The 461,373-nt window shown below is 71.4% G+C and carries 396 protein-coding genes, 7 tRNA genes, 3 rRNA genes, 1 other RNA gene, 1 pseudogene and 2 riboswitches (2 of these 410 running past the window's edge); of the genes and pseudogenes, 155 read left to right on the top strand and 253 right to left on the bottom strand.

All coding sequences use genetic code 11. The features are described 5' to 3' along the window. Nucleotides 1-2,474 carry the 5' portion of a TM0106 family RecB-like putative nuclease gene (locus U5C87_RS12780; RefSeq protein WP_330472948.1) on the bottom strand. The gene continues 880 nt to the left of window position 1, outside the view, so 2,474 of the gene's 3,354 nt are visible here — the first part of the coding sequence; the start codon lies at nt 2,472-2,474; its stop codon lies off the left edge, out of view. 287 nt (nt 2,475-2,761) lie between these two features. Here U5C87_RS12780 and U5C87_RS12775 point away from each other — a divergent pair, with 287 nt between their 5' ends. Further along, nucleotides 2,762-6,724, top strand: a complete 3,963-nt coding sequence (locus U5C87_RS12775) for a S8 family serine peptidase (protein WP_330472947.1) — start codon at nt 2,762-2,764, stop codon at nt 6,722-6,724. 185 nt (nt 6,725-6,909) lie between these two features. Here the strand turns inward: U5C87_RS12775 and U5C87_RS12770 are convergent, their stop codons facing one another. The 3 genes from U5C87_RS12770 to U5C87_RS12760 form a co-directional block, all read right to left on the bottom strand. Next, nucleotides 6,910-7,497: a DoxX family protein gene (locus U5C87_RS12770; protein WP_330472946.1), complete on the bottom strand. Its 588-nt coding sequence runs from the start codon at nt 7,495-7,497 to the stop codon at nt 6,910-6,912. Between the two features lie 222 nt (nt 7,498-7,719). After that, entirely contained in the window at nt 7,720-8,952 is a 1,233-nt protein-coding gene (locus tag U5C87_RS12765; protein ID WP_030200080.1) for an McrC family protein, read from the bottom strand. 19 nt (nt 8,953-8,971) lie between these two features. After that, nucleotides 8,972-11,788: an McrB family protein gene (locus U5C87_RS12760; RefSeq protein WP_052358653.1), complete on the bottom strand. Its 2,817-nt coding sequence runs from the start codon at nt 11,786-11,788 to the stop codon at nt 8,972-8,974. A gap of 322 nt (nt 11,789-12,110) precedes the next feature. Between U5C87_RS12760 and U5C87_RS12755 the strand changes: the two genes are divergently transcribed. Next, nucleotides 12,111-12,764 (top strand): DUF6318 family protein, encoded by a 654-nt coding sequence (locus U5C87_RS12755; RefSeq protein ID WP_330472945.1) that lies wholly within the window; start codon nt 12,111-12,113, stop codon nt 12,762-12,764. Nucleotides 12,765-13,213: 449 nt separating this feature from the next. Continuing rightward, the gene (locus tag U5C87_RS12750) at nt 13,214-13,666 is read left to right on the top strand and encodes a hypothetical protein (protein WP_330472944.1); all 453 of its coding nucleotides are present in this window, start codon (nt 13,214-13,216) and stop codon (nt 13,664-13,666) included. A gap of 36 nt (nt 13,667-13,702) precedes the next feature. Here the strand turns inward: U5C87_RS12750 and arfC are convergent, their stop codons facing one another. The 3 genes from arfC to U5C87_RS12735 all read right to left on the bottom strand — a co-directional run bounded on the left by arfC (nt 13,703) and on the right by U5C87_RS12735 (nt 15,321). Next, nucleotides 13,703-14,479: a channel accessory protein ArfC gene (gene arfC, locus U5C87_RS12745; protein ID WP_330472943.1), complete on the bottom strand. Its 777-nt coding sequence runs from the start codon at nt 14,477-14,479 to the stop codon at nt 13,703-13,705. Then, the gene (locus tag U5C87_RS12740) at nt 14,476-14,757 is read right to left on the bottom strand and encodes a hypothetical protein (RefSeq protein ID WP_330472942.1); all 282 of its coding nucleotides are present in this window, start codon (nt 14,755-14,757) and stop codon (nt 14,476-14,478) included. The genes arfC and U5C87_RS12740 overlap by 4 nt, the downstream gene beginning before the upstream one ends. Nucleotides 14,758-14,886: 129 nt before the next feature. Then, entirely contained in the window at nt 14,887-15,321 is a 435-nt protein-coding gene (locus tag U5C87_RS12735; protein WP_330472941.1) for a hypothetical protein, read from the bottom strand. 112 nt (nt 15,322-15,433) lie between these two features. On the opposite strand from U5C87_RS12735, the gene U5C87_RS12730 reads away from it, so the two are divergent. The 3 genes from U5C87_RS12730 (at nt 15,434) to U5C87_RS12720 (ending at nt 20,025) form a co-directional block, all read left to right on the top strand. Then, entirely contained in the window at nt 15,434-16,828 is a 1,395-nt protein-coding gene (locus U5C87_RS12730; RefSeq protein ID WP_330472940.1) for an amidase, read from the top strand. 94 nt (nt 16,829-16,922) lie between these two features. Next, the gene (locus tag U5C87_RS12725; RefSeq protein WP_330472939.1) at nt 16,923-19,328 is read left to right on the top strand and encodes a Tex family protein; all 2,406 of its coding nucleotides are present in this window, start codon (nt 16,923-16,925) and stop codon (nt 19,326-19,328) included. 259 nt (nt 19,329-19,587) lie between these two features. Further along, complete coding sequence (locus tag U5C87_RS12720; RefSeq protein WP_330472938.1) at nt 19,588-20,025, top strand: SRPBCC family protein; 438 nt, start codon at nt 19,588-19,590, stop codon at nt 20,023-20,025. 66 nt (nt 20,026-20,091) lie between these two features. On the opposite strand, the gene U5C87_RS12715 is transcribed toward U5C87_RS12720, so the two are convergent. From U5C87_RS12715 to U5C87_RS12705, 3 genes are all read right to left on the bottom strand, one after another. Further along, nucleotides 20,092-21,015, bottom strand: a complete 924-nt coding sequence (locus U5C87_RS12715) for a universal stress protein (protein WP_330472937.1) — start codon at nt 21,013-21,015, stop codon at nt 20,092-20,094. A 176-nt stretch (nt 21,016-21,191) separates the two neighbouring features. Next, entirely contained in the window at nt 21,192-22,706 is a 1,515-nt protein-coding gene (locus U5C87_RS12710) for a S8 family serine peptidase (protein WP_330472936.1), read from the bottom strand. 243 nt (nt 22,707-22,949) lie between these two features. Further along, the gene (locus tag U5C87_RS12705) at nt 22,950-23,396 is read right to left on the bottom strand and encodes a ChaB family protein (RefSeq protein WP_330472935.1); all 447 of its coding nucleotides are present in this window, start codon (nt 23,394-23,396) and stop codon (nt 22,950-22,952) included. A gap of 128 nt (nt 23,397-23,524) precedes the next feature. Between U5C87_RS12705 and U5C87_RS12700 the strand changes: the two genes are divergently transcribed. From U5C87_RS12700 to U5C87_RS12690, 3 genes are all read left to right on the top strand, one after another. Beyond that, nucleotides 23,525-23,776: a hypothetical protein gene (locus U5C87_RS12700; protein ID WP_330472934.1), complete on the top strand. Its 252-nt coding sequence runs from the start codon at nt 23,525-23,527 to the stop codon at nt 23,774-23,776. A gap of 151 nt (nt 23,777-23,927) precedes the next feature. Continuing rightward, nucleotides 23,928-25,391 (top strand): MFS transporter, encoded by a 1,464-nt coding sequence (locus U5C87_RS12695; RefSeq protein ID WP_330472933.1) that lies wholly within the window; start codon nt 23,928-23,930, stop codon nt 25,389-25,391. Next, on the top strand, nt 25,388-25,942 hold the full coding sequence (locus tag U5C87_RS12690; RefSeq protein WP_330472932.1) for a universal stress protein: 555 nt from the start codon (nt 25,388-25,390) through the stop codon (nt 25,940-25,942). Before U5C87_RS12695 ends, U5C87_RS12690 begins: the two co-directional genes overlap by 4 nt. 149 nt (nt 25,943-26,091) lie before the next feature. On the opposite strand, the gene U5C87_RS12685 is transcribed toward U5C87_RS12690, so the two are convergent. The 4 genes from U5C87_RS12685 to U5C87_RS12670 form a co-directional block, all read right to left on the bottom strand. Then, nucleotides 26,092-26,994 carry a universal stress protein gene (locus U5C87_RS12685; protein ID WP_330472931.1) on the bottom strand — a complete coding sequence of 301 codons (903 nt, stop codon included), beginning with the start codon at nt 26,992-26,994 and terminating at the stop codon, nt 26,092-26,094. A gap of 43 nt (nt 26,995-27,037) precedes the next feature. Further along, entirely contained in the window at nt 27,038-27,922 is an 885-nt protein-coding gene (locus U5C87_RS12680; protein WP_330472930.1) for a universal stress protein, read from the bottom strand. Nucleotides 27,923-28,128: 206 nt separating this feature from the next. Next, the gene (locus tag U5C87_RS12675) at nt 28,129-28,575 is read right to left on the bottom strand and encodes a hypothetical protein (RefSeq protein ID WP_330472929.1); all 447 of its coding nucleotides are present in this window, start codon (nt 28,573-28,575) and stop codon (nt 28,129-28,131) included. A 23-nt stretch (nt 28,576-28,598) separates the two neighbouring features. Beyond that, nucleotides 28,599-30,689, bottom strand: coding sequence for a CARDB domain-containing protein (locus U5C87_RS12670; protein WP_330472928.1), 2,091 nt, complete (start codon nt 30,687-30,689; stop codon nt 28,599-28,601). 327 nt (nt 30,690-31,016) lie between these two features. Between U5C87_RS12670 and U5C87_RS12665 the strand changes: the two genes are divergently transcribed. Then, nucleotides 31,017-32,372, top strand: coding sequence for a wax ester/triacylglycerol synthase domain-containing protein (locus U5C87_RS12665; protein ID WP_330472927.1), 1,356 nt, complete (start codon nt 31,017-31,019; stop codon nt 32,370-32,372). A gap of 62 nt (nt 32,373-32,434) precedes the next feature. Here U5C87_RS12665 and U5C87_RS12660 read toward each other — a convergent pair whose 3' ends face one another. After that, nucleotides 32,435-33,817, bottom strand: a complete 1,383-nt coding sequence (locus tag U5C87_RS12660) for a pyridoxal phosphate-dependent decarboxylase family protein (protein WP_330472926.1) — start codon at nt 33,815-33,817, stop codon at nt 32,435-32,437. A 135-nt stretch (nt 33,818-33,952) separates the two neighbouring features. On the opposite strand from U5C87_RS12660, the pseudogene U5C87_RS12655 reads away from it, so the two are divergent. Beyond that, a pseudogene (locus U5C87_RS12655) lies at nt 33,953-34,861 on the top strand (IS1595 family transposase); the annotation flags it as partial. 1,765 nt (nt 34,862-36,626) lie between these two features. On the opposite strand, the gene U5C87_RS12650 reads toward U5C87_RS12655, so the two are convergent. Next, the gene (locus U5C87_RS12650; RefSeq protein ID WP_330472925.1) at nt 36,627-37,055 is read right to left on the bottom strand and encodes a hypothetical protein; all 429 of its coding nucleotides are present in this window, start codon (nt 37,053-37,055) and stop codon (nt 36,627-36,629) included. A gap of 192 nt (nt 37,056-37,247) precedes the next feature. Continuing rightward, nucleotides 37,248-38,258, bottom strand: coding sequence for an aldo/keto reductase family protein (locus tag U5C87_RS12645; protein ID WP_330472924.1), 1,011 nt, complete (start codon nt 38,256-38,258; stop codon nt 37,248-37,250). Between the two features lie 214 nt (nt 38,259-38,472). On the opposite strand from U5C87_RS12645, the gene U5C87_RS12640 reads away from it, so the two are divergent. Beyond that, nucleotides 38,473-38,880 carry a transferase gene (locus U5C87_RS12640; RefSeq protein ID WP_330472923.1) on the top strand — a complete coding sequence of 136 codons (408 nt, stop codon included), beginning with the start codon at nt 38,473-38,475 and terminating at the stop codon, nt 38,878-38,880. Here U5C87_RS12640 and U5C87_RS12635 read toward each other — a convergent pair. From U5C87_RS12635 to U5C87_RS12620, 4 genes are all read right to left on the bottom strand, one after another. Further along, nucleotides 38,868-39,749 (bottom strand): SDR family oxidoreductase, encoded by an 882-nt coding sequence (locus tag U5C87_RS12635; RefSeq protein WP_330472922.1) that lies wholly within the window; start codon nt 39,747-39,749, stop codon nt 38,868-38,870. The two genes, U5C87_RS12640 and U5C87_RS12635, sit on opposite strands and share 13 nt — an antisense overlap. Before the next feature lie 169 nt (nt 39,750-39,918). Then, a complete protein-coding gene (folE, locus tag U5C87_RS12630) occupies nt 39,919-40,524 on the bottom strand; it encodes a GTP cyclohydrolase I FolE (protein WP_330472921.1) in 606 nt (201 codons plus the stop codon). Between the two features lie 32 nt (nt 40,525-40,556). Further along, nucleotides 40,557-41,531: a patatin-like phospholipase family protein gene (locus U5C87_RS12625; protein WP_330472920.1), complete on the bottom strand. Its 975-nt coding sequence runs from the start codon at nt 41,529-41,531 to the stop codon at nt 40,557-40,559. Nucleotides 41,532-41,534: 3 nt separating this feature from the next. Further along, nucleotides 41,535-41,996 (bottom strand): hypothetical protein, encoded by a 462-nt coding sequence (locus U5C87_RS12620; protein ID WP_330472919.1) that lies wholly within the window; start codon nt 41,994-41,996, stop codon nt 41,535-41,537. Between the two features lie 170 nt (nt 41,997-42,166). On the opposite strand from U5C87_RS12620, the gene U5C87_RS12615 reads away from it, so the two are divergent. Genes U5C87_RS12615 through U5C87_RS12605 form a run of 3 tightly spaced genes read left to right on the top strand, consistent with a single transcriptional unit; the run spans nt 42,167 to nt 43,427 of the window. Beyond that, complete coding sequence (locus tag U5C87_RS12615) at nt 42,167-42,424, top strand: hypothetical protein (RefSeq protein WP_330472918.1); 258 nt, start codon at nt 42,167-42,169, stop codon at nt 42,422-42,424. After that, the gene (locus tag U5C87_RS12610) at nt 42,424-43,191 is read left to right on the top strand and encodes an RNA polymerase sigma factor (protein ID WP_330472917.1); all 768 of its coding nucleotides are present in this window, start codon (nt 42,424-42,426) and stop codon (nt 43,189-43,191) included. Before U5C87_RS12615 ends, U5C87_RS12610 begins: the two co-directional genes overlap by 1 nt. Beyond that, nucleotides 43,188-43,427, top strand: coding sequence for a hypothetical protein (locus U5C87_RS12605; RefSeq protein ID WP_330472916.1), 240 nt, complete (start codon nt 43,188-43,190; stop codon nt 43,425-43,427). Before U5C87_RS12610 ends, U5C87_RS12605 begins: the two co-directional genes overlap by 4 nt. A gap of 45 nt (nt 43,428-43,472) precedes the next feature. On the opposite strand, the gene U5C87_RS12600 is transcribed toward U5C87_RS12605, so the two are convergent. Beyond that, nucleotides 43,473-44,864: an NAD-dependent malic enzyme gene (locus U5C87_RS12600; RefSeq protein WP_330472915.1), complete on the bottom strand. Its 1,392-nt coding sequence runs from the start codon at nt 44,862-44,864 to the stop codon at nt 43,473-43,475. Between the two features lie 496 nt (nt 44,865-45,360). On the opposite strand from U5C87_RS12600, the gene U5C87_RS12595 reads away from it, so the two are divergent. The 3 genes from U5C87_RS12595 (at nt 45,361) to U5C87_RS12585 (ending at nt 47,579) form a co-directional block, all read left to right on the top strand. Next, a complete protein-coding gene (locus U5C87_RS12595; RefSeq protein WP_330472914.1) occupies nt 45,361-45,996 on the top strand; it encodes a polysaccharide deacetylase family protein in 636 nt (211 codons plus the stop codon). A gap of 126 nt (nt 45,997-46,122) precedes the next feature. After that, nucleotides 46,123-46,509, top strand: a complete 387-nt coding sequence (locus tag U5C87_RS12590) for an ArsR/SmtB family transcription factor (RefSeq protein WP_330472913.1) — start codon at nt 46,123-46,125, stop codon at nt 46,507-46,509. Between the two features lie 29 nt (nt 46,510-46,538). Further along, nucleotides 46,539-47,579, top strand: coding sequence for a cation diffusion facilitator family transporter (locus U5C87_RS12585; RefSeq protein WP_330472912.1), 1,041 nt, complete (start codon nt 46,539-46,541; stop codon nt 47,577-47,579). 70 nt (nt 47,580-47,649) lie between these two features. On the opposite strand, the gene U5C87_RS12580 is transcribed toward U5C87_RS12585, so the two are convergent. Continuing rightward, nucleotides 47,650-48,363 carry a response regulator transcription factor gene (locus tag U5C87_RS12580; protein WP_330472911.1) on the bottom strand — a complete coding sequence of 238 codons (714 nt, stop codon included), beginning with the start codon at nt 48,361-48,363 and terminating at the stop codon, nt 47,650-47,652. Between the two features lie 122 nt (nt 48,364-48,485). On the opposite strand from U5C87_RS12580, the gene U5C87_RS12575 reads away from it, so the two are divergent. Continuing rightward, nucleotides 48,486-48,824 carry a hypothetical protein gene (locus tag U5C87_RS12575; RefSeq protein ID WP_330472910.1) on the top strand — a complete coding sequence of 113 codons (339 nt, stop codon included), beginning with the start codon at nt 48,486-48,488 and terminating at the stop codon, nt 48,822-48,824. 73 nt (nt 48,825-48,897) lie between these two features. Here the strand turns inward: U5C87_RS12575 and U5C87_RS12570 are convergent, their stop codons facing one another. Then, entirely contained in the window at nt 48,898-49,962 is a 1,065-nt protein-coding gene (locus tag U5C87_RS12570) for a HAMP domain-containing sensor histidine kinase (protein WP_330472909.1), read from the bottom strand. 330 nt (nt 49,963-50,292) lie between these two features. Between U5C87_RS12570 and U5C87_RS12565 the strand changes: the two genes are divergently transcribed. Beyond that, a complete protein-coding gene (locus U5C87_RS12565) occupies nt 50,293-50,931 on the top strand; it encodes a DUF305 domain-containing protein (RefSeq protein WP_330472908.1) in 639 nt (212 codons plus the stop codon). A gap of 141 nt (nt 50,932-51,072) precedes the next feature. Then, nucleotides 51,073-53,472, top strand: a complete 2,400-nt coding sequence (locus tag U5C87_RS12560; RefSeq protein ID WP_330472907.1) for a heavy metal translocating P-type ATPase — start codon at nt 51,073-51,075, stop codon at nt 53,470-53,472. Nucleotides 53,473-53,542: 70 nt separating this feature from the next. Here U5C87_RS12560 and U5C87_RS12555 read toward each other — a convergent pair whose 3' ends face one another. The 4 genes from U5C87_RS12555 to U5C87_RS12540 form a co-directional block, all read right to left on the bottom strand. Then, entirely contained in the window at nt 53,543-56,473 is a 2,931-nt protein-coding gene (locus tag U5C87_RS12555; protein ID WP_330472906.1) for a vitamin B12-dependent ribonucleotide reductase, read from the bottom strand. Between the two features lie 94 nt (nt 56,474-56,567). After that, nucleotides 56,568-57,065, bottom strand: a complete 498-nt coding sequence (gene nrdR, locus U5C87_RS12550; protein WP_030200160.1) for a transcriptional regulator NrdR — start codon at nt 57,063-57,065, stop codon at nt 56,568-56,570. Nucleotides 57,066-57,469: 404 nt separating this feature from the next. Further along, a complete protein-coding gene (locus U5C87_RS12545; RefSeq protein ID WP_330472905.1) occupies nt 57,470-58,765 on the bottom strand; it encodes an MFS transporter in 1,296 nt (431 codons plus the stop codon). Next, nucleotides 58,762-59,409, bottom strand: a complete 648-nt coding sequence (locus tag U5C87_RS12540) for an ArsR/SmtB family transcription factor (protein WP_330472904.1) — start codon at nt 59,407-59,409, stop codon at nt 58,762-58,764. The genes U5C87_RS12545 and U5C87_RS12540 overlap by 4 nt, the downstream gene beginning before the upstream one ends. Before the next feature lie 128 nt (nt 59,410-59,537). Here U5C87_RS12540 and U5C87_RS12535 point away from each other — a divergent pair, with 128 nt between their 5' ends. Further along, entirely contained in the window at nt 59,538-60,836 is a 1,299-nt protein-coding gene (locus tag U5C87_RS12535) for a sensor histidine kinase (RefSeq protein WP_330472903.1), read from the top strand. 9 nt (nt 60,837-60,845) lie between these two features. Here the strand turns inward: U5C87_RS12535 and U5C87_RS12530 are convergent, their stop codons facing one another. The 3 genes from U5C87_RS12530 to U5C87_RS12520 all read right to left on the bottom strand — a co-directional run bounded on the left by U5C87_RS12530 (nt 60,846) and on the right by U5C87_RS12520 (nt 63,668). Next, nucleotides 60,846-62,594, bottom strand: a complete 1,749-nt coding sequence (locus U5C87_RS12530) for an alpha/beta hydrolase (protein WP_330472902.1) — start codon at nt 62,592-62,594, stop codon at nt 60,846-60,848. Nucleotides 62,595-62,614: 20 nt separating this feature from the next. Further along, a complete protein-coding gene (locus U5C87_RS12525; protein WP_330472901.1) occupies nt 62,615-62,917 on the bottom strand; it encodes a hypothetical protein in 303 nt (100 codons plus the stop codon). A 328-nt stretch (nt 62,918-63,245) separates the two neighbouring features. Next, entirely contained in the window at nt 63,246-63,668 is a 423-nt protein-coding gene (locus U5C87_RS12520; RefSeq protein ID WP_330472900.1) for a LysM peptidoglycan-binding domain-containing protein, read from the bottom strand. Nucleotides 63,669-63,906: 238 nt separating this feature from the next. Between U5C87_RS12520 and lexA the strand changes: the two genes are divergently transcribed. After that, nucleotides 63,907-64,632: a transcriptional repressor LexA gene (gene lexA, locus U5C87_RS12515; RefSeq protein WP_330472899.1), complete on the top strand. Its 726-nt coding sequence runs from the start codon at nt 63,907-63,909 to the stop codon at nt 64,630-64,632. Nucleotides 64,633-64,643: 11 nt separating this feature from the next. After that, nucleotides 64,644-65,540, top strand: a complete 897-nt coding sequence (locus U5C87_RS12510) for a hypothetical protein (RefSeq protein ID WP_030200179.1) — start codon at nt 64,644-64,646, stop codon at nt 65,538-65,540. Between the two features lie 30 nt (nt 65,541-65,570). Here the strand turns inward: U5C87_RS12510 and U5C87_RS12505 are convergent, their stop codons facing one another. Beyond that, nucleotides 65,571-66,539 (bottom strand): Sir2 family NAD-dependent protein deacetylase, encoded by a 969-nt coding sequence (locus U5C87_RS12505; RefSeq protein WP_330472898.1) that lies wholly within the window; start codon nt 66,537-66,539, stop codon nt 65,571-65,573. A 137-nt stretch (nt 66,540-66,676) separates the two neighbouring features. Here U5C87_RS12505 and U5C87_RS12500 point away from each other — a divergent pair, with 137 nt between their 5' ends. The 6 genes from U5C87_RS12500 to U5C87_RS12475 all read left to right on the top strand — a co-directional run bounded on the left by U5C87_RS12500 (nt 66,677) and on the right by U5C87_RS12475 (nt 72,671). Continuing rightward, nucleotides 66,677-67,624 carry a LysR family transcriptional regulator gene (locus tag U5C87_RS12500; protein WP_330472897.1) on the top strand — a complete coding sequence of 316 codons (948 nt, stop codon included), beginning with the start codon at nt 66,677-66,679 and terminating at the stop codon, nt 67,622-67,624. A gap of 61 nt (nt 67,625-67,685) precedes the next feature. Continuing rightward, entirely contained in the window at nt 67,686-68,267 is a 582-nt protein-coding gene (locus tag U5C87_RS12495; RefSeq protein ID WP_330472896.1) for a peroxidase-related enzyme, read from the top strand. After that, entirely contained in the window at nt 68,264-69,787 is a 1,524-nt protein-coding gene (locus tag U5C87_RS12490; RefSeq protein ID WP_330472895.1) for a gamma-glutamyltransferase, read from the top strand. The genes U5C87_RS12495 and U5C87_RS12490 overlap by 4 nt, the downstream gene beginning before the upstream one ends. 79 nt (nt 69,788-69,866) lie before the next feature. Next, nucleotides 69,867-71,192, top strand: coding sequence for a class I SAM-dependent methyltransferase (locus tag U5C87_RS12485; RefSeq protein WP_443082057.1), 1,326 nt, complete (start codon nt 69,867-69,869; stop codon nt 71,190-71,192). A 5-nt stretch (nt 71,193-71,197) separates the two neighbouring features. Next, a complete protein-coding gene (locus U5C87_RS12480; protein WP_330472893.1) occupies nt 71,198-72,070 on the top strand; it encodes a DUF1295 domain-containing protein in 873 nt (290 codons plus the stop codon). Between the two features lie 34 nt (nt 72,071-72,104). Beyond that, on the top strand, nt 72,105-72,671 hold the full coding sequence (locus U5C87_RS12475; RefSeq protein ID WP_330472892.1) for a cupin domain-containing protein: 567 nt from the start codon (nt 72,105-72,107) through the stop codon (nt 72,669-72,671). Nucleotides 72,672-72,704: 33 nt separating this feature from the next. Here the strand turns inward: U5C87_RS12475 and U5C87_RS12470 are convergent, their stop codons facing one another. Next, a complete protein-coding gene (locus tag U5C87_RS12470) occupies nt 72,705-75,293 on the bottom strand; it encodes a ComEC/Rec2 family competence protein (protein WP_330472891.1) in 2,589 nt (862 codons plus the stop codon). Next, entirely contained in the window at nt 75,290-76,519 is a 1,230-nt protein-coding gene (locus tag U5C87_RS12465) for a helix-hairpin-helix domain-containing protein (RefSeq protein WP_330472890.1), read from the bottom strand. The genes U5C87_RS12470 and U5C87_RS12465 overlap by 4 nt, the downstream gene beginning before the upstream one ends. A gap of 155 nt (nt 76,520-76,674) precedes the next feature. On the opposite strand from U5C87_RS12465, the gene purU reads away from it, so the two are divergent. Beyond that, nucleotides 76,675-77,517: a formyltetrahydrofolate deformylase gene (gene purU / locus U5C87_RS12460; RefSeq protein WP_330472889.1), complete on the top strand. Its 843-nt coding sequence runs from the start codon at nt 76,675-76,677 to the stop codon at nt 77,515-77,517. A gap of 22 nt (nt 77,518-77,539) precedes the next feature. Next, a complete protein-coding gene (locus U5C87_RS12455) occupies nt 77,540-78,091 on the top strand; it encodes a hypothetical protein (protein ID WP_330472888.1) in 552 nt (183 codons plus the stop codon). Nucleotides 78,092-78,184: 93 nt separating this feature from the next. On the opposite strand, the gene U5C87_RS12450 is transcribed toward U5C87_RS12455, so the two are convergent. From U5C87_RS12450 to U5C87_RS12425, 6 genes are all read right to left on the bottom strand, one after another. Further along, entirely contained in the window at nt 78,185-79,744 is a 1,560-nt protein-coding gene (locus U5C87_RS12450) for an outer membrane protein assembly factor BamB family protein (protein ID WP_330472887.1), read from the bottom strand. 153 nt (nt 79,745-79,897) lie between these two features. Beyond that, nucleotides 79,898-80,485 carry a glycerol-3-phosphate 1-O-acyltransferase PlsY gene (gene plsY, locus U5C87_RS12445; RefSeq protein WP_043417025.1) on the bottom strand — a complete coding sequence of 196 codons (588 nt, stop codon included), beginning with the start codon at nt 80,483-80,485 and terminating at the stop codon, nt 79,898-79,900. 11 nt (nt 80,486-80,496) lie between these two features. Beyond that, the gene (locus U5C87_RS12440; RefSeq protein WP_330472886.1) at nt 80,497-81,393 is read right to left on the bottom strand and encodes a DegV family protein; all 897 of its coding nucleotides are present in this window, start codon (nt 81,391-81,393) and stop codon (nt 80,497-80,499) included. 132 nt (nt 81,394-81,525) lie between these two features. Next, nucleotides 81,526-84,465, bottom strand: a complete 2,940-nt coding sequence (gene leuS, locus U5C87_RS12435) for a leucine--tRNA ligase (RefSeq protein WP_330472885.1) — start codon at nt 84,463-84,465, stop codon at nt 81,526-81,528. A gap of 388 nt (nt 84,466-84,853) precedes the next feature. Next, nucleotides 84,854-85,771 carry a hypothetical protein gene (locus tag U5C87_RS12430; protein ID WP_330472884.1) on the bottom strand — a complete coding sequence of 306 codons (918 nt, stop codon included), beginning with the start codon at nt 85,769-85,771 and terminating at the stop codon, nt 84,854-84,856. A 325-nt stretch (nt 85,772-86,096) separates the two neighbouring features. After that, a complete protein-coding gene (locus U5C87_RS12425) occupies nt 86,097-86,744 on the bottom strand; it encodes a lysoplasmalogenase family protein (RefSeq protein WP_330472883.1) in 648 nt (215 codons plus the stop codon). 110 nt (nt 86,745-86,854) lie between these two features. On the opposite strand from U5C87_RS12425, the gene U5C87_RS12420 reads away from it, so the two are divergent. Both U5C87_RS12420 and U5C87_RS12415 read left to right on the top strand, forming a co-directional pair. Beyond that, the gene (locus tag U5C87_RS12420; RefSeq protein ID WP_330472882.1) at nt 86,855-87,229 is read left to right on the top strand and encodes a thioesterase family protein; all 375 of its coding nucleotides are present in this window, start codon (nt 86,855-86,857) and stop codon (nt 87,227-87,229) included. Nucleotides 87,230-87,269: 40 nt separating this feature from the next. Continuing rightward, nucleotides 87,270-88,205, top strand: coding sequence for a hypothetical protein (locus tag U5C87_RS12415; protein WP_330472881.1), 936 nt, complete (start codon nt 87,270-87,272; stop codon nt 88,203-88,205). On the opposite strand, the gene U5C87_RS12410 is transcribed toward U5C87_RS12415, so the two are convergent. From U5C87_RS12410 to U5C87_RS12390, 5 genes are all read right to left on the bottom strand, one after another. Next, the gene (locus U5C87_RS12410; protein WP_330476688.1) at nt 88,156-88,494 is read right to left on the bottom strand and encodes a 2TM domain-containing protein; all 339 of its coding nucleotides are present in this window, start codon (nt 88,492-88,494) and stop codon (nt 88,156-88,158) included. The two genes, U5C87_RS12415 and U5C87_RS12410, sit on opposite strands and share 50 nt — an antisense overlap. Before the next feature lie 144 nt (nt 88,495-88,638). Continuing rightward, the gene (locus U5C87_RS12405; RefSeq protein WP_330472880.1) at nt 88,639-89,250 is read right to left on the bottom strand and encodes a hypothetical protein; all 612 of its coding nucleotides are present in this window, start codon (nt 89,248-89,250) and stop codon (nt 88,639-88,641) included. A gap of 74 nt (nt 89,251-89,324) precedes the next feature. Further along, nucleotides 89,325-90,575, bottom strand: coding sequence for a hypothetical protein (locus tag U5C87_RS12400; RefSeq protein WP_330472879.1), 1,251 nt, complete (start codon nt 90,573-90,575; stop codon nt 89,325-89,327). Nucleotides 90,576-90,736: 161 nt separating this feature from the next. Further along, nucleotides 90,737-91,069, bottom strand: coding sequence for a DMT family transporter (locus U5C87_RS12395; protein ID WP_330472878.1), 333 nt, complete (start codon nt 91,067-91,069; stop codon nt 90,737-90,739). Beyond that, the gene (locus U5C87_RS12390) at nt 91,069-91,383 is read right to left on the bottom strand and encodes a DMT family transporter (protein ID WP_330472877.1); all 315 of its coding nucleotides are present in this window, start codon (nt 91,381-91,383) and stop codon (nt 91,069-91,071) included. The genes U5C87_RS12395 and U5C87_RS12390 overlap by 1 nt, the downstream gene beginning before the upstream one ends. A 9-nt stretch (nt 91,384-91,392) precedes the next feature. Then, a riboswitch (guanidine-III (ykkC-III) riboswitch) is annotated at nt 91,393-91,458 on the bottom strand. 104 nt (nt 91,459-91,562) lie between these two features. Between U5C87_RS12390 and U5C87_RS12385 the strand changes: the two genes are divergently transcribed. The 4 genes from U5C87_RS12385 to U5C87_RS12370 all read left to right on the top strand — a co-directional run bounded on the left by U5C87_RS12385 (nt 91,563) and on the right by U5C87_RS12370 (nt 99,322). After that, nucleotides 91,563-93,905: a CHAT domain-containing protein gene (locus U5C87_RS12385; RefSeq protein ID WP_330472876.1), complete on the top strand. Its 2,343-nt coding sequence runs from the start codon at nt 91,563-91,565 to the stop codon at nt 93,903-93,905. A 14-nt stretch (nt 93,906-93,919) separates the two neighbouring features. Then, nucleotides 93,920-95,875, top strand: a complete 1,956-nt coding sequence (locus U5C87_RS12380) for a caspase family protein (RefSeq protein ID WP_330472875.1) — start codon at nt 93,920-93,922, stop codon at nt 95,873-95,875. A gap of 103 nt (nt 95,876-95,978) precedes the next feature. Continuing rightward, a complete protein-coding gene (locus U5C87_RS12375; protein WP_330472874.1) occupies nt 95,979-98,090 on the top strand; it encodes an amylo-alpha-1,6-glucosidase in 2,112 nt (703 codons plus the stop codon). A 104-nt stretch (nt 98,091-98,194) separates the two neighbouring features. Continuing rightward, nucleotides 98,195-99,322 carry a glycosyltransferase family 4 protein gene (locus U5C87_RS12370; protein WP_330472873.1) on the top strand — a complete coding sequence of 376 codons (1,128 nt, stop codon included), beginning with the start codon at nt 98,195-98,197 and terminating at the stop codon, nt 99,320-99,322. Nucleotides 99,323-99,436: 114 nt separating this feature from the next. Here U5C87_RS12370 and U5C87_RS12365 read toward each other — a convergent pair. The 6 genes from U5C87_RS12365 to U5C87_RS12340 form a co-directional block, all read right to left on the bottom strand. Then, a tRNA-Ala gene (locus U5C87_RS12365) sits at nt 99,437-99,509 on the bottom strand. Between the two features lie 84 nt (nt 99,510-99,593). Continuing rightward, nucleotides 99,594-100,274 (bottom strand): histidine phosphatase family protein, encoded by a 681-nt coding sequence (locus tag U5C87_RS12360; RefSeq protein WP_330472872.1) that lies wholly within the window; start codon nt 100,272-100,274, stop codon nt 99,594-99,596. Next, nucleotides 100,271-100,681 carry a ribosome silencing factor gene (gene rsfS, locus U5C87_RS12355; RefSeq protein WP_330472871.1) on the bottom strand — a complete coding sequence of 137 codons (411 nt, stop codon included), beginning with the start codon at nt 100,679-100,681 and terminating at the stop codon, nt 100,271-100,273. The genes U5C87_RS12360 and rsfS overlap by 4 nt, the downstream gene beginning before the upstream one ends. Continuing rightward, nucleotides 100,678-101,370 (bottom strand): nicotinate-nucleotide adenylyltransferase, encoded by a 693-nt coding sequence (gene nadD, locus U5C87_RS12350; RefSeq protein ID WP_330472870.1) that lies wholly within the window; start codon nt 101,368-101,370, stop codon nt 100,678-100,680. Before nadD ends, rsfS begins: the two co-directional genes overlap by 4 nt. Before the next feature lie 17 nt (nt 101,371-101,387). Beyond that, entirely contained in the window at nt 101,388-101,612 is a 225-nt protein-coding gene (locus tag U5C87_RS12345; protein ID WP_030200250.1) for a hypothetical protein, read from the bottom strand. A 9-nt stretch (nt 101,613-101,621) separates the two neighbouring features. Next, nucleotides 101,622-102,260 (bottom strand): DUF402 domain-containing protein, encoded by a 639-nt coding sequence (locus U5C87_RS12340; protein ID WP_330472869.1) that lies wholly within the window; start codon nt 102,258-102,260, stop codon nt 101,622-101,624. A gap of 107 nt (nt 102,261-102,367) precedes the next feature. Between U5C87_RS12340 and U5C87_RS12335 the strand changes: the two genes are divergently transcribed. Beyond that, entirely contained in the window at nt 102,368-103,495 is a 1,128-nt protein-coding gene (locus U5C87_RS12335) for a glycosyltransferase family 2 protein (protein ID WP_330472868.1), read from the top strand. Here U5C87_RS12335 and U5C87_RS12330 read toward each other — a convergent pair. Then, nucleotides 103,480-104,175, bottom strand: a complete 696-nt coding sequence (locus U5C87_RS12330; RefSeq protein ID WP_330472867.1) for a class I SAM-dependent methyltransferase — start codon at nt 104,173-104,175, stop codon at nt 103,480-103,482. The genes U5C87_RS12335 and U5C87_RS12330 overlap by 16 nt on opposite strands. Before the next feature lie 88 nt (nt 104,176-104,263). Beyond that, entirely contained in the window at nt 104,264-105,547 is a 1,284-nt protein-coding gene (locus tag U5C87_RS12325) for a glutamate-5-semialdehyde dehydrogenase (RefSeq protein WP_330472866.1), read from the bottom strand. Nucleotides 105,548-105,782: 235 nt separating this feature from the next. On the opposite strand from U5C87_RS12325, the gene proB reads away from it, so the two are divergent. After that, nucleotides 105,783-106,895, top strand: coding sequence for a glutamate 5-kinase (proB, locus tag U5C87_RS12320; protein ID WP_330472865.1), 1,113 nt, complete (start codon nt 105,783-105,785; stop codon nt 106,893-106,895). 27 nt (nt 106,896-106,922) lie between these two features. Here proB and U5C87_RS12315 read toward each other — a convergent pair whose 3' ends face one another. The 13 genes from U5C87_RS12315 to U5C87_RS12255 all read right to left on the bottom strand — a co-directional run bounded on the left by U5C87_RS12315 (nt 106,923) and on the right by U5C87_RS12255 (nt 121,515). Continuing rightward, the gene (locus U5C87_RS12315; RefSeq protein WP_330472864.1) at nt 106,923-107,465 is read right to left on the bottom strand and encodes a hypothetical protein; all 543 of its coding nucleotides are present in this window, start codon (nt 107,463-107,465) and stop codon (nt 106,923-106,925) included. A 189-nt stretch (nt 107,466-107,654) separates the two neighbouring features. Then, the gene (locus U5C87_RS12310) at nt 107,655-109,310 is read right to left on the bottom strand and encodes a solute symporter family protein (RefSeq protein ID WP_330472863.1); all 1,656 of its coding nucleotides are present in this window, start codon (nt 109,308-109,310) and stop codon (nt 107,655-107,657) included. Further along, nucleotides 109,307-109,642 carry a DUF485 domain-containing protein gene (locus tag U5C87_RS12305; protein WP_443082056.1) on the bottom strand — a complete coding sequence of 112 codons (336 nt, stop codon included), beginning with the start codon at nt 109,640-109,642 and terminating at the stop codon, nt 109,307-109,309. Before U5C87_RS12305 ends, U5C87_RS12310 begins: the two co-directional genes overlap by 4 nt. Before the next feature lie 228 nt (nt 109,643-109,870). After that, complete coding sequence (locus U5C87_RS12300) at nt 109,871-111,574, bottom strand: sodium/solute symporter (RefSeq protein WP_330472862.1); 1,704 nt, start codon at nt 111,572-111,574, stop codon at nt 109,871-109,873. A 16-nt stretch (nt 111,575-111,590) separates the two neighbouring features. After that, nucleotides 111,591-112,061: a hypothetical protein gene (locus tag U5C87_RS12295; RefSeq protein WP_330472861.1), complete on the bottom strand. Its 471-nt coding sequence runs from the start codon at nt 112,059-112,061 to the stop codon at nt 111,591-111,593. Next, nucleotides 112,058-112,864, bottom strand: coding sequence for a LytR/AlgR family response regulator transcription factor (locus U5C87_RS12290; protein WP_330472860.1), 807 nt, complete (start codon nt 112,862-112,864; stop codon nt 112,058-112,060). The genes U5C87_RS12295 and U5C87_RS12290 overlap by 4 nt, the downstream gene beginning before the upstream one ends. After that, nucleotides 112,861-113,985, bottom strand: coding sequence for a sensor histidine kinase (locus U5C87_RS12285; protein WP_030200285.1), 1,125 nt, complete (start codon nt 113,983-113,985; stop codon nt 112,861-112,863). Before U5C87_RS12285 ends, U5C87_RS12290 begins: the two co-directional genes overlap by 4 nt. A 97-nt stretch (nt 113,986-114,082) precedes the next feature. Further along, nucleotides 114,083-115,615, bottom strand: coding sequence for a GTPase ObgE (obgE, locus tag U5C87_RS12280; protein ID WP_330472859.1), 1,533 nt, complete (start codon nt 115,613-115,615; stop codon nt 114,083-114,085). A gap of 140 nt (nt 115,616-115,755) precedes the next feature. After that, the gene (gene rpmA, locus U5C87_RS12275; RefSeq protein WP_030200289.1) at nt 115,756-116,025 is read right to left on the bottom strand and encodes a 50S ribosomal protein L27; all 270 of its coding nucleotides are present in this window, start codon (nt 116,023-116,025) and stop codon (nt 115,756-115,758) included. Between the two features lie 39 nt (nt 116,026-116,064). Further along, complete coding sequence (rplU, locus tag U5C87_RS12270; protein ID WP_028785644.1) at nt 116,065-116,373, bottom strand: 50S ribosomal protein L21; 309 nt, start codon at nt 116,371-116,373, stop codon at nt 116,065-116,067. A gap of 125 nt (nt 116,374-116,498) precedes the next feature. Continuing rightward, nucleotides 116,499-119,723 carry an Rne/Rng family ribonuclease gene (locus U5C87_RS12265; RefSeq protein WP_330472858.1) on the bottom strand — a complete coding sequence of 1,075 codons (3,225 nt, stop codon included), beginning with the start codon at nt 119,721-119,723 and terminating at the stop codon, nt 116,499-116,501. A 209-nt stretch (nt 119,724-119,932) separates the two neighbouring features. Beyond that, nucleotides 119,933-120,706: a TIGR03936 family radical SAM-associated protein gene (locus U5C87_RS12260; RefSeq protein ID WP_330472857.1), complete on the bottom strand. Its 774-nt coding sequence runs from the start codon at nt 120,704-120,706 to the stop codon at nt 119,933-119,935. Between the two features lie 35 nt (nt 120,707-120,741). Then, entirely contained in the window at nt 120,742-121,515 is a 774-nt protein-coding gene (locus U5C87_RS12255; protein WP_330472856.1) for a lysophospholipid acyltransferase family protein, read from the bottom strand. Between the two features lie 79 nt (nt 121,516-121,594). Between U5C87_RS12255 and U5C87_RS12250 the strand changes: the two genes are divergently transcribed. The 9 genes from U5C87_RS12250 (at nt 121,595) to U5C87_RS12210 (ending at nt 132,527) form a co-directional block, all read left to right on the top strand. Then, a complete protein-coding gene (locus U5C87_RS12250; RefSeq protein ID WP_330472855.1) occupies nt 121,595-122,890 on the top strand; it encodes a DUF2207 domain-containing protein in 1,296 nt (431 codons plus the stop codon). 154 nt (nt 122,891-123,044) lie between these two features. Continuing rightward, the gene (gene valS / locus U5C87_RS12245) at nt 123,045-125,711 is read left to right on the top strand and encodes a valine--tRNA ligase (protein ID WP_330472854.1); all 2,667 of its coding nucleotides are present in this window, start codon (nt 123,045-123,047) and stop codon (nt 125,709-125,711) included. A 104-nt stretch (nt 125,712-125,815) separates the two neighbouring features. After that, a complete protein-coding gene (locus U5C87_RS12240) occupies nt 125,816-126,577 on the top strand; it encodes a DUF4129 domain-containing protein (protein ID WP_330472853.1) in 762 nt (253 codons plus the stop codon). Continuing rightward, nucleotides 126,574-127,227 carry a hypothetical protein gene (locus U5C87_RS12235; RefSeq protein WP_330472852.1) on the top strand — a complete coding sequence of 218 codons (654 nt, stop codon included), beginning with the start codon at nt 126,574-126,576 and terminating at the stop codon, nt 127,225-127,227. The genes U5C87_RS12240 and U5C87_RS12235 overlap by 4 nt, the downstream gene beginning before the upstream one ends. A 3-nt stretch (nt 127,228-127,230) precedes the next feature. Continuing rightward, nucleotides 127,231-128,223, top strand: a complete 993-nt coding sequence (locus U5C87_RS12230; protein ID WP_330472851.1) for an AAA family ATPase — start codon at nt 127,231-127,233, stop codon at nt 128,221-128,223. 30 nt (nt 128,224-128,253) lie between these two features. Next, on the top strand, nt 128,254-129,543 hold the full coding sequence (locus U5C87_RS12225) for a DUF58 domain-containing protein (RefSeq protein WP_330472850.1): 1,290 nt from the start codon (nt 128,254-128,256) through the stop codon (nt 129,541-129,543). A gap of 2 nt (nt 129,544-129,545) precedes the next feature. Continuing rightward, nucleotides 129,546-130,148, top strand: coding sequence for a hypothetical protein (locus U5C87_RS12220; protein WP_330472849.1), 603 nt, complete (start codon nt 129,546-129,548; stop codon nt 130,146-130,148). A 119-nt stretch (nt 130,149-130,267) separates the two neighbouring features. Then, on the top strand, nt 130,268-130,921 hold the full coding sequence (locus U5C87_RS12215; RefSeq protein ID WP_330472848.1) for a TetR/AcrR family transcriptional regulator: 654 nt from the start codon (nt 130,268-130,270) through the stop codon (nt 130,919-130,921). A gap of 82 nt (nt 130,922-131,003) precedes the next feature. Beyond that, nucleotides 131,004-132,527 (top strand): MFS transporter, encoded by a 1,524-nt coding sequence (locus tag U5C87_RS12210; protein ID WP_330472847.1) that lies wholly within the window; start codon nt 131,004-131,006, stop codon nt 132,525-132,527. A 75-nt stretch (nt 132,528-132,602) separates the two neighbouring features. Here U5C87_RS12210 and U5C87_RS12205 read toward each other — a convergent pair whose 3' ends face one another. The 8 genes from U5C87_RS12205 to tig form a co-directional block, all read right to left on the bottom strand. Further along, nucleotides 132,603-133,244: a hypothetical protein gene (locus tag U5C87_RS12205; protein ID WP_330472846.1), complete on the bottom strand. Its 642-nt coding sequence runs from the start codon at nt 133,242-133,244 to the stop codon at nt 132,603-132,605. A gap of 46 nt (nt 133,245-133,290) precedes the next feature. Beyond that, nucleotides 133,291-134,568 (bottom strand): ATP-dependent Clp protease ATP-binding subunit ClpX, encoded by a 1,278-nt coding sequence (gene clpX / locus U5C87_RS12200; RefSeq protein WP_030200347.1) that lies wholly within the window; start codon nt 134,566-134,568, stop codon nt 133,291-133,293. A 146-nt stretch (nt 134,569-134,714) separates the two neighbouring features. Beyond that, nucleotides 134,715-134,885, bottom strand: a complete 171-nt coding sequence (locus U5C87_RS12195) for a hypothetical protein (RefSeq protein WP_330472845.1) — start codon at nt 134,883-134,885, stop codon at nt 134,715-134,717. 17 nt (nt 134,886-134,902) lie between these two features. After that, nucleotides 134,903-135,157: an acyl-CoA-binding protein gene (locus U5C87_RS12190; protein ID WP_030200352.1), complete on the bottom strand. Its 255-nt coding sequence runs from the start codon at nt 135,155-135,157 to the stop codon at nt 134,903-134,905. A gap of 115 nt (nt 135,158-135,272) precedes the next feature. Further along, on the bottom strand, nt 135,273-135,926 hold the full coding sequence (locus tag U5C87_RS12185) for an ATP-dependent Clp protease proteolytic subunit (RefSeq protein WP_330472844.1): 654 nt from the start codon (nt 135,924-135,926) through the stop codon (nt 135,273-135,275). Nucleotides 135,927-135,956: 30 nt separating this feature from the next. After that, complete coding sequence (locus U5C87_RS12180; protein ID WP_052358687.1) at nt 135,957-136,595, bottom strand: ATP-dependent Clp protease proteolytic subunit; 639 nt, start codon at nt 136,593-136,595, stop codon at nt 135,957-135,959. 208 nt (nt 136,596-136,803) lie between these two features. Beyond that, nucleotides 136,804-137,088 (bottom strand): hypothetical protein, encoded by a 285-nt coding sequence (locus U5C87_RS12175; RefSeq protein ID WP_330472843.1) that lies wholly within the window; start codon nt 137,086-137,088, stop codon nt 136,804-136,806. Between the two features lie 163 nt (nt 137,089-137,251). After that, nucleotides 137,252-138,604 carry a trigger factor gene (tig, locus tag U5C87_RS12170; RefSeq protein ID WP_330472842.1) on the bottom strand — a complete coding sequence of 451 codons (1,353 nt, stop codon included), beginning with the start codon at nt 138,602-138,604 and terminating at the stop codon, nt 137,252-137,254. Between the two features lie 140 nt (nt 138,605-138,744). Here tig and U5C87_RS12165 point away from each other — a divergent pair, with 140 nt between their 5' ends. Next, complete coding sequence (locus U5C87_RS12165; RefSeq protein WP_030200369.1) at nt 138,745-139,260, top strand: hypothetical protein; 516 nt, start codon at nt 138,745-138,747, stop codon at nt 139,258-139,260. Between the two features lie 36 nt (nt 139,261-139,296). Here U5C87_RS12165 and U5C87_RS12160 read toward each other — a convergent pair whose 3' ends face one another. Continuing rightward, nucleotides 139,297-139,593, bottom strand: coding sequence for a DUF2087 domain-containing protein (locus tag U5C87_RS12160; protein WP_030200371.1), 297 nt, complete (start codon nt 139,591-139,593; stop codon nt 139,297-139,299). 44 nt (nt 139,594-139,637) lie between these two features. Next, nucleotides 139,638-139,711, bottom strand: a tRNA-Gly gene (locus tag U5C87_RS12155). Nucleotides 139,712-139,838: 127 nt separating this feature from the next. Between U5C87_RS12155 and U5C87_RS12150 the strand changes: the two genes are divergently transcribed. Then, nucleotides 139,839-139,912 (top strand) — tRNA-Pro (locus U5C87_RS12150). Between the two features lie 216 nt (nt 139,913-140,128). On the opposite strand, the gene trmB is transcribed toward U5C87_RS12150, so the two are convergent. Further along, entirely contained in the window at nt 140,129-140,869 is a 741-nt protein-coding gene (trmB, locus tag U5C87_RS12145) for a tRNA (guanosine(46)-N7)-methyltransferase TrmB (RefSeq protein WP_330472841.1), read from the bottom strand. A 134-nt stretch (nt 140,870-141,003) separates the two neighbouring features. Here trmB and U5C87_RS12140 point away from each other — a divergent pair, with 134 nt between their 5' ends. After that, the gene (locus U5C87_RS12140) at nt 141,004-141,207 is read left to right on the top strand and encodes an antitoxin (protein ID WP_030200376.1); all 204 of its coding nucleotides are present in this window, start codon (nt 141,004-141,006) and stop codon (nt 141,205-141,207) included. 56 nt (nt 141,208-141,263) lie between these two features. Here U5C87_RS12140 and U5C87_RS12135 read toward each other — a convergent pair whose 3' ends face one another. From U5C87_RS12135 to U5C87_RS12125, 3 genes are all read right to left on the bottom strand, one after another. Continuing rightward, the gene (locus tag U5C87_RS12135) at nt 141,264-142,379 is read right to left on the bottom strand and encodes a PP2C family protein-serine/threonine phosphatase (RefSeq protein WP_330472840.1); all 1,116 of its coding nucleotides are present in this window, start codon (nt 142,377-142,379) and stop codon (nt 141,264-141,266) included. A 42-nt stretch (nt 142,380-142,421) separates the two neighbouring features. Beyond that, nucleotides 142,422-142,904 carry a ribose-5-phosphate isomerase gene (locus U5C87_RS12130; RefSeq protein WP_330472839.1) on the bottom strand — a complete coding sequence of 161 codons (483 nt, stop codon included), beginning with the start codon at nt 142,902-142,904 and terminating at the stop codon, nt 142,422-142,424. 91 nt (nt 142,905-142,995) lie between these two features. Continuing rightward, nucleotides 142,996-143,631, bottom strand: a complete 636-nt coding sequence (locus U5C87_RS12125) for a mycothiol-dependent nitroreductase Rv2466c family protein (RefSeq protein WP_330472838.1) — start codon at nt 143,629-143,631, stop codon at nt 142,996-142,998. Nucleotides 143,632-143,770: 139 nt separating this feature from the next. Here U5C87_RS12125 and pepN point away from each other — a divergent pair, with 139 nt between their 5' ends. The 4 genes from pepN to U5C87_RS12105 all read left to right on the top strand — a co-directional run bounded on the left by pepN (nt 143,771) and on the right by U5C87_RS12105 (nt 148,692). Further along, on the top strand, nt 143,771-146,344 hold the full coding sequence (gene pepN / locus U5C87_RS12120) for an aminopeptidase N (protein WP_330472837.1): 2,574 nt from the start codon (nt 143,771-143,773) through the stop codon (nt 146,342-146,344). Between the two features lie 91 nt (nt 146,345-146,435). Beyond that, nucleotides 146,436-147,479 (top strand): mechanosensitive ion channel family protein, encoded by a 1,044-nt coding sequence (locus U5C87_RS12115; RefSeq protein ID WP_330472836.1) that lies wholly within the window; start codon nt 146,436-146,438, stop codon nt 147,477-147,479. 31 nt (nt 147,480-147,510) lie between these two features. After that, nucleotides 147,511-147,897, top strand: a complete 387-nt coding sequence (locus U5C87_RS12110) for a globin (RefSeq protein WP_052358985.1) — start codon at nt 147,511-147,513, stop codon at nt 147,895-147,897. 144 nt (nt 147,898-148,041) lie between these two features. Further along, nucleotides 148,042-148,692 (top strand): hypothetical protein, encoded by a 651-nt coding sequence (locus U5C87_RS12105; protein ID WP_330472835.1) that lies wholly within the window; start codon nt 148,042-148,044, stop codon nt 148,690-148,692. Nucleotides 148,693-148,737: 45 nt separating this feature from the next. Here U5C87_RS12105 and U5C87_RS12100 read toward each other — a convergent pair whose 3' ends face one another. Next, nucleotides 148,738-149,145, bottom strand: a complete 408-nt coding sequence (locus U5C87_RS12100; protein WP_330472834.1) for an NUDIX hydrolase — start codon at nt 149,143-149,145, stop codon at nt 148,738-148,740. Between the two features lie 239 nt (nt 149,146-149,384). Between U5C87_RS12100 and U5C87_RS12095 the strand changes: the two genes are divergently transcribed. The 5 genes from U5C87_RS12095 to U5C87_RS12075 all read left to right on the top strand — a co-directional run bounded on the left by U5C87_RS12095 (nt 149,385) and on the right by U5C87_RS12075 (nt 155,685). Then, complete coding sequence (locus tag U5C87_RS12095; protein ID WP_330476686.1) at nt 149,385-151,139, top strand: glycoside hydrolase family 13 protein; 1,755 nt, start codon at nt 149,385-149,387, stop codon at nt 151,137-151,139. Between the two features lie 133 nt (nt 151,140-151,272). After that, nucleotides 151,273-151,626 (top strand): hypothetical protein, encoded by a 354-nt coding sequence (locus U5C87_RS12090; RefSeq protein ID WP_330472833.1) that lies wholly within the window; start codon nt 151,273-151,275, stop codon nt 151,624-151,626. Beyond that, a complete protein-coding gene (locus U5C87_RS12085; protein WP_330472832.1) occupies nt 151,623-154,382 on the top strand; it encodes a hypothetical protein in 2,760 nt (919 codons plus the stop codon). Before U5C87_RS12090 ends, U5C87_RS12085 begins: the two co-directional genes overlap by 4 nt. Further along, a complete protein-coding gene (locus U5C87_RS12080) occupies nt 154,379-154,816 on the top strand; it encodes a hypothetical protein (RefSeq protein WP_330472831.1) in 438 nt (145 codons plus the stop codon). Before U5C87_RS12085 ends, U5C87_RS12080 begins: the two co-directional genes overlap by 4 nt. Before the next feature lie 80 nt (nt 154,817-154,896). Beyond that, nucleotides 154,897-155,685, top strand: a complete 789-nt coding sequence (locus tag U5C87_RS12075; RefSeq protein ID WP_330472830.1) for a glycerophosphodiester phosphodiesterase — start codon at nt 154,897-154,899, stop codon at nt 155,683-155,685. Between the two features lie 58 nt (nt 155,686-155,743). Here the strand turns inward: U5C87_RS12075 and U5C87_RS12070 are convergent, their stop codons facing one another. Further along, complete coding sequence (locus U5C87_RS12070; protein ID WP_330472829.1) at nt 155,744-156,382, bottom strand: hypothetical protein; 639 nt, start codon at nt 156,380-156,382, stop codon at nt 155,744-155,746. After that, nucleotides 156,379-156,864 (bottom strand): acyl-CoA thioesterase, encoded by a 486-nt coding sequence (locus U5C87_RS12065; protein ID WP_330472828.1) that lies wholly within the window; start codon nt 156,862-156,864, stop codon nt 156,379-156,381. The genes U5C87_RS12070 and U5C87_RS12065 overlap by 4 nt, the downstream gene beginning before the upstream one ends. 123 nt (nt 156,865-156,987) lie before the next feature. Between U5C87_RS12065 and U5C87_RS12060 the strand changes: the two genes are divergently transcribed. Beyond that, nucleotides 156,988-159,141, top strand: coding sequence for a RecQ family ATP-dependent DNA helicase (locus U5C87_RS12060; protein ID WP_330472827.1), 2,154 nt, complete (start codon nt 156,988-156,990; stop codon nt 159,139-159,141). Nucleotides 159,142-159,193: 52 nt separating this feature from the next. Continuing rightward, nucleotides 159,194-160,162, top strand: coding sequence for an acyl-CoA thioesterase (locus U5C87_RS12055; protein WP_330472826.1), 969 nt, complete (start codon nt 159,194-159,196; stop codon nt 160,160-160,162). Nucleotides 160,163-160,382: 220 nt separating this feature from the next. Here U5C87_RS12055 and treZ read toward each other — a convergent pair whose 3' ends face one another. From treZ to U5C87_RS12015, 8 genes are all read right to left on the bottom strand, one after another. Beyond that, on the bottom strand, nt 160,383-162,224 hold the full coding sequence (gene treZ, locus U5C87_RS12050) for a malto-oligosyltrehalose trehalohydrolase (protein WP_330472825.1): 1,842 nt from the start codon (nt 162,222-162,224) through the stop codon (nt 160,383-160,385). Continuing rightward, nucleotides 162,221-164,650 carry a malto-oligosyltrehalose synthase gene (gene treY / locus U5C87_RS12045; protein WP_330472824.1) on the bottom strand — a complete coding sequence of 810 codons (2,430 nt, stop codon included), beginning with the start codon at nt 164,648-164,650 and terminating at the stop codon, nt 162,221-162,223. The genes treZ and treY overlap by 4 nt, the downstream gene beginning before the upstream one ends. Beyond that, nucleotides 164,647-166,818, bottom strand: a complete 2,172-nt coding sequence (gene glgX, locus U5C87_RS12040; RefSeq protein WP_330472823.1) for a glycogen debranching protein GlgX — start codon at nt 166,816-166,818, stop codon at nt 164,647-164,649. Before glgX ends, treY begins: the two co-directional genes overlap by 4 nt. Before the next feature lie 184 nt (nt 166,819-167,002). After that, the gene (locus U5C87_RS12035) at nt 167,003-167,995 is read right to left on the bottom strand and encodes a siderophore-interacting protein (RefSeq protein WP_330472822.1); all 993 of its coding nucleotides are present in this window, start codon (nt 167,993-167,995) and stop codon (nt 167,003-167,005) included. After that, nucleotides 167,992-168,873, bottom strand: a complete 882-nt coding sequence (locus U5C87_RS12030) for an ABC transporter ATP-binding protein (protein ID WP_330472821.1) — start codon at nt 168,871-168,873, stop codon at nt 167,992-167,994. The genes U5C87_RS12035 and U5C87_RS12030 overlap by 4 nt, the downstream gene beginning before the upstream one ends. A 1-nt stretch (nt 168,874) precedes the next feature. Continuing rightward, nucleotides 168,875-169,960, bottom strand: coding sequence for a FecCD family ABC transporter permease (locus U5C87_RS12025; protein ID WP_330472820.1), 1,086 nt, complete (start codon nt 169,958-169,960; stop codon nt 168,875-168,877). Beyond that, a complete protein-coding gene (locus tag U5C87_RS12020) occupies nt 169,957-171,039 on the bottom strand; it encodes a FecCD family ABC transporter permease (protein ID WP_330472819.1) in 1,083 nt (360 codons plus the stop codon). The genes U5C87_RS12025 and U5C87_RS12020 overlap by 4 nt, the downstream gene beginning before the upstream one ends. Next, a complete protein-coding gene (locus U5C87_RS12015; protein WP_330472818.1) occupies nt 171,039-172,127 on the bottom strand; it encodes an iron-siderophore ABC transporter substrate-binding protein in 1,089 nt (362 codons plus the stop codon). The genes U5C87_RS12020 and U5C87_RS12015 overlap by 1 nt, the downstream gene beginning before the upstream one ends. 273 nt (nt 172,128-172,400) lie before the next feature. Here U5C87_RS12015 and U5C87_RS12010 point away from each other — a divergent pair, with 273 nt between their 5' ends. Next, nucleotides 172,401-173,576 (top strand): baeRF3 domain-containing protein, encoded by a 1,176-nt coding sequence (locus U5C87_RS12010; protein WP_330472817.1) that lies wholly within the window; start codon nt 172,401-172,403, stop codon nt 173,574-173,576. 43 nt (nt 173,577-173,619) lie between these two features. Here the strand turns inward: U5C87_RS12010 and U5C87_RS12005 are convergent, their stop codons facing one another. Both U5C87_RS12005 and U5C87_RS12000 read right to left on the bottom strand, forming a co-directional pair. Next, the gene (locus tag U5C87_RS12005; RefSeq protein WP_330472816.1) at nt 173,620-174,396 is read right to left on the bottom strand and encodes an SDR family oxidoreductase; all 777 of its coding nucleotides are present in this window, start codon (nt 174,394-174,396) and stop codon (nt 173,620-173,622) included. Beyond that, on the bottom strand, nt 174,396-175,541 hold the full coding sequence (locus U5C87_RS12000; RefSeq protein ID WP_330472815.1) for an acyl-CoA dehydrogenase family protein: 1,146 nt from the start codon (nt 175,539-175,541) through the stop codon (nt 174,396-174,398). Before U5C87_RS12000 ends, U5C87_RS12005 begins: the two co-directional genes overlap by 1 nt. A gap of 98 nt (nt 175,542-175,639) precedes the next feature. On the opposite strand from U5C87_RS12000, the gene U5C87_RS11995 reads away from it, so the two are divergent. Both U5C87_RS11995 and U5C87_RS11990 read left to right on the top strand, forming a co-directional pair. After that, on the top strand, nt 175,640-176,266 hold the full coding sequence (locus U5C87_RS11995) for a TetR/AcrR family transcriptional regulator (RefSeq protein WP_330472814.1): 627 nt from the start codon (nt 175,640-175,642) through the stop codon (nt 176,264-176,266). A 5-nt stretch (nt 176,267-176,271) separates the two neighbouring features. Continuing rightward, the gene (locus tag U5C87_RS11990) at nt 176,272-176,835 is read left to right on the top strand and encodes a 2'-5' RNA ligase family protein (RefSeq protein ID WP_330472813.1); all 564 of its coding nucleotides are present in this window, start codon (nt 176,272-176,274) and stop codon (nt 176,833-176,835) included. A gap of 4 nt (nt 176,836-176,839) precedes the next feature. On the opposite strand, the gene yczE is transcribed toward U5C87_RS11990, so the two are convergent. Next, nucleotides 176,840-177,550: a membrane protein YczE gene (yczE, locus tag U5C87_RS11985; RefSeq protein WP_330472812.1), complete on the bottom strand. Its 711-nt coding sequence runs from the start codon at nt 177,548-177,550 to the stop codon at nt 176,840-176,842. A gap of 62 nt (nt 177,551-177,612) precedes the next feature. Between yczE and yczR the strand changes: the two genes are divergently transcribed. Together yczR and U5C87_RS11975 are read left to right on the top strand one after the other, a co-directional pair. Further along, nucleotides 177,613-179,058 carry a MocR-like transcription factor YczR gene (gene yczR, locus U5C87_RS11980; RefSeq protein ID WP_330472811.1) on the top strand — a complete coding sequence of 482 codons (1,446 nt, stop codon included), beginning with the start codon at nt 177,613-177,615 and terminating at the stop codon, nt 179,056-179,058. Nucleotides 179,059-179,229: 171 nt separating this feature from the next. Further along, nucleotides 179,230-180,273, top strand: coding sequence for a magnesium transporter CorA family protein (locus tag U5C87_RS11975; protein ID WP_330472810.1), 1,044 nt, complete (start codon nt 179,230-179,232; stop codon nt 180,271-180,273). A 110-nt stretch (nt 180,274-180,383) separates the two neighbouring features. Here U5C87_RS11975 and ettA read toward each other — a convergent pair whose 3' ends face one another. The 6 genes from ettA to U5C87_RS11945 form a co-directional block, all read right to left on the bottom strand. Then, complete coding sequence (ettA, locus tag U5C87_RS11970; protein WP_330472809.1) at nt 180,384-182,066, bottom strand: energy-dependent translational throttle protein EttA; 1,683 nt, start codon at nt 182,064-182,066, stop codon at nt 180,384-180,386. 69 nt (nt 182,067-182,135) lie between these two features. Then, entirely contained in the window at nt 182,136-182,744 is a 609-nt protein-coding gene (locus U5C87_RS11965; RefSeq protein ID WP_330472808.1) for a single-stranded DNA-binding protein, read from the bottom strand. A gap of 201 nt (nt 182,745-182,945) precedes the next feature. After that, on the bottom strand, nt 182,946-184,682 hold the full coding sequence (locus tag U5C87_RS11960; RefSeq protein WP_330472807.1) for a GTPase: 1,737 nt from the start codon (nt 184,680-184,682) through the stop codon (nt 182,946-182,948). Further along, nucleotides 184,679-186,388: an ABC transporter gene (locus tag U5C87_RS11955; RefSeq protein WP_330472806.1), complete on the bottom strand. Its 1,710-nt coding sequence runs from the start codon at nt 186,386-186,388 to the stop codon at nt 184,679-184,681. Before U5C87_RS11955 ends, U5C87_RS11960 begins: the two co-directional genes overlap by 4 nt. Before the next feature lie 326 nt (nt 186,389-186,714). After that, nucleotides 186,715-186,787, bottom strand: a tRNA-Arg gene (locus U5C87_RS11950). A 55-nt stretch (nt 186,788-186,842) separates the two neighbouring features. Beyond that, on the bottom strand, nt 186,843-188,033 hold the full coding sequence (locus U5C87_RS11945) for a PrsW family intramembrane metalloprotease (protein ID WP_330472805.1): 1,191 nt from the start codon (nt 188,031-188,033) through the stop codon (nt 186,843-186,845). Nucleotides 188,034-188,203: 170 nt separating this feature from the next. Between U5C87_RS11945 and orn the strand changes: the two genes are divergently transcribed. The 3 genes from orn to U5C87_RS11930 all read left to right on the top strand — a co-directional run bounded on the left by orn (nt 188,204) and on the right by U5C87_RS11930 (nt 189,454). Further along, nucleotides 188,204-188,770, top strand: coding sequence for an oligoribonuclease (gene orn / locus U5C87_RS11940; RefSeq protein WP_229675067.1), 567 nt, complete (start codon nt 188,204-188,206; stop codon nt 188,768-188,770). Between the two features lie 146 nt (nt 188,771-188,916). Then, a tRNA-His gene (locus U5C87_RS11935) sits at nt 188,917-188,992 on the top strand. 389 nt (nt 188,993-189,381) lie between these two features. Next, nucleotides 189,382-189,454, top strand: a tRNA-Lys gene (locus U5C87_RS11930). 149 nt (nt 189,455-189,603) lie between these two features. On the opposite strand, the gene U5C87_RS11925 is transcribed toward U5C87_RS11930, so the two are convergent. The 3 genes from U5C87_RS11925 to U5C87_RS11915 all read right to left on the bottom strand — a co-directional run bounded on the left by U5C87_RS11925 (nt 189,604) and on the right by U5C87_RS11915 (nt 190,548). Beyond that, nucleotides 189,604-189,855, bottom strand: a complete 252-nt coding sequence (locus U5C87_RS11925) for a DUF3618 domain-containing protein (RefSeq protein ID WP_030202814.1) — start codon at nt 189,853-189,855, stop codon at nt 189,604-189,606. Nucleotides 189,856-189,885: 30 nt separating this feature from the next. Continuing rightward, nucleotides 189,886-190,359, bottom strand: a complete 474-nt coding sequence (gene bcp, locus U5C87_RS11920; protein ID WP_330472804.1) for a thioredoxin-dependent thiol peroxidase — start codon at nt 190,357-190,359, stop codon at nt 189,886-189,888. Between the two features lie 108 nt (nt 190,360-190,467). Then, nucleotides 190,468-190,548: transfer RNA gene (locus U5C87_RS11915), tRNA-Leu, on the bottom strand. Between the two features lie 99 nt (nt 190,549-190,647). Here U5C87_RS11915 and U5C87_RS11910 point away from each other — a divergent pair. Further along, complete coding sequence (locus U5C87_RS11910; protein WP_330472803.1) at nt 190,648-190,896, top strand: hypothetical protein; 249 nt, start codon at nt 190,648-190,650, stop codon at nt 190,894-190,896. After that, nucleotides 190,893-191,300: a RidA family protein gene (locus U5C87_RS11905; RefSeq protein WP_330472802.1), complete on the top strand. Its 408-nt coding sequence runs from the start codon at nt 190,893-190,895 to the stop codon at nt 191,298-191,300. The genes U5C87_RS11910 and U5C87_RS11905 overlap by 4 nt, the downstream gene beginning before the upstream one ends. Here the strand turns inward: U5C87_RS11905 and U5C87_RS11900 are convergent. The 7 genes from U5C87_RS11900 to clpS all read right to left on the bottom strand — a co-directional run bounded on the left by U5C87_RS11900 (nt 191,287) and on the right by clpS (nt 197,177). Beyond that, the gene (locus U5C87_RS11900; RefSeq protein WP_330472801.1) at nt 191,287-192,852 is read right to left on the bottom strand and encodes a molybdopterin-dependent oxidoreductase; all 1,566 of its coding nucleotides are present in this window, start codon (nt 192,850-192,852) and stop codon (nt 191,287-191,289) included. The two genes, U5C87_RS11905 and U5C87_RS11900, sit on opposite strands and share 14 nt — an antisense overlap. Next, entirely contained in the window at nt 192,849-193,469 is a 621-nt protein-coding gene (gene rdgB / locus U5C87_RS11895) for an RdgB/HAM1 family non-canonical purine NTP pyrophosphatase (RefSeq protein WP_330472800.1), read from the bottom strand. Before rdgB ends, U5C87_RS11900 begins: the two co-directional genes overlap by 4 nt. Beyond that, the gene (gene rph / locus U5C87_RS11890; RefSeq protein ID WP_052359017.1) at nt 193,466-194,206 is read right to left on the bottom strand and encodes a ribonuclease PH; all 741 of its coding nucleotides are present in this window, start codon (nt 194,204-194,206) and stop codon (nt 193,466-193,468) included. Before rph ends, rdgB begins: the two co-directional genes overlap by 4 nt. A gap of 141 nt (nt 194,207-194,347) precedes the next feature. Then, the gene (locus U5C87_RS11885) at nt 194,348-195,217 is read right to left on the bottom strand and encodes an aldo/keto reductase (RefSeq protein ID WP_330472799.1); all 870 of its coding nucleotides are present in this window, start codon (nt 195,215-195,217) and stop codon (nt 194,348-194,350) included. 123 nt (nt 195,218-195,340) lie between these two features. Next, nucleotides 195,341-196,108, bottom strand: a complete 768-nt coding sequence (locus U5C87_RS11880; protein WP_330472798.1) for an MBL fold metallo-hydrolase — start codon at nt 196,106-196,108, stop codon at nt 195,341-195,343. 56 nt (nt 196,109-196,164) lie between these two features. Continuing rightward, nucleotides 196,165-196,872, bottom strand: a complete 708-nt coding sequence (locus tag U5C87_RS11875) for a DUF2017 domain-containing protein (protein ID WP_330472797.1) — start codon at nt 196,870-196,872, stop codon at nt 196,165-196,167. After that, the gene (clpS, locus tag U5C87_RS11870) at nt 196,872-197,177 is read right to left on the bottom strand and encodes an ATP-dependent Clp protease adapter ClpS (RefSeq protein WP_330472796.1); all 306 of its coding nucleotides are present in this window, start codon (nt 197,175-197,177) and stop codon (nt 196,872-196,874) included. Before clpS ends, U5C87_RS11875 begins: the two co-directional genes overlap by 1 nt. 74 nt (nt 197,178-197,251) lie before the next feature. On the opposite strand from clpS, the gene U5C87_RS11865 reads away from it, so the two are divergent. Both U5C87_RS11865 and U5C87_RS11860 read left to right on the top strand, forming a co-directional pair. Next, the gene (locus tag U5C87_RS11865; RefSeq protein ID WP_330472795.1) at nt 197,252-198,565 is read left to right on the top strand and encodes a nicotinate phosphoribosyltransferase; all 1,314 of its coding nucleotides are present in this window, start codon (nt 197,252-197,254) and stop codon (nt 198,563-198,565) included. Between the two features lie 3 nt (nt 198,566-198,568). Next, complete coding sequence (locus U5C87_RS11860; protein ID WP_330472794.1) at nt 198,569-199,192, top strand: isochorismatase family protein; 624 nt, start codon at nt 198,569-198,571, stop codon at nt 199,190-199,192. 98 nt (nt 199,193-199,290) lie between these two features. On the opposite strand, the gene U5C87_RS11855 is transcribed toward U5C87_RS11860, so the two are convergent. From U5C87_RS11855 to U5C87_RS11845, 3 genes are all read right to left on the bottom strand, one after another. After that, nucleotides 199,291-200,106, bottom strand: a complete 816-nt coding sequence (locus U5C87_RS11855; RefSeq protein ID WP_330472793.1) for a DUF6299 family protein — start codon at nt 200,104-200,106, stop codon at nt 199,291-199,293. A gap of 183 nt (nt 200,107-200,289) precedes the next feature. After that, entirely contained in the window at nt 200,290-200,964 is a 675-nt protein-coding gene (locus U5C87_RS11850; RefSeq protein WP_330472792.1) for an IclR family transcriptional regulator, read from the bottom strand. Between the two features lie 5 nt (nt 200,965-200,969). Then, on the bottom strand, nt 200,970-202,241 hold the full coding sequence (locus tag U5C87_RS11845) for a homogentisate 1,2-dioxygenase (RefSeq protein WP_330472791.1): 1,272 nt from the start codon (nt 202,239-202,241) through the stop codon (nt 200,970-200,972). Nucleotides 202,242-202,322: 81 nt separating this feature from the next. Between U5C87_RS11845 and U5C87_RS11840 the strand changes: the two genes are divergently transcribed. Then, nucleotides 202,323-203,192: a hypothetical protein gene (locus U5C87_RS11840; RefSeq protein WP_330472790.1), complete on the top strand. Its 870-nt coding sequence runs from the start codon at nt 202,323-202,325 to the stop codon at nt 203,190-203,192. Further along, complete coding sequence (fahA, locus tag U5C87_RS11835; protein WP_330472789.1) at nt 203,189-204,424, top strand: fumarylacetoacetase; 1,236 nt, start codon at nt 203,189-203,191, stop codon at nt 204,422-204,424. Before U5C87_RS11840 ends, fahA begins: the two co-directional genes overlap by 4 nt. Before the next feature lie 19 nt (nt 204,425-204,443). Here fahA and U5C87_RS11830 read toward each other — a convergent pair whose 3' ends face one another. The 3 genes from U5C87_RS11830 to hppD form a co-directional block, all read right to left on the bottom strand. Beyond that, on the bottom strand, nt 204,444-206,006 hold the full coding sequence (locus tag U5C87_RS11830; protein WP_330472788.1) for a DHA2 family efflux MFS transporter permease subunit: 1,563 nt from the start codon (nt 206,004-206,006) through the stop codon (nt 204,444-204,446). Nucleotides 206,007-206,169: 163 nt separating this feature from the next. After that, entirely contained in the window at nt 206,170-207,027 is an 858-nt protein-coding gene (locus U5C87_RS11825) for an RDD family protein (protein WP_330472787.1), read from the bottom strand. 88 nt (nt 207,028-207,115) lie between these two features. Further along, nucleotides 207,116-208,351 (bottom strand): 4-hydroxyphenylpyruvate dioxygenase, encoded by a 1,236-nt coding sequence (gene hppD / locus U5C87_RS11820; RefSeq protein ID WP_330472786.1) that lies wholly within the window; start codon nt 208,349-208,351, stop codon nt 207,116-207,118. Nucleotides 208,352-208,458: 107 nt separating this feature from the next. Between hppD and U5C87_RS11815 the strand changes: the two genes are divergently transcribed. Together U5C87_RS11815 and U5C87_RS11810 are read left to right on the top strand one after the other, a co-directional pair. After that, entirely contained in the window at nt 208,459-208,983 is a 525-nt protein-coding gene (locus tag U5C87_RS11815) for an Lrp/AsnC family transcriptional regulator (RefSeq protein ID WP_043417370.1), read from the top strand. Beyond that, nucleotides 208,980-210,290, top strand: a complete 1,311-nt coding sequence (locus tag U5C87_RS11810; protein ID WP_330472785.1) for an alpha-amylase family glycosyl hydrolase — start codon at nt 208,980-208,982, stop codon at nt 210,288-210,290. Before U5C87_RS11815 ends, U5C87_RS11810 begins: the two co-directional genes overlap by 4 nt. 347 nt (nt 210,291-210,637) lie before the next feature. Here U5C87_RS11810 and U5C87_RS11805 read toward each other — a convergent pair whose 3' ends face one another. The 8 genes from U5C87_RS11805 to U5C87_RS11770 all read right to left on the bottom strand — a co-directional run bounded on the left by U5C87_RS11805 (nt 210,638) and on the right by U5C87_RS11770 (nt 220,402). After that, a complete protein-coding gene (locus U5C87_RS11805; RefSeq protein WP_330472784.1) occupies nt 210,638-212,485 on the bottom strand; it encodes a bifunctional metallophosphatase/5'-nucleotidase in 1,848 nt (615 codons plus the stop codon). Nucleotides 212,486-212,621: 136 nt separating this feature from the next. Then, nucleotides 212,622-214,382: a DEAD/DEAH box helicase gene (locus U5C87_RS11800; protein ID WP_330472783.1), complete on the bottom strand. Its 1,761-nt coding sequence runs from the start codon at nt 214,380-214,382 to the stop codon at nt 212,622-212,624. A 126-nt stretch (nt 214,383-214,508) separates the two neighbouring features. Then, nucleotides 214,509-215,483: a zinc metalloprotease gene (locus U5C87_RS11795; RefSeq protein ID WP_330472782.1), complete on the bottom strand. Its 975-nt coding sequence runs from the start codon at nt 215,481-215,483 to the stop codon at nt 214,509-214,511. Between the two features lie 167 nt (nt 215,484-215,650). Then, the gene (locus U5C87_RS11790; protein ID WP_330472781.1) at nt 215,651-215,980 is read right to left on the bottom strand and encodes a DUF3039 domain-containing protein; all 330 of its coding nucleotides are present in this window, start codon (nt 215,978-215,980) and stop codon (nt 215,651-215,653) included. A 67-nt stretch (nt 215,981-216,047) separates the two neighbouring features. Further along, nucleotides 216,048-216,908 (bottom strand): glutamate racemase, encoded by an 861-nt coding sequence (locus tag U5C87_RS11785; RefSeq protein ID WP_330472780.1) that lies wholly within the window; start codon nt 216,906-216,908, stop codon nt 216,048-216,050. 7 nt (nt 216,909-216,915) lie between these two features. Continuing rightward, nucleotides 216,916-217,476 carry a YqgE/AlgH family protein gene (locus tag U5C87_RS11780; protein WP_030202918.1) on the bottom strand — a complete coding sequence of 187 codons (561 nt, stop codon included), beginning with the start codon at nt 217,474-217,476 and terminating at the stop codon, nt 216,916-216,918. A 29-nt stretch (nt 217,477-217,505) separates the two neighbouring features. Then, nucleotides 217,506-219,743 carry a DEAD/DEAH box helicase gene (locus tag U5C87_RS11775; RefSeq protein WP_330472779.1) on the bottom strand — a complete coding sequence of 746 codons (2,238 nt, stop codon included), beginning with the start codon at nt 219,741-219,743 and terminating at the stop codon, nt 217,506-217,508. Nucleotides 219,744-220,033: 290 nt separating this feature from the next. After that, nucleotides 220,034-220,402: a VanZ family protein gene (locus tag U5C87_RS11770; RefSeq protein WP_330472778.1), complete on the bottom strand. Its 369-nt coding sequence runs from the start codon at nt 220,400-220,402 to the stop codon at nt 220,034-220,036. A 71-nt stretch (nt 220,403-220,473) separates the two neighbouring features. Between U5C87_RS11770 and U5C87_RS11765 the strand changes: the two genes are divergently transcribed. Next, on the top strand, nt 220,474-221,097 hold the full coding sequence (locus U5C87_RS11765; protein ID WP_330472777.1) for an SIMPL domain-containing protein: 624 nt from the start codon (nt 220,474-220,476) through the stop codon (nt 221,095-221,097). Nucleotides 221,098-221,136: 39 nt separating this feature from the next. Continuing rightward, a complete protein-coding gene (trxA, locus tag U5C87_RS11760) occupies nt 221,137-221,523 on the top strand; it encodes a thioredoxin (protein ID WP_330472776.1) in 387 nt (128 codons plus the stop codon). A 198-nt stretch (nt 221,524-221,721) separates the two neighbouring features. On the opposite strand, the gene ssrA is transcribed toward trxA, so the two are convergent. Beyond that, nucleotides 221,722-222,088, bottom strand: a transfer-messenger RNA (tmRNA) gene (gene ssrA / locus U5C87_RS11755). 237 nt (nt 222,089-222,325) lie between these two features. Here ssrA and U5C87_RS11750 point away from each other — a divergent pair. Beyond that, complete coding sequence (locus U5C87_RS11750) at nt 222,326-225,700, top strand: pyruvate carboxylase (RefSeq protein WP_330476685.1); 3,375 nt, start codon at nt 222,326-222,328, stop codon at nt 225,698-225,700. Nucleotides 225,701-225,780: 80 nt separating this feature from the next. Here the strand turns inward: U5C87_RS11750 and U5C87_RS11745 are convergent, their stop codons facing one another. Next, nucleotides 225,781-226,626: a winged helix-turn-helix transcriptional regulator gene (locus tag U5C87_RS11745; RefSeq protein ID WP_330472775.1), complete on the bottom strand. Its 846-nt coding sequence runs from the start codon at nt 226,624-226,626 to the stop codon at nt 225,781-225,783. 53 nt (nt 226,627-226,679) lie between these two features. On the opposite strand from U5C87_RS11745, the gene U5C87_RS11740 reads away from it, so the two are divergent. Beyond that, on the top strand, nt 226,680-227,921 hold the full coding sequence (locus tag U5C87_RS11740; RefSeq protein WP_330472774.1) for an MFS transporter: 1,242 nt from the start codon (nt 226,680-226,682) through the stop codon (nt 227,919-227,921). Here U5C87_RS11740 and U5C87_RS11735 read toward each other — a convergent pair. The 7 genes from U5C87_RS11735 to prfB form a co-directional block, all read right to left on the bottom strand. Then, entirely contained in the window at nt 227,841-229,817 is a 1,977-nt protein-coding gene (locus tag U5C87_RS11735; protein WP_330472773.1) for a DUF2207 domain-containing protein, read from the bottom strand. The genes U5C87_RS11740 and U5C87_RS11735 overlap by 81 nt on opposite strands. Before the next feature lie 154 nt (nt 229,818-229,971). Then, nucleotides 229,972-230,445 (bottom strand): SsrA-binding protein SmpB, encoded by a 474-nt coding sequence (gene smpB / locus U5C87_RS11730; protein ID WP_330472772.1) that lies wholly within the window; start codon nt 230,443-230,445, stop codon nt 229,972-229,974. 150 nt (nt 230,446-230,595) lie between these two features. Next, nucleotides 230,596-232,098, bottom strand: coding sequence for a M23 family metallopeptidase (locus U5C87_RS11725; protein ID WP_330472771.1), 1,503 nt, complete (start codon nt 232,096-232,098; stop codon nt 230,596-230,598). A 144-nt stretch (nt 232,099-232,242) separates the two neighbouring features. After that, a complete protein-coding gene (ftsX, locus tag U5C87_RS11720) occupies nt 232,243-233,148 on the bottom strand; it encodes a permease-like cell division protein FtsX (RefSeq protein WP_030202947.1) in 906 nt (301 codons plus the stop codon). Between the two features lie 24 nt (nt 233,149-233,172). Then, nucleotides 233,173-234,099 carry a cell division ATP-binding protein FtsE gene (ftsE, locus tag U5C87_RS11715; RefSeq protein WP_330472770.1) on the bottom strand — a complete coding sequence of 309 codons (927 nt, stop codon included), beginning with the start codon at nt 234,097-234,099 and terminating at the stop codon, nt 233,173-233,175. 175 nt (nt 234,100-234,274) lie between these two features. Next, nucleotides 234,275-234,805 (bottom strand): hypothetical protein, encoded by a 531-nt coding sequence (locus U5C87_RS11710; protein ID WP_330472769.1) that lies wholly within the window; start codon nt 234,803-234,805, stop codon nt 234,275-234,277. Between the two features lie 92 nt (nt 234,806-234,897). Continuing rightward, on the bottom strand, nt 234,898-236,010 hold the full coding sequence (gene prfB, locus U5C87_RS11705) for a peptide chain release factor 2 (protein ID WP_330472768.1): 1,113 nt from the start codon (nt 236,008-236,010) through the stop codon (nt 234,898-234,900). 339 nt (nt 236,011-236,349) lie between these two features. Here prfB and U5C87_RS11700 point away from each other — a divergent pair, with 339 nt between their 5' ends. Together U5C87_RS11700 and U5C87_RS11695 are read left to right on the top strand one after the other, a co-directional pair. Next, on the top strand, nt 236,350-237,480 hold the full coding sequence (locus tag U5C87_RS11700) for an alpha/beta hydrolase (protein WP_330472767.1): 1,131 nt from the start codon (nt 236,350-236,352) through the stop codon (nt 237,478-237,480). 129 nt (nt 237,481-237,609) lie between these two features. Then, nucleotides 237,610-238,539 (top strand): hypothetical protein, encoded by a 930-nt coding sequence (locus tag U5C87_RS11695; protein ID WP_330472766.1) that lies wholly within the window; start codon nt 237,610-237,612, stop codon nt 238,537-238,539. Nucleotides 238,540-238,652: 113 nt separating this feature from the next. Here U5C87_RS11695 and U5C87_RS11690 read toward each other — a convergent pair whose 3' ends face one another. The 9 genes from U5C87_RS11690 to U5C87_RS11650 form a co-directional block, all read right to left on the bottom strand. Continuing rightward, nucleotides 238,653-239,168 (bottom strand): M57 family metalloprotease, encoded by a 516-nt coding sequence (locus tag U5C87_RS11690; protein WP_330472765.1) that lies wholly within the window; start codon nt 239,166-239,168, stop codon nt 238,653-238,655. A 331-nt stretch (nt 239,169-239,499) separates the two neighbouring features. After that, nucleotides 239,500-239,970, bottom strand: coding sequence for a lamin tail domain-containing protein (locus U5C87_RS11685; protein ID WP_330472764.1), 471 nt, complete (start codon nt 239,968-239,970; stop codon nt 239,500-239,502). A 192-nt stretch (nt 239,971-240,162) separates the two neighbouring features. Further along, nucleotides 240,163-240,735: a pilus assembly protein TadG-related protein gene (locus U5C87_RS11680; RefSeq protein ID WP_330472763.1), complete on the bottom strand. Its 573-nt coding sequence runs from the start codon at nt 240,733-240,735 to the stop codon at nt 240,163-240,165. Beyond that, the gene (locus tag U5C87_RS11675) at nt 240,732-241,223 is read right to left on the bottom strand and encodes a pilus assembly protein (protein WP_330472762.1); all 492 of its coding nucleotides are present in this window, start codon (nt 241,221-241,223) and stop codon (nt 240,732-240,734) included. The genes U5C87_RS11680 and U5C87_RS11675 overlap by 4 nt, the downstream gene beginning before the upstream one ends. Next, nucleotides 241,220-241,579: a TadE family protein gene (locus tag U5C87_RS11670; protein ID WP_443082055.1), complete on the bottom strand. Its 360-nt coding sequence runs from the start codon at nt 241,577-241,579 to the stop codon at nt 241,220-241,222. Before U5C87_RS11670 ends, U5C87_RS11675 begins: the two co-directional genes overlap by 4 nt. A 164-nt stretch (nt 241,580-241,743) precedes the next feature. Then, nucleotides 241,744-241,956, bottom strand: a complete 213-nt coding sequence (locus U5C87_RS11665) for a hypothetical protein (RefSeq protein ID WP_330472760.1) — start codon at nt 241,954-241,956, stop codon at nt 241,744-241,746. 52 nt (nt 241,957-242,008) lie between these two features. Then, the gene (locus U5C87_RS11660) at nt 242,009-242,986 is read right to left on the bottom strand and encodes a type II secretion system F family protein (RefSeq protein ID WP_330472759.1); all 978 of its coding nucleotides are present in this window, start codon (nt 242,984-242,986) and stop codon (nt 242,009-242,011) included. Then, entirely contained in the window at nt 242,983-243,849 is an 867-nt protein-coding gene (locus tag U5C87_RS11655; RefSeq protein ID WP_330476684.1) for a type II secretion system F family protein, read from the bottom strand. The genes U5C87_RS11660 and U5C87_RS11655 overlap by 4 nt, the downstream gene beginning before the upstream one ends. Beyond that, nucleotides 243,849-245,087, bottom strand: a complete 1,239-nt coding sequence (locus U5C87_RS11650) for a CpaF family protein (RefSeq protein WP_330472758.1) — start codon at nt 245,085-245,087, stop codon at nt 243,849-243,851. Before U5C87_RS11650 ends, U5C87_RS11655 begins: the two co-directional genes overlap by 1 nt. 288 nt (nt 245,088-245,375) lie before the next feature. On the opposite strand from U5C87_RS11650, the gene U5C87_RS11645 reads away from it, so the two are divergent. From U5C87_RS11645 to U5C87_RS11635, 3 genes are all read left to right on the top strand, one after another. After that, complete coding sequence (locus U5C87_RS11645) at nt 245,376-249,713, top strand: FtsK/SpoIIIE domain-containing protein (protein ID WP_330472757.1); 4,338 nt, start codon at nt 245,376-245,378, stop codon at nt 249,711-249,713. Nucleotides 249,714-249,884: 171 nt separating this feature from the next. Further along, nucleotides 249,885-250,835: an acyl-CoA thioesterase gene (locus U5C87_RS11640; RefSeq protein ID WP_330472756.1), complete on the top strand. Its 951-nt coding sequence runs from the start codon at nt 249,885-249,887 to the stop codon at nt 250,833-250,835. Nucleotides 250,836-251,007: 172 nt separating this feature from the next. Then, nucleotides 251,008-253,065: a PhoX family protein gene (locus tag U5C87_RS11635; RefSeq protein ID WP_330472755.1), complete on the top strand. Its 2,058-nt coding sequence runs from the start codon at nt 251,008-251,010 to the stop codon at nt 253,063-253,065. A gap of 107 nt (nt 253,066-253,172) precedes the next feature. Here the strand turns inward: U5C87_RS11635 and U5C87_RS11630 are convergent, their stop codons facing one another. After that, complete coding sequence (locus U5C87_RS11630; RefSeq protein ID WP_330472754.1) at nt 253,173-254,099, bottom strand: DNA-3-methyladenine glycosylase family protein; 927 nt, start codon at nt 254,097-254,099, stop codon at nt 253,173-253,175. 148 nt (nt 254,100-254,247) lie between these two features. On the opposite strand from U5C87_RS11630, the gene U5C87_RS11625 reads away from it, so the two are divergent. Then, nucleotides 254,248-254,991, top strand: a complete 744-nt coding sequence (locus U5C87_RS11625) for a DUF3105 domain-containing protein (protein ID WP_330472753.1) — start codon at nt 254,248-254,250, stop codon at nt 254,989-254,991. Between the two features lie 87 nt (nt 254,992-255,078). Beyond that, nucleotides 255,079-255,513: a nitroreductase family deazaflavin-dependent oxidoreductase gene (locus tag U5C87_RS11620; RefSeq protein ID WP_330472752.1), complete on the top strand. Its 435-nt coding sequence runs from the start codon at nt 255,079-255,081 to the stop codon at nt 255,511-255,513. Nucleotides 255,514-255,548: 35 nt separating this feature from the next. On the opposite strand, the gene U5C87_RS11615 is transcribed toward U5C87_RS11620, so the two are convergent. Then, nucleotides 255,549-256,508 (bottom strand): lysylphosphatidylglycerol synthase domain-containing protein, encoded by a 960-nt coding sequence (locus U5C87_RS11615; RefSeq protein WP_330472751.1) that lies wholly within the window; start codon nt 256,506-256,508, stop codon nt 255,549-255,551. 33 nt (nt 256,509-256,541) lie between these two features. Then, nucleotides 256,542-258,674 carry a glycosyltransferase family 4 protein gene (locus U5C87_RS11610; RefSeq protein WP_330472750.1) on the bottom strand — a complete coding sequence of 711 codons (2,133 nt, stop codon included), beginning with the start codon at nt 258,672-258,674 and terminating at the stop codon, nt 256,542-256,544. 99 nt (nt 258,675-258,773) lie between these two features. On the opposite strand from U5C87_RS11610, the gene U5C87_RS11605 reads away from it, so the two are divergent. Genes U5C87_RS11605 through U5C87_RS11590 form a run of 4 tightly spaced genes read left to right on the top strand, consistent with a single transcriptional unit; the run spans nt 258,774 to nt 261,834 of the window. Beyond that, complete coding sequence (locus U5C87_RS11605) at nt 258,774-259,460, top strand: glycosyltransferase family 2 protein (RefSeq protein WP_330472749.1); 687 nt, start codon at nt 258,774-258,776, stop codon at nt 259,458-259,460. Then, on the top strand, nt 259,457-259,885 hold the full coding sequence (locus tag U5C87_RS11600; protein WP_030203017.1) for a DUF2304 domain-containing protein: 429 nt from the start codon (nt 259,457-259,459) through the stop codon (nt 259,883-259,885). The genes U5C87_RS11605 and U5C87_RS11600 overlap by 4 nt, the downstream gene beginning before the upstream one ends. Beyond that, nucleotides 259,875-261,041, top strand: coding sequence for an LCP family protein (locus U5C87_RS11595; RefSeq protein ID WP_330472748.1), 1,167 nt, complete (start codon nt 259,875-259,877; stop codon nt 261,039-261,041). Before U5C87_RS11600 ends, U5C87_RS11595 begins: the two co-directional genes overlap by 11 nt. Before the next feature lie 28 nt (nt 261,042-261,069). Beyond that, complete coding sequence (locus U5C87_RS11590; protein ID WP_330472747.1) at nt 261,070-261,834, top strand: TIGR03089 family protein; 765 nt, start codon at nt 261,070-261,072, stop codon at nt 261,832-261,834. Nucleotides 261,835-261,845: 11 nt separating this feature from the next. Here the strand turns inward: U5C87_RS11590 and U5C87_RS11585 are convergent, their stop codons facing one another. Continuing rightward, the gene (locus U5C87_RS11585; protein ID WP_330472746.1) at nt 261,846-263,834 is read right to left on the bottom strand and encodes a peptidoglycan-binding domain-containing protein; all 1,989 of its coding nucleotides are present in this window, start codon (nt 263,832-263,834) and stop codon (nt 261,846-261,848) included. A 304-nt stretch (nt 263,835-264,138) separates the two neighbouring features. On the opposite strand from U5C87_RS11585, the gene U5C87_RS11580 reads away from it, so the two are divergent. Next, complete coding sequence (locus U5C87_RS11580) at nt 264,139-264,939, top strand: CoA transferase subunit A (RefSeq protein ID WP_030203031.1); 801 nt, start codon at nt 264,139-264,141, stop codon at nt 264,937-264,939. 1 nt (nt 264,940) lies between these two features. Further along, a complete protein-coding gene (locus U5C87_RS11575) occupies nt 264,941-265,576 on the top strand; it encodes a CoA transferase subunit B (RefSeq protein ID WP_030203034.1) in 636 nt (211 codons plus the stop codon). A 60-nt stretch (nt 265,577-265,636) separates the two neighbouring features. Here U5C87_RS11575 and U5C87_RS11570 read toward each other — a convergent pair whose 3' ends face one another. After that, nucleotides 265,637-268,069 (bottom strand): N-acetylmuramoyl-L-alanine amidase, encoded by a 2,433-nt coding sequence (locus U5C87_RS11570; protein ID WP_330472745.1) that lies wholly within the window; start codon nt 268,067-268,069, stop codon nt 265,637-265,639. A gap of 285 nt (nt 268,070-268,354) precedes the next feature. Between U5C87_RS11570 and U5C87_RS11565 the strand changes: the two genes are divergently transcribed. Then, nucleotides 268,355-270,754, top strand: coding sequence for a hypothetical protein (locus U5C87_RS11565; RefSeq protein ID WP_330472744.1), 2,400 nt, complete (start codon nt 268,355-268,357; stop codon nt 270,752-270,754). Here the strand turns inward: U5C87_RS11565 and U5C87_RS11560 are convergent. The 11 genes from U5C87_RS11560 to U5C87_RS11510 all read right to left on the bottom strand — a co-directional run bounded on the left by U5C87_RS11560 (nt 270,734) and on the right by U5C87_RS11510 (nt 282,120). Beyond that, complete coding sequence (locus tag U5C87_RS11560; protein ID WP_330472743.1) at nt 270,734-271,732, bottom strand: NAD-dependent epimerase/dehydratase family protein; 999 nt, start codon at nt 271,730-271,732, stop codon at nt 270,734-270,736. The two genes, U5C87_RS11565 and U5C87_RS11560, sit on opposite strands and share 21 nt — an antisense overlap. A 93-nt stretch (nt 271,733-271,825) precedes the next feature. Next, nucleotides 271,826-272,842 carry a glycosyltransferase gene (locus U5C87_RS11555; protein ID WP_330472742.1) on the bottom strand — a complete coding sequence of 339 codons (1,017 nt, stop codon included), beginning with the start codon at nt 272,840-272,842 and terminating at the stop codon, nt 271,826-271,828. A gap of 36 nt (nt 272,843-272,878) precedes the next feature. Continuing rightward, entirely contained in the window at nt 272,879-273,742 is an 864-nt protein-coding gene (locus tag U5C87_RS11550) for a glycosyltransferase family A protein (RefSeq protein ID WP_330472741.1), read from the bottom strand. Between the two features lie 3 nt (nt 273,743-273,745). Next, on the bottom strand, nt 273,746-274,387 hold the full coding sequence (locus U5C87_RS11545) for a GtrA family protein (protein ID WP_330472740.1): 642 nt from the start codon (nt 274,385-274,387) through the stop codon (nt 273,746-273,748). Between the two features lie 66 nt (nt 274,388-274,453). Further along, the gene (locus U5C87_RS11540; RefSeq protein WP_330472739.1) at nt 274,454-274,855 is read right to left on the bottom strand and encodes an adenylyltransferase/cytidyltransferase family protein; all 402 of its coding nucleotides are present in this window, start codon (nt 274,853-274,855) and stop codon (nt 274,454-274,456) included. Between the two features lie 92 nt (nt 274,856-274,947). Beyond that, nucleotides 274,948-275,997, bottom strand: a complete 1,050-nt coding sequence (locus U5C87_RS11535) for a glycosyltransferase (protein WP_330472738.1) — start codon at nt 275,995-275,997, stop codon at nt 274,948-274,950. Beyond that, nucleotides 275,997-276,809: a CDP-alcohol phosphatidyltransferase family protein gene (locus tag U5C87_RS11530; protein WP_330472737.1), complete on the bottom strand. Its 813-nt coding sequence runs from the start codon at nt 276,807-276,809 to the stop codon at nt 275,997-275,999. Before U5C87_RS11530 ends, U5C87_RS11535 begins: the two co-directional genes overlap by 1 nt. 124 nt (nt 276,810-276,933) lie before the next feature. Beyond that, a complete protein-coding gene (locus tag U5C87_RS11525; protein ID WP_330472736.1) occupies nt 276,934-278,736 on the bottom strand; it encodes an ArnT family glycosyltransferase in 1,803 nt (600 codons plus the stop codon). Beyond that, complete coding sequence (locus U5C87_RS11520; RefSeq protein WP_330472735.1) at nt 278,733-280,577, bottom strand: CDP-alcohol phosphatidyltransferase family protein; 1,845 nt, start codon at nt 280,575-280,577, stop codon at nt 278,733-278,735. Before U5C87_RS11520 ends, U5C87_RS11525 begins: the two co-directional genes overlap by 4 nt. After that, nucleotides 280,574-281,320, bottom strand: a complete 747-nt coding sequence (locus U5C87_RS11515; protein WP_330472734.1) for an ABC transporter ATP-binding protein — start codon at nt 281,318-281,320, stop codon at nt 280,574-280,576. Before U5C87_RS11515 ends, U5C87_RS11520 begins: the two co-directional genes overlap by 4 nt. Next, nucleotides 281,320-282,120: an ABC transporter permease gene (locus U5C87_RS11510; RefSeq protein WP_330472733.1), complete on the bottom strand. Its 801-nt coding sequence runs from the start codon at nt 282,118-282,120 to the stop codon at nt 281,320-281,322. The genes U5C87_RS11515 and U5C87_RS11510 overlap by 1 nt, the downstream gene beginning before the upstream one ends. A 269-nt stretch (nt 282,121-282,389) precedes the next feature. Between U5C87_RS11510 and U5C87_RS11505 the strand changes: the two genes are divergently transcribed. Then, the gene (locus tag U5C87_RS11505) at nt 282,390-286,043 is read left to right on the top strand and encodes a bifunctional glycosyltransferase/CDP-glycerol:glycerophosphate glycerophosphotransferase (protein WP_330472732.1); all 3,654 of its coding nucleotides are present in this window, start codon (nt 282,390-282,392) and stop codon (nt 286,041-286,043) included. Nucleotides 286,044-286,120: 77 nt separating this feature from the next. On the opposite strand, the gene U5C87_RS11500 is transcribed toward U5C87_RS11505, so the two are convergent. Further along, nucleotides 286,121-288,613 (bottom strand): glycosyltransferase, encoded by a 2,493-nt coding sequence (locus U5C87_RS11500; protein WP_330472731.1) that lies wholly within the window; start codon nt 288,611-288,613, stop codon nt 286,121-286,123. 241 nt (nt 288,614-288,854) lie between these two features. Here U5C87_RS11500 and U5C87_RS11495 point away from each other — a divergent pair, with 241 nt between their 5' ends. Continuing rightward, complete coding sequence (locus tag U5C87_RS11495; RefSeq protein WP_330472730.1) at nt 288,855-290,888, top strand: DUF6541 family protein; 2,034 nt, start codon at nt 288,855-288,857, stop codon at nt 290,886-290,888. Between the two features lie 58 nt (nt 290,889-290,946). Here U5C87_RS11495 and U5C87_RS11490 read toward each other — a convergent pair whose 3' ends face one another. Both U5C87_RS11490 and U5C87_RS11485 read right to left on the bottom strand, forming a co-directional pair. Beyond that, nucleotides 290,947-291,966, bottom strand: coding sequence for a glycosyltransferase family 2 protein (locus U5C87_RS11490; RefSeq protein WP_330472729.1), 1,020 nt, complete (start codon nt 291,964-291,966; stop codon nt 290,947-290,949). A gap of 74 nt (nt 291,967-292,040) precedes the next feature. Next, the gene (locus U5C87_RS11485; RefSeq protein ID WP_330472728.1) at nt 292,041-293,204 is read right to left on the bottom strand and encodes an acyl-CoA dehydrogenase family protein; all 1,164 of its coding nucleotides are present in this window, start codon (nt 293,202-293,204) and stop codon (nt 292,041-292,043) included. A 175-nt stretch (nt 293,205-293,379) separates the two neighbouring features. Beyond that, nucleotides 293,380-293,499: riboswitch (SAM riboswitch) on the top strand. Between the two features lie 87 nt (nt 293,500-293,586). Between U5C87_RS11485 and U5C87_RS11480 the strand changes: the two genes are divergently transcribed. From U5C87_RS11480 to recQ, 3 genes are read left to right on the top strand one after another with little or no spacing between them, the layout of a single operon-like run. Next, on the top strand, nt 293,587-294,903 hold the full coding sequence (locus U5C87_RS11480; protein WP_330472727.1) for a bifunctional o-acetylhomoserine/o-acetylserine sulfhydrylase: 1,317 nt from the start codon (nt 293,587-293,589) through the stop codon (nt 294,901-294,903). Nucleotides 294,904-294,955: 52 nt separating this feature from the next. Next, complete coding sequence (locus tag U5C87_RS11475; protein ID WP_330472726.1) at nt 294,956-296,008, top strand: LD-carboxypeptidase; 1,053 nt, start codon at nt 294,956-294,958, stop codon at nt 296,006-296,008. A gap of 35 nt (nt 296,009-296,043) precedes the next feature. Beyond that, entirely contained in the window at nt 296,044-297,984 is a 1,941-nt protein-coding gene (gene recQ, locus U5C87_RS11470; protein ID WP_330472725.1) for a DNA helicase RecQ, read from the top strand. Nucleotides 297,985-298,027: 43 nt separating this feature from the next. On the opposite strand, the gene U5C87_RS11465 is transcribed toward recQ, so the two are convergent. From U5C87_RS11465 to U5C87_RS11420, 10 genes are all read right to left on the bottom strand, one after another. Then, on the bottom strand, nt 298,028-298,312 hold the full coding sequence (locus U5C87_RS11465; protein WP_330472724.1) for a hypothetical protein: 285 nt from the start codon (nt 298,310-298,312) through the stop codon (nt 298,028-298,030). After that, the gene (locus tag U5C87_RS11460; RefSeq protein WP_330472723.1) at nt 298,309-300,195 is read right to left on the bottom strand and encodes a Na+/H+ antiporter; all 1,887 of its coding nucleotides are present in this window, start codon (nt 300,193-300,195) and stop codon (nt 298,309-298,311) included. The genes U5C87_RS11465 and U5C87_RS11460 overlap by 4 nt, the downstream gene beginning before the upstream one ends. 67 nt (nt 300,196-300,262) lie before the next feature. Beyond that, a complete protein-coding gene (locus U5C87_RS11455; RefSeq protein WP_330472722.1) occupies nt 300,263-301,447 on the bottom strand; it encodes a DegT/DnrJ/EryC1/StrS family aminotransferase in 1,185 nt (394 codons plus the stop codon). Continuing rightward, nucleotides 301,444-302,454, bottom strand: coding sequence for an SDR family NAD(P)-dependent oxidoreductase (locus U5C87_RS11450; protein ID WP_330472721.1), 1,011 nt, complete (start codon nt 302,452-302,454; stop codon nt 301,444-301,446). The genes U5C87_RS11455 and U5C87_RS11450 overlap by 4 nt, the downstream gene beginning before the upstream one ends. A 109-nt stretch (nt 302,455-302,563) precedes the next feature. Then, the gene (locus tag U5C87_RS11445; protein ID WP_330472720.1) at nt 302,564-303,619 is read right to left on the bottom strand and encodes a nucleotidyltransferase family protein; all 1,056 of its coding nucleotides are present in this window, start codon (nt 303,617-303,619) and stop codon (nt 302,564-302,566) included. Next, entirely contained in the window at nt 303,616-304,884 is a 1,269-nt protein-coding gene (neuC, locus tag U5C87_RS11440) for a UDP-N-acetylglucosamine 2-epimerase (protein ID WP_330472719.1), read from the bottom strand. Before neuC ends, U5C87_RS11445 begins: the two co-directional genes overlap by 4 nt. A gap of 8 nt (nt 304,885-304,892) precedes the next feature. After that, complete coding sequence (locus U5C87_RS11435; RefSeq protein WP_052359007.1) at nt 304,893-305,951, bottom strand: N-acetylneuraminate synthase family protein; 1,059 nt, start codon at nt 305,949-305,951, stop codon at nt 304,893-304,895. Beyond that, nucleotides 305,948-306,586, bottom strand: coding sequence for a NeuD/PglB/VioB family sugar acetyltransferase (locus U5C87_RS11430; RefSeq protein WP_330472718.1), 639 nt, complete (start codon nt 306,584-306,586; stop codon nt 305,948-305,950). The genes U5C87_RS11435 and U5C87_RS11430 overlap by 4 nt, the downstream gene beginning before the upstream one ends. Then, complete coding sequence (locus tag U5C87_RS11425; RefSeq protein ID WP_330472717.1) at nt 306,587-308,056, bottom strand: hypothetical protein; 1,470 nt, start codon at nt 308,054-308,056, stop codon at nt 306,587-306,589. It lies immediately after the preceding gene. A gap of 68 nt (nt 308,057-308,124) precedes the next feature. Next, complete coding sequence (locus U5C87_RS11420) at nt 308,125-309,561, bottom strand: oligosaccharide flippase family protein (RefSeq protein WP_330472716.1); 1,437 nt, start codon at nt 309,559-309,561, stop codon at nt 308,125-308,127. Nucleotides 309,562-309,614: 53 nt separating this feature from the next. Between U5C87_RS11420 and U5C87_RS11415 the strand changes: the two genes are divergently transcribed. Genes U5C87_RS11415 through U5C87_RS11405 form a run of 3 tightly spaced genes read left to right on the top strand, consistent with a single transcriptional unit; the run spans nt 309,615 to nt 312,225 of the window. Beyond that, on the top strand, nt 309,615-310,658 hold the full coding sequence (locus U5C87_RS11415) for a Gfo/Idh/MocA family protein (RefSeq protein WP_330472715.1): 1,044 nt from the start codon (nt 309,615-309,617) through the stop codon (nt 310,656-310,658). Continuing rightward, nucleotides 310,655-311,440 (top strand): acylneuraminate cytidylyltransferase family protein, encoded by a 786-nt coding sequence (locus U5C87_RS11410; protein ID WP_330472714.1) that lies wholly within the window; start codon nt 310,655-310,657, stop codon nt 311,438-311,440. The genes U5C87_RS11415 and U5C87_RS11410 overlap by 4 nt, the downstream gene beginning before the upstream one ends. Beyond that, on the top strand, nt 311,437-312,225 hold the full coding sequence (locus U5C87_RS11405; RefSeq protein ID WP_330472713.1) for an SDR family oxidoreductase: 789 nt from the start codon (nt 311,437-311,439) through the stop codon (nt 312,223-312,225). The genes U5C87_RS11410 and U5C87_RS11405 overlap by 4 nt, the downstream gene beginning before the upstream one ends. 87 nt (nt 312,226-312,312) lie before the next feature. Here U5C87_RS11405 and U5C87_RS11400 read toward each other — a convergent pair whose 3' ends face one another. After that, a complete protein-coding gene (locus U5C87_RS11400) occupies nt 312,313-313,332 on the bottom strand; it encodes an LLM class F420-dependent oxidoreductase (RefSeq protein ID WP_030203121.1) in 1,020 nt (339 codons plus the stop codon). Between the two features lie 92 nt (nt 313,333-313,424). Between U5C87_RS11400 and U5C87_RS11395 the strand changes: the two genes are divergently transcribed. Next, the gene (locus tag U5C87_RS11395; protein ID WP_330472712.1) at nt 313,425-313,889 is read left to right on the top strand and encodes a CoA-binding protein; all 465 of its coding nucleotides are present in this window, start codon (nt 313,425-313,427) and stop codon (nt 313,887-313,889) included. 10 nt (nt 313,890-313,899) lie between these two features. After that, on the top strand, nt 313,900-314,574 hold the full coding sequence (locus U5C87_RS11390; RefSeq protein WP_330472711.1) for an alpha/beta fold hydrolase: 675 nt from the start codon (nt 313,900-313,902) through the stop codon (nt 314,572-314,574). Nucleotides 314,575-314,644: 70 nt separating this feature from the next. Here the strand turns inward: U5C87_RS11390 and purE are convergent, their stop codons facing one another. The 8 genes from purE to U5C87_RS11350 all read right to left on the bottom strand — a co-directional run bounded on the left by purE (nt 314,645) and on the right by U5C87_RS11350 (nt 321,896). Further along, entirely contained in the window at nt 314,645-315,190 is a 546-nt protein-coding gene (purE, locus tag U5C87_RS11385; RefSeq protein WP_330472710.1) for a 5-(carboxyamino)imidazole ribonucleotide mutase, read from the bottom strand. Beyond that, a complete protein-coding gene (locus tag U5C87_RS11380) occupies nt 315,187-316,383 on the bottom strand; it encodes a 5-(carboxyamino)imidazole ribonucleotide synthase (RefSeq protein WP_330472709.1) in 1,197 nt (398 codons plus the stop codon). The genes purE and U5C87_RS11380 overlap by 4 nt, the downstream gene beginning before the upstream one ends. A gap of 21 nt (nt 316,384-316,404) precedes the next feature. Continuing rightward, complete coding sequence (locus U5C87_RS11375; RefSeq protein WP_330472708.1) at nt 316,405-317,067, bottom strand: GtrA family protein; 663 nt, start codon at nt 317,065-317,067, stop codon at nt 316,405-316,407. Between the two features lie 36 nt (nt 317,068-317,103). Then, complete coding sequence (locus U5C87_RS11370; RefSeq protein ID WP_308423768.1) at nt 317,104-318,123, bottom strand: sensor histidine kinase; 1,020 nt, start codon at nt 318,121-318,123, stop codon at nt 317,104-317,106. Between the two features lie 11 nt (nt 318,124-318,134). After that, nucleotides 318,135-318,812 carry a response regulator transcription factor gene (locus U5C87_RS11365; RefSeq protein WP_030203133.1) on the bottom strand — a complete coding sequence of 226 codons (678 nt, stop codon included), beginning with the start codon at nt 318,810-318,812 and terminating at the stop codon, nt 318,135-318,137. A gap of 108 nt (nt 318,813-318,920) precedes the next feature. Then, nucleotides 318,921-319,754 (bottom strand): enoyl-CoA hydratase/isomerase family protein, encoded by an 834-nt coding sequence (locus U5C87_RS11360; RefSeq protein ID WP_330472707.1) that lies wholly within the window; start codon nt 319,752-319,754, stop codon nt 318,921-318,923. Between the two features lie 20 nt (nt 319,755-319,774). Further along, nucleotides 319,775-320,971: an adenylate/guanylate cyclase domain-containing protein gene (locus tag U5C87_RS11355; protein WP_330472706.1), complete on the bottom strand. Its 1,197-nt coding sequence runs from the start codon at nt 320,969-320,971 to the stop codon at nt 319,775-319,777. A 7-nt stretch (nt 320,972-320,978) separates the two neighbouring features. Then, complete coding sequence (locus U5C87_RS11350; RefSeq protein ID WP_330472705.1) at nt 320,979-321,896, bottom strand: biotin--[acetyl-CoA-carboxylase] ligase; 918 nt, start codon at nt 321,894-321,896, stop codon at nt 320,979-320,981. A 24-nt stretch (nt 321,897-321,920) separates the two neighbouring features. On the opposite strand from U5C87_RS11350, the gene U5C87_RS11345 reads away from it, so the two are divergent. The 6 genes from U5C87_RS11345 (at nt 321,921) to U5C87_RS11320 (ending at nt 330,792) form a co-directional block, all read left to right on the top strand. Beyond that, nucleotides 321,921-323,585, top strand: a complete 1,665-nt coding sequence (locus U5C87_RS11345; protein WP_330472704.1) for an acyl-CoA carboxylase subunit beta — start codon at nt 321,921-321,923, stop codon at nt 323,583-323,585. Continuing rightward, nucleotides 323,582-323,815, top strand: coding sequence for an acyl-CoA carboxylase subunit epsilon (locus tag U5C87_RS11340; RefSeq protein ID WP_330472703.1), 234 nt, complete (start codon nt 323,582-323,584; stop codon nt 323,813-323,815). The genes U5C87_RS11345 and U5C87_RS11340 overlap by 4 nt, the downstream gene beginning before the upstream one ends. 71 nt (nt 323,816-323,886) lie before the next feature. Next, entirely contained in the window at nt 323,887-325,635 is a 1,749-nt protein-coding gene (pknB, locus tag U5C87_RS11335; protein WP_330472702.1) for a Stk1 family PASTA domain-containing Ser/Thr kinase, read from the top strand. 90 nt (nt 325,636-325,725) lie between these two features. Next, nucleotides 325,726-327,420, top strand: coding sequence for a DUF885 domain-containing protein (locus tag U5C87_RS11330; protein WP_330472701.1), 1,695 nt, complete (start codon nt 325,726-325,728; stop codon nt 327,418-327,420). 145 nt (nt 327,421-327,565) lie between these two features. Continuing rightward, the gene (locus tag U5C87_RS11325; protein ID WP_330472700.1) at nt 327,566-330,025 is read left to right on the top strand and encodes a carboxypeptidase regulatory-like domain-containing protein; all 2,460 of its coding nucleotides are present in this window, start codon (nt 327,566-327,568) and stop codon (nt 330,023-330,025) included. 89 nt (nt 330,026-330,114) lie between these two features. Next, nucleotides 330,115-330,792, top strand: a complete 678-nt coding sequence (locus tag U5C87_RS11320; RefSeq protein WP_330472699.1) for a Maf family protein — start codon at nt 330,115-330,117, stop codon at nt 330,790-330,792. 21 nt (nt 330,793-330,813) lie between these two features. Here the strand turns inward: U5C87_RS11320 and U5C87_RS11315 are convergent, their stop codons facing one another. Genes U5C87_RS11315 through U5C87_RS11305 form a run of 3 tightly spaced genes read right to left on the bottom strand, consistent with a single transcriptional unit; the run spans nt 330,814 to nt 334,818 of the window. Continuing rightward, nucleotides 330,814-332,121 (bottom strand): hypothetical protein, encoded by a 1,308-nt coding sequence (locus U5C87_RS11315; protein ID WP_330472698.1) that lies wholly within the window; start codon nt 332,119-332,121, stop codon nt 330,814-330,816. Further along, the gene (locus tag U5C87_RS11310) at nt 332,075-333,643 is read right to left on the bottom strand and encodes an acyl-CoA carboxylase subunit beta (RefSeq protein WP_330472697.1); all 1,569 of its coding nucleotides are present in this window, start codon (nt 333,641-333,643) and stop codon (nt 332,075-332,077) included. The genes U5C87_RS11315 and U5C87_RS11310 overlap by 47 nt, the downstream gene beginning before the upstream one ends. Further along, nucleotides 333,640-334,818, bottom strand: coding sequence for an acyl-CoA dehydrogenase family protein (locus U5C87_RS11305; protein WP_030203152.1), 1,179 nt, complete (start codon nt 334,816-334,818; stop codon nt 333,640-333,642). The genes U5C87_RS11310 and U5C87_RS11305 overlap by 4 nt, the downstream gene beginning before the upstream one ends. Before the next feature lie 85 nt (nt 334,819-334,903). Between U5C87_RS11305 and U5C87_RS11300 the strand changes: the two genes are divergently transcribed. From U5C87_RS11300 to U5C87_RS11290, 3 genes are read left to right on the top strand one after another with little or no spacing between them, the layout of a single operon-like run. After that, nucleotides 334,904-335,293 (top strand): MerR family transcriptional regulator, encoded by a 390-nt coding sequence (locus U5C87_RS11300; RefSeq protein ID WP_030203155.1) that lies wholly within the window; start codon nt 334,904-334,906, stop codon nt 335,291-335,293. A 31-nt stretch (nt 335,294-335,324) separates the two neighbouring features. Beyond that, the gene (locus U5C87_RS11295) at nt 335,325-336,203 is read left to right on the top strand and encodes a sulfurtransferase (protein ID WP_030203158.1); all 879 of its coding nucleotides are present in this window, start codon (nt 335,325-335,327) and stop codon (nt 336,201-336,203) included. A 5-nt stretch (nt 336,204-336,208) separates the two neighbouring features. Next, nucleotides 336,209-336,664 (top strand): SufE family protein, encoded by a 456-nt coding sequence (locus U5C87_RS11290; RefSeq protein ID WP_030203163.1) that lies wholly within the window; start codon nt 336,209-336,211, stop codon nt 336,662-336,664. A 57-nt stretch (nt 336,665-336,721) separates the two neighbouring features. Here U5C87_RS11290 and U5C87_RS11285 read toward each other — a convergent pair whose 3' ends face one another. From U5C87_RS11285 to U5C87_RS11270, 4 genes are all read right to left on the bottom strand, one after another. Then, nucleotides 336,722-337,357, bottom strand: coding sequence for a cysteine hydrolase (locus U5C87_RS11285; RefSeq protein WP_330472696.1), 636 nt, complete (start codon nt 337,355-337,357; stop codon nt 336,722-336,724). A gap of 78 nt (nt 337,358-337,435) precedes the next feature. Further along, nucleotides 337,436-338,311, bottom strand: coding sequence for a tryptophan 2,3-dioxygenase (locus tag U5C87_RS11280; RefSeq protein ID WP_330472695.1), 876 nt, complete (start codon nt 338,309-338,311; stop codon nt 337,436-337,438). Between the two features lie 22 nt (nt 338,312-338,333). Then, nucleotides 338,334-338,855 carry a DUF3806 domain-containing protein gene (locus tag U5C87_RS11275; RefSeq protein ID WP_330472694.1) on the bottom strand — a complete coding sequence of 174 codons (522 nt, stop codon included), beginning with the start codon at nt 338,853-338,855 and terminating at the stop codon, nt 338,334-338,336. A gap of 96 nt (nt 338,856-338,951) precedes the next feature. After that, the gene (locus U5C87_RS11270; RefSeq protein WP_330472693.1) at nt 338,952-339,794 is read right to left on the bottom strand and encodes an aldo/keto reductase; all 843 of its coding nucleotides are present in this window, start codon (nt 339,792-339,794) and stop codon (nt 338,952-338,954) included. 118 nt (nt 339,795-339,912) lie between these two features. Between U5C87_RS11270 and U5C87_RS11265 the strand changes: the two genes are divergently transcribed. Beyond that, entirely contained in the window at nt 339,913-341,697 is a 1,785-nt protein-coding gene (locus tag U5C87_RS11265; protein WP_330472692.1) for an acetyl/propionyl/methylcrotonyl-CoA carboxylase subunit alpha, read from the top strand. 115 nt (nt 341,698-341,812) lie between these two features. Here U5C87_RS11265 and U5C87_RS11260 read toward each other — a convergent pair whose 3' ends face one another. Continuing rightward, nucleotides 341,813-342,361, bottom strand: coding sequence for an antitoxin (locus U5C87_RS11260; protein WP_330472691.1), 549 nt, complete (start codon nt 342,359-342,361; stop codon nt 341,813-341,815). A 117-nt stretch (nt 342,362-342,478) separates the two neighbouring features. Between U5C87_RS11260 and U5C87_RS11255 the strand changes: the two genes are divergently transcribed. Further along, nucleotides 342,479-342,715 (top strand): hypothetical protein, encoded by a 237-nt coding sequence (locus U5C87_RS11255; protein WP_330472690.1) that lies wholly within the window; start codon nt 342,479-342,481, stop codon nt 342,713-342,715. 43 nt (nt 342,716-342,758) lie between these two features. On the opposite strand, the gene U5C87_RS11250 is transcribed toward U5C87_RS11255, so the two are convergent. Further along, nucleotides 342,759-344,171, bottom strand: a complete 1,413-nt coding sequence (locus U5C87_RS11250) for an NAD(P)H-quinone dehydrogenase (RefSeq protein ID WP_330472689.1) — start codon at nt 344,169-344,171, stop codon at nt 342,759-342,761. A gap of 90 nt (nt 344,172-344,261) precedes the next feature. On the opposite strand from U5C87_RS11250, the gene U5C87_RS11245 reads away from it, so the two are divergent. Beyond that, a complete protein-coding gene (locus U5C87_RS11245; protein WP_330472688.1) occupies nt 344,262-345,095 on the top strand; it encodes a purine-nucleoside phosphorylase in 834 nt (277 codons plus the stop codon). Beyond that, complete coding sequence (locus U5C87_RS11240) at nt 345,095-346,780, top strand: phospho-sugar mutase (RefSeq protein ID WP_330472687.1); 1,686 nt, start codon at nt 345,095-345,097, stop codon at nt 346,778-346,780. The genes U5C87_RS11245 and U5C87_RS11240 overlap by 1 nt, the downstream gene beginning before the upstream one ends. 132 nt (nt 346,781-346,912) lie before the next feature. Here the strand turns inward: U5C87_RS11240 and U5C87_RS11235 are convergent, their stop codons facing one another. Next, entirely contained in the window at nt 346,913-347,590 is a 678-nt protein-coding gene (locus tag U5C87_RS11235) for a PH domain-containing protein (protein WP_330472686.1), read from the bottom strand. Nucleotides 347,591-347,645: 55 nt separating this feature from the next. Between U5C87_RS11235 and deoC the strand changes: the two genes are divergently transcribed. The 5 genes from deoC to U5C87_RS11210 are packed head-to-tail and all read left to right on the top strand — an operon-like array spanning nt 347,646 to nt 352,427. After that, on the top strand, nt 347,646-348,632 hold the full coding sequence (deoC, locus tag U5C87_RS11230) for a deoxyribose-phosphate aldolase (RefSeq protein WP_443082054.1): 987 nt from the start codon (nt 347,646-347,648) through the stop codon (nt 348,630-348,632). Between the two features lie 52 nt (nt 348,633-348,684). Continuing rightward, a complete protein-coding gene (locus U5C87_RS11225) occupies nt 348,685-350,157 on the top strand; it encodes an aldehyde dehydrogenase family protein (RefSeq protein ID WP_330472685.1) in 1,473 nt (490 codons plus the stop codon). Then, a complete protein-coding gene (locus tag U5C87_RS11220) occupies nt 350,154-351,041 on the top strand; it encodes an aldehyde dehydrogenase family protein (protein WP_030203203.1) in 888 nt (295 codons plus the stop codon). Before U5C87_RS11225 ends, U5C87_RS11220 begins: the two co-directional genes overlap by 4 nt. Before the next feature lie 4 nt (nt 351,042-351,045). Further along, the gene (locus U5C87_RS11215; protein ID WP_330472684.1) at nt 351,046-351,732 is read left to right on the top strand and encodes a uridine kinase family protein; all 687 of its coding nucleotides are present in this window, start codon (nt 351,046-351,048) and stop codon (nt 351,730-351,732) included. Continuing rightward, nucleotides 351,732-352,427, top strand: coding sequence for an aspartate/glutamate racemase family protein (locus tag U5C87_RS11210; RefSeq protein WP_330472683.1), 696 nt, complete (start codon nt 351,732-351,734; stop codon nt 352,425-352,427). Before U5C87_RS11215 ends, U5C87_RS11210 begins: the two co-directional genes overlap by 1 nt. A 9-nt stretch (nt 352,428-352,436) precedes the next feature. On the opposite strand, the gene U5C87_RS11205 is transcribed toward U5C87_RS11210, so the two are convergent. The 12 genes from U5C87_RS11205 to U5C87_RS11150 form a co-directional block, all read right to left on the bottom strand. After that, a complete protein-coding gene (locus tag U5C87_RS11205) occupies nt 352,437-353,594 on the bottom strand; it encodes an adenosine deaminase (RefSeq protein WP_330476682.1) in 1,158 nt (385 codons plus the stop codon). A gap of 11 nt (nt 353,595-353,605) precedes the next feature. Next, on the bottom strand, nt 353,606-353,995 hold the full coding sequence (locus U5C87_RS11200; protein WP_330472682.1) for a cupin domain-containing protein: 390 nt from the start codon (nt 353,993-353,995) through the stop codon (nt 353,606-353,608). A gap of 85 nt (nt 353,996-354,080) precedes the next feature. Then, a 5S ribosomal RNA gene (gene rrf, locus U5C87_RS11195) occupies nt 354,081-354,197 on the bottom strand. An 80-nt stretch (nt 354,198-354,277) separates the two neighbouring features. After that, nucleotides 354,278-357,408 (bottom strand): 23S ribosomal RNA (locus tag U5C87_RS11190). A gap of 345 nt (nt 357,409-357,753) precedes the next feature. Then, a 16S ribosomal RNA gene (locus tag U5C87_RS11185) occupies nt 357,754-359,275 on the bottom strand. Together the 16S, 23S and 5S rRNA genes form the textbook arrangement of a ribosomal RNA operon. Nucleotides 359,276-359,899: 624 nt before the next feature. Next, nucleotides 359,900-361,189, bottom strand: a complete 1,290-nt coding sequence (locus U5C87_RS11180; RefSeq protein ID WP_330476639.1) for a thymidine phosphorylase — start codon at nt 361,187-361,189, stop codon at nt 359,900-359,902. A 56-nt stretch (nt 361,190-361,245) separates the two neighbouring features. Beyond that, on the bottom strand, nt 361,246-361,599 hold the full coding sequence (locus U5C87_RS11175; RefSeq protein ID WP_443082132.1) for a cytidine deaminase: 354 nt from the start codon (nt 361,597-361,599) through the stop codon (nt 361,246-361,248). Between the two features lie 165 nt (nt 361,600-361,764). Then, the gene (locus tag U5C87_RS11170; protein WP_330476638.1) at nt 361,765-363,366 is read right to left on the bottom strand and encodes an ABC transporter ATP-binding protein; all 1,602 of its coding nucleotides are present in this window, start codon (nt 363,364-363,366) and stop codon (nt 361,765-361,767) included. Then, a complete protein-coding gene (locus U5C87_RS11165) occupies nt 363,363-364,352 on the bottom strand; it encodes an ABC transporter permease (RefSeq protein ID WP_330476637.1) in 990 nt (329 codons plus the stop codon). The genes U5C87_RS11170 and U5C87_RS11165 overlap by 4 nt, the downstream gene beginning before the upstream one ends. 1 nt (nt 364,353) lies before the next feature. After that, entirely contained in the window at nt 364,354-365,457 is a 1,104-nt protein-coding gene (locus tag U5C87_RS11160; protein WP_330476636.1) for an ABC transporter permease, read from the bottom strand. Nucleotides 365,458-365,704: 247 nt separating this feature from the next. Then, nucleotides 365,705-366,763, bottom strand: coding sequence for a BMP family lipoprotein (locus U5C87_RS11155; protein ID WP_330476635.1), 1,059 nt, complete (start codon nt 366,761-366,763; stop codon nt 365,705-365,707). A 123-nt stretch (nt 366,764-366,886) separates the two neighbouring features. Beyond that, nucleotides 366,887-368,146 carry an amidohydrolase gene (locus U5C87_RS11150; protein WP_330476634.1) on the bottom strand — a complete coding sequence of 420 codons (1,260 nt, stop codon included), beginning with the start codon at nt 368,144-368,146 and terminating at the stop codon, nt 366,887-366,889. Between the two features lie 67 nt (nt 368,147-368,213). Between U5C87_RS11150 and U5C87_RS11145 the strand changes: the two genes are divergently transcribed. The 5 genes from U5C87_RS11145 (at nt 368,214) to U5C87_RS11125 (ending at nt 371,843) form a co-directional block, all read left to right on the top strand. Further along, on the top strand, nt 368,214-368,900 hold the full coding sequence (locus U5C87_RS11145) for a (2Fe-2S)-binding protein (protein ID WP_330476633.1): 687 nt from the start codon (nt 368,214-368,216) through the stop codon (nt 368,898-368,900). 34 nt (nt 368,901-368,934) lie between these two features. After that, nucleotides 368,935-369,882, top strand: a complete 948-nt coding sequence (locus tag U5C87_RS11140) for a pseudouridine-5'-phosphate glycosidase (protein ID WP_330476632.1) — start codon at nt 368,935-368,937, stop codon at nt 369,880-369,882. Beyond that, nucleotides 369,879-370,757, top strand: coding sequence for a carbohydrate kinase family protein (locus U5C87_RS11135; RefSeq protein WP_330476631.1), 879 nt, complete (start codon nt 369,879-369,881; stop codon nt 370,755-370,757). The genes U5C87_RS11140 and U5C87_RS11135 overlap by 4 nt, the downstream gene beginning before the upstream one ends. Nucleotides 370,758-370,915: 158 nt before the next feature. Next, nucleotides 370,916-371,329, top strand: a complete 414-nt coding sequence (locus U5C87_RS11130) for a hypothetical protein (protein WP_330476630.1) — start codon at nt 370,916-370,918, stop codon at nt 371,327-371,329. Between the two features lie 58 nt (nt 371,330-371,387). Then, entirely contained in the window at nt 371,388-371,843 is a 456-nt protein-coding gene (locus tag U5C87_RS11125; protein WP_330476629.1) for an endonuclease domain-containing protein, read from the top strand. Nucleotides 371,844-371,926: 83 nt separating this feature from the next. Here the strand turns inward: U5C87_RS11125 and U5C87_RS11120 are convergent, their stop codons facing one another. Both U5C87_RS11120 and U5C87_RS11115 read right to left on the bottom strand, forming a co-directional pair. Then, a complete protein-coding gene (locus U5C87_RS11120; RefSeq protein WP_330476628.1) occupies nt 371,927-373,519 on the bottom strand; it encodes an acyl-CoA mutase large subunit family protein in 1,593 nt (530 codons plus the stop codon). 234 nt (nt 373,520-373,753) lie between these two features. Continuing rightward, a complete protein-coding gene (locus tag U5C87_RS11115) occupies nt 373,754-374,269 on the bottom strand; it encodes a GbsR/MarR family transcriptional regulator (protein ID WP_330476627.1) in 516 nt (171 codons plus the stop codon). Nucleotides 374,270-374,353: 84 nt separating this feature from the next. Here U5C87_RS11115 and U5C87_RS11110 point away from each other — a divergent pair, with 84 nt between their 5' ends. The 4 genes from U5C87_RS11110 to U5C87_RS11095 are packed head-to-tail and all read left to right on the top strand — an operon-like array spanning nt 374,354 to nt 379,663. After that, nucleotides 374,354-375,259, top strand: coding sequence for an ABC transporter ATP-binding protein (locus U5C87_RS11110; protein WP_330476626.1), 906 nt, complete (start codon nt 374,354-374,356; stop codon nt 375,257-375,259). Then, nucleotides 375,256-376,908, top strand: a complete 1,653-nt coding sequence (locus U5C87_RS11105; protein ID WP_330476625.1) for an ABC transporter permease — start codon at nt 375,256-375,258, stop codon at nt 376,906-376,908. The genes U5C87_RS11110 and U5C87_RS11105 overlap by 4 nt, the downstream gene beginning before the upstream one ends. 51 nt (nt 376,909-376,959) lie before the next feature. Beyond that, nucleotides 376,960-378,048, top strand: coding sequence for a mannose-1-phosphate guanylyltransferase (locus tag U5C87_RS11100; protein WP_330476624.1), 1,089 nt, complete (start codon nt 376,960-376,962; stop codon nt 378,046-378,048). A 13-nt stretch (nt 378,049-378,061) separates the two neighbouring features. Continuing rightward, entirely contained in the window at nt 378,062-379,663 is a 1,602-nt protein-coding gene (locus tag U5C87_RS11095; protein WP_330476623.1) for a hypothetical protein, read from the top strand. Nucleotides 379,664-379,741: 78 nt separating this feature from the next. Here U5C87_RS11095 and U5C87_RS11090 read toward each other — a convergent pair whose 3' ends face one another. Next, the gene (locus U5C87_RS11090) at nt 379,742-380,710 is read right to left on the bottom strand and encodes an SDR family NAD(P)-dependent oxidoreductase (RefSeq protein ID WP_330476622.1); all 969 of its coding nucleotides are present in this window, start codon (nt 380,708-380,710) and stop codon (nt 379,742-379,744) included. 139 nt (nt 380,711-380,849) lie between these two features. On the opposite strand from U5C87_RS11090, the gene U5C87_RS11085 reads away from it, so the two are divergent. From U5C87_RS11085 to U5C87_RS11065, 5 genes are all read left to right on the top strand, one after another. Further along, nucleotides 380,850-382,028, top strand: a complete 1,179-nt coding sequence (locus tag U5C87_RS11085; protein WP_330476621.1) for a glycosyltransferase family 4 protein — start codon at nt 380,850-380,852, stop codon at nt 382,026-382,028. Between the two features lie 151 nt (nt 382,029-382,179). Continuing rightward, nucleotides 382,180-382,902 carry a succinate dehydrogenase cytochrome b subunit gene (locus U5C87_RS11080; protein ID WP_030203272.1) on the top strand — a complete coding sequence of 241 codons (723 nt, stop codon included), beginning with the start codon at nt 382,180-382,182 and terminating at the stop codon, nt 382,900-382,902. Nucleotides 382,903-382,905: 3 nt separating this feature from the next. Further along, the gene (locus U5C87_RS11075; RefSeq protein ID WP_330476620.1) at nt 382,906-384,936 is read left to right on the top strand and encodes a fumarate reductase/succinate dehydrogenase flavoprotein subunit; all 2,031 of its coding nucleotides are present in this window, start codon (nt 382,906-382,908) and stop codon (nt 384,934-384,936) included. Next, the gene (locus U5C87_RS11070; RefSeq protein ID WP_030203278.1) at nt 384,933-385,676 is read left to right on the top strand and encodes a succinate dehydrogenase/fumarate reductase iron-sulfur subunit; all 744 of its coding nucleotides are present in this window, start codon (nt 384,933-384,935) and stop codon (nt 385,674-385,676) included. Before U5C87_RS11075 ends, U5C87_RS11070 begins: the two co-directional genes overlap by 4 nt. 73 nt (nt 385,677-385,749) lie before the next feature. After that, nucleotides 385,750-387,252: a D-alanyl-D-alanine carboxypeptidase family protein gene (locus U5C87_RS11065; RefSeq protein WP_330476619.1), complete on the top strand. Its 1,503-nt coding sequence runs from the start codon at nt 385,750-385,752 to the stop codon at nt 387,250-387,252. Nucleotides 387,253-387,288: 36 nt separating this feature from the next. On the opposite strand, the gene U5C87_RS11060 is transcribed toward U5C87_RS11065, so the two are convergent. The 3 genes from U5C87_RS11060 to U5C87_RS11050 are packed head-to-tail and all read right to left on the bottom strand — an operon-like array spanning nt 387,289 to nt 389,644. Continuing rightward, a complete protein-coding gene (locus U5C87_RS11060) occupies nt 387,289-387,966 on the bottom strand; it encodes a class I SAM-dependent methyltransferase (RefSeq protein WP_330476618.1) in 678 nt (225 codons plus the stop codon). Nucleotides 387,967-388,004: 38 nt separating this feature from the next. Continuing rightward, nucleotides 388,005-389,111: a YihY/virulence factor BrkB family protein gene (locus U5C87_RS11055; protein ID WP_330476617.1), complete on the bottom strand. Its 1,107-nt coding sequence runs from the start codon at nt 389,109-389,111 to the stop codon at nt 388,005-388,007. 2 nt (nt 389,112-389,113) lie between these two features. Further along, entirely contained in the window at nt 389,114-389,644 is a 531-nt protein-coding gene (locus U5C87_RS11050) for a 2'-5' RNA ligase family protein (protein WP_330476616.1), read from the bottom strand. A 182-nt stretch (nt 389,645-389,826) separates the two neighbouring features. On the opposite strand from U5C87_RS11050, the gene U5C87_RS11045 reads away from it, so the two are divergent. Together U5C87_RS11045 and U5C87_RS11040 are read left to right on the top strand one after the other, a co-directional pair. Then, the gene (locus U5C87_RS11045; RefSeq protein ID WP_330476615.1) at nt 389,827-390,024 is read left to right on the top strand and encodes a hypothetical protein; all 198 of its coding nucleotides are present in this window, start codon (nt 389,827-389,829) and stop codon (nt 390,022-390,024) included. Beyond that, a complete protein-coding gene (locus U5C87_RS11040; protein WP_330476614.1) occupies nt 390,021-391,142 on the top strand; it encodes a glycosyltransferase family 4 protein in 1,122 nt (373 codons plus the stop codon). Before U5C87_RS11045 ends, U5C87_RS11040 begins: the two co-directional genes overlap by 4 nt. Here U5C87_RS11040 and trpS read toward each other — a convergent pair. Beyond that, the gene (trpS, locus tag U5C87_RS11035; RefSeq protein WP_443082116.1) at nt 391,100-392,149 is read right to left on the bottom strand and encodes a tryptophan--tRNA ligase; all 1,050 of its coding nucleotides are present in this window, start codon (nt 392,147-392,149) and stop codon (nt 391,100-391,102) included. The two genes, U5C87_RS11040 and trpS, sit on opposite strands and share 43 nt — an antisense overlap. A 64-nt stretch (nt 392,150-392,213) precedes the next feature. Then, nucleotides 392,214-393,032 (bottom strand): exodeoxyribonuclease III, encoded by an 819-nt coding sequence (locus U5C87_RS11030; RefSeq protein WP_330476612.1) that lies wholly within the window; start codon nt 393,030-393,032, stop codon nt 392,214-392,216. A 98-nt stretch (nt 393,033-393,130) separates the two neighbouring features. Between U5C87_RS11030 and U5C87_RS11025 the strand changes: the two genes are divergently transcribed. After that, nucleotides 393,131-394,108 carry a MauE/DoxX family redox-associated membrane protein gene (locus tag U5C87_RS11025; RefSeq protein ID WP_330476611.1) on the top strand — a complete coding sequence of 326 codons (978 nt, stop codon included), beginning with the start codon at nt 393,131-393,133 and terminating at the stop codon, nt 394,106-394,108. 125 nt (nt 394,109-394,233) lie between these two features. On the opposite strand, the gene U5C87_RS11020 is transcribed toward U5C87_RS11025, so the two are convergent. The 8 genes from U5C87_RS11020 to U5C87_RS10985 form a co-directional block, all read right to left on the bottom strand. After that, the gene (locus tag U5C87_RS11020) at nt 394,234-394,860 is read right to left on the bottom strand and encodes a hypothetical protein (protein ID WP_330476610.1); all 627 of its coding nucleotides are present in this window, start codon (nt 394,858-394,860) and stop codon (nt 394,234-394,236) included. A gap of 108 nt (nt 394,861-394,968) precedes the next feature. Next, nucleotides 394,969-395,319 carry a hypothetical protein gene (locus tag U5C87_RS11015; RefSeq protein WP_330476609.1) on the bottom strand — a complete coding sequence of 117 codons (351 nt, stop codon included), beginning with the start codon at nt 395,317-395,319 and terminating at the stop codon, nt 394,969-394,971. Beyond that, on the bottom strand, nt 395,316-396,095 hold the full coding sequence (locus tag U5C87_RS11010; protein WP_330476608.1) for a hypothetical protein: 780 nt from the start codon (nt 396,093-396,095) through the stop codon (nt 395,316-395,318). Before U5C87_RS11010 ends, U5C87_RS11015 begins: the two co-directional genes overlap by 4 nt. Beyond that, on the bottom strand, nt 396,092-397,228 hold the full coding sequence (locus U5C87_RS11005) for a glycosyltransferase (protein ID WP_330476607.1): 1,137 nt from the start codon (nt 397,226-397,228) through the stop codon (nt 396,092-396,094). Before U5C87_RS11005 ends, U5C87_RS11010 begins: the two co-directional genes overlap by 4 nt. Continuing rightward, entirely contained in the window at nt 397,228-398,247 is a 1,020-nt protein-coding gene (locus U5C87_RS11000) for a glycosyltransferase family 4 protein (RefSeq protein ID WP_330476606.1), read from the bottom strand. The genes U5C87_RS11005 and U5C87_RS11000 overlap by 1 nt, the downstream gene beginning before the upstream one ends. Next, a complete protein-coding gene (locus U5C87_RS10995) occupies nt 398,244-399,401 on the bottom strand; it encodes a glycosyltransferase family 4 protein (RefSeq protein ID WP_330476605.1) in 1,158 nt (385 codons plus the stop codon). The genes U5C87_RS11000 and U5C87_RS10995 overlap by 4 nt, the downstream gene beginning before the upstream one ends. Continuing rightward, entirely contained in the window at nt 399,398-400,756 is a 1,359-nt protein-coding gene (locus tag U5C87_RS10990) for an O-antigen ligase family protein (RefSeq protein WP_330476604.1), read from the bottom strand. The genes U5C87_RS10995 and U5C87_RS10990 overlap by 4 nt, the downstream gene beginning before the upstream one ends. After that, entirely contained in the window at nt 400,753-402,762 is a 2,010-nt protein-coding gene (locus tag U5C87_RS10985) for a glycosyltransferase (RefSeq protein ID WP_330476603.1), read from the bottom strand. The genes U5C87_RS10990 and U5C87_RS10985 overlap by 4 nt, the downstream gene beginning before the upstream one ends. A 143-nt stretch (nt 402,763-402,905) precedes the next feature. Between U5C87_RS10985 and U5C87_RS10980 the strand changes: the two genes are divergently transcribed. Further along, nucleotides 402,906-404,315, top strand: coding sequence for a polysaccharide biosynthesis tyrosine autokinase (locus U5C87_RS10980; protein WP_330476602.1), 1,410 nt, complete (start codon nt 402,906-402,908; stop codon nt 404,313-404,315). Between the two features lie 69 nt (nt 404,316-404,384). Here the strand turns inward: U5C87_RS10980 and U5C87_RS10975 are convergent, their stop codons facing one another. Together U5C87_RS10975 and U5C87_RS10970 are read right to left on the bottom strand one after the other, a co-directional pair. Further along, nucleotides 404,385-404,693 (bottom strand): hypothetical protein, encoded by a 309-nt coding sequence (locus U5C87_RS10975; protein WP_330476601.1) that lies wholly within the window; start codon nt 404,691-404,693, stop codon nt 404,385-404,387. Further along, nucleotides 404,690-405,634: a nucleotidyltransferase family protein gene (locus U5C87_RS10970; RefSeq protein WP_330476600.1), complete on the bottom strand. Its 945-nt coding sequence runs from the start codon at nt 405,632-405,634 to the stop codon at nt 404,690-404,692. Before U5C87_RS10970 ends, U5C87_RS10975 begins: the two co-directional genes overlap by 4 nt. Before the next feature lie 68 nt (nt 405,635-405,702). On the opposite strand from U5C87_RS10970, the gene U5C87_RS10965 reads away from it, so the two are divergent. Beyond that, complete coding sequence (locus tag U5C87_RS10965; RefSeq protein WP_330476599.1) at nt 405,703-406,389, top strand: phosphatase PAP2 family protein; 687 nt, start codon at nt 405,703-405,705, stop codon at nt 406,387-406,389. A gap of 3 nt (nt 406,390-406,392) precedes the next feature. On the opposite strand, the gene U5C87_RS10960 is transcribed toward U5C87_RS10965, so the two are convergent. Beyond that, the gene (locus U5C87_RS10960; RefSeq protein ID WP_330476598.1) at nt 406,393-407,454 is read right to left on the bottom strand and encodes a glycosyltransferase family 4 protein; all 1,062 of its coding nucleotides are present in this window, start codon (nt 407,452-407,454) and stop codon (nt 406,393-406,395) included. Between the two features lie 118 nt (nt 407,455-407,572). On the opposite strand from U5C87_RS10960, the gene U5C87_RS10955 reads away from it, so the two are divergent. Continuing rightward, nucleotides 407,573-408,742, top strand: a complete 1,170-nt coding sequence (locus tag U5C87_RS10955) for a glycosyltransferase family 4 protein (RefSeq protein WP_330476597.1) — start codon at nt 407,573-407,575, stop codon at nt 408,740-408,742. 11 nt (nt 408,743-408,753) lie between these two features. On the opposite strand, the gene U5C87_RS10950 is transcribed toward U5C87_RS10955, so the two are convergent. The 3 genes from U5C87_RS10950 to U5C87_RS10940 all read right to left on the bottom strand — a co-directional run bounded on the left by U5C87_RS10950 (nt 408,754) and on the right by U5C87_RS10940 (nt 412,506). After that, a complete protein-coding gene (locus tag U5C87_RS10950) occupies nt 408,754-409,869 on the bottom strand; it encodes a glycosyltransferase family 2 protein (protein WP_330476596.1) in 1,116 nt (371 codons plus the stop codon). Continuing rightward, nucleotides 409,866-411,428 carry a lipopolysaccharide biosynthesis protein gene (locus U5C87_RS10945; protein WP_330476595.1) on the bottom strand — a complete coding sequence of 521 codons (1,563 nt, stop codon included), beginning with the start codon at nt 411,426-411,428 and terminating at the stop codon, nt 409,866-409,868. Before U5C87_RS10945 ends, U5C87_RS10950 begins: the two co-directional genes overlap by 4 nt. Before the next feature lie 112 nt (nt 411,429-411,540). After that, nucleotides 411,541-412,506 carry a glycosyltransferase gene (locus U5C87_RS10940; RefSeq protein ID WP_330476594.1) on the bottom strand — a complete coding sequence of 322 codons (966 nt, stop codon included), beginning with the start codon at nt 412,504-412,506 and terminating at the stop codon, nt 411,541-411,543. Nucleotides 412,507-412,576: 70 nt separating this feature from the next. Between U5C87_RS10940 and U5C87_RS10935 the strand changes: the two genes are divergently transcribed. Further along, nucleotides 412,577-414,895, top strand: coding sequence for a glycosyltransferase (locus tag U5C87_RS10935; RefSeq protein ID WP_330476593.1), 2,319 nt, complete (start codon nt 412,577-412,579; stop codon nt 414,893-414,895). Here the strand turns inward: U5C87_RS10935 and U5C87_RS10930 are convergent. After that, nucleotides 414,892-415,479: a hypothetical protein gene (locus U5C87_RS10930; protein ID WP_330476592.1), complete on the bottom strand. Its 588-nt coding sequence runs from the start codon at nt 415,477-415,479 to the stop codon at nt 414,892-414,894. The two genes, U5C87_RS10935 and U5C87_RS10930, sit on opposite strands and share 4 nt — an antisense overlap. Before the next feature lie 53 nt (nt 415,480-415,532). On the opposite strand from U5C87_RS10930, the gene U5C87_RS10925 reads away from it, so the two are divergent. Then, nucleotides 415,533-416,633 carry an LCP family protein gene (locus U5C87_RS10925; protein ID WP_030203356.1) on the top strand — a complete coding sequence of 367 codons (1,101 nt, stop codon included), beginning with the start codon at nt 415,533-415,535 and terminating at the stop codon, nt 416,631-416,633. Nucleotides 416,634-416,654: 21 nt separating this feature from the next. Here U5C87_RS10925 and U5C87_RS10920 read toward each other — a convergent pair whose 3' ends face one another. The 6 genes from U5C87_RS10920 to U5C87_RS10895 form a co-directional block, all read right to left on the bottom strand. Further along, nucleotides 416,655-417,806 carry an acyltransferase family protein gene (locus U5C87_RS10920; protein WP_330476591.1) on the bottom strand — a complete coding sequence of 384 codons (1,152 nt, stop codon included), beginning with the start codon at nt 417,804-417,806 and terminating at the stop codon, nt 416,655-416,657. A 1-nt stretch (nt 417,807) separates the two neighbouring features. Beyond that, the gene (locus tag U5C87_RS10915; protein ID WP_330476590.1) at nt 417,808-418,773 is read right to left on the bottom strand and encodes a hypothetical protein; all 966 of its coding nucleotides are present in this window, start codon (nt 418,771-418,773) and stop codon (nt 417,808-417,810) included. Nucleotides 418,774-418,869: 96 nt separating this feature from the next. Next, nucleotides 418,870-419,454, bottom strand: coding sequence for an arsenate reductase/protein-tyrosine-phosphatase family protein (locus U5C87_RS10910; RefSeq protein WP_330476589.1), 585 nt, complete (start codon nt 419,452-419,454; stop codon nt 418,870-418,872). Then, the gene (locus U5C87_RS10905; protein ID WP_330476588.1) at nt 419,451-420,056 is read right to left on the bottom strand and encodes a dTDP-4-dehydrorhamnose 3,5-epimerase family protein; all 606 of its coding nucleotides are present in this window, start codon (nt 420,054-420,056) and stop codon (nt 419,451-419,453) included. Before U5C87_RS10905 ends, U5C87_RS10910 begins: the two co-directional genes overlap by 4 nt. Continuing rightward, nucleotides 420,056-420,934, bottom strand: coding sequence for a glucose-1-phosphate thymidylyltransferase RfbA (rfbA, locus tag U5C87_RS10900; RefSeq protein WP_330476587.1), 879 nt, complete (start codon nt 420,932-420,934; stop codon nt 420,056-420,058). The genes U5C87_RS10905 and rfbA overlap by 1 nt, the downstream gene beginning before the upstream one ends. A gap of 49 nt (nt 420,935-420,983) precedes the next feature. Next, entirely contained in the window at nt 420,984-421,919 is a 936-nt protein-coding gene (locus tag U5C87_RS10895) for a hypothetical protein (protein WP_330476586.1), read from the bottom strand. A 144-nt stretch (nt 421,920-422,063) separates the two neighbouring features. Here U5C87_RS10895 and U5C87_RS10890 point away from each other — a divergent pair, with 144 nt between their 5' ends. Beyond that, nucleotides 422,064-423,647, top strand: a complete 1,584-nt coding sequence (locus tag U5C87_RS10890) for a polysaccharide biosynthesis tyrosine autokinase (RefSeq protein ID WP_330476585.1) — start codon at nt 422,064-422,066, stop codon at nt 423,645-423,647. Between the two features lie 106 nt (nt 423,648-423,753). Here the strand turns inward: U5C87_RS10890 and U5C87_RS10885 are convergent, their stop codons facing one another. Further along, a complete protein-coding gene (locus U5C87_RS10885) occupies nt 423,754-424,359 on the bottom strand; it encodes an arsenate reductase/protein-tyrosine-phosphatase family protein (protein WP_330476584.1) in 606 nt (201 codons plus the stop codon). Nucleotides 424,360-424,505: 146 nt separating this feature from the next. Continuing rightward, nucleotides 424,506-425,849 (bottom strand): UDP-glucose dehydrogenase family protein, encoded by a 1,344-nt coding sequence (locus tag U5C87_RS10880; protein WP_330476583.1) that lies wholly within the window; start codon nt 425,847-425,849, stop codon nt 424,506-424,508. A gap of 72 nt (nt 425,850-425,921) precedes the next feature. Between U5C87_RS10880 and rfbB the strand changes: the two genes are divergently transcribed. After that, nucleotides 425,922-426,935, top strand: coding sequence for a dTDP-glucose 4,6-dehydratase (gene rfbB, locus U5C87_RS10875; protein WP_330476582.1), 1,014 nt, complete (start codon nt 425,922-425,924; stop codon nt 426,933-426,935). 41 nt (nt 426,936-426,976) lie between these two features. Further along, nucleotides 426,977-427,795 carry a dTDP-4-dehydrorhamnose reductase gene (gene rfbD, locus U5C87_RS10870; protein ID WP_443082131.1) on the top strand — a complete coding sequence of 273 codons (819 nt, stop codon included), beginning with the start codon at nt 426,977-426,979 and terminating at the stop codon, nt 427,793-427,795. Between the two features lie 158 nt (nt 427,796-427,953). Here the strand turns inward: rfbD and U5C87_RS10865 are convergent, their stop codons facing one another. The 10 genes from U5C87_RS10865 to U5C87_RS10825 all read right to left on the bottom strand — a co-directional run bounded on the left by U5C87_RS10865 (nt 427,954) and on the right by U5C87_RS10825 (nt 440,700). Further along, on the bottom strand, nt 427,954-428,952 hold the full coding sequence (locus tag U5C87_RS10865; RefSeq protein ID WP_330476580.1) for a polysaccharide pyruvyl transferase family protein: 999 nt from the start codon (nt 428,950-428,952) through the stop codon (nt 427,954-427,956). A 1,256-nt stretch (nt 428,953-430,208) separates the two neighbouring features. Beyond that, nucleotides 430,209-431,153, bottom strand: coding sequence for a glycosyltransferase family 2 protein (locus U5C87_RS22660; RefSeq protein WP_443082115.1), 945 nt, complete (start codon nt 431,151-431,153; stop codon nt 430,209-430,211). Next, nucleotides 431,104-432,441 carry a hypothetical protein gene (locus U5C87_RS10860; protein ID WP_330476579.1) on the bottom strand — a complete coding sequence of 446 codons (1,338 nt, stop codon included), beginning with the start codon at nt 432,439-432,441 and terminating at the stop codon, nt 431,104-431,106. The genes U5C87_RS22660 and U5C87_RS10860 overlap by 50 nt, the downstream gene beginning before the upstream one ends. Before the next feature lie 28 nt (nt 432,442-432,469). Further along, nucleotides 432,470-433,609: a non-hydrolyzing UDP-N-acetylglucosamine 2-epimerase gene (wecB, locus tag U5C87_RS10855; RefSeq protein ID WP_330476578.1), complete on the bottom strand. Its 1,140-nt coding sequence runs from the start codon at nt 433,607-433,609 to the stop codon at nt 432,470-432,472. Then, a complete protein-coding gene (locus tag U5C87_RS10850; RefSeq protein ID WP_330476577.1) occupies nt 433,603-434,712 on the bottom strand; it encodes a polysaccharide biosynthesis C-terminal domain-containing protein in 1,110 nt (369 codons plus the stop codon). The genes wecB and U5C87_RS10850 overlap by 7 nt, the downstream gene beginning before the upstream one ends. Next, a complete protein-coding gene (locus tag U5C87_RS10845; protein ID WP_330476576.1) occupies nt 434,709-435,740 on the bottom strand; it encodes a polysaccharide biosynthesis protein in 1,032 nt (343 codons plus the stop codon). Before U5C87_RS10845 ends, U5C87_RS10850 begins: the two co-directional genes overlap by 4 nt. Continuing rightward, nucleotides 435,733-436,689, bottom strand: a complete 957-nt coding sequence (locus U5C87_RS10840) for an NAD-dependent epimerase/dehydratase family protein (RefSeq protein WP_330476575.1) — start codon at nt 436,687-436,689, stop codon at nt 435,733-435,735. The genes U5C87_RS10845 and U5C87_RS10840 overlap by 8 nt, the downstream gene beginning before the upstream one ends. Next, the gene (locus U5C87_RS10835) at nt 436,686-437,930 is read right to left on the bottom strand and encodes a glycosyltransferase family 4 protein (RefSeq protein WP_330476574.1); all 1,245 of its coding nucleotides are present in this window, start codon (nt 437,928-437,930) and stop codon (nt 436,686-436,688) included. The genes U5C87_RS10840 and U5C87_RS10835 overlap by 4 nt, the downstream gene beginning before the upstream one ends. Then, a complete protein-coding gene (locus tag U5C87_RS10830) occupies nt 437,930-438,880 on the bottom strand; it encodes a UDP-phosphate glycosyltransferase (RefSeq protein ID WP_330476573.1) in 951 nt (316 codons plus the stop codon). The genes U5C87_RS10835 and U5C87_RS10830 overlap by 1 nt, the downstream gene beginning before the upstream one ends. Beyond that, nucleotides 438,877-440,700 (bottom strand): polysaccharide biosynthesis protein, encoded by a 1,824-nt coding sequence (locus U5C87_RS10825; protein ID WP_330476572.1) that lies wholly within the window; start codon nt 440,698-440,700, stop codon nt 438,877-438,879. The genes U5C87_RS10830 and U5C87_RS10825 overlap by 4 nt, the downstream gene beginning before the upstream one ends. Nucleotides 440,701-441,004: 304 nt before the next feature. Here U5C87_RS10825 and aqpZ point away from each other — a divergent pair, with 304 nt between their 5' ends. Beyond that, entirely contained in the window at nt 441,005-441,829 is an 825-nt protein-coding gene (gene aqpZ, locus U5C87_RS10820) for an aquaporin Z (protein ID WP_330476571.1), read from the top strand. Nucleotides 441,830-441,836: 7 nt separating this feature from the next. Here aqpZ and U5C87_RS10815 read toward each other — a convergent pair whose 3' ends face one another. Then, entirely contained in the window at nt 441,837-443,165 is a 1,329-nt protein-coding gene (locus U5C87_RS10815; protein ID WP_330476570.1) for a DUF1501 domain-containing protein, read from the bottom strand. An 8-nt stretch (nt 443,166-443,173) separates the two neighbouring features. Continuing rightward, nucleotides 443,174-444,739 carry a DUF1800 domain-containing protein gene (locus U5C87_RS10810; RefSeq protein ID WP_330476569.1) on the bottom strand — a complete coding sequence of 522 codons (1,566 nt, stop codon included), beginning with the start codon at nt 444,737-444,739 and terminating at the stop codon, nt 443,174-443,176. Between the two features lie 169 nt (nt 444,740-444,908). On the opposite strand from U5C87_RS10810, the gene U5C87_RS10805 reads away from it, so the two are divergent. The 4 genes from U5C87_RS10805 to U5C87_RS10790 all read left to right on the top strand — a co-directional run bounded on the left by U5C87_RS10805 (nt 444,909) and on the right by U5C87_RS10790 (nt 449,527). Continuing rightward, nucleotides 444,909-445,529, top strand: coding sequence for a SatD family protein (locus U5C87_RS10805; protein WP_330476568.1), 621 nt, complete (start codon nt 444,909-444,911; stop codon nt 445,527-445,529). A gap of 104 nt (nt 445,530-445,633) precedes the next feature. Then, entirely contained in the window at nt 445,634-447,385 is a 1,752-nt protein-coding gene (locus tag U5C87_RS10800; protein ID WP_330476567.1) for a hypothetical protein, read from the top strand. Between the two features lie 129 nt (nt 447,386-447,514). Beyond that, complete coding sequence (locus tag U5C87_RS10795; RefSeq protein ID WP_330476566.1) at nt 447,515-448,381, top strand: hypothetical protein; 867 nt, start codon at nt 447,515-447,517, stop codon at nt 448,379-448,381. 156 nt (nt 448,382-448,537) lie between these two features. After that, nucleotides 448,538-449,527 (top strand): malate dehydrogenase, encoded by a 990-nt coding sequence (locus U5C87_RS10790; protein WP_330476565.1) that lies wholly within the window; start codon nt 448,538-448,540, stop codon nt 449,525-449,527. 78 nt (nt 449,528-449,605) lie between these two features. Here the strand turns inward: U5C87_RS10790 and U5C87_RS10785 are convergent, their stop codons facing one another. The 8 genes from U5C87_RS10785 to U5C87_RS10750 all read right to left on the bottom strand — a co-directional run. Beyond that, entirely contained in the window at nt 449,606-450,559 is a 954-nt protein-coding gene (locus U5C87_RS10785) for a glycosyltransferase (RefSeq protein WP_330476564.1), read from the bottom strand. 10 nt (nt 450,560-450,569) lie between these two features. Further along, entirely contained in the window at nt 450,570-450,890 is a 321-nt protein-coding gene (locus U5C87_RS10780; protein ID WP_330476563.1) for a DUF3017 domain-containing protein, read from the bottom strand. Nucleotides 450,891-450,899: 9 nt separating this feature from the next. Further along, entirely contained in the window at nt 450,900-451,766 is an 867-nt protein-coding gene (locus tag U5C87_RS10775; protein WP_330476562.1) for a bifunctional methylenetetrahydrofolate dehydrogenase/methenyltetrahydrofolate cyclohydrolase, read from the bottom strand. Nucleotides 451,767-451,809: 43 nt separating this feature from the next. Then, nucleotides 451,810-453,012, bottom strand: coding sequence for a glycosyltransferase family 4 protein (locus tag U5C87_RS10770; protein ID WP_330476561.1), 1,203 nt, complete (start codon nt 453,010-453,012; stop codon nt 451,810-451,812). A gap of 156 nt (nt 453,013-453,168) precedes the next feature. Further along, entirely contained in the window at nt 453,169-454,446 is a 1,278-nt protein-coding gene (locus U5C87_RS10765) for an NAD(P)/FAD-dependent oxidoreductase (RefSeq protein WP_330476560.1), read from the bottom strand. A gap of 186 nt (nt 454,447-454,632) precedes the next feature. Next, nucleotides 454,633-456,639 (bottom strand): ABC transporter ATP-binding protein, encoded by a 2,007-nt coding sequence (locus tag U5C87_RS10760; protein ID WP_330476559.1) that lies wholly within the window; start codon nt 456,637-456,639, stop codon nt 454,633-454,635. After that, the gene (locus tag U5C87_RS10755; RefSeq protein ID WP_330476558.1) at nt 456,636-458,567 is read right to left on the bottom strand and encodes an ABC transporter ATP-binding protein; all 1,932 of its coding nucleotides are present in this window, start codon (nt 458,565-458,567) and stop codon (nt 456,636-456,638) included. The genes U5C87_RS10760 and U5C87_RS10755 overlap by 4 nt, the downstream gene beginning before the upstream one ends. Before the next feature lie 94 nt (nt 458,568-458,661). Next, nucleotides 458,662-461,373: the 3' portion of a DUF1116 domain-containing protein gene (locus tag U5C87_RS10750; RefSeq protein WP_330476557.1), read on the bottom strand. 306 nt of this gene lie beyond the right edge of the window; 2,712 of the gene's 3,018 nt are visible here — the last part of the coding sequence; its start codon lies beyond the right edge, outside the window; it ends in the stop codon at nt 458,662-458,664.

Below are 461,373 nucleotides of genomic sequence, written 5' to 3'. Positions count from 1 at the left end.
CCGACGAGGTTGGCCTCGCCGCTCGCGAGCGCGGCCGCGATGGCGGCGTTGTCGGAGGTGTGCCGGACCAGGGAGCCGGTGTCGTCCGGCTCGTCGCCCTCCTCGGCGTTGGTGCCGTCCTTGTGCCACGCGGGCCGAGCCACCTCGCCCAGAAGGTTGAGCACGACGGCGTGCGACTGCGCGGTGACCCCGACCCGAAGCCCCGAGTCGAGCAGCTCGCGGATGAGGGCCGAGCCGGCATACGTCTTGCCGGTGCCGGGCGGTCCCTGGACCGCGAGCACCTCACCGTCCAGCGAGCGCCCGACCCGGACGACGACGTCCTTCGGGGTCTCGCCCGCCCGCGCTGCGAGTACCTCGCCGGCGGGCACGACGCGGTCGATGAGCCGGGTCGCGAGGTTGGTGCCCCCGGCGAGCGCGAGCTCACCGGTCCGGGCGATGCTGGCCCGCAGCACCCCGTCCATCACCGGTCCCGGGCCGCCCAGCCCCCGGGGTCGCGGCGGGTCGAGCGACTTCTTCATCGACAGCTCGACCCAGCCCTCGACCGGGTCGAGGGCGACGACCTTGCCGACCGGGGCGTGGGTGTCGACGTCGGGGACGTACTTGCCGACCGACACCTTGCAGTCCTGCGGCGGGAACGGGTAGCGCCACACCTTCGAAAGCTTGACGACCCGCATCTCCTCGGGCTCGCCGAGGTCACCGATCGCGGTGCCGTCCTCGACGAGCTCGGGCGTCTCGAGCTCCTTGTAGCGGAAGAAGTCCCACCACTCGGGGCGCTTCTCGCGCCGGTGCCACCCGACGAGTCCCGCGAGCAGGTCGTGCCCCTCGTCGACGAGTCGCTCGGCGAGAGCGATCTCGGCGCGCTCCTCGTCGGAGATCTCGCGCAGCTGCTCCGGGACCGGGCGCGACAGCGCGTGGCCGGACCGCTCGAGCTCGCCCCTCCGCTCCTCGAGCCACTCGTGCAGGGCCAGCGTCGACCGGACGTCCTCCTCGTTGTAGCGGCGGATGTCGTCGAGGATCGCCTGGTCGGCGGAGCCGTCGTCGCGGCCGGCCAGCCAGCGTTCGTACTCGACGACGGACGACAGGCCGTCGGCCACGCCCGCCCCGTCGGTGGATCGCGTGTGGCCCCAGTAGAACTCCTCGAGCTTCTTGATCGAGTAGGAGCCCTTGCTGATGCGCACCCCCTGGCGCACCACGGCGTAGAGGTCGACGAACACCTCGTGTCGAAGCAGCTGGTCGAGCTCGGCCTCGCGGGTGGCGTGCTGCCCGACGAGCCGCTTGAGCGCGGTCGTCTCGTAGGGCGCGTAGTGGTAGACGTGCAGGCCGGGGTGCCGGCGCCACCGGTCGGTCAGCCAGTCGAGCAGGCTGGAGGTAAGCCGGCCCTCCTCGGCGAAGTCGTGGGCCCAGAACTCGACGAACTCGCCCTGGCGGGTCCAGATGCCGGCGAGGTACTCGCGCCCGGCACCGCCCTCGGCCCACGGGTCGCCCTCGAAGTCGAGGTAGACGTCGCCCTCGTCGGGCTCGGGCAGCATCTGCAGGCCACGGCCGGGCTCGGGGTCGAGCAGTTCGTACTGCGCCTGACCCGTCTCGCGCTCGGCGAGCTGGAGGCGGGCCTGCTGGAGCAGCCGCCGGCGCGTCACGGTCGACAGGGCGGGCGCCAGCTGCTCCTCGCTGGAGTGCGCGAGCGACCGCAGGGTCGGGATGCCGAGGTCGACGAGGGCCGCGCGATGGTCGGCGCGCATGCCCGCGACCTGGATGAGGTCGTCACGGTCGAGCCACTCCTGGGCGCACCGCTCCTTCCAGCGGCACTGCCCGCAGTGCTGCACCCGGGCCGACTCGGTCTCGCGCGGGCTGGCGATCGCGTCGAGCAGCTCAGCGCGGCGCCGGCGGGCGTAGGGCGCGACGTCGACGAGCCGCCACGGGTGCGACTCGGCGTCACCCGTGACGACGGTCAACCACTGCGGAGGGACGCCCTGGAGCAGCTCGAGGCGCGCGGCATACGTCGCCATCTGCAGCAGGGCGGGCACCTTGAGCCGGCGGGCGAGCTTGGTGTCGGCGATGTCGTAGCGCCAGGCCCCCAGGTCGCTCGGCTCCTCGACACGCAGGAGGAAGTCGGCGAGCCCGACCCAGTGCCCGTCGAAGAACGTCGCCTGGTAGATGACGTCGACGCCGCGCCGCATGGCGTCGACGGTGGCTCCCTCGGCCTCGGCGCCCCGCAGACCGAGCGCCGCGAGGTCCTCGACGACGCGTCCCTCGGCGCGAAGGCGCTCGAGGTAGGCGCGCTCGTGCTCGAGCCCCTTGGCGAAGACGAGGTTGAGCGAGTCGTCGGCGCCGCTCGCGCCCACCTCGGAGCGACGCGCGGAACCGGCGGCCGAGGCGTCGAGCGCCTCGAGGTCGAGGGTCGTGATGTGCGCGCACGCGACGTGCTTCGTCAGGTCCGTGGGACTCAGGACGAGGTGACCGTCGATGCGCTGCATGGAGCCGAGTATGCCGTCCGGCACCGACAGGGCCCTCGGCCGCCGTTCGCCTTCGCAGACCTCCGTACCGCCCTGCGGTCCGGACCCCGGGACGGGTTCTGCGAGTCGCCGCGCGGGACCGCCCCCGCGGGGATAGGTTGCACCCTGCGTGGCAGGCAAGTTCGGGGGCGAGCGTCCCTGCGCACGCGGCGCCTCGGCGTCGCGTGCGATCGGAGCTGCGCGAGGAGGATCTGTTGTCCGACAACACTCGGGGACCGCGGCGCTCGCGCCGTGGCGTGATGTGCACGGTGAGCGCCGGTGCCATCGCGGCGCTGGCAGCCACCAGCCTCGGGGCCACGCCGGTGTCGGCGAGCCCTGACCCGTCCGTCCGGCACCGCAGCGACCGCAGCGTGCCCGACCACGTGACGGGAGCCGGCTCCCTCGGCCTCGGCACCCAGCGCGTCTCCGCCGGTGACGTCGACCAGACGCTCCGCGGGGCCAAGGGACCCGTCGACGTCATGATCGAGCTCGACGCCGCCCCGGCGACGACTGCCTTCGGCCAGGCCCGTCCCCGAGGCATCACCGCCGCCCGGGTCGCCGGTCGCGCGCAGACCTCCGCCGTCAAGAGCGCACAGAGGTCCGTCGAGTCCCGCTTCGGTGCCGCCGCGACGAAGGCGCGCACGCTCTACCGCCTCCACACGGCATACGCAGGCATCGCCGTGCGCACGGACGCCTCCCACCTCGCGTCACTCGCAGCGATCCCCGGTGTCAAGGCGATCCACCGCCTCACGCCCAAGCGGCCGACCAACAGCTCCTCCGTCCCCCTCATCGGCGCCCCCAAGGTGTGGCAGGCCCTGTCGCAGACCGGCAAGGGCGTCCGCGTCGGCATCATCGACACCGGCATCGACTACACCCACGCCGACTTCGGCGGTCCGGGGACCGCCGAGGCCTTCAAGGCCGCCGGCGCCTCCAACACCTTCACGCCGACCGCCAAGGTCGTCGGCGGCTACGACTTCGCGGGCGACGACTACGACGCCGACCCGAGCTCCGACACGTTCGACCCGGTGCCACAGCCCGACGCCAACCCGCTCGACTGCGACGGGCACGGCTCGCACGTCGCCGGCACGACCGCCGGCCTGGGCGTCGCAGCGGACGGCACCACGTGGACCGGCGGCTACGACAAGGACATCGACCCGGCGAGCCTCGACATCGGTCCCGGCGTCGCCCCGGAGGCGAGCCTCTACGCCCTCAAGGTCTTCGGCTGCAACGGCTCCACCAACGTCGTCGGACAGGCCCTCGACTGGGCGGCCGACCCGAACGGCGACGGCGACCTGTCCGACCACCTCGACGTCGTCAACATGTCGCTCGGCAGCTCGTACGGCTCGCCCCAGGACCCCGACGCCGTCGCCGCGAACAACCTCGCCGCACTCGGCACCGTCGTCGTCGCCTCGATGGGCAACTCGGGCGACGTCTACGAGGTCGGCGGCTCCCCCGGCAACGCACCGCGCGTCCTCGCCGTGGCCGCGTCCGACGACGGCAACGACGTCGTCGACGGCATCAAAATCGACGCCCCCGCCGACATCGAGCCGGCCGACACCGTCGACGGGAAGCAGGACAACGTCTTCGGCGCGCTCAAGTCCGTCGACTACGACTGGGTGGGCAAGCCCGGCGTGACCGACGCCGCGGTCGCGGCCGTGGGCGACTGGTCCGCCGCGGCATCCGGCACCAACAACACCGACGGCTGCAGCGCCTACTCGGACGCCGATGCCGCCCGGATCGCCGGCAAGGTCGTCCTGCTGATGTGGCTCGACGGCAACGGCCGCCGGTGCGGCTCGATCGACCGCGGCACCAACGCCGAGGCCGCCGGCGCCGCCGGCATCATCTACGGCAGCGACGTCAACGCCTTCTCCGCAGGGGTCACCGGCAGCAAGGTCCTCCCGGCCATGCTCGTCGTCGACCAGGCCACCCAGGCGATCAAGGCCCAGCTCGACGCCTCGGCCGACGTGCGTGTTACGATGACCAACGAGCTCCGCAACGCCGTCACCATCCGCAACCCCCAGGCGATCGACCAGCTGGCCGGCTTCTCCTCGCGAGGTGTCGGCGTGGCCGGCGGCGTCAAGCCCGACGTCGCCGCCCCCGGTGTCACGACGTTCTCCGTGGCCGTGGGCACGGGCAACGAGGGCATCGCCGAGAGCGGCACCTCGATGGCCTCCCCGCACGTGGCCGGTGAAGCCGCGCTCGTGCGAGGGGCGCACCCGACGTGGACGGTCGAGGAGGTCAAGGCCTCGATCATGAACACCGCGACCCAGGACGTCTTCGTCGGTCCCGACCACACGGGCGAGGTCTACGGGCCCGAGCGCGTGGGTGCGGGTCGGGTCGTCGCCGACGCCGCCGTGGACACCGGCACGCTCGCCTACGTCACCGACGACAAGGGAGCTGTGAGCGTGTCCTTCGGCCCCGTCGCGGTCAGCGGCCCCAGGAAGTCCATGACCAAGACGGTGCGCATCGTCAACAAGCGCGCCGTGACGTCCGCGGCCTACGTCGTCTCCTACGACGCCGCACACCCCACCCCGGGAGTGACGTACACGTTCAACCCGTCCCAGGTGCGCGTGCCGGCGGGACGCTCCGTCGACGTCCACGTCACGGCGACCTTCACTCGGTCGGCGCTGCGAGCCGTCCCCGACCCGACGTCGGACACCGACCCGATGGGGATCGACCTGGTGCGCAGCTACCGCGCCGACGCGAGCGGCCGCATGGTCCTCGAGCCCGTCCAGGGCACGCCGGGCGGCGAGCTGCGCGTGCCGGTGTGGTCGGCTCCGCGCGCGGCGTCCCGCATGTCGTCGCCCACGAGCACGACCGTCACCCACCAGGCCGGTATGCCGTCCGGCGTGGCCACCTCGATGCTGCCGCTCACGGGCCTGGGTCTCGACCAGGGCGACGGCACGACCAGCTACGTCTCGTCGGTCTCGACGTTCCAGCTCCAGGGCACGAGCCCGCGCAAGGCGGCCTGCTCGCCGACCCGCGTGGTCGACTGCATCGGCACGCCCGACGACCTCGGAGCCGACCTGCGCTACGTCGGGGCCGCGTCCGACGCGCCGCTCGTCCCCGGGCTGGACCAGGCGACGCTGACGTTCGGCATCAGCACCCACGGACCGTGGCGCACGCCGGCCACGTCCACCGAGTTCGACGTCTTCCTCGACACGGACGCCGACGGCACCGCCGACGCCGCGGTCTACAACACCCGCCTGAGCCAGTCCGACGACTTCGACTACTTCGTCGCCGAGCTCGTCGACCTGCGACCGGGAGAGGGCTTCGGCGACGTGCTCGACGACGCGCTCGTCAACGGCATCGACGGGTCGTTCGACACGAACGTCTTCAACAGCGACTCGCTCGTGCTGCCGGTCTCGGTCAAGGCGCTCCAGAAGGCGGGGCTCGTGACCGGGAGCGCGCCGAGGGTGCGCTACTGGGTCAGCTCGCTCGCGCAGGGCGTGGCGGTCGACACCGTGGGCTCGGCGGCTCGGCCGATGACGGTCAGCATCGCCTCCCCCGGGCTGTCGGCCTACGGCGACTTCGGCACGCTGACGAGCACCGACCTACCTGGCGAGAGGCTCGAGGTCCGGCGCGACGACGCCGCTGCGCGGGTCGACCGTCCACAGGGTCTGCTCCTGCTGCACCACCTCAACTCCGACGGCTCCCGGGCCGCGGTCGTCCAGGTGCGCACGACGTCGACGACGCGGCTCACGGCCAGCCCGACGAGCTTCACCCAGGGTGGTCGCACGGTGCTCACCGCGACGGTGTCGCCGTCGAGCGCCACCGGCACCGTGACGTTCCGCAAGAACGGCGCGGTCCTCCGGACGGTCGCCGTCTCAGGTGGCAAGGCCGTCACGACCGTCACCGGGCTCGCCCGCGGCACAGCGATATTCACCGCCACCTACAGCGGTGACAGCGGTTCGGTCGGGAGCACCTCGAGCGCGGTAACGGTCACCGTCAAGGGCGTGGCGTCCGCCACCTCGCTGCGGGCCAGCAGCACGACCTACCGCTACGGCGGGCGGCCCACGCTGACCGCGACGGTCGCGCCGTCGACGGCTACCGGCACCGTCACCTTCCGTGACGGCTCCCGGGTCCTGGGCACCTCGTCCCTCTCCAAGGGACGGGCCACCCTGCACGTCCCGGTCCTCTCGCGCGGCACGCACACGGTGACCGCGACCTACAACGGCTCGACGCGCTACAACCCGTCGGCCTCCTCGCGGGTGACGCTCCGCGTGAGCTGAGCGACCGTCCGCACCATCCCGACGACGTATGCCGTCCGGCCGACCTGACCGGACGGCATACGCGCTCGTGCGGTGGGCCGTTCGGGCCGAGGCAGCAGGAAGGCGGTCCTCCGAGGAGGACCGCCTTGCTGCTCGGGCCCGGGGGCCCTTGCTGTGACCGGATCAGGGACCGGTCACCGACCCACTCACCGCAGGAAGCCGTTACCGACGTGGCGGCCCCACCACTTGCCAAGGCCCCAGGTGTCCCCGGCGAGCGTCGTGGCGAGAACCGCGATGCCCAGTGCCTCGATCCAGTGGCTGTCGAAGAGCGGGTTCGTGTAGGCGCCGGTGGTGCCGAGGGGGAACTCGGCGAGGTACATCAGCGCGAGGAGGAGGGCACCGGTCCAGGCCGCGATCTTCAGGCCTGCGCCGGCGAGGAGGGCGATGCCGATGCCGAGGAGGCCGGCCATGAACAGCCAGTCGGCCCACGGGCCGGCGATGTTCTTGAAGAAGCCGGCGAACGGGCCTTCGGCGTTCTTCATGAAGCCTTGGGCGGGCGTGCCGCCGTGGATCCAGGCCCTGGCCGACGGTGTCATGTAGCCGAGGCCGAACATCTTGTCGATGAAGGGCCAGAGGAAGGTGAAGCCGAGCACGATGCGGAGACCAGCGAGGAACTTACGAGCAACGGCCGAACGGACCACCTCCTCCTGGAAGGTGACGACGCCCTTGGTGGGGTCGTGCGCGCTGACGGGCGTGGTGCCTTGGGCGTGCGTGCCGCGAGGGATGGTGCTCATTGATCTCAACTCCAGAACTCGGTGTGTGTTCCGGCAGCTTCTCTGTCGGTACTACAAAGCGTAGTAGTACGTCCCTGACAGGCGCCACACAATCGCGTGTGATCTAGGGGACAACCGCACGCGGTGCGTCAGAGGACGCGACTGGGTCCGGTGGGCGCGGGTGCGCGCACCGGGACGCGGCTCATCGCAGCCGGACGCGTGGCCCGAGCGCCTCCCCTCCCGTCAGCGGCGGGCGCGGATGAGGGTCGGGACCTCGAACTCCCCTGGCGCGTCGGCGAGCTCGCGCACCAGCTCGGCGAGCGAGTCGAGCGACTTGCACACGGCGGCATACGACCCGTCGAGACGGATGGGTCGGCAGAGGATGCGGGTGCCGGCGTTGCGGATGACGATCTCGGTCTCCGGGGCGCGGTCGCTGTTGCAGTGCACGAGCAGGCCCGTCGGCAGGCCCATGGCGCTCGTGTAGGCCACGAGCTCCAGGTAGTCCCGCGAGGCGACGTAGCCGTCGGCGCCCATGGAGTACTTCGCGTCCCCGACGAGGACCACCTCGCTGCCGCGGCGCACGACGAGGTCCGGGGCCATGGTGAGCGCGCGCCCCTCGTCGAGCCAGACGTCCTCGTCGCGCTCGATGCGCATCTCGGGCGCGAGGCGCAGGTCGAGCTCCTGGGCGATCCAGCGCTGGAAGAGGTCGTCCATGTCGACCATGAGGCTGTTGGCCTGCTGGTCGCCGGCCTCGTGGCTCAGCGACATGGCCTGCAGCACGAGGCGACCGAGACGCATCGCGTCCTCGTAGTGCTCGTTGAGGCGCGTGATCGGAAGTGGCGCAGCGTGTTTCGTCGCCGGAGTGTCGGAGACGCCGTCGAAGCGCCCGAGGACCCGGAGCGCCTCGCGGCGCACGTGCGGGGCGAGCTGGGGCCAGCTGAGCATGGCCTGCAGTGTGCAGCGGAAGAGCTGGTTCTCGACGATGTCGGCGGTGAAGTCGTCGAAGCGGCACTGAGGCTCGGCCGCGCTCCAGGGGCGGCGGGCGAACTCCTCGACGAGGAGGCGGCCGCGGATGGTGCGCATGCGCTCCTCGCGCGGGACGTAGCCGTGCACGAGGCCACGCATCGTCGCCGAGTCGATGAGCCGGATCGCGAAGTAGGCGACGCCGTCGATGAGCTCGTCGGTGTCGCTCCACGTGACGTGCTCGTGGTCGAAGGCGTCCGGCGAGACGCCCGCGCCGAGCATCGCGAAGAAGTTGGTGACCGAGACCTTCGGCATGACGCGCACGACGAGGCCGGGGACGGCGAGCGCGCCGACCCAGCTCGTCGCACCGATGGTGACGACGTCGGGGTCGGCCGTCGCGTGGATGACGAGCCGCTCCCCCGCAGCCGCGACGAGGGCCGCCCGCGTCTCCCGGGTGAGGCGGACGGGCCCCGAACGTCCGTGCTCGGGGATCGGGGCGAGCTCGATCGTCATCGGAGGGTCGGCTCCACGGTCACGGCCTCGTGAGGTCGAACTGGCCGTAGCGTGCCCTGACGTTCTCCCAACGGAACTGGGCCAGCTCGTGCTCCCGGCCGTAGAGCTGGTCCTCGATGAAGGGGTAGACGTTGTAGTCCCAGATGCGGCGCAGCGTCGCCTCGTCGCCGTCGAGGCCCGGGCGCATGAAGTAGCTGTGCCCGATCTGCAGGTGCGGTCCCCGGAGGGCGCGGCGCAGGTCCTCGTTGACGCGGTCGACGAGCTCGGCGACCCAGACCGGGCCGTCGTGCGCCTCGAGCCAGCGGCGCAGCAGGCCCTCCATGGGGCCGTCGTGCGGCATGAACGGCACGAAGTCGAAGCGTCGGCGCAGGGCGGCGTCGACGAGCGCGATGGAGCGGTCGGCGGTGTTCATCGTGCCGATGAAGTAGAGGTTCGGCGGCAGCTCGAAGCCCTCGTCGGGCCGGTAGCTCGTCTTGACCGAGTGCGAGCGGTACTCGAGGAGGAAGAGCAGCTCACCGAAGACGCGCGGGAGGTTCGCGCGGTTGATCTCGTCGATGATCATGATGTGCGGCGTCAGCGGGTCGGCCTCGGCCGCCTCGGCGAGGAGCGCGAGAGGTCCCTTGCGCAGCTCGTAGACCATCTGGCCCTGGTGGTCGATCTGCGGCCGGAAGCCCTCGAAGAAGTCCTCGTAGCTGCTGCTCGGGTGGAACTGGACGATGTCGCGCTTGGCCGGGTCGGGCTGCAGCGCGGCGGCGAAGCGCTGCGCGAGGTAGGTCTTGCCGGTGCCGGGAGGGCCGTAGAAGATGACCTGCTTCTTCTCCTCGAGCAGGCCTTGGATCTCGCGGAGGAAGTCCTCCTCGATGAGCAGCTCCTGGGCGGCCTCGCCGAGCGCGTCGTGGTCGGGCATGAGCGCCTTGTCGGAGCGGCGCATGAGCCAGTAGGCGAGCTGCGCCTGACCCCACGGGTCGTCCGGGAGCAGCGGGTCGAGCGTCTGCTTGAGCAGGGCGTTGGTCTCGACGTGCGTGCGGCCACGGGACTTGCCGTCCGTCCAGCGCGCCGGGCCGCCGAGGCGGCCGAGCATGGCGATCTTGCCCGAGTCGCCGCTGAGGGCGAAGAGCGGCAGCCAGTGCTCCGGGTGGGCGATGGCGAAGAGCTTGAGCACGACGCTCTCGCCGAAGCCCTGGACGGGCACGTCGTCGGAGCCGAGGACGCGGTTGATCCGCTCCTCGTCGCGGCCCTCGCCCCACAGGAGGTCGCGGACCATGACGCGCAGCTCGTCGATGCCGCCGGCGTCGAGGGCGTTGATGCTGCTGATGAGCACGGACTGGGCGCCGATGTCGCCGTAGCCGCGCGTCGACACGATCCGCTTGAAGGTCGGCAGGTCGAAGTCCTCGAGCCCCTCGCGGGACAGGCAGGCGGCGAAGACGCGACGCTGCTCCTGGTGCCACGCGTCGCGCTCGCTCGGGTAGGGGCGCTCCGTCTTGAAGATCTCGACCTCGGTGTCGAGGTCGACCATGGCGGCGAGCTCGAGGCTCGGGTCGTCGAGCGGACCGCGCTGGCTCGAGGTCATGAACCGCAGCAGCGGCGTGAGGGCGCGGGCGGTCGTGATGATGTCGTCGGCGAAGTCGGCGCGGCCGACGGCCTCCTCGCCCTTCCACCAGCGACCGACGAACGTCTCGCCCCCGGGGTACTCGCGGCCGACCGGCTCGAGCCGGTCGGTGCGGCCGTCCTCATGCACGCGCAGGAAGCTGAGGCCGCGGGGCAGGTGCTCCTGGACGATGGTGCCGACCTCGCGGTGCTGCTGGTCGGACTCGCCCTCCCAGCCGCCGTGCAGGCCGAACGCGACACCGGCCGCGGTGACCCACAGGCGGAAGCCCGGGGCGCCGGCGCCGCCGACGAGGATCCACGCGGCATACAGGTCGGAGCGGTAGGCAGCGTCCTCGCCCGCGTGCTGCTGCAGCGCGAGCGTGGGCGCCTCGAGGTAGAGGCCGGTCTCGGCTGAGAGTCGCTCGATGAGGCTGTCGGAGATGTGGTCGGCCTCGCCGCGCAGCTGGCGGGCGAGGTCGGCGGCGCGCTCCTCGCGCCTGGCGTCGCCGTAGCCCGTCGACGCGCGGAAGTCCGCCGCGATCTCGGCGGCCTCGACGCACACGTCGAGCGCCTTGGGGGCGATACCGACGAACGCCTCGGTCTCCTTGAGGTACCAGAGGATGCGCGCGGCGTACTTCGGGTCCTCGGGGCGCAGGGCCGCACAGAGGTCGGCGAAGGCGACGTAGCGCTCGGCGTGGCTGAGCCCGCGCTCGAGCCAGCCGAGCCGCTGCAACATGTGCGGGGCGTTCTCCCACATGAGCGGCCACTCGCCGCCGTCGTCGGTCGACCAGAAGAGCGAGAGCACGTATGCCGTGTGGCCCGGTCCCGGGGCACGCTGGCCACGCGAGCCGCCGCGGGCCAGGAAGGCTTCCATGGCCTGAAGCTTGTCGGCGGCGTCCTGGGGGGACGCAGGGGTCTGCAGAGCGAGCTTGAGCAGGCCGACGACCTCGGCGTACTCCTCCTCGGCCCGGCGCACGAGCGCCGCGAGCCACGGGCCGCCCACGGGACCGAACCCGACGTAGGGGCCGTCCTTGCGGGTCCACTGGTTCATCGCCTCCTTGAAGGCGACGAGGTCGCTGGAGGCCACGAGGTCCGCGAGGATCTCGCGCAGCTCGCCGTTGCGGGCGCTCCGCTCGGAGTCGAGCTCGGCGAAGAGGGCCTGCGCGTCCTTGTCCGCCTCCGCAGCCCGCTCGATGAGGGCGTACTTGGCGCGCCAACGCTTGACGTCGACGGTGTCAGTGCGAGACATGAGGCTCCTTGCACGCCCACTTCTAGGGCGCATAGCTACTGCGCGCGTGGAGGTGCGAGCAGGACCGCGAGAAGGTTACCTGCCAGTCGCCCATGCTTCGAAACTCATGGGGGTGTCGTCGTCGACCCCCAGGAATCGCAGCGTCGAACGGCCCCTGACGGCAGCGAATCGCCACCATTGTCACCCACGATCCTGAATGTTCGGTGCCCGGGGTGCCTGTGGATGAGCGGCCCCGCTCGGGATGCGGGTGCTGGAGGATGCCCGTAGGTTGCCATCGGGGAACGAAGGGCACGAAACGCCCTTCAGACCATGCAACCGCACGATGATCGACGATCGACAGGGGACGCCGATGACCGCCGCCGCACGCCCGCACCGACCAGTACTTGCGTATGCCGCCGCCTCCGTCGCGCTCGCGACGCTGGGCGCGTGCACGGGCGGGGACCCCGGCCCCGCGGACACGACCGCTCCCCCAGCGAGCTCCTCGGCCAGCACCTCAGCGGCACAACCCACGACGACCACCACCTCGGCCGCCCCAAGCCCCACGTCGTCCGTCGATCCCGTCATCGCCAAGATCCCCGCCGCAGCCCGCCCCCAGACACAGGCAGGAGCTGAAGCGTTCTCGCGCTTCTACATGGAGCAGGTCAACCGTTCATTCGTTCAGGGGGACCCAGCGCCGCTGAACGGACTTGCGTCCGGTTCGTGCTCAGTCTGCGGAGAACTGAGCAATTCCGCCAAGGAGTTGCGAGATAAGGGCCGTCACCATCAAGGACTCTCCATCGAAGTGACGTCTGCGTCGGCGAACAGGTATGACAAAGAGGTTCGGTCTGTTCTGGTTTCGATCGAGCAACACCGAGTCCCCATCGTTGACATGAACGGTGTGACCGTTGATCACACCAGCGCAGACAAGGGAGCCTTTTTGGCTACCTTGAAATTCGATGGTCGTTGGCAGATCGCTCGCTTGCAGGTCGCCAAATGAAGGTGATCGCCAGGGCTGTCGTGGCCATTCTGGGCTGCGCCACGATAGGAGTTTTGACGCCCCTTGCAGCCCAAGCTGGATGCGACAAATCAGTACTCAAGACCTGCGCGACCAATGAGCAGGCGGCGACACTTCTGACGCGAGGGCAAGTCCTCGCGCTAGAGAAGTTTCCGGGCGACACCGGCGGACAGATAGTTGAGGTTCGACCAAAGGAAGCCCCTGTATACCAATACATGTCTTTGAACGATTGCCTGCCCGCCCGGCCAGGCACTGCGTCGGAGCAAGTCACTTGCACGCATGCCCTCAGGGATTGTCCGCCTGAGGAACTCGGACCACTTCTCCGGATCTGGCGGCGGACGATGAAGGCTGGCGTTGAGGTCGAACCCTGGAGCCCTCGGGGCTTAACTTGCGCATCTGATGTCGCGCCTGGAGCGAGACCGACACTCACCATGGCCGACCTCAAAGGTCAGTTCATGCGCACACCGTGGTCAAAGCCCCAGATCTCGAGTCAGCCGGCCGGGAACACCACCCTCGTGAACCTGCGCACCTTCTACAAGGTCACCTGGTCCGCTGCGGGCTTCGCGCCGGGCGAGGTCGATCGGTCCGTGCTTAGGGGAATCGCGGTGCAGATCCGTCCCAAGCTGGTCGGGTTCACCTATCTGTTCGGGGACGGATCGACCGTTGGGCCGACGACATCCACCGGCGGCGTCTACCCCGACGGCGACATCAGGCACGTCTACCGGTCCAAGGGAGAGTTCCCCGTGCGGGTCGACACGACGTTCGGAGCCGACTACAGCGTCGACGGGTCGACCTGGGACGAGATTCCCTCCACCGTCACCGTGCCGGGCCCGTCGACGACGGTGACGGTGCGTGAGGCGAAGGGCGTGCTCGTCAACCACTGACGCCGACGCCCACGAGGCGGCGGGTGGCGACGCCGCTCAATGGGCGGTGCCGCCCCGCTCGTTCTTGGGCTTCTTGGGCTTCTTGGGCGGCTCGGGCGCGTCGTCGAAGGTCAGTTCGCCCTGCTCGTGTCGTGCCGCCGACTGACTGACGCCCGCGACGTCTCCCGTAGAGGACGAGTCGCTGGCATGGCCAGCAGCCACGGACTGCTGCGCCTCGACGTGCCCGTCGACCTCAGCGACGTCGGCGGGGTTGCCGACTCCGGCCAGGTCTCCGTTCGGGGTGGCGTCGACCACCGGCGGCACATCCGCCGCGACCGAGCCCTCGGCAGGGTCCGGCTGCGCGTCGGGGACGTCATCCTCGGACGCTGCATCACGATCCGACGCCTCCACCTCAGAGGCGGGCATGAGGGCGTCCTCGTCCTGCGCGTCCCGGTCCCACTCCTCCGCAGCACCCGCCACCTCCGACGGCTCGGTGTGCGACCCGCCGAAGCGGCTCGCGTCGTCCTCGCCTTCCTCGCCGTCCTGGTCATCCACAGCCGAGCCGGCAGCCCCAGACGTCTCAGAGATCTCGGGAGCCTCGGCCGCCAGCACGCCAGCCCCAGCGGCGGCGGTCAGGTCCGCGCCACCGGCGACGCCGACGGCTCCGGCGACAGGCTCGCCCGGTGACACGACCGGGGTGAGCTCGGGCTCGACAACCTCACCATCGGCCGCGCCGTCGCCCGCGGACACGGTCCGTGTCACGCGCTTGACGGTGAGGAACCACGTGATCGCGGCGCCGAGGACGAACGCAAGGAGCATCAGCAGCCACTTCATCGAGCGCCCCCGGCACCGTCGACACTCGCGAGACCGGCGAACGCCTCGTCCTCGGACCTCGCCGGTACGAGACGACCAGCCAGCGCGATCGCCACGAGCGAACCCACGACGAAACCGACGATGCTCCACAGGAAGACGCTCCAGAACCCGCTGTCGCTGCGCCCGACGAAGCCGAGCAGCACGGTCACGACGACGAGGGCCGTCCACCAGGCGCCGCCGATGTCCTGCCGGTACGAGCGCGTCACGGGCTGCCCACTGCTGGGGGCGTGCTGGGCCATCGGTCCTCCGAGGGGTCAGGACGACGTCGCCGCGGTCGCGACCACGGCTTGGACGCTACCCCGACCACCCCGAAGGAGCGAGGGAACGCCACGGCATCTTCCCCACGCCGTGGCCTCCCTCGCCCTGCGTCACGCCGCCGCGCAGTCTCCCTCCGCCGGCATCACCGCCACGTCGTCGGGAGCCGCGATCGCCACGGCGTGCAACGTGAATCCAGCACCGCGACAGGCTCCCTCGAACGCTGCCCGCAGATCGCGGTCACGCGGCGTGGGCGTCACTCGTCCGGGCCGCGCGATGACCATGACGACGTCGCGCACGTCGTGGCGCGAGACCTCCGTCAGCAGCAGGCGGACACCGTCGAGCACCTCGCCGACATCCATGCGACGCGGCTCGTCGGGCAGGCAGATCGGCTGGAGCAGATGCCGGTTGGGGTGACACAGCAGCAGGTAGATGGCCCCGTCCGATCGCGACTGCTCCGTCACGATGAGGTCGACCACCCCCTCGAAGACGTCGGGGTCGGTGATCGGTCGTTGGGCCCAGTCCCGGGGCAGCTCGTCGAAGCGCATGCCACGAGGATGGCTGCGACCGGTGACAGTGGGGGCGCGTTGTCCACACGCGTTAGCGTGGACGCCTACCCAGGGCCGTGGAACCTCGGGCACGCGAGAGGAGGCCGTCGTCATGGAACGTCCTGCCGCCCGGACCGCCACCAACCTCCTCCTCGCGTATGCCGCAGGCTCCCTCTCGCCTGTCGAGGTCGTCCGCGACGTGGCCGAGGTCGTCGCCTCGCGCGAGCCGACTCTCAACGCCTTCCACGTCCACGATCTCGACGCCGCCCACGAGCAGGCGGCGGCCAGCGAGCGCCGCTGGCGAGACGGCATACCTCAGGGTCCTCTCGACGGCATCCCGGTCACCGTCAAGGAAAACCTCGGCCGCGCCGGCATCCCGATGCCCCTCGGCAACGCCGGGGTGACCCCGGCGGTGCCGGTGCGCAGCAGCCCCGTCGTCGAGCGCCTCGAGGAGGCGGGAGCGATCGTGCTCGGCTCGACGGTGATGCCCGACTGGGGGATGCTCAGCTCCGGCGTCTCCAGCCTGCACGGGATCACGCGCTCCCCGTGGGACGAGTCCCTGACGACCGGCGGCTCCAGCTCCGGCGCCGGCGCTGCTGCCGCGGCCGGCTACGGACCGCTCCACGTCGGCACCGACATCGGCGGCTCGATCCGCCTCCCGGGGACGTGGCTCGGCCTGACCACGCTCAAGCCCAGCGCCGGACGGGTCCCGCTGGACGTGCCCTACCTCGGGCGCGTGGCCGGGCCGATCACGCGCAGCGCCGGCGACGCAGCACTGCTCCTCTCGGTCATCAGCCGCCCCGACGCTCGCGACTGGACGAGCCTGCCTCCCGAGGTCCTGCCCCCGACGCCTCGTCCTCTCGAGCCAGCGGGCCTGCGCGTCGGACTCCACCTGGACGCGGGCTGCGGCATCCCCGTCGAGCCCGAGGTCCGGTCGGCCGTCGAGGAGGCTGCCGCCGTCTTCGCGGACGCCGGCGCCGTCGTGACGCCTCTCGGGCCGTTCATGCGCGAGTCCTGGCTCGAGGACCTCGACCAGTTCTGGCGGGTCCGATCACTCTCCGACTTCGAGGGTCTCGAGGGCGCGGCCCGTGAACGGGTGCTGCCCTTCATCCGCCGCTGGGCCGAGGGCGGTCGCGCGGTCGACGGCGTCGGCGTGCTGCGCGACTACGCGAGCATCATGGCGATCCAGCAGGCGACGGTCGCAGCGACCGACGCCTACGACCTCGTGCTCTCACCCGTCGCCCCGATGCCGGCCTTCCCGGCCGAGTGGCCGATGCCGTGGGGTGACGGCGATGCGGCCATGCCCCACATCGGGTTCACGGCCCCATACAACCTGTCGGGGCAGCCGGCGGGCACGACGAACTGCGGCTTCACCGCCGACGGCCGCACGATCGGCGTCCAGGTGTCGGGTCGCCGCTTCGACGACGTCGGCGTGCTCGCCGCCCTCGCCTGGTTCGAGGCGCACCGGCCCGAGGGCATGCTCCCCAGGTGGCCGATCCGGTCCTGACCGGCCGGTCCGCGTGCCCCGCGCGCGGCTCGCCGCCGGTGCACGGCAGAATGCGTGGCTCGGTGTGTCGTCGACCAGCAGGAGAACAGCCGCAGTGAACGTGCAGGTGAAGGTGCCGTCGATCGAGCGTCGGATCGCGGAGGAGCTCGGCGTCCGCGACGGACAGGTGACCGCGGCCGTGGGCCTGCTCGACGGTGGCTCGACCGTCCCGTTCGTGGCGCGCTACCGCAAGGAGGTCACCGGCGGGCTCGACGACGCCCAGCTGCGCACGCTCGAGGAGCGGCTCGGCTACCTCCGTGAGCTCGAGGAGCGGCGCGCTGCCGTGCTCGCATCCGTGGGGGAGCAGGGCAAGCTCGACGACGCCCTGCGCGGGCAGATCATGGCCGCCGAGACCAAGGCGCGCCTCGAGGACATCTACCTCCCCTTCAAGCCGAAGCGCCGGACCAAGGCCCAGATCGCCCGCGAGGCAGGACTCGAGCCGCTCGCCGAGCTGCTGCTCAGCTCCCCCGACACCGAGCCCGCTGCTGCTGCAGCGGGATTCGTCGACTCCGACCGCGAGGTTGCCGACGCCGCCGCCGCGCTCGAGGGCGCGCGGGCCATCCTCGTCGAGCGCTTCGCCGAGGACGCCGACCTCATCGGCGACCTGCGCGACCGCGTCTGGAAGCAGGGCCACGTCGGCTCCCGCGTGCGCTCGGGCAAGGAGGAGGAGGGCGCGAAGTTCTCCGACTACTTCGACTTCTCCGAGCCCCTCTCCAAGCTTCCGTCGCACCGCATTCTCGCGCTCTTCCGCGGCGAGAAGGAGGACGTCCTCTCCGTCGAGATCCACCCCGACGACCCCGCGGCCGAGCAGCAGCCCGGCCCCACGGCATACGAACGCGCCATCGCGCGGCGCTTCGGCATCGAGAACCACGGCCGGCCGGCCGACGAGTGGCTCGCCGGGACCGTCCGCTGGGCGTGGCGCACGAAGATCCTCGTCCACCTCGGCATCGACGCACGGATGCAGCTGCGCCGGGCGGCCGAGGAGGAGGCCGTACGCGTCTTCGCCGCCAACCTGCGCGACCTGCTGCTCGCCGCCCCCGCGGGAGCGCGCGCCACGATGGGTCTCGACCCGGGCTTCCGCACCGGCGTCAAGGTCGCCGTCGTCGACGGCACCGGCCGTGTCGTCGCCACCGAGGTGATCTACCCGCACGTCCCGCAGAACCAGTGGGACCGCTCGCTGGCGACCCTCGCGCGGCTCGCCAAGGAGCACGCGGTCGATCTCATCGCCATCGGCAACGGCACGGCGTCACGTGAGACCGACCGCCTGGCGGCCGACCTCATCAAGGCGCACCCGGAGCTGAAGCTGACGTCGGCCGTCGTCTCCGAGGCCGGCGCCTCGGTCTACTCCGCGTCGGCGTTCGCGTCGCAGGAGCTCCCGGGCATGGACGTGTCGCTGCGCGGCGCCGTCTCGATCGCCCGCCGCCTGCAGGACCCGCTCGCCGAGCTCGTCAAGATCGACCCGAAGTCGATCGGCGTCGGGCAGTACCAGCACGACATCAGCCAGACCGCGCTCTCCCGCTCCCTCGACGCAGTCGTCGAGGACTGCGTCAACGCCGTCGGCGTCGACGTCAACACGGCCTCGGCTCCCCTGCTGACGCGCGTCTCGGGAATCACCCCCGGGCTCGCCGACAGCATCGTCGCCCACCGTGACGCCGCCGGCCCGTTCCGCACGCGCAAGGCCCTCAAGGACGTGCCGCGCCTCGGGCCCAAGGCTTTCGAGCAGGCCGCCGGCTTCCTCCGCATCCCGGGCGGTGACGACCCGCTCGACGCGTCCGCCGTGCACCCGGAGGCCTACCCGGTCGTGCGCCGCATGCTCGAGTCGACCGGGCAGAAGCTGACGACCCTCATCGGCAACACCACTGCGCTGCAGTCGATCCGGCCCGCCGACTACGTCGACGAGACCTTCGGCCTGCCGACCGTCACCGACATCATCAGCGAGCTCGACAAGCCGGGGCGCGACCCGCGACCGACGTTCAAGACGGCGACCTTCAAGGAGGGCGTCGAGGAGATCAAGCACCTCAAGCCGGGGATGACGCTCGAGGGCGTCGTCACCAACGTCGCAGCCTTTGGGGCCTTCATCGACATCGGTGTGCACCAGGACGGCCTTGCGCACGTCTCCGCCCTGTCGACGAACTTCGTCCGCGACCCGCGCGAGGTCGTCAAGCCCGGTGACGTCGTCATGGTAAAGGTCCTCGACGTCGACGTCCCGCGCAAGCGCATCTCGCTCACCCTCCGCCTCGACGACGAGGTGACGCCCGGCGGCCCCAAGGAGCGCGGCCAGGGCGCACCCGGGCAGGCGCGTGGTGGCCGTGAGGGTCAGTCACGTGGCGGTCAGTCGCGGGGCGGTCAGCAGCGTGGCAACCAGGGCTCGTCGGGGCAGGGCAACCGGCCCCGTCGGGACGAGGCACCGGCCAACAGCGCCATGGCCGACGCGCTGCGCCGGGCCGGCTTCACCGGCTGACGCCCGGAGCCGGACGCCCGAAGGCGGACGCGAGGACCGCACGCAGGACGGACCCGCCGGCAGCGCCTTCGCACCTCCGGTGGGTAGAAACGCGCACTCGCCTCGAGTCCGAGCAGTGATGCCGAGCGGTCGATCGTCTCCTCGAGACTAGGGCCGAAGTGGGTCCCGCCGAGCCATTGTCATCCGGCCCAGTCTTTGGTCGACTGTCTGTGGTGGGTCCGGCCCATCAGGGGCCGGTCCGAGCGACCCGGAGGTGCCCATGAGCAGTTCAACGCAGTCGATCCCCGAGAACTCCGCGGAGGCGGACGCCGAACTCGAGGGGTCTCCCGCCGGCGTGCACTCGAGCCTGACCGTGGGTGCCCCGGTCGAGCAGGTGTGGCAGCACCTCATCAGTGCCCGCGGCACGGAGGCCCTCCTAGGCCCCGGCGTCACGCTCGGCAACAAGGGCGAGTCGTGGCACAGCACCGACGGGCCGCACGGGGTCGTGCGCAGCTACCACCCGATGGAGCAGGTTCGCGTGTCGTGGCACCGCGACGAGGACGGGCCGCTCAGCATCGTCGACCTCCAGCTCAAGCCGGACGGCGACGGCACGCGCGTCGACCTGTACCACGAGGGTGAGGGCATCGCCGAGGACGGCGCCGGCGACAAGTCCCGCTGGGACGCCGCGCTCGGTCGCTTCGCGGAGGCGCTCGGCTGAGCGCCCGCCGTCGACACGCGGACCTGAGCGCGTTGACTGAAAGCGCCTGGGCCCGAACGGATCTCGTCAGCGCACGACCATGACCGGGCAGGTCGCGTCGTGGATGACGCGGTGGCTGACCGACCCCAGCAGCATGCCGGTGAAGCCGCCGTGCCCACGCGACCCGACGACGATCAGACCCGCCGTCGCGCCGAGGTCGGCGAGCGACTGCCCGGGATCGCCGTAGAGCACCTCGGTCGTCACGATGACCTTCGGGTGCAGCGCCCTGACCCGGTTGGCCGCCCGCGTCACGGACTCCTCGGCGTGGTCGCGGATCGCGTGGGTCTCCTCCGTGCCCCCCTTGGCGGTCTCGGCGTACGTCCAGGCCTCCATTGACGGCGAGTGCGCGACGCGGACGATGTGCAGCACTGCGCCCTCGCGCTCGGCGACCTCGACGGCGGCGTTGACAGCCCGCACCGCGGCGTCCGAGTCGTCGATCCCGACGACGACGTCGTGACCGCGACCCGGCCGGGCCGGCATCGGGACGTCGTCGGGCGTCTTGCCCTCAGGGCCGCGCACGACGACCACGGGGCACTGCGAGTGGGCGGTGACCGCATACGACGTCGATCCGAGCAGACCGGCCAGCAGGCGCCCGCGGCCACGGCTGCCGACGACGACGAGCTCGGCCTCACGGGAGGCGTCGATGAGCTGCGCGGCCGGGCTCCCCAGCCAGTACTGCGTCTCGATCTGCGACGCGTCGAGGGTCGCGCCGGCCCGCTCGGCGCCCTCGTCGACGAGCGCCTTTGCGGCGTGCTCGAGCGTGGGCTCCATCTGCGAGAGGTCCATGGCCGGGAAGGCGGGGACGCTGGCCAGGTTGACGCTGTGCACCAGGGTCAGGTGCTTGCCCTGCTGGCGAGCCGTCTCTGCGGCCCACTCGAGCGCGAGCTGTGATGCTGCCGAACCGTCGTAGCCGACGACGATGCCGTACGTGGTCCGTACCTGGCCGTTCATCGTGCACCCCTTCCCTGGGTCCCGGGACCGGGCCACTCGCTCCGGCCACCTCCATCCTGCCGCCGACGGCCACGTGCCCGGGGCCTTTGTGACCACTCAGACAGGCAGGACGGGGACGGCGGGGTATGCCGCCGGGCCGGGTCGGGTGCCCCGTCCCGGCGGCACACGCGGTGTGCTCAGCCGACCGCCTTGAGGGCGTCGATCTCCCCCGCCCCGAACCAGCTGTTCTGGGTGAGGGTGCCCTCGCAGGTCTGCGGCGCTCCGCCGTCGAGGGCCGGGAAGAACGCGTAGGCCGAGACGTCGGTCGGGCACGGGATCGGGTTGACCGCGTCCTGCAGGGCGGCGGAAAGGGCGCCGCCGGTCTTGCCGGTGACGCTGGCGATGAGGGCCGCGACGCCCGCTGCGTGCGGCGAGGCCATCGACGTGCCCTGCTGGTAGCAGTACGCGGCTCCGCTCGCATCGATGACGCGGCGCGCCGGGAGGCACGTGGAGGCCAGCAGGGAGGCGGGCCAGGTCGACAGGACCCGGCCGTTGGGTGCGGCCGCGGTCTGCTGGAGGATCGAGTCGCCTCCAGGAGCTGCGACGTCGACCTCGGAGATGCCGTAGGAGGAGTAGAACGACTTCATCTGCTTGTTGCCCGTCGCGCTGACGCCGACGACGCCCGGCACCTCGGTCGGGACGACGGCGCACGCGTTGGAGATGGCGCGCAGGACGGGCGTCGTGTTGTCCGGGCTCGTCGCGTCGAACGTCGGGTGCGAGAGGTCATCCGCCTGGTTGCCCTCGGCGGCCACGACCAGCACGCCCTTGGACTGGGCGTACTTGATGGCGCGCCGCTCGGCGGTCCAGATCGCCCGCTGCTCGGCGTCGTTGCGGCAGTTGAAGAGCCACGGGTCGGCGAAGTAGCTGTTGTTGGTCACGTCGACGCCGTGCTCGGCGGCCCACATGAACGAGCAGACGACCGCCTCGGGGAAGAAGAAGCCGTCGGCGTTGCCGGCCTTGATGCCGGCGATCTTGACGCTCGGCGCCACCCCGACGATGCCGATGCCATTCGCCGCGGCCGCGATCGTGCCGGCCGTGTGGGTGCCGTGGCCGTTGTCGTCCATGGCGGCCACCACCCCGGCCACCGGGACACCGCTGACGCAGTTGACGCTCGCGGCCGCATCGACGTTCGGCGCGAGATCGGGGTGGGTGTAGTCGAGACCGGTGTCGATGTCACCGACGAGGACCGACGGTGAGCCGGTGCTCACCGCGTGCGCCTCGCCCACCTTGATCTGGGTCATGTCCCACTGCAGGCCCGACAGCGAGTCATTCAGTCCTGCGACGCCGTTGGCCGGCACGGACGGTGCATCCGTCGTCGTGTCCCCCGTCGCCGACGCATCCGCCCCGACGGCTCCGCCGTCGATGGCACTGGCGAACCTCGTCGTGGCGACGGCGCCCTCGACGCCCTTGACGGCGCGCATCCTGACCGCGAAGTCGGGGCTCGACGAACGGGCGACGACGACACTGATGGGCGCATACGTCGCGACGAGCTGCCCACCGGCCGCCGACACCGCCCTGCCGGCACCGCTCGTCGACGTCTTGTCCTTGTAGACCACCAGATAGGTGGACGTGGCACCGGCCGCCGAGGCGTCGCTGGACGCCACCGCCGTCGCCAACGCGGCAGCCGCGACGACCGCGACCGCTCCGAGCACTGCAGTTCCCCGAGACCCACCCCGACTTCGTGACACGGACATGGTTGTCTCCTCCGCGGCGGCGGCATGAGCGTCCCGCCGCTGGGCCGACTCCTGCGGCGGCCCAGCTCACCACGTTAGAACGTCGAGCCCGTCCGTAGAACCGACTCCGACGAACCTGAGTGCCCGTGTGCCCGATGTCCGGGGCGGTTCATCCCGTTCGACCGGTTGGTGCCGAAAACGTCCGGGCGACAGAGCGATTCGTCAGCTCGACTTCTTGCGTGCCGCAGCCGTGGCCCGGTCGTTGGCGCGCTGGATCGCCTCGACGAGCTCGTCCTTGGTCATGCGGGTCCGGCCACGCACGTCCAGGCGCTTCGCGACGTCGAGCAGGTGGCTCTTCGCCGCGTTGGCGTTGACGCCCCCGGCCGAGTCGCCGTCGTTGCGGTGGGCCTGGGCCTCGGCTCCCCGGCGCTCCGCCTGGACGTCGCTCGGGCCCTTCTCGTCCTTGGCCTCCCAGTGGTCGCCGACCTTCTCGAAGGAGTGCTTGAGCGAGGCGAACGCCGTCCGGTGCGCGCGCTCGCCCTCGCCGTACTCCTCGACCGCGGCGTCGTGCGTGGCCAGCCACGTCTCCTGCGCCTTCTTCGGCGACCGCTCGAGCGTGGACGGCAGGTCGGTGCCCGACCGGGATGTCGAGCGCTTCTTCGCAGGCATGTCATGGCCTCCTCGGATCGGTGTTCACCCGGGACGTACCCACCACGCGCGGGCCGTCGCACGCTCGGCGCCGGTGACGGCATACGCCCTCGCTGTTCGGCTCGCGACCGGCCGGGTACGGGAGCGGCATGGACACCTCACGTGCGACCGACCCGAGCACCCCCGACCCCAGCGAGTTCGACGGCGGCCAGCCCGAGAGCACGGTCGCCGAAGAGCTCTCGACCGGCCGCCCCGACACGGACGCCCCCGACGTGCTCTTCCCGGACACCCTCCGTCCGGCGACCACGGAGGGCGCCCTGCCCGTCGCGGACGAAGGCGACCTCGTCGAGCAGCAGGTCGAGGTCGCGGAGGGCGACGACGAGGACGAGCGCCGCGGCTGAGCGGCCCTGCGCGCGCTGTCGGTCCGAGGACTCCGGTTGTCCGGAATGTGTTGCAGCGTGCACGTGAGGGGGTACGACTCCCCGCGGTGAGGACGCGGCGCCGCGCGCCCTGACCCGACGGTTCACAGCGATTCGGATCGAAGGAGATGGGATGAGCGAAGCTGTCGCACAACGAACGGACGGGGCCGTCAGGAGTCTGGTGCCCGCCCGCATGGACCGGCTCCCGTGGACGAAGTTCCACTGGTCTGTCGTCTTCGGGCTCGGGATCTCGTGGATCCTCGACGGCCTCGAGATCCAGATCGTGTCCGAGTCCGGCTTCCAGAAGACGCTCGGCATGTCGGCCGCCCAGGTCGGTCTGACCGGCACGGTCTACCTTGTCGGCCAGGTCGTCGGAGCGCTGACGTTCGGTCGGATGACCGACCGGCTGGGGCGCCGAAAGCTCTTCATCATGACGCTCGTCATATACCTCGTCGGCTCGGGCCTCGCCGGCCTGTCGCCGAACATGTGGTTCCTCTGGGTCTGCCGGTTCATCGCCGGCATGGGCATCGGCGGCGAGTACACCGCGATCAACTCGGCCATCGACGAGCTCATCCCCTCGCGCTTCCGCGGCCGCGTCGACATCGCGATCAACGGGACGTACTGGTTCGGCGCCTTCTTCGGCGCCCTGGCCAACCTCTACCTCCTCAACCCGGACAACGTCGCCGAGAACATCGGCTGGCGCCTGGCCTTCTTCATCGGCCCGATCCTCGGCCTGTCGATCATCTGGCTGCGCCGGCACATCCCGGAGAGCCCGCGGTGGCTGCTCACCCACGGGCGCGCCGAGGAGGCCGAGCGCACCGTCGACGAGATCGAGGAGCGCGTGCGTCGCGAGGGCGGGGAGATCCCCGAGGTCGACGAGAGCAAGGCGATCCTCGTCAAGGCCGAGGACCGCATGGGCTTCAAGGTGCTGTGGGACGTCTTCGTCCACCGCTACGGGCGCCGCACGATGCTGGGCCTGACGATGATGGTGACGCAGTCGTTCCTCTACAACGCGATCTTCTTCACCTACGCGCTCGTGCTGACGAACTTCTACGGCATCAGCAAGGCCGACACCTCGCTGTACTTCCTGCCGTTCGCGGCCGGCAACCTGCTCGGTCCGCTGCTGCTCGGCCACTTCTTCGACACCGTGGGCCGCCGCAAGATGATCTTCGGGACCTACACGGTCGCGGGCATCGTGCTGTTGGCGTCGGCGTGGGCCTTCCACGCCGAGCTGCTCAACGCGACGACGCACACGATCTTCTGGTGCGTGGCGTTCTTCTTCGCGTCCGCCGGTGCATCGGCCGCCTACCTCACCGTGAGCGAGATCTTCCCGCTCGAGGTGCGTGGCCAGGCGATCAGCTACTTCTTCGTCGTGGCGCAGTGCGCGGGCGCTGTCGCGCCCGTGCTCTACGGCGCGCTCATCGGTGAGGGCAAGGACCGCATGCCGCTCACGTGGGGCTACGTCGCAGGTGCCGTGATCATGATCTTCGGCGGCATCGTCGCCCTCGTGATCGGCATCGACGCGGAGCAGAAGTCGCTCGAGGACGTCGCCGACCCGCTGAGCAAGGTCTCGGAGGAGTCGGGGGCCACCGCATGAACGTCGCGAACCTCGGGCGCGTCCACACCATCGTCGTCGGGGTGAGCCCCACCAGCGGCTCCCCCGGCGCGTTGCGGTGGGCGGTCGAGGAGGCCTCGCTGCACGGCGGCCGGGTCGTGGCCGTGCGGGCCTGGCGCCCGCACGCTCCCGAGACGGCGACCGGCGGCCGCGTGCCGTCGGTCGTCTCGGACGACGGCGCCCGCGCCGTCGAGGCAGCGCGCCTGGCCGAGGACGTCGCACGCGTCCTCGGACACGACCACCTCGTCGAGACGAGGGTCGTGGCGGGCAAGCGGCGCGCGGTCCTCGTCGAGGAGAGCCGCAACGCCGACCTCGTCGTCATAGACGCCGGCCAGTCGACCGAGGTCGGTGCGCGCTGGCTGGGCAGCAGGCTCGTGCGGTCCTCGCACTGCCCCGTCGTCGTCGTGCCGCCAGCGCTCGGCGGCCGTGGGGTGAGCGCCTTCGGCGCCGCCGCGGGTCGGCTGGGTCGGTCGGTCGAACGTGCCGCCGGCACCGCCGGACGGCCGGGCTTCCAGCACCCGCCCACGTCCTGACGTCTCCCCTCCTGCCCTGCGGCCGTATGCCGTGTGGCCCGGTCCCGGGACCCGAATCCCTTGCGAGTTGCACCGATTCGGGCCCGGGACCCACGCGGTCCTGCCTGACGTCCCTGCCAAGCAGCTGCCCGCGGTGGCGCGCGGCGGGCTCAGTGGACGAGCATCACCGGACAGGTGGCGTCGTGGATGATGCGGTACGCCGGGGTGCCGGCGAGCACCGCTGCCACGCCACCGGTGTGCGGCGCACCGATGACGAGGAGCCCTGCGTCCCGGCTCGTGCGCGTGAGAGCCTCAACCGGGTCACCGAGCAGGGTCTGGGACGTCACCTCGAGACCCGGGTGACTGCGCACCAGTCCCTCGGTGTCGTAGGGAACCGGCCGGGGGCCGGGACGTCCGGGACCTCCGGAGCGACCGGCCGCCGTCGACGGCAGCACGGTGACGAGGCGCAGCGGCGCCGAGCACCCCGCCGCGACTCTCCCGGCAGCAGACACCAGTCGCTCGACCCGACCCTCGTGCGCGCTGTCGGCGGCCGGGGTCACGGCGCAGACGACCTCGCAGCCCGGACCGGGCGCCGCGACGTCGCGACGGGCCCCACGGGCCGGGTGCGCGAGATCGTGCAGGACGACGACCGGGCAGTAGGCGCGGGCCGCCACGGCGCTCGAGACCGAGCCGATGAGCGCGCTTCGAGCCCGCCCGCGACCACGCGTGCCCAGCACCACGAGGTCGGCCGTCATCGAGGCGTCGACGAGCTCCCCCGCCGGCCCGCCGAAGGCGTGCACGGCTCGCACGCGCGAACGCGCCAGCGGTTTGCCGGGCCACGTCGACGGTCCCCCGACCATCGTCTCGGCGACCATCTCGAGCGAGGGACTCAACGGCCGCAGGGCATGGCTGCGGCGTCCCGGCAGCAGGTCGAGCTCGACGGCGTGGATGATCCGCAGCTCGTCACCGAGGTCACGTGACACCGCCGCGGCCCACACGAGCGCACGCTGCGACGCGGCCGAACCGTCGTAGCCCACGACGACGAGGCCATCGGCAGACCTGGACGGGTACATCCGAACTTCCTTGCCGGACAGTCGAACCGGGCCGACGTCCGCGTCAGTGGATGACCATGACGGGGCACGGTGCGTCGTGGACCACCCGGTGGCTGACCGACCCGAGGAGCATCCCGGTGAAGCCGCCGTGGCCGCGCGATCCCAGGACGACGAGGCCCGCCTTGACGTCCACGGCGTAGGCCGCGATGGCGGCTCCCGCGCCGCCTCCGAGGAGGTTGGTCTGCACCTGGAGACCGGGGTGGGCGCGCTGCGCGTCGTCCGCGACGTGCTTCAGCGTCTCGCCGACACGGCGGTGCATCTGCTCCATCATCTCCTCGCGCCCGAGCATGGTGTCCGTCTCGGGCCAGGCCTCCAGGCCGCCCACGTTGTCGACGGCCACGACGTGCAACGGAGCCTCGGCGGCGACCGCGACCTGGATCGCCGTCTCGAGCGCCTTCTGCGCGTTCTTGGAGTCGTCGAAGGCCGCCACGACCGGGTGCGACGGACCGGCGTGCACGACAGACTGCCCGCGCACGACGACCGCGGGGCAGTGCGCGTGCGCGGTGACGGCATACGACGTCGAGCCGAGCAGACCGCCCGAGATGGCGCCGTGCCCGCGGGAGCCCGTCACGACGAGGTCGGCCTGCGACGAGACACCGACGAGCTCCGCGGCAGCGCTCCCGATGACGCTGAGTGGGTGGATCTCTTTGCGGTCCAACGCCTTTGCCGCGATCTCGATCGCCTCCGAGAGCACTCCGCGAGACATCTCGTCGTACGCCTTGGCCTGCACGCCGGGGTCATAGGCACGGAAGGTCGGCGTCATGGTGAGCCCGACGCAGTGCAGCAGGGTCAGGGGACGCTCGTCCCGCTTTGCGGTCTCGACGGCCCAGTCCAGCGCCAGTCGAGCACCAGGCGACCCGTCGTAGCCCACGACGATGCCGTGGCTCATGGTCTCATCCGCCCTGCTGACTGCGGCGTCCATCGCTCTCCCCTTCCACGTCGGTCGGGGCCGCATGCTCCGGCCACCCCCATCGTCCCGCGCCGCCGATGGGTCCGCAGGGAGTTGTGACAGCCCAGACATGGCACGCGTGGCCACGGATCGGGCGACGGATCGGGCGACAGCGGCAGGGCGCTGCTCGCGCCCTGCCGCCGGTGTCACTTTCCGATGAGCACGCTCACCGAGGTGTTGTCCACGCAGTCCGGGATCTCGCGGATCGCCCACCTGCCGCGCACGCCGTTGCCGTCGAAGTTCGACTCGGCGTCACGCTCCTCGACCTCCCCTTCGGAGGCCGTCCAGCCGCGGGTCGAGTAGGCGGCCTGCATGTCGGCGAGGGTCTGCTTGAACGGTTTGGGCGAGACGGCCGTGACGACCGTGCGGCCCGCGCTCCGGACCTGCACGCCGGTCACGACGTAGCCGTCCGGCACCGTCGCCTGCGTCGGGAACGAGGGCGGCAGGTCTATGGGCTTCGCGTCCTTGGCGCAGACCAGGGCGGCCGGCGTCGCGGTGCTCCCCGGCTCTGCCATCGCCGACTCGAGCTCGTCCTCTCCGCACCCCCCGAGCACCGTCACGGCGGCGAGGGCGCAGAGGGCGGCCGCGGTCATCGGCCTCACCCGTGCGAGCCGCGTCACCGGGTGACCTGCGTCGCTCGGCGGTTGTCGGCCTCGTCGGACTCGCGGATGTGGCCGTCGGGGTCGGCCACGACGACGACCGAGTGGGTGCCCTTGCCGAGACGCACGCCGGGGAAGGCGACCGACGCCGAGCGACCGGCCGCGAGATCGACCGGCGCCGACGTGGCGACGTCCACGCCGTCGACGAGCAGACGTGTCGTGACACCGGCCGCGGCGGCCTTGCCGGAGTTCGCGACGGTGGTCGAGGCGACGTAGAGTCCGCCGCCCTTCTTCACGGACAGGGCCGTCGGCGTCAGGTTGGGCAGGGCGTCGTATGCCGCATACAACGTGGTGCCCGTCTGCTGGCGGGCGATGGTGGCGTAGGCGTCGAAGTTCTGGGCGCCACCGGGCTTGGCGCAGGCACCCGTGCAGCCGTCGGCGTAGCCCACCTCGACGCGTCCGGTCCGGTCCACCGTGGCGTCCATGAAGTCGAGCAGATTGCGGTCGTTGCCGCACGTGGTTCCTCCGGTGCAGATGGAACCGCGCTGGACCGGGTCGCTCGGCGTCGTGTCGACCGTGACCCAGCTCCTGCCACCGTCGTAGGTGGTCGAGACGTAGAGGTGCCAGTCGCCCGTGAAGTTCGTCGCGTCCTGGTAGTTGCCTGGCGTCGTCGTCCCGATGAAGGCGAAAGAGGCACGGTCGTCGTCGCCGGCCACGACGACCGGGAAGACGGTGTTGTGCACACCGAGACCGGCCCCGACGTTCTGGTCGTCGGTCCACGTCTTGCCCTTGTCACGGCTCACGGCGACGCGGGGCGTGCCGTCGGCGGCCTGGTAGCCCATGTAGACCGTGCCCTTGGCGCCGATGCCGACGCTCGGGTCCGAGTCGCCGGCCGTGCTGGCAGGGTTCTTGCGGACCGACCACGTGGTGCCGCCGTCCTCGGAGACCGCGACGGCCTGGTTGCCCCCGCAGGACTTGTTGGGGACGTAGACGGTGCCGTCGTCCGGAGCGACCTTGACGTGCCCGTGCAGGCCACCGCAGTCGAGGAGCGAGTACATCGGGACGGCCGGCCCGAAGGTCACGCCCCCGTCGTGGCTCGACGCGCAGTTGGCATCGGCGATGTCCTGGCTGCAGTAGTAGACGGCGTTCGGGTAGGTCGAGGTCGGCAGCGCCCCGACTCCGGCGGTCGAGTAGGGACCGCCGCCCACCGTCTGGTGGTCGACTCCGGAGTTCAGGCCACCGCCCTGGCTGGGAGACCACGTCTTGCCCTCGTCGTCCGAGTAGCACATGAGCGAGGTCTTGCCCGCGAGCTGGCTCTCGAAGACGCGGCCCGTCTTCGGGTCGGTGAAGCCGATCGGGTCGAGCGAGGTGGAGCCGCCGGTGGCGCACCCGTTGGCCGGCGTCGCCGAGACGTCGGCCCAGGTGACCTTGGACGGGCTGGCGCTGTCGTCCCACGTGGCCCGGTAGGTGTCGTAGAGCGCCTGGTAGAAGGTCGCGCCCGTCGGGTGGCTGCTGCCGATCGACGGCTCCCCTGCGTCGTGGGCCCTTCCGAAGGACTCGGGGGCGCCGTACTGGCTGTAGGTGGGCGGCGTGGCGGTGCTCGGGGCGGGGTTGGCCGGGACCTCGGTCAGGGTCGCGGTCCCCGTGACGGACTCACCGAGGGGCGCGTAGGGCACGACCCGCACCGTGTAGTCGCCGCTCGTCGGGGGCGTCACGATGGTCTCAGGGTCCGCGCTCGAGGCCGAGGACGCCACGACCGCGCCCGTCCGGTCGAGCAGGTAGATGTCGAAGTCGGCGGCGGCGTTGGCCCAGCCGACCTTGACCGTGAGCTGGTGGGTGTCGCCGTAGGTGCTCGGCGTCGAGACGTGCAGGGCGAAGTCGTCGCAGAGCCCCGGACCGCACGTGACGTCGCCGGTGGTCCCGGTGACGTTCGGCGCAGCGAAGGGCCCGGCGGTCCACTGCACGCTCGTGCTGGTGTCGGACACCGTCCCCGAGTCGGGCGTCGCGGCGAGCGCCGGTGCCGCCACGCCCAGGGCGCAGACGAGTCCGGCCGCTGCGACGACCGGGATGGAACGGGACGGGGTCCTGCGGGACAGCGTGGGCAACATGCTGGCAGCTCCTGGATCCGAGGAAGAGGGCACCCCCGAGGTGTCCGGCCGAGGCCGTCGAGCGACGACCGGCGTCCTCGCTCGACCTGTCCAACGACTCACCCGGGCGGGGGGCTACGAGCCGGAAGGTCAAGAGGTGGTCAGGAACTGCTGGGTGCACGCTGGGAGAACGCTGGATTCGGGTATGGCTTCCCGGGTCGGCGGGGGCGACCGGCTCGACGCGTCCGTCCGTGCGTGCGTGCGTGCGTGCGTGCGGGTGACCCGACAGACACGTGGCGCCGCTCGCAAACGGTGGTCGCCGAAATGCGCCCGGCCTAGCGTCGAAGCATGTACACGGCCCATCCCGGGCGGGCACGCTCGGCGACGAGCGACGTCGACCGGCTCAGCGCCGGAGACCTGACGACCCTGGTGAGCGACCGCGGGTCGGCAGCGATGAACATCGCCGCGGTGCTCGTCGTCGACCACGGTGCCGAGCTCGAACCGGCCCGCGTGACAGGGGTGCTCGCGGCCTGGACGGACGCCGTTCCGAGGCTGCGACAGCGACTGCGCCGCGCCCCTCCCGGGTGCGGGCGACCGTACTGGGCCGACGACCCCGACTTCGCCATCGACCGCCACGTCGGCCGGCGACACGTCGAGAAGGACGAGGACCTCTGGGACGTCGCAGCGGACGCCACCTGCCGCAGGCTGCCGCGCGATCGACCGTTGTGGCGCTGCGTCTGGGTCACGGGGCTGGACGATGGTCGCGCGGCTCTCGTGGTCGTCGTCCACCACGTCCTGGCCGACGGGCTCGGCGGCCTGGCGATGCTGGGAGCGCTCGCGGACTCCTCGCCCGTCGATGCCGGGCTCAGGCCGCACCCTCCTCGGCCGAATCCGTCGGCGTCCACCCTTGCTGCCGAGGCGTGGCGGTCGAGAGCCGGGGGTGTGACGTCGCTGGCGGCCCGCGCCCGCTTGGCTCGCTCGGGCCTGCAGGACCTGGGGCTCGCACGCACGCGCCCCCGTCTCTGTCCCCGCACCTCGCTCAACCGGCCGACGGGTGCCCGTCGTCGTCTGCATGTCGTCACCGTCCCGCTGACGGACCTGGTCGCCACTGCCCACCGACTGGGCGTCACCGTGAACGACCTCGTGCTGGCGGCCGTGGCCGACTCGCTGTCAGGGTTCCTTTGCGACCGAGGCGAGACCGTCGACTCGCTCGTCGTGTCCGTGCCCTACTCCGGTCGCGCGGGGACCGAGGCCGGCCGTCTCGGCAACGACACCGGCGTCGTCCCCTTCCGGCTCCCCCTGAACGTCGACTCCGGCACACGACTGCAGACCATCGCGAGCATGACGCGTGACCAGCGCCGTCGCCCTCGTGCCGCCTCGGCGGCCCCTCTGGGTGTCGCTTTCCGGGCGTTGGCCCGGCTCGGCGTGTTCCGCTGGTTCGTCGACCACCAGCGGCTCGTCAACACCTTCGTCACGAACGTGCGCGGACCGGCGCAGCCGTGGCGGTTCTGCGACCGTGTCGTCAGCAGCGTCGTCCCCGTCGCCGTCACGCCGGGCAACGTCGCCGTGACCTTCGACGTGCTCTCGTATGCCGGCACGCTCGGAGTCACCGTCGTGGCCGATCCCGACGTGGTGCCTGATCAGGCACGCCTGGCCGGCTACCTCCTCGAGGCACTGTCGGACTGGGCGGGCGCCCCGGGCTGAGGGCCGGCTGCCGGTGGGATGGGACCGGGGCGTGCGGACGGTGGACCTGGGGTGCGCGCGACTCAGACGTCCCGCGCGGCTCTGAGGATGGCGTCCGCGGAGACGTCGATGTCAGCCTCCGTCGTCGTCGCGTTGGACACCGACACGCGGATGAGCCGCTGGCCGTGCCACGTCGTGGCACCCACCCAGCACGTGCCCTCACGCTGCACGGCGTCGACCACGGTGTCGGTGCCGGCCGAGTCACCGATGCTGACCAGGACCTGGTTGAGCACGACGTCGTTGTGGACGGTGGCGCCCCCCGCTTCGAGACGCGAGGCCATGCGCCGGGCCAGGGCGCAACATCGGTCGACGAGCTCAGCAACGCCATCGGAACCCAGCTCTCGCATCGCCGCCCAGACGGCGAATCCCCGTGCACGCCTTGAGGACTCGGGCGTCAGGTCACCCAGGACGGGGTCGGAGAGGGCGCCCGACCCGGTGAGGTACGACGCGGCATACGACATCGTGGCGGCGTGCAGCGTCGCGTCGGCGCAGAAGGCGAGTCCGCAGTCGTAGGGCACGTTGAGCCACTTGTGGGCGTCGGTGCCCCACGAGTCGGCCAGCTCGACGCCGTCCACGAGGTGAGCGGTCCGAGGAGTCGCCGCGGCCCAGAGCCCGAAGGCGCCGTCGACGTGGACCCACGCCCCGCGATCGTGGGCGAGCGTCGTCGCCACGCGCAGGTCGTCGCAGGCGCCGGTGTTGACGTTGCCGGCCTGCAGGCACACGATGAGCGGCCGGTCCCGGAGCGCGTCGAGCGTCGTGCGCAGACGGTCGACGTCGATCGCCCCCTGCGACGTCGAGGCGACGGGCTCGATGCTGCTGGTGCCGAACCCGAGCAGACGGACGGCCCGGTCGATCGTGGCGTGGCGCTCCTCGCTCGCGACGATCGCGACCCGCGGCGCCCCGAAGAGTCCGTCCCGGGCCACGTCCCATCCGCGATCCGCCAGCACGCGTTGCCGCCCCACGGCGAGGCCCACGGTGTTCGCCGCCTGCGCGCCGGTGACGAAGCCGACGGCTGCCGTCGCCGGGAGCCCCAGCAGCTGCTTGGCCCACCCACCTGCAGCCCGTTCGGCGGCCGCCGCGGCCGGCGAGAGCACCTCGTTGTACGCGCACTGGTCCCAGCCGGCGGCGAGCATGTCGGCCGCCGTCGCCGCGGGCGAGGCGCCCCCGATCACGAAGCCGAAGAAGCGTGGACCCACGGTCCCGACTAGGCCGGGACTCGCGGCTGCGAGGAGCTCCTCGACGACGCGACGGGCGTCCGTGGGCTTGGCCCCGAGCGGCGTCGCGAAGGCGGCGTCCATGACCTCCCGAGCGACCCGCGGGTGGACGGGCCGGTCGGCGACGGTGGCGCGGTGACGAGCACACTCGGCGGCTGCGAGGGCGAAGAGCTGATCGATGGCGACGTCCATCCCTGGCACGTTCCTCTCCGGCAGGCGAGAAGCGCAAGGGTGGATCCGTGTCGTTCGGTCGCGGCCCTTCCAACCCCTTGACCATGAGTCGAACACATGTTCTGCATATCTGCTTGGGTGAAGTAGCATCTGTGGATGACCACGAATCCGGTTCGGGGAGTGGATTACCCGGCGACGTACCAGCAGCTGCTGGAGTGGTTCCCGGACAACCAGTCGTGCCTGGACTACCTCGCGGGCCTGCGGTGGCCGGACGGGTTCATCTGCCCCAAGTGTGGGGCGCGGGAGTTCTGGCGCACCGGGGCCGGGTTGTGGATGTGCCGCTCGTGCGGGCGGCGCACGTCGGTGACTGCCGGCACGATCTTCGACCGGACCCGGACGCCGCTGTCGACCTGGTTCGCCGCGATCTGGTTCCTGACCTCGCAGAAGAACGGCATGTCAGCCCTCGGGCTGCAACGCGTCCTCGGGTTCGGCTCCTACGAGACCGCGTGGGCCTGGATGCACAAGCTGCGCCGGGCCATGGTCCGCCCCGAACGCGACAAGCTGTCCGGGATCGTCGAGCTCGACGAGACGATGATCGGCGGTGTCACCGCGAACAGTCATGGCGGCTACGGCGACAAGGTCGCCGTCATGATCGCCATAGAGCACAACGAAACCCGCCGCCTGGGCCGGGTCCGGCTCGCTGTCGCCGACCACCCCGGCACGTCCCAGCTCGTCGACTTCGCCACCACCGTCATCGAGCCCGGCTCAACGGTCCGCACCGACGGAGCCCGCACCCTGCGCCGGCTCGCCGACCTCGGCTACACCCACGAGTTCACCCTCGGCTACTCCGCCCCCGACAAGGCCAGCGTCCTGCCTGGCGTGCACCTGGTCGCCTCACTGCTCAAGCGCTGGCTCATCGGCACCCTGCACTTCCGCGTCGAGGAGCAGCACCTGCCCTACTACCTCGACGAGTACACCTTCCGCTTCAACCGGCGGAACGCGAAGTCCCGCGGCCTGCTCTTCTACCGGCTGCTCGAGCAGGCCGTCGACACCGACCCCCCCACTCAAGGACCTCCTCAAGCCCACAGAAACCGGCATACCGGACTTCACCTAAGCAGATATGCAGAACACATGTTCGAATGGACCATGGACGGCGCGATGGCGGTGAGCACCCACTCGGTGGTCGGTGCTGCCCACGCGGGCGACGCCGTCGTCGACCTCGACCGCTTGGCCGACCTCTATCGCCCACGCGCTGCCAGTGGTGGACGACGGCGCCAACGCGACCTTCCTCTCCTAGAGCGGACCCTTCGTCGCGGGGTTGCCGGGTCGGTCCTCGCGCACGTCCTGCCCGGCCTGGTGACCCAGCTCATCGACGCCGTCGCCGACGACCTCTCCCCGATCGAGGCCGGCGATGCGCTCACGGAGCTGGAGTCGGAGGCGGATGCCGACCTCCGGGTCTTCGAGTCCGTCGAGCGCTGCAAGGCCGTGCTCGACGCCGTCGGACTCGAGGCACTTGCGCGGCTGCGCTCCACCATCGAGTCCAGCGAGCTGGCCCGCTTCGCGGGCCTCGGCCGCCCCAAGCCGCCCGGCTGGGTCGATGCGGACGAGCTGACAGCCATGGAGGTGAGCACGTCCACCGGCCTGGGCCACCACGAGGTCCGCGCCCGCCTCGATCTGGCGACCGCCCGCACTCCGGGCGCCGCCGCCCTGCGCGGACGGCTCCAGCGGGGCAAGGTGTCGCTCTACCGCGCGTGCACCATCCAGGGCGAGCTGGCCTCGCTGCCGGTCGAGTGCGGACCGGGCATCGTCGAGGCGTCGCTGCGACTCAAGGACGGCGCCCCTCCCTCCCCCACCCTCTTCCGGCAGCGGCTGACCCGGGCCTGCCTCGCGGCAGATCGCGACGCAGCCGAGCGCCGGCGGACGGCCAGGCGCCGACGTGGAGCGCACGCGCAGATCACCGGTGACGGCCTCGGCATGCTCACCGTCATCAACGACGCCGACAAGATCATCGCCGCCATGGAGCGGGCCGACGCGCTGGCACGGGCTGCGCGTGCGGATGGCGACCCCCGCGACCTCGACACCCTGCGCGCCGACGTCATCACCGACACCCTCATGTTCGGCTGGCCGACAGACCCCTCCCCGACTGCTCCGGCGCCTGGTTCTCCGGTGGCTGGCACGGCGCGCCGTGAGGGCTCGGAGGAGGAGTGGTACTCCCGACTCGGGCGTCGGCCCGCCGCCGCCATCACCCTCGTGGTGCCGTTCACCACAGCCGTGGGCCTGACCGACGCTCCGTGCGAGGTGCGCGGCCACGGTTGGGTGACGGCCGAGCACGCCCGCCAGATCATGCTCAACGACGGCTCGACCTGGCGACGCCTCGCCGTCGACGCGGACACCGGCGCCGCTCTGCACCTCGAGACGAGGGCCTACCAGCCGACGCCGGCCATGCGAGCCCACGTCGAAGCCGTCGACGGCACCTGCCGCGCTCCCGGCTGCACCGTGCCCGCCGCCCGCTGCGACCTCGACCACGACACACCGTGGCCCTCGGGCCGGACCGAGGTCGCGAACCTCACGAGCAAGCACCGCGCCCACCACAACCTGCACACCCACGGTCACTGGCTGGTGAGTCGTGAGGGCGACCGGGTTCGCTGGCGCACCAAGGCTGCTCGCCGCTACGACACCCATCCGAAGGACTGGCTCGAGGCCGTTCGTGATGCCGCGGTGATCACGCCAACACCGGTGGCCTCTGACCCACCGGCGGCGTTCGACCCGCCGCCTTTCTGAGCCACACCGTCTGCCTGAGCCACCACCCGACGAGCAGACCGGCCAAGCGTCAGGACGCAGCCGAGAGCGGGTCGGGCAGGCGGAAGACGCCGTCGGCCGTCGCCAGGAGGTAGCCGAGCAGACCCACCCCGTGCGTTGCGCAGCGGTCGATCGCCATCTGGTGCCACGCCCGCTCGGTGTCGTCGGGTGCCACCCCCCGAGGTCGACCACGACCGATGAGGACCGAGCCGTCCCTGGCGGCGACGAGCGGGAGCAGCATCTCGAGCAGTCGCTCGAGGTCCCCGATCGCGGCGCCCACCGGCACGTCGTGGAGCAGGATCGGCTGGATCCCGCGATCCTGGGAGTCGCAGACCATGACGGCGACGCACCCGACCTCGCGGTCGGCATCGCCGATGATCAGGTCGATGACATCAGCGGCGACTCGCCGGTTGGTCAGGGGTATCTGGCTCGCCCGAGGGGGCAGGTCTTCGAAGGTCATGCCGTCATGGTCGTCCGGACGGAGGGACCCGTGCCGACGTTGTCCCCAGCCCGGGTGGGCCCGGACGACCAGGTGACCGTGGCGGGACCGTAGCGGGCGGGTACGACAAGGAGGGCGCATGCCGTCCGGCGCGTCCCACGGGAACGTGGCGGACGGCATACGCCCTCGGTGGTGGTGCCCCCTGCGGGAGGGTCAGGCGACGCGCTGCTGGGGCGCGGTCTCCTTCGTCTTGCCCGGGTCCTTCTCGACGATGTTGCCGAGGACGTCGTCGATCTTCGTCATGAGCTCGGGCTCGAGCTTCACACCGGCGGCCTTGACGTTCTCGGCGACCTGCTCCGGACGCGAGGCGCCGACGAGGGCCGCAGCGACGTTCGGGTTCTGGAGCACCCAGGCGACGGCGAGCTGGGCCATGGTCAGGCCCGCCTCGTCGGCGATGGGCTTGAGGTTCTGCACGCGGGTCAGGACGTCGTCGTTCATGAAGCGCTTGATCATGTCGGCGCCGCCCTTCTCGTCGGCCGCACGCGAGCCCTCGGGCGGCTGCTGGCCGGGCTGGTACTTGCCCGTGAGCACACCCTGGGCGATGGGGCTCCACACGATCTGGCTGACGCCGAGCTCCTCGCACGTCGGCACGACCTCACCCTCGATGACGCGCCACAGCATCGAGTACTGCGGCTGGCTCGAGATGAGCTGGAAGCCGAGCTCCTTTGCGAGAGTGACGCCCTCGCGGATCTGGTCGGCCGTCCACTCGCTGACGCCGATGTAGAGCGCCTTGCCCTGACGGACGACGTCGGCGAACGCCTGCATCGTCTCCTCGAGCGGCGTCTCGGTGTCGTAGCGGTGGGCCTGGTAGAGGTCGACGTAGTCGGTCTGGAGCCGCTCGAGCGAGCCGTTGATGGACTCCATGATGTGCTTGCGGGAGAGGCCGGTGTCGTTCTTGCCGCCGGGTCCGGTGGGCCAGTAGACCTTCGTGAAGATCTCGAGGCTCTCGCGCCGTTCACCCTTGAGGGCCTCGCCGAGGACGGTCTCGGCCTTGGTGTTGGCGTAGACGTCGGCCGTGTCGAAGGTGCTGATGCCGGCGTCGAGCGCGGCCTGCACGCACTTGGTCGCGACGTCGTTCTCGACCTGCGAGCCGTGGGTGAGCCAGTTGCCGTAGGTGATCTCGGAGATCTTGAGTCCGCTGTTGCCGAGGTATCGGAAGTTCATCCTTCCACCGTATGCCGCCCCGCCGATCGCGCCAGAGGCGCCCGGTCGAGGCTTGAGACGGGTGCCGATGGAACTGTCGTCGCGGGTACGACGTTCCTCAGTGACCGACGGTCCGGCTCGCCGGGCGATCGGAATCTTCAAGTACACGTGAACGTTGAACGGCACGTGGAACCCGTGGGCACCGTGCCCACGACGAACCCGAAGGGGGTGCACCATGAGGCGAAGGAAGTACGAGGAGTTCGAAGAGGACAACGGAACCGTGCTGCGCTACGCCCGCCACGACAACGGTGGTGGTTTCGTCGAGTCGCACGCCCACGTCGACCCGACGGCCTACGTCGGTGAGTCCGCGTATGTCGACCGCGGCGCCGTGGTCGGCCCCGACGTCCGCGTCGCGAGCGGCGCCTGGATCGAGCGCGGGGCCACGGTGCACGCCGGGGCGACCGTCGGGACCGGCGCCCACGTCGCGGCCGGTGCCGTCATCGGACGCGATGCCAGGATCGGTCCCCGCGCAAAGGTCGGCACCGAGACCCACGTCTGGGACGGCGCCCGCGTCGACACCGACGAGGTCATCCCACGGGGTGCCGTCGTGCGTACCGGCACCCATCGGCGTCACGCAGCCTGACGGACGCGTCCCCACTCAGGACGCGGCACGGTGCGCGACCTCGCGCACCGATGTCCGGGGCAGCCACGGGTATGCCGCGTGGTCGGCCGACGCGTCGAACCGCAGGTCGGCCCGGTCCATGCCCAGGCCGGCCCGCGCCAGTCGGGCCAACGACGGACGGACCGGTCGGGCCACCTGACCCATGACCCGCAGGGCGAGGCGCGGCACGTGGCGGGGGCCCGGCCGGGGCACACGAGACGAGCCAGCTCGTTGAACGTCAGGTCGTCACCCCCGACCTCGACGACCTTGCCCCTCAACGTCCGGTCGGTCGCAGCCCGCGCCACCGCGGCGGCCACGTCCTGCACGCTGACGAAGTTGAGCGGGTTCTCGCCGTGGCCGAACACCTGAGGCCCCTTGCCGTCGTGCGCCGACTGCTCGAGCGTCTCGACCCACATCTCGGCGAAGGCCGAGGCCCGCACGATCGTCCAGGCGACGCCGCTCGCCCTCAGGTGCTCCTCGGCCGCCCACTTCATCCGGTGCAGCTCGATCGGGTGGCCGGCGGCCGCACCGATCACCGAGACGAGGACCACGTCGGCACCCCGCACTCGGGCCGCGTCGATGAGCGCGATGTTCCCGTCCCGGTCGACCTCGCCCGGCGACTCCCCGGCGACAAGGTCCATGCCGTGGGCCGCCGCCACGACGACGTCGGCTCCGTCGAGAGCAGGTGCCAGGGTCGACGGCCGGCGCAGGTCCGCGGCGACGAAGTGGGCTCCCGGCACTCGTGTCGCGGGAGCCGAGCGAGCGACCACTCGAACCTGCTCACCCGCCTCGACGAGGTGTGCGGTGACGAGACGACCGAGGCGGCCGGTGCCGCCGATGACCGCGATCATGACCACTGTCCTTCCGGGGGACCGCCCAGCTACGGGCTCGTGGCGCGGGATGGTTCTCGCGTCCCTCTCAGGCTCTCACCGCGTCCTGACGACTGGTGCGACTCCTCCTGATCCGCTCGTCACATCGGTGCGCCGCGGCGGTTGCGCGGTAGCCGAGGACGTATGCCGCTCAGCCGGGTGACCGGGTCAGGGCGAGGAACTCGGCCCGGGAGCGGGAGTCCTCCCGCAGCACCCCGAGCAGGCTCGACGTGATGGTCGTGGTCCCGGGTGCCTGCACACCGCGCAGGGTCATGCACAGGTGCTCCGCCTCGATGACGACGCCGACGCCGACGGGTGAGAGCTGGGCTGCCAGCCAGTCGGCCACCTGGACCGTCAGCCGCTCCTGCACCTGGGGCCGCGAGGCGAAGTGCTCGAGCACCCGGGCCAGCTTCGACAGGCCGAGGATGCGGGCGCCCGGCAGATAGCCGATGTGGGCAGTCCCGACGAACGGCAGCATGTGGTGCTCGCACAGCGAGCGCAGCGGGATGCTTCTCGCGACGACCATCTCGTCGTAGCCGCCGTCGTTGGGGAACGTCGTGAGGTGGAAGGGGCGGGGGCTCATCAGCTCGGCCAGGGACCCGGCCATGCGTTCGGGTGTGCGGGCGAGCGACTCGTTGTCGAGGTCGACCCCCAGTGCCTCGAGCAGGAGCCGCGCACCGACGGCTGCGCGTTCGAGGTCCGGCTCGGCGACGGCGCCGGTGCCCGACCACGGCGGCCGAGTGCGTTGGTGGGGCATGGCCGATGGGTCCGATTGGGAGAGTGACGGATTCACAGTGCGAGGCCTTCCTGTGGCGCATCGGATCGTCGATGCTGGTGCGGTCGATCGAGGTGGTCGGCTCGGTTGGATGTCGGCGCGGAATGGGTGTGCAGGGCGAGGACGCTCGCGTCGTCCTGGCCGCTCTCGCCGTGCCGGGCCTCGAGCCACTCCCTGGTGCTCTGGTGCGCTCGACGCACGAGGACCGAGGTCTGCGTGAAGTCGGCCGGCGACACGGACAGCGGGCAGAGCGGCGGGACGACGTGCAGCCGGGCGGCGCCGGTGTAGCCCCGCACTTGGGCGATGAGCTGCCGGTGCAGCAACAGGCTCAGAGAGCTCAACGCGATGCCGAGGGCCGTCCTCGGCGGGGTCCCCGCGCAGGAGTAGCCCGCGGGCAGGAGATAGATGTCCGTGACGCCGTGCGCTGCCGTGTAGGCCAGGACGTCGAGGTCGCCGATCGCCCCGTCGACCAGGGTCCTGCCGTCTCGGACCACGGGCGGCAGCACGCCGGGCACGGCCGCGCTGGCACGGACGGCGCTGACCGGGGACCCGGTGCTGAGGACCAGCCCCTTGCCCGTCACGAGGTCGGTGGCGGTGACCTCCACGGGGATACGCCCCCGTTCGAGGGTGTCGTAGCCGAGGTGGCGCTGCAGCAGCCGTTCGAGTCCCGTCCCCGGGAACATCGACGGCTGCCCACCACGCGCCGCGGCCAGCCAGCGCCGCGGATCGAGCGGGAACACGTCATGGCGCCGCATGCTCAGCCACAGCCGGGTGAGCTCCTCGAGCCGCCGGGCCGTGCTCGAGCCGCTGCTGCGCCCCGCGGCGCCTGCAGGTCCGGCCGGACCTGCGAGGTGGGCGGCGTTGACCGCCCCGACGGACGTGCCGACGAGCAGGTCGGGCTCGACCCCGCACTCGTGAAGAGCAGCCAGCATGCCGACCTGCACGGCGCCGAGACTGCCACCGCCCGTCAGCACGAACGCCGTGGTCACGGCTCAGCCCCGGCCCAGGGGCCACAGCAGTGGGCGGGGGTCGAACCGGGTGGCCAGGCGCTGCAGTGCCACGGCAGCGAGCAGCAGCCCGAAGTCACGCAGCGCCACGTCATAGAAGCCCGGGAGGAGGAGCAGGTTCAGGATGATCCCGCCGAGCCAGGCGGCCACGACGAATGCGCCGAGGCGCGGGTGGAAGGCGACGACGAGGCCGGCGACGAGCTCGACGACGCCCACGGCATACATGGCCTGGTGCGGTGTGACCGGCAGCGGCCGGGAGAGCACCGGAGCGAGGTACTGGTCCCACTGGACGAGGACGTTGCTGAACTTGTCGACGCCGAAGGCGATCGGCGCGACCACGAAGGCGGTGCGCAAAACGGCATAGGCCTGGTACGCCGGGTCGCTCTTCTGCGGTCGCGAGCGTTCTTGGGTCTCGAGGATCGAGCGGTGGCTTCCGGTGGTGACCATGGGTCCTCCTGGACGGGTGGTGCGGTGTCCGAACCCGTCGCTCCGGAGACACCGGGGCTCGGGGATGGGACGCTGACGGAGTGTTAGCGCCATCAGCGGTCGCAGGTCTTACCGACGCTCGAGCGCCCGTCGTCGGTAAGACGAGAGCCCCTCGCGGCGGCAAACAAGGCATGTTCACCGACCAGTCCCGCCCGCACGTCTCTCCCGCTCCCTGCCGTTCGCCCGGTCCGCCGCTCGACGTCGTCGAGTGGCGGCGGTGCCGGCTGCGCGAAGCCGGTTTCCCCGCGGCCCTCGCCAGGTCGTTGTCCCGCCAGCGCGTGGACCTACACGCCCTGCTCGAGCTCGTCGACGCCGGCTGCCCGCCCGAGCTCGCCGCCCGGATCCTCGCGCCGGTCGACGCCGAAGTCGACGAGCCACGGGCGCTCTGATGACGGCGGTGCGGAGGGACTCCTCGCGGAACGCCGAAGCTCCGCCGGCGTCGGAGGCCGACTCGCGTGCTCCCGTCGGTGACCCCGAACCGCGGGACTGGGTGTCGGCGCTCGGCGGCACCGGCCCGGAGCAGTCGACGGCGCTGCGCGAGCTCCACGCGCTGATGATCCGCGCGGCAGGTCACCAGGTGTGGCGGATGCGGGCGGCGCTGCCCGACCCGTCGCCCGGCGCCGTCGACGTCATCGTCAACCAGGCCGCCGACGAGGCGATGACCGCCCTCCTCGGCAAGCTCCACACCTTCCAGGGGCGAAGCCGCTTCACGACGTGGGCGTTCAAGTTCGCCATCCTCCAAGCTGCGACGGAAGTGCGACGCCTGCAGTGGCAGCACCGCGAGGTCGAGCTGCGCGACGTGGAGCTGCGACCGTCGCCGGCGCACGAGGGGCCGGAGCTGTCTGCCGAGGGCATCGACCTCGCGGGAGCCGTGGCCCGGGCCATGAGCCGCGTCCTCACTCCCTACCAACGACGCATCGCCGTCGCCCTCCTCGTCGACGGCGTCCCGATCGACGTCCTGGCCGAGCGCCTCGGCACCAGTCGCGGGGCCCTCTACAAGACGCTCCACGACGTGCGCACACGCCTGCGGAGCGAGCTCGTCGCAACCGGCTATCTCCCTGTGTCACAAGTGGGCCCAGCCCAACTGCCGCAGGCGTCCCCGATCTCCCCGACAGACCACGAGGTCTCCCCCACTTCTTCGGCAGGCACGCGATGAGCCAGACACCCGGACCACGTCCCGACGTCCTCACCGACCACGCGGTCGAGTCACTCCTGCAAGACACGACGCCCTGGCTGTCGTGCGAGGAGTGCTTCGAGCGGATGGACACCTACGCCGAGGCGGCCGTCCATGACCCGCAGCACCTCGACGCGGCCATGACCGCGCACCTGCGCGGGTGCTCCGCCTGCGACGAGGAGGCCCAGTCGCTCATCGACCTGTTGCAGGCGCCCTGACGACGGAGACGTGACCACCCGCGCGACGGAGCTGACGCTGCATGGTCACGGCTTCGGCGGACCCGCGACACGGCATACGGCAGCGGCCACCTCTGGTGCCACGGAGGCGTCGAAGACGCTCGGGATGATGAAGCTCGCGTTGAGCTCCTCGGGATGGACCGAGTCGGCGATGGCCGTGGCCGCCGCCACCATCATCGCGTCGCTGATGTCGGACACGTGGGCGTCGAGCAGCCCGCGGAAGAAGCCCGGGAAGACGAGGACGTTGTTGATCTGGTTCGGGGCGTCCGAACGGCCGGTGGCGACGACAGCGGCGTGCTCGCTCGCGGCGATCGGGTCCACCTCCGGGACGGGGTTGGCGAGGGCGAAGACGATCGCGTCGGGTGCCATCGTGGCGATGTCGTCGCCCGTGAGCAGGTCGGGAGCGGAGACACCGATGAAGACGTCGGCGCCGACGAGCACCTCCTTGAGGGAGCCGCTCTCGTGGCGCGCGTTGGTGTGGTCGGCGATCCACTGGCGGAACGGCTCCATCCCCTCGTTGCCGTTGTGGACCGCTCCCGTGCGACCGCACGCGACGATGTCCCGTGCCCCCTGGGTGAGCAGCAGGCGGATGATGGCGTGGCCGGCTGCACCGACGCCGGAGACGACGATGCGGACGTCGTCGATGGACTTGTTGACGACGCGGAGGGCGTTCTTCAGCGCGGCGAGGACGACGATGGCCGTGCCGTGCTGGTCGTCGTGGAAGACGGGGATGTCCAGCAGCTCCCGCAGGCGCGCCTCGATCTCGAAACACCTTGGGGCAGAGATGTCCTCGAGGTTGATGCCGCCGTAGACCGGGGCGATCGCCTGGACGGTCGCGACGATCGCGTCGGAGTCCTGCGTGTCGAGGCAGACCGGCCACGCGTCGACGCCGCCGAACTGCTTGAAGAGGGCGGCCTTGCCCTCCATGACCGGCAGCGCCGCGAGCGGGCCGATGTTGCCCAGCCCCAGCACCGCCGACCCGTCGGTGACGACGGCAACGGTGTTGCGCTTGATGGTCAGGCGACGGGCGTCCTCGGGGTGCTCGGCGATGGCCCGACAGATGCGCGCGACGCCGGGCGTGTAGGCGCGCGAGAGGTCGTCGCGGTGCTTGAGCGGCACCTTGGGGTTGACCTCGATCTTGCCGCCGAGGTGGAGCAGGAAGGTCTGGTCGCTGACCTTGTGCACGACGGCGCCGGGGATCGCCGCGATCGCCTCGGTGATGAGGTGCCCGTGCGCCTCGTCGCGGGTGTCGCACGTGACGTCGACGACGAGGCGGTCGGTCCGGCTCTCGGCGACATCGAGGGCGGTGAGGGCACCGCCGGTCGAGGAGACGGCGGTCGTCAGGGCGGCGGTCGCGTTGGCGGCGGCAGGCACCTCGACCCGCACGGTGATCGAGTAGCCAGGACTCGGGATGGCCATGTCAGTCCTCTCGCGCGGAGCAACGTCCCCGACCGCACCATCCTCCACCCGTGGCCGCGATCGGGTCAGGAGGTCGCGACTGTCTCGTCGAGCACATCGGCGCCCCAGACCGGGCCGTCGGGGGTGAAATGGAGTGGGAGGAACCATGACCGGCCGCACCCTGCGGCTGCGGCTCTTGACCGCCGCCGCGACGCTCACCGTGGCACTCGGCGCGTGCCAGGGTGCGAGTGGCCCCACGCCCGCCACGCCGGCACCCTCCCCCACGCTCAGCACGTCCACCTTCCCGTCGCCCTCCACCGCAGCCCCGAGCTCGCGGTCCAGCACCGTTCCCACGACCCGACCCAGCTCGACCGCCGCTCCCCGCCCCACGACCAGTGCGACCACACCACGGCCGACGACGCCACGGCCCACGACGAGCGCCCCGACCCCACGACCGACGGTCACGCCCACCAGGACGACGAGCCCTCCGTCGACGACCTGCTCCATACCGTCGCGGTTGCTTGGCCGGGACCTGACGACGCTCGGCACCGAGCGCAAGGTCGTGGCCCTGACCTTCGACGCGGGCAGCGGCAACAAGGCCGTGGCCTCGATCCTGCGCACCCTGACAGCCGAGGGCGTGCCGGGCTCCTTCTTCCTCACCGGGCAGTTCGTGGACGACTTCCCGGCGAGCGCCAGGGCGATCGCGAGCCGCTACCCCGTCGGCAACCACACCTACACCCACCCGGACCTGACCACGCTGTCGTCGTCGTCGGTACGCACCGAGATCCGGAAGGCGGCTGCACGCATCACCGCCGTGACCGGGCAGGACCCGAGGCCGTGGTTCCGCTTCCCCTTCGGCGCCGTGGATGCGCGCACCATCTCGGTCGTCAACGCCGAGTGCTACGTGCCCTTCCGGTGGACCGTCGACACGCTCGGCTGGAAGGGCACCTCGGGCGGGCAGTCCGTGGCCTCCGTCGTCTCCCGGGTCGTCTCGGCCGCACGGCCGGGCGAGATCGTGCTCATGCACGTGGGCGCGCACCCCACCGACCACTCCACCCTCGACGCCGACGCGCTGCCACGGATGATCCGTGAGCTGCGGGCGCGCGGGTACTCGTTCGTGACGCTCTCGGCGGTGATCGGACCAGCGCCGTAGTGCACCGCCGGTGACCACCGGGCGGGAACGGTCGACCAGGTTCACGGCCTGGCGACCCTTAACGACCGCCGCGCGATCCCCTGGGACGTCGTACGGGCACCCCTACCGCGACGCTAGAATCTGCGCATGGATGCAAGTATGCAAGGACCTGCCCTGCCCGACGAGCAGGTGGAGCTGGCGGTCGAGATCTTCCGGATGCTCGCTGACGGCACTCGCATCCGGCTCCTCTGGGAGCTGCAGGACTCGGAGCGGTCGGTGAGTCAGCTCGCCGACGCCGTCGGAAAGCCGGGCCCAGCCGTCTCCCAGCACCTGGCCAAGCTCCGGATGGCACGCATGGTCCGCACCCGTCGCGAGGGCAACCAGGTGTTCTACCGGGTCGAGAACGAGCACATCGCCGGTCTCGTGCGCGACGCGATCCACAACGCCGAGCACGCCTCGGACGGCATCCCGTCGCACCACCGCACTGCCGAGTCGACGATCCTCCCGATCACCGGAAGTGGGCAGCGTCGTTGAGTTCCTCTGCGCACCACCACAACCACGCTGTGGACCCCGAAGCCCGCGATCGCGACGATCACGGTCACGGCCAGAACCACAGCCACGCACACGACCACGACCACCCGAGCGGGCTGTGGGCTCGGCTCAGGCACGCGCTGACTCCGCACTCGCACGACGCTGCGGACTCGATCGACTCGGCACTGGAGTCGAGCGCCCGCGGGATCCGCGCGGTCAAGATCAGCCTCGTCGTGCTCGGTGTCACGGCCGTGGTGCAGCTCGCCGTCGTCTACGTGTCCGGGTCGGTGGCGTTGCTCGCCGACACGATCCACAACTTCTCCGACGCGCTGACCGCCGTGCCGCTCTGGATCGCGTTCGCCCTGGGTCGGCGGGCCGCCACCCGGCGGTACACCTACGGATACGGACGGGCCGAGGACCTCGCGGGCCTGTTCGTCATCGCGATGATCGCCTTGTCCGCGGTGGTCGCCGGGTGGGAGGCCGTCAACCGGCTGCTCCACCCCGCCCCTGTGGGCAACCTCGGGTGGGTCGCCCTGGCCGGCTTCGTCGGCTTCCTCGGCAACGAGGCGGTGGCTCTCTTCCGCATTCGTGAGGGCCGGGCGATCGGCTCGGCGGCCCTCGTCGCCGACGGGCACCACGCGCGCACCGACGGGCTCACGTCCCTCGCAGTGCTCGTGGGCGCCGCCGGGGTGGCCGTCGGGTGGACCTGGGCAGACCCTGTCGTCGGCCTCGCCATCACGATCGCGATCCTGCTGGTGCTCCGAACTGCAGCCCGTGACGTGTTCCGACGCCTCATGGACGGCGTAGAACCCGAGCTCGTCGAAGCCGCCGAGTCCACCCTCGCGGCGGTCCCCGGCGTCACAGCCGTGCGCAGCGTGCGGATGCGCTGGATCGGCCACGAGCTCCACGCCGAGGCCGAGCTAGACGTCGACACCAGCGCAAGCCTCCTCGAGGCGCACGCGTTGGCGCATCGAGCCGAGTCGGACGTGGTGCGGACGACGCCCAGGCTCCGGGCCGTCGTGGTGCACGCCTACCCGGCCCACCACGACGCCCCAGTGACTCCCGTCGCGTAGGCCCGAGGGATCGAGAGCGCCACCGGGCCACCGCTGACGGCACGCGAATCGTGCGGTGCCAGAACCGTGCTCAGCCGCTGCCCATGCGGTAGCCGACGCCGCGGACGGTGTCGACGTAGCGCGGTCTGGCGGGATCATCGCCGAGCTTGCGCCGGAGGTGGGCGACGTGCACATCGACGATGTGCTCGTCGCCCACCCAGGACGGGTCCCACACGGCATCGATGATCTGTCGTCGCGTGAACGCCAGACGCGGACGGGCACTGAGCGCCGCGAGCAGGTCGAACTCGGTCCGGGTCAGCTCCACCGGCTCGCCGGCGAGCGCCACCCGGCGGGCCTCCGTGTCGACGGAGAGGTCACCGAAGACCCTCAGCTCGGGGCCCTCGTCCCGCGCCACCGCGCCTCTCGGACGGCGGAGCACGACCTGCACACGGGCGACGAGCTCGCGGGGGCTGAAGGGCTTGGTGAGGTAGTCGTCAGCGCCCACGGACAGGCCGACCAGCAGGTCGACCTCGTCGGCCCGGGCGGTGAGCATGAGCACATAGCAGTCGGAGAAGGTCCGCACCTGCCGGCAGACCTCGATGCCGTCCAACCCCGGCAGGCCCAAGTCCAGGACGATGACCTCGGGCTCGATCGACCGGGCCTGCGCCACCGCCTCCCGCCCGTCGTGGGCGACGTACACGTCGTAGCCGGCACGCTCGAGGTAGGCCGCAACCATCCGCGCGAGGTCCGTCTCGTCCTCGACGACCAGCACGCGCGACAGACCGGGCTCACTGCTGTGGCTCATGGCTTCAGTCTGCTGGCCGCAGCTGCGAAGCGTCGCCGCCGACCTCGCCCAGATGCGCATCTTCGTCAGATCTTCATGAAGACAATGTCAGGCCTACAGGCGGGCGGTGGATCGTGGTGCACATGATGTGGAACACCGGCATGGGATGGGGCCCGTGGATGTGGCTGGTCATGGGCGGCGGCACCGTCGCCTTCTGGGCGGCCGTCGTGCTCGCGGTCCGATGGGCCTTCGGCGGCTCGAGCCCCAGGCTCGCCAGCGGACGCGAAGGTCGCGTGGTGGAGTCCGCCCGGCCTCCGCTGCCCGCGGAGGGTCCGAGCCGGACCCCGGGTCCGCTCAAGGTGCTGCAGGACCGGCTGGCGCGAGGCGAGATCGACGTCGACGAGTACACCCGCACCCGCACGGCGCTCATCGAGAGTGACCCGATGCTGGGTCGAGACCGCACCGACGCGACCCCGAGGTGACTGAGGCTCCCAGTGTCGGGCCGGCCGCGTCGTCGCCGGCCGGTCATGGGAGGGCTGGCCGCTGGAGGGCTGGTCAGGAACCGACCGGGAGGGAGAGGGTGAAGGTTGCACCGTGCCCGCGCCCGGGGCTGGTCACCGTGAGTCTGCCTCCGTGGGCCTGCGCGATGGCCTTGGCGATCGTGAGACCGACGCCACTGCCGCGGGCATCCCGGGTCCGCGCGGCGTCGCCGCGGTAGAACCGTTCGAACACGTGGGTGAGCTGGTCGGGCTCGAGCCCCTCGCCGCTGTCGCGGACGACGACACGCACCTCGCCGCCGGACTGCGTCGCGGACAGGATGACCTCTCCCCCCGCGGGGGTGTGGCGCAGCGCGTTGGCGAGGAGGTTGGCCAGGACCTGGCCGACGCGCTCCGGGTCAGCCACGACCCAGGCGTCGACGCACTGTCCCAGCTCTAGACGCACCCCTTTCGTCGAGAACCCCGACCGGACCTCGCGTTCTGCGGTCTCGAGGAGCTCACGGACCTGCACGTTGCTCCGCCTCAGCTCCAGGCGCCCCTCCTCGGCGCGGGAGACGGCGGACATGTCGTCACACAGGCGGGCCAGCCGCTCGACGTTGGACCGGAACAGCGAGGAGGTCGGCCCGTCCCACTCGACGACCCCGTCGTCGAGGCCGTCCAGGTAGGCGGCCAAAGTCGCGACCGGCGTGCGCATCTCGTGCGCGACGTCGCCCACGAGTCGGCGTCTGGTCTCCTCGGCGTCACCGAGCCGTCCCGCCATGGCGTTGAACGCCTCAGCGAGGCTCGCCAGCTCCGGTCCCACGTCGGAGACGGTGGCCCGTGCGGCGTAGTTGCCCTCCCCCATCTCGAGGGCCGCCGTGGTCAGCGCCGCGAGCGGACGCGTCAGGCGGCCCGCCACGTACCAGGTCACACCCAGCGCGCAGAGCACCGCGATGACCAGTGCCACGGCGAGGGAGACGAAGCTGGCCTCGTTGTACGCCTGCTCGACGTGGGCGAGCTCGGACGCGCTCGCGGACATGCCGGCCCGCAGCAGGTGGTCGTGGAAGAGCGGCGGCCCGATCAGCGCGGCGACAACGCTCGCCGTCAGGATGCCGGCGACCACGACGGCCCCCTGGGCCAACATCAGCCGCGTGCCCAGTGATCGGGCCGCCCACCGGGAACGAGGGACATCAGGACGGGGGACGCGCACCATGGCCCCAGTGTGGCGTCGCCGCCACGGATACGCGCCGCGCGGGAAGGGGCCGACGGCGATCTTGACCGAACCTTCAGGAAATCGCAGTCGGGCCTGAACGTCGCCCGGGCAGCCTCAGACGCAGGACCCGCCGGCCCAAACGTTCTGCTGCCCGGTCTCTCTGGCCGACCTCCCGGGAGACCGGTCGGCACCCAGAGACCGCACGGACCGCCGGCGAGGGCCCGTGACTGCAACCTGCACCCGACGACGAAGGAACCACCTGTGACCCGCACCCTGAAGACCCTTGCCGCCACGGCCGCCCTGGCCACCTCTCTCGCTGTCGGCGCCTGCAGCTCGAACGACACGACGTCCGGCCACCAGATGCCGGGCGACTCGATGACGGCGATGGGCTCCGCGCCGGCGACACCCTCAGGAGCCGCCTCCGCCGCCTCCGCCCACAACCAGGCCGACATCACGTTCGCCTCGAGCATGGTCCCGCACCACCAGCAGGCCATCGAGATGGCCGACCTGGCCCTGCGCCAGGCCACCAGCGCCGACGTCAAGAAGCTGGCGACCCAGATCAAGGCAGCCCAGGACCCGGAGATCGCCACCATGACCGGATGGCTCACGTCCTGGGGCGCCGCGCCCATGCCCAGCGGTGACCACGACATGGATGGGATGAGCATGGACGGGATGATGAGCGCCGAGGAGATGTCGGCGCTGGAGAAGGCCTCTGGGTCGGCCTTCGACCGGATGTGGCTGCAGCTGATGATCAAGCACCACGAGGGGGCCGTGACGATGGCCAGGACCCAGCTGTCCCAGGGGCAGAGCGGCGACGCCAAGGAGCTTGCCCAGGCCGTCATCGACGGACAGACGAAGGAGATCGCCACGATGACGGAGCTGCTCAAGACCTCCCTCTGATCACGCAGGCGTCAGCGCCTTGCCAAGGGCCAGACCCGTCGACGACGGGTCCGGCCCTTTGCGTGTCCACGAACGCGTGCGAGAGCGCGAGAACCGGGTCCATCCCCTTGCATATATACCCCATGGGGGTATCCTGAGGGCATGGACACGCACAGCGAACACTCGATCTCTCCGACGGGCTCGTTGGTGCAGGACCCCGTCTGCGGCATGCACGTCGACCCCGCCACCACCGAGCACCACCTCGAGAGGGAGGGCCACGACCACTACTTCTGCTCCGCCGGGTGCCGCGCGAAGTTCGAGACCCAGCCCGACGCATACGCAATCGGTCCGGCAGGACGTGCGGGCACCGGTCACGACCACGAGGGGCACCAGCACGGCGGCCACCCTCACCCCGATCAGCCTTCGGGCGCAGCAGGATCTGCCGACGCCGTGACGGAGTGGACGTGCCCTATGCACCCGGAGATCCGACGGCCGGGCCCCGGCACCTGCCCCATCTGCGGCATGGCCCTCGAGCCGGTCACCGTGACCGCCGACAGCGGCCCCAACCCCGAGCTGGCCGACATGACCCGCCGGTTCAAGACGGCGGTCGCGCTGACCATCCCCGTCCTCATCCTGTCCATGGGGCGCGACCTCGTCCCCGCCCTGCACGACGCCATTCCCAGCGACGTGGCCACCTGGGGGCAGCTCGTCCTCGCGACCCCGGTCGTGCTGTGGGCCGGATGGCCGTTCTTCGAGCGGGGGTGGACCTCCGTCCGCACGATGAAGCTGAACATGTTCACCCTCATCGCGATGGGCACCGGTGTCGCATGGCTGTTCAGCGTCGTCGCAACCGTCGCACCCCAGCTCTTCCCGGAGGCCTTCCGGATGGACGGGACGGTCGCCGTCTACTTCGAGGCGGCCGCCGTCATCACGACCCTCGTCCTGCTCGGGCAGGTCCTCGAGCTGCGCGCACGGGAGAGCACCTCCGGCGCCATCAGGGCACTGCTCGACCTCACCCCGAAGACCGCTCACCGGGTCGCCCCGGACGGGACCGAGGCCGACGTCAACCTCGACGAGGTCCAGGTCGGCGACCTGTTGCGCGTCCGGCCAGGCGAGTCCGTCCCCGTCGACGGCGCCGTGCAGGACGGGCGCTCCACCCTCGACGAGTCCATGGTGACAGGCGAGTCCATGCCGGTCACCAAGCAGGCCGGCGACTCCGTCATCGGCGGCACCGTGAACCAGACCGGGTCGATCGTCATGCGCGCAGACAACGTCGGGCGAGACACGATGCTCGCCCGCATCGTGCAGATGGTCGCCGACGCACAACGCTCCCGAGCCCCCATCCAGCGGCTCGCCGACCAGGTCTCGGCCGTGTTCGTGCCCGTCGTCATCGCCGCCGCGGTGGTCGCATTCATCGCGTGGGCGACCGTCGGCCCGGACCCGCGCCTGGCGCACGCGCTCGTCGTCGCCGTCAGCGTCCTCATCATCGCCTGCCCCTGCGCCCTGGGGCTCGCGACGCCCGTGTCGATCATGGTCGGCGTCGGCCGCGGCGCCTCCCTCGGTGTCCTCATCAAGAACGCCGAGGCACTCGAGCGACTGGAGAAGGTCGACACGCTCGTCGTCGACAAGACCGGCACCCTGACCCAGGGCCGCCCCTCCGTCACCCACGTCATCGCCGTCGACGGCATGGATGAGGACGAGGTCCTGCGCCTCGCTGCGAGCGTCGAACGCGCCAGCGAGCACCCCCTCGGCACGGCCATCGTGCGGGCCGCCACCGACGCCGGACTGGACGTCCCTGCCGCCGCGGACTTCGACGCGCCCGTCGGCAAGGGCGTCACCGGCACGGTCGACGCACGACGGGTCCTCGTGGGCAGCCAGCACTTCCTCGCCGGACACGACGTCGACACTCACAGCATGGACGCCGAGGCCGATCGGCTGCGCGCCGACGGCGCCAGCGCCGTCTACGTCGCGATCGACGGTCAGGTCGCCGGGGTGCTCGCCATCGCCGACCCCGTCAAGGACACCACCGCGGCCGCGCTGCACGCGCTCCGCGCGGACGGCATCCACGTGGTCATGCTCACCGGCGACAACCAGGTCACCGCCGAAGCCGTCGCCCGCGGCCTCGGCATCGAGCGCGTCGAGGCCGAGGTCCTGCCTGACCACAAGAGCGACGTCGTGCAGGCCCTGCGCGCCGAAGGCCGCGTCGTCGCGATGGCCGGTGACGGCGTCAACGACGCTCCCGCCCTCACGGCCGCCGACGTCGGCATCGCCATGAGCACCGGCACCGACGTCGCCATCGAGAGCGCCGGCGTCACCCTCCTCAAGGGCGACCTGACCGGCATCGTCCACGCCCGGGCGCTGTCCAAGGCCACGATGTCGAACATCCGCCAGAACCTCGTGTTCGCCTTCGTCTACAACGCCGCCGGCATCCCCCTCGCGGCCGGAGTCCTCTACCCGGCCTTCGGGCTGCTGCTCTCGCCGATGATCGCCGCGGCCGCCATGGCCCTGTCCTCCGTCAGCGTCATCAGCAACGCCCTCCGGCTGCGCCGACAGCAGCTCTGACCACGTCGCGCCCGACGCGAGGGGACCCGGACGGCGATGCCGTCCGGGCCCCTTCGTCACACCGTGATCGTCAGCTGCAGCCGCTGGTGCTTCCGCAGCCCTCGCAGACGTAGCAGGAGCCGGCGGGACGCATCTTCGTGCCGCAGGTCATGCAGATCGGCGCGTCGGCCGTGATGCCACCGAACTTCTCGAGCAGCTCGGCCGAGCTGTGCACGTCGTTCGAGATCTCACGGGCAGAGGCAGCGCCCGCACCCGACTTGACCTCGGCAGCAGCCGCCGGCGACTCGGCCTTGCTCGCCTCGTCCGCCTTGACCTCGGCCTTCTTCGAGACCGGAGCCGACTGCTGGAGCGACTCGAGCTCGTCCTCGAGGTCCTCGTCGGACTCGTCGGACTCGATGGCCTCGTAGGAGCCGGTCTCGACCTGGCGGGCCCGCTCGGCGGCCGTGTGGATGCCCATGAAGGAGCGGGTGTCGAAGTCGAGGTAGTCGAGCGCCAGACGGCGGAAGACGTAGTCCATGATCGACTGCGCCATGCGCACGTCCGGGTCGTCCGTCAGGCCGGCCGGCTCGAAGCGGAGGTTGGTGAACTTCTCCACGAAGGTCTCGAGCGGCACGCCGTACTGCAGACCGATCGACACGGCGATCGAGAAGGCGTCCATCACGCCGGCGAGGGTCGAGCCCTGCTTGCCGAACTTGAGGAAGATCTCGCCGAGCTGCTGGTCGTCGTACGTGCCGGCCGTGAGGTAGCCCTCGGCCCCACCCACGGCGAACGACGTCGTCTGCGAGCTGCGGCGCTTGGGCAGGCGGCGACGGACCGGGCGGTACTCGATGACCTTCTCGACCTTGACGTCGGCGGCAGCGGCGTCGGCCGCGGCCTTGTTGTCCTTGGCCGTCGAGCCGCCGTCGGACAGCGGCTGACCGACCTTGCAGTTGTCGCGGTAGATCGCGAGCGCCTTGATGCCGAGCTTCCAGCCCTGCATGTAGACGTCCTGGATCTCCTCGACCGTGGCGGTCTCGGGCAGGTTGACCGTCTTGGAGATGGCACCGGAGAGGAACGGCTGCGTCGCGGCCATCATGCGCACGTGGCCCATGGCCGAGATCGAGCGCGCACCCATCGCGGTGTCGAAGACCTCGTAGTGCTCGGGCTTGAGGCCCGGCGCGTCGATGACGTGGCCCTTGTCGGCGATGTACTCGACGATGGCCTCGATCGACTCCTGCTGGTAGCCGAGCTTCTTGAGCGCACGCGGGATGGTGAGGTTGACGATCTGCATCGAGCCGCCACCGACGAGCTTCTTGAACTTGACCAGCGAGAAGTCCGGCTCGATGCCGGTCGTGTCGCAGTCCATCATGAAGCCGATGGTGCCGGTCGGCGCGAGCACCGACGCCTGGGCGTTGCGGTAGCCGTGCTTCTCACCGAGCTTGACGACGTCGTCCCATGCCTTCGTCGCGAGCTTGTGGACGTCGGAGTCCATCGCGTCGAGGGTCTTGATGTTGTCGTTGGCGGCCTGGTGCTTGCGCATGACCCGCTTGTGGGCGTCCGCGTTGCGGGCGTAGCCGGCGTAGGCGCCGACGACTGAGGCCATCTCGGCGGAGCGCTTGTAGGCGGCGCCGGTCAGCAGCGAGGTGATCGAGGCAGCGAGCGCACGGCCACCCTCGGAGTCGTAGCCGTGGCCGGTCGCCATGAGGAGGGCGCCGAGGTTGGCGTAGCCGATGCCGAGCTGGCGGTAGTTGCGCGTCGTCTCACCGATGGGCTCGGTCGGGAAGTCCGCGAAGCAGATGGAGATGTCCATCGCCGTGATGACGAGCTCGACGACCTTCTGGAAGGTGGCGGCGTCGAAGGTGTCGTCGTCGCGGAGGAACTTCAGCAGGTTGAGCGAGGCGAGGTTGCACGAGGAGTTGTCGAGCGACATGTACTCCGAGCACGGGTTGGAGGCCGTGATGCGGCCCGTCTCGGGGTTGGTGTGCCACGCGTTGATCGTGTCGTCGTACTGGATGCCCGGGTCGGCGCACTCCCACGCGGCCTTGGCGATCTTGCCGAAGAGCTCACGGGCGTCGACGGTGTCGATGACCGAGCCGTCGGAGCGCGAGCGCAGGCCGAACTCGGTGCCGTCCTCGACGGCCTTCATGAACTCGTCGTTGACGCGGACCGAGTTGTTGGCGTTCTGGTACTGGACGGAGACGATGTCCTTGCCGCCGAGGTCCATGTCGAAGCCGGCGTCACGCAGGGCGCGGATCTTGTCCTCCTCGCGCGCCTTCGTCTCGACGAACTCCTCGATGTCGGGGTGGTCGACGTCGAGCACGACCATCTTGGCCGCACGACGCGTGGCGCCGCCCGACTTGATGGTGCCGGCGGACGCGTCGGCGCCGCGCATGAAGGAGACGGGGCCCGAGGCGGTGCCGCCGGAGGAGAGCAGCTCCTTGGAGGAGCGGATGCGGGAGAGGTTGAGGCCGGCGCCGGAGCCGCCCTGGAAGATCTTGCCCTCCTCCTTGTACCAGTTGAGGATCGAGTCCATCGAGTCGTCGACGGAGAGGATGAAGCAGGCCGAGACCTGCTGCGGGCTCTTCGTGCCGACGTTGAACCAGACCGGCGAGTTGAACGAGAAGACCTGGTGCAGCAGGGCGTGGGTCAGCTCGTGCTCGAAGATCTCGGCGTCCTCGGCCGAGGAGAAGTAGCCGTTGCTCTTGCCGGCGGCGACGTAGGTCAGCACGACACGGTCGATGAGCTGCTTGAGCGAGACCTCGCGGGCCGCAGTGCCGACCGCGCCGCGGAAGTACTTGGTGGTGACGATCGTGCTGGCGTTGACCGACCAGAAGTCGGGGAACTCGACGCCGCGCTGCTCGAAGATCGTCTCGCCGGTCTTCCAGTTCTGCTGGACGACGTCGCGCTTCTCCCAGGTCACCTCGTCGTAGGGGTGCACGCCGGGCGTGGTGTAGATGCGCTCGATCTTGACGCCCTTGGCGCCAGCCTTCGAGCGTGAGCTGCGGTTACCGATCTCCGTCATGTCGTGCGGCCTCCCTGACCGAATCTGCTGCTGGTGATGAGTCTTGCGGGGAGCACCGACAGTGGGTGGTGCTCCGGTGGTGCGTGGAGGGTGGTTACCGCTGGGCGTCGAACCGGGCGGGAGCGGTGGGCTCCTCCCCCAGTGCGTCGCGCTCGGCTCGAAGGAGCGCGATGGCTCCCTCGAAGTCCTCGAGGCTCTCCCACGCCTGGTAGACGCTGGCGAACCTGAGGTATGCGACCTCGTCGAGCTCGCGGAGCGGTTCGAGGACGGCCATGCCGACCTCGTGCGCCTCGATCTCGGCGTTTCCCTGCGACCGAATGGCCTCCTCGACCTTCTGGGCGAGAAGGGCCAGGTCGTCCTCGCTGACGGGCCTTCCCTGGCATGCCTTGCGCACACCGGTGAGGACCTTGGCCCGGCTGAACGGCTCGGAGGCGCCCGACCGCTTGATCACGTTGAGACTCGACGTCTCGAGCGTGGTGAAGCGGCGGTTGCACTCGGGGCACTGGCGGCGGCGCCGGATGCAGGCCCCGTCGTCGGTCGTGCGCGAGTCGATGACCCGCGAGTCGGTGTGGCGACAGAACGGACAGTGCACGTCCGGCCACCTTCCCTTCCCAAAGACCCGGTCGTTCAACGATGGACAGGCTTCCCGTATGCCGTGCCGGGCCGTTCCAGCGACACGGCCGGTGTTCGTGGGACCGGTCAGGGCTGGGGACGAGCCTGGGGACGACGTGGGGATGACCTGTGCGTAACCCCCGTCTTCCTGGGGACTACATGTGGACGTCTTACATCTGTGTAACTACTAGATGTAGGGGTAACTGTAGGCACGCTGTGACCCCCATCGCAAGCGAATCGCCGAGGTCCGGCGTGGCGTGTCGCTGACCTGCGCAAATGCGACTCACGCCACCCGGGCACCGGGCGTGTCGCCACCGCCCGCCCCCACATCTAGGGGTGCGCGCGACTCTCCGACCCCTCATCTACGGCCATCTGCACCGGCGCTCAGCGCAGCCGGGCGATGCCGGGGCGCGTCGCGAACCACAGGCACAGCACCGCCATGGCGGCGCCGTAGACGACGGCGGCGGTCAGGACCGAGGTGGCGGTGGCCAGGGCACCGAAGGCCGGGATCGCGAGCGGTACGAGGGCCATGTCCCCGAGGGTCGAGACCGAGGACACGCGCCCGAGGTGGCTGGGCGCGATGGTCCGCTGGTAGGTCCCGGAGAGCCACACCGAGGCTGCCCCTGCGGCGACCCCCACCAGGGTCATGGCGGCCAGGAGGATGATGCGCGAGCCGATCCCGGTGGCGGCGATGCAGAGGCCCTGCGCCACGAGGACGGCGAAGCCCGCCTGCGCCGGCCTCCCGACGCGCCGGCGGATGCCGACGACGCTCCCCGCGATCGCACCGAGGGCGAACGCCGCCTCGGCGGCACCGAGCCACGCCGGGCCCCACCCCGACTCGCTGACCCGTAGGGCGATGCCCAGGGCGATGACCGGCGAGACGAAGACGTTGAGGGCGGCCAGTCCCAGCACGAGCAGCCGGGCCGATTCGTCACGACGCAGGTATGCCGCCCCGTCCCTCAGGCTGGCCGCCCACGACGCGTGGGGTGCCCGCGGCATCCGGTAGCGCGGCCGCACCACGAGCGCGAGGACGCCGGCGATCGCGACGAAGGTGACGGCATCGGCGAGCATGGCCCCGGCGGGGCCCACGGCAGCGACGGCCAGACCCCCGGCCGGAGCGCCGAGCAGACGCGCGACCCGGCCGCCGATCTGGTTCCAGCCGCTCACCGTGGCGAGGTCGGCCGGACGCACGAGCTGTCGCGCGAGGGTCGCGCCGGCCGGGAGGGTGAGGCCAGTGGCGGTGCCGAGCAGGACCCCCATCGTCAGCAGGAGCGGCGCGCCCCGCACGCCGGAGCCCCAGGCGGCGGCGCCGCCGAGCAGGACCGCGCCCTGGAAGAGACGGCCCGTCACGAGGATCCGACGCGTGTCCCACCGGTCGGCGATGACTCCACCGACGAGGACGAAGACTGCTTGCGGCAGCGTCTCGGCACCGAGCACCACGCCCGCCATCGCCGGCGACAGGGTGTGCACGGCCGTCCAGGCCAGCGCGACCGTCCACACGGCGTCGCCGAACCAGGACAGGGCCATCGCGGCCACCCAGGTGTGGACCATCCGGTCACGGGTGAGACCGGGAGGCTCGGCGCCGCGCAGCGTCGGCTCGGCGTGCGGAGAAGGCGCCGCCGGATCCGCTGTCGTGGCCAGGCCGCTGGTGGTGGTCGTGACCTCGCTAGCGTCGCTCACGGCTTCACCGGACCGCTCGGGAAGACCCGCGCCGACAGCCGCACGGGAAGTCTGCGCACGTCCGGTCGCACCTCCGCGTCCGCGCGACACTCCTCGCCCCACTCGACGACGAGGTCGGTGAGCCGACGGCTGAGCTCCGCCATCTGCTCCACGGTGGCGGTGACGAGCGAGTCGGTCGCCACCGCGGCGTGACGCACCTCCGCCGGCGCCGCCTCCCCCTCGGCGAGCCAACGCTGGACGGCGCGCACGTGGTGACGGAAGTTCTCGGCCTCGGCGCTGGAGGCGATCCGGCGAGCCACCGTCCCCTCGCCGAAGTCGGTCGCGTCCCAGGACACCTGGCGCGGTCGGCTGCGCCACCAGCTCTCCCGGGTGTCCCGAGCCAGGTCCGGCGCCGGCTCGACGAACCCGTAGCGGTGCAACGTTCCCAGGTGATGACTCACCGACCCCACGGCGAGACCCGTGCGGCTCGCCAGGCGGCCGACCGTGGCGGGGCCCTCGACGGCCAGGAGCTCGCACAGCCAGCGTCGGGTCGGGTGGTGAAAGGCGGTGAGGACGTCGAGCAGGGCGCTGCCGGTCTCGCCCCCGATGTCGGCGGTGGCGGGAGTGGTGGCGACGTGGCGCTCGGAAGCGGTGCGGCGAGGCATGCCGACCAGCCTCCGACGGGTCGAGGCATTGCACAAGATCTCTTGTATGACTCTGTGTCGCCGCTCCGGGGATGAGACAGGGTGAGGCGGTCCTTGCCCGCGGCGCGCTCATGACGGAGGCTCCTACCGTGACATTCCGGACAGCAGTGCAGGACGTTCTCGACCCGGCACAGCGGCGTGAGGAGGCGCTCGCGGGCTACGACGTCCTGGGCAACGCGCCGCAACGCGAGCTCCAGGCGCTCGTCGACATCGCGGCCCAGGTCTGCGCCGTCCCCCGTGCCGCGATCAACATCATCACCTCGACGCAGCAGCAGCAGATCGCCACGACCGGCTTCGCCGCTTCCATCTGCGCCCGCGAGGACTCGATGTGCGCCGCAGTCCTGGAGCACACCGACCGGGTCGTGGTGCCGGACGCCAGCCTCGACACGCGCTTCAGCGAGAACCCATTCGTGACAGGCATCCTCGGCAGCGTCCGCTTCTACGCCTCAGCGCCCCTGACCACGCCGGACGGCGTCATCATCGGCCGCCTGTGCGTCTTCGACTCGCAGCCGCGGGAGCTCGCCGAGGCGCAGGAGGACGCCCTGACAGCGATCGCCGAACGCGTCGTCGACGTCCTCGAGCTGCGCCTGCGGACCCGTGAGCTGGAGGACTCCCTCGCCACCCTGACGCAGACGAGGGACGAGCTGCACCGCTCCAACGAGGCGCTGTCGGTCTTCGCGGGTCAGGTGAGCCACGACCTGCGCACCCCGCTCACTGCGATCATGGCGAGCACCGAGATGCTCGGCCAGCAGCCCGCCGTCTCGGGCGACGTTTGGTCCGAACGTCTCGTTGCCACGGCCCACCGGTCGGCCACCCGGATGGCCGGGATGATCGAGCAGATCCTCGCGCACGCCCAGGTCGGGGCCGAGCTCCACCGGGCCGACACCGACCTGGGGCTCGTGCTGGCCTCGGTGCTGGAGGACCTTGCCCCCACCCTCGAGGCACGGGCGGCGAGCGTCGCGGTGGGTGAGCTGCCGACCCTGCCCGCCGACGAGCAGCAGCTCTACTCGGTCATGCTCAACCTCGTGTCCAACGCGGTGAAGTACGCCCGCCCCGACGTCGCGCCCGTCGTCGAGGTCACCGCCGAGCGTCGAGGCGAGAGGTGGCGCCTCTCGGTGCACGACAACGGGATCGGCATCTCGGCAGCGGACCGGGACCGGGTCTTCGGGCTCTTCAACCGCGTCGAGACCTCGGTCGACGGCAGCGGGATCGGCCTGGCGACCGTCAAGCGGATCATCGAGGCGCACGACGGAACGATCGGCATCAGCTCGCCGGAGGGTCCGGGGACCGTCGTCTGGTTCGAGCTGCCGGCACACGCGCCGGGGCAGATGGCGCCGGCACCACCGCCTGCCACGCTCGACGCGCCAGACACCGGCCACGACGACTGAGGGCGGATCTCACGGGACCAGTCCCGGCACGCGCAGCGGGTCCAGGCCGAGACTCGGACCGATCGTCGTGCAGGCCCGCTCGTCGGCTCCCTGGAGCACCCGGAGGTCCGGTCGGCCGGCGGCGATGACAGCAAGGTTGTGCGCGCTGTCCGTGCCCGCACGAAGATAGTCGGAGTGACCGCTCGAGGTGCGCCCCACGTCGACGAAGTCCGTGCGTGACCGCAGGAAGTGGTTGCAGCCGGTCCCGGCCTGCTTGAGCGCGAACGTCGAGAGCCGGGTGGCGCCGGCGACCTCGGCCGGCGAGGTGCCGTGCACGCGCCAGCCGTAGTCGAAGACGTCGTCGCCGATGGCCCCGAGCACGTTGAGGGAGCCCGGCTTGAGCGCCGTGCGCGACACGTCGGAGAACGGCAGTCCGGGCGCGCCGAACACCGCGACGTCGTCGACGGCGCTCGTGCGCAGGGACGCGAAGCCCGCGAGCGTGCCGCCGTAGGAGTGCGCCCACACCGTCTGGTGGGCCGGCCGGTCGCGGGCCGCCTCGATGCCTGTCGAGAAGTCGGCGAGGGCACCGGCGTTCTCGCGGGCCAGCTTGCCGTTGAGGACGTTGCGGTCGATCGAGGTGGTGATCTCGCGCACCTGCGGCGCGTCGTAGCCCATCCACGTCACGATCGCGACGTCCTGCCCCGAGGCGACCGCCCGAGCCGCGGAGCGCATGCGCACGAAGGTGTCGTCGTAGCGGGCCAGGTCGGTGCCGACCATGGTGGACAGGCCGCCGACGAAGGTCACGACGTGCTCGGCACGGTCGACGTCCCCGACCGCGACCGCGGCCCTGACGTGGAGGCTCGTGGTGTCGACGAGCAGGAGGCGCCGCGGCCCTCCGTCGCGACGAGCCAGGACCTCGCGGATGGCCTGGAGGGCGGCGACCTGCTGCTCTGCGAGCTCACGCTCCGGCTGGCTGCCGACCCATCCGCCGGCCAACGACCGGTCGAGGCGCGCCCGCGCGGCCCCCTCGGCCCGCCCGAGCAGCACGAGGTTGGCCTCGTGGCGCGCGGCTGCGGGGACACCGTCGCGGGAGCCCACCCACTCGGGTCGGTCGCGTAGGACGGCGCGGCGCTCCTCGTCGGTCAACGATCGCCACCAGGCGGCCGACGCGAACACCTGGGCACCGACGCCACCGGCGGCCGAGGCGGTCGGCGGCGCCGCCGGCAGCGTGACCGTTCCCGCGGCCCGGGCACCGGCCCCGGACGACGAGGTCGCCCCGCGGGCCGACGAGAGCAGGGCCCGGAACAGGTCGTCGTCGCTCTGGGACGCGACCCGGCGCGCCTGCAGGAGGCAGGAGTGGACCTCGGCGCGCAGCAGCTCGTCGAGCCGGGCGCGGTGCGCCTCCAGGGCGGGGTCACCCAGCGAGGCACGCACAGGGAGGAGGAGCTGCCCGTCGTCGTCGACCCACGCCCCTTCCTCGGCCGCCCGCCTGTCGGCCCGGACCACGAGGTCGATCGCCGACTGCATGCGACCGGCGGCGTGCCCGACGGCGTGACCGGCGACCGCGATGCTCGCGGCCAGCTGCCCGAGGCCGGCGACCACGGTCCCGTAGCGGTCTGCCGCAGCCGAGGACGCCGCGCCCGACCAACGGGAGGTCGCCGATCGGCGCCACAGCACGAGCTCAGCCAGGCCTAGGACCCGCTGACGGCGACCCTCGAGGCCCCTGCTGACGGCTGCCAGGGACTGGGGCCGGCTTGAGCGGATGTCGCGGACGGACATCAGAGGAGCACCCGCGACGCTCACGACCGGACCCCGAAGGAGGCGTGGACGCCCAGCCGTGCCGACTGTTCGACGGCGTCGTAGGTGTCCGCCGCGACGGCCAGCCCGCGCCCGAGCTCCTGCAGGTCCCCGCGGGTCGCAGCCAGCCGCGCCTCCCAGGCCGCAGCGACCTGGTGCAGCCCCGGACCGCACCGGCCGCCGGGCATCGCTGCGGCGATCGGTCTCAGCTCCTCCGCGATCCCGAGGCCTCGCACCTTCAGCAGGACCTCCTCGATGGAGAGGACGTCCTCGCGCAGTGCGGTCGTGTCCACGTCGTAACGCATGCTGTGCTCCTTCCCGAGGACAGCAACGCTAGGTCGCGGCCGGTGAGGTCGTGCGCGTCATCCACAGGGTCGGCCGCCCATGCGTGCGGATGACTGCAGACGACCATCGGCGGTGTCGACCGGACGGGATCGGCTGCGCCGCAAGGGCGCCGGGAACAGCAGAACGCCGCACCCCGATGAGGGGTGCGGCGTCCGGGCAGGAGCGACGGGGTCGAAGCGCCGCTCGCGCCAGCCGCTGAAGGTGGAGCCAACGCGGCAGATCGGGTGGGGGCGGTCGACGCGCGGCCGGGACACGGCATACGCGATCGGCCCCGAGGGGCACGTCAGGTCAGCGTGCGGGGATGACGAGCTGCTGTCCCGCGTGGATCGCCGCGGTGCTCAGGCTGTTGGCGAGCTGGAGCTCGACAACCCCGTCGGCGACGGCGAGCTCGGGCAGCTCACGGGCGGCGATCCCGGAGAGGGTCTGGCCCGACTGAACCGTCACCGTGCGCGGCTCACCGGAGGCGGACGCGAGCTGACCCGCCAGGCCGACACCGAGGACCGAGACGACCCCGGCGACGAGCAGGGACACGACGAGGCGGCCGAACCGGGTCAGCCTCAGGGGCGGCTGGGTGGCCCGCACCGCCCGCGCCTCCCGGACCGCCTCGGCTCCGGTGGGCACGAGGACGAGCCGGGGTCGGCGGGTCGACCGGGACCCGTCGGGCCCTTCGGTGTGCTGCTGGCGAACGGCCTCGAGGACGATGGCGCTCATGGTGACCTCCCCTTGCTCCTGAACTTGCGAACACATGTTCGATAGAACGTCTGTACGAGTTGTAGCACGTATGTTCGATGAAGTCGAGACACGCATCGAACAGGTGTTTGGCAACTGTGTTCGAACTCCGTAGTCTTTCCTCACACCACAGACCTCACCAGCCACCACTGACACTGGCCCCTCACCAGCGTCACTCCACGGGCCGGCGGGGCCTCGAAGACCCGACGAAGGGGACACCATGGGCGTGACCGAGCTTCCCGATCGCGAGACCGGCGACGGCCTGACCGTCCGCCAGCGGCGGGTGCTCGAGGTCATCCGCAACTCCGTCGACCGCCGCGGCTACCCGCCGAGCATGCGGGAGATCGGTGACGCGGTCGGCCTGGCCAGCCCGTCGAGCGTCTCCCACCAGCTCAACGCGCTCGTCGCCAAGGGCTACCTGCGACGCGACCCCAACCGGCCACGCGCCCTCGAGGTCGTCTCCCCCGACGCCAAGGCGGAGGAGCTCGGCTACCGCGCCGGCGACGCCACGCCGCCGCGGCCCCGGGGCGACCAGTACGACACCGAGACGGACTCGGGTGACGCGCGCCCGCAGGCCTCCTACGTCCCCGTCCTCGGACAGATCGCGGCAGGCGTGCCGATCACGGCAGAGGAGGTCGTCGAGGACGTCTTCCCCCTGCCCAAGCAGCTCGTCGGCGAGGGCGACCTCTTCCTGCTCAAGGTCAACGGCGACTCGATGGTCGGCGCGGCGATCTGCGACGGCGACTGGGTCGTCGTGCGCCAGCAGCAGCACGCCGACAACGGCGACGTCGTCGCGGCCATGCTCGATAACGAGGCGACCGTCAAGACGTTCAAGCGCAAGGACGGCCACGTGTGGCTCATGCCGCACAACGACGACTTCTCCCCCATCGACGGTGACCACGCCACGATCCTCGGCAAGGTCACCGCGGTCCTGCGCCGCATCTGAGGCCCGGACCGGTGACCTCGTCGCGCACGCGGGACGTCGTCCTCACCTACCGCTACCTGCGTGGGGCGATGATCGCGCTGCTGCTCATGCTGCTGCTCTCCGTCGGCTACCAGTGGTGGTGGGAGACGGGCCACTCGTGCTGGCTCGGGTCGATCAGTGCGTACTACTACACGCCCGCGCGCGCCGTCTTCGTCGGGTCGCTGTGCGCCCTGGGCGCCAGCCTCATCGCCTACAAGGGTCACTCCCCCGAGGAGGACGTGCTGCTGGGTTTCTCGGGCCTCATGGCCTTCGTCGTCGCCCTCGTCCCGACCGTGCCCGACGGCCGCTGCGGGCCCAACGCCTACAGCCAGACGCCGGCCGAGATCGCGGCGGCCGTGCGCAACAACGTCTGGTCCCTCATCGTCGTGGCGGTCCTCGCGGCCGGGGTGACCGCCTGGCTCAAGCGCGGCGCGATGACGCGTGACCCGGCCGAACGACCGACTGCGAGGTCGGTCGTGGCCATGGTCGTCTGCGGCGCGGTCCTGCTGGGCGAGCTCGTCCTCTTCCTCGTGCTGCGCGACCGGTTCATCGCCCTGAGCCACGGCGTCGCAGCGGGCACGATGGTGGCGGGAGTCATCGCCGTCATGGTGCTGAGCGCCGCCCGCGCCGAGGACCGGCACCGCGGCGCCGACGAGGCCGCCGTCTACAAACGCATCTACATCGCCATCGCGGTGGCCCTCGCCGTGGCCCTCGGCGTGACGGTCCTCGCGGCCCTGACGGTGAACGGCTTCGACCACCTCGTGCTCATCTCCGAGGTCATCATCATCGTCCTGTTCTGCACCTACTGGGGCGTGCAGACGAAGGAGCTGTGGGACCTGCGCGCCATCGATGGCGCCGAGGCCCGGTCGGCCCGGTCCGTGGCCGAGTAGTCCTCGGCGACAGGGCAGCCCGGCCGCCGGTCAGTGGCCGAGAGCGCCGCGCAGGTCCTCGAGCGTCGGACCGAGCGGCGCATGCAGGCGCAGCGTCGCCTCGGCATCGCCCCGGGTCGCCGACCGCGTGACGATGGCGACGGGCACGTCCCGCTGGTGCGCGCGCCGGACGAAGCGGTAGCCGCTCATGACCGACAGCGACGACCCGAGCACGAGCACGGCGCCAGCCCCCTCGACGAGCGAGAAGCACTGCTCCACCACGGCTTTCGGCACCGACTCACCGAAGAAGACGACGTCGGGCTTGACCGTGTCGTTGCCGCACACGAGACAGCGCGGAGCGTGGAAGGACGCGACGAGCGAGTCCGCGAGCACGATGTCACCGTCGGGCCGAACCTGCTCTCCCCACTGCGAACCCACCGACTGCGCGGCCTCGGCGAAGCGCTCCATGAAGCCGGGGTTGGCCTCGGTCATCCTCTCGTGCAGGCCGACTCGCGTCGTGTACTCGCCGCATGTGAGGCAGACGGCTCGGTCGAGCGACCCGTGCAGCTCGATGACGTCGGTGGCCCCGGAGGCCTGGTGGAGGCCGTCGACGTTCTGCGTGATGATGGGCCCGACGTAGCCGGCGCGCTGCAGGTCGGTGACGACGCGGTGTCCCTCGTTGGGCTCGGCCGCGTTGAAGCGCTGCCACCCGATGTAGCTGCGCGCCCAGTAGCGCCGGCGCGCCTCGCCGGACCCGGCGAACTCGCCGTAGGTCATGGGCTCGACGCGGCGGGTCCCGTCCGGCCCTCGGTAGTCGGGGATGCCCGACTCCGTCGAGAGCCCCGCGCCGGAGAGCACGACGACCCCGCCGGCGCTGACGAGGTCGACGAGGTCGTCGAACGTGCCGAGGTCGTGCGTCTCGAGCGGCAGGGTGCGTGACGTCGACAGCCGGGTCGTGGCCGTCACCGTGGGACCCGTCGCGGGCGTCGCCTCCTGCGGTATGCCGTTCGCCTGGTGCACCCGGTCAGCCTACGTCGGTCTTCGCGTCCCCCCGGCCACCCGTCGAGGGTCTGCGGGCGCGGTGCCGCCCAGTCGGTCACGCGAACGCCGTGCACGCAATCTCACAGATTGCATAATCATCGGTTATGATCGGGGACATGATCGATGCTGCCGGCCTGCGGGTCATGAAGGCCATTGCCGACGAGGGAAGCTTCACGAGCGCCGCCAACGCGCTGGGCTTCACCCAGCCGGCCATCTCGCAGATGGTCCGACGCCTCGAGCAGCGCACCGGGACGGTCCTCGTCGAGCGCTACGGCCGCCAGGTCCGGCTCACCGAGGCCGGCCAGGTGCTCGCACGCCACGCCGTCGGCGTCCTCGCCGCGCTCGACGCGGCCGAGGAGGAGATCACGGCCATCGCCGGGCTGCGCGCCGGCCGCGTTCGGCTCCAGGCCTTCCCCAGCTCGTCGGCCACGCTCGTGCCCCGCACGCTCGCCATCCTCAAGGCCCGCCACCCCGACATCACCGTCACCTTCACGGAGGCCGAGCCGCCCGAGTCGCTGGCCGCCCTGCGGAGAGGGGACTGCGACGTCGCCGTGGCTTTCGCCTACGAGGGCGGTGACCTCGGCGAGCTCGAGGAGGACCTCTCCCTGCTCGTCACGCGTCGCCTCATGGACGACGAGGTGCGGCTCGTCGTGCCGCGCTCACACGCTCACGCCGGCGACGAGGCCGCCACGCTCTCCGACTTCTCGGGCGAGGAGTGGATCGCCGGCTGTCCGCGCTGCCGCGGGCACCTGCTCTCCCTCGCCGACACCGCCGGCTTCCGCCCCAACGTCGCCTTCGAGACCGAGGACTACGTCGCCCAGCTCGGGCTCGTGACCGCCGGCCTCGGCGTCGCGCTCGTGCCCGACCTCATCCTCAACGCCGCCAAGCACGACGAGGTGGCCACCCTGCCGCTCGCCCCCGCGTCGCGCCGCCAGATCCTCGCCGTGACGACGCCCGACCTCCTGCGGGTCCCTGCCGTCGCCGCGGCGCTCGACGCGCTGTGCGAGGCCGCCGGCGCCGACCCCAAGGTCTCCCCCGCCCAGCTCGTCAGCGCCAAGGGCTGACCGCCGTCCGGCGCCGGGCGCGCCACGGGCGCGGAGGCCGCACCCGGCATACGGTGGCCTCATGGGTGACCGCAAGCGAATCTCCTACCTGCCCGTGCCCGAGCGCGACGACGTCCCGGAGGGCGTGAGTCGCCTCTGGGACAAGGCGCAGGAGGCGTTCGGCTTCGTGCCCAACGTGTTCCGCACCCAGGCGGTCAACGGCGAGCAGTTCCTCGCCTGGTGGGGCTACTTCAACCTCCTCGTCAACAAGGACGGGCACCTGAGCAGCGCCGACCGCGAGCTGCTGGCCGTCGTGGTCAGCAGCGTCAACCGGTGCACGTACTGCGAGGTGAGCCACGGGGCAGCCCTGCGGGAGCACTCCGGAGACGAGGTCACGTCCGACCTCGTGGCCTCCAACTGGCGCCAGGCGGGGCTCGCCGAGAGGGAGTACGCGATGGCCTCCTACGCCGAGAAGCTGACGCTGCGCCCCGCCGAGGTCACCGAGTCCGACCTCGAGCCGCTGCGCGCGGTCGGCCTGGACGACCACGAGATCGTCGAGCTCGTCCAGGTGGTCGGGATGTTCAACCTCACCAACCGCGTGTCGACCGCGCTCGGCTTCGTGCCCAACCCGGAGTACCACTCGCTCGGCCGAGCGACCTCATGACCCGGGTCGCGCTGGCCGCGCCCGGCCCGGCCGCCCTGCAGGCCGGCCTCGAAGTGGCCGACGAGGGCGGCAACGCCGTCGATGCGGCGATCGCCGCCTCCCTCGCCGCCATGAGCACGGAGCCCGGCGTCGTCAGCCTCATGGGCGGGGCCTTCGTCAACGTCTGGCTGGCGGGCGCCGACCCGGTCGTCGTCGACGGCAACGTCGAGATGCCCGGACGTGGACTCGATCCGTCCGCCTTCGGGCGCGGCGTGCGACAGGTCCCCACCGACTACGGCGGTGGGGTGACCATCGGCGCGGGGCACGGCGCGGTCGCGAACTCCGGTGCGCTGCAAGCACTCTCACTCGCCCGGGACCGGTACGGGTCGGCGCCGTGGCGACGTCTCGTCGAGCCCTCGGCGCGCGCCTGCCGTGAGGGCTACCGCGTGGGCGCCGCCGCGGCCCTCTACCTCGGTCTCGTCCGCGACACGCTCTTCGGCGAGGACCCCGAGGCGCATGCGCTGGTCACGGGGGCCGACGGCGGCCCGCTCGAGCCCGGCGAGACCTCCCTCAACCTCGACCTCGCCGACATCCTCGACCTGCTTGCGGCACAAGGGGTCTCACTCTTCACCACCGGCGCCGTGGGTCGAGTGCTCGTGACGGACATGGCCGCGAACGGTGGCCTCGTCACGGCCGCCGACCTCACGGCATACGAAGCCGTCGTGCGCACCCCGACGATGAGGACCGTGGGGTCCTGGGACATCGCCCTCAACCCACCGCCCTCCGTCGGCGGCCCCATGCTCGCGGCGATGCTCGGCCAGCTCGCGCGCCACGAGCACTGGACGTGGGCCGAGGTCATCGAGATCCAACGACGCGTCCTCGCCTACCGGCTGTCCGTCCACGACCGCTCCCGCGACCTCGAGGCCGACGGCCACGCCCTCCTCGAAGCGGTCGAGCGCCACGGGCTCGCGGGCCTGCCGACCTCCGCGTCCACGGCACACGTCTCCGCCGTGGACGAGCACGGGAACGCCTGTGCCATCACGATGTCCGCCGGCTACGGCGCCGGCATGGTCATCCCGGGCACCGGCATCCTGCTCAACAACGCCCTCGGCGAGCCGGAGCTGAACCGGCTCGGGCTGCACGCCGTCGCACCGGGCACGCGGCTCGCGTCCAACATGGCACCGACGACCGGACGCGGCGCCTCGGGGGCGGCGCTGGCGGTCGGCTCCCCCGGCGCCGACCGCATCACGACGGCGCTCATGCAGGTGCTCGGCCGCGGCCTGCTGCGCGGCGACGACCTCCAGCACTCCATCGACGCCCCGCGGCTGCACGTGCGTTTCATGGACGACGGGTCGCCGCGGGTCGAGCACGAGCCGTCCGACGACATCGCGGCCGCGGTCGAGGCCAGTGGCCTGCCGTCGCACCGCTACCCCGGACCGCACATGTACTTCGGTGGGGTCGGCGCGGCCGTGCTCGGCCCCGACGGGCTCGTGGCCGCGGGGGACGCGAGACGCGAGGCGGCCGTCGGGGTATCTCCATGAACACGCCGAGAACAGTCCCATCCACGCGCCGGACGGCACCGAATCATCTCGAGTCGACCCCCAACGAGAGGCCACCCCGATGACCATGACCGACGACCGCCCCGACGCTCCCGCCCCCTCCGCGGCGTCCTCCCGTCCGACCGGCATCGCCGCTCGGCTGGCGGCCGTCGTCACTCCCCTGTTCGGTGGGCAGCTGCCCGTGCGCCTCAAGGCCTGGGACGGCACCGTCGCAGGTCCGGCCGACGCGCCGACCGTCGTCCTGCGCGACCCCGCTGCCCTGCGCCGGCTCGTGCGCCACCCGGGTGAGCTCGGCCTCGCCCAGGCCTACGTGACCGGCGAGCTCGACGTCGAGGGTGACCTGCTCGACGGGTTCCGACGCGTGTGGTCGACCGCCCGCGACCTCGCCGGTGGGCGTCCGTCCGCGGGCACCATGGCTGCCGTGGCGAAGAACGGCATCCGCACCGCCTTCGACCTCGGCGTCGTCGGGCTGCCGCCCGAGCCCCCCGTGTCGCAGGCCCGTCTGCGCGGGCGCCTGCACAGCAAGAGCCGCGACCGCAGCGCCATCGAGCACCACTACAACCTGTCCAACGACTTCTACTCCCTCATCCTCGACCCGCACATGGCCTACTCGTGCGGCTACTGGACGAGCACCGACCCCGGCTACACCGTCGAGGACTCGCAGCGCGACAAGCTCGACCTCGTCTGCCGCAAGCTCGGCATCGAGCCGGGGGGCCGCCACCTCGACATCGGCTGCGGCTGGGGCTCGTTGTCGCTGCACGCGGCCGAGAAGTTCGGCGCGCAGGTCGTCGGCGTGACGATCTCGAGCGAGCAGAAGGCGTTCATCGACGAGCGGATCCGCGAGCGCGGCCTGCAGGACCGCGTCGAGATCCGGCTGCAGGACTACCGCGAGGTGCCCGACGGCCCCTTCGACACGATCTCCTCGATCGAGATGGGCGAGCACGTCGGGCGGAAGAACTACCCGACGTTCACAGGGCAGATCCACCGCCTCCTGCGTCCGGGCGGCCGGGCCCTCATCCAGCAGATGTCGCGCACGACGCGGCCCGGCGGAGGTCCGTTCATCGAGGCCTTCATCGCGCCCGACATGCACATGCGGCCCGTCGGCGAGACCGTCGACCTCATCGAGCAGGCCGGTCTCGAGGTCCGTGACGTCCACGCGATGCGCGAGCACTACGTGTGGACCGTGAACGCCTGGTACGACACCTTCGAGGCCAACTGGGACCGGGTCGTGGCCATGGTCGGTGAGGAGGTCGGACGCGTCTGGCGGCTCTACCTCGTCGGCGGCGCGCTCGCCTTCGAGGAGGGGCGCATGGGCGTCGACCAGATCCTCGCCGTGAAGCCGACGACTGACGGTCGGAGCGGTATGCCGCCCGTCCGGGCCTGGTGACCACGGTGTCGTCGGTCTGGACGGCGTTCGCCCCAGTCGTGGCTCCGGCCGCCGAGGCCGCGGGCTTCGACGGTGGGGCGTTCGGGCGCACCCTGCTGGCGACCGCGGTCGCAGTGGTCGTCGTGCTCGGCATCACCTTCGCGGTGGCGCTGCGCGTGGGCAAGCAGGCCGTCATCGACGTGACGTGGGGGCTCGGCTTCGTGGCCATCGCCCTCACGGCGTTCGTCACGAGCGGGGGCCACGGGGACGGGCTCCGGCGCTGGCTGGCGCTCGGCCTCACGGCCGCGTGGGGGCTCCGGCTCGCCGCGCACATCTTCAGTCGGTCGCGGGGCAAGGGCGAGGACCCCCGCTACGAGGCCATGCTGAAGCGCGCCGACGGCAACCCGAACGTCTACGCGCTGCTGCACATCTACGTGCCGCAGGGCCTCATCATGTGGTTCGTCTCCCTCCCGGTGCAGATCGCGATGTTCGTCGAGGGCGGGATCGGCTGGGTGCTGTGGCTGGGCGTCGTCGTCTGGGCCGTCGGCTTCTTCTTCGAGTCGGTCGGCGACCTCCAACTGACGCGCTTCCGCAACGACGCGTCCAACAAGGGGAAGGTCCTCGACACGGGCCTGTGGCGCTACACCCGCCACCCGAACTACTTCGGCGATGCGAGCGTGTGGACCGGTCTGTTCCTCGTCGCGGCGAGCGCGTGGCCCGGCGTGCTGACGATCCTCTCGCCGGCCGTCATGGTGTGGAACCTCTACGGCGGGACGGGCAAGAAGCTGCTCGAGAAGGACATCGGCGACCGCCGCCCCGAGTACGCCGACTACGTGCGGCGCACGAGCGGATTCTTCCCCTGGCCACCGAAGCCCGCCCACCCGTCGGTGCGCGACTGAGCCCCAGTGCTGCAGGTCGGGGATGATGGGCCACATGCGCCCGCCCCTCGCCGACGTCCTCGACCTGCAGCCCCACCCCGAGGGCGGGTGGTACCGCCAGACGTGGGTCTCCCCCGAGACGGTGACCCTTCCGGACGGACGCGTGCGCGCCACGGCCACCCTGATCCACTTCCTGCTCCCCGCGGGCGAGTCCTCGGCGTGGCACCGCGTGGCCTCGGACGAGGTCTGGCTGGCGCACACCGGCTCGGTCGTCCTCGAGCTCGGCGGTGCCGGTCCCCATCCACCGGCCGACGGCGATGCCGAGGCCGTCGTGCTCGGCGTCGACCTCGCGGCGGGCGACGTGGCCCAGGCCGTCGTCCCGGCCGGCGTCTGGCAGCGCACGGTGCCAGGGCCGGCCGACGCGCTGGTCAGCTGCCTCGTGTCACCCGGGTTCGACTTCGCGGACTTCGAGCTCGGCGCCGCTGACGACTCCGGCCACGGCCCGGCCACCGATTCCGACCCTGGCGCCGGCCCTGACCCTGACCTCGACGAGGTGCAGCGCGCATCAGCCGGGCCCGAGGACAGCCCGGTCGACCCCACTGCGCCGACCAACCCCGCCTGACCGACCTGCCCGACCAGCCTCGACGGAGGTCGGTCACCGGCCCACGGCCCGCACCTCCCCATCATCGGAGACGACGGCGACGTCACCCTCGAGGTCGGTGCGATGGACGTCGAAACCCCTGTCCTGCAAGGCCTTCATCGTCGCGGGCGCCGGGTGTCCGTAGTCGTTGCCCTCTCCCACGCTGATGAGGGCCAGCCTGCCGTCGATCCGGTCGAGCAGGCGGTCGTCCCGGTTGCTCGACCCGTGATGAGCGACCTTCAGCACGTCCACGTGCCCCCAGCGCCCCGGGTCGCGCCCGACCTCCTGGAGCACCTGCGCCGCGGCCTCCCGCTCGATGTCGCCCGCGAGCAGGACGGTCACCCCGCGGACGTGCAGGGTCAGGACCACGGACCCGTTGTTGGGCACCGACCCGGCATCGATGCGACGCGCCGGCCACCAGACGTCGGCACTCACCGCGCCCACGACGAGTCGCTGGCCGGCTCGCAGCTCACCCATCGGCACCCGGGACGCCGCAGCCAGGCGGGCGACGCGGTCGGCCTCGGCGGGCGGATCCAGCACCGGCGAGGCACGGATCTCGGCGACGGGTCGCTCTAGGACCGCGGCCAGGCCGCCGACGTGGTCGGCGTGGTAGTGCGTCAGCACGACGAGGTCGACGGCGCTCGCGCCGAGCCGGTCGAGACAGGCCCGCATCGGCTCGGGGTCCGGACCGGCGTCGATGACGACGACGTGCCCGTCCCCGTTGTGGGCGACCAGCCCGTCCCCCTGACCGACGTCGCAGGCGATGAGGACCCAGCCGGGTGGAGGCCACGCGATCGGCGCGGTCGGCAGCCCGAGCCCCGCCGTGAGCACGACGACGGACACGGCCACCGTCGGCCGGTGCCGGCTGCGGTGCCAGGCCCAGGGCGCGGTGGCGATGACCCCGGCGGTGAGAACCCCGAGCAGGATCGCAGCGCCGGCTGAGTCGCCCCAGCCGATGCTGCCGAACGGCAGGTCCGCGGACCATCGGGCAACGGCCGCGATGGCCTGGGCGGGGACGGCAGCGGCCCACGCGAGCCACCCGGCTCCCGTGACCCAGACGACGGACACGAGTGCGACGACGACGCCGACGAGGGTCGTCGGGGCGACGAACGGCGCAGCCAGCAGGTTGGCGAGGACCGCGACGACGGAGACGCTGCCCTGGAGCGGGACGACGAGCGGGGCACAGACGGCCTGGGCCGCGATCGGGATGGCGAGAACCGGCCCCAGGGGCCGGAGCAGGACCGGCAGCCGACGGGCGATGGTGCGTCCCCAGGGCTGGGCCAGCACGAGCAGCCCGAGGGTGGCGACGCTCGACAGTGCGAAGCCGTAGGAGCGGGACAGCCATGGGTCCCACACGAGCAGGACGAGGATCGCGGCGGCGAGGGCGGGCACCCCGGCACGTCGTCGTGAGGTCGAGAGTGCCAGCAGCCCGACCAGGCCCATGACGGCGGCTCTGACGACGCTCGGCTCCGGGCGGGCGAGGATGACGAAGCCGAGCAGACCGAGCGCCGCAACCGGTGGTCGCCACCGGCGCCGAACGCCGACAAGGCCGCACAGCCACAGCACGGCAGCGAGCACGAACGTCACGTTGCTCCCCGACACGGCGCTGAGGTGGCTGAGTCCGGTCTCGAGCATGACCGCCCTCAGGTCGGGCGGGGTCTGCGAGGTGTCCCCGACGACGAGGGCGGGGACGAGCCCACGGGCGTCGGGCCACAGCGACGCGGTGGCCGACCGGAACCGTTCGCGCACGACGTCAGCCGCCTCGAACACCCCTCCCGGTCCGGCGAGCACCCGCACCGCAGCCTTCGGTGTCGCCACCGCCACGACGTCGTCGCCCGGCTCGGCCGGGCCGAGCCGCACGACCGCCTGCACCTGGTCGTGCCAGCGCAGCCCGGCCCAGTCGGGTCCCCGGCCGATGACGAGGACCGGGGTGTCGACCTGCGTCGTGCTCCCCCGCCCGGACACCTGTGTCACGTCGAGACGCACCACGGTCACCACGGTGACCACGGGGCCGGCCGGACCGTCCTGCGCTGCACCACCGGCCGCCTTCACGGCGCGCGGTTCTGCCGCGACGGTGGCCTGCAGGGTGACGACAGCGCGCTCGGCCGCGAGGTCGCCGACAGGACCCGCGGACCGCGTCGCCCGATGACCGGCGGCGGCACCCAGCACCAGTGCCAGCACCGCGCAGACTGCTGCGACCCCTCGAAGGCGCGGAGGTCCGGCCCTCGGGGACGTCGCTCCCGGTCCCCGGCGGCCGGGACCGATCATGGGGCGCGAGTGCCGCAGGCTGCGGTGCTTCCATCGCTTCACCCCACTCCATGGGGCCCCCACGATCCTCGGGGAAGCGCCCGCGGCACCCGTGAGCACCCCGATCGCCAGAGCCACCACGGCAGCTGTCGTCACGAGCCACACCGGGGCGACGAGGCCCCAGAATGCAACGGCCGGCCACGCGAGCACGACCGGCACGAGCAGCCGGAGGTCCAGCCGCGCCGGCGAGCGCGGCCGGACCCGACGCAGCGTCTCGCGCCCGGTCAGGACGACGAGGGACGGACCCCGCGGTCGCTGCTCACGCTCGCGGCCGGGTGGAGGGACCGGGGCGGTCACAACGTCACCTTCGGCCGCAGCTGAGCCATGAGCTTGTCGCCGATGCCGCTGACCTCGCCGAGCTCGTCGACCGAGGTGAAGCGACCGTGCTCCGTGCGCCAGTCGATGATGCGCTGCGCCAGGACCGGTCCCACGCCCGGCAGCGAGTCGAGCGCAGCCACGTCGGCCGAGTTGAGGCTGACAGGCGCTCCCGAGCCGCCCGACGACCCGGCCCCTCCCGTCCGCGCACCACCACCCGAGGCACCAGTGGCGCCACCGGACACGCCACCGGACGCGGCCACGGCCTCCCCGGGTCGGGGCACCTGGATCTGCTCACCGTCGACGACGAGCCTCGCCAGGTTGAGCGCCGCCAGGTCGGATCCCGAGCGGGTGCCCCCGGCCGCCGCGATCGCGTCGGCCACCCGGGCCCCCTGCCTCAGCCGGACCAGGCCGGGCCTGACCACCTGCCCGACGACGTGCACGACCAGCTCAGCGCCCACCGTCGGAGTCGGCTCACCGGCACCCGAGGAGCTCGTCGCGGCGGCCGTTCGGCTCGTCGCCGCACCGGTCGCCGCCGCACCACCGACGACCAGCACCGACCGCGACGGCCCGGGGGCGACGTCGGGGACCGATGCAGAGCGTTCGGCCCAGAGCACGCGCAGCACGAAGGCGCAGCCGACCGCGACGACGAGGGCGAGCAGCGATACCACGGCTGCGCTGCTGACCGAACGCCGACCGGCGCGCAGGTCGTCCGGCATCGTCAGCACTCCCGGCCGGCGGGCGCGACGCAGGTCGGCGTCGAGCCGCGCCACCTCGTCGTCCTCCGTCGCCCGCTGCTGCAGGCGGCGCACCGCCGCGACCACCGAACCGGCGGCTTCACCCGCACCCGAGCCCGATCCCGACCCCGACCCCGATCCCGACCTCGAGCCCGAGCCCGAGCCCGAACGCACGCTCGCGTCCGGGCCCACGTCACGGTCGCCGTCCGCGTCCCCGTCCCCCGCCCCATCCACGGCCCACACCTCGGCGTCGTCGGCCAGGTCGGCCACGTCGGCCAAGTCGGCCAGGTCGACCGCGTCGCTTGCCGGCGCACGCGGCACCCAGCCGCCACGCTCGTGCCCCACCAGTGGGAGGAGGACGTCACCGGCTGACTCATCGGCGCTGCGCCGGGCTCCCCCGGCGCCTCGGGACCCGAGCACCCGGGCCACCCGCTCGAGGTCAGGTGGTCTCTGGGACGGTCGGAACGGCATACGACGACGCTAGGAACCCGGCCACCCACCCGCCCGCGCTCGAGCACCCGCTGGGGACAACCCGTCCCGCGTCCGAGGGGGTGTGGACGGCCACAGCCCGAGACGGCCCGCGCGTCGATTCACTCCCCCGCGCCCGCCTGGTCCAGACTGCTCCAATGGCTCGGCACATCATGACCCTCACCTGCGACGACCGACCCGGCATCGTGGCGGCCGTCTCCGCGGCGCTGCTCGCCGTCGACGCGAACATCGTCGAGAACCAGCAGTACTCCGACGAGGACACCGACCTCTTCTTCATGCGCACGGTCTTCGACGCCGAACCGCACGAGGTCGAGCAGGTGCTGGCGGCGATCCGCGACAGCTCTGCCATCGCGCACCACCACCTCTCCGCGCGGCCCGAGGACGAGCACTGCCGGACCGTCATCCTCGTCAGCAAGTTCGACCACTGCCTGCTCGACCTTCTCTACCGTTGGAAGTCCGGCGACCTGCCCATCGACATCGTCGGCGTCGTCAGCAACCACGAGGACTGCCGTGGGCTCGTCGAGTACTACGGCCTGCCCTTCACCGTCATCCCCGTCACCAAGGACACCAAGGCCGAGGCCGAGGCCGAGCTGCTCCGTCTCGTCGAGGCGGAGGGCGTCGGGCTCGTGGTCCTCGCGCGCTACATGCAGATCCTCAGCGACGACCTGTGCCGTGCCCTCGAGGGGCGGGCCATCAACATCCACCACTCGTTCCTGCCGGGCTTCAAGGGCGCGAAGCCCTACCACCAGGCGCACGACCGAGGCGTGAAACTCATTGGCGCGTCAGCACATTACGTCACCGCCGACCTCGACGAGGGCCCGATCATCGAGCAGGACGTCGTCCGCGTCACGCACGCCGAGTCGCCCGACCGGCTCGTGGCGATCGGCCGCGACGTCGAGCGTCGGGTGCTCTCCCGCGCCGTCCGTGACCACGCGGAGTCGCGCGTCTTCCTCTCCGGCCGACGCACGATCGTCTTCTGACGGGCATCGGTGGCGTGCTGCTGTGAGTGGGTCCAGCTTCGTCGTCGGGCAGCCGCACTTCGGGCGGTACACGCGGACGCCGGCGGAGAACGCGGAGGCCGTTGCCGACACCCGCGCCGACCTCACGTCAGCGGTCGAGGCCTCGCCCGGTGACTCCGCGGGCGCAGCGGTGCTCGACGCCGCCGTCGACCTCGCCGAGGCACTCACGATCGCAGGCCACGAGGACGAGGCGGTCGCGCTCGCCGGGCCGGCTGTCCTGGTCGCCCGGGAGACCGGGCGTGACGAGAGCCTCCGCTGGGCCCTGCTCGTGCTGGCGACGGCCGAGCACTACGCCGACGCGATGCCCGCGGCCGAGACGCACTTCCGGGAAGCGCTGGACCTCGCCCGCGCCGCGGGAGACCGGGTCGCCGAGCACTACACGTTGCACCACCTGGGCCGGTTCCTCGTCGACGCCGGCCGGACCGAGGAGGGGGCCCTGTGCTTCACCGCGTGCCTGGCCATCCGCGAGGAGCTTGGAGAGCCTCGCGCCGAGTCGACCCGCGCCGCCCTCGCCGCCCTGACCGACGCCTCATGACCCCGACCCCCTTGCGTATGCCGTCAGGCGGAGTCCGCGGGCGTGGCCCGCTCCCGTCGTGGTAGGCACCACGACGGGAGAGGGAGTGACAGCTCAACGCAGCGCGAACGCGTACAGCTTGTTGTTCGGCGTGCCGAAGCCGAAGTTGCTGTAGCCGGACCCCCAGTAGACGGTCCCGTCCGAGATCGCCGCACCGGAGAGGCACGAGCCACCGCTCGCGAACGACCACAGCACCTGCCCGGTCGCGGCGTTCAGCGCATACATCCAGCCGGCAGCGTCGAGCGAGCAGCCGAAGACGACGCCGTTCGCCGTGGTGGCCGGGCCCGACGTGGAGCCGCCGTGCGGCGGTCGGGTCTGCCACAGGACCTGCCCCGTCGCGGCGTCGAGGGCCGACCACACGCCGTCCGTCGAGCCTTGGTACGGAACGAGGTTGCTGTTGGCGTTCGCGGTGTAGACCCGCTTGCCGTCGACGGCCGACCCCCACTGGAGGCCGCCGGCCGTGCCGCCGGGCCCGGCGGACGTCTTCCACACCACGGCGCCCGTGTCCGGGTCGAGCGCCCAGTAGTCGCCGCTCTTCTGTCCGGTGCCGAGCAGCTCACGACCCTTGGACGGTCCCGCTGCCACCTTGTAGAGGGCCGGCGCCTGACCGAAGTCGTAGTCGGGACCGGACGGCTGCGGGCAGTTGCTCGGGTCGCCGAAGATGCACGACACGGTCCAGGCGTCGAAGGGCAGCGCCCGGGTGGCCCACTTGACCGTGCCCGTGCTGAGGTCGAGGGCGACGATCGAGTCGAAGTGGTCATCAGGCGGCAGGCACGCCGCCTGCGCCGCGGTGTTGGTCCCGGCCGCCGTGATGCACGCGAGCACGGTGTCTGGCACGTCGTAGTTGTTGCCCGTCGCGATGTAGAGCGACCCGCGCTTGGCGTCGACGGCGGGCGAGCTGCCCCAGACCGCGTTGCCCGGGTAATCCGCGCCGGGCGTCATGTAGGTCTTCCAGAGGATGACCCCCGTCGCGAGGTCGAGCGCCGCGATGCTGCCGCGGAAGCTGCAGCACGTGTACGGACCGGCGATCCCGGACGCGAGGAGCTCCTCCTGCGAGGCCACTCCGACGTAGACGACGCCGCGCCAGATCGTCGCCGACTGGGTGATGATCGCGGCCGGGTGGTCCTCGACCTGGGTCTTCCAGAGCAGTGCCCCGGTGGCCTTGTCGATGGCCATCACGGCGCCGCCGTGACCGAGCGGTCCCTGGTTGCCGATGACGATGGCCTTGTCACCCACGGCGGGTGTGGCGCGGGCCTTGTCGCCGGGGATGCCCGTGTAGTCGGAGATCCGCGTCTTCCAGGCCACCTTGCCGCTCGCGCGGTTGACCGCGTACAGGTTGCCGGCCCAGTCGGGCGCATACACCTGCTTGTCGTCCACGGAGGGCGTCGCGGAGACGTCCCCCTCCGTCGTGACCGCCCACTTGACTCCGAGGCGCCCGACGGTCGTGGGCGAGATCCTGGTCTCGTCCGCGGCGTACCTCGTGTTCTGCCGGTCCCCGCCGGCCGAGCTCCACCCTGTGCTGCTCGTAGCAGCGAAAGCCTGTCCCCCGATCAGCAGGGCTCCTGCGATCCCTGCCGTCACCCACAGCCGTGCATGACGCATCATCCTGGTCATCTGGACTCCTGTGCCTGACGACCCTCGGGGGCCGTCATGGTGACCCCCGAGTGGACGTCTTTCAACGTAGACCCGCGGGATCGGCGGAGTCCGGCGTTCCGAGCAGACTGCCGCAGACTGGTGGGACGCACTGGGCGAAGTGGGGCAAGCCGCTCAGGCGACGTGCCGCTGACGCCACCAGCCGACGACGTTGTTCTTGTGACGGGCCAGCACGAGCAGCCCGATCGCCATGAGCCACAAGCCGGTCCACACGTCGCCGGGTGCGTGACCGGTCCAGATGAGGACGGCCACGACCAGCATCGCGAGGGCCCCGAAGATCGACCCGGCCGCCACCCAGCGGGTCAGCGCGACGGCGATGGCGAAGACCACGACGACGACCAGGGCGACCCACGGGTGCACCCCGAGGATCGCGCCGAGCGTCGTGGCGACGCCCTTGCCGCCGCGACCCTTGAGGAAGGGCGACCAGATGTGCCCGAGGACGGCGGCGATGCCGACGGCGTATGCTGCGTGCGCACCGAAGAGGTGGCCCGCGACGAACGTCGGGACGAGTCCCTTGAGGACGTCGAGCACCCCGACGACGACTCCCCACTTGCGTCCCAGCACCCGGCCGGCGTTGGTCGCACCGGGGTTGCCTGACCCCGACGACGCGAGGTCCTTGCCGAGCAGTCGCGCGATCATCGTCGCGGGGTTGAGCGCGCCGACGAGAAAGGCCGCGAGCACCCCTGCGGCCCAGGCGAACACGTTGCCTACGGTCACGACCCGGAGGCCTCACTCGGCACGGGGGTCTCGGGCAGCGGCTCACCCGGGCGGGGCGAGACCGCGATGGCGACGGTGCCGGGCCCGACATGGGCACCGACGACCGCGCCGAGCTCGACGACGGACACCTTCGGTGAGCCGGGGACCATCCTGCGCAGGTCGGCCGCGATCTGCTCCGCGCGGGCCGTCGCGTCGAGGTGGTGCACGGCGATGTCCACGACGTGGCCGCCCTGGTGCACCTGCTCCACGACCATGGCCTCGATGCGGGCCACGGCACGCGAGGAGGTGCGCACCTTCTCGACCGGCACGATGCGTCCGCCGCGGACCGCGAGGATCGGCTTGATCGCGAGGGCCGAACCGAGCAGGGCCGAGGCCGCGCCGATGCGGCCGCCGCGACGCAGGTGCTCGAGGGTGTCGACGTAGAAGAGCACGCCCGACGGCTCGAGCCGTGCGCGCACGGCGTCGAGCACCGTTGCGGCGTCGGCTCCCCCGGCGGCCTCCTCGGCGGCCGTGACCACGGCGAACCCCATGGCCATGCCGATGGTCTCGCTGTCGACGACCTCGACGGACACGGGCGCGTCGGCCGCCGCGAGCCGGGCAGCCTCGACGGTCCCCGACATCTGCGACGACAGGTGGATCGAGACGATCGCCGTCGCGCCCTCGTCGGCAAGGCGCTGGTAGGTCTCGGCGAACACCTGCGGGGTCGGGCGCGAGGTCGTGACGATGGTGTACTCGCGCAGGGCGGCCGCGACCCGCGCGGCCGAGATGTCCCGTCCCTCGACGTGGTCGCGGCCCCCGACGACGACGTGGAGCGGGACGACCTCGATGCCGTGCCGCTCGACGACCTCGGTGGGCAGGTAGGCCGTCGAGTCGGTGACGATCCTCGTGGTCACGCCCAGCTCCTTCCGCAGGTCGGCCCGTCCGGTGGTCTCAACCTAGCGTCGGTCGTGCGTGAGATCGCGCAGCGGCTGCGCCGTGGCGACACCGCCCGCGCGATCTCCCGCCCGACCAGGCGCTGGTTTTCGTCAGAGGGGGACGACGTTGACGAGCTTGGGCGCCCGCACGATGACCGTGCGGATGCCTCCCTCGGTCGCCGCCCGCACCTTGTCACGTCCGAGCGCGAGCTCGCGGAGGTCGTCCTCGGAGATGTCGGGGCTCACCTCGACCCGGTCGCGGACCTTGCCCTTGATCTGGATGACGCAGGTGACCTGCTCCTGCACGATCTTGGCGGGGTCGCTCACGGGGAACGCGGCATACGCCACCCCGTCGTCGTGTCCGAGCCGCTGCCACATCTCCTCCGCGATGTGCGGGGCGACGGGCGCGATCATGAGCACCATGGCCTCGACGACCTCGCGCGGCGGGGCGTCGAGCTTCGTCACGGCGTTGTTGAGCTCGATGAGCTTGGCGATGGCCGTGTTGAAGCGCAGCCCCTCGAAGTCCTCACGGACACCGGCGATCGTCTGGTGCAGCTGCGTCGTCAGCGCCTGGTCGAGGGCCGCGTCGACGACCCGCACCTGGCCGGTCGCCTCGTCGACGACGTTGCGCCACAGGCGCTGCAGGAAGCGCTGGCTGCCGACGACCGCGCGGATCTCCCACGGCTTGGACAGCTCCAGCGGCCCCATCGACATCTCGTAGACGCGGAAGGTGTCGGCGCCGTACGCGTCGTACATCTCGTCCGGGCTCACGGAGTTCTTCAGCGACTTGCCGATCTTGCCGTACTCGCGGTTGACGGGCTGCCCCTGCCACGTGAACGTCGGCTCCGCGCCGTGGGTGCCCGGGTGCTCCTCGACCTCGGACGCGGTGACGTACTGACCGCGGCTGTCGGTGTAGGCGTACGCCTGGATGTAGCCCTGCGAGAAGTACTTCCGGAACGGCTCCTCGCTGCTCACGTGGCCCAGGTCGAAGAGGACCTTGTGCCAGAAGCGCGCATAGAGCAGGTGCAGCACCGCGTGCTCGACACCGCCGACGTAGAGGTCGACGCCGCCGGGGTCGCGCGTGCCCGCGGGCGCGCCGGCCACTGCCGTGTCGTGACGGCCGAGCCAGTACGCCTCGTTGGCCGGGTCGACGAAGGCATCGTGGTTGGCCGGGTCGAGGTAGCGCAGGTAGTACCAGCACGAGCCGGCCCAGTTGGGCATCGTGTTCGTCTCGCGGCGGAACTTCCGCAGGCCGCGCCCGTCGCCGAGGTCCTTCTCGACCTCGACCCACTCGGGGACGCGGCTCAGCGGCGGCTCGGGGCTGCTCTGGGCGTCGTCCGGGTCGAAGGTCTTGGGGCTGTAGTCCGGCACGTCGGGAAGGGTCAGCGGGAGCTCGTTGTCGGGGACGGCATACGCCACCCCGTCCTCGTCGAACATGATCGGGAAGGGCTCGCCCCAGTAGCGCTGGCGGCTGAAGAGCCAGTCGCGGATGCGGTAGCTGATGGTGCCCTCGCCCGTGCCCTCGGCCTCGAGGAAGTCGATGATCTTCGCCTTGGCGTCCGCGACGTGCAGGCCGTCGAGGGAGATGCGCTCGTTGGCGGAGTTGATCGCGACGCCGTCGCCGAGGAACGGCTCGTCGTCGGGGTGGCCCTCGGCCGGCTGGACGGTGCGGACGATCGGGATGTCGAACTTCTCGGCGAACTCCCAGTCGCGCGTGTCCTGCCCGGGCACGGCCATGATCGCGCCGGTGCCGTAGCCCATCAGCACGTAGTCGGCGACAAAGACCGGGATGCGCTCTCCCGTCAGGGGATTCGTGGCCCACGAGCCGGTGAAGACACCGGTCTTGTCCTTGCCCTCGGTCTGGCGCTCGACGTCCCCCTTGCGCGAGGCAGCGAGCTGGTATGCCGCGACGGCCTCCTTGGGGGTCGCGCCCGCCTCGGCGTCCGCCCCCTTCCAGGCGTCCTTGGTGCCCTCGGGCCAGTCACCTTGCGGCACCAGGGAGTCCACGAGCGGGTGCTCCGGCGCGATGACCATGAAGGTCGCACCGAAGATCGTGTCGGGGCGGGTCGTGAAGACGTCGATGCCGTCCTCCTCGCCCGTGCCGGTGACGACCGGGAACGTGACGCGCGCGCCCTTGGACCGGCCGATCCAGTTGCGCTGCATGAGCTTGACCTTCTCGGGCCAGTCGACCCCGTCGAGGTCGTCGGCCAGGCGGTCGGCGTAGGCGGTGATCCGCATCTTCCACTGGCTGAGGTTGCGGCGGAAGACGGGGTAGTTGCCGCGCTCGGACCGTCCCTCGTTGGTGACCTCCTCGTTGGAGAGCACCGTGCCCAGGCCGGGGCACCAGTTGACCGGCGCCTCGTCGGTGTAGGCGAGCCGGTGGCGCTCCAGGACCGCGGACCGCTCGGTGGCCGACAGGTCGGCCCAGCCTCGGCCGTCGGCCTCGACGACGGCGCGGCGGCCCGACTCGAACTCCTCGACCAGCTCGCTGATCGGGCGCGCCTTGCCGCGGCCACCGTCCTCGCGGACCGCGTCGGCGTCGTACCAGGCGTCCCAGATCTGCAGGAAGATCCACTGCGTCCAGCGGTAGTAGTCGTCGTCGATCGTCGCGAAGGTGCGGCGGTTGTCGAAGCCCAGCCCCAGGCGGCGCAGCTGGCGCTTCATGTTGGTCATGTTCTCCTCGGTGGTCTTCCGAGGGTGCTGTCCGGTCTGGACGGCGAACTGCTCCGCGGGCAGGCCGAAGGCGTCGTAGCCCAGGGCGTGCAGGACGTTCTTGCCGAGCATCCGGTGAAAACGGCTGTAGACGTCGGTGGCGATGTAGCCGAGCGGGTGGCCGACGTGCAGGCCGACGCCGGAGGGGTAGGGGAACATGTCGAGGACGATGAGCTTCTCGCCGCGGGCGGCGACCTTCTCGGGCTCGGCCCACGGGCCGGCCGGGTTGGGGGCGTTGAACGTGCCCTCCTCCTCCCAGCGGTCCTGCCAGGCGGTCTCGATCTGCTGCGCCATCGCGGCGGTGTAGCGGAACGGGGTGTCGTTGCTCTGCTCGCTCATGTCGTCTCTCTCGTCGCTGCTGGGCCCGGGCAAAAGAAAACCCCTCGCACAGGAGGGGAAGCCGCGTTGATGTCGGGAGTCCCGACCTTCGTCAACGCGGCTGCGGAAGGAGCAGCAGGCCAGCCATGGCCCAAGGTTAGCGCAGCCCCTCCCACCGTCCCCGTCGACGCCCTCCCCACCCCTCCCAACTCGAGTGGCCCCGTCGCCCCACGCCTCCCAACTCGAGTGGCCCCGCAGTCCCACGCCTCCCACACTCGAGCGGCCCCGCAGTCCCACGCCTCCCACCCTCGAGTGGCCCCGTCGCCCCACGCCTCCCACCCTCGAGTGGCCCCGTCGTCACACCCACCCCACACTCGAGTGGCCCCGTCGTCACACAGGCAACCTCGAGTCAGGACCACGCAGAGCGCTGCATCTCTCGCTGGACCGCCTGGTCGATGGCGTGGCTCGAGAAGAAGCGCGGCGTCACGTCCTGAGGGCGGAGGCGGTCCGACGGAACGTGAAGGGCCGCCGCGAAACGCTGCAGAGTCGAGACACGTGACTGCGAGCTGTTCAGATCCGCCTTCCACATCTCTTGGACGTCCCATCCATCGCGGGCCATCCCACTCCCGCGGATTCCGTCGTGGAGCCGTTGCTCGTCCCCGGAGTGGAAGAGCTCACCTTGGTACTCACCGACAACCTTGAGTAGGCCACCGTCCTCAGTGGGAACACGCCAGACCAGATCTCCCACACCCAGCAGCAGTCCCGGGTCCCACGAGGCGAAGATCGGCTCGTTGAGCTGCGGCTCGGGCAGGCCCCCTCTCGTCAGGACCAGCCGCGCCAACGACTCGCGCGGTGACGCCGAGCCGACGCGGATCTCCTCGTAGGCCTCGAGCAAGGTCCGTTTGCCCCGCGGCCGGTTGCGCAGCAGGCACGCCTGGATGAGAGGGACGCGCGAGCCCAGTCGGGTGGCGCACGCGTCGCCGAGCACCACCAGGTCGTCGAGCCCGACCGGTTTGCCCCGGCCGACGAGCTCTCCAAGGTCGACCCAGGTGTCGGCGAGGTCCACGACCGGTAGCCCCTCAATCTCGACGACGCGCCGAGCGTGCAGGGCACGGTGGCCGATTACGGAGGGGAGCCGCACGCGGTTGCTCGTGATCGGCCGCGTCACGTGGAGTCGGCAGTCCTCCTCCATCGCGTACGACAGCGGAAGTCCGTGGAGCTGCGCCGCGGTCACGTGCGAGAAGACGCTTCCGACGGGGAGCACCGACAGGGCCGCACGGCAGGCCTGCACCAGAGCTCGGTGAGCGACGACGCTCGCTTCGTCCACGATCCAGCTGCGTCTCTGTCCCCGATCTCGCATCTCTCCAGCGTCCGGGCACACACAGCGTCTCGGCGGGTGAGTCGCGGATCTGTGCACAACCGCCTCGCCGACACGTGGGATGTGGACGGAGGCGTGTGACGACGAGGCCACTCGACGGCCTACGAGCGTGTGGTCGGTGTGACGACGCGGCCACTCGAGCCTACGAGCGTGTGGTCGGTGTGACGACGCGGCCACTCGACGGCGTACGAGCGGGGGGTCGGTGTGACGACGCGGCCACTCGACGGGATAGGAGCCCGGGGGGGGTGGGTGTGATGACGCGGCCACTCGACTGTCAGCGGTAGAGGGCTACGAGGATGAGCACCTGGGCCACGTGGTAGGTCACGATGACGGTCAGGGGCGCCCAGCGACGCTCACGCACGAAGCGATCGTGGCCCAGCACCGCGTCGGACGTCACGAAGACCGCGCACCCCGCCACGAGCAGCCAGTCGCCCTTCCAGGCCGCGACGAGCACGAGCGCGGTGAGGACGAGCTGGTAGACGAAGACCGGCACCTTCTGCCCGCCGGAGTGGCGCACGATGTCGCGGCCGACCTTCGCGTGCAGCAGCACGAGCGCCGGGACGGCCGCCAGCAGCGGCCACGGAAAGCCCTCGACGCCGGGCGTCTCGAGGATCGCCCAGATGTAGGCGACGTGCGCGAGCAGGAAGGCGCCGAGCCCGAGGAGGAAGCGTGCCTCCGTCGCCCGGAGGAGCGCGACGTCGCCGACCAGGCAGAGCACGAGCGCCACGACGACCGGCAGCAGGGGCGGTGAGCCCGGCACCCAGCCCTCCCAGTGCAGCGACCAGGCCAGGGCCATGAGCAGCAGCACGACGAGCGGCTTGGTGAGCCGTTCGACAAAGACGTCGCCACGCAGCACGGAGCGCCAGTTGAGCAGCGCCGTCACCCCGAGCGCGACGCTGATAACCCACAGATGGGTGGTCACGAGGCCAGATTTCCAGCCAGCACCCAGTTCGGCGGCACGGACACGCTGCACGGGCCCACCACCTGTCGAGACGAATCGGCGAACGTCCAGTTCTCTGCCAGACTCGTCCAATGCCCATGCGCAAGTTCCAGCACACGGTCACCGCCGACGACACGTCCGCCCAGCTCGGCAGCGGTGACCTCGACGTCCTCGCGACGCCGCGTCTGATCACGTGGTGCGAGAGCGCCGCCTTCCAGGTGTGCAAGCAGACCATCGACTCCGACCACACGACGGTCGGCACCACGGTGAAGATCGAGCACGTGAAGGGCAGCGCGGTCGGCTCCGAGATCACCGTCCTGTGCGCCGAGCCGATCAACGACGGTCGTCGCCTCGTGTGCCACGTGACGGTCAAGGACTCCGACGGCGAGGAGATCGCCAGGGGCGAGATCCACCGGGCCGTCGTCGACCCGGACCGGTTCATGAGCAAGTGCCAGCGGGTGCTCTGACCCGCAGTCCCCTCCCAGTCGCGCCTGCCACGATGGCGGCGTGACGCTCGGACTGCTCGGCGCCCTCGTCGCGGCGCTCGCCTACGGTGCGGCCACCGTGCTCCAGGCCATCGGTGTCCGCCGGGCCAGTGCGTTGCCGGCCGGCACACCGCTGACCGGTCGGGTCCGCGCCGCGTGGCCGTATGCCGTGGGGCTCGGCCTCGATGCCGCCGGCTTCCTCGCGTCCGTGGCGGCGTTGCGCACGCTGCCCCTCTTCCTCGTCGAGTCGGCGGTCGCGTCGTCGGTCGCTGTCACCGCCGTGCTGTCGGTGCTCGTGCTAGGGGTGCGCCTCGGGGCGGCCGAGGTCGTCGCCCTGTGCGGGGTCGGCGCCGGCCTGACGGGTCTGGCTCTCGCAGCGGTGGACGGCCCGGCGGTGGGTCCGGGGCCCGGAGCGGCTTGGTGGCTGGCGGGCGCCGCCGCGCTCGTCGCGGCGCTGCTCGGCGTGGGAGTGCTCGACCACGACCGGCGTCGGGGCGCAGTCCTGCTCAGTGTCGCCGCGGGTCTGGGGTTCGGCGGCGTCGGGGTCGCAGCCCGGCTGCTCGAGGTCCCCTCCCCACTGTGGCGGCTGACGACGAGCGGGCTGGCGTGGGCACTCGTGGTGCACGCGGCGCTCGCGACCGTGGCCTACGCAGCCGCACTGGGCCGCGGCCGGGTGACGACCGTTGCCGCACTCACCTTCGCCACCGAGACGGTCGTGCCGGCAGCGGTCGGCCTCATGGTGCTCGGCGACCGGGTGGCCCCGGGCCGGACGCCCTTGGCGGCCGCGGCCTTCGTCGTCACGCTCGCCGGGTGCATCGCACTGGCCGGGCGCGCCGAACCGACCGACGCGACACCTTCGGACCCGACCTCGGACCCGGCCTCGGACCCGGCCTCGGCCCACGGAGGCGTCAGCGACGGCGCAGCCGCTCCATCTCGCTCTCGATCTGCTCCTCGGTAGGCGTGTCGACGACATACGCGTCGACGGCGTTGGCCACGAGCCCGATGCCCCAGCCGCCGAGGACGAAGGCGGGCCAGAAGAAGCCCGAGCCCGTCATCGCCCAGATGAGGACGAGCATGCCGTTGACGAGGACGTAGATCATCAGGTGGCTGCGGAAGTCGGCCTTCTTCTTGAGCCGGCGGAGTGCTCTGCCGCGCAGGTCCTCCTCCGGGGTGTCCGGGACGACGCGGTCGACGGTCGGGTCGGGCGCGTCAGGATGGGGTTCGACCGGGAACTGGTTCGCGGCCATGGTGCTCACCGATCCTTCACGGGCCGCCGTGCGGCAGACCCACACGGCTCCCTGTCCCAAGCCTAGGCCGATGTGGCCCGGCCCACCGACGGGCGTGCGGCGGATCACCCACTCCCGCAGGACGTCCGAGACGAACGCGGCACGTCACAGCACGTAGGCGTCCCCGTCGCGGCGGAAGCCGAGGCTCTCGTAGTAGGGCTCGACCATGTCGGGCGGCGTGAGTACCCGTCTGAAGCCGCGCCGCCGGAACGGACCCTCCGGACCGAAGACGAACTCACCGGGCGTCAGGTCCCGGTGGCGCGGCGTCACCCAGTCGAGCAGCAGCTGCGCCGTGCCCTGTCCCGCATCGCGCATGAGCACGACCCCGACCGTCTCGTCGCCGCGCAGGACGAGGTATGAAGGGTCACCCGCGAAAGGGTCGTGCACGAACTCGGGGTTGTAGCGCCGGATGTCACCCTCGTGCACGCGCAGCACGTGGCGCAGGTACGTGTCGTCGCCGGCCACCTCGAGCACCTCGTAGACGCCGGAGTCGTGCTTCTCCCGGGACATCAGCGTCAGGTAGTAGACGTTGATGCCGGCCAGCACGACATTGAGCCCGACCATCGGCCACACGTGGTTGACGGCGTTGTAGGCGATGAGCACGACGCAGCCCACGAGGTTGATGAGCCGCAGCCGGCGCAGCTGCGTCTGCAGCAACGACCAGACGAGGACCGCCGAGCCGGCCCAGCCGACGGCCTCGAGCCACCACGAACCCATGGACCGACCCTAGTGCGGGCGGGGCCCCTGCCGACCGGAATCGGCAGGGGCCCGCACCGGGTGTCGACGACTGCTCAGGCGTCGGGCGCGACGAACTGCGGCAGGACCGACTCGAAGCGCGAGTCCAGCGTCAGCGACGGCAGGACCTGCCCCTGCTTCTGCGCGTCGGCAGCGACCGAGGCGCCCCACGTCGAGGCCCGCAGCCGCTGGTTGGGCGTGCCGTGGTGACCGGCACTGGTGAAGGAGCAGTCGCCGACCTGGTAGAAGGACTGCTCGGCCTCGAGGACGCGCTTGGTGTTGAGGGCGAGCCCCCGCTTGTGGGTCACGAAGTACGTGCCGAACGCGTCGGCCATCAGCTCGGTGCGACGCGTCGCCTCGGGACCGGTCAGGGGTGAGGCGAAGAGGTTCCTGTCGTACTGCACGTGGTGGCCGTACTCGTGGCCGAGCACCGCTCGGGGACCGACGTCGCCGACCCCGATGGCGTCCAGGGCCTCGAGGATGCCGTCTCCGAAGACGAGCTTGTCGGGCAGCGAGGAGATGATCGGGTCGGGGTCACCCGCACCACTGAACGCGAACGCGTTGAGGGTGAAGATCGGGTTGTCACCGCCGTCCAGCCCGGGGTCGCTCGTCACGACGTCGACGACGAGGCCTGCCAGCTCGGCCGCGTCGGTGTCCGAGACGCCGTAGAGGACGGCGATGAGCCGCGTGAGGCGGGCCTGGTCACGCATGACGTCACCGTGCATGGCCATGAGCTGGATGTCGGAGCCGTCGGTGTCCCAGAACTTCTGCGCGGTCCGGAACGAGCTCGTCAGCTCGTTGCGTGACGACTTGGTCAGCGCGTGGAGGGCGTCGCCCTGGCTGCCGAAGAGCAGGGCGTCGTAGGTCGGGAAGTCGAAGCCGCCGAGCATCGACAGCACGAACAGGCTCGACGGGTCGATGTCGGCGATGATCCCGTCGACGAAGGCGTCGAGCCGGGTCGGGGCGCACTGGTACTGCGTGGGGTCGATGGCGCGACCGAGGGCGTCCTGCGCCGCGGACGGCTCGACCCCGAAGCGCGAGAGCGCCGCGGCCTGCCGCGCCCGCCAGTCCGCCGGCAGCAGGCTGCGGACCTTGGCGAGGAGGGCAGCGGCCCGCGGGTCGGACGTCGTGCCCGACGCGTAGTCGTAGGTGTGGCCGTCGGCGGCGACGAACGCCGAGCCGGCGCGGGTCTGGCTCTGGGTCTGGGTCTGCATCTGGGGGGCGGAGGCCGCTGAGGCGGCCGCAGCTCCGGTGATCCCCGAGATGGCCAGCGACGCGACGATGGCGGTCGTCCAGGTCGTGGTCATGCGCACGTGAGTGCTCCTTCGTGTCGTGCCCGCGACCCGATGCCGTGGGCGACGGGCCCATCATCACCGCCAGGGGCGACATCGGGCCGCACACCACGCATGTCCGGCCCGACGACAACCCGATGACCACCCCGAGGACGGACCCGTTGACGAGCCCTGCCTCAGTCCGCGGGAGCCTCGTGGCCCACGAGCTTGAGGCCGACGACCGCGCCGACGATGCCGGCGAGGAGCACCACCTTGACGACGGAGAACGCCTCGTTGCCCGAGGCCATGGCCCACGTCACGGTGAGCGCGGCCCCTATCCCGGTCCACACGGCATACGCCGTCCCGATGGGGATGGTGCGCACGGCGCGGGCCAGCCCGACCATGCTGAGGGCGCCGGCGACGAGGAAGAGCGCGGCGGGCGCAGGGCGCGAGAGGCCCTCGGACGCGGCGAGCGCCGAGGCCCACACCGCCTCGAGGACGGCGCTCGCGAGCAGGACGACCCACGGCATCACGCCACCGCCTTGAGGCCGGCGACGCACGCCACGAGCACGACGAGCAGGGCGGCACGGGCCGCGCCGAGACGCTCCTCGCCGCGGGCCACGGCCAGCAGCACGGTGCCCACGGCCCCGATGCCGACCCACACGGCATACGCCGTCCCCGCGGGCAGGGCGGTCATGGCCCACGCGAGGCCGACCATGCTGAGCACGAGGGCGAGCGCGAACAGCACCGTCGGACGGGGCCGACGGAAGCCGTCGGACGCGGCGAGCGCGGTGGCCCAGACGGCCTCCAGCGCGCCGGAGAGGATGAGGACGAGCCAGTGCACGGCGTTCCGATCTGGCCGTCTTGTCGCTGTGCGGGTACGGCTCCCTCGTCCGCGAGCGCGGCTCGCGCGCTCAGTCACGATTCTACCGAAGGGGCATGTCCCGGTCTAAACGTCGTATCAGCGCGAGGCCCCCGGCGTACTGTCGAGTGCAGGCGCGCTCCTGCGGACAGAGGATCGCCATGAGCCGTGAGTATCTCGACTTCGACGTCGCCGTCACCCCCGAGGGACAGGGGTATGCCGCCCACGTCCTCGCATCGCCCGCGGGGCAGGCGTCGGCTCCCTTCACGCTCCCCTTCGCGGCCACCGACCTCGCCCAGTTCATGATCGCCGTCGGGCCGCCCCGCGTCTCCTCGCGCCGGCTCGTCCCAGCGGAGGCCAGGGTCGTCGACGTCAAGGAGTACGGCCGCCGGCTCGGGGACGCCCTGCTGTCCGGCGACGTGGGCACGGCCTTCCGGTCGAGCCTTGCGACGGCCCGCGACAGCGGCCGCGACCTGCGGCTGCGGCTGCGCCTCGACGCGGCTCCCGACCTCGACCCCGTGCCGTGGGAGTACCTCTACGACGCCACGCTCGGGCGCTTCCTCACCCTCTCGCAGGAGACGCCCGTCGTGCGTCTGCTCGACTCGCTGGAGCGGCCGCCCGTCGTCCACGTCGACGCGCCGCTCCGCGTCCTCGTCATGATCTCGAGCCCGAGCGACATGCCCGAGCTCGCCGTCGAGCGCGAGCGCCAGCTGCTCACCGCCACCACCGGCGACCTCGTGGCGAGCGGCCGACTCACGGTCACCGTCCTCGAGGACGCCACCCTGACCGGCCTGCAGCGCGCCCTGCTCGACGACTTCCACGTCTTCCACTTCATCGGCCACGGCGACTTCGACCAGCAGGCCGCGGAGGGGGTGCTCGTGCTCGAACGTGAGGACGGCACCGCCCACCGCGTCTCGGGCGCCCGCCTCGGGACGCTGCTCCACGACGCGCGCACCATGCAGCTGTGCGTCCTCAACGCCTGTGAAGGGGCGCGCACCTCCGGGCGGGACGCGTTCTCCGGCGTCGCCCAGGCGCTCGTGCGCCAGGGCCTGCCGGCCGTCGTCGCGATGCAGACCGAGATCTCGGACCGCGCGGCCCTCGTCTTCAGCCACGAGTTCTACTACTTCCTGACGCGGGGCCTCGGCATCGACGCCGCCATCTGCGAGGTGCGCAAGGCGATGGCCGTGTCGGACGAGGCGTCGGAGTGGGGCACGGCGGTGCTGCTGCGCTCGGGCGCCGACCAGCCGTTCTCCTTCACCGCCGGGACCGAGACGCCGGCCGTGCGACCGGAGAGCCGGCTCGAGTCGCTCTACGGCGCGGCCAAGGGGGCGCTCCAGGCCGGCGCGCAGGCGACGGCCCTGCCGCTGCTCGAGCAGATCGCGACCGAGCACCCCGACTACGCGGACGTCACGCAGCTGCTCGAGCGGATCCGCCCGGACCAGGTCGCGGGCGGCGATCCCCTCCCCCGACAGGACGACCTGGTCCTGGAGCGGCCCCTGCCGCTCGTGCCGCCACGCCCTGAGCCGCAGCCCGAGCCGCAGCCCCAGCGCGAGGAGGCCGAGCCGCAGCCACAGCCCGAACCGCGGCCGCGGCCTGGGCCACGGCCCGAGCCGGATCGGCCCCACGACACCGCCCCCGAGGAGAACCGACGCCGCCGAGGCAACGGCTTCGTCCGCAGCGTGGCCGGTCTCGTCGTCCTCTTCGGGCTCTTCTGGGTCGGCGCCACCCAGGTGCCGAGGTGGTTCAAGGAAGCGGCTCCAGACGTGGCGGCCGCCTGCGGCCCTGCACCTGCAACCGCGGGCGCGGGGGCGGGAGGAGCCGGGGCAACGACCTTCGTCGCCGGCTGCGCCACGACGACCCCGGTCATCGACGGCGACTTCGCGGACTGGGACGGCGTGCCCACGAGCAGCATCTCGCACGTCATCGCCCAGCGCGGCACCCCACAGCGCGAGTTCGGCGGCGACTGGCAGACGGTGTGGGACAGCAGCGGGCTCTACCTGCACGTCCACGTCGTCGACCCGGACCTGCGCAGCGTCGACGTCGCCAGCCCCGGCGCCTACTTCAACGGTGACGGCTTCTCGTTCGAGTTCGGCCCTGACGCGCGGCGTCTGGACCCGAAGTCGACCACCCGTCGCGGCCAGGACGTCCACGTCATGGTCGGCCTCTCCCGCGACGCCCCGACCTCCGGCGTCGCGTCGATCAACCCGGCGGCTCGCGGCACGTTCACGACCGGCACGCGCCACCCGGAGATCACCGTCGCGCGGGCCGACAGCCTGACCGGCTACGACCTCGAGGTCTGGGTGCCGTGGTCGGCCCTGCAGCTGAGGTCGGCTCCGGCGCGTGGCTCGGTCTTCTCGATGAACGTCAACCTCAGCGACGCGACGAGCTCGTCCACCGCCTGGGGCCTGCGGACGATGAAGAGCACCAACGCCGCTCGGACGGCCGACACGCAGGGCTTCCCACACGGCTGGCAGACCATTACCCTCGCCGACGCGGCGTCCTGAGAGGACGTCGCGACATGACAGCCCGCGTCTACGCCCTCCTCGTCGGGGTCGACGACTACCCCGCGCCCGTCCCGGCGCTGACGGGATGCGTCAACGACGTCACCGAGTTCGCCGAGGTGCTGCGCGAACGGGTCGGTCCCGACGCGGCCGACATCGTCGTGCTGACGGACGCCGAGGCCACGAGGACGGCGGTCACGATGCGGCTGGCCGAGCACCTGGGCCGCGCAACGGCACAGGACGTCGCGCTCTTCTACTTCAGCGGGCACGGCTCGCAGCAGGCGACGCCCGAGGACCTCTGGTCGGTCGAGCCCGACCACCGCAACGAGACGATCGTGTGCGTCGACAGCCGCTCTCCCGGCAGCTGGGACCTCGCCGACAAGGAGCTCGCCGGACTGCTCGACGGCGTCTCGGCGTCCGGCTGCCACACGCTCGTCGTGCTCGACTGCTGCCACTCCGGCGACGGCACCCGTGACGCCGACGAGGTCGTGCGGCTCGCGCCGCCCGACCCCCGGCCGCGCCCCTCGTCGACCTTCGTGGGGCTCGACCTGCCGCCGGGCGGGGGCGGTGAGGTCGGACGGGTGCGCGGCACCCCTCGGTGGACCCCGGGCGGCCGGCACGTGCTGCTCGCGGCCTGCCGCTCCTCCGAGCAGGCCAAGGAGGTGACCGCCGGGGGCCGACGCCACGGCGCCCTGTCCGCTGCGCTCGCCGCCGCCCTGCTCGGCTCCGAGGGTCGCCCCACCTACCGTGACGTGCTGCGCATGGTGACGTCCGAGGTGACGAGCCGGGTCGCAGGTCAGCACCCTCAGGTCGAGACCGCCGACGCGACCGAGCTCGACCGTCCCTTCCTCGGCGGAGCCATCGCAGCGACGCCCCGTCCGCTCACCCTGAGCCGGCTGCCGGACGGGTGGTCGATCGACTCGGGCGCCGTGCACGGCGTGCCCGAGCCCGTCGGCGAGGACACGACGGAGCTCGCCGTCTACCCGCTGTCGGGTGAGACGTCGGGCTCGCCGCTCGCGACCGCGCTCGTCACGAAGGTCCTCCCCGACCGCAGCCTCGTCGAGCTGCTCCCGGAGCTCGACCCGGCCTACGTCTACCGGGCCGTCGTCACCTCGATCCCGCTGGCCCCGCTGCGTGTCGGCATCGTCGGCGACGCCGCGGGCACCACGGCCCTGCGCCGGGCCGCCGAGCAGGCCGACGAGACGCTCGTCGACCTCGTCGACCTCGGGGAGGACGCCGCGGGCGAGGGCGGCGCCGACCTGCTCGTGCAGGCCACGCCGCTCGGCTTCGTCATCACCCGACCCGGCGTCACTCGACCGCTCGTGCCCGTCGTCGGGGGCGACGGACGCGAGGAGCGCACGGTCCTCGCCCTCGAGCGCGTCGCCCGCTGGCTGCGCCTGGCCGCCCTGTCCAACCCGGCGACGAGCCTCGCCGATGACGCCGTCCGGGTCGAGGTCGACGCGGGGTCAGGAGCCGTGCGCGCCGGCGGCACCCTGACGATCGCGTATGCCGGCAGCGACCCCCCGCGCTTCACCGTCCGTCTCGCGAACACCACCTCCACCCCGCTGTGGGCAGCCCTGCTCGACCTGACGGAGACGTACGGCATCTTCACCGACGCCTTCCCCGCCGGCTCGGTCGCGCTCGGGCCCGGGGAGTCGACGCAGGTCGACCTGCTCGGGCAGGTGTCGGACCCGTTGTGGCAGGCAGGGACCGTCTCGCTGCGCGACCAGCTCATGGTCGTCACGAGCACGCTGGAGTTCGACCCGCGGTCGCTCGAGCAGGAGGAGCTGGACGTGAGTGCAGCCCCGGCCGCAGCGACGAGAAGCGCCGAGCCGCCACCGGTGCCACGGTCCAACCTCGATCGCGCGCTGGGCGCCACGCGCACGCGTCGTCTGGGCCCGAGACCCGACGCGGCGGTCGTCGCCGACTGGCGCACGGACTCCGTCTTCGTCGTCACCACACGGCCCCGGTGAGAGAAGTGGTGGTCGGCATGGGCGAGACGGTTGACAGCGCCACCGAATCGGCGTGGGCTGGCATGCCATGACGGAGGGTTGGGCGTTCACGGGTGGCCCGCCCGTGTCGGGGACCATGTCCACGGTCTCGCTCGTCGAGGGCCGGTGCTTCTGCGTGTCTGGGCCGTCGGGCGACATCGGGACGGCCGGCGGCCACGGTCTCGTCGTCAAGGACACCCGCTTCCTGGACCACCTCGAGCTGCGCGTCGACGGCGAGCCGCTCGAGCCGCTGACGGTGGAGCCCATCGGGCCGCACGCCGCGACCTTCGTCACCCGCCGGCGGCCGCGCCCGGGTCTGGCCGACAGCACCCTGCTCGTGGTGCGACGGCGCTACGTCGGCAACGGCATGGTCGAGGACATCACCCTCGAGAACCTCAGCGGCGCAGAGGCCGCCGTCACCCTGACGCTCACCGCGACCACCGACTTCGCCGGTCTCTTCGACGTCAAGGAGGGACGTCCCGGCACCCGGAAGAGCGAGGTCGAGACCACGATGGGCGACGGCGTGCTGCGTCGTCGCCTCGACGGTGCGGAGTCCCGCGCCGTCGAGCTCAGCGCGACGGGCGGCGCCACCGTGTTCACGCACGGCCTCGTGTGGCACCTGTCCGTCCCCGCCCGAGGCGCGCGCACCTTCACGCTCCGCGTCGTCCCCGTCTTCGAGGACGTCCCGCTCGTCTCGCCGTACCGCCGTGGGGTGTCCCGCCGCGAAAGCCACCCCGCGCTCGAGCACCGTCGCTGGCGCGAGCGCAGCCCCGTCGTGTCGGCGGCGGACGAGCGCCTCGACCGGCTCGTTCGCACGTGCACCGACGACCTGGCGGGACTGCGGATCACCGACCCCCACCACCCCCGCCGGATCGTCCTCGCGGCCGGCGCGCCGTGGTTCATGACGCTCTTCGGCAGGGACTCGCTGCTGACGGCGTGGATGCTGCTCCCCCTCGACGCGAGGGTCGCGCGCGGCACCCTGGAGACGCTGGCCGAGACCCAGGGCAAGAGCGTCGACCCGCGCACGGAGGAGCAGCCGGGACGCATCCTGCACGAGGTCCGCTCCGGGCTCGTCGACGAGGCGCGCGAGGGCGAGGAGACCGTCTACTACGGCACGGTCGACGCCACGCCGCTGTTCGTCATGCTCGCCGGCGAGCTGCACCGCTGGGGCGCCTCGAAGACCGAGACCGCCTCGCTCATGCCGCACGTCCACCGGGCGCTCAGCTGGATCGAGCGCTACGGCGACGCCGACGGCGACGGCTTCGTCGAGTACGAGCGGGCCACCGACCGCGGGCTGGTCAACCAGGGCTGGAAGGACTCCTTCGACGGGATCACCTACGACTCGGGAGACCTGGCGCACCCCCCGCTCGCCCTCGCCGAGGTCCAGGGCTACGTCTACGCCGCGCTGGTGGCCGGCGCCGAGCTGGCTCGGGCGACCCACGAGACCGAGCGGGCCCGCGAGCTGGACGACCGCGCGGCGACGCTCAAGCGCCGGTTCAACGAGCAGTTCTGGCTGCCGGAGCGCGGCTACTACGCGCTGGCGCTCGACGCCGACAAGCGGCCCGTCGACTCCCTCGCCTCCAACATGGGCCACTGCCTGTGGACCGGGATCGTCGACGAGGAGCATGCCCCGCAGGTGGCCGCGGCGCTGCTGTCGCCCGAGATGTTCACCGGCTTCGGCGTGCGCACCCTGTCCTCGAAGGCGGGCGCCTACAACCCGATGAGCTATCACAACGGTTCCGTCTGGCCGCACGACAACGCGATCATCGCCGCCGGCCTGCGCCGCTACGGCTTCGTGGCCGAGGCCAACCGGATCATCCTGGGTCTGCTCGACGCGGCGTCGGGCTTCGGGGACCACCTGCCCGAGCTCTTCTGCGGGTTCGACCGGCACGAGTTCGGCCACCCGGTGCCCTACCCGACGTCGTGCTCACCGCAGGCCTGGGCGGCGGCCACCCCGCTCCTTCTCCTGCGGACCCTCTGCGGACTCGACGTGGACCTGCCTCGTGGGTTCGTACGCCTCGACCCCCAGGTGCCCGACGCGCTGCTGCCCCTCTCGGTCTCCCAGCTGCACGTCCGGGGCGACCTCGTCGACGTCTCCGTCGACGACTCGGGGTGGCAGGTCTCCGGGCTGACCGACGGCGTGCGGGTCGAGCGCGGCGCCGGCACCGTTGGAGAGTCCGCGCAACCGGTCGAGTGAGACCGGTCGCGATCCGCGTTCGGGTTCCCCGGTGACGGGTACCGTGAAGGTCGAGTCCAACGACCGGCGGTGTGGGGCCGTCGCGGACTCTGGGGGTGGTGCACGTGTCGACCACATCGACGTCCGGTGCGACGCCACGCGTCGTGCTCCGGCCGCGAGCGCTGCGCATCGCGATGGTGGCGCCGCCCTACTACACGGTGCCCCCGCAGGGCTACGGCGGCGTCGAGAACGTCGTCGCCGGCCTCGTCGACCGTCTCGTGGCGCGTGGGCACCACGTCATCCTGTTCGCCGCCGGCACGCGGGGCACGGCCGCGCAGGAGTTCGTGCGTACGTGGGAGACGCCTGCCGCCGCCCAGCTGACGCTGGCGCTCCCCGAGGTCGTGCACGCGGCCCGCGTCGAGGCCCTGCTGCGGGCGCACACCGTCGACATCATCCACGACCACACGCTCGCCGGTCCTCTCACGGCCGACGCACGGCGGTCCCCGACCGTCGTGACCGTGCACGGCACCATGGACGACCTGGCGGAGGTGTACCGACCACTCGGGAGCGCCGTCAGCCTCGTGGCCGTCTCCAACGCCCAGCGCAGCCGCGCCCCGGACCTCAACTGGGTGGCCACGGTGCACAACGGCATCGACGTCGACAGCTTCCCCTACCGCGAGGACAAGGACGACTACGTCCTCTTCCTCGGACGCTTCCACCCGCAGAAGGCGCCGCACCTCGCGGTCCAGGCCGCGCGCCGTGCAGGCGTCCGCATCATCCTGGCCGGCAAGTGCACCGAGGAGGTCGAGCACGACTACTACCGGGACGAGCTCGCCCCGGTCCTCGGACCCGACGCGGTCGAGGTCGGAGTCGCGGACCCGGCCCTCAAGCGCCGGCTGCTGGCCGGTGCGCGGTGCCTCGTCTTCCCGATCCGGTGGGAGGAGCCGTTCGGGCTCGTCATGGTCGAGGCGATGGCGTGCGGCACGCCCGTCGTCGCGCTGGCCCGGGGCGCCGCACCGGAGGTGATCGCGCAGGGACGCACCGGGTTCGTCGTCGACCGACCCGAGCAGCTCGCCGGCGCCATCACGGACTGCGCCTCCCTGGAGCCGGCGGACTGTCGCCGCTACGTCAGCAGCCGGTTCAGCCTCGACGCGATGGAGACCGGCTACGAGAACGCCTACCGGCGGGTCCTCGCCCGCGGCGGCGGCTCGACGGCGAGCAGCGGGACGACGCAGGCCTCCACCGGGGTCTGAGCCCCCGAGCCCCTGAGACCCTGAGCGCGAGGGAGCCGACCAGCGCCATCTGTCCGGCAGGTCCCGGTAACGCGAGAAGGACCGGACACCTGGTGGCCGGTCCTTCTCGTTCGGTGGAGCTGAGGGGACTCGAACCCCTGACCCCCTGCATGCCATGCAGGTGCGCTACCAGCTGCGCCACAGCCCCTTGCGGTTTGTCACCTCGTCGAAGCGACTGCGTAACCATAGCGGGTCCGCGCCCGTGAGCCAAAATCGGGGGCGGCCTTTGGGGTCAGACGTTCCAGGGCCCGAGGTTCCAGCCGCTGATGCGCCAGCGGGTCACCTCGGAGAAGCTCTTGCCCGACTCGACGAGCTCGATCCAGTGACAGTTGTCGAGGCCGCGGAAGACGGCGTCGGAGGTGTCCTGGTCGAGCCCCACGAGGACGCTCGCGGCGACGCGGGCGCTGACGCCGTGGGCGACGACCACGGCCGTCTGCCCGGGCAGCAGCTCGTGCGTGATCTCGCGCAGGGCGGCACCAGCGCGTTCCGCGACTTGGGCGCGGGTCTCGCCGGTGACGCCCCGAGGGGCGTCCTCGCCGCGGTCGAGCGCAGCGATGACGTCGGGGTAGCGCTCGCGCACCTCGTCGGCATGCAGGCCCTGCCACTCCCCCACATGCACCTCGCGCAGGCGTGCGTCGAGACGCACCTCCAGACCGGTGAGGCCTGCGATGGCGTCGGCGGTCGAGGCCGCCCGACGGAGGTCGCTCGAGACGATGAGCGCCGGCGCGTACGCCGCCAAGTGCGGGGCGGCGGCCTGTACCTGCTCGCGGCCCCGCTCGGACAGCTCGGTGTCCTTGTGGCCCTGCCAGACCCGGGCCGCGTTGTCGACCGTCTCGGCGTGGCGCACGACGACGACCCGACGCAGGCGGGCCTCGGCCGGAGGTTTGGCGGTCGCGGACCCTGCGGAGGTCACGCCTCCTCGACCTCGGCGGTCTCGTCGCCACCCGGACGGGCCGGGGCGGACACGGTCGCGAGGTCGATCTCGGGGCAGTCCTTCCACAGGCGCTCGAGCGCGTAGTACTCGCGCTCCTCCTCGTGCTGGACGTGCACGATGATGTCGCCGAAGTCGATGAGGACCCAACGGCCCTCGCGCTCGCCCTCGCGCCGGATCGGCTTGCTGCCGAGCTCGCGCAGCCGGTCCTCGACCTCGTCGACGATGGCGCCGACCTGGCGCTCGGACGGGGCCGAGGCGATGACGAACACGTCGGTGAGCGGCATCTGCTCGCTCACGTCGATGGCGAGCACCTTCTCGGCGAGCTTCTCCTCGGCGGCCAGGGCGGCCACCTTCGCGAGCTGGATGGAATGGTCTGCTGCGGTCACGAATCTCCTTGGGGCGCGAGCGCCCCGGTTGCTTGCACGGGCTGGGCCACGCGGCGGGTCTGGTGGTGCACGAGGGACGGCGCCCTCAACGTGTCGGCGCTGGTGTCGGCGCGGGAGTCGGCGTGCGGGTCGGCGTAGAGGCGGTACTTGTTGATGTACTGGACGACCCCGTCCGGCACGAGGTACCAGACCGGCTCGCCGTCGGCCACGCGCGCGCGGCAGTCGGTGGAGCTGATCGCCATGGCCGGCACCTCCTGGAGCGTCACCCGCTGCCCGGGCAGACCCTTGTCGGACAGCTCGTGCCCAGGACGGGTGACGCCGATGAAGTGGGCCAGCTCCCACAGCTGCTCGGCGTCCTTCCACGACAGGATCTCCGCGAGGGCGTCGGCACCGGTGATGAAGAAGAGCTCGTCGTCGGGCCGCTCCGCCCGGATGTCGCGGAGGGTGTCGATCGTGTAGGTCGGGCCGGCCCGGTCGATGTCGACCCGGCTGACGGTGAAGCGCGGGTTGGAGGCCGTCGCGATGACGGTCATGAGGTAGCGGTCCTCGGCGGGCGAGACGTAGCGGTCGGCCTTCTGCCACGGCTGGCCCGTGGGGACGAAGACGACCTCGTCGAGCGCGAAGCGCGACTGCACCTCGCTGGCGGCCACGAGGTGGCCGTGGTGGATCGGGTCGAAGGTCCCACCCATGACGCCGAGGCGCATGGTCAGTGGTGGGCCCCGTCGGATCCGCTCGAGCTGCCGTGCGTGCCCTCGGGCCGGGCCGGGCGAGGTGCCTGGATCTTGTAGGCCGTGTTGCGGAAACTCCACGTGACGCCGAGGGCCACGAGGAACAGCGCGAACGTGATGAGGAAGTAGGCGATCACCGGCAGGGGAAGCTCGCGCGCGGCTTCCTCCCCCTCGGTGACGAGTGCGAGGACACGATCAGACATGCGCCCAGCCTAGCGCCCGCCGACCGGCGCCGACTCCCCCGCGTCCGCACGACGCAGCCAGGCGTGTCCCACCGACGCGAACGGCTCGTCACCGGCGGCCACCGAAGCGAGGACGAGGTCGCGCCAGCGTTCGGCGAGCGCCACGATCTCGGCGGGGTAGCCGAGCTCGACCTGGTGCTCGGCGAACTCGTCCTCGTCGTCGACGAAGAGGTGCCCGTCGCGGGTCAGCACGACATCGAGGTCGAGGTCGACCATCGTCACCTCCCACTCCACCGCACCCTCGCCGTCGGCACCGCCGTCCGCGTCGACGACGTCCCGACGTCGCCACTGCGGCTCGGTCGTCATGTCGACGTACACGCTCACCTCACGGTGGGCGAGGTAGAAGCCCACGGCATACGCCCCCTCGTGCGGTGCGAGCGAGACCCAGCTGCTCGTCGAGACGAACTCCATGCCGGGGCGCGCGCACCGCGTGCCGGCCGGCGCGTACCACCAGTGCCCGTGCTCGTCGGCGCCGAGGTAGCGGCCCACCCACTCCCAGTGCCGGCCACCGCCCCACTTCGTGAAGCGGCCGGCGACCGGTGTGCCCGGCGCCAGGCCACCGGGCGGCATCCCTCGTCCCGGAGGGTGGGGCGTGCTCGGCTCGCTCACGCCGGGAACCCTACCGGCGCACCTGCCGCCGGGCGCGTCGTGGACGGCACAGTCACGGCACAGTCACGTGACAGCGGCAGCCCACCGGCAGCCGTACGCTAGTTCGCATGGTTCCTGAGTTGTCCGTGGTCATCCCGATGTACAACGAGGAGGAGGTGCTCCCCCTCCTCGTCGAGCGGCTCCGACCGCTCCTCGACGCCATGGGCACGACCTACGAGGTCGTCGCCGTCGACGACGGCAGCAAGGACCTGACGGCCGCGCTGCTGCAGCGCTACCACCGCGAGTGGCCCGCGCTGCGGGTCGTGCGCCTGCGCGCCAACGCCGGCCACCAGGCCGCCATCTCCGCAGGGCTCGTCAGCGCGCTCGGCGACTACGTCGTCACCATCGACGCCGACCTGCAGGACCCGCCCGAGATCATCCCCCAGATGCTCGCGGCCGCGAAGGACGACGGCGTCGACGTCGTCTACGGCGTGCGCAACGACCGCTCCACCGACACGTGGTTCAAGCGGGTCTCGGCGCGGGCCTTCTACCGGTTCATCGGCCTGATGTCGCAGACCTCCGCGCACGCCGACGCCGGCGACTACCGCCTCATGTCGCGGGCCACGGTCGATGCCATCAACAGCCTCCCCGAGCACAACCGCGTGCTGCGCTTCATCGTGCCGGCCCTGAACTTCCCCTCCGACACGGTGCACTACAAGCGCGAGGAGCGGGCGGCCGGCGACTCGAAGTACCCCCTGCTGAAGATGATCAAGCTCTCGCTCGACTCCCTCACGGGCTTCTCGACGGCGCCCCTGCGGCTCGCGACGTTCGCCGGCTTCGGCGGTGCGGTGCTCGCGGTGCTGCTCGTGCTCTACACGTTCATCTCGCGCTCGCAGGGCCACACCGTGGCCGGCTGGACCTCGACCGTCGCCATCGTCGCCGGGGTCGGCGCCGTGCAGCTCGTCTGCGTCGGCATCCTCGGCGAGTACATCGGGCGGATGTACGGCCACATGCAGGGCCGACCGACCTACTTCATCGCCTACGACTCGATGACCGCCGACAGCGGGGCCCACGGGCCGACGGACACCCCGCTGCCCGCGCAGCCCTCGCACGGCCACATCCAGGCGACGTCCGTCGGCGCGGACGACCACCTGGCGCAGGCCGCCGAGCCCGAGCTCGCTCAGCCCGCTGAGCCGACTCAGCCCGCCCAGCCCACGCAGCCCGCCGAGCCCGAGCCGAGTCAGCTGCGCGGCTGAGCCCTCAGCAGCAGGCTGACGCCCGGCAGGTTCTTGACGGGCAGGTAGCGCTCGGCCGTGATGATGGTGCGCAGCCCCCAGTTCACGACGGGGTGCATGTCGTCGAGGTCCGAGCCCGAGCTCGTCTTGCGGCGCATCGCGACGACCGGGCGCAGGAGGACGTTCCACGAGCGCACGTCGGTGACCTCGAAACCACCGCGCTGGAGCAGGTCGACGAGCCCGTCGCGGGTGTAGCGGCGCACGTGGTCGACGGCCTCGTCGTGGTCGGACCACAGCCGGGGGTCGGCCGGGACCGCGACGAGGTAGGTGCCGCTCGGCTTGAGCACGCGGCGCACCTCGGCGACGGCGGCGTCGTCGTCGACGAGGTGCTCGAGCAGGTCGAAGGCCACCACGAGGTCGAGGGAGGAGTCGGCCAGCGGCAGACGGGTCGCGTCACCACGGATGGTGGCGAGACCGCGGCCGTGGGCCACCTCCGCCCCGTCGGCGCCGTACTCGAGCGCGACGGCGTCCCAGCCGTGCTGGCGCAGGACGCGGGTGTTGCCACCGCCGGCGGCGCCGATGTCGATGGCTCGTCCGGGAGCCAGCCCCGAGATCGCCTTGGCCAGGAGGTGGCGTCGCTCGCGATACCACCAGTGGTCGTCCTCCAGCTCAGCGAGCTTGCGGACCTCGGTGCCTTCCATGGTGCGACATCATGCCATCCGGGTCGGCACGGCGCGGACAGGGTGCCGGGGTCGGTCGGAGCGGCGTCAGGTCGCCGTCAGCGCAGGCTCAGCGGATGTGCCCGTCGCCCTCGACGATCCACTTCGTCGTCGTCAGCTCGGGCAGCGCCATCGGCCCGCGCGCGTGCAGCTTCTGCGTCGAGATGCCGATCTCGGCGCCGAAGCCGAACTCCCCGCCGTCGGTGAAGCGGGTGCTCGCGTTGACCATGACGGCCGCCGCGTCGACCTCCGCGGTGAAGCGGCGCGCGGCGGCGCGGTCCTCCGTGACGATCGCCTCGGTGTGGCCGGTGCCGTAGCGGCGGATGCGGTCCATCGCCTCGTCGATGTCGTCGACGACGGCGACGCTCATCTCCAGCCCGTGCCACTCCGTGCCGAAGTCCTGCTCGCTCGCGAGGGCGTATGCCGCCCCGGCCGCCTCCGCGTAGTCCGTGACCTCGGGTGCCACGTGCAGTCGCACCCCCGCGCCGGCGAGGTCGGTCAGGGCCTTGGGCAGGAAGTCGGCGGCCACGTCGCGGTGGACGAGGAGCGACTCCGCGGCGTTGCAGACGCTGGGGCGGTGGGTCTTGGCGTTGAGGGTGATGGCCTGCGCCTTGTCGAGGTCGGCGGCGCGGTCGACGTAGACGTGGCACACCCCGACGCCGGTCTCGATGACGGGCACGGTGGACTCACGAACGACGGTCTGGATGAGGTCGGCACCACCACGCGGGATGACGAGGTCGACGTGGCCCCGTGCGGTCATGAGCGCGCGGGCCGCGTCCCGGCCGCCCTCCTCGAGCAGGGTGATCGCGTCGACTGGAAGCCCTTGCGCGGCAAGGGACTCGCGCATCGCCTCGACGAGCGCGTGGTTGCTGCTCGCGGCCGCCGAGCCGCCACGCAGCAGCACGGCGTTGCCCGACTTGAGGCAGAGGCCTGCGGCGTCGACGGTGACGTTGGGGCGCGCCTCGTAGATCATCCCGATGACCCCCATCGGCACGCGCACCTGGCGGATCTGCAGCCCGTTGGGCAGCGTCGAGCCGCGCACGATCTCGCCGACCGGGTCGGGCAGCGCAGCGACGTCGCGCAGCGCCTGGGCGACGGCGCCCACGCGGGCCTCGTCGAGCCGCAGGCGGTCCTGGAGGCTCTCGCTCATGCCGGCGGCGCGGCCGCGCTCGATGTCCTCGGCGTTGGCCGCGATGACGGCCGGTGCAGCCGCGTCGACGGCGTCGGCGAGCACCAGCAGTGCTGCGTCCTTCTCGGCGCGGGACATCAGGGCGAGCCGTCGGGAGGCGACGCGGGCCTGCTCGGCGAGCGCCGTCACGTGCTCGACGACGGCGGGGTCGATCGTCTGGGACATGCCTCCAGCGTAGGTCGTCGCGCTCGGCAACGGTCCGGCGTTCCCGGGTGGTGGACCGACGGACCGCCACGACCGGTCAGGACCGGGCAGGACCGGGCAGGACCGGGCTCGCGCAGGCGTGCCCGGGCTGCGCCGCGGCCCCTCGTGGCGGTCCGTCGGCACCCGGGCCGGCCCCGCGGACCGGCCGGGATGGACTCGCCTGCAGGCGCCACGGTCCGTCACTAGAGTTCGAGATGTGTCGCCCCACTCCGTCATCAGCAGCGCCAGACGCCTCGTCGTCAAGGTCGGCTCGAGCTCGCTGACGGGTCCCGACGGCGGCATCGACCACGCCCGCCTCGGCGCCCTGTCCGACGCGCTGGCCGCCAACCACCTCGCGGGCACCCAGATCGTGCTCGTCAGCTCGGGCGCCATCGCGGCCGGCATCCACCCGCTCGGGCTCCGCGCGCGGCCGCGCGACCTCGCGACGCAGCAGGCCGCGGCCTCCGTCGGCCAGGGCGCGCTGCTCGCCGCCTACACCCACGCCTTCGGGGGGCACGAGATCACCGTCGGCCAGGTGCTCCTCACTGCCGACGACGTGACACGCCGGACGCACTACGCCAACGCCCGGCGCACGCTCGAGCGGCTGCTCGACCTCGGGGTCCTGCCCATCGTCAACGAGAACGACACGGTGGCCACGAGCGAGATCCGCTTCGGCGACAACGACCGGCTCGCAGCGCTCGTGGCCCACCTCATCGACGCCGACGCCCTCGTGCTGCTCTCCGACGTCGACGCCCTCTACGACGGCCCGCCGAGCCGCCCCGGCGCGCAACGGGTCGCTGTGGTGCGCGGGCCCCACGAGCTCGCCGACGTCGAGATCGGCGGCAGCGGGTCCAAGGTGGGCACCGGCGGCATGGCGACGAAGATCGAGGCGGCCCGGATCGCGACCGCCGCCGGCGTCATCACCTCCATCACCGCCGCCGACCAGGTGACGAGGGTGCTCGCGGGCGAGGACGTCGGCACCGTCTTCCTGCCCATCGGCGTGCGCGGCCGGTCACGCCGGCTGTGGCTCCAGCACGCGACGACGGCGCGTGGGCGCCTCGTGGTCGACGACGGGGCGGTGCTGGCCCTGGTGCACCGCAAGAAGTCCCTGCTCCCGGCCGGCATCACCGCCGTCGAGGGAACCTTTCACGACGGGGACCCTGTCGACGTCTGCGGGCCGGACGGGACCGTCGTGGCCCGGGGCCTCGTCAACTACAGCTCGGCGGAGCTGCCCGCCCTGCTCGGCCGCTCCACCAAGGAGCTGGCCCATGACCTCGGCCCGGAGTACGAGCGCGAGGTCATCCACCGCGACGACCTCGTTGTCATCTGAAAGACCGATCGACCGACCCCGCTGGCGTCAGGGGCCGCCGGCGACGTAGCGACTGGCTGGTGCCGGCGCCGCGGACGGTCCGGGGACGCCGCCCTCGGCGGGCCGACCTCCCGCACGGAAGGCCAGCCGTCCGCTCGTGCGCGGCAGCCGCGCCCGGGTCGTGACGAGCGCGGCGACGACGGCGGCGAGCACGCAGAGGGCGGCGAGGACCGCGACCTGCTGCCCGGTGTCGGCGGCGAGGCCGACCGCGGAGCCGAGCACCCGGCCGACGAGCAGCCGCGCGACGAGGGCGCCCGCGGCATACGCTCCGACCGTCACGGCCCGCGGGGCCGAGCGGACGGCGCCGCCGACGAGCGCGAGCACCGGCACGCCCACGACGAGGGTGCCGAGCAGCTCGGCGCCGACCAGCCCCACGAGGCCCACGCGCCATCCCGAGCCGAGCGCGTCGACGACCCCGGTGAGGATCGCGAGCAGGACGGCGAACCAGACCCCGGTCACGGCGCCGCCGGCGAAGCCTCGCCCGGGTCGCCAGGTGTAGGGGTCACGGTCGCGCTTCGGGTCGGTCGGCATTCGGTTGCTCCCTGTCCGGTGGTCCGCCCCGCGCGGCCCGTCGACCACTACGACGGTGCAGACCATCGAAAGGTTGTCATGACGCACGCGTGCTGTCGCGACGAGTGCATCCGGAACGGGCGGCGACCGCGCACACCCTGGGTGTGCGCGGTCGCCGGTGGGCGCGACGGCTGACACCGCCGCAGTTGCTCAGTGGTGCGTCGCCGTCTCGGCGCCGTGACCGGTGAGCGAGCGGACCTCCATCTCGGCGTACTTCGCCGCGTTGTACTCCTTGCTCGTGACCGTCCCGATGTAGCCCAGGAGGAAGCCGAGCGGGATCGAGATGATGCCCGGGTTGTCGAGCGGGAACCAGTGGAAGTCGACGCCCTGGAGCATCGACGGGCTCTTGCCCGTGACCTTGTCGATCGCCTTGCCCGACACCACCGGCGAGAAGACGATGAGCGTGATGGCGCTGATCAGTCCGCCGTAGATGCTCCACAGCGCACCCCTGGTGTTGAACCGCTTCCAGAAGAGCGAGTAGAGGATCGTCGGCAGGTTCGCGCTCGCCGCGACGGCGAAGGCGAGCGCCACGAGGAAGGCGATGTTCTGCCCGAGGGCGAAGATGCCGCCGACGATGGCGATGGCGCCGAGGACGAGCGCAGCGATCCGCGCGACCTTGACCTCCTCCTCCGGCGTGGCCTTGCCGCCCTTGACGACGGTGTTGTAGATGTCGTGCGACAGCGACGCGCTCGCCGTGATCGTCAGGCCGGCGACGACCGCGAGGATCGTCGCGAACGCCACCGCCGAGATGATCCCGAGGAGGATCTCGCCGCCGAGCTCGAACGCCAGCAGCGGTGCTGCGGAGTTGACCCCACCCGGTGCGTTCTTGATCTCCTTGGCCCCGACGAGGTCGGCAGCGCCGAAGCCGAGGACGAGGGTGAAGAGGTAGAAGATGCCGATGAGCCAGATCGCCCAGACGACCGAGCGACGGGCCTCGCGCGAGGTCGGCACCGTGTAGAAGCGCATGAGCACGTGCGGCAGGCCCGCGGTGCCGAGCACGAGGGCCATCGACAGCGAGATGAAGTCGACGGGGTTCTTGTACTGCAGACCAGGCTGGAGCAGGTCCTTGCCGCCGGCGTCCTGCGACGCGGTCGAGGCGTCGCCGAGCAGCGTCGAGAGGTTGAGGCCGAACTTGCCGAGCACCCAGACCGTCATGATCGCCGCACCGATGATGAGCAGCACGGCCTTGATGATCTGCACCCAGGTGGTGCCCTTCATGCCGCCGTAGATGACGTAGAAGATCATCAGCACGCCGACGACGACGATGACGAGCCGCTGGCCGAGAGCGCCCTCGATGCCGAGGAGCAGCGCGACGAGACCGCCGGCGCCGGCCATCTGCGCGAGCAGGTAGAAGAACGAGACGACGAGCGTCGAGATCGCGGCCGCGATGCGGACCGGGCGCTGGCGCAGCCGGAAGCTGAGCACGTCGGCCATCGTGTACTTGCCGACGTTGCGCAGCAGCTCGGCGACGAGGAGCAGCGCGACGAGCCAGGCGACGAGGAAGCCGATGGAGTAGAGGAACCCGTCGTAGCCGTTGATGGCGATGGCGCCGGCGATGCCGAGGAAGCTGGCCGCCGAGAGGTAGTCACCGGCGATGGCGATGCCGTTCTGCCGCCCGGTGAAGGCGCGGCCGCCGGCGTAGTACTCCGCGGCGCTCCGGTTGTTGCGCGAGGCCCGGATGACGATCGCGAGCGTCACGACGACGAAGAGCGCGAAGATGCCGATGTTGATCGCCGGGTTGCCGACGGTCGTGGCGGCCGGGACCAGTGACGGCACCAGCGACGGGGCGGTGACGAGGGCGCTCACTGCTCCCCTCCCATCTTGCGGGCGAGGGCTTCGGCCTCGGGGTCGAACACGCGGTCGGCCCAGCGGGCGTAGACCATCGTGATGGTGAAGGTCGAGACGAACTGGAGCAGGCCCAGGATCAGGCCCCACGTCACGTTGCCGATGACGCGCGTGCCCATGAAGTCCTTGGCGAACACGGACAGCAGGACGTAGAGGAAGTACCACGCGAGGAACAGCGCGGTCAGCGGGAACACGAACTTGCGGAACTTGCTGCGCAGCTGCGCGAACTCGGGTGAGTCCTGCATGGCGACGTTGGGATCGTCCACCACGCGCTCTGGAGCGTCTTTGCTCACTGGGCCACCTCCGGGGCGGTTGGTCGTGCCTGGGTGTCTCGGTCGGTCGGCGCGGTCCTGCCGCCGTCGACGCTCCCCCGCCCGTGCGGTGGTGAGTCGACGCCCCTGTCGCTCCGCGCTGCCGGCCACACGGCCGGCGAGAGCAAAGGTAGGAGCCCGCGCAGCGTCCCGGCAGGCACAGCGCGGACGGCATCGCCCAGCGGCGCCGACCGTTCGCCGTACGTGGGCTCAGTCGCGACGAGCGGTCCGCTGCGTGCGACGAGCGGTCGCGTCGTTGCTGTCGTATGCCGTGTGCTGCGTCCCGCTGTCCGTGCCCTCGGTGGTCGCACCGTTCGCCGCGGCCGACTGGTTCACCGGGCTCACCAGGCTCCCCGCGCTCCCCGGGCCTCCCGGGCTCGAGGCGCGGCGGTACCAGCGCTCGGGGTGGAACGAGCCGCGGTTGAGGTCGATGTGCTCGGGCGCGTGCAGGCGCACCATCGTCCGGGCCACGTGCTCGGGGGCGCTCGCACGCGTGGCGACCGACACGAGCACCATGGTCGCGAAGGACAGCGGGACACTGACCGCCGCCGGCTGGGTCATGACGACGCCGAACCAGCCGCCGGTGGCGATGCCGAAGGTCGTCGACACGACCGCCCCCATCGACAGGCCGCCGCCGACGACCATGCCGGCGATGGCCCCCCGCGCGGTCAGGCCGCGCCACCAGATGCCGAGGAGCAGCATCGGGCAGAAGGTCGACGCGGCCACGGCGAAGGTCAGCTCGACGGCGTGCGCCACCGGGACGCCTGCCGAGACGATGGTCAGCAGCAGCGAGACCGCGACGACCGCCACGGTCGACAGGCGGAAGGTCCGGATGCCCTGCCGGTGCCCGGCGCCCCAGCGCACGAGGTCCTGGCTCACGACCCCCGCCACCGAGACCACGAGGCCGGTGGACGTCGACAGGAACGCCGCGAAGGCGCCGGCGGCGAGCAGTGCCGTGAGCCCCTCGGCAACCGGCCCGTCGAAGAGCCGGCTCGGCAGCTCGAGCACGACCGAGTCGGCGCGACCGGCCGCGACGAGGTCGGAGGCGACGTAGCGCCCGATGACGCCGTAGAGGACGGGCAGCAGGTAGAAGCCCGACAGCAGCACGAGCACCGCGAGCGTGGCCCGCCGGGCGGCCCGGCCGTCCCGGTTGGTGTAGAAGCGCACGACGACGTGGGGCAGGCCCATCGTGCCGAAGAAGGTGGCCAGCACGAGCGAGTAGGTCAGGTAGAGCGCGTGGTCGCCGCGCAGCGGCTCGACCCAGTCGGCGACGAACACGGCGCCGACGTCCGGGTCGCCATTGCGGCCCCCGAGCGCGCCGAGGAGGAAGAAGAGCGGTGTCAGCAGGGCGAGCAGCTTGAGCCAGTAGTGGAACGCCTGCACGAGGGTGACGCTGCGCATGCCGCCGGGCAGGACGTTGAGGCAGACGACGACCGCCACCGCCAGCTGGCCGACCCACGACGGGGCGCCTGTCAGGGTGCGCAGGGTGAGGCCTGCGCCCTGGAACTGCGGGATGAGGTAAAGCAGCCCGATGGCGACGACGAGCAGGCTCGAGGCCCGCCGCGCCACGACGGACTCGAGTCGCAGCTGGGCGAAGTCCGGCAGTGTGTAGGCGCCCGAGCGCCGAAGGGGGGCGGCGACGAAGACGAGCAGCAGCAGGTAGCCCGCGGTCCACCCGACCGGCAGCCACAGCATGTCGACGCCGCGGGCCAGGATGAGGCCCGCGACACCGAGGAACGATGCGGCAGAGAGGTACTCGCCGCTGATGGCCGAGGCGTTGAGGACCGGGCCGACGCCCCGCGAGGCGACGTAGAAGTCGCTCATGGTGCGCGAGAGTCGCAGCCCGAAGGCACCGACGGCGAGGGAGGCGATGGACACGAGGACCACCGCGACGATGCTGGCGGCGTTGCTCACCGGTCACGCACCTCGGTCACCGACCCTCGAGCAGGTCGCTGAAGTCGTCCTCGTTGCGCTCGGACTGTCGCACGTAGAACCAGCCCAGCCCGATGATCTCGACGAAGGCGACGACGGTGAGCAGCACCCAGGGCAGCGGCACGCCGAGCACGTCGACGTCGGCGATCGCCGGGACGGCCCGGAAGACGAGCGGCAGCAGGCCGAGCGTCGAAGCGAGGACGACGAGCACCGTGAGCGCCAGGCGGAGCTGGCTGCGCATGAGGGAGGTGATGTAGACCTCGCCCAGACGGGTCTGCTCGTCGATCTCGGACGCGATCGAGACGCTCCGGGTGCGGGCCGCGGACGTGCGCGGGCTCGTGACGCGCACGCGGGGGCGGCTGCGGGGCTCCCCCGCCACACCCGCACCCGCGCGGGGGCGCCCGGCGTCGGCGGACGGCATACGCCCTCGTGCGTCGGCCCCGGGCTCCGGCGCCTCGGAGGAGGTCATGACCCGCCGCGTCCGAGCGGCTGCGCGCGGCGCACGAGCAGGTCCCGCAGGGCCCGCGTGTGGCGGCGGCTCACGACGAGCTCGTGGCCGCCGACGACGACGGTCGTGCGGCCGCTCTCGGTGCGCCACTCGCTGATGTGGCCGAGCGCGACGAGGGAGGAGCGGTGGATGCGCACGAAGCCCGCCTCACGCCACTGGTCGGCGAGCGTCGTGAGCGGCACGCGGACGAGGTGGCTCTCGGTGGCGGTGTGCAGGCGGGCGTAGTCCCCCTGGGCCTCGACGAAGAGCACCTCGGAGCGCGGCACGAGCCGGCTCACCCCGGCCAGCTCGACGACGATGCTCTCGTCGGCGGACGCCGCGACGGGCTCGCGACCACTGACCTGGCGCACCACCCGGCGCACTGCCTGGTCGAGCCGCTCGTCGCGGACCGGCTTCAGGACGTAGTCGACGACGTTGAGCTCGAAGGCGTCGACGGCGTGCTGCTCGTGCGCGGTGACGAAGACGATCGGCGGCTGGGTGGTGAAGCGCGAGAGCACCCGCGCGAGGTCGAGACCGCTGAGGCCCGGCATCTGCACGTCCATGAAGATCGCGTCGACCTGCTCCTCGTGGAGCACGCGCAGCGCAGCCTCACCCGAGCCGGCCGGCACGACCTGGCGCACGCACTCGTGACGACCGAGCATCCAGGCCAGCTCGTCGAGGGCCGGCGCCTCGTCGTCGACGGCGAGCACCTTCAGCAACGGCGCCGCGTCGGGCGAGGACGGCGCGTCGCCATGGGTCTCGGTGGCGTTGGCAGGTCCGATCACACGTGCACCCCCGGTCGGAACTTGGGCAGGCGCACGACGACCTTGGTGCCCGCGCCGGGCGCGGTCTCGACGACGAGGCCGTAGTCGTCGCCGAAGGCGGTGCGCAGCCGCTCGTCGACGTTGGCCAGCCCCACCGAGTCGCTGCCCGGGTCACCGGCCAGCACGCGTCGCACCCGCTCGGGGTCCTCCCCCACGCCGTTGTCCTCGATGGTCACGACGCACTCCTGGTCGGCGTCCTGGGCCAGGATGCTGATCTCGCCACTGCCCTCACGGCCCTCGATGCCGTGCTGGACGGCGTTCTCCACGAGCGGCTGCAGGCACAGGAACGGCACGACGACCGGCAGCACCTCGGGCGCCACGCGCACGGTCACGGTGAGCCGGTCGCCGAAGCGGGCCTTCTCGATGACGAGGTAGGCCTCGATGGAGCGCAGCTCCTCGGCGAGGGTCGTGAACTCCCCGTGCCGGCGGAAGGAGTAGCGCGTGAACTCGGCGAGGTCGAGGAGCAGCTCACGCGCCCGCTCGGGATCGGTGCGGGTGAAGGACGCGATGGCCGTCAGCGAGTTGTAGATGAAGTGCGGGCTGATCTGCGCGCGCAGGGCCCGGACCTCCGCCTCCATGAGGCGGGTTCGTGAGGCGTCGAGCTCGGCCAGCTCGAGCTGCCCCGACACCCAGCCGGCCACTTCGTTCGTGGCCCGGACGAGCCCCGCCGAGGCACGGTCGGTGAAGACCTGCAGCGTCCCGACGACCTTCTCGTCGACGTCGAGCGGGGCGACGATGGCCTGGCGCACGACGCAGGACGGCTCCGTGCAGGACACGTCGGCCCCGTCGACGACGGTCGTGCGACCGTGGGCGAGCGTGCCGGCGGAGATCACGGCGGCCTGCGGGGCGTGGTGCGACCGGCCGCCGTCCCACGCGAGCAGGCCCGTGGTGTCGGTCATCGCCACGGCCGGCGCCCCGAGGAGCGCGCGCAGGTGCTTGAGCGAGCGCTCGGCCGCCGCCGGCGTGAGGCCGCTGCGCAGCGCCGGAGACGCGAGCAGGGCGGTGTGCAGGGTACGGTACGTCGCCCGGTCGGCCTCGGTGCCGAGGTGACCGCGACGCAGCAGCGCGCCCCACGAGCTCATGGCGACACTGTATGCGGCCCGCTGACGCCCGACGCGCTTGTTCCGCTTCGATGTATCTGCGCGGCCCCAGGGCCGCGCAGATACATCGAACCGGGTGTCAGGCCTTCTGGTCGTCGTCCTCGTCGGCCGCGACGTGCCACAGACCCGACCGGCGCTCGGCGTCGAGCTCCTCCTGCGTCGCGGCGCGGGCCGCGTAACGGTCCTTCTGCGCCTCGCGCTTCTCGTCGCGGGTCGGGCGCGAGGACTCGGACAGGCGCAGGTCGGTGCCGCGCGAGCCGAGCAGCTCGGCGCCGGCCTGGAGCGTGGGCTCCCAGTCGAAGACGACGGCGTCGTCGGTGGCCCCGATGACGACCGTGTCGCCGGCGACGGCGCCGACCTTGTAGAGCTCGTCCTCGACCCCGAGGCGGCCGAGCCGGTCGGCGAGGTAGCCGACGGCCTCGTCGTTGCTGAAGTCGGTCTGGCGCACCCAGCGGACGGGGCGCGCGCCGGTGACGCGGAAGAAGACGCCGTCGGGGCCGTTCTCCTTGGTCACCGTGAAGCCCTGGTCGTCGACCGAGCGCGGTCGCAGCACGACGCGCTTGGGCACGGCCTCGCCGATCTCCTTGCGGGCGGCGTCGACGTGGCGGGCCATCGCGAAGCTCAGCTCACGCAGGCCCTCGTGCGCGACGGCCGAGACGATGAAGACCTCGATGCCGCGGGCCTCGAGGTCGGGCTTGACCATCTCGGCCAGCTCGCGCGCCTCGGGGACGTCGGCCTTGTTGAGCACGACGATGCGGGTGCGCTCGGAGAGCGGGCGACCGCCGAGATCGGCGTCGGGGACGTAGAGCGAGAGCTCGTTCTCGATGACGTCGAGGTCGCTCATCGGGTCGCGGCCCGGCTCGAGCGTGGCGCAGTCGATGACGTGCACGAGCACCGAGCAGCGCTCGACGTGGCGCAGGAACTCCAGGCCCAGGCCCTTGCCCTCGTGCGCGCCGGGGATGAGGCCGGGCACGTCGGCGACGGTGAACCGGCTCGACCCCGCGGTGACGACCCCGAGGTTGGGCACGAGCGTCGTGAACGGGTAGTCGGCGATCTTCGGCTTGGCCGCCGAGAGCACCGAGACGAGCGAGGACTTGCCGGCGCTCGGGAAGCCGATGAGGGCCACGTCGGCGAGCGACTTGAGCTCGAGCACGATGTCGACGTCCTCGCCCGGCTCGCCGAGCAGCGCGAAGCCCGGCGCCTTGCGGCGGGCGCTCGACAGCGCCTTGTTGCCGAGGCCGCCCCGACCGCCGGCGGCGATGACGTGCTCGGTGCCCATGCCGACGAGGTCGACGATGATCTGGCCCGAGGCGTCCTTGACGACGGTGCCCTCCGGCACGGGGAGCACGAGGTCGTCGCCGTCGGCGCCGTTGCGCTCGTCACCCGCGCCGGGTGCGCCGTTGCCGGCCTTGCGGTGCGGGTGGCGGTGGTAGTCGAGCAGCGTCGTCGACGAGGGGTCGACGCGCAGGATGACTGAGCCTCCCCGGCCGCCGTTGCCGCCGTCGGGGCCGCCGAGCGGCTTGAACTTCTCGCGCTTGACGGAGGCGACACCGTGCCCGCCCGCCCCGGCGCTGAGGTGCAGCACCACGCGGTCGACGAAGGTCACTGCCATGGGAGGTCACTCTTCCAGATCAGGGTGGGCGGACGGCATACGCAAGATGGCACACGCCGGGTCGCCCGGGAAAGAAAAACGGAAGGGCGGGCCACGCGGGCCCGCCCTTCCGGAAAAAGCTCAGTGCGTGATCGTCCCGATCACTCAGCGGCAGCGGTCTCCGGCTGCTCGATGTTGACCGTCTTGCGGCCGCGCTTGGTGCCGAACTTGACGGCGCCTGCGACGAGGGCGAACAGCGTGTCGTCGCCACCGCGACCGACGCCCTCACCCGGGTGGAAGTGCGTGCCGCGCTGACGGACGAGGATCTCGCCCGCGTTGACCTTCTGGCCACCGAAACGCTTGACGCCGAGGAACTGTGCGTTCGAGTCGCGACCGTTGCGGGTCGAGGACGCACCCTTCTTGTGTGCCATGTCAGTCCTTCTCTCGTGAGTCTCTGGGTTCCGGGCGGATCACGCGTTGATGGCGGTGATCTTGACCTGGGTCAGCGGCTGACGGTGGCCCTGACGCTTGCGGTAGCCGGTCTTGTTCTTGTACTTCATGATGACGATCTTGGGGCCCTTGGCGGCCTTGACGACCTCGGCCTTGACCGACACCTTCGACAGCTTGTCGGCGTCGGACGTCACGGTCGTGCCGTCCACGAGGAGCAGCGGCGTGAGCTCGATGGCATCGCCGGGCTGACCCGTCACCTTGTCGACGAGCAGGACATCGCCCACCGACACCTTCTCCTGGCGACCGCCAGCGCGAACAATCGCGTACACAGTGAAACTCACTCTCTCATCAAGGGGTGGTATCGCCACTTTCGGCACCGGCCCGTCAACACGGGCCCGGTGGGCGCACCAAGGGACAAGATTACCGGCTGGGAGGTCCCAGCTCCAAACCGAGGTCAGGCGCCGTCGGCGGGACCGGACTCGTTGCTCGCGCGGGGCGGGCCGGCCGGGGCGACGACGCGCCCACGGCGGCGTCGACCGCGGGCGGGCTGAACCTCGACCTGCGCCTCGACGGGGGCGGCACCGGTGGTCTCGACGCTCACCTCGGGCTGCTCGGGCTGCTGGGCCTGCCCGGGCTGCTGCGTCTGGTCATCTGCCGCGTCGGTGACGTCGGACTCGAGCTCGACGTGCGAGCCGCCCTGGGTGGCCTGGCCGTCGGCGCCGTCGACCTCGTGGGCGTCGTCACCGGACCAGGGGCCTGCGTCGAGGGGGAAGCCGTGACCGGCCTTCGCCTCGCCGGCGGCCTCCGCCGCGACCTCGGCGACGGCCTCGGCTGCCGCCTCCCCCACGGGCTGGCCGGAGGCGCTCTTGACCGCGGCGGCGTGGGCGGCTGCTGCGATCTGGGCCGCGGTGGGCCCGTTGGCCTTGGACTCCGGGTGCGCCGACTGCGCACCCGACTGCTGGCCGGACTGCTGGCCGGAGCCGTTGCCACCCTGGTTGTTGCCGTTCTGGCCGGCTCCCTGGCCGCGGCCGCGGCGGCTGCGGCTGCTGCCGCCGTCGCCCTGACCCTGCTGACCCTGCTGGCCGTGCTGGCCCTGCTCCTGCGGGTGCGCGCCCTTGTCGACGGGGTCGGTGTGGATGATGAAGCCGCGCCCGTTGCAGTGGTCGCAGGTCTCGGAGAAGACCTCGATGAGGCCCGAGCCGACCCGCTTGCGAGTCATCTGGACCAGGCCGAGCGACGTGACCTCGGCGACCTGGTGCTTGGTCCGGTCGCGGCCGAGGCACTCGAGCAGGCGACGCACGACGAGCTCGCGGTTGCTCTCGAGGACCATGTCGATGAAGTCGATGACGATGATGCCGCCGATGTCGCGCAGCCTGAGCTGGCGCACGATCTCCTCGGCCGCCTCGATGTTGTTCTTCGTCACCGTCTCCTCGAGGTTGCCGCCCGAGCCGACGAACTTGCCGGTGTTGACGTCGACGACGGTCATCGCCTCGGTGCGGTCGATGACGAGCGAGCCGCCGCTCGGCAGCCAGACCTTGCGGTCCATCGCCTTGGACAGCTGCTCGTCGACGCGGTGGTGCGTGAAGAGGTCCTCCTCCGACGTCCACTTCGTGACGCGGTCGGCGAGGTCGGGGGCGACGGAGCTGATGTAGGGGTGGATCTCGTTCCACGCCTGGTCGCCGGCGACGACGAGCTGCTTGAAGTCCTCGTTGAAGACGTCACGGATGACGCGGACGGTGAGATCGGGCTCGCCGTGCAGGAGCATCGGGGCCTGGCCACCGGTCGCGGAGCCGGCGGCGCCGTTCTTCTTCTTGCCCTTGCTCTTGCCGGCACGCGGTGACGAGGCCGCCTCGGCCTTGGCCTGGATGTCCTCCCACGTGCGGGTGAGGCGCTCGACGTCGGCGCGCAGCTCCTCCTCGCTCGCGCCCTCGGCCGCGGTGCGGACGATGACGCCGGCGGAGTCCGGCACGACGTCGCGCAGGATCTTCTTGAGGCGGGCGCGCTCGGTGTCGGGCAGCTTGCGGCTGATGCCGGTCATCGAGCTGTTCGGCACGTAGACGAGGTAGCGGCCCGGCAGCGAGATCTGCGACGTGAGGCGCGCGCCCTTGTGGCCGATCGGGTCCTTGGTGACCTGCACGAGCACGGTCTGGCCGGAGCCGAGGGCGTTCTCGATGCGCTTGGGCTGGTTGGCCTCGAGGCCGGCGGCGTCCCAGTTGACCTCACCGGCGTACAGCACGGCGTTGCGGCCCTTGCCGATGTCGACGAAGGCGGCCTCCATCGAGGGCAGGACGTTCTGGACCCGGCCGAGGTAGATGTTGCCGGCCATCGAGACGTTCGTGGCCTGGTCGATGTAGTGCTCGACGAGGACGCCGTCCTCGAGGACGCCCATCTGGGTGCGCCCGTCCTTGTTGCGCACGACCATGACGCGGTCGACGGCCTCGCGGCGGGCGAGGAACTCCGCCTCGGTGATGATCGTGCGGCGGCGGCCGGCCTCGCGGCCCTCGCGGCGGCGCTGCTTCTTGGCCTCGAGCCGGGTCGAGCCCTTCACGGCGACCGGCTCGTCGCTCTGGCTGCGCGGCTGGCGCACCCGGGTCGAGACGTTGGGGGTGTCGTCCCCGGAGTCGGCGGCCGAGCCGGCGCGGCGGCGACGACGGCGGCGACGGCTCGACACGCCCTCGTCGTCGGTGTCGGACCCGTTGTCGGAGTCGGCGTCGGTGTCGCCCTCGTGGTCGGCGTCGCCCTCGTCACCGGTGTCGGCGGACGCGCCACGGGAGTCACCCGAGCCGCGGGAGTCGGACGGCTGGTCCTGGGCGTCGTCCTCGTCGTTGGCGCGGCCCCGGCGGCCCTTGCCGCCGCGGCGGCGACGCGAGCGCCGGGGGCTGCTCTCCTCGTCGTCCTGCTCGTCGGAGCGGCCCGTGGCGTCGGGCTCGTGGTCCCGGACGTCCTCGACGGGCTCCTCGAGCGGCTCCTCCTCGGCCTCCTCGACGTGCTCGACCGGCTGGGCCGGAGCGGATGCACGGCGACGGCGCGTCGGCGTCGCCTGGCTCGCGTCGGGCGCCTGGAAGAGCACGCTGAAGCTGGGGACGACGGCGGACGGACGGGAGTCCGCGTCGCCGGCGTCGAGCACGGGCAGGTCGTCGGTGCTCTCGGTCTCGTCGAAGGCGTCGACGTCGATGACGGCGGCGGCCTCCGCCGCCTGCACGGGCTCCGCGGACGCGGCGGCCTCCACGGACGGCGCAGCCTCGGGCTCGACGGCTGCCGGCGCCTCGCCCTGGACCCCTGCGACGAGCTCCTCGACCGCGGCACTGGCGCGGGCGGCCTTGCTGCGCGGGGCGCGCTTGGCGGCACGGGGCGCCGCAGCGGCGGTGGAGTCGGCGGGGGCACCGGCGGCGTCGCCGGTGTCGGCCTTCTTGCGGGTGGCGCGCTTGCGTGCTGCCGGACGCTTGGTCTCGGTGGCGTCACCGACCTCGTCGGTGCCCGGGGCGCTGGGGGCGGCCTCGGCGGCCTCGCTCGTGGGGGCAGCCGGCTCGCCAGCCGACTCGCTGGCCGGCTGGGTGGCCGGCTCGATGGTCGTCGCCTTCTTCGTGCTGCGGCGCGGGGCGCGGCGGCGTGGCGCCGGGGCGTCGGCCTCGGGGAACAGGGTCGCGTCGTCGCCGGAGGTGGTGTCGTTGGGTGCCATCAGGCAGTCTCCCGTCAGGTGCGGTGCGACCCACACCCGGCCGGAGCCGCCGACACCGCACGAGTGCGGTTGCAGTCGTCGCGCCGCGTGTGCGACGGGACGGAAGTCGTCTCGCTACACCCGAAAACGGTTCGCGCTGGGCGCGGCCCCGTGATCGAATGCCGCCGGCGTCCTGGTCGGCAACCGGTTCGTCGTCATGACCTGGCAGGTCATTCCAACGGGTCGGTCACCCGCACGTTTGCGGTGTCGAGCGGTCCCTGCGCCAGACGCGTCACCAGTGGGGGACGCGGAGGCTGCAGGTCGGCGATCTCACGCAGCGCGGTCAGGATGTCGTCGGGGCGTACAGCCGGTGTGGTGTGCCGTACGACCATGCGCAGTATCGCACAGTCGGCCCCGACAGCGTGAGACGTGACCGTGTCGGCGAGCGCGTCGCCCGGTGCCAGCACCCGGGCGGAGACGATTGCGGCGCGCACGTCGAAGGTGCGCGGACCGGACTTCGTCAGGCGGGTCACCTCGGCCGTCTCGCGCTCGAGCAGGCGGTCCACCGCTGCCGCGAGGACCTCCAGCGGCACGCCCGCGAACTCGAGGAGCCAGTCGCTGGCCTCGAGGCGGTCGGCGAGCGCACCCGAGGCGGCCTCGACGACCTGGAGGATGTCGATGCCCTCCGGGAGGGCCTCGTCCAGGGCGATGCGCACCGACTCCGGCTCGACGCGCTGGGTCACCGAGATCTCGAAGTACTCCGCCTCGCTGCCGGTGCCCGTGGCCGCGGCGTTCGCGTAGCTGATCTTCGGGTGCGGGTGGAAGCCCGCGGAGAACGCCATCGGGACGTCCGCGCGCCGCAGGGCACGCTCGAGCGCACGCTGGAAGTCGCGGCTGGAGGTGAACCGCAGCCGTCCCCGCTTCGTGTAGCGGATCCGGAGCTTCTGGACCGCGGGGTCCGGTGCCGGACCCTCGGGGACGCGCTGACGTGCCTGACGAGCCATGCCCGGAAGGCTACCGGCGCCGCGGGGCGGCGCCGTCAGTCGGTCGGGAAGCCGCGCTGCTCGTCGGCCCGGCGCTGGCGCTCGGCCGACTCGGCCTCGTCGAGCCGGGTCGCCTCGGCCAGCGTGGGGGCGGTGCCGCCCATGCTCGCGGGGAGGAACTTGAGGTCCGGGCCGGTGAGCGGCTCGTAGGCCGCCCGCGCGATGTCGAGCATGTGGGCCATGACGGCCTTGTAGCGGGCGGTCACCTCGTCGGGGTCGGCGTCGGCGGCGACCGGGATGGGCTCGCCGACCGACATGATGATCGGCACGTTGGTGCGTCCGAGGCGCTTGGGGTGCCCCTTGGTCCAGACCCGCTGCGAGCCCCAGATGACGACGGGCAGGATCGGGACCCCCGCCTCGATCGCCATCCGCGCGGCGCCGGTCTTGAAGTCCTTGAGCTCGAACGAGCGCGAGATCGTGGCCTCGGGGAAGACGCCGACGATCTCCCCCGATCGCAGCGCCGCCACGGCCGCGGCATACGACGCCGCGCCGGCGGTGCGGTCCACGGGGATGTGGTGCATGCCGCGCATGAGCGGACCGCTGACCGGGTGGCTGAAGACGCCATCCTTGGCCATGAAGCGCACGAGGCGCCCGGACTTCTGGGCGGCGAGCCCGGCGTAGGCGAAGTCCATGTAGCCGGTGTGGTTGATCGTCATCACCGCTCCCCCGGTGCGTGGCACGTTGTCGTCGCCGAGGATGGTGAACTTCAGTCCCTGCATCGCGAACACCCCGCGGGCGAAACCGATGACGGACGAGTAGACGGGCTCCATGGGGACACTCTGCCCTGCGTCGCTACGCTTCGGCACGCCGATGCCGGCAACCAGGGGTGCCGACGACCGGGAGATGACCGTGAGCACGAGCGTTGCAGTGACGCACGCCACGCAGGCGAGGGTTCCGAGCGGCCTGCCGGACCTCGCAGACCTGGCGTATGCCGCGACGCCGGCCCTCGTCGACCGTGACACCTTCGTCGGAGCCGCCGTCATCGGGCTCGTGCCGATCCTGCTCGCGGGCCTCGTGGTGCTCGTCAAGTGGTGGCGCGGTCGCGACGAGATGTTCGACGACGTCACCCCGGGCCTGGTGCCGCAGGACCCCGCGACGGCGCCCCGCCACCGGGTGCGCGGCGGGGAGTGGTCCGGCACGGTAGCGCCGGCCTTCGCTCCCCCGCGGGACGTGCGCCCGGGCGTCGTCGGGACCGTCGTCGACGGCCTCGCCGACCCCCACGACGTCAGTGCGACCCTGCTCGACCTCGCCGTCCGCGGCTGGTTCCGCATCATCGAGGTCCCCGGGGAGCGGGACGGGCGTCCGCGCGACTGGGAGCTGCGACGCGTCGACCCGGCGCCGACCGAGAGGCCCACGCCCTTCGAGCAGCTCCTGCTCGACCGGCTCTTCGAGGGTCGCGACGACGTGCGGCTGTCGACGCTCAAGGGCTCGTTCGGCCTCACGATGCGCGAGGCCCAGATCGGGCTCTACCGCGAGGTCGTCGACCGCGGCTGGTACGCCCGCCACCCCCGGGCCCGCAACGGGCGCACCCGCGCCGTCGGGCTCGCCGTGCTCGTGCCGATCGTCCTCGTCGCCGCGGCCCTCGTCGTGACCGGCCTGGCCGACGCCCACGACTGGTCGCTGACGCCGGTGCTCGTCGGCCTCGTGGTCGCGCTCGTCGTCCTCGCGCGCTGGGGCGGAGCCCGGACGCCGCGCACGGCTGAGGGCACCGCGCTGCGCATCGAGGCACTCGGCTTCCGCGAGTACCTCGCCACGGCCGAGGCCGACCGGCTGCGCTTCGAGGAGAAGCGGGCCCTGCTCAGCAGCTACCTGCCGTATGCCGTCGCCTTCGGTCTGACGGCCCACGTCGCCGACCTGCTCCGCCAGCTCGCCAAGGACAGCCACTGGACCGACTACGTCGACGGCCTCGACTGGTACGACGTCGGCGGTTCCGACGGCGGCGACCTCTCCCTCGGTGACGCCCTGTCCGACATCGGCGACGCCACCACGTGGTTCACCGACCCCGGCGACCTGTTCGACGGTGTCGACGGTTTCACCGACGCCGCCGACTCGCTCTTCTCCTTCGACGGCCTCGCCGGGTGCGGCGACGGCTGCGACGTGCCGGGCTGCGGCGACGGGTGCGACCTGCCCGGCTGCGACTTCTGACGGGCACCCGCCCGGCCACGCGGCATTCCGAAATGCGGTGGCAGTCCCTCGCAAGCTCGCGAGTGCCGCCTCCTCGGCTCCCGCCATCGGCCGCGCCGCGCACGGCCGGGAAGGCGGTCGAGGGCACCCCGTCGCGTCTGGAAGGATTGGGCGCATGACTGACGCACCTGAAACCACGACCTCGCGGATCCCCGAGCGGCCCACGCTCGACGGGCTCGAGGAGAAGTGGATGCAGGTATGGGCCGAGCAGGGCACCTACGCCTTCGACCGCGAGAAGGCCCTCACCCTCCCCCGCGAGCAGGTCTTCGCCATCGACACCCCGCCGCCCACGGCGAGCGGCAGCCTGCACGTCGGCCACGTCTTCAGCTACACCCACACCGACTGCATGGCCCGCTACAAGCGCATGCAGGGCCTCGAGGTCTTCTACCCCATCGGCTGGGACGACAACGGCCTGCCGACCGAGCGCCGGGTGCAGAACTACTACGGCGTGCGCGGCGACGCGAGCCTGCCCTACGAGGAAGGCTTCACGCCGCCCTTCGAGGAGGGCGTGGACGCCAAGGGCAAGGCGATCAAGGCCGCCGACCAGCGCCCGATCAGCCGCAAGAACTTCATCGAGCTGTGCGACGTCCTCACGGTCAAGGACGAGGTGACCTTCGAGTCGCTCTTCCGCCGCCTGGGCTTCAGCCTCGACTGGAACATCACCTACCGCACCATCGACGAGCGCTCGCGCGCCGTCGCGCAGCAGGCGTTCCTGCGCAACCTCGCCCGCGGCGAGGCCTACCAGAGCGAGGCCCCCGGCCTCTGGGACGTGACGTTCCAGACTGCGGTCGCGCAGGCTGAGCTCGAGGCGCGCGACTACCCCGGCGCGTACCACCGCGTCGCGTTCCACCGTGCGGGCGGCGAGCCCGTCCACATCGAGACGACGCGTCCCGAGCTCATCCCGTCGGTCGTCGCGCTCATCGCGCACCCCGACGACGAGCGCTACCAGCCGCTCTTCGGCACGACCGTCACCTCGCCGCTCTTCGGCGTCGAGGTGCCGGTGCTGGCGCACCGCGCCGCCGAGATGGACAAGGGCGCGGGCATCGCCATGTGCTGCACGTTCGGTGACCTCACCGACGTCATGTGGTGGCGCGAGCTGCAGCTGCCGATCCGCTCGCTCATCACCCGCAACGGGCGGCTGCAGGCCGAGACGCCCGAGTGGATCGCCGGCGGCCCCGGGGAGGTGCTCTACGCCGAGTCCCTCGCGACCAAGACGACGTTCAGCGCCCGCGAGGCCGTCGTGGCCGCTCTGCGCGAGTCCGGCGACCTCGACGGCGAGCCGCAGAAGACCCAGCGCAAGGCCAACTTCTACGAGAAGGGCGACAAGCCCCTCGAGATCGTCACCTCGCGCCAGTGGTACATCCGCAACGGCGGCCGCGACGATGCCCTGCGCGGCAAGCTCGTCGGGATGGGCGACGAGGTCGACTTCCACCCCGCCTTCATGCGCTCGCGCTACAAGAACTGGGTCGAGGGGCTCAACGGAGACTGGCTCATCTCGCGCCAGCGCTTCTTCGGCGTGCCCTTCCCGGTCTGGTACCCCGTGACGGCCGAGGGCGAGACCGACCACGAGCACCCCATCGTCGCACCCGAGTCGGCGCTGCCCGTCGACCCGCAGATCGACGTCCCCGAGGGCTACGACGAGAGCCAGCGCGGCGTGCCGGGCGGGTTCGTCGCCGACCCCGACATCATGGACACGTGGGCCACCTCGTCGCTCACCCCGCAGATCGCGGCCGGCTGGCCGGTGCGCGAGGGCGAGGGCCTCGGCTCGGACGAGGCGCTCTTCGCCTCGATCTTCCCCTACGACATGCGCCCGCAGGCGCACGACATCATCCGCACCTGGCTCTTCGCCACGGTCACGCGGTCGTACTTCGAGCACGGCGTCGCGCCGTGGCGTCACGCCGCCATCAGCGGCTGGATCCTCGACCCCGACCGCAAGAAGATGAGCAAGTCCAAGGGCAACGCCGAGACGCCCGAGGACGTCGTCAAGGCCAACGGCGCCGACGCCGTGCGCTACTGGGCGGCCTCCGGGCGCCTGGGCACCGACGCCGCCTACGACACCGGCCAGATGAAGGTCGGCCGGCGCCTCGCGATCAAGGTGCTCAACGCGAGCAAGTTCGCCCTCGGCTTCGGCGACGTCGACGGCGACCTGCGCGCGGCGGTCACCCACCCGCTCGACCTGTCGATGCTCGCGGCGCTCGCCGACGTCGTCGATAAGGCCACGCAGGGCTTCGAGAGCTGGGACTACACCCGCTCGCTCGAGGCGACCGAGACCTTCTTCTGGACCTTCTGCGACGACTACCTCGAGCTCGTCAAGGACCGCGCCTACGGCGGCCAGGGCGAGGAGGCCGCGGCCAGCGCCCGTGCCGCCCTGCGCCTCGCGCTCGAGACGCTGCTGCGCCTGCTGGCGCCGTTCATCCCCTACGCGACCGAGGAGGTCTGGTCGTGGTTCGGTGAGGGCTCGGTGCACCGTCAGCCGTGGCCGACCCGCGCGGAGCTGCCGGCCGGCGGCGACGCCGCCCTGCTGCCGTCGGTGGGCGCTGCCCTCGCCGGCGTGCGCAAGGTCAAGTCCGAGGCCAAGGTCGGCATGCGCGCCGAGGTGCGCACGATGACCCTCGTCGCGCCCGCCGCGTCCGTCGCGCACGTGCAGGCGGCCGAGGCCGACCTGCGGGCGAGCGGGCGCATCAGCGAGCTCGCGTATGCCGAGGGCGAGGCCGTCGAGGTCCGCGACGCCGAGCTCGTCCCCGTCGAGAAGCCGGTCGAGAAGCCGGTCGAGAAGGGCTGACCCACCCAGCACGCCGCCGGTCGTTGCTGTCCTGACCTCTCAGGACGGCAACGATCCGCGCGCTACCGGACTGTCGGGCTCCCTGCTGGCATAAGGTCTCTCGCATGTCGAGACGGGGGGTGCAGCTCACCTTCGCCGGTGCCGCCGTCGTCATGGCCGCCCTGGTCGTGGCTGCGCTGGGCCGGCCGCTGTCGCTGCTCTCGCGCCCGACCGACACGCAGACGTTCACGCCGCTGCCCACGGTCACCTCGACGCCGCCGAGCCTCACGCTGCCGGCCACGACGTACACGACCAACCCGGCACCGTTCGACCCCTCGCCGGTGCTCATCACGCTCGTCCAGCTGATCCTCGTCGCCACCGGCCTGCTCGTCGCCTTCGCGCTGGTCCAGCTGGTCCGCTCGCTCCTGCGGCGACGCCCTCACCTCGAGCTGCACGAGGAGCCCGACTTCGCGATCCCCGTCGTGCCGGGCGAGCTGCTCGAGGCCGCCCGCGCGCGTCTGCGCGACCTCGAGTCCGGCGAGCCGCGCAACGCCATCGTCGCTGCGTGGCTCGGCCTCGAGACGTCCGCCGCCGCCACGGGGCTGCCCCGCCTGCCGGCCGAGACCTCGAGCGAGTACACCGAACGCGTCATCGGGGTCTGGCCCGTCGACTCCGAGCGGCTTGGCGACCTCGCGGCGCTCTACCGCGAGGCCCGCTTCTCCGTGCACGAGCTCGGCGAGGGTCACCGCGACCGCGCCGTCACCGACCTCCGGGTGCTCATCGCCGACCTCGAGCGCGTCGCCTCGCGCCAGGCCGCGGAACGGGCCCAGCGGGAGGCCGAGCAGCAGGCCGCTGCCTCGTCGTCCCCGGGGAGGGATCGGCCGTGAGCAGCCAACCGGACGGCACGACCCCTCAGACCCGACGCGAGGCGCGCGAGGCGCGCGAGGCGCGCGAGGGCGTCCCGAAGACGAGCGTGCGGCCGCTCCCGCGCGGTGCGGTTCGCCGCGAGCAGACCGGGAGGCGGGCGCTCGTCGCCGCGCTGCGCCCGTGGCGGCGGCGGATCGTCTGGCTGCTGCTGACCTGGGTGGCGCTGTCGGCCCTGACGGCTGCGCTCGGTCTCGCGCCGGACGTGCCGGCGCTCCTCGCGATCGTCGTCGCCGTCGCGATGCTGTCCTGGCACCTGCTCGACCACACCGAGCCCCACGAGCTGACGCTCTGGCCCCTCGTCGACGGCGGCTTCGGCGGTCACTCGCGCGGCAACGACTTCCGGGTCACCAACCTCGCGGCGCGCCTCGAGGCCGCCGACCGCCGCAAGGAGGGCCGCGAGAGCGTCGTGCACGACGTGCACCTCCAGCTGCAGGTGCTCATCCGCGAACGCCTCTTCGCCAAGCACGGCATCGTCGCCGAGGAGGAGCCCCGGTGGGCGCAGGGCGTCACCCCGCCCGAGCTGTGGGACCTGCTCGTCGGCCTGCCGCCGCCCGACCTCTACCGCCCCCAGCGCCTCGACCCCATCCTCCGACGAATCGAGCAGTGGTAACGCATGACCGAGATGAACCTGACCCGGGTCAGTGAGCTGAGCAGCGCCGTCCTCGACGAGGTCGACCGCGCCGTGGTCGGCAAGCGCGAGGCGCTGCGGCTCGTGCTCTCGGGCATCCTCGCCGGTGGGCACGTGCTCATGGAGGACTTTCCGGGCCTGGGCAAGACGCTCGCCGCGCGCAGCTTCGCCCAGACCCTCGGGCTCGACTTCAAGCGGGCCCAGTTCACCCCGGACCTGCTGCCCGGCGACATCACCGGCTCGTTCGTCTACGACCAGCGCGAGGGCGAGTTCGCGTTCCGTGCCGGTCCGCTCTTCGCCGGGATGCTCCTCGCCGACGAGATCAACCGCACCCCGCCGAAGACCCAGGCCGCGCTGCTCGAGGCGATGCAGGAGAAGCAGGTGACGGTCGAGGGCCGCACCTTCCAGCTCCCCCGCCCCTTCCACGTGCTCGCCACGGCGAACCCCGTCGAGTACGAAGGCACCTACCCGCTGCCCGAGGCCCAGCTCGACCGCTTCCTCATGCGCATCTCGTTCGGCTACCCGACCCTCGACGAGGAGTGGGAGATCCTGTCCAACCGCATGGCCCGGCAGCGCGAGGAGCAGACGCTTGAGCCCGTCGTGGACGCGCAGACGCTCCTCGCGATGCAGGCCGCGGTCGAGGCGACCGTCGTCGACGAGTCGGTCGGGCGCTACTGCGTCGCGCTGACGGCGGCGAGCCGCACCCACAGCGACGTCCTCATGGGCGCCTCGCCGCGCGGCGCGCTCGGTCTGCTCCTCTGCGCCCGGGCGTATGCCGTCATCGACGGCCGCGACTACGTGACGCCCGAGGACGTCAAGGCCGTCGCGGTCCCGGTCCTCGCGCACCGGATCACGGTCAAGCCGGAGCTGTGGATGAGCAACGCCTCCGGCCACAGCATCGTCGAGAGCCTGCTGCGCACCGTCGCCACCCCGTCGGCGCGCGAGCACCTCGTGGCGGACCCGACGACGGGGGCCTGAGCGAGCATGCCGGAGTGGCGCCCCCAGCAAATGGTGACCCGACGCCTCGGCGCGTGGGAGCCGACCGCTGCCCACCAGCGCGCCATCGTGCTCGGGGCCGCGGGCGCCATCGTCGCGGTCATCGGCCGGCGGGCCGACCTGCTCGTCATCGTCGCCCCGCTCGTCGTCGCCGCCCTGTGGGGTCACCTCGCGCGGCCCCGGAGCGAGGTCACCGGCACGGCCCGCCTCGGCGACACGACCTTCCGGGAGGGTTCGGTCACCGGCGTCCGGGTGACCATCGAGCCGTCCCCGCCCGAGGTCCACGGGGTCGTGACGCTGGCCCAGGCCCCGTGGGTGGAGCGCAAGCCCTCGAGCGGTGTCGTCGAGCTCGAGGACGGCGTCGCCACCCTCGGCGTGCGGTCCACGCGCTGGGGACGGCGCCGCGTGGGCACCGTGGGCATCGCCCTCGTCAGCACGTGGGGAGCCTTCCGCGTCGGCCCGGTCGACCTGCCCGACCTCGCGTCGGCGACGCTGCCGGTGCCGGCGTCCTTCGACGCGAGCGCCCCGACGCCGCACCCGCGCGGCATCGTCGGGCTCAACCGCTCCAACCGGCCCGGGTCCGGCTCCGAGTTCAACACGATCCGCCGCTTCCACCCGGGCGACCGGCTCCGGCGCATCCACTGGCCCGTCTCGATGCGCACCGGCGAGCTGCACGTCACCTCGACCTTCACCGACGAGGATGCCCACGTCTTCCTGCTCGTCGACTGCTTCAGCGACCTCGGGCCACGCGAGGGCATCGACGGCCCCCCGACGAGCCTCGACGTCACGGTCCGAGCAGCCGGCGCCATCAGCGAGCACTTCCTGCGCAGCAACGACCGCCTGACGCTGCGCACGGTCGGCGCAGCGGAGGTGCCGACGCTCGGCGTCGGGTCGGGCACCAACCACCTGCGCCGCGTGCTCGACACGCTCGCCGCGATCTCCCCCGCGACGGAGAGCAGGGACACTGGCGACCGTGCCATCCGGGGCGTCGACCCGAACGCCCTGTGCCTCGTGCTCTCTCCGCTCATCGACCCGACGATGGTGGGGCTCGCGCACACCCTTGCCGCGCGCGGGATGACCGTGGTCGTCGTCGACACGTTCCCGGACCACCTCGTCACCGACTCGAGCGACGTCTACCAGTCGCTGGCTTGGCGCATGCGCCTGCTGTCGCGTGACTCCGAGGTCCACGCCCTGCGCCTGCGCGGCGTGCCCGTCGTGCCGTGGCGAGGGCCCGGCTCGCTGGACCAGGTGCTGCGCGACATCGCCCGGCGAGCGTCCGCGCCCCGGATGGCGAGGCGGTGACCGTGCCCGAGACCCAGCCCCAGCCCCAGCCCCGGCCCCAGCCGACCAGTTCCACGCCGGTCCGGGTCCGGCGCACCGTGCACTTCGGGGCCGGGCCCGAGTGGTCGCTCAGCCAGGTCGGGGCGACCCTGGCGGCAACGGGCGGCGTGGCCGTCTTCCTCGCGAGCCTGTTCCTGTCCACCGGAGGCTTCGACGCCATCTGGTGGGCGCTCGTCCTGCTGCCGCTGGTGACCATGACGTGGGCGGGCTCGGCGGCGCCGCTCGCCTACTGGGGACTGCTCCTCTTCGGCTGGTTCATCCTCACCCCGGCCGGCTCCTTCTCCTGGTGGTCGCTCCCCGCCGCCGCCGGCTGCGTCGTGGGCCACGCCGCCACCGCCCTGTCCGCCTCGGCTCCCCCGGCCGGCTCGTTCGCGGCTCCGACGGCGCGACGGTGGCTGCGTCACACTGCGATCGCCTTCGCTGCCGCCGTGCCCGTCGCCGTCCTGGCGGGGCTGCTGGCCGGGCGTTCCCTCGGACTCGTGCCCGCGGCATACGTCATCGGTCTGGGGGGCGTCGCCGTGGGTCTGTGGATGGTGCGCACGAGCCCGCCCGTCGGTCGCCCGTGAGCAGCCGGCGCGGCGACGGCGGGTGAGTCCGGACAAGACGTTTGCCATTCGCCGAAACTCGACCTACGCTTTCGATGAAACGAAACAGTTTCGTTTCATCGGGGTGGGAGCGGGTGAGCATGAGCACGACCGACACGGCCGGCGGCACGACGGACATCGCGGACACGGCGCATGCCAGCCGTCCGCGCGTCGCCGGTGACCGCGAGGTCGAGATCCTCGAGGCCGCGATCGACGTCCTGCGTGATGCCGGCTACGACCGGCTGACGTTCGACGCCGTCGCGAGCGCGGCGCGGGCGTCCAAGGCGACGCTCTACCGCCGGTGGCCCCACAAGCGCGACCTCGTCATCGACGCGGTCGGGCTGTTCATCGGCTGTCCCGCCGAGCAGGACCCCGACACCGGGAGCCTGCGCGGCGACCTGCTCGCCCAGGCCTGCGCCGACGGGGGCCTCGACGACGAGGTCGTCATCGGCACGTGGGGGGCCCTGCTCCCCGTCATCCACCGCGAGCCCGAGCTGGCACGCGGCATCCACGAGCGGTTCCTGGCCCCGAAGATCGAGGCCACCCGCACCATCTTCGAGCACGCCCGACAGCGCGGTGAGATCGGCGCCGACGCCGACCTCGACACCCTGCTGATGATCCTGCCGTCCCTGTCGATCCACGAGGCGCTGCTCTCGGGACACCTGCCGGGACCGCACCGCATCGCCGAGTTCGTGGACAGCGTCGTCCTCCCGGCCTGCGCCGCCACCCTCGCGTCCGCGCCCAGCACCCGCTGAGCCCGCCCGCGACGAGGCGTCACACCACCATTCCTGCCTGTCCTCGAGAGGAACACCTATGTCGTCGACCACGGTGGAGCAGGTGAACGAGCCCTCGGGCGAGTTCACCTCCCACGACACCCCGCCCAAGCGCCTCGGTCTGGCGCTCTTCGTCATCTGCGCCGCGCAGCTCATGATCGTGCTCGACGGCACCATCGTGAACATCGCGCTCCCCCACATCGAGACCGACCTCGGCTTCAGCCAGGCCAACCTCCAGTGGGTCATCACGATCTACACCCTCGCCTTCGGTGGCGTGCTGCTGCTCGGCGGGCGTCTCGGTGACCTCTACGGCCGCCGTCGCATGTTCGTCTGGGGCATCGTGCTCTTCACGATCGCCTCGCTCGTCGCGGGCATCGCCCAGAACGAGACGATGATGCTCGCCGCGCGGGCCGTCCAGGGCCTCGGCGGCGCGCTCGCAGCGCCCAACGCGCTCGCCCTCATCACGACGACCTTCCCGGCGGGCAAGGAGCGCAACCGCGCGATGGGCGTCTTCGCCGCCATGTCCGGCGCCGGCGCCGCCATCGGCCTCATCCTCGGTGGTGCACTGACCGAGATCGACTGGCGCTGGAACTTCTTCATCAACCTGCCCATCGGCATCGTCGTCGCGCTCCTCGCGCAGCGCATCCTCACCGAGTCCGAGGACGGCCGCGGCTCGCTCGACGTCCCCGGTGCGATCACCTCGATCGCCGGCCTGTCCACGCTCGTCTACGGCCTGACCCACGCTGCGAGCACCTCGTGGAGCGATGCCACGACGATCACCTACCTCGCCGTCGGCGTGGCCCTGCTCGTCGCGTTCGTCGTCATCGAAACCCGCATTGCGCACCCGCTCCTGCCGATGCGCATCCCCGGCGACCGCACGCGCGGCACGTCCTACTTCGTCATGCTCATCGTCGGTGCGGGCATGTTCGCGATGTTCTACTTCCTCGGCATCTACATCCAGAGCATCCTCGGCTACTCGCCGCTCAAGACCGGTCTCGCGTTCCTGCCGTTCTCGGTCGGCATCGTCGTGGCCGCGCAGGTCGCCAGCTTCCTCATCGCCAAGGTCGACCCGCGCTGGATCTCCGGCGCCGGCGCCGCGTTCGCGACGCTCGGCATGTGGGGCTTCACCCACCTGACCCCGCAGAGCACGTATGCCTCGGGCCTGCTCCCGTGGATCGTCATCCTCGCGTTCGGCCTGGGCCTGATCTTCGTGCCGCTCACGCTGACGGCCGTGCACGGTGTGGCCCACGAGGACTCGTCGGTCGCCTCCGCGGTGCTCAACACCATGCAGCAGGTCGGTGGCACACTCGGTCTCGCGACGCTGAGCACGATCTTCGTCAACAACCTCAACGACAAGGTCGCCGAGCTGACCGCCAAGCTGCCGCAGGGTGGTCCGGCTCCCTCGAAGGAGCAGCTCGCCGCGGCGCAGAAGATGATCGCCGACGAGGCGTTCACCTACGGCGCCAGCCGGGCCTACCTCGTCGCGGCCATCATGATCGCGGTCGGCGGCGTCGTGACGCTCGTCGCGCTGCACGTGCGCCACGAGGAGCTTGCGACGGACGGAGCCGCCCCGGCCCACATGGGCTGACCCGCGTCGTTCCCTCGCTGCCCGCGCAGCTCGTTCGAGGTGATCCCGACACCCCCATGGGTGCCGGGATCACCTCTACTCGGCGTTGCCGGAGGCCCAGACGGCCGCCCACGGGACGTCCCAGCCGGCGACCGCGAGCCGGCGCTCGACGAAGGCGTGCTGCGGCAGGTCGACGACGCGGCCGACCGACGGCTCGTAGACGTCGAGCTCCTGCTCCCCCGTCGGCGGCAGGACGAGCACGACGTGCCGCGGCGACCACGCGTTGCCGACGTAGAGCAGGGCGGGACGGCCGGGACGCACCCGACGGCGCAGCTCGGCATACGTGTGCCCCAGCCCCACCCGCCCCCGGTGGCGGAACCAGGCCACCTCGTAGTCGGCCTCGGGGTCGGCCGCGCCGAACTCGAGCTCGTGGAGGCCGCCCCACGGCGGCGTGCCGAGCGCCCGGGGCCACGGCAGCTGGAGACGTCGCCCCGCACCGAGAAGGGCGTTGGTGCGGGAGGCGACGACCTGCTCGTAGGCGGCGAAGCGCTGCGCCTCGGTGCGCGCGTCAGGCACGTCGCCGTCATGGGCGTCCTTGCGGATGCCGTCGCGGATCCACTGCGCGAACGCCGGGTTGGCCAGCATGCGGGCGACCGTGAGGGAGGCCGAGCCGCACGTCGTGCTCGTCTGCTGCACGGGCGCGCTGTCGCCGGCGACGAGCCGGAAGGGAGCGACCACCGATCAGCCTCCGATCACCCGAGGGTGGCGCGACGACGCACAGGCGTCAGGCGGATTCCTTGCGCGGCCGCTTGGCGCGAGGCTCGGCCTCACGGCGCACGATCGTCGGGTTGACGTTGTCGAGCACGACCTCGCGCGTGACGACGACGCGGGCGATCTCGTCATCGCTCGGGACGTCGAACATCACGGGGAGGAGGACCTCCTCCATGATGGCGCGCAGGCCGCGGGCACCGGTGCCGCGCAGCAGCGCCTGGTCGGCCACCGCGGCGATGGCGTCGTCGGTGAACTCGAGGTCGACACCGTCGATCTCGAACATCTTCTGGTACTGCTTGACGAGCGCGTTGCGCGGCACCGTGAGGATGTTGACGAGGGCCTGCTGGTCGAGCGGCGCGAGCGTCGTCAGGACCGGCAGACGGCCGATGAACTCGGGGATGAGACCGAACTTCAGCAGGTCCTCGGGCATGACGTCCTGGAAGCTGTCGCCGAGGTCCTTCGGGTTGTGCAGCGGCTGGCCGAAGCCGAGGCCCTTGCGACCCGAGCGCGACTCGATGATCTTCTCGAGACCGGCGAAGGCGCCGCCGACGATGAAGAGCACGTTGGTCGTGTCGATCTGGATGAACTCCTGGTGCGGGTGCTTGCGACCGCCCTGCGGCGGGACCGACGCGGTCGTGCCCTCGAGGATCTTGAGCAGCGCCTGCTGCACGCCCTCGCCGGAGACGTCGCGCGTGATCGAGGGGTTCTCGCTCTTGCGGGCGATCTTGTCGACCTCGTCGATGTAGATGATGCCCGTCTCGGCCTTCTTGACGTCATAGTCGGCGGCCTGGATGAGCTTGAGGAGGATGTTCTCGACGTCCTCACCGACGTAGCCGGCCTCGGTCAGGGCCGTCGCGTCGGCGATGGCGAACGGCACGTTGAGCATCTTGGCCAGCGTCTGCGCGAGGTACGTCTTGCCCGAGCCGGTGGGCCCGATGAGCAGGATGTTGGACTTCGCGATGTCGATGTGGTCGTCGTCGCGCTTGACGCCCTCACCGGCCTGGATGCGCTTGTAGTGGTTGTAGACCGCCACGGCGAGCGACTTCTTCGCGACGTCCTGGCCGATGACGTAGTTCTCGAGGAAGTCGAAGATCTCGCGCGGCTTCGGCAGGTGGTCGAGGCCCAGCTCGCTGCTCTCGGCGAGCTCCTCCTCGATGATCTCGTTGCAGAGGTCGATGCACTCGTCGCAGATGTACACACCGGGACCGGCGATGAGCTTCTTGACCTGCTTCTGGCTCTTTCCGCAGAAAGAGCACTTGAGGAGGTCTCCGCCTTCTCCGATGCGTGCCACCGATTCGCTCCTGGTCCGTCGGCGCCGAACGCTGGGGTGCACCCGGCCGGCCCCGAGGGGGGCCGACTCCTATTAGACGACGGAGGGGGCCACCCCCGCTCGCGCAACGCCGTTTGTCCGCTGATGGCGGACAAACGACGAGGTTGTCACTTGAACGCCGTTCCACCCGAATCCGGCTGTGCCCCACGGTCTTCGCCGCCGTCGAGGCGCTGGCGGCGACGCGTGAGCAGGCCCAGTCCCACCGCCAGCGCGAGCCCGCCGAACATCACGACGAGCAGCCCCACGAGGGCGATGACGAGCATCGTCGTCCCGGACATCCCACCTCCTGCGAGCGTCAGCCGGCCGTGAGGTCCCGGACGATGGCGACGTACTGCTCCTCGGCCGCCTCGGGCGAGGTTCCCGACAGCTTGGCCCACGCGTCGTACTTGGCGCGGCCGACCGGGTTGGTGAAGCCGGGCCGAGAGCCGGTCGCGTCACCGGCAGTCGCCTGCTTGAACAGCCCGTAGAGGCGCAGCTTCACCTCGTTGCCGGGGTCGGTCGTCAGGCCCTTGACCGCCTCGACCGCCTGCTCGAACTCCGCACCCGCCATGACAGCACCTCCACGCTCGACGTCCGGTTCACCAACCATCCAAGCAGGTATGCCGAGGGCCGGGTCCCAGCGGAACCCGGCCCAGCGGCATACGTGCTCGACAGCGAGCGGGAGCTCAGCTCTCGAGCGAGGCCTTGCGAGAGGCGAGCACCTCGTCGATGAGGCCGTACTCCTTGGCGTCCTCGGCGGAGAGGATCTTGTCGCGCTCGATGTCGCTGCGCACCTGGTCGGACGTGCGGCCCGTGTGGTGCGCGAGGGTGTCCTCGAGCCACGTGCGCATGCGCAGCACCTCGTTGGCCTGGATCTCGATGTCCGAGGCCTGGCCGTAGTCGCCGCCCGAGAGCGCCGGCTGGTGGATGAGGATGCGGGCGTTCGGCAGGGCGAAGCGCTTGCCCGGCGCACCGGCGCCGAGGAGCACCGCGGCGGCCGAGGCGGCCTGGCCGATGACGAACGTCTGGATGTCGGGCCGGACGAACTGCATCGTGTCGTAGATCGCCGTCATGGCGGTGAACGAGCCACCCGGGCTGTTGATGTACATGAGGATGTCGCGGTCGGGGTCGAGCGACTCCAGCACGAGCAGCTGGGCGATGATGTCGTCGGCCGACGCGTCGTCGACCTGCACGCCGAGGAAGATGATGCGGTCCTCGAAGAGCTTGTTGTAGGGGTCGGACCGCTTCATGCCGTAGGAGGTGCGCTCCTCGAACTGCGGCAGGATGTAGCGGCTCGACGGCGCGGCGACCGCGAGGCGGTTGGTGGGTTCGATGTTCATGCGTGTCTCCAAGTCCTGTTCAGGCCGCGGTCAGTTCTCGCCCTTGGCGTCGGCCTGGCCGACACCCTTGCCCTCGACCGCCTGGTCGGACCGGCTGAAGACGTGGTCGACGAAGCCGTACTCCTTGGCCTCCTCCGCGCTGAACCAGCGGTCGCGGTCGGAGTCCTTCTCGATCTGCTCGACGGTCTGGCCGGTGTGCTCGGCGATGAGCTGCGCCATCTGCTTCTTGACGTAGAGCATCTGCTCGGCCTGGATCTTGATGTCGGTGGCCGTGCCGCCGATGCCGCCCGAGGGCTGGTGCATCATGACGCGGGCGTGGGGCGTGGCGTAGCGCTTGCCCTTGGTGCCGGCCGACAGCAGGAACTGGCCCATCGAGGCGGCCATGCCCATCGCGACGGTGGCGACGTCGTTGGGGATCCAGTTCATCGTGTCGAAGATGGCCATGCCGGCAGAGATCGAGCCGCCGGGGCTGTTGATGTAGAGCCAGATGTCCTTCTCGGGGTCCTCGGCCGACAGCAGCAGCAGCTGCGCGGCGATGGCGTTCGCGTTGTCGTCGCGGACGTCGGACCCGAGGAAGATGATCCGCTCCTTGAGCAGGCGGTTATAGATGTGGTCGTCCAGACCACCCGGCATGCCGTTGCCGTTGGCGGAGGTCTCCGAAATCACCATGTCTCCATCGTCGAAGTGGTCCAGCCTCTCGCCACGGGATGCGGCGCCGGCTGGCTCGTCACTGACCCTAACGCCCGACCCCTCGGGCAGATTTCCCGAACCGCGCCGTGTTCGCCGTGAGCGCACAAACCTGAGCCGGGCGGGCGCAACCACGCGCACGGACCCCACCGGTCGTATGCCGTCCGGCGGGGCCCGTGACCGTGTGCGGTCAGCTGTTCAGGCCGTTGTCCTGCCCGGAGTCGACCACGTCGGACTCGGCGCCGTTGGGCCGGTCCGAGACGTCGTCGAACGAGCCGTTGCCGCCGGCCTGCTCGAGCGAGCGGTCGCGCGGCTCGTCGACGGCGTTGCTGCCGTCGAGGTTGCCGCGGGCTGCGTCGTCGCCCGAGCCCTGCGCCGCGGTGCTGTCGCGCTCGGGCGGGTTGGTGCCCTCGGGGTCGGTGCTGTTGATGTCGGTGTCGGCCATGCCGGCGCCCGACTCGTCGGTGCTGCTCATCTCAGGCTCCCTCGTCGAGGTGCGAGCCGCCGGACGGCGACCGTCGGTGACGTACCCCGAGCCTCACCCCCGGCAACCCCGGGCCCACGCTCGTCCACCCCCGGGTACGCGTGAGGCCGGCTCCCGAGCGGGAGCCGGCCTCACGGCATACGTGCGGTGCAGGTCAGGCGTCGGCCTTCTCGGCCTGCTCGGCCTGCGCGTCGGCGGCCTCGTCAGCGTCATCAGCCGCGTCGGCCTCGTCACCCTCGGTGCCGGGCACGGCCTCGTTGAGGTCGATGACGTTGCCGGCGGTGTCCTTGACGGCGACCTTCTCGAGGACCGTGGCGAGCGCCTTGCGGCGGGCGACCTCGGCGACCATGGCGGGGATCTGACCCTCCTGGTCGAGCGACTGCGCGAACTGGTTGGGGTCCATGCCGTACTGCTGCGAGCTCATGACGAGGAACTCGATGAGCTCCTGCTGCTCGACCTTGACCTCTTCCTTCTCGGCGATCGCGTCGAGGACGAGCTGGGTCTTGAGGCCCTTGCGGGTGCTCTCGCCGACCTCGGCACGGTGCTCGTCGTCCTCGAGACGACCCTCGCCCTCGAGGTGGCTGTGCACCTCGGCCTCGACGATGCTCTCGGGGATCGGCACCTCGACCTTCTCGAGGATGGCCTCGAGGAGCTTGTCGCGGGCCGCGACGCCCTGGGCGAACTTGGCGTCGATCTCGGCCTTGGCCGTGAGGTCGGCCTTGAGCTCGTCGAGCGTGTCGAACTCCGAGGCCAGCTGGGCGAACTCGTCGTCGAGCTCGGGCAGCTCGCGCTCCTTGACCGCGGTGACGGTCACGGTGCAGTCGGCCTCCTGGCCCTCCTGGTCGCCGCCGGCGAGCGGGGCGGTGAAGCTCTTGGTCTCGTCGGCCGTCATGCCGATGAGCGCCTCGTCGAGGCCCTCGAGCATGTTCTTGCTGCCGACCTCGTAGGAGACGCCGGTCACCTCGTCGATCTGCTCGCCGTCGATCTCGGCGGACAGGTCGATCGAGACGAAGTCGCCGTCCTGGACGGCGCGGTCGACGCCCTTGAGGGTGCCGAAGCGGGCGCGCAGGTCGGTGAGGCGCTGCTCGACGGCCTCGTCCTCGACCTTGGCCTCGTCGACGGTCAGCTCGATGTCGCTGAAGTCGGGCAGGTCGATCTCGGGGCGCTTGTCGACCTCGGCGGTGAAGACGAAGTCCTCGCCGTCGGTCGCGGGCACCTGGAGGTCGGTGATCTCGGGCTGGCCGAGCGGGCGGACCTCGTTCTCCTCGAGGGCCTGGCCGTAGAAGGTCGGGAGGGCGTTGTTGACGGCCTCCTCGAGGACGGCCGCGCGGCCGACGCGCTGCTCGATGATGCGGGCCGGCACCTTGCCCTTGCGGAAGCCGGGCACCTGGATGTGCTCACCGATGTGCTTGATGGCCGCATCGAGGCTCGGCTTGAGCTCCTCGAAAGGGACCTCGACGGTCATCTTGACCCGGGTCGGGCTGAGGGTCTCGAGCGCACTCTTCACTGCGGGTTACTCCATTGGGGTGGTGCCGACGTGGTCGTCGACGGTGAACGGACGGGCCAGCGCACCATGCTATAGGGCAGGCGGCCGATGGCTAAATGCGCGGATCGTCCGTCGCGCTCCCACGCCTATGCTCGGGACCCATGAGCACCCCTCCCGGACCGTTCGCCTCCCCCGAGAGTGCCGCCCTGCGCCCCATCCAGATGGTGTCGATCGCGGTCGGCATGGGGGCGCTGATGCTGAGCGCCGTGCGCATCATCGTCGACCCGTCGGCTCCCATGCCGTCGCCGTGGGCCGTCGGCATCGTGCTGGCCACGCTCGTCGCCTCCGCCACGCTGATCCGCTACGTCGGGTATGCCGTCCCGTCCCTCCCTCACGGCCTGCCGCGGGAGAACGCCGAGACCACGAGCCTGCGCTACTTCACCTCGACGACGACCCTGCGGACCGCGCTCGCGGAGGCTCCGGTGCTCGTCGCGTTCGCGTGCTCGTTCGCCTTCACCCCCCACTCGTGGCTCCCACTGCTCATCGCGCTGCCGGGCGGGCTGGCGCTGTTCTGGGTCCACGGGTGGCCGTCCGCGCGCACAGCCGCGGCCGTCGAGGCCGGCCTCGAGGCCGACGGCGCCGAGAGCTGGCTGAGCGAGGCCCTCGGCTTCCGCTGAGCCCCGTCTCTCGATGGCGTATGCCGGGTGGCCGGGTCAGTCGACCGTGCCGCCGCTGCGCCAGTACCGGCCGTCGGCCCGCTCGAGGAAGCCCTCCTCGACGAGGTAGCGCCGCAGGGCCGCGACGTCGGGGTGGAAGGCACGCAGGCGGTTGTTGACCTGGCTCTCGTCGTACCTCTCCCCCGGCTCGAACTCCTGCGCGAGCAGGTCGAGCACGACGAGGCGCTTGCGGATCTTGGTGGGGATGCTCGTCAGGGAGCCGTCGGGCGCGAGGAACGAGCGGAGGACGGCGTCGCGGTCGCGGAGGGCGTCCTGCAGGTCGGGGCGGAACATGCGGCCCACGCTAGGAAGTGGGCACGCCCGCGGGCAAAGGCTTTTGGAGCGGGCGACGAGAATCGAACTCGCGTGATCAGTTTGGAAGACTGAGGCTCTACCATTGAGCTACGCCCGCACGGCGCCGGCGGTGCCGGCGATCCGAGGTGCAAGCGTACTGGGTCGTGCACGGTCCGCCGAAATCGGGCCGATCCGGCGGCGGGGCCGGGGTCGCTCCCCACTCGTCCGCTACGATTCCGACGCCACGGGGTGTGGCGCAGCTTGGTAGCGCATTGCGTTTGGGACGCAAGGGCCGCAGGTTCAAATCCTGTCACCCCGACTCATCGAAGGGCCTGGCTGACGCGACTCCGTCGCTGTCAGCCAGGCCCTTCGTTCGTCGGGGTGCACAGGATGCCGGGAGGCCGAGCAGGCGCGGCGAGGAACGAGCCGCGGCAGCGAGGCCGGCGTCCTGTCACCCCGCGATGCAGCGGACCGGGGCCTCGACGCCAGTCATGGAGGCACTCCGGCACTTCGTGCCAGAAAGACTCCTCGACGCTCACGGCAGCGGGTCGAGGCGCAGCTCGTTGATCGTGCGGCCGACGGCAATTCCCTTGGCCTCGAAGCCGTCTCGCGGACGCCACTCCGGCCGGGGGACCCGACGCGCGTCGAACCGCGGGTGGGCGGCGACCTCGGCGAGGGCATGCTCGGCGTAGAAGTCCTGGTCGGTGGCGATGAGCACGTGGCCACCCGGCTTGAGCACCCGGCCGAGCAGGTCGAGGTTGGCGGGGCTGACGAAGCGCCGTTTCGTGTGCTTCTGCTTGCGCCACGGGTCGGGGAAGAAGAGGTGGACGGCGTCGAAGGTGGCGTCCGGCACGCGTTCCTCCATGAAGAGCACGGCGTCGCCGATCTCGACCCTGAGGTTGGGCACGCCGGCCTCGTCGGCGTCGGCGAGCATGCGGGCGAGCCCGGGGGTGTGGACATCCATGGCCACGATGTCGTGCTCGGGGAAGGCCGCGGCATACGCGATCGCCGCGTGGCCGTGGCCGCACCCGATCTCGAGGACGACGGGGGCACGGCGCCCGAAGGCGGCCTCGGCGTCGAAGGTGCCCTCGGGCAGCGACCGGGCGGGCGCGAGGCGCTCGACCCGGTCCTTGGTCAGCGAGGACAGCCGGCCACGGCGCACGAAGGTGCGCACGCGCGCGGGCGTGACACCCGGCGGCAGGTCGGGCACGACGTGCTCCTTGCGCCGGTCGGTGCCGGCCTCGCGGGTGCTCGCTTCGGTGGGGTGCTCACTCACGCAGGCATCGTAGTGACGCCGGGCGCTGTCCCGAAGTTCGCTGCGGCCCGGCCCCTCCCGGCCGACGGTGGGAGGGCTAAGTTGGAGGGCGCACGAGGGCCACGGAGCGGCCCTCGACGACCGAGAGGCAAGCCATGGGCGTCTTCGACAACATGAAGGACAAGGTCGGCGACCTCGTCGACCAGCACGGTGACCAGGTGGGCGACGGCGTCGACAAGGCCGGCGACTTCGTCGACGAGAAGACGGGCGGCCAGTACGCCGACAAGGTCGACCAGGGTCAGGAGGGCCTGAAGAACGGGCTCGACGGGCTCGACGGCCAGGACGACGACATCCGCTGACGCACACAACCGACGTGGAGGAGGGTGGCGGCCGGACGGCCGTCACCCTCTTCGCGTCAGGTGCGCCAGATGGTCACGACGGCGCGGTCGTCGCCCAGACCGGCCGCGGCCTGGTCGCAGAGGCGCTGGGCGAGGCCCTCGAAGCCGGTGCGGATGAACGACTCGGCCCGGCCGAGCATGCGGTCGATGCCGTCGACGAGCGCCTTGTCGCGGGCCTCGATGACCCCGTCGCTGTAGAGCACGAGCGCGTCGCCGCGGCGGATCGTGCCGGTCTCGCGGGGGTACTCGGCCTGCTCGATGACCCCGAGCAGCGGCCCGCGGCCGCCCGACAGCATCCGCCACCGGCCCGAGCCGGCGGCGAACTGCGCGGCAGCCGGGTGGCCGGCGTACCCGATGGTGAAGTCGCCGGTCTCGAGGTTGACGGCGACGTGGACCGCGGTGGCGAAGCCCTCGGGCCAGCGCAGCCGCAGCAGGTGGTTGTTGGCGGACTGGAGGAAGCCGCCCTCGCTCATCTCGCCGAGCAGCCCACCGAGCGCGCCGGAGAGCAGCAGCGACCGGGTGCCGGCGTCGCGGCCCTTGCCGGAGACGTCGACGAGGGCGATCTCGAGGGTGACGCCGTCGGTCGAGCGGCTCGCGACGACGAAGTCGCCGGCGAAGCCGTCGCCGTAGGCCGACTCGAGCGCGACCTCGGCGCCCCACTGGCGCGGGAGGGGAGGCAGCTCGCCCTGCGCGCGGAGTCGGTCACGCATGTCGACGAGCATCGACTCGCCGCTCACCCCGACGACGCCCACCTGGGCGCGTGCGTGCGAGAGCCACAGCATGAGCATCATCGTGGCAACCGTGACGACCTGCGCGCCGGTGGTCGTCGTCTTCTGCTCCCCGAGGTACGCGCCGAGGATGGCCATGGCCAGGAAGAGCCCGATGTAGACGACGAGCAGCAGCCGGGGCTCGAGGAAGAGTCCCGCGAGCACGACGATGAAGCCGTAGACCCCCCACGGCACGCGGTCGGGCCAGATAGCGACGGCGACCGTCGCGGCGACGCTGAGCGCGAGGAAGGCGCCGACAAGCACCCACGGGGCACGGCTCAACCACGGACCCAGCAGCCGGAGGCGCCGGATCGGGCCGGCAGCGTACGGGGAGCGCCGAGAGACGACGCTCTCGTTGTAGGCCACGTGCCTCCCTAGCGATGGAGGGGGACGGTGGACGGCATGCGGTCAGCGCACGTCCGAGTCCGGCAAAGCCGGCAAGTCCCCCGTGTTCTCGTACGCGGAAACCATACCCAGACGGCGGCTGTGCCGCGCCTCATCGGTGAACTTCGTCGCGACGAAGGTGTCGACGATCTCCTTGGCCAGGTCCTCCGCGGTGAAGCGCGCCCCGATGGAGACGACCTGGGCGTCGTTGTGCTCGCGCGCCAGGCTCGCCAGCTCGGTGCTGTAGGCGAGGGCCGCGCGGATCCCGGCGACCTTGTTGGCGGCGATCTGCTCACCGTTGCCCGACCCGCCGAGCACGACCCCGAGGGAGCCCGGCTCGGCCGCGACCGCCTCGGCCGCGCGGAGCACGAAGACCGGGTAGTCGTCCTGGGCGTCGTAGCCGAACGGGCCGTGGTCGACGACGTCGTGGCCGGCCTCGCGCAGGTGCGTCAGGAGCGTCTGGTGGAGGTCGTATGCCGCGTGGTCGCCGCCGATGTGGATGCGCATGTCCGTCCTTGGGTGCGTCGAGGGTGGTGCCGGGATTGGTGCGAGGTTGGTGCGGAGTTGGTGCGAGGAGGTGCGGAGGGGAAGAGCCGCGTCAGGTGAAGATGGGGCCCTCGGTGCGGCTGCGCTTCAGCTCGTAGAAGCCGGGCGTGCCGGCGACGAGGACGCAGCCGTCCCACAGGCGGGCGGCGGCCTCTCCCTTGGGGGCCGGCGTCACCACGGGGCCGAAGAAGGCGACACCGTCGACGGCGATGATCGGCGTGCCGACGTCGGTACCGACGAGGCTGATGCCGCGCTTGTGGCTGCGGTGCAGGGCTGCGTCGAACTTCTTGTGGTGGGCGTCCTTGGCGAGCGCCGCGGGCAGGCCGACCTCCTCCAGGGACTCGCGGATGACCTGGTCGAAGTCGTTCATCCTGCGCAGGTGGATCCGGGTGCCCATGGCGTCGTAGAGCGGCTTGACGACGGAGTCACCGTGGGCCTCGGCGGCGGCGATGATGACGCGCACCGGTCCCCAGGCCTCGTCCATGCGCGCGCGGTAGGCGGCGTCGAGGTCGTGTCGGTGCTCGTTGAGGACGGCGAGGCTCATGACCGACCACGTGACGTCGATCTCGCGGAGCGTCTCGACCTCCATGAGCCAGCGGGACGTCATCCACGCCCACGGGCACATCGGGTCGAACCACATCTCCACGGGGGTGCGGCTCGTGCTGGGGCTGTCGTTCACATCGGCCATGCGGCCCATCATGGCACTGCCCGCCGCGGCCCCATTGCGGTGGTGGACCGGTCGGGGTTCCGTGCGAGGATGGCCCGCGACGACGCCGTCCGACCGACGCTCCGTCGTGCCCACAGCACCCTTCCCAGGAGGTCCCTACGTGCCCGGCAAGAACCTGACCCGCGACGAGGCGGCGAGCCGCGCCGACATCCTGCGCGTCGACTCCTACGACGTCCGTCTCGACCTCACGACGGGTCCGGAGAACTTCCACACCGTCACCACGGTCACGTTCACCTGCTCCGAGCCCGGCGCCGACTCGTTCATCGACCTCATCGCCGACTCCGTCGAGAAGGTGACGCTCAACGGCGTCGACCTCGACCCGGCCGAGGTCTTCGCCGACTCGCGGATCGCCCTGCCGGGCCTGGCCGCCGAGAACGAGCTGACCGTCGACGCGACCGGCCGCTACACCAACACCGGCGAGGGGCTGCACCGCTTCGTCGACCCGGTCGACAACGAGGTCTACCTCTACACGCAGTTCGAGGTCCCGGACTCGCGGCGCATGTACGCCGTGTTCGAGCAGCCCGACCTCAAGGCGTCCTTCCGCTTCACGGTGACCGCGCCCGCGCACTGGAAGGTCATCAGCAACTCCCCCACGCCCACCCCGGAGGCCGCCGGCGTGGCGGACGGCGTCGAGCGCGCGACGTGGTCGTTCGAGCCGACGAAGCGCATCTCCTCCTACATCACGGCGCTCATCGCGGGGCCATACGACGAGGTCCGCGACGAGGTCTCGACCCGCAAGGGCGTCGTGCCGCTCGGTGTCTTCTGCCGCAAGTCGCTGACGCAGTACCTCGACGCCGACAACATCTTCGACTGCACCAAGAAGGGCTTCGCGTTCTTCGAGGAGGAGTTCGACCAGCCGTACCCCTTCGAGAAGTACGACCAGATCTTCACGCCCGAGTACAACATGGGCGCGATGGAGAACGCCGGGGCCGTGACCTTCGTCGAGGTCTACGTCTTCCGGTCCAAGGTCTCCGAGGCCAAGATCGAGCGCCGGGCCCTGACGATCCTGCACGAGCTGGCCCACATGTGGTTCGGCAACCTCGTGACGATGAAGTGGTGGGACGACCTCTGGCTCAACGAGTCCTTCGCCGAGTGGGCGTCGACGACGTGCCAGGCCGAGGCCACCGAGTGGACGAGCGCGTGGACGACGTTCGGCACCGCGGAGAAGGCGTGGGCCTACACCCAGGACCAGCTCTCCTCGACGCACCCGATCGCCGCCGACATGCGCCACCTCGAGGACGTCGAGGTCAACTTCGACGGCATCACGTACGCCAAGGGCGCGTCCGTGCTCAAGCAGCTCGTCGCGTACGTCGGCCGTGAGCCGTTCGTCGCCGCGCTGCGCGAGTACTTCCGCAAGCACGCGTGGGGCAACACCACCCTCTCCGACCTGCTCGGTGAGCTCGAGAAGGCCTCGGGCCGCGAGCTGACCGAGTGGAGCAAGCTGTGGCTCGAGACGGCCGGCGTCAACACGCTGCGCCCGGTCTTCGAGGTCGACGCCGACGGTCGCTACAGCTCGTTCGCGATCACGCAGACCGCGACCGAGGAGTACCCGACGCTCCGTCCCCACCGCATCGGCGTCGGGCGGTATGCCGTCCGGTCGGGCGACGCGGGCGACGTGCTCGAGCGCATCGGCTACGACGAGGTCGACATCGCCGGCGAGCGCACCGACCTCGCCGAGCTCGTCGGCCAGGAGCAGCCTGACCTGCTGCTGCTCAACGACGACGACCTCGCCTACGGCAAGATCCGCCTCGACGAGCGCTCGCTCGCGACGGCGCTCTCGCTGCCCCGTGGTTTCCAGGACTCGCTCCCCCGCTCGCTCGTGCTCGGCGCGACGTGGGACATGACCCGCGACGGCGAGATGCCGGCCCGCGACTTCGTGCGCTTCGTGCTCGAGTCGATGCCCGGCGAGACCGACTCGACGCTGCTGCGCGTGCTGCTCGGCCAGGTCTCGACGGCGGCCCGGCTCTACACCGCTCCGGAGCACCGCGCCGAGGTCTCGGCCCTTCTGACGTCCTCGCTGCGCTCCCTGGCCGAGACGGCCGAGGCAGGCAGCGACGCCCAGTTCCAGCTCGTCGAGGCGTGGGCCGCGGCGACGTCCGACCCGGCGGACGAGGCGCGTCTGCGGGCACTGCTCACCGGCGCCGAGTCGCTGCCGGGCCTGACCGTCGACACGGAGCTGCGCTGGACCTTCATCAAGGCCCTCGCCGCCCTCGGGGTCGCCGACGAGGTCGAGATCGCCACCGAGCTCGACCGCGACCCGACGGCCACGGGCAAGGAGCGGGCCGCCGAGGCCCTCGCCGCCCGTCCCACCGCCGAGGCCAAGGCCGACGCGTGGGCCAAGGCGGTCGAGCGCAACGACCTGTCCAACCAGATGGTCGAGGCCGTCAGCGCCGGCTTCCGCCGCAGCTCGGACCTCTCGCTGCTCGAGCCCTACGTGGAGAAGTACCACGCGATGCTCGTCGACGCGTGGGCGCAGCGCAGCGTCGCCATCGGTGAGCGTGTCGTCGGCGGCTTCTACCCGTTCTCGCTCGCGAGCCAGGAGCTCAAGGACGCCTCCGACGCCTGGCTCGCCGCCAACCCGGACGCGGCCCCCGGCCTGGTGCGCACCGTCGCCGAGAACCGCGACACCATCGCGCGGGCCCTCGTCGCCCAGGAGCGCGACCGCCGCGCCTGAGCGCTTCCGTGCGGGGCCGTCCGATCCGGGCGGCCCCGCACGGGCGCTCCACCTGCCCCCCTCCACCTGACCCTCCCCTGACTGAGACCCTGTGATCGACGCCTTCACGAACCTGACCGCTTCCCTGCCCCGCGCCCTCGCCCTCACCCCGAGGACGTCCACCCCGACGCCGAACCCGACGCCGAGTCCGTCTCCCTCGCAGGAGCTGCCCGTGAACCTCTCGATGCCCGACCTGACCGGCCTCACGTGGGCCGGCGTCGGCGACTGGCTCGTGGGCACCCCGCTGCTCGTCCTCACCGTGCTCGTCGTCGGACTCGTCGCCCGCTTCGTGCTGCACCGGCTCATCGACCGGGTCGTCACGACGGCCACCTCGCGGCGGGCCGAACGCCTCGCGGCCATCCCCGGCGCCGGCCGCGCGCTGCAAGCGGTCGGGGTCGCCAACGTCCGCCACGTCCAGCGCACCCAGACGATGGGCGCCCTGCTCAAGAGCATCACGACGTTCATCGTGCTCGGCATCACCGCCCTGACGATCCTCTCCCTCGTCGGCATCCCCCTCGGTCCGATGCTCGCCTCGGCGAGCGTCGGCGGCGTCGCGCTCGCGTTCGGCGCGCAGAGCCTCGTCAAGGACTTCCTGTCCGGCGTCTTCATGATCGTCGAGGACCAGTACGGCGTCGGCGACGTCATCGACACCGGCGAGGTCGTCGGCACCGTCGAGAACGTGTCGCTGCGCGTCACCCAGCTGCGCGATGCCGGCGGCATGACGTGGTACGTCCGCAACGGCGAGATCATCCGCATCGGCAACAAGACGCAGGGCTGGTCGACCGCCATCGTCGACATCCCGGTCGCCTACGACCAGGACGTCGAGAAGGCGATCTCCGTCATCCGTGAGGTCGTCAGCGTCATGGACGACGACGACGCGTTCAAGGACATCCTGCTCGAGGAGCCCAACGTCGTCGGGGTCGAGTCGATCGCCAACGGCGCCATCACCCTGCGCGTCATCGCCAAGACGATCGCCAACGAGCAGTTCGGCGTGCAACGCGAGATCCGCGAGCGCGTCAAGATGGCCTTCGACCGGGCCGGGGTGCGCAGCCCGATGCCCATGATGCCGCCCTACGGCGGGACGGGCGCGAAGTGAGCACGACCGCCGCTCTGGGAGACTGTCCGGCGTGACGTACTACGACGACTTCGGCGGCCACGAGACCTTCGACAAGCTCGTGCGCGAGTTCTACCGAGGCGTCGCCGAGGACGAGCCGCTGCGCGCGCTCTATCCCGAGGAGGACCTCGGGCCAGCCCAGGAGCGTCTGCGGATGTTCTTCGAGCAGTACTGGGGCGGCCCGACGACCTACTCCGAGCAGCGGGGCCACCCCCGGCTGCGGATGCGTCACATGCCGTTCCAGGTCACGCCCGACATGCGCGACCGCTGGCTGCTGCACATGATGAACGCCGTCGACACCCTCGAGCTCTCAGCCGAGAACGACGACCGCCTGCGCGACTACCTCACGCGGGCGGCATACTCCCTCGTCAACGCGCCCGGCCCCGACGGCACCTTCTGACGTCGAGCTGACGTCGGGCCGCCCCAGGGACTCACAGCAACTCACAGCCCATTCACGGCTCGACGGTGCCGGCCCGGGTGTTCTCTGGACCCAGGTGAATCCACGCTCGGGCGCACGCCCGGCGACCACGACGGAGGGACGCACATGGTGTCGATCAACGGCAAGCCGCTCAACAGGAAGGCGGCTGGCATCGCCGCCGTCGGCGCGGCTGCGGCCGTCATCGGGCTGGGCGTCACCCAGGTGGCCCGCGCCGACGACGCGACCACGACGACCCCCACGCCTTCGGCGACCTCGACCCAGGGCGACCCCAACAAGGGCACGACCGACGGCGCCCCCGGGATGCCCGGCAACGGCAGGGGCTGGGGCCCCGGCGGTCGCCACGGAGGCGGCCCGGGGATGGGGATGGGCATGGGGATGGGCAAGGGTGCGGACCTCTCGGCACTCGCCACGAAGCTCGGCGTCGACCAGAGCAAGCTCGAGGACGCCCTCAAGGCCGTGCGCGACGAGCTGCGGGCCGGCCGCACCCCCGGCAAGCCCCCGACGACCAAGCCGGACCCGGCGACGATGCAGGACGAGCTGGCCACGAAGCTCGCGAGCAAGCTCGGCATCGACGCCGCCAAGGTCAAGGCGGCCTTCGCAGACCTCCGGGCCGCTCATGAGGCCGACGAGACAAAGGCGTTCGACGACCGGCTCGCGCAGGCCGTCAAGGACGGCAAGCTGACCCAGGCCGAGGCGGACGCCGTGAAGAAGGCGGCCAAGGCCGGCGTCATCGGCATGCACGACGGGCCACGCTGACCGAGCCTTCCGACGAGGGCGTCCCCGTCTCGGCGGGGGCGCCCTTCAGCGTGCGGCGAGGTGGGCTCGCAGCGAGGGCACGACGTGGTTGCGCAGCAACGGCGCCAAGTCGGCGGGCAGGTCGTCGTCGAGACCCAACCAGCGCTGCTCGGCGATCTCGGCGAGGGGCTCCGGGGCGTCCTCGGGCCGCAGGTGCGTGACGTAGACGGTCGCGTCGACCCACGCGTCCGGCTCGTTGGCGGCGACGTCGTGGAAGCGCCCAAGGGGCTCGCCGACCCCCGAGACGTCGACGCCGACCTCCTCCATGACCTCGCGGACGGCTGCTTCTCGAGCGCTCTCCCCCGGGTCGATCTTGCCGCCGGGCAGCATGAACCGGCTCGACCCGGACTTGCGGACGGTGAGCAGCCGCCCGTCGCGAACGAGGCAGAACGCAGCAGTCACGAAGGTCGTCATGAACCCGACCGTAGTGCCGGGCGGGGGCGGGCTCGCAGGGCACCCGCGACCGCGGGCCCAAGCGCTGGACGGTGGGCCCAGGCGCTCGACCGCGGTCCACGAGCGACGCGTTGCAAGAAGTTGCAGAAATTTCTTTGAGTTTTCGGTCCGATGAGGAACGATGGTGGCCCGTGACGCCATCAGCAACCCAGACCCTCAACGACTCCGAGCTCGTGTCCGCGCTCGACTCGACGCACGACGTGGTGATTCGCGAGGACGCGACCCCCGTGCACGCCGCGGACCGCCCGGACGCCGCCTGGTGGCGGCACGCGGTCATCTACCAGATCTACCCGCGCTCGTGGGCCGACGCCGACGGTGACGGCATCGGCGACCTGCCCGGGATCACCTCCCGGCTGCCGCACCTGCGCGCCCTCGGCGTCGACGCGATCTGGCTCTCGCCGTTCTACACCTCGCCGCAGGCCGACGCCGGCTACGACGTCGCCGACTACCGCGACATCGACCCCATCTTCGGCTCGCTCGCCGACGCCGACACGATGATCGCCCGGGCGCACGAGCTGGGCCTCAAGGTCATCGTCGACATGGTGCCCAACCACTCCTCCGACGAGCACGAGTGGTTCAAGGCTGCCCTCGCCGCCGGTCCGGGCTCGGCCGAGCGCGAGCGCTACATGTTCCGCGAGGGCCGCGGCGAGCACGGCGAGCTGCCCCCGAACAACTGGGAGTCCGTCTTCGGCGGCGCCGCCTGGACGCGGGTCACCGAGGCCGACGGCACGCCGGGCCAGTGGTACCTGCACATCTTCGACACGAAGCAGCCCGACTTCAACTGGGAGCACCCCGAGGTGCGCGCCGAGTTCGAGTCGATCCTGCGCTTCTGGCTCGACCGGGGCGTCGACGGCTTCCGTGTCGACGTCGCGCACGGCCTCATCAAGGAGCAGGGCCTGCCCGACACCGAGGAGGAGCGCACGACGATGCTCGGTCACGCCGAGCACGAGCGCGCTGAGGGCGAGCACGCCCCGGCCGAGGAGGCGCCGCGCATCGACCACACGAAGCGCAGCCCGATGTGGGACCAGGACGGCGTCCACGAGATCTACCGCGCCTGGCGCAAGATCCTCGAGTCCTACGGCACGCCCGACCGCATCCTCTGCGCCGAGGCCTGGGTCGAGCCGCAGGAGCGCGCCGTCGCCTACGTCCGCCCCGACGAGATGCACCAGGCGTTCAACTTCGACTTCCTCACGGCCTCGTGGATCGCCGAGGACCTGCGTGCGGTCATCACCTCTTCGCTGCACGCCGCCGACTCGGTGGGCGCGCCCTCGACCTGGGTGCTGTCCAACCACGACGTCGTGCGCCACGCGTCGCGTCTGGGCTACGCCCCCGGCACGCCGCGGATGAACGGCATCTCGGCCACCGACCCGCAGCCCGACCGCGCGCTCGGCCTGCGCCGCGCCCGCGCGGCCACGGCCCTGATGCTCGCGCTGCCCGGAGGCGCCTACATTTACCAGGGCGAGGAGCTCGGTCTGCCGGACTCGACCGACATGCCGGCCGAGTTCCGCCAGGACCCGACCTTCGCCCGCACGGCCGGCGCCGAGACGGGCCGCGACGGCTGCCGCGTGCCGATCCCATGGTCGGCCGACGGGCCGTCGCTGGGCTTCGGTCCGAGCGCCAGCACCTGGCTCCCCCAGCCCGACGTCTACGCCGACTACGCCGTCGACCGGCAGGAGGGCGTGGCCGGGTCGACGCTCGAGCTCTACCGCTCGCTCCTCGCCGCGCGCCGCGAGCTCTCGCTCGGCACGGGCTCGCTCACGTGGGTGCAGGGGTATGCCGCTGACGTCGTCGCGCTGACCAACGGCTCGTCCCAGCACGGCCGGGTGCTCGTTGTGGCGAACCTCGGTGCAGACCCCGTCGCGCTGCCCGAGGGCGCCGAGGTCATCGTCGCCTCGGGTCCGCTCGAGGCCGGCCTCGTCCCGACCGACACGACGGTGTGGGCCCGCTGGTCCTGACGCATCTGAAGGTGGCTGCCTGAATGGCCACCAGCACGTGAGGCCCCTGTCCTTCGGGACGGGGGCCTCACGGCATACCCAGGCCTGTGGATGACGGCCGGGGCGACGCGGCTGGCTCTCCTACGGTCGGTGCATGACGCGCTACTCCTTCGACACCCACGGGGTGTCCAGCGCGCGTCTGGCCCTCTCGCACGACCCTGCCGAGCTGAGCACCTGCGCGTCGGCCGTGGCCTCTGCCGGGGCGTCCGCCGCGGTCGCCCTGGGCGACGAGGCCGACGGTTTGAGGACCGCGATCGAGCGGTTCCACGTCGTCCACGCCCACGCCTTCGACGCCCTGGCCGACGCGGCGGCTGCCCTCGGTGACCGGCTGGACAGGTCGACCCTGGAGATGCGCTCGGTCGAGCTGCTCGTCACCGCGGGCTTTTCAGCCGTCACCACGGACGTGTCTGCAGCACATGGCGATTCGACTCGGCCGGAACTGCGGTGAGCCGGGCACCCGAGGTCGGGCACTCGGCCGCAGCGATCGCCGGAGAGCTCGCGCTGCCGCTGCCGTCCGGGGATGTCGCCGGCCTGCGCTCCGCGGCGCGGTCGCTCGACCGGGCAGCCGCACGCGCCCGCGCGACCACGACAGTGCGCGGCACGCTGGGACCTCGCCTCGGTGCGGTGTGGACCGGTGAGGCCGCTGCGGCGGCCAGGGTCGAGGCCGACGAGCTGGGCGCTCGGGCGCGCCTGGTGGTCGAGGCGCTCCCCGGCGCGTCCCGGTCCCTGCTGACGTATGCCGCGGCGCTCGAGCACGCGGTCGCCCGAGTGCGGTCGCTGCAACGGCAGTGGGACGCGCTCGACGCCGAGCACGCCCTGGCCGTCCTCCGGCTCGCGGCGCTGCCCGACCCGACGGGGGCTGTCGGCGTGCTGGGTGCCGAGCGAGCACGGTCCGACCAGCTCATGGGGCGGGCACGGCTCAGCCGTTCCTACGCCGGCGTCGTCCAGGAGCTGCGCGCGACCGCTCGGCGGTGCGCGGGACTCGTGGCCGCGGTCACCGACACGACGTTGCCGGCCGGTACGGCGACCAGCGCAGCAGCCGTGCGGACCGTCGTGACCGGCGGCCTCTGGTTCGCCGACGGAGCGGTCGCGGCACGGGCGTCGCGAGACGCGGCGATCGCCGACGGGTTGCTGGCGCGGCGGCTCATGGCCGCTGCCGCACCCGTCGGCGGCGGGCTGGCCTCGGCTGGCGACATCGATGCTCTGACCGCCAGGCTCCGGTCGCGGGGCGAGGACCCGGTTTACGCGCAGGCCCTGATGTCCGAGCTCCGCGGCGACGGGCTGTCCCGACTGCTCATGGCGGCGGGCGTGGCGCAGACGGCGTCCGGGGCGAAGGTCGACCGGGTGCGTGCTCTGTTGGGCGCCCTCGGCTCGCTCGTCGTCACGGCGACGAGCCACGCGGCGCCGGCCGGCACCGACCCACGGACCCGCGCCCAGCTGGCTTCAGGTGCAGCCCTGCTGGCCGACGAGCTGGTCGCCGGCCTCGACACCGTGCACACCGACCCGAGTGGCGGCCGCGCTTCGGGCACCTGGCTGCTCGGTCAGCTGCTCACGGGCGCGCGAGCCACGGGTGATGACCGACGTCTCCCGGCGCGTCTGGCGCGACGAGCCGCGGCTGCGGCAGCCGCCTCGGAGATCGCCGAGACCCGTGATGCCGACACCGCCCTCAGCCACGGCAGCACGCTGCTGCCCGACGCCGGACAGTCGTTCTCGTCGTGGTTCGACGACGCCGCCGAGACCGGCGACGCGCTCCACGTCCTGCTCGGGCACGTCGGCGATGACCCTTCTGCCGCGGCCGCCCTGCTGGCCGAGCCGCTCCCCGACTCCGCAGTCGCCGGACGCGCACTCACCAACTCTCGCGGTGACCGGCTCACGGTCGGCGAGCACCTCGTGCGACGGTGGATCACCCACGAGGCCAACGGGATCGAGACACATTCCGACCTCGGGCTCGCCTCGGACGCCGACCTGAGATCACTGCTGATGAGCGCCTCATCGGCTGCGGCGGACGGCACAGACGGCGAGGCGATGGGGATGGCCGAGACCCGGGCTCGCATCATGCTCGAGGTCTCGCGCACGAGCCGCTTCGCGATGCTCGACGCCTCCACCACACGGATCTACTCCCGCGCCACAGCGCCGCTGGAGACCCTCGTCGTCGAGTGGCTCTCCGCGATGCGCGACAACGTCGACCTCGCACTGACCACGCCCACCCTCGGGGCCCCGGCAGCGCGGTACGCCGCGCCCACCTCGACCGGAGCGCAGCCCTGGCTGGACACGCACGAGCTGACCGGAATCGTCGGCGCCTTGGCCGTCGACACCGGGATGGGCCTGCACGCCAGGGAGACCGGCGCGGCATACGACCGCCTCGTCGAGCACGAGCTCGATCAAGCCCGACGCTCGGTGCAGGCTGGGTACGACGTGGTGCGCCTCGGGTTCTTCGACCAGTCCGCGTCCGCCGCGCTCGTCGACGTGGCTCGACGTCAGGACGTGCTCAACCGGAGGGCCTGGCAGGGACTCGCGGAGGCGGCGCATGTCATCGCGATGATCTTCCGGGGCGGAGTCACGGGGCTGTTCTCCACGGCGCAGACGTACGCCGAGGGCGGGACGCTGCGCACCGCCCTGGACGACCTGGTCATCTCGATGGTCCGCTCCAACGTCGAGCTCGCCCAGACCGAGCGCAACGACACCCGTCGCTCGGAGCTGGCGAACCGCATCGCGGCGATCACCGGCACCCGCGACACCGTCCTTCCCGCCATGGCCGTCGGGGCAGCGCGGGGCCCGGCGCTGCCCACGGCCGAAGCCCTGCGCACGGCCCGCGCCGCCGAGATCCACGCTGCAGCCGAGGCCGCCCTTCAGGAGGCCGAGTCCGGCTCAGGGTCCACGGCCGTCGACCGGCTCAAAGATCGCCTGGGCCCCACGGACCGGGTCCCCGTGATCGCGTCACGGGGGACGATTCCGGAGCTGGAAAAGCTGCCACGCGGTAGGTCGCGAGGCGTGCTCATGGTTCCTGACGAACAGTCTCTCCGCAATCTGTTCGACCGGTTGACCGTGGGCGCCACGCGACGCATGCGGCCAGGCTACGCCGGCGAATGGTTCGAGCGTCCTGACGGCATCCAGGTGGGCCTGCGGGTCAGCTCGCGCAGCGGCGGTGCGACGATCGACGTGCGCTACGCCGACGACCAGATACGGAAGGTCCACATCCAGTGACGCTCGAACATCCACAGCGGTCAGTCGTCGAGGACTTGCTCCTCGGAACGATCTACGACTGGATCGACCTCGGGCTCGTCCGGTCCACCGTTCGAGAGATGCTGGGGGTCGAGGACCCCGCTGAGCTCCACGTGGCCGTCATGGAGGTCATCACGCAGCTCATCGGGGAAGGCTTCGTAGCGGCCGGAGACGTCGACCGGGACGGCTTTCACGCGTGGGACTGCACCCGGAGCCAGGCCATCTCCCGCATCGACCTCCAGTGGCGCGCAGAGCCCGAACCTGAACTGTGGCCCTTCCAGGTCGCAGCGCTCGCCCCGACTCGTCGAGCCCTCGACATCATCGAGTCGGTGATGTCACGCGAAGGAGACGACGGCTCCTGGCGGGAACGCATGTCGCGCACCCCCCTGGCACTTCCTCACGCCGACGGCGAATGACGGTTGCTCGCCCGCGCTCGTGCGTGACCTCACGGAACTGACCTCCGGACCCTGCCAACTCGTTCGTCTAGCCTCGTGCCATGACGACGCGGGCCTATCTCTCTCGTACGCCCGTGGCACTGGCCCATCGGGGCGGGTCGCTCTACGCGCCGAACCTGGGGCTCGAGAACACCATGACGGCCTTCGGCAACGCCGTCGACCTCGGCTACACGCACCTCGAGACCGACGTGCACATCACCCGCGACGGTCGGCTCGTCGCCTTCCACGACACGCGCCTCGACCGCGTCAGCAACGCCCGAGGCCTGATTCGCGACCTCCCGTGGTCGGAGGTGTCGCACGCCGAGGTTGGTGACGGTGGCCACGTCCCCCTGCTCACCGACGTCCTCGACGCCTGGCCCGACATCAACCTCAACATCGACCTCAAGGCCCCCGGCACGGCGGAGCCCCTCTGGCGCCTCATCCAGGAGCGCGGCCTGCACGACCAGGTGTGCGTCGGCTCGTTCTCCCAGCGCAACATCTCCCAGTTCCGTCGCCTGGCGCGCGGCACCGTCGCCACGGCCGCCGCCGAGGTCGGCACGGCCCTCGCTCGCTTCGCCCCCGGGGTCCTCACCAGGATCTTCCGCACCCCGGCTGACGTCTTCCAGGTCCCGCCGTCGATCCCCATGCGGGGCAGGCCTGTTCGCATCGTCACCGCCCAGTTCGTCGAGACGGCGCACCGTTACGGCAAGCAGGTCCACGTGTGGACCATCGACGACGCCGACGAGATGCGGCGCCTGTTCGACCTCGGTGTCGACGGGCTCGTCAGCGACCGGATAGACGTGCTCAAGGAGGTCCTCGTCGAGCGCGGGACCTGGACGGGTCGCACCTGACGGACGGGCGCCCGAGGCGACGGACCATCAGCCCCGCCACACGGCATACGCCATCGGTTCAGCGGACGAGGACGTGACCTCGCGACGTGCTGAGACGGGTCCACCGACCGTGGGTAGCGATCGACGCACGCTCCCCGGCAGCCGTGAACCCGAGCACGTGAGCCCCGAAGGCGAGTCCGGCCGCGATCGGCGGGACGGTGTCACTCATGGCGCCCCACGTGCGCCTCCGGAGCGACTCGACTGCGTGACCGCCGGCATTCTCCGGAGTGCCTTCGGCGACCTGCGAGATCCCTTGTCGCGCAATGGAGTCGACGACCTCACCTTCGAGCTGTCCAACGGGTTCCCAGCCGTCTCGCGGGGGTGTCAGCCCGCTCCACGGGGCGCGGACGGTCGTCGGCGGGACGCTCAGCACCGACCCCGCCCCGTCGCGGGCGAGCCGGTCACTCACCGACGCGAACGACACCGTCGCGTCCACGGCGTCGGAGGGTGCGATCGTGACGACGCGCATCCCGAGCACGGTGCCCTCACCCAGGAGTCCGGTCCCCTCGATGACCGCGACCGTCGTGACGAGGAGGTTGCCGAGCACCTGGAGCCGGACGGCGCCGTCGGGGTTGGCGCGGCTCGCGCGCGCGAGGTAGGTGCCGAGATCGGCGAGACCGCGCGGGTCGCCGAAGTCGATCTGCGGGGCGGCGCTCACCGGCGACGCCTCCGGAAGGGAGCGGGCTCGCCGAGGTGTGCACGGACGGAGGCGCGCTCCTCGGCGCGCATCCGGCGGGGCGACTCGCTCGCGAAGTCGTAGAGCGCGAGCTCGGTCTCGGCGACCGCGTAGACCGGGCGCTCGCCCTCGCCCACCCCGTCGGGGTCGGTGACGATGTAGGCGACGTCGAAGCCCGCACCGCCGACCCGTGAGACCCACATCTGGATCTCGACGGGCGCGTGCCGGAAGCCGAGGGGACGGCGGTACTCGATCTCGTGACGCGACACGAGCACGCCCTCGTCGAGCAGGGTCTTGTCACCCGCTCCCCCGCCGTCGAACCAGTCGCGGAAGGCGATGACGCGGGCGTCCTCGAGCAGCCGGAGGAACTGCACGTTGTTGATGTGCGCGTACGCGTCCATGTCGGACCAGCGCAGCGACACCTGCGCGGCATAGGGGCTCGCCTGCGGTTCGGTCTGCGTCATGGGCCCATCCTTCCAGCCTCGCGAGGTCGCGCTCGTCCACATCCCCCTGCGTGGACAGCCCCGGCGTCCACAGCCTGCGTATGCCGTTCGGGCGTGTCCGTGGGGCCACGTAGGTTGGGTGCCATGACGTCACCCTCCACCTCGGCACCCACCGCTCCGTCCGTCGCCGACGTCGACCCCGGGCTGCGCGAGCGGGCCACGACGGCGTTGCGGCGACTCGTGGGCCGTGACGACGTCGACTTCCGCGACGGCCAGCTCGAGGCCATCAACGAGCTCGTCGCCGGGCGCCGTCGGGTGCTCGTCGTGCAGCGCACGGGGTGGGGCAAGTCGGCCGTCTACTTCGTCGCCACCGCCCTCCGCCGCGCCGAGGGCGCCGGCCCGACGGTCATCGTCAGCCCCCTGCTGGCCCTCATGCGCGACCAGATCGCCGCCGCCGAGCGAGCCGGCATCAAGGCCGTCACGCTCAACTCGACGAACGCCGACGAGTGGGGTGCGGTGTCAGGCGCCCTCGCTCGCGGTGAGGTCGACGTGCTGCTCGTCAGCCCCGAGCGCCTCAACAACCCCCGCTTCCGCGACGAGCAGCTCCCGGCGCTCGCCGAGTCGTGCGGCCTGCTCGTCGTCGACGAGGCGCACTGCATCAGCGACTGGGGGCACGACTTCCGGCCCGACTACCGCCGCATCCGCGACCTGCTCACGACGCTGCCCGAGCGCACCCCGGTCCTGGCGACGACGGCGACCGCCAACGCGCGAGTCGTCACCGACGTCGTCGAGCAGCTCGGCGCCGGCGGCCGTGACGTGCTGACGCTCCGTGGGCCGCTGGCCCGGGCGTCCCTGCGACTCGGGGTGCTCCCGCTCGCGGCGCCCGAGCAGCGGCTGGCCTGGCTCATCGCCCACCTCGACGAGCTCCCCGGCTCGGGCATCGTCTACGCCCTGACGGTCGCGGCGGCCGAGGACGTCGCCGTGGCGCTGCGCGACGCCGGGCACCAGGTGGCCGCCTACACCGGTCGCACCGAGCCGTCCGAGCGGATCAGGCTCGAAGAGGCACTGCGCGACAACGAGGTCAAGGCGCTCGTGGCGACCTCCGCGCTCGGCATGGGCTTCGACAAGCCCGACCTCGGCTTCGTGCTGCACCTCGGCGCGCCCTCGTCCCCCGTCGCCTACTACCAGCAGGTCGGTCGAGCCGGTCGCGCGACCGAGCGCGCCGACGTGCTCCTCATGCCCGGCCCCGAGGACAAGGACATCTGGCGCTACTTCGCCTCGGCCTCGATGCCGCGGCAGGACCAGGCCGACGCCGTCGTCCGTGCCCTCTCGGAGTCACCGAAGGCGCTGTCGACCGTGGCCCTCGAGACGATCGTCGACGTCCGCCGCACCCGCCTCGAGCTGCTCCTCAAGGTGCTCGACGTCGACGGGGCCGTCCATCGCGTGCCGGGTGGATGGACCGCGACGGGCGAGCCGTGGACCTACGACGCCGAGCGCTACGGCCGTGTCAGCGAGGCACGCGAGCGCGAGCAGCAGCTCATGGTCGACTACGAGCGCACCGACCGCTGCCGCATGGCGTTCCTGCAGGAGACGCTCGACGACGACTCCGCCGAGCCGTGCGGGCGCTGCGACCGGTGCGTCGAGCCCTGGTTCGACACGACGATCCCCGAGGCCGCGGTCAACACCGCCCGTTCGCGACTCCAGCGCCCCGGCGTCGTGCTCGAGTCCCGCGCCCAGTGGCCCCCGGGCATGGACCGTCTGGGCGTCCCGCTGAAGGGCAAGATCGCACCCTCGGTCGCCATGGACGAGGGCCGAGCACTGGCCCGCCTCAGCGATCTCGGGTGGGGCCAGCGGCTGCGCGAGCTGCTCCGCGGCGAGGACCGTGAGGTGCCCGCCGAGGTGCTGCGCGCCTGCGTCGAGGTCCTCGCCGGATGGGGCTGGCAGGAGCGTCCTGCCGCGATCGTCTCGGTCCCGTCTCGCCGGCGTCCCCTCCTCGTCGGGTCGCTCGCCGCGGGACTGGGCCAGCTCGGCCGACTGCCCTATCTCGGCGCGCTCGACCTCGTCGAGGGCGGTCCCGTGGGCGAGACCGGAGGCAACAGCGCCTTCCGGCTCGCCAACGTCTGGGGTCGCCTCGCCGTCGGGGCCGGGCTCGCCTCGTCCCTGAGTGGCATCCCGGGACCGGTGCTGCTCATCGACGACGTAAGCGACTCGCGCTGGACCCTCACGGTCTGCGCCGGCCTGCTCCGCGACGCTGGTGCGCCTGCGGTGCTGCCCATGACCCTGGCCATGGAGGCGTGACCCCGGTCGCCGGCCGCGACGGCCGATCAGACGGGACCACTAGGGTCGTGCTGTGACTGCAGACGCCCCCTCCGAGCCGCGCCCGCTCCCCCCGCTCGAGGACCTCCTCGAGGTGCTGACCCTCCGAGACGTCGGGACCGCCCAGATCGCCGTCACCGACGTCCAGGGACGCGACGCCGCAGAATCGATCGGGGCGTCGTCCGCCCGGGTCTTCGAGGGCCGGAGCCAGAAGATGCCCCATGGTCGGGTCTTCGGCGGGCAGGTCCTGGCTCAATGCGTCATGGCCGCCGGCATCACGGTGCGCGACGTCAACGACGGCGACGGCGCGCGCCCCATCCACTCGCTCCACGGCTACTTCATGCGACCCGGTGACGACACCCTGCCGATCCGCTTCGCCGTCGAGGAGATGCGCGACGGCAACTCCTTCTCCACCCGGCGCGTGCACGCCGTCCAGAAGGGGGCCCCGATCATGTCCATGACCTGCTCCTTCCAGGAGCGGGCCGGTGGTCTCGACCACCAGGACACGATGCCCGCCGTCCCCGGTCCGGACGGGCTGGCATCCCTGGCTGACGCCTTCCGCGGCGTCGACCACCCGGGTGCGCGCCACATCGCCGAGTCGCGCCCGATCGAGCTTCGTCCCGTCGAGAGCAACATGTTCCTCGACGCGGGTGCCGAGCAGGTGGCGACCAACCACGTGTGGATGCGCGCCGTCGAGCGGCTGCCGGACGACCCGCTGCTCCACGCCGCCGTGCTGGCCTACTCCAGCGACTACTCGCTGCTCGAACCGGTGCTGCGACGGCACGGCCTCGTCTGGACCGACCGGCGCCTGCGGGTGGCGAGCCTGGACCACTCGATGTGGTTCCACCGGGACGTCCGCGCCGACGAGTGGCTGCTCTACGCCCAGCAGTCGCCGTCGGCCGTGAGCGGACGCGGCCTGTCGATCGGTGAGATCTACGGCCAGGACGGCACCCTCGTCGCGACGACGGCACAGGAGGGCATGGTCCGCGTCAAGCAGTCCTGATGCGGACGCATCCGTAGGCCCGCGCGCCCACTCGAGTGGCCGCCCGGCCCCACGTGTCCCACCCCTGCCTGGGGCAGGAGTGCCCCAGCGGCCACTCGAGTAGGAGATGGGTGGACCCGCGCCGCTACTCGAGTGGCCACCCGGCCCCACGCGCACCACCCCTGCCTGGGGCAGGAGTGACGCAGCGGCCACTCGAGTGGGCGTTGGGGGTGGGGGTTGCTCAGATGGTGGTGGTGCGCAGGACCGCGACGTCGTGGCCGTCGAGGCGCACGCCGTTGCTGTCGACAATCGGTGCCCGGCCCCACGACGCGAGGATGTGCTGGACCTCGCCGTCGAAGGGGATCACCTGCGAGCGGCCCGCGAGGTTGGCGACGGCGTGGACCTCACCACGCGACAGGATGATCCACTTCGCGTCCTCGTCGAAGCGCACCGACGTGGCGCGCAGGTCACCGGACGCGACGTCGGGCTGCGTGCGGCGCACCTTGATCAGCTCTCGGTAGAAGTGAAGCATCTCGTTGTGCCCGGGCGCGGTCGGCTCGCTCCAGTCGAGCACGCTGTGGGCGCGCGTCGCGGGGTCCTGCGGGTCGGGCACGTCGGCCTCGTCCCACCCATGGGCCGCGAACTCCGCGCGTCGGCCGGAGCGGACGGCGTCCGCGAGCCAGTCCTCCTCGAAGGAGGTGAAGAACGCGAACGGGGTGCTCGCGCGCCACTCCTCCCCCATGAAGACCATCGCCGTGAACGGCGAGAGCAGGTAGAGCGCGGCGCCGACGGCCTGCAGCCCCGGTGAGATCTGGTCGCTGATGCGGTCACCGGTGGCGCGGTTGCCGACCTGGTCGTGGGTCTGGAGGTAGGCGAGGAACTCGTGCCCGGAGCGGGCCTCCTGGTCGACCCGGGAGCCCCAGACGGCGCCCCGGAACGTCGACATCCGACCGTCGTGCAAGAAGGCATCGGAGAGCGTCTTGGCGAGCACGGAGATGGGTCCACCCTCGGGCCACGCCTCGGTGCCGCCGGCGAAGTCGGCGTAGTAGCCCTGGGTCTCGCCAGTCAGCGCGACGTGGAGGGCGTGGTGGATGTCGTCGTCCCACTGCGCGGTCATCCCGCGGCCACCCTCGGCGGTCGGCGTCACCATGACGGCGTCGTTGAGGTCGCTCTCGGCGATGAGGTCGAGCGGACGCCCGAGCTGCGTTGCGAGAGAGGCGGTCTCGTCGGAGAGCTCGGCCAGGACGTGCCGTTCGGACTCGTCCCGCAGCTCGTGGACGGCGTCGAGGCGCAGCGCGTCGACGTGGAAGTCGCGGAACCACCGGAGCGCGTTGTCGATCACCCAGCGGCGGACCTCGGTGCTGCCGTCGGCGTCGAGGTTGACGGCCGGCCCCCAAGGCGTCGTGTGCGTGGGGGTGAAGTAGGGCCCGAACTCGGCGAGGTAGTTGCCCGTGGGTCCGAGGTGGTTGTAGACGACGTCGAGGCACACCCCGAGACCGCGCGCGTGGCACGCGTCGACGAAGCGCTGGAACGCGGCGGGGCCCCCGTAGGCCTGCTGGACGGCATACGGCGCCACGCCGTCGTACCCCCAGCCGTGCGTGCCACCGAAGGCCGCGACCGGCATGACCTCGACGACGTCGACCCCGAGGTCGACGAGGTGCCCGAGGTGGCCGATGGCGGCATCGAGGGTGCCCTCGGGGGTGAAGGTGCCGATGTGCAGCTCGTAGACGACGCCGCCGAGCACGCCGCGGCCGTCGCGGGTGCCCCGCCAGTCCCCGTCGCCCCAGGTGTGCGCGGCGGGGTCGAAGGTGCGGCTCGCACCGTGGACTCCGTGCGGCAGCCAGGCACTGCGCGGGTCGGGACGCGGGTCCCCGCCGTCGAGGCTGAAGGAGTAGTCGAGCGTGCCCGCGTCGGGCCTCGTCCACGACCACCAGCCGCCGTCCTCGGCGGTCATGGCGTGGCGCCGGGCGGCGGACGTCGGCTCGCGCCGACCCTCGACCGGCGTCACGAGGACGTCGACGCGCGACGCGAGCGGCGCCCAGACGCGGATGGTGCCGGTGTCGGGGGCGGTGGGGGCGTTCATGACTCGTCCCCTACCCGCACGAGCAGGGCGACCGGCAGGCCGTCCGGGCCGATCACGTCGGCGAGACGGGTCGCGCCGCCGCCGAAGGTGCGATCGGAGAGCACGTCGCACCACCGGCCGTCGGGCAGCTCGAGGTCGGCGTCACCGAAGCCGCCTGCGTCAGCGAGCCTCCCGGCGAGCCGGGTCACGACGGTCACGACGTCGACGCCCTCCCCCGTGCCGCGTCCGAAGGCCACGGCGTGCTCCGACGTCGTGCCGACCGGCACGTAGGTCGCAGCCTCGCCGGTGAAGCACGCCGAGCGCTCGCGGCGGGTGCGCAGCGCAGCACTCGTGACGAGGAGCTTCTCGTCGTGAAGGTCGGCCGGGGATGCGCCGTCGTCGAGCCGCGCCAGGCGGTCGCGTCGCTCCGCGTAGTCGACGGCGCGACGGTTGTCGGGGTCGACGAGCGACAGGTCGACGAGGTCGGTGCCCTGGTAGACGTCGGGCACGCCGGGCATCGTCAGCTGCACGAGCTTCTGGCCGAGCACGTTGGCCCGCGTCTCGAGCCTCGTCGCCTCGACCCAGGCCTCCACATGGGCGACGATCCCAGGCGTCGTGACGACGCCGGACACGAAGCGCTCGACCGCCGACTCGTAGGCCTCGTCCGGCTCGGTCCACCGCGTGTGGAGCTTAGACTCGCGAATCGCCTTGAGCGCGTAGGCCTGCAGGCGCTCCTCGGTGATCGGCCACGCACCGACGACGGTCTGCCAGAGGAAGTACTCGGTCAGCGCGTCGAGCTCGTCGGCGCGCAGCGGGGTGGCGAGCTCTCGAGCCGCGCGCACCCAGGTCGCCCACGCGTCGGGGCGCTCGGCGAGCACGAAGAGCCGCGCCCGCACGTCCTCGGCGCGCTTCGTGTCGTGCGTCGACAGCGTGGTCATGGACTGCGGCCACTCCCGCAGCAGGCTCCCGGCGAACCCGTGGAACTCAGCAACCGGCAGCCCCACCCGCGTCGGGTCCCCACCGACCTCGTTGAGCCCGACGAGCCGCACGTAGCGGTAGTACGCCGTGTCCTCGATCGCCTTGGCCATGGCCGGCCCGCACGTCTGCTGGAAACGCACGACGAACTCGTCACGCGCGGCCTCGTCCCGGACGGCGCCCACGCCCAGTGCCAGGTCGACGACGCCGCGAACCGTGGAGGCGTCGGGCGCAGCCTTCACGCTCTCACCCCCGTGCGCTGCGGCGGCCTCGAGCTCCTCGCGGTCCGCGGCCCTGGCGGGGGTTCCGGGCCGCACGTAGACGCGGTAACGGTCCATGCCGACGAGCATGGCCTCGAGCACCTCGCGGGCAGCGGCCTCCTCGAGGTCCGGGCGTGCCCGGGCGACGAGCCGCATCAGCCGGCTCACCTCGGTGGCGAGCATGACCTGCACGACCCACCGCTTGGACTCGATGACGATCTCGGCGAGATCCTGCCGCTCGCCGAGGAGCTCGGTCGACAGGTCGTCGAGCGGCGCGGCGCCGGCGGGGTCGACGAAGAGCCCGCCGATGCGCAGCAGCGCGTCGTAGCCCGTCGTGCCGGCCGTCCGCCACGTGTGCGGGAGCTGCTCGTCGCCCTCGAGGATCTTCTCGACGACGACCCAGGCGTCGCCGGTCGCGTCGCCGAGACGCTCGAGGTAGCCCTCGGGGTCGGCGAGCCCGTCGGGGTGGTCGATCCGCAGGCCGCCGATGGCGCCCGAGCGGATGCCGTCGACGAGCAGCGCGTGGGTCGCGTCGAACACCTCGGGCTCCTCGACGCGCACCGCGATGAGCGACGTGACGTCGAAGAAGCGCCGGTAGTTCAGCTCGGAGTCGCCGACCGTCCACGACGCGAGGCGGTAGTGCTGGGCGTCGAGGAGGTCACCCAGCGGCATACGCACGTCGGTGCCGGGGGCCAGCGGGAAGACGTGGTCGTAGTACTGCACGACCGGCTCGCCCTCGTGCTCCCCCACGGAGATCTCGCCCGCGGCGAGCACCTCGTCGAGCGGGGCACCGAGCACGGGCATGAGGATGTGGCCGTCCTGGGCGTCCCAGTCGACGTCGAACCACGTGGCGAATGCCGACTGCCGGCCCTCGCGGAGCACCGACCACAGCGGGCGGTTGAGCGAGAGCGGTGTCGGGGTCGTCATGTGGTTGGGCACGACGTCGACGACGATGCCCAGCCCTGCTGCGTGGGCGGCCTCGACGAGCCGGGCGAAACCGGCGTCGCCGCCGAGGCCCTCGGCCACCGCCGTGTGGTCGGTGACGTCGTAGCCGTGCTTCGAGCCGACCTTCGCCTGCAGGATCGGCGACAGGTAGAGGTGCGTGATCCCCAGTGCCGCAAGGTGGTCCACCTGCGCGACCGCGTCGTCGAGGGTGAAGTCCGGCTCGAGCTGGAGCCGGTGGGTCGAGACCGGTGCGCTGGAGTACCTCACGCGGTGGCCTCCTCCGTGACGCCCGGGATGATGGGCGAGACGATCTCGCGCGGACACCTGAGGACGACGATGCTGCGCGGCTGGACCTGGATCTGCCACGTCGGCTCGAGGGGGTTCTCCTCGACCTCGTGCAGCGCCGTGTCGATGACGGGGAGCCACTGCGCGCCGTACTCCTCGTCGGGCAGCGTGAAGGCGAGCGGCTGGTCGTGGGCGTTGAACATCACGAGGAACGAGTCGTCGAGGATCTGCTGCCCCCGCGGGTCCGGCTCGGGGATGGCCGAGCCGTTGAGGAAGATCATGAGCGACTTGGCCTGGCCGTTGCTCCAGTTCTCCTCGTCCATGTGCTGGGCCTCGGGCGTGAACCAGGCGATGTCACCGAGCTCGCTCTCGCCGCCGTGGTCGGCGTTGCCGGCGAAGAAGCGACGGCGGCGGAAGACCGGGTGCTCACGGCGCAGCTTGACGAGCGACTGCGTGAAGACGAGCAGCTTCTGGTCGTCCTCGTCGAGGACCCACTGGATCCACGAGATGTCGTTGTCCTGGCAGTAGCCGTTGTTGTTGCCGCCCTGGGTGCGCCCGAGCTCGTCGCCGTGCAGCATCATCGGCACCCCCTGCGAGAAGAGCAGAGTGGTGAGGAAGTTGCGCTGCTGCCGCAGCCGGAGGTCCCGGATCTCGGGGTCGCTCGTGGGTCCCTCGACGCCGCAGTTCCACGAGCGGTTGTGGCTCTCGCCGTCGTTGTTGCCCTCGCCGTTGGCCTCGTTGTGCTTCTCGTTGTAGGACACGAGGTCGCGCAGAGTGAAGCCGTCGTGGGCCGTGACGAAGTTGATCGAGGCGATCGGCTTGCGGCCCGAGTGCTCGTAGAGGTCGCTGGATCCGGTGAAGCGAGAAGCGAACTCGCCGAGCGCGCCGCCCTCGCCGCGCCAGAAGTCGCGCACCGTGTCGCGGAACTTGCCGTTCCACTCGGTCCACAGCGGCGGGAAGTTGCCGACCTGGTAGCCGCCCTCGCCGACGTCCCACGGCTCGGCGATGAGCTTGACCTGGCTCACGACGGGGTCCTGCTGGATGAGGTCGAAGAACGCCGACAGCTTGTCGACCTCGTGGAACTGGCGCGCCAGGGTCGCGGCGAGGTCGAAGCGGAAGCCGTCGACGTGCATCTCGGTGACCCAGTAGCGCAGCGAGTCCATGATGAGCTGCAGCACGTGGGGGCTGCGCATGAGCAGGCTGTTGCCGGTGCCGGTCGTGTCGTAGTAGTGCGACAGGTCGTCGCTGACGAGGCGGTAGTAGCTGTTGTTGTCGAGGCCACGGAACGCCAGCGTCGGGCCCATGTGGTTGCCCTCGGCAGTGTGGTTGTAGACGACGTCGAGGATGACCTCGATGTTCGCGGCGTGCAGCGCCTTGACCATGGCCTTGAACTCGAGCACCTGCTGCCCGCGCTGGCCGCCGGCGGCGTACTCGTTGTGGGGCGCGAGGAAGCCGATGGTGTTGTAGCCCCAGTAGTTCGACAGCCCGCGGTCCACGAGCGGCGCGTCCTGGACGAACTGGTGGACCGGCATCAGCTCGATGGCGGTGATGCCGAGGTCGCTGAGGTGCTTGATCATCGCCGGGTGCGAGATGCCGGCGTAGGTGCCGCGGATCTCCTCGGGGATCTCCGGGTGGAGCATCGTCAGACCCTTGACGTGGGCCTCGTAGATGATGCTCTCGTGGTACTCGTGGCGAGGCGGGCGGTCGTCGCCCCAGTCGAAGAACGGGTTGATGACGACGGAGTGCATCGTGTGGCGCACGTTGTCGTCGGTGTTGATCTTCGTCGTGGTCGCGGCCTCGGGGTCGCCGAAGGTGTACGAGTAGAGCGACTGGTCGTTCTCGGCCTGGCCCTCGATCGCCTTGGCATAGGGGTCCAGCAGGAACTTGCTCGGGTTGCAGCGGTGACCGTTCTCGGGGTCGTAGGGCCCGTGGACGCGGAACCCGTAACGCTGCCCGGGCTGCACGTAGGGCACGTAGCCGTGCCACACGAAACCGTCCGTCTCGGGCAGGTCGAGTCTCGTCTCGGTGAGGTCGTCGTCGAGCAGGCACAGCTCGACTCGCTCGGCCGCCTCGGAGAAGACCGCGAAGTTGACCCCGGAGCCGTCGTACGTCGCTCCGAGGGGGTAGGGCTTGCCCGGCCAGATCTCCATGGACCTACTTTCCGTCGTTCGGTCGCGGCGAGGAGCCGCGGCGCCACGGCGTGGCGACCTGCGGACGACGGTGGCCGCTCAGCGCATTCTCCCCTGTCAAGGCCCGGCGCGCGCAAGGCGGTCGTATGCCGGTCGGCGCGCCGCGTCGTGACGCGCCGTGCGGACGTGGCGGGGAGAGCGCTGGTCAGCTCGCGCGTCCCTGCTTCCAGTACCCCATGAAGGCGACCTGCGGACGAGGCATCCCACCCTCGCCGACGAGGAGCCGGCGACACGCCTTGACCGTGTCGGAGTCCCCTGCGACCCATGCGTAGGTGTCGTCGGGTCCGAGAGTGTCCGGGGAGTCGTGGTCCGGGGCCACGTCCTCGCCGGACGAGCTGTGGACGGGCGTCTCCCAGACGTCCTCGTCGAGCTCGGCCGCGCGGCCGAGGGACGGCCCGCCGAAGGCCTGCCGGCCGCGGGTGCGCCCGCCGTCGGTGTCGAGGCGAAGGCACCGGCGCAGCACCTCCAGCGTCTGCTCGCCCCGGACGCGGTCGCCGCGGGCCAGCCAGTGGCGCTCGATCCCGGTCGGGAAACGGACGTCGAGGAAGTCGGCGGCCTCCGGCACCTCGATGACGGCGACCCCCTCGGCGCCCTCCGGGAGCGACTCGACGACCGACGCGAGCGCCGGGAGGGCCGTCTCGTCGGCGACGAGGACGAGCCGCCGGGCGGCGCCGGGCGCGAACTCGATGCCCCCGAAGCGGCCCTCGTGGCCGCGTCGGGGTGCGAGCAGTCCGACCTCGTCGCCGACCGCGGCGGCCGCCGCCCAGGCTCCCGCCGGGCCTGCCGCCGCGCCGTGCGACCCCGGGCCGTGCAGCACGAAGTCGACGACGAGCAGGCGCCCCTCGCCCTCCCCCTCGACGGCACGGGCCGTGTAGGTGCGCAGATGCCCGCGGTCGCGCTCCGGGAGGGCGAGCCACGCGGCATACCACCCGTCGGCGTCGAGGAGCGCGGTCGGCGCGGGCCGGCCCTGCCCCGGGATGATCAGCTTGACACGCTGGTCGAGCGTGGGACCGTCCGGGCCGAGGTGCTCGAACCCGTTGCCGCCGAAGCGGATCCGGACGAAGGACGGGCTGAGGCGCTCGACGCTGCGCACGACGGCGGTGAGCAGGAGGACGGGGTTGACGGTGGTCGTGGTCACGAGGACGTTCCGCTCTGCGAGGGGGTGGAGGTGGGGACGACGAGTGGCGAGCCGGTGACGGGGTCGGCGATGACGCGGCTGCCGAGCCCGAAGACGCGGGCGACGAACGCCTCGTCGACGAGGTCTCCCGGCGCGCCGCGGCCGACGAGGCGGCCGTCGCGCAGCGCCACCACATGGTCGGCGTAGCGGGCGGCAAGGTTGAGGTCGTGCAGGACCATGACGACCGTCGTGCCACGGGCGCGGTTGAGCTCGCGCAGGAGGTCGAGGACGTCGATCTGGTGGGCGAGGTCGAGGTAGGTGGTCGGCTCGTCGAGGAGGACGACCCCGGTCTCCTGAGCGAGGGTGAGGGCGATCCACACGCGTTGGCGCTGGCCGCCGGAGAGCTCCTCGACGTGGCGCTCGGCGAGGTCGAGCGTGCCGGTGGCGCGCATCGCCCGGGTCACGGCCCCGTCGTCGGCGGATGACCAGCGCCGGCCGAGCGAGTGGTGCGGATGACGCCCGCGACCGACGAGGTCGACGACGGTGATGCCCTCGGGCAGCGGCGGAGCCTGCGGCAGCAGCGCGACCCGTCGTGCGAAGTCCTTGGGGCGCAGCGACCACACGTCGTCGTCGCGACCCTCTCCCACGAGGCGCACCGAGCCCGCGGTGGGGCGCAGCAGGCGCGCCAGGCCGCGCAGCGCCGTCGACTTGCCACAGCCGTTGGGACCGACGACGACGGTGACCTTGCCGGCAGGTACGTCGAGGTTGAGGTCCTCGACGACGCGGCGACCGTCGTAGGACAGGGTCAGGCCGCGTATGCGCAGGGCGGGCTCCGCGACCGCCCGGGGTGGGTCGGCCGGCCCGGGGACGGGGTGGTGGGTGGTCGGGGTGGTCGTCATGTCACGCCTTTCCGGAGCGGCCCGCGGTGACGATGACCGCGAGCACGAGCGGGGCCCCAAGGGCGCCGGTGACGACGCCGACCGGGAGGTTGACGTCGGGGACGAGGTAGTCGCCGGCGAAGTCCGACAGCACGACGACGACGGCGCCGACGAGTGCCGCCGCCCACAGCGAGACCCGCCCGCCGCAGAGCCGGCGGGCGATCGGGCCCGACAGGAAGGCGACGAAGGCGATCGGTCCCGTGGCGCTCGTCGCGACGGCCGCCATCGCGACGGCCACGACGAGGCCGAGCCGGGCCCGCGCGGGAGGCGCGCCGAGGGTGCTCGACAGGTCGTCGCCGAGCTCGGCGAGACGCATCCACCGGGCCGAGGCCGCGAGCAGTGGCCCGAGCACGGCGAGGCAGAGCGTGAGCAGCCCGATGACCGGCCACGTGGCGCGGGCCAGGCTGCCGGTGAGCCACACGAGTGCCGCCTGGGCGTCCTGGACCGAGGTGCGGATCAGGACGAGCTGGATGACGCTGGCGAGCAGGGCGGCGACGCCGATCCCCACGAGCACCATGCGTTGGCCGGCGAGCGCGGTGCCGCGCCCAACGGCATACATCAGCAGGCTCACGGCGAGCGCGCCCGTGAGGGCGGCAGCGGGCAGCCAGAGCCCTTGGGCGTCGAGGAAGGTCAGCGCCACGACGGCCGTGGCGGAGGCTCCGAGGCTGATGCCGATGATGTCGGGGCTCGCGAGCGGGTTGCGCAGCGTCGTCTGGAACATCGCGCCGGAGGCACCGAATGCCAGGCCCGCGAGCAGCCCGACGAGAGCGCGCGGCAGCTTGGCCTCCATGACGATGAACGAGGCACCCGGCGCTTCGGGGAGCGTCTGCCCCCGCAGGATCGGCACCAGGTCGGCGAGGGCCACGACGTAGTCGCCGAGGAGCACCCGCACGAGCACGGCGCCCAGCGCGGAGAGGACCAGCGCGGTGACGACGAGGCGCACCCGCACGGCAGGTCGTCGACGGGCGCCCCGGACCCGGGCGAGGTCGGCGGCCGGGTCCGGTGCCGTCACGTGCGGCGCGTGCCGTGTGAGCAGGTCGGTGGTCACAGGCTCGTCATCCGCCCGCGGCGCACCAGCACGACGAAGAGGGGGACGCCGACGAGGGCCGTCATGATGCCCGCCTGGACCTCGCTCGGCGGGGCGACGAGCCGACCCACGACGTCCGCGGCCAGCAGGAGGATCGGGCCGGCGACGAGGCACACCGGGACGATCCGCCGGTGGTCGGGGCCGACGACGAACCGGGCGACGTGGGGCACGACGAGACCGAGGAAGCCGATCGGGCCGGCGAGCGCCGTCGAGGCGCCGCAGAGCACGGCGACGCCGACGGCCACGGCCGCGCGGGCGAGGACGACGTTCTCGCCGAGGCCCCGGGCGAGGTCGTCGCCGAGCGCCAACGCGTCGAGCTGCCGGACGGCCAGCAGCACGACGACGAGCCCGACGACGAAGAACGGCAGGACCGTCACGACGAGGTCGAGCCCCCGTCCGCCGATGGTCCCCACCTGCCAGAAGCGGAAGGAGTCGAACGACTGCCGGCTCGAGACGAGCAGGCCGGACGACCAGCTCCCGAGGCCTGCCGTGACGGCGGCGCCGGCGAGGGTCAGCCGCAGCGGCGTCAGGCCTCCCCCGGCAAGACCCGCGATCGCGTGGACGAGCACGGCGGCGAGGCCGGCCCCGGCCATGGCCCACCAGACGTAGCCGGTGAGCGAGCCGACGCCGAAGACCGCGATGGCCACGACGACCGCGAGGGCGGCCCCGGCATTGACCCCGAGCAGTCCGGGGTCGGCCAGCGGGTTGCGCGTCAGCCCCTGCATGGCGGCGCCAGCGACCCCCAGGGCCGCGCCGACCAGGAGTCCGACGACCGTGCGCGCGACGCGGGCCTCGACGATGCCGCGGTCGACGGCGGCGTCGCCGTTGCCCGTGAGCACCTGCAGCACGTCTCCGAGCGGAATCGCCTTGGACCCCAGAGTGATCGAGGCGATGAGGACAGCAGCGAGCACCACGAGCACGAGTGCGACGAGGGCTGCGGAGGAGCGTCGTCCGCCGGCCCGACCGATGCCGGCGGCCGGGGCCGGGGAGCCCGACGCGGACGTCCCCCGCTCCCGGTCGGTGGTCGTCGTCACGGTCATCAGGACGCGTCGGCCTTGCCGGCCTCGTCGGCCCTGTCGGCCTTGTCGGCGGCGGCCGCCACGAGCGGCACGAACAGCTCGGTCATGTACGGGATGGAGAGCGGCGTCGGCGAGCTCATCGTCAGGCCCACCTTCTGGTCCTTGGTCGCCACGAGTGCACCCGCCTTGATCGCCGGCACCTGGCCGACGAGGGGGTCCTTCGTGATGACCCCGACCTCCGAGTCCTCGGTGATGTAGGTGAGGAAGACGTCGGCCTCGAGCGTCCTGGCCTGCTCGGCACTGACCGTCAGGTAGAACTCCTTGGAGCCCTTGGCCCTCTCCTCGACGAACGGCGCGTTCCTCATGCCGAGCTCGGTGAGCATCCGCGGCCGCAGGTCGCTCGGGGTGTAGAAGCCGATCTGCGAGAGGTCGGTCGGGGCGACGTAGCCGTAGATGAAGGTCTTGCCGGCGAGCTGCGGGTACTCCCGCTTGGCGGCGTCGAGAGCGGCGACCGTCTCCTTCTCGACCTCGGCGGCTCGAGCCGAGCGACCGAGGGCCTTGCCGATCGTCTCGAGCGAGTCCTGCCACGCGGTGCCGTAGGCGACCTTCGGGTAGGCGACGACGGGCGCCAGCTTGCTCAGCTTGTCGTACTCGTCCTTGGTGATGCCGGAGTTCGTCGCGAGGATGAGGTCCGGGGCCAGCCGGGCGATCTCCTCGACCGGGTTGCCGTCGGCGTCGTCGAAGCGCGTCGGCGCCGTGCCGCCGAAGGTGGCCAGCTGCGCGTCGAACCAGTCGGTCGAGAGCCTGCTGTTCCCGCCCCAGGTCACCTTGGGGGCACCGACCGGCGCGACACCGAGGGCGGCCACGTGGTCGGCGTCGGACCAGCCGAGCGTCACGACGCGCCGGGGCTCCTTCGTGATCGTGGCCGAGCCGAAGGCGTCCGTGAGGGTGACGGGGTATGCCCCCGGGTCGGCTCCCGTGCCTACCGCACCCGCCCCGGTCGCTCCGGCGGGAGTCGAGGAGTCACCCCCGGTCGGTCCGGTGGTGCAACCGGCGAGGACGAGGGCCGCGGCGACGGCGGCGAGGAGGGCGGTGCGAAGGCGCGACACGATGAGGTCTCTCTGTCGGGGACGGGTCCCATGCCACCCCTGTCGGACACCCCTGTCGGACGCTCTCCCGAGACAGCATTAGGTAAGCCTTACCTTAGTAAGTCTCACCTAACTTCTGTCAAACCCCGCCCGCCAGTCGGCCGAGCTCGACCACGCCCGCTCAGAGACCAGAGGAGTCCGGACGGGACCTAGGACCCTGCGCAGCCCCTGCACCGAGTGGTGACATGAGAGGTGAGCGAGCCGGGGGGCTGAGCCCTCGAGAGGAGATGTCCGATGAACCACCAGATGTCAGCCGCCGCACCGAGCACACCATGGGACGAGGTCGACCTCGTCTCGGTCGAGAGCCTGCTCCGGCTCAGTGAGGCCGACGGTCCCTGCGTCAGCATCTACCTGCCGAGGAGCGTGCAGGGTCCGGACGTCAGGCTCGGCCCGTCGCGACTGCGCACCCTCGTCCGGCAGGCCGCCGCAGACCTCTCCGAGGCCGGTGTCGACGACCGGGTCGCCACCGAGCTCCTCGCTCAGCTGAGGGCCCTGGAGAGCGACGAGGACTTCTGGCGGGTGCGCGCTCCGGGCCTGGCTCTCTTCGTCGCAACGGGGTTGGCGCTGCATGCACGGCTGCCTGTCGCCCCGAGCGAGCAGGTGGTGGTGGGAGAGGCCTTCCGCCTCCGTCCCCTCATCCCGCTCGTGACGCCCTCCGGCGGCTTCCTCGTGCTCGCGCTGGCGCAGAACCGGGTGCGACTGCTGCACGGGACCCGGGAGACGGTGGCGGAGCTGCCGCTCGCACCGATTCCCTCCTCGATGCGTGAGGCCATCCCACAGGAGGAGACGGAGCGACACGGCCAGTCCCACTCGGGCGGACACACGGGTGGACGCCTCGAGCAGCAGGTGCACGGTCAGGGCAACGAGGCCGACTACGACAAGGCCGCTCTCGAGCGCTTCTTCCGGGCCGTGGACGAGCCGCTCACCCAGCGGTTCGGCCGTCGGGGCGAGCCCCTCGTGCTGGCCTGCGTCGGCTACTACCTGCCGATCTACCGGCAGGTGAGTCGCTACCCGGCGCTCGTGGACCAGGCGATCGAGGGCAACCCCGAGCACCGCACGGCGGGTGAGCTGCACGCTGCAGCCTGGGAGCTCGTCGCCGCCGAGATCACCGAACGGGAGCAGGTCCTGCAGAACCGTTTCCGCGAGGCCGACGGGACGGGGCTGACCGCGAGCGACCCGGAGCAGCTGCTCGCCGCGTCCCGTGACGGTCGCGTCGACACCCTGTTCCTGACCACGGACGCCACGCAAGCCGCGGGCGCAGCCCCGAACGGGGCACCGACGTCCGCGCCCCCGGACGACGACGTGCTCATCGACAGTGCCGTCAGGGAGACCATCCGACACGGTGGCCGGTGCGTCCCGCTCACCGTCCTGCCGGTGCCGGGGAAGGCCGCTGCCCTGCTGCGCTACTGACGTCGCACGGCAGACGACCTCCCCGGCCCGGCTACGGACGGTCCTAGAGGGAGCCGCCCAGCGTCACGCCGCCGTCGACGGTGAGGGTCTGACCGGTGACCCACGACGCGTCGCTGCTCAGCAGGAAGCTGACGGCGCCGGCGACGTCCTCGGGCAGACCGAGACGCTTCATCGGGTAGGCACGCACGACCTTCTCCTCGCGCCCCTCGTAGAGCGCCTCGGCGAACTTCGTCTTGACGACGGCCGGCGCGACGGCGTTGACGCGCACGTCCGGACCGAGCTCGTAGCCCAGCTCGGTCGTCAGGTGGATGAGCGCCGCCTTGGACACGCCGTACCAGCCGATGACGCCGCTCGCGCCCTGACCCGCGACCGAGGCGAGGTTGACGACCGAGCCCGGGTGGGTCTCGTCGCCGAGCCCCGCGGCCACGGCCTTCTTGATCCACGAGAAGGCGGCGACGACGTTGACGTCGAGCACCTTGCGCGCGATGTCGAGGTCCGAGTCGAGCATCGGCCCGTAGACCGGGTTGATGCCGGTGTTGTTGACGAGCAGGTGGAGGCCGCCGAAGGTCTCACGCGCCTTGGCGATGACCTCGTCCTGGTGCGCCTCGTCGGCGGCGTTGCCGGCCACCCCGAGGGCGTTCGCCGCCCCGCCGAGCTCCTCGACGGCGGCGGCAAGGGCCTCCGGCTTGCGCGCCGTGATGACGACCTTGGCGCCCTCGTCGACGAGACGGTGGGCGATGCCGAGGCCGATCCCCCGACTGGCACCGGTGATGATCGCGACGGCGCCCTCGTGGCGTCCGCCGCTCGCGGGAGCCGCCATCAGAAGCCGAGGTCCCGGCCGATGAGCTCCTTCATGATCTCGTTGGACCCGGCCCAGATCTTCGTGACGCGGGCGTCGCGCCAGGCGCGGGCCACGCGGTACTCGTTCATGAAGCCGTAGCCGCCGTGCAGCTGCACACAGTGGTCCAGCACATCGTTCTGCACCTCCGAGCTCCACCACTTCGCCTTGGCGGCGTCGACCGCCGAGAGCTTGCCCTCGGCGTGGGCCGCGATGCAGTCGTCGACGTAGGCCTCGGCGACCTCGATCTTGGTGACGAGCTCGGCCATGAGGAACTTGTTGTGCTGGAACGCGCCGATCGGCTGGCCGAAGGCCTTGCGGTCCTTGGCGTACTGGATCGTCTCCTCGAGGATCGCCTTGGCGTGCGCGACGTTGGAGACCGCGGCCCCGACGCGCTCCTGCGGCAGGCGCTGCATCATCGAGATGAAGCCCATGCCCTCGGGCCCGAGGCGGTTCTCGTCGGGGACCCGAACGTTCTCGAAGAAGAGCTCGGCGGTGTCGGACTCGTCCATGCCGACCTTGTCGAGCTTGCGGCCGTTCTGGAAGCCCTCCATGCCGCGCTCGACCATGAGCAGGGTGATGCCCTTGGCGCCCTTGGACGGGTCGGTCCGGGCCGCGACGATGACGAGGTCGGCCTGGTAGCCGTTGGTGATGAAGGTCTTGGAGCCGTTGAGGATCCAGGCGGCGCCGTCACGCACGGCGGTCGTCTTGAGCGCGGCGAGGTCGGAGCCGCCGGACGGCTCGGTCATCGCGATGGCGCAGATCAGCTCACCGCTCGCCATGCCCGGCAGCCAGCGCTGCTTCTGCTCCTCGGTGCCGAGGTCGACGATGTAGGGCGGGCACACGTCGGAGTGGATGCCGAAGCACGAGCTCGTCGCGGCATTGAAGCGCGACATCTCCTCGGCGACGACGGCGTTGAAGCGGTAGTCGTCGACGCCGGCGCCACCGAACTCCTCGGGGATGTCGAGGCCGAAGAAGCCCTGCTTGCCGGCCTCGAGCCAGATGTCGCGCGGGATCGACTTGCCCTCGATCATCTCCTCGGCGCGGGGTGCGAGGGTGCGCGCGACGAACTCGCGCGCAGAGGCGCGCATCGCCTCGTGGTCCTCGTCGTAGATGTTGCGGGGCATGGCGTCCTCCATCGGGCGTGCTCACGGGTGCGACGCGCCGGTACCCATCGGTAACTAAGCGCTTGCTTAGTTTCCCTCCCCTGCGGCATGCTGTCAACGTGCCGCAGCCCACCACCACCCCGCCGTCCGCCGGAGCCCGGACGTCCGACCCGGATGCGTCGACGGTCGAGCGGCTCCTGCAGGCAGCGGCGCACGCGTTCGCCGACAAGGGCTTCCACGCCACGACGACGCGCGACATCGCCTCGGGCGCAGGCCTGTCCCCCGCGGGCGTCTACGTGCACTTCGGCTCCAAGGAGGAGCTGCTCTTCGCCCTGAGCCGCAGCGGGCACGAGTCGGCCCTGCGGCTGATGCGCTCGGCCATCGCGGACGGCGCGACGCCGCGCCAGCAGCTCGTCGCCGTCATGGCCCGCTTCACCGAGTGGCACGTCGAGCAGTACCAGGTGGCCCGAGTCGTGCAGTACGAGCACCACCACCTGACCCCCGAGCACCACGCCGAGGTCCTGGCCCTGCGCAAGGAGATGGACTCGCTCGTCCGGGACGTGCTCGACCGTGGCGTCGCCGACGGCACGTTCTCCGTCGACGACAGCGCCGACACCGCTCTCGCCCTGCTCTCGATCGTCGTCGACGTGGCCCGGTGGTACTCCCCGACGATCCGCCGGACGCCCACCGAGATCGGCGCGACCAACGCCACCCTCGCGCTGCGACTCGTGGGCGCCGGACACTGACCACGATGCCGGCCATGCTCCCGGCGACCCCCTCGAGCGGGAAGGGTCACTCGGTCCTCCAGGTGCCGGTGCCCGAGCTCGAGCCGTTCGTGCTGGACCGCACGCGGCACTACGACACCGACTACGTGTCGGCCGACCCGGGCTTCGTCCACGCCCACGTCACGGCGCTCGCACCGTTCCTCGACGCGCCACTCCTCACCTCGCGAGTCCTCGCTCGGGTTGCCGAGATCGCCTGTGCCACAGCGCCCTTCGACTTCACCCTCGATCAGGTCGACACGTTCCCCAACGGCATCGTGCACCTCCTTCCGGAGCCGGCGACGCCGTTCGCGACCCTGACCGCCACTCTGTGGGACGCCTTCCCGCAGTGCCCGCCGTATGCCGGCCGCTTCGGTGACGTCGTCCCGCACCTGACGCTCGACGCCCTGTGTGACGACGTGACGCAGGAGTCGACCCGCTCCCTCGTCGCCCCGCACCTGCCCGCCCGGTGCCGCGCCGAGCGGGTCGACCTGGCGTGGTACGAGCCCGGCGCCTGCCGGATCCTGCACTCGTGGCCCCTCGGCGGCGCCTGACCGCTCAGGCGCCACCCAGCGCCGAGGTCGGCGCCACCGGGGCTGGCTCGACGTCACGCACGGACGCCGACCGGCGCGGGTCGAGGTCGACGGTCAGCCGCGGGAGGAAGAACTGCACGAGCGGTCCGATCGACACGGCATACAGCACCGTGCCGAGGCCGACGGGGCCACCGAGCAGCCAGCCGACCGACAGCACGACCACCTCGATCGTCGTGCGCACCAGGCGGATCGACAGGCCCGTCCGGCGCGCGAACCCCGTCATGAGGCCGTCGCGTGGGCCGGGGCCGAGCTGGCTGCCGATGTAGAGCCCACCCGCGACGCCGTTGAGGACGATGCCCGAGCCGAGCATCAGCACCCGTGCCCACAGCGCGTCCGGAGCCGCGATGAGCGCGAGGCCGGCGTCGGCGGCGAGGCCGATGACGACGACGTTGGCGACCGTGCCGAGTCCGGGCCACTGGCGCAACGGCACCCAGAGCAGCAGGACGAGGGCACCGACGATGATCGTCACCTGGCCGAACGACAACGGCACGTGGGTCGCGATGCCGGCGTGGAAGACGTCCCACGGGTCGAGCCCGAGCGTCGAGCGGATCATCATCGCCATCGAGACGCCGTAGAGCGTCAGCCCGACGAGGAGCTGGGTGATCCGTCGGGGCAGCAGCCCGGCCCGGAGCTGCTGGCGGGGGCTGAGGTTCGCGAGGTGAACGTGGCGTCGCATGGTGTCCAGCATGGCGGCTTAGTGGACTGCCTTTTAAGGGCCAATCGTGGGACAGTGGACCGATGCGCACCGTCTCGGCCCGCTCACTGGCCCTGCTCCTCGGGTCCGGCCCGCTCCCCCGCCCGGCCTACCGCGGGCTCGCCGACGGCATCCGCCGCCTCGTCTCCGACGGGCGGCTGCTCGTCGGCACGCGGCTGCCGAGCGAGCGGTCCCTCACGACCGAGCTGGGCCTCAGCCGCACGACGGTGGGCGCGGCGCTCGACGCCCTCCGCGACGAGGGCTTCGTCGCGACCCGCCGCGGCTCCGGCAGCGTCGTGTGCCTGCCCACGGGGCCGTCCGGGCTCGCCCTCTCCCAGGCCGGGCTCATCCCCACCGACGTGCCACCCGACGTCATCGACCTGACGTATGCCGCCCTCCCGGCCGCCGCCGGGGTCACCGCAGCCTACGAGAGGGCGCTCGCCGAGCTGCCGCGCCACCTCGCGACCGCCGGCTACGACCCGCGCGGTCTCCCGGGGACCCGCGCCGCCGTGGCCGCCTGGTTCGAGGGTCGGGGGCTGTCCACGTCGCCCGAGCAGGTCGTCGTCACGTCGGGCGCACACGGTGGCCTGTCGGCAGTTCTGCGAGCCCAGCTGGACGTCGGTGACCGGGTCCTCGTCGAGAGCCCCACCTACCCGAATGCCATTGTGGGAGTGCGGCGCTCGTCCTACCGCGCGGTGCCCGCCCAGCTCACGGCCACGGGTTGGGACGTCGAGGCGATCGAGGTGGCGCTGCGACAGAGCGGCGCCAGGGCGGCATACCTCATCCCCGACCACCAGAACCCGACCGGGCTCGTCATGGACACCCCGACACGCGAACGCCTCGCCGACGTGCTCCGCCGCGCCCACGCCGTGCCCGTGGTCGACGAGACGTTCGTGGAGCTCGGGCTCGACGACGCGTCGGGCACGACGCGGCCGGCGCCCTTCGCGGCCTCGTCCCGGCAGGCCCACACCCTCGGCAGCGCCGGCAAGACGTGGTGGGGTGGCCTGCGCGTCGGCTGGGTGCGGGCGCCCGAGGGCAGCACAGAGTCCGTCATCGAGGCGCGCCACAGCCTCGACCTCGGCACGGCGATCCTCGAGCAGCTCGTCGTCACCGACCTGCTCCAGCAGGGCGAGGCGCTGCTGCACGAGCGGCGCCACGAGGCGCGAGCGAGGCGCGACGCGCTCGTCACGGCGCTACGAGCCCACGTGCCCGACTGGCGCTTCGTCGTCCCGTCCGGCGGGCTCAACCTCTGGTGCGAGCTGCCCGAGGCCCGCGGCGACGAGCTCGCCCGGGTGGCCGAGTCCGCCGGCGTCCGGCTCGCCCGGGGCGGCCAGTTCGGTGTCGAGGGCGGCTTCGCCCGGTGGGTTCGCGTGCCGTTCTGCGTCGCGCCCGACGAGGCCGACGAGGTCGGGCGCCGGCTCGCGACAGCCTGGCAGCTCGCGCTCGGCGAACGCCCCACGACGCGCGACGTCACCCCCCTCATCGCCTGACCGAGACCCCCACCCCACCTCTCCCTCGCAACCCCCGTCGAGTGGCCCCGCCGTCCCACCCACCCCACCGTCGAGTGGGCGCCTCGTCCCACGCGCCACACGCACAACACGACATGTGACGGGTGTGACGGGAGGGCCACTCGAGGAGGCGTGGGCTGCGAGACTGGGGGCGTGAGCAGCGACGGAGCCGGACGCATCACCTCCTGCCGATGGGAGCACGGCAAGGTCGTCGACGAGGGTTTCGGCCTCGACGAGGTGTCCGAGCTGCTCGAGCGGGACGGGTCCCTCATCTGGGTCGACCTCTGCGAGCCCGACCACGCCGGCCTGCGCGCCCTCGCCGACGAGCTCGGCCTCGACCCGCACGCCGTGGAGGATGCGGTGTCCGCCGGCGAGCGCCCCAAGGCCACGCGGCACGCCAACCACACCTTCCTCACCGTCTACGCGACCCGCCTCGTGCCGCCCGACGCCCCGTCGGTGAGTGCCGCGGATCCTGAAGCGTCGGGTCGCGAGTCCCGCCTGCGCACGAGCCGGATCTCAGCGTTCGTCCTGCCCCGGGGCGTCATCACCGTCCGCGGGGACGACGACGTCGACATGGGACAGGTGCTCGAGCGGTGGAACGACGACCCCGAGCTGCTCCAGCTCGGTGTGGGGGCGCTCGTGCACGGGCTGCTCGACACCGTCGTCGACGGACACTTCGACTCCATCCAGCAGCTCGACGACGCCATCGAGGGGCTCGAGGACCTGCTCTTCGACGAGCGCGGGCAGGTCCACGCCGTCCAGGTGCGCACCTACCGCCTGCGCAAGGAGCTCGTCGAGCTTCGCCGCGTCGTGCTGCCGATGCGCGACGTCGTCAACGCCGTGCTGCGGCACCGCGGCGAGCTCGACCAGCGGCACACCGCGCTCGACGGCTTCTACGACGACCTCTACGACCACGTCCTGCGCGCCGCGGAGTGGACCGAGTCGCTGCGTGACATGGTCACGACGATCTTCGAGACGAACCTGTCGCTGCAGGACGCGCGCCTCAACACCGTGATGAAGAAGCTCACCGGGTGGGCCGCCATCATCGCGGTGCCGACCGCCGTGACAGGGTGGTTCGGTCAGAACGTGCCCTATCCCGGGTTCGGCAGGCCGTGGGGCGTGCTCTTCAGCGCGGCCGTCATCGCCGCGGTGGCGGTCACCCTCTACGGCGTCTTCCGGCGCAAGGGCTGGATCTGACGGCTGGACCCGACGGCTGGATCTGACGCAGGAGGGCCGGGGTGCCATGCACCCCGGCCCTCCTGCTCGTGCCGTGTCGCCCCGACCGTCGGCCGGTGGGGACGGGTCCGTCAGTCGCGCGTCAGCTTGCGGTAGGTGACGCGGTGCGGCCGCGCGGCCTCGGGGCCGAGGCGCTCGACCTTGTTGGCCTCGTAGGACTCGAAGTTGCCCTCGAACCAGTACCAGCTCGCGGGGTTCTCCTCGGTGCCCTCGTAGGCGAGGATGTGCGTCGCGACGCGGTCGAGGAACCACCGGTCGTGGGTGATGACGACGGCGCAGCCGGAGAACTCGAGCAGCGCGTTCTCGAGCGAGCCGAGGGTCTCGACGTCGAGGTCGTTGGTGGGCTCGTCGAGGAGCAGCAGGTTGCCGCCCTGCTTGAGGGTCAGCGCGAGGTTCAGACGGTTGCGCTCACCACCGGAGAGGACGCCGGAGAGCTTCTGCTGGTCGGGGCCCTTGAAGCCGAACTGCGACACGTAGGCGCGCGACGGGATCTCGACGTTGCCGACCTTCATGTGGTCGAGGCCGTCGGAGACGATCTCCCAGAGGTTCTTCTTCGGGTCCAGGCCCTCGCGGCCCTGGTCGACGTAGGAGATCTTGACGGTCTCGCCGATCTTGACCTCGCCGCCGTCGGGCTGCTCGAAGCCCACGATGGTCTTGAAGAGCGTCGACTTGCCGACACCGTTGGGGCCGATGACGCCGACGATGCCGTTGCGCGGCAGCGAGAACGAGAGGTCGTCGATGAGGACGCGGTCGCCGAAGCCCTTCTTGAGGTTCTTGACCTCGATGACCGTCGAGCCCAGACGCGGGCCCGGCGGGATCTGCAGCTCCTCGAAGTCGAGCTTGCGCGTGCGCTCGGCCTCGGCCGCCATCTCCTCGTAGCGGGCCAGACGCGCCTTGCTCTTGACCTGACGGCCCTTGGCGTTGCTGCGGACCCACTCGAGCTCGGTCTTGAGACGCTTGGCCAGCTTGGCGTCCTTCTTGCCCTGGATCGTCAGGCGCTCGGCCTTCTTCTCGAGGTAGGTCGAGTAGTTGCCCTCGTAGGGGTAGAGCCGGCCACGGTCGACCTCGGCGATCCACTGCGCGACGTTGTCGAGGAAGTAGCGGTCGTGGGTGACCGCGATGACGGCGCCGGGGTAGGTCTCGAGGTGCTGCTCGAGCCAGAGCACCGACTCGGCGTCGAGGTGGTTGGTGGGCTCGTCGAGCAGCAGCAGGTCCGGCTTCTGCAGGAGCAGCTTGCACAGGGCCACGCGGCGGCGCTCACCACCGGAGAGGTTGGTCACCGGGGAGTCCGGCGGCGGGCAGCGCAGGGCGTCCATCGCCTGCTCGAGCTGGCTGTCGAGGTCCCACGCGTCGGCGTGGTCGATGTCCTCCTGCAGCTTGCCCATCTCGGCGAGCAGCGCGTCGTAGTCGGCGTCGGGGTCGGCCATCTCGGCCGAGATCTCGTTGTAGCGGTCGAGCTTCGCCTTGATCTCGCCGGCGCCCTCCTCGACGTTGCCGAGGACGGTCTTGTCCTCGTTGAGCGGCGGCTCCTGGAGCAGGATGCCGACCGTAGCGCCCGGAGCCAGACGAGCCTCGCCGTTGCTCGGCTGATCGAGCCCGGCCATGATCTTGAGGATCGTCGACTTGCCGGCGCCGTTCGGGCCGACCATGCCGATCTTCGCGCCGGGGTAGAAGGACATCGAGACGTCATCGAGGATGACCTTCTCGTTGTGTGCCTTGCGCGCACGGGTCATGGTGTAGATGTACTCGGCCATGCGCAGAAGGCTATCTGTCGGCGAGCGCGGCACCGAATCGGTGTCCGCACCCGTCGACCACCACCGCCGTCAGGCCGAAACCCGCTCGACCACCTCGTAGTCGTCGGTCTCGGGGTCGCCGGTCGCGAGCGCCGAGTCGCCGCCGTCGTGCGCCGCCGGGAGGACGTCGGACTCGGGGTCGTAGTCGTCGTCGACGACGCCGTCCGCGTCGACGTGGGCCGGGCGCAGACCGCTGGACGCCGACTCACCCTCGGCCATGGCGCGGATCGTCGCCTGGACGTCGGGGTCGGCCGTCCGGTCGTGGCCGAGGGCAGCTGCACGGCTGACCCGCTCGAAGCTGGCCCGGCCCCAGGAGAGGTCGTGACCGATGCGCGCGGCATCGATCTGGGGCGACTTGCCGGGCGTCCCGTCGTTGCCGACGTACGTCTTGATGGCCAAGGTGCCCTCGATGAGGACGGGCTGCCCCTTGCGCAGGGCCGAGGCGGCGTTGGCGGCGAGCGCGTTGAACGCGATGACGTCGTAGAAGCTCGTGTCACCGTCGACGAAACGGCCGTCGGCCGTGCGGCGGTAGGGCGTCGTGGCGACGCGGAAGGTCGTGTAGGGGCTGCCGTTCCTGGCCTGTCGCTCGACGGGCTCGCTCACGACGTTGCCGTGGAGGGTGATGCGGATCTCGTTCATCGGTGCTCCTCAGGGAGGTTCCAGAGGCGGCCTCGCGCCGCCTGGACCCACCTTCGAACCCAGCCGTCGCTCCCGACAGGCCCCGACCCCAGCCTGTGGACACCGCCACGTCACGCCGCGGGGATGTGGACGAAGCGCCTGGGGCGGCGCGCCGCCTGTCGTCAGCCGGCAGTAGCCAGCGTCGGCCCACGTCAGCCGCTGTCAGCCGGCAGCGGCCTCGAGGTGCTCGCGGGTCTCACGGTGGCGCAGGAGCACCTCGTCGACCGGGATGAGGACATGCTCGTCGGCGACCGTGGCCACCGACTCGGTGAGCCGCTTGCCGACGACGGTCCTGCGGTGCCGGGCTCCGATGCGTGCCCACCACCGGGACAGCACGCCGAGCCCGATGCCGATGAGGACGCCGACGACGAGCATGACCAGGGGCAACGGCAGGATGCCGACCGACGGGGTCTCCGGACGCGGGAGCTGCAGGAGCGCGAAACCCCACAGGACGGCATACCAGACGAGCCCGGCGAGGGCCACGAGCCCGAGCACCCACTGCAGGATGTTGACGACGAACCACCAGACCGGTCGGCGTGCCCGCAGGGACGTGCCGATGACAGCGCGGTCGAGCGAGTCGGTGAGGGCGCCGTCACCACGGTCGACGGCGTCCTCGGCGGCCTGGGCCCATCGCACCGGCAGACCCTCGGACGCCTCGCGCACGAAGCTGCGGGTCGCGAGGTCGACGGCCGACACGGTCGAGACCGTCGGCGCCGGGATGGAGGACCTACCGAGCACGGCGCGCACGTCGGCTCCGTCGATCTCGACGTGGATGGGCGGTCGGCCGCCGGTGCGGTCGAGGCGCAGACGTCGGAGCGGGTCGGCGGCGAAGCCCTTGGTCCACCGGGCGAAGAGCCAACCGGTGTGCGCGAACGCCTCGCGGCGGTAGTCGCGCGCGACCGCGTCGAGCACGATCGGCACGCCCGCTGCGCGGGCCAGCGAGGCGTCGAGCTCGTCGCGCGGCACCCGGCCCACGTCGGCCTCGGAGTCGGCGACGCCGGGGCGCAGTCGCAACGACGCACCGACGATGTCCGCCTTGAGGCGCTGACGCGAAGCGGCATGTCCCGCAACGGCATTGGCCAGACGCTGCTTGAGCTCGGGGATGCCCTGACCGGTCACGGTCGACGTCGCGAGCACCTTGGCGTCGGTCACGCCGTCGGCGACGAGGAGCTTGCCGAGGTCCTGGGTCAGGGTCTTGACGGCGTCGGGTGCCAGCCGGTCCGACTGGTTGAGCACCGCGAGGGTGACGGCGTCGTGCTGCGAGAGCAGGCTGACGAACTCGTCGTGCAGCCGCGCGTCGGCGTACTTCTGGGGGTCGGTCACCCAGACGAAGACGTCGACGAGCTCAAGCACCCGCTCGGCCTCGCGCCGGTGCTCCAGCTCACGGGAGTCGAAGTCGGGCAGGTCGAGCAGCACCAGACCGTCGAGCGAGCCCACGACCTGACCTGCCGCAGCTGCCCCGGCCGATGAGGCAGGCGCCGCCTTGCCGCCGCCCCCGCTCTTCGGGGCAGCACCGGGCAGCTCGACGACGTGACGGGCAGCCACCCCGAGCCAGTCGAGCAGCTCGGACGGGTCGGAGTCGCCCCACAGGCCGGCGGTCGGCCGCGACGTCGTCGGCCGGCGTGCGCCGATCGTCGCGACGTCGGCCCCGACGAGCGCGTTGAAGAGCGAGGACTTGCCGCTGCCGGTCGCGCCGGCGAGCGCCACGACCGTGTGGTCGCCGGCGATCCCGGACCGCTCGACCGCCTTGTCGACGACGCGCCGCGCGACCGCGACGCCCGACGGGTCGAGCTCGTCGGCGCCGGAGACGAGCGCCATGGACAGCTCCGTGGTGCGGCTGCCGAGCTCTGCGGCCGAGACCGGGGTGACGGTGGCGCGCCCCATCCTGATGGGGCTCATCGCGCGTCCCTCACCGCAGCGGCGGCCGTGGTCAGGCGCTCGGTCTGGTCGGTGTCGACCTGCAACGTCGTGACAGCTCCTTGGTAGCGGGCGAGCTCGGCGGCATACAGCTCGTCGACGCGGTCGGTCAGCTGCTCGCGCGCCTTGCGGGCGAGCTCGCGCACGGCCTGGTCGCCGAAGACCGCCTCGAGCAGCTTCTGGCCGACGACGGCGGTGCCGCCGGCGATGCCGACCTCGGCACCGGTGATGCCGGCGGTGCTCGCGAACGTCACGAGCATGAGGACGACGCCGAGACCGTTGACGCCGTAGGCCATGATCCGGGCCGTCGTGCGGCGGTCGCGACCCTCGTCGCGGACCATCTGCAGGATGTCGCCCTGCCAGTCGCGCACGAGGCGCTGGATGCGCCGGTCGACGTCGGCGCCGGAGCGCGCGAGCGACGGGTCGGCCGTCAGCAGCTGGTCGCCACCGGGGAGCGTGCGCCAGGCCCGCGCGATCGAGCTCGCGGCGAGCTCCGCGTGGTTGACGACGAGCGACTCGACGCCGGACTGGAGGGCCTCGCCGAGGTGGTCGGCGCGGGCCGGCTCGCCCCGGAGGAAGGAGGTGAAACGGTCACGGACCCGCGAGACGGTGGACTCGACCTGGCGGAAGAACTCGCCCGTGCCGACGAACTCCTGCCAGCGCGCGAGCACCTCGCCGCGCAGCAGCGTGCCGTCGAGCATGCCCTCGTGCACCTGCTCCTTGGCCTGGGCGTAGGCGGCCGCGGCGGTGTCGACGAGTGCCTGCCCTGCGGCGGTCTGCTCCTTGGAGGCATCGACCAGCGACTCGGTGCGGGCGTCGAGGGAGACGAGCGCACCCTGCAGCGTCTGGCGCACGACGTCGGCGCGCGCCTGTGCGTCACCGGCGAGCGCCGCGAGCCACCCGCGCAGCCGCTGGGTCTGCTCGGCGGGCAGGAGTCCGTCCTCGAGCTCGGACTCGACGACGGTGAAGATCGGCGCCTGGTCGAGACCCTGCTCGCGCAGCATCGAGGCGAAGTGCGTGCGGATCTCGTCGACGGCGGCCGGGGGCACGCGGTCGAGGACGACGGCGACGGCCGTACCGCGCTCGGACGCGTCGCGCAGCAGCTCCCACGGCACCGCGTCCGCGTAGCGGGCGGCCGTCGTCACGAAGACCCAGAGGTCCGCAGCGGCGAGCAGCTGCGCGGCGAGGTCGCGGTTCGCCTCGACGACGCTGTCGATGTCCGGTGCGTCGAGCAGGGCCAGACCGGCTGCCACCTCGTCTGTGGAGACGAGGCGCACGGCGCCCGGGCCGTCGGACGAGGAGTGCCGTCCGGTGATGCGGGCGAGCCCCGGCAGGATGCGCGGCCCGGAGAACCAGGCGGCGTCCGACGGGTGGTGGATGAGGACCGGCGAGCGCGTGGTCGGGCGCAGGACACCGGGCAGCGTCACCTCGCGCCCCACGACGGAGTTGACGAGCGTGGACTTGCCCGCGCCGGTGGACCCGCCGACGACGGCGAGCAGCGGCGCGTCCAGCGACGTCAGCCGCGGGATGACGTAGTCGTCGAGCTGCGCGAGCAGCCGGGCTCGAGCCGTCCGAGCCGACGGAGCGGCGGCCAGGTCGAGCGGCAGGGTCGTCTCGGCGACGGCAGACCGAAGTGCCTGCACGCCCGCGAGGAGCCGGGCGTTGCCCACCCCTGAATCACCTGTCACGCCCGTATCCTTCCGTGTCGCGCTGGCACAACCAAACCGAAAGGCGGCGCGCCCCCACGACGTACCCCGAGTCGTGACCTGACGGTCCCCCGCGCAGGGTGCACCCGCGCACCCAAGGCGGGTGACGGCATACCGGATCGGTCGTCGAACGACCTTGCGCCACGGGGGTTTCCCGATGGCGTATGCCGTGTGGCGAGGTCCCGTGGACGAGTGGACGCCCCCGGCAGGACTCCGGCGCACGCTCCTCCGGATTCCTGCCGGGGCGCCTCGCTGACCGTCCCGGTCGGACGGTGCTTCCCAGCGTCCGACCGGGACGGTCCTGCAGGCGCCCCCGGCAGGAATCGAACCTGCGACCAAGAGATTAGAAGGCTCTTGCTCTATCCGCTGAGCTACAGGGGCCGTCGCCCGATCAGGGCGCCGTCCAATGATAGGCACCTCCGGCGGGTGGGGCCGATCAGGTCACGGGCGAGCCGATGAAGTCGCGGCGGTGGGCCGTGATCGACTCGAGCAGCACCATCTCCCGCTCCGACGCGCCGTCCTCCGCCGTCCCGTGGACGAGCCGGGAACGCAGCAGGGCAAGGTCGCTCGCGCTGTCCTGGAAGGCGTCCATCGACTGCTTCGCCACCCGGCCGCCGGTCTGCCGGGCCCAGGACCGCGCCGCCCGGCGCAGCCGGAGGTTGGAGAGCATCGCGACCTCGGCATGCGTCAGCCAGCCGGCGTCGGCATACGGCGAGAGGTAGCGCCCGATGAGTCGGCCCTCACGGCGCCGCAGCCAGAAGAGGAAGCCGATGAACGCGAGGAACAGCGGCACCTGGTAGGTCACGTAGGCGGCGAAGAAGCCGTCCATCCCGGCGAGGGCCGAGAGGTTCCAGAGGCCGTGGAGCAGCATCGCGCAGACCCAGCCGACGAGGATGGCGAGGACCCGCACCGCCGGGCGGCGGGCGGTCACGGCGATGCCGATGCCGATCCCGGTGAACGAGGTGAAGAGCGGGTGGCCGAAGGGACCCATCAGCCCCCGGACGAGGAAGGTCGAGGTGAGGCCCTCGCTGCCGTACTCGTTGTAGGCCTGCCCGAGGTAGAGGATGTTCTCGCTGAACGCGAAGCCGGCGCCGATGAGCCCGGCGTAGACAATGCCGTCGATGATCCCGTCGAACTCCCGGCGACGCAGCAGGTAGATCAGCAGGATGCCGAGGCCCTTCAGGGTCTCCTCGGTGACGGGCGCGAGGTAGACCGCGCCCGTCTCGAGCGGGTCGGTCCAGCGCGACTCGACGAGCAGCTTGAGCCCGAAGGTGTTGAGGAAGAAGGCACCGACCACGGCCACGAGCGCGCCCCAGAGGAACGCGAAGACGATGTAGCGCACCGGCTCGGCCTCGTAGCGGTCGAGCCAGAGGAAGGTCGGGACGATGACGAGCACCGGGATGATCGCCATGAGTGCCGACGTGACGAGCGTCTGCGTCGTCAGCCGCTCGCCGAGGATGCCGAGGAGGATGAGCAGGCAGACGAGGAAGACCGAGGCGGCGACGCCGATCGTCAGGGCGGTGCGCAGCAGCGGTCGCCGGGTCGGGTTGCGCACCGGACTCCATTGCTGCGCCTGACCGCCCGGGCTCGAGCCTGGACCCTGCGTCGTCACGTCCCCTGAAGTCATGACGGCAGGCTAGTGCAGCAGGGCGGCTGCGCACCCTGCCTGTGCGTGCCAGTGCGTGCCCGTGCGTGTGCGACTCGCGAGGGCGCCTCCCCCGCAGCCTCTATGGTGGACCGGTGAGCGACACCAACCACCGAGCCATCGCCGACCGGATCATCTGGATCGACTGCGAGATGACCGGCCTGTCCCTGAAGTCCGACGCCCTGGTGGAGGTGGCGGCCCTCGTCACCGACTTCGAGCTGAACCAGCTCGGCGACGGCATCGACGTCGTCGTCAAGCCGCCGGACGAGGCCCTCGAGCAGATGGACGACTTCGTCCGCGACATGCACACGAGCTCCGGCCTCATCACCGAGCTCGACTCCGGCGTGACCCTGCAGGAGGCCGAGCACATCGTCCTCGACTACATCCGCACGTTCGTCCCCGAGCCCCGCAAGGCCCCGCTAGGCGGCAACACCGTGGCGACCGACCGCGGGTTCCTCTCGCGCGACATGCCGGTGCTGGAGTCGTACCTGCACTACCGGATCATCGACGTCAGCTCGATCAAGGAGCTGTCACGCCGCTGGTACCCCCGCGTCTACTTCAACGCCCCGAAGAAGTCCGGCGGCCACCGCGCCCTGGCCGACATCCGCGAGTCGATCGCCGAGCTGCGCTACTACCGCGAGGCCGTCTTCGTGCCGCAGCCCGGGCCCGACAGCGCCACCGCCAAGGCGCTCGCCTCGCCCCACGTCATCGAGCACTGAGCTCGCCGACCGCGCCGGACGGCATACGACCACGCATGGCGTAGGCCGTCCGGCCGGGGTGGTCACGAGCACCTCACGAGAGCCTGTAGCATTGTCGACGCCGTGACACGGCGCCGAGCCCTCGGGCCCGGCTCGTGTTGTGCATGGTGGGTGTAGCTCAGCTGGTAGAGCACCTGGTTGTGGTCCAGGTGGCCGCGGGTTCAAGTCCCGTCACTCACCCCATGGTCCTGCCCCGCAGGACGCAGACTGTGGCCCGGTCCCCTCGAGGGGACCGGGCCACAGTCATGTGCGGCCCCGCTCATCCCGTGCTGTCGCTTCGACCCGTCGGGTCCGATGCCGCACAATGGGGCGCATGCTCATGGGGAACAAGAAGGCCCAGCGGATCACGGTCGGCGTCATCATCGGCGTCATGGTGGTGAGCCTCGCGCTGTCGCTCATCTCGTCGGCGTCGGCGACGCCCTAGGTCGGCGAATCCGCCCGCAGCACCGGGACGCTCGCGCTTCGCAGCCTCCCGTGGAGCTGCCCAGAGCCGGTCGAGGCCGGGCTCCCGACGGCTCCGCGGCGGCCGATTTTGTCCCGGCCCGGGACGGCTGCTAACGTTTCACCTCGTTGCGCCGCTAGCTCAATTGGCAGAGCAAGTGACTCTTAATCACTGGGTTCGGGGTTCGAGTCCCTGGCGGCGCACTTCAGAGAGGCCCTCGTTCGGAGAGATCCGGACGGGGGTCTCTCCTATTTCCCCCGGGGTGTCGTGCGCCCTACCTTCGCCGGGAACGACAGAACCCGGCCACGTCAGACGTGGCCGGGCCCTGGGGACGGTCGGGGGACGGTCGGGTTCAGCGGCGCCGGCGGAGCAGCCCGATGGCCACCACGACGACGACCGCCGCGGCGACGACGGCGCCGATACGCTCGACGCGCAGCTCGCCGTCCTCGGTGTGCGTGGCGGCGTCGAGCCGCAGCCGCAGGCCCTGGAGCTGGCGCTGCGCGATGACCTGGGGCTGGGCGCGGTACGCCAGCTCGTTGACGGTGCCCTCGAGGCGCGCGCGGGCGGCCTGGATGTCCTTCTCGATGCGTGCGGTGTCGCTCATCTGGCTTCCTTTCGGGGGACGGTTGCGACTCTAGTCGGCGATGCCGAGGTCGCGACGGAGCTTGGCCACGTGGCCGGTCGCCTTGACGTTGTAGAAGGCGTGGCTGACCTTGCCCTCCTCGTCGACGACGAAGGTCGAGCGGATGACGCCCTCGACGGTCTTGCCGTAGAGCTTCTTCTCACCCCAGGCGCCGTATGCCGTGTGGACCGCGAGGTCCTCGTCGCTCAGCAGCGGGATGGTGAGGTGGTCGCGCTCGCGGAACTTCGCGAGCTTGGCCGGCTTGTCCTTGGAGATCCCGACGACCTCGTAGCCGTCCTTCTTCAGCGAGTCGAGGGACTCGCTGAAGTCGCACGCCTGCTTCGTGCAGCCGGGGGTCATGGCGGCCGGATAGAAGTAGACGATGACCTTGCGGCCCGCGAAGTCCGCGAGGCTGACCGTCCGGCCGGCGTCGTCGGTCAGGGTGAAGGCCGGGGCCTGCTCGCCGGGCTCGAGTCTGGACGTCACGCGGGGCTCCTTCGTCGTGGTGTGCCGGGCTCGTACCCGTTCCGAGCGCCCGACGGGTGCGGGCGGCTGCGGATTGGTGCGGGGACGGACCGGCTGGGTGCTGCCGAGTGCGGACGGCGGGACTCGAACCCGCACACCTAGGGCACAGGAACCTAAATCCTGCGTGTCTACCAGTTCCACCACGTCCGCTCGCGGGGTGCGCGGCCCCCACTGTAGTTGGCTCCGCGCTGGTATCAGCCGCCGCGTCCGCACCTCCGTCCTTGAGAGACGCGGACGAGGAGGTGTGCCGTGGAGCGAATGACCAACAGGGCCGGCAACGGGGCCGGCAACGGGGCCGGAGAGGCGCTCGACACGACGACGTGCCCGGAGTGCGGCGCGGTCGCGGAGGTCACGGAGCGGGCCGTCCTCGAGAGCACGGACGGGCCGGTCGAGCACGCCCGCGTCGTCTGTCTGGCGCGGCACTGGTTCCTGCTGCCGACGGCCTCGCTGACGAGCGTGACCGCACCCTCGGAGGTTCCGGCTAGCCTGCGTTCATGAGGCAGAACGTCGGCACGGGCAGCCCGTGGGAGGGCGTCGTCGGCTACTCGCGGGCCGTGCGAGTCGGGGACACGGTCCACGTGGCCGGGACCACGGCCATCCGGGACGGACGCGTCGTCGCCCCCGGCGACGCCTACACCCAGGCGCGGGTCGCGCTCGAGATCGTCGTCGAGGCGCTCGCGGAGTGCGGGGCCTCCCCCGCCGACGTCGTGCGGACCCGGATGTACGTCACGGACATCCGTGACTGGGAGGCCGTGGGCCGAGCGCACGGGGAGGTCTTCGCCGACGTGCGGCCGGCCTCGACCATGGTTCAGGTCAGCGCCCTCATCGACCCCGACCTGCTCGTCGAGATCGAGGCCGAGGCCGTCGTCGGCTCGGGAGCAGACGGGGTCACTCCACCCTGACGTTGACGACGTGGATGCCGGTGGCGCCGTCCGGGGCCGGGGGCGCCTCGAGGGGCGATTGCACCTGGCCCTTGGCGTCGTAGGCGCGCACCCGGATGTCGTGGCTGCCGGGCGTCGCCTGCCACTCGTAGACCCACTGGCGCCACGTGTCGATGCTCGCGTCCGCGGCGAGCCGCGCCTCGGTCCACGGCTGCTGGTCGACCTGCACCTCGACCTTCGAGATGCCGGTGTGCTGGGCCCACGCGACGCCGGCGACGGCGACGGTGCCCGCCTTGACGACGGCACCCGCCTGCGGAACGTCGATGCGTGAGGCGGTCTTGATCGGCCCGGTCGCCGACCAGCCACGCGGCGTCCAGTAGGCCACGTCGGCGGCATACGTCGTCACCTTGAGCTCGGTGACCCACTTCGTCGCCGACACGTAGCCGTAGAGGCCGGGCACGACGACCCGGACGGGGAAGCCGTGCTCGAAGGGCAGCGGCTCGCCGTTCATCCGGATCGCGAGCAGCGCGTTGCGGTCGTCGGTGAGCGCGCCGAGCGGCGTCGACGCCGTGAAGCCGTCGATGCTCGTCTGCAGGACCATGTCGGCGCCCGCCTTGGGCCCGGCCATGGCGAGCAGCTCGCGCACCGGCCACCCGGTCCACACGGCATTGCCGACGAGGTCGCCGCCGACCTCGTTGGAGACGCAGGTCAGCGTGACGAGGGCCTCCTGCATCTGCTTGCCCTGCAAGGCCTTCCAGTCGATCTCGACCTCACGGTCGACCATGCCGGTGACCTTGAGCTTCCACTCGTTGGCATCGATGCGCGGGACGACGATCGCGGTGTCGATGCGATAGAAGTCGGCGTTCGGGACGATGTAGGGCGAGAGCCCCGGGACCTTGAGGTCGGCGCCCTCGGGAATGGCGAGCTTCGTGCCCTTGAGCGGAGTGCTCTTGAGCGCGTCGCGCGACACCGTGGCCGCCGCCGAGTCCCCTCCGAAGGCACTGCCCGCGTATGCCGCGACGGCACCGACCGCTCCCCCGATGAGCCAGCGTCGCCCGGGGTTCGCGGCGCCGGGAGCGCTCGACGAGGGCGCCGCTGCGCGGCTGAGGAACCAGAGGCCGACGGCCGTGCCGACGATCGTCGGCAGGACGTCGGCGGGGCTCGCACCCGGACGGGTCAGCACCGCGGCGGCGCCGACCACACCGACGACCGCGAACACCACGAGGCCCGCGACGAGGCGCCGACCGGCGAGGACGCCGATGGCCGCGCACGCGAGCGTGAGCACGACGACGGTCCCGACGAGCAGCGCACGCTTGTCGTTGGTGCCGAACGTCGCGATGGCGAAGTCCTTGAGCCACGGGGGCGTCCGGTCGATGAAGGCCCCGCTCACCGCGGCGATCGGCGCGGGCTGGCCGGTCGACGCACCGACCGCCGTGAGGAACGACGCGGCGAGGGTCGCGATCCCGACCGTGAGCAGCCCGGCCACCACCCCGTCGAGCGCACCCCACCACAACGGACGGGCCGGCGGTTCGGGGGCGGTCTCGGGACGGGTGGCCGGGCTGGTCGTGGTCATGGCCTCAGGTGCTCCTTCAGGTGTGGCGCGAGGGCGCGGAAGGCGAGTGCACGGTGCGAGACGTGGTTCTTCTCGTCGGGGGCGTACTCCGCCAGTGTGCGTTCGTTGCCGTCCGGCTGGTCGGATGGCACGAAGATCGGGTCGTAGCCGAAACCGCCCTCGCCGCGGGGCTCGCGGGCCACGGTGCCGGGGAAGCGACCGAGCTCGGCCGCGGACCGTCCGTCCGGGAGCACCAGTGCAGCGGCGCAGACGAAGGCCGCGGCGCGATGCTCGTCGCGCACGTCGCCGAGCTGGGCAAGGAGCAGCTCGAGGTTGCCGCGGTCACCGCAGCCACCGGACCACCGGGCGCTGAAGATGCCCGGGGCGCCGCCGAGCACGTCGACGGCCAGGCCGGAGTCGTCGGCCAGGGCGGGCAGGCCGGTGGCGTTGGCCGCCGACGCTGCCTTGAGGATCGCGTTCTGCTCGAACGTGACGCCGTCCTCGACGACGTCGGGTGCGTCGGGGAAGCCGTCGAGGCCGACGATGTCGAGCCCGAGGTCGGCGCTGACGTCGGCGAGGATCTCGCGGAGCTCCTCGACCTTGTGCGCGTTGCGGGTGGCGAGGACGACCGTGGTCACGGGGCGACTCCCTCGGCGAGCGCCTTCTGCTGGCGGTCGGTGAGGTCGGCGCAGCCCTTCGTCGCGAGGTCGAGCAGCTGTCCCAGCAGGTCGCGGTCGAACGGCTCCCCCTCGGCCGTTCCCTGGACCTCGATGAAGCGACCGTCGCCCGTCATGACGACGTTCATGTCGGTCTCGGCGGTCGAGTCCTCCGGATAGTCGAGGTCGAGGACGGCTTGCCCGCCGACGATGCCGACGGAGACGGCGGCGACCGACCCGGTCAGCGGCTGGGCCTTCTTGGCGATGAGGCCCTTCGAGCGGGCGTGCTCGATCGCGTCGGCCAGGGCCACGAAGGCCCCGGTGATGGCAGCGGTGCGGGTGCCGCCGTCGGCCTGGAGCACGTCGCAGTCGAGGACGATGGTGTTCTCACCGAGCGCCTTGGTGTCGATGACCGCTCGCAGGCTCCGGCCGATGAGTCGGCTGATCTCGTGGGTGCGGCCGCCGATGCGGCCCTTGACGCTCTCGCGGTCGGAGCGGGTGTTCGTGGCGCGGGGCAGCATGGCGTACTCGGCGGTGACCCAGCCGGTTCCCTTTCCCTTGAGCCAGCGGGGCACGCCCTCGGTGAAGGACGCCGCGCACAGCACGCGCGTGCGTCCGAACTCGATGAGGACGCTGCCCTCTGCGTGGTCGAGCCAGTTGCGGGTGATCCGCACCTCGCGCGTCTCGTCGATGGCACGGCCGTCATGTCGTTCAGTCATGCCCACGAGGCTAGCCATGACTCCACGCTAGGCCTGCATCGCCGTCGCGGGGACGGGCCCGGGCCGCTCGTTCGCGAACCGTAAGGACCCGTCCCCGCGGCGCCGGTGAGCGCCTCTTCCGACAGCAGGTCAGCCCGTCGGTCAGTCCAGGGTCTCGGCGGAGAGCCGATCCACCTCGTCCGCGGAGAGCTCGAGGTCGACGGCCTGCACCGAGTCCTCGATGCTCTCCGGTCGCGACGCACCGGGGATCGGCACGACGACCGGGGCGAGGGCGAGCTCCCAGGCGAGTGCGACCCGCTGCGGGCTCACGTCGTGGGCCTTGGCCACCTCGGCGAACGCGTCGTGACGGCTGCCGAGGTCACCGGCCTTGCTGATGCCGCCGAGTGGGCTCCACGGCAGGAACGCGATGCCGAGCTCGGCGCACAGGTCGAGCTCGGGACGGCTGCTGCGGAAGGCCGGTGAGAACTGGTTCTGCACCGACACGAGCCGGCCGCCGAGCACCTCCTGGGCCTCGCGGATCTGGGCGGGGTCCGCGTTGGAGATGCCGGCCATCTCGATGACGCCCTCGTCGAGCAGGTCGGCCAGGGCGCCGACCGACTCCGCGTAGGGCACGTCCGGGTCGGGACGGTGAAACTGGTAGAGACCGATGGCGTCGCCCCCGAGCCGCTGGAGCGAGGCCTTGGCCGCCTCCTTGAGGTGCTCGGGACGCCCGTCCTTCGTCCACGACCCGTCGCCGGGGCGGCGGTGACCGCCCTTGGTGGCCACGAGCACGTCGGACGCGCTGCCCGACCACGACGACAGCGCCTTGGCGATGAGCGACTCGTTGTGGCCCACCTCGCCGGCATCACGGTGGTACGCGTCGGCCGTGTCGATGAGAGTGACGCCGGCGTCGAGCGCGGCGTGGATGGTCCGGATCGACCGGTCCTCGTCGGGCCGGCCCTCGATGGACATCGGCATGCCCCCGAGCCCGATCGCGCTGACCTTCCTCGATCCGATGGTTCGCTGCTGCAACGGTGCCTCCTTGGTTCGGTCGGTGCTGGCCGGCGCCCTCCCGACGGGTGCCGGGCGCGCCGCACCGTCACGTTCCATACCCGGGTGCGCGAGGCCTCACCCGTCAGCAGGACGGACGGGGCGTCAGAGACAGTAGGTGGCGTCGGCCTCGGCCAGCTCCACCTTGCCCGGCCAGACGGCGGCGGCCTGCTCCCGGCACACCTCGGGGTCGTTCCAGGCGGGGATGTGGGTCAGCACGAGGCGTCGCACTCCCCCGGCGCGCACCGCGGCCTCGGCCGCCCGGCGACCAGACAGGTGGATGTCGGGCACCGTGTCGCGGCCGTCGACGAAGGCCGAGTCCGCGAGCACGAGGTCGGCGCCTGTCAGCAGCTCGTCGAGCTCGTCGCACGTGTCGGTGTCGCCGGTGTAGGCGAGCACCCGGCCCCCGGCCTCGACCCGGAAGCCGTAGGCCTCGACCGGGTGGTTGACGCGGACCGGGGTGATCGTGAACGGCCCGATCGTGACGGGGTCGCGGTGGCGCAGGTCGTGGAAGTCGAAGACCCCGAGGACGTCCTCGGCCTCGCCGCTGCCGTAGGCGCGCGCCAGGTGCACCCCGGTGCCCGGCGGGCCCCACACCGGCATCGTCGAGCGGCCTGGACCGCCGGGGAGGTAGCGCATCATGACGTAGAGCCCGCACATGTCGATGCAGTGGTCGACGTGCAGGTGGCTGAGCAGAACGGCGTCGACGGCATACGGCTCGATGTGGCGCTGGAGAGCTCCCAGCGCACCGTTGCCGAGGTCGAGCACGATGCTCCACGTGCGCCCCTCGTGCTCGGCGCGGACGAGGTAGGACGAGGCGGGCGAGCGTGGCCCGGCGAAGGATCCCGAGCACCCGACGATCGTGACGTCCACGGGACGAGCCTAGGTGCCTGCGCCGACGACGGCCGGGCGCCCGCGCGTCGGTTGCGTCACACCGAGCCGTCCCGGGGACCCTCGTCGTCCGAGTCGTCCTCGAGGTCGTCGTCGTATGCCGCCACGACGTCGCGCAGGTCGGTGCCCATGAGCGCCTGCGTCAGGGTCTCCTGCAGCCAGGTGAGGAAGTCGTACCACGCCATCGCGTAGCCGAGCGGGTCGTCGTCGTCGAGGTCGTCCATCGCGTCGTGCAGCGCCTCGGCGTCCTCTTCGGTGCGCATGCCCATGCGCTCGCCGAGCAGCAGCCGCACGTCGGTGAGCGCCATGAGGAAGGCCGGCGCCTGGGTCTCGTCGAGCACGACGCGGTTGCCGACGGCCTGCTCGACGCACTCGAGCGCGACGTCGAGGTTGCCGCTCTTGCGCTGGCGCAGCCCCTCCTCCGTCAGACGGCGGAACTCGGCGGCGATCTGGTCGTCGCCCCGGTGGGCGGTCGGCAGGAGCCGGTCCAGTGCAGGGTCACGCTCGGCGAAGGACGACGAGTCCGCCTCCGCGGCACCGTCCTTCGCAGCCGACGGCTCCTGGTCGGCAGCCCTCAGGGACAGGCCCATCGTCGCCACGAGGTCGTCGAACGCGTCACCGGTGGGCTCGATCTCCGGGGAGAGCAGCAGCCGCGTCTGCTGCATGAGCCCCTGCAGCACGATGCGCTCGGTCGACTCCAGCAGACCGACGTAGCGGTCCTGCTCGCGCAGGAAGGCGCGGGCCATCAGCTGTCCTTCTCGAACGTGGCCCAGAGCCCGTAGCCCTGGAGCGCCTCGGCGTCGCGCTCCATCGTCTCGCGCGGGCCGTTGGACACGACGGCGCGGCCCTTGACGTGCACGTCCATCATCAGCTTCTCGGCCTTGGCGCGCGCGTAGCCGAAGTACGTCTCGAAGACCCACGTCACGTACGTCATGAGGTTGACGGGGTCGTTCCAGACGATCGTCACCCACGGCACGTCGGGGGCGACGACCTCGTCGGTGGAGGTCACCTCCTGCTCGACGGGTGCGAGGGAGAGCGTGGGTGCGGTCACAGGGCCACCCTAGGTCCACCGGCGACCGCGAGGCAGACGGTCCCCGACCGCCGTTCGCGCCTAGGGTGGGGCTCGTGAGCCCGACGAGCCCCCGCGCCGCGAGCACGGCGCTGCTGACCGACCACTACGAGCTGACGATGCTGCAGGCCGCGCTCGCCTCGGGCGAGGCGCACCGCCGGTGCGTCTTCGAGGCCTTCGCCCGTCGACTGCCGGACGGGCGGCGCTACGGCGTCATCGCCGGCACGGGTCGGGTGCTCGAGGCGCTCGAGCAGTTCCGCTTCGGTGACGACGAGCTGCGCTTCCTCTCCGACCACAAGGTCGTCGACCGGCAGACCGTCGACTGGCTGGAGAGCTACCGCTTCTCCGGTCATGTCAGTGGCTACGCGGAGGGCGAGTGCTACTTCCCGCAGTCCCCGGTGCTCGTCGTGGAGTCGACCTTCGCGGAGGGCGTCATCCTCGAGACGCTCGTGCTCTCGATCCTCAACCACGACACCGCGATCGCGTCCGCCGCCTCGCGCATGACGACGGCCGCCATCGGCAGGCCGTGCATCGAGATGGGCTCGAGGCGCACGCACGAGGAGTCGGCCGTCGCGGCGGCCCGCGCGGCCTACGTTGCCGGCTTCGAGGCGACGAGCAACCTCGAGGCGGGCCGGCGCTACGGCGTGCCGACGACCGGCACCGCGGCCCACGCCTTCACCCTCCTCTACGACTCGGAGAAGGAGGCGTTCACCGCGCAGGTCGAGTCGCTCGGCAAGGGCACGACGCTCCTCGTCGACACCTACGACGTCAGGACCGCGGTCGCGCTCGCGATGGAGATCGCCGGCCCGGAGCTCGGTGCGGTCCGGCTCGACTCGGGAGACCTCCTCATCCAGGCCACCGAGGTGCGCGCCCAGCTCGACGCGGCCGGCAACACCGACACGCGCATCATCGTGACCTCCGACCTCGACGAGTACGCCATCGCCGGGCTCGCGGCCGGTCCCGTCAGCGGCTACGGGGTCGGCACGGCGCTCGTGACCGGCTCGGGCGCGCCGACCGCCTCCATGGTCTACAAGCTCGTCCAGCGCGAGGACGCTTCCGGGCAGATGCAGGGCGTCGCGAAGAAGAGCAAGGACAAGACGTCGGTCGGGGGCCGCAAGTGGGCCCTGCGACGGCTCAGCCCGTCCGGCGTGGCGCAGGCCGAGGTCATCGGCATCGGCGAGCGCCCACGCGACGACGGCAACGACCGCCCGCTCATGATCGACCTCGTCCGCGACGGTGAGGTCGTCGACCACCAGGACATCCACGAGGCGCGCGCCCGCCACGAGGCGTCGCGGGCCGAGCTGCCCCGGGCGGCGGCACAGCTCTCGCGCGGCGAGCCCGTGATCCCCACCATCTACGAGGAGGACTGAGACATGGTCACATCGGTCACATCGATGCAGCCGGACGGTGGACGGGCCCTGATCATCGTCGACGTGCAGAACGACTTCTGCGAGGGCGGGTCCCTCGCCGTCGGGGGCGGCGCCGACGTCGCCCGCCGCATCGGCGACCACGTCAACGCGCACGTGGCCGACTACGACCACGTCGTCGCGACCGCGGACTGGCACGTCGACCCGGGCGACCACTTCTCGTCCACCCCCGACTACGTCGACTCGTGGCCGGTGCACTGCGTCGCTGACAGCGACGGGGCCGACCTGCACCCCAACCTCGTCGGAGCCTTCGACAACATCGAGGCCGTCTTCCGCAAGGGCGAGCACGCCGCTGCCTACAGCGGCTTCGAGGGTCGATCCGCCGACGACGAGCAGGTGGCACTCGCGACCTGGCTCACGGAGCGCGGGGTCTCCCGCGTCGATGTCGTCGGCATCGCCACGGACCACTGCGTCCGGGCGACGGCTCTCGACGCCCGCCGCGAGGGCTTCGAGACGACGGTGCTGCTCGACCTCACGGCCGGCGTCGCCCGCCCCACGACCGACGCAGCCCTGGCGCAGCTCGCAGAGGCGGGCGTACGCCTGCTCGGCGCGCCCACGGTCGAGACCTGACGGCATACGCCGACGGCTATGGGCTGCAACGGTTCTGACCGACCGGTACGGCGCGTCACGACCCCTGTCGTCGCGACGCGCCGCCCCCTCTGGTCAGGTCACTTGCCGTTGCGGCTCACCTGGACGGTCTGCTCGACGAAGCTGGTCGCGCAGTCGAAGTCACCGCACGCGAAGGCGACGCTCACGTTCGCGGCCTTGCCACCCGCGAAGAGGCCGTTGTCGCTGAACGCGAATCCCTCCCACGCGTGCACGGCGCCGTCACACTCGAGCGGCGAGGTGAAGAAGAAGCCGTTGATCTTGACGCGACCGACCCGCTGGACGACCTGGCCCTCGATGTCGCTCGAGAAGCCGTTGGCGTTCGAGCACGAGTACGAGCCGGTCAGCCTCAGCGAGCCGTCCTTGTAGGCCGTGGCGCGCGGGTCGACGGTGAGCGTCGAGACCGGGGCCGGCGGGAGCGGCTCGAACGAGGCGACGAGGGTGCCGCCGGTCTTCGCCGGCGAGTCCGAGAAGGCCATGACGTAGTACGTCGTGCCTGCCTCACCACGGATCGCCGACACCTCCGGACCGCACGCGACGACGAAGCCGCCCGCGGTCGGGTCGCCCTGGACGATCATGACGCCCGCAGTGAAGTCGGACTGTGCCACGTCGACGAGCATCCCGTCGCCGGTGGGGTCGGTGTAGGTGAACCAGACGCTGCCGTTCGTCGCCGGAGCGCCACACTGCTCGTTGAGGGAGGCGTCGACGGAGTCGGTCGTCGCCGTGGTCGTGTCCTGGGTGATGGTCGTCGGCAGCGACGTGATGGCCGTGGCCCCGGCGGAGGTGTCGTTGGTGGGCGCTGCAGAGGCTGTGGTGGCCCCGATCGGCGCGAGGAGGGCGGCCGCGGCGAGGGCGACAAGAAGGCGTGGAGCTCTCATGGGTGATCCCCTATCCCTGTGGGCGCTCCCCGTTGAGCGCCTCACTCCACTAGACCGCCGCCACCCGGCGACGGTTGTCGGTCGGGACATCTCCTGACCAACTCTTTACGGTCATGCCCGAAATGCTCCGATTCCCTTGTCGGGCAGGACGGGTCAGCGCAGGGAGGGTCAGCGCAGGGAGGGTCAGCGCAGGACGGCGCGCAGCGCCCGGGCCGCGCGCTCGAGCCGGGGGCCGACCGTGCGCACGTCGAGGGGCTCGAGCGAGACGACGCCGACCGACGCCTCGACCCCACCCGGGGTCGGGTCTGCACGGGTCGAGAGCGACAGCGCGAGTCCGTGAGCGCCTGCCTGGAGCTCACCGTCCGTGCCGACCACCCCCGGCTCCCCCGTTCGCGCGGCGAGGATCGCCCGGCCGGCGGCCCCCTGGTCGAGCGCGTGCCGAGCGCCGGAGCGGTAGGCGACGTGGACGTCGGTCCAGGAGGGCTCCACGACGACGAGCGCGAGGGCCTCGTCGCCCTCGGCGATCGTCAGGTGCGCGGTCGCGCCGACGGTGTCGGCCAGCTCGCGCAGCACGGGCCGGGCGTCGCTGCGCACGACCGGCGTGACGGCCGAGGCGAGGCGGCTGATGCCGAGCGCGAGTCGGACCCGTCCGTCGATCGCCCGGGAGACGAGGTGGTGCTCCTCGAGGGTCGTGACGAGGCGATAGACGACGGGGCGCCCGACGCCGAGCCGGGTCGCGAGCTCGGTGATCGTCAGGCCGGCCGAGGCGCCGGCGTCGGCGAGGGTCTCGAGCACCCGGATGCCCCGGTCGAGCGTCTGTGAGGCCTCCCCCCGGGCGACCCCGGCCGGAGTGGACACGGGGCTCAGCCCTCGGAGTGGGCACCGCCGGGCACCGCCCGGCCGGCACCCTTGGACCACGACATGGCGTAGAGCCCGTCGTCGACGGCGAGGCCCCCCTCGCCGAGCTCCAGGGGCCGGAACGTGTCGACCATGACGGCGAGCTCGTCGAAGGCCTCGACCCCGATCGAGCCCTCGGTCGCGCCGGGCTGCGGGCCGTGGGCGTGGCCGCCGGGGTGGACGGAGACCGACCCCTTGCCGATGCCCGAGCCCTTGCGCGCCTCGTAGTCGCCGTCGACGTAGAACATGATCTCGTCGCTGTCGACGTTGGAGTGGTAGTACGGCACCGGGATGGCGAGCGGGTGGTAGTCGACCTTGCGCGGCACGAAGTTGCAGATCACGAAGTTCCAGCCCTCGAAGACCTGGTGCACCGGCGGCGGCTGGTGGATGCGCCCCGTGATCGGCTCGAAGTCGCGGACGTTGAAGACGTACGGGTAGAGGCACCCGTCCCAGCCGACGACGTCGAGCGGGTGGAAGGGCAGCGTGTGGATGGTGCCGACGACTCCGCCCGGTCCGTTGCCGCGGTGCTTGATGTAGACGTCGGTCTGCTCGTCCGGGTCGGCGCCGACCTGCTCGGCGAGCAGCGGGCCGTCGGGCTGGCGCAGGTCGCGCTCGCAGTAGGGCGCGTGCTCGAGCAGCTGGCCGTACTTGCTGAGGTAGCGCTTGGGCGGCGCGATGTGGCTGTTGGCCTCGATGCAGTAGGCGCGCAGCGGCTCGTCGCCGCCGACGACAGGGATCCAGCGGTGCGTGGTGGCCCGCGGGATGATGACGTAGTCGCCTTCGGCGACATCGAAGGCCCCGAACACCGTCTCGACGCGGGCGGCGCCGCGCTCGACGTAGACGCACTCATCACCGATCCCGTTGCGGTACCACGGGCTCGGCGCGCCGGCCACGGCATACGAGATGCGCACGTCGCCGTTGCCGAGCACGAGGCGCCGGCCGGTCACGACGTCCGTCGTGCCGACCGTCCCGGCGTCGAAGAGCTCGTGGAGCTTGAGGTGGCGCGGCGTCAGCGGGTGGTTCGGCGTCGTCGACTGGTCGGGCAGCTCCCACACCGCGGCGCCCACCGTCGTCGACGGGATGTTGCGGTGGTAGAGCAGCGAGCTGTCCGAGCTGAAGCCCTCCTCGCCCATCAGCTCCTCGTAGTAGAGCTCCCCCGGCGCGTCCCCCTGCCCCGGACGCCGGTGCTGGGTGTGCCGCTTGGGCGGGATGCTCCCGACCGCCTGGTAGTGCGCCATGGACGAGGCCTCTCCGTCGAGCGCGTCCGTTGAGCGGACGCGGGTGTATCGCTATTGCAACAGTGGAGTACGCTCCCGGTCATGTCAAGGACGCCGTTCGCGCCCCTCTTCGACCGCCTCGTCGACGACGCCGCCGTCTTCCCCCCTGGGCTGTCGCCGCTCGACGTCGCCGTGCGGGAGCACCTCGAGCGACGCACGGGGTCGTATGCCGCCCACATCGGGGCGCTGCTCGTGCCCGCCTCGTCCGCGGACGAGCTCGCGACGCTCGCCTCGGCCGACCCGCGCACGTCGCAGGCGCCGCTCGAGGTCAGCCTCGTCGTGCGACCCAGCGCCCCGGTGCAACCCCTCGTCGACGCGCTCACGTCGCTGCGGGACCACGACCGGGTGCTCGTCACGGCTGCGGAGCTCGGCTGGTCCGACGAGTGGCGGCACGCCCTGGCAGCAGAGGTGCCCGTCGTCGTCGAGGTGGGGCTCGGTGACGAGCAGGCCCGCGGGCTCGACGACATCGCGGCCGCCGTCGACGAGGAGCACGACGTGACGGCGAAGTTCCGCACCGGCGCGACGCCCTCTTGGGCCTGGCCCGACGAGCAGGTGCTCGGGGGCTTCCTCGACGCCGTCGTGCTGCACGGGCTGAGCTTCAAGCTGACCGGGGGGCTGCACCACGCCGTCCGCGGCACCCACGCCGGTGAGCCGATGCACGGTGTGCTCAACGTCCTGCTCGCGACCCACGAGGCCCTGCACGGCGCCGAGCAGCACGAGCTCGCCGGCGTCCTGGCCAGGCACGACACCGAGGTGCTCGTCACCGCCCTGTCGAGCCTCGACGCCGACGACGCCGAGCGCGTTCGCGGGAGCTTCGTGTCCTACGGCTGCTGCGGCGTCCTCGACCCCCTGACCGAGCTCGAGGCGCTCGGACTCATCCGCGCCACCGACCCGAAGGAGCAGCACCGGTGACCACCTGGCTCGACGTGCCCGACGACCACCTCTACGGCATCGACAACCTGCCCTACGGCGTGTTCAGCACGGCCAACGAGCCGACTCGCCGCGTCGGCGTCCGCATCGGCGACCTCGTGCTCGACGCCGGTGCCGTGGCCGCCATCGGGCGCGACGCCGGTCTCGTCGGCGACGGTCCCGACCTCGCAGCCGTGTGGCAGACGCCGAGCCTCAACGCCTTCCTCGCGCTCGGCCGGCCGGCGTGGACCACGGCCCGGGCCTGGCTGACGGAGATCCTGAGCGACGAGGTGCACCGCGAGGGCGTCTCACCGCACCTGCACCACCTCGACGACGTCACGCTGCACCTGCCCGTCGAGGTCGCCGACTACGTCGACTTCTACGCGAGCGAGGACCACGCGAGCAACGTCGGGCAGATCTTCCGGCCCGACAACGCCGCGCTGCCGCCGAACTGGAAGCACCTGCCGATCGGCTACCACGGGCGCGCGGGCACCGTCGTCGTCTCCGGGACCGACGTCGTCCGCCCGACGGGCCAGCGCAAGGGCCCGAACGACCCCGCACCGGTCTTCGGCCCGAGCATCCGCCTCGACATCGAGGCCGAGCTCGGCTACGTCGTCGGCGGCGCGACAGCGCTGGGCTCGCGCGTCTCGGTCGACGAGGCCCGCGACCACCTCTTCGGGGTCGTCATCCTCAACGACTGGAGCGCCCGCGACATCCAGGCGTGGGAGTACGTCCCGCTCGGCCCCTTCCTCGGCAAGTCGTTCGCCACCTCGGTGTCGGCCTGGGTCACCCCCCTCGAGGCGCTCGAGTCGGCGCGCACCGCCCTTCCGGGACAGTCGGATCCGCAGGTGCTGCCCTACCTGCAGGGCGACGCCTTCGGGCTCGACGTGCACGTCGAGGTGACGCTCAACGGCACCGTGGTCTCGCACCCCGAGCACGCCGGGATGTACTGGTCGCCCGCCCAGATGCTCGCCCACCTCACCGTCAACGGCGCGTCCATCCGGGACGGCGACCTCTTCGGGTCGGGGACGATCAGCGGCCCGACGCGCGAGACGCGCGGCAGCCTGCTCGAGCTGACCTGGAACGGCACCGAGCCGCTCACGCTGGACGACGGCACGACGCGGGGCTTCCTCGAGGACGGCGACACCGTGACGATGACGGCCTGGGCGCCGGGACCGCAGGGCGCGCGCATCGGGCTCGGGGAGGTCACCGGCACCATCCGCCCCGCCGTCTGAGGCGGCGTCTGCCCTCCAGTCAGTGCAGGACGACCGGCGCTGCCTGCGTCTCGTCGTCGAGCAGGTGCGACTCCTCGTGCCGGCGCGGCAGGAACCACGCGGCGACGAGGGTCGTCGCGACGAGGATCGCGGCCACGAGGAAGGTCTCGCCGAACGCGTCGGCCGCCTGAGCCAGTCCCTCCTGCACCGCTGCCGGACCGCCGACCTTGTCGACGAGACCCGGGTCGCGCTGGGCCGCGATCGCCGGCCCGGCGAGCGGCTTGGCGGCCAGGTTGTTGGTGAAGACGACCGAGATGACGGCGACGCCGATCGAGCTCGCGATCTGCTGCGTGATGTTGAGCAGGGTCGAGCCGCGCGCGACCTGGTGGGCCGTCAGCGTCTTGAGGGCCGACGTCATGATGGGCATCATCGTGCCGCCCATGCCCAGACCCATGACGAAGAGCACCGGGATCATGAAGCCCCAGTAGGAGGTGTCCGGGCCGACCTGGGTCAACGCGAACATGCCACCGGTGATGAGCAGCAGCCCGAAGGGCACGATGCGACCCACCGGGATGCGGTCGGCGAGGGCCCCGGCGATGGGCATCGTCAGCATGGCGCCGAGACCCTGCGGGACCATGAGGTAGGCCGCGTGCAGGGTGTTCTCGCCGCGCACCTCCTGGAAGTAGGTCGGCACGAGCAGCAGCCCGCCGAAGAAGGCGGCGCCGAAGAGGAACATCGTGATCGTCGCGACGGTGAGGCGGCGGTTGTGGAAGAGGCGCAGGTCGAGCAGCGGGTGCTTCGGACGGAAGCTGTAGACGACGAACGCGACGACCATGGCCAGGCCGATGCAGAAGGGAATGAGCACCTTCTTGGACACGAAGGTCCCCTCACCGGGGATCGAGCTGATGCCGTAGAGGAAGAGCGCGAGGCCCGGCGACATGAGCAGCATGCCGACGACGTCGAAGGACTCGGACGGCTCGGGGGCGTCGGACGGCAGGGCCCACAACGCATACAGCACGGCGACGACGCCGATCGGGACGTTGATGAGGAAGATCCAGTGCCACGTCGCGACCTCGATGAGCCAGCCACCGAGGATCGGTCCGAAAATCGGGCCGAGGAGCATGGGCACGCCGAGGATCGCCATGAGTCGACCCATGCGGGCCGGACCGGCGGCGCGGGTCATGATCGTCATGCCGAGGGGCATGAGCATGCCGCCGCCCAGGCCCTGCACGACCCGGAAGAGGATGAGGACCTCGATCGAGCCGGCCGTCGCGCAGAGCGCCGAGCCGGCCGTGAAGAGGATGACGGCCAGGACGTAGAGCCGCTTGGTGCCGAACCGGTCGGCCGCCCAGCCCGTCACCGGGATGACGGTCGCGAGGGCCAGCGTGTAGGCCGTGACCGTCCACGCGACGGTGGAGTACGGCACCGGCTGGCCGGACGCGTCGGGGAAGGCCGTCTGGAAGGTCGGCAGCGCGATGTTGACGACCGTGATGTCGAGGATCGACATGATCGCGCCGAGGACGACGACTCCGGCGATCTTGAGGACGGCCCCGTCGATGGCGTCGGGGTACTCGGGGTGGGCTGGAGCGGTGTGAGCAGACACGAGAACTCCGGGATGGACGGCGATGGGTGGGCCGCGGCGACGCCGCGCAGCACTGCTGGGCAGCATCCATTCTCACTCCGACCACCGACAGCGGCGCAAGCCAGTTATGCCGTCGGCCGACCCCACCGGCCCGCACCGCCCCCGCCGAGCTGCGGGGAGGCGCTCAGACCTGCTTGCGCGGCTGCTTGCCCTCGACGACCTGCGTGCTCGCGACCTTGTCGTGCAGGGCCTGGCGCTTGTCGTCCCACAGCGGCCAGAGCCCGTCGAGCAGGAAGACGATGAAGTAGATGCCACTGACGAACGGGACCAGCTGGAGCGCCGACAGCAGGCGACGGCGGATCGCGGTGACGACGTCGAGGGGGCCGGCGGCGTCCGTGCGGCGCACGCTGATGCCGAGGGCCATCTTGCCGGGCGTCTGCCCGGTCGTCGTCCAGAAGGCGATGCAGTAGATCGCCGAGAAGACCCACGACACGAGGCCCGCCTTGACGGCCTGGGCCGCGACGTCGTTGATGAGCGAGCTCATCGCTGCCTGGTCCTGGGCCGCCGCTGCGTCGACGACGCGCTGGATCGAGGCGAAGTAGTCCGGCACGAACGCGCGCAGTAGCAGATAGGAGGCGATGCCGAGGATGATGCCGTCGAGGATCCACGCCCCGAAACGCTTGCCCCACGAGGCGAGCGGGACGCCGTCGGCCGTCGTGCGGATGTTGTGCATCCACTGCGCGTTGGCCGGGGCCTGCGGGTAGTGCCCCTGCGGCGCCTGCTGCTGCGGGGACTGGCTCTGCCACCCGCTGCCCTGCGGCATCGGGGTCGTCGGCGTGGGCACGCCCGTGCGGTCGGGCGGCACCTGGCCGTACTGGCCCTGCTGCCCCTGCTGACTCTGCTGCGGCAGGCCGATGGTGCTCTGCGACGCGGTCGGCGACTTCTTCGGAGCGGTGTGGTTGGTCCACGTCACGCCGTCCCAGTAGCGAAGCATGTCGGCGTTGCTGGGGTCGTCGTACCACCCGGAGGGCTGCTGGCTCATGGCTCAACTGTGCCATGACGACGATCGACCGTGGACCCGGCATGCCGGGTCCACGGTCGATCGGTCGCGGCGTGCCGCGGGGTCTGGGTCAGAGGTTGCCGCGCTTGTCCTGCTCGCGCTCGATGGCCTCGAAGAGCGCCTTGAAGTTGCCCTTGCCGAAGCCGAGCGAGCCGTGCCGCTCGATGAGCTCGAAGAAGACCGTGGGGCGGTCGCCCAGGGGCTTGGTGAAGATCTGCAGCAGGTAGCCGTCCTCGTCGCGGTCGACGAGGATCTTGCGCTTCTGCAGCTCCTCGATCGGCACGCGGACGTTGCCGATGCGCTCGCGCAGCTCGGCGTCCTCGTAGTAGCTGTCGGGGGTGTCGAGGAACTCGACGCCGTTGGCGCGCAGGGCGTCGACCGAGGCGAGGATGTCGTTCGTCGCGACGGCGAGGTGCTGGGCCCCCGCGCCGCGGTAGAACTCGAGGTACTCGTCGATCTGGCTCTTCTTCTTGGCGATGGCCGGCTCGTTGAGCGGGAACTTCACGCGGTGGTTGCCGTTGGCGACGACCTTGCTCATCAGAGCCGAGTAGTCGGTGGCGATGTCGTCGCCGATGAACTCGGCCATGTTCACGAAGCCCATGACGCGGTTGTAGAAGCCGACCCACTCGTCCATGTGGCCGAGCTCGACGTTGCCGACGATGTGGTCGAGGGCCTGGAAGAGACGCTTGGGCTGGCCGTCGCGCTTCTCGTAGGCCGAGCTCGAGGGGACGTAGCCCGGGAGGTACGGGCCGGCATACGTCTGCCCGTCCACGGTGCGCTGGACGAGCGTGTGGCGCGTCTCGCCGTAGGTCGCGATGGCCGCGGTGCGGACCGTGCCGTGCTCGTCGCTGTGGTCGGTCGGCTCCTCGAGGACCGTCGCGCCGGCCTTGCGCGCCTGGGCGATGCACTTGTCGACGTCGGGCACCTCGAGGGCGATGTCGACGACGCCGTCGCCGTGGCGGCGGTGGTGGTCGGCGAGCGGGCTGTCGGGGTCGACGGCGCCCATGATGACGAAGCGGATCGAGCCGCTCTTGAGGACGAACGACTTGTGGTCGCGATTGCCGTTCTCGGGGCCCGAGTACGCGACGAGCTCCATGCCCCAGGCGCTCTGGTAGTAGTGCGCGCTCTGGGTGGCGTTGCCCGCGACGAAGACGATCGCGTCCCATCCGGTGACGGGAAAGACGTCGGTGTTCTCGTCGTACTCGACGAGACCGACGAGCTGCTTGAGCTGCTCGAGGTCGAGGTCGGCCTCGCGCTCCTGGTCGGTGAGGTCGGGGGCCGCGGCGGACGGCATCGTGTCGGTCATGGAGCGAGGGTGACCGAGCGCGTGCGGGTGTGCAACAGCAGCCGACACGGCTGGGCAGAGTGCACAAAGTGTTGGTCGTATGCCGCGTGGTGCTGGACACTGTGTCCATGACCTCCGCCGCGGGACCGGCAGCCCGCCCACCCGTCGACCCGCTCGACTGCCGGATCCTGCTGCTCCTGCTCACCGAGCCGGGCGTCGGCGTGCTCGGCGCGTCCCGCCGGCTCGGCGTCGCCCGGGGCACCGTCCAGGCCCGTCTCGACCGGCTCCAGCGCACGGGCGTGCTCCGGTCGATGGCGCCCGACGTCGACCCCGCCGCCCTCGGCTACCCGGTGACCGCCTTCTGCACGCTCGAGATCCGGCAGGGACGCGGCGGGCACTCCCCTGTCGTCGAGCACCTCGCGGCGATCCCCGAGGTGCTCGAGGCACACACGATCACCGGCTCGGGCGACGTGCTGATTCGCATCGTCGGCCGCGACAACGCCGACCTGCAGCGCGTCATCGACCGCGTCGTCGACGATGCCCACGTGACGCGGGCCTCGACCGTCATCTCGCTCGCCACCCGCCTCGACCACCGCACGATCCCGCTCGTCGAGCACCTGCTCGACCTCGCCCAAGGAGAGCCCGCACCGTGACCGCCAACCCGTACACCCCCCGGCCCGCCGTCGAGCTCACCCACCCCGAGTGGAGCCGCAGCGCGACGATCTACCAGATCAACCAGCGCCACTTCACGCCCGAGGGCACCTTCCGCGCGGCCGAGGCGCACCTGCCCCGCATCCGTGAGCTCGGCATCGACATCGTGTGGATCATGCCGGTGCACCCGATCGGCGAGCAGAACCGCAAGGGCGTCCTCGGCAGCCCGTACGCCGTCAAGGACTACCTCGGGGTCAACCCGGAGTTCGGCACGCTCGAGGACCTGCGGCACTTCGTCGACACCGCCCACGGCCTCGGCCTGCACGTCATCCTCGACTGGGTCGCCAACCACACCGCGTGGGACAACCCCCTTGTGCAGGAGCACCCGGACTGGTACGCCCGCGACTGGAAGGGTGACCTCCGCCCGACCCCGTGGTGGGACTGGGACGACATCATCGACCTCGACTACGACAACCCCGAGCTGCGTCGCTACATGACCGACGCCATGAAGTACTGGGTGCGGGAGGTCGGCTTCGACGGGTTCCGTTGTGACGTGGCGGGATTCGTGCCCGTGGACTTCTGGGACAACGTCCGTCGCGAGCTCGACGAGATCAAGCCGGTCTTCATGCTGGCCGAGTGGGAGTCGCGCGACCTGCACGTGCGGGCCTTCGACATGACCTACGGCTGGAGCTGGAACGAGACGCTCCACAAGATCGCGCACGGCAAGGCCGACGTCGAGGCGCTCAAGGTCTACTACGCCTGGAACGACCGCTTCTACCAGCGCGACGCCTACCGGATGCTCTTCGTCAGCAACCACGACAAGAACGCGTGGGAGGGCACCGAGTACGAGCAGTTCGGCGACGCGCTGCTGCCCTCGATCGTGCTCTCGGTCATCAGCGAGGGGATGCCGCTGGTCTACAACGGCCAGGAGGCCGGCAGCGACAAGCGGCTCGTCTTCTTCGACAAGGACGAGATCGAGTGGCGCGAGAACGAGCAGGGCGAGCTCTACCGCTCGCTGTTCGCCCTGAAGAAGGCCCACCCGGCGCTGTGGAACGGCGCGGCCGGCGGACGCATGGTGCGCGTGCCGAACTCGGCCGAGTCGGCGGTGCTGAGCTTCGTCCGGGCCGTCGGCGACGACCGCGTCTTCGGGGCGTTCAACTTCAGTGACGAGGAGCGGACCGTGACCCTCGGCGACGGCCCGCAGGCCGGCACGTGGCGGGACGCGTTCACCGGCGAGACGGTGGGGCTGACGCAAGGGCAGGAGTACACCCTCCCAGCCTGGGGCTACCAGGTCCTCACCGGCGCCTGAACCGGCGGTGGTGGGGCCTCGGGCACCCCTCCACGAGCAGCCCGAGGCCCCTGACGGCACAGGGCTTGCTGTCCCGTCTCCTGGTAGACGATCGAGATCGCAGATCATGACGCGATCCCGTCGAAACAGATCACGCGAGGCCCCTCGATCCGGGAGGATGGAGGTGCGTACCCGTCGGTGCTCCCCTGTCCCGGCGGGTACGCCTCTGCCTCGCCGCGGTCCCACTCGTGGCCGGCCGGGAACAGGGCGTCCCGCTGTCCTCCCAAACAGCGGGGCGCCCCTCCCTGCACCCGGACACGGACGCGCCCACCCGGCCGTGGCCGAGTGGGCGCGTGCGCGGATCTGCGTCAGGGTGTGACGGTGATGGGGCTGCCGTTGCTGACGAGCTTCCAGTCGAGGCTGGAGAAGACCTTCGGGTCGATGACCTTGTTGGCCGTCGCCCAGTCGATGAGCAGCTGGCGGATCTCGATCTGCCGGTTGTAGACGACCGGCGCCGTCACGACCCCCGGGAAGTTGCCGCCACCGGACTGGCGGTAGTTGTTGATCGCGACGACGAAGCGCGCGTCCGCCTTGACGGTGTCGCCGGCGTAGGCGAGGTTCACGATGCGCGAGCCGACCGGCTTGGCGAGGTCGATGTCGTAGGTGAGGTCGGCGTCGAGGCCGCCCATGACGTCGTAGTTGTAGTCCGGCGTGGCGTTGGCGTTGGTGATGGTGTCGGCGGCGACCGGACCGGTCGTCGTGCACGGCTTGTAGTACTCCGCGCTCTTCTCGAGGTAGGCCTTGACCTGCGCGCCGGTGAGCACGATGCCGAGCAGCGTGTTGTCGTAGATGTAGAGGCCGGCCACGTCGCGGATCGTCACCTCGCCCGCCGGGATGGACGCGAGCTTGTTGAACGGCGCGGCGATGGACAGCACCGGCAGGTTCGCCTCGGGCGTGCCGGCCAGGGCCTTCTTGACCGCGTCGGCCTGGACGTAGTTGATGAAGTCGATCGCGGCGGTGTCCTCGTAGCGTGAGGTCGCCGCGGACATCGCCTCGGTGCACGTGCCGATGACGCCGTTGACGTAGGTGAGCACCTTCTGGTGGGCGGCGGCCACGGCGCCGGTCACGGCCGGGTCCTCGGGCGCGACGTTGGAGTTGTAGAGCGTCGCCTCGGAGTGCACCACCTGCCACCTGCCACGGATCTTCTGCACGTCGATCGACATCCGCGTCACCCGCATGCCCCAGTAGTAGGGCTCGGAGAGCAGCACCTGCTTGCCGGTGGCCTTGTTGGTGACGTAGCGCTGCGGGATCTCGAGGTGGGCGTGGCCGACGAGCACGGCGTCGATGCCCGGGACCTCCTCGGCGAGGATCGCACTGGCGTTCTCGACGTAGGGCAGGGCGTCGCCCCAGGAGGACTTGCCGCTGTCGCCGGAGTGGCAGGCGACGATGACGACGTCGGCGCCCGCGGCCTTGAGGCGGGGCACCATGACCTTGGCCTGCTCGACGATGCCGGGGAACTTCACCTTGCCCTCGACGTTGGCCTTGTCCCAGATCGCGACGCCCGGCGTCACGAGGCCGAGGATGCCGACCTTGATGGCCTTGGTGTCGGCGAGCTTGATCGTCTTGATGACCCAGGGCTTGAAGACCGGCGCGCCGGTGTTCCAGTCGACCGAGTTGGCCGACAGGAGCGGGAAGCGCAGCTGCTTCTCGAAGGCGCGCAGGGTGTCGAGGCCGTAGTTGTACTCGTGGTTGCCGAGCGCGGCCGCGTCGTAGCCGACCTGGTTCATCGCCGCAGCCATCGGGTGCGTCGAGCCGCCGGTGATCGGGTCGATCTTGGCGTAGTAGTACGCGAGCGGCGTGCCCTGGATCGTGTCGCCGGCGTCGATGGTCAGGGTGCGCTCGGCGCCGACCTCGGCGCGGATCGCCTTGATGATCGAGGAGGCCTTGGCGACGCCGATGTCGTTGGCCTTGCCGTCGGTGTACTCGGCGTTCTTGAAGTAGTCCCAGTTGTAGACGTTGCCGTGCAGGTCGGTCGTGCCGAGCACGGTGAGCCGCACGACCTCTCCGTTGGTGCCGGGGCCGGGCGCCGCAGCGGCGCTCGAGGCGGCGCCCGCCGTGACGAGGCCGGCGCCACCGACGGCGGCGAGGGCCAGCAGCTGGCGACGGGTGGTCGATGACCCGAGGAGGGGGGTCGCGGAGGTCTGGTCGTTGCTCATGTCGTCCTTCGTCTGTCGGGTGCTCGATCGGAGCAGTCCTTGCCACAGGGTGCGCGCTCGCCCCCGAGGCGCACGGCAGACCCTAGCCCGACATCTCGTCCGGAATGGGGCGAGCAGACGTCCGGATCGTGAACCGTCAGCGCCGGCCGACGAGCCAGAGCCGGATCTTGTCGATGCGCTCGGAGACCTGGTCGGACGAGGCCGCCGCGAGGTCCGGGCCGCCGCACACGCGGCGCAGGTCCATGTGGACGTTGGCGTGCGGCAGGCCCTTCTGGCGGGCGTAGGTCGACACGAGCGTGTTGAGCTCCTTGCGCTGCGCGGCGAGGGCCCGGTGCGCCGCGACGGGCATCGGCGCGGAGGCCCCCTGCGGCGCCTTCTTGACCTGTCGGCTCTGCCGCTCGCGCAGCAGCGCGGACACCTGGTCGGGCTCGAGCAGGCCCGGCAGGCCGAGGTACTCCTCCTCGTCCTCGGAGCCGACCTGCGCGTGCATGCCCCACTGCTGCTTGTCGAAGAGCACGTGGTCGAAGTGCGCGTCGGACTCGAGGGCCTCGAAGGCTCCTTCGTCGAGGGCCCCACTCGCCTTGTCGGCGCGGTTGGCGTCGTCGATGAGGGCCTGCTCCTCGGCCCACATCTGCCCGATGTCGTCGGGGTTCGGCTTGCGGTCGAGGGCGTGGTCGCGCTGCTCCTCGAGGCGTGCCGCGTGGTCGAGCACGACCGGCACCGAGGGCAGGAAGACCGACGCGGTCTCACCACGTCGCCGGGCCCGGACGAAGCGCCCGACGGCCTGGGCGAAGAAGAGCGGCGTCGAGGTCGACGTCGCGTAGACGCCGACCGCGAGACGCGGCACGTCGACGCCCTCCGACACCATGCGGACAGCGACCATCCAGCGCTCGTCGCTCGCCCCGAAGTCCTCGATGCGCTTGCTCGCGCCGAGGTCGTCTGAGAGGACGACCGTGGGAGCCTCGCCCGTGAGCGTGCGGAGGATCGCGGCATACGCCCTCGCCTGCGTCTGGTTGGACGCGATGACGAGCCCGCCGGCGTCCTCGACGTGGCGGCGCACCTCGGTGAGGCGGCGGTCGGCGGCCGCGAGCACGGCCGGGATCCACTCCCCCTTGGGGTCGAGGGCCGTGCGCCACGCGTGCGCGACGAAGTCCTTGGTCATCGGCTCGCCCAGCCGGGCCTCGAGCTCGTCGCCGGCCTTGGTGCGCCAGCGCATGCTGCCGCCGTAGGCCATGAAGAGCACGGGCCGCACGACGCCGTCGCGCAGCGCCTCGGCGTAGCCGTACGTGTAGTCGCTCGAGCTGACGAGCGTGCCCTCGGCGTCGAGCTCGTAGGTGACGAACGGGATGGGCGAGGTGTCCGAGCGGAACGGGGTGCCCGTCAGCGAGAGTCGGCGTGTGGCCGGCTCGAACGCCTCGCGTATGCCGTCTCCCCAGCTCTTCGCGTCACCACCGTGGTGCACCTCGTCGAGGATGACGAGCGTCGAGCGCGACGTCGTCAGCTCGCGGTGCAGCGACGGCCGCGACGCGACCTGGGCGTAGGTGACCGCGACGCCGTGGTAGTCGTCGCTGTGCCGGCCCACGCTGTTGCTGAACTTCGGGTCGAGGCTGATGCCGACCCGGGCGGCGGCGTCGGCCCACTGGGTCTTGAGGTGCTCCGTGGGGGCCACGACGGTGACCCGGTGGACGATGCCGGCGCTCAGCAGCTCGGTCGCGACCCGCAGCGCGTAGGTCGTCTTGCCGGCGCCCGGCGTCGCGACCGCGAGGAAGTCGCGCGGCGACCTGCCGAGGTAGAGGTCGAGCGCCTCCTGCTGCCACGCTCGCAGCTTGCTGGCGGTACCCCACGCAGCCCGCTCCGGGAAGGCGGGTGGGAGGTGGAAGGCGGCCCCTGAACTCATAGAGGGACCACCGTAACGAATCCCCGGCGACGACATGCCGAGGCCCCGCCTTGCGGGCGGGGCCTCGACCTGGGTGGTATGCCGCTCAGTCCTTTCCGGGATGTGGCACGGCAGGCGTGCGCGCGCTCACTTGCCGGCGCGGTAGGCCGTCCACTGGGCCTGCATGCGGCTGACCTGGCCGGTGGTGAAGGTGTTCATGCAGGCGTCGTAGGTGTAGTCCATGAAGTTCTTGATCGGGTCGAGGCCGGGGCTCGTGCAGGTGTCACGGCCGGTCGGGCACTCGTAGGCGGCGCTGGCCTCGGCGGGCGTGTCGCTGACGTAGTCGCCGTTGCCGTTACAGCCGCCTTGGAAGGTGTGGTAGAGCCCCACCCAGTGGCCGACCTCGTGCGTGGCGGTGTCGCCCTGGTTGTAGTTCGTGGCGCTGCCGCCGGGCAGCGAGGCCGTGAGGATGACGACGCCGTCCATGGCGTCGTACGTGCTCTTGGGGAAGGTCGCCCAGCCGAGCAGGCCCTGGCCGATGTTGGCCGAGTAGAGGTTGAGGTCGGCCATCGTGCCCTTGCGCAGCGAGGTCTTCATGTTCTTCTCGGCCGTCGAGCCGGGGGTCACGGTGTACCAGGACGAGTTGCTCGTCGAGTCGGACCCGGCGAGCGTGAAGCTGAGCCCGGTGCCGGAGTAGGCGTTGTTGAGGACGCTGAGCTGGCTGTTGATCGTGCTGCTGCTGACGGAGCCGGTCGTGCCGTTGGTGATCGTGTGCCAGTAGACCTTGACGGTCGTCGGCGCGAACGTGCCGCCGGTGCCGGGCTTGCCCTTCTGGCCCTCCTTGACGACCTTGCCGGACGAGTCCCGCGTCAGACCCTTGGCCTCGAGCGCCTTGGTCAGCGCGGCCTCGTTGGCGCGGACCTGGGCGTCGGTCAGCTGGTGCGGGTCCTTCGCGGTGCCCTGCGTGCCACGGGCCCCGGCACCTGCGGCACCGACGGACGCGGGGTCGAGGCAGGCGGCGGCGCCGTGGCCGTCCATCACGGGTGAGGCCTGGGCCGGTGCGCCGAGCGACACCGCAGCGAGTGCGAGCGGTGCCGCGAGCATCAGGGAGCGAAGCTTCATGGGGTGACCTTTCTCGTCCGACACGACGCCCGGTCAGGCGTCGATCTCAGCGACTGTAGGTACGCGACCGTCAGTGGCGGAGCCGGGGCGAGTAAAGAACCCTTAAGGAAAGCGCAGCAGGTCGGCTGCCTGCGCGGAGCACCCTGCGACGAAGGGGGACGAACCGGTCAGGACTGCCCGCCGCCCCCGCTGTTGTCGCCGTCCCCGCCGTCCTGGGGGTCGCGCAGGCCGTCGTAGATCTCCTTGCACACGGGGCACACGGGGAACTTCTGCGGGTCGCGACCAGGGACCCAGATCTTGCCGCAGAGCGCGACCACGGGCTCACCCGACAGGGCGGACTCGAGGATCTTCTCCTTGCGCACGTAGTGCGAGAAGCGCTCGTGGTCACCCGGCTCCTGGAGCTCCTCACGGACCTCCTCGCGCTCGATCGTCGCCGTGCTCGTGCCGCGCAGCGGCTGGGGCTCGGGCTCGAAGGGGTCGGGAGGCATCGCGCTCATGCCGGAAGTCTACGGCGGGGGCCGACCGGCCGGAACGAAGCCCGATCCCGGCCCTCCGGCCACGGTCTCAGCGGCTCGTTCCGGCCGGTCGGCCCGCCGCGGGTGCGGCGAGCAGGCGTCGGCCTGCGGGGTAGGCCCCCCACGACGCCGGGGCCGCGCCTGGCCGGCCGCTCAGCAGCACCGCCTCGACGCCGCTCTCCGGCGCGGTCGCGTCCGGCTCGAGACCGAGGCGGCGCAACGTCTGGCGGGCGACGGCGACGGGCGAATCGTGGACGGTCACGCCCTCCCCCAGCGCCGCGACGATCCGGTCGACGACGAGGCCGTAGTGGGTGCAGCCCAGCACGAGCGAGCGCACGCCTGCGGGAGTCTGCGACGCGGCATACGCGATGCACTCGTCGATCGCCTGCAGGTCCCCGGACTCGACGGCCTCGGCCAGACCCAGCGCCGCGACGGCATGCGTCTGGACGTCGGCGGCGAAGGCGTCGACGAGGCCGCGGAGGTAGTCGCTCGACGTCGTGGCGGCCGTCGCCCACACGGCGACGGGCCCGCCCGACGCCGCGGCCGGACGGATGGCCGGCACGGTGCCGATGACGTGCACGCCGGGCTCGAGCTCGGCCCGGAGCGCGTCCAGCCCGTGCACGGTCGCGGTGTTGCACGCGACGACGATGGCCGCGGGCTCGAACTGCAGCGTGGCGCGGGCCGAAGCGATGATGAGCCGCTCGACCTCCGCCGGGGTGCGCGGGCCGTACGGCATGTTGTCCGGGTCGAGCGACAGGACGAGCCCGAGGTCGGGACGCAGCGCGCGGAGGGCGTCGGCGTAGCCGAGGAGCCCGAGCCCGCTGTCGACGAAGGCAACTCGCCTGGTCGACCTCGGCATCTCGGTGTGCTCCTCGGTCTCGCGCTGGGTCTCTCGCTCGGTCCCCGTCATGACCACGTCAGTTCATCGACGGGTCGTCGGGGAAGTTGGCGACGTAGGCGAGGCTGTCGCGCTGACGGCGCAGGACCTCGCGCCAGAGCCGGTCGGGTTCGGGCGTGAAGGCGTCACGCACCTCCGCGTCGACGACGTACCAGTCGCCGCGCAGGACCTCGCCCTCGAGCTGGCCCGCCTCCCAGCCGGAGTAGCCCGCGAAGATCCGCAGGCCGGCGAGCTCCGCCGCGACGACGGGAGTGGGAACGTCGAGGTCGACGAGCCCGATGGAGCCGAACAGCCGCTTGACCCCGAGCGGCTCGGGCTCGTCGCCGGGCACGGTCACGAGACCGAGCGCCGACGAGGTCGACACCGGCCCACCCTGGAAGAGCACGTGGGGCGCGGTGACGACGCGCTGCCAGCCCGGCAGCACGGAGTCCACCTCGGCCGACAGGGGCTTGTTGAGCACGACGCCCTGGGCGCCTCCGTCGTCGTGGTGGAGCATGAGGATGACGGACCGGTGGAACACGTCACCCCCGACGGACGGCGTCGCCACGAGGAGACGGCCGGTGTGGAAGGTCGAGCTCACGGGCTTAAGCCTTCCACACCGGCGACCACTCAGAAGCGCGCGCCGCGACGACCGCCGCGCTCGTCGTCGCCCCAGCGGGAGACGAGGCCCTCGCCGCGGTCGCCCCGCTGCCCACGACGGTCATCACGACCGCCACCGTGGTGCGGGCGCGAGCCGCCGCGCTGGCCCTGGCGCGGACCGCGAGGTCCGGCCGGCCCACGCCGGTGCTGCTTGGGACCGGCGATGAGGCGCTGGAAGTCGTCCTCGGCGATGGCGACACCGCTGGGCGTCGTCGCGCCGGTGGCCGCGAGGGTCGCGTCGCCGGGCGTGGCCCGGACCGGCGAGATCTCGAGGCCGGCGTCCTTGAGCTGGCGCTCCATCGTCTTGCGCTGGTGCGGCAGCGCCAGGGTCACGACGGTGCCCTTGTCGCCGGCGCGGGCGGTGCGGCCCGAGCGGTGCAGGTAGTCCTTGTGGTCGGCCGGCGGATCGACCTGCAGGACGACCGAGACGTCGTCGACGTGGATGCCGCGGGCGGCGACGTCGGTCGCGACGAGCACCGGGAGGGTGCCGTCACGGAAGGCGCCGAGCACGCGGTTGCGCTGGCCCTGGTTGAGGCCACCGTGCAGCGCCGCGGCCATGACGCCCTGCTCGCGCAGCTGGAGCGCGATGCGGTCGGCGCCGAGCTTCGTGCGGCAGAAGACGACGGTGCGCCCCTCGCGGTTGGCGACCTCGGCCGTGATGACCTTCTTGTGCTGCGGGTCGATGAGCAGGACGTGGTGGTCCATGCCCTCGACCGAGGCGGTGGCGTCGTTCGTCGAGTGCGTCACCGGGTCGGTGAGGTACTTCTCGACGAGGGCGTCGATGCCGCGGTCGAGCGTCGCCGAGAAGAGCAGGCGCTGGCCGTCGGCCGGGATCTTGTCGAGGCTCGTCGTGATCTCGGCCATGAAGCCCATCTCGGCCATGTGGTCGGCCTCGTCGAGCACCGTGATCGCGATGTCGTCCATCTCGACCGCGCCGCGCTCGAGGAGGTCGTTGAGGCGGCCCGGCGTCGCGATGAGGATGTCGACGCCCTTGTTGAGGGCGTTGATCTGCGTCGTGTAGCTGAGGCCACCGGCGACGAGCTTGTGGCGCAGGCCGGCGACGTGCACGAGCGGTTCGAGCGCGTCGGAGATCTGCATCGCGAGCTCACGCGTCGGGGTGAGGATCAGGGCGTGCGGCTTGCGCGGGCGACGCTGCAGGTCCGCCTCGAGCAGGCGCGTGATGAGCGGCAGGCCGAACGCGAGCGTCTTGCCCGATCCGGTCTGGCCGCGGCCCAGGACGTCCTTGCCGGCGAGCGCGTCGGGGATCGTCGCCGTCTGGATCGGGAACGGGGCGGTGATGCCCTCGCGGGCAAGGCGCTCGACGATGCGCTCGGGCAGGCCGAGGGCGGCGAAGCCGTTGTCGGCCGCGACGTCCACAGGTCCGTCGGAGACGTCGGCGCGGGTGGCCTTGGTCCAGTTGTCGGCGTCCATGCGCTCGGCCTCGGCGTCCTCGAAGCTCACGGGAGCCGGGGCTGCGAAGCGGTCGCCACCGCGGTCGTTGCGGTCGTTGCGACGGTCGAACGACGGACGGTCGTCACGACGCTGGAAGCCGCGGTCGCCACGGTCGTCACGACGCTGGTAGCCGCCGCGGTCGCCACCACGGTCGAAGGAGGGACGGTCGTCACGACGCTGGAAACCGCCACGGTCACCGCCGCGGTCATCGCGACGGTCGAACGACGGACGGTCCTCGCGACGCTGGAAGCCACGGTCGTCACGACGCTGGAAACCACCGCGGTCGTCACGACGGTCGAACGACGGACGGTCATCGCGACGCTGGAAGCCACGGTCGCCACGGTCGTCACGACGCTGGAAACCACCGCGGTCACCGCCGCGGTCGTCACGACGGTCGAGCGAGGGACGGTCCTCACGGCGCTGGAAGCCGCGGTCGCCACGGTCGTCACGACGCTGGAAGCCGCCACGGTCACCGCCGCGGTCGTCACGACGGTCGAACGAGGGACGGTCCTCGCGACGCTGGAAGCCGCGGTCGCCACGGTCGTCACGACGGTCGAACGAGGGACGGTCCGAGGAGCGGCGCTCGTCACGCGGGGCGCGCCACTCGCGGCCGCCCACGTGGCTGGCACCCGACGACGTCGGGCGTGAGGTCTTGGGGCCACCCTGGCCGCGGTGCGGCTTCTTGGACGCGGCGGCCTTCTTCTCGGTGGTCCAGCGGGCCTTCTTGGGCGCGCCGGAGGAGGTGTGCTTGGGCATACGTATTCAACTCTCTTGACTCGATGCAGACTTCGCCTCGAGCCGTGAGTCACACCACGACCATGCAGACGAGCCTCAGGCGCAGGAAGATCTGCGCCCCATGTGTACCGGTGCCCGGCATCTGTGCCGTCCGGCGATCGGATCCGCTCCGCGTCAGTGCCGGGCCGCGCCGTCTGCGCGGTCTTCCGGTGGGGGTGTCACCCCGTCGGACGAGCCTGCCCGCCGGGCATCCCCGGCGCCATCTCTTCCGTCGTGATCCGAGGAGACCTCGGAGTCGGATGTCCCCAAGTCTAACAGCGACGCAGCCTGGCCCGGACCACGAGGGCTGCAGCCCCCAGCGTCACGCCGACGAGATCGAGCACGGCGTCCCACACGTCGCCGGTGCGCCCGGGGAGCAGGAAGTGCTGCACGAGCTCGCTCACCGGAGCGTGGACCGCGAAGACCAGGACCACGGTGCGCACGGACCCGAGAGCGCGCCCCACGGCATACGTGGGCACGGCGAAGACGAGCAGGTGCACGACCTTGTCGGTCCAGCTGACGGGGCCCTCGACGGTGACGACCGGCCAGTAGAGCGCGAGCAGCTGCACGACGACGGCGACCACGGCGAAGCCGACGACGAGCGGTGGGGCGGGAGCGGACCGTCGCGGGAGGCTCGTCATGGCACCGCAGTCTAGGTAGGTTGCGACGAGGGCCCGGACCCATCGGCGGGGGCCGCGACGAGAGGATCCCCATGGGCAAGCGCACGGTCACCGTCACCGGCACCGGCAGGGCGGCCGTCTCCCCCGACGTCGTGCGGCTCGACCTGCGGGTCGGTCACGACGCCGCCGACGTCGCGGCGGCGCTCGCCGGCGCGACCGCGGGCATCACGAAGGTCGGGTCGGTCATCCGCGAGCACGACGTCGCGGACGCCGACATCCGCACGCTCGACGCCGCGGTCAATCAGCGGTGGGACAACAGCGGGACGGCCGTCGGCTTCACGGCCCAGCAGCGGCTCGCCGTCACGGTGCGCCGCCTCGAGTCGGTCGGCGAGATCCTCGAGGCCGCCGCGGCGGCCGTCGGCAACGCGCTCCTCGTGGACCAGGTGCGGCTCGACGTGTCCGACCGCAGCGACGGGCTGCGACGCGCGCGCGACGCAGCCTTCGCGGACGCCCACGGCAAGGCGGAGCAGTATGCCGGCCTCTCCGGCGCGCAGCTCGGCGCCGTCCTCGGGGTGGCCGAGACGGGCGCCGTCCCGGTCTCCGGAGGCCGCGAGATGAAGGTCATGGCAGTGGCGGCCGCGGCCGGTGGCATGCCGGTCGAGGGCGGCGACCTCGACCTCGGCGCCTCGGTCACGGTGACGTGGGAGCTGCGCTGACGTCGGAATACCCGCCCCGCGCCATCCGTTGGGACAGACATGGCTACCACTGACCTGACCGCGCAGTCCTTCGAGAAGACCGTTCTCGACAACGACATCGTCCTGGTCGACTTCTGGGCGTCCTGGTGCGGCCCGTGTCGGCAGTTCGCCCCTGTCTACGACGCCGCCTCGCAGAGTGGCGACAACGAGGGCATCGTGTTCGGCAAGGTCGACACCGAGGCCGAGCAGTCCCTCGCGTCCGCGGCGAACATCACCTCGATCCCGACCCTGATGGCCTTCAAGGAGGGCGTGCTCGTCTTCGCCCAGCCCGGCGCGCTGCCGCAGTCCGCGCTGCAGGACGTCATCGAGCAGGTCAAGAACCTCGACATGGCTCCCATCAAGGAGCAGATGGCCGCAGAGGCCGCCGGCGCGGCCGAGCAGGCCTGACGACCCGCTGAATCGCGACGCGGTGGATCCCCGGCACCCGGTGCCGGGGATCCACCGCGTTCGTCTGTCCCTGCCGCGAGGCCACCGCTGCGCAGGCGCACGAGCGGCCTGACGGCAGACGCACGGAGGGCGTCCCGCGAACGGGACGCCCTCCGTGCTGCTGACCAGCGAACTTGCGTGACGTGGCCACCACGGAAGTGGTGGAGGTGGCGGGAATTGAACCCGCGTCCGATGACGAGAGACCAAGACTTCTCCGGGTGCAGTGCGCTATGGCTTTTCTCGGCCCCAGGGCTCGCACGCACGCGTCCCCTGACAGGCCCAGATGAGCAAGAGTCCCGCGCAGCCCCCCAACATGACTGCGCAGCAAGTTTCCTAGCTGATGCCAGGCACTGAGTCGGAAACTAGCTCAGGCTGACAGACTTCGAGGCTCGCTCAGGCGGCGAGGGCGAAGTCGGTGCGCTTGGAATTGGCACCTATTGGTTTACAGGGAGCGTTTACGAGATAACCCTGCATCCTCGACCCGCTTCTCCTGATGTGTCGACCACCGTCGAAACCGATCACCCCCATGAGGGGTGTCCACGTCACGCTGTTCTCTTGTCAAGCAACCCTGCGCTCCACCGAGGTGGAGAACACAGTATGCAGGAGGAACGCTCGGGCGGTCCAAGCCATTCCCGCGGGTGTCCCCGCGCCCGCTCCCCTCCCTTTCCCGCCGTTCCCGCGACTCGCACCGGCCGGACCCACCACTAGGCTTCCGACCGTGGTCGACGCGGACCACCCCGTCGCCCCGCACCCTGGAGGTCCGATGTTCCGCAAGGTTCTCGTCGCCAACCGAGGCGAGATCGCCGTCCGAGCCTTCCGGGCCGCGACGGAGCTCGGCGCCCGGACCGTGGCCGTCTTCCCCTACGAGGACCGCAAGAGCGAGCACCGGCTCAAGGCCGACGAGGCCTACCAGATCGGCGAGGAGGGCCACCCGGTCCGCGCCTACCTCGACCACGAGGCGATCGTCGCCAAGGCCGTCGAGGCCGACGTCGACGCGATCTACCCCGGCTACGGCTTCCTGTCCGAGAACCCCCTCCTCGCCGAGGCGTGCGAGGCGGCCGGCATCACCTTCATCGGGCCGCCGGCGTCCGTGCTGCACCTGACCGGCAACAAGGCCCGGGCCATCGCGGCCGCGCGCGAGGCCGGCCTGCCGACGCTGCGCGGCTCCGAGCCCGGCACCGACCTCGACGCCCTCGAGGCGGCGGCTGCCGAGATCGGCTTCCCGGTCTTCGTCAAGGCCGTCTCCGGCGGTGGCGGACGAGGGATGCGCCGGGTCGAGTCCAGCGAGGGCCTGCGCGACGCCCTCGAGGCAGCCCAGCGCGAGGCCGAGTCGGCCTTCGGCGACCCGACGCTCTACCTCGAGGAGGCCGTGGTCAACCCGCGGCACATCGAGGTGCAGGTGCTGGCCGACAGCACGGGCGAGGTCGTCCACCTCTACGAGCGCGACTGCTCCCTCCAGCGTCGCCACCAGAAGGTCGTCGAGATCGCGCCGGCGCCCAACCTCGATGCCGACACCCGCGCCCGGATGTGCGCCGACGCCGTCGCCTTCGCCCGCTCGATCGGCTACGTCAACGCCGGCACGGTCGAGTTCCTCCTCGGCGAGGACGGCCGCTACGTCTTCATCGAGATGAACCCCCGCATCCAGGTCGAGCACACGGTCACCGAGGAGGTCACCGACATCGACCTCGTCGTCATGCAGATGCAGATCGCGTCGGGCGACACCTTCGCGTCGATGGGCCTGCGGCAGGACGACATCCGCACCAAGGGCTTCGCGCTGCAGTGCCGCATCACGACCGAGGACCCCGCGAACGGGTTCCGTCCCGATGCCGGCACGATCACGGTCTACCGCTCGGCGGGCGGCAGCGGCGTGCGCCTCGACGGCGGCACGGTCTTCGTCGGTGCGGAGATCAGCGCGCACTTCGACTCGATGCTCGTCAAGCTCACCTGCCGGGGAATGACCTTCCCCATCGCGGTCCGCCGGGCGCAGCGAGCGCTCGCGGAGTTCCGCATCCGCGGCGTCTCGACCAACATCCCCTTCCTAGAGGCCGTCCTCAGCGACCCCGTCTTCCAGGACGGGCTGGCGACGACGTCGTTCATCGACCAGCGCCCCGAGCTGCTCGCGGCGCGCGTCAGTGCCGACCGCGCGACGAGGCTGCTGACCTACCTCGCCGACGTCACGGTCAACCAGCCCAACGGCCCGGTCACGACGCGGGTCCGCCCGCGAACCAAGCTCCCCCAGCTGCCGGACACCCCGGTGCCCCCGGGCGCCCGCGACCGTCTCCGCGCCGACGGGCCGGCCGCCTTCGCGCGCGCCCTGCGCGAGGCCAACGACGTCGCCGTCACCGACACGACCTTCCGGGACGCCCACCAGTCGCTCCTCGCGACCCGGATGCGCACGCGCGACCTGCTCCACGTCGCGCAGCACGTCGCGCACCTGACACCGCAGCTGCTGTCGATGGAGGCCTGGGGCGGCGCGACCTACGACGTCGCCCTGCGCTTCCTCGCCGAGGACCCGTGGGAGCGGCTCGCCGCCCTGCGCGAGGCGATGCCCAACATCCCGCTCCAGATGCTGCTCCGCGGGCGCAACACCGTCGGCTACACGCCCTACCCGACGGCCGTCACCGACGCCTTCGTCCACGAGGCGGCCCGCACGGGGCTCGACATCTTCCGCATCTTCGACTCCCTCAACGACGTCTCCCAGATGCGTCCGGCCGTCGAGGCGGTCCTCGCGACCGACACCGCGGTCGCCGAGGTGGCGCTCTGCTACACCGGCAACCTCATGAGCCCGGGCGAGAAGCTGTACACGCTGGACTACTACCTGCGCCTCGCCGAGCAGATCGTCGACACCGGCGCACACGTGCTCGCCATCAAGGACATGGCCGGACTCCTGCGCGCGCCGGCCGCGGCCCGGCTCGTCCGCGCCCTGCGGGAGCGCTTCGACCTACCGGTGCACCTGCACACCCACGACACCGCCGGCGGGCAGATCGGCACCCTGCTCGCCGCCATCGACGCCGGGGTCGACGCCGTCGACGCCGCGACCGCGACGATGGCGGGCACGACGAGCCAGCCCTCGCTGTCGGCGCTCGTCGCGGCCACCGACGACACCGACCGGCCCACCGGGCTCGACATCGAGCACGTCTTCGCGCTCGAGCCCTACTGGGAGGCCGTGCGCCACCTCTACCGCCCCTTCGAGTCGGGGCTCGACTCCCCGACCGGACGCGTCTACTTCCACGAGATCCCGGGCGGCCAGCTCAGCAACCTGCGGCAGCAGGCCATCGCCCTCGGCCTCGGTGACCGCTTCGAGGCCATCGAGGACATGTATGCCGCGGCCAACCGCATCCTCGGCAACGTCGTCAAGGTGACCCCGAGCTCCAAGGTCGTCGGCGACCTCGCGCTCGCGCTCGTCGGGGCGGGCGCCGACCCGAAGGACTTCGAGGATGACCCTCAGAAGTACGACATCCCCGACTCGGTCATCGGCTTCCTCAACGGCGAGCTGGGCGACCCGCCCGGCGGCTGGCCCGAGCCGTTCCGCACCAAGGCCCTCGCCGGACGCCGGTCCAAGCCGCGCCTGACCGAGCTGACCCCCGAGCAGGAGAAGTCCCTCGTCGAGTCGCCGAGGCGCACCCTGAACCAGCTCCTCTTCCCCGGCCCCACGAAGGAGTTCGAGTCCTCGCGCGAGTCCTACGGCGACCTCTCGGTGCTCGGCACCGTCGAGTTCCTGCACGGTCTCGAGCAGGGCGAGGAGTACGAGGTCGAGATCGAGCAGGGCAAGCGGCTGCTCATCGGGGTGCAGGCCGTCGGCGAGGCGGACCCCAAGGGCATGCGCACCGTGATGTGCACCCTCAACGGGCAGTTCCGACCGATCCAGGTGCGCGACCGCTCCGTCGACGCGGACGTCAAGTCCGCCGAGAAGGCCGACCCCGGGGCCGCCGGCCAGGTGGCCGCCCCCTTCGCCGGCGTCGTGACGCTCGCGGTCGCCGAGGGCGACACCGTCGAGGCCGGCGGCGTCGTCGCGACCATCGAGGCGATGAAGATGGAGGCCAACATCACGAGCCCGGCCGGGGGCACCGTCTCCCGCGTCGCGATCGGCACGCAGCAGCAGGTCGAGGGCGGGGACCTGCTCGTCGTCATCGGCTGACGCCGAGGGACCGTCCCGACCGTCCGCGCCGCCCTCGTGGTCCACGTCGGACGCACGAGCGGCACCCTGCGCCGGGTGGGCTAGGAAGCCGTCGCGAGCCCGCGGACGAGGCGCAGGGCCTCCTCCACCGAGCCGGTGACGTCGGGGATCGGGAACAGCGTGGCGCGCACCACCCGGTCCCGGTCGACGACGAGGGTCTGGCGCTTCAGGCGGGTCGTGCCGCCGGCACGGAAGGTCGGCAGCCGCAGGGCGGTCGTCAGCTCGAGGTCGGCGTCGGACTGCAGCGGGAACCGCAGGCCGTTGGCCTCGGCGAACGCAGCCTGCTCGCTGGGCCGCTGGGTCGAGACCCCGACGACCGCGGCCCCGAGCTCCGCGAACTCCCCGAGCCGGTCGCGGTAGGTGCACGACTCGAGGGTGCAGCCGATGCCGCCGGGGATCTCGTCGGCGCCGGGGAAGGCGTTGCCGGGGTAGCAGTAGACGACGGTGAAGGGCTGCTCGGTCACGGGGTCGAGGGCGCTCAGGCGAGGGACCCGCGTGCCGACGAGCGCTGCCACCCTGGCGGCCTCGTTGGAGTCGGTGGCGGCTCCGGCGTCCGGACGGCCGTCGCCGAGCAGCCACGTGTCACCGAACTCCTGCAGGGCGCCGAGGACCGGCAGCGCGCCGCGACCGAGCGCCGTGAGGACGTACTCGTGCCGGGGCGGTCGCTCGGAGTAGGCGCGGCGCTCGAGGAGGCCGTCGGCGACGAGCGCCTCGAGGCGCTGGGTCAGCACCTTGCGCGAGATGCCCGTCTCGGCGACGAGCGCCTCGAACCGGGTCCGGCCCCCGGCGACGTCCCGCAGCACGAGAAGGCTCCACGGGTCGCCCAGGACGCCGACGGCCTGGGCGATGCCGCAGGGGTCGTCGGGGCGTGCGTGCCGCCTCGTCATGTCCTCATCCTAACTGGGTTTCCAAAAGAGACTCACTATGGTCTGATGAGCCGGTGAGAGATCTCAGGGACCTGCCGCGCGTCGTCTGGGTGCTGGCAGCGGGGCGCTTCGTCAGCTCGGCCAGCGCCTTCCTCATGCTCTTCCTCGTGCTCTACCTCACCGGGCCGCGCGGAGTCGGCGTCGTCCCGGCCGGGATCATCGCCGGCTCGAACGGCGTCGGGGCGCTGCTCGGCAACTTCACGGGCGGGCGCTTCGGCGACCGTCACGGTCACCGGCGCGTCCTGCTGCTCGCGGCAAGCGTCGTCGGCGTCCTCACGGCCCTCATCCCGTGGCAGCCGGTGTGGCTGCTGGCCGTGACGATGCCCGTCACCGGCTACCTGGGGGCGGTCGCCTCACTGGGCCAGGGAGCGCTCGCGGCCCTCGCCGTGCCGGCCGGGTCGCGTCGGTCGTCGGTGGCCGTCAGCCGTGCTGCCTCCAACGCCGGCTTCGTCATCGGGCCACCGGTCGGGGCACTGCTCGCCACCCGCGGCTACGACACGCTCTTCGTGCTCGACGGCGTACTCACCCTCGCGCTGCGCCACGTCACGTCCCGCTTCCTGCCCGACGAGGCGCCCGTGGCGCGCGAGCGCGATGCCCCGGCCGGCCTCTGGCGGGCTGTCCGGGCCGACCGCTCCCTCCTGCTGCTCCTGACGGGCGTCGTGCTCGTCGACCTCGTCTACCGCCAGCTCTACTCGACCCTCCCACTCCACCTCCGCGACCACGGCCAGCCGCTCGCGCTCTACACCCTGCTCGTCGCCATCGGCTCGGGTCTGATCCTGGCCCTCGAGATCCCGGTCACCCTGTGGTTGCGCGACCGGCCGGCGATCCCCGTCATCGCCACCGGATACGCCCTGGTGGCAGTCGGATTCGTCATCTTCGGCTTCACGTGGCTCGGTGTCGCCGTCGCGGCCGTCGTGGCCATGGTGGTGCTGACCGCCGGCGAGATCCTCTACAAGACGACCGCGACCGCCCACGTGCTCGACGCGGCGCCGCCCCATCTCGTCGGGCAGTTCCAGGGGCTCTACACGGGAGCCGCGACGAGCGGCACCATGCTCTCGGCGCCGCTCGGCGGGATCGTGTATGCCGCGTCGCCGGGACTGCTGTGGCCGCTCTGTGGCGTCGTGGCGGGCGTCGGCGTGGTGCTCGCCCTCGCCGCCGGTCGTGTCGGCCCGCGGCTACCAGGACCCGGAGGACGACCCGCCACCGCCACCGCCGGAGAAGCCGCCACCGCCGGAGAAGCCCGACGAGCCGGATGAGCCCGGCGTCGAGGTGAACGTCCCGGTCGAGGTCGTCGAGAACGAGTCGACGCCGGCGGCGATGCTCGTGAAGTCCGGGAAGGCGTTGCCGCTCCAGACGTACCAGGTCGGCATGATGAGCGGCTGGTTGGCCGCCTCGGCGGCTCTGGCGACGTCGGCGAAGGTCTGGGCCCACCGGTCGGCGACACCGAACACCACGGCATACGGCAGGTAGCGGCTGAAGACGTTGGACGCCTCCTCGAACTCGATCTGGCCGGCCTCGGCGGTCGTGAGGTACTCCTTGAACCCCAGCGACTGCGCGAGCACGGCGGAGCCCTCCGCGGTCTTGGCAGCCATCCGGCCCCCGAGGGCCCAGACGATGATGCCCGCGACGACGAGGCCGATGCCGAGCGCCACTCCCCCGCTGAAACCGCCGCCGAGGATCGCGCTGATGGCCGGGCGGCCGTAGAAGAGGACGAGGCCGCCCAGAGCTGCGATGACGAGGCCGAGGCCCTGCCACGCGCCGCGCTGGGTCTGCGGCGAGGAGCGGAACCACCCTCGGGTCACGACCTCCTGGTACATCGCACCCTGGATGCGCTTGAGGGTGCTCGCGAAGGTGTTCTTCAGCTCCGACAGGCGCACGACGTCGCCCCGGGTCGAGAAGATGCCGTCGAGCAGCTGCCGCTCGTAGGGCAGCAGGCGCTCGTCCGCCGGCGGCGCGAGCCGGGTCAGGCTCCAGTCGGTCCGGCTGAAGACACCCTCACCGGTGATCTCCTCGATGCGCAGGAAGCCTCGGACGGCGAGGTCGATGAGGGTCGCGGACACGTCGATGGGGTTGGCGGTCTCGTCGATGATGGTGCCGACCATGCCGGGCTGGACGCCGGCAGGGGGCTGGAACTGGACCGCCACGGTGGTGGACCCGCCACGGACCGTGGCCGCCGCCGGCGTGCCGTCGCCCGTCGCCCCGGTGCCGAAGGCCGGCGACAGGCCCGGGGTGAGGTCTGCGTAGCGTTCGTCGCGCCCACGCGTCCACACCAGGGCGCCCATGACGGCCAGCGCGAGCACCGGTGCGCCGATGGCGCCGGCCCACGCCGCCGCGTTGGCGGCCGGAGCGGCCTCGGAGCCGACCGAGGCGCCGGAGTCGCCCTGGCGCACGTCGGCGCGCACGTCACCGAAGGCGGAGGCAGGGTAGGAGGCGAGCACCGACATCGCGTCGCCCGGGGCGAGGGCGTCGGCCGAGAACGTCGCAGGGTCGCCGGAGGTGGACCGGCACGGGGTGTCGGATCGGCTGACTCCCTGGTAGCAGGCGACCTTCGTCGACCCGGTCGGGGCGTTGACGGTCACGGAGACGCGGTCGCGGGCCGTCATCTCGTTGGTGCCGAAGACGTTGTAGTAGAGCTCGACGGTGTCGGCCTGGCTCGAGTCCGTGGCCGACTTGCCGTCCGCCGTGATCGGGTTGAGCACGTTGTGCAGCGTGTAGCTGACCTTGTAGACCTGCGTGCCGCTGGTGTACTCGCTCGACGACCCGATCCGGATCTCGCGGGAGGCCCCCATGTCGCTGACCCGGAACGCGTCAGGAGCCCCGCTGGGGCTCGAGACCGCGACGTCGGTCAGGTCGTAGTAGCGGTAGCGGTTCTCCTCGTCGTTCCAGCCCATCCGCACGACGATGTCGCGGAAGATGCCGTGCTTCTGCTCGCCGGACGGGAAGCGCCACGTGATCGTCTCGGTGACCTTCATGCTGCCGTCGCGCTGCACGTCGTAGACGGCGACGAAGGAGTCCATGCCCTCGTCGCCCGCGGCATACGCCGTGCTCGACGGTGCGAGGAGCAGCAGGGCGGCGGCGACGAGCAGGCCCAGCACGCCGAGCCGACGGCCGTGCCTCACGCTCGGTCGCAGCGAGCGGGTCGATCCAGCCATCGTGTCCTCCACGTCGTCGGTGCTTCCATCCTGACACCGGACGCGGCGCGCGAGCACCCGGTTCCGGCCGGGCGCCACCGTGTCGCGCGACCGCCGTCGCACGGTCGACGACGGCGGGTCTGCGGCTGCGGGTCAGCCTGTGGTCAACGGCCGGTCAGCGCCGGCGGTTGGCCGCGCTCATCGCCCGCTGGGCCTCACGGGTGTCCTGGCGCTCGCGCAGGGCGTGCCGCTTGTCGTACTCCTTCTTGCCGGTCGCGATCGCGATCTCCACCTTGGCGCGGCCGTCCTTGAAGTAGAGCGACAGCGGGACGATGGTGCGACCGCTCTCGCGGGTCTTGTGCGCGATCTTCTCGAGCTCGGACCGGTGCAGGAGCAGCTTGCGCTTGCGGCGCGGGGCGTGGTTGTTCCACGTGCCGTTGAGGTACTCGGGGATGTGGACGTTCTCGAGGTAGAGCTCGTCGCCCGTGAACATCGCGAAGCCGTCGACCAGCGAGGCGCGCCCCATCCGCAGAGCCTTGACCTCCGTGCCGGACAGCACGATGCCGGCCTCGAAGGTGTCGTCGATGAGGTAGTCGTGTCGGGCCTTGCGGTTGCTCGCGATGAGCGACCGCCCCTTCTCCTTGGGCACCGGACGTCCTTCCGACTCGGGTCTGCGACCGCAGCGCACGAGACGTGCGCGGGGTGCGTGGTCTGCCGTCACCGCACGGCGCGGGTCAGCGCACCAACGCTACCCCGAAGGGCAGCCCGACTCAGAGTCGGTTTCCTGCGGTGGCGCCGCTCAGAGCCACTTGCGCGGGTTGACCGGGGTGCCGTCCTCGTAGACCCCGAAGTGCAGGTGGCAGCCCGTCGAGTAGCCCGTGGTGCCGGAGTAGCCGATGAGCTGGCCACGGTTCACCGACCCGCTGAACTTCACGATGCTCGTCAGGTGGTTGTAGGTGGTCACGAGGTCGACGCCGCGGTGGATGCCGTGGTCGATGACGACCTGGTTGCCCCAGCCGCTGGCGCGCCAGCCGGCGCGGACGATGGAGCCCGGCGCCGCGGCATACACCGGGGTGCCGCACGCGATGCCCCAGTCGAGACCGTCGTGGAGCATCCACTTCTGGAGCACGGGGTGCCAGCGCATGCCGAACCCCGACGTCGTGGGTCCGATGGCCGGGTAGCTGAGGTAGTTCGACGGCGTGTTGTCGCTCTGCACAGGCGGCGGCGTCTTGGGGACGTAGACCTGGCCGCGCTTCTTCGCCGCGGCGGCCTTGGCGCGCTCGGCGCGGATCTTGGCCTCGCGCTGCGCACGCAGCTTGGCCAGGCGCTTCTGCTCGGCGATGCGGGCCTTGCGGGCCTGCTCGACGAGGATGGCCTGGAGGCGGGCCGACTCGGCACGCGCGGAGGCGAGGTCGGCTGCCTCGTTCTTGCGCTGGACCGCGAGGTCGGCCGCGTAGCCCGTCTGCTTGGCCTTGAGCTGGTCGAGCTGGGTCCTGGCCGCTGCTGCGTTCTGGGTGGCGGTGACGGCGTTGTTCTTGGCGACGATGGCCTGGTTCTTGGCCTGCGTGGCGGCAGCCGCGGCCGCCTCGGCGCCGCGCAGGGCCGCCTCGGCCTGGCGCTTGAGGTCGTCGATCTCGCCGCGCACAGCCGTGAGGTAGGCGCGGGTCGAGGTGTTGTCGGCGGTCATCGCCGCGAGCTTGTCGATGGTGTCGCTGGCGACGGCGCTGGCGGTGTCAGCCATGACGAGGCGGTTGGCGAAGTCCTGCGGGGACGTCGAGCCGAACACCATGCCGAGCTGGGACTCCTGGTCGCCGCCCTGGAAGACCTCGGCGGCGTAGGAGTCCAGCGCGTCCTGGCTCGAGACGAGGTCGGTGGAGCTCTTGGCGAGCTGCTCCTTGGCGCGCTGCTCGTTGGCCTGGGCGACGGCCAGGCGCTGGGCCACGGCCTCGTTGTGGGCCCGGGCCTTGGCCTCGGCGTCGATGGCACGCGCCTCGGTGGCCTCGGCCGCCGCCTGCGCCGCGACCGCACGGGCCTGCGCCCCCTGGGCCGCCACGACCCGCTGCTGCGCGATGGGCAGCGCCGCGTTGGTGCGCTGGAGGTTGACGTAGGCCCGGGCGAGCGAGGCGTTGGTGCCCTCGAGCTGCTGGCCCAGCGCCGCGATCTTCTGGTCGTTGCGCTTCTTCTGGTCCGACACGGAGTCGGCGCGCGCGACGAGGGCCGTGCCCACGGACACGGAGCACGCCACGACGAGCCCCGCGGCCGTCAGCCGGGTCGCGGGACCGCTCTTCTCAGAACGCCTCATGAGCCACATATGCTCCATTGGTACCACAGGTCACTCGCGTTGGGGAGATATCGCGCGTTTCGGCCGCGGACAGCATGGCGCCAGTGCCCCGGCGTGCGAGCGGAAACCGCGAAACTGCTCCGAGCGAGGGGTCAGCGCGAGGGGTCAGACCCGGAGGTAGCGGCGCAGCGTCACCCAGGAGGTGAGGCTGGACAGCACGACGACGCCGAGCACGACGAAGGGCGCGACGTAGTAGACGTCGGCCACCCCGATGAACGCCGTGTCGGTGAGGGTCTGGCTGAGGAAGCCGACGACGCCGTAGCGCACCGTGGCCCAGAGCATGCCCATCGCCAGCACCGCGCCGAGCACGCTCGACAGGACCGTCTCCATGACGAACGGGAACCGGATGGTGAAGTTCGAGGCCCCGACGAGGCGCATGATCCCCGTCTCGCGCCTCCGACTGAAGGCGGTCTGGCGGATCGTCGTCGAGATGAGCATGACGGCCGCGAGGACCATGAGCGAGGACAGCGCGATGGCCGCCCACGACACGGTGTTCATGAAGGTGAAGAACTTCTCGAGGAGCTTCTTCTGGTCCTGGACGTCGGCGACGCCCGGCATGCCCTTGATCGAGCTCGCGACGACGTCGAACTTGCCGGCGTCGTTGAGGTTCACCCGGTAGGAGTCGGCGAAGTACGACTCCCCCGCGCGGGCCAGTGGGGAGTTCTTGTACGTCTGCTTGAACCGGTCGAAGGCCTCGTCGCGCGACTCGTAGTAGACCTCCTTGACCGTCGGCTTGAGGGCCTCGAGCTCGGCCTTGATGGCCGTGCGCTGCGCGTCGGTCGTCGCCTCGCCCGCGCAGTTGGTGAAGCGGGTCTTCTCGGCGCAGAGCAGGACCGTGACCTGGACGCGGTCGTACCAGTAGTCCTTCATGGTGTCGACCTGCCGCTGGCCCATGAGGCCGAGCCCGAGGAGGTACATCGAGATCATCGTGACGATGACGACCGAGACGGCCATCGAGAGGTTGCGCCGGAGGCCGTTGCCGATCTCGCCGAGGAGGAACTGGAATCGCATGTCGTGTCTCGCTCCGTCTCGCGCTCAGCGGTCGCTGGTCTGGACTGCCTTGTGCCGGCGGAAGATCCCGCCCCTGGCCCGTGGCGCGTCCTCGTCGCGACCGATGGGCGGCATCGTGACCGACGGCTCGTCGGGTGCGCCGGGTGCCTGGCCGCCGTCGCCGTGGTCGTATGCCGCGGGGTCGCCGTCGTCGTAGCCGTCGGGGACCTCTGGCGCGTCCGCAGGACGGGCCGAGGTCTCCTCCTCGAGCCGGACACGCGGGATCGAGCCGGTCGTGTAGTCGCCCGCCTCCATGTCGCTGACGAGCACCCCGCGGTCGAGCCGGATGACGCGCTTGCGCATGGCGTTGACCGTCACGGTGTCGTGCGTCGCCATGACGACGGTCGTGCCCGTGCGGTTGATGCGGTCGAGCAGCTGGACGATGCCGAGGCTCGTGTCGGGGTCGAGGTTGCCGGTCGGCTCGTCGGCGAGCAGGATCGGCGGGCGGTTCACGAAGGCGCGGGCGATGGCGACGCGCTGCTGCTCACCACCGGAGAGCTGGTGCGGCAGGCGCTTCTCCATCCCGGCCAAGCCCACGAGCTCGAGCGTCTCGGGGACCGTCTGGCGGATGCGGGCTCGGCTGCTGCCGAGCACCTGCAGCGCGTAGGCGACGTTCTGGAAGACCGTCTTGTTGGGCAGCAGGCGGAAGTCCTGGAAGACGCAGCCGATCTCGCGGCGGAGGGCGGGAACCTTGCGCTCGGGCAACCGATCGAGGTCGCGGCCGGCCACGAGGATGCGACCGCGCGTCGCGTCCTGCTCCTTCATGACGAGCTGCATCAGCGTGGACTTGCCCGAACCGGACGTTCCCACGACGAAGGCGAACTCGCCGCGAGGGATCTCGAGGTTGACGTCGTCGAGCGCCGGACGCGTGGTCCGCGGGTAGGTCTTCGTGACGTTCTCGAAGAGGATCATGCGGCGTGCCTCGACTCGTACTGGGCTGGGCGTCAGCGGGACAGCGGCTGGGCTGGGTGGGCACGTGCCGGCATACGTCGGCGGGCGTGCACGAACCGCCTACGAGGCTACGGGCACCCGGGCGAATCACCCGGAAAGCAACGGGGCCCGGCGTGGCGGCCCCGAGGGACGCGCGTCAGCACACGAGCGAGCTGAGGCCCTGCGCCGACTCCGAGCCCGCGCGGACGAGCTTGCCCCAGCCCTGCGTGCACGACGTCGTCGTGCGCACCGGCGCGGAGTAGCTCAGCTGCTGCCGGTTCGCGCTCGTGGTGAAGCCGCGCGTCTCGGGCTCCCCGCGCACGGCGATCCCGGCCGACGACCGGTAGGCGAAGCCGCGGGCGTGGTACTGGTCCCAGACGTAGACGGACGCGAAGTTCATCCACGCGGAGCCGGCGGCGTCGCGGCACCAGCCGATGTACTGGCGGACCGTGAAGGCCGACATGCCGAGGTCGCTGACGACCAACTTGCCGCCGATCTGCCGGACGCTGCTGCACGGCACGGACGCGGTGGAGGCGGTGGACGTGGCGGAGACGGTCGCTGCGGTGGGTGCGGACGATGCGGAGCGCGCGACGGGTGCGGCCGACGCCGACGAGGCGAGGGCAACGGCGACGACGGTCGAGGCCAGCAGGGTGGCCACGGCCGCGCCCAGGCGGTGGAGGGGTGACATGGGCGGAACCTCTCAGGCGGGTTCGGATGCTGGCCCGACCCTACGAGCGGTGGGGCCCCCGCGCCCGTCGAAAGGCTGGATCGCCCGAAATGTCAGTCCTGCTGGCGGTTCTGGCCGATCTGCCAACGGATCCCGGCCTCGATGAAGCCGTCGATGTCGCCGTCGAACACCGCGCTCGGGTTGCCCGTCTCGAACTCGGTCCGGAGGTCCTTGACCATCTGGTACGGGTTGAGCACGTAGGAGCGCATCTGGTCGCCCCAGCTCGCCTTGACGTCGCCGGCCATCTCCTTCTTGACCGCGGCCTCCTCGGCCTTGCGCTGCAGGAGCAGGCGGGACTGGAGGACGCGCAGCGCGGCGGCGCGGTTCTGGATCTGGCTCTTCTCGTTCTGCATCGACACGACGATGCCGGTCGGGAGGTGCGTCATGCGCACGGCCGAGTCGGTCGTGTTGACGCTCTGTCCACCGGGACCGCTCGAGCGGAAGACGTCGATCTTCAGCTCGTTCTCGGGGATCTCGATCGAGTCGTCGCTCTCGATGAGCGGGATGACCTCGACGGCCGCGAAGCTCGTCTGGCGACGGCCCTGGTTGTCGAACGGGCTGATCCGCACCAGGCGGTGCGTGCCGGCCTCGACGGAGAGGTGGCCGAACGCGTAGGGCACGTTGACCTCGAAGGTGGCGGACTTCAGGCCCGCCTCCTCGGCGTAGGAGGTGTCCATGACCTTCGTCGGGTAGCCGTGGCGCTCGGCCCAGCGGAGGTACATGCGCATGAGCATCTCGGCGAAGTCGGCGGCGTCGACGCCACCGGCGCCGGCGCGGATCGTGACGACGGCCTCGCGCTCGTCGTACTCGCCCGCGAGCAGGGTGCGCACCTCGAGCTCGCCGACGTCCTTCTTCAGGGTGGCGAGGTCGCGCTCGGCCTCCTCGAGGGTGGCGGCGTCGCCCTCCTCCTGGCCCATTTCGACGAGCGTCTCGAGGTCCTCGATGCGCGCGTCCATGCCGAGGACGCGGTCGCGCTCGGAGTTCGCGCGGCTCAGCGCGCTCGTCACCTGCTGGGCGGCGTCGGGGTCGTCCCACAGGTCGGGGGCGGAGGCCTGCTGCTCGAGCTCGTCGATGGTCCGGGCGAGCTCGTCGAGGTTCGTGACCCCGCGCACCGAATCCATCGTCGCGCGCAGGTCCTTGATCTCTTGCGTGAAGTCAACAGCCACGAGGCAGCAGCCTACGGCAGCACGGAGGTGCCTCGCGCACGCCGGGCGCCCCGTACGCACGTCGGTGGACCGAGCGGGCACGTCGGTAGGCCGCGCACGCCACGGGGCCGAACGCATACGCAAGGAGTCGGGCGGGACGTTCGGCCCTGCCGCCCGCACCCGGACCGCGTCACGATCGGACGGGGACCGCTGCGCGTCCGCTGTCCCACACCGGCGCGAAGGGGACGCAGGAGGAGGTGGGCGCGATGACCGTCATGCCGGCGCCCGAGCGGCCACGCATCCAGGTCGGGACGGCGCTCCCTCCCCCACCCAGGGCGCTCGCACCGGTGGCGGTGAAGGGTGGGCGCGATCCTCGGACTGCTCCTCGTCGTGCACGTCGCCGGCGGCTGGTACTTCGCCGGACGCATCGCCAGCGACGCCCTCGCGGCTACGCCCGGCACGATGACGCCCGCCTTCGACGACGCGCAGGTCGTGTCGGTCGCCCGCGACCGCATCACGCTGCGCCGGGGCGTCGACGCCGCCGCCAACTTCGAGGCGCCGGCGTCGTACGGGCTGACGTGGGCCGGTGGCACCGGGCACGTCGGCCCGGCCGTGGTGAACCCCGACGGCACCGTCACCCGCCCGCTCGACGTCGTGACCGGCAAGGCTCCGAAGGCCGGCCAGGGCGCGGCCATCGAGCGCGCCTACTACGTCGGGGACCCGTCGACGACGCTCGGACTCAAGACCCGCACCGTCACCATCGCCGGCGCACCCGCGTGGTTCGTGCCGGGGCTGAAGCCCTCGGTGAGGACCGTGGCGATCTTCGTGCACAGTCAGAACGGGACGCGGATGGACGGGCTCCGGTTCGTGCAGTCGGCGCACCGGGCCGGCCTGCCCGCGCTGCTCATCAGCTACCGCAACGACACCGGCGCGCCGGCCGACCCCTCGGGACGCCTGCAGTACGTCGCCACGGAGTGGCGCGACCTCGACGCGGCCGTGGCCTGGGCCCAGGGGCAAGGGATGAAGCGCGTCGTGCTCGCCGGCCAGTCGATGGGTGGCGCCGTCGTCGCCGCCTTCCTCGAGCACTCCTCGCGTCGCGGCGTCGTCACGGCCGTCCTGCTCGACTGCCCGATGCTCTCGCTCCCGCAGATGGTGTCCAACGGCGCCGGGTCGGCCCTCCCCGGAGGCCTGCCCGTCCCCGGAAGCATCATCTGGGTGGCCGAGCGGATCGCCGCCGTGCGCTACGACGTCGACTGGTCGGCCGTCGACTACCTCGACGACACGAGCTGGCTCACCGTCCCGGCGCTCGTGCTGCACGGGACCGCCGACCCGACGGTGCCCGTCGCGACGTCGGAGCAGCTGCGTGACGCGAAGTCGGGCCTCGTGAAGCTCGTCGAGTTCCCCAAGGCGCTGCACGCCGAGTCGTGGAACTTCGACATGTACCGATGGGACGGGGAGGTCGTGGGATTCCTCAGGCCACGCGCCCGCTGACGACGGACCCGACGGACCCGACGGGCAGGCCTCCCCATTGCCAAGGCCGCCGGTGCGGGTGAGGATGCCCGCACCGGACGACCGGTCGGCCGTCCGGCAGGAGCAGGACATCAGGGGAAGGACAGGGGTATGCGCATTCGTGCTGCGCTCGTACGGCTCGTCGCGGTCGTCGGGCTCGTCGCACCGATGGGAGTCGTCGCCGCCTCCACATCGACGGCGGCGGTCACGTGTCCGCCGCGTCTGGGGCTGTCGTGGTTCAACAGCCACTTCGACGTGGGGACGACCATCCCGTACACGAACACCGACTACGTCTCCCAGGGCGTGGCGTACTGGCCCGCCAAGGACTGGATCATCACCTCGCTCAGCGACGACACGTGGCTCCCGGGCCGCAACATGCTGGCCGTCAAGAACCGCTCGACCGGCACGCTGGTCAAGCGGGTCTTCGTGCAGTACTCCGACGGCGCCGAGATCAAGGGCCACATGGGCGGCGTCTCCGTCGCGGGCGGCAGCCTGCTGCTCTCGACGAGCTCGAACGGCAAGAACCTCTTCCGCTTCTCGCTGCGCTCGCTCGAGCTGGCTCCGCACAACACGGCCCTCAAGACCAACGGGTCGTACGGCGTCAAGGCGAGCTCGTACAACACCGCCTCCGGCGGCTACCTCTACGTCGGCTCGTTCAGCGACGCACTGACCGGCTCGTCGACGATGTGGCGCTACAAGCTCACCTCGACCCAGGCGCCGACCGGCACCCCGGTGGCCATCAGCACGCCGACCCGCGTGCAGGGCGCCGTGGTCGGCGACGGCCACTACATCTTCAGCACCTCCTACGGCCGGAACTGCTACAGCCAGCTGAAGTTCAAGAAGATCAGCACCGGGAAGTACGGCCGGTCGATCGAGATCCCGCCGATGAGCGAGGGCATCGTCCACGTGCCCCGTGGCGCGGCAGGTCCGGCCAGCGACTGGGTCTACGTCAACTTCGAGTCCGGCTCGGACCAGTACAAGGACGCGACGATGCGCCAGTTCCGCTTCCAGCACGCCTACCTGACGTCACTCACCCCGTGACGGTGGTCGGCTGGGACTTCCGAGACCGCTGAGACACAGATCGGGCCCACGGCAGACGCCGTGGGCCCGATCTCGTTGCGGTGCAAGCTCCCCCGAGCAGTAGTGCGTCTCGATCAGTAGTTGCCGGCCATCCACTGGATGTCCTGGCCGGAGGGCTTCGTCATGGCCAGGTAGGAGTTCGTCGCGGCATACATGACGCTCTTGGGGTTGGTGGAGTGCGGGAGGCCGCCGCAGTGGCCGAGCTCGTGGATGGCCATGTGCTCGGAGTAGGGCATGTTGGCGAAGGCAGGCCCGAGCTTGACGGTGCAGCCGGTGATGACGCTGCCGCTGCTGACGAGGGTGGCCTCGCCGATCGCTCCGCTCAGGGGCTGCTCGGGCAGCACCTTGATGTTGGCCTTGGTGGGGTCGGTCGTCATGCTGACGTTCCAGCCGGACTTGCGCCACTCCGAGACCGCCTCGGAGACCTTGAACGACGTGGTGCCGGTGGCGTCGTAGACGAGGGCCGGGCTCGTCCAGTGGCCCCAGTAGGCCGGGTTGACGGTCGGGGCGGGCTTGGCGGCCTGCGAGGGGGCTGCTGCGCCGACGGCGAGGCCGATCGCTGCCAGGACGACGAAGATGATCCGCTTCATGTGCCTTCTCCTGCTGTGGGGGACGTGCTGGGGGCTCAGGACTTCGGTGGCTCCATGCGGGGGTGTGAACACACGCCGAGACCACCGGGGGTGGTGGCCTCGAGGGGATTGGCGCTGTTTGTCCAAATTATCGACTTCGTGGGCAGATGAGATGTTTTTGACGATCTCTTGACCTTTGCCGACCGCGTGGTGGGACAACCTCCCAGCGAAGGCCCAGCCACGGGGCGGCGCGGCTGGCAGGCGCCGACGTGTGCCGACGGCAGGCGGGCGCCGGGTACGGCGAAGGCCCGCTCCCGGGCGCGGGGGCGGGCCTTTGAGCAGTGCGGACGCGTCAGCAGTACTTCGAGGTGCCGACGCCCTTCCACGTGCACGTGTCGACGGTCGTGCCCGAGGCGTTCTTGAGGTAGGCCGTGTCGCCGGTGTTGTTCCAGACGTACCAGGACTTGTTGTAGTAGCGGTGGGTCGACGTCGCGGACCCGCGCCCGGTGTGGACGGTGACGGACGCCCCGGCCTTGAGGGTGAAGGTCGGGAACCGGTAGGTGTAGCCGGTCTTGTCGCGCAGGGTCCAGCCGGTGAGGACCCGGTTGCTGCGCGTCGTGTTCTTGATGACGACGTACTCGGCGTTGAGGCTCGTGTTGCTCCCGGTGTCGGAGCCCGGGGAGTCGTACTGGACCTTGTAGATCATGATCGCCGGCAGGGCCTGGGCCGAGCTCGCGGCGGCGATCGGGGCCGCCACGGCGAGGCCGAGGCCGGTGGCGGCGACGAGGCCCTTGGTGAGCATCGTGGTGAGGGTCTGGTGCATCGAATCCCTGTCTTTGGGCGGCTCCCTGGCCGCGGCACGTTCGGATGGCGCCGTCCGTGGGACGACGCCATCGCTGCTGTCTCGACGCGTTGGCCGCCACACATGGGATGAGCAGCGGCTCAGTCGTCGACGACGGACGCTAGTGCGGATTCGACTGGCGCGAGACCGTTTTGCCCGATCTGCGCGGAAGACTCACCGTATCGGCGCGCGCGCCCGGGAGGTCACCGTGATGGTGACGCTGCCGCCCAGCGACTCGAGCACCCAGCCGCTCATCGGCAGGGTCGCCGTGCCCTGGAGGGTGACGACCGCCGTCGCTCCGTCGCTCGTGCCGGTGTCGGGGACGACCGACCACGAGGTGATCCCGGGCGGCATCGGGGTGCGGGCGAGATGCGCGCCGGCGCCCTGCGCCACGGACTCGTCGGTCAAAGCGAGCTGGTCGAGGACGCCACCCTCATAGGCCGCGCGTTCGTCGAGCGCGTCGGCGGCATCCAGCGCAGCCGAGTCGGCCGTGTCGAGCAGGCGCATCCGGGCGAGCTGGGCGGCGGTGACGTCGACCGCTCCGAGGACGAGCAGGGTCGCGAGCACGAACAGGCCGAGCGCCAGAACCCCGATCTGGCCCCGGTCGCCGGAACCGGCCGGCTCGAGCCTCCTCCGCATCGTCGACCACCGGGCTGTCAGCCCGTGCACGTGCCGAAGCAGCAGCGCGAGCCAGGGCGCATGGCGACCGGGCCAGGCGGCATACGTCCGCGGCCGACGGGCAGTCATCGGGCCACGAACCTGTCGACGGAGGCGACGTGGGTCGACGTGATGGTCACGGACGTGGGCACGTGGGCGGCGATGAAGTCGGGCACCAGTGGCAGCTGGACGGCGATGCTCGCCGTCGACGTGACGGACCCGTCGGGACGCAGGCAGGGTGAGCCGTCGCACGACACCGACACCTGGGAGCCCTGCTCGAAGGAGAAGTCCGAGAAGGCCAGCGCCGCAGCGGCCCTCGCCCGGGCATACCCCTCGTCATCGGTCGGCGCGGTGACGAAGGCGCGCCCGGCCTCACGCCCGGCGAGCGAGGCGGAGAAGGAAGCGGCCTGCAGTCGAGCCGCGGTGAGGACGAGGTAGGTCAGCGGCAGGAGGAGCAGGATGCCGAGGAAGATGAACTCGAGGATCGCGCGGCCATCCTCGCCCCGTGCGGGGCCCGAGGCGTCTGCGCGGGCGCGACGGGCTGCTGCTCGGACGACGGCGTCCTGTGCACGGATCATCGGCTCGACCCTGAGACGACCTGCTCCTCGCTGAAGGCACGACCGGAGACGGTCAGCGCACCGGAGGGTCCGATCGGCCCGATGACCGGCAGCGGCGCGGTGACCCGCACCTCGACGACCCGCACCCCCGACGACGTCACGGAACGAGTCGCGCTGACGTCCTGCGCGAACGACGAGCTGAGGGAGGAGGTGATGAGCGCCTGGGTGCGCCCCACCCCGTCGCCGGGCTGGGCGTCGGCCCGGGCGCCGTAACGCGCCCCCTCGGACGCAGCCGAGATCAGGGTGTTGCGGACGTACAGCGCGAGTCCGAGCTGGAAGACGCCCATCGCGACGAAGAGCAGGAGGGCTGCCACCATCACGAACTCCGCCACGGCAGAGCCTCGGTCGCGGTCCGGGCGCACGGTCCGCACGTTCGGAGCGCCGACCGCCGGACAGCTCCCGCCCGCCGCTGGCCTCGACCGCCGGCGGAGACGGTCGAGGAGTGTCGCGGGGCCGAGCAGTGCCGCGAGCCCCTCGGGCCTCACGGTCCCTTGACGTCCGAGATGGCGTCGCTGAAGAGCTCGCCGAGCTGCGGGCCGGCGATGGCCCAGAGCGCGGTCACGAGCCCTGCCGTCATGATCGTGATGAGGACCCAGCCCGGGACGTCGCCCCGGTCGCGGGGACCGTCGATGCGCCGGGAGACGGCTGCGAGAGCCGTTCGCGCGCGGTGGTGGCTCCTCATGATGCGGTTCATTCTCTTTCTCCCTGTGTCGTGGTGCGGTGGTGAGACAGCCGGAGGCCGGTTGTCAGAGCTTGAGGTGGAGGAAGCTGAGTCCCGGGTACAGCGCGAAGAGCACGGTCACGGGCAGGGTCAGGAACACGATGGGCACCATCATGTAGATCTCCTTCTTGCCGCCCTCCTCCATGAGCGTGCGCCGACCGTCCTCGCGGACGTCCTGGGCCTGGGCCCGGAGCACCTCGGCCAGCGGCGTGCCCCGCTCGACGGCGACGACGATGCCGTCGACGAAGCGGGTCAGGCTCATCAGCCCGGTGCGGTCGGCGAGCCCCTGCAGCGCCGTCGGCAGGTTGGCGCCGGCCCGTGCATCGGCCAGGCACCGTCGCAGCTCGTCGGAGAGCTCCCCGTGCGACAACCGGCAGACACGCTCCAACGCGCCGACGGCGCCCTCCCCCGCACTGACCGCGAGCGCGAGCAGCTCTGCCACCGTGGGGAACTCGGTCAGCATGCGCGCCTCACGACGGGCAGCCGCCCGGCTGAGGAGGTAGTCACGGCCCGCGACGCCGCCGAGGACGCCGACAAGAACCATCGAGACCAGGACCGGAAGCGGGAAACGGCGCTGGGCCACGGCGATCACGGCGGTGAAGAGCAGTCCCACGAGGGCACCGACCGCCCCCGACATGACCTGCTCGGCGCGGAAGCGGTCGACGTCGGCCGGCTGCCCTGCCCGCAGCTGACGCCGCGCGACCGAGGGGGCCCCACCGAGGGCCGAGCCCACCCCCGCGCCGAGCTTGGCGACGTAGGGCGCGAAGAGCTCGCCGAAGCCGAAGGGCCCGCGGGGCGGTGTCGGCCTCGACAGCAGCGTGGACGGTCGCGGCGTGTCACGCAGGTAGGGCTCGAGACGGTCGTCGAGCGTGGGTCGCCGGTTGACCGGCAGACCGGCGAGGACAAGCGCGATCCCTGCGAGCAGCAGCACACCGGCGCTGGCACCGACCCACGACCAGCCCTCTCCGAGAAGACTGCTCAGACGCGACGAGAACCCGTTCACCGCAGCACCCGCTCTTCCTCAGGAAGTCGGCCGATCCACACCATGGCCCGGTAGGCCACGATGCACAGGCCCGCCCCGACGGCGAGGACCGCCCAACCGGTCGGCGAGGAGTAGGCCGCGAGGGAGCTGCCGTTCAGCGCGAGCAGGCCGAGGATCACCCAGGGGGCGCCGGCCGCGAGCCGGGCCGCATTGACCGTCCAGCTCTGTCGCGTCTCGAGCTCGGAGCGGGTGCGGGCGTCCTCGCGCAGGAACGAGGAGAGCGTGCGGAGCAGCTTGCCGAGGTCGCTGCCGCCGACCTCGCGGGCGATCCGGAGGGACTCGACGATGCGGTCGCCGACGGGGTCGCTGAGCCGGTCCTTGAGCCGGTCGAGGCAGTCGTGGAAGCGGCCGGTCGTGCGGTAGTCCTCGGCGAACGCCGCGAAGGCCGGCCGGAGCTCTGCCGGGCCGCGCACCGCCAGCTGCGACAGGGCTTCGGGCAGCGCGAGCCCGGCGCGCACCCCGGACGTGATGTTGTCGACGACGTCGGGCCACAGGTCACGAAGCTTGTTGCGGCGCTTGCGCGCCCGCATCCGCACGAGCGAGAGCGGTACGGCCCCGGCCATCAGGCTGAAACACAGCGCGATGGGGACCACGCGGGTGAGAGCGAGCACCATGACGAAGGCGACGACGAACAGCACGACAGACCCGAGCACGACGTTGGCCGGGGTCACCGACGAGTAGCCGGCCTGGGTCAGATGGTCACGCAGCTCGACCATGAAGCCGCCCTGCCAGGTCCGCTCCCGCTCCACCTCCTGAGGCCAGAACGACCAGTAGATGAAGAAGACGCCGGCCGCGAAGAGGAGGCCTACGAACAGAGGCGAGATCACGGGTCCACCTGCGCCAGAAGGGCGGCCACGTCGTAGCCGGCCCGCTCGAATGCATCGCGGTGCGGCGGGAAACCGTCGGCGCGGCGCAGCGCTCCCCCGCGCGTGACGAAGAGGTCGGCGATCTCGATGACGTCGCCCTCGGCCCGGCCGGGGACGGCCACGACCTCCCGGACCCGTCGGACGCCGTCGCGCTCGAGGGCGACGTGCACGACGATGTCGACGGCCGCGGCCACGGTCGGCACGACGAAGCGGCTCGAGACGTTCTCACCGGCCAGCAGAGGGAGCGTGCACATCTTCGTCACGGCCTCTCGGGCGCTGTTGGCGTGCACGGTGCACATGCCGGGAACGCCACTGTTCAAAGCGATGAGCAGGTCGAGGCTCTCCTCCTGGCGCACCTCCCCGACGATGATTCGCGACGGACGCATGCGCAGCGCCTCCTTGACGAGACGTCGCAGCGGGACCTCGCCGGTGCCCTCGAGGCTGGGCTGGCGACACTGCATCGCTGCCACGTCCCGCTGTGGGATCTTCAGCTCGAAGACCTCCTCGCACGTGACGATGCGCTCGCGCGGCGGAATGGCGGCGGCGAGGCAGTTGAGCAGCGTCGTCTTGCCCGCCTGCGTGCCGCCGGCGACGAGGACGTTGAGACCGCTCGCCACCGCCGCCTCGAGGAACGTCGCCGCCTGGCGGGGCATCGTGCCGAGGCGGACGAGGTCGTCGAGGTGGTCGGCCTTGACGACGAACTTGCGGACGTTGACCTGCCAGTGGGCGCGGCTGATATCCGGGATGACGACGTGCAGCCGGGAGCCGTCCGCCAGGGTGGCGTCCACGAAGGGGCTGCTGAGGTCGACGCGGCGACCGCTGCTCTTGAGCATGCGCTCGACGAGGTCGCGCACCTCATCCGCCGTGAGGATCGTCGGGGTGAGCTCGGCGATGCCGCCACGCGCGATGAAGACCTTGGAGGGCTCGTTGATCCAGATCTCCTCGACGGCCGGGTCGTCGAAGTACTGCTGGAGCGGACCGTAGCCGGCCACGACCGCCAAGATCGAGTGGACCGCGAGCCGCTGGTCACCGAGTGAGGGCAGACCACCGTGCAGGGACCGCTCGTCGTAGTCCTGGACGGCGTCCTGGACGAGCCGTCGCACCGCCTTCGTGTCGCTCGTCGGGTCGAGACCCGAACGGCGGATCAGCTCGCGGACCTCGCCCTCGACGTGGCGCACCGCTTCCTGTGTCGACATGCCCATCCCCTGAACCCTGTGAGTTGCTTCGCCCGACATCCTGCCCGGACTCCTGCGGTCTGGCGCGTTCAAGCTAAGCCACCAGACCCGGGGCACGATCTCGTCATCCACAGGTCCGGTCTCGACCGCCTTGTGGGAGAGCCGGTCCCCGCAGGTCGGCGAGCCGAGGACCGGGCACCGTAGCCCTCGCCCGGCGCATCTCGCTGCGTCCGTCCACAGCTGTGCACGGACTGCTCTGTCCTGCAGCCGCAGACCGTCTCATGGAGGCTCCACGACAAGGAGACTCCGGTGCAGCTGACCATGACCGTCATCGACACGAGGCGCCCGTCCGCACCGCGTCACGTGCTCGTCGAGGCCGCCTCGGGCACGCGCTTCGAGGACGTGCGGTCGCAGCTGTCCGATCTCGTCGGCGTGTCCGGCTGTGCGTTCCGGACCGAGGGGCGACCGGTGACGGACTCCGACGTGCTGGGGGCTCCCCCGCTGCTGCGCGGAGTGCTCCTGACGGTCGCGCGCCCTGACGACCCCCCACCGACCGGCGCCGGCCGCGGTGCGGTGGAGCTGCGTGTGGTCGGTGGGGTCGGCGCCGGCCGGGTCGTCCGTCTCGGCAGGGGTGAGCACGTGCTGGGCCGCGCCGCGTCGGCCGACGTGCGTCTGGACGACCCCGGCGTCTCCCGCTCGCACGCCGTCGTCGAGGTGACGTCCGAGGGCATCACCGTGCGCGACCTCGAGCCGACCAACAGGTCGCGGTTGGACGGTGTCGAGCTGCCCTGCGAGGGCGCACCCCTGCGCCTCGGCCAGCACCTCACCCTGGCCTCCACGACCTTGGTCCTGGGGTCTCCCGACGTCCGCGCGGGCTACCACGAGGTGCGCGACGGGGAGGTCCACATCCACCGGCAGCCGCGCTTCCGCGACCGGACCACGACGCAGGTCGTGAGCTTCCCCGAAGCACCGAGCCGGCCGGACCGCCACCGGATGCCGTTGCTCGCCTCGGTCGCGCCGGTGGTCGTGTCGGCGGGGCTCGCGCTCGCCCTGTCCTCGCCGACGCTGCTCCTCTTCGCCCTGCTGTCACCCGTGATGCTCCTCGGCCAGTGGTGGAGCGACCGGCGGGCGGGACGCACGTCCTACCGTCGGTTGGTTCGCGACCACGCGGCAGCACTCGAGAGCGCGCGCTCCGACCTCGCCCGTGCTGCCGTCGCCGACGCCGCGCGTCGTCACGACGCCCAACCCGACCTGAGCCGGCTCGAGGCGGTCGTGCGCCACCGCGGCACGCGCCTCTGGGAGCGACGACCGGGGGACGACGACCATCTCCTCCTCCGGGTCGGTACCGCCACGCAGGACGCCGACGTCCAGGTCGAGGGTCCGGCACCTGACGGGCTGCCACGCGTCGAGCGGCTTCCGGCGCTCGTGGATCTCGCCACGTCCGGCATCGCCGGAATCGCCGGCCGCCGCGACCACACCATCTCCGTCGCGGGTGCCCTCGTCGCGCAAGCGGTGACGTGGCACACGCCCCGCCGGCTCGGACTGCACGTGCTGACGGACACGGAGCACCATGTAGCGGACTGGGCCTGGACCACCTACCTGCCGCACGCGCGGAACGACAGCGCGTCGGGCGCCCACGTGGTCGGGGGCGCAGCGGCGGTCACGCAGCACGTGGCCGCGCTCAGGACGCTCGTGGACAGCCGTCTCGTCGCAGCCGAGGCCCCGTCGGGCCGCAGCTCTCGCCCGTCGCCCGACCTCCTCGTCGTGCTCGACGGGGCCAGCGCGATGCGGGCCTTCCCGGGAGTGGCGGAGCTGCTCACCGATGGCCCCCGAGCAGGAGTCGCCTTCATCTGCACCGATCGCGACATCACGTCGCTGCCCGCCGAGACACGGGTGTCGCTCGACATCGGCGAGAGCGGGGAGGAGGCGATCCTCCGCGAGGACGGCCACACCCTGCCCGACGTCGTGCCGGACCTGCCGTCCCCGGGATGGCTCGAGGCGGTGAGCCGCGCGATGGCCCCCTTCGTCGACGCCACCCCGGAGACCGGTCAGGCCGCCGTCCCTCGCGAGGTGTCCTTCGTCGACCTGCACCGCGACGCCGGGGTCGAGCCGTCCACGGCCGACGGGCTCGTCGAGTCGTGGACGCGCAGCACGGCGCGTCCGGTCGCGCTGCTCGGTCGAACGTCCGACGGCCACCTCACGCTCGACCTCAGCGCCGACGGACCGCATGTGCTCGTCGGGGGCACCACGGGGTCCGGCAAGTCCGAGCTGCTCCAGGCCCTCGTGACCGGTCTCGCCGTGAGCAACCGGCCGGACGAGCTCGGTCTCGTCCTCGTCGACTACAAGGGCGGTTCCGCGTTCAGTGACTGCGCGAGGCTGCCCCACACGGTCGGACTCGTCACCGACCTTGACGCGCACCTCACCGCCCGCGCCCTCACCTCGCTCGACGCCGAGATGAAGCGACGCGAGCGGCTCTTCGCCCGGGCGTCCGCACGCGACCTCGACGGCTACCGCGCGGCAGCTTCCGTATGCCGTGAGCTGCCACCGCTGGCCCGGCTCGTCATCGTCGTCGACGAGTTCAAGGCCCTCGCCGACGAGTTCCCGGACTTCATCACCGGTCTCGTCCGGGTCGCGGCCCTCGGGCGCTCCCTGGGGCTGCACCTCGTGCTGGCCACGCAACGCCCGGCGGGCATCGTCTCGGCGGACATGCGCGCCAACGTGGCGTGCCGCATCGCGCTGAGGGTGCGCGACCGCGCCGACAGCGAGGACGTCGTCGACGCGGCCGACGCCGCGTCCCTCGATCCCCGAGCGCCCGGACGGGCCTGTCTGCGCCGGGGTGACGGCGGGTTGACGACGGTGCAGACGGCCTACCTCGGCCGGCCGCTGCCGGACGCTCCCGAAGTGGCAGGTGCGCCAGGCGCGGCCGATGCGAGCCGCGTCGTCGTGCACGACGTGTCACTGCCGTTGCCCGGACCGACTGACGAGGCCGGTCACGGGGCGACCGCCCGTCCGACCGAGCTCGAGGCGGTCGTCGCCGCCGCGCGCGATGCCGCACGTGTCCTCGGCATCGACGCGTCGACGCCGCCCTGGTTGCCTCCGCTCCCGAACGCGATGGCCGCCACCGACCTGCGTGCCGTCGCGATCGGCGACGCGGTCCCCCTCGACGTGGACGGGGTGCCCCTGGGGGTCGTCGACGTGCCGACCCACCAGCGCCGCGAGCTCTTCTGCTGGAGCCACGGCGAGCGTGGCCACCTCGGCATCGCCGGCGGCCCGCGATCGGGTCGGTCCACGGCGCTGCTGACCCTGGCGCTGGAGCTCGCCGCGAGCTCGGTGACGCAGAACCTCCACGTCCACGTGCTGCAGGGAGCCGCGGGACCCTGTACCGCCCTCGCGCCGCTCCCCCACGTCGGCACGGTCACCGACGGCGCGGACCCGGAGCCGGCGCGTCGGCTCATCTCGCGTCTGCTCCGGCTCGTCGACGGCGACGAGACCGGCCCCGCTCGCACCGTCGTGCTCGTGGACGGCTGGGAGTCGCTGGAGGAGTCGCTGTCCCGCATCGACCACGGCGCCCCGGTCGACGACCTGCACCGGCTCCTGCGCGACGGTCCCGCGGCCGGCGTGCGGTTCGCCGTCACCGGCGGACGGGCGATCCTGTCCGGACGGCTTCCGGGGCTGCTCGAACGCCGTCTGGTGCTGCACATGCCGGACCCACTGGACCTGACGCTCGCCGGCATCGCACCGGCCCTCGCCGCCACGGCCCGGCCCCCGGGCAGGGCGATCGACCTCCAGAGTGGGCACGAGCTGCAGCTGGCCCTCGCCGGGGACGACCCGCAGGCCCCGATCGCCGAGGTCGTTGCTCGCGCAGCGGAATCCGGCCTGGCGGCGCACGCCGGTCCCGGCCCGTCAAGGCCGGCGCAGCAGTCACGGCCGTGGCGGATCACTGCGCTCCCGGAGCGGGTCGGGCACGACGTCCTGCCGACCGGATGTCCCGGTGTGTGGCTCGGGCTCGGCGGTGACGACGCGACCCCGACCGAGCTCGGGGTGAGGCCCGGCCACGGCCGAGTGCTCGTCGCCGGGCCACACCGGTCCGGACGGTCGTCGACCCTCGCCACCATCGCGGAGGGTCTCGTGTCGCAGGGACGACACGTCGTCGTCGTCGCCCCTCGTCGCTCGGTCCTGTCGGTTTGGGCGACCGTCCGCGAGTGCCTGCAGCTGACCCAGCTCGACGCGGAAGACCTCATCGCAGCCCGACGGGCCGACCCGGACCTCTGCGTCGTCGTCGACGACGCGGAGCTCGTGGACGGCAGTCCGGTCGAGCAGGCCCTCGTCGACCTCGCCCGGCTCGTCGACGACACCGACGGCGCCATCGTCGTCGCCGCGGAGCTCACCCGGGCCAACGGCGCCTTCCGCGGCCTCGTGCCGGAGATCGCGCGCGACGGCTTCGGCGTCCTGCTCGGCGCCTCGACACCCGCCGACGGCGACGTGCTCGGGGTCCGGCTCCACCCCGAGACGGTCCGCAGACCGGGCCGCGGACACCTGATCGTCGACGGTCACGCGACTCCCGTGCAGGTGGCGCTGCTCGACCCACACCACGCGCGACCTGTCCCGTCGGTCCGAGACCAGAGCGAGCGCAGAGAAGCCTGCTGACCCGGACCGCGACACCGAGGCGAGGCCTGATGTGACGCCTGATGTGACGCCGGACGGGCGCCACCCTCGATCCGTCCGTCGCTCCGCCCCTCCCGCGTCGCGGACCACGCGGACACGTGACCCGCTGCTCTGCCACCCTCGTGTCAGCACCCACGCTCGAGGAGGACCCGAATGACCCGCGGCGCCCGTGAGATCACCCTGCGCTTCCTCGCCGCGCCCACCGACGCCGGCTACTCCGGCACCGTCGGCGGCGGCCGGGTCCTCGAGTGGATCGACAAGGCCGGCTACGCCGCAGCCGCGGGGTGGAGCGGCACCTACAGCGTCACGGCCTACGTCGGCAACGTGCGCTTCACCCGCCCCGTCGAGGTCGGCGACCTCGTCGAGGCGACCGCCCGGGTCATCCACACCGGCACGACGAGCATGCACATCCTCGTCACCGTCTCGGCGGGGAACCCGCGCGAGGGCGACCTCCGGCCGACCACCGACTGCATCATGGTCTTCGTCGCCGTCGACGAGCACGGCAAGCCGACGCCCGTGCCCCAGCTCGTCCCCGAGGACGACGACGACCGTGAGTGGCAGGAGAGCGCCGTCAAGCGCATCGCGCTGCGCACCGAGATCGCCACGGCGATGGCCGCCCAGACCTACAGCGACGCCGGCACCGCACCCCGAGTCGTGCTCCGCTTCCTCGCCGCACCGACCGACGTCAACTGGGGCGGCAAGGTGCACGGCGGCATCGTCATGCGCTGGATCGACGAGGCGGCGCACGTGCTTGCGACCCGCTGGACCGGCTCGGCCTCCAACGTCGCGGTCTACGCCGGCGGCGTCCGCTTCTACCGCCCGCTGCGCATCGGGCACCTCGTCGAGGTGGAGGCCCGCCTGCTGCTCACCGGGACCTCGAGCATGCACATCAGCGTCCACGTGCGGTCGGGCGACCCCGCCACCGGTGAGCTCGAGCTGACGACGCACTCTCTCATCGTCTTCGTGCCGCTCGACGCCGAGGGCAACGCCGTGGCCGCCAAGCCGTGGACTCCGGTCAGCGACGAGGACGTCGCGCTGCGCGACCACGCCCGCCTGCTCGTCGAGATGCGCAACCGCGTCGACGCCGAGCGCCACATCCCCTGACGCACGCACGGCGCGGGCCTGCGGCGAGCGCCCGACCCGACACGCGGCGTTCACCCGATGGCCACCGGAGCAGCACCCGCACCTTCCCCCGGCGCTCCTAACGTCACAGGTGGTTCCCAGCCGCGCCGACCAGAGGGGCGCGGCGGACTCACCTCGCCGAAGGAGCACCCGCGTGACCCCCAAGCTTCTCCCCCTGATCGCCACCCCGCGTCACGGCTCGCGCAGCCGCATGACGTGCCACTACCGCTGCAACAACGCCTGCGACGCCCCCGTCCCCAACGAGTCGGCCAACCCCGCGATGCGTGACCTCGTCGAGGGCGCCCTCGCCCGCCGCTCGCTGCTCAAGGGCAGCGCGATCGGCGCCGGGGCCCTCGTCGTCGGCGGCCTCGCCACCGCCGCCCCCGCCGCTGCCGCCGGCGCACCCGCTGCTGCCGCCGCCCGCGGCCGTCACACCGGTGACGTCAGCCGCGCCGCCTTCACCCCCGTCGCCCCCAACCGGGCCGACGCCGTGACGAACGCGCCGGAGTTCACCCACAACGTCGTCATCCGCTGGGGCGACCCCGTCGAGGCCGGCGCGCCCCGCTTCGACGCGCACGCCCAGACGCCCGAGGCCCAGGCCAAGCAGTTCGGCTACAACAACGACTACGTCGGCGTGCTGCCGCTCAGCGGCCGCCACGCCCTGCTCGTGACCAACCACGAGTACACCGACGAGAACCTCATGTTCCCGACCGGCGAGTACGACGACGCGACGACCAAGAAGATAGCGATGGCCGCGCACGGCATGGCCGTCGTCACCATCGAGCGCGGCCGTGCCAAGGGCTCGTGGATCCGCTCGGACCACCGCAAGGCCCGCCACAACCGCCGCATCACCGTAAACACCGAGTTCGCCTTCCACGGCCCGGCTGCCGGGCACGAGCTGCTGCGCACCGCCGCCGACCCGACCGGCACGAAGGTCCTCGGCACCTTCGGCAACTGCGCCGGCGGCACGACCCCGTGGGGCACCGTCCTGTCGGGCGAGGAGAACTTCAACGGCTACTTCGACGCGAGCGGCGCCGTCGACCCGGCGAACGCCACGTCGTTCAAGCGCTACGGCCTCGCCACCGCAGCCGCGACGAACCGCGGCTGGTCGAGCGTCGACGAGCGCTTCGACCTCAGCAAGCACCCGCACGAGGCCTACCGCTTCGGCTGGGTCGTCGAGGTCGACCCCTACGAGCCCGACTCGACGCCGGTCAAGCAGACGATGCTCGGCCGCTTCAAGCACGAGGGTGCCAACGTCACGATCTCCGACTCCGGCCACGCCGTCGCCTACATGGGCGACGACGAGCGCGGCGACTACCTCTACAAGTTCGTCTCCGCCGACCGCTTCCGCAAGGGCAGCTCCCGGGCCGCTCGGGCGCACAACAAGACCCTCCTGACCAAGGGCACGCTCTACGTCGCGAAGTTCACCGGCGACGGCACCGCCGACGGTGAGTTCGACGGCGCGGGCACGTGGGTCGCGCTGACCTCCGACACGACGTCCTTCGTGGCCGGCATGAGCGTCGCCGACGTGCTCGTCAACACGCGCCTGGCCGCCGACACCGTCGGCCCGACGAAGATGGACCGCCCCGAGGACGTCGAGCCCAACCCCGTCAACGGCAAGATCTACGCCGCCCTGACCAACAACTCCGACCGTGGCGTGAAGTACCCGACGGACGAGACCAACCCGCTCGCCTCGAGCATGGTCCGGGCCAGCCTGGACGCACCGCTCACGAGCAAGTCGGGCAACCGCAACGGCTACGTCCTTGAGCTCACCGAGCGCGGGAACGACCACACCGCAACGACTTTCACGTGGGACCTCTTCCTCGTCTGCGGCGACCCCGCAGCGCCGGAGACCTACTTCGCCGGCTACGACAAGTCCAGGGTCAGCCCGATCAGCTGCCCCGACAACGTTGCCTTCGATGCCGCCGGCAACCTGTGGATCTCGACCGACGGCAACGTCCTGGGCTCGAACGACGGCCTCTTCCGGGTGCCGGTCGCCGGCCCCGACCGCGGTCGCGTCGAGCAGTTCCTCACCGTGCCCTTCGGTGCCGAGACGTGCGGTCCCCTCGTCACCGAGGACCAGCTGTCGGTGTTCGTCGCCGTGCAGCACCCCGGTGAGACCGACGGCGCCACCTTCGAGACGCCGTCGAGCACGTGGCCGCACACCGACGGCTTCCCGCGACCGAGCGTCGTCGTGTCCTACCGGAGGTGACGACGCGGTGTCCCGGCGGCCCGTCGGGCGCCGGGACACCACCGTCCGCACCGGCTCGGCACCAACAGGGGGTGCCGGGCCGTCGTGCGTCCGAGGGCGTATGCCGTTCAGCGGGTGCGCGTCGGGAGGTGCGTCCGCGGGGCCATCCTCGGCCCGCGACGCGGCCGGTGCTGACCGGCGAGACCGAGCAGGTGCTGCACGCGGTAGCGGTGGCCACGGTAGGGCTCGAGCAGCTCGGCGAGCCCCTCGTCGTCGACCGGGGTCCCCGTCAGGGCCCACCCGATGTCCTTGGCCACGTGGTAGTCGCCGAACGACACGGAGTCCGGGTCACCGAGGGCCCGCTGCGCCACCTCCGCCGCGGTCCACACCCCGATGCCCGGCAGGGCCCGCAGGCGACGGTGCGCCTCGGCGACCGACACGCGCGCACCCTCCTCGAGCCGGCCGGCATACCCCATCGCCCGCACGACCGTGCGCGACCGGGCGCCGTCGACGGAGGCCTGCAGCCACGCCCACGACGGGACGGCCGCCCACCGCGCGGCGGTCGGCGGGGCCATGAGCCCCGGGAAGGGCCCGGGGGCCGGCACGCCGAACCGGCGCACGAGCACCCGGTAGCCGGAGAACGCCTCCTGGCCGGTCACCTTCTGCTCGATGACGGCCGGGACGAGCGCGTCGACCACGAGGCCCGAGCGCGGCACGCGCCAGTGCGAGAAGCGGCGCCACGCCTCGGCGACGACGTCGTGGTGCGGCTCGAAGCCGGTGGGGTCGTCCTCGTCGCCGAGCAGCGCGGGCACGGCCTCGAGCAGCCACGACGCCCCCGGGCCCCACGCCTGGGCGAGGACCTCGGACTCCCCCGGTCGGCACACGAGGTGCAGCGTGCCGACACCCTCGGGCGTCTGGGCGGCCCGGGTCACGGTGCCGTCCTGGCCGAAGCGCGAGGTCGGGTCGCCGGCACCGCGACGGAAGACACCGAGCTGGGCCCGCAGCGCGATCTCGCGGTCGCTGCGCCAGCGTCGGGTCGAGGGTTCGGGCACCACAACATCCTCGCCTACACTCGGCACCGTGTTGACCGGGACCTCGTCGTCCCGGTCGACGAGCGACTCACACCCGCACGACCGACAACGGCACCACCTGACGTGAGTGCCCGACCGGCCACCCCGGCCGACCGACCGGAAACGAGGAACGATGGCCCGCGAGACGAGCCGAGACCGCCGCGAGCGCGTCGCCGAGATGCAGGCGGCCCAGAAGAGAGCCGAGCGCCGTCGCCTCTTCGTCGTCATCGGAGCCTGCGTCGCGGTCATCGCCATCATCGGCGCCGCCGTCGCGTGGGCGATCATCGGTGAGCAGAACAAGAAGGACCAGGCGCTCGCCAACATCAGCGGCGACGTCGCCGCAGCCTCGTGCGACCCGGTGACCAACGACCCCGCGAGCGGCTCGAGCGACCACGTCGGTCCCGGCACCGACAAGCCGAGCGTCACGAAGGTCGAGTACTCCACCGTCCCGCCGTCGAGCGGCAAGCACTTCGCCGTGCCCGCCGTCGACTCCCGTCGCGTCTACACCGTCGCCGACGCGCCCCAGATCGAGACGCTGGTGCACAACCTCGAGCACGGCTACACGATCCTCTGGTACGACCGCTCCGTCGAGAAGGAGCAGGCGGCCGCGTTCCAGGCACTCGCCACCAAGGTCAACGCCATGAAGGAGTCGGCCAACAAGTTCCTCATCAGCCCGTGGGACCCCGCCTACGGCGCGTTCCCGGCCGGCAAGAAGTACGCCCTGTCGCACTGGTCGGCCGACGTCGACCAGGCGACCGGCAAGGTGTCGGGCCAGATGGGTCACCGCCAGCTGTGCGGCGGCCTCAACACCACCGTCGTCGAGGACTTCGTCAAGAAGCACCCGTGGAGCTCGGCCCCGGAGCCCGGAGCCGCCTGAGCACCGCGCACGCACGACACGCAGACCCTGAACGGCCCGCGGTGACCCACCGGGGGCCGTTCTGGCTCTCCGGGTTAGCCTGCCGACATGGCCATCACCGGTGAGTACGTCCCGAGTCCCAGCGCGTGGGTGCGCAAGCAGGTCGACACGATCGAGCGCACCGGCACGACCGACTCCGTCGACATCATGGGCCTGCCCGTGGTCCTGCTGACCATGCAGGGGGCCCGCACGGGGGCCGTGCGCAAGGTGCCGCTCATGCGCGTCGAGCACGACGGCTCCTTCGCGGCGGTCGCGAGCCAGGGCGGTGCCCCGACGCACCCGAAGTGGTACCACAACCTCCTCGCGCACCCCGACATCGAGCTGCAGGCCGGCACCGAGACCTTCCCGGTCCACGCCCGTGAGCTCGAGGGTGACGAGCGGGCGCAGTGGTGGGAGCGCTGCGTGGCGGCCTTCCCCAGCTATGCGGAGTACCAGACCAAGACCGACCGGCTCATCCCCGTCTTCGTCCTCGAGCGCCGCTAGCCCGACCACCTCGGTCGGGCCCGGCTGCGCGGGCGTCAGGCCGCGAGGTCGCGCTCCTCGGCGTGCCGCTCGCTGATGAGGTGGTGCGACCGGGCGTAGAGCCAGCCACCGAGGGCCGCCAGCACGTCGACGATGGTCACGATGAAGCGCGACATGATCGCGACCGCGGCGGCCGCCGGGGTCGGGATCGCGGTCGAGAGGATGAGCGTCAGCAGCCCCTCGCGGGCGCCGAGGCCGGCCGGCAGGACGATCGTGAGCATGCCGAGCGAGACCGACAGGGCGTAGCCCGTCATCGCCGCGGTGGTGAGGTCCGGGTGCGGGGCGCCGGTGCCGGCGACCGCGCGAGCCAGCAGCAGCGTGTGGATGCCGAACGAGATCCACACGAGGACGAAGGTCGCGACGGCCCGCAGCACGGCACCGGCGGACAGGCCGTGCTCGAGCGGCTCGCGCTTCAGCGTGCGCAGCATCCGGTCGATGATCGCGTTGAGCAGCCGTGGGACGCACAGCACCACGAGGATCGGGATGCCGAGCAGCAGCCACCAGTCGAAGCCCGAGGACCCACGGGTGACGAGGAAGGACGCCGCCGGCAGGCCGACGAGCAGCCCGGTCAGCAGGGACAGCCCGAGTGCGAGCAGCCCCGTGACCGCCGTGCGCCGACGCGGCACCTTGAGGTGGCTCGCGATGTCCGCCTGGACGAGCACCGACCACAGCGAGCCCGGGAGGTACTTGCCGAGCTGACCGACGAAGTAGACGCCGGACGCCGGGGCGAGGTGCAGGTCGGAACCGAGGTCGCGCAGCAGCGTCTTCCAGCCGATCATCGTCAGCCAGGTGCCGACGGCGGCAGCGAGCGTGGACCAGAGGAACGTCGACCACGAGATCTCGTCGAGGTGCACCGAGACGTCGGCCCAGTTGCGCGCGACGGCGTAGACGACGGCAGCGAGGGTGACGAGCGCGATGGCCACGCGGAGGACGGTGAGGATCTTCTTGCGGGTCATGTCCGCCCCATCATCGCAGTCGCACGGGGGTGCTCAGCGCCGTCTCAGGCTGAGACGCACGAGGCCGTATGCCGCGTCGTCGGCGCGCGCACGTGACGCCGCCTCCCGCATCCGCGCGTTGACGTCGCCGTCGAGGTCACCGATGAGCACGAAGCCGAGGTCGTGGGCGCGGGCGAGGATGCCGCGCACGTCGGCCGGGCCGACCGCCCCCTCGGCCGCACGCGGGCCGATCGGGATCGTCAGGACGAGCAGCCCGCCCGAGCGCAGCGCCCACGACGCCTGCTCGAGGACGTGGTCGACGTCGTCGGCGTCGCAGCCGCTCGGGTGGATGCGCACGATGACGTCGAGCGAGCCGGTGTCGACGTCGAGCGCCGCCACGCTCGGGTGCGACCCGGTGAAGTCGATCTCGACCGGCGCGAAGCCGACGGCCCGGGCCCACCGGGACAGCAGGGACCGCGTGCCGCCCTCGTCGACGATGACGGCGCTGCGCCGGCCGTCGTCGCGGACCCGCAGGATCGCCGCCAGCGCCCCGAGCGCCGCCCACGCGGAGACGCTGTCGAGCGACCGCGGCAGCCCGAGGATGCGCGAGAGCCGGCGGGCGTCGTCCGCCTCGTCGGGCTCGCCGAGCACGTCGGTCGCGAGCACCCAGTCGGGCAGGTCGTCCGGGCGTAGGGTCACGAGGGGGCGCCGTGAGGCGACGGCCCGGGTCACGGTGCGCCGCACCCGTCCGGCCGCGTGTCGTGCCGCGCCCGCGACGACCCGCGCCTGTCGGGACACCGGGCCCCGGCCGGGGTCGAGGCCGCCGTCGTCACCGTCGCCGTCGCCGTCGTGGGGATCGTCGTCGTCCACGCCGTCCTCGGGACCGTCACCGGAGTGCGGGCCGGGGGTGACGGCATACGAACCCGTGTCACCGAGCAGCACGCTCTCGTCGACGGAGAGCGCCTCGAGGGTGCCGAGGTAGTGCGCCCACGGGCCGGAGAGGTCCGGCGTCTGCACGCCCTCGGCGAGGCGCCGGCGCACGTCCGGGTCGCCCAGCCGACGCAGCGCGCCCGCCAGCGCACGCTCGTCCTCGGGCGGCACGAGCAGGCCGTTGACGCCGTCGACGACCTGCTGGGAGAAGGGGGCGATGTCCGAGGCGAGCACCGGCAGTCCGTGCGCGTGGCCGAGGATGACGTTCTGCGACGCGGTGGCGGAGCGGTACGGCAGGGCGAGCACGTCGTGGTCGGCGAGGAGCGCGGCGAGGGCATCGGCGGGCACGTAGCCGTCGCGGATCTCGACGCGGCCCGCGAGCGCCGGGTCGGACGCGAGCCGGCTGATGACGCCGCGGTTGGCCCCCCAGATCTCGCCTGCGATGGTCAGCGTCACCTCGGGGACCGAGCGCATGGCCCGCAGCAGGACGTCGATGCCCTTGTACTCACGGATCAGCCCCAGGGCGAGCAGCCTCGTGGGACCCGGCCGCGGACCCCGGGCGATGGGGTCTCCCCCGGGCAGGTGTGGCGGCAGGTCGGCGACGGACACCCGGCGCGCCCCGAGGTCGTGCGCGACCCGCGCCTGATCGGTGCTGTGCACGAGGACCGAGTCGACACGGGCGAAGAGAGCGGCCATGAGGCGGGCGTCGCCGACGTGCGGCTCGTGCGGGAGGACGTTGTGGCACACGACGACCGACTGCGGCCGCGGGCCGGCCAGACCCGGCACGGCCCCCGCTGCACGAAGCAGCGCGAGGTGGGCCGGCACGACCGCGGGCATGACGTGGACCACGAGGATCGCGTCGACGTCGCGCAGGCGCCGCCCGGCGCGCACCCACGTGTCGGGGCGGGCCCAGCTGAGGGCACGGATCGTGCGTGGGAACGGCGGGACCTCGGGGAGCCCGTCGGGCACCGACGCGTCCGCGTGGTGCAGCTTCGAGGGGTAGAGGTGGGCCCACGACACGAGCGTGACGTCGTGACCGGCGTCCGCCAGGTGGTGGGCGAGCATCGTCGTGTGCGCGGCGACCCCGCCCTTGTGCGGGTGGGTCGGGCCGACGATCGCGATACGGAGCGCAGCGGAGGCCGTGGAGGCCGTGGAGTCGTCGGCCTCGGGCACGGACCCGAGGTGGGATGCGGCTCCGGGAGCCCCGGAGGACTGGTGGCCCCGCAACGGGGAGCCCTGTGACAACGCGTCCGTCATGGTGCTCCGACTCTAGTTGCCGGCGTCCGCCGTGGCGTGTGCTGCCGTGCGAGCCTCGCGTGTCGGGTCCGGGGCGCCGACGCCTCTACGCTGGGGGCCATGCAGAACGAGGACGTGTGGCTGGTCGTGCCGCTGTACAACGAGGCCGCAGTCATCGCCGACGTCGTCCGCGAGGCACGCACGGTCTTCCCCAACATCGTGTGCATCGACGACGGCTCGCGCGACGCCTCGGCCGACATCGCCGAGCAGGCCGGGGCGGCCGTGGTGCGCCACCCGGTGAACCTCGGCCAGGGCGCTGCGCTGCAGACCGGCTTCGAGTACGCCCTGGGTGACCCGGCCATGCGCTACGTCGTGACCTACGACGCCGACGGCCAGCACCAGATCCGCGACGTCGAGGTCATGCTCGAGCGCATCCGGCAGGGCGACGTGCGGGTCGTCTTCGGCTCCCGCTTCCTCGACGAGCGCACCGAGGCCTCCCTCGGCAAGCGGCTCGTCCTGCGTGCGGCCGTGACCTACACCAACGCCACGACCGGGACCCGCCTGACGGACGCCCACAACGGTTTGCGCGTGCTGCACCGGGACGTCGTCGAGAAGCTCGACATCACCCAGAACCGGATGGCCCACGCGTCCGAGATCGTCGCCCAGATCGGCTCGATGCGCTTCGACGGCGCGAAGGTCGCCTACGCGGAGGAACCCGTGCACATCCTCTACACCGACTACAGCAGGGCCAAGGGCCAGTCGCTGTGGAACGCCATCAACATCCTGGCGGAGCTGATCTGGCGATGAGCCGACAGAGTGTCATCCAGATCCTGCTCATCCTCGCGACCGTCGTCATCGCGTGGCGGCTGCTGGCCGGCAGCGGTCAGCGCACGCAGGCGGTGCGCCGTCTCGGGCTGCTGCTGCTGCTCGCGCTCGTCGTCTACTCGATCATCGACCCGAGCAAGACGTGGACCAACCTCGCCAAGACGCTCGGCGTCGGCCGCGGCGCCGACCTCATCCTCTACGGGCTCGCCGTCGCCTTCCTCGGCTTCGTCGTGACGACGTACAAGCGCTTCCGCGCCATGGAGACCCGCTACACGCGCCTCGCCCGGCGGATCGCCCTCGACGAGGTGCCCCCGGCGTCCGAGCACGTGAAGTCGACAGGTTCGGCTGCCACACTGTCCGGCGAAGTTCCTCCGTCCCCGAGCGTGAAGGCAGCCGATGCCGACTGATCCGAGCACTCCTCGCCCCGGCCGCGACGACGCCTACGTCGTCGACACCCGGCGCCGCCCGAAGCGCGCCGGTGCCGGCAGCGACGTCGACGTCGTCGACACCCGCGAGGGTGGGGGCCGGCGCGGTGGTCCCGGCGACATCCCCGAGCGCGAGCCGCGCTACCGCTGGCGCAAGGGACGCACGGTGCTCATCGCGCTGCTCGTGCTGCTCCTCGCGTGGATCGGCTTCATGGTCTGGGTGCCCATGCAGGCCTGGGGCTCGGTCAACAAGGTCGACAACATCCCCGACGGCGAGCGACCCACCGACACCTCGGGCTACAACTACCTGCTCGTCGGCTCCGACAGCCGTGAGGGCCTGACCAAGGAGCAGCGCAAGAAGTACGCCACGGGCAACGCGGCCGGCAACCGGACCGACACGATCATGCTCGTGCACGTCTCCGAGAGCGGCGGCAAGCCGGTCATGGTCTCGCTGCCGCGCGACTCCTACGTCCCGATCCCGGGCCACGGCTCCAACAAGATCAACGCCGCCTACTCCATCGGCGGCCCCAAGCTGCTCACGAACACCGTCGAGCAGGTCACCGGCATCCACGTCGACGGCTACGTCGAGATCGGTCTGGGCGGCTTCGCCGCCGTCGTCGACAGCGTCGGCGGCGTCGACCTCTGCGTCGCGCGCGACATGAAGGACAAGCTGGCCGGGATCGACCTCAAGAAGGGCTGTCAGACGCTCGACGGCGGCAACGCCCTCGGCTACGTCCGCTCCCGCCACGAAGACCCGCTGGGCGACATCGGCCGCGCCGCCCGCCAGCGCCAGTTCCTCGGCGCGCTCATGAAGAAGGCCGCGACGCCGTCGACCGTGCTCATCCCGTGGCGCTACAAGAGCTTCGCCGACGCCTCGGCGGCCGGCCTCGCCGTCGGCACGCAGACCGGGATCATGGACGCCGTGCGGGTGCTCCAGGCGATGCGCGCGGTCAGCAACGACGAGGGCCTCTCGCTCTCGGTGCCGACGTCGAACCTCGCCTACCGCACGAGCGGAGGCGCCCTGGCGGTCAAGTGGGACACCGAGCGCGCCAAGGCACTCTTCTCAGCCCTGAAGAACGACGAGCCGCTGACCGAGCCGCCTCCCGGCACGACGGTCGAAGGAGCGAAGAACAGCTGATGCTGCGCGTACCGACGGGCGGGCTCCGATGAGCGCGCCGCTGACCCTGCCCTCCGACGTGCTGGCCCGGATGGTCGCCTCCGACCCCGGGCGGCCCCGTCTCACGTGGTACGACGACGGTCCGGGGCCGACCGCCGGCGAGCGCATCGAGCTGAGCGCCCGCGTCCTCGCCAACTGGGTGTCGAAGGCGGCGAACCTGCTCCAGGACGACGCCGCCGCGGGACCCGGCACGACGGTCGGGCTCGACCTGCCGGCGCACTGGCGCTCCCTCTACTGGGCGCTCGCGACGTGGTCGGTCGGTGCGACGGTCGTCGTCGGCTCCGACGGGGACGGATCCGACGGGGACGGGTCCGACGTGCTCGGGGCCGACGTGCTCGTCACCGACTCCCCCGCAGCCGCTGCGGCGCACGGCGGGGACGCGGTCCTCGTCTCGCTCCCGGCCCTGGCCCGCAGCCACCCGGAGGCCGGCGAGGCACCCGGCGCCGTCGACGAGGCCCGTGAGCTCGCCACCCACGGCGACCTCTTCTCCCCCATGTCGGACCCCGAGGCCGGCGACGTCGCCCTGGTCGCGGGAGGCGTCGACACGGCATACGGCTCGGTCGTGGTGCCCGACGACGGGTGGGGGCCCTCGCCCCGCGTCGCCCTCGCGGGTGGGCTCGAGCGCGTCCTGCGCGCCGCCCTGGCCGCCTGGTCTGCCGACGGGTCGATCGTGCTCGTGCGCGGTGACCGCACCGACCTCGCCGACCGCTTCGCGTCCGAGGGTGTCAGCGTCGACGCACGCGAGAACGCCTGAGCGTCAAGGGATCACGCGGACAGCCGGTCGAAGAGCGACCACGTCCGCGAGGCCACGACGCCGGTGCTCGCCAGCCCGGCGCGCGCCTGCGCCGCCTTGACGGCCTCACGCGTCGCGAGGTCGAAGACACCCGTCTGGCGCACGCCGAGGAGCCGCTGCACGGCCACCACCTGCGGTCCCGTGTCGCCGGCGCGCAGCACCGTGGAACGGTCGGCCACGAACGGGAAGTCACGTGCCTCGAACACGTCCCAGAGCTCGGGCGTCACGACTCCCGTCTGCGGCACGGCCAGCGACCGCTGGAGCGAGACGACCTTGTCGCGTGTCACCGTCCCGAAGACGCCGTCGACCGCGAGCCCGCCCAGGGCCCGCTGCAGGACGCGCACCGCCGCACCACGCGAGCCGGGCGCCAGCATCAGGCTCTTGTATGCCGTGTAGGTCGTGCCGACGTCGACGCTCGCGACCCCGGGGCTCGTGCGTGACGACGTGCTGGCGTAGGCGGTCATGGCGGGGCCCCTCCCGGTCGTGCTGGTCGTGCTGGTGGCGGTCGTGCTGGTCGTACGGGTGGTGGGCAGGTCCGCGGACGTCACCGTCGGGCGTGTCGTGCCGTCGGTGCTGACCGCGCTCACGGTGCTGACCGCGCCCGCGGGGGACGGCGAGGGCGGGCTCACGAGCACGACCGCCCGGGCCGTGCCGGTCCACCCCCGCAGGAAGAGCGTCTGCTGCGTCCTCGCGTCGGCGACGCCGGTCTGCGGCAGGCCGACGTACCGCTGGTAGGCCTTGACGCGGGCCTCCGTCAGGCTGCCGTAGTAGCCCGTCGTCGGGAGGGCGCCGAGCTTCGACTGGAGCGTCTTGACGGCAGCCGAGGTCATGCCGACGCGCAGGGTCGGGTAGGTGGGGGCCGGAGCGGACGCTGCCGCGGTGCCGGTCCAGCCACGCACCCAGAGCCGGGCCTGCGTCACCGGGTCGGCGATGCCGGTCTGCGGGAGGCCGACGAACTTCTGGTAGGCCGTGACCCGGGCCTGGGTCAGGCTGCCGTAGTAGCCCGTCGTCGGCAGCGCGCCGAGCTTCGACTGGAGGGTCTTGACCGCGGCGGAGGTCGTGCCGGGCCTCAGCGTCGGGTAGGCGTCGGTGACGCTCTTCCAGCCGCGAGCGGCGAGGATCTCCTGGGTGCGCAGGTCCGCGGTGCCCGTGCGGGGCAGACCGACGAACGCCTGGTAGGCAGTGACCCGCGCCTTGGTCTGGTCACCGTAGTAGCCGGTGGTGGGCAAATTGCCGAGCCGGACCTGCAGCTGGCGCACCGCCTCGGACCGCATGCCCGGCGACAGCACGACCGCCGTCGTCGGGACGGGCGTCGTCGGCGTGGTCGGCGTCGAGGGCGGCGTCGTCGGGAGCGTCGACCCGGCGCGCGGGAGCGAGGTGAGGTAGCTCGTGGTCGGGACACCGGTCCACCACGAGGTGCGCCCCGCGGCGCCGTCGTAGTTGAAGCTGAAGTGGATGTGGTCGGTGTGGGGAGAGCTGCCGTAGTAGGGCGCCCAGCCGCGCTCGGTCGCGTACGCCCGCCACATCTTGCGGTCGTGGATGATGTACATGATCCCGAACCGGCGCGCCATGGCGCCCTTGACGCCGTTCTTGTCCGGCCCGGTGAGCCAGGCGAGGACCGACTGCGCCACCGCCTCCTGCGAGGGGTTGTTCACGTTGAGCATCCAGTCCCAGGCGCGCCCGTCGTAGTGCTCCGAGGGGCCGCTGCCGCAGGTGCGGCCGATGAGACCTGTCGAGCCCATGCCGTAGTGCGAGGTCATGAGCCGCGCGAAGGCGAGCACCCCCGGCCGGGCGACCGGGTCGCAGATCGTCTGGCCCTGGTAGGGCACGTAGACGTCGAGGCCGCTGGGCAGGGTGCGCGTCGGAGGGGCCTGGACCGCTGCCGCCGGCTGCGCCGCCATCGGCACCGTCAGCGCGGGAAGGGCGAGGACGAGGCCCAGCGGGCGTCGGCGCAGGGCCATGGTGAACCTCTTCGACAGGCGGGAAACGAGTGGTGATCCGGGTTTACTCCCGCACCATTTATGCACTCCAGTCACAGGGACCACAAGGCGGTCCGGTGAATTACAGAGGTGTTCTTCTGGCGCCCGTCGAATGACACCGCTGTCATTCACGGGGGCCTCCGGAGCGGCCTCCCACCGGGGCACGGACGTCGCCTCGGCCGCGCGGCCGGCCCCACGGCATACGTGCTCGGCGACCACAGGTCGGGCCGATCGTGTGGGTCGACCCCACGGCACCACGGCCCCGCCGCGCGGATAGAGTCCGGCCATGGACAAAGTCGTCTCCACCCCACAGGAGGCCATCGCCGGGATCAGCGACGGAATGTCGCTCTCGGTTGGCGGTTTCGGCCTCTGCGGCATCCCTTCCGTGCTCATCGCAGCGATCCACGACGCTGGGCTCACCGACCTCGAGGCCGTCTCGAACAACTGCGGCGTCGACGACTGGGGGCTAGGAATCCTGTTGCGCGACAAGCGGATCCGCAGGATGGTCAGCTCGTACGTCGGCGAGAACAAGGAGTTCGAGCGGCAGTACCTCTCGGGCGAGCTCGAGGTCGAGCTGACGCCGCAGGGCACGCTCGCCGAGCGGCTGCGGGCCGGCGGGTCGGGCATCGGCGCCTTCTTCACGATGACCGGTGTCGGCACGCAGATCGCCGAGGGCGGACTCCCCTGGCGCTACGACGACGCCGGCAACATCGCCGTCGCCTCGCCGCCCAAGCAGACCCAGGACTTCGAGTGGATGGGCGAGACCAGGACCTTCGTCCTCGAGCAGGCCATCACGACCGACTTCGGCCTCGTCCGCGCGGCCAAGGGCGACCGCCACGGCAACCTCGTCTTCAACCAGTCCGCCCGCAACTTCAACCCGCTCTGCGCCATGGCCGGCCGCATTACGGTCGCCGAGGTCGAGGAGCTCGTCGAGCCCGGGCAGCTCGACCCCGACGAGATCCACCTGCCCGGCATCTTCGTGCAGCGCGTGCTCCCGCTGACGGCCGAGCAGGCCGCCGACAAGCGCATCGAGCGCCGCACGGTCCGCCCGCGCACCGCCTCCACCACGACCGAGCAGGAGTCCTGACATGGCACTGACCCGCGAGCAGATGGCCGCGCGCGCCGCCGCCGAGCTCTCCGACGGCGCCTACGTCAACCTCGGCATCGGCCTGCCCACCCTCGTGCCGAACTACGTGCCCGACGACGTCGAGATCGTGCTGCAGTCCGAGAACGGCATCCTCGGCGTCGGCGCCTATCCGCTCGACGGCGACGAGGACCCCGACCTCATCAACGCCGGCAAGGAGACCGTGACCCTGCGCAAGGGCGCGGCGTTCTTCGACTCGGCGACGAGCTTCGGGATGATCCGCGGTGGCAAGGTCGACGCCGCCATCCTCGGGGCCATGCAGGTCAGCGAGGGCGGCGACATCGCCAACTGGATGATCCCCGGCAAGATGGTCAAGGGCATGGGCGGCGCGATGGACCTCGTCCACGGCGCCAAGAAGGTCATCGTCCTCATGGAGCACAACGCTCGGGACGGCTCCTACAAGATCGTCAAGGAGTGCTCGCTGCCCTACACCGGCCGCGGTGTCGTCCAGCGCATCATCACCGACCTGTGCGTCCTCGACGTCACTCCCGAGGGCCTCGTGCTGCGCGAGCTCGCGCCCGGGGTGACCGAGGCCGAGGTGCGCGAGCGCACGGAGCCCGAGCTCATCAGCGGCCTGTAAGGCGCCTCGAGCAGGACGACGAAGGGCCCCTCCGACGCGCGGAGGGGCCCTTCGTCCGTGTCAGCCGCCGTAGTAGCCCATCAGGTCACCGATGACGGCGACCGAGCCCGACGTGCTGCTGACGGACACGCTCGAGGACCGGATGCCCGACACCGCAAGTCCCGAGATCGCCTGTCCCGGAGTCACATTGATGTTGGAGGTGACAGGTCGCGGTGATCCGGTCGGATAGAGCGTGAGCGCCGTCGGCAGCGTGGCGCCCGTGGCCGACAGTGACATCGCGACTCCGCTCGCCGAACCGGGGATGTTGCCGACCGACACGGCCAGGGCGCGCCCCCCGTCGAGCGGACCGTACCCCGTCCCCCATCCGTAGCGGGTGTCGAGCACCCGCCGCGGGCTGACCGGCGTGAACCGCGACCCCGTGCCGAGCACGAAGACGCCTTGCAGGTCCGCGACGACGTCGGTCGGTGCCGTCGCGTGGATGGTCACCGTGCCACCGGGACCGACGGGCACCGTCGCGAGGTTGGCGACGTTCTGTCCCTTCACGAAGTTGAGGTTCGAGGTGGCCGGCCGCCTCGACCCACCGGCATACGCCGTCAGGTAGCCCGACCCCTGCGCCCGGGTCACGGTGAGGTTGAGGTTGACGGCCCGCGTGCCCGCGGGCAGTCCCGGCAGGCTCAGCGTCAGCGGGCGGGACGGCTCGATGCGAGCCGCCGGCGCGCCGAGACCCGAGCGGGTGTCGAGGACCCGGCGGAAGCTGCCGACGAGCCCCGGCGACGACCCCGTGGAGTAGACGCCTGCGAGATCGGCGATGACGTGCACGCTGCCCCCGCCGTTGCGGATCGTGATCGCGCCACCGGCCCCGACGCCGACCGTGACGGCCGCCGCCGTCGTGCGACCCGGACCGGTGTTGAGCACCGACGAGCTGCGAGGCGCCACCCCGGCGGGGTAGACCGCGACCGACGTGGTGCGTGTCGCGGAGGTCGTCGTGAGGTTGAGCGTCACGGCCGTGACGTCCGACGGCAGGCCGGGCGGACGGATCGTGATCGTGCCGCCGGCGGTCAGCGGTGCACGCGCGGCACCCAGCCCACTCCGGGTGTCGAGGAAGCGCTTGGCCGGGAACGGGGTGTATCCCCCGGCGCGGCCGGCATACTGCCCGGCACGCCACTGGGACGCCGCGGACGAGCGGATGCCCGAGACCTGGGGGTATGCCGCGTCGCCCGGGCAGCTGGTCAGGCTGAGGTCGCGGTGACCCATGACGCGCGGCTTCGTCACCCGCACGCCAGCGTCGTAACGGGTGCTGCCCCCGGACGTCAGGGTGACCGAGGACGCGGGGTCGAACGCGCTGCGGTCGGCCTGCCACGCGACGACCTCGGCGACGGCGGTCCGGACGGCGCTCGGGAAGGAGACCGACGTGAAGTCGCCGATCACCGAGACGCCGAGGGTGACGTGGTTGAAACCGCCGGCCTGCGCTCCCTGCGTGAACCCGGAGAGGCCGCCCTTGCGGCCCTCGTAGATGCGGCCGAAACGGTCGACGAGGAAGTTGTAGCCGATGTCGCACCAGCCGCGGCTCTGGGTGTGGAAGGCAAAGATGCTGCGCATGAGGGCCGGCGCCTCGGCGGCGCTGTAGGTGTTGACGTTGACCGTGTGGTGCACGACCGCGGCCTTGAAGCCGGCGAGCGGGTCCGGCTGGCAGGGCATGAGGCTCTCGTCGGCGCCCCAGGCGCGACGCGACACGATGGCCGGGGCAGACACCGAGGCCGTCGCGGCAGCCACGCCCTGCGGGGTGCCGCTGGAGGTGGAGCCATCCACCGCTGGCGCAGCCTGGGTGTCCTGCGGGACCTCGGGAGCCAGCGTCGCGTCGGCCGGCGCACTGCCGCCGTCGACGACGCTCAGGGTGAGGTCGCGAGGGAGCGGGCCGCCGCGGTTCGAGACGCGCACGTCGACGCCGTCTGAATCGGCGGCCGCCACGGCCACCGAGCCTGCCTTCTGACGGCGGGCCTCGCTCGAGCCGGCGTCGGGCCCGTCCTCGGAGTCGAGCTCCACGGGCACCCAGGCGCTCCAGCCCTGCGAGGTCCGGGTGCGCAGCTCGATGCTCGTGCCGGCCGGGACGGTGCCGGAGAAGGTGACGCCCGCGACGTCGAACGGGATGCCCACCTTCGTCGTGGCAGCGGCGACCCGGTCCCCGGCCGCGGAGACCGCGCCACTCTTGCCGGGCGCCACCGCCGGGATCGGCAGGCGGGTCACGCGGGGCGCGACCGGCGGGCCCTGGGCGCCGAGAGCGGGTACATGCCCGGCGGCGGCGGACGCGGCTGCGGCTGCGGCTGCGGTGGAGGGAGTCGCCGAGGCGACCGAGGGAGCGACGGAGCCGAGCAGGGCGAGGAGCAGACCTGCGATCGCGGCTCGGTGAGCGACACGGTGACTGACACGGGGGCCGGCGAGCTGGCCGACGAGCCGGCCGACGCGTCGGGGAGGTGGGAGGGGGTGGGACGTCATCGGGAGACCTCTTACGTATGGGCGTTATATCCGTTTTCTCACCGTACGGCGTCGTTCACGAGGGTGGGGTCCTGGGCTGCTGTGGGCTGTCGTCAGACGGCAGGACGCGGCGCCTCCCGGCCCGGGTGCCGCCGTCGCACGGGCCTTGGGCGAGCCTCGCCCTGCCCGTGACGCACTAGGCTGTCGGGGTGGTCGGCGCCCTTCGGGCGGTCGTGGCGTCCGAGGATGCCCGCCGTCGGGGACTGCCGGCCGACTCGAGACTGCCGACAGAGGGATGGGTGCCAGGTGACCCGGAAGACGACCGACGACCGCTCCGGAGGTCGCCTGTGGGCTCTTCTCACACTCGTCACCTCGGTCGTGGCAGCGCTCGTACCCCTCGTCCACGAGCGGCGCTTCTACTTCTTCGGTGACACGCAGATCGGCGCGTTCGGCCAGTGGTACCACCTGGGGCAACAGCTCCGGGCCGGGCACTGGCCGCTCTTCGACCCGCAGGTGTGGGCGGCGGGCAACTTCGTGGCCGAGGGCCAGTGGGGCCTGTTCAGCCCCCTGACCGCCCTCATCGGCCTCCTTGCGTCCGCGACGCCCAACGCCGTCGTCTTCGCCACGCTCGTCAAGATCTCGCTGCTCGTGGCCGGGTCCCTCGGCACCTACGCCCTGGCCCGGTCCTACCGGGCGAGCCCACCCGCGGCCTTCGTCGCCGGCGTGGCCTCCGCGCTCGGTGGGGCGACGCTCTACCTCGAGTCCCCCTCGTGGGTCACGGGCCAGATGACCTGGGCACTGCTCCCCCTCTTCTGGTGGCAGCTGCGCCGGGTCGCCGTCCCCCTCCCCGACCGGCCCGAGCGGCCCGGGCGGCCGCACGGCGCCGTCCGCTGGGCGAGCCCGGCTGCGGTGCTCGTGCTCGGGTGGCTCATCGTCTCCGTCGGCTACGTCTACGGCACGCTCTACATCGTCCTCGTCGGGGTCGCGACGATCATCGACTGCGCGCTGGCCCGTCGATGGGGCGGTGCGCTGCGCGTCGTCCTCGTCGGGGTCATCTGCGGACTGCTCGCCGTCACGGTCTACCTCCCCGGCGTGCTGACCGCACCCGTCACGACGCGGCTCGGCTTCGAGATCATCAGCGACGGGCGCCTGCAGGGCACCCTGTCGGGCGTCATGACCTCGATGCTGCCCTTCACCGACCGCACCCAGCCCACGGCCTACATCGCGTGGTTCCTCCCCTTGCTCATGTGGGTCCGGGTCGACCGCCTGCGGCCGGTGCTGCGCGACCTCGTCGGCCTGCTCCTCGTGCTGCTCGTCATGCTCATGTGGTTGCTCGGCCCCAACCAGGTCGGACCCATCCGGTGGCCGATGCGCGTGCTGCCCATCGTCACGCTCCTCGTGGTGCTGACGGTCATGATCATCCTGTCGCGGGCGGGCGCATCCCGTCCCTCGGTCCGACGGCTGGTGGGCGCGCTCGGGGTGGCGTTCGTCGCGGGCTACCTCACGGTCTCGCGCTCGTGGGACGCCCGGTCGCTCATCGCCCTCGGCACGGCGCTCGTGCTCGTGGGTCTCGCGGTGACGTGGACCATCCTGCGCCTGCGCGCACCGGCGGGCGCCGAGGGCGCGCACCGCCGCACGACAGCGGCCCTGGCGTTCGTCGCGGTGTGGGGGCTCGTCGTCCTCGCCGTGCAGCTCCAGGCGTTCCCGAGCCCGTCGTCCAACGACCGGCACATGCCGGCCGCGGTGAGCGACTACTCCCGCCCCGCGTCCGCCGCTGAGGGCGACACCATCGTCATCGGCAACATCGAGAAGGTCCTCATCGCCGATCCTGCCGCGAGCCGCGACTTCCTCATGGCCAGCTCGTGGTACCTCAGCCCGCACCCCGTGCAGAGCACCTACACGACCATCGGCTACGAGACGTACACCAAGCGCTTCTGCGTGCTCTACAGCGGCAACCTCTGCCCCCGGGGCCTGACCGCACTGTTCGAGACCGACCCCGCCACCGGGAGCGTGCGGGCCGACCTGCTGTCGGTGAGCTCGCTCCAGCTGCTGCGCAAGGACTTCAAGGCCACCCGCCTCGAGAACCCGCCGGCGGGGTGGCACGTCGCCTACCGCAGCACGTATGCCGTCACCTGGGTCCGCGACCGCGTGCTGCCCCCGGCAGGCGGGGTCACGTGGGCCTCCGACGGGGTCGCGGTCTCGCAGACGAGCAGCGACGCGCGCTCGGTCACCTTCACCGTCGACAAGGTGCCGAGCGGCGGCGGGCGCGTGGTGCTGAGCCGGCTGCAGTGGCCGGGCTACACCGTGAGCGGTGCCTCGCTCGTGGACCCGACGGACGGCTACCTCGTCACCGTCGCCGTGCCGGCCGGTTCGGCCGGGCAGCAGGTGACCGTGTCGTTCAGCCCGCCCGGTTGGGCCCTGGAGCTGGCGACGCTCGTGGCGGCGGCGTTCCTGGCGCTCGCCTGGATCGTGGTCGCCGCCCTGCGCCGCCGCCGCCGGTCCACCCGAGCGAGTGGCACCGGCGCGAACGACTCCCCCGACGAGCCGGCGTCCCGGAGCGAGGACACGGGCGCACCGGGCAACGGGTCCGGGCCGTCCGACGGGTCCGAAAGGTCCGACCGGGAAGAGCAGTCGGCGACGCCGGCGGAGCCCGCTGAGTCCCCTCAGCCCTCCGAGCCGGAGCCCTCAGTGCGAGCGAAGCTGTAGCCGCTGCTGCAGGTCCTGCAGGGTCGAGGCGACCCCGGCCGGGAACGTCGTCAGCGTCCGCTGGTCGATCTCGGGCCACACGCGCGAGGTGAGGCTCAGGTCACGGGACTGGAGCGCCGAGACGGGTGAGGCGCCGAGCACGACGGCAGGGCGCCGGCGGAAGATCCGGCGCAGCTCGGCGATGACGGCGCCGATGGTGATGGCGCGCTGGGTGGCGAGGATCTTCGTCACGACGAGGGAGTCGCCGACCCCCTGCGCGGCGCGCTCACGTCGAGCGCGGTCGAGGCAGGCGAGCACCATCTGCGCGCAGTCCGGCGCATAGATGTAGTCGCGCAGCGTGTCGAGCGAGACCCAGATCGAGGCCGGCCGGCGCTCGAGGTGCGCCGCGCACAGCTGCGAGACCAGGCCCTGTGGCTTCGCGAGGTTCTGGCCAGGGCCGTAGAGGTTGGCGATGCGCCCGATGACGACGGCGCACCCTCCCCCGGCCCACTGGGTCACGGTCGCCTCGGCACGCAGCTTGGCCCAGCCGTAGTCGGCCAGCGGTCTCGTCGGGGAGAACTCGTCGTAGGGGGACGCACCGGCCCCGGCGTAGACCCCGCCGGCCGAGGAGGCGAGGAAGAACGCGCCGCGCGCCATCACCTCGCGCGGACCCTCCAGACCCCGCAGGGCGCTGACGAGGAGGTCGTGCTCGGTCTCGAACGACGCCGCCGACGTGCCGGTGACCCCGGCTCCCGCGCACCACACCACCTGCCACGGACGCCCGTCGGCGGACGCCACGAGGCGCCTCGCCGTCTGCTCCAGCGTCCGCGCGGCCGCGGCCGGGTCGGCCCAGGGCACCCGCGGGGCGTCGAAGAGCACGCCGCGGGGGCGCAGGGCCCGCACGACGTGCTGGCCGAGGAGACCACCGGCACCGACGACCCAGGTGAGCGGAGCGTCCCCGATCACGGTGGCCGCGTCGGTGCCCAGGTCGGTGACCACGTCGGTCCCCACACCGACGCCCGTGCCGGGACTCGCGTCGGAGCGTGCCTCGGGACCCACGTCAGGCCCCGCAGCCCGCTCGGCGTCGGCTCGTCACCGGGATCCCGGCCGCCGACCGAGGGGACCGTTCTTCGGGTCGCTGATGATGAGGTAGGGCGGCTTGCCCATGGCCATGCCCACGGCGACGCCGATGTACTCGGCGATGATGCCGAGCGAGAAGAGGATCGCGCCGGTGCTGAGCAGCACGACGACCATGTTGGAGGTCCAGCCCTCCGGGGTGGGCCGGCCCATCCCCGAGGAGATGACGAGGTAGAGCGCGAAGAGCACCCCGGCCAGGCCGAAGACGACGCCCAGCGCGCTCACGACGCGCAGGCCACGGGTGCCGCTCGAGAGCACGAGCCGCCAGAAGTGCGAGAGCAGCCGTCGCATGCTGTAGCCGGAGGGGCGGCCGCCCTCCTCGCGCAGCTCGATGTCGACGTGGGAGATGCGCCCGACGACCCACCCGAGGGCCACGTCGAGGTAGACGCCGGCGCCGGCATAGGCTGCCACGCTCCGACCCAGCTCACCGAGGACGAGCCGGTAGCTCTGGAAGGTCTGGACGGCGCCGCCCGCGAGGAAGCTCGCGAAGACCCACTTGGCACCCTTGGACGCGGCGTTGCGCAGGAACCCGTGCGGCGCCTCGTTGGTGGGCTCGGCGTAGACGAGGTGGGCGTTGTCGCGCAGCGCGACGTCGAGGAACCGCCCGATGTCGGCGGGGTCGTGCTGGCCGTCCTCGTCGAGCGTCACGATCCAGTCGCCGCTGCTCGAGGCCATGCCGGCGAGGGTGGCCGGGTGCTGGCCGTAGTTGCGGCTGAGCCAGATCGGTCGCACGAACGAGTGCTCGGCGGCGAGGGCGGCGATGGTGTCGGCCGAGGCGTCGGGCCCGTTGTCGTGGACCAGGAGCCACTCGGTCAGCTCCCAGCGGTGCCCGTCGGGAGAGACCTGCTCGCCGAGCAGCGCCGTCATCTCCTGGGCGAGCGTCGGGAGCGTCAGCTCGCCCTTGTAGACGGGTGTCACCACCGAGATCCGGTGCACGAGGTCGGGCTGCGGCGCAGGAAGGGGGCTTGACACGCTACGAGACTAAGGGATCCGGTGCCGGTGACCGACTCAGGCCTCGACCTGGTCGCGCACGAGGTCGGGGGGCGTCATCTTGTGCCCGAGCCAGATGTAGGCGAGGCGACGCACGTAGGCCATGGCACGCGCGAGGTTGTCACCGCGCAGCAGGTCGGCGCGCGAGAGCAGGCCGGGGTTCTGCTCGGCCAGGCGGTGGTGGAACCTCACGACCTGGTCGGACTGCTGACGGGCGAGGTCGACGCTCCACTGCGAGGCACTGAGGCGGAAGCTGGCGAGCGACTCGGGCAGGGCGTAGAAGTCCCCCAGCATGAGGACGTTGCAGAACGTCTGCTGGTCGATGACGTAGGGCTCGGTGTCGGCCCACCCACCGGCCCGCTCGAAGTCGGCCCGCCGCATGAGCACGCACGCGGGCTCGCCGAAGATGTTGGAGCCGACGATGACGGCGCGCCGCGCGGCGACCCGCCCGGGCTGGCGGCCCGTGAGGCCGGCGAGGCCGCGCGCCTGGGCGACCGTGGCACCGTGCGCGTCGATGAGGGTGCGCCGGCTGGACGCGAGCACGACCTCGGGGTTGGCCTCCATGGCCGCCACCTGCAGCTCGAGGCACCGGGGGTCGATGAGGTCGTCACCACAGACGAGCTTGAGGTACTCCCCCGTTGCCTCGCGGGTGACGCGCGACCAGTTGGCCGGCGCCCCTCCCCCGGCCGGCGTCTGCATGAGCCGCACGCGGTCGTCGGCGGCGTAGCGCTGGATGCGCTCCCACGTGTCGTCGGTGCTCGAGTGGTCGGCGACGAGCAGCTCGAAGTCCGTGAACGTCTGGGCCAGGATCGAGTCGAGGGTGGCCTCGATGAAGTCGGCGTTGTTGTAGGCGGGCACGACGACGGACACGGTCGGGGGCACGGCTCACTTCTCCTTGGCTGGTGCGTTGACGTCGAGGGGGTGGGCGGCGTCCGGCGTGGCCGCCCCTGCAGGAGTCGAGCCAGCCGGGGTCGCTGCGGCCCCCGCGTCGGGCCCGGGTTCGGAAGAGGCATCGGCCTCCGCCTCGGGGCGCCGGAACGAGTAGCGGTTGTGGCCGACCCAGCTGAAGATCGTCGTGATGAACGTGATGAGGCACTGTGACAGGAACGCCGGCCAGTGGAAGACGTGCACCATGACCCAGAGCATCACGAGGTTGACCGCGAACGCACTGATGTAGACGGTGCTGAAGCGGCCCAGGTCGCGCCAGACGTTGCCGTGGACCCGGAAGACGATCTTGCGGTAGAGCACGAACGCGCACAGGATCGAGAAGACGTAGGTGATCACGAGCGCGGGATAGTGGCCGTAGCCGTTCCACTTCGTGCCCAGCAGCGAGTCGAACAGCAGGAACCACAAGGTCCCGATGACGGTGTTGAGGCCGCCGACGAAGAGGAAGGCCACGCGCCGGTCCTTGATGACCCGCAGCAGCAGACCGTCCTCCCCGCTCACCCCGGGCGGCGCCTCCCCGTTCGAGCCTGCGTGGTCACCGGGGGCCGACCGGGCTCGGTCGTGTTCGGGAACCTGGGGCACCCGACGATGGTAGTGGCAGCGTCACGGCCGACCCAATCCTGCGGCCGGGAGGCGCGGCGCGACGGCTCAGGACAGGCCGGAGATGTGCTCGATGAGGCCGGTCGTGGACACGGAGGGAGTGCGCGGGAGGTAGACGACCTCGCAGACGTCCTTGACCCAGTCGAACCGGCCGGCCCAGTCGTCGCCCATGACGAGGACGTCGGCCCCGTGCTCGAGGATGTAGTCGCGCTTCTTCTCGAGGGACTCCTCGAGGAACACCGCGTCGACGACGCGCAGGCTGCTGATGATCTCGAGCCGCTCGTCCTCGTTGAAGACCGGCGCGCGCCCCTTCTTCGAGAAGTTCAGGGCGTCCGAGGACACCCCCACGACGAGCCGGTCCCCCAGCTCGGCCGCGCGCTGCAGCACTCGGACGTGCCCGACGTGGAACACGTCGAACGTGCCGAAGGTGATGACGGTCCTCTGAGACACAGGTCTCCTCCTCGAGGGCGGGTGCGCGAGCGGCGAGGCTGCGGTGGCGGCGAGCGTTCGGCGGCCGCGGTCGCGGGCCGAAGGGTCCGAGGCTACCGCCTGGACCTCCCGGCCCTCGACCGAGCCGAACCGAGCGCGTGCGTGGCCGCCTCGGCCAGGGTCGTGTCCACGAGCCCTGCGCCGTCGCTGGGCCGGCCGCCCCGGAGCACGGCCTCGGCGATCCGGGCGGGGTCGATGCCGGCCAGCTCGACGCCACGGGGCCGCGGCGACGCGTCGCTGGCCACGACCCGGGCCCCCATGGCGAGCGCCTCGCGGACGATGACGGAGTCGCCGTCCCAGCTCGTCGGCCGCAGCAGGACGCCGGAGCGGGCCAGGATCGCGTTGACCTTCTCGGCCGGCACGTCGAACTCGAGCTCGACCCAGTCGAGGTCGGCGACCTCGGACCGCAGGCGCGCCAGCTCGGCACCCTCGTGCCCGTAGGCGAGCAGGTGCAGGGTGGCGTCGGGCCACTCCGACCGCACCTGCCGCACCGCCTCGACCCCGGCCTGGGCGTTGTAGTGCGCCAACCCGGAGTTCGTGGCGAGGGCCAGGGCGTGCGGGTCCCTCGTCTCGGCCCCTCGGCTCGCGACCGCGCGGGCGTCGAAGGGCGTCACGACGGTGGTGCGTGCGGCCAGGGTCTCGGGCAGCAGGTCACGGATCGCGGCGTTGACGACCCAGAGCTCGTCGAAGACGTGCAGAGCGCGCAGCACCACGGCCCGCTGGGCCGGACGCATGGCGGCCAGCTGCCCTTCCGTCGAGCCCGAGTGCAGGACGAGGGCCTTGGTGCCGGGCAGCACCGGGAGCACCGGGGCGAGCTGGGCCGCACGCCACAGCCGGGTGATGTGCAGGACGTGGAGCGCCCGCCCGCGCAGGAGCGACGGCACGGCGCGCACGGCCCGGGCCAGCGACCCCGTGTCGACGTAGCTGACGTCGTGGCCGGCGGCCCGGAGCACCTCGGTCATCTGGCGGTGGCTCGTCATGACGCCCCCGACCTCGCCGCGCTCCTGGGCCCACTGGACGACCCGCTGCGGCTCGAGGGGGCTGTCGGCGCCCCGACGCTCCGGCTGGTCCGCGTGCTGCGGGTTCGGTTGCTCCGCCGGCATCAGTCGAGCCTCGAGCTCGTGAGGACGCCGACGAGGTGCCCGGCGGCGGTGAGCAGGGCGAGGGGGATCATGACGACGACCAGCACCTGCGTGCCGAGCACGTCACCGCGGACGAGGTCGACGACCGCAGCGGCGAGGGCGAGCAGGCTGGCCTCCACGGCGACGAAGGCCCGGAAGAACGGCAGGTGCCCGGCCGCCCGGCGCACGCGCGCGATGCCGGACACCTTCGAGGCCGCCGTCTGGGCGACGTCGTCGAGCAGCGGTCGGCCGGTCTTGGCCCGCGCGACGATGACGAGGTCGGTGAACGCCTTGTTGACGAGCACGACGACGGCCACGAACAGTCCGGCGACGGTGAACGCCCCGAGGTCGAGGGGGTGGGCCGGGGTCCACTCGTCGGCGCGCAGCCCGATCGCGATCGGGATGGCGGCCTCGGTGACGTAGTGACCGATGCGGTCGAGGTAGATGCCCGCGGGCGAGAACCGCTGGCGCCACCGCGCCACCTCGCCGTCGGAGCAGTCGAGCAGGATCTGCAGCTGCATCGCGACGACGGCGACGACCGGACCCACGATCCCGCCGAACGGGATGGCCGCGGCGCCGAGCACGCCGACGAGGATCATCAGCCAGGTGACCCCGTTGGGGCTGATGCGGGTGGGCAGCAGCGCCCTCGTGGCGTAGATCGAGATGTGCCGGATGTAGAGCGCCCCGGCCCAGTGCTCCGCGTTGTAGCGGGCGATGTGCTCGGGCGGCTGGGCCACGGCCTTGAGCTCGTCGATGCTAGGGCGGTCGTTCGAGGGGTCGTGGGTCACGGGCACCTATCCTGCCCTGTCGACGGCCGTGGTGATGAACCCGCCGGAGCGGAGGTCGCAGAGGTCACGGCGGCGGGTCGTAGGACGCAGGCGGGAGTCGGACCGGACTCCGGCCGCGGCGGGCCGGCGGTCACGGGTTCGAGCAGTTGCGGTCGGTGCTGCGGCCGATGAGCGTGTAGTCCAGGCCGGTCAGGGTGGTCCGCCGGACGCGTACGACCTCGCCGGGATAGGGCTCGCGGTGAGTCGGCCGCGGTGCGAACTGGCCGTTGACGCAGACCCGCGCGTCCTGGAAGAGCGTCGTGACCCACGACGAGTAGCCGAGCTCGCGACGGGGGTCGTAGATCACCGGGGTGGGCTGGTGCAGCCCGAACCACTCGTAGCCGGCGTCGACGGTCTCGGCCGTGTAGCCGGCGCGCACCGCCTGCTCGCCGAGGCTCCACTTGGCACCGTCGAACGTCGCCGACGCGTCCACCTGGGTCACCCCGACCGCGGCGAGCAGCACGAGGCCGACCGCGGACACGATCGTGCCCGCACGCTGCGGTCGGCGTGAGCGCGAGACGTGCAGCCCCGCCGCGGCGAGGAACGGGATCGAACCGATGACGTAGCGGTCGAGGGGCCGGGCGTGGGTGATGAGGCAGACGACGATCGTGAGTGCGACGCCGGCGACGCCGAACACGAGCGCGAGCCGTGGGGCTGGGTCGATCCCCCGCTGCCGGCGCGGTCCGACGGGCTCCTCCGCCGCCAGGGAGTCGGGCGACAGCGTGCGCGAGCGCCGACGCAGCAGGTCGGTCGCATGGACGACGGCGAAGGTCAGGAGCAGCGCCGTCGACACGTTGGCGACGGCCATGATGCACCACCAGACCTGCTCGGAGAAGACGCGAGGGGCAGACCCCGCGAGGGTGCCCGAGTAGGACCCGCCGAGGCGGAGGTAGTTGCCGAGCAGCAGCGGGTATCGCAGCACGTGCGCCGTGAGCGTGAAGCCGACGACCAGCGCCACCGGCAGGGGCCACCAGCGCCGGAGGCGACGCCACCCACCGCCCCTCCAGACGGCCAGGGCGACCGGGAAGAGCATGAAGCCCGTCGTGGTCAGCAGGCCCACGGTGACGTAGGCCACCCGCTGGCCGAGCTCGATCTGCGCCGAGAGGGCGCGGGGCTCGGTGACGAGCGTGCCGCGCCAGACCACGAGAGCTGCCGCGGCGGCGCACCAGACGAGGCCGGCTGCGACGAGCCCGAGCAGGACGCGGCGGACCTGCGGGTCGTCGCGGCGTCGCCACGGCGCGCCTCCGGGTCCGTGCACGCGGTAGGCGGTGAGCAGGATGGCGGCCGGTGCGGCGAGGGCGTACTCGCGCACGCTGAAGGCCGCCAACGACAGGGCGAGCGACCACACGAGCCACCCCCAGCGCAGGCGTGGACCCCGAAGCGCCGGGACCGCGGCGCAGAGTGCGAGCACCTGCAGGGCGAGGGCCGGCACCTCGGACATGAACGAGACGCTGAGCCCGCCCCACAGCGGGCCGACGGCGAGGCAGGCCACGCTCGCGACGGCCCACGTGACCGGAAGGAAGTGGCGCAGGAAGAGGTAGGAGGAGGCGAGCGTGACGGCGGACAGCAGGGCCACCGCGATCTGCAGCGCCGCGACGGACTCGCCGAAGACGGCGATGACCGGCTGGGCGGCGACGATCTGCCCGACGAGGAGGGTGCTCGTGTAGGGGTCGACCTCGAGGTGGCCGGTCCGGAAGAACTCGAACGCGAGACGGTAGTAGACCCAGTCGTCGTTGCGCGCGGCGCCGAGGGCCCCGTGCACGGCGGCGTTGACGACGTAGAGCGCCGCGACGGCGAGCGCGACCACCCAGGCGAGAGCCATCTCGCGCCTCGAACGACGGCCGGCACCTGAGCTCCCCCACCGCTCGCCCACGAGCGCCGACCACGTCTTCATCCTTGTTGTGCCTTCCTCCCGAGGTGCTGGCGCCAGAAGGTCATGGACTCCCCAACGGAGAGGGCGGCGAGCACGAGCGCCCCGACCACCAGTGCCATGGCCGGAGCCGCCAGACTGCCTCCGATCCCTGAGAGAACGACGATACGGACCTCAAAGCCGGTCAGGTGGCGAAGCCACGCCGCTCCGCCCCGACCGGTCTCGCGCAGGCGGTAGACGTTGTCGTAGGCGCGCCAGCACACGACGGCGAGCCAGGCGTAGGCAGCGGCGCGCGCATCGGTGTCGAGGCCGGCGGCGAGCAGGAGCGCCGCCGCCTCCACGGCCAGCAAGGCCCCGGGCAGCTGCCATGCGAGTCGGGAGGTCCCCGAGGGCCGGGGCAGCACGGCGAGGTCGCACAGGTCTGCCAGCTGGTGGTCGGGGCGGTCGCGGCGGAAGCCGTCGCGTCCCGTGACCGCGCGCGCCAGCCGGCCGGTCTGCGTCCAGGCGAGCGCGAGGACCGAGGCGACACCGAGGGCCCAGAGCACCACGGCCGGGCTCATGGTGAGCAGCCCGAGCGACATGATGAGGTAGCGCTCGGCGACGGGCAGGTGAAGCACCTGCTTCGCGTCGCGCACCAGACGGGCCCGGGGGCCGGGCGGCGACGGGACGGCTGTCGGGAGGCCGGCGCCCGCCTCGACGGGATGCTCCGGCCAGCCGTCCCCGCCGAGCAGCTGCGCCCGCCCGCGCATGGCATACGCGTGGTCCTCGACGTGGCGCACGGCGAAGATCGCGAGGACGACGATCGCGAGCCACCACAGGTCGCTGCCCCGACGCGCGGCGACCCACGCAAGGGCCGCGACCATGGCGAATTCCTTGACGCGGTCGCTCACCGCGTCGAGCCAGGCGCCGAGGGAGCTGGAGACGCGGGTGAAGCGGGCGATCTCCCCGTCGACGCAGTCGACGACGAGCGAGGCCTGCAGCAGCACCGCGCCGAGCAGCCAGGCCCACCACAGCCCGGTCGCGACGGCCGCGCACGCGGCGAGGCCGAGGCCGAGGCTGACGCCGGTCACGACGTTGGGTGACCAGTCACGACCGAGGCCGTATGCCGTGAGGCGGCGTGAGATCGGACGGATCGCCAGCGTCGAGAACACCCCGTCGTTGCCCCGCGAGGCGGCGCGAAGGCGTTGCTGCCAGGGCGAGCCGGGCGCCCCGGCGACGTGCCAGGCCCCGCGACGGACCTGCTGGTGGGCCAGGGTCACGGCCCGGACGGCGAGACCCGCGCGGACGGCCGCGAGCAGCGCGACGTCGAAGGCGTCGGACGCATCGGCACCGTCGAGGACGAGAGGGTCGGTCCCGGCGAGGGCGGCGAGGGTGTCGGCCAGCGCGGCACGGTCGGCAGCGCGCACGCGCAGGGCGCCCGCGGCATACGCCGTCGGGCCGGCGACGGGCTGTCCGGCCGCGCCCACCCCGACGACCAGGCGCCGGGCCGGCGACACCCGGACGGCGGCCGGCACGGACGTGCGGTCGGCGACCGCGGCCCCGTCGACGACGAGGGCTGCGGTGGCGTCGGCGCCGTCGAGGACGTCGAGGAGCGCGACAGGACTCACGGCCAGGTCGGCCGCCACGAGCACGAGGGGCGCCGTGTCGTCGGAGCGCGCCAGGTCGGCGAGCTGCGCGAGCACGGTCGGGAGGTCCCCACCGACGAGGTGGGGCACGAGCCCGTAGTCCTCGGCGAGCCGGCCCGGCTCGCTGCGGCCGTGGTCGACGCCCCCCTCACCGAGGGCGACGAGCGCCCCACCGGCGGAACGGCCCCGAAGGGCCCGAGCGCGCGCACTCCCGACGAGGGGTGGCTCGCTCCAATTCACCTCGTCGCGTCCACGTCGGCGTTGTACTGCTCGATGATCTCCTCGACGGGGCCGTCACCGACGAGGCTGCCCTGCCGGAGGTACAGCCCGCGCTCGGCGAAGCGGCGCAGGTCGGCCTCGCTGTGCGACACCATGAAGAGGGTCTTGCCGCCCGCGAGCATGTTCTCCATGCGGACGTAGCACTTCTCGCGGAAGGCACGGTCACCCACGGCGAGCACCTCGTCGACGAGCACGATCGGCTCGTCGAGGGTCGTGATCAGCGCGAACGCGAGACGCACCTGCATGCCCGACGAGAAGTGCCGGTAGGCCATGTCCATGCCGGCGCGCACCTGGGGACCGGCGAAGTCGACGATCTCGTCATAGCGCTCGTCCATCTGGGCCTTGCTGAGGCCGTGCAGGCCGCCGGCGAGGTAGAGGTTGTCACGGGCCGTCAGCTCACCGAGGAAGCCACCGGTCAGCTCGATGAGCGGGGCCACTCCCCCGCGCACCTTGACGCCGCCCTCGTCGGGGATCATCACGCCGGCGATCATCTTCAGCAGCGTGCTCTTGCCGCTGCCGTTGCCTCCGACGAGGCCGACGGCCTCACCCGCCTTGACGGTGAACGAGACGTTGCGCAGCGCCCAGAAGGTGTCCTTGGGCGCGGTGTTCTTGCCCTTGAGGACGATCTCGCGCAGCGACATCTTGCGGCGGCGGCTGCGGTAGAACTCGATGCCGAGGTCGTGGGCCTCGATGACGGTACGCATCAGATTTCCTTGAGCACGGGGGCCTCGAGACGCCGGAACACGATGGTCCCGGCCACGAGGGTGATGAACGTGATGACGACCGAGGAGAGGATGGCGGGCACGTTGAGCTCGTGCGGGAAGAAGCCCCCGCGGTACATCTCGAGGATCCCGGCCATCGGGTTGAGCAGCAGGATCTTCTGCAGGAACGGCGGGGCCGCGTGGACGCCGTAGATGATCGGTGTCGCGTAGAAGCCCATCCGCAGGGCGATGCGCACGATCCTCGGCATGTCGGTGAAGATCACCGTCACGGGCGCGAGGATCAGGCCGAGCCCGACCGAGAGCAGGAACTGCAGCACGATCGCCAGCGGGAACAGCAGGACCCGGTAGTGCACCGTCGTCTGCCCCGCGATGACGAAGTAGATCGCGAAGCCCGCCAGGACCGGCAGGGACAGCACGAACTCGATGCCCTTGGCGATGACGATGCGCACGACCCACAGCTCGCGTGGCAGGTTGGTCGACCGCACGAGCCTGGCCTCCGCCAGCAGCGCACGGGAGGTCTCGGTCGCGCACTGGGAGAACCACTGCCAGGCCAGCACGCCCACGAGGATGAAGAGCACGTAGGGCTGGTAGCCCACGCGACGGGCCTCGAAGATGTAGGTGAAGACCACGAAGTAGATCGCCGCCATGGCCAGCGGGTCGATGATCGTCCACAGATAGCCGATGGGGCTGCTGGCGTACCGCACGCGCAGGTCGCGACGCACCAACGTGTCGAGCACCTGCCTCCGGGCGATGACGCCGCGCGCCTGGGGCAACAGGATCATGCGAGCGGGTCCTACCTTCTCGTTTCGGAGCGGTCGGCGGTGACCATCAGGGTCACCGCCGATGGGCAGTCTAGGCCCCGCTCCCGCGTGGGGGCGCACTCCACCGCCGCGGCGGCAGGGGCCGGTCGAGGGGCGCTCGATGCCACAATGGACAACCGACGACACGGACTGCGACGTCAGCGCGCCTGTCGTCGACTCCGACGACAGGGACTACGAGGGGCTGTTACGTGCTGGGCCGATCTGAAGTGAAGCGACGGGCGAGTAGGGCGATGCAGGCGGTGCGTCGCTCGATCCCGCACCACCGCTGGGAGGTCCTGCGCGACCGGGTGCACCCGGCCCTGCGCCAGACCGTCGCCTCGGCCCTCAGCCCCTCCCCCGAGAGCGCCGGCCGCGTGTCGGTCGTCGTGCCCTGCTACAACGTCGAGGAGTACCTCGCGGACTGCCTCGACAGCATCGTCCGGCAGAGGTACCGCGACCTCGAGATCATCGTCGTCATCGACGGCAGCCCCGACCGGAGCGTCGACATCGCCCGCGGCTACGCCCGCTGGGACCGCCGGATCTCCGTCGTCGAGCAGCCCAACGCCGGCCTCGGCGCGGCCCGCAACACCGGCATCCGGCACGCGCACGGCGAGTTCATCGCCTTCGTCGACTCCGACGACACGTTGCCGCCCAAGGCGATCGAGACGATGGTCGCGTGCCTGTCCGCCTCCGGGTCGGACTTCGTCGTCGGCAACCTCGAGCGCCGCAACGCCGCCCGTTCGTGGGTGCCCCTCTGGGCCCAGGACGTCCACCGGCGCGACCGCGTCGGACTCCGGCTCGACGACTTCCCGGAGGTGCTGGCCGACGTCTTCGCCTGGAACAAGCTCTTCCGCCGCGAGTTCTTCGACCGCGCGGTCGGCTCCTTCCCCGAGGGCATCCGCTACGAGGACCAGGAGCCGTCGGCCAAGGCGTACTCGAGCGCCGCGGCCTTCGACGTGCTCCACGAGGTCGTCTACTCCTGGTACATCCGCGGCGACGGCACCTCGATCACGCAGCAGAAGTCGAACATCGCGGACCTCAAGGACCGCCTCACGGTGATGTCCAACGTCGCCGACGTGCTGCGCGCCCGGGCGAGCGAGCACGTGCTGCACGAGTGGCAGGCCAAGTCGGTCGGGCTCGACCTGCGCTCGTACTACAACGAGGTCCCGCGCACGGGCGACGACTACTGGGAGGCCCTCGCCTCCGGCGTCGCGGCGGTGGCCGACGGCATGGACCCGCAGACCTGGGGCCTCGTCAGCCTGCACGACCGGCTCCTGGCCCGCATGGTGGAGCAGGGCCACCGCGACGACATCCGCACGGCCCTGCGGCGTCGCAGCGAGGTGGGCGACGCGTGGGAGTCCGACTTCTCGGTCGAGCCGCCGCAGGCGCGTCCGCTCTATCTCGACGACCTCACGAGCTTCCGCCCGACGGCGGCCGACCTGGCCCTCACCGGGGTCGACAACCGCCTGCGCGTCACGGTTTTCGGCTACGAGGTCGAGGACGACGACCTCGTCGTCACCGGCATGGCCTGGGTGCCCGGGCTCGACCTCGCGGCCTCGACCACGACGCTGACGGCCCACCTCGTCGACGAGTCGGTGGACGGCCCCCTGACCCCGGACTCCGACCTCGTGCTGTCGGTCGAGCGCTTCGAGGACGTCGTGCTCGACGAGCTCGCGGCGCAGGCGGCGCCCAGCCAGGCAGGGTCCGGCTTCCGGGTCCGGGTCGACCTCGCCGACCTCGCTGCCGCCCTCGAGGCGCGCCACCCGGCCGTCGACGACGTCGTCGAGGCGCACCCCGGCTGGCACCTCGAGCTCGAGCTGGTGCTCGACCGCGGCGACCGGGCGCCCCAGCAGTGGCGCTCTCCCGTGACCGGCTGGGACCGCCGCTGGACCGGCAACGAGCTGGAGGTCTCCCCGCTGCACGACGGGAAGCGCGTCGTCCCCGTCCACTCGGCCGCGCGCGGCCTGCACTTCCACCTCTTCGCGCCCCGGGTCGTCGCCACCGAGGTGCGCCTCGAGGGTCGCGAGCTGCACCTCGTGGCCTCGAGCGACGAGCCGATCTCGGCCTTCACCATCTCGTGCGGGGCCGTCGCGATCCGCCGCAGCTTTCCCGCCGTCCCCGTCGACGGCGGGTATGCCGCGACGATCACGGTCCCCGCGCTGCCCTCGGGCGCGTCGCCCACGACCGACCACCGCTGGGGGCTGCGCGCCGTGGTGGAGAGCGGCACGCTGCCCGTCGTCTACGGCGGCTCGTCCGGTGACCTGTCGAGCTCGGCGCCGCACACGGGCGGCCTGCGCCTCGGCCTCGTCGGGTCCGGTCGTCTGCGCATGCTCGACCGCAAGCTGCAGGCCTCCGTCCACGCGGTCGACGTGGCCGACGACCTCCGCTCCTTCACCGTCTCGGGGTATGCCGCGTCCGACGTCGGCGCCCGCGTGGACGTCGCGCTCGTGTCGGACCAGGACAGCTGGTTCCCCACCGACGTGCGCCACGACGCGTCCACCGGGCGCTTCGAGGCCGACTTCGCCCTGCACACCGAGCGGTGGGGCACCTCCGTCGTGCCGTCGACCGCCGGCTACTCGCTGCGCCTGCTGCGCAGCCCCGGTGTCGTCGACCGCAGCGTGTGGGTCCCGGTCGCCCCGCACGCCGTCGAGCACGTGAGCCCGCGCTTCCTGCACTGGCACCAGGGCGAGGACGTGTCGTTCCGCTTCACCGTCACCTCGCGCGCCCGGGCGCTCTGGGTCAACACGAGGGCCGCGATCCCCGAGCAGGACTGGACGCGTGCCGGCCAGTTCGCCGCGCGCCGCGGCATCCCCGCCCTGCTCCGCTCCCCCGTCGAGGAGGCCGTGCTCTTCTCGACGTTCGGTGGGCGCTCGGCCGCAGACTCACCGCTCGCGATCCACCACGAGCTCGTCCGGCGCGACTACCCGCACCCGCTCGTGTGGGAGGTGGCGGACGGCACCGCGGTCGTGCCCGAGGGCGCCCGCTCGGTCGTCATCGGCACCCGTGAGCACCTGCAGGCCCTGCACACCTCGCGGCACCTCGTCGCCAACAACAACTTCCCGTTCTACTTCGACAAGCACCCGGACCAGACCTACCTGCAGACCTGGCACGGCACCCCGCTGAAGAAGATCGGCCGGCACGTCCCGGCCCCGAACCTGTCGCTGTCGTACCGCGACCTCATGGTGCGCGAGGCCCGGGCCTGGGACCTGCTGCTGGCCCAGAACGACTTCGCCAGCACCGCCCTGGCCGACGCCCTCGGCTTCGAGGGCGAGGTGCTCAACGTGGGCTACCCCCGCAACGACCTGCTGAGCACCGGCTCCGACGCCGACCGGGCGCGGGTGCGCGAGCGGCTCAGCGTGGCCCAGGACGTGCGGCTCGTGCTCTACGCCCCCACCTGGCGCGACAACGTCCGCACCGCCTCCGGCGGCTACGCCATGGTCAACCACCTGCAGCTCGACGCCGTCTCCCGCTCGTTCGGAGCCGGCTCGGTGCTGCTCGTGCGCGGGCACAGCAACACCCCCGGGCTCGGCGACAGCACCGCCGCCAACGTCCTCGACGTCTCGAGCTACCCCGACATCACCGAGCTGATGCTCGTCGCCGACGTGCTCATCACCGACTACTCGTCCGTGATGTTCGACTTCGTCGGCACGGGGCGGCCGATGCTGTTCCTCACGCCCGACGTGGCGGAGTACGCCGGGACGACCCGCGGGTTCTACCTCGACTTCGCCGAGGTCGCGCCCGGTCCGTTGCTGTCGTCCACCGACGCCGTTCTGCAGACGCTCGAGGCCCTGCCCGGCGCCGAGGCCACCTACCGCGATCGCTACGACGCGTTCCGCCACCAGTTCGCCCCGCGCGACGACGGCAAGGCGGCCGCCCGGGTGGTCGACGCGGTCTGGGGACGCTGACGGCACACGCCCTGGTCCCGCGCGAAAGGCGCGGGACCGGGCGGCGCCCCGGGACGGGCGCGAGCGGGTGAGCGGGACTAGGCCGTGGCCCCCACGGCTCGTTCGAACTCCTGGAGGACGACCTCGTTGTAGGTGGCCGGGTCGAAGTCCGGCCGGGGCACGCGTCCCTCGACGGCGGCCACCATGCCGGCCCCGAGGGCCGGTGCGGAGCGCTCGACGACGAGCCCCTCCCCCTCACCCACGGCCGATCCGACCGAGTCGAACGACGTCGAGACGACGGGGAGCCCGATCGTGCGCGCCTCGAGGATGACCATCGGCTGCCCCTCGTAGTCGCTCGACAGCACGAAGCACTGCGACGCGGCCATGATCGCCCACGGGTTGCGCTGCAGGCCCGCGAAGAGCACCACCCCGTCGAGCCCGAAACGGCTCGCGCGGGCCGTGAGGTCGGCCCGCAGGGGTCCGTCCCCGACGACGACGAGCCGGATCTCCGGGTGCGTCCGCTGCGCGATGCAGAAGGCCTCGAGCAGGCGCTGGTGGTTCTTCTCCGGCGACAGCCGTCCGACGGCCACGAACACGAAGGGCGCGCTCCCGTCGGCGGTGGGCTTCAGGGCGCCGAAGACCTCCTCGGGGGCGGCCTCGGCGGCGCCCGTGAGGATGCGCTGCACGTCGATGGTGTTGCGGGCGGCCACGAACTTCTCGGGCGGGGCATATGCGCTCAGGGACCGGGCGTTGACGTCGCGCAGCGCCTCGGACACCGACACGAGGTGGTCGAAGCGGGAGTAGCTGGTGAAGACTGCCCGGAGGTTGTTCGCGTGCGGCCGCTTGCCGCGGATCTCGCGCATCTGGTCGGCGAGCAGGTCGTTGTGCTGCCACACCGCGCGGCTGCCGGCGGGCGCGTGACCGAGCAGGAACGTCCACGCCGGCGAGTAGCCGCTGAAGTCCACGACGTGGTCGAAGCGCGCTGCCCCGGCGACACGGCGCCAGTCCTGTTCGAGGGCTGCGTCGACCCGCTGGAGGGCCGCGGGGGCGATGGTGTCGAGGTGGCCGCGCATGAGCCGCCGCCTGGTCCGCCACAGCGACTTGCTCATCGTCGCGTTGGTGGTCCGGACGAGCTGGCGCACCCGGGGGTCGATGGAGTCGGCGTTGGCGCGCCGGTCGTCGTTGTTGATGGCCCCCATCACCACGGAGACGTCCCACCGGTCGTGGTCGATCGTGCGCAGCAGGTTCAGGGCCGAGCTCGTGATGCCGTTGGACATCATCCCGCCGAGGTAGAGCATCAGCGTGCGGCGGTCGTCGCGCCGCGTCCGGCGCACCGCGAGCCCCTCGCGCCGCCCGCGGACGACGACGTCGATGACGCGCTGCGTGGCACCACCGTCGTCCTGCGGCGCGAACCTCGCCCGCGCCGCGGCATACGTCGTGCCGTGTGTGACGAGGGGGTCGAGCGAGGAGCCGGTGCCGATGGCGCGGACCAGGTCCGCCAGCTCGGCCGCCGTGCCGCTGCGCGGCCCCGGCAGCTCGTCGAGCCCGAGGTAGGAGCCCCGGTAGCCGTCGTACTCGTCGCGGTCAGGGGTGTGGAAGAGGACCGGACGACCCGTCGAGAGGAAGTCGAAGAAGATGCTCGAGTAGTCCGTGACGAGCACGTCGACGAGGCCGAGGACGGCGTTGGTCGGCACGGCGTTGGGCACGAGCCGCCCGGCGAGGCGCGGCTCGACCGCGGCGTGGCGGTAGACCTGCTGGTGCACCTTGAGCAGCACGCGGTGACCGTCGGGCAGCAGGGCATCGAGCTCGTCGACGAGCTCAGCGAGCTCGGCGGCGTCGTTGCGGGGCGTGTGGAAGGACTCGCCCTTCCACGTGGGCGCGAGCAGCACGAGCGTGTCGTCGTCGCCCCCGAGACCCACGCCGGCAGCGCGGAGACGCTCCCGCGTGCGCGCCAGCCCTGCCGCATCGGCGAACTGCAGGTCGGTGCGGGGGTAGCCGACCTCGACGAGCTCGCCGGGGGCGATGTTCGTCAGGCGGTAGGCGTGCTCGTACATCTGCTCGCTCATGAACGGGCTGGTGGAGAGCAGGTAGTCGGCCATGAGGAAGTTGCGCAGGACGTTGCGGGCTCCCCACCCACCCTGCGCCTCGTCGTAGCCCATGGCCTTGAGTGGCGTGCCGTGCCACGTGTTGAGGTAGGTCTGCCCGGGCCGCTTGCCCCAGTCGGGCGGGAACGTCGCGTTGTTGACGAGCAGGCCGGCCGTCGCGAGGGCGCGGTGGTAGCCGAGCGAGCCCCGGCGCACGAACCGCACCCGGTCGTGCCCGGCGAACTCGGCCACCGTCGACGCGTAGGCCGACAGGTCGGCCAGCACCCAGACGTGGCGCAGGTGCTGCTGCTCGGGGTCCGCGAGCAGGGCACGGAAGATCGCCTCGGGGTTGCACAGCATCCCGTTGCCGGCGAACGACTCGTAGACGACGAGGTCCGGGTCGACGGGACGGGACCGGTAGGCCACCCGGATCTCGTGCGGCCCGGCCTGGCCGATCTTGCGGGCGACGCGCTTGATCGTCCGCGCCGGTCGGGTGTGCAGTGCCATGGGGGTGTGGGCTCCTTCGTCTCCGGGGATCTCGAGTGGCTCGGGCCCGGCGGTGCGTCTCCGGGCGGAGGGGGTGCCGGCGACGCCCGCCATCGTAGTGACCCCATCTCGGCAACCGGGCGCACCCACCATCCACGTCGGGCGGGCAGCCCTGTCCCGATTCGGGCGATCCGGACGGTTGTCGGTAAGGTCCCCGGGGGGTGGTCGACGACGAAGACCCGACGACAAGAGGAGTTGGTCCGTGCTCATCCCGGGCACCACCGGATGGAGCGACACCCTCGTCGTCTTCCTCGCCACTGCGGCCCTGGTCCTGCTGCCGGGCCTCGCGGCCGGCCTGCTGCTCCGACTGCGCCCTCTGGCGGCGCTCGGGCTGGCGCCGCTGCTCTCGACCACCTGCCTGTCGGTGTCCGCCGTCGTCGCGTCGGCGCTCGGCGTCCGTTGGGGCCTCGCCCCGCTGCTGGTAGGGACCGTCGCCCTGGCTGCCGCCTGCGCCGGGCTCGGCATGCTCGCCTCACGCGTCAACGCCGCGCTCGCGGTGCGCGGTCGGTGGGGTGGCCGGTGGCGGGACCTCCCGCCCGCACCCCGATTCGACGCCGTGTGGTGGGCGACGCTCGTCGGCGTCCTGCTCGTCCTCGTCCTCGTGCTCGTCACCATCTCGACCGAGCTGCGCTCGCCCGAGGCGCTGCCGCAGGGGCCCGACACGATCTTCCACGTCGCCGCCCCGCAGTGGGGCCTCGAGAACGGCACGCTCTCCTCGTTCGAGATCGGGCGGTTCAACTCGCCCACGTGGTCCGGCTTCTACCCGTCGGCGTTCTACGCGTTCACCGCGACGATCTCGCTCCTCACGGGCGCCTCGGTCGTCGTCTCGTCCTCGGTCTTCGTCGTCGTCCTCGTCGGGCTGGCGTGGCCGCTCGGCTGCGTCGTGCTGGCACTCGCGCTGTTCGGGCGCCGCGTCGTCGTCGCGCTGTCCGCCGCCCTGCTGAGCGTGGCGTTCACGACCTTCCCCTACCTGCTCATGGGGTTCGGGGTGCTGTGGCCCAACCTGCTCGGCCAGGCGATCCTACCCGCGGCGGTGGCTGCCGTGGCCGGGGTCTTCCGCCCTGCGGGACGACCTGCGTATGCCGTGGGCGACCGGCTGCGCTCGGCCATCGTCCTCGCGCTCGGCGCTCCGGGGCTCGTCATGGCCCACCCCAACGCCTTCGTCACCCTGTGCGTGATCGGGGGTCTGCTCGTGCTCGGGCGGGTCCTCGGCTACGCCTTCCGGCAGACCTCCGGGCGCCGACGGCTCGCGGTGCTGGCCGGGGTGGTCGCCACCCTCGCGGCGGCGGCGGCCGCCTCCGTCGTGCTGCGCTCGGGGTCGATGTTCGCCACCGGTGCCGCCGGCCCCGAGCGGACGCCGTCCGAGGCGTGGCAGGACCTCATCAACTTCGCGCCGCGCCACACCCGGCCGCTGCCGGTGCTCGCCGCGGTCGTGGCCATCGGGGTCGTGGCCCTGCTCGTGCGCCACCGTGGGGTGCGGTGGCTCGTGCCGGCCCTCTTCGGGACCCTGGCGCTCTACTGGCTCAACATCGCCGTCGACACCGACACGGTCCGGTGGCTGACGTGGCCCTGGTACAACAACGCGGTCCGGCTCCACACGGCCGCCATCCTGCCCGCCGTCCTCGTCGGGACCGCCGGACTCGTGGCCCTCGTCGACCTGGGGACCCGGCTCGTGCCGTCGACGCTGGGACGCCGGCAGGTGCTCGGGCTCCGGGTCGGGACCGCCGCCGCCACCGTCGTCGTGCTCGGCGCCGTCTGCCTCGACGCGGGCGTCCAGGCCGACGCGCACCGGCACATCCTGCACCGCTACTTCCACCCCAAGGCGGCCGACTCGTGGGCGTCGGGCGCGGAGCTGCGAGCCCTGCACGAGCTGTCCGCGAAGGTGCCCGAGGACGCCGTCGTGGCCGCCAACCCGTGGAACGGCGGGACCTACCTCTACGTCGTCAGCGGGCGCACCCTGCTCATCCCGACGGAGAAGACGAACACGCCCGGTGACCGGCAGCTGCTCGCGAGCTCGCTCGACCGGGTCGGCACCGACGCGGAGGTGTGCGCCGCAGCGGAGCGTCAGCACGTGACCCACGCGATCACCGGCGGCCAGCCCTTCTCGTGGGCGGGCGACCGGGTCCAGCAGTACGTCGGCATCGACCACGTGGGCAGCTCACCGGCGTGGCGCCGGGTGGCGGCCGCGCCGCCGTTCACGCTCTACGAGCGGGTCGGCTGCGCCGGCGCGGCCTGAGATCCCGACCGGGATCCGGCCCCGGCCGCGACCGAGGACGGGACGCCCGCCGGGCGGGTCAGTCGGTCGTGGAGGCCTGCACGGCGAGGGACTCGGTGGGCCGGGTCAGCCGGCGAGGGCTGGAGAGGAAGCCGATGCCCCACGCCCAGTGCATCGTCGCGAGGACGACGGGCGTGACCGCGCGGGCGCGGGCGGACTCGCCACGCGAGATGGCAGCGCCACCGGCGACGACGCCCGCGGCATACCCGGCCGGCACGATCCACGCGGGCGCCCAGAAGAAGCCGGCGACGGTGGCGGCCGTCGTGACGACGACCATCGTCGGCGGCGCGAGGTAGCGCGGGTTGATGGTGCCCTCGTGGTGGCGCGCGACGACGCGGCGCCAGCGGCCGTAGTGGAAGTACTGCTTGGCGAGAGCCTTGACCGACGCGCGAGGACGGTAGGTCACCTTGAGGTCGGGGGTGAACCACACGGTGCCACCGGTCTCGCGGATGCGGTGGTTCATCTCCCAGTCCTGCGCCCGCGCGAAGTGCGCGTCGTAGCCGCCGACCCGTTCGAGGGCGGAGCGACGGAACACCCCGAGGTAGACGGTGTCCGCCTCCCCCGCCTGCCCGCCGGTGTGGAAGCGGGAGCTGCCGACGCCCAGAGGGCTGCGCATCGCCGCGGCCACGGCTCGCTCGAAGTCCGTCGTGCCCTGGGCGTCCATGATCCCGCCGACGTTGTCGGCACCCACCCGCTCCAGCTCCCGGACGGCGACGCTGATGTAGTCGTCGGGGATCTCGGCGTGGCCGTCGACCCGGACGATGACCTCGCCCGTGCTCGCGCCGATCGCGGCGTTGAGCCCGTCCGGGGTGCGGCCGGTCGGGTTGGGCACGACACGCACGCGCGAGTCGCCGGCCGCGAGGGCGGCGGCGACCTCGTCGGTGCGGTCGGTCGAGGGTCCGAGCGCGAGGACGACCTCGAGGGGACCGGCGTAGTCCTGCGCGAGGATCATCGCCACCGCATCACGAAGGTGCCTCTCCTCGTTGAGGATCGGCATGATGACGCTGACCGCCGGCTGGAGGTCGGGAGTCAGGTCCACGGTGGTGTCCTTGTCGTCGTCGTTCGTCGGTGAGGCTCGGTGGCCCGAGCCTCCCCGCGCGAGCGGCGACCAGCCTACTTGAGGAGCTGGCGGGCCATGACCAGGCGCTGGACCTGGTTGGTGCCCTCGTAGATCTGGGTGATCTTGGCGTCACGCATCATCCGCTCGAGCGGGAAGTCGCTCGTGTAGCCGGCACCACCGAGCAGCTGGACGGCGTCGGTGGTGACCTTCATGGCGACGTCCGAGGCGTAGCACTTGGCCGCGGCCCCGAAGAAGGTGAGGTCCTTGTCGCCGCGCTCGGACTTCGCGGCCGCGACGTAGACCATCTGGCGCGCCGCCTCGAGCTCCATCGCCATGTCGGCGAGCATGAACTGGATGCCCTGGAAGTCGGCGATGCGCTTGCCGAACTGCTTGCGCTCCTTGACGTAGGCGAGGGCCTGGTCGAGGGCGCCCTGCGCGATGCCGACGGCCTGGGCACCGATGGTGACGCGGGTGTGGTCGAGCGTGCGCAGCGCGATCTTGAGGCCGTCGCCGACCTGACCGACGACGCGGTCGCCCGGGAGGCGCACGTTGTCGAAGTGAAGCTCGCGCGTCGGGCTGCCCTTGATGCCGAGCTTGCGCTCCTTCTCACCGAAGGTGAAACCCTCGTCGGACTTCTCGACGACGAAGGCCGTGACGTTGCCGCCGCGAGGACCGTCGGGGTCGGTGACCGCCAGCACGGTGTAGTACTCCGAGACGCCGGCGTTGGTGATCCACGACTTCTGTCCGGAGAGCACCCAGCCGTCGCCGTCCTGGCGGGCGCGGCAGCGCATCGACGCGGTGTCCGAGCCGGCCTCCCGCTCGGACAGGCCGTAGGAGAAGGTCGTCACGCCCTTGGCGAGCGGCGGGAGGTAGCGGGACTTGACCTCGTCGCTGCCGTCGAGGATCACGGGCAGCGAGCCGAGCTTGTTCACGGCCGGGATGAGCGAGGCCGAGGCGTCGACCCGGGCGACCTCCTCGATGACGATGCACGTCGCGAGGGCGTCGGCTCCGACGCCGTCGTACTCCTCCGGCACGTGGGGCGCGAAGAAGTCGGAGGCGACGAGGGCGTCGTGGGCCTCCTGCGGGTAGCGGGCCTCCGCGTCGACGGCCGCGGCGTACGGGGCGATCTTGTCCTCGGCGACCGCGCGGACGGCCTCCCTGAGGGCCTCGTGGTCCTCGCTGGTCCGGAACAGGTCGAAGTCGGCATTCGTGCTCACAGCGCGATCCTACTCACGAGTTCGGATTAGTAGGACGTCCTAGTGATCGAGGCCACGGCGAGCAGATCCCTGTGCCCGCCACCTCGCTCACCGCGCCCTGTCGGGTGAGACGCGGCGTCCACCATGAGGACAGCCGCTCCCGGAGGACGGACACGCATACGTACACTCGCACGTAGGTCATGAGCGCCAGCGACAAGCCCCGGCTCGCTGGCCGGCAACCCTCCAACCGCGGTGGGGTGCCCCGGGTGAGGACCTGGCCCTTCGACGCCACCCGGCGCTCGGGCAAGCGCGGAGAGCCTCTCTCCCGCACCGACCCGTCGGTGCACCAGGTCCGCCCAGCGGGGACCTCTGGTCATCGACACGACCCAGGAGGAGCACGACGATGACCGAGCCCAGCTGGTCCTTCGAGACCAAGCAGATCCACGCCGGACAGAGCGCCGACAGCGCGACGGGATCACGCGCGCTGCCGATCTACCAGACGACGAGCTACGTGTTCGACGACACCGACCACGCGGCGAACCTGTTCGGGCTCAAGGAGTTCGGCAACATCTACACCCGCCTGATGAACCCGACGACCGACGTCGTCGAGCAGCGCATCGCCGCCCTCGAGGGCGGCGTCGGAGCGCTCCTCGTCGCCTCGGGACAGTCGGCGACGACGCTGGCCCTGCTCAACATCGCCGAGGCCGGGGACCACGTCGTGGCCTCCCCCAGCCTCTACGGCGGCACCGTCAACCTGCTGAAGTTCACCTTCCCGAAGCTCGGCATCGAGGTCAGCTTCGTCGAGGACCCGACGTCGATCGAGTCGTGGCGGGCCGCCGTGCGCCCGAACACCAAGGCGTTCTTCGGCGAGACCATCGCCAACCCCAAGGCCGAGGTCCTCGACATCGAGGCGGTCGCCGCCCTCGCCCACGAGCACGGCGTCCCGCTCGTCGTCGACAACACCATCGCGACGCCCTACGTCATCCGCCCCATCGAGTGGGGTGCAGACGTCGTGGTGCACTCCGCGACGAAGTACCTCGGCGGCCACGGCACCTCGATCGCGGGTGTCATCGTCGACTCGGGCAACTTCGACTACGCCAAGGACCCCGAGAAGTTCCCCAACTACAACACCCCCGAGGAGAGCTACCACGGCCTCGTCTTCGCGCGGGACCTCGGCGTCGGCAGCCCGCTCGGGGCGAACCTCTCCTACATCCTCAAGGCACGCGTCCAGCTGCTGCGCGACCTCGGGCCGTCGGCCTCGCCGTTCAACGCCTTCCTCATCGCCCAGGGGCTCGAGACGCTGTCGCTGCGCATCGAGCGCCACCTCGACAACGCCGCCAAGGTCGCCGCCTTCCTCGCGGACCACGCGCAGGTCGAGCGCGTCGTGTGGGCCTCGTTGCCCGACAGCCCGTCGCACGCGACCGCCCAGAAGTACGCGCCGCGTGGCGCCGGCGCGGTGCTCGCCTTCGAGATCGCGGGCGGCCTCGCGGCGGGCAAGAAGTTCGTCGAGGCGCTGACGCTGCACAGCCACGTGGCCAACATCGGTGACGTGCGCTCCCTCGTCATCCACCCGGCATCGACGACGCACTCGCAGGGACCCGAGGAGGACCGCCTGGCAGCCGGGGTCACGCCCGGCCTCGTGCGGCTCTCGGTCGGCCTCGAGCACATCGACGACATCCTCGCCGACCTCGAGCAGGGCTTCACCGCGGCCAAGGAGTGAGCCGGGCGCCGTCGGCGAAACCCGGATGAGCCGGATCGGCATGGCTGGCACCATGGCAGCCATGCCGATCCGCTATCCCGCCCCGCTCCGTCCCGGCGACCGGATCGGTGTGACGTCCCCGAGCTCGGGAGTGGGCGACGCCCTGTGGGGGCGGTTCACGTATGCCGTGCAGTGCCTCCGCGACCGCGGCTTCGAGGTCGTCGTGGGCGAGCTCAACCACGCGCCCAGCCACGTGAGCGGGCCGCGCGAGGCGCGGGCCGCCGAGCTCATGGCGATGCTCCTCGACCCGACGATCCGGGCCGTCGTGCCGCCGTGGGGTGGCGAGACCGGCATCGACCTGCTCGACCTGCTCGACCTCGACGCGGTCGCCGGCGCCGAGCCGACGTGGTGCATCGGCTTCTCCGACACCTCGACGTGGCTGACGCCGCTCACCCTGACGACCGGCATCGCGACGATCCACGGGCAGAACCTCATGGACACCCCGTACGCCGTGCCCGACGGCATCCTCCACTGGGTCGACGTCGCCTCGACCCCGACCGGGGGCGAGCTGGTGCAGCACTCCCCCGGTCGCTTCCGCTCCGGCGGGTGGGACGACTACGCCGGCAACCCGACGGTCTCCCGGATGAGCCTCGAGGAGCGCGGCACGTGGACCCGGATCGACCCGGGCCACGAGGGCGAGCCGGTGACGCTGACGGGGCGCGTGATCGGTGGCTGCGTCGAGACGGTCGGGTTCCTTGCCGGCGGGCGCTTCGGCGACACGAATGCCTTTGCGGCACAGCATGCCCCGGAGGGCCTTCTCGTCGTGCTGGACATCTGCGAGTGGGCGTCGTACGACATCTGCCGGACGCTGCACGCGATGCGCCTGCACGGCTTCTTCGACGCGGCGACGGGCGTGCTCGTCTCGCGCACGAACGCGCCCGGGCGTGACGGCTTCACGCAGCACGACGCGGTGCGCGACGCGCTCGGGATGCTCGGTGTGCCGATCCTCGCGGACGTGGAGTGCGGGCACGTCGCGCCGTACCTCGCGCTGGTGCAGGGCGCCTCGACGACCGTCGTGCACGACCCGGAGGCGGGCACGCACACGGTCACGCAGCGTCTCACCTGAGGCGGGTCGGCGGCGACGGGTACGCTCGCCGGGTCATGGAGAAGCAGCTGGTCGGGTCCGAGCACGCGGTCGTCGACGACGGGGTGACGGGCGACGCACACGGCGCGGCGGACGGGCCACGGCGCGACGACGGGGCCGCCCGCCGCGTGCTGCACGACGTCTTCGGCTTCAGCTCGTTCCGCGGCTCGCAGCAGGCCATCGTCGACCGCGTCGTGGCGGGTCACGACACCGTCGTCCTCATGCCGACCGGTGGCGGCAAGTCGCTCTGCTACCAGCTGCCCGCGCTCGTGCGGCCCGGCGTCGGCGTCGTCGTCTCGCCGCTCATCGCCCTGATGCACGACCAGGTCGAGGCGCTGCGGCTCCTCGGCGTGCGAGCGGCCTTCTGGAACTCCACCTCGTCCGCCGAGGAGTCCGAAGCCGTTCGTCGCGACGTGCGGGACGGCCGCCTCGACCTGCTCTACGTCGCTCCCGAGCGCCTGCTCATGCCGTCGTTCCAGAGCCTGCTCGACGACGCTGCCGCGGGCGCCGGCCTCGCGCTCTTCGCCATCGACGAGGCGCACTGCGTGTCGCAGTGGGGACACGACTTCCGGCCGGAGTACCTCCGCATCGCCGAGGTCACCGCCCGGTTCCCCCACGTGCCTCGCATCGCACTGACCGCCACCGCCGACGCGTTGACCCGTCGCGAGATCCACCAGCGGCTGCGCCTCGACGGCGCCGCCGAGTTCGTCTCGAGCTTCGACCGGCCGAACATCCGCTACGTCGTCGAGGAGAAGAGCGACGCCCGCGCCCAGCTGCTGCGCTTCCTCGAGCAGGGCAACGACGGGGCCGGCTTCCGCGGGTCCGCCGGCATCGTCTACTGCGTGTCGCGCAAGCGCACCGACGAGATCTCGACCTTCCTGCGGCACAAGGGTTACGACGCGATCGCGTACCACGCCGGGCTGCCCAACGAGGTGAGGGCCGCCGCGCAGCAACGGTTCCGACGCGACGAGGGCGTGATCGTCGTGGCCACCATCGCCTTCGGCATGGGCATCGACAAGCCCGACGTGCGCTTCGTCGCGCACGTCGACCTCCCGAAGAGCCTCGAGGGCTACTACCAGGAGACCGGGCGGGCCGGCCGCGACGGCGAGCCCGCGGTGGCGTGGATGGCCTACGGCCTGGCCGACGCCGTGCAGCAGCGCTCGTTCATCATGAGGTCCGACGGCAGCCCGGAGCACCGTCGCGTCGACTCGGCGAAGCTCGACGCGATGCTCGGCTACGCCGAGGCCTCCTCGTGCCGTCGGCGTCTGCTGCTGGCCTACTTCGACGAGGAGTCCGGCGACTGCGGCAACTGCGACACGTGTCTCGAGCCTCCCGAGCTGTGGGACGCCACCGTGCCCGCCCAGAAGGTGCTCTCGGCCGTGGTCCGCACGGGTCAGCGGTTCGGCTCAGGACACGTCATCGACGTCCTGCTCGGCAAGCGCACCGACAAGATCGTCAGCTGGGAGCACGACCGGCTGCCGACCTTCGGGGTGGGCAGCGACCTCGCCGAACGCGAATGGCGCTCGGTCATCCGCCAGCTCGTCGCCCGCTCGGTGCTCTCACCCGACCCGGACCGGATGGGCGCCCTCACCATCACGGAGGCGGCCCGGCCGATCCTCGACGGCGTGGAGACCGTGGAGCTGCGTCGGCTCTCGGCCGCACCGGCACGCAGCCGTTCGCGCTCGGGTTCGCGCTCGGCCTCGACCGCCAAGGCCGGCACCGGGGCCAGCCCTGCCGACCGCGCGCTCTTCGAGCTGCTGCGCGGCGAGCGGCGCTCGATCGCCGACGGCGAAGGCGTCCCTGCCTACGTCGTGCTGCCCGACCGCACGCTGTGGGAGCTGGTGAAGGCACGACCGGCCAGCACGGAAGACCTGCTCACGGTCAACGGCATCGGGCCGGTCAAGGCCGAGCGCTACGGCGCCGCGTTCCTGGCCCGTCTGGCCGAGCACGCGGACTGACCCCACGACGATCCTCCACCCCGTTCCGCCACCCCGAGCCGGCTCAGCTCCCGAGGTTGCCCACGGCGAACGTCAGCGGCACGGTGGCCACGACGAGCAGGGCGGCCGCGACGCTCAGGCCCACGCCTGAGACACCGTCGGTGTCGCGCCGGAGCCTCGCGCCGCGCTGCAGCAGGACGAGGGCCACCACCTCGAGCGGGACGGCGACGAGCCACGCCCACCTCGGCACTGCGAGAGCGCCCCACGTGAAGAGCGCCGCGACGAGCACGGCGACCGCACGCAGCAGGAAGAGCTGGACCTGAAGCCGGGTCTCGATCGCCGCGTTCACCCGACCACCTCGTCGACGAAGCACCAGCGCCATGCCTCGCCCGGCTCGATCGAGCGCATCACGGGATGCTGCGTCTCGTGGAAGTGCGCGGTGGCGTGCTTCATCTCCGAGGAGTCGCAGCAGCCGACGTGCCCGCACTGCAGGCACAGGCGCAGGTGCACCCACGTCGTCCCGTCACGCAGGCACTCCTCACAGCCCTCGGGCGTGCGCGGCTCGACGCACGAGTCGGTGTCCTGCAGGTGCTCGCACGGAGCCTCGATCGTGTCCACGGGCAACATCTCACTCTCTGCCAGGCGGCTCTCCTGGTCATCGATCCGGTCGAGCATGGTCTCCTCCAGGTCGAGCGACCCGAGCACCGTGCGGAGCACGACGTGGTCGGCCCGCCCCTCGTCGCGCAGCCGCAGCACCTCGTCGCGCTCGGCCTGCAGCATCTGCATGCGGGCGCGGCGGTAGCGCGCGCTCGGCGTCTCGTCGGCGTCGCCGCTGCGCGGTCCGAGCCGCTCCCACATCTGGTTGAGCCGGTCCTCGGACCGCGAGCGGAGGATCTCGCGGGTGGCGTCGTCGACGTCGGTCATGCCGTCGAGCACGTCGAGACCGGACCGGCTCGCGGCCTGGAGCACGGTGGCCGCCTGGAGCGCATCCTCCCTCGGGTCGGGGCCGCGTACCCCGAGGCGTCGGGCGAGCGTCGGCAGGGTCGTGCCCTGGATGAGCAGGGTGCCGACCGTGACGACGACGGCGATGAGGACGAGCACGGCGCGGTGCGGGGTGTTGATCGGGAGCAGCAGGGCGGCGGCGAGGGTCACCACGCCGCGCATGCCGGCCCACGACAGGACGACGGTGTGCGTCCACGGTGCGCGCGCCTCGTTGTGGAACACCCGCGTGCTGAGGAAGCGGAAGGGGACGAGCCAGAGCGGACGCAGCACCAGGACCGCCACGAGCGTCCCGACCGCGGCGAGCGTGATCTGGGCCGCCGAGAGGTCAGAGCTGCGCACGCTGTCGAGCACGTAGAAGACCTGCAGCCCGATGAGGAGGAAGACCGCGTTCTCGAGGAGGAACTGGATGGAGGACCAGTTGATCCGCTCGCTGATGCGCGAGGCTCCCGTCTGGGTGCGAGGCGACTTGTGGCCGAGGACGAGGCCGGCCGTCACGACGGCGATGACCCCGGAGGCGTGCAGCTCTTCGGCGGGGACGTAGGCCGCGAACGGGACCATGAACGAGAGCACCGTGTCGAAGGCCGGCTCGGTGGAGAAGTGCCTCCGGAGGACGGTGACGAGGAGCGCCACGACGAAGCCGATGACGGCGCCGCCCACCGAGGCCCAGGCGAAGTCGAGCACCACGCCGCCGAACGACACCTCGTGGGAGGTCACGCCCGCGGCGAGTCCCGCAGCGGCCAGGGCGGTTCGCAGGGACACGAGGGCGGTCGCGTCGTTGACGAGCGACTCCCCCTCGAGGATCGACACGAGCCGGCGTGGCAGCCCGATCCGGCGGCCGACGGCAGTGGCGGCGACCGCGTCCGGCGGCGCGACGACCGCTCCGATGGCGAAGGCCACCCCGAAGTCCAGGCCGAGCACCCAGCGGAGGAAGAGCGCGACGCCGAGGGCGGTGAAGAGCACGAGCCCCACGGACAGGCTGAGGATCACCCCGCGGTTGTTGCGGAAGTCGACGAGCGAGGTCTGGATCGCGGCGGCATACAGCAGCGGCGGGAGGATGCCGAGCAGCACGACGTCGGGGCTCAGGGCCACCTCGGGGACGAACGGGAGGTAGGACCCGAGGATGCCGACGACGATGAGCACGAGGGGCGCCGGCAGGTCGAACCGGTCGGCGAGCCACGACCCGCCGAGCACGGTGGCCGCGATCGCGAGCAGCCCGATGGCGATCTCCACGCCGCCATCCTGCCCCATCGCCCGCCCGGGCGCGCCGGCCGTCCGCCGACGCGCCCCGTGCGGGTCGTCAGGCGGTGAAGAAGGAGCGCACCGCGGTGATGACGCGGTCCTGGTCGGCGTCGGTCAGCTCGGTCGCGCAGGGCAGCGAGAGGCCGCGGGCGAAGAGCCCGTCGCCGACGGCGCCCCCGAGGACCGGCGCGGTCAGGAACGGCGGCTGGGCGTGCAGCGGACGCCACAGCGCGCGGGCGCCGACCCCGAGACCGTTCAGGTGCTCGAGGAACTCGTCGCGGCCGCGGCCGTCCTCCTCGGGCACGAGGACCGAGTAGAGCCAGTACGTCGCGTCGAGCCCGGCGATGCGCGGCGGCAGCACGAGCGGCAGCTCGGCGAAGGCCTCGTCGTAGCGGGCGGCGATGCGGTGCTTGGCGGCGACGAAGTCGTCGAGCCGCTCGAGCTGGGCCAGGCCGAGGCCGGCGGCGATGTTGGTGAGGCGGTAGTTGTAGCCGACCTCGTCGTGGAGGTAGCCGACGTCGGGCACCTTGGCCTGCGTCGTCAGGTGACGGGCGCGGGCGGCGAGGTCGTCGTCGTCGGTGACGATCATGCCGCCACCGCCCGTCGTGGCGATCTTGTTGCCGTTGAAGGAGAAGCAGCCGATCCGTCCGACCGTGCCGGTGTGCCTGCCGGCGTAGCGGCCGGTCGACCACGAGGCGCCCAGGGACTCCGCGGCGTCCTCGAGCACGGGTATGCCGTGTCGGTCGCAGGCGTCCATGAGCGGTTCGATGTCGGCGGGCTGCCCGAGCACGTGGACGATCTCGACGGCCTTGGGCTGGGCCTCGCCGGCGGCGGCGCGGCGGTCGAGCTCGGCCGCGAGGAGGGCGGGGTCGATGTTCCACGTCGTGGTCTCGGCGTCGACGAGGACGGGCCGGGCGCCGCAGTAGGCGATCGGGTTCACCGAGCCGACGAAGGTGAAGTCGGAGCAGACCACGTCGTCGTCACGGCCCACCCCGAGCAGCAGCAGCCCGATGTGGATCGCGGCGGTGCCGGACGCGCACGCGATGGCGTGCCTGGAGCCGACCCGCTCGGCGAAGCGCTGCTCGAACTCCGAGACGAACGGTCCGACCGACGAGACGAACCCGGACTCGACGGCCTCGAGGACGTAGCGGCGCTCGAGGTCACCGATGTTGGGCACCGCGAGCGGGATCGTGCCCTCGGCCCCGCGGGCGCCCGGGGCGTGCGCCTCCCCCGCCGTCGTCACCGGTGGTACCGCCCGGCCGTCTCGGGGTCGACGCGCGGCCGCAGCCACTCGGCGGTGGCCGCGAGACCGTCCTCGAGCGACACGGTCGGCGCCCAGCCGAGGACCTCGTTGGCGCGCGAGGGGTCCGAGAGCAGGATCTGCACCTCGGAGCCCTCGGGGCGGATGCGGTCGCTCTCGGTGACGATCTCGGCGTCGCTGCCGGTGACCTTGCGGCACAGCTGCACGACGTCGCCGACCGAGACGGTGCGCCCCGTGCCGAGCTGGATCGTGGCGCCGGGCTCGACGTCGGCCAGGGCGGCCCGGACGAACCCGTCGGCCGTGTCGGTGACGAACGTGAAGTCACGCTTGGGCGACAGGTCACCCAGGCGCAGCTCGGAGGCTCCGGCGAGCAGCTGGGAGAGCACCGTCGGGATGACGGCGCGCGTCGACTGGCGCGGCCCGAAGGTGTTGAACGGGCGAAGGGTCGTCACCGGCGTCTCGAAGGACAACGCATACGACTCGCACATCTTGTCGGCCGAGATCTTCGTCGCGGAGTACGGCGACTGTCCGCGCAGCGGGTGCGCCTCGGTGATCGGCACCTCCTCCGGCGTGCCGTAGACCTCGGACGTGGAGGTGTTGACCATGCGCGGGGTCCCCTGGCGCCGGACGGCCTCGAGGACGTTGAGCGTGCCGATGACGTTGGTCTCGACGTACGAGCGAGGAGCCACGTAGGAGAACGGGATCGCGATGAGCGCCGCGAGGTGGAGCACGACGTCGACACCCTCGGTCGAGGCCATCACGTGCTCCGGGTCGCGGATGTCGCCGAGGACGACCTCGGCCTGCCCCTCGCGCACCGCGGCCTTGAAGGCGTCGGACTCGTCGAGCCACCCGGTGGAGCCGTTGGAGTTGTAGAGGCAGAAGGCCCGCACGTGGGCCCCGTCGGCGAGCAGCCGCTCGACGACGTGCGAGCCGATGAACCCGTCCGAACCCGTCACGAGGACCGTCTTGCCGGCGATGGACCCGGCCATCGGCGCCGGTGTGAGTTCGGGCGTGAGTGCTGGCGTGAGTTCTGTTGTCACAGTTGCCTTTTCGTCGTGGTTCGTCATTCTTCGTGAAGCTGCGCGCGTGGGTGCGGGGTCAGGCCTCGCCCTTGGCCCGGGCGAGGTCCTTCGGGGTGCCGACGTCGATCCACTCGCTCTGGATCGGCCACGCCGTCACCGGCTCGTCGCGCTCGAGGCAGGTCTCGACGAGACCCGGCATCGTGCTCGCCCGACCCGACGGGAGCCACGCGAGCGCGCGCGGCTCGACGGCATACACCGCCGCGTTGATGTCGAAGCTCAGCGTCGGCTTCTCCGACACCCCGGTGACCCGGCCGTCGGTGCTCTCGACGACCCCGAAGGGCACCTCGTGCTGGTAGGTGCGCGTCGCGACCGTCACGGCCGCGCCGGTGCGACGGTGCGCCTCGAGCAGGTCGCTCGCGTCGAACTCGACCATGAGGTCGCCGTTCATGACGAGGACCGGGTGCTGCAGGTCCGGGCGCTGCTCACGCAGCAGGGTCAGCGACCCCGCCGTGCCGAGCGGCCGCTCGGGGTCCTCGCGCAGGTAGCGCACCCGGCACCCGAGGCGCGAGCCGTCACCGAGGTGCTCCTCGATCTGCTCCGCGAGGTAGTTGACGCTGACGTAGATCTCACGGATCCCGTCGCCGACGAGGCCGAGCACGATCCACTCGAGGATCGAGCGGCCCGCCACCGTCATGAGCGGCTTCGGGGTGTCCTTCGTCAGCTCGCCCAGGCGGGTGCCGCGACCGCCCGCCATGACGACCGCGACGTTGGGCAGCGGCGCGGAGCCGATGACGTCCGAGAGCGTGTGCAGCCCGACGAGGGTGCCGTCCTCCTCGACCTCGGGCACCGCGGAGATCCGCAGCGCCTGCATGAGGTCGAGCACGAGCGCCCGCGGCGAGCCGGCGGCCACGGAGTGCGGGCTGCGGGTCGCGTGATCCAGCGCCAGGTCGTCCAGGCTCGTGCCCTTGAGGAAGGCCCGGCGCAGGTCACCGTCGGTGAGCAGTCCGGCCAGCCGGTTGTCGCCATCGACGAGCAGGCACACGAGGTTGCCGCTGCGGTCGACGACCTCGAGCGCGTCACGGATCGTCGCCGTCGTCGGCGCGCAGGCCGCGCGCAGGTCTCGAGCCGTCACTCCTCTTCCTCCTCGTTCGGGGTCCGGCGCCGGTGGGGCACCGTGGGCGGCGCCGACTCCGTCGACTTCGCGGACACGATGTCGACGAAGTGCTTGGCCCGCGGGCCGAGCGCCGCTGTGCGAACGATAGCGAGGATGCGGGCGCTGGCCGTACCCGTGCCGTAGGGGTTGGTGACCTGGGCCGAGTGCTCGCGCCAGCGCGGGCCGAGCGCCGTGCGCAGCGCGGCCTCGACGTCGACCCGGCCCTCCGCGGCGTGCACGACGTTGTCGCCTCGCAGCCGGCCGCGCTGGCGCTCGCCGATGTCGACGGCCGGCACGTGCACCGTGGCGGCCTCGATGACGCCCGAGCTCGAGTTGCCGACGACGACGTCGGCCGCGGCGAGCACGCGGGGGTAGTCGCGCCCGAGGGCGGCCACGAGCCGCAGTCGGGGCTCCCTCGCGGCGAGCCGGGTCAACGCGTCGAGGATCTCGTCGCGTCCCTCGTCCATGCCCGGGTGGGTGGCCACGACGGTGCCGCACGTGGCGAGGGCGGCCTCGGCCGCCTCGCGAGCCCACTCCCCCACGGGAGCCCCGCTCTGGGCGGTCGGCGGGTGGTAGGTGAACAGCGCCAGCGGTCGCTCGACCGAGGTGCCGAGCAGGTCGCCCAGCTCGGCGTCCGGGATCGGTGCCACGCCGGCGAGCCGGTCGAGCCCCGGAGCGCCGGTCACGTGCACGCGGTCCGCGGGTTCGCCGAGCTGGCGCACCCGGGCGGCGGCGTCCTCGGACGCGACGCAGTGCTGGTCGCCGAGCTTCGTCACGGCGTGGCGCACCCGCTCGTCGAGAGCACCCTCGGTCACCTCTCCCCCGTGCAGGTGCACGACGGGCACGCCGAGCAGCACGGCGGGCGGCACGACGTAGAGCAGCTCCCAGCGGTCGCCGAGCACGACGAGCACGTCCACCTCGTGCCGGCGGAGGGCCTCCCCGGCGGCACGTGCGAGCACGGCTCCCTGCTCGAGCTGCGCCTCGACCGTGACCTCGGACATCGGGTCGGCGAGCGGCACGACGGCCGTGCGCCAGTCGTCCTCGGAGGCGCTCGTGGGCAGGGCCGCGACGAGGTCGCCGGCGGCATACATGACCCCGGTCAGCACGCGGAGGGTCACGTCGTCGGCGGCCTGCAGCTGCTCGAGGACCGGTGAGAGCGGGCCGAGGTCGGCACGGGTGCCGACGAAGACGGCGACCGTGAGGGGCCCGGTGGAGGGTGCGGTGGGGGCGAGGGGTTCGGTCATCGGGCGGCTCAGGGCGCGAGGTCCGCGTCGGTCACGGGCGCGCCCGCCTCGACGGCACGGGCGAGGACGCGTCCGCGGATGTCGACGGCCGGGCTGATGCCGCCTTCGGGCCGCAGCAGCTGCAGGTCGGCGCCGGTGAGCTCGGTCCCGGCCGTCATGGCGTGCGCGGCGTGCCACGACCGTCGCACGAGCACGGCGTTCTCCTCCTCCGACGGCATGCGCACCTTGATGCCGTCGCCGAGCGCCACGGCGAGCTGCTTCGTCGCCGCGACGTACTCGGTCAGCGCGTCGGGCTCGAGGCTCGCCAAGTGGTCGGGCCCGGGCAGGGTGCGGTCGCTCGTGAAGTGCTTCTCGAGGATGGGCGCGCCGAGCGCGACCGCGCCGAGCGCGGTCGTGAGCCCCGGTGTGTGGTCCGACCAACCGACGGGGATGCCGTGCAGCTCGGTCAGTCGCGGGATGACCCGCAGGTTGCACTCCTCCACGGGCGCCGGATAGGCCGAGACGCAGTGGAAGAGCACGAGCCCCGGGGCGTCGGCGCACGCCTCGACGGCCGCCTCGACCTCGTGCTCGGTGCCCATGCCGGTGGACACGAGCAGCACGACGCCGAGCTGCGACATCTCCCGCAGGTAGGGCAGGTTGGTCAGCTCGCCCGAGCTCACCTTGAGCGCCGGCAGGCCGAGGTCGACGAGCATCTCGGCGCTGTCGAGATCGAAGGGCGTCGACAGGAAGGTCGTGCCGGCCTCGGTGGCGTGGTCGCGCAGCTCGACCCAGGCCTCCTTGGGCAGGGTCAGCGCCTCGAGGAGGCTGCGCTGGTCCGAGCTGCCCCCGCGGTCGCGCTGGTAGGGCGTCGTGGCCGCGGCCGACGACACGAGCTTCTCGGGCGAGAAGGTCTGGAACTTCACGGCGTCGGCACCCGAGGCTGCGGCGATGTCGACGAGGCGGTGGGCCAGCTCGATGTCGCCGTTGTGGTTCACGCCGGCCTCGGCGATGACGTAGACGTCACCGGGGGTGGGCACCTCGCGGGCGCCGATGGCGACGGGGGTGACGGCGTTCAGGTGGTCGCTCATGCGGGTCCTCCAAGGGGTGCTGCAGGGGCGCCGACGACGGTCTCGCCGTCGGCGACGTGGCGGGTCACGACGGCGCCGGCGCCGACGGTGGCCCCAGCGCCCACGCTGACGCGGGGCAGGACGCGGGCACCGCTGCCGACGAGTGAGCCGTCCCCGACGGACGCACCGCCGAGGAGCACGGCCCCGGGGGCGACGTGGACGCCGACGCCGACGCGGCAGTCGTGCTCGACGACGGCCGCGGTGTTGACGACGACGGCGTCGCCCAGCCGGCTCGCAGGCCCGACGTGGGCGTGCTCGAGCACGACGGAGCCGGGTCCGACGATGCTGTGGGGTGAGACCGTGGCGGTCGCGGCGACGACCGGCGGGACGGCGGCGCCTCGGGCCACGAGCTCGCGGACGAGGCGGGTGCGGGCCGGGTTCGAGCCGATGGCGACGACGGCGTGCAGGCCCTGCGCGGCGATCATCTCGAACGCCGCCCGGTCGTCGGGGACGACGTCGACGTGCCACGCCTCGCCCTCGGGGACCTCACCCGCGACAGCGACGACGCGGTGTCCGGCGCGCTCGAGCACGTCGACGACCGAGCGTGCGTGGCCGCCCGCTCCGAGGACGACCCAGCCGGGCTCGCTGCCCGTCACTCAGACCGTCCCGAGGGGCGCGGTCGCGGACGCGGCGGTCGCAGCGGCCGCAGCGCCTGCGGCGGGCCCGTGGCCGAGCGACACGGCCGCCTCGGCGAGCGCGCCGCCCACCTTGCGGATGTTGTCGGGCTCGAGCACGGCCGGCACGCGCGGCGGGTCGAGCACGAGGCCCTCCCACGAGTTGCGCACGTAGTCGTGGACGAACCACTCGTCGATGGAGGCCTGGTCGGCGGGCAGCGACTCCCAGCCGCGGTCGGCGACGAACTGCGTCAGGTCGTCGGGCGAGTCGAGCTTCCTGACGTTGCCGAGCCCGCTCCACGGCATCTCGGCGCCGGTGACGACGGGCAGGCCGAGCAGGCCCGCCTCGAGGCCGACCGTGCCGGTGGCGGTGACGGTGAAGACGGCCTGCTTCATCAGCTCGCGCGAGTCGGCGAAGGGGTCGATGGTCGCGATGTTGGGGTGGGCGTCGAACTGCGGCCAGTAGTCGGGGTCGCGGCGCCACATGAAGTGCGCGTGCTCCTTGACGGCGACGCCGATGCCGAGCGGCGCGAGCGCTTCGGCCAGCACGCGGGCCGTGTAGGCCTGGTCGCGCCACTCCTGGCCCATGACGTCGGCGCTCGACTCGGGCTGGACCTGCAGCGGCAGGAAGACGAACTTCTCGGGCACCGGGTCCCAGCGGCGGCCGCTGTACTCGCGCAGGTTGAGGCGCGCCTTGACGGGGTTGAGCCACGGCAGCCGGGCGTAGTCCGACGGCCTCGGCAGCTGCAGGTTGGCGCCGCGGTCGACGGCGAACTCCTTGATGCGGTCGCTCGCGAGGCGCCAGATCTCCTGACCCGTCTCGACCTTGAGGTTGCGCGCGAAGCCCATCGGGCGGCCGTGCTCGGCGCGCCAGGTGTCGATGAACGCCCGGCCCGCCGCCTCTGCGGACGGGTCCTCGACCTGCCGCTCCCACAGGGTGATGCCCTTGGGTGCGCCGATGAGGCCGAAGCGGTCGGACGGGAGGCGTATGCCGCGTGGCCAGGTCGCGAGGCCGCCGTGGTGGGTGACGAGCCCGGCCGTGAGCAGCTCGGACGTGACCGTGAACTCGACGAGGGCGAGCACGGGTCCGCGCCCCTCGATGGCGGCCTCGAGCTCCTCGGCGGCGAGGTTGAGGAAGTTCATCGCGGTGTCGACGCGGTTGCGGCGCAGGGCGCGCTCGGACACGAGCAGGTCGAGCGGGTCGAGACCGACGCCCGCGCACGCCCGCTTGAGAGCCGCGTGCGGCGCGAGGCCGCTGACGACGTTGGCCTTGCGCGCTGCGGCATACGGCAGCCGGACGGTCGTGGCCCGCGGCGCGTGCTTGCGCGCCCATGCGAGGTTGGCGTCGGTCCGCACGACGAGCACGAGGTCCTTGGTCTCGAAGCCGGCGTGCACGAGGGCGGGGACGAGCAGGTCGTCGTAGCCCAGTCCCATGTGGACGAGCGGTGTCACCACGAAAGCATGTCTCCTGCGTGTCGGTGCGTGCCGGATCGGGAGGCGAGCCGGGCGAGCGCCCCATCCTAGCCGCGCAGCGTGCTCACGATCCGCGGTGCGAGCGCCGCCGCGGCCACGGCGACGAGCAGCGCGAGGGCGACCCGCGCCCAGGCCGCCGGTCCGTCGAGCGGCAGCACCGCGCCGACGAGCGCGAGCGCGACACCGCCCACGGCCACGGCAGCGGCGCGCGGGGGCCAGCGCAGCGGCGAGTGGGTGCGGGCGAACCACGTGGTCAGCGCCATGAGCACGACGTAGCCGACGGCCTTGGCGATCGCGACCCCGACGACCCCACCGGTCGCCCCGGCGCCCGGCGCGAGCCACAGCGCGACGAGGACGACGACGGCGAGCGCGGCAAGAGCCGCCCAGGCCAGCCGGCCGGTGCGCTCCGCGTCGAGCACGGCGAGCGACGAGCCCTGGTAGAGCATGTACGACACCGACACCGTGCAGATGACCCCGAGCGCGGCGACCATCGAGACGTGGTCGAAGCCCGGGTCGGCCATGACGGCGACGAGCCACGGCCCGAGCAGCGCCACGCCCGCGGCGCCGGCCGCGACGACCGTCGTCAGGGCGGTCCCGGTGCGGGCCGTCCACGCCCAGCGGCTCCCGATGGGGTGGGACAGCACGAGCGGGCCCCACGCGTTGAAGAGCGCGACGGACAGGACGAACGGCATGTTCCCCAGCTGGAGCGCCACCTGGTAGCGGCCGGCGCCGGACTCTCCGACGAGCAGCCGCGCGAGCAGCACGTCCCCGGAGAGCAGCCCGAGCATCGCGGCCGCCTGCGGCAGCAGCGGGGCGGCGAGACGGATGCCCGCGCGCACGCGTTCGCGCTCGACGGTCGGTGGCAGCGGACGGCCGACCACGAGCGCGACGACCGCGGTGAGCACGACGACGACGGCGTATGCCGTGAGGTACCTCCCAGACGTCGGCTCGCCCCGCGCCGCGAGCAGTCCCGCGAGCTGGGCGCCGACCGTCGCGAGGACGGCGAGGGCGAGGAAGCCCCACGGCTTCAGGCGGGCCCGCATCAGGGTCTGGCCGGCGACGACCGTCGTCAGCGCCACCGCCGCGACGACGAGCGGCACCCACTGCCCGAGGTCGGCGTGGCCGGCTGCGGAGAGCGCGAGCGCCAGGGCCAGCCCGACGACGCCGAGGCCGACGGCGAGGAGCACCATCGTCCCGGCGAGGGCGCGCGCGACGCGGGGGCCGTCCTCGCCCCGGTGGTGCTCGCGGAGCACGACTTGGGGCAGACCGGCAGCTGCGATGGTGCCGACCATCTGCACGATGACGAGACCCGTTGCCACGCGGCCGAACTCGATCTCGCCGAGCACGCGGGTGGCGAAGGGCAGCACGAGCAGGACGCCGAGGCCCTGTAGAGCGGTGCCGACGAGGTAGACGACGGAGTGCGCTCCGAGCGAGGCGCCGGAACGGTCTGCGGTCGGTTCGGTGCCTTCGGGCGCGCTCGTCACAGACCCGAAGGTACCGGTGCGCGGGCCACCCCCTCGTCCTCTAGCCTGCAGGGGTGTCCAGCCTGCCGACCTCCACACCCCGTGTCGTCGTCCGCGGCTCCGGCTCGATCGGGCAGCGCCACGCGCGCGTCTTCCGCCAGGAGGGCGCGGACGTCTCGCTGTGGCCCGTGCGCGACCGGAACCCCGCGCCCGACGCCGTGGACGAGGCGACCGGCGCGCACCTGCTCGGTGACGCGGCAGGCCCCGAGTCCCTCCGTGACGCCTTCGTCGTCGTCGCCACCGACACGGCCCGCCACGTGGCCGACGCGATCGAGGCGCTCGACGCCGGCGCCGAGAAGGTGCTCGTCGAGAAGCCCGTGGCCCCGACCGCCGACGACGCCCGCGCGCTGCTCGAGCACCCGCGGCACACGTCGGTGTGGGTCGCGGCGCCGCTGCGTGCCCACGAGGCGTTCCGGCACCTGCGCCGTCTCGTCGGCCGCCTCGACCGCGGCGGATCGGCCCACGTCTGGTCGCAGTCGTGGCTGCCCGACTGGCGGCCCGACCGCGACTACCGCGAGTCCTACTCGGCCCGCGCCGACGAGGGCGGGGTGCTGCGCGACCTCGTCCACGAGATCGACTACGCCACGGTGCTGTTCGGCGAGCCGGCGCTCCTCGGCGCCAGCCTGGCGACGGGCGGTCCGCTCGAGATGGCCGCCGAGCAGGCCGCCACCCTGCTGTGGACGGCGGGCTCGTTCGACGTGACGACCCGCCTCGACTACATCACCCGCCCCGCGACCCGAGGCGTCGTCGTGCACTCCCCCGACGGCATCCTCGAGTGGGACGTCGCGCGCGCCACCGTGCGCCACACCACACCCGACGGCGACGTGACCGAGCAAGTCTTCGAGCACGACCTCGACCGCGACATCGTCATGGGCACCCAGGCGCGCGCCGCGATGACGTTGCGCCCGACGGGCCCGGCGGACGAGCGCGTCGCCCGCGGCGCGCCGGCCACGCTCGCCGAGGGCATCGCCGCCGTGCGGCTCTGCGACGAGGCCCGCGTCGCGGCCGACGCACGGAGCAGCACCACCATCCGCACCGACACCGAGGACGGCACGTGACCGACCAGCACCCACCCCGCGTCCTCGCGGTCATCCCCGCACGCGGCGGCTCGAAAGGCCTGCCGGGCAAGAACATCCGGCCGATGTGGGGTCTCCCGCTCATCGCCCACAGCGTGCGGGCCGCGGCGCTGACGCCAGAGGTGACCCGCTGTGTCGTCACGACCGACTCGGCCGAGATCGCGGACGTCGTCCGCACGCACGGCGGCGAGGCTCCCTTCCTGCGACCGGCCGAGCTCGCCGCCGACGACACCCCGATGGCGCCGGTCGTGCGTCACGCCCTCGAGTGGGTCGAGCGCGAGGAGGACGTGGCCTACGACGCTGTGCTGCTCCTCGACCCGACGAGCCCCGCGCGGGTGCCGGCGCAGCTCGCGCAGGCCGTGCGCCGCCTCACGACGAACCCGGACCTCGACGGCGTCATCAGCGTCAGCGAGCCGACCTTCAACCCGGTCTGGGTCGGGGTGCGCCCCGACGCAGGTCGGGGTGGCGCACTCTCCCGCTTCTTCGACTCCGGCACCGGGGTGACCCGGCGCCAGGACGTCGACCGCTTCCTGCGGATCAACGGCAACTTCTACCTGTGGCGCTCCGACTTCGTGCGGCGCCTGCAGGCCTCGTGGTTCGACGAGGGCACCCACGAGGGCCTCGAGATCCCGGAAGCCCAGGCGTTCTCGATCGACGACGAGTACGAGTTCCGGCTCATCGAGGCGCTCATCGGCGCGGGACTCATCACCCTGCCGTGGCTCGACGTCCCCGGCACCGCCACCGCGACGGAGGACCGCTCATGACGACCGCCCCCACGACCTCGCTCAGCGGGCGCACCGCCGTCGTGACCGGAGGCGCCGGCCCCCTCGGCCGCGTGCTCGCCGACGCCCTGGCGACCGAGGGTGCGCGCGTCGTCGTCGTCGACCTGGACGACGCCGCCTGCGCTGACGCCGCCGACTCGCTCAGCGGGTCCGGCCATGTCCCGGTCGGCGCGAACCTCCTTGAGCCCGAAGGCCTCTCACGGGTCGTCGAGTCCGTCCACGACCTCGGCGCGTGTGACGTCCTGGTCAACAACGCAGCCTTCACCGGCACGTCCGGCGTGCCCGGGTATGCCGTGCCGTTCGACGAGCAGACCGACGACGCCTTCGCGATGGCGCTGGCCCTCAACCTCACGGCGCCCTTCTCGCTGACGCGCCGGCTCGCGCCGCTCCTGCGCGCGTCGGGCCACGGCAGCGTCGTCAACGTCTCGAGCATCTACGGCCTCGTCGGGCCGAACATGGGTCTCTACGCGGGCACCCGGATGGGCAACCCCGCGGCCTATGCCGCGAGCAAGGGCGGCATCGCCCAGCTGACCCGCTACCTCTCGACCGTGCTGGCGCCCGACGTCCGGGTCAACGCGTTCGCCCCCGGCGGCATCGCCCGTGGCCAGGACGACGCGTTCGTCGAGCGCTACGAGCGGCTGACGCCGCTGGGCCGGATGGGCACCGAGGACGACTTCCGGGGCGTCGTCACGTGGCTCGCCTCGGACGCGTCGGCCTACGTCACCGGCCAGGTCGTCGCCGTCGACGGCGGCTGGACCGCCTGGTAGACGACCCGCGGCTCGAGGTGATGCCGGCACCCGGGTGGGTACCGGCATCACCTCGAACGCGCGTGGACTCCGCTGACTCGGCTGAGGTCAGCCCTTGAGCTCGGGGGCGACCGTCTGCTCGAAGAGCTCGATGCCCGAGCGGTCGTAGGCGGCCTCGGCGAAGTAGGTGATGGCATACGTCATCCCGCGCGCCTGCATGTCCGTGAACATCGAGACGATCTTGTCGGGCGTGCCGACCGCCGGCTGCTTGCGCAGGTCCTCGACGGAGGCGGCGGCCTTGTCGTCGGCGACGCCGCCCTTGCGCAGCAGCTCGCCGTAGAACTGGAGGCGGTCCTCGACGTCGGCGTCGGTCTCGCCGATGACGACGTTGTAGTTGGCCGACCGGACGATCTCGCCGAAGTCGCGGCCGCGGTCGTCGCAGTGGCCCTTGAGGATCTCGCTCTTGTGGTCGAAGCCCTCGGGGCTGCCGTCGAAGTTCGTGTAGTCGGCGTACTCCGCCGCGATCTTCAGCGTCACCTTCTCGCCGCCACCGGCGATCCACATCGGGATGCCGTTGAGCGCGCTGCCCGGGTGGCTCGTGCCCTGCAGCGGCCGCGGCGCGCAGAGGGCGCCGTCGACCTGGTAGTACTTCCCGTCGAGCGTGGCCTCGCCCGTGGTCCACATGTCGCGGAAGACCTGCACACCTTCGCGGAGCGCGCCGAGGCGGTCACCGGCCTTGGGGAAGCCGTAGCCGTAGGCGCGCCACTCGTGCTCGTACCAGCCGGCGCCGATGCCCATCTCGGTGCGGCCACCGGAGATGACGTCGACGGTCGCGGCGACCTTCGCGAGGTAGGCAGGGTTGCGGTAGGCCATGCACGTGCACATCTGGCCGAGCCGCACCCGGCTCGTGGCGGCGCCGAAGCCGGCCATGAGCGACCACGCCTCGTGCGTCGCCTCGCCCGAGGGCTGCGGCACCGTGTGGAAGTGGTCGTAGACCCAGATGGACTCGAAGACGTCGCCGTCGTCGGCGTGCTTGGCGAGGTTGACCATGACTTCCCACTGGCGGGCAGGCTCGATGCCGACGAGATCCATCCGCCAGCCCTGGGGAACGAACATTCCGAATCGCATCCAGCCATCCAACCACGCTCGCCCGAGCCCGGTCCCGGGCCGATCCGGCGCCGCGGGCGACGATGCCACGGGCCCCGTGTGAGGATGGCGGCATGAGTGCGCACCACAACGACCCGAACGTCATCCGGGACCTGCTGCACACCCCGGCCACGTGGGCCGTCGTCGGGCTCGGCGACAACCCCGACCGCACGGCGTACCGCGTCTCCCTGTGGCTCCAGCGCGAGCTCGGCATCCGGCTCGTGCCCGTGCACCCGAGCGCGGCGAAGGTCCACGGAGCGACGGGCTACAAGACGCTGACCGACATCCCCGACGGCACCGTCGTCAAGGTCGTCGACTGCTTCGTCAACAGCGAGCGGGTCGGCGCGGTCGTCGACGAGGCGATCGCCGAGCGCGAGCGGCTCGGCATCGAGGCCCTGTGGCTCCAGCTCGGCGTCATCGACGAGGAGGCCGCGGCCCGCGCCGAGGCCGCCGGGCTCGCGGTCGTCATGGACACGTGCCCCAAGATCGAGTACCCCCGGATCCAGCCCGGCGACGGCTCGTCCGCCGTCACCGACTGACGTCCACCCGGTGGCGGTCCGGCTCTTCACGCGGCGCTGGGGCGAGCCCGGCGCGCTCCCGCCCGTCCTCCTCGTCCACGCGACGGGCGAGACGTCGGCGGACTGGGCGCAGGTGGGCGCCGGCCTGGCGCGCGACCGGCTCGTCGTCGCCGTCGACCTGCGCGGCCACGGCGCGAGTCCCCGGCCGGGCAGCTACGCCCTGCCGGAGCTGGCGGACGACGTCCTGCCCGTCGCCGCGAGCCTTGCGACCGAGCACGGGAGGCCGGCCGACGTCGTCGCGCACTCCCTCGGTGGTCTCGTGGCGTGCCTGCTCGCGAGCCGCCGGCCCGACCTCGTGCGCCGGCTCGTGCTCGAGGACGTGCCCGTGCCGCACCCTCGGGAGCCTCGGCCACCGACGCGACCGGACGGCGAGCTCGCCTACGACTGGGACGCCGTGCTGCAGGTGCGGGCGCAGATCGACGATCCCGACCCCCGCTGGCCCAGCATCGTCGCCGCCGTCACCGCTCCCACGCTCGTGGTGTGGGGTGGCCCGAGCAGCCCGATGCCGGCCGAGCACGTCAGGCAGATGGCCGAGACCGTGGCCGACGGTCGCCTGCTGCGCATCGACGCGGGCCACCTGGTCCACGCCGCCCAGCCCGCCGTGTTCACGGCCGCCGTGCGCGGCTTCCTCGCCGAGCCCGACTGACCAGAGGGCGACCGACCCGAGGGCGTATGCCGTCGGTCCCGTCCACACTCCCCTGCGGCGGGGCGGTGGCTCAGTCGGACAGACCGCGGGCGACCTGCTCGCGCAGGGCCGCTCCCTTGGCGTGGGCCTGGTCGCGCAGGTCGGCCTGGAAGGTGACCATCTGCTCGCGGACGTCGGCCGCCAGCTCGTCGCCGCCGGTGCCGACGATGCGGGCGGCCAGCAGACCGGCGTTGCGGGCGCCGCCGATCGACACCGTCGCGACGGGCACCCCGGCGGGCATCTGGACGATGGAGAGCAGTGAGTCCATGCCGTCGAGGTACTTCAGCGGCACGGGCACGCCGACGACGGGCAGCGGCGTCACCGAGGCGAGCATGCCGGGCAGGTGCGCGGCCCCGCCGGCGCCGGCGATGACGACCCGCAGGCCACGGGCGGCGGCGCCCTGGCCGTAGGCGATCATCTCGTCGGGCATCCGGTGCGCCGAGACGACGTCGGCCTCGTAGGGGATGCCGAACTCCTCGAGCGCCCGGGCGGCCTCGCGCATGACGGGCCAGTCGCTGTCGCTGCCCATGACGATGCCGACGACCGGCGGGGTGGGGCTGGTGGCGCTCTCGGTCATTCGGTGATCACTCCTCGGAGGTAGTCGGCGGCGTGGCCCGCCCGCTCGCGCACGTCGTCGAGGTCGGTCCCGCTGACGTTGACGTGGCCGATCTTGCGGCCGGGGCGCACGCCCTTGCCGTAGACGTGGACCTTGGCGCCGGGGTCGCGCGCCATGATGTGCCGGTAGGCCGGGTAGAGGTGCTCGTAGTCGCCGCCGAGGACGTTGGCCATGACGGTCCACGGGGCGCGGGGCCGGGGGTCGCCGAGCGGGAGGTCGAGGACGGCGCGCAGGTGCTGCTCGAACTGGCCGGTGACGGCGCCGTCCATCGACCAGTGGCCGCTGTTGTGCGGGCGCATCGCGAGCTCGTTGACCACGTAGGACGAGGCGTCACCCGTCGCGCCGCGCACCTCGAACATCTCGACGGCGAGCACGCCGGTCACGCCGAGCTCGCCGGCGATCCGGAGGGCGGCCTCGGTGGCGACCGAGGCGAGGTCCGCGTCGAGGGCCGGAGCGGGCGCGAGCACCTCGGTGCAGATGCCGTCGGTCTGGACCGTCTCGACGACGGGCCACGCCGCGGCCTGGCCGGACGGGCTGCGGGCGATGAGGACCGCGAGCTCGCGGACGAAGTCGACCTTCTCCTCGAGGAGCAGGCCGTGCTCGAGCGGGCCGGGCTCACCGATGCGCGAGATCCACTCGGTGAGGTCGTCGGCGCTCGACGCGACGGAGACGCCCTTGCCGTCGTAGCCGCCCCGGGGGGTCTTGGCGATGATCGGCCAGCCGACCTCGTCGCCGAAGGCCGTGACCTCCGCCGCGGTCGTGGCGCGCGACCAGCGCGGGCAGGCGATGCCGAGGCCCGAGAGCCGCTCGCGCATCGCGAGCTTGTCCTGGGCGAAGTGCAGCGCGGCCCGCGTCGGGTGCAGGGCCACGCCGTCGGCCTCGAGCGCCTCGAGCAGGTGCGGCGGCACGTGCTCGTGGTCGAAGGTCACGACGTCGCAGTGCGCGGCGAAGGCCCGCAGGGCCTCGAGGTCGGTGTGCTCCCCCACCGGGGAGCTCGGCACGACGAGCGCCGCTGCTGCGGTGTCGCTCTCGGCGAGGACCGACAGCTGGACGCCCAGCTCGACGGCCGGGCCCTGCATCATGCGGGCGAGTTGACCGCCGCCCACGACACCGACGACGGGAAATCCTCCGGGGGCGCGCTTCGGCTGGCTCACGCCGCCCAAGCGTAGTCGGCGTCAGGCGTGGGGGTCGTGGCGGCCCGGGACGGCGCCTCCGCTGCTGCCTGCTCCGGCCGCCGCGGCCGTCGCGGCGGCCTGCTCGGCCTCGTCGGTGAGGACGGCCTCGACGTGGCTGGGATCGGCGAGGTCGGGGTGGTGGGTGCGCACGGCCGCGAACGTCCACAGCTTGTTGAGCACGAACGACACCGGGGTCACGACGGCGATGACGATGAGCTGCGCCCAGTAGAGCCGGGTCCGGAAGCCGGTGGAGTCGTCGAGGAGCGTCGGCGAGAGGTGGATCGGCGAGTCGAGGTGCATGAGCAGGGTCAGCAGCACGAGGCCGACGACCTGGCCGAGCAGGCCGACGGCGAGGAACGGCCAGTACTCGTGCCACCACCGGGCGTGCTTGCTCGTGCGGAAGGTCCACGTGCGGTTGAGCTGGAAGTTCCAGAGGTTGGCCACGAGGAAGGCGATCGTCGAGTACACGTGGTACCAGCGGACGTTGAAGTCGGTCCCCGGCACCGGGAGGATCGCCTGGTCGAAGCCGGGCCCGAGCTTCTTCACCACGACGAGGGTCAGCAGGTTGACGAGCACGCCTGAGGCGCCCACCACCGCGAACCGGAGCAGCAGCAGCCAGTTGTGCCGGTGGCGCACGAACAGGAACTCATGCAGGCGCCTCACGCGCGAACCCTACCCCGCGTCGCCGTGCCTTTCCGGTCAGTCAGTCTCGGCCTCGGAGAGGAACAGCGCGAAGCGGGCGGGCTGGGCCTGGACGAGGTCGAGGCGGCCGCCGTTGGACTCGGCGAGGTCGCGCGCGAGGGCCAGCCCGAGGCCGGTGCTGCCACCGGCTCCGCTGCTCACCGAGCGCTCGAAGATGTGCGGCGCCATCGCGGCCGGCACGCCGTCGCCCTGGTCGCTGACCTCGACGATGACCGACGGCCCCGACCGGCGGGCGTGGACGTCGACGGTCCCCCGCCCGTGCACGAGGGAGTTCTCGAGCAGGGTCGAGAGCACCTGCGAGAGGGCGACCGGCGTCGACCGGACGAAGAGGCCGCGCTCCCCGCGCACCCGCACCGAGCGGCGGGCCTGCTCGAAGGCGGGCTGCCACTCGCGCTGGAGGGCGGCGATGACCGAGTCGAGCGACACCGCCGGCGAGGGCCCGCCGGAGCCCCGAGTGCGACCGAGCAGGTCGTCGACGACCCGGGTCAGCCGCTCGACCTGGGCGATCGCGATGGTCGCCTCCTCCTTGACCACCTCGGCGTCGTCGGTCTCGGAGATCTCCTCGAGGCGCATGAGCAGGGCGGTCAGGGGCGTGCGCAGCTGGTGGGAGGCGTCGGCGGCGAAGTCGCGCTCGGCGGCCAGCGACTTCGTCATGTCGTGGGCCCGGCGGTTCATCACCCCCGACACGTGGTCAATCTCGTCGATGTCCGAGTGCACCGGCGTCAGGCGCGCCTCGCCCGCGGCGAAGCGGTCGGCGAGCTGCACGAGCTCCTGAGACGACCGCTCGACGTGGGTGCGGGTCCCCAGCGTGACGAGGTAGGCGGCGGCGCCGCTGATCGCGCCGATGGCGAGCATGACGGCACCGAAGCGACCGATGCCGACGGAGGGGTCCGACGCGATCCACGTCCTGACGGAGTCCGGCCGCTGCGTCACGGCGAAGCCGACGACGACCGTCGAGAGCAGGACGAACAACCCGGCGCAGACGACTGCCGCGACGAGGGCCATCCGGTCGAGCACCCGGCGCACGGTCAGTCGGCCTGGGGTCGCTCGAAGCGGAAGCCGACACCACGGACGGTGGCGATGTACTGCGGGGAGGTCGCGTCGTCCCCGAGCTTCCGGCGCAGCACCGAGATGTGCATGTCGAGGGTCTTGGTCGACCCGAACCACGCGGTGTCCCAGATCTCGCGCATCAGCTGCTCGCGGGAGACGACCTTGCCCTGCTCGCGCACGAGGACGCGCAGCAGGTCGAACTCCTTGGCGGTCAGCTGCAGCTCCTCGCCCTTGAACCAGGCACGCCGTCCGTCGGAGTCGATGCGGACGAGCTCGCCGGACGCGACCACCTCGGTGGGGGTGCGGCGCAGCAGGGCCCGGACGCGGGCGAGCAGCTCGGCGAGACGGAAGGGCTTGGTGACGTAGTCGTCGGCGCCGGCGTCGAGCCCCACGACGGTGTCGACCTCGTCGGCGCGGGCCGTGAGGATGAGCACCGGGATGGCGCGGCCCTCGGCGCGGATGCGGCGGCACACCTCGAGCCCGTCGATCTTCGGCAGCCCCAGGTCGAGGAGCACGAGGTCGGGGTTCTCCTTGGCACCGTCGAGGGCGGCGAGGCCGTCCTCGCGCACGTCGACGTCGTAGCCCTCCCGCCGCAGCGCACGGGCCAGCGGTTCGGAGATGGCTGGGTCGTCCTCCGCCAGGAGCACTCGGGTCATGTCACCGTCCTCAAGATCTGCCGGTCCGGGGGCGCACCGACCGTGGTGAGCCTATCGACATCGGCCCGAATTGCACCCTGACGCCCCGGTGGTCCGGGTTGCCGCTCCTCAGCGACCGGGCCAGACGGGACGACGCTTCTCGGCGAAGGCGGCGACGCCCTCGCGCCGGTCGCCGGAGAAGGCCGTGGCGCGCCAGCAGCCGTCCTCGATCTCGAGGCCCGCGTCGAGGCCGACGTCGGCGCCCAGACGCATCGCGCGCTTGGCGTTGCGCAGCCCGACGGGCGAGTTGGCCGCGATGGTCCGGGCCAGCTCCAGGGCCGCGTCACGGGCCGAGCCGGCGGGCACCACCTCGTCGACGGCACCGAGCTCGAGGGCCTCCCCGGCCGAGAGGCGCGCGGCGCTGAAGATCGCGCGGGCCGCGCGTGACCAGCCGACCCGGCGCACGAGCAGCTGCGTGCCGCCCCCGCCCGGGATGACGCCGACGCTCACCTCGGGCAGCCCGACCACCGCGCCCTCCCCCGCGACGACGACGTCGCACGACAGGGCCAGCTCGAAGCCGCCCCCGAGGGCGAAGCCGTCGACCGCCGCGATGGCCGGCACGGGCAGGTCGAGCACGCCGCCGTAGGCCGCCCGCGCGACGGGACGTTGCGCCATGAGGTCGGCGTCGGAGAAGGCGTTGCGCTCCTTGAGGTCGGCACCGACGCAGAAGGCCTTGGCGTGGCTCGACGTCAGCACGACGCAGCGCACGGTCTCGTCGGCGGCCACCTGCGCCGTCGCCGCGGCGATGGCGCGCGCCATCTCCGTCGACACGGCGTTCATGGCCTGGGGGCGGTCGAGGACGATCTCGGCCACGTGCGCGAGGCCCGGGTCCTCGAAGCGCTCGACGCGTACGAGGGGGGCGGTGGCGTCGGCTCCGGTGGGCGCAGTCGGCGTTGACGGCATACGTCGGTCTCCTTCAGGGCTCACGCGTCGGTGCGCGGGCCGGTTCGGTCTGGCGGTTCGATGCGTGCGGCGGGTTCCGCGTCTGCCGGGGTGGGAGCCCCCGAGACCGAGCGGCGGCCGGCCGACGTGGCGCGGCGCAGCAGCGAGGGCGTGACGGGTCCGACCCCGCGCAGGATGCGGCGGCGCTGTCCCGTCAGCTCGAAGCCGGAGAGGCTGGCGAGCTCGCGTGCCATCGTCGCGTCGACGAGCACGCTGCCGGCCTGGGCGACCGCGGTCAGCCGCGAGGCCCGGTTGACGGTCGTGCCGAAGACGTCGCCGAGCCGGGAGATGATCGGGCCGCGGGCCATGCCGCACCGCACGTCGGGCAGCACGTCGTCGTTCGTCATCGTCTCGACGAGGTCGAGCGCGATGGCCGCGGCCGGAGCGGCGCCCATCGTCGTGAAGAGCACCTCGTCACCGACGGTCTTGATGAGGCGACCGCCGTGGGCGGTGATGACGTCGGCCGAGAGCGCCTCGAACCGGGAGACGAGCCGCGCGAGGTCGCGCTCGGACATCCGGCGCACGAGCGCCGTGAAGTTGACGAGGTCCGCGAAGCCGACCGAGCGCATCTTCGTCATGCCGTACGCCTCGGGGTCGGCGTCGGCGAGCATGCGGGCCACCGTGGCCGACAGGTGCCGGCGCCAGGCGTAGACGAGGAGCGGCTCGAGGCGGTCGGTGAGGACCGCGAGCCGCTTGGCCGTCTCGGTGGCCGTCTCGAGGCTCGGCACCGAGCGCGACTCGTGCTGGTCGTCGCCCTCGTCGGCGAGCGCCGCGGTCATGTGGGTCTCGACCGCCTCGGCGATGAGCTGCGACTGCCAGCCGGCCAGGCGGTCGGCCGAGCGGGCGAAGGCGCGCGTCATGGCGAGCGCCGTGGACTCGTCGAGCAGGCCGTCCCGCACGATGCCGGCGACCGCGGCGAGCGCCTTCTGGTCGGCCTCGGTGAACAGCTCGTCGTCGGTGTCGACCACGGGGAAGCCCAGCGCGTGCCAGAACTTGCGCGCCGACAGCAGGGACACCTCGGCCCCGCGGCTCACGTCCCGGCGGCGCAGGTCGAGGGGGCGCCCGAGCAGCTGCTCGGTGAAGTCCTCGTTCGCTCGCCCGACCGGCTCGAGCGGCTGGACCGCCTCGGCCGGTTCGGCCGGTTCGAGCGGGCCGGCGCCCGTCCCCGACTCCGTCATGGGGCGATCATGCCAGTCCGCCGGCCGCCGGTCGGACGTGGACGACGTCGCCCGCCGCGAAGGTCCGCAGCCCGTCGGCGGTGCGCACCACGAGTCCCCCGTCGTCGTCGACCGCGACGGCGCTGCCCTCGGCCGCGCCCCCGGCTGGCAGGTGCACCCGGACCTGCAGCCCGAGCGTGGAGCACGCCTGGCGGTATGCCGTCCGCGCCGCCTCACGCGCGGCCGTCCCCGACGCACGGCCCTCCTGCATGCCCGCACCCGACCCCACCCCAGCGCCCGCACCCGCCAGCACGTCCGTGAGGTGGTCGAGGTAGGCGAGCAGCAGGTCCTCGCGGCGCACCGCGCTGCCGGCGAGGGCGAGCGAGGTGGCCGTGTCGACGGGCAGCTCGTCCCGGGTCTGGTCGACGTTGATGCCGGTCCCGACGACGACCGCCTGGCGGCCCCCGGACGTGACGAGCTCGCAGAGGATGCCGCTCAGCTTGCGGTCGCCGTCGTCGGCGAGCAGCACGTCGTTGGGCCACTTGAGCCGGGCCGTCAGGGGGTGGCCCTCGGCGGACGTCACGTCGCGCACGGCACGTGAGAGCGCGAGCCCGGCGAGCAGCGGCATCCAGCCGGCCTGGGCGGCGTCCGCGACGGGCACCGCGACGCTGACGGCGAGGGACGCCCGGTCGGGGACGGTCCAGGCACGACCCAGCCGTCCGCGCCCGCCGGTCTGGTGGTCGGTGAGGACGACCCACCAGAGGCCACGGTCGTCATCCCCGGGCGACACGGCATACGCCCCGCTCGTCGGGGACGACCCGGTGAGCAGCTCCCGCAGGCGGGTGTTGGTCGACCCGAGGGCGGGGTGGAACTCGACCCCGCGCCACGGCCGTCCGGACGTGACCAAGGCCGCACTCACAGTCTCGATGTCGAGCGAATCGCGCACGTCCACAAGGCTAGAGTGCCGACCATGGCAACCGATCACGCCGTCGCAGAGCAGCCGACCAGCACGTCGGACGACACCCCGGCGCCGGGTGGACAGGCGGCTCCCGGGCCCGACCTCTCCACCACGGCCGGCAAGCTGGCCGACCTCAAGCGGCGCGTCGCCGAGGTGGCCAACGCCGGCTCGGAGCGGGCCGTCGAGAAGCAGCACGCCCGGGGCAAGAAGACCGCGCGTGAGCGCATCGAGATGCTCCTCGACGAGGGCACCTTCATCGAGCTCGACAAGTACGCCCGGCACCGCAGCAACAACTTCGGCCAGGAGAAGAACCGCCCCTACGGCGACGGCGTCGTCACCGGCTACGGCATGGTCGACGGTCGCCAGGTCGCCGTCTTCGCCCAGGACTTCACGGTCTTCGGCGGGTCGCTCGGCGAGGTCTTCGGCGAGAAGATCGTCAAGGTCATGGACTTCGCCATGAAGATCGGCTGCCCCGTCATCGGCCTCAACGACTCCGGTGGCGCCCGCATCCAGGAGGGCGTCGTCTCCCTCGGGCTCTACGGCGAGATCTTCTTCCGCAACGTCCGCGCGTCCGGCGTCATCCCGCAGATCTCGCTCGTCATGGGCCCGTGCGCGGGCGGCGCGGTCTACTCCCCCGCCATCACCGACTTCACCGTCATGGTCGACCAGACCTCGCACATGTTCATCACCGGCCCCGACGTCATCAAGACCGTGACGGGTGAGGACGTCGGCTTCGAGGAGCTCGGCGGCGCCCAGACCCACAACACGAAGTCGGGCGTCGCGCACTACATGGGCACCGACGAGCAGGACGCCATCGACTACGTCAAGGCGCTGCTGTCCTACCTGCCGAGCAACAACATGGAGACCCCGCCCGCCTACGGCGAGGGCGAGGCCGACCTGTCGGTCACTGACGACGACCTCTGGCTCGACACCTGCATCCCCGACTCACCCAACGTCCCCTACGACATGAAGCACGTCATCGAGCACGTCGTCGACGACGGCGAGTTCCTCGAGGTGCAGCCGCTCTTCGCGCCCAACATCATCACCGGCTTCGCCCGCATCGACGGGATGGCCGTCGGCGTCGTCGCCAACCAGCCGATGCAGTTCGCCGGGTGCCTCGACATCGACGCCTCGGAGAAGGCGGCGCGGTTCGTGCGCACGTGCGACTGCTTCAACGTCCCGGTGCTGACTTTCGTCGACGTCCCCGGCTTCCTGCCCGGCACGAGCCAGGAGTGGGACGGCATCATCCGTCGCGGCGCCAAGCTCATCTACGCCTACGCCGAGGCCACCGTGCCGAAGATCACCGTCATCACCCGCAAGGCCTACGGCGGCGCCTACGACGTCATGGGCTCCAAGCACCTCGGTGCCGACATCAACCTCGCGTGGCCCACCGGCCAGATCGCCGTCATGGGCGCCCAGGGCGCCGTCAACATCCTCTACCGCAAGGAGCTCAAGCACACCGCGGAGACGGGCGGCGACGTCGAGGCCCAGCGCCAGCAGCTCATCACGCACTACGAGGAGACCCTCGCCAACCCCTACGTCGCTGCCGAGCGCGGCTACATCGACACCGTCATCAGCCCGTCCAACACGCGGATGAACGTCACCCGGGCCCTGCGCGCGCTGCAGAACAAGCGCGAGACGCTGCCGCCCAAGAAGCACGGGAACATCCCGCTGTGAGCGCCGACACGACCGGGGCCACCGACGCGATCGCCACCGCCGCGGCCATCCGGGTGAGCGGCAGCCCCTCTGCCGAGGAGCTCGCCGCGCTCGTCGTCGTGCTCTCCGCGCTCGGCGACGGCGAGGCCGCCCCGGAGCACGCGCGGTCGGCCTGGTCCGATCCCTCCTACCGGCTGGTCGGCCCGTCCGCGCGCCATGGCGGCTGGAGGAGCACGGGCCTGCCGCGCTGACCCGCCGGGACCCCGGTCGCGGACCGCTTCGGTTGGCCCGCTGACAGCCGCTTCCCCTAGTCTCGTTGCCCATGTCCGTCGACTCCACACCCACCGTCCGCATCGCGCAGCGCTACTCGCTGGGCGAGCGCATCGCCGTCGGTGGCATGGGTGAGGTCCACCTCGCGACCGACGAGCGGCTCGGCCGACAGGTGGCCGTCAAGGTCCTCTCGCCCGCGTTCGCCGAGTCCCCGGACTTCGTCGAGCGGTTCCGTCGCGAGGCCCTCACCGCGGCCCGGCTCTCGCACCCGAACATCGCGCAGGTCTACGACTACGGCGTCGACGGCGCCTCCCACTTCATCGTCATGGAGTATGCCGAGGGCCAGGACCTCGCCCACGTGATCCGCGAGCACGGCCGGCTCACCCCCGCCGACGCCGTGCGCGTCGCCGAGCAGGTCTGCGCCGCCCTCGCGACCGCGCACCGTGCCGGGGTCGTGCACCGTGACATCAAGCCCGGCAACGTCATCGTCCGGCCCGACGGCTTCGTCAAGGTCACCGACTTCGGCATCGCCCGGGCCCTCGGGCAGGCGTCGCTCACCGACACCGGCACCGTCATGGGGACCGCCGCGTACGTCGCGCCCGAGCAGGCTCGCGGCGAGGCGACGACCCCCTCGTCGGACCTCTACTCGCTCGGCATCCTGCTCTTCCAGATGCTGACCGGCTCCGTCCCGTTCGAGGGTGACACCCCGGTCGCGGTCGCACTGCGGCACCTCGACGAGCCGGTCCCGCTGCCGAGCTCGCGGGTCGCCGACCTGCCGGCGAACCTCGATGAGGTCGTCGAACGGGCCACGGCCAAGTCTCCCGCCGACCGCTACCCCGACGCCGACGCCATGGCGGCTGCGCTGCAGGGCCACGAGCCGGCAGCCGACGCCGCCACCCGCGCCATGCCGCTGGGCGACGCGACCGCGGTCCTCGGCGCCGGCGCGGCGATGTACGGCGCGGGCACCACCGCCGAGGCGGCGACGGCCGTCGGCAAGGACGCCACCCGCGCGATGCCGAGCCCTGCAGCGGACCCGTCCCTCAGCACGGCCAGGATGCCGGCCGCACCATCAGCATCGCCAGCGCCTTCGTCGCCCTCGACGCCCTCGGCGCCGTGGCCGGCCGGTGACGCCCCGACCCGCCGCTCGGCCCTCGCCGAGCGTCGCCGGCCCTCCGGGCCGGGAGCCGTCGTCTGGGTGCTCGCCGCCGCCGTCGTGGCCCTCGTCGCGGTCCTCGCGTACGTCCTGCTGTCGGGCTCGGACCCGGCCACCCCGCCGGCTGCCGGGACTCGTCCCTCCTCGAGCGCCTCGTCGAAGCCCTCCGCGCCGCCCACGACCGCCCCGCCCGCCGACGGCAGCGCCGTCCCTGCGGGCCTCGTCGGCCAGCAGCGCGAGGCCGCGGTCAAGCAGCTCATCGGCCTCGGCGTCAACGTCCGCTGGGTCCTCGTCCGGTCGGCGGAGCCCGAGGGCTCGGTCATGGGCTCGTCCCCGGCCGAGGGTCAGCCGATGACCAAGGGGCAGACCGTGGCCCTCGTCGTCAGCCGCGGCCACGCGCCCGACAGCGTCAACTCCTCGTTCGTCGTGCCCGACGGCCTCGCTGGCACCGACGCGAAGGACGCGACCCGGACGCTGGCCCGTGAGGACGTCCGGGTCACCCGCGTCACCATCCCGTCCGACGGCGGCGCCAAGGAGGGCCAGGTGCTGGCCACGTGGCCCGCGACCGGCAGCCGGACGACCGACGGGGTCGTCGTGCTCGTCGTGGCCGGCGGCGGCAAGGGCGACTCCTCCGACCAGAGCGACTGAGCGGCGCCGCCACCGGCTGGCGGCCGGCGGCTTCCGCGTGCGCGCCACAATGCACTGGCACGCGCTCCGGGCCTGGATTACCTTCGCCGGGTGACCGACAACACCCAGACCGCGCGACCGCGCACCGACGTCGACCGCATCGCGGAGACCTACTTCGATGCCGCCGTCGCCCTCAGCCCCATCAACGCGACCTATCTCGGCGTCCCCGGGGGCGAGGAGGACCTCGACGACCTCTCGCCCGCCGGCAACGCCGCCGCTTCCGAGCTGCGACGGGCGACCCTGGCCCAGCTCGGCGCCGCGGCCCCGGCCGACGACGTCGACCGGGTCACCGTCGACGCCATGACCGAGCGCCTCCAGCTCGCCGAGGACCGGTATGCCGCGGGGCTCGACGAGATGTCGCTCAACGTCCTCGCCTCGCCGCTCCAGAGCGTCCGGGACGTCTTCGACCTCATGCCGCAGCACACCGCCGACGACTGGCGCGTCTTCGCCACCCGCATGGGCAAGATCCCCGCCGCCCTCGAGGGCTACCAGGAGTCGCTGCTCCTCGCCCGCGAGCGCGGGCAGGTCTCGCCGCGCCGGCAGGTCGAGGCCTGCGCCGAGCAGTCCCGTGACCTCACCGCGGACGACGGCTACTTCGCCAAGCTGGTGGCCGATGCCAGCGTCGGCGACGAGCCGCTCGAGCCCCAGCTGCAGGCGGCGCTCGCCGAGTCCGCGCAGGCCGCCGCAGCGGCATACGGCTCCATGGCGGACTGGCTCGAGCGCGAGCTGCTGCCGCACGCCCCCGAGGCCGACGCGTGCGGCCGCGAGCGCTACGCCCTCGAGTCGCGCTACTTCCTCGGGGCGACGGTCGACCTCGAGGAGACCTACCGGTGGGGCCAGCAGGAGGTCGCGAGCCTCCACGCCCAGATGAGCGAGATCGCCGACGGGCTCGAGGCCGGCGCCAGCGTCGAGCGCGGCGTCGAGATCCTCGATGCCGACGAGAAGTACCAGCTCCACGGCACCGACGCGCTCAAGGCCTGGATGCAGGAGCGCGCGGACGAGGTCATCGCGAACCTCAAGGACGTCCACTTCGACATCCCGGGTCCCGTCCAGACCATCGAGTGCATGATCGCGCCGACGCAGACGGGCGGCATCTACTACACCGGGCCGTCCGACGACTTCAGCCGGCCGGGTCGCATGTGGTGGTCCGTGCCCAAGGGCAACACCGAGTTCCGCACGTGGAACGAGCTGACGACCGTCTACCACGAGGGCGTGCCGGGCCACCACCTCCAGGTGGCCCAGACGGTCTACCGCTCCGAGCTGCTCAACCGGTGGCGCCGCCTCGAGGCGTGGACCTCCGGCCACGGCGAGGGCTGGGCCCTCTACGCCGAGCGGCTCATGGCCGAGCTCGGCTACATGGACGACCCGGGCAACCGCATGGGTTGGCTTGCGGGACAGTCACTTCGGGCTGCACGCGTCGTCATCGACATCGCCGTGCACTGCGGCTTCGACGCGCCCGACGAGGTCGGTGGCGGAGCATGGGACTACGACAAGGCCTGGACCTACCTGACCCGCTACGGCTTCATGGACGAGAAGATCCTGCGCTTCGAGCTCAACCGCTACCTCGGCTGGCCGGGGCAGGCGCCGAGCTACAAGATCGGCGAGCGCCTCTGGCTGCAGCTGCGCGACGAGGTCAGGCAGCGCGAGGGTGACGCCTTCGACCTCAAGGCCTTCCACCGCCGCGCCCTCGACATCGGCGGCGTCGGGCTCGACACCCTCCGCGGCGCGGTCCTGCAGGAGATCTGAGCGTTGCACGAAGGCCCCCCCGGTCGGGGGCCTTCGTGCAGGGTGGGTACCGCTCCCCATGGTCAGCACGTCGGACCGCCCCTAGGCTGACCCCGCGTCCGCCGACAGCGACGGGCGCCGAACAGCTCACACAGGGGAGAAGACAGTGTTCAGCCACCGCCTCGCGGTCGGCCGGGCCCGGGGGACGAACGCGCGCCGAGCTGCGCGCCGCCTCCTGACCGCGCTGACCGCCACCACCGTCACACTTGGGCTGCTGCCGCTGGCAGCCCCGTCCGCCAGCGCCGCCACCTACACGATCAAGGGCCGCGTCACCGGCCTCAGCGCGACCGGCGCCGTCGTCGGCGTGCCCGACGCCGGTGTCTGGATCTACGACGCCAACTACGACCACGTCGGCACCATCGACCACGCCTCGGACGGCACCTACACCGCGACCTTCTCGACGCCCGGCCCGTACCGCATCGAGGCCGGCTGCTGGGGCGACATGACCTGCGCCTCGCAGTGGGGCATCGAGTGGTACGCCAACCAGGGCGGCTTCGACAGCGCCACGCCCGTGACCGCCGGAACCACCGCGACGGTCGCCGACATCCGACTCGACCGCCGCTCGACGATCAAGGGCACGGTGAAGAACACCGCGGGCCAGCCGATCTCGGCGGCCACGGTCCGGATCGGCAAGAGCTCCGGGGGCCAGGAGGTCACCGCCACACCTGCAGCCGACGGCAGCTTCACGCTGACCGGCGTCGAGGCCGGTCCCAGCAACCTCACGGCCGAGGACTCCTCGGGTCAGAACCTCTACGAGACCGAGTCGTGGAACGGCACCGCGAGCACGCCCGACTACGTCGACTGGTCGGTGCCCGCGGGCACGACCGTCACCGGCGTGAACTTCGTCCTCGACCCGTGGACCGGCGTCGTCGTCAAGGTCACCGACTCCGCCGGCAACCCCCTCGAGAACATCAACTGGAACCTCTTCGAGTACCGCCCGACCGAGGGCGACTGGCTCGGGCGGCAGTACGGACCGCTGCTCACCGGGGCCGACGGCACCTTCTCCCAGGGCACGGAGGTCGGCAAGACGTACAAGGTCTGCGTCTACGACACGTGGTACGACAACTGGGCGCCGGCGACGCGCTACCAGGACCGCTGCTGGGACGGCGCGGCGACGCTCGACACGGCCACCCCGTTCACCGTGACGACGAGCGCGCGACGCAAGGACCTCACGATCGTCCTGCCCGTCGCCGGCAAGGGCATCACCGCGCGCGAGCCGTTCGTCAGCGGCACCCCGACCGTCGGCAGCACGCTCACGGTCGACGCGGGCACCTGGGCGCCGTCCGGCGTGGCCCTGACCTACGAGTGGATGAAGCCGAACGGCTCGGGCACCGGCTTCGTCGCGATCCCGGGCGCCACGGGGCGCACGTTCACCGTGACGAGCGACCTGATGGGGACGTACGTCTTCGCCCGGGTCACCGGGACGCTCAGCGGCTACCGGACCGCGCAGTACAACTCCAACGGCGTCGAGATCCGTTCGACGGCGCCCACGCTGGCGAGCCCGCTCACGATCACCGGCTCGGGTGTCGCGGGCACGTCGCTCAACGCCATCCACGGAGCCATCACGCCGGCCGGCGACTGGTCGCCGAGCTACAGGTGGGTCGTCGGCGGCGTCCCGCAGCAGGACACCATGTGGGGCGGGATCTCCCCGCTGGCGCTGACGAGCAGCATGGTGGGCCAGCGGATCACGCTGCGGATGACGGCCTACCTCGACGGCGCCTCGCTCCAGGTGACCGCCACCGGACCGGTCGTGCTCGCCGGGACCGTCACCGGCACGACGCCCACGATCTCGGGCACGGCGAAGGTCGGCAGCACCCTCACCGCCTCCCCCGGCACGTGGGGCCCGGCGCCGGTCACACTGGCCTACCAGTGGTACCGGTCGGGCACCGCGATCTCCGGCGCCACGGCGAGCACGTACGCGGTGACGGCGAGCGACCTGGGCAAGACCATGACCGTCAAGGTCACCGGCTCCAAGGCGAGCTACGCGTCCACGTCGAAGACGTCCGCGGCCACGGCCGCGGTCGTCGCCGGCACCCTGACCGCGCCCACCCCGACGATCAGCGGCACCAAGGCCGTCGGCTACACCCTCACGGCCGTCCCGGGCACGTGGGGTCCGGCGCCGGTCACGCTCGCCTACCAGTGGTACCGGTCGGGCACCGCGATCTCCGGCGCCACGGCGAGCACGTACAAGCTGACCACGACGGACCAGACGAAGACCATCACCGTCAAGGTCACTGGGACCAAGTCCGGCTACACCACGGCGGCCCGCACGTCCGCGGCGACGACGGCGGTCCTCGGCTCGTTCACCGCGCCCACCCCGACCCTGTCGGGCACGCAGAAGGTGGGCTACACGCTGACGGCCAACCCGGGGACGTGGAGCCCGACCCCGAGCACGCTGACCTACCAGTGGTACCGGTCGGGCACGGCGATCTCCGGAGCCACCGCCAAGACGTACAAGCTCACGAGCACCGACAAGGGCACCTACGTCAAGGTCCGCGTCACCGGCGCGAGGTCCGGCTACCTCACGCGGTCCGTCTACTCCGCCCAGACGGCAGCCATCGGCTGAGCTCGCCACCCGGTCAGGAGCGACGGCGCCGTTCCCCGGGAGCGGCGCCGTCGGCGCACCCGGCCGGGGGCGGCGCCTACCATGTCGTCATGCCGCCGAGTGCCCTCCCCGACGTGCCCGCCGTCCAGATCGTCCTCGCCTCCGCGTCGCCCGCGCGCCGCTCGACCCTGCGCTCGGCAGGCGTCGAGCCGGTCGTCCATGTGAGCGAGGTCGACGAGGACCTGACGGTCGCCGAGGCGACCGAGCGCTACGGACTGCTGGAGCCGGCCGACATCACCCTGCTGCTGGCGCGAGCCAAGGCCGAGGACGTCGCCGGCCGGGTCGACGACGAGGTCGTCGTGCTCGGCTGCGACTCGGTGCTCGAGCTCGACGGCGAGGTCCACGGCAAGCCGGCCGACGCCGAGGAGGCCGTGCTGCGCTGGCAACGCATGCGGGGCCGCTCGGGGGTGCTGCACACCGGGCACTGGCTCATCGACGAGCGGCAGGGCGGCGGCGCCACGCTCGGCGCGACGGCCTCCACGACGGTGCACTTCGCCGAGATCTCCGACGGGGAGATCGAGGCCTACGTCGCCACGGGCGAGCCGCTCACGGTAGCCGGGGCCTTCACCATCGACGGCCTTGGCGGCGCATTCATCACGGCCGTCGAGGGCGACCACCACAACGTCGTCGGGCTGTCCCTGCCGTTGCTGCGCGAGCTGCTCGCGGACGCCGGGATCGAGTGGTTCGACGTCGTCGGGAGCCTGCGCCGGGGGCCCGACTGCGGCTGAGGTCCCCGGCGACGACCGGCCTCAGGGGTAGAGGTCGTCGGTGAGGTTCTCGATGACGAGGTAGTGCTCGGTCCACCACCACATCTGGGCCGCCCCGACGACGACGACGAGGCCGAGCAGCCAGTAGCGGTAGCGGCTCCACCAGCGCAGCTTGAGGAACCACGCGATGATCAGCGTCATGGGGAAGGCCAGCAGGGCGTAGCGCACCCGGCTCGGGGTCGTGCTCGTCACGAGGATGATGTACGCCGGGTAGGCCCCGGCCCAGCCCCAGATCTCCGGGCCCCAGCGCCACGAGTTCTTCGAGAGCATGAACCACGCGAACGCCGCGATGCCGAGCACGCCGGCGACCTGGCCGATGACGCCCCAGTAGTCGTAGAGCAGGTTCCACCAGAGGTAGAGCTTGATCTTGGTCTCGATGTTCCAGGCGAGCATCGTGTCGTTGTACGCGTTGGGCGTGTCCGTCGCGATGGTGACGATGGTCGGCCAGAGCCAGGTCAGGGCGCCGGCGTATGCCGCGAGCGCCCCCAACCCGACTCGCAGCCGCACCGGGTGCTCTCCCTCGTCACCCGTGCGCCAGCGCACGACCCCGTGGGCGAGGATCACCGGCACCATGGCGATCACGACGTTGCGGCTCAGCGAGAGCACGAGCAGCGCGACCGCGACCCAGAGGTACTGCCGGCGCCGCAGCAGCCACAGCACGGTGACGACGCCGAGCAGCGCCGTGGACTCGGTGTAGGAGGCCGAGAAGGCCGGCGAGGCGATGAAGAAGCAGGTCGCCACGACGGCGACGATGGCCTCCCAGCGGCCCACCGCCTGGTCGACGAGCTTGAAGAGCATGTGCATCGCGACGAAGCCGATGAGCGTCGAGAGCACCGGGGCCACGACGCCGAAGGGCAGGCCCGTCACCTTCATGACCAGCCCGGCCGTCATCGGGAAGACCGGGAAGAAGGCCCACGGGTTCATGTCGATGCCGCCCCAGCCGACCCGGGGCAGCACGGCGGGATAGCCCTGCTCGGCGATGACGCGGTACCACTGGCCGTCCCAGCCGGTCATGATCGCGTTGTAGCCGGGGTCGGCGGGCGAGGGGTAGAAGATGCGGATGTTCGCCGTCCCGATGGGCAGCGGTATCTGGTAGCGCGAGAGGTAGGTCGCCGCGACCCAGACGAAGAGCCGCGAGAGGGCGAAGACGGCGAACGGGAACCAGACCGGGAAGCGGCGCCAGAACGGCGCTCTCAGCTCCGCGTCGCGGTCGGGGTGCTCGAGCCGGTGACCGAGGCGCGGCTCAGACCGGCGGGACGGCGCGTCGGCGCTCGCTGAAGTGACGGTCACGCCGGGAAGCATAGGCCAGTCGGCGCACGAGGTCCGAGCGCAGTTCATCCGCCTCGATGATCGAGTCGAGCACGAGGTCGGCGGCCAGACGCTCGATGTCGACGTCCTCCTCGTACTCGCGGCGGCGATCGGCGACGAATCGTGCGCGTTCGTCCGGGTCGGCGATCTCGGCGATCTTGTTCGCGTAGACCGCGTTGACCGCGGCCTCCGGACCCATCACGGCGATCCGGGCCGTCGGCAGGGCGATGGTGGCGTCCGGCCCGAAGCCGGGGCCGCCCATGGCGTAGAGCCCGGCGCCGTAGGCCTTGCGGACGATGACGCAGAACTGCGGCACCGTCGCGGACGAGACGGCGCTGACCATCTTGGCGCCGTGGCGGATGATGCCGCCGCGCTCGACCTCCGAGCCGATCATGAAGCCCGGGACGTCCGCGAGGTAGACGAGCGGGATGTTGAAGGCGTCGCAGAGCCAGATGAAGCGGGCGGCCTTGTCGGCGCTGTCGGTGAAGAGCACGCCGCCCTTGACCATCGAGTTGTTGGCGACGATGCCGACGGTCTGCCCCTCGAGGCGGCCGAAGCCGATGACGAGCTCCCCCGCCCAGAGCGGCTTGAGCTCGAAGAACGAGTCGTCGTCGACGAGCCCGTCGATGACCTCGTGGATGTCGAAGGGCACCGACTCACGCTCGGGCACGGTCGCCCGGGTCAGCGGGGTCGCGGGCGCCTCGACGGCATACGTCGGCGGGTGCTCGCGCCAGCTGCCGGGCACGTAGGAGAAGTAGAGCTTCGCGAGCTCGATCGCCTCGGCGTCGTCGTGCGCGAGCAGGTCACCGACTCCCGAGACGGTGCAGTGCATGCGGGCGCCGCCCATCTCCTCGAGGGAGACCTTCTCGCCGACGACCATCTCGGCCATGCGCGGGCTGCCGAGGTACATCGAGGCGTTGCCCTCGACCATGATGATGAGGTCGCAGAAGCTCGGGATGTAGGCGCCACCGGCCGCACTCGGGCCGAAGAGGCAGCAGATCTGCGGGACCTTGCCCGACAGGGCCACCTGGTTGTGGAAGATGCGTCCGGCGCCGCGGCGGCCCGGGAACATCTCGACCTGGTCGGTGATGCGGGCACCGGCTGAGTCCACGAACCAGAAGACCGGCAGCTCCTCGCGCAGCGCCATCTCGGTGGCGCGGACGATCTTCTCGACCGTGCGCGCCCCCCACGAGCCGGCCTTGACGGTCGGGTCGTTGGCGATGACGATCGCGGCGCGGCCGTCGACGGTGCCCCGCCCCGTGACGACGCCGTCGGCCGGCAGGCCCGGCTGGAGGGCGTTGGCGTAGCGCCCGTCCTCGACGAAGCTGCCCTCGTCGAAGAGCAGCGCGATGCGGTCGCGGACGTAGATCTTGCCCTGGGCGTCGAGCTTGGCCTGGGCCTTGTCCGGGGCGCTCGCGGACGCCCTGTGGGCCGCCGCGAGGCGCGCCCTCACGTCGGCGACGCGCGGGTCACCGGGCACGGTGGGCTCGGCGGCGGCACTCATGCCGGCAGCCCGAGACCGCGGGCGATGAGCATGCGCTGGACCTCCGAGGTGCCCTCCCCGATCTCGAGGATCTTGGCGTCGCGGTAGAAGCGGGCGACGGGGTACTCCTCCATGAAGCCGTTGCCGCCGAAGACCTGCGTCGCGATGCGCGTGGCCGTGACCGCGGCCTCGGTCGAGTAGAGCTTGGCGATGGCGGCGGCGTGCTTGACCTCCTTGACGGAGCGCTTGCCGGCGTGGAGCTCGTCCTTGAGCCAGGCGGCCTTGTAGGTCAGCAGGCGCGCGCCCTCGACCATGACGGCGAGGTCGGCGAGCTGGAAGGAGACGCCCTGGTTGACGCCGATCGGGCGACCGAACGCGGTGCGCGTCCTCGCGTAGTCGGTGGCCAGCTCGAGGCAGGCCTGCGCGCAGCCCACGGCGAGCGCCGAGATCGCGATGCGCCCGTCGTCGAGGGTCTTGAGGAACTGCTTGAACCCCTCGCCCTCGGCGCCGAGGAGGTGGTCTGCCGGGACACGGCAGTCCTCGAACGTCAGGCCGTGGGTGTCGGAGACGTGCCAGCCGAGCTTGTGGTACGCCGGCTCGACGACGAAGCCGGGGGTGCCGGCCGGGACCATGATCGCCGAGAGCTGTGCCGAACCGTCCTCGTTGGTGCCGGTGCGCGCGGTGACGGTGACGACCGAGGTGATGTCGGTACCGGAGTTTGTGATGAACGCCTTGGCCCCGTTGACGACCCACTCGTCGCCGTCGCGGACGGCCTTGGTGCGGGTGGCGCCGGCGTCGGAGCCCGCCTCGGGCTCGGTGAGGCCGAAGCCGGCGAGGGCGCGACCGGAGACGAGGTCGGGCAGGAAGCGCTGCTTCTGCTCCTCGGTGCCGTAGGTGAGGATCGGGTTGATGCCGAGCCCGACACCGGCGGAGAGCGTGATGCCGATGGACTGGTCGACGCGGCCGAGCTCCTCGATGGCGACACAGAGGCTCGTGAAGTCGCCGGCGTCACCCGCGCCGCCGTACTCCTCGGGCACGACGAGGCCGAACAGCCCGAGGTCACCCATCTTGGGCACGAGGTCGGTCGGGAAGTAGGCCGCGGCGTCCCACTTGGCGATGTTGGGCGCGACCTCCTTCTCGGCGAAGTCGCGGACGACCATCCGGAAGTCCTCGTGGTCCTGGCTGAGCTCGAACATCGCTGTTCTCCTGAAGCTGTCGCGGTCATCACGCGCTCGTGACGCGTGCTTGACGTTGACGTAAACGTAAAGCACTATCGACACCATGACAAGTGCGCCGACGTGGACGATCGCCGAGGTGGCGCAGGAGTTCGACGTCACCCACCGCACGGTGCGCCACTACGAGGACCTCGGCCTGATCACGCCCGAGCGCCGCGGCACGCAGCGGGTCTACCACCGCCGCGACCGCACCCGCCTCGGGCTCATCCTGCGCGGCAAGCGCCTCGGCTTCCCGCTCGAGGAGATCCGCACGATCATCGACCTGTTCGACGCGCCCCGCGGCCGGCGCACGCAGCTCGAGTACGTCCTCGGCCAGATCGACGAGCGCCGCACCGACCTCGAGCAGCGGCTCCGCGACGTGCAGGACGCCATCGCCGAGCTCGGGGAGTTCGAGCAGCGCTGCCGCGACGACCTCGGGCGCCTCGACCACGTGTGAGGGCTCCGGCCCCGCGTGACACGATGGGCCCATGAGCGCTGAAGACACGAAGATCTCCGCCTACGCCCACCCCGAGCGTCTCGTGACGACCGAGTGGCTTGCCGAGCAGATCGCAGCCGGACGTGTCGGCGGACCCGACGGCATCGTCCTGCTCGAGTCGGACGAGGACGTGCTCCTCTACGCGACCGGCCACATCCCCGGCGCCCTCAAGATCGACTGGCACGTCGACCTCAACGACCCGGTCTCCCGCGACTACGTCGACGGTGCCCGCTTCGCCGAGGTGATGGGCTCGCGCGGCATCAGCCGCGACACCACCGTCGTCATCTACGGCGACAAGAGCAACTGGTGGGCGGCCTACGCCCTGTGGGTCTTCAGCCTCTTCGGCCACGAGGACGTGCGCCTGCTCGACGGCGGCCGCGCCAAGTGGATCGCGGAGGGCCGCGAGCTGACTCGCGAGCTCCCCTCCCCCACCCCTGCCGACTACCCCGTCGCCGAGCGTGACGACGCCCCGATCCGCGCCTTCAAGGACGACGTGCTCGCCCACCTCGGCAAGCCGCTCGTCGACGTCCGCTCCCCCGGCGAGTACTCCGGCGAGCTGCTCCACATGCCCGACTACCCCCAGGAGGGGGCCATGCGCGGCGGACACATCCCCGGCGCGAAGTCGGTGCCGTGGGCCCGGGCGGCCAACGAGGACGGCTCGTTCAGGTCGCGCGAGGAGCTCGAGGCCATCTACCTCGAGGAGCAGGGGCTGACCCCGTCCGACGACGTCGTCGCCTACTGCCGCATCGGCGAGCGCTCGTCGCACACGTGGTTCGTGCTGACGCACCTGCTCGGCTTCGAGGCGGTGCGCAACTACGACGGCTCGTGGACCGAGTGGGGCAACGCCGTCCGCGTCCCGATCGAGCGGTGAGCCCCGTGGCCGAGACCCCCCTGCCCGCGTCCCTGGCCGAGATCGCCGAGGACTTCCGCTCGGCGAGCAACGACCTCAAGCTGCAGCTGCTGCTCGAGTTCAGCGACGAGCTGCCCGGCCTGCCCGAGCGGTATGCCGGCAAGCTGGACCAGATGGAACGCGTCGACGAGTGCCAGTCACCGCTCTTCCTCACCGTCGAGGTCGACGAGGCGGGCTCGCTCGACGAGCGCGTCGTCCACCTCTTCTTCGACGCGCCCGCCGAGGCCCCGACGACGCGCGGCTTCGCCGGCATCCTCCACGAGGGGCTCGACGGTCTCACGGCGGCCGAGGTGCTCGCCGTGCCCGACGACGCCCCGATGCGCTTCGGCCTCGCCGAGGCGGTCTCGCCGCTGCGCCTGCGCGGGATGGTCGCCATGCTCGGCCGGATCAAGCGCCAGGTGCGCGCCCGGACCGCAGCCTGAGCGCCACCTGAGCGCCACCCGACGCCTGCTGACGCCTGCTGACGCCTGCTGACGGGGTCAGTACCCCCGCGACGCGTCGGACACCTGTGCGACGCCGCCCAGCTGCCCGGCGAACTCCTCGCCCGACATCGGCTTGGAGAACATCGGGTAGTCGTACCTGATCGCGTTCGCGTGCTCCTCGGAGCTCGTCGCCGCGACACAGTCGCTCAGCGTGACGACCTCGTAGCCCCGCTCGTAGGCCGAGCGCATCGTCGACTCGACGCAGCAGTTGGTGAGGAAGCCGCCGAGGGCGATCGTCGTGATGCCCTTGCTGCGCAGGATGAAGTCGAGGTTGGTGCTCGCGAAGGTGTCGAGGCCGCGCTTGCCCTCGACGACGATGTCGTCTCCGCTCGGCGCCAGGTCGTCGATGATCTGCGACCCCCACTCGCCCTTGACGAAGGCGTTGGAGTCGACGACCCCCTTGAGGATGCCGTAGGGGCTGCCGCTGATCTCCTTGTAGCCGCCAACGAAGGAGATCGGGGCGTGGATGATCGTGGCGCCCGCCTCACGGGCGGCGTCGACGACCTTCTTCGTGTTCTCGAGCATGTCGGTCTCGGCCATCGAGCCCGCGACGGCGGCGTGCAACGCGCCGCCCTCGCTCGCGAAGTCGTTCTGGTACTCGATGAGCACGACAGCGGTGTTGCGCGGGTCCATCTGCTGACCTCCGGTTCGTGGGTGGCGACAGCGACCATCCTCGCGGCGACCGCGCCGCTCCACCAGACCCTGCGGCTGTCAGCTCCCGATGCGGGTGCGGACCTCGTAGAGCTCGGGGAAGAACGTCAGGTCGAGCGCCCGGCGCAGGAAGTCGACGCCGGTCGACCCGCCGGTACCGGTCTTCTGCCCGATGGTGCGCTGCACGACCTGCAGGTGCCGGAAGCGCCACTGCTGGAAGTTGTCCTCGAGGTCGACGAGCTCCTCGCACGTCTCGTAGACGCCCCAGTGCTCGGCCGGCTGGGCGTAGACACCCGCGAAGACGTCGACGAGGCCGTCGTCGAGGCGGTAGGGCTGCGTCCAGTCACGGTCCAGCAGGGCGGGCGGGACGGCATACCCCCGTCGGGCGAGGTAGGCGAGGAACTCGTCGTAGAGGCTCGGCTCGAGCAGGAGCGCGTCGAGTGCCGTGCGGGCGCCCTCGTCGTGCGCGAAGACCGCCACCATGTCGGCGTTCTTGTTGCCGAGCAGGAACTCGACCTCCCGGTACTGCGCCGACTGGAAGCCCGAGCTCGCCGCCAGGAACGGGCGGATCTGCGCGTACTCGCTCGGCGTCAGCGTCGCGAGCACCGACCACTGGTCGGTGAGGGTGTGCTGGATGTGCTTGACGCGGGCCAGGCGCTTGAGCGCCGGCGCCAGCTCGTCGTCCTTGAGCAGGCTTCTGGCAGAACGCAGCTCGTGGATCAGCAGCTTGAGCCACAGCTCGGACGTCTGGTGCTGGATGATGAAGAGCAGCTCGTCGTGCTGCGGCGGCTCGCTGAGCGGCTGCTGGGCACTCAGCAGGGTGTCGAGGCGCAGGTAGTCGCCGTAGGACATCTTGCGCGTGAAGTCGCGCTGGATCCCCTCCTCCAGATCGCGCTTGCTGCGCCGGTCGATCTCGCCCTGGGCCTCGTTGTCCATGGCGGCGATCCTAGGGGCCGCGTCAGCTCGGGCGCGGGCGGATGCTCACCAGGTGCGAGACGACGCCCGGCACCCAGCCGGTCTCGCCCCGCATCCAACGGGCCCCCACGAGGTTGTGGGGCACGACCACGGTGTCGGCGCGGGCCGCGACGAGCCCGAGGTCGGTGCCGAACACGTCGGTGACGACGGCCCAGTCCCGCGCGCTGTGACGCGCGAGGTACTCGCCGATGGCCACGGCATACGTCTCCACGACGGCGCCCGGTCCCTCGCCCGAGCCACCCTCGGAGGACCAACGACGGTAGGCGGCGTCGTAGTGCTCGCCGATCGAGGCGAGGTCGTCGACGTCCACGCCCTCGGCCGCCGCGTGCTCGAGCGCTGCGGCGATGCGGGCGCGCTCCTCGTGCCCGAGCGGGTTGGCGACCGGGCGACCCGTGAAGTCCGGCGCCGTCGCGTCGTCGGCGCCGGCCGGGTCGAGCTCGGCGACCGCGGCCGCGGCCGACGGCATGGCCTCGTCGTCCTTGCCCTTGCGCGAGAACAGTCCCATGCCAGCCAATCTAGTGGCTCGGACGCGGCCCGGTCAGGCCCGCAGTGACGCTCGCAGTGACGCTCGCAGTCACGCCTGCGGGTCAGGCCCGAACGGTCAGCCGAACGTGTCCGGGTCGGGGCCGGTGCGGGTGCCGCGGTCGAGACCGGCCAGGGCCTCGAGGTCGTCCTCGCCGAGGGTGAAGCCGAAGATCTCGAAGTTCTCGGCGATCCGCGCCGGGGTGACCGACCGCGTGAGCACGACGTTGCCGAGCTCGACGTGCCAGCGCAGGACGAGCTGGGCGGGCGTCACGTCGTGCTGGGCCGCGAGCCTCGTCACCACCGGGTCCTCGAGCAGTCCGGCGCGGACGGCCAGCGGGCTCCAGGCCTCGGTGACGATGCCGTGCTCGGCGTGGAAGGCGCGCAGCTCGCTCTGCTGGAGGTACGGGCTCAGCTCGACCTGGTTGACCGACGGCAGGACGCCCGTCTCGTCGAGGAGCCGCTGCAGGTGCGGGACCTGGAAGTTGCAGACGCCGACGGAGCGGACGCGACCCTCGCGCTGGAGCTCCAGCATCGACTTCCAGGCCTCGACGTAGCCGTCCTGAGCGGGCGCCGGCCAGTGGATGAGGTAGAGGTCGAGCACGTCGATGCCGAGACGCTGCATCGAGGCGTCGAAGGCCGCGGGGACGTTCGCGTGGTCGTCGTTCCAGACCTTGGTGGTGACGAAGACGTCGTCGCGGTCGACGTCGTCGCGTCCGAGGACACGACCGACGCCCTCCTCGTTGCCGTAGATGCGGGCGGTGTCGATGTGGCGGTAGCCGACCTCGAGGGCGCGGCCGAAGGCCTCGTCGACGCTCGCGTCCGGGACCTCCCAGACGCCGAATCCGATCTGCGGGATGGCCAGGCCGGGGGTGGAGGCGTGGCCGAGGGTGAGAGTGGGAGCTGACTGGTGTGTCGTCATGCACTTCACGCTAGGTCGACGCCGACGACGGTGATGTGCCGGACCTCACTCTGAGACGACCGGGAATACGGGCGAGGAGGCCGAATCCACCCGGCGTCCGCCCGATAGAGTCCGAGCCATGGCATCCATCAGCAAGGTCCTGATCGCAAATCGTGGTGAGATCGCCGTCCGCATCGCGCGGGCGTGCACGGACAGTGGGATCGCCTCGGTCGCGGTCTACGCCGAGCCGGACCGGGATGCCCTGCACGTCAAGGTCGCCGACGAGGCCTACGCCCTCGGCGGGTCCACCCCGGGCGAGAGCTACCTCGTCCAGGAGAAGCTGCTCGACATCGCGCGCCAGGCCGGCGCCGACGCCGTCCACCCGGGCTACGGCTTCCTCGCCGAGAACGCCTCCTTCGCCCAGGCCGTCATCGACGCCGGGCTCATCTGGATCGGCCCGGGCCCGGAGGCGATCGACTCCCTCGGCGACAAGGTCAAGGCGCGTCACATCGCGACCAAGGCCGGCGCCCCGCTCGTGCCCGGCACGAAGGACCCCGTCTCGGGCGCCGACGAGGTCGTCGAGTTCGCCAAGGAGCACGGCCTCCCGGTGGCCATCAAGGCGGCCTACGGCGGCGGTGGCCGTGGCCTCAAGGTCGCGCGAGAGATGTCGGAGATCCACGACCTCTACGACTCTGCCGTCCGTGAGGCCGTGACGGCCTTCGGCCGCGGCGAGTGCTTCGTCGAGCGCTTCCTCGACCACCCGCGCCACGTCGAGACCCAGTGCCTCGCCGACCAGCACGGCAACGTCGTCGTCGTCTCGACCCGCGACTGCTCGCTCCAGCGCCGCAACCAGAAGCTCGTCGAGGAGGCGCCCGCGCCGTTCCTCACCGAGGAGCAGCACACCGAGCTCCTCCGCGCGAGCAAGGCCATCCTCAAGGAGGCCGGCTACGTCGGCGCCGGCACGTGCGAGTTCCTCGTCGGCCCCGCCGGCGACATCAGCTTCCTCGAGGTCAACACCCGCCTCCAGGTCGAGCACCCCGTGACCGAGGAGGTCACCGGCATCGACCTCGTGCGCGAGCAGTTCCGCATCGCCAACGGCGAGTCGCTCGACTACGGCGACCCGGAGCCGCACGCCCACTCCATCGAGTTCCGCATCAACGGCGAGGATGCCGGCCGCGGCTTCCTCCCGGCCCCGGGCACCGTGAGCCGCATGGTCGTGCCGCAGGGCCCGGGCGTGCGCTGGGACGCCGGCATCGTCGAGGGTGACACCGTCGCAGGCGCGTTCGACTCGATGATCGCCAAGCTCGTCATCACTGGCCGCACCCGCGAGCAGGCCATCGACCGTGCCCGCCGCGCCCTGGCCGAGCTGACGATCGAGGGCATGCCGACCGTCGTGCCCTTCCACCGCGCGGTCGTCTCCGACCCGGCCTTCGCCCCCGCCGACGGCTCCCCCTTCACGATCCACACCCGCTGGATCGAGACCGAGTGGGACAACACCGTCGAGGCGTATGCCGGTGGGTCGGCCGATGCGGCCGAGGCCGAGGAGCGTCAGACCGTCGTCGTCGAGGTCGGCGGCAAGCGCCTCGAGGTCTCGCTGCCCGGTGGCCTCTCCCTCGGTGGCGGCGCCGGTGCCTCGGCAGCGAAGAAGAAGGCGCCGAAGCGCTCCGGCGGCGGCAAGTCCGGTGGCGCCGCGTCGGGCGACTCGCTGACCGCCCCGATGCAGGGCACCATCGTCAAGATCGCCGTCGAGGAGGGCGCCACCGTCGCCGCCGGCGACCTCGTCATCGTCCTCGAGGCGATGAAGATGGAGCAGCCCATCACCGCGCACAAGGGCGGCGTCGTCTCGGGCCTCACGGCGCAGGTCGGCGAGACCGTCACCTCGGGCGCCGTGCTCGCGGAGATCAAGGACGCCGCCGAGGGCTGAGCCCCCAGAGCCCCCAGAGCGCCCACTGAGCGTCAGACGAAGGGCCGACCCGCCGCACGGCGGGTCGGCCCTTCGTCGTTGCCAGGCACTGGTCGGTACCGGTCAGCCCTGTCGGTCAGCCCTGTCGGGCCGGCGGGTCACCCAGGGTGATGTCGCCCTCGCCCGAACCCGGCAGGTTCGGGTCGGGCACGCCGGGCAGGTCCTGCTCACCGGCGGGGCCGCCCGCGGGCGGGATCTCCGACGGTCCGGGCCCACCGGGAAGGTGCGGGTCGACCGGAGCCGGGTCGACGGGGTCGACCGGGGTCGACGGCTCACCAGGGCCGGGAGCGGGCTCCGGCGTCGGGACCGGCTCGGGGGTGGGCACCGGCTGGGGCGTCGGGCTGGGCGTCGGGGTCGGGGTGGGCTCGGGCGTGGCCGGGGGCTGCGAGGTGCCCGGCGGTGCGGGGGTGGCCGGCGGCTCCGGGGCCGACGGCGGCAGGGTGGTTTCGGCGTCGGGCGGCAGGCCGAGGGTCTCCTTGAGCTTGTCGCTGCCCTGGTCGAGCTGGTCGGCGTACTTGCCGCCGGTGCGCTCGTTGATGAGCTCCTCGGCCTTGTCGAGCCCCTGCTGGGCCTGCTCGGGATGGCCCTTGACGAAGTCCTTGGCCTTCTGGATCCAGTCGCTCACTGCGTGTGCCTCCACGGTCCGACCTGCTCAGGGCGCCGTCCGGCTCGCGGCAGCCCACCCTGACGTGGCGACGACGCCGCCACGGACCCGACGCTACGCCTCTGGCAGACTGCTCATGTGCTTGCGACCCTCCCGACTGCGACGACCGAACAGACCGTCTTCTCGGTGACGAACCTCGTCATCCTCATCGTCGTCGCCGCCGTGTTCTACCCGCTCCAGAAGAAGCTGCGCGAGACGGTGTCCCGCCGCCGCCGTGAGCGCTGGGAAGAGGAGGAGCGGGACGCCCAGCGCGGGCAGGGCGAGCAGCAGCGCGAGCAGGGTGACGGCCCGCCGGCGCCCGACGACCTCGCCTGACGACCTCGCCTGACGACCTCGCCTGACGACTTCGGCCGAGGCGTCAGTCGGACTGGTGCAGCTGGCGCGCCGCCTCGGCGATCGAGCCGGAGAGCGACGGGTAGACCGTGATGGTGCTCGACACCTGGTCGACGCTGAGCCGGTTCTGCACGGCGAGCGCCACGGGGTAGATCAGCTCTGACGCCTTGGGCGCGACGACGACACCGCCGAGGACCGTGCCGTAGCCCTTGCGGCAGAAGAGCTTGACGAAGCCGTCGGTGATGCCCTGCATCTTGGCGCGCGGGTTGCGCGCCAGCGGCAGCATGACCGACTCGACGTCGGGCGACTCGTCGGCGGCGTTCTGGCTGATGCCGACGGTGGCGATCTCGGGCTCGGTGAAGACGTTGGCGGCCACCCCGCGCACGTTGAGCGGCGACACGGCGTCGCCGAGCGCGTGCCACATGGCGATGCGCCCCTGCATCGCGGCCACGGACGCGAGCGGCAGCACCCCGGTGCAGTCCCCGGCGGCGTAGACGCCACCCACGGTGGTGCGCGAGACCCGGTCGACCTGGATGTGGCCCGAGGGGCTCAGCTCGACGCCGGCCTCCTCGAGACCCAGGCCAGCCGTGTTGGGCACGGAGCCGACGGCGAGCAGGGCGTGCGAGCCCTCGACGGTGCGGCCGTCGACGAGCGTCACGACGACGCCGTCCGCGGTGCGCTCGACGGAGGCGGCGCGGGACTTGTTGAGGACCTCCATGCCGCGCTTGCGGAAGACGTCCTCGATGGCGGTGGCGGCGTCGGCGTCCTCGCCGGGCAGCACCCGGTCGCGGGACGAGACGAGCACGACCTGCGACCCCAGGCCGAGGTAGGCCTGCGCGAGCTCGGCACCGGTGACGCCCGACCCGATGACGATGATGCGCTCGGGCAGCTCGGCGAGGGAGTAGATCTGCTGCCAGGTGAGGATGCGCTCGCCGTCGGGCCGCATCGTGTCCATGATCCGCGGCGCGGCGCCGGTGGCGACGAGCACGACGTCGGCGGGGAGCTCCTGCGTGGTGCCGTCGGCGAGCTCGGCGACGACGCGCTCCCGGCCGGCGATGCGGGCCGTGCCGCGCAGCACGGTGACCCCCACCTGCTCGAGGCTGCCCTGGATGTCGGCGCTCTGGGCCGCGGCGAGCTCGAGGATGCGGCCGTTGACGGTGTGCGCCTGGGCGACGGCGTCGGACACCTCGTCGCCGTCGTCGTCCTGCAGGCGGACCCCGAGGTGCGACGCCGTCTGGAAGTCGGACATGTAGTCGGCGGTGGCGATGAGGGCCTTGCTCGGCACGCAGTCCGTGAGCACGGCGGCGCCTCCGAGCCCGTCCTTCTCGACGACCGTGACCTGGGCGCCGAGCTGGGCGGCGACGAGGGCCGCCTCGTAGCCCCCGGGCCCGCCGCCGATGATGACAACGGTCGTCTCGCGCGTGATCACGAGGTCCATCCAACCATCCTCCGCGCGGGCGACCGCCGCGCCCCGAGGGCCGCCGGGGATCGGTGCCCGAGTCACGGGGACCTCGCTAGAGTCCTGACCGTGACCCGTTCCCATCGTGATCTCAGCGACCCCTCCACCGACCCCTTCGACGTCGCCGCCGACGCCGCCGCCGTCATCGCCGAGCGCACCGGCGTCGACCACCACGACGTCGCGCTCGTGCTCGGCTCCGGGTGGGGCCAGACCGCCGACCTCATCGGGGAGACGCTCGCCACCATCGACAACGCCGACGTCCCCGGCTTCCACGCCGCGGCGGTCGCGGGCCACTCGGGCAGCATGCGCTCGGTCGCGATCGGCGACACCGGGCGCCGCGCCCTCGTCTTCGGCACGCGCACGCACTTCTACGAGGGGCGCGGCGTGCGGGCCGTCGTCCACGGCGTCCGCACGGCCAAGGCCGCCGGCTGCGCGACCGTGGTGCTGACCAACGGCTGCGGCGGCCTCAACCCGGCGTGGACCCCCGGCACCCCGGTCCTCATCCGCGACCACATCAACCTCACGGCGCACTCCCCCATCGAGGGCGCCAACTTCGTCGACCTCACCGACCTCTACACGCCGCGCCTGCGCGACATCGCGCGCGAGGTCGACCCCGACCTCGACGAGGGCGTCTACGTCCAGTTCCGCGGGCCGCACTACGAGACGCCGGCCGAGGTGCAGATGGCCAAGGTCATCGGCGGCGACCTCGTCGGGATGTCGACGAGCCTCGAGGCCATCGCAGCGCGTCAGGCCGGTCTCGACGTCCTCGGCATCTCCCTCGTGACCAACCTCGCGGCGGGCATCTCCGACCAGCCGCTCAGCCACGCCGAGGTGCTCGAGGCGGGCCAGGCCGCCGCCGAGCGCTGCGGGCGCCTCCTCGCCGCCGTCGTGGGTCGCCTCTGATGACCGCCGTCGGCACCACCGAGACGTTGTATGCAGCCGCGCGGGCCTGGCGTGACGACGACCCCGACCCGACGACGCGGGCCGAGCTCGACGCCGTCCTCGACCGCGCGGTCTCCGGTGACGAGGCGGCGGCCGCCGACCTCGCCGACCGCATGTCGGGGCTGCTCGAGTTCGGCACGGCCGGTCTCCGCGGAGCCCTGGGGGCCGGCCCCAACCGGATGAACCGCAGCGTCGTCATCCGTGCGGCAGCCGGCCTCACGGCATACCTCAAGGACGAGGGCGACGCGGGCGACCACCCGACGGTCGTCATCGGCTACGACGCGCGCTACAACTCCGACGTCTTCGCGCGGGACACCGCCGCGGTCGTCGTGGCTGCCGGCGGCCGGGCGCTGCTGCTCCCCCAGCCGCTGCCGACCCCCGTCCTCGCGTTCGCGATCCGCCACCTCGGGGCCGACGCGGGCGTCATGGTCACCGCGAGCCACAACCCGCCCCAGGACAACGGCTACAAGGTCTACCTCGGCGACGGCAGCCAGATCGTGCCGCCCGCCGACGCCCAGATCGCCGCGCACATCGGCCGGGTCGAGCGGGTGGCCGACGTGCCCCGCGCCGCCGACGGCTGGGAGACGCTGGGCGACAACCTGCTCGAGCGCTACGTCGACGCCGTCGTCACCGTCGTCGACCCCACCTCGCCGCGCGATCTGCGCACCGTCCACACGAGCCTGCACGGCGTCGGGCACGCCACGGTCCACACCGCGTTCGTCCAGGCCGGCTTCCCGGCCCCGGTCGTCGTCGACGAGCAGGCCGTGCCAGACCCCGACTTCCCCACCGTCGCCTTCCCCAACCCGGAGGAGAAGGGCGCGATCGACCTCGCGCTCGCCCGCGCCCGGGCCGTCGGGTGCGACCTCGTCATCGCCAACGACCCCGACGCCGACCGGTGCGCGGCCGCCGTGCTCGACCCCGCCCTCGGGGACTGGCGGATGCTGCGCGGCGACGAGGTCGGCGCGCTGCTCGGAGCCCACATCGTGCGCCGCGGGGTCTCGCGCCGCGACGTCTTCGCCAACTCGATCGTGTCCTCCCGCCTGCTCGCCTCGATCGCCAAGGCTGCGGGCGTGCGCCACGAGGAGACCCTCACCGGCTTCAAGTGGATCTCGCGCGTCGACCGGCTGCGCTACGGCTACGAGGAGGCGCTCGGCTACTGCGTCGCCCCGCAGCTCGTCCGCGACAAGGACGGTGTGAGCGCGGCCCTGCTGCTCGCCGAGCTCGCCGCGACGCTCAAGGCCGAGGGGCGCACCCTCACCGACCTGCTCGACGACCTCGCCGTCGAGCACGGGGTGCACGCGACCGACTCGTTCTCGGTGCGCGTGTCCGACCTCGCCCAGATCGAGCCCCTCATGGGGCGCCTGCGGGCCGAGCCACCGACCACGGTGGCCGGGATCGACGTCTCGCGCGTCGACGACCTCGGCAAGGGCGACGGCGGCCTGCCCCCGACCGAAGGGCTTCGCTACCACCTCGCCGACCGGTCCCGGGTCATCGTGCGCCCGAGCGGCACCGAGCCCAAGGTCAAGGTCTACCTCGAGGTCATCGAGCCGGTCGCGAGCGCGGCCGCCCTCGCCGAGTCACGCGCGGTTGCCGAGACCCGGCTGTCGCGGATCCGCGCCGAGTTCGAGCGCCTGACCTCGCTCTGACCGCTGTCGTACGCGTGCGCCCGGCCGGGCGCACGCGTACGACCTGCGGGTGGAGAGTGCGAGTGGAGCCTGGGTGCGGAGCCTGGGTGCGGGGCTGCGCGACGGGCACGCCCGGGCCCGAGACGGGCACGGTCAGACGACGAACGTCCCGATGACGAAGAAGGCGACCGCGGCCAGCAGCAGCCCGACGGACAGCGGGTCCCAGGTCTGGTGCGCGATGCGCGGGGTGCGACCGTCCTTGCGCTTGCGGTCCGAGGCCATCCGCTCCTCGACCTCGGCGGCGACGACCTGGGCCTCCACCTTCGACTTCGTCGGCGCCTCGATCGTGGCCTTGCCGCGGACCTTGTTGGCCCCGACGCCCAGCATCCCGCGGCCGTACCTCGGTCGACCCGGGTCCGCCGGGACGCCCCACGCGGTGTAGCGCCGGCCGTCGACGACGAGCTCGAGGGCCCACCGCGAGCGCACCTCGGAGATGGACGGCCACGTGACGTCGACCACCCTCAGCGGGTTGACGAGGCGGATCCCCTCGGTGTGGATCACGACGCAGGGGCGCACGACGAAGAGCCACAGCAGCACGAGCCCGAGCACCACGGTCGAGATGAGCGCCCAGCTGCGCGGAGCCGTGAGCAGGCCCGGTACGAGCAGCGCGGCGCCGGCGAGGGCGCCGACGACCCCGACGGCGATCGAGGACCCGGGCCGCAGGGTCCGTGCGTCGCGCAGCCCCTCCTCGACGTGGGGCCGACCGTCGGGCCGGCCGTCAGGGCCGCCGAACGGCGACTCGGCGGGCGGCTGGGGTGCATCGGAGCTCACCGTCAGACTCTCTCACGCGTCACGACCCGTCTCATCAGGTGGATAGACTCCCGTGGTGACAGTTAGCACCACGACGCGCACCGCGCAGGACGTCACCGCGCAGGCGCGGGACGTCCTCGGGGTGTCGCGCCTGACGAACCATGCCCTCACCTCCTGGCTCCACGGCCTGCCCGGGGTCGACCAGGTCGGCTGCGAGGGGCGTGCGGCCGCGCTCGGCACCCGCTCGGTCAAGACGACGAGCAAGGCCTGGGCCATCGACACCGCCATCGGGATGATCGACCTGACGACCCTCGAGGGCTCCGACACCGTCGGCAAGGTCCGGTCGCTGTGCGCCAAGGCGCTCGTGCCCGACCCACTCGACCCGACGACGCCGCGCCCCGCCGCGGTCTGCGTCTACGGCGACATGGTCGCGACCGCCAAGGCCGCCCTCGGCGACAGCGGCATCCACGTCGCCGCCGTCGCGACGGCCTTCCCGTCGGGCCGGGCCAGCATGGCGGTCAAGCTCGCCGACACGCGCGACGCCTTCGAGGCCGGCGCGGACGAGATCGACATGGTCATCGACCGTGGCGCGTTCCTCTCGGGCGACTACCTCACGGTCTTCAACCAGATCGCCGAGGTCAAGCAGGCCTGCGGCACGGCGCACCTCAAGGTCATCATGGAGACGGGCGAGCTCGTCACCTACGACAACGTCCGCCGCGCCTCCTACCTCTCGATGCTCGCCGGCGGCGACTTCATCAAGACCTCCACCGGCAAGGTCCAGCCTGCGGCGACGCTGCCCGTCACCCTGATCATGCTCGAGGCGGTGCGCGACTGGCGCGACCTCACGGGCATCCAGGTCGGCGTCAAGCCGGCCGGTGGCATCAAGACCACCAAGGACGCCATCAAGTACCTCGTCATGGTCAGCGAGGTCGCCGGCGACGACTGGCTCTCGCCCGAGTGGTTCCGGTTCGGCGCGTCCAGCCTGCTCAACGACCTCCTCCTGCAGCGCCAGAAGCTCACGACCGGTGCCTACTCCGGCGCCGACTACGTGACCATCGACTGACCGCCGCTCCCACGACAGCGCCTCACACGACTGCGCCCACGAAAGACACCTGATGCCGAAGTTCGAGTACGCCCCAGCGCCCGAGTCGCGCGCCATCGTCACGATCGAGAAGTCCTACGGCCTCTTCATCGACGGCGCGTTCACGCGCCCCAAGGCGACCTTCCCCACGATCAACCCCGCCGACGAGACGGTCCTCGCCGAGGTGAGCCAGGCCGGCCCCAAGGACGTCGACAAGGCCGTCGCCGCAGCGCGCCGCGCCTACGAGGGCGTCTGGGGCCGCATGAGCGGCGCGGAGCGGGGCAAGTACCTCTTCCGCATCGCCCGCATCCTGCAGGAGCGGGCCCGCGAGTTCGCCGTGCTCGAGACGCTCGACAACGGCAAGCCGATCAAGGAGACCCGTGACGTCGACGTGCCCGTCGCCGCGGCGCACTTCTTCTACCACGCGGGCTGGGCCGACAAGCTGGAGTATGCCGGCCTGTCCGCCTCCGGGGCCGACGTGCCCCGCCCGCACGGCGTGGTCGGGCAGGTCATCCCGTGGAACTTCCCGCTGCTCATGCTCGCGTGGAAGATCGCCCCCGCCCTCGCGACCGGCAACACCGTCGTGCTCAAGCCGGCCGAGACGACGCCGCTCTCGGCGCTGCTCTTCGCCGAGGTCTGCCAGCAGGCCGAGCTGCCCGCCGGTGTCGTCAACATCATCACCGGTGACGGCCGCACGGGTCAGGCGCTCGTCGAGCACCCGGACGTCGACAAGATCGCCTTCACCGGCTCGACCGACGTCGGCAAGGCCATCGCGCGCTCGATCGCCGGCACCGCGAAGAAGGCGACGCTCGAGCTCGGCGGCAAGGCCGCCAACATCGTCTTCGACGACGCCCCCATCGACCAGGCGGTCGAGGGGATCATCAGCGGCATCTTCTTCAACCAGGGCCAGGTGTGCTGCGCCGGCTCGCGCCTGCTCGTCCAGGAGAACGTCCACGACCAGGTCGTCGCCAAGCTGAAGCGCCGCCTGGAGACCCTGCGCGTCGGCGACCCGATGGACAAGAACAGCGACCTCGGCGCGATCAACAGCAAGGCGCAGCTCGACCGGATCACCGCGCTCGTCGAGGCCGGCGTCGCGGAGGGCGCCGAGCGCTGGAGCCCCGAGTGCACGCTGCCGGCCAAGGGCTACTGGTTCCCGCCGACCGTGCTCACCGGCGTCTCGCAGACGCACCGCGTCGCGACCGAGGAGATCTTCGGGCCGGTGCTGTCCGTCCTGACCTTCCGCACGCCGCAGGAGGCGGTCGCCAAGGCCAACAACACGGCATACGGCCTCTCGGCGGGGGTCTGGACCGAGAAGGGCTCGCGCATCCTCTGGATGGCCGACCAGCTGCGGGCCGGCGTCGTCTGGGCCAACACGTTCGACCGCTTCGACCCGACGTCGCCGTTCGGTGGCTACAAGGAGTCCGGCTACGGCCGCGAGGGCGGGCGCCACGGCCTCGAGGCCTACGTCACCACTGCACCTTCCACCCTGACGGGAGCCGCCCGATGAGCCGCCTCGACGTGCGCAAGACCTACAAGCTCTACATCGGCGGCAAGTTCCCGCGCAGCGAGTCGGGCCGGTCCTACGAGGTCGTCTCGGCCACCGGCGAGTTCCTCGCCAACGCCGCGATGGGCTCGCGCAAGGACGTCCGGGACGCCGTGGTCGCCGCCCGTGGCGCCCTGGCCGGCTGGTCGGGCACCACCGCCTACAACCGCGGCCAGGTGCTCTACCGCGTCGCCGAGGTGCTCGAGGGCCGTCGCGCGCAGTTCGCCCTCGAGGTCGCCTCGAGCGAGGGGCTCTCGGCGCGCGCGGCCAACGCCGTCGTCGACGCCGCCATCGACCGGGTCGTCTGGTACGCCGGGTGGACCGACAAGATCGCGCAGGTGCTCGGCAACCTCAACCCGGTCGCCGGCCCGTTCTTCAACGTCTCGGCTCCCGAGCCGACCGGCGTCGTGGGCATCCTTGCGCCGCAGTCCTCCTCGCTGCTCGGACTCGTCTCCGTCATCGCTCCGGTGATCGCGTCGGGCAACACCGCCGTCGTCGTGACCTCGGCCTCCCGACCGCTGCCCGCCGTGACGCTGAGCGAGGTGCTCGCCACCTCCGACGTGCCCGGTGGGGTCGTCAACATCATCACGGCGCAGACCGCGGAGGTCGCGACGTGGCTTGCCGCGCACCGTGACGTCAACGCCATCGACCTGACCGGTGTGGCCGGCGCCGACGGCGTCGACTGGGCCGCCCTCGAGGCCGAGGCGGCCGGCAACCTCAAGCGGGTGCACCGCCCGACGCTCCTCGACGGCGTCCCCGTCGAGCCCGACTGGACCGCCGACCCGGGTCTGACCCGGATCCGCGCGTTCGTCGAGACGAAGACCGTCTGGCACCCCAAGGGTCTCTGAGCTCGTGGGCACGGGCGACGTGGCCTCCCCCGGGGTTCCTGACGGGACCCGTGAGGGGACGGCTGCCGACGACGGCCCTGGCCGCCGTCGCGTCATCCTGCTCACCGGGCCGAGCGGCGCGGGCAAGAGCCGGCTCTCGGCCCGGTTGGGCGCCGCCTACGGATGGCCCGTCGTGCGTCTCGACGACTTCTACCGCGAGGCGAGCGACCCGCGCCTGCCGAGGTCCCCGCTCGGGATCCCCGACTGGGACCACGCCGACTCCTGGGACGCCGAGTCCGCCGTGACGGCGCTCCGGCAGCTCGTCGACGAGGGCCGGGTCGAGGTGCCGGTCTACGACATCGGGGCCTCGGCCGTGACCGGGCGGCACGTGCTCGAGGCGCGGACCACCGACTTCGTCATCGCCGAGGGGCTCTTCGCCGGACGCCTGGTCGACCCGCTGCTCGGCGAGGAGCTGCTCGCCGAGGCGCTCTGCGTGCGGCAGAACCGTTCGCTGACCGCACTGCGCCGCTTCGTGCGCGACCTGTCCGAGCGCCGCAAGCCGCCGCACATCCTCCTGCGCCGCGGGTTCGCCCTGTGGCGCGACGAGCCGCACGTCGTCGCCCAGGCCGAGGCGCACGGGGCACGGTGCCTGCACCCGCGCCAGGCCGAGGCCGAGCTCGCCGCCCTGCAGCGGGCGGGTGCCGGGGCCTGATGAAGCTCATCGGACTGCTCGGCGGCATGAGCTGGGAGTCGAGTGCGGAGTACTACCGCCTCGCCAACCAGCTGGTGCGCGAGCGGGTGGGCGGGCTCTCCTCGGCTCGTCTGGTGCTGCACTCGGTCGACTTCGCCGAGGTCGAGCGCCTTCAGGCCGAGGACCGCTGGGACGAGGCCGGTGAGCTGCTGGCCTCCGCGGCGACCGGGCTCGAGGCGGCCGGGGCCGAACTGCTCCTGCTCTGCACCAACACGATGCACAAGGTGGCCCCCGCCGTCGAGGTGGCGGTCTCGATCCCGCTCCTGCACATCGGCGACGTGACGGCCGAGGCCGTGCGTGCCGCCGGGATCGGACGCGTGGGGCTGCTCGCGACCGCCTACACGATGGAGCAGCCCTTCCTGCGCGAGCGGCTCGCCGGGCACGGGCTGACCGTCGTCGTCCCCGGCGCCGACGACCGGGCCCTCGTGCACCGGGTCATCTACGACGAGCTGTGCCGCGGTGTCGTCACCGAGGAGTCCCGACGGGCCTTCCGGCAGGTCATCGGTCGCCTCGTCGCTGCCGGCGCCGAGGGCGTCGTTCTCGGCTGCACCGAGATCGAACTGCTCGTCGACCAGTCCGACTCGGCCGTGCCGGTCTTCCCGACGACCCGGCTGCACGTCGAGGCGGCCGTGGCCGCAGCCCTAGACCGCCACTGACGGCTGGGCTCAGGAGGGTGCAGGTGCGACGTGGCCGAGGTCGGCGTAGCCCGGCTTGATGATGCCGTCGATGATCTCGAGTCGCTCGTCGAAGGGGATGAACGCCGACTTCATGGCGTTGATGGTGACCCAGCGCAGGTCGTCCAAGGTCCAGCCCGCCTCGTCCCGCAGCAGGGCCGCCTCCTTGCTCATCGACGTGTCGCTCATGAGGCGGTTGTCGGTGTTGAGCGTGACGCGGAAGCGAAGGCGGCGCAGCAGCGTGATGGGGTGCAGGGCGATGGACGGGGCCGCCGAGGTCTGCAGGTTGCTGCTCGGGCACATCTCGAGCGGGATGCGCTTGTCGCGCACGTAGGCGGCGAGGCGGCCCAGGCGCACCCGGTCCAGGTCGAGCGCCGTGAGAGCGTCCGCGTCGCCCTTGTTGCCCTCGACCCAGTCAGCGAAGGGCGAGCCGTCGATGGTGATGTCGTCGACGATCCGCACACCGTGACCGAGGCGGTCGGCGCCGCACCACTGGATCGCCTCCCAGATCGACGGCAGGCCGAACGCCTCCCCCGCGTGGATGGTGAAGTGGAAGTTCTCGCGGCGGAGGTACTCGAACGCGTCGAGGTGTCGGGTGGGCGGGTAGCCCGCCTCGGCTCCCGCGATGTCGAAGCCGGAGACCCCTTGGTCGCGGTAGCGGATCGCCAGCTCGGCGATCTCGGTGGACTTGGCGGCGTGCCGCATCGCGGTGAGCAGCGCCGTCACGCGGATCGGGTGGCCGGCGGCGGCCGCCTTGGCCTCGCCGTCGCGCAGGCCGGCGTTGACGGCCTCCACGACGCCCTCGAGCGTCAGCCCGCGGCCCAGGTGCTGCTCCGGGGCGTAGCGGCTCTCGGCGTAGACGACACCGTCGGCGGCGAGGTCCTGGGCGCACTCGCTGGCGACGCGGAACAGCCCGTCGCGGGTCTGCATGACGGCGAGGGTGTGGTCGAAGGTCTCGAGGTAGCGCGGCAGGGAGCCGGAGTCAGCGCTGTCGCGGAACCACGTGCGCAGGCGCTCGGCGTCGGTCTCGGGCAGACCGTCGTAGCCCACGTCGGCGGCGAGGTCGATGATCGTCTGCGGACGCAGGCCGCCGTCGAGGTGGTCGTGGAGCAGCACCTTTGGCGCCTGGCGCACCTGCTGGTCGCTCATGGGCTCGGCGCTCACTCCGAGGCTCCCTCGGTGGTCTCATCCTCACGGTTCACCGTGTCCGGGCTGAAGGCGGGCAGGCAGACGGCGACGTACTCGGCGCCCTCCGGTCCGCACGAGTAGCGGATGCGCTCTCCCCCACGGGTGACGACGGACTGACCGGCTGCCACCTCGAGCGTGCCGCCGTCGTGGTCGACGAGCACGGTCCCGGCGAGCACGAGGGTGATCTCGTCGAACTCCGGTGTCTGGAACGGCTCGGACCAGCCGGCCGGAGCGACCATGCGGGCGACGGAGACGGAGGTCTGCAGACCTGCGTCCGGGGTGTTGACGGCACCGACGTGCTCGTCGATGACCTTGCCACCGGGCACGGGAATTCGGGTCGGGGATGCAATGAGCTCAGGCACGACGCCAACTCTAGTCCCACCCGGAATTGGGTGTGGGTATGCGACAACCCCGCCAACGGTGTTGGCGGGGTTGTCGTGAATGTGTGTCCGGCTGCGTCCTACTCTCCCACACCGTCACCAGTGCAGTACCATCGGCGCTGAAGGGCTTAGCTTCCGGGTTCGGAATGGAGCCGGGCGTTTCCCCTTCGCTATGACAGCCGAAACTCTATGGAGATATCAATCAGTGGGCTTGGGTTCCCGTTTGTATCTCGGGAACTGCACAGTGGACGCGTAGCATCTTTGTAAGTCAAGTTATCGGCTTATTAGTACCGGTCAGCTCCACACATTGCTGTGCTTCCACATCCGGCCTATCAACCCAGTAGTCTAGCTGGGAGCCTCTCGCCCTCGCGGGCCTGGAAACCTCATCTTGAAACGTGCTTCCCGCTTAGATGCTTTCAGCGGTTATCACTTCCGAACGTAGCTAATCAGCGGTGCTCTTGGCAGAACAACTGACACACCAGAGGTTCGTCCATCCCGGTCCTCTCGTACTAGGGACAGCCTTTCTCAAGTTTCCTACGCGCACAGCGGATAGGGACCGAACTGTCTCACGACGTTCTAAACCCAGCTCGCGTACCGCTTTAATGGGCGAACAGCCCAACCCTTGGGACCTACTCCAGCCCCAGGATGCGACGAGCCGACATCGAGGTGCCAAACCATGCCGTCGATATGGACTCTTGGGCAAGATCAGCCTGTTATCCCCGGGGTACCTTTTATCCGTTGAGCGACGGCGCTTCCACAAGCCACCGCCGGATCACTAGTCCCGACTTTCGTCCCTGCTCGACATGTCTGTCTCACAGTCAAGCTCCCTTGTGCACTTACACTCGAAACCTGATTACCAACCAGGCTGAGGGAACCTTTGGGCGCCTCCGTTACCTTTTAGGAGGCAACCGCCCCAGTTAAACTACCCACCAGGCACTGTCCCTGATCCGGATCACGGACCGAGGTTAGATATCCAGAACGACCAGAGTGGTATTTCAACGTTGACTCCACCATCACTGACGTGACGGCTTCACAGTCTCCCACCTATCCTACACAAGCCGTACCGAACACCAATACCAAGCTGTAGTAAAGGTCCCGGGGTCTTTCCGTCCTGCTGCGCGTAACGAGCATCTTTACTCGTAGTGCAATTTCGCCGAGTTCGTGGTTGAGACAGTGGAGAAGTCGTTACGCCATTCGTGCAGGTCGGAACTTACCCGACAAGGAATTTCGCTACCTTAGGATGGTTATAGTTACCACCGCCGTTTACTGGCGCTTAAGTTCTCAGCTTCGCCGTGAGGCTAACCGGTCCCCTTAACGTTCCAGCACCGGGCAGGCGTCAGTCCGTATACATCGTCTTGCGACTTGGCACGGACCTGTGTTTTTAGTAAACAGTCGCTTCTCCCTGGTCTCTGCGGCCGATCACGCTCAGACAGCTTGTGTCGTCACGATCAGGGCCCCCCTTCTCCCGAAGTTACGGGGGTATTTTGCCGAATTCCTTAACCACGATTCACTCGATCGCCTTGGTATTCTCTACCTAACCACCTGAGTCGGTTTGGGGTACGGGCGGCTCGAACCTCGCTAGAAGTTTTTCTCGGCAGCATAGGATCACCCTCTTCCCGCATTCGCGGTCACTATCAGGTCTCAGGCTTCATGCGACCCGGATTTGCCTGGATCGCGCCCTACACCCTTGGACGTGGACAACCATCGCCACGCGGAGGCTACCTTCCTGCGTCACTCCATCGCTTGACTACTACCAGATCGGGTCGTGCGCTCCACACACCCGGTAACCCCGAAGGGCTGGTGGGCGTGCTTCAGGCACTTAGCATCACTGGGTTCATCATGGGCGGTCCTTCGCCGGTTCCGGAATATCAACCGGATGTCCATCGACTACGCCTGTCGGCCTCGCCTTAGGTCCCGACTTACCCAGGGCAGATTAGCTTGACCCTGGAACCCTTGGTTATTCGGCGGACGGGTTTCTCGCCCGTCATTCGCTACTCATGCCTGCATTCTCACTCGTGTGGCCTCCACGGCTGGTTCACACCGCCGCTTCCCTGGCCACACGACGCTCCCCTACCCATCAACACGCCTGGACACCAGTCCCGCAGGAGTTGGTGCCGAGCAGTATGTCAATGCCACAGCTTCGGTGGTGTGCTTGAGCCCCGCTACATTGTCGGCGCGGAATCACTTGACCAGTGAGCTATTACGCACTCTTTAAAGGGTGGCTGCTTCTAAGCCAACCTCCTGGTTGTCACAGCAACTCCACATCCTTTCCCACTTAGCACACGCTTAGGGACCTTAGCTGGTGATCTGGGCTGTTTCCCTCTCGACTACGGAGCTTATCCCCCGCAGTCTCACTGCCACGCTCTCACTTACCGGCATTCGGAGTTTGGCTAACGTCAGTAACCTGGTGAGGCCCATCAGCTATCCAGTAGCTCTACCTCCGGCAAGAAACACGTGACGCTGCACCTAAATGCATTTCGGGGAGAACCAGCTATCACGGAGTTTGATTGGCCTTTCACCCCTACCCACAGCTCATCCCCTCAGTTTTCAACCTAAGTGGGTTCGGTCCTCCACGCAGTCTTACCTGCGCTTCAACCTGGCCATGGGTAGATCACTCCGCTTCGGGTCTAGACCCAGCGACTCAAACGCCCTATTCGGACTCGCTTTCGCTACGGCTTCCCCACACGGGTTAACCTCGCCACTGAGCACTAACTCGCAGGCTCATTCTTCAAAAGGCACGCTGTCACCCCACACGCCCAACGGCGGGAGGCTCCAACGGATTGTAGGCACACGGTTTCAGGATCTATTTCACTCCCCTCCCGGGGTACTTTTCACCTTTCCCTCACGGTACTTGTCCGCTATCGGTCACCAGGGAATATTTAGGCTTAGCAGGTGGTCCTGCCAGATTCACACGGGATTTCTCGGGCCCCGTGCTACTTGGGAAACACCACCGGGAGTCCACACCATTTCGTCTACGGGGGTCGCACCCTCTATGCCGAGCCATTCAATGCTCTTCGACTATGACGCAGATTTCTCACTCCCTACAGAGGTGTCAGCCCCTGTTGGCGGGTCCCACGACCCCGAACGTGCAACGCCTGACAGCTATCACACACGCCCGGTTTAGCCTCATCCGCTTTCGCTCGCCACTACTCACGGAATCACATGTTGTTTTCTCTTCCTGTGGGTACTGAGATGTTTCACTTCCCCACGTTCCCTCCACACACCCTATATATTCAGGTGCGGGTGACTGGACTTGCCTCCAGCCGGGTTTCCCCATTCGGAAATCCTCGGATCACAGTCTGGTTATCGACTACCCGAGGCTTATCGCAGATTCCTACGTCCTTCTTCGGTTCCTGGTGCCAAGGCATCCACCGTGTGCCCTTAAAAACTTGAACACTACAAAGATGCTCGCGTCCACTGTGAAGTTCTCAAAATACAACCGGCACCCCACACCCACCACAGACAAACTGCAGCTTCGGCAGGGCCCACATCCAGAAGAAACCTGGCTCCACCACCACAACCACTGGAAACCAGCAGCCGGCAGTGTTGCCCGATCCTTCAGGACCCAACAACGTGTCAGACACCGCACCCCACATCCCCCACGTTCCACTGCGAAGCAAGCTCCGCTTGTACTGGTGAGAGACACCGGGACGGTGTCAAGTAATCGATGTTCCACCCTTGAGCACCCGCTGCCCCACACTCGGGGACAGACCGGGCTGCCATAAATGACTGCTCCTTAGAAAGGAGGTGATCCAGCCGCACCTTCCGGTACGGCTACCTTGTTACGACTTAGTCCCAATCGCCAGTCCCACCTTCGACGGCTCCCCCCACAAGGGTTGGGCCACCGGCTTCGGGTGTTACCGACTTTCGTGACTTGACGGGCGGTGTGTACAAGGCCCGGGAACGTATTCACCGCAGCGTTGCTGATCTGCGATTACTAGCGACTCCGACTTCATGGGGTCGAGTTGCAGACCCCAATCCGAACTGAGACCGGTTTTTTGGGATTCGCTCCACCTCGCGGTTTCGCAGCCCTTTGTACCGGCCATTGTAGCATGCGTGAAGCCCAAGACATAAGGGGCATGATGATTTGACGTCATCCCCACCTTCCTCCGAGTTGACCCCGGCAGTCTCCTATGAGTCCCCACCATGACGTGCTGGCAACATAGAACGAGGGTTGCGCTCGTTGCGGGACTTAACCCAACATCTCACGACACGAGCTGACGACAACCATGCACCACCTGTACACCAGTCCGAAGACGCACCCATCTCTGAGTGATTCCGGTGTATGTCAAGCCTTGGTAAGGTTCTTCGCGTTGCATCGAATTAATCCGCATGCTCCGCCGCTTGTGCGGGCCCCCGTCAATTCCTTTGAGTTTTAGCCTTGCGGCCGTACTCCCCAGGCGGGGAACTTAATGCGTTAGCTGCGGCACGGATCTCGTGGAATGAGACCCACACCTAGTTCCCAACGTTTACGGCATGGACTACCAGGGTATCTAATCCTGTTTGCTCCCCATGCTTTCGCTTCTCAGTGTCAGTAATGGCCCAGAGACCTGCCTTCGCCATCGGTGTTCCTCCTGATATCTGCGCATTCCACCGCTACACCAGGAATTCCAGTCTCCCCTACCACACTCTAGTCTGCCCGTACCCACTGCAAGTCCGAGGTTGAGCCTCGGATTTTCACAGCAGACGCGACAAACCACCTACAAGCTCTTTACGCCCAATAATTCCGGACAACGCTCGCACCCTACGTATTACCGCGGCTGCTGGCACGTAGTTAGCCGGTGCTTCTTCTGCAGGTACCGTCACTTTCGCTTCTTCCCTGCTGAAAGAGGTTTACAACCCGAAGGCCGTCATCCCTCACGCGGCGTCGCTGCATCAGGCTTCCGCCCATTGTGCAATATTCCCCACTGCTGCCTCCCGTAGGAGTCTGGGCCGTGTCTCAGTCCCAGTGTGGCCGGTCGCCCTCTCAGGCCGGCTACCCGTCGTCGCCTTGGTGAGCCACTACCTCACCAACAAGCTGATAGGCCGCGAGTCCATCCCAGACCGAAAAACTTTCCACACCATGCCCATGCGGACTGGTGTCATATCCGGTATTAGCTCCGGTTTCCCGGGGTTATCCCAGAGTCTGGGGCAGGTTACTCACGTGTTACTCACCCGTTCGCCACTGATCAGACCAAGCAAGCTTGATCGTCACCGTTCGACTTGCATGTGTTAAGCACGCCGCCAGCGTTCGTCCTGAGCCAGGATCAAACTCTCCGTTGATGTTCAAACACCCACCCCCGAAAAGAGGACGAGCAAACTTTGAACCCATGAAGGGCTCGAAAACCTGACTGAAGTCGAACAACCAGCTCAAAAAGAGTTGATCATTCAGTTTCAACCAAAGGATAATTCGCACCAAAACCAACCCAGACCACCCTCATGGATGACTCCGAGCCAGCCTCGGGACGAGGTAATTGGCATCGATTTTTGACACGCTGTTGAGTTCTCAAGAATCGGACACACACCATCAACCACCTCAACGAGGAGGCCTCCGGGGCAACCCTTCAAACTTACCCGCCGCACCGATCCGAGTCAAACCCGCTCCCGATCCGTAGACCGGCCGCGAGGACCCGCAGTGAGGCGGTTCCTGCACCCGAGACCGTACTGGTTCGACCAGCGAGTCTCGGTCCATGCTGGTCAGCCCCGGGACCGGCCAACTTCGCTCGCGATCACTCGCTCCGCGGTGGCGTCCGTTCCTCCCTGTCGGGCTGACGAAGAGAACAGTAACCCGGCCTCGCCGCGGAGCACAAATCCGTTCCCCTACCCGATGCAGCCGCCCCACGAACGGCCGTCGAACCGGCTCGGCTCAGGGCCGTCGACGGCCACCCGCCCGAGCGGGCCGCAACGTCAGGAGACGCGGTCGATGACGATCGGGGGCAGGTCGGGACGCGAGCCCTCGGGAGCGATGGTGAAGCCACCCTCGAGCGCCTCGAGCGCCCGGGCGAAGCGGTCCGGCTCGTCGGTGTGCAGCGTCATGAGGGGCTCTCCCCCACGCACCGTCGCCCCCGGCTTGTGGTGCAGCTCGACGCCGGCGCCGGCCTGAACGGGATCCTCCTTGCGGGCGCGCCCCGCACCCAGGCGCCAGGCGGCCACGCCGACGGCGAGGGCGTCGAGCTGCACGAGCACCCCGTCCGCAGGAGCGAGCACGTGGTGGGTCTCCTTGGCCGTCGGCAGCGCCGCGTCGGGGTCCCCACCCTGCGCCTGGATCATCCGGCGCCACACGTCCATGGCCCGCCCGTCCGCGAGGACGTCCGCGGGGTCGATGTCGGAGCGTCCCGCACCGGCGACCATCTCGCGCGCGAGGGCGAGGGTCAGCTCGACGACGTCCGCCGGCCCCCCGCCGGCGAGCACCTCGACGGACTCGCGCACCTCGAGGGCGTTGCCGGCCGTCAGGCCGAGCGGGGTCTCCATGTTGGTCAGCAGCGCGACCGTGTGCACGCCGGCGTCCTTGCCGAGCCGCACCATGGTCTCGGCGAGCTCGCGCGCCTGGCCGAGCTCCTTCATGAACGCCCCCGAACCGACCTTGACGTCCAGGACGAGCGACCCGGTCCCCTCGGCGATCTTCTTGCTCATGATCGAGGTGGCGATGAGGGGCACGCACGACACGGTCCCCGTGACGTCGCGCAACGCATACAGCTTCTTGTCGGCGGGGGCGAGGCCCGAGCCGGCGGCGCAGATCACCGCGCCGACGTCCTCGAGCTGGTGCATCATCTGCTCGTTGGTGAGGTCGGCGCGCCACCCCGGGATCGACTCGAGCTTGTCGAGCGTGCCCCCCGTGTGGCCGAGCCCGCGACCCGAGAGCTGCGGGACGGCGACGCCGCAGGCTGCGACGATCGGCGCCAGGGGCAGGGTGATCTTGTCGCCCACTCCCCCGGTCGAGTGCTTGTCGCTCGTGGGGCGCGAGAGCCCGGAGAAGTCGAGACGCTCACCCGAGCGGATCATCGCGTCGGCCCAGCGCGCGATCTCGCGGGCGTTCATCCCGTTGAGGTAGATGGCCATCGCGAGAGCAGACATCTGCTCCTCGGCGACGGCGCCCCGGGTGTAGGCGTCGATGACCCAGTCGATCTGGGCGTCGGACAGCTCGGCCCGGTCGCGCTTGGCGGAAATGACGTCTACGGCATCGAAGGCTTCGCTCACGGGACCATCATGTCCCAGCCCGGACGAGGCCGGAGCAGGACGTGCGCGTGTGCCGTTCAGCCCTGGCCGAGACGCAGGTTGTCGGGCCCGAACGCCTGCGGCAGCACGACCGACATCGGCAGCACACCCTCCGGCGTCATGAGCAGGCAGTCCGGACCGCCGTTCTCCCACAGCAGCTGCCGGCAGCGACCGCACGGCATGAGGGCCTGACCGTCACCGCCGACGCAGAAGACGGCGGTGAGCCGGCCCCCGCCGGTGGCGTGCAGCTCCGAGACCATGCCGCACTCGGCGCACAGCGTCACGCCGTAGGCGGCGTTCTCGACGTTGCAGCCGGCGACGACGCGGCCGTCGTCGACGAGCCCGGCGACGCCGACCCGGAACTCGGAGTACGGCGCGTACGCCCGCTCCATGAGCTCGACCGCGCGCAGCCGCAGCGACTCCCAGTCGACCGCTTCGCGCTCGACCGCGCCGTCACCAGCAGGGTCACCACCGAGCGACCCGGCCGTATGCCGTCCAGCGGGCTGGACGGCATACGGCTGCGTCTCGTGGCCGGTGGCCTCGTCGGCGGAGGACACCTAGTGGTCCCCCGCCATGAGGCGACCGATCTCGGTGCGGTCGGCATCCTTGCCCGGCATCTCGGCGACGACCTTGCCGCCGTGGATGACGGCGATGCGGTCGGCGAGCGAGAGGACCTCGTCGAGCTCGGCCGACACGAGGAGCACGGCCGCTCCCGCGTCACGGGCCGCGACGATGCGCCGGTGGATGAACTCGATCGAGCCGACGTCGACACCACGCGTGGGCTGGGCGGCCATGAGCAGCTTGGGCCCGAAGCTCATCTCGCGCGCGACGACTACCTTCTGCTTGTTGCCACCGGACAGCGAGCCGGCCATGGCCTGGACCCCCGCCGCACGGATGTCGAACTCGGTGAAGAGCGCCTCGGCGTTCTTGCGGACCTCGTCGAAGTCCCGGACGAACCCGTTGGCGAACGGCTTCTCGGAGAACCGGTTGAGCACGAGGTTGTCGGCGAGGGAGTAGGACGCCACGAGGCCGTGGCGCTCACGGTCCTCGGGAATGTGCCCCACGCCCGCGACGTGCGTGTCGTGCGGGTTGGCCTTGGTGATGTCCTTGCCGAGCAGGTCGATGCGACCCGACTGCGGCGGACGCATGCCGGCGATCGCCTCGACGAGCTCGCGCTGGCCGTTGCCCTCGACACCGGCGACACCGACGATCTCGCCTGCGCGGACGTCGAGGGAGAACCCGTCGACGGCCCGGAGCTGGCGGTCGTCGAGCACCACGAGGTCGCGGATCGACAGGACGTCGTCGCCCGGAGTCGCCTCCTCCTTGTCGACACGGAGCACGACGTCACGACCGACCATCATCGTGGCGAGCCCGCGGGCATCGGTGTCGGCCGTGGCGACCTCGCCGACGACCCCGCCCTGGCGCAGCACGTAGACGCGGTCCGCGACGGCGAGGACCTCACGCAGCTTGTGCGTGATGAAGACGATCGAGGTCCCGCCGGCGGCGAGCTCCTTCATCACGGTCAGCAGCTCGTCGGTCTCCTGCGGCGTCAGCACCGCCGTGGGCTCGTCGAGGATGAGCAGGTCGACCCGGCGCGAGAGCGCCTTGAGGATCTCGACGCGCTGCTGGGTGCCGACCGGGAGGTCCTCGACCTCGACGTCGGGATCGACCTTGAGACCGTGCTTGTCGGACAGCTCGCGGACGAGCCGGCGCGCGCCCTCGATGTCGAGGACGCCCCGGCTCGTCGTCTCGTGCCCGAGGATCATGTTCTCGGCGACCGTCATGACGGGGACCAGCTGGAAGTGCTGGTGCACCATGCCGATCCCGCGACGGATCGCGTCCTTCGGGTCCTTGATCGGGCTCGCGTCGCCCTTGATGGTGATCGTGCCGTGGTCGGGCTTGATGAGGCCGAAGATCTGCTTGACGAGCGTCGACTTGCCGGCGCCGTTCTCGCCGAGGAGGGCGACGATCTCGCCACGTCCGACGTGCAGGTTGATGTCGCGGTTGGCCCGGACGGTGCCGAAGGACTTGGACAGGCCCTCGATGTCGAGCAGGCGCTCGGCCGGCGCCGTGGAGCCGTCGGCGGCCTCCACCGGGCGGTCCCGTGCGGTGTCCCGGGTGGTGTCCTGGGTCGAGTCCTGGGTTGCTTCCTGGCTCACGAGCCCTCTCCCTTCACGAACGGCTGGCCGACGGCTGCGGGCGCGCGGACCCGGCCGGCGGCGACCGCCAGCACGATGAGCGTCAGGAGGTACGGCAGCAGGGTGATGAACTGCTGCGGGATGCTGATGACGCCCTGCAGCTGCGACGCGAGCGCGTTGGTGAAGCCGAAGAACAGCGCCGCCGCGAAGACGCGAAGCGGTCGCCAGCCGCCGAAGATGAGGATGGCGAGGGCGAGGAAGCCTCGGCCTGCGGTCATCCCGCGCTCGAAGCCGCCCGTGGCCTCCATGGACAGGTAGGCCCCGGCCGCACCGGCGAAGATGCCACCGATGGTGACGTTGACCAGCCGCATGCGGATGACGTCGATGCCAGCGGTGTCGGCCGCCGACGGGTACTCGCCGATGGACCGGGTGCGCAGGCCCCAGCGGGTGCGGAACAGCGCGAAGTGCACGACCGGCACCGACACGAGGGCGAACAGGGCGATCGGCCCCGACTGGAAGAACACGTCGCCGATGAGCGGGATCTTCGACAGCAGCGGGACCTCCCACTGCGGCATGTTGGCCGAGAGGACCTTGCCCGGACGGTAGAAGAAGGACGTCAGACCGGTCGCGACGATGTTGATGACGACACCGGCGATGATCTGGTCCATCAGCCCCTTGACCGTCGTCAGGGCGAGGAACGCGCCCATGGCGATGCCGGCGAGCATGCCGACGAGGACGCCGACGACGAGCGAGCCGGTGGCGGCCGCCGAGAAGAACGCCGCGAAGGCCGCGACGAGCATCTGGCCCTCGATGCCGATGTTGACGACACCGGACCGCTCACCGACGACACCGGTGAGGGCGCCGAGCACGAGCGGGACGGCGAAGAACCACGCGCCGCTGAACATCGAGGTCGCGACGTTGGAGTTGACGGCGTAGAACACGTAGGCCGCGACGAGGATGACGAGACCCGCGCCGACGGTGATCTGGTTGCGCTTGAGCCACTCCATGTCAGGACCCCCAGCTGCTCGCGAGCGCGGACGACTTGGCGGTGTGCCGGCGGAAGATCAGCTTGGCGATGATCGGCAGCGACACGAGCAGCAGCGTGATCGCCAGCAGCATGTCGACGATCTCGGGCTGGATGCCGGTGTTGAACATCAGCGTCGACGACCCGGCGCGGAGCGCACCGACGAGCAGCGCGGCCGGGATGGTGCCGAGGGGGCTGGACCGCGCGAGCAGCGCGATGGTGATGCCGTCGAAGCCCAGCGAGCCGGCGATGCCGTCCTGGTAGCGGTAGGGGTCGATCTCGAGGTACTCGATCGAGCCCGACAGGCCCGCGAGCCCACCGGCGACGGCCATGGCCAGCACGATCATCCCGCCGAGCTTGATGCCGGCGTAGGACGCGGCGTGGCGGTTGCGGCCGATGGTCTCGAACTGGAAGCCCAGCGTGGTCCGGCGCAGCATCCACGCGACGAGGATCGCGAGCACGAGCGCGATCGGCAGGCCGATCGGGACGAACCCGAGCGGCTGGAACTGCGCCGCCTCGGGGGCCGGGTAGGACGACGGGTAGGACTGGGTCGGGTCCTTGAGCGGCCCGTTGACGAGGTAGTCGATGAGGCCCGCGGCGATCGAGTTGAGCATGATCGTCGAGATGACCTCGTGGACGCCGCGGGTCGCCTTGAGCGCTCCGGCGATCGAGGCCCACATGGCGCCGCCGAGGATGCCTGCGACCATCGCGATGACCGCGATGAGAAAGCCCGGCGCCTCACGCACCGCGTGCGCGGCGGCCGCGGCACAGATGGCGCCCGACATCAGCTGCCCCTGGGCGCCGATGTTGAACAGGCCGACGCGGAGCGGAATGACGACCGCGAGGCCGCAGAGGATGAGCGGCACCATCTTCTCGAAGGTGCCCCGTAGACCGTCCGCCGTGCCGAAGGAGTAGGAGAAGAGGCTCTGGTAGGCGTACATCGGGTTGACGCCCTGGGCCCGGATCAGGACCGCACCGATGGCGAGCGCCGCGATGACCGCCACGATGGGCACGATGATGGACTGCTCACGGACGAGCAGCCCCAGGACCCCCGTCGGTGGCGGCGGTGCGCCTCGCTCGGCCACCACGGGCGGCGGTGCTGTCTCCGTGGCTACGGCGCCCGTCGCGGGGCGGCCGTCCGACGGCTCATCTCTGGGATCGGCCATCTCGGACCTCTCGACTCCTTGTCTGGACCAAACTCATGCTGCGATGCACGCTCGGCGCCGGTGACCCGAGGCAGAACGGCGTCGAGCGGGTGCCCCGGTGGAGCACCCGCTCGACGACTTCATGAAGGGACTCTAGTGCGGATGGGATCCGCCCCAGAACGAAACTCGATCAGGGCTTGTAGCCCGTGGCGAGCGAGCCGTCCTCGAGCTTCTTGACGACGTCGGCGACCTTGGTCTTGACGTCGGCCGGGACCTTGCTGTCGAAGTCGTGGAACGGCGAGATGCCGGCGGTGCCGAAGAAGTTGCCCGGCTTGACGGTGTTGCCCTTGATCTGCTTGAGCAGCTCGCCGATGCCGTCCTTCTCGTGCTTCTCGGCCGAGGTGATGAGGCAGGGGTGCGCGGCCGGCAGGGTGTCCCACTGGTCGAGGTCGACGCCGATGCAGAAGACCTTGTCGCCCGCACCGCTCGTCTTGGCGGTCTCCTGGAGTGCGCCGTTGCCCGTGCCACCACCGGCACCGAAGATGAAGTCCGCGCCCTGCGCGAGCATCTTCTTGGCCTCACCGGCACCCCACACGGGGTCGTTGAAGGCGGTGTTGCCGGCCGGGTGGTAGACCTTCGAGACGGTGACGGCCGGGTTGGCGGCCTTGGCGCCGTTCTCGTAGCCCGCGGCGTAGGCCTGGGTCGGGGGGATCTCCTGGCCGAGGACGACGCCGATCTTGTTGGACTTCGTCATGGAGCCGGCGAGGAAGCCGGCGGCGTAGCCCGCCTGGTCCTCGTGGAAGATCAGACCGGTGACGTTCGGGACGACCGGGTCGGCCTGGAACTGGTCGAAGCCGATGAACTTCGTGTTGGGGTACTGCTTGCCCGCCGCGCGCGTGGCGTCGGCCATGAGGAAGCCGACCGTGACGATGACGTCGTACTTCGCGTCGGTGAACTGCTTGATGTTCTTCGCGTAGTCCTTGGGGTCGGTCGTCTCGACGTACTTCGTCTGCGCCCCGAGCTCACCCTTGACCTGCTCGACACCCTCCCAGGCAGCCTGGTTGAAGCCCTTGTCGTCGACCTTGCCCACGTCGGTGACGAGGCCGACGCAGAACACCTCGGCGCTCGAGCAGTCGCCCGAGGCAGCCGTGTTGGTGCCACCACCAGAGCCGGTGGCGGGACCCGACGTCCCACCGCAGCCCGCGAGTGCGGCGACCAGACCGGTCGCGACGACGGCACTCAACTTCACATGTGAACGCAAGGCGCTCTCCTTCAGTCCGTCGGGCCGACGACGACATCGGCCCAGATAGCACGGAACTGTAGACCCCGGCACGACAAGATCTGAGCGGCTCGGGTCAAGTCGCAGGAAGTGTTACCGATCCGCGACCGCACCCAGTGGCGTGACTCCTGCGAGGGTCGCAGTGCCCGCCAGCTGGGCGGCTGCGGAGAAGACGACACCGGCCAGCGTGCTCGCCCCGACGGTGATCGCGGCCTCGTCGATGACGAGGTCCCCGCGGTGCAGGTCGAAGGTCGCGCCACCGGCGGCACGGGTGCCGAGGCGGGCCATCGCGCCGGGGACGTGGGTGAGGTACCACGCGAAGTCCTCGCCGCCGAGGGACTGCGGCGTCGGGGCGACGAAGGAGCCGGTGCCGGTCACCGCGGCCGTGAGCGCGTCGATGCAGCCGGCGTCGTTGACGACCGGGGGCACGCCCTTGGTGATCGTGACCTCGGCCTGTACGGCATACGGCTTGACGACCTCGTGGACGACGGCCTCGAGGAGACGCTCGACGCCCTCCCAGATGCCGGCGTCGAGCATGCGCAGCGTGCCGCCGACCTTGCCGGACGACGGGATGACGTTGTGGGCGCCGCCCGAGTGGATCGAGCCCCACACGAGCGCCGCGCCCGCGCGCGGGTCGAGACGGCGCGACAGCACGGCCGGCACGTCCGTGACGACCTTGGCGAGGGCATACGTGAGGTCCTGCGTCAGGTGCGGGCGCGAGGTGTGGCCGCCCCGCCCGGAGAGCGTGACCTCGATCTGGTCGGCCGCGGCGGTGATGGCGCCGACGCGCAGTCCCACCTGCCCCGCGTCGAGGCTGGGGTCGCAGTGCAGCGCGAAGATGCGGTCGACCCCGACGAGGCCGTCCTGGGCCACGACGTCCTCCGCCCCGCCGGGCATGAGCTCCTCGGCGGGCTGGAAGACGAGGCGGGCACCGACGCCGGACGCGACGAGCCGCTCCTCGACGGACTTGAGCGCGAGCGCCGCGCCGATGAGCGCCGTGGTGTGCACGTCGTGACCGCACGAGTGGCTGACGCCGTCCGTCTGCGAGGCGAAGTCGAGGCCGGTCTGCTCGCGGATCGGCAGCGCGTCGATGTCGGCGCGCAGCGCGATGCGGTGGGCGGGCTCGGTCGCGCCGAGGTCGGCGACGAGGCCGGTGCCGCGCAGCCGCCGGACGGCGATGCCGGCCCGCTCGAGCCGCTCTGCGACGAGTGCGGTCGTGCGCACCTCACCGCGCCCGAGCTCGGGATGGGTGTGCAGGTCGCGGCGGATCGAGACCAGCTCCGCGGCATGCTGCTCGACGGTGCGAGCAAGGGCCTCGAAGGGCAGTGGGGCGGAGCGGTCGGTCACGAGCACCGGAGTCTAGCGAGAGGATGGTCGCCGACCCCGGGCGCGGGGTCCCGACGAGGCAGGGAGGTCACGCGTGGAGCAGGAGTCAGCGTCGGTGCCGGCGCTCGGTCCCGACGCCGTCCGTTCCCTCGTGGGCGTCGTCGACCGGGCGCTGCCCTTCACCACGCTGACCTGCGACGCGTCCCCCGCGACGGTGTGGTGGAGCGACGTGCTGGCCCACGTGCGCGCGGGCGCCGACCCGCTCGAGCCGTGGCGCTCGGGGCTGGGCGGGCAGATGGGGCGGCGTCACGGCGTGTCGGTGCCGACGCACGTGCCCGCCGCCTTCGTGCTGCAGTGGGCGTGCGAGGTCGCCGCCACACCGATCGCGTATGCCGCGTGCCTCGGCCCCTGGCTCCTCGTGCCGTCGGGTGCGGGGCTGGGGTTCGAGCTCGCGCCGGGTCTCAACCCGGCGCGCATCGTCCTCGAGCCGGAGCGCGCCTCGCTGGAGGTGGACGAGGACCCCGCGCGGCGTCTGGAACGCGGCCACGCGGCATACCTCGGCCTCGTCTCGGAGGTCGTGACGGCGTACGCCCCCGACGTGCGGATGGGGTCACGGCAGCGGTGGGGCGTCGTCGAGGACATGTGGGCCACGTCGGTGCGGCTGGCCCGCGGCGCCGCCGGCGAGAGCGTCGGGCCCGAGCCGACGCGGGTGTCGTGCTGCTTCATCTACGCGCTGCCCGGGATGCGGGAGTGCGCGGCCTGCCCGCGCGGTGGCCGCTGACGCCGGGAGTTCGGCCGGAACTAGGGTTGCCGCCATGCGTGCGAACCTGCCCGGGTCAGACCTGCTCGTCGTCCACGAGGAGGTGCAGGAGGCCCTCGACGCCGGCGTCGGTGTCGTGGCCCTCGAGAGCACGATCCTCGCCCACGGCCTCCCCCACCCCGACAACATCGAGATCGGGGCGCAGATCGAGGACGCCGTCCGGACCGGCGGGTCGGTCCCGGCCACGATCGCGGTGCTCGACGGCGTCGTGCACGTCGGCCTCGGCGCCCGGGAGGTCGAGCGGGTCTGCACCGACCCCGACATCGCCAAGCTCTCGGTCCGCGACGTGGGTGTCGCTGCGGCACTGGGACTTTCGGGAGCGACGACCGTGGCGTCGACCTCCGCGCTGGCCCACCTGGCTGGGATCCGGGTCTTCGCGACCGGCGGCCTGGGCGGCGTGCACCGAGGCGCGTCCGAGACGTTCGACGTGTCGGCCGACCTCGGCGTCGTCGCCTCGACGCCGGTCCTCGTCGTGTGCGCGGGAGTGAAGTCCATCCTCGACGTGGCGGGGACGCTCGAGACCCTCGAGACGCTGTCGGTGCCGGTGCTCGGCTACCGCACCGACGCGTTCCCCGGCTTCTACCTGTCCGACTCGGGGCAGCCGGTGCCGTGGCGGGTCGAGTCCGCGGCGGAGGCGGCGCGCGTCGTCGTCGCCCGGGCACGGCTCGGGACCGACGCGGCCGGCGTCGTGCTCGCCAACCCGCTGCCCGTCGACCGGCAGGTCGAGCGCGGGCTGCACGACCGGCTCGTCGAGGAGGGGCTCGCGCTGCTGGAGCGCGAGGGCGTGCACGGCAAGGACGTCACCCCGAGGCTGCTCGAGTACTTCCACGACCACTCCGGCGGCGAGTCGCTGCGCGCCAACGTCGAGCTCGTCCTGTCCAACGCGGCGCTCGCCGGAGAGGTCGCCGCCGAGGTGGCGACGCAGACGGCAGCACGCGCATGACGACGCGGCCGGTGGTCGTCGTCGGCGACGTGGGGCTCGACGTCATCACCCGCCCCTCCGGCGACATCCGGTGGCACTCCGACACCCCGTCGGCCGTGGCCCTCGTCCCCGGCGGCGCGGGCGGCAACTCCGCGTCGTGGCTGGCCGGGCTCGGCGCCGAGGTGACACTCGTCGCGCGGGTGGGTGACGACGCCGCCGGGGCCGCCTGCCGTGGCGAGCTCGAGGCGGCCGGCGTCACCTGCGCCTTCGCCGTCGACCCCGCCCTGCCGACGTGCATGGTCGTCATCCTGCTCGACGGCCACGGCGACCGGACGATGTTCCCCGACCGGGGCGCCAACAAGGCCTTCTCCGTGGCCGACGTCGACCTCGCCTCGCTCGGTCTTCCCGCGGAGCCGCGGCCCCACCTGCACCTGTCGGGCTACGTGCTCTTCGACGCCGGGTCGCGGGCGGCCGGTCTCGAGTCGCTGCGCCAGGCCCGCTCGCTGGGGTGGAGCACGTCGGTGGACCCGCAGTCGCCGGCCCTCATCGAGCGTGAGGGCGTCTCGTCGTTCTTGGGTTGGGTGGACGGCGTGGACCTGCTGCTGCCCAACGAGAACGAGGTCGCCGCGCTCGGCGGGCTGGCCGCGATCCTCGGGCACGCGCGCGAGGTCGTCGCCACCTACGGCGCGGCGGGCGCCCGGTGGGTCGGCGCCGACGTCGACGAGAGCGCCGAGGCGCCCTTCGTGGACAACGTCGACGCCACGGGGTGTGGCGACGCCTTCAACGCCGGCCTGCTGTCGGCCTGGCTCGGTGGCGCGGACCGGTCCGGAGCCCTACGCGCCGGGGTCGCGGCCGGCAGCGCAGCGGCAGCGCGCGTGGGCGCCCGACCCAGCTGAACGGCATACGCCCTCGGTCGGGACGCGCGACGGGTCAAGTGACAGGACGTATGCCGTCCGGTCGGCTCACCTGACCGAGCATCGACCCCGGTCGGCCTGTCGCTTGACCCCTGTGGACGGCGAGTCGGCCGGCCGCGCAGACCCGGCCACGCTGGGCCATGCCCACACTTCGTCCGGAACTGGCACTGGCCCGCCTCGGCGGCATCGCACGTCGTGACCGCCTGCGGGCGCTCAGTCACTGGCGGCGCATCGACTCAGCCCTGGCCGATGGCCGGATCGTGCGAGTGAGCCACGGGTGGTACAGCCTTCCGCTCGCACAGGACGGTCGGCGCGAGGCGCTGCGTCTGAGCGGCACGGCCTCCCACACCACGGCAGCCAACCACTGGGGCTGGAAGGTCAAGACCGCGTCGGACCGGCCCCACGTCACGGTGCGGCGCAAGCGGCACCTGACCCGAGACGCGCAGGTGCCCGCGACGGTCCACTGGCGCGACCTCGCTGCCGACGACGTTGCCCACGGCTGGGTGACCACCCGGGCCGACCGTCATCGACTGCTGCCTCGACCTGCCCTTTGACGAGGCACTCGCCGTCGCGGACTCGGCCCTGAGGTCAGGGCTCCCCCAACGAGACGTGATGGAGCGCGCCCGATGGCTTGGCCCGCGACAGCGCGGCAAGGTGGACCGGGTGATGGGCGCCGCCGACCGGCGCGCCGCCAACCCGTTCGAGAGCGTGCTGCGGGCAATCTGCCTGGACGTGCCCGGACTGGTGGTCGAGCCGCAGGTCCGGATCCGCTACGACGGCTTCTATGCGCGAGTCGACCTTGCCGACGACCAGCTGCGTGTGGTGCTCGAGGCCGACAGCCACGAGTTCCACACCGAGCGCCGCGCGTTCGACCGGGACTGCCGTCGCTACAACGGGCTAGTCACGCGGGACTGGCTCGTGCTCCGGTTCACGTGGGAGCAGGTGATGTTCGAGCCTGACGTGGTGCGGCGTGCGATCGAGGAGGTCGTCGCGCTGCGCCGGTCCCAGGGCCTCCGCCGCGACCGGGCGGGTCAGGTGACAGGCCAGAAGCGACGGAAGACCGAGTGACGCCAGTTCTCGTGGTTGGGTCCTGTTGGTTGACCCGGGTGCGTGAGCGGGCACACGGCATACGCGGACGTATGCCGTGTGGCTCAGAAGGTCTCGCGGGGCTGGTAGGTGCCCCAGACCTCACGCAGCGCGTGCGCGACCTCGCCGCCGGTGGCGCGGGCGGCGAGGGCTTCCTTCATCGGGTAGAGCACGTTGTCGGTGCCGCGGGCGGCGTCCTGCAGCCGGCCGAGCGCAGCCTTGACCGCTTCGTTGTCGCGGTCGGCACGCAGCGCCTCGAGGCGCGCGCGCTGGTCGGCCTCGATCGTCGGGTCGACGCGGAGCGGCTCGTAGTGGTCCTCCTGGTCGAGGACGAAGCGGTTGACGCCGACAACGGTGCGCTCGCCGTTGTCGATCTCGAGCTGCACGCGGTAGGCGGACCGCTCGATCTCGCCCTTCTGGAAGCCCTGCTCGATGGCAGCGACGGCACCACCCTTGTCCTCGACGGCCTGGATGAGCGCGAGCGCCGCGGCCTCGATCTCGTCGGTCATCGACTCGACGACGTACGAACCCGCAAACGGGTCAACGGTCTTCGTCACGTCGGTCTCGTAGGCGATGACCTGCTGCGTGCGCAGCGCGAGGCGCGCGGCCTTCTCGGTCGGCAGCGCGATCGCCTCGTCGAAGCTGTTGGTGTGCAGCGACTGCGTGCCACCGAGCACCGCGCCGAGGCCCTGGAGCGCGACGCGGACGAGGTTGACCTCGGGCTGCTGGGCGGTCAGCTGCACGCCCGCGGTCTGGGTGTGGAAGCGCAGCATCATCGACTTCGGGTTCTGGGCGCCGAACTCCTCCTTCATGATCCGCGCCCAGATGCGCCGGGCCGCGCGGAACTTCGCGACCTCCTCGATGAGGGTCGTGCGGGCGACGAAGAAGAAGGACAGGCGCGGCGCGAAGTCGTCGACGTGCAGCCCCGCGGCCTGCGCGGCGCGGACGTACTCCATCGCGTTGGCGATGGTGAAGGCGATCTCCTGCACGGGCGTCGCCCCGGCCTCGGCCATGTGATAACCGGAGATGGAGATGGTGTTCCAGCGCGGCATCTCCTTGTGGCAGTAGGCGAAGATGTCGGCGATGAGGCGCAGGGACTCGCGCGGCGGGTAGATGTAGGTGCCGCGCGCGATGTACTCCTTGAGCACGTCGTTCTGGATCGTGCCGGTCAGCTGGTCGCCGGCGACGCCCTGCTCCTCGGCGACGAGCTGGTAGAGCAGCAGCAGCGTCGAGCCGGGCGCGTTGATCGTCATCGACGTCGAGATCTTGTCGAGCGGCAGCCCGTCGAAGAGCGTCCGCATGTCGTCGAGGCTGTCGATGGCGACGCCGACCTTGCCGACCTCGCCGTGCGCGATCGACTCGTCGGAGTCGTAGCCCATCTGCGTCGGCAGGTCGAAGGCGACGGACAGGCCGCCCGTGCCCGCCTTGACGAGCTGGTGGTAGCGCTGGTTGCTCTCCTTCGCGGTGCCGAAGCCGGCGTACTGCCGCATCGTCCACGGCCGCCCGGTGTACATCGACGGGTAGACGCCCCGGGTGAAGGGGTAGCTGCCGGGTGCCCCGAGCTTGGCTTCGGCGTCGAAGCCGGCGAGCGCCGACGCGTCGTAGACGGGCTCGATGGGCAGGTCGGACTCGGAGCGCGCGCCAGTGCTGTCAGCCATGGTGCCGAGCGTATCGGCGTAGGGGTCGGTCACCGCGACCTGCCGGTCGAACGTTGCCGATCTCACTCGACCGACGGCGTATGCCGCGTGCCTCGATCGGGCCGGACGTGGCCTCTCGACGGGGCGGGGCCCACGAAGTGTGGTCTCTCGACATGGCAGAACCCGCGAAGTCTGGCCTCTCGACGGGTGAGGACCCGCAAGGTTTGGCCTCTCGACGGTGGAAGGGGGTGGGGGTCAGGGGTCGGTGGGCCAGCCGCGGATGAGGTCGGCCTTGCGCTGCTCCCACTCCCCCTCGAGCGCACCCATCCGGTCGCCGAGGAACTCGAGGAAGGCGACGGACAGCTGGAGCCGGCGCCCAGCGGCGGTCCCGAGGCCCCCGACCGCGGGGACGCCGGCCCGCAGGCTCGTCTCGATCTGGGCCAGCACCCGGTCGCGCGAGAGCATCGCCCCGTGCCAGGCGTCGGCCTGCACGACATAGACGTCGCGGCGCGAGCCGCGCTCGCGCTCCTTGCCGATGAGGTAGGTCTGGGTCAGGTAGCGCACCGCCCCGGAGATGGCGGCAGGGCTGACGTCGAGCGCCTCGGTGAGCTCGGCCGCGGTCATGCGCCCGTCGTCGTCGGCGAGCAGCTGCGCGAAGACGCGCGAGGCCAGGCGCGGCATACCGGCATCGGTGAGGGTGTCGCCGAAGCGCTCGACGTACGCCGAGACCGCGCGGTCGTCGCGCTGGGGCTCCGGCCGTGCTCTTGCCACCACTCCTCCTCCGTCCGCGTGCGCCGACCCTATCCTCACCGTCATAACATTCAGTAAACCGTGAATGTTGTGTACCGTCGATGCATGACTTCCGCGATCCAGGTGCAGGGGCTGCACAAGAGCTTCGGACGCACGGTCGCCCTCGACGGGCTCGACCTCGAGGTGACGACGGGCGAGATCCACGGTTTCCTCGGGCCCAACGGCGCCGGCAAGTCCACGACCCTGCGCATCCTGCTCGGGCTGCTTCGATCCGACGGTGGGCACGCCACCCTCCTCGGCGGGGACCCGTGGCGCGAGGTCGAGTCGCTGCACCGACGCCTCGCCTACGTTCCGGGTGACGTGGCCCTGTGGCCCAACCTCACGGGCGGCGAGGCCATCGACGTCCTCGCCCGGCTCCGCGGCGGCGTTGACGAGAAGCGGCGGGCGTCGATGATCGAGCGCTTCGACCTCGACCCCACGAAGAAGGGCCGCTCCTACTCCAAGGGCAACCGGCAGAAGGTGGCTCTCGTCGCGGCGCTGTCCTCCGACGTCGAGCTGCTGCTGCTCGACGAGCCGACCTCGGGCCTGGACCCGCTCATGGAGGCGGTCTTCCGCGAGGTCGTGCACGAGTTCCGTGAGGCCGGCGGCACGGTGCTGCTCTCGAGCCACATCCTCTCCGAGGTCGAGCAGCTGTGCGACCGCGTCAGCATCATCCGCGAGGGGCGCAACGTCGAGTCCGGCACCCTGACCCAGCTGCGCCACCTGTCCCGCACGACGGTCCGGGCGACGCTCGCCCATCCTGTCGACGCGGCGCAGGTCGAGTCGCTGCCCGGGGTCGCGGACGTCACGGTCTCCGGGGACCACGTGGCGTGCACCGTCGGCAGCGACGACCTCGGCCGGCTGCTCGAGCTGCTCGGCGCACACGGGATCACGGCCCTGACGAGTGCCCCGCCGACGCTCGAGGAGCTCTTCATGGAGCAGTACCGCGGGGCATCGGCGGTGGCCCCGTGACCACCGTCGCGCCTGCTCCGAGCCCGACGGCGCGTCCCGCGCCACGCGCCGCCGGTGCCGGGCTCACCGGCACGCTGTCGCTCCTGCGCCTCGCCGCGCGCCGCGACCGGGTGCTCGTGCCGGTCAGCGCCTTCGGCCTCGCGGCCTTCGTCGCACTGTCGGCGCAGGCGACCTTCGCCCTCTTCCCCGACCTGAGGTCGGCGCAGGAGTCGATGGCGCCGACGCTGGCCAACCCGGCACTCGTCGCGATGTACGGCCCGATCTCGAGCCTCGGCATCGACTCGATCGCGACGTTCAAGTCGGTGCTCCTCGGTGGCGTCTTCCTCGCCCTGCTCGCCTACGTCGTGGTCCGCCGCCACACCCGCACGGAGGAGGAGACCGGCCGGCTCGAGCTGCTCGGCGCCGGCGTCGTCGGGCGTCGGGCGGCGCTGGCGGCCGCGCTGCTGCTCGGCACCGCGGCCGTGCTGCTCACCGTCGTCCTCACCATCGGCTGGTCGATCGGCGTCGGGCTCGACCCGGCCGGCTCGGTGGCGCTCGGCGTCTGCTGGCTCGTCATCGGTCTCTCCTGGGTCGGCGTGACCGCCGTCGCGGCGCAGCTGACGTCGAGCACCCGCGGGACCGCCGGATGGTCGCTCGGGGCGCTCGCCGTGGCGTTCCTCGTCCGCGCCGTCGGCGACACAGCGGCCGCGGACAGCCCGGCGCGCTTCCTCTCCTGGCTCTCGCCTCTCGGGTGGGGCGTCAAGGTCTCTGCCTTCGGCGAGAACCGCTACTGGGTGGCGGCGCTCGGCATCGCGCTCTTCGCCGTGCTCGTCGCCGTCGCCTTCTCGCTGCTGGAACGACGCGACCTCGGCGCGGGGGTGCTCCCGAGCCGGGCGGGCCACGACCGCAGCCGGATCGGCACGGCCGGCGCCCTCACCCGACGGCTGGCCCGAGGCACCGTCGTCGGCTGGCTCGTGGCCTACGTGGTGCTCGGCGTCGTGCTCGGCTCCATCGCGGGCAGCGTCGAGACCTTCATCGACTCCCCCGAGGTCGCCGACATGCTGAGGGCCATGGGCGGCGACGCCGGCTCCGTCACCGACCTCTACTTCTCGACGGAGCTGCACTTCGCCGCCATCGGCGCGTCCGCCCTGTCGATCGCGCTCGTCACGCGGATGCACACGGAGGAGACGACGACGCGCGCGGAGGCCGTCCTCGCGACGCCGGTGGGGCGGGTCACCTGGGCGCTCGGCCACGTCGCCGTGGCCGTCGCCGCTTCGGCGCTCGTCCTGCTCGTCAGCGCCACGGTCGCCGGCCTCGTGCACGGAGCCGACGCAGGCGACGTCGGCGGGACGGTGGCGCGCCTCGCGGGAGCGGCGCTCTCGACGCTGCCGGCCGTGTGGGTCGCCCTCGCCGTCGCCCTGCTGCTCTACGGCGCCCTGCCCCGCTTCACCGGGCTGGCCTGGGCCGCGCTCATCGTCTTCCTGCTGCTCGGCGAGTTCGGTGACCTGCTCGACCTGCCCGGCTGGCTCGTCGACCTCTCACCGTTCACGCACCTGCCCGCTCTGCCCGGGGGCACCCTGACGTGGATGCCGCTCGTCGCCCTGACCGCCTTCGCGATGGCCGTCGGCGCTGCGGGCCTCGTCGCCCTGCGGCGGCGCGACATCGGCTGACGATCGGCGCTTCGGCCGGGGCGGGGGCCGCGCCTCGGTACGGTGTGCCCCATGACAGGCATACCGGGCTTCTGGGCCGTGATCCCCGCCGGAGGCTCCGGCACGCGGCTCTGGCCCATCTCCCGGCGCCACTCCCCCAAGTTCCTCCACGACCTCACCGGGTCCGGACAGTCGCTGCTGCGGGCCACGTGGGACCGGCTCGAGCCACTCGTCGGCGAGCGGATCCTCGTCGTGACCGGGGTCGCCCACGAGGACGCGGTCCGCCGCCAGCTGCCGATGCTCGGCTACGACGCCGTCGTCGGCGAGCCCTCTCCGCGCGACTCCATGCCCGCCATCGGCCTCGCCGCCGCGATCCTCGAGCGCCGCGACCCCGAGGCCGTGCTCGGCTCCTTCGCCGCCGACCACGTCATCGCCGAGCCGGACAACTTCCGGCAGGCCGTGACCGAGGCGGTGGCCCTCGCCCGTCGTGGCGAGCTGGTGACGATCGGGATCGACCCGACCGAGCCGGCCACCGGCTTCGGCTACATCAGGCTCGGCGAGCCGCTCGAGGTCGAGGACGCGCCGAGCGCCCACCGCGTCGACGAGTTCGTCGAGAAGCCCGACCTCGAGACGGCGACCCGCTACGTCGACAGCGGCGAATACCGCTGGAACGCAGGGATGTTCGTCGTCGGCGCGACGACACTGCTCGAGCTGCTCGCGGAGAACCACGCCGACATGGTCGACAGCCTGCGCACCATCGCCGGCGACCCCCGGCGGATGGCCGACCTCTGGCCCTCGCTGCAGAAGATCGCCATCGACCACGCCGTCGCCGAGCCCGCCGCCGCAGCAGGTCGCGTCGCGGTCGTCCCCGCCGCCCTCGGGTGGGACGACGTCGGCGACTTCGCCTCTCTCACAAGGCTCGTCGCCCAGTCGAGCTCGATCCCCGGCATCACCGCGATCGGCCCGGCGGACGACATCATCAGCATCGACTCGACCGCCACCGTGGCGACCGGCGGCCGTCTCGTCGCCCTCATCGGCGTCGAGGACCTCGTCGTCATCGACACGCAGGACGCGCTGCTCATCACCCGACCGGACCGCGCTCAGGAGGTCAAGCAGGTCGTCGAGACCCTGACCGCCCAGGGCCGCACCGAGCTGACCTGAGACCGGAGCGCTCATGACGGACCGCGTGGACCTGGCCGACCCTGCTGCGGTGCCGCCGCGCCGGCCATGGTCGCCGACGACCCCGGCCGGCGCTCTCCGCGCTCCGGCGCCTTCCGCCGCCCCCGGTGCGGCTGTCGCCGTCATGCTGGCGGTGGCCGCAGCCTGGGCCGTGGCCCTCCCGCGACTCGTACCGAGCACGTTCGGCGACCACGGGACGTACGCATCGGTCGCCGAGCGCCTGCTCGCCGGCGACCGCCTCTACGTCGACGTCTGGGACAACAAGGACCCGCTCTTCTACTACGCCCTCGCCGTCGGCCGCCTCGTCTCACCCCTCGCCGACGTCGCGCTCGAGGTCCTGTGGGTCCTCGGAGCGGGCCTCGCCGTCCTCGTCCTCGCGCGCGCCGCCGGCGCGGCTCCGAAGATCGCGGTCGTCGCCGGCCTCGGTGCCACTCCGCTGCTCCTCACCGGACCGGCCTACGAGAGCGGGATGACGCACCTGCCCGGACTCGCCCTGCTGCTCGGGGCCGTCGCGTGCGCCGTGCGTTCGCGCTGGGTCGTCGCCGGGGCGCTCGTCGGGCTGCTCCTGCTCACCAAGCTGATCCTGGCGCCGGTCGTCGCCGGGGCCCTGCTCGTGGTCGCGCTCCACCGGCGTGCCTCGGGCGGCCTCATGGGTCTGGCGCGAGCGGTCCTGGGCGCGGTGGTCTTCCTCGCAGCAGGGATCGGTGCGATTTCGTGGCGGGGTGAGCTGACCGGCTGGGTCGACAACTTCCGCCTCAACGCCGACTACGCCGACGGAGAGCTCGTCGCGTCGCAGTACGGCTCGGTCGTCGGACACCTGCTCCGCGTCTTCCCCGAGGACGCCCGCGGTGCCGGCGTCGTGACGATCGCGAGCATCGTGCTCGTCCTCGTGCTGGTGCCGCGTGCCTCGACAGCTCGCCGCGCACAACCGGCGAATCCCGAGCCGACGACCAGCCGAGAGCACCCCGAGCGCACCATTTCCCCGGCCGTCCTGTGGGACCTCGTCATCGTCACCCTCGTGCTCGGGCTCGTCGTCATCGCCGTGACCGGGACGTGGCCGCACCACGCCCAGACGCTGTCGGCTCCGGGCGGCCTGGCACTCGCGCTCGTCGCGAGGCGCGCCGTGCCCCTCTTCAGCGTGCGCCGGGCGGCGTTGCTGCTCCTCGTCGGCGGCTACCTCATGGCGGGCGCGCTCCACCCGTACTTCGTGCTCACCGCTGCCCGCGACGTCCCGTCGAGCCTGCGCCTGCTCGAGAGCCGCTCCCCGGACAGCGCCGTCCTCGGCTCACTCCCCGGCGTGAAGACGTACGCCCGGGCGGGCTCGAACGACGCGAGCGCCCACGCCGTGGGGCTGGGCGCCCTGCGGCTCGTGTGCCCGCGGTTCCACCAGTACCCGTTCGACTCCGCCGCGGCGCTGGACGCGACGGCTGCGTGCCTGCCTCGAGCGCAGGCGGTCATCATCGACGACACCCTGCGTCCCGAGGAGGGACAGCCGGCGTGGAACTTCTTCGTCTCGCGGGTCCGCGCCCTCGTGTCCACCGGCTACGACTGCGTCCGGACGTCCGTCTCGCAGGTGTGCGTGCGCCGCGCCTCCTGACCGGGCCCGTCCAGCGCTCGACGTGCTGGCCGCGCCCCTGACCCCCGTGCGACCGAGGGCGTATGCCGTCCGCAGGGCTCAGGCGCTCGGCGCCGGCTCCCCGGTCACCTCGCGCACGTAGTCCCAGAACTGGGCCACCTGCTGGGGCGACTCGACCCCGACGGGCGCGTAGTGCGTGGACCGGCGGCGCCGGTCGTGCCAGAACCCGCCGGTCCCGATCGGGTCGGCCGTCGCCGCGAGCCACACGGCGGTGTCGGCGCCCGAGTCGGCGTCGCGCAGCAGCGGCCCGGTGACCGCGGCGAAGCGCGGCAGCGAGTCGGTCACGCCGGGGGTGTCGGCCCACCCGGGGTGCATCGAGTGGACCCGGATGCCGTCGGCGGCGAGGTCGCGCGCCCACAGCTCGGTGAGGACGAGCTGCATGCGCTTGGTCCGCGCGTAGGCGGTCACGCCGGAGTAGTCGCCCGAGGCGTACTCCGGGTCGTCGACGTCGAGGCGCTGGCCGTAGGCGCCTCCGGACGTCACGAGGACGACGCGCCCACCGTGGAGCGCCTCGCGCAGACCGTAGGTCAGCACGTGCGGACCGAGGACGTGCGTGGCGAGGGTCAGCTCGTGCCCCTCCGGCGTCACGGTGCGCTGGGGCGGCATGACGCCGGCGTTGTGCACGACGGCGTGCAGGCGCGGCACCTCCACCGCGAACCGCCGGGCGAAGTCCGCGGTGGCCGCGAGGTCGCTGACGTCGGCGACGTGGGCCGTCACCTCGGCGAGGGGCTGCTCGTCGACGAGGCGGGCGCGGGCGTCGTCGAGGCGACCGGGGTCGCGACCGGTGATGTGGACGGCTGCGCCGAGGCGCGCCAGGCCTCGGGCCGTGGCGAGGCCGAGCCCGCCGCTCGCGCCGGTGACGAGGACGTGACGCCCGACCAGGGCGCCGGGCACCGGGTCGTGCGGCCACCACGCGCGACGCACCGCCGGACCGATCTTCGTGTAGCCCAGGACCAACGACTTGTCCATGACCCAGTCGAGGGCAGCGGCAGCTTCGTGGAGCACCATGTGCCCACCCTAGGCGGGCTCAGGTGACGGGCCCAGGTGGACTGGCCCAGGTGCGGGGCACGAGGACGTCACCGAGGCGTCACCCCACACACCCCGCGACGTCGCCCGCCCCGGCGCCGGTCCCGGGACCGTGGGTGACGTGCGCGTCGCCATCGTCACCGAGTCCTTCCTCCCGGCCGTCAACGGCGTGACCACGAGCGTCTGCCGCACCGTCGAGGAGCTGCACCGGCGCGGCGACGAGGTGGTCGTCATCGCGCCGCGCACGAGGGCGGACGGGCCGGCGAGCTTCGACGGCGCCCGCGTGCACCGCGTGACGTCGGTGCCGGTGCGCCAGTTCGACGTCGGCCTGCCGACCCCGGAGCTCGAGCGGGTGCTCGGCGACTTCGCGCCCGACGTCGTGCACGTCGCGAGCCCCTTCGTCCTCGGCGCGCGAGGTCTCAGCGCGGCCCGCCGGCTCGACCTGCCGACCGTCGCGGTCTTCCAGACCGACATGGCCGCGTACGTCAGGCAGCACACGCCCGGACCGGCCGGTGCGGCTGCCGCGGCGGCGACGTGGCGCTGGCTGCGGCGGCTGCACTCGTGGGCCGACCTGACGCTCGCGCCGTCCTCGAGCGCGCTGTCGGACCTCCGGGCCCAGGGCGTGCCGCGCATCGCGCCGTGGGGTCGCGGTGTCGATGCGAGCCTCTTCAACCCCTCGTGGCGGCTCGACGCGCTGACCCGCTCCCTGCGCCACGAGCTGGCTCCCGGAGGCGAGCTGCTCCTCGGGTTCGTCGGCCGGCTCGCGCCCGAGAAGGAGGTCGAACGCCTCGCCGAGCTCGCCGACCTCCCGGGCACGCGGATCGTCGTCGTGGGCGACGGACCGTCGCGCGCGCCGGTCGGCGCCGCCCTCGCCGAGGCGGTCGCGAGCTCGGCCACCCGGCCCAACCGGCCACCGGCCTTCCTCGGGCCCCGGCACGGCGACGACCTCGCTCGGGCCTACGCCTGCCTCGACGTCTTCGTGCACACCGGCACCGCCGAGACGTTCGGCCAGACCCTCCAGGAGGCCGGCTCCACAGGCCTGCCCGTCGTCGCCCCGCGCCGGGGTGGACCCGTCGACCTCGTCACCGACGGTGACAACGGCTACCTCTTCGACCCCGAGCGCGCGGGCGACCTACGAGCGCAGGTATGCCGGGTGCTCGCCTCCCCGGGGCACCGCGCCGCCCTCGGTCGGCGCGGTCGACTGCGCGTCCGCGAGCGCTCGTGGTCGCGGGTCGTCGAGGACCTCGTCGCGCACTACGGCCGCGTCATCCGCGACCGGGGCGCCGACCGCGCCGCCTGAGTGCCAGCCCCACGGCCGGGCATGCCGGGCACCCGCCCGGGGACACGGCATACGCCCAGGTTGTCGAGGGTTCTTGTTGAGATTGTCACAACAACCCGTTTACCAGTGGGTAGGAATTCGAGTGCGGAAACCGCGGGGATAGGGTGCGGACGTGGCCACCAACACTCTCCCAGCGACGGGAACTCCCCGACCGGCGTCGGCACGCCGCACCACCGTGTTCATGAAGCTGCTCATGGCCCTCTCGGGCGCGCTCTTCGTGTTCTACGTGCTGGTGCACATGTACGGCAACCTCAAGATCTTCGGCGGTGTCGAGGCGTTCGACGAGTACGCCCTGCACCTGCGCACGATCCTCATGCCGATCCTGCCCTTCGGCGGGTTCCTCTGGATCTTCCGCGCACTGCTCGTGGTCGCGCTCGCCGCGCACGCGTACTCCGCCTTCTACCTGTGGAGCCGCGCCCGGGGCGCTCGCACCACCCGCTACGTGGCCAAGCAGGCCGCGCAGGCGACCATCCGCAGCCGGATGATGCGCTGGGGCGGCGTGGCGCTGCTCCTCTTCCTCGTGTGGCACCTGCTGCAGTTCACGATCCTCAAGATCAACGTCGGCCCCGACGCCGCCGGTGACAGCGCCGGCAAGCTCGTCATCTCGAGCTTCCAGGTGTGGTGGGTCGTCCTCATCTACGTCCTCGCGCTCGCCGCGCTGGGCATGCACCTGTGGCACGGCGTGTGGAGCGCCTCGCAGACCCTCGGCTGGACCAACAGCGCCAAGTCGCGTCGCACCGCCAAGGCGACCGCGACCGTCATCGCGCTGGTGACCGCCGTGGGCTTCGCGCTCCCGCCGCTCGCCATCCTGTTCGGAATCGTCAAGGGGAACTGATCCATGACCGACACCCAGACAGCCAGCACCGTCGCGCCCGAGGCGCCCGCCCCCACCCGTGAGGCGGCGCCCGGCGTCGTGCACGGCCTCTACACCGAGGGCGAGCCGATCGTCGACACGAAGGCACCCAAGGGCCCGATCGAGGCGCGCTGGAACAAGCGCAAGTTCGATGCCGCCCTCGTCAACCCGGCCAACCGCCGCAAGCTCACCGTCATCATCGTCGGCACCGGCCTCGCGGGTGGCGCCGCGGCGGCGACGCTCGGTGAGGCGGGCTACAACGTGAAGTCCTTCTGCTACCAGGACTCCCCGCGCCGCGCGCACTCGATCGCCGCGCAGGGTGGCATCAACGCCGCCAAGAACTACAAGGAGGACGGCGACTCGACGTTCCGTCTCTTCTACGACACCGTCAAGGGTGGCGACTACCGCTCGCGCGAGTCGAACGTCTACCGCCTGGCCGAGGTCAGCGCCAACATCATCGACCAGTGCGTCGCCCAGGGCGTGCCCTTCGCGCGTGAGTACGGCGGCCTGCTCGACAACCGCTCGTTCGGTGGCGTGCAGGTCTCGCGCACGTTCTATGCGCGTGGCCAGACGGGCCAGCAGCTGCTCATCGGCGCCTACCAGGCGCTCGAGCGCCAGGTCGCGGCCGGCACGGTCGAGATGTTCAGCCGCCACGAGATGCTCGAGGTCGTCGTCGTCGACGGCAAGGCCCGCGGCATCATCGCCCGTGACCTCGTCACCGGCGAGATCGAGACCCACCTCGCCGACGCGGTCGTGCTCGCGAGCGGCGGCTACGGCAACGTCTTCTTCCTCTCGACCAACGCGATGGGCAGCAACGTCACCGCGACGTGGCGCGCGCACCGCAAGGGCGCGCACTTCGCCAACCCCTGCTACACGCAGATCCACCCGACCTGCATCCCGGTGGCGGGCGAGCACCAGAGCAAGCTGACGCTCATGTCCGAGTCGCTGCGCAACGACGGCCGCATCTGGGTGCCGAAGAACGCCGCCGACTGCGAGAAGGACCCGCGCGAGATCCCCGAGGAGGACCGCGACTACTACCTCGAGCGGATCTACCCCTCGTTCGGCAACCTCGTGCCGCGTGACATCGCGAGCCGCCAGGCCAAGAACGTCTGCGACGAGGGCCGCGGCGTCGGCCCGAAGGTCGGCGACTTCCGCCGCGGCGTCTACCTCGACTTCACCGACGCCCTCAAGCGCATGAGCGCCGAGGCCGTCGCGGAGAAGTACGGCAACCTGCTCGACATGTACCAGCGGATCACGGGCGAGAACCCGTACGAGGTGCCGATGCGCATCTACCCCGCCGTGCATTACACGATGGGCGGCCTGTGGGTCGACTACGACCTCCAGTCGAGCATCCCCGGCCTCTTCGTCGCCGGCGAGGCGAACTTCTCCGACCACGGAGCCAACCGTCTCGGCGCGAGCGCCCTGATGCAGGGTCTGGCCGACGGCTACTTCGTCCTGCCGAACACGATCCGCGACTACCTCGCCAAGGGCCCGTTCCCCAAGCTCGAGGAGTCCCACGAGGCCGTCGTCGAGGCTCGCGCCTCCGTCGACGCTCGCGTGCAGAAGCTGCTCTCCATCAACGGAGACCGCTCGGTCGACTCCTTCCACAAGGAGCTCGGCAACATCATGTGGGAGTACTGCGGCATGGAGCGCTCCGAGGAGGGGCTGCTCAAGGCCATCGACCTCATCCGCGGCCTGCGTGACGAGTTCTGGCGCAACGTCAAGGTGCTCGGCTCCGCCGACACGCTCAACCAGAGCCTCGAGAAGGCCGGCCGTGTCGCCGACTTCCTCGAGCTCGGTGAGCTCATGTGCATCGACGCGCTGCACCGCCGCGAGTCCTGCGGCGGTCACTTCCGCGCCGAGTCCCAGACCGAGGACGGCGAGGCGCTGCGTCACGACGACGAGTACGCCTACGTCGCCGCGTGGGAGTGGGGCGGTCAGGACGGCACGCCGGTCCTGCACAAGGAAGACCTGGTCTACGAATTCGTCGAGATGAAGCAGCGGAGCTACAAGTGAATCTGACCCTGAAGATCTGGCGCCAGGCCGGCCCCAAGGCCAAGGGCGAGATGGTGACCTACCCGGTCACCGACATCTCCGAGGACATGAGCTTCCTCGAGATGCTCGACGTGCTCAACGAGCAGCTCAACGCCCGCGGCGAGGAGCCGATCGCATTCGACTCCGACTGTCGCGAGGGCATCTGCGGCATGTGCGGCCTGATGATCTCCGGCAAGGCCCACGGCCCCGAGGTCACGACGACGTGCCAGCTGCACATGCGCAGCTTCTCCGACGGCGACGAGATCACCATCGAGCCGTGGCGCGCCGACGCGTTCCCCGTCATCAAGGACCTCGTCGTCGACCGGTCGAGCTTCGACCGGATCATCCAGGCCGGCGGCTTCATCAGCGCCAACACCGGCTCGGCCCCCGAGGCCCACTCGGTGCCCGTGCCCAAGCCCAAGGCCGACCGCTCCTTCATGGCGGCCGCGTGCATCGGCTGTGGCGCGTGCGTCGCGGCGTGCCCCAACGCCTCCGGCATGCTCTTCATGGGCGCGAAGATCACCCACCTCGGCGAGCTCCCCCAGGGCCAGCCGGAGCGTGACGCCCGCGTCGTCAGCATGGTGAGCCAGCACGACCACGAGGGCTTCGGCGGCTGCACCAACGTCGGCGCCTGCTCCGCGGCCTGCCCCAAGGAGATCCCGCTCGACGTCATCAACCAGCTCAACAAGGACCTGCGCGGCGCGCTGATGCGCGGCGAGTGAGGCGCGACGCGCCCTCCGCAGGACCACCGACGACCCGCCCCGGACCACCGGGGCGGGTTAGTCTTTCCCGGCGATGACGCCTCCTACGACCTCCCGACGTCGCCCGTGGACGACTCCGGCCGCGGGCGCCGCTCTCGGTGCCGTCGCGTTGGGGCTCGTCCTGACGACGACGACGTATGCCGTGCCGGCCGCGGCAGGGGCACCGCTGCCTCGCGCCGTGGTCGCGGCTCCTGCGTCTGCGTCGCCGTGCACGCCGTGGCAGACCCAGCAGGCCGTTCCTCGCGGGGTGACCCTGACACCGCGGGTCTTCCCCACCGATGAGCACGCCGCCGCGGCGGCGCCGCCCACCGTGGTGTCGACCTCGCCGTCGCCGCAGGTCTCTTCACCGGCAGGCACGAAGAAGCCGCCGAAGGCGCGCCTCGTGTGCCGCAACGCGCCCCCGACGCCGTTCGCGCACCCCGCGTGGGAGCCCGAGACCGTCGTGGGCGGCTCGCGCCTCGCCGAGACGGGTGTCCTCGTCGACCGGCCGGTGTCCGTGCCGGCGCCGCCCGAGGTCTACGACGTCTCCTACGTCGTCGCCGACCTCGACACCGGCGAGATCCTCGCCGCCAAGTCGCCGCACGCCTGGCTGCGTCCGGCCAGCACCCTCAAGACCCTGACGGCCCTGACGCTCATGCCGCGGCTCGACCCGCACCAGGTCGTCGTGGCCGGGCAGGACGCCCAAGACGCGGCGGGTTCACGCGTCGGCATCCTCGCGGGCAACCGCTACCCCGTCTCGAGCCTCTTCGACGCCATGCTGATGTTCTCGGCCAACGACGCCGTCTACGCCCTCGCCGACGCCGCCGGCGGCTACGAGCAGACGGTCGCGCTGATGAACGACAAGGCCGCCGAGGTCGGTGCGCACGACACGCTCACCGTCGACCCGAGCGGGCTGGACGACGGCGCCCAGCGCTCGAGCGCCTACGACCTGGCGCTCATCGGCCGAGACGCGATGCGCCTGCCCGCCTTCCGGGCCACCATCACCAAGCGTGACGCCGTCTTCCCCGGCGGCAAGGACAAGAACGGCAAGGTGTGGCCGGCCTTCCACGTCTACAACATCAACGAGCTGCTCCGGCACTACCCCGGCGCCATCGGCATCAAGCCCGGTCGCACCGACCGCGCGCAGCACACCTTCATCGGGGCGGCCACGCGCGGCGGTCGCACGCTCGTCGTGAGCCAGATGGGCAGCGTCACCGGCTCGTGGAAGCCGACCGCGGCCCTGCTCGACTGGGGCTTCGCCAACGCCGACCGGGTCACCCCCGTCGGGCGGCTCGTCGAACCCGGTGAGGCGTCCTCGCCCTCCCCCGCCCCGACCCTGCCGACGCTGCCCACGGACGGTGCCACGGGCACGGGCACCACCGGTCCGGGCACGGCCGGCGCGCTCGGCGCCACGGGCACCCCTGCCCCCGTGGCGACGGCCGAGACGACGTCCGCCGACCGGACGAGCTCGCTCGTCGTGCTGGCCGGAGCCGGCGTCGTGATTACGACGGCGGTCGGTGTGCTGGCCCTGGTGCTGCGCCGCCGGTCGCGGGCGTAGCCGACCACCGGACCGGTCGCACACCGACGTCGTGCGTCAGCGGCGCGGGCGGGCCACGACCACGAAGTGCACGAAGCGCATGTTGCCGAACGGGATCGGCACCACCCGTGCGGCTGCGCGAAGGAGCGGGTTCCCGCTGGCCGCCCAGCGGCGACCCATGGTGTTGGCCCCCGTGCACGAGAGCACCTCGTAGCCACAGCTCTCGAACATCTCGACCATGGTCGCCTTGGTGAAGAACCGCACGTGGGTCCGGTCCAGGGTCCCCTGGTCGACGTAGTCCCACCTGCCCCGGAGCAGCTTCAGCACCACGGGTGCGTACTGGATGCTGGGGATCGCGGCGATCACCTGGCCGCCCGCTGAGAGGAAGCGCGGGACCTCACGCAGCACCGACCACGGGTCGACGATGTGCTCGAGCACGTCGTTGAAGAAGATCGCGTCGAACGACCCGGCCCGTCCGTCGAGCGCCTCCGGGAAGTAGCCCGCGACGACCTCGTCGAACCCGTGCCCCTCGCGCGCCGCCGCCGCCTGGCTCGGGACTGCCTCGAGGCCGACCACTGTGGCCCCTTCGCCGAGCACTCGACGCAGCGTCGGGCCGAAGCCACCGGAGCCGCAGCCGACGTCGAGGACCCGGGTCGCCCCGGCCGGGATGAACGGTGAGACGTCGAGTCGTGCGTTGTCGACGTAGACGTCCTGCTGCTGAGGCTGCACGGCCATGCCCTCCCGAGGTGCCGACGGGCCCTGCGGGACGGACCCTAGTGTCGCCTGACCCTACGCACCCCGCGGACCGCAGACACGGCGAATGCACCGATGACGACTCCCGCCGCAAGGCTGGCCCTGTCGGTGGGGCGCGGACTCGGCCGGTCGGGGGACCGCTCCCGGTCACCCGGGTCCGTGACGGCATACGACCCGTCCCCCGCATCGGTGGTCGCCGGCGAGAGCGCTGTTCCGGGCAGCGGGCGGCCGCTGCCCGGAGTGGACATGGCCGAACCGTCTTCGGCCGGACGGCCGAGGTCGACGTCGTTGGCGGCCCAGGCTGCCGAGAGCAGGACGACCTTGGACATGAGGTTGAGCCAGAAGAGCAGGCCCACCGCGACGGCGACCGCACCGAGCAGCGGGTTCGAGGTGGCGTGGCTGATGAGGAAGCCGCCGAAGAGCTTGAGCACCGTGAGGATGACCGCCCCGAGGACGGCGCCCTGCCGCACGTTGTGCATGGGCAGCGGCACGCCCGAGAGCATCCGCAGCAGGACGACGAGAATGAGCGTGTCGAAGACGACCCCAGCCAGCAGCCCGAGCAGTCCGACGAGGAACCCGTTGCCCGCCAAGCCGATCCAGCCCGCGACGCGCTCGGCCAGGCCGCCGACGGCGCTCGTCAGGATCGCCGAGACGGCGATCGCTAGGCCGAGCGTCACGAGGACGAAGAGGTCACGCGCCTTGGTGCGCACGAAGTTGTCGGTCGACGCCTCGAGGCCGAACACCCCGCGAAGTCCCGTGCGCAGCGCACCGACCCAGCCGAGGCCCGCGAGCAGCAAGGTGACGAACGAGATGATGCCGGTGATGGTGAGCGTCAGGCTGGCCGGCGCCTCGATGCTGATGATGCCGTCAGGGTGCGCGGTCGTCTTGACCATGCCCGGCAGCGTGCTGTTGAGCGACTCGGCGATGGTGTCGACGAGGTCCGGTCGACCCTGCAGGACGAAGCCGAAGATCGCGAAGGCGAGCGCCAGGGCGGGGAAGATCGAGAAGAACGCGAAGTAGCCGACCCCCGCGGCAAGCAGGTCGCCGTTGGCCTCCCCGTAGCGCGTCCACGCCTGGTAGGCCCGGGTGGCCTTGAGCCGGTCCAGAGCGGGCTGGAACGCCGGCACGGTCAGTCCCCGTCGAGCGCGAACTCGTGGACCGGGCGCCACACGGCGTCGTCGCCCAGCTCGTAGAGGTGGTACGCGTCGACCTCGAAGGCGACCGAGTAGTCGGCCAGCTCGGTGAACGCCCGGTCGAGGGACGTCGACGGCACGTTGTGGGCCACCGTGACGTGGGGGTGGTAGTAGAAGTCGAGGTCGCGGCGCACCGGACCGGAGCGCAGGGCGCGCTCGAGCGCCTCGCAGTTCGAGACCCCCTGGGCGACCTGGATGAACACGACGTCGGAGAGCGGCCGGAACGTGCCCGTGCCGCGCAGGACGACGTCGAAGGCGGCGTAGGCGGCGGCGACGTCTGCGCAGTGGCTGCGGAAGGCGGCATACGCCTCCTCGTCGACCTCGGTCGGCGGCAGCAGGGTGATGTGCGCGGGGATCTGCCAGGCCTGGGGGTCGCCGAAGTCGGCACGACGGTGCTGGAGGTAGTCACCGTGCGGGGCCGGGATCGGGATCGAGACGCCGATCGTGGTCAGGCGCGCAACACTCACGCCCCCGACCGTACCGAAGGATGCTGCGCCCAGCTCACCCGAGGTACCTGTGAGGTGTCGGCGAACATCGGTCGTGGTTTGCCCGAGATGTCCCTGAACCCGGTCAGATGCCGTGCCGGGCCCGCCAGAACGACCTCGTCAAGGCGGCCCGCTGCCCCTTCCCGGCCAGTACCGTCAGCGCCATGGATGTCCGACGCGGCTGGGACCTGCGTGGCGCGGTGGCCTGGGGTCTCGCCTGGGTCGTCGCCCTCGCGCTGTCGTGGGTGCGGTTCCGGTCCGCGATGCGCTCGGCCGACCGGCCTGACGTCGACGACTTCTTCCTGGCAGCGCCCCGAGGCGTCCGGGACCCGCCGACCCGAGCATGCGGGGCCGACGCATGACGGAGACGAGACCGACGGACACGACCCGGCCGTCCGGACGTCGACTGCGGATCGCAGCCCTGTTCGTGTCCGACTGGGACCACGAGTTCGAGGACGTGGCGACCGGGCGGACGCCCTCCCACCGCCTGTTCGGCATGCAGGAGCTCGAGGTCCGCGGACACCGCGTGCTGCACCACACCCGATCGGGTCGCCCGCGCCGGGCACGCCGAACGCCTTGGCGTCTGTCCCAGCTGCTGTGGCTGCTGCGGGTGCAGCGCGAGGTCGACGTCGTCCTCGCCACGCACGAGGCGGCCGCCCTTCCTGCACTCGTCCTGAGTAGGGTCGGACTGGTCCGCAGGCCGGTGGTCGTCATGACCGTGGCTGCCCTGGAGGCCACGACGCGGCCCGGGCTCGCCGGCACCGTCCATCGGACTGCCCTGCGTGGCGCGGACGCGATCACCGTGTTCTCCTCCGCCCAGCGGGAACCACTCGCGCGCCGCCTCGGTGGGCTGCGGCGCAGCCCGACCTGGGTGCCGCTCGGCGTCGACGTCGAGTTCTTCCGGTCAGTCGCCGGCGACCGCGAAGGCGGGATCCTGTCCGTGGGCACCAACGCGGGCAAGGACTTCCCCACCCTGATGGCGGCCCTCCCCCGGGGGATGACGTGCATGGTCGTCACGGACGCCTGGAACCGTGCGCAGGCCGAGCCGCTGGCTCACCGACCGGACGTGACCTTCCGCAGCGACGTGCCCATCACAGAGCTGCGCGAGCTCTACTCCCGCGCAGAGCTCATGGTGCTCCCGCTCCGCGAGTCACGCATGTCCTCCGGGCAGACGGTCCTGCTCGAGAACCTCGCGCTCGGCACGCCGGTCGTCATCAGCGACGTCAGCGGTGTCGGCGACTACCTCGATCCCGAGGTGATGTGCGTGGTGCCGCCCGGGGACCCCGACCGACTCCGGGAGGCACTGGTCGACCCGGGTTGGCGCGAGCGCGCTCTGAAGGGCCCGGCCCTCGTCGCGTCACGCTTCACCGCGATGCACCTTGCCTCGGCACTCGAGACGGTCTGTCTCGACCTCGTCGCCGCAGCCGCGGACGGACGTCAGGCGCGCCCGCTCGACGAGAGCAGCCCCACCTTGTCGTAGACGCGTCGCACGGTCGCCTCGGCGACCGTGCGGGCCCGCTCGGCGCCGTCCGCGAGGATCCGGTCGAGCTCGGCGCGGTCCGCCATGAGCTCGAGGGTGCGGGTGCGGAACGGCGTGACCGCCTCGACGACGACCTCGGCGACGTCCTTCTTGAGGTCGCCGTAGCCCTTGCCGGCGTACGCCTCCTCGAGGAGCGCGACCGGCGTGCCCGACAGGGCCGAGTGGATCGAGAGCAGGTTGGAGATGCCGGGCTTGTGCTCCTCGTCGAAGCGGATCTCGCGCTCGGTGTCGGTGACGGCGGAGCGGATCTTCTTCGCGATGCGCGCCGGCTCGTCGAGCAGGCTCACGAGGCCCGAGTCCGACGCGGCGGACTTGCTCATCTTCGCCGTCGGCTCCTGGAGGTCCTGGATCTTGGCGGTCGCCTTCATGATGTGCGGCTCCGGCACGACGAGCGTGTCACCGAAGCGCTGGTTGAAGCGTCCCGCGAGGTCGCGTGAGAGCTCGAGGTGCTGGCGCTGGTCCTCCCCGACCGGCACGACGTTCGCGTCGTAGATGAGGATGTCGGCGGCCTGGAGCACGGGGTAGGCGAAGAGGCCGACGTTGGTGTTGGTGCCCTTGGCCGACTTGTCCTTGAACTGGGTCATGCGGCTCGCCTCACCGAAGCCCGTCAGCGTGCCGAGCACCCAGTAGAGCTCGGTGTGCTGGGCGATGTGGCTCTGGACGAAGAGGGTCGAGCGCGCCGGGTCGACGCCGCCGGCGATGAACTGGGCCGCCGTGATGCGGGTGCGCTCGCGCAGCACCTCGGGGTCGGGGGCGACGGTCAGCGCGTGAAGGTCCGCGACGAAGTAGAACGCGTCGTGCGTCTCCTGCAGCCGCACCCACTCGACGAGCGCACCGATGTAGTTGCCGAGGTGGAGCGAGTCGCTCGTCGGCTGCATGCCGGAGAGGCTGCGCGGCGTCGTGGTCGGGAGGGAGGGCGTCGAGGACATGGGTGCATTCTGGCCCATGGTCGGCCACCGCCCCCAAACCGGGCCGTCGCCGACGGCGCGGTCTGCCGGCCAGGGGCCGGCGTCAGGCGTCGGGGAGCGTCCCGGCGAGGGCATAGTCGACGACGACCGGCGCGTGGTCGCTCCAGCGCTCGGCATACGTCGGCGCGCGGCCCACGAAGGCGTGGGTCGCGGTGGCCGCGAGACGCCGCGTCGCGAGCTGGTAGTCGATGCGCCAGCCGGCGTCGTTGTCGAACGCCTTGCCGCGCCACGACCACCACGAGTACGGACCCGCGACGTCGCCGACGTGCCGGCGGTGCACGTCGACCCAACCGCCGTCCTCGAACCACCCGTCGAGGACCGCGCGCTCCTCGGGGAGGAAGCCGGCCTTCTTGAGGTTGCCCTTCCAGTTCTTGAGGTCGCCCTCGCGGTGGGCCACGTTGAGGTCACCGGTGACGAGCACGAGCTCGTCGGCATCGGACGCCCGCCGCATCCGCCCGGTCATGGCCGCGAGGAACGCCATCTTGACGTCCTGGCGCTCGGTGCCGGCCTCACCCGTGTGGACGTAGGCCGACGCGATGGTCAGCGGGCCGACACCGGTCACGACGTCGACCTCGACCCAGCGCCCCTCGTCACCGAAGGCGCCGTCGATGCCGATCCGGACGTCCGCGTGCGGCTCACGCGTGATGACGGCGACGCCGGCGCGTCCCTTGGCCGTGCCCTCGGTGTGGGCGACCGACCAGTGCGCGAGCCCCGCCTCGGCGAGCACCTTGGCGAGGTCCACGTCGGTGGCCCGGACCTCCTGCAGGCACAGCACGTCGGGCTCCGTCTGCTGGAGCCACGGCACCATGCCCCGCCTCGCTGCGGCTCGGATCCCGTTGACGTTGGCCGTGACGACGCGCATGGCCAGATTGTGCAGGACCGCACCGACGCTCCCGTCACGCGGCCCGGAGATCGCGCGAATAACCCCGGTGGTATGCCGTGGGCTGCCTAGAATGCGACGTGCCCACCGACGCCCTCGTCCTCGCGCCCGTCGTCCTCGCGGTCGTCCTCGTCGTCAGCGCCGTCGGCAAGCTGCGCGCGCCGAGCGCGTCGGCCGAGGCCTTCCGTGACCTGCGCGTGCCCGCCGCGCTATCGGGATCGCTTGTGGTGCAGGCCCTTCCGTGGGTCGAGATCGCGCTCGCTCTCGGGCTGGTGGCCCTCGGTGGACTGCCGGGCGCGGCGGCTGCGGTGGCCACGCTCGTGCTCTTCGCGGCATACCTCGTCCTCGTCGTGCGCGCGCTCGGCTTCGACGAGGACGTCGAGTGCGCGTGCTTCGGGGAGTTCGCACCGGGGCGCATCTCGCGCCGCACGGTCGTGCGGAACGCCTGGCTCGTCGCCCTCGCAGCCGTCGGCGTCGCCGCGCAGAGCCCGTCGGTGCTGACGCGCATCGCGGACGGGCTCCTTCCCTGGTGGTGGCTCGCCGGTGCGGTGGCGGCGGCGATCACGACGTGGCTCGTCGTCGGAGGCTCGTCGGCCGCCGTCCCGACGGTCGAGCCGACCGCGTACGCCGACGAGGAGGGCGACTACGTGCGCTACCGCACACCCGCCCTGCCCATCATGCTCGGCGACGGCTCGACGAGCACCCTGCGAGCGCTGAGCGCCGAGCGCCCGCAGCTGCTCCTCTACGTCTCAGACTGGTGCTCGAGCTGCCATGACGTCGTCGAGGCAGTGCCTCGCTGGCGCGAGCTGCTCGGGCCCGTCGACGTGCGGCTCGTCCTCGCGGACGCGCCGTCCGAGACCGCGCTGACGTCAGCGGACGAGCCGCAGAGCCTCCACGACACGGAGAGACTGCTCAACGAGTCGTTCGGCATGCGCCGAACCCCCAGCGCCATCCTGCTGGGGGCCGACGGCCTTCTCGCAGGGGGCCCGGTCGTCGGTCACGACGACGTGCTGGAGTTCGTCGAGGCCATCGCCGTGGAGCTCGGCGTCGCCCGCTAGTCGAGACTGCAGGGCGGGCACCGAAGGTTGGGAGCGGGGCCGCTGCGGCCTGACCGGTTCCACCCCGAGGGCGGGCACGCCGATGGGGTGTGGCTCTGGAAGAGCCACACCCCATCGACGGTTGATCAGCAGTTCTCCGTGCAGCCCGGCGGGATCGGGCGAGGCGTGATGTCGCAGGACCCCTTGCCACCGCCCGGAAGCGAGCCACCCGAGAAGTTCGCGGAGTCGGGGATGACCGGGCCGGCCGTCCCGCAGCTCGACGTGTTGTTGCAGTCGTACACCCGGTAGGTGATGGACACCGTGCCGGATGCACTGTTGCCCGTCAGCGCAGCCTCGGTGTAGATGAGGATCTGCTGGTTCACACTCCCGTCCTTGACGCAGACCGTGTGGTTCGGATCCGAATCACCGCAGGTCGGCCCGCACGAGCAGGAACCTTGGGTCGGGGACTGGACGATGAACCGCCCGGCCGACGCGAGGCCCGAGACCGCGATGCTGTCGACGACGATGACGGCGTCGCGCGGAAGCGGCCCGGTGACGTTGTTGCCCACCAGCTCGAAGACGTAGCCCTTGTAGATCGAGTTCGAGTTGCCCGGCAGCTTGCAGGCCTGGCCGGTCAGGCTCAGCAGACCCGCCGAGGCCGCGACCGTGGGCGCCGCCCCCGCGACCACGACGGCCGGCACAGCCCAGGCCGCGCCCTTGACTACCGAGCGTCGGCTCGGAGGCGCCGTCTTGGCGCCGTGATTCTGTGACATGGATACATCCCCCACTCGATGACTGAAGCCCCCCAAGCACTCGTCAACATACCGGAGGCTGCCACCCCAGATGCCGGGAATCACACACCTTGCGGCGACGTGCCCACATCACGGTTGCGTGACGCCCGAATTGTCGTCTTTATGCCCCTGACCTGCGACGATGAGGTCTTCGTCAACCAGTGCCAGCGTCGCCGAGAGGACCAGCTCGGAGAGGTTTCCGGCGGGTGGCTCCCCCAGCCGGGACCTCAGCTCCACCTCGAGCGCCGCGAGGGTCGTCCCCGACCCGACGGCCTCGAGGACCGCGCTCCCGAGCGGCGAGAGCCGGACGACCCGGTGTCCGGCCGCGCCCGCCACGAGGACGACCGTGCCGTCGTCGGTCGAGTAGGTGTCGCGCAGCTCCCCCGGACGCAGCAACGCCTCGGACGTGAGCGCGGCGGCGCCCTCGCGGTCGGCGCTCACCTCGATCTCCCGAGGACCTCGCGCACGACCGGCTCGACATCGTCGACGGAGTGGTAGCGGATCCGGCGCAGGCCTCCCACGGACTCCACGAGCTCGGCAAGGCGATGGAGCGGACGGTCGAAGGCCGCCAGCGAGGAGGTCTCCGGCGCGAGCTGGACCAGGGCGTCGAGCACGCCGACGTCCTCGACGACCGGACGCTCGCCCGCCGCCCGGTCGCGCCTCAGCAGCACCAGGCCGGCGAGCCACGGCTCGACCCGGGGCGGGCACAGCCCGAGGGTCCCGGGCGAGATCTCGTCCTTGGGCTGCCTCGGGTGCTCGCGACGCACCGACAGGGGCTTGCAGTAGGGCGCGATGGCGCCATCTGCGGCCACGCCGACCGTCTCGTCGGTGACGTAGCCACGACCCGGGCCCAGCGCCCGCACCAGGGTGGTCTTGCCCGTGCCACCCGGTGCGACCATCGCGATGGTCGCACCGGTCGACTGGTCGCTGAGGGCGGCAGCGTGGAACATCATCAGCTCGCCAGAACGGGCCAGGATCGCCTCACGGGTCACGGACTGCGTCAGCGACTGCAGCGCTGACGCCTTCTCGTCCGGCCCGGCAGCCGGCGACAGGGAGGGGGGTCTCACCCCGGGAGCGCCGGGAACTGCTTCCGTGCGGCACGCCGACCAGGCCTGCTCGACGGGCAGGCGCAGGCGCTCGTCGGGCACCTCGATGGCCACCGTGGCCCCCAACGCCCGGACGTGGACCACGAACGGCGCAGCAGCGTCGGTGGTCATGAGGCCGACCTCCCAGCGTGCAGCCGCCCGAGGATCTCGCGCATCTGGTCGACCCGGCGCGACCAGTCCGCCGAGCTCTCGCGCGCTCGCTGCGTCGCCACGGGAGACGCCACGGCGCCGACGACCGCGTGCGCGAACTCTGCAGCACCCACGACCGTCACGAGGTCGTCGTCGACATCGCGGAAGCCTGCCACCGGCGTCGACACGACGGGCCGCCCTGCAGCCTGGTACTCGTAGAGCTTGATCGGGTCGAGGCTGTCGGTGAACGGTGTGACGACGTGGGGCACGACGAGGACGTCGGCGTGCTGGAGGTAGGCAGGCACGTCCACACTCGGACGCGCCCCGAGCAGGAGTGCCCCCGCCTCTTCGAGTCGCGAGCGCTGCTCTGCCGCAAGGGCATCGGGCCCCACGAGCACCAGTCGGCCCGAGCCCGCGAGCGCCTGCGCCGTCTGCACGCACAGGTCGACGTCGAGTCGGTCGTCGTGCAGCGTCCCGACGTAGACGGCGACCGCGCCAGCCGGCAGGTCCGCGGGCCGGTCGTGGTCGACGAGGTAGGCCTGCGTGTCGACGCCGTTGGGCACGAGCGTCACGGGACGCAGCGCACCCTTGCTCTCCTCGAGCGCGTGCGAGCAGACGACCACCTCGTCGCAGCGGCCGAGCAGAACCTGCTCCTGGGCCACGATGCGGTCGGTTTCGGCGCTGGACCGGTCGGCCAGCGTCCAGTCGTCGGTGATGTCGTAGAGCGAGGGCCACTGGGTCGCCTCGACGAGGAGTGATCCCCGCGGGTCGTTGACCCAGAGCACGGGGTCGGCCAGGTCGAGCGTCCGCGCCGCCCGCAGCACCTGCTTGGCCCAGCGCTCGTCGAGACGGCGGTCGACCCGCCGGGGCAGCCACTTGGTCGGCTCGAGCAGCCAGAGGGCGCCGGCACGGATCCCGTCGAGCGACGGTCCTTCGCGCAGTCCGCGACCGAGGCGCGGAGCGGATGCTCCCAGGGCCGCGTGGAGCGGGTCGGTGGCCGGCTCGACGAAGAGCACCCTCAGCCCCGGGTCGCGGCGCAGGAGCCCGGCGACGAGGTGCTGGTTGCGGCGCCACACGCCGTCCCACGCCTCGAGCGAGGTCACGACGAGATCCATCAGCGCACCCCCCGGTAGACCTCGGCGGTCCGCTCAGCCTGGTGCGAGGGTGTGAAGTGGGCCCGCTGGACGCGTTGGAGCTCGGCGCCGTACGCGTCACGGTGGGCGGCGTCGGTCGTCAGGATCGTCAGCAGCTCGCTGGCCCGGACGACGTCCCCCGGTGGATGCAGGGCAGCGGCCGCCGCGGCGCCCACCGTCTCGAGGTGACCTCCGGCGCCCACCGCGACGACCGGCAGCGCCGCGGCCATGGCCTCGACCACTGTGAGCCCGAGCCCCTCGACCCGGCACGGGGCGAGGAGCACGCCGGCGGACTCCATGAGGGCGAGCACGTCGCGGCGGTGCCCGAGGAACCGCGTGGACGCGGCGATCCCGAGCTCGCTCGCGAGGGCCACGAGTCGGGCCCTCTCGGCCCCGTCACCCGCCACGTCGAGCCGCCAGCCCCGTTCGGCGGCACCCGAGAGGGCGAACGCTCGCATCGCCACCTCGGTGTCCTTCTCGCGCTCGAGCCGCTGCGCGACGAGGACCACCCGCTCGCGCTCCGCGGCCGGCCGGGTGGCCGCGATCGAGTCGACGCCCGGGTGGATGACGACACTGGCACCGGAGATGGTGTCGGCGACGTAGTGGCTGATCGAGATCTGCGCGTCGACCCGACGGCCCGCCGCGCTCCCCACCACGGCGGACACAGGGTTGCTGCCGCGTTCGCTCGCGAAGTGCCGCGTCACGACGAGAGGTGTGCGCACCCCCACCATCGCTGTGGCACAGGCGATCTCGGCCGCCGTCATGTGCGCGTGGACCACGTCGGATCCCGGAGCCCAGCGGCGCACCGCCTTGCGCACCTGCGAGACCGTCGTCGCGGGCAGGATGCGCACTCGCGGCCCGCAGGCGACCGCCATGTGCCCGGGATCGCCTCCGATGACGAGCACGTCGTCTCCGGCGAGCACCTGTGCTCGCGCCAGCCGCGCGACATGGCTCTCCACCCCGGCGAACGCGTCGGAACGGACCGCGTGGACCACCCTCACCGTGACCGACCGGCCTCGCGCTGACCGACGCTGCCGTCGGACCCCAGCCGGTCGAGCACCTCGAGGTAGCGCCGAGCCACCGACGCCCACGAGTGATCCTCGGCGCTCTCCCGAGCCGCCCGCCGGGCGGTCTCGGGGTCGAGCTCCAGGGAGCGACGCAGTCCGTCGGTGAGCGAGCCCACGGACGCCTCGACGACGGCACCGTTGACGCCGTCGACGACGACGTCGGGCACGCACCCGGTTGCCGTGGCGACGACCGGGACGCCACAGGCCAGGGCCTCGAGGACGACGAGACCGTAGGACTCGTACGCGCTGGGCATGGCCAGCACGTCGGCCGCGTGCAGCCACGGACGCGGGTCGGCGTGGGCGCCCGCGAACCGCAGCCGGTCCCCCATCGACACGGCGGACGCGCGCCGGGCCTCGGCCGCGACGAGGTCGGGGGTGCCTCCGACGACGACGAGGCGCACGCCGGGCTCGAGTGCCGCCACGGCGTCGACGAGCCGGGGCAGGCCCTTGCGACCGAACTCGTTGCCGATGAAGAGCACCATCCGTTCGTCGGGCCCGATGCCGAGGTCCTGACGGGCTGCTGCACGCTCGGCCGAGGTCGGGGGCCGGAACCGCTCGGTGTCGACGCCGTTGCCGATGACGACGGTGGGGATGGCGAGACGGGGATGCAACTCACGGAGCAGGCGCTCCTCGTCGCTGACGAGGTTGACGACGAGCCGGTGCGTCCCTGGGCGGGAGTAGCGCACGCGGTCCCTCGTCGTGGTGAACAGGTGCACCGGGTTGCGGACCAGCCGGAGGCGGTGGTGACCGCGGGCCAGCATGGCCGCCTCGACGAGACCGTGGTTGACGTAGACGTCACCGACCATGGCGTCGTTGTGGCAGACCGACAGCTGCTCCGGGTGTGCGTGCAGGACGCGCCGGGCGCGCCGGGTGCCGACCGTCGAGAACCACACCACCCGTGCGACCAGGGCCAGCCGGCCGGCCACACCGCCCCCGGGCTGCGGGAGCCACGCGCCCCCGGCCTCGGCGAGGGTGAAGCGGCGCACGTCGACGCCGAGACGCTGCCACTCCTGCTCGAGGTGGTGGGCGACCGCCCCGACCCCCGTGCCCGGGCCGATCTCGGGCGTGATCTGGATGATCGTCGTCATGCGACCCCGGCCGCGACGTGTGGTGCTGGCGAGGCGGGCAGCAGCCGCGCGTCGGCCGCCTGCCGTTCGCGTTCGGCGTGCCAGCAGGCGCCGAGGCAGATCCCGAGCACGACGAAGGGCACCGAACCCTGCACCGCAGACCAGAACAGGTCGAACTGACCCTGGACCAGACGGGAGACGAGGACGGCGACGGCGAGCGAGCCGTAGGCGGGGTCGAGCCTCCACGCGACCCGGAGCGCGACGACCATGAGGACGACGAAGGCCGCGAGGCCGAGGACGCCGGCGGAGGTGAGCACCTCGATCTCGGCGTTGGGCGGCTGGAACTGGAACGGGAACCGGTCGGTGTACCACCACCGCAGCCCGACACCGAACCACGGGTCCGAGCTCCACACCGTCATCGAGTCCTGGAACCAGGTGAGGCGCTGGAACACGGAGTTGAACTGGTTGCCGTTCTGGACCTGGTCCTGCACCAGGTTGGTCACGAAGAGCACGACGGGCGCCAGCAGCAGCAGGACGACCCGGGAGCGCTTGCGGTCGCTGTCGCTGCGCAGCACGAGGATCACGACGGCGGCGACGAGACCGATCAGCGCCTGGCGGGACTGGGTGAAGAGCACCGCGGCCAGGAGCACGGAGCCGAGCACGAAGGACCACCTGCGGTTGATCCCCACCCAGGCCGGTCGGGCGTAGACCATGACGGCGCCCGTGGCGCACACCGTCCCGGCGAAGTTCTTGTGCATGCCGTACGGGAAGCTCGGGTAGACCGGCGAGAAGTCACCCTGGGCGAAGTGGACGCTCCCCTCGACCACCGTGATGACGGCGAGCAGCGTCATCGTCGCGACGAGGAGGCGGATGCCGAGCCGGCCGTGCCCGTTGGCGCCGACCGCCCAGCCCACGAGCAGCGACCCGGACACCATCATCCAGGCGTGCGCCCACTCCACGACGTTGGCGGCGTACGGGTTGTTGACGACCGTGACGAGCGTGGCGAACTGGTAGATCGCCGAAGCCCACAGCACGGCACGCAGGCCCGACGAGAACGGCCGGCGCGCCAGCAGCAGCGCCGGCACCGCTGCGGCGGCGAGCGCGAAGTCCGAGAGGGAGAGGTCGATCCCGCCGCTGCCGACGCGCAGCACGACGAGCAGCACCGGGAGCACCGCGACGGGGATGAGGCCGGGCTGGACGGCCGTGAGCCCGATCGCCAGCACGGCCACGGAGATGATGACCGCCGCCTCGGGCACCGTGACCGCGAGCCGTCCGACCGTCGCCACGAGGGCGACACCGCCGAGCACGAGCGCGAAGCGGGCCAGCAGGTCGGTGCGCCCGGGACCCCTGAAGCGCTCGGGAACGAGAGTGGTCACAGGGCCCCCACCCCGGCCGACTGCTGTCGCCGCGAGTCCTCGGGCCGCACCTCGGAGCGTGCCGGTCCGGCGAGGTAGAGGCGCAGGCGCGACCGCGCCGAGCGGCCGCGCTCACCGGGGAGCACGACGCCGCGCACCGCGGAGCCGACGACCTGTCCGGCCCGACCCACCTGCCATCCGAGGGCGCCGTGGTGCTTGCGCAGGTAGACCTCTTGGGCAGCATGGAAGTGGCCCTCGCGGGACACCGGGTCTGCGCTGGTCGCGGCGCCCACGTGCGTGGCGCGCGCCGTCGGCACCAGCGCGTGTCGCCAGCCCAGCCGGACGGCGCGGTGGGCCCAGTCGGTCTCCTCGGCGTAGAGGAAGAAACGCTCGTCGTCGAAGGGACCGACGTGGTCGATGGCCTCACGACGGAGCAGGAGCACCGAGCCGATGACGTAGCGGTTGCGCCGCAGGCGACCGAGTCCGACCGCCTCGACCCAGGTCGCGACGGGCGACGGGAAGGGCCACTCCACCCGGGACGGACTCCCTTTCGGGTCGACCTGCGCGGGCCCGACGCTCGCAAGGTCGGGTTCGGCGAGCAGCGCGGCATGCAGTGACGCCACGTCGTCCGGGTGGACGACGGCGTCGGGGTTGACGAGGAGCACGTCGGCGGCGGGGTCGATCCGGCCGAGCGCGACGTTGACCCCGGCGCCGAAACCGCCGTTGCGGCCCGGGTCGACGTAGTCGGCGCCGGCCTGCTCGACCACGGCGCGCACGTCGGGCGACGACGAGTTGTCGACGACGGTGACCGACAGCCCGCGCAGCGGGGCGAGCGTCTCGGCGAGCAGGTCGGGCCGGCCGTAGGCGACGACGACGACCTCGAGCGCCCGATCCTCGACCTTCTCCCCCTCGACATCAGCCCGCTCGGCCCACTGCTTGGTGGCGGCGCGGTACATCACCTCGTGCTCGAGGGCGATCCGGTCCCACGACGTCGCGGCGGCGCGCGCCAGGCCCGCCTCCCGCAGCCGGGCAGCCACCTCCGTGTCATGGACCACGTCGGAGAGCGCCTTGGCGAGCTCGATCGCGTCACCCTCGGGCACGACGAGGGCCGCGGCGCCGACAACCGCCGGCAGGGCGCCGCTGTCGCTGACGACGACGGGCGTGCCACAGGCCATGGCCTCGATCGCCACCCGGCCGAACTGCTCGACCCAGGACGAGGTGGTCAACGACGGGACGGCCAGGACGTCGAGCGAACGGTAGAAGTCGGGCAGGTCCTCAGGCGCCAGGGCGCCGACCATCTCGACCCGGTCGGCGATGCCGAGAGCATCGGCCGTGGCTGCCAGCGCAGCCCGCTCGGGACCGTCCCCTGCGAGGCGCACCCGGAGCCCCGGCTCGAGGGCTGCGGCACGCAGCAGCACGTCGACGCCCTTGGCCGCGTCGAACCGACCGGCGAACCCGACGACGGGCGCCCGACCCGGCGTCACGGCATACCTGCTCGTCGGCGTGAAGGCGGTGAGGTCGGTGCCGAGGTCGATCGTGCGGGCCCGGCCCGCGAAGCCCTTGCGCTCGACGATGCGGCCTGCGCCGTCGTTGCACACGTGGACCCCGCTCGCGTGGCGCAGCGCGGCGCGCTCGAGCCAGCGGAAGGGCACCGGGTAGTGCTTGTCGATGTTCTGGGCGGAGTAGAGCAGGTAGGGCGCGCGCTGCCGGCGCAGCCAGCGCAGGGCCAGCACCTCGGCGGTCGCGAGCGCGAAGGGCTCCTCGTGGATGTCGATGACGTCGACCGTCCTACCGAGGGCGCGCCAGAGCGGACGCGGGTCGTAGAGGAACAGAGCCGGGTGCGAGCCGAACGTGCGAGCCGGTGCCACCGCCTCACCGGGGCGCGCGGACAGGGTGACGCGACGCCCGCCCTCCGACCACTGCGCGGCCGACACGACGTCGACGCGGTGGCCGCGGTGACGCAGCGCCCGCTCCCGCTCACGCCACGTGTCCACGACCGCGCTGTGGGACACCCGCAGTGCCCACATGGCCTCACCCTCTCTCCCCGTGCCGTCCCCGGCCGTCCGCGGCCGATCCCGGCCGTCCCCCGGATGTCCCGGACTCGGCACAACCTCTTGGATGATATGGGAGGATCGCGGCACGTACTGGCGAGTTGGGGCATGGGGGAGACATGACGTTCCGGGAGTTCCTGGGCGTGCTGGGGGCACGGTGGCGGATCATCGCGGTGACCCTGCTCGCCGTGGTCGCGGCTGTCGCCGTCCAGACGATGCTGACGCCTGCCGTCTACGCGTCAAGCTCGAAGATCTACCTCCGGGCGACGCAGCCGGCGAGCTCGAGCACCAACAACCAGGTCGCGACCTATGCCGTCTCGGCCAGTGACCTGGCCACCTATCTCGAGGTCCTCACGTCACCGTCGGTCATGGACCCGCTGCGCACCCGGTTGGGCCTGCCGGCCAGCTACCCCCTGTCGGTCTCGGGCGAGGTGTCCCAGACCTCCAACATGATGACGATCACCGCGATCGGCGGTGACGCCCAGCTCGTGGCGCGGGTCGCCGCAGAGGTCGGCCCGGTGCTGGCCGACGTGGCGACGAAGAAGTTCTCACCGCTGCTGGCCGCCAACGGCCAGTCGGTCGAGGCGACGACGATCACGCCGGCCGAGGTGCCCGGCGCGCCGACGTCGCCGAACGCCAAGCGCAACCTCGCCCTGGGTGGGCTGCTCGGGCTCGCCCTCGGCATCGGGCTCGCGCTGCTTCGCCACACCCTCGACACCAAGGTGCGCACCAAGGAGGACATCGCGGCCCTGTCGAGCCGGCCCATCCTCGGTGACCTGCCGATGGTCAAGTCGGTCAAGGGCGGTCTGCTGTCGCTGGAGAGCGACCCGCACGGCCGGCACGCCGAGGCGATCCGGCGCCTGCGCACCAACATCCTCTTCGTCGACGTCACCACCGGCGGACACTCCTTCGTCGTCACGTCCTCGGTGCCCGGGGAGGGCAAGACGACCACGACGATCAACCTCGCGCTCGCGATGGCCGATGCCGGCTCCAAGGTGCTGCTCATCGACGGGGACCTGCGCAACCCCTCGGTCGCCAGCACGATGGGGCTCGACGGGTCGTTCGGTCTGACGACGCTGCTGCTCGGGCAGGCCGACCCGGACGACGTCGTCCAGCGCTGGCGCGAGACGACGCTGCACGTCCTGCCGGCCGGACCCGTGCCCCCGAATCCGAGCGAGCTGCTCGGCTCGGAGCCGATGGAGGCCCTCTTCGGCAAGCTCTCGCACGAGTACGACTTCATCCTCGTCGACAGCCCGCCGGTCGTGCCCGTCATCGACGCCGTGCTCATCAACAAGCTGACGCACGGGCTCATCATGGTCGTCGGCGCCGAGCGCACGAAGAAGCGCGACCTCGCGAGTGCCGTCCAGTCCCTCGAGACGGTCGACGCCCCGGTGGCCGGCTTCGCGCTCAACATGGTGTCGGCCGGATCGTCGACGGCCCACCGCTACGGCTACTACGGCTACAACCGCGACTCCGGCGTCAAGCTGAGCCGGCGCGAGCAGCGCGAGCGGGAGGGCCGCCACGCCTGAGCCGTCGGGGCCAGGCGGGTTCGGACCACTCCGGGCCGACGCGTCATCACTCCGTCCGCGGGACCGGCGTCACTGCGGCGCGTCGGCCCCGTCGACCTGGTCGTCCCCGTCGACGGGCACGAGCAGCTGTCGGGCGCGCAGGTCGGCGACGAAGTCCTCGACGTCGGCCGCGATGACGTCCTCGGCATGCCCGACCGCGGCGGCCACCCGTGAGAGCCAGCCGGCGGCCGGGGCCGCCGTCGCCTCGGCCCAGATCACCGCGGCGGCGCCCTCGAGGACGAGGAGCGGACCACCGGGGAGCCGGGCGACGTAAACGGTCCCGTTGTCCCCGTCGACGGTGACGCCGGCGTCGGGACCCGGGCGGAAGGCGGCGCTCACCGGTCGTCCGTCGCGGGCGGGACGGGCTCCCCGCGCCTCGCACCCGCGTGGCCCAGGGCCTTGCCCGCCCGCCGGGTGACCTGCTCGCGCAGGCCGCGCACCGGCCGCTCGAAGAACTCCGCGACGACCTCGCGCCGGCTGACCGGCCGTCCCCGCACGATCGTCAGGTGCTCGACGTTGACGAGGACCGACCGGGCGGCGACGGCGAGCTTGGCGCGCGCACCCCGGGCGGCGCGCACGCGCGCCCGCCACTCGTCCATGCGCGTGCCCCCGCGCGACGCCACCCGCCAGAGGTCGTATGCCGGGTCGTGGCGGTGGTCGTCCAACGTCCCGGTGATGACGGAGAACCCGAGCTCGGCGTCGAGGCGCCGAACCCACTCGAGGATCCGCTCGCGGTCGTCGGGACCGGCCGCGGTCCACACCCGCTCGACGTCGTTGGCGGCCTTGGGGTCGGTGCCTCCTCGTGCGGCGTGCAGGAGCAGGAGGGCGGCCTGGGCGGCGCGCGGCGGCACGGCGCAGTCCCTCCCCCCGATCACGGTGGTGGTGCGTGCGGACCACAGCGTGTCGAAGGCCTGCTCGGGCGTGGGGCCGGTGCCGGGATAGATCCGGTGCAGGTCGAGGAGACCGAAGTCCTTGTGCCGCAAGGTTGCCGAGTGCTCGAAGGACGACCCGTAGGCGAACGTGTTGATGAGCTCCCAGTCGTGGCGGCGCAGCTCGTCGAGCAGCATCCTCACCTGCTGGGGCCGCGCGAGCACGTCGGCATCGGAGAAGCCGCGACCGGGCACGAGAGTCGGGTCGAGCGCTGCACCCTTGACGTGGATCAGGTCGGCGCCGCACCGGTCGGCGATCCACTGGAGGCTGGCGTGCGCGAAACCGATGCGGACCTCGAGAGGCACGGACGCGGCCGGTGCGGGGCCCTCCGTCGCCTCCTGGGTTGCCATCTCGCGAACCCCCATAGACTCCGAACTGACTGGTCGATCGCACCCTAACAGCCCTGCAGGAGGCGCACGTGTCGCATCGCGATCGGCTGCGTTGGGCCCTGGCGGCGGTCGTCGGGGCCGCCGCTTTCGCCGTCGTGGCGCTCGTGTCGACGCGCACGGGAGCAGGGGTGTCGGTCGACGCCACGGTGCGGGGGTGGGTCCTCAACGGGCTGCCCGCGGCGCTGCGCCAGGGCCTGGACCACGTGGCCCGTCCCCTCGTCATCGTCGTGCTCGCGCCGGTGGTCGTGGTGCTCGCCCTGCTCGCCCTCGTCCGGCGCAGCTGGCGCCGGGCGGTCGCCGGGCTCGTCGTGCCGGCCGGGTCCACGATCGTCGCCCTGGAGGTCCGGGTGCGGGACGTCTTCGGGACGGGTGGCGACGCCTTCCCCTCCAACCACGCGGCGGCCGGCATCGGCCTGCTCGTGGGCGTCTGGGTCGTCTGGCCGCGTCCCGTGACGCGCCGTGGGCTGGTCGCCCTGACCGTCGCCGCCGTCGTCGTGGCCCTGGGCAACGTCTCGTGGTACGCCCACCAGCCCCGCGACGTCCTGGGCAGCCTCCTGCTCGTGGGCACCGTGACCGCAGCGACCTTCGCGGTCCTCGGTGGGGACGTCGCCAACCTCGCCGACGACCTCGCCGACGACCTCGCCGACGACCTCGACGGCGACCTCGACGGCGACGTCAGCCGGTCCGCGGGTCGGGACGACGGGGCACCGGGCTGAGCCTCAGCCCCCGACGGCGCACCAGACCCGGGCGTGCCCCTCGGCGCTCGCCTCCCAGGTGAAGGCCCGCGACCGCTCCTGTCCGCGTCGGGCCATCGACTCGACGTCGCTCCCCCCGGCCAGCACCTCGATCACCCCCTCGGAGAGGCCCGCCCCGGTCGGCTCGACCAGCAGGCCGCCGTCGCCGACGACCTCGGGCAGCGACGACCGGTCGGAGGCCACGACAGGGACCCCCGCCGCCATGCCCTCGAGGGCCGGCAGCCCGAACCCCTCGACGAGCGAGGGCACGACGACGACGGACGCCGCGGCATACAGCCCCGGAAGCACGTCGTCGTCGACCCGGCCGAGCAGCCGCACGTCGGGCAGCGAGCGGAAGAGCTCGGTGCGCCGTGGGTGCGGCGGGCCGGCGAGGACGAGGAGGGTGCCCGGCCGGGCGGCGCGGACCCGCGGCCACGCCTCGGCGAGCGCCGCGAGGTTCTTACGCTCGGACGCGCCGCCCGCCGTGAGGACGAAGGGCCCGTCGATCCCGAGTGCGGCGAGCGCGTCGGGGGTGAGGGGATCGGCGCCGAAGTAGCGGTCCTCGACGCCGTTCGGGACGACGACGGGGTCCGCGAGGCCCAGCAGGTCGACGGCCTCGGCCGCGGTGTAGGCCGAGACGCAGACGACCGCGGCGGCGCGGCGCAGCTCCGCGGCGGCCGAGGCGACGGGCGCCGACTCGTCGGGGAAGCGCCAGGCCACGACGTCGTGCAGGGTGACGACCTCGCGCGGGGCGGGCGGCAGCTCGAGGTCCATGCGGTGCACGAGGCCACCCCGGGCATACGCCAGACGGCCCGCGGCCGCGCGTCCTCGTGGTGACGCGCCGCGCAGCCAGCCCATCGGCAGGCGCAGCGTGCCCGGCAGCGGCGACCGCAGCGAGCGCGCGACGACGTGGCGCACCGTCCACGGCTCGTCGCCCGGTGCCACGCGCCCGAGTGCTGCCCCGGCCCGGGACACGATGTGCCGCTGGTAGGCCTGTGCGCCCATGGGCACCGCGGTCGCGGTCGTGGCGATCGTGAGCCGGTGCACGCTGGATCCCTGCCTGTCGGGGTGCTGGTCATCGGGGCGGTCGGGTCTGCCATCGCATCGTAGGGTGAGACCGCACGGGAGCCCCGGCAGCGCCACGTGCCCGACGAGAGGAGCCGCCGTGGGACGTCGCGTCGCCCTCGTCACCTCGTCCTTCCACCCGCACCTCGGTGGGGTGGAGTCGCACGTGCGTCACGTGGCCCGCGAGCTGCGGGCCACCGGCACCGAGGTCGAGGTGTGGACCGTGGACCGCGGCGAGCACCTCGGTGTCGGCGAGCTTGACGGCACGGTGGTCCGCTACCTCCCCACTCCCCTGCCGGCCCGCTCGGCCCGCGCGCTGGCGAGCTTCGCCACGAAGGCTCCCCGGGCGTGGCTCGCGTGGAGGTCGGCCGTGCGCGCCTTCCGTCCCGACGTGCTGCACGTCCAGTGCTTCGGCCCGAACGGGGTGTATGCCGTGGCGCTCGCCGGGCGCACCGGCCTCCCTGTCGTGCTCTCGAGCCACGGGGAGACGACGGCCGACGACCACGATGCCTTCGGCACCTCGGCCCTGGTCCGGGCGGGACTGCGCCGCACGATCGCGACCGCGGCTGCGACGACCGGCTGCTCCGAGCAGGTCCTCGACGACCTCCGCGAGCGCTTCGGGCTCGTCGGAGGGGAGGTCGTGCCCAACGGCGTCGGCCCGGTCCCGTCGACGCACCCGTCGGGGGTGCGACCCGACCAGCTCGATCTCGGTGACGGCGCCGTCGTGCTCGGGGTCGGGCGGCTCGAGAGCACCAAGGGCTTCGACCTGCTGGTCGAGGCCGTCGCCGGTCTCGACGAGCAGGTCGAAGCCCTCGACACGACTCTGGTCCTGGCCGGTGACGGCTCGCAGCGCGAGGCCCTGCGGTCGCTCGGGGACAGGCTGGGTCTCGGCGACCGGCTGCGGCTCGTCGGCCCGGTGGACGAGGCGGGCGTGCACGCGTGGATGCGGAGGGCCGACGTCGTCGTCGTGCCCAGCCGCCAGGAGGCGTTCGGCATCGTCGCCCTCGAAGCGTGGAGGGCCGGAACGCCTCTCGTGGCAACGACTCTCGGCGGTCCGGCGTCGTTCGTCACCGACCAGGTCGACGGACTCCTCGTGGACCCGGTCAGCACCGCCGCGCTGACGCACGCGATCGAGTCGGTGCTGCGCGACCCTCACCGTGCTGACGAGCTGGCGGCCGGGGGTCTCGCCAGCGTGCGGGGCTACACGTGGGCGTCGGTCGCCCAGGCGTACGGCGGGCTCTACGACCGCGCGGTGCAGTCGGCCCGCTGACCTTCGGAGCCTCAGCCCGGCGGTCGCCGTCCGCTCGCGGGACGCCAGGGGCCCCGGGGACGCCGGTGGCGCCAGCGCCAGGCGACGGGTTCGGGCACCAGGACGAGGAGCCGGTCGCGCCGACGGGGTAGCAACCGGGCCGCCGCGCGGTAGCCGCTCAGGGCCGCGCTCACGCGACCCTCGCTCACGAGCGACCAGGCCATCTGCCTCACCTCGCCGCGGTAGACGGGGCCGTAGCTCTCGAGGGGACGGGGCGCGACGTCGCCGACCAGGTCCCAGAGGGTGATTCGGGCCCGCACGAGGTCAGCCATCGCGTCGCCCGCAGCGTCGCGGGTGTCCTGCGCCGCGTGGGCACGGTAGAAGAGCAGTCGTTCGTCCATCAGCTGCCACTCGGTGCGCGACGCGACGAGCGTCAGCAGCGCGTGGTCGTCACCGGGGCGCAGGCCGGCGGGGACGGCCGGCAGCGACTGGAGCAGGTCGCGCCGCACGACGCTCGAGCCGATGACGCCACGGTTGCGCTCGAGCATCAGGGCAAGGCTGTCGCCGTCGATGTCGAGGTAGCCGAGGTCGTTGCGGGGCACGGCCGTCGCGGCCGCGGCGACGAGCTCGTCCACCGTCGACCCGACGAGCTCGACCGCCAGCGTGCCGACGTGGGCGACGCCGCTGGCCGGCTCGGTGAAGGTCCAGAACCCCGAGCGCACCGCCCGGCAGCCGGGCCGGGCGGACACCCAGGTCGCGACCCGCTCCTGCTTGGCCGGGTGCCAGAGGTCGTCGTCGTCGAGGAAGGCGACCCAGGTCGCCGTGGCGTGGTCGATGCCGACCTGTCTGGCGTGAGCGGCCCCGCGCGGCTCCTCGACCTCCAGCACCTGCACCTGCGGGCGTGCCCGTGCCAGCAGCCGAGAGGCCTCGGCGTTGCCGTCCATCACCACCAGGACCCGGGCGGGCGGGCAGCTCTGGGCCAGCACGCTGTCGACGGCGGCGAGCAGCAGGTCCGGGTGCCGGCCGTGGCTGGGCACCACGACGTCGTAGTCGAGCGTGCCGGCGCCGACGGCTGTCTCGGCCGTCGCGTCGGGCAGACCATCACGGGCCTCCTGACTCTCGCCGGGGTCGGCCTCGGCGCCGCTCATGCGTCGGGCACCGACACCCAGTGCAGCACCCGGCCCACGACCCGGCCCGCGCGCGACGGGATCGCGCGCCCCACCGCACCGCGGTCCTCCGTGCTGAGTCCCGCCCTCAGGGTCCGCATGAGGACGATGCACACGAGCACACCGGCGAGGCCAGCGCCGACGGCGCGCGGGAGCACCGGACCCGACAGGTGAGTGGCACCGACGTACGCGCCGACGGCGCAGACGGCTCCGATGAAGGCGGGCAGCGCGTCCCTCAGGGCGGTCCGCACCGGCAGGCCGAGCGCTCGCAGTTCGCGGCCACTGAGGATGCCGAGCGTCGTCAGGGCCCCGCCGGCGTTGGCGATGACAGCGCCCCACGCGCCGAGCCCGGGGATGAGCAGGACGGCGAGCCCGATGTCGACGACGAGCGCCACGAGGTTGGCGGCCAGGATGGCCTTGCCCGACAGCCTCGCCGAGACGAAGGCGAAGACCGGGCCGCCGACCGTCGCGAACCCGGCGGAGATCCCTAGCGCGAGCACGACCGGCGACGCGGCGGCGAACTCCTCGCCGTAGAGCACGGGGACGAGCAGCGCGAGCGGGGCGAGCCCGGCCGCGAGGATGAGAGCCACGACGGTGGAACCGGCTCGGGTCACCCGGCGGAAGGCCGGCTCGACGGCAGCCTCGTCGACCTCCCGCAGACCCGAGATGGCCGGGATCAGCGGTCCGACGAGCGCCTGCGCGGGCGCGAAGGCGTGCACGGCCAGGCCGAAGGCGAGCGCATAGATCCCCAGCTCCGCGGGCTCGGCCAGCCAGTTCATGACGAAGACCTCGCTGCGCGAGGAGACGAGCCCGCTGACGACGCCGGCGAGGCCCATCGGCACGGCGAAGGCCCAGAACCCAGGCGGCAGCCCGCGCGGCAGGATCGGCCGCAGGACGGCGACCCGATAGGCGGGAGCGACCCGGAACAGGCAGAGCCCGACGGCCAGCCCAACGACGACGAGACGGGTCGCCCACACCGCGTCGGGCGTCCGCACGACCAGGGCGACCACGAGCACGGCGGCCTGCGTCGCGATCGTCGTGACGAGCGCGATCTTGGCGCCGTCAGCCGTCTTGTTCTCGATGCCGAGGCACGCTGCGCCGCCGTCGAGCGCGGCCGGGAGCACGACCCCGAAGACGATCGCCACCGCCATCGCCTGCGGCGGCACGTCGGCGACGAGGAGGACGACCGTCGCGACCACCGGCATGACGACGAGGAGTCGGAACCCCTGCCACTGGGACAGCAGGCGCGCGACGTCAGCGGTACGGCCGGCGGCGTGCGCCTTGGCGCCGAACTGGATCACGGCGGTCGCGACACCGCTCGTCAGCAAGGCGCCGACGAACTCCATCAACGCCATCAGCAGCGCGAGCCTGCCGTAGTCGGAGGCGCCGAGCACCCGGGCCACGACGAGGTTGACGGCGAACGCCACCGGGATGCCGACGAACGTGTTGACGACGGTCCACGCGGCGCCGCGGACCGCACGCTGCTGGAGGTGGCCGGCGCTCAGCGCCTCGGGCCCGTCGGGCACCGCCTCGTCGGGCACCGCCTCGTCAGGCCCTGGGTCGTCAGGCCTTCGGCCCTCGGGCGCGGTGTCATCACGCGACGTGTGATCACGAGCGGTGTGGTCGGGCTCCCCCGGTGCGGTCGAGGACACCTCAGGCGTGGCGCCGGTCGTCGAGCCGCGTGCGGATCGCCGCTGTGGTGCCGGCGGCGAGGCCACCGAGGGTCGCCGACGCGTGCAGTGCCTTGCCGCCGACCGAACGCACCCGCTGGCGAGGCGTGCGCTCGCCGTCGACGACCGCCCGGGCGCCCTCGACGACGCTGCCGCCGACACCGCGCAGGGCCGTGCCGTAGTAGCGGCGCAGGATCGGAGCCCCCAGGCCGTAGGTGTGCGAGAGCAGCACGACGTGGTTGCGGTGGCCGTAGAAGGTGTAGCGCACGTCGAAGCGACGCCCCCGGGTGTAGGGCGCCGCGACGTGCTCGACGAGGGCGGTCGGGGTGTAGACCACTCGGTGGCCGGCCCGCCCGAGGCGCAGCATGATGTCGCTCTCCTCGCGCAGGCAGGTACCCGGGAAGAGGTCGACGATGCCGCCGATCTGCTCGAGGGCCGAGCGGCGTACGGACATGTTGGCGCCGAGCACGTGGTCGACGTCGAGGTCCCGGCCGGTGTCGGCCGCGAAGTTGCCGGTCAGGGTCCCGTCGGGCAGCAGACGACCGACGGCGTCGAGGCCTTCGTGCTCCTCGCCGGGTCGTCCGTTGCTGGCGCGGCCGCCGACGGCCCCGACGGCCGGGTCGGCGTAGCGGGCGACGATGTTCTCGAGCCAGTCGGGCTCGGCGTAGGCGTCGTCGTCGATGAAGGCGATGATCTCGGACCGCGTCTCGGCCACGCCGATGGCCCGCGACGTCGCGAGGGTGCCCGGGCCTGCGTCGTTGCGGATGTAGCGCACGCCCGGGAAGTCGGCCACGACGTCGGCGGTCAGGCGGTGGGGCGAGGAGTCGACTACGACGACCTCGTCGGGGGTGAGCGTCTGGCGGCTCAGGTGCTCGAGGCAGGTCCGCACGTTGTCGGGGCGGTTGAACGTCGCGACGACCACGTCGACGGAGGGCGAGGAGGCCGGCATGTGCGGAAGTATGTCAGCAAACCTCCGCGGATCGACCCGGTTCACGAGGGTCCGCGGATAGCCTCGGGGCGTGCCGCCAGCCCCCGCTCGTCGCCCTCGCCCCGTGCGCGTGGCCGTCCTCGACCACACGGCAGAGCTCGGGGGCGCGGAGCTGGCGCTCGTGCGGTCGCTCGAGGCGCTGGACCCGGCGGTCGTCGAGCCGGTCGTCGTCCTCTTCTCGTCCGGGCCGCTGGAGGAGCGCCTGCGCGCCGCGGGACACCGGGTGGTGGTCGTACCCCTCGACGCCGGCGTGCGTGACGTGGGCCGGGCCGCGGGGCCGGCCGACGTGGCGCGCTCGGCGGTCGCGGGCTCAGGCTTCCTCATGAGTCTCGTGCGCACCCTGCGTCGTCTGGACGTCGACGTCGTCCACGCCACCTCGCTCAAGGCCGACCTCCTCGGCGCGCCGGCTGCGCGGCTGCTCGGGCTCCCGCTCGTCTGGCACGTCCACGACCGGATCGCCGAGGACTACCTGCCGGCGCGGACCGTCCGGGCGTTCCGGGCCCTGGCTCGTCGCGTGCCGTCTGCGGTGGTCGCCAACTCGGCGGCCACGGCGGCCACCCTGCCGGGCGCGCGAGGCCTGACGGTGGCCCACCCCGGCCTCTCCCCCGATCAGGTCGCCGCGTCCCCGCGACGCCACCAGCCCGAGGGCCCGCCTGTCGTCGGGATGGTCGGGCGCCTCAGCCCGACGAAGGGTCAGCTCGTCCTGGTTCGAGCGGCCCGACGCATCGTTGACGCCCGTCCCGGCACCCGCTTCAGGCTCGTGGGGGCGGCTGCCTTCGGCGCGGAGGACTACGAAAAGCAGGTGCGTCGTGAGATCGACCGCCTGGGGCTGGCAGACGTCGTCGAGCTCACGGGCTTCGTCGCGGACCCCCGAGCCGAGCTCGACGCCTTGTCGGTCTGCGTGCACGCCTCGACCGTGCCCGAGCCCTTCGGGCAGGTCGTGACGGAGGCGATGGCCTGGGGCGTCCCGGTCGTGGCGACCCGTGGCGGCGGGGTCGACGAGATCGTGCGCACGCAGCCTCCGGGGGCGGACACCGGCCTGCTCGTCGCGCCCGACGACGACGAGGCCCTGGCCACCGCCGTCCTCGAGGCGCTCGACCGCCCGGGCGAGGCGCTCGACCGGGCGGCACGCGCCCACGCCGACGTCGCGAGCCGCTTCCGCGCCAACCACGGAGCGGCGACCCTGACCCGGGTGTGGCTGGAGTCCGCCGGTGCCCGCCCCTCCCCCGCGCCGTCCCAGAGCGACCGTCCGCGCGTCGCCATCGCGCACGACTACCTGACCCAGCGCGGTGGCGCCGAGCGCGTCGTCCTCGCGCTGCACCGTGCCTTCCCCGACGCGACGATCCACACGACCCTCTACGACCCCGACGGCACCTACCCGGAGTTCCGCGACGCGAGCGTCGTCGTCTCGCCCATCAACAAGATCGCACCCCTGCGCCGTGAGCACCGCGCTGCGTTGCCGCTGCTGCCGTATGCCGTGTCGCGCCTTCGCGTCGACGCCGACGTCGTCGTGGTGTCGAGCTCCGGCTGGGCCCACGGCGTGCCGGCGACCGGGCGCAAGCTCGTCTACTGCCACGCACCCGCCCGGTGGCTCTACCAGGCCGACGCCTACCTCGGCGAAGAGGCAGGGAGCTCGGTCAAGGCGCGTGCGCTGTCGGTCCTGAGCGGGTGGCTGCGCCGCTGGGACCGCCGGGCGGCCTCGTCCGCGGACCGCTACCTCGCGAACTCCACCGTGGTCCGCGAGCGCATCGCGACGGCATACGGCATCGACGCGGAGGTGCTCGCCCCGCCCTACGGCATCGACCCGGCCGACCCGCAGGAGCCGGTCGCGGCCCTCGCGGACTGGGCGGATGCCGGCTACCTGCTCGTCGTGTCGCGGCTGCTGCCCTACAAGAACGTCGACGTCGCGGTCGAGGCCGTGCGCGGTCTGCCTGAGCGCCTCGTCGTGGTCGGCGCCGGGCCGCTCGAGGCGCGGCTGCGCGCGGAGGCGCCCGACAACGTGCGGATCGTCACGGGCCTGACCGATGCCGAGCTGCGCTGGACCTACGCCCACGCACGTACGCTCCTCGCACCGAGCCTCGAGGACTTCGGCCTCACCCCGCTCGAGGCGGCGGCCTTCGGGGTGCCGACCCTGGCCCTCCACGCAGGCGGCTACCTCGACACGATCGACGAGAGCGTCAACGGCGTCTTCTTCGAGGAGCCGACCACCGAGGCGGTGCGCGCGGCCGTCGTCGCGGCACGCGACCGGGCGTGGGACGCGTCAGCGATCCGAGCCCACGCCGACCAGTTCTCTGAGGCCCGCTTCCACGAGCGCATCCGGTCCGAGGTCGAGCGCCTGCTCGCCCCCTAGCCGATGGCGTGGACGACGACGAACCAGCCCACGACCGGGGCGCCGACCGCGAGGGCGATCGCGAGCACCCGCAGCGCCGCGGCGTGGCTGTAGACCTTGGCGACGACGGCCGCGACGAGGCCGACCACCAGGATCGCGAGCGAGACGTTGGCGAAGAGCGCGCTCAGCTCGACGATCTCGGGCGACTTCGTGACGTTGGCGATGGTCGCCGCCTTGCCCACCGGTCCCCATGGGGCCGGGAGCGGCACCTGGGCGATGAGGAGCGCGGCGACCGCGAGCAGGTCGGTGCGCAGGTGGGAGCGGCGCAGCGCCGACGCCTGACGCCGGCTGCGCAGCGACGACTGCACGGCGGGCACCGGCTGGCTCAGCGCACGCGGCAACGTGAGCAGCAGACCGCCGAGACCGGCGAGACCGGCGAGGAACGCGGCATACAGCTTGGGACGACCGTCGGAGGCGAAGTCGAAGACGGTCACGAGCGGCACCGTGGCGTGCATGAGCAGCCACACCAGCACCACGAAGCCGACGGCACCACCTGCCACGAGGGGGACGTCGGCGTTCATTCGTCGCGTTCGTCCTCCGGGCATGCGGGACAGTGTAAGCAGCCGTGCGATGTGCTCCCGACACCTACACTGGCGCCGTGGACAGCACCCGTGAGCGCGACGCCGACCTGTTCGAGCGTGACGAGACCGACGGCCCCGACGGGGCCGACGGCGGCTCCGGGGGCTCCGGCGACGACTGGGACGGCGGCGCCGCAGCCGACGGTGGTTCCGGGCGTCGGGAGAAGAAGCGCAACCGCAAGGTGCTCGTCGCCGCGCTCGTGCTGCTGCTCGTGCCCGTGCTGGCCGTGGGCGGCTACCTCGCCTGGCTCAACCACATCGTCACGAACAACGTGAAGCAGGAGCTGCTGCTGCCCGACAGCGGGACGGACAGCCAGCCCACCGACAAGAACGGCAACGTCGTCGCGCAGCCGACCGGCAGCGGCACCAACTACCTCATCATCGGCAACGACGCCGGACCCGACCGGGTCGGTGCCCGCTCGGACGTCATGGTGCTCGTGCACGTCCCCGAGGACCACTCGCAGGTCACCCTCATCCACTTCCCCCGCGACCTCTACGTCTCCATCCCGGGCAAGGGCAAGAACAAGCTCAACGCGGCGTATGCGTTCGGCGGGGCTCCGCTGCTCGTCAAGACGATGCAGAACATGCTCGGCATCCGCATCGACCACGTCGCCATGCAGGGCTTCGAGGGCTTCAAGGCCATGACCGACGCCGTCGGTGGCGTCGACGTCGACGTCGAGGAGCCGAGCAAGGACAACGGCTACGACTTCACCGTCGGCACCATGCACATGACGGGCGACATGGCGCTCGCCTTCGTGCGCGAGCGCAAGCAGCTGAGCGAGGGCGACATCTCCCGTGGCCGGCGTCAGCTCGCCTTCATCAAGGCCCTCATGCTCAAGACGCTCAACAAGGACGTCCTGCTCAACCCGGTCCGGCTCAGCGAGTTCGCCGACGCGGCGACGAAGAACCTCACGGTCGACCAGAAGCTCGACGTCGGCACGATGCGCTCCGAGGCCTTCGCCCTGCGTGACCTGCGCGGCGGCGACATCCGCTTCATCACGGCGCCGTTCACGGGATTCGGCACGAGCCCGCAGGGCGCGTCGATCGACATCGTCGACGAGGTCAAGATGGCCGACCTCGGCGAGGCGATCCGCAACGACGAGCTGGCCTCGTACAAGTAGACGAAGCCCGCCGGCGGCGGCTCATCTCGGTGGTTCCCACCCCCGTGAGCCCTCGAGAGGGGCGAGCACGTCGGCAATAGCAGCCCCAGCAGGGGAGTTGTCGACCTTGGGCGCCAACCTCGCTTTGCGCCTCAGGAAGGGGCGCTCGATGTAGGTGTAGGACACGGCAGCGAGCGCGATGCTGAGCGCCGCTCCCACAAGTCCCTTCATGCCCACGGGTAGGCCCAGATCCACCTGGTGCATCATCAGGCTGATGACCGGAAAGTGGATCAGGTAGATGCCGTAGGCCCGGCGCCCGGTCCACCTCAGCGGCTTCCAGGAGAGACAGGTGCTCGCGAGGCTGCGCGGTGCGCAGACCAGTGCGCAGACCACGAGCGCGGAAAGCAGCCCAGGGACGCTCTTGACGCCTGAAAGCCACGCGGAGTCCAGTTTCAGCGGGGCGAAGGCAAGAACGGTGAGAACGACGAGGGCGACAGGTCCCGCCACGCGGATCGGCCGAGCCAAGGCTGCGCGGACGCGATCATTGTCGAGCGCCACGGCCAGGACGCACCCGAGAACGATGGGCGCGGCACGCAGGTACGAGGCGCGCACTCCGTCGAGATCACCGGGCCAGGGCGTCAGCAGGAATCCGAGGGCGAGTGCCGCAGCCACGACGGAGGCCATGCGGCGGCTGCGTCGACGCGAAAGCCATGCTGCGACGAGAACCGGCCACACGAGGTAGAAGTGCTCCTCGATGGAGAGCGTCCACGTGTGCTCCAGTAGCGGCGCCGGATGACCACTGTAGATCCACCAGTTCGAGAGGTACAGAAGTGAAGCCGCGGCCCCCGGCACGACAGCACCGACCCGGCCAGTCACGACGCTCAGGCCCACCACCGCCAACACCACCGTCACCAACGCCGGCACCAATCGAAGTGCCCGCCGCAGGTAGAAGGCCGAGAGAGTGATGCAGCCGGTCAACCGGTGCTCCCGAAGCAGGAGGCTCGTGATCAGGAAGCCACTCAAGGCGAAGAAGACATCGACTCCCACGAAGCCGTTGGCGCCCCACCCGGTCGCGGTGTGGAAGAGAACGACGGAGAGAACCGCGATTCCACGGAGTCCGTCCAGCCCCGGCCAATGAGGCACCGCCTCACCGCGACTTCGCGCGGCACCCCCTGTACCCCCGCGCTCGTCCATGTCATGCATGCTTCCACGACGTCAGGTCGCCCCGGGCGAGAAAGGTCTGGTTGCCCGCGACGATCCAGCCCGCGCGGTCGGTGACCGACAGGCCGACGTCGCCGCGCGGCACGTTCGGCACGGCCACGCACGCGATGACGTCCGCCGTGCGGCCCTTGGCGACCTCGACGAGCTGGACGCCCTTGCACGCACTGACGATGCGGACGGCATACGTCTTGAGGCTGTTGTCGGCGATGAGGTTGCTCAGCGCCACCGCGCCGGGGGCGTCGCCGGAGTCGGTCCACGTCGACCCGCCGTCGCCGGTCAGGACGACGGAGCCGTCGGCGCACAGCGCCTGGGCCTGCGACGCGGAGGTGCGGGACAGGTCGAGCACGGCGCCGTCACCGCACGGCGTGGCGGCGCTCTCCTTGGGCGTGAGCACCTGGGTCGGCTCGTCGAGGCGCCGTGCCCAGCCTCCGACGACAGCCGTGGGCGCCTGCCAGGTCCGGCCCGCGTCGCGGGACGCATACTGCTTGAGGGTGCAGTCGACGCCGGCCCCGATGGTGAAGGCGCGGGTCGAGTCGAGCGGCTGCACGCGCGTGACGGCTCGAGTGGGCGAGCGCACCTTGGTCCAGCTCTGCCCGCCGTCCGTCGTCAGCTCGAGGGTGGCACCGCCGCGGTCGCAGGTGCCGGTCGTGGCGCGCCAGGCGGTCGCGGCGTCGAGGGCGGAGACGAGCCGGGAGACCGGGACGGCCTTGCCGCCGCCCGACGTCGCACCCGTGCCGCCGCTCCCACCCGTCGGGCGCGTGGTCGACGTGGCGCGTGGCGTCGCGGTCACGGGAGTGCTCGTGACGAGGTCCGCGGTCCGCGTCGTCGACGTCACGGGCACGTCCTCCGACGGGCGCCCGGCACGCAGCGCGAGGGCGACGAGCCCGACGTCGACCGCGAGGAACGCCACGAGACCTGCCGTCGCGACTCGACTCTTCATTGCTGCAACTCCCCCTCGAACGACTGCTCGGCCCTTCCCCCGGGGGACATGCTAGGGGGCGAATCCGCCTGTCACGCGACGGAGTCCGCGTTCGGATCAGCTGCGCGGTGGTGTCAGCGCGGCGACGACGAGGGGCAGCTGCGACTCGATTTCGGTCGACATCAGGTCATATGCCGCGGAGCTGCGCCCGTATGGGTCTGGTATGTCTGATTCGTCCGCGGAGCGGGCCGGATGGAGACCGCGACGACCTCGCGCCACCTCGCCGACGACTGCGGCCCACGGGGTGTCCGGACCGGCCTGAGCCGCCTCCGGCGAGCCGGCCAGGTCGGCGTCGCGGACGAGGTCGGCGAGCTCGCCGAGGGTGAAGGTCTTGCGCAGTGCCCGGGGGTGCAGGGCCACGGCGTCGCCGCGGTGCTTCTGCGTCGCGGTGATGACGAGGTCGGCTTCATCGAGCATCGCGGGCACGAGCTGCCGCGACGCGAAGCCGGTCGTGTCGGCCCCGACGGCACCGAGCGCCGCCACCGAGCCGGGCTCGATGTCGGCTCCGACGAGGGCGCGCGTGCCGGCACTCTCGACGACGACGTCCTGCCCGCAGAGCAGCTGCCGCAGCCGCCGCTCGAGGTAGGGCGAGCGGCAGACGTTGCCGGTGCAGATGACGAGGATGCGCCCGATGCGCCTCAACGGCGCTCCCCCGCCAGCGAGCGGGTGTGGGCGAGGCAGGACTCGAGCGTCGGGAGCACCCCGGATGCCTCGGCCTCATCCAGCGTCGGCGCGGCGGCGTCCTTGGGCGACAGGATGGGCTCGAAGCCCTCGGGCAGCTTCAGCGCGATCCGCGGGTCGAGCGGCGTGATGCCGCGCTCGCCGGTGGGGTTGAAGACCTCGGAGCAGAGGTAGACCGCGGTCCCGTCCTCGATGCAGGCGAGCGCGTGGCCCAGCCCCTCGGAGAGGTAGACGGCGCGCCGGTCGACGGTGTCGAGCACGACCGAGTCCCACTCCCCGAAGGTCGGCGAGCCGACGCGGAGGTCGACGACGTAGTCGACGAAGACGCCGCTCGTGGCCGTGACGTACTTCGCCTGCGAGGGCGGCACGTCGGCGAAGTGGATGCCGCGCAGCGCGCCGGCGGACGACACGGAGATGTTGGTCTGGCGCACCTGCATCTCGTGGCCGATGGCCTCGGCGAGGTGGTCGACGCGGAAGCCCTCGGCGAAGACGCCGCGGTCGTCGGGGAACTGGCGCGGCGTGATCTCGAAGGCGCCGGCGATGCGCAGCGGTCGGATGTCCATCAGATGCCCTCCCGGGCCTCGGTGAGCAGGGCGTGCAGGTAGAGGCCGTAGCCGCTCTTGGCCTGGGCGTCGGCGTGCACCGTGAGCTCGTCGGCGGAGATCCAGCCGTTGCGCCAGGCGACCTCCTCGACGCAGCCGATCTTCTGCCCCTGCCGCGCCTCGACGACGTGGACGTACTGGCTGGCCTCCATGAGGCCGGTGAACGTGCCGGTGTCGAACCACGCCGTGCCGCGCGGCAGCGGGGTCACCGTGAGGGTGCCGCGGCGGAGGTACTCGTCGTTGACCGCCGTGATCTCGAGCTCGCCGCGCTCGCTGGGCACGAGGTTGCGGGCGATCTCGACGACGTCGTTGTCGTAGAAGTAGAGGCCGGGCACGGCATAGCTCGACTTGGGCTGCTTCGGCTTCTCCTCGATGGACAGGACGGTGCCGTCCTGGTCGAACTCGACGACGCCGTATGCCGTGGGGTCGGCCACGCGGTAGGCGAAGACGTGCCCGCCGCGGACGTGGGTGTTGTCGCGCAGGCGCGTGCCGAGGCCCGGGCCGAAGAAGATGTTGTCGCCGAGGACGAGGGCGACCTCGTCGTCGCCGATGAAGTCGGCACCCAGCACGAACGCCTGGGCGAGTCCGTCGGGACTCGGCTGCACGGCATACGTGATCGACATGCCCCACTGCGCGCCGTCACCGAGGAGGCGCTGGAACTGGTCGGAGTCGGCCGGGGTCGTGATGACGAGGACCTCGCGGATGCCCGCCATCATCAGCGTCGACAGGGGGTAGTAGACCATCGGCTTGTCGTAGACGGGCATGAGCTGCTTGCTGATGCCACGCGTGATGGGGTGCAGCCGCGTGCCCGAGCCGCCGGCGAGGATGATGCCCTTCATGGTCGCCCAGCCTAGGGGGCGATCGTCCGGTGCGCGTCATGCGCACCGGTCAGGCCGTGTCGCTCCAGCTCTTGAGGTTGCTGCCCGACCGCCACGTCGCGTCGGCGACGGCGAGCCAGCCGGCGTCGTCGACGACGCTGAGCGACACGCGGCCCTCGGCACCCTCGAGGAGGGTCGTGACGCAGGCGACGCGGTTGGTCTTGTCGTCGCCGACCTTGGCGATCTCGACGCCGGCGCAGCCGTCGACCGTGCGGGCGACGTAGACGGTCGGCGTGCCCTTCTCCTCGCGCGCGGCGACGGCGAGGGCGCCCGGGACGGTGGCGAGCGAGCTCCACTTGGAGCCGCCGTCGATGGAGCGCATGAGCCGGCCGTCGGCGCAGGCCGCGACAGCCTTGGACGCGCTGACTCGGGCGAGGTCGATGACCGTGGTGCCACCGCACGGGCGGGCGTCAGTGCGCTTCGGGGTGATGACGAGCGTGGGCTTGTCGCCACCGGGCACGCGCGACCAGCCGCCCTCGATGTCGCGGGGGCCGCGCCAGGTCCTGCCGTCGTCGTCGGTGGCGTACTCCCCCGCCGAGCAGTCCTTGGGGGCGCCGATGACGAAGCCGCGGTCGGAGCCGACCGGCTGGATGCGTCCGAGAGCTGCCGACGCGCTGTCGCGCTTGGTCCACGTGCGGCCGCCGTCGTCGGTGACCTCGATGGTCGAGCCGGCGTCGCGGCAGGTGCCCAGCGCGGCGCGCCACGCGCGCTTGCCGTCGACGGCCGCGATGGCCTGCGTGACGGGGACGGCCTCGGCGGTCTTCGTCGCTGCCGTCGTCGTGGTGGCCGTCGAGGTGGCCGCGGGCACCGGGGTGGGTGTCGAGGCGGACGCCGCGGCGGGGTCGGGGCGGAACGCGAGCGCCACGAGGAGGGCGTCCACGACGAGCAGGGCGAGCAGGCCCACCAGCGCCCACCGACCCACGGACCTGTCCGACATCCAGCTCATCACGACCGCCACTCTACGGACCCGCTGGGCAGAAACAGCGCATCCCGGGCGCCGCAGACTAGGATGCGCGGGAGTGATGTGTCGGATTTGTTCCGGCCAGGAGTCGTGTGACCAGGGCGCGGCCGACGAGAAGAGACGACGACTGTGGAACTGCAGGACTACCTGAACGTCATCCGGAAGCGGTGGATGATCATCGCCGCGGTGACGCTCGTGACCCTCGGCCTCGCCGCCGCCTACACCGCCCTGTCACCGCGGACGTATGCCGCGTCGACGCAGTTCTACATCTCGACGTCCGGTGACGACAGCACCTCGTCCCTGCAGCAGGGCAACACGTTCAGCCAGTCCAAGGTCAAGACGTATGCGCAGCTGCTCCAGACGGGGAAGGTGCTCAAGCCTGTCATCGAGAAGTCCGGTGCCAAGACCACGGCGGCCAAGCTGGGGTCCCAGATCACGTCCTCGATCCCGCTGGAGACCAGCCTCATCGACGTCACCGTCACCGGCAGCTCGCCGGACGCGGCACTGCGCGTCGTCCGAGCCCTGGAGGACGTCTTCCCGGACGTCATTGCCGGCTACGAGAGCCGGCCGGGCAAGGAGAGCCCCGTCCAGGTGAAGGTGTCGGAGGACGCAGAGGCTCAGACTGCGCCGGTCAGCCCGAAGCCGACGCGCAACCTCGCGCTCGGGCTCGTGCTCGGCCTGCTCCTCGGCTTCGGCGCGGCGCTGCTGCGTGACGTGCTCGACAAGTCGGTCAAGTCCCAGCGTGACCTCGAGACGGTCACCGACCGCACCATCCTCGGTGGCATCGCCTACGACACCGACGCGTCGGCCCACCCGCTCATCGTCCAGGTCGACCCCCGGTCGCAGCGCGCAGAAGCCTTCCGATCGCTGCGCACCAACCTGCAGTTCATCGACGTCGCCAACCCACCGAAGTCGATCGTCGTCACCTCCTCGCTCCCGGGCGAGGGCAAGTCGACGACGACCGCCAACCTCGCCCTGAGCCTCGCGGAGACCGGGCTCAAGGTCGTCGTCATCGAGGGCGACCTGCGCCGACCTCGCCTGCTCGACTACCTCGGCTTCGAGGGCTCTGTCGGCCTCACCGACGTGCTCGTCGGCCGGGTCGAGGTCGACGACGTGCTCCAGCCCTTCGGTCGCACCGGGCTGCGCCTGCTCGGAGCCGGCCCCATCCCGCCCAACCCGAGCGAGCTGCTCGGCTCGGCCAACATGGAGCAGCTCATCGAGGACCTCACGGAGCGCTTCGACTACGTCCTCATCGACGCTCCGCCCCTGCTGCCCGTCACCGACGCGGCGGTGCTCAGCACCATCGTGGACGGGGCGCTCGTGGTCGTCGGAGCGGGCGTGGCCCAGCGCGAGCACGTGCGCCGGGCGCTGGAGTCCCTCGAAGCCGTCAACGGCTCGGTGCTCGGCCTGATCCTCAACCGCGTCAAGGCCAAGGAGCTGGGCGCGGGTTACGGCACGTACGAGTACGACTACCGCCCCGAGAGCGAGCGCCAGCGCGCCAAGGGTCGGTCCGTGCCCCAGCAGCGGCGCCCGGTCGCGCCGGTCGACGAGGACCTGGGTCCGGTCACCCCGCGCCCGTCAGCGACCTCGGCCCGCCCCGGCGACGTCGCCGCGGCACCCGGCTACGCCGGCGGGCCCGCGCGTGGGTCGGCGACCGAGCAGCCGTACGTCGGCCAGCCCGGCTTCCCGGCGGACGACTCGATCTTCCACTGACACCTCGCGGTATCAGTTCAGAGTCGAGGAAGGCCCCGTGACCGTCGGTCACGGGGCCTTCCTCGACTCTGCTGACAAGATGCAGGGTCTGACCCTCGGGCCCGTCTCAGATCCGCGTGGCACGGGACGAGCCGGCGACGGTCCCCATGGCAGCGACGATGACGGCGAGGAAGTCCTCGATGCGGTCGAAGGCCTCGGTGTGCGTCCGCGTCGACTGGCCGTACGGGTCGATGACGTCGACGTCAAAGGCGTCACGCGGGGCCACCGTGCCACGCGCTGCGGCTGCCTCCGCGACCACCTGCGGCAGCCACGGACGGGTCGGTGAGATCGGTCGCCAGGTGGCCGACGACCGACACAGGTCGGCGAAGTCGCCGAGGGCGAAGATCCGGCGCATCGCGGCAGGGCGCAGCCGGGCAACCTCGCCTCGGTGCGTGCGAGTCATCGTCAGCACCAGCTCGGCGCCGTCCAGCAGCTGCGGCGTCACGGCACGCGCGGCGAAGTCCGTCACGTCCGCACCGAGCCGTCTGAGCTGCTCGCTGGTCTGTCTCTCGATGTCCGAGTGGACCACGGCGCCGGTGCCGGCGCTCGCGATCGGGACGCCCGTGTCGGGCAGCAGCTGCCGCAGGCGCCTCTCTGCGTATGGCGACCGGCAGATGTTGCCGGTGCAGACGAAAAGGATGCCGCGGTTCTGAGGGGTGTCCCCGAGCATCATGCCCCCGATTTCTTTTGGCGTGACTGCTTGAGACTTGATCCTAGGTGTCACTCGAGTGGCAGGAGTGCGCGAAAGGCACTATTGGCGGCTTTGTCTCAGATCACGTCCAGCCAGCGAACAGGCGGCCGGGCACGACGGCGCGGGGCTCACCAGATGGAGCTCGACCGCCGACCCATCCCCCGGTAGTCCCAGCCGGCGTCCGACCACGCGCGCGGATCCAGGACGTTGCGGCCGTCGATGATGCGCGGCGTGGAGACGAGCGACTTGGCGTGGGCGGGGTCCAGCTCGACGTAGTCCTTCCACGCCGTGAGCAGCATGACGAGGTCCGCGCCCGCCAGTGCCTCGTCGGCCGAGTCGACGATCTGCAGGTCGGGCCGGGCCAGGCGCACCGCGTCGGCGCCCGCCGGGTCGGTGGCCACGACATTGGCGCCCCGACCCCAGAGCCGGCCGGCGATGTCGAGGGCGGGACTGTCGCGCACGTCGTCGCTGTCTGGCTTGAAGGTCAGGCCGAGGACGGCAACCTTGACCCCGACCAGGCGCCCGCCCGCCATCTGGGCGGCGAGCTCGACGGCGTGGTCGCGCCGGCGCATGTTGATCGAGTCGACCTCACGCAGGAACGTCAGGGACTGGTCGACCCCGAGCTCGCCGGCGCGGGCCATGAACGCGCGGATGTCCTTGGGCAGGCACCCTCCCCCGAAGCCGATGCCGGCCTGGAGGAACTTCGAGCCGATGCGGTCGTCGTGGCCGATGGCCTCGGCCAGGCGCGAGACGTCGGCGCCGGACGCGTCGCAGAGCTCGGCCATCGAGTTGATGAACGAGATCTTCGTGGCGAGGAACGAGTTGGCGGCCACCTTGACGAGCTCGGCGGTCGGGTAGTTGACGAGCAGGCGCGGGATCCCGGCCTCGATGATCGGGGCGTAGACCTCGTCGACAACGGCTCGCCCGACCTCACCCTGCTCGCGGTCGTCCGGCAGGCCGTAGACGACACGGTCCGGTCGCTGGGTGTCCTGGACGGCATACCCCTCCCGGAGGAACTCCGGGTTCCACACGACGACGGCGTCCACGCCGGCCTCGGCGAGGCGCTCGGCGATGGCGCCGGCGGTGCCGACGGGCACCGTCGACTTGCCGACGACGACGATCGGGCCGTCGGGGTGCGGGGTCGCGTTGGCGATGATGTCGTCGACGGCCGACCAGACGTAGGACATGTCGGCCGCATAGCTGCCGCCGCGCTGAGGCGTGCCGACGGCGATGAAGTGGACACGGGCGCCGGCCAGGGCGGTCTTGTCGGTCGTGAAGCGCAGGGACCCGCTGTCGACGCCCTGGCGCAGCAGGGGCTCGAGGCCGGGCTCGTGGAAGGACGGGATGCCCGCGGCGAGCTTGTCGACCTTGGCCGGGTCGACGTCGAGGCCGACGACGTCGTGACCGAAGTCGGCCATGCACGCGGCGTGCACCGCTCCGAGGTATCCGCATCCGATGACCGAGATCTTCACGCGGGGAGCATATCGACCGGAGGCGAACGGTCAGTGGCCGCGACGACGGCCGGGTTCGTTATCCTCGGGCCCATGCGAGTACTGGTCACCGGCGGCGCCGGCTTCATCGGGTCGAACTTCGTCCTCCGTGCGCGGGAGACGCGCCCCGACTGGACGCTGACGGTCATCGACTCGATGACGTATGCCGCCAATCGCCACTCGCTGGCTCCCGTCCTCTCCGAGCTGGGCGGGGACGGTTCGGTCCGTCTCGTCGAGGGCTCGGTTGCGGACGCGCCGCTCGTCGACGGTCTCGTCGCGGACCACGACGTCGTCGTGCACTTCGCCGCCGAGTCCCACAACGACAACAGCCTCGACAGCCCGTGGCCGTTCGTCGAGAGCAACGTCGTCGGCACCTTCACGCTGCTCGAGGCGATCCGCAAGCACGGCAAGCGTCTGCACCACATCTCGACCGACGAGGTGTACGGCGACCTCGAGCTCGACGACCCCGAGCGCTTCACCGAGCGCACGCCGGTCAACCCGTCGTCGCCCTACTCGGCCACCAAGGCCGGCGCGGACCTGCTCGTGCGCGCCTGGATCCGCTCGTTCGGCATCGACGCGACGGTGTCGAACTGCTCGAACAACTACGGGCCCCGCCAGCACGTCGAGAAGTTCATCCCGCGCCAGATCACGAACATCCTCGACGGCGTGAAGCCGAAGGTCTACGGCTCCGGACTCAACGTCCGCGACTGGATCCACGTCGACGACCACAACGACGCCGTCATCGCCATCCTTGAGCAGGGCCGCCTCGGCGAGACCTACCTCATCGGCGCCGACGGCGAGCGCAACAACCTGGAGATCGTGCGCATGCTCCTCGAGATCATGGGCAAGCCCGCCGACTGGTTCGACCACGTGGACGACCGCCCCGGCCACGACCTGCGCTACGCCATCGACACCTCGAAGCTGCGCGCGGAGACCGACTGGAGGCCCCGCTACGGCGACGTGCGCGCCGGCCTCGAGGCGACGGTCGAGTGGTATGCCGCCAACCGCGACTGGTGGGAGGCCGCCAAGGTCGAGTCCGAGCGCACCTACGCCCGGCTCGGCCGGTGACCTCCTCCCCCGGTCGCGCCCTCGTCACCGGGGCCAGCGGCATGCTGGCCCACGACATCGTGCCCGCCCTGCGCGAGGCCGGGTGGGTCGTGACGGCCATGGACCGCGGCGACCTCGACGTCACCGATCCTGCGCAGTGCGTGGCCGCGGTCGACGGGCACGATCTCGTCGTCAACGCCGCGGCCTACACGGCCGTCGACGACGCCGAGACCCACGAGGCGGCCGCCTTCGCGGTCAACGCCGTCGGCGCCGCCAACGTCGCGCGGGCGTGCTCTCGTGCCGGTGCGCGTCTCGTCCACGTCTCGACCGACTACGTCTTCGACGGCACGGCCACAGAGCCGTATGCCGTGGACCACCCGGTCGCACCGCGCTCGGCCTACGGCCGCACCAAGGCGGCCGGTGAGTGGGCAGTCCGTGCGCTCTGTGCCGAGTCGTGGGTGGTGCGCACGGCCTGGCTCTACGGCGCCGGTGGCCCCAACTTCGTGTCGACGATGCTGCGCCTAGCCGGTGAGCGCGAGACGGTTTCCGTGGTCGACGACCAGGTGGGCCAGCCGACGTGGACCGTCGACCTCGCAGACCTCATCGTGCGTCTCGTCGACGCGGAGGCCCCCTTCGGGATCCACCACGGCACGTCCAGCGGCCAGACGACGTGGTTCGGGTTCGCTGGCGCGATCTTCGAACTCAACGGCCTAGACCCAGAGCGCGTCCTTTCTACGACTACCGAGGCATTTCCGCGCCCCGCACGGCGTCCCGCTTGGAGCGTGCTGGCACACAACGCTGGCGAAGGCGCACGTCCCGAACTCACGATGAGGAACTGGCGTGAGGCTCTGGCAGCCTATTTGAATGCGGTGCGCAATTGAAGCACAGTTCATCTATGACGACTCGTGGCCACCCCGGCACGTCTGGGTCTCATGTGATGGCTCGGGACCTTAGTATTGAGAGAAAAGGACTCCGGCTGAGACCAAGCCCGACATGCAAAATCATGCGTGGATGATCATGCCCTCCGAGTTGTCGGAAGTCAGTTCAAAATCGCTTCTCTCAGACGCCGGTCAACAACTTCGCGCGCGATAGCGACACTCGCCTGAGACGAGATCCTTGCTTCAACACCTACACCCGCGTCTGACAAAAGGTCAGTCACCTTTTGATGATACTCAAAACCGACGCTCGGAACGCCATTCGCCATAGCCGCGATGATTCCGTGCAAACGCCCAGATACCACCAACGAAGCTGACCCGATGAGTTCCCAAGTCTCTCGGACACCAATATCCACATACCGAAGACGTCGAACTGGAACGCCCGAAAGCGCACCCGCGCAGCGCTCAGAAAATTCATCGTCCCCATGCGTGGAGTTGGAGTTCACGCTCAGTACAACCACATCCAATGCCAGCTGTTCAGTAGCAGCAAACTCCTTGATTGCTAAGATCGTTCCTGAATGGTGCTCCCACGGAGCATCGATACAGGGAATCAACACGATCCGGCCTGGAATTCGACTTACATTAGCGGGTGGGGAACCGAGCACGATGTCTCCCCAGTTCTGCGTTACCTGTCCCAGTCCCTTGCTCACAGCAAGCCGATAGGAACGCTCATCCCTCACGGCAACCGAATCGAAACGACTCAGGAAATCAAGCACCTCATCAGCATCGCTGTTGCGCTCAAACGGGCCAATCGAAACGCTCACGGCACGCCACTTGAATCGCGACCGCCGGGTAAGTTTGGCCTGAACCCTTCTAACGCCCTCGAGGCTAGAAAGCACCGAGCCCCCGCCCATCACCAGTGTGCGACAACGCAGTAGTCCCTCGAGTCCGACGGCTAAGCGAACGATTCCACCTATACGACCTTCATTTTGGAACTGTTTCCTTAGCAGCCGTCCGGACCACGAGTACGAAGCCTGGATGCCGCCAATAGGCGGGCAGCCAAAGACTACCTCTTCCGCACCGGTGTAACGTCCTGGATCCGCCGCGATCGTTTTCACAAAGAGATCATCACCAAAGTTGTCCATTCCGAAGTAGCCGACCACATAGGCCCTTGTCGCCCTAGACATGCGTCCATTCCCTTTGCTTGCGTCGACGAATGATCACTGAAAGCCCCATCGTTAGGGTTATTACATAGCTACATCCCAGAGCGTAGCCGACTCCGCGACTCCCCCCGTAAAGTGCACCAACATAGGCAGCCACAATAGTTATCGGCACGGAGATGGCGCGAACCAATGCGAAGGGTCCCAGCCGATCGGTGGCGCGGCAATACAATTCAATTGTGTCGACCATTTGATTTACCAAAGACGCGACCGCAAACAGCGGAAGCACTAAGAAGACACTGGGTCCCACCTCGCCGAAAAACCGTTCCACCCAATGGGATGGCACAACTTGAAGCAGTGCAACGAAAAGAGCGACCAGAAACCCTTGCGCGGCTACCCATGCTACGAAGCCCACCTTGGAAACACTCCCTGAAGCGCGATGGCGCTTCGACTGGAAGGCAAGAAATTGAGGGCCAAGGCCGCGGACCACCTGAAGAGGGAGACCAACCAAAGACTGCGAAGTCCTAACGACGCCTAGAACTGAGTAGCCCGCCGCACCGAGAACACCTACAGGGACCAGGAATTGAGCGACAATACTGGCTCCGTAGGTGATCCCGAGCAACTTCCAAGAGCCCCCCACAGAACTGCGGAAATACTGGTAAGACTCACGCGTCGGCCAGTAGCCACCAGATACTATGACCACACCAATCAACACGGCGCTTGAGACGCCTTGGCCGGTTAGAGGCCCAATCCATCCGCCCGGCCGCCCCGTCCACACCCAGAAAGCCCAAGCCACAAATACCAGCGCAGCATACATGGACGTGAGCCGGAATGCTGCCGCATTGTTGCCGTCCGCGTAATATGAAGCACGCATTCCGTCCACGACCAACCGACTCAGGGAAGCCGTTACAAGCGACGCCAACGCTATGGGGCTGTAGGCGTCGAAACTCAGCATGACTGCGAGGCAAACTACAGGTGCCGTGAAAAGCGCCGCCATGGAGACTACCCCAGCGTACCAGCGTCTATCGCTGCGGTCGGCCCCCGAAGAGGTAAGGATCCACGTGACCGGTATCGCTTGGAAAGCACCAGTAACCACCACGAAAATCAACAAGAGGAACGTGTAACGCCCAACGTCGTCGCTTATCGCGACTTGTGTCGTCAGCAGTAGCCCGCCGAACTGAACTCCTGTGAGAAGAGCATGTTCGGACAAACCGAGAATGGCTACGGAGCTTCGCCGTCGTGTTCCCCCCATCATCTACTCACCGTTCTCCAAAGAGTTGAGAGCGTCGATCACCCGCGCCCCTCAATCGGTCAGTAGCACCCCTGCGCGCCACGGCTAGTATCAAAATGGCATAGGGCGTAGAAACATATGCCCATCGGATTCTGTCAAGTTTGTCGGCATACTTGATTCCGAGACGCAGAACCTTGGAACTTCCTACAAAACTAAGAACACCCCGAACGATTCCGACTCTCCGAGAGCTGGGGAATTTCTCGGAGTATAGGAACGTGGGAACGTTCGCGGCTTCCGGTGCGACTTTCAATAGAGTCTCACTACCATAAAACGTTGAGCAGTAGACTTTGGCCGCAAAAGTACGCCAATCCTGCCCCACTTCGATGTGCGACGCGGAGGCTTCTTGCGACAACTCGATTGTGCAACCGGACCTAACGGCCCTAAAGCCAAACTCAAGGTCCTCCTGTCCATATTGAGGAAAGTCCGTCCTAAACCCTCCCAATGAGGAGAACAGTTGCGTACTCATTGACATATTCATAGTAACGATTCGGTGAGGCGGTAAAGAATTCGAGGGTAAGCCCACGCTCGCTTGGTGCCTCCCCTGCTTGTAGCGATAATAATTACTCGCTTCAACCCACTCGCTGGGAAAGTGCACATCGCCACAGACGATGTCCGCACTTCCATCCCTCGCGTGAGCATTGGCATGCCGCGAAACGAAGCCGGATGCAACCCTCATGTCATCATCCAAGAAGAGGAGAACGCTGCCGGCCGCTACGAATGCGCCTGCATTTCTCTTTACGCCAATGTTGTTTTCCGCTTCAACTAATCGTAAACGGAGGCCTTTGTCTTTATGAGCTCGCATCACGGAGTCGACAGGGCTGCCAACAGGAGAATTCACGACAATCACTTCGAAGGGTGGGGTCTCAGGGCTCTGCCTGCCCAAATCGTCCAGCAATGCGTCGAGCGCTTCCACGCGATTGTGGGTTGGAATTACTACGGAGATCAGAAGCCCGCGCACTGGTGCGCCTTTCCACTTGTGTTGTAGTCGCTAGGTGGGGGTAACACCATGCCACGAAAAGCGCGAAATAGAAGATTGAAGCACTGAAGGGCTGATATAGGGTCCCATTAGCAAATAGGGAGTTAGCTAGAAAGATTGAGTACGCTGCGATTGTTAACTGGTAGACCCTTCGCTGCTCCGGACAAGGTGTGTTTCTAGCCACCTTCCACAGTCGCCCGAATGTAGCAAGCATGCCCAGGATCGCCGCGCCTCCCAGGATGAAACCGAACACCGTTATTAGCTCCGCGAACTGATTGTGGGCCATAGGCGCAAGCACGCTCTCGCGCGGGACCAACGCCGTCCCTCCCATGCCATAGCCACCCCCAAGTAGATACGCGAAGGGCGTATGCAGGTCCCCGAGAGCTGCAAAATTCGCTGCCGGTAAAGCTGTTAGCCGCTCACCAACGGATTGATCGACCGGAACGTCATAGTTCACTATGGCTGGATCGCTTACTAGCCCGAAACTTGAGGCTGTGGCAATGAACCGATCACGCAGGCCTTCAATGTCAGCGGCGACATAAGCTGCAGCCATAGCAAACGGCGCGACTTTCAGTATCTTGGACGGCAATTTCCGCCTATAGAGCCAGGCGAGCGCAATGATTGAAAGTAGGATATTCGCCATTCCTGCTTTGGAGAGCGACGTTGCAGCCGAAACAGCGATGACCAGCGCGCACACGGTGCCGACACGACGCGTGGCCAGAGGCGCTAGTACTATCAAGGCACCGGCACCGATGCCAAAAGACGTAAGGCTGCCTGCTAGAGATGCATAGCGATCCAAGCCAGCCCGTTCCGAGGAAGACGCGAACCACCCGATAGGACCCGTAACGAGTTGCAACGGTAGGGACAGGCTTGCAATCGCCCCGAAGAGCAGCATGACGGTGACGTTCCGCCTAAGGTCATCCTGCGTGCTTGTGAAGAGAATCAATGCCAAGAATACAGGAAAGGCAAATACCAATCGCACATACCCCGACGTCACCCCTGAAAAATCCGTATACGCCAGAGAAATAGGCAAGCCCAATGTGCAGATGGCTGCCCACGTGAAGCCCCAAGAACTGCCGCGCCAATTGTGTCGCCGTCCCGATGTGACGGCGGCAACTACGACGAGTGACGCCACGGCGGCGTACACAGCGAGGTACACGGGACCGGCAACGTTGCGCAGCAGGTGCAAGTTGACGACAATATAGATTCCTGCAAAGAGGACCACCCGAGGTATTCGCGGGGCGGCCTCCTGCTCAGTTGAAGGGGGCACTGCGTAACCCTGCCCAGACATGGTGGCGCCGAGCGGTCGACAGTATGAAGTTGACTGCACGCTCGCTTGTGTTTTCAATCAGGTAGTCATCGGGTGCGAGATGATCGATACCTCGTTGCCGCGTGGCGGCCATAGCGACACGCACGCCTGCAACTACATCGTCGGCATCCAGGCCCGTCATGACAATGGCTCCAGTGTCGAGTGCCTCGGGCCTCTCGATGGAGTCTCGGAGGGTGACCGCGGGAAAGCCAAGCAGCGACGACTCCTCAGCGATGGTGCCTGAATCGCTGAGGCAGCACGCGGCGGCAATCTGAAGTCTATTGTAATCATGAAAGCCAAGGGGGTCACTGAACGTGACACCTTTCGGTGCACTCCAGTTGGGCAAAGCTTCAAGTCTCTTGCGAGTACGTGGATGTGTCGACACAAAAATCGGCAGTTGGAATTCATGATGTACCGCCGTGAGGCAATCCAGCATTTTCTGCAATCGCGGCGGCGAGTCGACATTCTCCTCCCGGTGCGCGCTCACGAGGATATAGCCGCCTTCCACGAGACCTAAGCGTTCAAGCACATCAGACGCCGATATATTGCTCATGTAGGCATTGAGAACCTCCCGCATTGGGGAGCCTGTCTTGAGTATGCGCCGTGGGTGCAATCCTTCCGCCAGGAGATTACGCCGCGCATGCTCGGTATAGACAAGGTTGAAGTCGGCAACGTGGTCTACGAGGCGCCGGTTGGTTTCCTCGGGAACGTTTTCATCGAAGCACCTATTGCCTGCCTCCATGTGATAGACGGGGATACGCATGCGCTTTGCCATAACCGCAGCGATGCAGCTGTTTGTATCTCCAAGGACAAGTAGTGCGTCAGGCCGCTCGGAGATTAGCACCTCCTCGGTCCTGATGAGGGTCTCGCCCAAAACCCGCCCGAGTGAACTCGTATCGACGCCGAGCATGTGGTCGGGAGCCCTTATGCCGAGGTCTTGGAAGAAGACCTCATTGAGCGCGTAGTCGTAGTTCTGGCCGGTGTGAACCAAAACATGGTCGACGGTATTGTCTAACCTCTTGATTGTTTGGGACAGGCGGATCAACTCAGGCCTCGTGCCCACGATGGTCATGACCTTCAGCATGATTCAACTTTCTCGGAGCCCACAAGCTCTCTGTACGTGTCAGGGTCGCTCGGGTCAAAGAGCTCGTTGGTCCAGAAAAGCGTCACCAGCTCCTCGTCGCCGGTGTTGGTGATGTTGTGCGCCCACATCGTTGGCATGTCAACAATCACGGGCAGTTCGCCACTTACATCGAAACGCACGACGTCTGTACCGAGGACCTTGCGCAGGCCGATCGTGGCTCGTCCTGAGAGAACCACGAACCGCTCGATCTTTCGGAGGTGGAAGTGCTCTCCGCGTGTCACCCCGGGTCGCGTCGTGGAGACAAAGGTCTGTCCCTGGCCACCGTGGCTGCGCACAGTCTCGACGAGCCGTCCACGGTCGTCCGCGTGAGCTGTCAGTGCGATGGGGTACCTCTCAGGAAAGAGTCTTGAGCGGAAGGTATTGAACAAGTCCACTTCGAACTGAGAGGACAGCTTGGGGACATCGCCTACGGCATACGTGTCAGCGAAACCCTGAAGTAGATCCCACACCCGGCTCACCGAGATGTCGGTGGCGCGCGGGCGCACCACTCCCGGAGCACCGGTCAGGGCGTCCAGAAGAGTCGCCGCAGCAGACTGGGAGTGGAGGAGGGGCACCGCCCGGTCCACTACCTGTGGCTGAGTTCCAAGCACAGCGTGTTCTACGAACGTCGCCACGAAAGAGTTGTAATCCGGGCGGCCGTGCTCTCCGAACAGGTTGGGGAGCTGGACATCGACGAATGTCCCGCCGCTACTCTCGACGGAAGCACGCAAGAGCCGAGCAGCAACCTCTTTCCCCGTGCCGTATGGGGTCCCATTGCCACTCTGAATCGAATTGGCGTAGACCAGCGTGCGCGGGCCGCCAGCGCCCTCAACGGCACGGGCCACGTCTCGCGCAAGCGCCTCATTGCCACGCTCGACCACATCGGGCTCGCCTCGGTTCACACCCGCGATGTGCACGATGGCGTCGGCCGATTTCACCAGGCTGGCAAGCTCGGCCCAGTTGTCCCGCTGGGCCGGCAGCAGCTCATGAATCCCCTCTGCGTGTGCACGCACACGCAGATGCCAGCCGAGAAATCCGTCGGCGCCGGTGACGACAACCTTCACGCGGGCAGACCTGACATGAGGCGATCGAACTCCGGAAGACGGAGTAGTAGGTCTTTCGTTCCATCCACGTCGAGCCGCTTAGTATTCTCACTGGTGTAGTCCTCCAGCTGTGCTGGAAGTTCTTCGCCCTCTTCAAAAAAGAGTTCGTACTGGAGGGAACGCGCGTCCAAGGGCACCCGAAAGTAGTCACCCTGGTCTTGCGCCTTGGCGATCTCTTCGCGACTAAGCAGCGTCTCGTGCATCTTCTCGCCGTGTCGCATTCCGAGCCGAGTGATCTCCGGCGAGGACTCGCCGAGCAACTCCGCCACCGAGCGCGCCAGCGTCTCTACCGTCGATGCTGGTGCCTTGCGCACGAACAGGTCGCCAGGCTCGGCATGGAGGAAGGCGTGCTCCACGAGATCGACTGACTCCTGCAACGACATCAAGAAGCGAGTCATGCTGGGCTCGGTCAGCGTGAGGGGTTTCTGCTGTTGAGTCTGCTGGACGAACAAGGGAATCACGGACCCTCGGCTATACATAACGTTCCCGTAGCGGGTCACCGAGACTGTGGTCTTGGACTCCGGGTGATTTCGAGCGAAGGCCTGGGCGGTCTTCTCCATCAACGCCTTGGACATCCCCATGGCGTTCACGGGATAGACCGCCTTGTCGGTGCTGAGGCACACCACGCTTCGCACACCGGCGGCCGCCGCCGCCTCTAAGACGTTGCGACTGCCCACGATGTTAGTCTTGACCGCCTGTTCAGGGAAAAACTCACAGGACGGCACCTGCTTAAGAGCCGCCGCGTGGAACACGAAATCGACGTCGACGGTCGCCGACCTAACACTGTCAATATCACGCACATCGCCAACGAAGAGCTTGAGTCGGCTGTCGCTGACTCGCCGACGCATGTCATCCTGTTTCGCTTCGTCGCGCGACAGCACCCTGACCTCGTGCACCCCGCGGTCCAACAGGTGACGGACCATGATCGATCCAAACGAACCGGTCCCACCCGTGATAAGGACACTCGCGCCTGACACTGATTCAGTCATCGGTACCACCCATATCGCCGCGTGCGGCCTCAGTCTTGATGCGCATGCGCAGCTCTTCCCATCCTTCGATTCCCACCGGTGGCGTCCATCCCGCCCCGGTCAGCCAGCTTCGATCTTGACCCTGTCCGAACCACATCATCTCGACTCGTCGGGCATTTGTCGCAATCGGTCCCGAGCGACGACCCGCTCGCTCCAAGAGCTGCACGATCCGACTGGCGAAGCGTTGTGGGAGGACACGAGGTTCCCTTCCCCCTAGCACGCGCATGAGGCCGCCTGTGGTCATCCCCTCCCACGGGTGGATGACGACGCTTGGAGGCTCAGGCGTGCAGGTGGCCAAGAAGGCGATCGCACTCGCCACGTTTTCGACGAGGGCTTGTGGAGACGGAGAAGTTGGAGGCGCAGCCACGCTGCGCAGCGGCGACTCGGCCAGCCGCACGACCGAACGACTTACGCGTCGGTCGGGTGCATGAACGCTTGGCGGCCGATAGATGACGTGGCGTTCGGGGCACGCACGACGGATCGCTCGCTCGCCTTCGGCCTTAGATACGGCATACGGCGAAAACACGTCGAACTCGTCAGAGTCCGTCAGCATTGCCGCGCGGCCTTGTACGACCGCACTGCTCACGTGGACGAAGCGGGCGCCAGGCACGTCACTCACAGCCTCGGCGAGCAATCCGGGAAGCAAAGCGTTCGCCTGTAGGAGGGCGGTCTGGTCTGTCGACGAGGCATTTGGGTCTCCGGCGGCATTGATGACGCAGTGGCACCCCTCTATCGCGTCCCGGATCGCCCCGCGAGACTTAGGATCGCCAAACACCGACATGGTCCGCGGGTCTATCTCGCCCGAGACACGGAGCCCTGAGATGCGTCGTACTTCCTGACCGGCAGCCTCAAGGTCCGACACGACGGCACGCCCGATGAAGCCTGATGCCCCGACCACGGCCACTGTCACGCGGACACCCGCTCACCTGTCGGGGCGAGGATCGCCTCGATTCGTTCCAGAGCCGCCTGCTCGGCATACGTCTGCTCGTAATGCACGCGCGCGGCTGCGCCCATCGCGTCCAGCTCGACCGGCGACAGGGCAGCCAACCGCTCGGCCGCGGCCGCCATCTCCGAATCAGATCCGGGGGTCACGCACAGACCGCCGCCACTGTTGACGATGACGCGAGCGGCATCACCAGCAATTGCACCGATCAGGGGACGGCCTGCGGCCATCGTCGCTTGCAGCTTGCTCGGGAGCGTCATTCGCGATAGCGGTCGGTCACGCAGGCTGATTACCTGGACGTCCCCTGCTGCAAGTACCTGAGCCATCCTCTCGAAGGGCTGGGAAGGGACAAACACCACGTTAGTCAGCGCGCCGGCGGCGACTGCCTGCTTCAGACGAGCCTCCTCGACGCCGCCACCCACGAGCACGAAGGCGATGTCGTGTCGGTGTCGTAGACGCTCCGCCGCACGCACCATTGTGTCCAGGGACTGAAATTCGCCGAAATTGCCGGCGTACATCACCGTAAACCGGCCTTCTACCCCAAGAGCCTTCTTCGCCTCGGCCCGGTCTTCAACAGGTCTGAAGGCTGACTCATCCGCCCAGTTGGGGACGTAGGACAGTTTCTGAGCTGGGACGCCGCGCTCGAGCAGACGGTCCGCCATGCCGGGGGCGGTGACCGCGACGTGGCGTGCCCGTCGGTAGGTTGAGTCGCAGAAGCGGTGAAGTCCTCTCTCAACGAACGATGCGCGATCGGACGACAAAAAGCCTGAGGCGGTCACCGTGTCCGGCCAGAGATCCTGGATGTGCAGCACGAAGGGAGTGCCGCGCCTTCGCTGCAGGGCGAGGGCCGGCACCGCCGTGGTGGCTGGCGTCGAGTGGACCCATGCCACATCGACGTCCGGTAGCCGCGAAAGCGCAACCGCCGAAGCCGCGGCGGCAAAGGTGAGGTAGTTGCCTGCACGTCGGAGTGCACGATCGTCATGGTTGACCCATAGCGGCGCTCGATGGACCTCAAGACCGTCCACGGATTCGTGCTGATAGGCCCGTACTGAGTACCCCGGATACAGCTCACCGTCCGGATAGTTGGGGAATCCGGTGAGAACGTGCACCTCGTGACCCCGGTTCACAAGCGCGCGAGCGATGACGCCGGGGAGTGCGGCCGATCCTCGCTCGGGATCGAACCACTGGCTGATGTACGCGATACGCATTACGAGGTTCGCTCCATGAGGGCTGGAAGGGCAAGGAAGAGGGCGACAGCCGCGCCAGTGACTAGGACGGAGCCCGCGGGTGGCAGCAGCACGCAGGCCATGAGGACGACAGCAGACCCGCTGGCCACTAGCAGCGCTACAGCGACGTGCGACAAACCTGCAACTGAAACCAGCCGTTGATAGGCATGCTCGCGATGCGCTTCCATGAGAGCAGCCCCACGCTGCTTCCTGCGTAGAAGAGTGACGGTTACGTCGCCGATATAGAGCGCCAGTGGCGCCAACAAGACACTCACTGAGGCATCCTGCGAAGCGCCAAGGACGACACCTCCTGCGATGAGGGCTCCCATGAGGTAGCTCCCTGAGTCACCGAGGAACAGTCGTGCACGAGGAACGTTCCATGGAAGGAAGCCCAGAGCCGTACCCACCGCAACGCATCCGAGTACGCCGACACTGGCGAGCGCGAAGGGTCCCGAGGACGCCACGATCCAAGCAGCGGACCCCCATACTATGAGCACGGCCCCACTGATCCCGTTGATACCGTCCATGAAGTTGACGACATTGACGACCAAGGGGAAGATCGCCGCCGCGGCCACCGCGAGCCACGCGTCGCCAAGCGCGAAGCCGAGCAGAAATCCGGACAAGGCCTGCACGGCTAGGCGCGGAAGAGGTGGAAGAGAGCGTAGATCATCTGTCAAACCCACCCCCGTCAGCACGACAATCGCGAATAGCGTCGCCCAACTGACCGGCAGGCCCAGGAGCGCCGCCGCGCCAGAGGCGACGAGGAGGCCCAGAAGGCAGGCCAAGCCCCCGGCCCTGGGAACCGGAATAGCGTGAGATGACCGATGGTTGGGGACGTCAAGGATGTTGCGGCGCAGCAGGAGCGCGCGCACTACTGGAGCCGCTGCAGCCGTCACCACAAGTGCTATAAGCAGCACAAGGACCTGCCTCATGCCGTACGCGCCCGCACAATCTGAGGTGCGCTTACCCCTGCTTCCCGCGCCATCCAGGCCACCGCGTCAGGTGGCGTAGCAAAGCTGATTTCGCGCGTGAGGTCAGATTCGATGAGCGGCACTCCCACGCTGTTCACCAAAGGATGGGCGGTTTCTCGACGATCCTCGTTGCTCGAGAAGAGCTCCTCGCCCAGTTTCTCGCCGGGTCGCAAGCCAGTAAAGACGACGTCGATGTCTCGACGTCCACTCATACGAATTAGGGTCTGTGCAACTTCGAGAATCTTCACCTGCTCACCCATCTCAAGCACCATGACCTCGCCATCGACGCCGATGGATGCGGCTTCGAGTACGAGCTGGCATGCTTCAGGAATGAGCATGAAGTAGCGGCGGACGTCTGGATGGGTGACTGTAATCGGGCCGCCGAGCTCGATCTGTGCCGTGAATGCGTGCACGACCGAACCCCGGGACCCCAGCACGTTACCAAAGCGCACAGACACATAGCGGCCGTCGGCTCGACGGGCAAAGTCGGCGGTCAGTCGCTCAGCGACGCGCTTGCTATATCCAAGTACGCAGGTCGGATTCGCAGCTTTGTCGGTCGAGATGTTGACGAATGTTGAGACACCGACCGCCTCTGCGGCGGTGAGGACATTCAGTGTGCCAACAACGTTGCTTTTCCACGCTTCCAGGGGGTGCGCTTCGAGCAGCGGGAGGTGCTTCAGCGCCGCCGCGTGGAAGACGACCTCAGGACGCGCACGTTCGAACGCGTCCGCAAGCGCCGTGGTGTCGCGGATATCCGCAAGAATCAGGTCGTCGGAATCGAGGAGACCGTGACCAGACAAGCTCATCTCAGTGGCTTGGAGACCGGACTCATCGCGGTCCAGCATGAATAGGCGCGAAGGGCCGAACCGCGCGATCTGCCGGCAAAGTTCCGATCCGATAGAGCCGCCGGCACCCGTGACGAGGACACGTCGGCCCGAGATCTGCTCAGCGATGGCCGTTGTGTCCAGCTCGATTGGACGGCGGCCCAATAGGTCAGCGACGTCGAGGTCGCGTAGATCGTTCGGGGTGGGGCGACCGCCCATGATGTCCTTGAGCGGTGGCAGGCTGACGACATCGAGGCCGGCATCGGCAGCACGCGCAGCAAGATCGCGCAGCGTCGCTGCCTCGGCATTCGGCAGGGCCAGGACGAGAGTGTCGGCCTCGAACCGCTGCGCGACAGCCGCGATGTCGTCACGGGTGCCGCGCACGCGGAGTCCCTCGAGGCGGAGGCGGTTCTTGGACCGGTCGTCGTCGAGCAGCGCCACGGGTACGAACGACCCGGAACCGTCGTACTTCATGCTGCGGAGGAGGCGTCTGCCGGCCTCCCCGGCACCGAGAACGATGGCACGGCGCTCGGCAGCCGCCTGCATGGCCTTATGTGACCGGACGGTTCGCACGACGAAGCGCAGGGCGAACATCGTGGCGATAGCAAGGGCGCCGGCGGTTAGCGGAACGCCTCGTGGGATCACGGGGGGCGACACCATGAGCGACCACAGGAAGAGAACCGTGGTGACGATGGCCGTTGTGGTCGTCAGCTCGACTATCTCCTCGAAGGAGCCCAGCAGGTGGCTGATCGAGTAGGGCCCGACGAGGTAGCCGACGATGAGCTGTCCGATCATGGCAGCCAGGGCGAAGGTGGCGGTGCCCTTCAGGTAGGTCTCGTCGATCGAGAAGTCGAGACGAATCCACAGCGCCGCGAAAAGCATCGCGAACCAGATCAGCGCGTCGACCGCGGCCCAACCCAGCCTGACCCAACGAGCTCTGCGTACCTGTGCTGTCACCCTGTACTCACCACAATCCCTGACGTGCCCTGACTTCACGTGCGCGTCCTGAATCCTTCGCGACGGTCACGACCTCGTCCCGAGAACTCGACGTGAACGACATCAGATGTGTCATCTTGGCCAAACCACGCGCATAAGCAGCATAGCCGCGAATCGGCATACAGCCTGACATGTCTGGCTCGTGGACGAGTCGTCGCGCGCAGGCGGCCGCGGCAGCAGATCTGCGGCGAGCGGTCCACTACGCTGCGAGGCACCGGGACCCTCCCGGGCGGTTCGGCCTCGACGACCCTGCTGGAGGAGCCCGATGTACACACCCAAGATGAGTTCGCGCCTCGCGGTCGAGGCTCTCGGAACCTTTTGGCTGGTCTTCATCGGCTGCGGGTCCGCCATTTTCAACGCGAAGTTCGCCGTGCAAGCTCTGGACGGCCAGTCGGTTCAGCTGGGCATCGGCCACCTCGGCGTCGCCGTTGCCTTCGGTCTGGCGGTTACGACCATGGCCTACGCCGTCGGCCACGTCTCCGGCGCGCACTTCAACCCTGCCGTCACGATCGGGATCGCCGTCGCCAAGCGCTTCGAGTGGCGTGAGGTCCCCGCCTACGTCGCCGCCCAGCTCGTCGGCGGTCTCCTCGCGGGCGGTGCGCTCGCGGGCCTGCTGTCCTCGACCGGCCGGCCCGTCACCGGCAACCTCGCAGCCAACGGCTACGGAGCCCACTCCCCCGGCGGCTTCGCCCTGGGCGGCGTACTCATCGTCGAGGCGTTGGTCACCGCCTTCTTCGTTTACATCATCCTGGGAGCTACCAAGGACGACGCCCCAAAGGGCTTCGCCCCCCTCGCGATCGGCTTCGGCCTGCTCCTCGCTCACCTCGTCGCTATCCCAATCAGCAACGCCTCCATCAACCCGGCCCGCTCGACCGCTGTCGCCTTTTTCAACGGCAATGGCGCTCCCGGTCAGCTCTGGGGCTTCTGGCTGGCGCCGGTCGTTGGGGCTCTCATCGCTGGCTCGACTTTCGCCTGGATCACCGGCGAGCGACGCGACGCCATGGACATCAGTGGCTCGACCGACATGGTCGAGAACGCCGCGGTAGACGCGGAGGGGCGCCCGATCCTCGACGTGGACTCCACCGACTGACTCGCGATCAGGCCTTCGCGGCGAACATCCCTAGCCTGTCGGACCCGAGCAGCGGGAACACCGTGGAAGACGACAGCCTCGCCCGCTGCTCAAGGGCCTCTGCGAGGATCGTGCGGTAGTCGGTTGTCCCTGCTAGGTCACCGTTGTCGAGGTTGGCGGCTGCAAGCCCCGGCCAGGGGCCGTAGACCTTGCCCCCGCGTACCCCACCGCCCATCACCAGCGAGACATTGCCGTGCCCGTGGTCGAGCCCGCCCGAACCGTTCTCAGCAACACGTCGTCCGAACTCGCTGAGCGTCACGAGCGTCACGTCACTCATCTGCGCGCCGAGGTCCTGGTTGAAGGCAGCGAGCGCCTGCCCTAGCTCGGTGAGCTGGCGGAACATCCATCCGTTGTCGCTTTTGCCGAGCCCGGAGTGCATGTCCCAGTTGCCGACGTCTACGGTGGCCGCACGCAGCCCGACCCGAGCTTTGATGAGTCGAGCTAGGTCGCGCAGGGCGTCGCCAACCGCGCCCTTGGGGTATACCGCCCCGTTGGCGGGGGAATACCCGGCCGCTTTGAGCGGCGACATCATCGAGAGAGCCCCGAGGGTCGCTTGCGCGGGAGCAGCAAGCGTAGCGGGCGCACCGGCGTACAACGCATTGAGGGCCGTGGTCCAGCGCGTCGTCTCTGCGGGCGTGTTCGCGCCGCTCAAGGCGAAGCTGTCGACGGTGCGAATCGCGACCTCCGGGTTGGGCCCGATCATCGACTGTGGCGTCGTCGCCGAGCCGACGGCAGCCGACGCGAAGGTCGACACCGGCCCACTCAGCCCGATCATACGGTCGAGCCAACCCGTGCGCAGCGACGACCCGGGGGCTGCGTTCTCCATCGTGGCCATGGCCTCGAAGTGCGACCGCGTCCGGTTGACTTGGCCCACCGCGTGCACGGCCGCGAGGCCACCGGCGTCCCAGATCGGCTTGAGGGGTGCGAGCGCTGGGTGAAGCCCGAACATGGCGTCGAGCTTGATCGCCCGCGAAGCCGGGACGGCGATGGTCGGACGAGCCGCGAAGTACGCGGGGTCTCCGACCGGGGCGACGGCAGACAGCCCGTCGAAGCCACCGCGGAGACTGAGGATGACGACGGTGTCGCCGGTGTAGTCCGTGCCGGCGAAGGCCAGCTGGGTGGCGGCGCTCGGACCGGCGACACCGACGACGGCGCCGATCGCGCCCAGCGCCGACGCGCCGGCGAGGAGGGTGCGGCGGGACACCTGGGAGGTGAGGGCCTGGCCCTGCGGGCACCCGCAGCCCTCCGGGGGCGCGGTGGTCTCGGCGGAGGTCGCCGACACGGGATTTCTGGTCATGACGCTCCTCAGCGGGTCGCGAAGTTCGGGGAGTCGAGCAGCAGCGCGACGAGGGAGGGCAGCCGCCACGTCACGGCCGGGGCACCGGACGTGAGCGCATCACCCGGCGCGTGGTCGACGAAGCGGCAGAGCGCATCGCGCTGCGCGGTGGTCAGCGTGATGAGCAGCCTGGCGGACAGGGCGTCGACGAGCGCGGCATACGTGCTCGGCAGCGGCGACGGGACGAGCGTGGTCACGTCGGGTCGCTTCATCGCCTTGAGGCTCCAGTTGCCGGCAAGCCCCAGGTGGAAGTTCCACCGGTTCAACGTGCTCGAGGCGCCGTTCCACGCAGCCGCGACGTCGGGGTAGCCGTTCGGCGCGGGCCAGCCCATCGGCGCCTGCCCGAAGGTCTGGGTCAGCCAGATGAGGGTGCGCAGGTCGCTCGTGACGCCTGCGGCGGGGACCGGTTCGGGCGTCAGCCCGAGGATGCGGCAGGACGCGAGCGCGTCCTCGTACGGCGTGCGCACCTTCTGGCCGGCGGAGGCGGCGAACTCGGGCGAGAGGAACAGCGCCCGCAGCACCGGCGCGATGGCCGTGTCGTTGGCGAGATAGACCTGTGCGAGCTTGCTGACGAGAGTCTCCGGTGGCACGTCGGAGACGTATCGCGTGACGAGCTTCGTGGCGATGCGCGTCGCGGTCGCCGGGTGGCTGGCGAGGTAGTTCAGGTAGAGCGTCGCGACCGCGCTTCCGTTCTCGGGAACGGTGTTGGCGTCGCTCCACCCCAGGACCTTGACGGTCCCGACGAAGCGGCGCTGCGGCTTGTAGGAGTAGAGACCCGACTCCGAGTCGACGCTGAGGCCGGTGAGGGCGAGTGCCGACATCTTGACGTCGGCCTCGGTGAAGTTGCCGAGGCCGACCGTGTGGAGCTCGAGCAGCTCGCGGCCGTAGTTCTCGTTCGGCGCCTTCTTCGTGCTGTCGGCGTTGTCGAGCACCTTGAGCATCGACGGGTGCCGCGCGGCCGCGTTGAGCATGTCGGAGTACTTGCCGAGCGCGTGCTTGCGGATGACGTCGCGCTGGAAGAGGTGCGAGCTGTCCCAGACCTCGCTGCTCGGCACGGGGACGACGAGGTGGTTGGTCCAGAAGTCGACCACGGTCTCGAGCAGCTGGCGTCGGGAGAAGAGGGCCCGCGCGAGGTGCGCCTCGAGCAGGTCCATCATCACGGCCCATTGGTCGCCCCCGTCGAGCTGCTCACGCACCTCCCACGTCTTCCAACTCAGCCGTGGCCAGCGGGTCAGCATCGCGTCCATGGCCGTGTCCGGCACCGTCGCGGGCGCCAGCTGGGCGTCCAGCCACGCCGTCGTGCCCTGGGCCCGCACCTCCGACGCCAGCGCCGGCGTCGGTCCGAAGGTCGCGCGCCGCAGCAGGTGCAGGACGGGGTCCGTCGTCGTCGAGGCTCCGACCCCGGTCGGCACGCCCGGTGACGCGGAAGCACGAGCGGGCAGCACCCCGATCACCGCGCCCGCACCGATGCCGGAGAGCACCCGTCGACGTCGCGGCGTCGCAGCGCCTGTCGAAGCGGGGAGATGTGCGTTCATGCGCACGACGGTACGGACGACATCGCCCCCGGGTGCGGGAATCGGACATTTCAGGCCATCGGGCCATATGCCCATGAATGAAGACGTCCGTGCTGAAGCATCAGACTTCACCAACGCACTTTGAAGTTATGATCTTCATATGCCTGCTCTTCAGACAGAGCCTTCACCCGTGGCGCTCATCGGCGACATCGTCGAGTCGCGGACGCACCGGCAACGCCAAGCGTTGCACGACGCCTTCGCGGCCGCCATAGCCCGAGCCAACGCCGAGGTGCCCGTCGACGACCCGGCCGTCATCACCGTTGGCGACGAGTTCCAGTGCGTCTATCCCACGCTCGGCGCCGCGCTGCGAGCCAGCTTCGTCGTGCGTGCAGAGCTGCATCCGACCGCCGACGTCCGCTTCGGACTCGGCCGCGGGGAGGTCACCACGCTCGACCCGGTGCGCGGCATCCACGACGGCCCCGCCTACTGGGCCGCGCGCGAGGCCATCACGACGGCCGAGGACCGCGCCCGGCGCGCGCAGACGCGCACGTCCCGGACGGCATACGTCGCTCCCGACGAGCCTGAGGCCACCGTCGCCGCCGTGCGCGCCGCCCTCGACTGCCTGGACTTCATGGTCGGGTCCATGTCGACGACCTCTCGAGGGGTCTTGGGAGGGCTCATGCGCGGATTGGCGCAGCAGGACATTGCCGACGAGCTGGGCATCAGCGCGTCCGCAGTCTCGCAGCGCGTGCGCCGCGACGGCATCGGGGTCGCGCTCGAGGCGATGTCCACCCTCGGAGGCCTCCCCTGACAAGAGGACTCGCGACCAGCCGCGACGCGGCACCTCGAGTCACGAAGTCCCCGACCCCGTAGGCCGCCACGCGGCTCACCGGCTCGTCATCATGGAGCATGGCCGTGCGCGAGGACACCGAGCGCACCGCTGGAGCCGTCCCCACCCATCGCCTCCGCGTCACCGCCGGCGTCGCTGTCGTCGCGGCGCTGATCCTGCTGGGCTGGCGCCTCACTCTCGGGGCGAGCTCCGACGACGACGGACACGTGGTCGCGTTGGCGCTCCGCCTCGCCCGCGGTGACACCGCTCTGGCGGACGAGATGAACCTTCAGGTGACCGGCTCCCTGCTGGCCGTCCCCTTCGTCTGGGCCTGGGACCACATGGTCGGGACGACGGGCATCGTGCTGGCCTCACGCGTGTGGTTCGTCGTGGTCGCAGGCGCGGTGGGCGTGCTCACGGCGCGGGCGCTGCGCACCCGCTATGGCGCAGGGCCGGCTGCCTTGGCCACGGTGGCGGTCCTGGTCGGTCTCCCCTACCAGCTTCCACTCCTCAGCTACGCCTCGGTGCCGGTGCTCGCCCTCGTGCTCTCAACCGCCGCGGGCATCGCCTTGCGGCAGACCCGCTCCCTCGCCTGGGCAGCGGTGCTCGGCGGCGCGACGGCCGTCGGCACGGTCGCGAGCCCTCAGCTGGCGCCCGCCTTCGCCGTGACCCTCGTGCTCGGCACGGCGCGGGTGCAGGGCGCTCGCCCGCGGGTCGTGGCAGCGGCGACGAGCCTGATCCTGCTCGCCGTGGCAGCCGTCGCGCTGCTGCTCACCGCCGGGCCGGCCTCGATCGAGGAGTCCGTGCGTTTCCTCCTCGCCGTCCGGGGAGATGGACTCTCACCGGTCGTACGCCTCGGCCGGGCCCTCGGGACCTACGAGGGACTTCGCTTCCCCCTCTACTGGCCACTCCTCGCCTGTCTTGCGCTAACCGCTCTGGGGTGCGCCCGACCGGACTGGCGGGCGCTCCGGCTCGCAGCCAGCGCGGCAGGCGTCCTGTGGGCCACGGCCGTGACCGTCGGCGCCGCGCTCGGCCTCCTGCCGCAGCTCTGGTTCGGCAACACCGTGGCTGCTCTCGAGTCCGTCCTCGTTCTGACGCTCGCGCTTCCCGTCATCGCCGAGCTCCGCTGGTCGCCGCGTCCTGGCGACGGCGGGGACCTGGTTGCGGCTGCCGTGCCCGGCCTCGTCGCGGCGACGGTGATTGCGGCGACCACGAACTCCGGCCCGGAGTACTCGGTGCACGGCGCCGCCCTCGGCGGCTTGCTCCTCGTCCTCGTCGTCCAGTGGTCCACCAGTGCCGACACCCTTCGGTCCGAACCGGGGCGCAGACCGACGACCGCACACGCCCGAGCCACCCTCGCCCTATCGGCGGTCCCGACGCTCGGGATGGCACTCGGGCTCCTCGCCCTGCCCTTCCACGAGCCAGGCTCCCTCGGCGTCGACACCCGCATCACCGCCGGCCCCTGGGCCGGGCTCGTCACCACCGAAGGCGGCGCAGCACGGCTCACCACGCTCACGAGGACCGTCGATGACGCCACCCGTGGCGGGCGCTCCGTCCTCATCCTCGGTGCGGCCGGCGGCTACCTCGCGGCGAACGGCCCGATGGCGACGCCGGCGCTCTGGCTGGAGGACTACGGCGCCGCCAACCAGAAGGCCCTCGACTGGTTCCAACGGACCGGTCGAGCTCCGGACGTCGTGCTGGTCATGGCGACCGCCGAGGAGAACGCCGGTGGCGCGGCGGCCTGGGTCCAGCGCGACCCTCTCCGCGCTTGGGTCCAGACGGCCTACCCCGTCAGGCACGTGGTCCCCGGTCTCGGCACGCTCCTCGAGCGTCAGTGACCGGGCCGCGCGCCGCTCTGCGGCTGTCGGGACTTCGTGGTTTGCTCCATGACGACCCGACCCTGACGAGATCCTCGGAGGACTCATGCGCGGCCTCGCTGTGGTGACGACGATGCTCCGGGAGCTCCCGTGACCTGGCTGTCGGTCGTCCTCGTCGGCATCGGGCTCGGCGACATCGTCCGGTCGACGTCGTGGCGGCCCGGGCGCGTCATCGGTCACGTCGTCGCACCCGTCGTCATCATCGGGCTTGCGCTGCTCGCCGGGCTGAGCTCCTGGGCCGACCTGCTCGCCCTCGTCCTCGCCGCCGCGGCGGGCGCCGCCTGGGCGGAGCTGTCCCGGCGCACCCAGATGACCGGGCGCGCGGCACTCGCGGCCCTGGCCGTCTTCGCCGGGATCGTCCTCGGGCTCCTCGCCTTCTCCGGTGCGGCGTCACCGACCGACGGTCCGCTCTCGACGTGGCTGCACTGGGCCGACCTGCCCGGTCACGGTCCGCTGCCCGCCTCGCGGGTGCTGCTGCTCACCGGTCTCGCCGTCTTCAACGTGGCGACGGCCAACATCATCGTGCGGCTCGTGCTGCTCACCATCGGCGCCCTGCGCCCCTCCGACGTCACTGCCGCCAACGCCGCCGCAGCGGCCGCGGCGTCCCTGACCGGACACCCCGCTCCCCCGACCCAGGGCCAGCCCGCCGACCGGCTCAAGGGCGGGCGCCTGCTCGGCCCCATGGAGCGCCTCGTCATCCTCGGGCTCGGCGTCGCGGGCGAGTTCGGCGCGGCCGGCCTCGTCATCGCCGCCAAGGGACTGCTCCGCTTCCCCGAGATCCAGGCCGCGGCTCGCGGCAACGGCGGCGGCAGCGGGGGCACCGACCCCAACGCCTCCCCCACCTCGGGCTCCTACGCCGGCGGCCCGGCCGGCATCGACGACGTCACCGAGTACTTCCTCGTCGGCAGCTTCGTCAGCTGGCTCATCGCCCTCGGCTCGCTCGCCCTGACCGCCTGAGACGCGGCCACCCACCGGCCGCGCGTGATCGTCGTCACGCCCCACGGCATCCGCAGGCAGCGACCCCCAACCACCCACAGACGCCCGTCCAGCCGAGCACGCGGCCACTGATAGCGTCGGAGCGTCCAGCGACACACCGATGTGAAGGGCCTACCTGTGAGCACTACCCCCGTCAAGGTCGCCGTCACCGGCGCCGCCGGCCAGATCGGCTACAGCCTCCTGTTCCGCATCGCGAGCGGTGCCCTCTTCGGGCCCGACACCCCGGTGGAGCTGCGTCTGCTCGAGATCACCCCCGCGCTCAAGGCGCTCGAGGGTGTCGTCATGGAGCTCGACGACTGCGCCTTCCCGACGCTCGCCGGCGTGCAGATCGGCGACGACGCCAAGAAGGTCTTCGACGGCGTCAACCACGCCCTCCTCGTCGGCGCCCGCCCGCGCGGCCCGGGCATGGAGCGCGGTGACCTCCTCGAGGCCAACGGCGGCATCTTCGCGCCGCAGGGCAAGGCGCTCAACGAGGTCGCGGCCGAGGACATCCGCGTCACCGTGACCGGCAACCCGGCCAACACCAACGCGCTCATCGCCATGAGCAACGCCCCCGACATCCCGACCGAGCGCTTCTCGGCCCTGACGCGCCTGGACCACAACCGCGCGATCAGCCAGCTCGCCGCCAAGCTCGGCGTGCCGGTCACCGAGATCAAGAAGATGACGATCTGGGGCAACCACTCCGCGACGCAGTACCCCGACCTCTTCCACGCCGAGGTCGGCGGCCGCAACGCCGCCGAGGCCGTGGGTGACCAGGACTGGCTCGCCGGCACGTTCATCCCGACCGTCGCCAAGCGCGGCGCCGCCATCATCGAGGCCCGCGGTGCGAGCTCGGCCGCGTCGGCCGCCTCCGCGACCATCGACCACGCCCGCACCTGGGTGCAGGGCACGGCCGACGGCGACTGGGTCTCCATGGCCGTCCGCTCCGACGGCTCCTACGGCGTGCAGGAGGGTCTCATCTCCTCGTTCCCCGTCACCGTCAAGGACGGCCGGTGGAGCATCGTCCAGGGCCTCGACATCGACGACTTCTCGCGCGGCAAGATCGACGCGTCCGTCGCCGAGCTCGCCGAGGAGCGCGACGCCGTCAAGGGTCTCGGCCTCATCTGAGCCGCCTCACGCACGTCGAAGGGCGCCGTCCACCACGAGGTGGGCGGCGCCCTTCTTTGCGTATGCCGTGTGCCCGGGTCAGTGACGCCGGCGCAGTCGCGCGGCGCGCTCCTTGAGGGCGTCGGTCAGCGGAGGCGCGTCACTGCGCGGTCGCACGTGCGTGCCGCGGATGCGCCAGTACTTCGCCTCGGCCCACTTCGTCGCCTCACCGGGGTGCGCCGCCCAGACGCGAGCCAGCCGCAACCGGTGGGCGACCTTCTGCCACAGCAGTTTTGGGCCTGACACGTCACGGTCGTAGACGAGCTCGAGGTCGAAGCGCTCGTTGACGACGCGCGGTGACACGCGCGCACCGACCGTCATGTTGAGCAGGTTGCCGCCGTGGATGACCTGCACCCACATCGGTGGCGCGCTCACCGCGCGCACGGGACCCCACTGGCGAGCGCGGGCGTGGCGGGCGGCATACACCGTGCTCGGCGGCGCATCCGGTCGACGCCGCTCCACGAGGGTGAGGAACGGGCTCGAGAGCTGGTCGTAGCGGTAGGTGGCGCCGCTCCGGTCGATCTGGATGCCGCGTGGGAAGTCGACGAAGAGCCCATCGGTCGGGGTGAACTCGCGCTGCACCGACGCCATGAAGTCCCGGGCGATGGCGTCGTCGCTGTCGAGGCGCGTCGTCAGCAGCCACGGCGCCGTGGCTGGGCCCGCCGCCTCGGCCGGTCGCGCCTCGGCGATGGCGCGGCCGAAGATCGACGGGCTCCACGGCTCGCTCGACCAGACGGGCGTGAAGGTGCCATCGGTGAGCGTCTCGACGTCGGCCCGGAAGTCGTCCGGGCAGCGGTCGTCAAAGAGGACGAGCCAGGTGAAGTCCGCGCCCTGCTGGCCGCGCACCGACGACCAGCAGGCGTCGACGAAGAAGCCGAGCCGGTAACGCAGCCAGTCCTCCTGTGGCGGCGCCCCCGGCCTGAACGCCGCGCTGAAGCGGGTCAGCAGGAAGTGCTCGAACGCCTCGGTCCTTGCTGGCCCCTGCGCCGGCACGACGGTCGCCTCAGCGGGAGGTGCGGCCGACGGGGGTGCGGTCGGACACGTCGGCGCGGAGGTTGACGGTCGCCGACGCGAGGAGCACACCGAGACCCAGGGCGAGCAGGATGACGACGTCGAGCGTGCGGGAGCGCACGTTGAGGCCACCGGCCTTGCGCGACGGGCGTGCCACGAGCCGGATCAGCGCCCCGATGAGGAAGGCCGCGGCGACGATGCGCCCGCCCCACCGCACGTCGACGAAGCCGATGACGAGCACGCCGGCGGCAGCGATGCCCGCGACGAGGTACCACCAGCTGAGGACGACGAAGCCGCTACCCCGCCACTGCATCAGGGCGGCTCAGACGCCCGGCGCCGTCGTCGACGCCGCCTGGGCCTCGGCGGCCTCGACGATGTTGGTGAGCAGCATGGCGCGCGTCATGGGGCCGACGCCGCCCGGGTTGGGGCTGATCCAGCCCGCCACGTCGGCGACGTCGAGCGCGACGTCACCGGCGATCTTGCCGTCGACACGGCTCACGCCGACGTCGAGCACGGCGGCGCCCGGCTTGACCATGTCCTTGGTGACGATGCCGGGCACGCCGGCCGCCGCGATGACGATGTCGGCCTGGCGCACCTCGGCGGCGAGGTCCTTGGTGCCGGTGTGGCACAGGGTCACGGTGGCGTTCTCGCTCTTGCGGGTGAGGATGAGCCCGAGCGGCCGGCCCACGGTGAGGCCACGGCCGATGACGACGACCTTGGCCCCGGCGATCTGCACGCCGTGGCGGCGAAGCAGCTCGATGCAGCCCATCGGCGTGCACGGCAGCGGCGCGTGCTTGCCGAGCGCGAGCCAGCCGAGGTTCATCGGGTGCAGGCCGTCGACGTCCTTGGACGGGTCGACGCGCGAGAGCAGCGCCATCTCGTCGAGGCCTGTCGGCTGCTGAACGAGGAAGCCCGTGCACGCGGGGTCGGCGTTGAGCTCGTCGATGGCGGCCTCGACCTCGGCCTGGGTGGCCGTGGCCGGCAGGTCGCGGCGCAGGCTCGTGATGCCGAGCTCGGCGCAGTCCTTGTGCTTGGCGTTGACGTACCAGTGGCTGCCCGGGTCGTCCCCGACGAGGACGGTGCCGAGACCCGGCACGACCCCCTGCTCGCGCAGGCGCTCGACCCGCTGGGTCAGCTCCACCTTGATCGCCTTGAGGGTGGCCTTGCCGTCGAGGATCTGTGCCGTCACGGTGCACATCCTGCCACCCCGCGCCTTCGCGCGTGGCTGTGGCTCAGTCGGCCAGCAGCTGCATCAGCCGGGCGACGTTGGCCTGCCACGTCAGCGACTCGGCGCGCGTGCGCAGGGCGCGCCCACGGCATACGCGCTCTCCCGGCGACGCGACGAGCGTGTGGAGGGCATCGGCGAACGCGGTCGGGTCCCGTGGGTCGACGTAGACGCCGTCGGGACCGAGGTACTCCGGTATGCCGCCACTGCGCGCCGAGACCACGGGCAGTCCCGAGGCCATCGCCTCCGTGACGACCTGGCCCGCGGGCTCCTGCCACTGCACCGGCATGGCAAAGACGTCCGCCGCCCCGTAGACCTCGGGCAGCGAGCGCCGGTCGACGAACGGGGTGAAGCGCACGAGGTCGCCGAGGGGCGCGGCGGCCCGGCGCAGCTCCTGCTCGTAGGCGGACAGGCCGTCGGCCGGGCGCAGGCCCGCGGACCCGACGACGTGCACGCGGAAGTCGCGGGTGCGGCGGGCCAGCTCGTGCGCCGCGGCGATGAGGTGGTGTACCCCCTTGTGCGGCGTGACGTTGCCGACCGACAGGATCGTCACCGGTCCGCCGGTCGCGCGCGGGACCGGCCTGAAGCTGTCGGAGTCGACCCCGTTGCGCAGCACGTGGAGGTTGTCGGGACGGGACCCGATGCGTTCGGTGATGGTGCGCACGAGGTAGTCGCTCACCGCCACCGTCACGTGGGTGCGCTCGATGACCCTACGGATCTCGGCGGGGCGCCAGGTGCGGAAGACGTCGTTGCCGAGGTGCAGCACGACCTTGCCGCCGAAGCCGCGCACGAGCCGGTCGGTGACCGCCCCGGCGTAGTTGTAGACGACGAGCGCCTGAGCGTCTGCCGGGACCGCGGCGAGGGCGTCGCGGTGGAAGCGCGCGACGCACGGGCGGCGACCGAGCGTGACGCCACAGGCGGCGTCGACTCGCCGCTCGAGGTCGGTGAACCACTCGCGCCGCGTCGAGCGCGACGACGCGTAGCGCACGAGCGTGCCCTCGGCGTAGTCGTGCTCGCGGCGGTCGCTGACGAGCACGTAGGTGCGCCCGCCCATCGCCTCGTGGGCCCGCGCCTGGGCGTTGATCTTCGTCGACATGGCGTTGCCGGTCGTCGTGGAGTACTCCGAGAAGACATAGGCCAGCTGGGCGATCGGGCTGACGAGCGGCGCCGTCACGGGCGGCGCGTGCTCCGGCTCACGACTGACGTCCATCGTCCTCACTCCTGCTGCGCGCGGGGGCCCCGAGAACGTGTGACCCGGGGCCACGGGACCGAGCGTAGGAGAGGAAGCCGCCACGCGGGGCGAAAATGGACATCGCGGCCGCCCGGCAGGGCGGCCGCGATGCGCGGGTCGTGTGGTCGGTGCGGGTCAGGTCAGGTCGCCGAGCGGGACCTTCGGGTCGGCGAGGCGGTCCCGGTCGACGACGGTGCGGTCGCGCACGAGGCGCTGCACGTCGTCGATGGTGTCCCAGACGTTGACGTGCATGCCGGCCAGCACGCGCACGCCCTCCCCCTCGGGCACGACCCAGAAGGCCATGAACTCGTTGCTCTCGGGCTTGCCGCGGAGGACCACCTCGGCGTCGGTCCCGCGGGGGACGTAGCCGGCATACTCCAGCCCGATGTCGTACTGGTCGGAGAAGAAGAACGGGATCGGGTCGTAGGTGACGTCCTGGCCGGCCATCGAGCGGCCGGCTGCGAGGCCACCGTCGTTGGCGTTGGCCCAGTGCTCGACCCGGACGTTGGTGCCGAGGGTGACGCTGCGCCAGTTCGCGACGTCGCCAGCCGCCCACACGCCGTCCACGAAGGTGCGCAACGAGGAGTCCGTGACGATGCCGTTCTCTGTCGGGATGCCGGCGCCCTCCGCCAGCCCGGTGTTCGGGGTGATGCCGACGCCGACGACGACGGCGTCGGCCGGCAGCGTGTCGCCGGACTTCGTGACGACGCCGGTCACCGCCGTCTCGCCCTCGATGCGCTCGACGCCCTCACCGAAGCGGAACTCGACCCCGTGGCCGCGGTGCAGGTCGGCGAACCAGCCCCCGACCTGCTCGCCCATGACCCCGAGCAACGGCGCGGCCTGCGGCTCGATGACGGTGACGGCACAGCCTGCGTCGCGGGCCGCCGCGGCGACCTCGAGCCCGATCCAGCCGGCGCCGACGATGACGATCCGGGCGCCGTCCTTGAAGCGCGCCTTGAGCGCCTCGGACTCCTGCATCTCGCGGAGGTAGAGCACCCCGTCGAGGTCGGCACCCGGCACGTCGAGGGCGCGGGCCGACGAGCCCGTGGCGAGGAGCAGCTTGTCGTAGGAGAGGGACTGGCCGTCGGCGAGGGTCAGCGCGTGCTGCTCGGCGTCGAGGGACGTCGCCGGCGTGCCGAGGCGCAGCTCGACGTGCTGGTCGGAGTACCAGTCGCGGTCGTGGGTGTAGGCGGTCTCCATCTCGTCCTCGCCCTTGAGCACCGCCTTGGACAGCGGCGGCCGCTCGTAGGGCAGCCGGTCCTCCTCGGCGACGAGGACGATCGCGCCCTTCGTGTCGCTCTCGCGGATGCCCTCGACGGCCTTGGCCGCAGCCAGTCCGCCACCGACGATGACGTATGCCGTGCGCTCCCGCTGCCCGGTCGTGTCCGTGCTCGTGTCGCTCGCGTCGCTCATGTCCACACCTTCACACGCGAGCCCCCGCCCGTCGAGACCCGCCACCCCACTCGAGTGAGCGCCCCGCCCCACACGAGCGAGCGGCCCCGCCCCACGAACCGCTGGGACACAGCGCTCACTCGATTGAGGCCGGGGCTTGGGACGTCAGTCGAGTGAGCGCCCCGCCCCACTTGAGTGAGCGCGAGGTCAGGAGGTCCAGGCTCGCCAGAGGGCGGCATACTCCCCGTCGCGGGCGACGAGCTCGTCGTGGCTGCCGAGCTCGGCAACCCGTCCGTCGATGACGACCGCGATCCGGTCGGCGTCGTGCGCGGTGTGCAGCCGGTGCGCGATCGCGACGACCGTGCGGCCCGTGAGAAGCGCGTTCATCGACCCCTCGAGGTGACGCGCCGTGCGCGGGTCGATGAGCGAGGTCGCCTCGTCGAGCACGATCGTGTGCGGGTCGGCGAGGATGAGCCGCGCGAGCGCGATCTGTTGCGCGCGCCCCGGCGTCAGCACCTGGTGGCCCGACCCGAGCTTGGTGTCGAGGCCGTCGGGCAGCCGCTCGACCCAGTCGAGGGCGTCGACCGCGCGCAGCGCCTCGCGCACCTGCTCGTCGGTCGAGCCCTCCCGGGCCAGCACGACGTTGTCGCGCACCGAGCCGATGAAGACGTGGTGCTCCTGGGTGACGAGCGCGACCTCGGTGCGCAGCTGGTCGAGCGGCAGCGACGTCAGCTCGACCCCGCCGACCGTGACCGAGCCGGTGCGGGGACCGTGGATGCCCGACAGCAGGCGCCCGAGCGTCGACTTGCCCGACCCACTCGGACCGACGATCGCGAGACGTTCACCGGTGCTGAGGTCGAGGTCGATGCCGTGCAGCACGTCGTGACCCGTGCGGTAGGCGTAGCGCAGGTCGGCCCCGACGAGCTCCGGTCCGGTCGGCCGGCCCTCGCCCGCCTCGCGGTCGGGCGGCACCGTCGCGATGCCGAGCAGGCGGGTCGTCGAGGCGATGCCCACCTGCACGCGGTCGACCGTGTGCACGAGCATGTCGAACGGGCCCCAGAGGGCCTCGGTGTAGAGGATCGCGGTCGTGATCTGTCCGAGCGTGGCCCAGCCCTCGGCATACCCGATCGCCCCGAACAGCAGGACGAGCACGCGCGGGAGGCTGAAGGCGATGTCCATGACGACGAACAGCAGGTTGCGCAGCGTCATCGTGTAGCGCTCGGCCTGCCCGGAGACCTCGATGTCGTCTTCGCCACGACGCAGCCGGTGGCCGGCGAGCCCGAGCGCCTCGACGGTGCGCGCGCCCTCGACCGTCTCGGTGAGCGTGGTGTTGATGCGCGAGTAGGTGCCACCCTCGGTGAGGTAGCCCTTCGGCGCCCGCATGAGGTAGCGGCGAACCTGGAAGAGCGCCAGCCCCATGAGCGCGATCGAGGGCACCGACAGCAGCGGCGAGTTGCTGACCATGGCGACGAGCGTCAGCACGACGGTGATGCTCGCGATGATCGCCTCGGGCAGCGCCCAGCGCACGCTCTCGCTCATCGTGCCGACGTCACGGGTGACGCGCGTGACGAGGTCGCCGGAGCTGGCGCTCTCGACGCGGGACAGCGGCAGGCGCAGGATCGCCCGGACGATGTACTCGCGCGCAGACGCGAGGACGCTCTGGCCCAGGACCGTCGAGGAGAACTTCGCGGCCAGGGTGAACGCGCTCTGCACGAGGACGAGCCCGGCGACGACGAGCGCGGCCGAGTTGGCCCCGGCGAGCGCCGCGTCGACACGGCCGGCCTGGACGTCGGCGACGGTGGAGTCGACGAGCTCGCCGAGCAGGCGCGGGACGAGCAGTCCGGCGGTCGCCGCCAGCGCGTTGGCGACGATGACGGCCACGACGAGGAGCCGCTCCTGCGAGAGCAGCCCGCCGATGAACCGGATGACGCGACGGTTGTCGGCGATGGGCAGACCGGTGCGGGCGTTCATCGTGTCGGCGACGAACTCCTGCGCCCGACGCTCACGCAGCAGGTGACGGCGGTGCAGGGCGCTGATGCGCTCACCCAGCGAGGCGGACTCGTGCGGGCGCAGCTCGTCGGGGACGGCCGGCGCCTGGGTGGCGGCGTCCCACGTGCGCGCCGATTCGGCCGCCAGCTCGTCGGGCAGCAGCGAGACCCCGCCCGGGGCGCTGAGGCCGCCAGCCGTGTCGACCGTGCTGTCGGCGCGGCTCATCGGGACTCCTCGGACAGGGTCGGCAGGGCGGTCGGGTCGGTGCTGGGGTCTGCGGTCAGGTCGATGGTCGCGTCGGCGTCCCCGCGCACGACCACCGAGCGGTATGCCGCCGAGTCCGCCAGCAGGTCGGCGTGCCGTCCCCGGGCGGTGGCCACCCCGGACTCGAGGAGGATGACCTCGTCGGCGTGGTGGAGCAGTAGGGGCGAGGCCGTCATGACGACCGTCGTGCGTTCGGCCCGGTGCTCGCCGAGACGAGCGGCGATGCGGGCCTCGGTGTGGGCGTCGACGGCGGACGTCGGCTCGACGAGGACGAGGACCTCGGGGTCGGCGGCCAGGGCGCGCATGAGCACGAGCCGCTGGCGCTGACCGCCGGACAGGCCGCGACCGCGCTCCTCGAGCTCGCCCTGCCAGCCACCTGGCAGCGCGTCGAAGACGTCGTCGGCAGCGGCGGTGTGCAGCGCCCGCTCTGCCTGCTCGCGACTCAGCTTGCCGAGCGGATCGACGGCCGCGCGCAGCGTCCCGGCGAACACCTGGGGTGCGGTGTCGCTCACGAGGATGTGACGGCGTACGTCATCGAGCGGGACGCGGGAGAGGTCGACGCCGCCGACCGTGACGCCCCACGGCTGGCGGGCGCGCTCCTCGTCCCGGTGGGCCTGCTCCTCGCGGGCCCGGGCGCGGGCGGACCGCTCGCGACGCGCTGCACGGCCCTTCATGTCCTCGGGGATCTCGTCGCTGACGAGCGCCCCCTCCTCGCTGGGCAGGTAGCGGCCGAGACGGTCGGCCAGGGCGGCGGAATCGTCGGGCACCGCCGAGACGACCATCGTCAGCCGGCCCGGACGGATGGTCACCCCGGACTCGCGGTCGACGATCTCGGCACCGGTGTCGAGCGTGGCCGGCTCGTCGGGATGCACCCACGGCGCCCGCTGGGAGAAGACGGCGATCGCCTTGCGCGCCGAGACGACCGAGCGGGTCCACTTCTGGGCGAACTCGACGAAGGTGCGCATCGGCTGGATGAGGAAGAGGCCGTAGCCGAGGAAGCTGACGAGCTGCCCGACGGTGAGGCGCCCTTGGGCGACCTCACGCGTGCCGAGCCACATCAGGGCCACGACGAAGCCGCCCGAGAGCAGGACGCCGACGGACTCGACCGCCGCGAGCCACCGCCCGGCGGCGACGCCCGACTGGCGCACCCGCTGGGACTGGCCGGCGTAGTTGCCGCCGAAGGTCTCCTCGCCGCCGATGCCGCGCAGGATGCGCAGTCCGCCGACGATGTCAGTCGCCATCGACGTCAGCTCGGAGTTGCGCGAGCGCTCGACGCCCTGCCAGCGCTGCATCGGCCGGAGCAGCGGCGTGCCGAGGAGCACGAGCAGCGGGGCCGAGACGAGCACGAGCATGCCCATGCGCACCGACGTGCTGAGCACGATGGCGGCCACGACGAGGTAGGCGGCCAGCTGCGAGATGGCGCGCGTCGTGATCTCCATGAGTGCACCGAACTGGTCGCCGTCGCTGCCCGAGACCGAGAGCACCTCGCCCGTCGGCGTGCGCCGGGTCAGGACGTGACCGAGCTGGAGCGCCTTGCGCGTGACGAGCTTCGTCGTGCCGTAGAGGGCGATGAGCCACTCGCGGACGATGACCGTGTGGAAGGCGATGCCGCTCGCCGCGCCGAACACCGTCACGACCGCGAGGGCGACGAGCCAGCGGGTGGTCACGGCCGAGTCGCCGGTGACGATGCCGGTGTCGATCGCGCGACCGACCATCCACGGACCGACGGTCTGCGGCACCATCCAGATCAGCGCGACGAGCAGGCCCACCCAGAACAGGACGCCGTTCTGCCGCACCATCCACCAGAGGAAGGCCCGCGGCGAGCGGGTGTCGGGCGCGTCGGCGCCGCGGTCGGTGTAGGCCCGGATCTCGGGCGGAAAGTCTCGCATGGCCTGTCCACCCTAGGTGGGTGCGCCGACAGGACCCCACCCATTTTCTGCCCGATTCGCGCAGAGCTGAGGTCGTCGTCGGCGCACCCCGGGCTCAGGCGCCCTCGGCGGCTCCGGCGAGGGCGGCGAGGGCCTGGGTGAAGCACTGCTCCGGGGGTGTCACGAGGCCTGCCCCGACCTGCCCGGTGCCGGCCACACGTCCGGCCATGCCGGTGTTGATCTGGGGCAGGATGCCGGTCCGCGCCACCGACGTGACGTCGATGCCGGTCGGCGTGCCGCGGAACTCGAGGATCGGCACCTGGTAGGCCGTGTGCTCCCCCACCGTGATCTCGTACATCGTCTGCGTGGCCCGCAGCGCGAACGGCACGTCGCCCCCGACGAACTTCACGATCGCCGGGGCCGCTGCCATCGCGAAGCCACCGATACCGGCCGTCTCGGTGATGGCGGAGTCGCCGATGTCGGGGTTCGCGTCGTCGGGGCCGTAGGAGCCGAGGAAGAGTCCCTCGGGTGTGTTGGCCGGCCCGGTGAACCACTGGTCGCCCGTGCCCGAGACCCGGATGCCGAAGTCGGTGCCGTTGCGCGCCATCGTCGTCACCACGGAGGAGCCCGGGATGCCATGAGCGGCAAGGGTGCTCAGCTTGCAGGCCGGCATGCCGAGGTTGAGGAAGAAGTGCTCGTTGGCGCCGGAGAAGCGCACCGCCTCGGCGATGTCCGTCGACGACGCGTCGGCCGTGATCATGGTCGGGAGCAGCTCGCGCAGGAGCATGAGGGAGCCGGCACGGTTGCGGTTGTGGCCCTCGTCACCCATCTGGAGCATCTGGGCGATGATCGCCTTGATGTCGATCGAGCCCTGCTGCTGGACTCGGGCGCGGACGGCCTGCTGGAGGATCGGGCCAAGGACGGTGTTCATCCACCGCAGCCGGTCGATGACCTCGGGCCCGTAGGCGCCGTAGCGCAGCACCTTGCCGAGCCCCTCGTTGAGAGAGCACCACGACGTGTTGTCGTGCACCTCGTCGCGCAGCTCGTAGACCCACATCGACGGGCTGATGACGCCGGCCATCGGGCCGACGGCGTCGCGGTGGTGGCACGGCTCGAGCGTGATGCCGTCACCCTTCTCGAGCTTGGCCTCGGCCTCCTCGGCCGTCTCGGCGAGACCCTCGAAGAGCATCGCGCCGATGAGCGCACCCTTGAGCGGCCCTGAGGCACGGGCGAACTCGATCGGCGGCCCGGCGTGCAGGAAGGTGCCGCGCTCGAGCCCCAGCGCCTCGTGCGCGGGACGCACGTCGACGAGGTCGGCCCCGGCAGCAGTCATCCGGCGCAGCGCCTCGGCGTTGGCGGCGGCCCGCCGGGGGTCGGCGAGGACGCGCCCGAGGTCACCGGCGGTGCCTGCCATCGGCGGCTGCCACGCGACCTCGGTGACCGGGACCGCCTGCGCCCGAAGGGCATCCGGGAAGAGCGACACACCGGCGGCTGCGACGGAGACCTCGTGGCCGAGGAGTCCGTGGAGCGGTTCGTCGCCGGCACTGGCCTGGGCCGCAGGCTCGTTCGCGTATGCCGTGTCCCTCGTCACGCGTGACCGCTCCGTGACGTGGTGGCCGAGCAGGCGCACGGCTGCGCGCGTGGCGGCAGCGTTGGACAGCATGACGACGGCACCGGCCTGGACGAGGCGCGCAGCGCTCCGCTCGAGGCCCTGGGGGTCGCCCTCGGAGCCGGTCAGGGAGACGACGACGTCGAGGTGACGGCCATCGGCGGCAGCCGCCTCACGCGCTGCACGGATCGCGTCGGCGAGCTCGGGCGCGGGGTCCGAGTGGGCGCCGTGGCCGAGCACGAGGTCGAGGAGGAGCACGCCGCACGTCGGGTCGGCGGCCTCGACCGCGATCCGCTCAAGCCTCAGTGACGGGTCGATCATCGGGTGCGCGCGGCCGACGGTCATCGAGTCGTCGCCGAAGTCGATGACGACGTGCCCCGGGTCGGTCAGGTCGGCGCCGAGGGCGAGCTCGGGCCGCAGCGGGATGTTGGACCTGATGTCGCCGAGCACCTCGCCGGCGACGAGCATGGCCTCGTCCGCGAGGGTGCCACCGCAGAAGAGCCCGCGCAACGAGCCCCCCTTCACGGCAGCGGACCGCCCCTCGACCGTGAGCTCTGACCAGTCGTCGTCGGAGACGCCGGGCTGCCACGTCCGCCAGGTCTCGGGCACGTCGTGACCGGTTGCGGCAAGCGCCGCCTCGACCGCGGCGGTCAGGTCGGGTCGACCGCCCCCCAGCGTGGCCCAGTGGACCGGCTTGCCCAGGGTGGCGGCATACGACTCCAGGTCGGCGAGGACCTCGGGAGCGGGCGGCTTGGACACGACGATGATCGAGGTGGTCTCCGGGTCGGCCGCCAGCGCGGCGAGCGCCTGCTTCGTCGAGCGGGCGGCGACGGCCGAGCTCAGGTCGCGGCCCCCAACGCCGAGGCAGTGGCTGATGCCCACGCCCGCGGCGTCGAGCAGGCACATGACCTGCTGCGCGCCGGTGCCGGAGGCGGCCACGAGCCCCACCGAACCCGGGCGCACGACGTTGGCGAAGCCCAGCGCGACGCCACCGACGACGGCGGTCCCGCAGTCCGGCCCCATGACGAGGACGTCCGCAGCCGCTGCGGCGTCCTTGAGCCGCACCTCGTCCTCGACGGGCACGTTGTCGCTGAAGACCATGACCGACACACCGGCCCGCACGGCGTCGAGGGCCTCGGTCGCGGCGTGCTCACCGGGCACCGACACGAGCCCGAGGTCCGCCCCCGACAGCCGGATCGCGCGACCGAGCGTCCGCGC

The organism is Terrabacter sp. C0L_2, from assembly GCF_036352015.1.
GTDB lineage: Bacteria > Actinomycetota > Actinomycetes > Actinomycetales > Dermatophilaceae > Terrabacter > Terrabacter tumescens.
The sequence above is the reverse complement of the archived record's forward strand: the minus strand, read 5'-3'. Positions and strand labels throughout refer to the sequence as shown.

Coding starts and splice junctions, on each gene's coding strand:
- U5C87_RS11265 (WP_330472692.1), top strand. CDS start 339,913: ATGGCATCCATCAGCAAGGTCCTGATCGCAAATCGTGGTGAGATCGCC.
- U5C87_RS12225 (WP_330472850.1), top strand. CDS start 128,254: ATGGTGACCCGACGCCTCGGCGCGTGGGAGCCGACCGCTGCCCACCAG.
- U5C87_RS12540 (WP_330472904.1), bottom strand. CDS start 59,409: ATGCCTCGCCGCACCGCTTCCGAGCGCCACGTCGCCACCACTCCCGCC.
- U5C87_RS11725 (WP_330472771.1), bottom strand. CDS start 232,098: ATGAGGCGTTCTGAGAAGAGCGGTCCCGCGACCCGGCTGACGGCCGCG.
- yczE (WP_330472812.1), bottom strand. CDS start 177,550: ATGCGACGCCACGTTCACCTCGCGAACCTCAGCCCCCGCCAGCAGCTC.
- glgX (WP_330472823.1), bottom strand. CDS start 166,818: ATGGAGATCTGGCCGGGCAAGCCCTACCCCCTCGGAGCGACGTACGAC.
- U5C87_RS12400 (WP_330472879.1), bottom strand. CDS start 90,575: ATGACCACGACCTGGACGACCGCCATCGTCGCGTCGCTGGCCATCTCG.
- U5C87_RS11670 (WP_443082055.1), bottom strand. CDS start 241,579: ATGGTGGCAGCCCTCCTGCTCTTCGTCGCGATGGGCGTCTTCCAGCTC.
- U5C87_RS11435 (WP_052359007.1), bottom strand. CDS start 305,951: ATGAGCGACCACCTGAACGCCGTCACCCCCGTCGCCATCGGCGCCCGC.
- U5C87_RS12140 (WP_030200376.1), top strand. CDS start 141,004: ATGGGCGTCTTCGACAACATGAAGGACAAGGTCGGCGACCTCGTCGAC.
- lexA (WP_330472899.1), top strand. CDS start 63,907: ATGGGCGTGACCGAGCTTCCCGATCGCGAGACCGGCGACGGCCTGACC.
- U5C87_RS11905 (WP_330472802.1), top strand. CDS start 190,893: ATGAGGCAGAACGTCGGCACGGGCAGCCCGTGGGAGGGCGTCGTCGGC.
- U5C87_RS12395 (WP_330472878.1), bottom strand. CDS start 91,069: ATGCCGTGGGTCGTCCTGCTCGCGAGCGCCGTCCTCGAGGCGGTGTGG.
- U5C87_RS11140 (WP_330476632.1), top strand. CDS start 368,935: ATGCGTGCGAACCTGCCCGGGTCAGACCTGCTCGTCGTCCACGAGGAG.
- U5C87_RS11610 (WP_330472750.1), bottom strand. CDS start 258,674: ATGACGGACGCGTTGTCACAGGGCTCCCCGTTGCGGGGCCACCAGTCC.
- U5C87_RS12230 (WP_330472851.1), top strand. CDS start 127,231: ATGACCGAGATGAACCTGACCCGGGTCAGTGAGCTGAGCAGCGCCGTC.
- U5C87_RS12570 (WP_330472909.1), bottom strand. CDS start 49,962: ATGTTGGCCCAGGGGGCCGTCGTGGTCGCCGGCATCCTGACGGCGAGC.
- U5C87_RS11855 (WP_330472793.1), bottom strand. CDS start 200,106: ATGAGAGCTCCACGCCTTCTTGTCGCCCTCGCCGCGGCCGCCCTCCTC.
- U5C87_RS12615 (WP_330472918.1), top strand. CDS start 42,167: ATGTTCACCGACCAGTCCCGCCCGCACGTCTCTCCCGCTCCCTGCCGT.
- U5C87_RS12255 (WP_330472856.1), bottom strand. CDS start 121,515: ATGGAGCCCGTCTACTCGTCCGTCATCGGTTTCGCCCGCGGGGTGTTC.
- wecB (WP_330476578.1), bottom strand. CDS start 433,609: ATGCTGAAGGTCATGACCATCGTGGGCACGAGGCCTGAGTTGATCCGC.
- U5C87_RS12090 (WP_330472833.1), top strand. CDS start 151,273: ATGACGCGCTACTCCTTCGACACCCACGGGGTGTCCAGCGCGCGTCTG.
- U5C87_RS12180 (WP_052358687.1), bottom strand. CDS start 136,595: ATGGTGATTTCGGAGACCTCCGCCAACGGCAACGGCATGCCGGGTGGT.
- U5C87_RS12560 (WP_330472907.1), top strand. CDS start 51,073: ATGGACACGCACAGCGAACACTCGATCTCTCCGACGGGCTCGTTGGTG.
- U5C87_RS11745 (WP_330472775.1), bottom strand. CDS start 226,626: ATGACGAGGCGGCACGCACGCCCCGACGACCCCTGCGGCATCGCCCAG.
- U5C87_RS11135 (WP_330476631.1), top strand. CDS start 369,879: ATGACGACGCGGCCGGTGGTCGTCGTCGGCGACGTGGGGCTCGACGTC.
- U5C87_RS12670 (WP_330472928.1), bottom strand. CDS start 30,689: ATGTTGCCCACGCTGTCCCGCAGGACCCCGTCCCGTTCCATCCCGGTC.
- U5C87_RS10920 (WP_330476591.1), bottom strand. CDS start 417,806: ATGGACGAGCGCGGGGGTACAGGGGGTGCCGCGCGAAGTCGCGGTGAG.
- U5C87_RS12675 (WP_330472929.1), bottom strand. CDS start 28,575: ATGACCGCGGCCGCCCTCTGCGCCCTCGCCGCCGTGACGGTGCTCGGG.
- U5C87_RS12755 (WP_330472945.1), top strand. CDS start 12,111: ATGATCGACGATCGACAGGGGACGCCGATGACCGCCGCCGCACGCCCG.
- U5C87_RS10995 (WP_330476605.1), bottom strand. CDS start 399,401: ATGACGACGATCATCCAGATCACGCCCGAGATCGGCCCGGGCACGGGG.
- ettA (WP_330472809.1), bottom strand. CDS start 182,066: ATGGCCGAGTACATCTACACCATGACCCGTGCGCGCAAGGCACACAAC.
- U5C87_RS12730 (WP_330472940.1), top strand. CDS start 15,434: ATGGAACGTCCTGCCGCCCGGACCGCCACCAACCTCCTCCTCGCGTAT.
- U5C87_RS12065 (WP_330472828.1), bottom strand. CDS start 156,864: ATGACGCAGACCGAACCGCAGGCGAGCCCCTATGCCGCGCAGGTGTCG.
- U5C87_RS11750 (WP_330476685.1), top strand. CDS start 222,326: ATGTTCCGCAAGGTTCTCGTCGCCAACCGAGGCGAGATCGCCGTCCGA.
- U5C87_RS11295 (WP_030203158.1), top strand. CDS start 335,325: ATGAGCGCTGAAGACACGAAGATCTCCGCCTACGCCCACCCCGAGCGT.
- U5C87_RS12645 (WP_330472924.1), bottom strand. CDS start 38,258: ATGAACTTCCGATACCTCGGCAACAGCGGACTCAAGATCTCCGAGATC.
- U5C87_RS12185 (WP_330472844.1), bottom strand. CDS start 135,926: ATGAACATCGAACCCACCAACCGCCTCGCGGTCGCCGCGCCGTCGAGC.
- U5C87_RS11735 (WP_330472773.1), bottom strand. CDS start 229,817: ATGGCTGGATCGACCCGCTCGCTGCGACCGAGCGTGAGGCACGGCCGT.
- yczR (WP_330472811.1), top strand. CDS start 177,613: ATGCGCACCGTCTCGGCCCGCTCACTGGCCCTGCTCCTCGGGTCCGGC.
- U5C87_RS10940 (WP_330476594.1), bottom strand. CDS start 412,506: ATGCCGGCCTCCTCGCCCTCCGTCGACGTGGTCGTCGCGACGTTCAAC.
- U5C87_RS12165 (WP_030200369.1), top strand. CDS start 138,745: ATGAGCACCCCTCCCGGACCGTTCGCCTCCCCCGAGAGTGCCGCCCTG.
- U5C87_RS11825 (WP_330472787.1), bottom strand. CDS start 207,027: ATGAGCCAGCAGCCCTCCGGGTGGTACGACGACCCCAGCAACGCCGAC.
- U5C87_RS12450 (WP_330472887.1), bottom strand. CDS start 79,744: ATGACCAGGATGATGCGTCATGCACGGCTGTGGGTGACGGCAGGGATC.
- U5C87_RS10755 (WP_330476558.1), bottom strand. CDS start 458,567: ATGCGAGACTTTCCGCCCGAGATCCGGGCCTACACCGACCGCGGCGCC.
- U5C87_RS12105 (WP_330472835.1), top strand. CDS start 148,042: ATGGTGTCGATCAACGGCAAGCCGCTCAACAGGAAGGCGGCTGGCATC.
- U5C87_RS12555 (WP_330472906.1), bottom strand. CDS start 56,473: ATGACGGAGATCGGTAACCGCAGCTCACGCTCGAAGGCTGGCGCCAAG.
- rfbD (WP_443082131.1), top strand. CDS start 426,977: ATGCTGGCCCACGACATCGTGCCCGCCCTGCGCGAGGCCGGGTGGGTC.
- U5C87_RS11360 (WP_330472707.1), bottom strand. CDS start 319,754: ATGCCGTCAACGCCGACTGCGCCCACCGGAGCCGACGCCACCGCCCCC.
- U5C87_RS11765 (WP_330472777.1), top strand. CDS start 220,474: ATGGGCAAGCGCACGGTCACCGTCACCGGCACCGGCAGGGCGGCCGTC.
- U5C87_RS10845 (WP_330476576.1), bottom strand. CDS start 435,740: ATGACTGAATCAGTGTCAGGCGCGAGTGTCCTTATCACGGGTGGGACC.
- U5C87_RS11505 (WP_330472732.1), top strand. CDS start 282,390: ATGCAGGCGGTGCGTCGCTCGATCCCGCACCACCGCTGGGAGGTCCTG.
- U5C87_RS11510 (WP_330472733.1), bottom strand. CDS start 282,120: ATGATCCTGTTGCCCCAGGCGCGCGGCGTCATCGCCCGGAGGCAGGTG.
- neuC (WP_330472719.1), bottom strand. CDS start 304,884: ATGACCGAACCCCTCGCCCCCACCGCACCCTCCACCGGGCCCCTCACG.
- obgE (WP_330472859.1), bottom strand. CDS start 115,615: ATGGCAGTGACCTTCGTCGACCGCGTGGTGCTGCACCTCAGCGCCGGG.
- U5C87_RS12525 (WP_330472901.1), bottom strand. CDS start 62,917: ATGCGTTACGACGTGGACACGACCGCACTGCGCGAGGACGTCCTCTCC.
- rfbB (WP_330476582.1), top strand. CDS start 425,922: ATGCGAGTACTGGTCACCGGCGGCGCCGGCTTCATCGGGTCGAACTTC.
- U5C87_RS11225 (WP_330472685.1), top strand. CDS start 348,685: ATGCCGAAGTTCGAGTACGCCCCAGCGCCCGAGTCGCGCGCCATCGTC.
- U5C87_RS11030 (WP_330476612.1), bottom strand. CDS start 393,032: ATGCGCGTCGTCACGGCCAACGTCAACGGGATCCGAGCCGCAGCGAGG.
- U5C87_RS11710 (WP_330472769.1), bottom strand. CDS start 234,805: ATGTCACCCCTCCACCGCCTGGGCGCGGCCGTGGCCACCCTGCTGGCC.
- U5C87_RS11405 (WP_330472713.1), top strand. CDS start 311,437: ATGACGACCGCCCCCACGACCTCGCTCAGCGGGCGCACCGCCGTCGTG.
- U5C87_RS11860 (WP_330472794.1), top strand. CDS start 198,569: ATGGTCACATCGGTCACATCGATGCAGCCGGACGGTGGACGGGCCCTG.
- U5C87_RS11770 (WP_330472778.1), bottom strand. CDS start 220,402: ATGACGAGCCTCCCGCGACGGTCCGCTCCCGCCCCACCGCTCGTCGTC.
- U5C87_RS11305 (WP_030203152.1), bottom strand. CDS start 334,818: ATGTTCGAGCTCAGCCAGGACCACGAGGACTTCCGGATGGTCGTCCGC.
- U5C87_RS11900 (WP_330472801.1), bottom strand. CDS start 192,852: ATGACCACGACCAGCCCGGCCACCCGTCCCGAGACCGCCCCCGAACCG.
- U5C87_RS12520 (WP_330472900.1), bottom strand. CDS start 63,668: ATGAGCGCCATCGTCCTCGAGGCCGTTCGCCAGCAGCACACCGAAGGG.
- folE (WP_330472921.1), bottom strand. CDS start 40,524: ATGCCCCACCAACGCACTCGGCCGCCGTGGTCGGGCACCGGCGCCGTC.
- purU (WP_330472889.1), top strand. CDS start 76,675: ATGGCTCGGCACATCATGACCCTCACCTGCGACGACCGACCCGGCATC.
- rpmA (WP_030200289.1), bottom strand. CDS start 116,025: ATGGCACACAAGAAGGGTGCGTCCTCGACCCGCAACGGTCGCGACTCG.
- U5C87_RS12490 (WP_330472895.1), top strand. CDS start 68,264: ATGACCCGGGTCGCGCTGGCCGCGCCCGGCCCGGCCGCCCTGCAGGCC.
- U5C87_RS11785 (WP_330472780.1), bottom strand. CDS start 216,908: ATGACGGGGACCGAGCGAGAGACCCAGCGCGAGACCGAGGAGCACACC.
- U5C87_RS11300 (WP_030203155.1), top strand. CDS start 334,904: ATGACAAGTGCGCCGACGTGGACGATCGCCGAGGTGGCGCAGGAGTTC.
- U5C87_RS11075 (WP_330476620.1), top strand. CDS start 382,906: ATGACCGACACCCAGACAGCCAGCACCGTCGCGCCCGAGGCGCCCGCC.
- U5C87_RS12620 (WP_330472919.1), bottom strand. CDS start 41,996: ATGGTCACCACCGGAAGCCACCGCTCGATCCTCGAGACCCAAGAACGC.
- U5C87_RS12605 (WP_330472916.1), top strand. CDS start 43,188: ATGAGCCAGACACCCGGACCACGTCCCGACGTCCTCACCGACCACGCG.
- U5C87_RS10780 (WP_330476563.1), bottom strand. CDS start 450,890: ATGCAGTGGCGGGGTAGCGGCTTCGTCGTCCTCAGCTGGTGGTACCTC.
- U5C87_RS11595 (WP_330472748.1), top strand. CDS start 259,875: ATGCCGACTGATCCGAGCACTCCTCGCCCCGGCCGCGACGACGCCTAC.
- U5C87_RS12500 (WP_330472897.1), top strand. CDS start 66,677: ATGATCGATGCTGCCGGCCTGCGGGTCATGAAGGCCATTGCCGACGAG.
- U5C87_RS11945 (WP_330472805.1), bottom strand. CDS start 188,033: ATGACTTCAGGGGACGTGACGACGCAGGGTCCAGGCTCGAGCCCGGGC.
- U5C87_RS12010 (WP_330472817.1), top strand. CDS start 172,401: ATGAACCACCAGATGTCAGCCGCCGCACCGAGCACACCATGGGACGAG.
- U5C87_RS12690 (WP_330472932.1), top strand. CDS start 25,388: ATGAACGTCGCGAACCTCGGGCGCGTCCACACCATCGTCGTCGGGGTG.
- nadD (WP_330472870.1), bottom strand. CDS start 101,370: ATGGGTGGGACCTTCGACCCGATCCACCACGGCCACCTCGTGGCCGCC.
- U5C87_RS12420 (WP_330472882.1), top strand. CDS start 86,855: ATGCCCATGCGCAAGTTCCAGCACACGGTCACCGCCGACGACACGTCC.
- U5C87_RS10765 (WP_330476560.1), bottom strand. CDS start 454,446: ATGAGCGACGCGAGCGACACGAGCACGGACACGACCGGGCAGCGGGAG.
- U5C87_RS12765 (WP_030200080.1), bottom strand. CDS start 8,952: ATGACGATCGAGCTCGCCCCGATCCCCGAGCACGGACGTTCGGGGCCC.
- U5C87_RS11795 (WP_330472782.1), bottom strand. CDS start 215,483: ATGAAGCTTCGCTCCCTGATGCTCGCGGCACCGCTCGCACTCGCTGCG.
- U5C87_RS11575 (WP_030203034.1), top strand. CDS start 264,941: ATGGCACTGACCCGCGAGCAGATGGCCGCGCGCGCCGCCGCCGAGCTC.
- U5C87_RS11665 (WP_330472760.1), bottom strand. CDS start 241,956: ATGAACCGCATCATGAGGAGCCACCACCGCGCGCGAACGGCTCTCGCA.
- U5C87_RS12265 (WP_330472858.1), bottom strand. CDS start 119,723: ATGGCACCCAACGACACCACCTCCGGCGACGACGCGACCCTGTTCCCC.
- U5C87_RS12410 (WP_330476688.1), bottom strand. CDS start 88,494: ATGGCCGCGAACCAGTTCCCGGTCGAACCCCATCCTGACGCGCCCGAC.
- U5C87_RS11395 (WP_330472712.1), top strand. CDS start 313,425: ATGAGTGCGCACCACAACGACCCGAACGTCATCCGGGACCTGCTGCAC.
- U5C87_RS11275 (WP_330472694.1), bottom strand. CDS start 338,855: ATGGGACTGTTCTCGCGCAAGGGCAAGGACGACGAGGCCATGCCGTCG.
- ftsE (WP_330472770.1), bottom strand. CDS start 234,099: ATGATCCTCTTCGAGAACGTCACGAAGACCTACCCGCGGACCACGCGT.
- U5C87_RS11010 (WP_330476608.1), bottom strand. CDS start 396,095: ATGACCACCGACGCTGCTGCGCCGTTCGTGGTCCACGTCCGGGCGTTG.
- U5C87_RS12385 (WP_330472876.1), top strand. CDS start 91,563: ATGAGCCGTGAGTATCTCGACTTCGACGTCGCCGTCACCCCCGAGGGA.
- U5C87_RS11590 (WP_330472747.1), top strand. CDS start 261,070: ATGAGCGCGCCGCTGACCCTGCCCTCCGACGTGCTGGCCCGGATGGTC.
- U5C87_RS11125 (WP_330476629.1), top strand. CDS start 371,388: ATGGAGCGCGCCCGATGGCTTGGCCCGCGACAGCGCGGCAAGGTGGAC.
- U5C87_RS12715 (WP_330472937.1), bottom strand. CDS start 21,015: ATGAACGGCCAGGTACGGACCACGTACGGCATCGTCGTCGGCTACGAC.
- U5C87_RS11680 (WP_330472763.1), bottom strand. CDS start 240,735: ATGACTGCCCGTCGGCCGCGGACGTATGCCGCCTGGCCCGGTCGCCAT.
- U5C87_RS11110 (WP_330476626.1), top strand. CDS start 374,354: ATGACTTCCGCGATCCAGGTGCAGGGGCTGCACAAGAGCTTCGGACGC.
- U5C87_RS12610 (WP_330472917.1), top strand. CDS start 42,424: ATGACGGCGGTGCGGAGGGACTCCTCGCGGAACGCCGAAGCTCCGCCG.
- U5C87_RS11345 (WP_330472704.1), top strand. CDS start 321,921: ATGGCAACCGATCACGCCGTCGCAGAGCAGCCGACCAGCACGTCGGAC.
- U5C87_RS12640 (WP_330472923.1), top strand. CDS start 38,473: ATGAGGCGAAGGAAGTACGAGGAGTTCGAAGAGGACAACGGAACCGTG.
- trpS (WP_443082116.1), bottom strand. CDS start 392,149: ATGGGCCAGAATGCACCCATGTCCTCGACGCCCTCCCTCCCGACCACG.
- U5C87_RS12075 (WP_330472830.1), top strand. CDS start 154,897: ATGACGACGCGGGCCTATCTCTCTCGTACGCCCGTGGCACTGGCCCAT.
- U5C87_RS10905 (WP_330476588.1), bottom strand. CDS start 420,056: ATGGACATCCGACCGCTGCGCATCGCCGGCGCCTTCGAGATCACGCCG.
- U5C87_RS11130 (WP_330476630.1), top strand. CDS start 370,916: ATGCCCACACTTCGTCCGGAACTGGCACTGGCCCGCCTCGGCGGCATC.
- U5C87_RS11695 (WP_330472766.1), top strand. CDS start 237,610: ATGCGCATTCGTGCTGCGCTCGTACGGCTCGTCGCGGTCGTCGGGCTC.
- arfC (WP_330472943.1), bottom strand. CDS start 14,479: ATGAAGTGGCTGCTGATGCTCCTTGCGTTCGTCCTCGGCGCCGCGATC.
- U5C87_RS11525 (WP_330472736.1), bottom strand. CDS start 278,736: ATGAAGACGTGGTCGGCGCTCGTGGGCGAGCGGTGGGGGAGCTCAGGT.
- U5C87_RS11815 (WP_043417370.1), top strand. CDS start 208,459: ATGACCTCCGCCGCGGGACCGGCAGCCCGCCCACCCGTCGACCCGCTC.
- U5C87_RS11310 (WP_330472697.1), bottom strand. CDS start 333,643: ATGAGTGCCGCCGCCGAGCCCACCGTGCCCGGTGACCCGCGCGTCGCC.
- U5C87_RS10810 (WP_330476569.1), bottom strand. CDS start 444,739: ATGAACGCACATCTCCCCGCTTCGACAGGCGCTGCGACGCCGCGACGT.
- U5C87_RS11280 (WP_330472695.1), bottom strand. CDS start 338,311: ATGGACAACGAGGCCCAGGGCGAGATCGACCGGCGCAGCAAGCGCGAT.
- U5C87_RS10770 (WP_330476561.1), bottom strand. CDS start 453,012: ATGGACGTCAGTCGTGAGCCGGAGCACGCGCCGCCCGTGACGGCGCCG.
- U5C87_RS12530 (WP_330472902.1), bottom strand. CDS start 62,594: ATGTCCGTCCGCGACATCCGCTCAAGCCGGCCCCAGTCCCTGGCAGCC.
- U5C87_RS11240 (WP_330472687.1), top strand. CDS start 345,095: ATGACCGCCGTCGGCACCACCGAGACGTTGTATGCAGCCGCGCGGGCC.
- U5C87_RS12495 (WP_330472896.1), top strand. CDS start 67,686: ATGGGTGACCGCAAGCGAATCTCCTACCTGCCCGTGCCCGAGCGCGAC.
- U5C87_RS12590 (WP_330472913.1), top strand. CDS start 46,123: ATGGATGCAAGTATGCAAGGACCTGCCCTGCCCGACGAGCAGGTGGAG.
- U5C87_RS10895 (WP_330476586.1), bottom strand. CDS start 421,919: ATGAGCTGGATGTCGGACAGGTCCGTGGGTCGGTGGGCGCTGGTGGGC.
- U5C87_RS11365 (WP_030203133.1), bottom strand. CDS start 318,812: ATGACCCGAGTGCTCCTGGCGGAGGACGACCCAGCCATCTCCGAACCG.
- pknB (WP_330472702.1), top strand. CDS start 323,887: ATGTCCGTCGACTCCACACCCACCGTCCGCATCGCGCAGCGCTACTCG.
- U5C87_RS12575 (WP_330472910.1), top strand. CDS start 48,486: ATGATGTGGAACACCGGCATGGGATGGGGCCCGTGGATGTGGCTGGTC.
- U5C87_RS11480 (WP_330472727.1), top strand. CDS start 293,587: ATGACCGAGCCCAGCTGGTCCTTCGAGACCAAGCAGATCCACGCCGGA.
- U5C87_RS12100 (WP_330472834.1), bottom strand. CDS start 149,145: ATGACGACCTTCGTGACTGCTGCGTTCTGCCTCGTTCGCGACGGGCGG.
- U5C87_RS12695 (WP_330472933.1), top strand. CDS start 23,928: ATGAGCGAAGCTGTCGCACAACGAACGGACGGGGCCGTCAGGAGTCTG.
- U5C87_RS12750 (WP_330472944.1), top strand. CDS start 13,214: ATGGCCGACCTCAAAGGTCAGTTCATGCGCACACCGTGGTCAAAGCCC.
- U5C87_RS11220 (WP_030203203.1), top strand. CDS start 350,154: ATGAGCCGCCTCGACGTGCGCAAGACCTACAAGCTCTACATCGGCGGC.
- U5C87_RS12005 (WP_330472816.1), bottom strand. CDS start 174,396: ATGGCGGCTCCCGCGAGCGGCGGACGCCACGAGGGCGCCGTCGCGATC.
- U5C87_RS12125 (WP_330472838.1), bottom strand. CDS start 143,631: ATGGCCGATGTGAACGACAGCCCCAGCACGAGCCGCACCCCCGTGGAG.
- U5C87_RS11570 (WP_330472745.1), bottom strand. CDS start 268,069: ATGACGTCCCACCCCCTCCCACCTCCCCGACGCGTCGGCCGGCTCGTC.
- U5C87_RS11625 (WP_330472753.1), top strand. CDS start 254,248: ATGGCCCGCGAGACGAGCCGAGACCGCCGCGAGCGCGTCGCCGAGATG.
- U5C87_RS11515 (WP_330472734.1), bottom strand. CDS start 281,320: ATGCGTACCGTCATCGAGGCCCACGACCTCGGCATCGAGTTCTACCGC.
- U5C87_RS11535 (WP_330472738.1), bottom strand. CDS start 275,997: ATGCCGGCGGAGCAACCGAACCCGCAGCACGCGGACCAGCCGGAGCGT.
- U5C87_RS12665 (WP_330472927.1), top strand. CDS start 31,017: ATGTACACGGCCCATCCCGGGCGGGCACGCTCGGCGACGAGCGACGTC.
- U5C87_RS11600 (WP_030203017.1), top strand. CDS start 259,457: ATGAGCCGACAGAGTGTCATCCAGATCCTGCTCATCCTCGCGACCGTC.
- U5C87_RS11790 (WP_330472781.1), bottom strand. CDS start 215,980: ATGAGCGCGATGCCTCCCGACCCCTTCGAGCCCGAGCCCCAGCCGCTG.
- treZ (WP_330472825.1), bottom strand. CDS start 162,224: ATGAACGCCCCCACCGCCCCCGACACCGGCACCATCCGCGTCTGGGCG.
- U5C87_RS11875 (WP_330472797.1), bottom strand. CDS start 196,872: ATGGCCCGCGCCTTCCTGCGCGAGCAGGACCGCTACGTCGGTCTGCTG.
- U5C87_RS10835 (WP_330476574.1), bottom strand. CDS start 437,930: ATGCGTATCGCGTACATCAGCCAGTGGTTCGATCCCGAGCGAGGATCG.
- U5C87_RS11475 (WP_330472726.1), top strand. CDS start 294,956: ATGGCAGCCATGCCGATCCGCTATCCCGCCCCGCTCCGTCCCGGCGAC.
- U5C87_RS12325 (WP_330472866.1), bottom strand. CDS start 105,547: ATGTCCCAGACGATCGACCCCGCCGTCGTCGAGCACGTGACGGCGCTC.
- rph (WP_052359017.1), bottom strand. CDS start 194,206: ATGACTGAACGACATGACGGCCGTGCCATCGACGAGACGCGCGAGGTG.
- U5C87_RS11175 (WP_443082132.1), bottom strand. CDS start 361,599: ATGGAGCGGGCGTACGCGCCGTACTCCGAGTTCCGGGTCGGCGTCGCC.
- U5C87_RS11045 (WP_330476615.1), top strand. CDS start 389,827: ATGGATGTCCGACGCGGCTGGGACCTGCGTGGCGCGGTGGCCTGGGGT.
- U5C87_RS12190 (WP_030200352.1), bottom strand. CDS start 135,157: ATGGCGGGTGCGGAGTTCGAGCAGGCGGTCGAGGCGGTCAAGGGCCTG.
- U5C87_RS11090 (WP_330476622.1), bottom strand. CDS start 380,710: ATGGTGCTCCACGAAGCTGCCGCTGCCCTCGACTGGGTCATGGACAAG.
- U5C87_RS12315 (WP_330472864.1), bottom strand. CDS start 107,465: ATGCCGACCGACCCGAAGCGCGACCGTGACCCCTACACCTGGCGACCC.
- U5C87_RS12740 (WP_330472942.1), bottom strand. CDS start 14,757: ATGGCCCAGCACGCCCCCAGCAGTGGGCAGCCCGTGACGCGCTCGTAC.
- U5C87_RS11320 (WP_330472699.1), top strand. CDS start 330,115: ATGCCGCCGAGTGCCCTCCCCGACGTGCCCGCCGTCCAGATCGTCCTC.
- U5C87_RS11640 (WP_330472756.1), top strand. CDS start 249,885: ATGACCCGCGGCGCCCGTGAGATCACCCTGCGCTTCCTCGCCGCGCCC.
- U5C87_RS12020 (WP_330472819.1), bottom strand. CDS start 171,039: ATGACCGTGACGACGACCACCGACCGGGAGCGGGGGACGTCCGCGTCG.
- U5C87_RS12295 (WP_330472861.1), bottom strand. CDS start 112,061: ATGACCTCCTCCGAGGCGCCGGAGCCCGGGGCCGACGCACGAGGGCGT.
- U5C87_RS11040 (WP_330476614.1), top strand. CDS start 390,021: ATGACGGAGACGAGACCGACGGACACGACCCGGCCGTCCGGACGTCGA.
- U5C87_RS12700 (WP_330472934.1), top strand. CDS start 23,525: ATGGACACCTCACGTGCGACCGACCCGAGCACCCCCGACCCCAGCGAG.
- U5C87_RS11120 (WP_330476628.1), bottom strand. CDS start 373,519: ATGGCTGACAGCACTGGCGCGCGCTCCGAGTCCGACCTGCCCATCGAG.
- U5C87_RS12130 (WP_330472839.1), bottom strand. CDS start 142,904: ATGCGCATCCACATCGGCGGCGACCACGCGGCATACGACCTCCACCAG.
- U5C87_RS10930 (WP_330476592.1), bottom strand. CDS start 415,479: ATGCCCGGAGGACGAACGCGACGAATGAACGCCGACGTCCCCCTCGTG.
- U5C87_RS11250 (WP_330472689.1), bottom strand. CDS start 344,171: ATGGACCTCGTGATCACGCGCGAGACGACCGTTGTCATCATCGGCGGC.
- U5C87_RS12380 (WP_330472875.1), top strand. CDS start 93,920: ATGACAGCCCGCGTCTACGCCCTCCTCGTCGGGGTCGACGACTACCCC.
- U5C87_RS12060 (WP_330472827.1), top strand. CDS start 156,988: ATGACGTCACCCTCCACCTCGGCACCCACCGCTCCGTCCGTCGCCGAC.
- aqpZ (WP_330476571.1), top strand. CDS start 441,005: ATGTACACACCCAAGATGAGTTCGCGCCTCGCGGTCGAGGCTCTCGGA.
- U5C87_RS10885 (WP_330476584.1), bottom strand. CDS start 424,359: ATGATGCTCGGGGACACCCCTCAGAACCGCGGCATCCTTTTCGTCTGC.
- U5C87_RS11270 (WP_330472693.1), bottom strand. CDS start 339,794: ATGACGACACACCAGTCAGCTCCCACTCTCACCCTCGGCCACGCCTCC.
- U5C87_RS11205 (WP_330476682.1), bottom strand. CDS start 353,594: ATGAGCGACCAGCAGGTGCGCCAGGCGCCAAAGGTGCTGCTCCACGAC.
- U5C87_RS12580 (WP_330472911.1), bottom strand. CDS start 48,363: ATGAGCCACAGCAGTGAGCCCGGTCTGTCGCGCGTGCTGGTCGTCGAG.
- valS (WP_330472854.1), top strand. CDS start 123,045: ATGACTGACGCACCTGAAACCACGACCTCGCGGATCCCCGAGCGGCCC.
- U5C87_RS12705 (WP_330472935.1), bottom strand. CDS start 23,396: ATGCCTGCGAAGAAGCGCTCGACATCCCGGTCGGGCACCGACCTGCCG.
- U5C87_RS11775 (WP_330472779.1), bottom strand. CDS start 219,743: ATGCCCAAGCACACCTCCTCCGGCGCGCCCAAGAAGGCCCGCTGGACC.
- U5C87_RS11005 (WP_330476607.1), bottom strand. CDS start 397,228: ATGGATCTCGTCGTGACCTCGCTCGAGGCGTGGGACGGCGTGTGGCGC.
- U5C87_RS12770 (WP_330472946.1), bottom strand. CDS start 7,497: ATGAGCACCATCCCTCGCGGCACGCACGCCCAAGGCACCACGCCCGTC.
- trxA (WP_330472776.1), top strand. CDS start 221,137: ATGGCTACCACTGACCTGACCGCGCAGTCCTTCGAGAAGACCGTTCTC.
- U5C87_RS12660 (WP_330472926.1), bottom strand. CDS start 33,817: ATGGACGTCGCCATCGATCAGCTCTTCGCCCTCGCAGCCGCCGAGTGT.
- U5C87_RS12685 (WP_330472931.1), bottom strand. CDS start 26,994: ATGTACCCGTCCAGGTCTGCCGATGGCCTCGTCGTCGTGGGCTACGAC.
- U5C87_RS11685 (WP_330472764.1), bottom strand. CDS start 239,970: ATGCACCAGACCCTCACCACGATGCTCACCAAGGGCCTCGTCGCCGCC.
- U5C87_RS12240 (WP_330472853.1), top strand. CDS start 125,816: ATGTCGAGACGGGGGGTGCAGCTCACCTTCGCCGGTGCCGCCGTCGTC.
- U5C87_RS11100 (WP_330476624.1), top strand. CDS start 376,960: ATGACAGGCATACCGGGCTTCTGGGCCGTGATCCCCGCCGGAGGCTCC.
- U5C87_RS10830 (WP_330476573.1), bottom strand. CDS start 438,880: ATGAGGCAGGTCCTTGTGCTGCTTATAGCACTTGTGGTGACGGCTGCA.
- hppD (WP_330472786.1), bottom strand. CDS start 208,351: ATGACCGACACGATGCCGTCCGCCGCGGCCCCCGACCTCACCGACCAG.
- U5C87_RS11615 (WP_330472751.1), bottom strand. CDS start 256,508: ATGACCCGCAAGAAGATCCTCACCGTCCTCCGCGTGGCCATCGCGCTC.
- U5C87_RS11580 (WP_030203031.1), top strand. CDS start 264,139: ATGGACAAAGTCGTCTCCACCCCACAGGAGGCCATCGCCGGGATCAGC.
- U5C87_RS11960 (WP_330472807.1), bottom strand. CDS start 184,682: ATGAGCCCCATCAGGATGGGGCGCGCCACCGTCACCCCGGTCTCGGCC.
- U5C87_RS11165 (WP_330476637.1), bottom strand. CDS start 364,352: ATGGAGTGGCTCAAGCGCAACCAGATCACCGTCGGCGCGGGTCTCGTC.
- U5C87_RS10815 (WP_330476570.1), bottom strand. CDS start 443,165: ATGACCAGAAATCCCGTGTCGGCGACCTCCGCCGAGACCACCGCGCCC.
- U5C87_RS11965 (WP_330472808.1), bottom strand. CDS start 182,744: ATGAACGAGATCCGCATCACCCTCCACGGCAACGTCGTGAGCGAGCCC.
- U5C87_RS10950 (WP_330476596.1), bottom strand. CDS start 409,869: ATGAGCGGCGCCGAGGCCGACCCCGGCGAGAGTCAGGAGGCCCGTGAT.
- U5C87_RS12600 (WP_330472915.1), bottom strand. CDS start 44,864: ATGGCCATCCCGAGTCCTGGCTACTCGATCACCGTGCGGGTCGAGGTG.
- U5C87_RS12330 (WP_330472867.1), bottom strand. CDS start 104,175: ATGGAAGGCACCGAGGTCCGCAAGCTCGCTGAGCTGGAGGACGACCAC.
- U5C87_RS12650 (WP_330472925.1), bottom strand. CDS start 37,055: ATGACCTTCGAAGACCTGCCCCCTCGGGCGAGCCAGATACCCCTGACC.
- recQ (WP_330472725.1), top strand. CDS start 296,044: ATGGAGAAGCAGCTGGTCGGGTCCGAGCACGCGGTCGTCGACGACGGG.
- U5C87_RS11805 (WP_330472784.1), bottom strand. CDS start 212,485: ATGAGCAACGACCAGACCTCCGCGACCCCCCTCCTCGGGTCATCGACC.
- U5C87_RS11450 (WP_330472721.1), bottom strand. CDS start 302,454: ATGGCCGGGTCCATCGCCGGCAAGACGGTCCTCGTGACGGGTTCGGAC.
- U5C87_RS11285 (WP_330472696.1), bottom strand. CDS start 337,357: ATGGACCCGCGCAACACCGCTGTCGTGCTCATCGAGTACCAGAACGAC.
- U5C87_RS11095 (WP_330476623.1), top strand. CDS start 378,062: ATGACGGACCGCGTGGACCTGGCCGACCCTGCTGCGGTGCCGCCGCGC.
- U5C87_RS12285 (WP_030200285.1), bottom strand. CDS start 113,985: ATGAGCTCGTGGGGCGCGCTGCTGCGTCGCGGTCACCTCGGCACCGAG.
- U5C87_RS11675 (WP_330472762.1), bottom strand. CDS start 241,223: ATGATCCGTGCACAGGACGCCGTCGTCCGAGCAGCAGCCCGTCGCGCC.
- U5C87_RS12345 (WP_030200250.1), bottom strand. CDS start 101,612: ATGTCTGATCGTGTCCTCGCACTCGTCACCGAGGGGGAGGAAGCCGCG.
- U5C87_RS12465 (WP_330472890.1), bottom strand. CDS start 76,519: ATGCCGTTCCGACCGTCCCAGAGACCACCTGACCTCGAGCGGGTGGCC.
- U5C87_RS11060 (WP_330476618.1), bottom strand. CDS start 387,966: ATGGCCGTGCAGCCTCAGCAGCAGGACGTCTACGTCGACAACGCACGA.
- U5C87_RS11355 (WP_330472706.1), bottom strand. CDS start 320,971: ATGACGGAGTCGGGGACGGGCGCCGGCCCGCTCGAACCGGCCGAACCG.
- U5C87_RS11800 (WP_330472783.1), bottom strand. CDS start 214,382: ATGAGTTCAGGGGCCGCCTTCCACCTCCCACCCGCCTTCCCGGAGCGG.
- U5C87_RS11690 (WP_330472765.1), bottom strand. CDS start 239,168: ATGAAGCGGATCATCTTCGTCGTCCTGGCAGCGATCGGCCTCGCCGTC.
- U5C87_RS12735 (WP_330472941.1), bottom strand. CDS start 15,321: ATGCGCTTCGACGAGCTGCCCCGGGACTGGGCCCAACGACCGATCACC.
- U5C87_RS11585 (WP_330472746.1), bottom strand. CDS start 263,834: ATGGCCCTGCGCCGACGCCCGCTGGGCCTCGTCCTCGCCCTTCCCGCG.
- U5C87_RS11210 (WP_330472683.1), top strand. CDS start 351,732: ATGAAGCTCATCGGACTGCTCGGCGGCATGAGCTGGGAGTCGAGTGCG.
- U5C87_RS11400 (WP_030203121.1), bottom strand. CDS start 313,332: ATGCGATTCGGAATGTTCGTTCCCCAGGGCTGGCGGATGGATCTCGTC.
- U5C87_RS12000 (WP_330472815.1), bottom strand. CDS start 175,541: ATGCCCCGCAACATCTACGACGAGGACCACGAGGCGATGCGCGCCTCT.
- ftsX (WP_030202947.1), bottom strand. CDS start 233,148: ATGCGATTCCAGTTCCTCCTCGGCGAGATCGGCAACGGCCTCCGGCGC.
- U5C87_RS11925 (WP_030202814.1), bottom strand. CDS start 189,855: ATGAGCGACACCGCACGCATCGAGAAGGACATCCAGGCCGCCCGCGCG.
- U5C87_RS11605 (WP_330472749.1), top strand. CDS start 258,774: ATGCAGAACGAGGACGTGTGGCTGGTCGTGCCGCTGTACAACGAGGCC.
- U5C87_RS12760 (WP_052358653.1), bottom strand. CDS start 11,788: ATGTCTCGCACTGACACCGTCGACGTCAAGCGTTGGCGCGCCAAGTAC.
- U5C87_RS11650 (WP_330472758.1), bottom strand. CDS start 245,087: ATGTCGACACAGGAAGCGGTGCGCCACGTCGAGGGCGAGGTCCGCGAG.
- U5C87_RS11990 (WP_330472813.1), top strand. CDS start 176,272: ATGCCGGCCATGCTCCCGGCGACCCCCTCGAGCGGGAAGGGTCACTCG.
- U5C87_RS11020 (WP_330476610.1), bottom strand. CDS start 394,860: ATGTCACAGAATCACGGCGCCAAGACGGCGCCTCCGAGCCGACGCTCG.
- U5C87_RS10970 (WP_330476600.1), bottom strand. CDS start 405,634: ATGGCAACCCAGGAGGCGACGGAGGGCCCCGCACCGGCCGCGTCCGTG.
- U5C87_RS12195 (WP_330472845.1), bottom strand. CDS start 134,885: ATGTCCGGGACGACGATGCTCGTCATCGCCCTCGTGGGGCTGCTCGTC.
- U5C87_RS12260 (WP_330472857.1), bottom strand. CDS start 120,706: ATGGCTCGTCAGGCACGTCAGCGCGTCCCCGAGGGTCCGGCACCGGAC.
- U5C87_RS12485 (WP_443082057.1), top strand. CDS start 69,867: ATGACCATGACCGACGACCGCCCCGACGCTCCCGCCCCCTCCGCGGCG.
- orn (WP_229675067.1), top strand. CDS start 188,204: ATGACCGGCCTGTCCCTGAAGTCCGACGCCCTGGTGGAGGTGGCGGCC.
- U5C87_RS10985 (WP_330476603.1), bottom strand. CDS start 402,762: ATGTGGGCACTGCGGGTGTCCCACAGCGCGGTCGTGGACACGTGGCGT.
- U5C87_RS12335 (WP_330472868.1), top strand. CDS start 102,368: ATGGTTCCTGAGTTGTCCGTGGTCATCCCGATGTACAACGAGGAGGAG.
- U5C87_RS12680 (WP_330472930.1), bottom strand. CDS start 27,922: ATGAGCCACGGCATCGTCGTGGGCTACGACGGGTCGCCTGGTGCTCGA.
- U5C87_RS12030 (WP_330472821.1), bottom strand. CDS start 168,873: ATGACGACCACCCCGACCACCCACCACCCCGTCCCCGGGCCGGCCGAC.
- U5C87_RS12405 (WP_330472880.1), bottom strand. CDS start 89,250: ATGGGTTCGTGGTGGCTCGAGGCCGTCGGCTGGGCCGGCTCGGCGGTC.
- U5C87_RS12475 (WP_330472892.1), top strand. CDS start 72,105: ATGCGCCCGCCCCTCGCCGACGTCCTCGACCTGCAGCCCCACCCCGAG.
- U5C87_RS12635 (WP_330472922.1), bottom strand. CDS start 39,749: ATGATCGCGGTCATCGGCGGCACCGGCCGCCTCGGTCGTCTCGTCACC.
- U5C87_RS11620 (WP_330472752.1), top strand. CDS start 255,079: ATGGCCATCACCGGTGAGTACGTCCCGAGTCCCAGCGCGTGGGTGCGC.
- U5C87_RS10980 (WP_330476602.1), top strand. CDS start 402,906: ATGACGTTCCGGGAGTTCCTGGGCGTGCTGGGGGCACGGTGGCGGATC.
- U5C87_RS11065 (WP_330476619.1), top strand. CDS start 385,750: ATGACGCCTCCTACGACCTCCCGACGTCGCCCGTGGACGACTCCGGCC.
- U5C87_RS11500 (WP_330472731.1), bottom strand. CDS start 288,613: ATGGCACTGCACACCCGACCGGCGCGGACGATCAAGCGCGTCGCCCGC.
- U5C87_RS10915 (WP_330476590.1), bottom strand. CDS start 418,773: ATGAAGAGTCGAGTCGCGACGGCAGGTCTCGTGGCGTTCCTCGCGGTC.
- U5C87_RS11845 (WP_330472791.1), bottom strand. CDS start 202,241: ATGGCGCACTACCAGGCGGTCGGGAGCATCCCGCCCAAGCGGCACACC.
- U5C87_RS12215 (WP_330472848.1), top strand. CDS start 130,268: ATGAGCACGACCGACACGGCCGGCGGCACGACGGACATCGCGGACACG.
- leuS (WP_330472885.1), bottom strand. CDS start 84,465: ATGAGCGAGCAGAGCAACGACACCCCGTTCCGCTACACCGCCGCGATG.
- U5C87_RS12720 (WP_330472938.1), top strand. CDS start 19,588: ATGAGCAGTTCAACGCAGTCGATCCCCGAGAACTCCGCGGAGGCGGAC.
- U5C87_RS12160 (WP_030200371.1), bottom strand. CDS start 139,593: ATGTTCCGCCCCGACCTGCAGGACGCCCTCCGCGACCGCGACGCCGTC.
- U5C87_RS11840 (WP_330472790.1), top strand. CDS start 202,323: ATGTCAAGGACGCCGTTCGCGCCCCTCTTCGACCGCCTCGTCGACGAC.
- purE (WP_330472710.1), bottom strand. CDS start 315,190: ATGACCGAGAGCGCCACCAGCCCCACCCCGCCGGTCGTCGGCATCGTC.
- U5C87_RS10760 (WP_330476559.1), bottom strand. CDS start 456,639: ATGAGCCGCGCCGACAGCACGGTCGACACGGCTGGCGGCCTCAGCGCC.
- rfbA (WP_330476587.1), bottom strand. CDS start 420,934: ATGAAGGGCATCATCCTCGCCGGCGGCTCGGGCACGCGGCTGCACCCC.
- U5C87_RS12175 (WP_330472843.1), bottom strand. CDS start 137,088: ATGAGCAGCACCGACGAGTCGGGCGCCGGCATGGCCGACACCGACATC.